This is a genomic window from Pseudomonas gorinensis, assembly GCF_042015035.1.
Lineage (GTDB): Bacteria > Pseudomonadota > Gammaproteobacteria > Pseudomonadales > Pseudomonadaceae > Aquipseudomonas > Aquipseudomonas gorinensis.
Map to the genome: position 1 here is coordinate 691,382 of NZ_CP167125.1, position 461,373 is coordinate 1,152,754.

Annotated in this window: 391 protein-coding genes, 5 tRNA genes, 3 rRNA genes, 8 pseudogenes and 1 riboswitch (2 of these 408 only partly in view); of the genes and pseudogenes, 208 read left to right on the forward strand and 199 right to left on the reverse strand. The window is 61.2% G+C overall.

Annotation, left to right across the window (positions count from 1 at the left end):
* Both AB7933_RS03075 and AB7933_RS03080 read right to left on the reverse strand, forming a co-directional pair.
* On the reverse strand, positions 1 to 164 hold the beginning of the coding sequence (locus tag AB7933_RS03075) for a hypothetical protein (RefSeq protein WP_024072851.1). 250 nt of this gene lie to the left of the window's left edge; 164 of the gene's 414 nt are visible here — the first part of the coding sequence; it begins with the start codon at positions 162 to 164; the stop codon falls past the left edge of the window.
* 17 nt (positions 165 to 181) lie between these two features.
* Complete coding sequence (locus AB7933_RS03080) at positions 182 to 1,153, reverse strand: alpha/beta fold hydrolase (protein WP_024072852.1); 972 nt, start codon at positions 1,151 to 1,153, stop codon at positions 182 to 184.
* Between the two features lie 140 nt (positions 1,154 to 1,293).
* On the opposite strand from AB7933_RS03080, the gene AB7933_RS03085 reads away from it, so the two are divergent.
* The 3 genes from AB7933_RS03085 (at position 1,294) to AB7933_RS03095 (ending at position 4,370) form a co-directional block, all read left to right on the forward strand.
* Complete coding sequence (locus AB7933_RS03085) at positions 1,294 to 2,259, forward strand: arsenic resistance protein (RefSeq protein WP_024072853.1); 966 nt, start codon at positions 1,294 to 1,296, stop codon at positions 2,257 to 2,259.
* A gap of 86 nt (positions 2,260 to 2,345) precedes the next feature.
* Positions 2,346 to 3,953 (forward strand): ArnT family glycosyltransferase, encoded by a 1,608-nt coding sequence (locus AB7933_RS03090; RefSeq protein WP_024072854.1) that lies wholly within the window; start codon positions 2,346 to 2,348, stop codon positions 3,951 to 3,953.
* Positions 3,954 to 4,067: 114 nt separating this feature from the next.
* The gene (locus AB7933_RS03095) at positions 4,068 to 4,370 is read left to right on the forward strand and encodes a hypothetical protein (RefSeq protein WP_223817908.1); all 303 of its coding nucleotides are present in this window, start codon (positions 4,068 to 4,070) and stop codon (positions 4,368 to 4,370) included.
* Positions 4,371 to 4,796: 426 nt separating this feature from the next.
* Here AB7933_RS03095 and AB7933_RS03100 read toward each other — a convergent pair whose 3' ends face one another.
* From AB7933_RS03100 to AB7933_RS03120, 5 genes are all read right to left on the reverse strand, one after another.
* Entirely contained in the window at positions 4,797 to 4,988 is a 192-nt protein-coding gene (locus AB7933_RS03100) for a hypothetical protein (protein WP_024072856.1), read from the reverse strand.
* A gap of 10 nt (positions 4,989 to 4,998) precedes the next feature.
* Entirely contained in the window at positions 4,999 to 6,282 is a 1,284-nt protein-coding gene (locus AB7933_RS03105) for a hypothetical protein (protein WP_024072857.1), read from the reverse strand.
* A gap of 353 nt (positions 6,283 to 6,635) precedes the next feature.
* Positions 6,636 to 6,836: a hypothetical protein gene (locus tag AB7933_RS03110; protein WP_024072858.1), complete on the reverse strand. Its 201-nt coding sequence runs from the start codon at positions 6,834 to 6,836 to the stop codon at positions 6,636 to 6,638.
* A gap of 116 nt (positions 6,837 to 6,952) precedes the next feature.
* Positions 6,953 to 7,555, reverse strand: coding sequence for a hypothetical protein (locus AB7933_RS03115; RefSeq protein WP_024072859.1), 603 nt, complete (start codon positions 7,553 to 7,555; stop codon positions 6,953 to 6,955).
* Positions 7,556 to 8,262: 707 nt separating this feature from the next.
* On the reverse strand, positions 8,263 to 8,487 hold the full coding sequence (locus AB7933_RS03120; protein WP_024072860.1) for a hypothetical protein: 225 nt from the start codon (positions 8,485 to 8,487) through the stop codon (positions 8,263 to 8,265).
* 870 nt (positions 8,488 to 9,357) lie between these two features.
* Here AB7933_RS03120 and AB7933_RS03125 point away from each other — a divergent pair.
* Positions 9,358 to 9,660: a hypothetical protein gene (locus tag AB7933_RS03125; RefSeq protein WP_041160816.1), complete on the forward strand. Its 303-nt coding sequence runs from the start codon at positions 9,358 to 9,360 to the stop codon at positions 9,658 to 9,660.
* Between the two features lie 326 nt (positions 9,661 to 9,986).
* Here AB7933_RS03125 and AB7933_RS03130 read toward each other — a convergent pair whose 3' ends face one another.
* From AB7933_RS03130 to AB7933_RS03225, 20 genes are all read right to left on the reverse strand, one after another.
* Positions 9,987 to 10,751 (reverse strand): hypothetical protein, encoded by a 765-nt coding sequence (locus AB7933_RS03130; RefSeq protein WP_024072862.1) that lies wholly within the window; start codon positions 10,749 to 10,751, stop codon positions 9,987 to 9,989.
* 720 nt (positions 10,752 to 11,471) lie between these two features.
* Positions 11,472 to 12,074 carry a tail assembly protein gene (locus AB7933_RS03135; protein ID WP_024072864.1) on the reverse strand — a complete coding sequence of 201 codons (603 nt, stop codon included), beginning with the start codon at positions 12,072 to 12,074 and terminating at the stop codon, positions 11,472 to 11,474.
* 11 nt (positions 12,075 to 12,085) lie between these two features.
* Positions 12,086 to 12,466 carry a hypothetical protein gene (locus AB7933_RS03140; protein WP_024072865.1) on the reverse strand — a complete coding sequence of 127 codons (381 nt, stop codon included), beginning with the start codon at positions 12,464 to 12,466 and terminating at the stop codon, positions 12,086 to 12,088.
* A 105-nt stretch (positions 12,467 to 12,571) separates the two neighbouring features.
* Entirely contained in the window at positions 12,572 to 13,180 is a 609-nt protein-coding gene (locus AB7933_RS03145; RefSeq protein WP_024072866.1) for a hypothetical protein, read from the reverse strand.
* Positions 13,177 to 13,485 carry a hypothetical protein gene (locus AB7933_RS03150; protein ID WP_024072867.1) on the reverse strand — a complete coding sequence of 103 codons (309 nt, stop codon included), beginning with the start codon at positions 13,483 to 13,485 and terminating at the stop codon, positions 13,177 to 13,179. The genes AB7933_RS03145 and AB7933_RS03150 overlap by 4 nt, the downstream gene beginning before the upstream one ends.
* Positions 13,486 to 13,821: 336 nt before the next feature.
* Positions 13,822 to 15,624 (reverse strand): DUF927 domain-containing protein, encoded by a 1,803-nt coding sequence (locus AB7933_RS03155; RefSeq protein ID WP_024072868.1) that lies wholly within the window; start codon positions 15,622 to 15,624, stop codon positions 13,822 to 13,824.
* Positions 15,611 to 16,492: a toprim domain-containing protein gene (locus AB7933_RS03160; protein WP_024072869.1), complete on the reverse strand. Its 882-nt coding sequence runs from the start codon at positions 16,490 to 16,492 to the stop codon at positions 15,611 to 15,613. Before AB7933_RS03160 ends, AB7933_RS03155 begins: the two co-directional genes overlap by 14 nt.
* Positions 16,489 to 16,716, reverse strand: a complete 228-nt coding sequence (locus AB7933_RS03165; protein ID WP_024072870.1) for a hypothetical protein — start codon at positions 16,714 to 16,716, stop codon at positions 16,489 to 16,491. The genes AB7933_RS03160 and AB7933_RS03165 overlap by 4 nt, the downstream gene beginning before the upstream one ends.
* Entirely contained in the window at positions 16,709 to 16,996 is a 288-nt protein-coding gene (locus tag AB7933_RS03170) for a hypothetical protein (RefSeq protein WP_024072871.1), read from the reverse strand. The genes AB7933_RS03165 and AB7933_RS03170 overlap by 8 nt, the downstream gene beginning before the upstream one ends.
* Before the next feature lie 6 nt (positions 16,997 to 17,002).
* Positions 17,003 to 17,335, reverse strand: coding sequence for a hypothetical protein (locus AB7933_RS03175; protein WP_024072872.1), 333 nt, complete (start codon positions 17,333 to 17,335; stop codon positions 17,003 to 17,005).
* The gene (locus tag AB7933_RS03180; RefSeq protein WP_024072873.1) at positions 17,332 to 17,595 is read right to left on the reverse strand and encodes a hypothetical protein; all 264 of its coding nucleotides are present in this window, start codon (positions 17,593 to 17,595) and stop codon (positions 17,332 to 17,334) included. The genes AB7933_RS03175 and AB7933_RS03180 overlap by 4 nt, the downstream gene beginning before the upstream one ends.
* A gap of 478 nt (positions 17,596 to 18,073) precedes the next feature.
* Positions 18,074 to 18,547, reverse strand: a complete 474-nt coding sequence (locus tag AB7933_RS03185; protein WP_024072875.1) for a Rha family transcriptional regulator — start codon at positions 18,545 to 18,547, stop codon at positions 18,074 to 18,076.
* Entirely contained in the window at positions 18,544 to 18,849 is a 306-nt protein-coding gene (locus AB7933_RS03190) for a helix-turn-helix domain-containing protein (RefSeq protein ID WP_024072876.1), read from the reverse strand. The genes AB7933_RS03185 and AB7933_RS03190 overlap by 4 nt, the downstream gene beginning before the upstream one ends.
* Positions 18,850 to 19,101 (reverse strand): helix-turn-helix transcriptional regulator, encoded by a 252-nt coding sequence (locus tag AB7933_RS03195; protein WP_024072877.1) that lies wholly within the window; start codon positions 19,099 to 19,101, stop codon positions 18,850 to 18,852. It lies immediately after the preceding gene.
* A gap of 161 nt (positions 19,102 to 19,262) precedes the next feature.
* On the reverse strand, positions 19,263 to 20,273 hold the full coding sequence (locus tag AB7933_RS03200) for a hypothetical protein (RefSeq protein WP_024072878.1): 1,011 nt from the start codon (positions 20,271 to 20,273) through the stop codon (positions 19,263 to 19,265).
* Positions 20,274 to 20,395: 122 nt separating this feature from the next.
* Entirely contained in the window at positions 20,396 to 21,598 is a 1,203-nt protein-coding gene (locus tag AB7933_RS03205; protein WP_024072879.1) for a tyrosine-type recombinase/integrase, read from the reverse strand.
* Between the two features lie 208 nt (positions 21,599 to 21,806).
* Positions 21,807 to 21,882 (reverse strand) — tRNA-Phe (locus AB7933_RS03210).
* Between the two features lie 103 nt (positions 21,883 to 21,985).
* Positions 21,986 to 22,258 (reverse strand): oxidative damage protection protein, encoded by a 273-nt coding sequence (locus tag AB7933_RS03215; protein WP_024072880.1) that lies wholly within the window; start codon positions 22,256 to 22,258, stop codon positions 21,986 to 21,988.
* Positions 22,255 to 23,322: an A/G-specific adenine glycosylase gene (gene mutY, locus AB7933_RS03220; protein WP_024072881.1), complete on the reverse strand. Its 1,068-nt coding sequence runs from the start codon at positions 23,320 to 23,322 to the stop codon at positions 22,255 to 22,257. The genes AB7933_RS03215 and mutY overlap by 4 nt, the downstream gene beginning before the upstream one ends.
* Positions 23,319 to 25,529, reverse strand: a complete 2,211-nt coding sequence (locus AB7933_RS03225; RefSeq protein ID WP_024072882.1) for an AsmA family protein — start codon at positions 25,527 to 25,529, stop codon at positions 23,319 to 23,321. The genes mutY and AB7933_RS03225 overlap by 4 nt, the downstream gene beginning before the upstream one ends.
* Before the next feature lie 324 nt (positions 25,530 to 25,853).
* Between AB7933_RS03225 and AB7933_RS03230 the strand changes: the two genes are divergently transcribed.
* The 7 genes from AB7933_RS03230 (at position 25,854) to AB7933_RS03260 (ending at position 31,726) form a co-directional block, all read left to right on the forward strand.
* Positions 25,854 to 27,515 carry an OFA family MFS transporter gene (locus tag AB7933_RS03230; protein WP_041160817.1) on the forward strand — a complete coding sequence of 554 codons (1,662 nt, stop codon included), beginning with the start codon at positions 25,854 to 25,856 and terminating at the stop codon, positions 27,513 to 27,515.
* Positions 27,516 to 27,857: 342 nt separating this feature from the next.
* Positions 27,858 to 28,451: an imidazoleglycerol-phosphate dehydratase HisB gene (gene hisB, locus AB7933_RS03235; RefSeq protein ID WP_017849940.1), complete on the forward strand. Its 594-nt coding sequence runs from the start codon at positions 27,858 to 27,860 to the stop codon at positions 28,449 to 28,451.
* A complete protein-coding gene (hisH, locus tag AB7933_RS03240) occupies positions 28,451 to 29,089 on the forward strand; it encodes an imidazole glycerol phosphate synthase subunit HisH (protein WP_024072884.1) in 639 nt (212 codons plus the stop codon). The genes hisB and hisH overlap by 1 nt, the downstream gene beginning before the upstream one ends.
* Complete coding sequence (locus tag AB7933_RS03245; protein ID WP_024072885.1) at positions 29,090 to 29,347, forward strand: DUF2164 domain-containing protein; 258 nt, start codon at positions 29,090 to 29,092, stop codon at positions 29,345 to 29,347. It begins immediately after the preceding gene.
* 39 nt (positions 29,348 to 29,386) lie between these two features.
* Complete coding sequence (gene hisA, locus AB7933_RS03250) at positions 29,387 to 30,124, forward strand: 1-(5-phosphoribosyl)-5-[(5-phosphoribosylamino)methylideneamino]imidazole-4-carboxamide isomerase (RefSeq protein WP_016972250.1); 738 nt, start codon at positions 29,387 to 29,389, stop codon at positions 30,122 to 30,124.
* Positions 30,125 to 30,133: 9 nt separating this feature from the next.
* Positions 30,134 to 30,904, forward strand: coding sequence for an imidazole glycerol phosphate synthase subunit HisF (hisF, locus tag AB7933_RS03255; RefSeq protein WP_003171107.1), 771 nt, complete (start codon positions 30,134 to 30,136; stop codon positions 30,902 to 30,904).
* A gap of 66 nt (positions 30,905 to 30,970) precedes the next feature.
* Positions 30,971 to 31,726 carry a substrate-binding periplasmic protein gene (locus tag AB7933_RS03260; protein ID WP_041160818.1) on the forward strand — a complete coding sequence of 252 codons (756 nt, stop codon included), beginning with the start codon at positions 30,971 to 30,973 and terminating at the stop codon, positions 31,724 to 31,726.
* A 203-nt stretch (positions 31,727 to 31,929) separates the two neighbouring features.
* Here AB7933_RS03260 and AB7933_RS03265 read toward each other — a convergent pair whose 3' ends face one another.
* The 4 genes from AB7933_RS03265 to gpmI all read right to left on the reverse strand — a co-directional run bounded on the left by AB7933_RS03265 (position 31,930) and on the right by gpmI (position 37,132).
* On the reverse strand, positions 31,930 to 32,703 hold the full coding sequence (locus tag AB7933_RS03265; RefSeq protein ID WP_024072887.1) for a divergent polysaccharide deacetylase family protein: 774 nt from the start codon (positions 32,701 to 32,703) through the stop codon (positions 31,930 to 31,932).
* A 1-nt stretch (position 32,704) separates the two neighbouring features.
* Positions 32,705 to 34,021, reverse strand: a complete 1,317-nt coding sequence (locus AB7933_RS03270; RefSeq protein WP_024072888.1) for a S41 family peptidase — start codon at positions 34,019 to 34,021, stop codon at positions 32,705 to 32,707.
* Between the two features lie 30 nt (positions 34,022 to 34,051).
* Positions 34,052 to 35,347, reverse strand: coding sequence for a murein hydrolase activator EnvC family protein (locus AB7933_RS03275; protein WP_024072889.1), 1,296 nt, complete (start codon positions 35,345 to 35,347; stop codon positions 34,052 to 34,054).
* A gap of 258 nt (positions 35,348 to 35,605) precedes the next feature.
* Complete coding sequence (gene gpmI / locus AB7933_RS03280; protein ID WP_024072890.1) at positions 35,606 to 37,132, reverse strand: 2,3-bisphosphoglycerate-independent phosphoglycerate mutase; 1,527 nt, start codon at positions 37,130 to 37,132, stop codon at positions 35,606 to 35,608.
* A 151-nt stretch (positions 37,133 to 37,283) separates the two neighbouring features.
* Between gpmI and AB7933_RS03285 the strand changes: the two genes are divergently transcribed.
* The 3 genes from AB7933_RS03285 to secB are packed head-to-tail and all read left to right on the forward strand — an operon-like array spanning position 37,284 to position 38,475.
* A complete protein-coding gene (locus AB7933_RS03285) occupies positions 37,284 to 37,697 on the forward strand; it encodes a rhodanese-like domain-containing protein (RefSeq protein WP_041160819.1) in 414 nt (137 codons plus the stop codon).
* Position 37,698: 1 nt separating this feature from the next.
* Positions 37,699 to 37,953, forward strand: coding sequence for a glutaredoxin 3 (gene grxC, locus AB7933_RS03290; RefSeq protein ID WP_024072892.1), 255 nt, complete (start codon positions 37,699 to 37,701; stop codon positions 37,951 to 37,953).
* Positions 37,954 to 37,995: 42 nt separating this feature from the next.
* A complete protein-coding gene (gene secB / locus AB7933_RS03295) occupies positions 37,996 to 38,475 on the forward strand; it encodes a protein-export chaperone SecB (RefSeq protein WP_024072893.1) in 480 nt (159 codons plus the stop codon).
* 124 nt (positions 38,476 to 38,599) lie between these two features.
* Here secB and AB7933_RS03300 read toward each other — a convergent pair whose 3' ends face one another.
* Positions 38,600 to 39,055 carry a tRNA (cytidine(34)-2'-O)-methyltransferase gene (locus tag AB7933_RS03300; RefSeq protein WP_010563141.1) on the reverse strand — a complete coding sequence of 152 codons (456 nt, stop codon included), beginning with the start codon at positions 39,053 to 39,055 and terminating at the stop codon, positions 38,600 to 38,602.
* On the opposite strand from AB7933_RS03300, the gene AB7933_RS03305 reads away from it, so the two are divergent.
* Positions 39,054 to 39,494, forward strand: coding sequence for a hypothetical protein (locus tag AB7933_RS03305; RefSeq protein ID WP_024072894.1), 441 nt, complete (start codon positions 39,054 to 39,056; stop codon positions 39,492 to 39,494). The genes AB7933_RS03300 and AB7933_RS03305 overlap by 2 nt on opposite strands.
* 461 nt (positions 39,495 to 39,955) lie before the next feature.
* On the opposite strand, the gene ntrC is transcribed toward AB7933_RS03305, so the two are convergent.
* From ntrC to glnA, 5 genes are all read right to left on the reverse strand, one after another.
* Positions 39,956 to 41,392 (reverse strand): nitrogen regulation protein NR(I), encoded by a 1,437-nt coding sequence (gene ntrC / locus AB7933_RS03310; protein ID WP_024072895.1) that lies wholly within the window; start codon positions 41,390 to 41,392, stop codon positions 39,956 to 39,958.
* On the reverse strand, positions 41,389 to 42,474 hold the full coding sequence (glnL, locus tag AB7933_RS03315) for a nitrogen regulation protein NR(II) (protein ID WP_024072896.1): 1,086 nt from the start codon (positions 42,472 to 42,474) through the stop codon (positions 41,389 to 41,391). The genes ntrC and glnL overlap by 4 nt, the downstream gene beginning before the upstream one ends.
* Positions 42,475 to 42,769: 295 nt before the next feature.
* Positions 42,770 to 43,195 carry a cupin domain-containing protein gene (locus AB7933_RS03320; RefSeq protein WP_024072897.1) on the reverse strand — a complete coding sequence of 142 codons (426 nt, stop codon included), beginning with the start codon at positions 43,193 to 43,195 and terminating at the stop codon, positions 42,770 to 42,772.
* Positions 43,196 to 43,293: 98 nt separating this feature from the next.
* Positions 43,294 to 43,833: a chorismate mutase gene (locus AB7933_RS03325; RefSeq protein WP_024072898.1), complete on the reverse strand. Its 540-nt coding sequence runs from the start codon at positions 43,831 to 43,833 to the stop codon at positions 43,294 to 43,296.
* Positions 43,834 to 43,952: 119 nt separating this feature from the next.
* A complete protein-coding gene (gene glnA / locus AB7933_RS03330) occupies positions 43,953 to 45,359 on the reverse strand; it encodes a glutamate--ammonia ligase (RefSeq protein WP_024072899.1) in 1,407 nt (468 codons plus the stop codon).
* 333 nt (positions 45,360 to 45,692) lie between these two features.
* Here glnA and thiI point away from each other — a divergent pair, with 333 nt between their 5' ends.
* Positions 45,693 to 47,147 carry a tRNA uracil 4-sulfurtransferase ThiI gene (gene thiI / locus AB7933_RS03335; protein ID WP_024072900.1) on the forward strand — a complete coding sequence of 485 codons (1,455 nt, stop codon included), beginning with the start codon at positions 45,693 to 45,695 and terminating at the stop codon, positions 47,145 to 47,147.
* A gap of 139 nt (positions 47,148 to 47,286) precedes the next feature.
* On the forward strand, positions 47,287 to 49,107 hold the full coding sequence (typA, locus tag AB7933_RS03340) for a translational GTPase TypA (RefSeq protein WP_024072901.1): 1,821 nt from the start codon (positions 47,287 to 47,289) through the stop codon (positions 49,105 to 49,107).
* Between the two features lie 203 nt (positions 49,108 to 49,310).
* On the opposite strand, the gene AB7933_RS03345 is transcribed toward typA, so the two are convergent.
* Positions 49,311 to 49,745 (reverse strand): YkgJ family cysteine cluster protein, encoded by a 435-nt coding sequence (locus AB7933_RS03345; protein WP_024072902.1) that lies wholly within the window; start codon positions 49,743 to 49,745, stop codon positions 49,311 to 49,313.
* Positions 49,746 to 49,981: 236 nt separating this feature from the next.
* On the opposite strand from AB7933_RS03345, the gene AB7933_RS03350 reads away from it, so the two are divergent.
* The 6 genes from AB7933_RS03350 (at position 49,982) to AB7933_RS03375 (ending at position 59,591) form a co-directional block, all read left to right on the forward strand.
* Entirely contained in the window at positions 49,982 to 52,432 is a 2,451-nt protein-coding gene (locus AB7933_RS03350; protein WP_024072903.1) for a glycogen/starch/alpha-glucan phosphorylase, read from the forward strand.
* Positions 52,433 to 52,565: 133 nt separating this feature from the next.
* Positions 52,566 to 56,087, forward strand: coding sequence for a DUF2339 domain-containing protein (locus tag AB7933_RS03355; RefSeq protein ID WP_024072904.1), 3,522 nt, complete (start codon positions 52,566 to 52,568; stop codon positions 56,085 to 56,087).
* Positions 56,087 to 57,439 (forward strand): DUF3999 domain-containing protein, encoded by a 1,353-nt coding sequence (locus tag AB7933_RS03360; RefSeq protein ID WP_041161078.1) that lies wholly within the window; start codon positions 56,087 to 56,089, stop codon positions 57,437 to 57,439. The genes AB7933_RS03355 and AB7933_RS03360 overlap by 1 nt, the downstream gene beginning before the upstream one ends.
* A gap of 110 nt (positions 57,440 to 57,549) precedes the next feature.
* The gene (locus AB7933_RS03365; protein WP_024072906.1) at positions 57,550 to 58,560 is read left to right on the forward strand and encodes a class 1 fructose-bisphosphatase; all 1,011 of its coding nucleotides are present in this window, start codon (positions 57,550 to 57,552) and stop codon (positions 58,558 to 58,560) included.
* 176 nt (positions 58,561 to 58,736) lie between these two features.
* Complete coding sequence (locus AB7933_RS03370; RefSeq protein WP_017849914.1) at positions 58,737 to 58,991, forward strand: hypothetical protein; 255 nt, start codon at positions 58,737 to 58,739, stop codon at positions 58,989 to 58,991.
* A 30-nt stretch (positions 58,992 to 59,021) separates the two neighbouring features.
* Complete coding sequence (locus AB7933_RS03375; protein ID WP_024072907.1) at positions 59,022 to 59,591, forward strand: lipocalin family protein; 570 nt, start codon at positions 59,022 to 59,024, stop codon at positions 59,589 to 59,591.
* A 214-nt stretch (positions 59,592 to 59,805) separates the two neighbouring features.
* Here AB7933_RS03375 and AB7933_RS03380 read toward each other — a convergent pair whose 3' ends face one another.
* The gene (locus AB7933_RS03380; RefSeq protein WP_024072908.1) at positions 59,806 to 61,170 is read right to left on the reverse strand and encodes a formimidoylglutamate deiminase; all 1,365 of its coding nucleotides are present in this window, start codon (positions 61,168 to 61,170) and stop codon (positions 59,806 to 59,808) included.
* Between the two features lie 147 nt (positions 61,171 to 61,317).
* Between AB7933_RS03380 and hutC the strand changes: the two genes are divergently transcribed.
* From hutC to AB7933_RS03475, 19 genes and pseudogenes are all read left to right on the forward strand, one after another.
* Positions 61,318 to 62,028 (forward strand): histidine utilization repressor, encoded by a 711-nt coding sequence (gene hutC / locus AB7933_RS03385; RefSeq protein ID WP_223817892.1) that lies wholly within the window; start codon positions 61,318 to 61,320, stop codon positions 62,026 to 62,028.
* Positions 62,025 to 62,585 carry a HutD family protein gene (locus AB7933_RS03390; protein WP_024072910.1) on the forward strand — a complete coding sequence of 187 codons (561 nt, stop codon included), beginning with the start codon at positions 62,025 to 62,027 and terminating at the stop codon, positions 62,583 to 62,585. Before hutC ends, AB7933_RS03390 begins: the two co-directional genes overlap by 4 nt.
* A gap of 383 nt (positions 62,586 to 62,968) precedes the next feature.
* Positions 62,969 to 64,672: a urocanate hydratase gene (gene hutU, locus AB7933_RS03395; RefSeq protein ID WP_051448859.1), complete on the forward strand. Its 1,704-nt coding sequence runs from the start codon at positions 62,969 to 62,971 to the stop codon at positions 64,670 to 64,672.
* Between the two features lie 140 nt (positions 64,673 to 64,812).
* Entirely contained in the window at positions 64,813 to 66,273 is a 1,461-nt protein-coding gene (locus tag AB7933_RS03400) for a purine-cytosine permease family protein (protein WP_024072912.1), read from the forward strand.
* A gap of 69 nt (positions 66,274 to 66,342) precedes the next feature.
* The gene (locus AB7933_RS03405) at positions 66,343 to 67,308 is read left to right on the forward strand and encodes an ABC transporter substrate-binding protein (RefSeq protein ID WP_024072913.1); all 966 of its coding nucleotides are present in this window, start codon (positions 66,343 to 66,345) and stop codon (positions 67,306 to 67,308) included.
* A 71-nt stretch (positions 67,309 to 67,379) separates the two neighbouring features.
* Positions 67,380 to 68,231, forward strand: coding sequence for an ABC transporter permease (locus AB7933_RS03410; protein ID WP_017738813.1), 852 nt, complete (start codon positions 67,380 to 67,382; stop codon positions 68,229 to 68,231).
* Positions 68,228 to 69,052, forward strand: a complete 825-nt coding sequence (locus AB7933_RS03415) for a quaternary amine ABC transporter ATP-binding protein (protein ID WP_024072914.1) — start codon at positions 68,228 to 68,230, stop codon at positions 69,050 to 69,052. Before AB7933_RS03410 ends, AB7933_RS03415 begins: the two co-directional genes overlap by 4 nt.
* A gap of 91 nt (positions 69,053 to 69,143) precedes the next feature.
* Complete coding sequence (gene hutH, locus AB7933_RS03420) at positions 69,144 to 70,667, forward strand: histidine ammonia-lyase (RefSeq protein WP_041161079.1); 1,524 nt, start codon at positions 69,144 to 69,146, stop codon at positions 70,665 to 70,667.
* 25 nt (positions 70,668 to 70,692) lie between these two features.
* Positions 70,693 to 72,225: a histidine ammonia-lyase gene (gene hutH / locus AB7933_RS03425; protein WP_024072916.1), complete on the forward strand. Its 1,533-nt coding sequence runs from the start codon at positions 70,693 to 70,695 to the stop codon at positions 72,223 to 72,225.
* A gap of 147 nt (positions 72,226 to 72,372) precedes the next feature.
* Complete coding sequence (gene hutI, locus AB7933_RS03430) at positions 72,373 to 73,578, forward strand: imidazolonepropionase (protein ID WP_041160820.1); 1,206 nt, start codon at positions 72,373 to 72,375, stop codon at positions 73,576 to 73,578.
* An 11-nt stretch (positions 73,579 to 73,589) separates the two neighbouring features.
* Complete coding sequence (gene hutG / locus AB7933_RS03435) at positions 73,590 to 74,393, forward strand: N-formylglutamate deformylase (protein ID WP_024072918.1); 804 nt, start codon at positions 73,590 to 73,592, stop codon at positions 74,391 to 74,393.
* Between the two features lie 261 nt (positions 74,394 to 74,654).
* Positions 74,655 to 75,626, forward strand: coding sequence for a prolyl aminopeptidase (gene pip / locus AB7933_RS03440; RefSeq protein ID WP_024072919.1), 972 nt, complete (start codon positions 74,655 to 74,657; stop codon positions 75,624 to 75,626).
* Complete coding sequence (gene dtd, locus AB7933_RS03445) at positions 75,623 to 76,060, forward strand: D-aminoacyl-tRNA deacylase (protein WP_024072920.1); 438 nt, start codon at positions 75,623 to 75,625, stop codon at positions 76,058 to 76,060. Before pip ends, dtd begins: the two co-directional genes overlap by 4 nt.
* 266 nt (positions 76,061 to 76,326) lie before the next feature.
* Positions 76,327 to 78,063, forward strand: coding sequence for a glucan biosynthesis protein G (locus AB7933_RS03450; RefSeq protein WP_041161080.1), 1,737 nt, complete (start codon positions 76,327 to 76,329; stop codon positions 78,061 to 78,063).
* Positions 78,056 to 80,628, forward strand: a pseudogene (mdoH, locus tag AB7933_RS03455) (glucans biosynthesis glucosyltransferase MdoH); the annotation flags it as partial. The gene AB7933_RS03450 and the pseudogene mdoH, both read left to right, overlap by 8 nt.
* Positions 80,629 to 80,853: 225 nt before the next feature.
* On the forward strand, positions 80,854 to 81,654 hold the full coding sequence (locus AB7933_RS03460; RefSeq protein WP_024072923.1) for a transporter substrate-binding domain-containing protein: 801 nt from the start codon (positions 80,854 to 80,856) through the stop codon (positions 81,652 to 81,654).
* A 218-nt stretch (positions 81,655 to 81,872) separates the two neighbouring features.
* Positions 81,873 to 82,670 (forward strand): transporter substrate-binding domain-containing protein, encoded by a 798-nt coding sequence (locus AB7933_RS03465; protein WP_041160821.1) that lies wholly within the window; start codon positions 81,873 to 81,875, stop codon positions 82,668 to 82,670.
* Positions 82,671 to 82,985: 315 nt separating this feature from the next.
* Positions 82,986 to 83,945: an amino acid ABC transporter permease gene (locus AB7933_RS03470; protein ID WP_024072925.1), complete on the forward strand. Its 960-nt coding sequence runs from the start codon at positions 82,986 to 82,988 to the stop codon at positions 83,943 to 83,945.
* The gene (locus tag AB7933_RS03475; protein ID WP_024072926.1) at positions 83,938 to 84,672 is read left to right on the forward strand and encodes an amino acid ABC transporter ATP-binding protein; all 735 of its coding nucleotides are present in this window, start codon (positions 83,938 to 83,940) and stop codon (positions 84,670 to 84,672) included. Before AB7933_RS03470 ends, AB7933_RS03475 begins: the two co-directional genes overlap by 8 nt.
* A gap of 72 nt (positions 84,673 to 84,744) precedes the next feature.
* Here AB7933_RS03475 and AB7933_RS03480 read toward each other — a convergent pair whose 3' ends face one another.
* The 12 genes and pseudogenes from AB7933_RS03480 to ubiE form a co-directional block, all read right to left on the reverse strand.
* Entirely contained in the window at positions 84,745 to 86,652 is a 1,908-nt protein-coding gene (locus AB7933_RS03480; RefSeq protein ID WP_024072927.1) for a methyl-accepting chemotaxis protein, read from the reverse strand.
* 138 nt (positions 86,653 to 86,790) lie between these two features.
* Entirely contained in the window at positions 86,791 to 87,663 is an 873-nt protein-coding gene (locus AB7933_RS03485; RefSeq protein WP_370694634.1) for a methyl-accepting chemotaxis protein, read from the reverse strand.
* A pseudogene (locus AB7933_RS03490) lies at positions 87,649 to 88,707 on the reverse strand (methyl-accepting chemotaxis protein); the annotation flags it as partial. The pseudogene AB7933_RS03490 and the gene AB7933_RS03485, both read right to left, overlap by 15 nt.
* Positions 88,708 to 88,809: 102 nt before the next feature.
* Complete coding sequence (locus AB7933_RS03495) at positions 88,810 to 89,517, reverse strand: 16S rRNA (uracil(1498)-N(3))-methyltransferase (RefSeq protein WP_024072929.1); 708 nt, start codon at positions 89,515 to 89,517, stop codon at positions 88,810 to 88,812.
* Positions 89,514 to 90,305: a twin-arginine translocase subunit TatC gene (gene tatC, locus AB7933_RS03500; protein WP_024072930.1), complete on the reverse strand. Its 792-nt coding sequence runs from the start codon at positions 90,303 to 90,305 to the stop codon at positions 89,514 to 89,516. The genes AB7933_RS03495 and tatC overlap by 4 nt, the downstream gene beginning before the upstream one ends.
* Entirely contained in the window at positions 90,302 to 90,724 is a 423-nt protein-coding gene (gene tatB, locus AB7933_RS03505) for a Sec-independent protein translocase protein TatB (RefSeq protein WP_024072931.1), read from the reverse strand. The genes tatC and tatB overlap by 4 nt, the downstream gene beginning before the upstream one ends.
* Positions 90,725 to 90,734: 10 nt before the next feature.
* Complete coding sequence (locus AB7933_RS03510) at positions 90,735 to 91,013, reverse strand: twin-arginine translocase TatA/TatE family subunit (protein WP_024072932.1); 279 nt, start codon at positions 91,011 to 91,013, stop codon at positions 90,735 to 90,737.
* A gap of 25 nt (positions 91,014 to 91,038) precedes the next feature.
* The gene (locus AB7933_RS03515) at positions 91,039 to 91,371 is read right to left on the reverse strand and encodes a phosphoribosyl-ATP diphosphatase (protein WP_024072933.1); all 333 of its coding nucleotides are present in this window, start codon (positions 91,369 to 91,371) and stop codon (positions 91,039 to 91,041) included.
* 2 nt (positions 91,372 to 91,373) lie between these two features.
* Positions 91,374 to 91,766, reverse strand: a complete 393-nt coding sequence (hisI, locus tag AB7933_RS03520; RefSeq protein WP_024072934.1) for a phosphoribosyl-AMP cyclohydrolase — start codon at positions 91,764 to 91,766, stop codon at positions 91,374 to 91,376.
* Between the two features lie 42 nt (positions 91,767 to 91,808).
* The gene (gene ubiB / locus AB7933_RS03525; RefSeq protein ID WP_024072935.1) at positions 91,809 to 93,413 is read right to left on the reverse strand and encodes a ubiquinone biosynthesis regulatory protein kinase UbiB; all 1,605 of its coding nucleotides are present in this window, start codon (positions 93,411 to 93,413) and stop codon (positions 91,809 to 91,811) included.
* A complete protein-coding gene (locus AB7933_RS03530; RefSeq protein ID WP_024072936.1) occupies positions 93,410 to 94,033 on the reverse strand; it encodes a ubiquinone biosynthesis accessory factor UbiJ in 624 nt (207 codons plus the stop codon). The genes ubiB and AB7933_RS03530 overlap by 4 nt, the downstream gene beginning before the upstream one ends.
* Positions 94,033 to 94,803, reverse strand: a complete 771-nt coding sequence (gene ubiE / locus AB7933_RS03535) for a bifunctional demethylmenaquinone methyltransferase/2-methoxy-6-polyprenyl-1,4-benzoquinol methylase UbiE (protein WP_003171186.1) — start codon at positions 94,801 to 94,803, stop codon at positions 94,033 to 94,035. The genes AB7933_RS03530 and ubiE overlap by 1 nt, the downstream gene beginning before the upstream one ends.
* A 144-nt stretch (positions 94,804 to 94,947) precedes the next feature.
* Between ubiE and AB7933_RS03540 the strand changes: the two genes are divergently transcribed.
* The 3 genes from AB7933_RS03540 (at position 94,948) to AB7933_RS03550 (ending at position 96,711) form a co-directional block, all read left to right on the forward strand.
* Positions 94,948 to 95,223 (forward strand): polyhydroxyalkanoic acid system family protein, encoded by a 276-nt coding sequence (locus AB7933_RS03540; protein WP_024072938.1) that lies wholly within the window; start codon positions 94,948 to 94,950, stop codon positions 95,221 to 95,223.
* Between the two features lie 105 nt (positions 95,224 to 95,328).
* Positions 95,329 to 95,751 (forward strand): phasin family protein, encoded by a 423-nt coding sequence (locus AB7933_RS03545; RefSeq protein WP_024072939.1) that lies wholly within the window; start codon positions 95,329 to 95,331, stop codon positions 95,749 to 95,751.
* Positions 95,752 to 95,763: 12 nt separating this feature from the next.
* A complete protein-coding gene (locus AB7933_RS03550) occupies positions 95,764 to 96,711 on the forward strand; it encodes a phasin family protein (protein WP_024072940.1) in 948 nt (315 codons plus the stop codon).
* Between the two features lie 80 nt (positions 96,712 to 96,791).
* Here AB7933_RS03550 and AB7933_RS03555 read toward each other — a convergent pair whose 3' ends face one another.
* From AB7933_RS03555 to AB7933_RS03580, 6 genes are all read right to left on the reverse strand, one after another.
* Positions 96,792 to 97,316, reverse strand: a complete 525-nt coding sequence (locus AB7933_RS03555) for a fimbrial protein (protein ID WP_024072941.1) — start codon at positions 97,314 to 97,316, stop codon at positions 96,792 to 96,794.
* 18 nt (positions 97,317 to 97,334) lie between these two features.
* Positions 97,335 to 98,270, reverse strand: a complete 936-nt coding sequence (locus AB7933_RS03560; RefSeq protein WP_024072942.1) for a fimbrial protein — start codon at positions 98,268 to 98,270, stop codon at positions 97,335 to 97,337.
* Between the two features lie 56 nt (positions 98,271 to 98,326).
* Positions 98,327 to 100,831, reverse strand: a complete 2,505-nt coding sequence (locus tag AB7933_RS03565; RefSeq protein WP_024072943.1) for a fimbria/pilus outer membrane usher protein — start codon at positions 100,829 to 100,831, stop codon at positions 98,327 to 98,329.
* Positions 100,832 to 101,042: 211 nt separating this feature from the next.
* Positions 101,043 to 101,810 (reverse strand): fimbrial biogenesis chaperone, encoded by a 768-nt coding sequence (locus AB7933_RS03570; RefSeq protein WP_024072944.1) that lies wholly within the window; start codon positions 101,808 to 101,810, stop codon positions 101,043 to 101,045.
* Positions 101,811 to 101,818: 8 nt separating this feature from the next.
* Positions 101,819 to 102,595 (reverse strand): fimbrial biogenesis chaperone, encoded by a 777-nt coding sequence (locus AB7933_RS03575; protein ID WP_024072945.1) that lies wholly within the window; start codon positions 102,593 to 102,595, stop codon positions 101,819 to 101,821.
* Between the two features lie 68 nt (positions 102,596 to 102,663).
* The gene (locus tag AB7933_RS03580; protein WP_024072946.1) at positions 102,664 to 103,242 is read right to left on the reverse strand and encodes a fimbrial protein; all 579 of its coding nucleotides are present in this window, start codon (positions 103,240 to 103,242) and stop codon (positions 102,664 to 102,666) included.
* A gap of 348 nt (positions 103,243 to 103,590) precedes the next feature.
* Between AB7933_RS03580 and AB7933_RS03585 the strand changes: the two genes are divergently transcribed.
* Positions 103,591 to 104,286: a response regulator transcription factor gene (locus AB7933_RS03585; RefSeq protein ID WP_041161082.1), complete on the forward strand. Its 696-nt coding sequence runs from the start codon at positions 103,591 to 103,593 to the stop codon at positions 104,284 to 104,286.
* A gap of 17 nt (positions 104,287 to 104,303) precedes the next feature.
* Here AB7933_RS03585 and AB7933_RS03590 read toward each other — a convergent pair whose 3' ends face one another.
* From AB7933_RS03590 to AB7933_RS03635, 10 genes are all read right to left on the reverse strand, one after another.
* Positions 104,304 to 104,924, reverse strand: a complete 621-nt coding sequence (locus tag AB7933_RS03590; RefSeq protein ID WP_024072948.1) for a TetR/AcrR family transcriptional regulator — start codon at positions 104,922 to 104,924, stop codon at positions 104,304 to 104,306.
* A 27-nt stretch (positions 104,925 to 104,951) separates the two neighbouring features.
* On the reverse strand, positions 104,952 to 106,634 hold the full coding sequence (gene phaC / locus AB7933_RS03595; RefSeq protein ID WP_024072949.1) for a class II poly(R)-hydroxyalkanoic acid synthase: 1,683 nt from the start codon (positions 106,632 to 106,634) through the stop codon (positions 104,952 to 104,954).
* An 88-nt stretch (positions 106,635 to 106,722) separates the two neighbouring features.
* Positions 106,723 to 107,568, reverse strand: coding sequence for a poly(3-hydroxyalkanoate) depolymerase (gene phaZ / locus AB7933_RS03600; RefSeq protein ID WP_024072950.1), 846 nt, complete (start codon positions 107,566 to 107,568; stop codon positions 106,723 to 106,725).
* 147 nt (positions 107,569 to 107,715) lie between these two features.
* Complete coding sequence (gene phaC / locus AB7933_RS03605) at positions 107,716 to 109,395, reverse strand: class II poly(R)-hydroxyalkanoic acid synthase (protein WP_024072951.1); 1,680 nt, start codon at positions 109,393 to 109,395, stop codon at positions 107,716 to 107,718.
* A gap of 249 nt (positions 109,396 to 109,644) precedes the next feature.
* The gene (locus AB7933_RS03610; protein ID WP_024072952.1) at positions 109,645 to 110,022 is read right to left on the reverse strand and encodes a gamma-butyrobetaine hydroxylase-like domain-containing protein; all 378 of its coding nucleotides are present in this window, start codon (positions 110,020 to 110,022) and stop codon (positions 109,645 to 109,647) included.
* Between the two features lie 243 nt (positions 110,023 to 110,265).
* Positions 110,266 to 111,603: an ATP-dependent protease ATPase subunit HslU gene (hslU, locus tag AB7933_RS03615; RefSeq protein WP_024072953.1), complete on the reverse strand. Its 1,338-nt coding sequence runs from the start codon at positions 111,601 to 111,603 to the stop codon at positions 110,266 to 110,268.
* Between the two features lie 37 nt (positions 111,604 to 111,640).
* Positions 111,641 to 112,171: an ATP-dependent protease subunit HslV gene (gene hslV / locus AB7933_RS03620; RefSeq protein WP_010563201.1), complete on the reverse strand. Its 531-nt coding sequence runs from the start codon at positions 112,169 to 112,171 to the stop codon at positions 111,641 to 111,643.
* A gap of 257 nt (positions 112,172 to 112,428) precedes the next feature.
* Positions 112,429 to 113,130 carry an SPOR domain-containing protein gene (locus AB7933_RS03625; protein WP_024072954.1) on the reverse strand — a complete coding sequence of 234 codons (702 nt, stop codon included), beginning with the start codon at positions 113,128 to 113,130 and terminating at the stop codon, positions 112,429 to 112,431.
* A gap of 1 nt (position 113,131) precedes the next feature.
* On the reverse strand, positions 113,132 to 114,868 hold the full coding sequence (argS, locus tag AB7933_RS03630) for an arginine--tRNA ligase (protein ID WP_024072955.1): 1,737 nt from the start codon (positions 114,866 to 114,868) through the stop codon (positions 113,132 to 113,134).
* A 110-nt stretch (positions 114,869 to 114,978) separates the two neighbouring features.
* On the reverse strand, positions 114,979 to 117,198 hold the full coding sequence (locus AB7933_RS03635; RefSeq protein ID WP_024072956.1) for a primosomal protein N': 2,220 nt from the start codon (positions 117,196 to 117,198) through the stop codon (positions 114,979 to 114,981).
* A gap of 280 nt (positions 117,199 to 117,478) precedes the next feature.
* Here AB7933_RS03635 and rpmE point away from each other — a divergent pair, with 280 nt between their 5' ends.
* The 3 genes from rpmE (at position 117,479) to AB7933_RS03650 (ending at position 119,983) form a co-directional block, all read left to right on the forward strand.
* Positions 117,479 to 117,712, forward strand: coding sequence for a 50S ribosomal protein L31 (gene rpmE, locus AB7933_RS03640; RefSeq protein WP_005784030.1), 234 nt, complete (start codon positions 117,479 to 117,481; stop codon positions 117,710 to 117,712).
* Positions 117,713 to 117,726: 14 nt separating this feature from the next.
* Positions 117,727 to 118,533, forward strand: a complete 807-nt coding sequence (locus AB7933_RS03645; RefSeq protein ID WP_024072957.1) for a thermonuclease family protein — start codon at positions 117,727 to 117,729, stop codon at positions 118,531 to 118,533.
* Between the two features lie 181 nt (positions 118,534 to 118,714).
* Positions 118,715 to 119,983 carry a malic enzyme-like NAD(P)-binding protein gene (locus tag AB7933_RS03650; protein WP_024072958.1) on the forward strand — a complete coding sequence of 423 codons (1,269 nt, stop codon included), beginning with the start codon at positions 118,715 to 118,717 and terminating at the stop codon, positions 119,981 to 119,983.
* Between the two features lie 211 nt (positions 119,984 to 120,194).
* Here AB7933_RS03650 and AB7933_RS03655 read toward each other — a convergent pair whose 3' ends face one another.
* The gene (locus AB7933_RS03655; RefSeq protein ID WP_370531104.1) at positions 120,195 to 122,657 is read right to left on the reverse strand and encodes a penicillin-binding protein 1A; all 2,463 of its coding nucleotides are present in this window, start codon (positions 122,655 to 122,657) and stop codon (positions 120,195 to 120,197) included.
* Positions 122,658 to 122,878: 221 nt separating this feature from the next.
* Here AB7933_RS03655 and pilM point away from each other — a divergent pair, with 221 nt between their 5' ends.
* The 24 genes and pseudogenes from pilM to AB7933_RS03775 form a co-directional block, all read left to right on the forward strand.
* Positions 122,879 to 123,535, forward strand: a complete 657-nt coding sequence (gene pilM / locus AB7933_RS03660) for a type IV pilus assembly protein PilM (protein WP_024072960.1) — start codon at positions 122,879 to 122,881, stop codon at positions 123,533 to 123,535.
* Complete coding sequence (locus tag AB7933_RS03665) at positions 123,532 to 124,083, forward strand: PilN domain-containing protein (RefSeq protein WP_024072961.1); 552 nt, start codon at positions 123,532 to 123,534, stop codon at positions 124,081 to 124,083. The genes pilM and AB7933_RS03665 overlap by 4 nt, the downstream gene beginning before the upstream one ends.
* On the forward strand, positions 124,080 to 125,060 hold the full coding sequence (locus AB7933_RS03670; RefSeq protein WP_024072962.1) for a pilus assembly protein PilP: 981 nt from the start codon (positions 124,080 to 124,082) through the stop codon (positions 125,058 to 125,060). The genes AB7933_RS03665 and AB7933_RS03670 overlap by 4 nt, the downstream gene beginning before the upstream one ends.
* 135 nt (positions 125,061 to 125,195) lie before the next feature.
* A pseudogene (locus AB7933_RS03675) lies at positions 125,196 to 126,452 on the forward strand (type IV pilus secretin PilQ); the annotation flags it as partial.
* Positions 126,453 to 126,456: 4 nt separating this feature from the next.
* The gene (gene aroK / locus AB7933_RS03680; protein WP_024072964.1) at positions 126,457 to 126,975 is read left to right on the forward strand and encodes a shikimate kinase AroK; all 519 of its coding nucleotides are present in this window, start codon (positions 126,457 to 126,459) and stop codon (positions 126,973 to 126,975) included.
* Between the two features lie 125 nt (positions 126,976 to 127,100).
* On the forward strand, positions 127,101 to 128,201 hold the full coding sequence (aroB, locus tag AB7933_RS03685; RefSeq protein WP_024072965.1) for a 3-dehydroquinate synthase: 1,101 nt from the start codon (positions 127,101 to 127,103) through the stop codon (positions 128,199 to 128,201).
* A 10-nt stretch (positions 128,202 to 128,211) separates the two neighbouring features.
* Complete coding sequence (locus tag AB7933_RS03690) at positions 128,212 to 129,768, forward strand: SPOR domain-containing protein (RefSeq protein WP_024072966.1); 1,557 nt, start codon at positions 128,212 to 128,214, stop codon at positions 129,766 to 129,768.
* Positions 129,769 to 130,117: 349 nt separating this feature from the next.
* Complete coding sequence (gltB, locus tag AB7933_RS03695; RefSeq protein ID WP_024072967.1) at positions 130,118 to 134,563, forward strand: glutamate synthase large subunit; 4,446 nt, start codon at positions 130,118 to 130,120, stop codon at positions 134,561 to 134,563.
* 32 nt (positions 134,564 to 134,595) lie between these two features.
* On the forward strand, positions 134,596 to 136,014 hold the full coding sequence (locus AB7933_RS03700) for an FAD-dependent oxidoreductase (RefSeq protein ID WP_024072968.1): 1,419 nt from the start codon (positions 134,596 to 134,598) through the stop codon (positions 136,012 to 136,014).
* 240 nt (positions 136,015 to 136,254) lie between these two features.
* On the forward strand, positions 136,255 to 137,322 hold the full coding sequence (gene hemE / locus AB7933_RS03705) for a uroporphyrinogen decarboxylase (protein WP_024072969.1): 1,068 nt from the start codon (positions 136,255 to 136,257) through the stop codon (positions 137,320 to 137,322).
* Between the two features lie 313 nt (positions 137,323 to 137,635).
* Positions 137,636 to 139,096, forward strand: coding sequence for an N-acetylglucosamine-binding protein GbpA (gbpA, locus tag AB7933_RS03710; protein WP_024072970.1), 1,461 nt, complete (start codon positions 137,636 to 137,638; stop codon positions 139,094 to 139,096).
* 103 nt (positions 139,097 to 139,199) lie between these two features.
* Positions 139,200 to 139,724, forward strand: coding sequence for a cytochrome b (locus tag AB7933_RS03715; protein ID WP_024072971.1), 525 nt, complete (start codon positions 139,200 to 139,202; stop codon positions 139,722 to 139,724).
* 28 nt (positions 139,725 to 139,752) lie between these two features.
* Entirely contained in the window at positions 139,753 to 140,238 is a 486-nt protein-coding gene (locus tag AB7933_RS03720; protein WP_236646000.1) for a type II secretion system protein N, read from the forward strand.
* Positions 140,239 to 140,242: 4 nt separating this feature from the next.
* Entirely contained in the window at positions 140,243 to 142,144 is a 1,902-nt protein-coding gene (gene gspD / locus AB7933_RS03725; RefSeq protein ID WP_024072973.1) for a type II secretion system secretin GspD, read from the forward strand.
* Positions 142,141 to 143,589 carry a type II secretion system ATPase GspE gene (gspE, locus tag AB7933_RS03730; RefSeq protein WP_024072974.1) on the forward strand — a complete coding sequence of 483 codons (1,449 nt, stop codon included), beginning with the start codon at positions 142,141 to 142,143 and terminating at the stop codon, positions 143,587 to 143,589. The genes gspD and gspE overlap by 4 nt, the downstream gene beginning before the upstream one ends.
* A 2-nt stretch (positions 143,590 to 143,591) precedes the next feature.
* Positions 143,592 to 144,797 carry a type II secretion system inner membrane protein GspF gene (gspF, locus tag AB7933_RS03735; protein WP_024072975.1) on the forward strand — a complete coding sequence of 402 codons (1,206 nt, stop codon included), beginning with the start codon at positions 143,592 to 143,594 and terminating at the stop codon, positions 144,795 to 144,797.
* Positions 144,798 to 145,241, forward strand: a complete 444-nt coding sequence (gene gspG, locus AB7933_RS03740) for a type II secretion system major pseudopilin GspG (protein WP_024072976.1) — start codon at positions 144,798 to 144,800, stop codon at positions 145,239 to 145,241.
* A 4-nt stretch (positions 145,242 to 145,245) separates the two neighbouring features.
* Positions 145,246 to 145,707: a type II secretion system minor pseudopilin GspH gene (gene gspH / locus AB7933_RS03745; protein WP_024072977.1), complete on the forward strand. Its 462-nt coding sequence runs from the start codon at positions 145,246 to 145,248 to the stop codon at positions 145,705 to 145,707.
* Positions 145,697 to 146,098, forward strand: coding sequence for a type II secretion system minor pseudopilin GspI (gene gspI, locus AB7933_RS03750; RefSeq protein ID WP_024072978.1), 402 nt, complete (start codon positions 145,697 to 145,699; stop codon positions 146,096 to 146,098). Before gspH ends, gspI begins: the two co-directional genes overlap by 11 nt.
* Positions 146,091 to 146,639: a type II secretion system protein GspJ gene (locus AB7933_RS03755; RefSeq protein ID WP_024072979.1), complete on the forward strand. Its 549-nt coding sequence runs from the start codon at positions 146,091 to 146,093 to the stop codon at positions 146,637 to 146,639. Before gspI ends, AB7933_RS03755 begins: the two co-directional genes overlap by 8 nt.
* Positions 146,636 to 147,490 (forward strand): general secretion pathway protein GspK, encoded by an 855-nt coding sequence (locus AB7933_RS03760; RefSeq protein WP_024072980.1) that lies wholly within the window; start codon positions 146,636 to 146,638, stop codon positions 147,488 to 147,490. The genes AB7933_RS03755 and AB7933_RS03760 overlap by 4 nt, the downstream gene beginning before the upstream one ends.
* A 2-nt stretch (positions 147,491 to 147,492) precedes the next feature.
* Positions 147,493 to 148,593 (forward strand): type II secretion system protein GspL, encoded by a 1,101-nt coding sequence (gene gspL, locus AB7933_RS03765; protein WP_041160824.1) that lies wholly within the window; start codon positions 147,493 to 147,495, stop codon positions 148,591 to 148,593.
* Positions 148,590 to 149,021, forward strand: coding sequence for a type II secretion system protein GspM (gene gspM / locus AB7933_RS03770; protein ID WP_024072982.1), 432 nt, complete (start codon positions 148,590 to 148,592; stop codon positions 149,019 to 149,021). The genes gspL and gspM overlap by 4 nt, the downstream gene beginning before the upstream one ends.
* Positions 149,022 to 149,213: 192 nt before the next feature.
* Positions 149,214 to 149,702, forward strand: a pseudogene (locus AB7933_RS03775) (cytochrome b/b6 domain-containing protein); the annotation flags it as partial.
* Between the two features lie 32 nt (positions 149,703 to 149,734).
* On the opposite strand, the gene AB7933_RS03780 reads toward AB7933_RS03775, so the two are convergent.
* Positions 149,735 to 151,003: an MFS transporter gene (locus tag AB7933_RS03780; RefSeq protein ID WP_041161085.1), complete on the reverse strand. Its 1,269-nt coding sequence runs from the start codon at positions 151,001 to 151,003 to the stop codon at positions 149,735 to 149,737.
* Between the two features lie 124 nt (positions 151,004 to 151,127).
* Between AB7933_RS03780 and AB7933_RS03785 the strand changes: the two genes are divergently transcribed.
* Complete coding sequence (locus tag AB7933_RS03785; protein WP_024072985.1) at positions 151,128 to 152,021, forward strand: LysR family transcriptional regulator; 894 nt, start codon at positions 151,128 to 151,130, stop codon at positions 152,019 to 152,021.
* 266 nt (positions 152,022 to 152,287) lie between these two features.
* On the opposite strand, the gene AB7933_RS03790 is transcribed toward AB7933_RS03785, so the two are convergent.
* Genes AB7933_RS03790 through AB7933_RS03885 form a run of 20 tightly spaced genes read right to left on the reverse strand, consistent with a single transcriptional unit; the run spans position 152,288 to position 169,605 of the window.
* Positions 152,288 to 152,704, reverse strand: a complete 417-nt coding sequence (locus AB7933_RS03790) for a hypothetical protein (protein WP_024072986.1) — start codon at positions 152,702 to 152,704, stop codon at positions 152,288 to 152,290.
* A 26-nt stretch (positions 152,705 to 152,730) separates the two neighbouring features.
* Positions 152,731 to 153,957, reverse strand: a complete 1,227-nt coding sequence (locus AB7933_RS03795; RefSeq protein WP_024072987.1) for a beta-ketoacyl-ACP synthase — start codon at positions 153,955 to 153,957, stop codon at positions 152,731 to 152,733.
* Positions 153,957 to 154,685: a 3-oxoacyl-ACP reductase FabG gene (gene fabG, locus AB7933_RS03800; protein ID WP_024072988.1), complete on the reverse strand. Its 729-nt coding sequence runs from the start codon at positions 154,683 to 154,685 to the stop codon at positions 153,957 to 153,959. Before fabG ends, AB7933_RS03795 begins: the two co-directional genes overlap by 1 nt.
* Positions 154,682 to 155,143: a hotdog family protein gene (locus AB7933_RS03805; protein ID WP_024072989.1), complete on the reverse strand. Its 462-nt coding sequence runs from the start codon at positions 155,141 to 155,143 to the stop codon at positions 154,682 to 154,684. Before AB7933_RS03805 ends, fabG begins: the two co-directional genes overlap by 4 nt.
* The gene (locus AB7933_RS03810) at positions 155,140 to 156,306 is read right to left on the reverse strand and encodes a beta-ketoacyl-[acyl-carrier-protein] synthase family protein (protein ID WP_024072990.1); all 1,167 of its coding nucleotides are present in this window, start codon (positions 156,304 to 156,306) and stop codon (positions 155,140 to 155,142) included. The genes AB7933_RS03805 and AB7933_RS03810 overlap by 4 nt, the downstream gene beginning before the upstream one ends.
* Entirely contained in the window at positions 156,303 to 156,785 is a 483-nt protein-coding gene (locus AB7933_RS03815; protein ID WP_024072991.1) for a hypothetical protein, read from the reverse strand. The genes AB7933_RS03810 and AB7933_RS03815 overlap by 4 nt, the downstream gene beginning before the upstream one ends.
* Entirely contained in the window at positions 156,782 to 157,516 is a 735-nt protein-coding gene (locus AB7933_RS03820; RefSeq protein WP_024072992.1) for a class I SAM-dependent methyltransferase, read from the reverse strand. The genes AB7933_RS03815 and AB7933_RS03820 overlap by 4 nt, the downstream gene beginning before the upstream one ends.
* A complete protein-coding gene (locus tag AB7933_RS03825) occupies positions 157,513 to 158,760 on the reverse strand; it encodes an NAD(P)/FAD-dependent oxidoreductase (RefSeq protein ID WP_024072993.1) in 1,248 nt (415 codons plus the stop codon). The genes AB7933_RS03820 and AB7933_RS03825 overlap by 4 nt, the downstream gene beginning before the upstream one ends.
* Positions 158,761 to 158,793: 33 nt before the next feature.
* A complete protein-coding gene (locus AB7933_RS03830; RefSeq protein WP_024072994.1) occupies positions 158,794 to 161,106 on the reverse strand; it encodes an MMPL family transporter in 2,313 nt (770 codons plus the stop codon).
* Positions 161,096 to 161,746, reverse strand: coding sequence for an outer membrane lipoprotein carrier protein LolA (locus AB7933_RS03835; RefSeq protein ID WP_041160826.1), 651 nt, complete (start codon positions 161,744 to 161,746; stop codon positions 161,096 to 161,098). The genes AB7933_RS03830 and AB7933_RS03835 overlap by 11 nt, the downstream gene beginning before the upstream one ends.
* A gap of 29 nt (positions 161,747 to 161,775) precedes the next feature.
* Positions 161,776 to 162,201 carry an acyl-CoA thioesterase gene (locus AB7933_RS03840; RefSeq protein WP_024072996.1) on the reverse strand — a complete coding sequence of 142 codons (426 nt, stop codon included), beginning with the start codon at positions 162,199 to 162,201 and terminating at the stop codon, positions 161,776 to 161,778.
* Complete coding sequence (locus tag AB7933_RS03845) at positions 162,194 to 163,735, reverse strand: HAL/PAL/TAL family ammonia-lyase (RefSeq protein WP_024072997.1); 1,542 nt, start codon at positions 163,733 to 163,735, stop codon at positions 162,194 to 162,196. Before AB7933_RS03845 ends, AB7933_RS03840 begins: the two co-directional genes overlap by 8 nt.
* Positions 163,719 to 164,654 (reverse strand): glycosyl transferase, encoded by a 936-nt coding sequence (locus AB7933_RS03850; protein ID WP_024072998.1) that lies wholly within the window; start codon positions 164,652 to 164,654, stop codon positions 163,719 to 163,721. The genes AB7933_RS03845 and AB7933_RS03850 overlap by 17 nt, the downstream gene beginning before the upstream one ends.
* Positions 164,651 to 165,385 (reverse strand): glycosyltransferase family 2 protein, encoded by a 735-nt coding sequence (locus tag AB7933_RS03855; RefSeq protein WP_024072999.1) that lies wholly within the window; start codon positions 165,383 to 165,385, stop codon positions 164,651 to 164,653. Before AB7933_RS03855 ends, AB7933_RS03850 begins: the two co-directional genes overlap by 4 nt.
* The gene (locus tag AB7933_RS03860) at positions 165,378 to 167,048 is read right to left on the reverse strand and encodes an AMP-binding protein (protein WP_024073000.1); all 1,671 of its coding nucleotides are present in this window, start codon (positions 167,046 to 167,048) and stop codon (positions 165,378 to 165,380) included. The genes AB7933_RS03855 and AB7933_RS03860 overlap by 8 nt, the downstream gene beginning before the upstream one ends.
* On the reverse strand, positions 167,045 to 167,590 hold the full coding sequence (locus tag AB7933_RS03865) for a membrane protein (RefSeq protein WP_024073001.1): 546 nt from the start codon (positions 167,588 to 167,590) through the stop codon (positions 167,045 to 167,047). The genes AB7933_RS03860 and AB7933_RS03865 overlap by 4 nt, the downstream gene beginning before the upstream one ends.
* Positions 167,587 to 167,841 carry an acyl carrier protein gene (locus tag AB7933_RS03870; RefSeq protein ID WP_003187949.1) on the reverse strand — a complete coding sequence of 85 codons (255 nt, stop codon included), beginning with the start codon at positions 167,839 to 167,841 and terminating at the stop codon, positions 167,587 to 167,589. The genes AB7933_RS03865 and AB7933_RS03870 overlap by 4 nt, the downstream gene beginning before the upstream one ends.
* Positions 167,842 to 167,850: 9 nt before the next feature.
* Entirely contained in the window at positions 167,851 to 168,120 is a 270-nt protein-coding gene (locus AB7933_RS03875) for a phosphopantetheine-binding protein (protein WP_024073002.1), read from the reverse strand.
* Positions 168,098 to 168,910, reverse strand: a complete 813-nt coding sequence (locus AB7933_RS03880) for a lysophospholipid acyltransferase family protein (RefSeq protein ID WP_024073003.1) — start codon at positions 168,908 to 168,910, stop codon at positions 168,098 to 168,100. The genes AB7933_RS03875 and AB7933_RS03880 overlap by 23 nt, the downstream gene beginning before the upstream one ends.
* The gene (locus tag AB7933_RS03885; protein WP_024073004.1) at positions 168,886 to 169,605 is read right to left on the reverse strand and encodes a beta-ketoacyl synthase chain length factor; all 720 of its coding nucleotides are present in this window, start codon (positions 169,603 to 169,605) and stop codon (positions 168,886 to 168,888) included. The genes AB7933_RS03880 and AB7933_RS03885 overlap by 25 nt, the downstream gene beginning before the upstream one ends.
* A 337-nt stretch (positions 169,606 to 169,942) precedes the next feature.
* On the opposite strand from AB7933_RS03885, the gene AB7933_RS03890 reads away from it, so the two are divergent.
* Positions 169,943 to 170,713 carry a ParA family protein gene (locus tag AB7933_RS03890; protein ID WP_024073005.1) on the forward strand — a complete coding sequence of 257 codons (771 nt, stop codon included), beginning with the start codon at positions 169,943 to 169,945 and terminating at the stop codon, positions 170,711 to 170,713.
* A 229-nt stretch (positions 170,714 to 170,942) separates the two neighbouring features.
* Here AB7933_RS03890 and trxC read toward each other — a convergent pair whose 3' ends face one another.
* Positions 170,943 to 171,377 carry a thioredoxin TrxC gene (gene trxC, locus AB7933_RS03895; RefSeq protein ID WP_024073006.1) on the reverse strand — a complete coding sequence of 145 codons (435 nt, stop codon included), beginning with the start codon at positions 171,375 to 171,377 and terminating at the stop codon, positions 170,943 to 170,945.
* Between the two features lie 236 nt (positions 171,378 to 171,613).
* Here trxC and AB7933_RS03900 point away from each other — a divergent pair, with 236 nt between their 5' ends.
* Both AB7933_RS03900 and AB7933_RS03905 read left to right on the forward strand, forming a co-directional pair.
* The gene (locus AB7933_RS03900) at positions 171,614 to 171,901 is read left to right on the forward strand and encodes a type II toxin-antitoxin system HigB family toxin (RefSeq protein ID WP_024073007.1); all 288 of its coding nucleotides are present in this window, start codon (positions 171,614 to 171,616) and stop codon (positions 171,899 to 171,901) included.
* A 6-nt stretch (positions 171,902 to 171,907) separates the two neighbouring features.
* Positions 171,908 to 172,309, forward strand: a complete 402-nt coding sequence (locus tag AB7933_RS03905) for a helix-turn-helix domain-containing protein (protein ID WP_024073008.1) — start codon at positions 171,908 to 171,910, stop codon at positions 172,307 to 172,309.
* Between the two features lie 18 nt (positions 172,310 to 172,327).
* Here AB7933_RS03905 and selO read toward each other — a convergent pair whose 3' ends face one another.
* From selO to AB7933_RS32495, 5 genes and pseudogenes are all read right to left on the reverse strand, one after another.
* A complete protein-coding gene (selO, locus tag AB7933_RS03910) occupies positions 172,328 to 173,791 on the reverse strand; it encodes a protein adenylyltransferase SelO (RefSeq protein ID WP_024073009.1) in 1,464 nt (487 codons plus the stop codon).
* Between the two features lie 48 nt (positions 173,792 to 173,839).
* The gene (gene mscK, locus AB7933_RS03915) at positions 173,840 to 177,223 is read right to left on the reverse strand and encodes a mechanosensitive channel MscK (protein WP_024073010.1); all 3,384 of its coding nucleotides are present in this window, start codon (positions 177,221 to 177,223) and stop codon (positions 173,840 to 173,842) included.
* 50 nt (positions 177,224 to 177,273) lie between these two features.
* Entirely contained in the window at positions 177,274 to 179,016 is a 1,743-nt protein-coding gene (locus AB7933_RS03920) for a potassium/proton antiporter (RefSeq protein WP_024073011.1), read from the reverse strand.
* A 232-nt stretch (positions 179,017 to 179,248) separates the two neighbouring features.
* Entirely contained in the window at positions 179,249 to 180,121 is an 873-nt protein-coding gene (locus AB7933_RS32490; RefSeq protein WP_404940606.1) for a methyl-accepting chemotaxis protein, read from the reverse strand.
* Positions 180,104 to 181,096, reverse strand: a pseudogene (locus AB7933_RS32495) (MCP four helix bundle domain-containing protein); the annotation flags it as partial. The pseudogene AB7933_RS32495 and the gene AB7933_RS32490, both read right to left, overlap by 18 nt.
* A gap of 55 nt (positions 181,097 to 181,151) precedes the next feature.
* On the opposite strand from AB7933_RS32495, the gene AB7933_RS03930 reads away from it, so the two are divergent.
* Entirely contained in the window at positions 181,152 to 181,382 is a 231-nt protein-coding gene (locus AB7933_RS03930; RefSeq protein WP_024073014.1) for a hypothetical protein, read from the forward strand.
* Positions 181,379 to 181,672, forward strand: coding sequence for a cell division protein ZapA (locus AB7933_RS03935; RefSeq protein ID WP_024073015.1), 294 nt, complete (start codon positions 181,379 to 181,381; stop codon positions 181,670 to 181,672). The genes AB7933_RS03930 and AB7933_RS03935 overlap by 4 nt, the downstream gene beginning before the upstream one ends.
* A 123-nt stretch (positions 181,673 to 181,795) precedes the next feature.
* Here the strand turns inward: AB7933_RS03935 and AB7933_RS03940 are convergent, their stop codons facing one another.
* From AB7933_RS03940 to putA, 3 genes are all read right to left on the reverse strand, one after another.
* Positions 181,796 to 182,227 carry a hypothetical protein gene (locus AB7933_RS03940; protein ID WP_024073016.1) on the reverse strand — a complete coding sequence of 144 codons (432 nt, stop codon included), beginning with the start codon at positions 182,225 to 182,227 and terminating at the stop codon, positions 181,796 to 181,798.
* A gap of 131 nt (positions 182,228 to 182,358) precedes the next feature.
* A complete protein-coding gene (locus AB7933_RS03945; protein WP_024073017.1) occupies positions 182,359 to 184,161 on the reverse strand; it encodes an acyl-CoA dehydrogenase in 1,803 nt (600 codons plus the stop codon).
* A gap of 229 nt (positions 184,162 to 184,390) precedes the next feature.
* Positions 184,391 to 188,344: a trifunctional transcriptional regulator/proline dehydrogenase/L-glutamate gamma-semialdehyde dehydrogenase gene (putA, locus tag AB7933_RS03950; RefSeq protein ID WP_024073018.1), complete on the reverse strand. Its 3,954-nt coding sequence runs from the start codon at positions 188,342 to 188,344 to the stop codon at positions 184,391 to 184,393.
* A 461-nt stretch (positions 188,345 to 188,805) separates the two neighbouring features.
* Between putA and putP the strand changes: the two genes are divergently transcribed.
* The 3 genes from putP (at position 188,806) to AB7933_RS03965 (ending at position 193,035) form a co-directional block, all read left to right on the forward strand.
* Positions 188,806 to 190,290 (forward strand): sodium/proline symporter PutP, encoded by a 1,485-nt coding sequence (gene putP, locus AB7933_RS03955; RefSeq protein ID WP_024073019.1) that lies wholly within the window; start codon positions 188,806 to 188,808, stop codon positions 190,288 to 190,290.
* A 202-nt stretch (positions 190,291 to 190,492) separates the two neighbouring features.
* A complete protein-coding gene (locus AB7933_RS03960; protein ID WP_024073020.1) occupies positions 190,493 to 192,325 on the forward strand; it encodes a type VI secretion system tip protein VgrG in 1,833 nt (610 codons plus the stop codon).
* The gene (locus AB7933_RS03965) at positions 192,280 to 193,035 is read left to right on the forward strand and encodes a DUF4123 domain-containing protein (protein WP_051448864.1); all 756 of its coding nucleotides are present in this window, start codon (positions 192,280 to 192,282) and stop codon (positions 193,033 to 193,035) included. Before AB7933_RS03960 ends, AB7933_RS03965 begins: the two co-directional genes overlap by 46 nt.
* Here the strand turns inward: AB7933_RS03965 and AB7933_RS03970 are convergent.
* Complete coding sequence (locus AB7933_RS03970) at positions 193,021 to 194,298, reverse strand: O-acetylhomoserine aminocarboxypropyltransferase/cysteine synthase family protein (RefSeq protein ID WP_024073022.1); 1,278 nt, start codon at positions 194,296 to 194,298, stop codon at positions 193,021 to 193,023. The genes AB7933_RS03965 and AB7933_RS03970 overlap by 15 nt on opposite strands.
* Positions 194,299 to 194,528: 230 nt before the next feature.
* Here AB7933_RS03970 and AB7933_RS03975 point away from each other — a divergent pair, with 230 nt between their 5' ends.
* Positions 194,529 to 195,365, forward strand: a complete 837-nt coding sequence (locus AB7933_RS03975; protein WP_024073023.1) for a 23S rRNA (adenine(2030)-N(6))-methyltransferase RlmJ — start codon at positions 194,529 to 194,531, stop codon at positions 195,363 to 195,365.
* A 128-nt stretch (positions 195,366 to 195,493) separates the two neighbouring features.
* Here the strand turns inward: AB7933_RS03975 and msrA are convergent, their stop codons facing one another.
* The 4 genes from msrA to aceE form a co-directional block, all read right to left on the reverse strand.
* Entirely contained in the window at positions 195,494 to 196,141 is a 648-nt protein-coding gene (gene msrA, locus AB7933_RS03980; protein WP_024073024.1) for a peptide-methionine (S)-S-oxide reductase MsrA, read from the reverse strand.
* Positions 196,142 to 196,213: 72 nt separating this feature from the next.
* Positions 196,214 to 198,907 carry a putative bifunctional diguanylate cyclase/phosphodiesterase gene (locus AB7933_RS03985; RefSeq protein WP_024073025.1) on the reverse strand — a complete coding sequence of 898 codons (2,694 nt, stop codon included), beginning with the start codon at positions 198,905 to 198,907 and terminating at the stop codon, positions 196,214 to 196,216.
* A gap of 307 nt (positions 198,908 to 199,214) precedes the next feature.
* Positions 199,215 to 200,879, reverse strand: coding sequence for a dihydrolipoyllysine-residue acetyltransferase (gene aceF, locus AB7933_RS03990; RefSeq protein WP_024073026.1), 1,665 nt, complete (start codon positions 200,877 to 200,879; stop codon positions 199,215 to 199,217).
* 11 nt (positions 200,880 to 200,890) lie between these two features.
* Positions 200,891 to 203,536, reverse strand: a complete 2,646-nt coding sequence (aceE, locus tag AB7933_RS03995; protein ID WP_024073027.1) for a pyruvate dehydrogenase (acetyl-transferring), homodimeric type — start codon at positions 203,534 to 203,536, stop codon at positions 200,891 to 200,893.
* A gap of 383 nt (positions 203,537 to 203,919) precedes the next feature.
* Between aceE and glnE the strand changes: the two genes are divergently transcribed.
* The 15 genes from glnE to AB7933_RS04070 all read left to right on the forward strand — a co-directional run bounded on the left by glnE (position 203,920) and on the right by AB7933_RS04070 (position 222,176).
* Positions 203,920 to 206,859, forward strand: a complete 2,940-nt coding sequence (gene glnE, locus AB7933_RS04000; protein ID WP_024073028.1) for a bifunctional [glutamate--ammonia ligase]-adenylyl-L-tyrosine phosphorylase/[glutamate--ammonia-ligase] adenylyltransferase — start codon at positions 203,920 to 203,922, stop codon at positions 206,857 to 206,859.
* Between the two features lie 54 nt (positions 206,860 to 206,913).
* Positions 206,914 to 207,948: a lipopolysaccharide heptosyltransferase II gene (waaF, locus tag AB7933_RS04005; protein WP_024073029.1), complete on the forward strand. Its 1,035-nt coding sequence runs from the start codon at positions 206,914 to 206,916 to the stop codon at positions 207,946 to 207,948.
* 1 nt (position 207,949) lies between these two features.
* Positions 207,950 to 209,011 (forward strand): lipopolysaccharide heptosyltransferase I, encoded by a 1,062-nt coding sequence (waaC, locus tag AB7933_RS04010; protein ID WP_024073030.1) that lies wholly within the window; start codon positions 207,950 to 207,952, stop codon positions 209,009 to 209,011.
* On the forward strand, positions 209,011 to 210,135 hold the full coding sequence (locus AB7933_RS04015) for a glycosyltransferase family 4 protein (RefSeq protein ID WP_024073031.1): 1,125 nt from the start codon (positions 209,011 to 209,013) through the stop codon (positions 210,133 to 210,135). Before waaC ends, AB7933_RS04015 begins: the two co-directional genes overlap by 1 nt.
* Entirely contained in the window at positions 210,132 to 210,938 is an 807-nt protein-coding gene (gene rfaP / locus AB7933_RS04020) for a lipopolysaccharide core heptose(I) kinase RfaP (protein WP_024073032.1), read from the forward strand. The genes AB7933_RS04015 and rfaP overlap by 4 nt, the downstream gene beginning before the upstream one ends.
* The gene (locus AB7933_RS04025) at positions 210,938 to 211,672 is read left to right on the forward strand and encodes a lipopolysaccharide kinase InaA family protein (protein ID WP_024073033.1); all 735 of its coding nucleotides are present in this window, start codon (positions 210,938 to 210,940) and stop codon (positions 211,670 to 211,672) included. Before rfaP ends, AB7933_RS04025 begins: the two co-directional genes overlap by 1 nt.
* Positions 211,669 to 212,421, forward strand: coding sequence for a lipopolysaccharide kinase InaA family protein (locus AB7933_RS04030; protein WP_024073034.1), 753 nt, complete (start codon positions 211,669 to 211,671; stop codon positions 212,419 to 212,421). The genes AB7933_RS04025 and AB7933_RS04030 overlap by 4 nt, the downstream gene beginning before the upstream one ends.
* On the forward strand, positions 212,421 to 213,878 hold the full coding sequence (locus AB7933_RS04035; protein WP_024073035.1) for a lipopolysaccharide kinase InaA family protein: 1,458 nt from the start codon (positions 212,421 to 212,423) through the stop codon (positions 213,876 to 213,878). Before AB7933_RS04030 ends, AB7933_RS04035 begins: the two co-directional genes overlap by 1 nt.
* 70 nt (positions 213,879 to 213,948) lie before the next feature.
* On the forward strand, positions 213,949 to 214,827 hold the full coding sequence (locus AB7933_RS04040) for a DUF3800 domain-containing protein (protein ID WP_024073036.1): 879 nt from the start codon (positions 213,949 to 213,951) through the stop codon (positions 214,825 to 214,827).
* A gap of 679 nt (positions 214,828 to 215,506) precedes the next feature.
* Positions 215,507 to 215,884: a YceK/YidQ family lipoprotein gene (locus AB7933_RS04045; protein WP_024073038.1), complete on the forward strand. Its 378-nt coding sequence runs from the start codon at positions 215,507 to 215,509 to the stop codon at positions 215,882 to 215,884.
* 153 nt (positions 215,885 to 216,037) lie between these two features.
* Complete coding sequence (locus AB7933_RS04050) at positions 216,038 to 217,795, forward strand: carbamoyltransferase family protein (RefSeq protein WP_024073039.1); 1,758 nt, start codon at positions 216,038 to 216,040, stop codon at positions 217,793 to 217,795.
* On the forward strand, positions 217,796 to 218,692 hold the full coding sequence (locus tag AB7933_RS04055) for an antimicrobial resistance protein Mig-14 (protein WP_024073040.1): 897 nt from the start codon (positions 217,796 to 217,798) through the stop codon (positions 218,690 to 218,692).
* Entirely contained in the window at positions 218,689 to 220,095 is a 1,407-nt protein-coding gene (locus AB7933_RS04060) for a PIG-L deacetylase family protein (RefSeq protein ID WP_024073041.1), read from the forward strand. The genes AB7933_RS04055 and AB7933_RS04060 overlap by 4 nt, the downstream gene beginning before the upstream one ends.
* Before the next feature lie 54 nt (positions 220,096 to 220,149).
* Complete coding sequence (locus AB7933_RS04065; protein WP_024073042.1) at positions 220,150 to 221,298, forward strand: glycosyltransferase; 1,149 nt, start codon at positions 220,150 to 220,152, stop codon at positions 221,296 to 221,298.
* A complete protein-coding gene (locus AB7933_RS04070; RefSeq protein WP_024073043.1) occupies positions 221,295 to 222,176 on the forward strand; it encodes a glycosyltransferase in 882 nt (293 codons plus the stop codon). The genes AB7933_RS04065 and AB7933_RS04070 overlap by 4 nt, the downstream gene beginning before the upstream one ends.
* A 55-nt stretch (positions 222,177 to 222,231) precedes the next feature.
* Here the strand turns inward: AB7933_RS04070 and AB7933_RS04075 are convergent, their stop codons facing one another.
* Entirely contained in the window at positions 222,232 to 224,094 is a 1,863-nt protein-coding gene (locus tag AB7933_RS04075; RefSeq protein WP_024073044.1) for a bifunctional O-antigen ligase/aminoglycoside phosphotransferase family protein, read from the reverse strand.
* A 157-nt stretch (positions 224,095 to 224,251) separates the two neighbouring features.
* On the opposite strand from AB7933_RS04075, the gene msbA reads away from it, so the two are divergent.
* The 3 genes from msbA to AB7933_RS04090 all read left to right on the forward strand — a co-directional run bounded on the left by msbA (position 224,252) and on the right by AB7933_RS04090 (position 228,527).
* Positions 224,252 to 226,057, forward strand: a complete 1,806-nt coding sequence (msbA, locus tag AB7933_RS04080; protein WP_024073045.1) for a lipid A export permease/ATP-binding protein MsbA — start codon at positions 224,252 to 224,254, stop codon at positions 226,055 to 226,057.
* Between the two features lie 117 nt (positions 226,058 to 226,174).
* Positions 226,175 to 227,599, forward strand: a complete 1,425-nt coding sequence (hldE, locus tag AB7933_RS04085) for a bifunctional D-glycero-beta-D-manno-heptose-7-phosphate kinase/D-glycero-beta-D-manno-heptose 1-phosphate adenylyltransferase HldE (RefSeq protein WP_024073046.1) — start codon at positions 226,175 to 226,177, stop codon at positions 227,597 to 227,599.
* Entirely contained in the window at positions 227,592 to 228,527 is a 936-nt protein-coding gene (locus AB7933_RS04090; RefSeq protein WP_024073047.1) for an NAD-dependent epimerase/dehydratase family protein, read from the forward strand. The genes hldE and AB7933_RS04090 overlap by 8 nt, the downstream gene beginning before the upstream one ends.
* A 73-nt stretch (positions 228,528 to 228,600) precedes the next feature.
* Here AB7933_RS04090 and AB7933_RS04095 read toward each other — a convergent pair whose 3' ends face one another.
* From AB7933_RS04095 to AB7933_RS04110, 4 genes are all read right to left on the reverse strand, one after another.
* The gene (locus AB7933_RS04095; RefSeq protein WP_024073048.1) at positions 228,601 to 229,569 is read right to left on the reverse strand and encodes a hypothetical protein; all 969 of its coding nucleotides are present in this window, start codon (positions 229,567 to 229,569) and stop codon (positions 228,601 to 228,603) included.
* A gap of 41 nt (positions 229,570 to 229,610) precedes the next feature.
* The gene (locus tag AB7933_RS04100) at positions 229,611 to 230,423 is read right to left on the reverse strand and encodes an aldo/keto reductase (RefSeq protein WP_024073049.1); all 813 of its coding nucleotides are present in this window, start codon (positions 230,421 to 230,423) and stop codon (positions 229,611 to 229,613) included.
* The gene (locus tag AB7933_RS04105) at positions 230,420 to 231,595 is read right to left on the reverse strand and encodes an NAD(P)/FAD-dependent oxidoreductase (protein WP_024073050.1); all 1,176 of its coding nucleotides are present in this window, start codon (positions 231,593 to 231,595) and stop codon (positions 230,420 to 230,422) included. Before AB7933_RS04105 ends, AB7933_RS04100 begins: the two co-directional genes overlap by 4 nt.
* Before the next feature lie 86 nt (positions 231,596 to 231,681).
* Positions 231,682 to 232,017: a DMT family transporter gene (locus AB7933_RS04110; protein ID WP_024073051.1), complete on the reverse strand. Its 336-nt coding sequence runs from the start codon at positions 232,015 to 232,017 to the stop codon at positions 231,682 to 231,684.
* Between the two features lie 103 nt (positions 232,018 to 232,120).
* Between AB7933_RS04110 and AB7933_RS04115 the strand changes: the two genes are divergently transcribed.
* Entirely contained in the window at positions 232,121 to 233,011 is an 891-nt protein-coding gene (locus AB7933_RS04115; protein ID WP_024073052.1) for a LysR family transcriptional regulator, read from the forward strand.
* Between the two features lie 23 nt (positions 233,012 to 233,034).
* Positions 233,035 to 234,312, forward strand: coding sequence for a lipid IV(A) 3-deoxy-D-manno-octulosonic acid transferase (gene waaA / locus AB7933_RS04120; RefSeq protein ID WP_024073053.1), 1,278 nt, complete (start codon positions 233,035 to 233,037; stop codon positions 234,310 to 234,312).
* Positions 234,313 to 234,435: 123 nt separating this feature from the next.
* Here waaA and AB7933_RS04125 read toward each other — a convergent pair whose 3' ends face one another.
* Positions 234,436 to 235,875, reverse strand: coding sequence for a TolC family outer membrane protein (locus tag AB7933_RS04125; RefSeq protein ID WP_024073054.1), 1,440 nt, complete (start codon positions 235,873 to 235,875; stop codon positions 234,436 to 234,438).
* 196 nt (positions 235,876 to 236,071) lie between these two features.
* Positions 236,072 to 236,177, forward strand: a riboswitch (TPP riboswitch).
* 148 nt (positions 236,178 to 236,325) lie between these two features.
* Between AB7933_RS04125 and thiC the strand changes: the two genes are divergently transcribed.
* Together thiC and cytX are read left to right on the forward strand one after the other, a co-directional pair.
* Positions 236,326 to 238,230: a phosphomethylpyrimidine synthase ThiC gene (gene thiC / locus AB7933_RS04130; RefSeq protein WP_024073055.1), complete on the forward strand. Its 1,905-nt coding sequence runs from the start codon at positions 236,326 to 236,328 to the stop codon at positions 238,228 to 238,230.
* 180 nt (positions 238,231 to 238,410) lie between these two features.
* Positions 238,411 to 239,700 carry a putative hydroxymethylpyrimidine transporter CytX gene (gene cytX / locus AB7933_RS04135; protein ID WP_024073056.1) on the forward strand — a complete coding sequence of 430 codons (1,290 nt, stop codon included), beginning with the start codon at positions 238,411 to 238,413 and terminating at the stop codon, positions 239,698 to 239,700.
* On the opposite strand, the gene AB7933_RS04140 is transcribed toward cytX, so the two are convergent.
* Positions 239,669 to 240,415: an RsiV family protein gene (locus AB7933_RS04140; RefSeq protein ID WP_024073057.1), complete on the reverse strand. Its 747-nt coding sequence runs from the start codon at positions 240,413 to 240,415 to the stop codon at positions 239,669 to 239,671. The genes cytX and AB7933_RS04140 overlap by 32 nt on opposite strands.
* A 193-nt stretch (positions 240,416 to 240,608) precedes the next feature.
* On the opposite strand from AB7933_RS04140, the gene AB7933_RS04145 reads away from it, so the two are divergent.
* The 8 genes from AB7933_RS04145 (at position 240,609) to AB7933_RS04180 (ending at position 249,605) form a co-directional block, all read left to right on the forward strand.
* Positions 240,609 to 241,226: an NUDIX domain-containing protein gene (locus AB7933_RS04145; protein ID WP_024073058.1), complete on the forward strand. Its 618-nt coding sequence runs from the start codon at positions 240,609 to 240,611 to the stop codon at positions 241,224 to 241,226.
* Complete coding sequence (locus AB7933_RS04150) at positions 241,217 to 241,666, forward strand: DUF1249 domain-containing protein (RefSeq protein WP_024073059.1); 450 nt, start codon at positions 241,217 to 241,219, stop codon at positions 241,664 to 241,666. The genes AB7933_RS04145 and AB7933_RS04150 overlap by 10 nt, the downstream gene beginning before the upstream one ends.
* 98 nt (positions 241,667 to 241,764) lie before the next feature.
* The gene (gene cpdA / locus AB7933_RS04155) at positions 241,765 to 242,580 is read left to right on the forward strand and encodes a 3',5'-cyclic-AMP phosphodiesterase (protein WP_024073060.1); all 816 of its coding nucleotides are present in this window, start codon (positions 241,765 to 241,767) and stop codon (positions 242,578 to 242,580) included.
* A gap of 111 nt (positions 242,581 to 242,691) precedes the next feature.
* Positions 242,692 to 243,300 (forward strand): YqiA/YcfP family alpha/beta fold hydrolase, encoded by a 609-nt coding sequence (locus AB7933_RS04160; protein ID WP_024073061.1) that lies wholly within the window; start codon positions 242,692 to 242,694, stop codon positions 243,298 to 243,300.
* Between the two features lie 54 nt (positions 243,301 to 243,354).
* A complete protein-coding gene (parE, locus tag AB7933_RS04165; protein ID WP_024073062.1) occupies positions 243,355 to 245,259 on the forward strand; it encodes a DNA topoisomerase IV subunit B in 1,905 nt (634 codons plus the stop codon).
* A complete protein-coding gene (locus AB7933_RS04170) occupies positions 245,259 to 246,254 on the forward strand; it encodes an esterase-like activity of phytase family protein (RefSeq protein WP_024073063.1) in 996 nt (331 codons plus the stop codon). The genes parE and AB7933_RS04170 overlap by 1 nt, the downstream gene beginning before the upstream one ends.
* A gap of 73 nt (positions 246,255 to 246,327) precedes the next feature.
* The gene (gene parC, locus AB7933_RS04175) at positions 246,328 to 248,592 is read left to right on the forward strand and encodes a DNA topoisomerase IV subunit A (protein WP_024073064.1); all 2,265 of its coding nucleotides are present in this window, start codon (positions 246,328 to 246,330) and stop codon (positions 248,590 to 248,592) included.
* Positions 248,593 to 248,897: 305 nt separating this feature from the next.
* Positions 248,898 to 249,605 carry a PqiC family protein gene (locus AB7933_RS04180; protein ID WP_024073065.1) on the forward strand — a complete coding sequence of 236 codons (708 nt, stop codon included), beginning with the start codon at positions 248,898 to 248,900 and terminating at the stop codon, positions 249,603 to 249,605.
* Between the two features lie 356 nt (positions 249,606 to 249,961).
* Here the strand turns inward: AB7933_RS04180 and AB7933_RS04185 are convergent, their stop codons facing one another.
* On the reverse strand, positions 249,962 to 251,476 hold the full coding sequence (locus tag AB7933_RS04185; RefSeq protein WP_024073066.1) for an AhpA/YtjB family protein: 1,515 nt from the start codon (positions 251,474 to 251,476) through the stop codon (positions 249,962 to 249,964).
* Positions 251,477 to 251,609: 133 nt separating this feature from the next.
* On the opposite strand from AB7933_RS04185, the gene serB reads away from it, so the two are divergent.
* On the forward strand, positions 251,610 to 252,824 hold the full coding sequence (gene serB, locus AB7933_RS04190) for a phosphoserine phosphatase SerB (protein ID WP_024073067.1): 1,215 nt from the start codon (positions 251,610 to 251,612) through the stop codon (positions 252,822 to 252,824).
* Positions 252,825 to 252,965: 141 nt separating this feature from the next.
* Here serB and asd read toward each other — a convergent pair whose 3' ends face one another.
* Genes asd through AB7933_RS04205 form a run of 3 tightly spaced genes read right to left on the reverse strand, consistent with a single transcriptional unit; the run spans position 252,966 to position 256,251 of the window.
* On the reverse strand, positions 252,966 to 253,826 hold the full coding sequence (asd, locus tag AB7933_RS04195; protein WP_024073068.1) for an archaetidylserine decarboxylase: 861 nt from the start codon (positions 253,824 to 253,826) through the stop codon (positions 252,966 to 252,968).
* Positions 253,827 to 253,842: 16 nt separating this feature from the next.
* Positions 253,843 to 254,658 (reverse strand): rhodanese-like domain-containing protein, encoded by an 816-nt coding sequence (locus AB7933_RS04200; RefSeq protein ID WP_024073069.1) that lies wholly within the window; start codon positions 254,656 to 254,658, stop codon positions 253,843 to 253,845.
* A 57-nt stretch (positions 254,659 to 254,715) separates the two neighbouring features.
* The gene (locus AB7933_RS04205) at positions 254,716 to 256,251 is read right to left on the reverse strand and encodes an HDOD domain-containing protein (protein ID WP_024073070.1); all 1,536 of its coding nucleotides are present in this window, start codon (positions 256,249 to 256,251) and stop codon (positions 254,716 to 254,718) included.
* A 167-nt stretch (positions 256,252 to 256,418) separates the two neighbouring features.
* Here AB7933_RS04205 and motA point away from each other — a divergent pair, with 167 nt between their 5' ends.
* The gene (gene motA, locus AB7933_RS04210) at positions 256,419 to 257,270 is read left to right on the forward strand and encodes a flagellar motor stator protein MotA (protein WP_024073071.1); all 852 of its coding nucleotides are present in this window, start codon (positions 256,419 to 256,421) and stop codon (positions 257,268 to 257,270) included.
* A gap of 3 nt (positions 257,271 to 257,273) precedes the next feature.
* Positions 257,274 to 258,290, forward strand: coding sequence for a flagellar motor protein MotB (gene motB, locus AB7933_RS04215; RefSeq protein ID WP_024073072.1), 1,017 nt, complete (start codon positions 257,274 to 257,276; stop codon positions 258,288 to 258,290).
* 277 nt (positions 258,291 to 258,567) lie between these two features.
* Here the strand turns inward: motB and rsgA are convergent, their stop codons facing one another.
* The gene (rsgA, locus tag AB7933_RS04220) at positions 258,568 to 259,599 is read right to left on the reverse strand and encodes a small ribosomal subunit biogenesis GTPase RsgA (RefSeq protein ID WP_024073073.1); all 1,032 of its coding nucleotides are present in this window, start codon (positions 259,597 to 259,599) and stop codon (positions 258,568 to 258,570) included.
* Between the two features lie 108 nt (positions 259,600 to 259,707).
* Between rsgA and orn the strand changes: the two genes are divergently transcribed.
* Both orn and AB7933_RS04230 read left to right on the forward strand, forming a co-directional pair.
* Positions 259,708 to 260,250 carry an oligoribonuclease gene (gene orn / locus AB7933_RS04225; protein WP_024073074.1) on the forward strand — a complete coding sequence of 181 codons (543 nt, stop codon included), beginning with the start codon at positions 259,708 to 259,710 and terminating at the stop codon, positions 260,248 to 260,250.
* A gap of 179 nt (positions 260,251 to 260,429) precedes the next feature.
* Positions 260,430 to 261,044: a trimeric intracellular cation channel family protein gene (locus tag AB7933_RS04230; protein WP_012721908.1), complete on the forward strand. Its 615-nt coding sequence runs from the start codon at positions 260,430 to 260,432 to the stop codon at positions 261,042 to 261,044.
* Here the strand turns inward: AB7933_RS04230 and queG are convergent.
* Complete coding sequence (queG, locus tag AB7933_RS04235; RefSeq protein WP_024073075.1) at positions 261,023 to 262,105, reverse strand: tRNA epoxyqueuosine(34) reductase QueG; 1,083 nt, start codon at positions 262,103 to 262,105, stop codon at positions 261,023 to 261,025. The two genes, AB7933_RS04230 and queG, sit on opposite strands and share 22 nt — an antisense overlap.
* Positions 262,106 to 262,168: 63 nt before the next feature.
* On the opposite strand from queG, the gene AB7933_RS04240 reads away from it, so the two are divergent.
* From AB7933_RS04240 to AB7933_RS04295, 12 genes are all read left to right on the forward strand, one after another.
* On the forward strand, positions 262,169 to 263,029 hold the full coding sequence (locus AB7933_RS04240) for an NAD(P)H-hydrate dehydratase (protein ID WP_024073076.1): 861 nt from the start codon (positions 262,169 to 262,171) through the stop codon (positions 263,027 to 263,029).
* Entirely contained in the window at positions 263,017 to 263,487 is a 471-nt protein-coding gene (tsaE, locus tag AB7933_RS04245; RefSeq protein WP_024073077.1) for a tRNA (adenosine(37)-N6)-threonylcarbamoyltransferase complex ATPase subunit type 1 TsaE, read from the forward strand. The genes AB7933_RS04240 and tsaE overlap by 13 nt, the downstream gene beginning before the upstream one ends.
* 15 nt (positions 263,488 to 263,502) lie before the next feature.
* A complete protein-coding gene (locus AB7933_RS04250; protein WP_024073078.1) occupies positions 263,503 to 264,924 on the forward strand; it encodes an N-acetylmuramoyl-L-alanine amidase in 1,422 nt (473 codons plus the stop codon).
* On the forward strand, positions 264,924 to 266,837 hold the full coding sequence (gene mutL, locus AB7933_RS04255) for a DNA mismatch repair endonuclease MutL (RefSeq protein ID WP_024073079.1): 1,914 nt from the start codon (positions 264,924 to 264,926) through the stop codon (positions 266,835 to 266,837). Before AB7933_RS04250 ends, mutL begins: the two co-directional genes overlap by 1 nt.
* Positions 266,837 to 267,808: a tRNA (adenosine(37)-N6)-dimethylallyltransferase MiaA gene (miaA, locus tag AB7933_RS04260; RefSeq protein ID WP_024073080.1), complete on the forward strand. Its 972-nt coding sequence runs from the start codon at positions 266,837 to 266,839 to the stop codon at positions 267,806 to 267,808. Before mutL ends, miaA begins: the two co-directional genes overlap by 1 nt.
* Positions 267,809 to 267,902: 94 nt before the next feature.
* Positions 267,903 to 268,163, forward strand: coding sequence for an RNA chaperone Hfq (gene hfq / locus AB7933_RS04265; RefSeq protein ID WP_003171355.1), 261 nt, complete (start codon positions 267,903 to 267,905; stop codon positions 268,161 to 268,163).
* A gap of 12 nt (positions 268,164 to 268,175) precedes the next feature.
* Positions 268,176 to 269,477, forward strand: a complete 1,302-nt coding sequence (hflX, locus tag AB7933_RS04270; protein ID WP_024073081.1) for a ribosome rescue GTPase HflX — start codon at positions 268,176 to 268,178, stop codon at positions 269,475 to 269,477.
* 96 nt (positions 269,478 to 269,573) lie between these two features.
* Positions 269,574 to 270,749: an FtsH protease activity modulator HflK gene (hflK, locus tag AB7933_RS04275; protein WP_024073082.1), complete on the forward strand. Its 1,176-nt coding sequence runs from the start codon at positions 269,574 to 269,576 to the stop codon at positions 270,747 to 270,749.
* The gene (gene hflC, locus AB7933_RS04280; RefSeq protein ID WP_010213607.1) at positions 270,749 to 271,615 is read left to right on the forward strand and encodes a protease modulator HflC; all 867 of its coding nucleotides are present in this window, start codon (positions 270,749 to 270,751) and stop codon (positions 271,613 to 271,615) included. The genes hflK and hflC overlap by 1 nt, the downstream gene beginning before the upstream one ends.
* A 294-nt stretch (positions 271,616 to 271,909) precedes the next feature.
* The gene (locus tag AB7933_RS04285) at positions 271,910 to 273,097 is read left to right on the forward strand and encodes an ATP phosphoribosyltransferase regulatory subunit (RefSeq protein ID WP_024073083.1); all 1,188 of its coding nucleotides are present in this window, start codon (positions 271,910 to 271,912) and stop codon (positions 273,095 to 273,097) included.
* A gap of 54 nt (positions 273,098 to 273,151) precedes the next feature.
* Complete coding sequence (locus AB7933_RS04290; protein ID WP_024073084.1) at positions 273,152 to 274,441, forward strand: adenylosuccinate synthase; 1,290 nt, start codon at positions 273,152 to 273,154, stop codon at positions 274,439 to 274,441.
* A 139-nt stretch (positions 274,442 to 274,580) separates the two neighbouring features.
* Positions 274,581 to 276,515 (forward strand): methyl-accepting chemotaxis protein, encoded by a 1,935-nt coding sequence (locus tag AB7933_RS04295; protein WP_024073085.1) that lies wholly within the window; start codon positions 274,581 to 274,583, stop codon positions 276,513 to 276,515.
* Between the two features lie 75 nt (positions 276,516 to 276,590).
* Here AB7933_RS04295 and AB7933_RS04300 read toward each other — a convergent pair whose 3' ends face one another.
* From AB7933_RS04300 to AB7933_RS04315, 4 genes are all read right to left on the reverse strand, one after another.
* Positions 276,591 to 278,156 (reverse strand): ABC transporter permease, encoded by a 1,566-nt coding sequence (locus AB7933_RS04300; protein ID WP_024073086.1) that lies wholly within the window; start codon positions 278,154 to 278,156, stop codon positions 276,591 to 276,593.
* On the reverse strand, positions 278,156 to 279,181 hold the full coding sequence (locus AB7933_RS04305; RefSeq protein WP_024073087.1) for an iron ABC transporter substrate-binding protein: 1,026 nt from the start codon (positions 279,179 to 279,181) through the stop codon (positions 278,156 to 278,158). Before AB7933_RS04305 ends, AB7933_RS04300 begins: the two co-directional genes overlap by 1 nt.
* A 144-nt stretch (positions 279,182 to 279,325) precedes the next feature.
* Positions 279,326 to 279,412 (reverse strand) — tRNA-Leu (locus AB7933_RS04310).
* A gap of 179 nt (positions 279,413 to 279,591) precedes the next feature.
* Positions 279,592 to 279,678 (reverse strand) — tRNA-Leu (locus AB7933_RS04315).
* Between the two features lie 225 nt (positions 279,679 to 279,903).
* Between AB7933_RS04315 and rnr the strand changes: the two genes are divergently transcribed.
* The 14 genes from rnr to AB7933_RS04385 all read left to right on the forward strand — a co-directional run bounded on the left by rnr (position 279,904) and on the right by AB7933_RS04385 (position 298,472).
* A complete protein-coding gene (gene rnr, locus AB7933_RS04320) occupies positions 279,904 to 282,540 on the forward strand; it encodes a ribonuclease R (protein WP_305452846.1) in 2,637 nt (878 codons plus the stop codon).
* Positions 282,537 to 283,292, forward strand: coding sequence for a 23S rRNA (guanosine(2251)-2'-O)-methyltransferase RlmB (gene rlmB, locus AB7933_RS04325; RefSeq protein WP_024073089.1), 756 nt, complete (start codon positions 282,537 to 282,539; stop codon positions 283,290 to 283,292). The genes rnr and rlmB overlap by 4 nt, the downstream gene beginning before the upstream one ends.
* A gap of 308 nt (positions 283,293 to 283,600) precedes the next feature.
* Complete coding sequence (gene rpsF / locus AB7933_RS04330; protein ID WP_005784250.1) at positions 283,601 to 284,017, forward strand: 30S ribosomal protein S6; 417 nt, start codon at positions 283,601 to 283,603, stop codon at positions 284,015 to 284,017.
* Between the two features lie 28 nt (positions 284,018 to 284,045).
* Positions 284,046 to 284,276: a 30S ribosomal protein S18 gene (rpsR, locus tag AB7933_RS04335; RefSeq protein WP_002551829.1), complete on the forward strand. Its 231-nt coding sequence runs from the start codon at positions 284,046 to 284,048 to the stop codon at positions 284,274 to 284,276.
* 36 nt (positions 284,277 to 284,312) lie between these two features.
* Positions 284,313 to 285,206: a hypothetical protein gene (locus AB7933_RS04340; protein ID WP_024073090.1), complete on the forward strand. Its 894-nt coding sequence runs from the start codon at positions 284,313 to 284,315 to the stop codon at positions 285,204 to 285,206.
* 18 nt (positions 285,207 to 285,224) lie between these two features.
* Positions 285,225 to 285,671: a 50S ribosomal protein L9 gene (rplI, locus tag AB7933_RS04345; RefSeq protein WP_010563337.1), complete on the forward strand. Its 447-nt coding sequence runs from the start codon at positions 285,225 to 285,227 to the stop codon at positions 285,669 to 285,671.
* A 110-nt stretch (positions 285,672 to 285,781) separates the two neighbouring features.
* Positions 285,782 to 287,179 (forward strand): replicative DNA helicase, encoded by a 1,398-nt coding sequence (gene dnaB, locus AB7933_RS04350; RefSeq protein ID WP_024073091.1) that lies wholly within the window; start codon positions 285,782 to 285,784, stop codon positions 287,177 to 287,179.
* Between the two features lie 96 nt (positions 287,180 to 287,275).
* Positions 287,276 to 289,579 carry a YgiQ family radical SAM protein gene (locus AB7933_RS04355; protein WP_024073092.1) on the forward strand — a complete coding sequence of 768 codons (2,304 nt, stop codon included), beginning with the start codon at positions 287,276 to 287,278 and terminating at the stop codon, positions 289,577 to 289,579.
* 211 nt (positions 289,580 to 289,790) lie between these two features.
* Positions 289,791 to 290,711 (forward strand): hypothetical protein, encoded by a 921-nt coding sequence (locus AB7933_RS04360; protein WP_024073093.1) that lies wholly within the window; start codon positions 289,791 to 289,793, stop codon positions 290,709 to 290,711.
* Positions 290,708 to 291,166, forward strand: coding sequence for a hypothetical protein (locus tag AB7933_RS04365; protein ID WP_024073094.1), 459 nt, complete (start codon positions 290,708 to 290,710; stop codon positions 291,164 to 291,166). Before AB7933_RS04360 ends, AB7933_RS04365 begins: the two co-directional genes overlap by 4 nt.
* The gene (locus tag AB7933_RS04370; RefSeq protein WP_024073095.1) at positions 291,163 to 291,459 is read left to right on the forward strand and encodes a hypothetical protein; all 297 of its coding nucleotides are present in this window, start codon (positions 291,163 to 291,165) and stop codon (positions 291,457 to 291,459) included. The genes AB7933_RS04365 and AB7933_RS04370 overlap by 4 nt, the downstream gene beginning before the upstream one ends.
* A 187-nt stretch (positions 291,460 to 291,646) precedes the next feature.
* Positions 291,647 to 294,937 carry a DUF2126 domain-containing protein gene (locus AB7933_RS04375; protein ID WP_024073096.1) on the forward strand — a complete coding sequence of 1,097 codons (3,291 nt, stop codon included), beginning with the start codon at positions 291,647 to 291,649 and terminating at the stop codon, positions 294,935 to 294,937.
* Positions 294,938 to 295,095: 158 nt separating this feature from the next.
* Complete coding sequence (locus AB7933_RS04380; protein ID WP_024073097.1) at positions 295,096 to 297,582, forward strand: circularly permuted type 2 ATP-grasp protein; 2,487 nt, start codon at positions 295,096 to 295,098, stop codon at positions 297,580 to 297,582.
* Positions 297,582 to 298,472 carry a transglutaminase family protein gene (locus AB7933_RS04385; RefSeq protein WP_024073098.1) on the forward strand — a complete coding sequence of 297 codons (891 nt, stop codon included), beginning with the start codon at positions 297,582 to 297,584 and terminating at the stop codon, positions 298,470 to 298,472. Before AB7933_RS04380 ends, AB7933_RS04385 begins: the two co-directional genes overlap by 1 nt.
* A 246-nt stretch (positions 298,473 to 298,718) precedes the next feature.
* Here AB7933_RS04385 and AB7933_RS04390 read toward each other — a convergent pair whose 3' ends face one another.
* Positions 298,719 to 298,901 carry a hypothetical protein gene (locus AB7933_RS04390; protein ID WP_024073099.1) on the reverse strand — a complete coding sequence of 61 codons (183 nt, stop codon included), beginning with the start codon at positions 298,899 to 298,901 and terminating at the stop codon, positions 298,719 to 298,721.
* Positions 298,902 to 299,234: 333 nt separating this feature from the next.
* On the opposite strand from AB7933_RS04390, the gene azu reads away from it, so the two are divergent.
* Entirely contained in the window at positions 299,235 to 299,681 is a 447-nt protein-coding gene (gene azu, locus AB7933_RS04395) for an azurin (protein ID WP_024073100.1), read from the forward strand.
* 82 nt (positions 299,682 to 299,763) lie between these two features.
* Here azu and AB7933_RS04400 read toward each other — a convergent pair.
* The 4 genes and pseudogenes from AB7933_RS04400 to AB7933_RS04415 all read right to left on the reverse strand — a co-directional run bounded on the left by AB7933_RS04400 (position 299,764) and on the right by AB7933_RS04415 (position 304,408).
* Positions 299,764 to 301,138, reverse strand: a pseudogene (locus AB7933_RS04400) (IS3 family transposase).
* Between the two features lie 128 nt (positions 301,139 to 301,266).
* On the reverse strand, positions 301,267 to 302,094 hold the full coding sequence (gene nadE / locus AB7933_RS04405; RefSeq protein ID WP_024073103.1) for an ammonia-dependent NAD(+) synthetase: 828 nt from the start codon (positions 302,092 to 302,094) through the stop codon (positions 301,267 to 301,269).
* 3 nt (positions 302,095 to 302,097) lie between these two features.
* Positions 302,098 to 303,312 carry a nicotinate phosphoribosyltransferase gene (gene pncB / locus AB7933_RS04410; protein WP_024073104.1) on the reverse strand — a complete coding sequence of 405 codons (1,215 nt, stop codon included), beginning with the start codon at positions 303,310 to 303,312 and terminating at the stop codon, positions 302,098 to 302,100.
* A 205-nt stretch (positions 303,313 to 303,517) separates the two neighbouring features.
* Complete coding sequence (locus AB7933_RS04415) at positions 303,518 to 304,408, reverse strand: LysR family transcriptional regulator (RefSeq protein ID WP_024073105.1); 891 nt, start codon at positions 304,406 to 304,408, stop codon at positions 303,518 to 303,520.
* A gap of 154 nt (positions 304,409 to 304,562) precedes the next feature.
* Here AB7933_RS04415 and AB7933_RS04420 point away from each other — a divergent pair, with 154 nt between their 5' ends.
* The 9 genes from AB7933_RS04420 to AB7933_RS04460 all read left to right on the forward strand — a co-directional run bounded on the left by AB7933_RS04420 (position 304,563) and on the right by AB7933_RS04460 (position 315,694).
* Positions 304,563 to 306,053: an aldehyde dehydrogenase family protein gene (locus tag AB7933_RS04420; RefSeq protein ID WP_024073106.1), complete on the forward strand. Its 1,491-nt coding sequence runs from the start codon at positions 304,563 to 304,565 to the stop codon at positions 306,051 to 306,053.
* A gap of 157 nt (positions 306,054 to 306,210) precedes the next feature.
* Entirely contained in the window at positions 306,211 to 307,494 is a 1,284-nt protein-coding gene (locus AB7933_RS04425; protein ID WP_024073107.1) for an NAD(P)/FAD-dependent oxidoreductase, read from the forward strand.
* A 372-nt stretch (positions 307,495 to 307,866) separates the two neighbouring features.
* Positions 307,867 to 309,003, forward strand: coding sequence for a branched-chain amino acid ABC transporter substrate-binding protein (locus AB7933_RS04430; RefSeq protein ID WP_024073108.1), 1,137 nt, complete (start codon positions 307,867 to 307,869; stop codon positions 309,001 to 309,003).
* A 201-nt stretch (positions 309,004 to 309,204) separates the two neighbouring features.
* Positions 309,205 to 310,119, forward strand: coding sequence for an ABC transporter permease subunit (locus tag AB7933_RS04435; protein WP_024073109.1), 915 nt, complete (start codon positions 309,205 to 309,207; stop codon positions 310,117 to 310,119).
* Between the two features lie 2 nt (positions 310,120 to 310,121).
* Positions 310,122 to 311,399, forward strand: coding sequence for a high-affinity branched-chain amino acid ABC transporter permease LivM (gene livM, locus AB7933_RS04440; protein WP_024073110.1), 1,278 nt, complete (start codon positions 310,122 to 310,124; stop codon positions 311,397 to 311,399).
* A complete protein-coding gene (locus AB7933_RS04445) occupies positions 311,396 to 312,271 on the forward strand; it encodes an ABC transporter ATP-binding protein (RefSeq protein ID WP_024073111.1) in 876 nt (291 codons plus the stop codon). The genes livM and AB7933_RS04445 overlap by 4 nt, the downstream gene beginning before the upstream one ends.
* A complete protein-coding gene (locus AB7933_RS04450; protein WP_024073112.1) occupies positions 312,268 to 312,984 on the forward strand; it encodes an ABC transporter ATP-binding protein in 717 nt (238 codons plus the stop codon). Before AB7933_RS04445 ends, AB7933_RS04450 begins: the two co-directional genes overlap by 4 nt.
* An 819-nt stretch (positions 312,985 to 313,803) precedes the next feature.
* The gene (locus AB7933_RS04455; RefSeq protein WP_024073113.1) at positions 313,804 to 314,571 is read left to right on the forward strand and encodes an SDR family oxidoreductase; all 768 of its coding nucleotides are present in this window, start codon (positions 313,804 to 313,806) and stop codon (positions 314,569 to 314,571) included.
* Positions 314,572 to 314,788: 217 nt separating this feature from the next.
* Positions 314,789 to 315,694, forward strand: a complete 906-nt coding sequence (locus tag AB7933_RS04460; protein ID WP_041160827.1) for a cation diffusion facilitator family transporter — start codon at positions 314,789 to 314,791, stop codon at positions 315,692 to 315,694.
* 58 nt (positions 315,695 to 315,752) lie between these two features.
* Here the strand turns inward: AB7933_RS04460 and AB7933_RS04465 are convergent, their stop codons facing one another.
* From AB7933_RS04465 to ureE, 5 genes are all read right to left on the reverse strand, one after another.
* A complete protein-coding gene (locus AB7933_RS04465; protein WP_024073115.1) occupies positions 315,753 to 316,874 on the reverse strand; it encodes an AGE family epimerase/isomerase in 1,122 nt (373 codons plus the stop codon).
* A gap of 171 nt (positions 316,875 to 317,045) precedes the next feature.
* Entirely contained in the window at positions 317,046 to 317,618 is a 573-nt protein-coding gene (locus AB7933_RS04470; RefSeq protein ID WP_024073116.1) for a HupE/UreJ family protein, read from the reverse strand.
* Positions 317,619 to 317,639: 21 nt separating this feature from the next.
* The gene (ureG, locus tag AB7933_RS04475; protein ID WP_012721947.1) at positions 317,640 to 318,254 is read right to left on the reverse strand and encodes an urease accessory protein UreG; all 615 of its coding nucleotides are present in this window, start codon (positions 318,252 to 318,254) and stop codon (positions 317,640 to 317,642) included.
* 39 nt (positions 318,255 to 318,293) lie between these two features.
* Positions 318,294 to 318,968, reverse strand: a complete 675-nt coding sequence (locus tag AB7933_RS04480; RefSeq protein WP_024073117.1) for an urease accessory protein UreF — start codon at positions 318,966 to 318,968, stop codon at positions 318,294 to 318,296.
* Positions 318,965 to 319,465, reverse strand: a complete 501-nt coding sequence (ureE, locus tag AB7933_RS04485) for an urease accessory protein UreE (protein WP_024073118.1) — start codon at positions 319,463 to 319,465, stop codon at positions 318,965 to 318,967. The genes AB7933_RS04480 and ureE overlap by 4 nt, the downstream gene beginning before the upstream one ends.
* 337 nt (positions 319,466 to 319,802) lie before the next feature.
* On the opposite strand from ureE, the gene AB7933_RS04490 reads away from it, so the two are divergent.
* The gene (locus AB7933_RS04490; protein ID WP_024073119.1) at positions 319,803 to 320,324 is read left to right on the forward strand and encodes a C40 family peptidase; all 522 of its coding nucleotides are present in this window, start codon (positions 319,803 to 319,805) and stop codon (positions 320,322 to 320,324) included.
* A gap of 5 nt (positions 320,325 to 320,329) precedes the next feature.
* On the opposite strand, the gene AB7933_RS04495 is transcribed toward AB7933_RS04490, so the two are convergent.
* Both AB7933_RS04495 and AB7933_RS04500 read right to left on the reverse strand, forming a co-directional pair.
* Positions 320,330 to 320,962, reverse strand: a complete 633-nt coding sequence (locus AB7933_RS04495; RefSeq protein WP_024073120.1) for a TetR family transcriptional regulator — start codon at positions 320,960 to 320,962, stop codon at positions 320,330 to 320,332.
* A gap of 162 nt (positions 320,963 to 321,124) precedes the next feature.
* Positions 321,125 to 321,568, reverse strand: a complete 444-nt coding sequence (locus AB7933_RS04500) for a hypothetical protein (protein ID WP_024073121.1) — start codon at positions 321,566 to 321,568, stop codon at positions 321,125 to 321,127.
* 358 nt (positions 321,569 to 321,926) lie between these two features.
* On the opposite strand from AB7933_RS04500, the gene AB7933_RS04505 reads away from it, so the two are divergent.
* Positions 321,927 to 323,996, forward strand: coding sequence for an AsmA family protein (locus tag AB7933_RS04505; RefSeq protein ID WP_024073122.1), 2,070 nt, complete (start codon positions 321,927 to 321,929; stop codon positions 323,994 to 323,996).
* A 227-nt stretch (positions 323,997 to 324,223) separates the two neighbouring features.
* On the opposite strand, the gene AB7933_RS04510 is transcribed toward AB7933_RS04505, so the two are convergent.
* Positions 324,224 to 324,754 (reverse strand): ferritin-like domain-containing protein, encoded by a 531-nt coding sequence (locus AB7933_RS04510; protein ID WP_024073123.1) that lies wholly within the window; start codon positions 324,752 to 324,754, stop codon positions 324,224 to 324,226.
* A 176-nt stretch (positions 324,755 to 324,930) separates the two neighbouring features.
* Between AB7933_RS04510 and AB7933_RS04515 the strand changes: the two genes are divergently transcribed.
* A complete protein-coding gene (locus tag AB7933_RS04515; RefSeq protein ID WP_024073124.1) occupies positions 324,931 to 325,821 on the forward strand; it encodes an esterase/lipase family protein in 891 nt (296 codons plus the stop codon).
* 24 nt (positions 325,822 to 325,845) lie between these two features.
* On the opposite strand, the gene AB7933_RS04520 is transcribed toward AB7933_RS04515, so the two are convergent.
* Positions 325,846 to 326,733: a DMT family transporter gene (locus AB7933_RS04520; protein WP_024073125.1), complete on the reverse strand. Its 888-nt coding sequence runs from the start codon at positions 326,731 to 326,733 to the stop codon at positions 325,846 to 325,848.
* 97 nt (positions 326,734 to 326,830) lie between these two features.
* Here AB7933_RS04520 and AB7933_RS04525 point away from each other — a divergent pair, with 97 nt between their 5' ends.
* From AB7933_RS04525 to AB7933_RS04535, 3 genes are all read left to right on the forward strand, one after another.
* The gene (locus tag AB7933_RS04525) at positions 326,831 to 327,619 is read left to right on the forward strand and encodes an AraC family transcriptional regulator (RefSeq protein ID WP_024073126.1); all 789 of its coding nucleotides are present in this window, start codon (positions 326,831 to 326,833) and stop codon (positions 327,617 to 327,619) included.
* Positions 327,620 to 327,690: 71 nt separating this feature from the next.
* The gene (locus AB7933_RS04530) at positions 327,691 to 327,990 is read left to right on the forward strand and encodes a PsiF family protein (RefSeq protein ID WP_024073127.1); all 300 of its coding nucleotides are present in this window, start codon (positions 327,691 to 327,693) and stop codon (positions 327,988 to 327,990) included.
* 176 nt (positions 327,991 to 328,166) lie between these two features.
* Positions 328,167 to 329,180, forward strand: a complete 1,014-nt coding sequence (locus tag AB7933_RS04535; protein ID WP_024073128.1) for an AI-2E family transporter — start codon at positions 328,167 to 328,169, stop codon at positions 329,178 to 329,180.
* Positions 329,181 to 329,475: 295 nt separating this feature from the next.
* On the opposite strand, the gene AB7933_RS04540 is transcribed toward AB7933_RS04535, so the two are convergent.
* A complete protein-coding gene (locus AB7933_RS04540; protein ID WP_024073129.1) occupies positions 329,476 to 330,744 on the reverse strand; it encodes an Hsp70 family protein in 1,269 nt (422 codons plus the stop codon).
* 285 nt (positions 330,745 to 331,029) lie between these two features.
* Between AB7933_RS04540 and cbpA the strand changes: the two genes are divergently transcribed.
* The 3 genes from cbpA to AB7933_RS04555 all read left to right on the forward strand — a co-directional run bounded on the left by cbpA (position 331,030) and on the right by AB7933_RS04555 (position 339,621).
* Positions 331,030 to 331,974: a curved DNA-binding protein gene (gene cbpA / locus AB7933_RS04545; protein ID WP_024073130.1), complete on the forward strand. Its 945-nt coding sequence runs from the start codon at positions 331,030 to 331,032 to the stop codon at positions 331,972 to 331,974.
* A 317-nt stretch (positions 331,975 to 332,291) separates the two neighbouring features.
* A complete protein-coding gene (locus AB7933_RS04550; RefSeq protein WP_143036961.1) occupies positions 332,292 to 332,477 on the forward strand; it encodes a hypothetical protein in 186 nt (61 codons plus the stop codon).
* Between the two features lie 145 nt (positions 332,478 to 332,622).
* On the forward strand, positions 332,623 to 339,621 hold the full coding sequence (locus tag AB7933_RS04555; RefSeq protein ID WP_024073132.1) for an NEL-type E3 ubiquitin ligase domain-containing protein: 6,999 nt from the start codon (positions 332,623 to 332,625) through the stop codon (positions 339,619 to 339,621).
* 61 nt (positions 339,622 to 339,682) lie between these two features.
* Here AB7933_RS04555 and ureC read toward each other — a convergent pair whose 3' ends face one another.
* The 11 genes from ureC to urtA form a co-directional block, all read right to left on the reverse strand.
* Entirely contained in the window at positions 339,683 to 341,383 is a 1,701-nt protein-coding gene (gene ureC, locus AB7933_RS04560) for an urease subunit alpha (RefSeq protein WP_024073133.1), read from the reverse strand.
* 116 nt (positions 341,384 to 341,499) lie between these two features.
* Complete coding sequence (locus AB7933_RS04565; RefSeq protein WP_024073134.1) at positions 341,500 to 341,805, reverse strand: urease subunit beta; 306 nt, start codon at positions 341,803 to 341,805, stop codon at positions 341,500 to 341,502.
* The gene (locus AB7933_RS04570; protein WP_024073135.1) at positions 341,802 to 342,335 is read right to left on the reverse strand and encodes a GNAT family N-acetyltransferase; all 534 of its coding nucleotides are present in this window, start codon (positions 342,333 to 342,335) and stop codon (positions 341,802 to 341,804) included. Before AB7933_RS04570 ends, AB7933_RS04565 begins: the two co-directional genes overlap by 4 nt.
* Before the next feature lie 5 nt (positions 342,336 to 342,340).
* A complete protein-coding gene (locus AB7933_RS04575; protein ID WP_024073136.1) occupies positions 342,341 to 342,853 on the reverse strand; it encodes a GNAT family N-acetyltransferase in 513 nt (170 codons plus the stop codon).
* 9 nt (positions 342,854 to 342,862) lie between these two features.
* Entirely contained in the window at positions 342,863 to 343,165 is a 303-nt protein-coding gene (gene ureA / locus AB7933_RS04580) for an urease subunit gamma (RefSeq protein ID WP_024073137.1), read from the reverse strand.
* A gap of 148 nt (positions 343,166 to 343,313) precedes the next feature.
* On the reverse strand, positions 343,314 to 344,153 hold the full coding sequence (locus AB7933_RS04585; RefSeq protein WP_024073138.1) for an urease accessory protein UreD: 840 nt from the start codon (positions 344,151 to 344,153) through the stop codon (positions 343,314 to 343,316).
* Between the two features lie 30 nt (positions 344,154 to 344,183).
* Positions 344,184 to 344,882 carry an urea ABC transporter ATP-binding subunit UrtE gene (urtE, locus tag AB7933_RS04590; RefSeq protein WP_024073139.1) on the reverse strand — a complete coding sequence of 233 codons (699 nt, stop codon included), beginning with the start codon at positions 344,880 to 344,882 and terminating at the stop codon, positions 344,184 to 344,186.
* A gap of 132 nt (positions 344,883 to 345,014) precedes the next feature.
* On the reverse strand, positions 345,015 to 345,863 hold the full coding sequence (urtD, locus tag AB7933_RS04595) for an urea ABC transporter ATP-binding protein UrtD (protein WP_024073140.1): 849 nt from the start codon (positions 345,861 to 345,863) through the stop codon (positions 345,015 to 345,017).
* Positions 345,860 to 346,939, reverse strand: a complete 1,080-nt coding sequence (gene urtC, locus AB7933_RS04600) for an urea ABC transporter permease subunit UrtC (protein WP_024073141.1) — start codon at positions 346,937 to 346,939, stop codon at positions 345,860 to 345,862. Before urtC ends, urtD begins: the two co-directional genes overlap by 4 nt.
* Positions 346,939 to 348,441 carry an urea ABC transporter permease subunit UrtB gene (gene urtB, locus AB7933_RS04605; RefSeq protein WP_041160828.1) on the reverse strand — a complete coding sequence of 501 codons (1,503 nt, stop codon included), beginning with the start codon at positions 348,439 to 348,441 and terminating at the stop codon, positions 346,939 to 346,941. The genes urtC and urtB overlap by 1 nt, the downstream gene beginning before the upstream one ends.
* Positions 348,442 to 348,577: 136 nt before the next feature.
* Positions 348,578 to 349,843, reverse strand: a complete 1,266-nt coding sequence (gene urtA / locus AB7933_RS04610) for an urea ABC transporter substrate-binding protein (protein ID WP_024073143.1) — start codon at positions 349,841 to 349,843, stop codon at positions 348,578 to 348,580.
* 373 nt (positions 349,844 to 350,216) lie between these two features.
* Here urtA and AB7933_RS04615 point away from each other — a divergent pair, with 373 nt between their 5' ends.
* Positions 350,217 to 354,809: a DUF4329 domain-containing protein gene (locus AB7933_RS04615; protein WP_041160829.1), complete on the forward strand. Its 4,593-nt coding sequence runs from the start codon at positions 350,217 to 350,219 to the stop codon at positions 354,807 to 354,809.
* Positions 354,810 to 354,965: 156 nt separating this feature from the next.
* Here AB7933_RS04615 and AB7933_RS04620 read toward each other — a convergent pair whose 3' ends face one another.
* The 7 genes from AB7933_RS04620 to AB7933_RS04650 form a co-directional block, all read right to left on the reverse strand.
* The gene (locus AB7933_RS04620; RefSeq protein ID WP_024073145.1) at positions 354,966 to 356,348 is read right to left on the reverse strand and encodes a PepSY-associated TM helix domain-containing protein; all 1,383 of its coding nucleotides are present in this window, start codon (positions 356,346 to 356,348) and stop codon (positions 354,966 to 354,968) included.
* 116 nt (positions 356,349 to 356,464) lie between these two features.
* On the reverse strand, positions 356,465 to 358,534 hold the full coding sequence (locus AB7933_RS04625; protein ID WP_024073146.1) for a TonB-dependent copper receptor: 2,070 nt from the start codon (positions 358,532 to 358,534) through the stop codon (positions 356,465 to 356,467).
* Positions 358,535 to 358,626: 92 nt separating this feature from the next.
* The gene (locus AB7933_RS04630) at positions 358,627 to 359,028 is read right to left on the reverse strand and encodes a DUF2946 domain-containing protein (protein ID WP_024073147.1); all 402 of its coding nucleotides are present in this window, start codon (positions 359,026 to 359,028) and stop codon (positions 358,627 to 358,629) included.
* A gap of 11 nt (positions 359,029 to 359,039) precedes the next feature.
* Complete coding sequence (locus tag AB7933_RS04635) at positions 359,040 to 359,522, reverse strand: copper chaperone PCu(A)C (RefSeq protein WP_024073148.1); 483 nt, start codon at positions 359,520 to 359,522, stop codon at positions 359,040 to 359,042.
* A 47-nt stretch (positions 359,523 to 359,569) separates the two neighbouring features.
* Positions 359,570 to 359,965 (reverse strand): DUF2946 domain-containing protein, encoded by a 396-nt coding sequence (locus AB7933_RS04640; protein ID WP_024073149.1) that lies wholly within the window; start codon positions 359,963 to 359,965, stop codon positions 359,570 to 359,572.
* Between the two features lie 97 nt (positions 359,966 to 360,062).
* Positions 360,063 to 360,350, reverse strand: coding sequence for an addiction module antidote protein (locus AB7933_RS04645; RefSeq protein WP_024073150.1), 288 nt, complete (start codon positions 360,348 to 360,350; stop codon positions 360,063 to 360,065).
* Positions 360,351 to 360,353: 3 nt separating this feature from the next.
* Positions 360,354 to 360,656 carry a type II toxin-antitoxin system RelE/ParE family toxin gene (locus AB7933_RS04650; RefSeq protein ID WP_024073151.1) on the reverse strand — a complete coding sequence of 101 codons (303 nt, stop codon included), beginning with the start codon at positions 360,654 to 360,656 and terminating at the stop codon, positions 360,354 to 360,356.
* Positions 360,657 to 361,173: 517 nt separating this feature from the next.
* On the opposite strand from AB7933_RS04650, the gene AB7933_RS04655 reads away from it, so the two are divergent.
* The gene (locus tag AB7933_RS04655; protein WP_024073152.1) at positions 361,174 to 361,428 is read left to right on the forward strand and encodes a DUF6124 family protein; all 255 of its coding nucleotides are present in this window, start codon (positions 361,174 to 361,176) and stop codon (positions 361,426 to 361,428) included.
* 43 nt (positions 361,429 to 361,471) lie between these two features.
* On the opposite strand, the gene AB7933_RS04660 is transcribed toward AB7933_RS04655, so the two are convergent.
* The 4 genes from AB7933_RS04660 to AB7933_RS04675 are packed head-to-tail and all read right to left on the reverse strand — an operon-like array spanning position 361,472 to position 364,117.
* Positions 361,472 to 361,795 (reverse strand): DNA-binding protein, encoded by a 324-nt coding sequence (locus tag AB7933_RS04660; protein ID WP_024073153.1) that lies wholly within the window; start codon positions 361,793 to 361,795, stop codon positions 361,472 to 361,474.
* A gap of 5 nt (positions 361,796 to 361,800) precedes the next feature.
* Positions 361,801 to 362,133 carry a type II toxin-antitoxin system RelE/ParE family toxin gene (locus AB7933_RS04665; RefSeq protein WP_024073154.1) on the reverse strand — a complete coding sequence of 111 codons (333 nt, stop codon included), beginning with the start codon at positions 362,131 to 362,133 and terminating at the stop codon, positions 361,801 to 361,803.
* A 56-nt stretch (positions 362,134 to 362,189) separates the two neighbouring features.
* Positions 362,190 to 362,915 (reverse strand): cobalt-precorrin-6A reductase, encoded by a 726-nt coding sequence (locus AB7933_RS04670; protein ID WP_024073155.1) that lies wholly within the window; start codon positions 362,913 to 362,915, stop codon positions 362,190 to 362,192.
* Complete coding sequence (locus AB7933_RS04675) at positions 362,912 to 364,117, reverse strand: bifunctional cobalt-precorrin-7 (C(5))-methyltransferase/cobalt-precorrin-6B (C(15))-methyltransferase (protein ID WP_024073156.1); 1,206 nt, start codon at positions 364,115 to 364,117, stop codon at positions 362,912 to 362,914. Before AB7933_RS04675 ends, AB7933_RS04670 begins: the two co-directional genes overlap by 4 nt.
* A 95-nt stretch (positions 364,118 to 364,212) precedes the next feature.
* Between AB7933_RS04675 and cobG the strand changes: the two genes are divergently transcribed.
* From cobG to AB7933_RS04700, 5 genes are all read left to right on the forward strand, one after another.
* Positions 364,213 to 365,502 (forward strand): precorrin-3B synthase, encoded by a 1,290-nt coding sequence (gene cobG, locus AB7933_RS04680; RefSeq protein ID WP_081730317.1) that lies wholly within the window; start codon positions 364,213 to 364,215, stop codon positions 365,500 to 365,502.
* A complete protein-coding gene (locus AB7933_RS04685) occupies positions 365,495 to 366,121 on the forward strand; it encodes a precorrin-8X methylmutase (RefSeq protein WP_024073158.1) in 627 nt (208 codons plus the stop codon). The genes cobG and AB7933_RS04685 overlap by 8 nt, the downstream gene beginning before the upstream one ends.
* Positions 366,121 to 366,852, forward strand: a complete 732-nt coding sequence (locus AB7933_RS04690) for a precorrin-2 C(20)-methyltransferase (RefSeq protein WP_024073159.1) — start codon at positions 366,121 to 366,123, stop codon at positions 366,850 to 366,852. Before AB7933_RS04685 ends, AB7933_RS04690 begins: the two co-directional genes overlap by 1 nt.
* A complete protein-coding gene (gene cobJ, locus AB7933_RS04695; RefSeq protein WP_024073160.1) occupies positions 366,852 to 368,489 on the forward strand; it encodes a precorrin-3B C(17)-methyltransferase in 1,638 nt (545 codons plus the stop codon). Before AB7933_RS04690 ends, cobJ begins: the two co-directional genes overlap by 1 nt.
* 238 nt (positions 368,490 to 368,727) lie before the next feature.
* Positions 368,728 to 369,504, forward strand: a complete 777-nt coding sequence (locus tag AB7933_RS04700; RefSeq protein WP_024073161.1) for a hypothetical protein — start codon at positions 368,728 to 368,730, stop codon at positions 369,502 to 369,504.
* On the opposite strand, the gene AB7933_RS04705 is transcribed toward AB7933_RS04700, so the two are convergent.
* The 13 genes from AB7933_RS04705 to AB7933_RS04765 form a co-directional block, all read right to left on the reverse strand.
* Positions 369,501 to 370,097: a MarC family protein gene (locus AB7933_RS04705; RefSeq protein WP_024073162.1), complete on the reverse strand. Its 597-nt coding sequence runs from the start codon at positions 370,095 to 370,097 to the stop codon at positions 369,501 to 369,503. The two genes, AB7933_RS04700 and AB7933_RS04705, sit on opposite strands and share 4 nt — an antisense overlap.
* 475 nt (positions 370,098 to 370,572) lie before the next feature.
* Positions 370,573 to 373,344: a hybrid sensor histidine kinase/response regulator gene (locus tag AB7933_RS04710; protein WP_024073163.1), complete on the reverse strand. Its 2,772-nt coding sequence runs from the start codon at positions 373,342 to 373,344 to the stop codon at positions 370,573 to 370,575.
* A gap of 102 nt (positions 373,345 to 373,446) precedes the next feature.
* Positions 373,447 to 374,739 carry a phosphoribosylamine--glycine ligase gene (gene purD / locus AB7933_RS04715; RefSeq protein WP_024073164.1) on the reverse strand — a complete coding sequence of 431 codons (1,293 nt, stop codon included), beginning with the start codon at positions 374,737 to 374,739 and terminating at the stop codon, positions 373,447 to 373,449.
* Positions 374,740 to 374,888: 149 nt separating this feature from the next.
* Positions 374,889 to 376,496, reverse strand: coding sequence for a bifunctional phosphoribosylaminoimidazolecarboxamide formyltransferase/IMP cyclohydrolase (gene purH, locus AB7933_RS04720; protein WP_024073165.1), 1,608 nt, complete (start codon positions 376,494 to 376,496; stop codon positions 374,889 to 374,891).
* A gap of 81 nt (positions 376,497 to 376,577) precedes the next feature.
* Positions 376,578 to 376,898, reverse strand: a complete 321-nt coding sequence (fis, locus tag AB7933_RS04725) for a DNA-binding transcriptional regulator Fis (RefSeq protein WP_002555375.1) — start codon at positions 376,896 to 376,898, stop codon at positions 376,578 to 376,580.
* Complete coding sequence (dusB, locus tag AB7933_RS04730) at positions 376,895 to 377,908, reverse strand: tRNA dihydrouridine synthase DusB (protein ID WP_024073166.1); 1,014 nt, start codon at positions 377,906 to 377,908, stop codon at positions 376,895 to 376,897. Before dusB ends, fis begins: the two co-directional genes overlap by 4 nt.
* 185 nt (positions 377,909 to 378,093) lie before the next feature.
* On the reverse strand, positions 378,094 to 379,347 hold the full coding sequence (locus AB7933_RS04735) for a DUF3426 domain-containing protein (protein WP_024073167.1): 1,254 nt from the start codon (positions 379,345 to 379,347) through the stop codon (positions 378,094 to 378,096).
* A gap of 30 nt (positions 379,348 to 379,377) precedes the next feature.
* On the reverse strand, positions 379,378 to 380,256 hold the full coding sequence (gene prmA / locus AB7933_RS04740) for a 50S ribosomal protein L11 methyltransferase (protein ID WP_024073168.1): 879 nt from the start codon (positions 380,254 to 380,256) through the stop codon (positions 379,378 to 379,380).
* 275 nt (positions 380,257 to 380,531) lie between these two features.
* Complete coding sequence (gene accC / locus AB7933_RS04745; RefSeq protein ID WP_024073169.1) at positions 380,532 to 381,893, reverse strand: acetyl-CoA carboxylase biotin carboxylase subunit; 1,362 nt, start codon at positions 381,891 to 381,893, stop codon at positions 380,532 to 380,534.
* Between the two features lie 17 nt (positions 381,894 to 381,910).
* Positions 381,911 to 382,372 carry an acetyl-CoA carboxylase biotin carboxyl carrier protein gene (gene accB, locus AB7933_RS04750; protein ID WP_024073170.1) on the reverse strand — a complete coding sequence of 154 codons (462 nt, stop codon included), beginning with the start codon at positions 382,370 to 382,372 and terminating at the stop codon, positions 381,911 to 381,913.
* Between the two features lie 24 nt (positions 382,373 to 382,396).
* On the reverse strand, positions 382,397 to 382,852 hold the full coding sequence (aroQ, locus tag AB7933_RS04755; RefSeq protein WP_024073171.1) for a type II 3-dehydroquinate dehydratase: 456 nt from the start codon (positions 382,850 to 382,852) through the stop codon (positions 382,397 to 382,399).
* A 298-nt stretch (positions 382,853 to 383,150) separates the two neighbouring features.
* Complete coding sequence (locus AB7933_RS04760; RefSeq protein ID WP_024073172.1) at positions 383,151 to 385,112, reverse strand: methyl-accepting chemotaxis protein; 1,962 nt, start codon at positions 385,110 to 385,112, stop codon at positions 383,151 to 383,153.
* 52 nt (positions 385,113 to 385,164) lie between these two features.
* On the reverse strand, positions 385,165 to 386,835 hold the full coding sequence (locus AB7933_RS04765; protein WP_024073173.1) for a response regulator: 1,671 nt from the start codon (positions 386,833 to 386,835) through the stop codon (positions 385,165 to 385,167).
* 300 nt (positions 386,836 to 387,135) lie between these two features.
* Between AB7933_RS04765 and AB7933_RS04770 the strand changes: the two genes are divergently transcribed.
* Positions 387,136 to 388,203, forward strand: coding sequence for a DUF2333 family protein (locus AB7933_RS04770; RefSeq protein WP_024073174.1), 1,068 nt, complete (start codon positions 387,136 to 387,138; stop codon positions 388,201 to 388,203).
* 2 nt (positions 388,204 to 388,205) lie between these two features.
* A complete protein-coding gene (locus AB7933_RS04775; protein ID WP_041160831.1) occupies positions 388,206 to 388,742 on the forward strand; it encodes an NUDIX hydrolase in 537 nt (178 codons plus the stop codon).
* Between the two features lie 99 nt (positions 388,743 to 388,841).
* Here AB7933_RS04775 and AB7933_RS04780 read toward each other — a convergent pair.
* Positions 388,842 to 388,931: pseudogene (locus AB7933_RS04780) on the reverse strand (outer membrane lipoprotein carrier protein LolA); the annotation flags it as partial.
* Positions 388,932 to 389,057: 126 nt separating this feature from the next.
* On the opposite strand from AB7933_RS04780, the gene AB7933_RS04785 reads away from it, so the two are divergent.
* Both AB7933_RS04785 and speA read left to right on the forward strand, forming a co-directional pair.
* Positions 389,058 to 389,429, forward strand: coding sequence for a translation initiation factor Sui1 (locus AB7933_RS04785; RefSeq protein WP_017849660.1), 372 nt, complete (start codon positions 389,058 to 389,060; stop codon positions 389,427 to 389,429).
* Between the two features lie 142 nt (positions 389,430 to 389,571).
* Positions 389,572 to 391,485: an arginine decarboxylase gene (speA, locus tag AB7933_RS04790; RefSeq protein ID WP_024073176.1), complete on the forward strand. Its 1,914-nt coding sequence runs from the start codon at positions 389,572 to 389,574 to the stop codon at positions 391,483 to 391,485.
* A 49-nt stretch (positions 391,486 to 391,534) separates the two neighbouring features.
* On the opposite strand, the gene AB7933_RS04795 is transcribed toward speA, so the two are convergent.
* Both AB7933_RS04795 and AB7933_RS04800 read right to left on the reverse strand, forming a co-directional pair.
* The gene (locus tag AB7933_RS04795; RefSeq protein WP_024073177.1) at positions 391,535 to 393,037 is read right to left on the reverse strand and encodes a M91 family zinc metallopeptidase; all 1,503 of its coding nucleotides are present in this window, start codon (positions 393,035 to 393,037) and stop codon (positions 391,535 to 391,537) included.
* A 121-nt stretch (positions 393,038 to 393,158) separates the two neighbouring features.
* Positions 393,159 to 394,502 (reverse strand): MATE family efflux transporter, encoded by a 1,344-nt coding sequence (locus AB7933_RS04800; RefSeq protein ID WP_024073178.1) that lies wholly within the window; start codon positions 394,500 to 394,502, stop codon positions 393,159 to 393,161.
* A gap of 153 nt (positions 394,503 to 394,655) precedes the next feature.
* Between AB7933_RS04800 and AB7933_RS04805 the strand changes: the two genes are divergently transcribed.
* Positions 394,656 to 399,557: an alpha-2-macroglobulin family protein gene (locus tag AB7933_RS04805; protein WP_024073179.1), complete on the forward strand. Its 4,902-nt coding sequence runs from the start codon at positions 394,656 to 394,658 to the stop codon at positions 399,555 to 399,557.
* Between the two features lie 181 nt (positions 399,558 to 399,738).
* On the opposite strand, the gene AB7933_RS04810 is transcribed toward AB7933_RS04805, so the two are convergent.
* Positions 399,739 to 400,029 carry a hypothetical protein gene (locus AB7933_RS04810; RefSeq protein WP_024073180.1) on the reverse strand — a complete coding sequence of 97 codons (291 nt, stop codon included), beginning with the start codon at positions 400,027 to 400,029 and terminating at the stop codon, positions 399,739 to 399,741.
* Between the two features lie 184 nt (positions 400,030 to 400,213).
* On the opposite strand from AB7933_RS04810, the gene pbpC reads away from it, so the two are divergent.
* The 5 genes from pbpC (at position 400,214) to AB7933_RS04835 (ending at position 404,963) form a co-directional block, all read left to right on the forward strand.
* On the forward strand, positions 400,214 to 402,574 hold the full coding sequence (gene pbpC, locus AB7933_RS04815) for a peptidoglycan glycosyltransferase PbpC (RefSeq protein ID WP_256335343.1): 2,361 nt from the start codon (positions 400,214 to 400,216) through the stop codon (positions 402,572 to 402,574).
* A gap of 109 nt (positions 402,575 to 402,683) precedes the next feature.
* Complete coding sequence (locus AB7933_RS04820) at positions 402,684 to 402,992, forward strand: MazG-like family protein (RefSeq protein WP_024073182.1); 309 nt, start codon at positions 402,684 to 402,686, stop codon at positions 402,990 to 402,992.
* Positions 402,985 to 403,734 carry a methyltransferase gene (locus AB7933_RS04825; protein WP_024073183.1) on the forward strand — a complete coding sequence of 250 codons (750 nt, stop codon included), beginning with the start codon at positions 402,985 to 402,987 and terminating at the stop codon, positions 403,732 to 403,734. The genes AB7933_RS04820 and AB7933_RS04825 overlap by 8 nt, the downstream gene beginning before the upstream one ends.
* Before the next feature lie 24 nt (positions 403,735 to 403,758).
* Positions 403,759 to 404,361: a DUF4136 domain-containing protein gene (locus AB7933_RS04830; RefSeq protein ID WP_024073184.1), complete on the forward strand. Its 603-nt coding sequence runs from the start codon at positions 403,759 to 403,761 to the stop codon at positions 404,359 to 404,361.
* A gap of 44 nt (positions 404,362 to 404,405) precedes the next feature.
* Positions 404,406 to 404,963: a DUF4136 domain-containing protein gene (locus tag AB7933_RS04835; RefSeq protein ID WP_024073185.1), complete on the forward strand. Its 558-nt coding sequence runs from the start codon at positions 404,406 to 404,408 to the stop codon at positions 404,961 to 404,963.
* A 24-nt stretch (positions 404,964 to 404,987) separates the two neighbouring features.
* Here the strand turns inward: AB7933_RS04835 and AB7933_RS04840 are convergent, their stop codons facing one another.
* Both AB7933_RS04840 and AB7933_RS04845 read right to left on the reverse strand, forming a co-directional pair.
* A complete protein-coding gene (locus AB7933_RS04840; RefSeq protein WP_024073186.1) occupies positions 404,988 to 405,836 on the reverse strand; it encodes a MaoC family dehydratase in 849 nt (282 codons plus the stop codon).
* Positions 405,837 to 405,838: 2 nt separating this feature from the next.
* Positions 405,839 to 407,191, reverse strand: a complete 1,353-nt coding sequence (locus AB7933_RS04845; RefSeq protein WP_024073187.1) for a 3-oxoacyl-ACP reductase — start codon at positions 407,189 to 407,191, stop codon at positions 405,839 to 405,841.
* A gap of 114 nt (positions 407,192 to 407,305) precedes the next feature.
* Between AB7933_RS04845 and AB7933_RS04850 the strand changes: the two genes are divergently transcribed.
* The gene (locus AB7933_RS04850; RefSeq protein WP_024073188.1) at positions 407,306 to 408,583 is read left to right on the forward strand and encodes an acetyl-CoA C-acetyltransferase; all 1,278 of its coding nucleotides are present in this window, start codon (positions 407,306 to 407,308) and stop codon (positions 408,581 to 408,583) included.
* 134 nt (positions 408,584 to 408,717) lie between these two features.
* On the forward strand, positions 408,718 to 409,617 hold the full coding sequence (locus tag AB7933_RS04855; RefSeq protein ID WP_024073189.1) for a PA4780 family RIO1-like protein kinase: 900 nt from the start codon (positions 408,718 to 408,720) through the stop codon (positions 409,615 to 409,617).
* 180 nt (positions 409,618 to 409,797) lie between these two features.
* Here AB7933_RS04855 and cueR read toward each other — a convergent pair whose 3' ends face one another.
* The 3 genes from cueR to AB7933_RS04870 form a co-directional block, all read right to left on the reverse strand.
* A complete protein-coding gene (gene cueR / locus AB7933_RS04860) occupies positions 409,798 to 410,199 on the reverse strand; it encodes a Cu(I)-responsive transcriptional regulator (RefSeq protein ID WP_041161089.1) in 402 nt (133 codons plus the stop codon).
* A 2-nt stretch (positions 410,200 to 410,201) separates the two neighbouring features.
* Positions 410,202 to 412,403, reverse strand: a complete 2,202-nt coding sequence (locus AB7933_RS04865; RefSeq protein ID WP_024073191.1) for a heavy metal translocating P-type ATPase — start codon at positions 412,401 to 412,403, stop codon at positions 410,202 to 410,204.
* A 65-nt stretch (positions 412,404 to 412,468) separates the two neighbouring features.
* Positions 412,469 to 412,849, reverse strand: a complete 381-nt coding sequence (locus tag AB7933_RS04870) for a hypothetical protein (RefSeq protein WP_024073192.1) — start codon at positions 412,847 to 412,849, stop codon at positions 412,469 to 412,471.
* 147 nt (positions 412,850 to 412,996) lie between these two features.
* Here AB7933_RS04870 and AB7933_RS04875 point away from each other — a divergent pair, with 147 nt between their 5' ends.
* A complete protein-coding gene (locus AB7933_RS04875; protein ID WP_024073193.1) occupies positions 412,997 to 413,194 on the forward strand; it encodes a heavy-metal-associated domain-containing protein in 198 nt (65 codons plus the stop codon).
* A gap of 86 nt (positions 413,195 to 413,280) precedes the next feature.
* Positions 413,281 to 414,474 carry a multidrug effflux MFS transporter gene (locus AB7933_RS04880; RefSeq protein WP_024073194.1) on the forward strand — a complete coding sequence of 398 codons (1,194 nt, stop codon included), beginning with the start codon at positions 413,281 to 413,283 and terminating at the stop codon, positions 414,472 to 414,474.
* Between the two features lie 8 nt (positions 414,475 to 414,482).
* Here AB7933_RS04880 and AB7933_RS04885 read toward each other — a convergent pair whose 3' ends face one another.
* From AB7933_RS04885 to AB7933_RS04895, 3 genes are all read right to left on the reverse strand, one after another.
* Entirely contained in the window at positions 414,483 to 414,665 is a 183-nt protein-coding gene (locus AB7933_RS04885; protein WP_024073195.1) for a hypothetical protein, read from the reverse strand.
* Positions 414,666 to 414,810: 145 nt separating this feature from the next.
* Positions 414,811 to 415,824 (reverse strand): zinc-binding alcohol dehydrogenase family protein, encoded by a 1,014-nt coding sequence (locus AB7933_RS04890; protein ID WP_024073196.1) that lies wholly within the window; start codon positions 415,822 to 415,824, stop codon positions 414,811 to 414,813.
* A gap of 141 nt (positions 415,825 to 415,965) precedes the next feature.
* Positions 415,966 to 416,259, reverse strand: a complete 294-nt coding sequence (locus AB7933_RS04895) for a putative quinol monooxygenase (RefSeq protein WP_024073197.1) — start codon at positions 416,257 to 416,259, stop codon at positions 415,966 to 415,968.
* A 117-nt stretch (positions 416,260 to 416,376) separates the two neighbouring features.
* Between AB7933_RS04895 and AB7933_RS04900 the strand changes: the two genes are divergently transcribed.
* From AB7933_RS04900 to AB7933_RS04910, 3 genes are all read left to right on the forward strand, one after another.
* A complete protein-coding gene (locus AB7933_RS04900) occupies positions 416,377 to 417,303 on the forward strand; it encodes a LysR family transcriptional regulator (RefSeq protein ID WP_024073198.1) in 927 nt (308 codons plus the stop codon).
* Positions 417,304 to 417,440: 137 nt separating this feature from the next.
* Positions 417,441 to 418,136, forward strand: coding sequence for an ArsR/SmtB family transcription factor (locus tag AB7933_RS04905; protein WP_024073199.1), 696 nt, complete (start codon positions 417,441 to 417,443; stop codon positions 418,134 to 418,136).
* A 116-nt stretch (positions 418,137 to 418,252) separates the two neighbouring features.
* Positions 418,253 to 419,623: an MFS transporter gene (locus AB7933_RS04910; RefSeq protein ID WP_024073200.1), complete on the forward strand. Its 1,371-nt coding sequence runs from the start codon at positions 418,253 to 418,255 to the stop codon at positions 419,621 to 419,623.
* A 75-nt stretch (positions 419,624 to 419,698) separates the two neighbouring features.
* Here the strand turns inward: AB7933_RS04910 and AB7933_RS04915 are convergent, their stop codons facing one another.
* Positions 419,699 to 420,652, reverse strand: a complete 954-nt coding sequence (locus tag AB7933_RS04915) for an adenosine deaminase (protein ID WP_024073201.1) — start codon at positions 420,650 to 420,652, stop codon at positions 419,699 to 419,701.
* A 193-nt stretch (positions 420,653 to 420,845) separates the two neighbouring features.
* Between AB7933_RS04915 and AB7933_RS04920 the strand changes: the two genes are divergently transcribed.
* Positions 420,846 to 421,934, forward strand: coding sequence for a calcium:proton antiporter (locus AB7933_RS04920; protein WP_024073202.1), 1,089 nt, complete (start codon positions 420,846 to 420,848; stop codon positions 421,932 to 421,934).
* A 116-nt stretch (positions 421,935 to 422,050) separates the two neighbouring features.
* Here the strand turns inward: AB7933_RS04920 and AB7933_RS04925 are convergent, their stop codons facing one another.
* From AB7933_RS04925 to AB7933_RS04950, 6 genes are all read right to left on the reverse strand, one after another.
* The gene (locus AB7933_RS04925; protein ID WP_024073203.1) at positions 422,051 to 423,409 is read right to left on the reverse strand and encodes an 8-oxoguanine deaminase; all 1,359 of its coding nucleotides are present in this window, start codon (positions 423,407 to 423,409) and stop codon (positions 422,051 to 422,053) included.
* 184 nt (positions 423,410 to 423,593) lie between these two features.
* Positions 423,594 to 424,280: an SDR family oxidoreductase gene (locus tag AB7933_RS04930; protein WP_024073204.1), complete on the reverse strand. Its 687-nt coding sequence runs from the start codon at positions 424,278 to 424,280 to the stop codon at positions 423,594 to 423,596.
* Positions 424,281 to 424,668: 388 nt separating this feature from the next.
* Entirely contained in the window at positions 424,669 to 425,250 is a 582-nt protein-coding gene (locus AB7933_RS04935) for an IMPACT family protein (protein ID WP_024073205.1), read from the reverse strand.
* 12 nt (positions 425,251 to 425,262) lie between these two features.
* Positions 425,263 to 425,922, reverse strand: coding sequence for a TetR/AcrR family transcriptional regulator (locus AB7933_RS04940; RefSeq protein WP_024073206.1), 660 nt, complete (start codon positions 425,920 to 425,922; stop codon positions 425,263 to 425,265).
* An 87-nt stretch (positions 425,923 to 426,009) separates the two neighbouring features.
* On the reverse strand, positions 426,010 to 427,404 hold the full coding sequence (locus AB7933_RS04945; protein WP_024073207.1) for a uracil-xanthine permease family protein: 1,395 nt from the start codon (positions 427,402 to 427,404) through the stop codon (positions 426,010 to 426,012).
* A gap of 88 nt (positions 427,405 to 427,492) precedes the next feature.
* Complete coding sequence (locus AB7933_RS04950) at positions 427,493 to 428,413, reverse strand: LysR family transcriptional regulator (protein WP_024073208.1); 921 nt, start codon at positions 428,411 to 428,413, stop codon at positions 427,493 to 427,495.
* Positions 428,414 to 428,539: 126 nt separating this feature from the next.
* Here AB7933_RS04950 and AB7933_RS04955 point away from each other — a divergent pair, with 126 nt between their 5' ends.
* The 10 genes from AB7933_RS04955 to AB7933_RS05000 all read left to right on the forward strand — a co-directional run bounded on the left by AB7933_RS04955 (position 428,540) and on the right by AB7933_RS05000 (position 441,062).
* Positions 428,540 to 429,889 carry an aspartate aminotransferase family protein gene (locus AB7933_RS04955; protein ID WP_003188272.1) on the forward strand — a complete coding sequence of 450 codons (1,350 nt, stop codon included), beginning with the start codon at positions 428,540 to 428,542 and terminating at the stop codon, positions 429,887 to 429,889.
* Positions 429,890 to 429,928: 39 nt separating this feature from the next.
* The gene (locus AB7933_RS04960; protein ID WP_024073209.1) at positions 429,929 to 431,422 is read left to right on the forward strand and encodes a CoA-acylating methylmalonate-semialdehyde dehydrogenase; all 1,494 of its coding nucleotides are present in this window, start codon (positions 429,929 to 429,931) and stop codon (positions 431,420 to 431,422) included.
* A gap of 623 nt (positions 431,423 to 432,045) precedes the next feature.
* Positions 432,046 to 433,582, forward strand: a 16S ribosomal RNA gene (locus AB7933_RS04965).
* Between the two features lie 83 nt (positions 433,583 to 433,665).
* A tRNA-Ile gene (locus tag AB7933_RS04970) sits at positions 433,666 to 433,742 on the forward strand.
* Between the two features lie 30 nt (positions 433,743 to 433,772).
* Positions 433,773 to 433,848: transfer RNA gene (locus tag AB7933_RS04975), tRNA-Ala, on the forward strand.
* A gap of 247 nt (positions 433,849 to 434,095) precedes the next feature.
* Positions 434,096 to 436,987 (forward strand): 23S ribosomal RNA (locus AB7933_RS04980).
* 157 nt (positions 436,988 to 437,144) lie between these two features.
* A 5S ribosomal RNA gene (rrf, locus tag AB7933_RS04985) occupies positions 437,145 to 437,260 on the forward strand.
* Together the 16S, 23S and 5S rRNA genes with 2 tRNA genes alongside form the textbook arrangement of a ribosomal RNA operon.
* A 236-nt stretch (positions 437,261 to 437,496) precedes the next feature.
* Positions 437,497 to 438,156 carry a paraquat-inducible protein A gene (locus tag AB7933_RS04990; RefSeq protein ID WP_024073210.1) on the forward strand — a complete coding sequence of 220 codons (660 nt, stop codon included), beginning with the start codon at positions 437,497 to 437,499 and terminating at the stop codon, positions 438,154 to 438,156.
* Positions 438,143 to 438,766 carry a paraquat-inducible protein A gene (locus AB7933_RS04995; protein WP_024073211.1) on the forward strand — a complete coding sequence of 208 codons (624 nt, stop codon included), beginning with the start codon at positions 438,143 to 438,145 and terminating at the stop codon, positions 438,764 to 438,766. Before AB7933_RS04990 ends, AB7933_RS04995 begins: the two co-directional genes overlap by 14 nt.
* Positions 438,759 to 441,062, forward strand: a complete 2,304-nt coding sequence (locus AB7933_RS05000; RefSeq protein ID WP_024073212.1) for a PqiB family protein — start codon at positions 438,759 to 438,761, stop codon at positions 441,060 to 441,062. Before AB7933_RS04995 ends, AB7933_RS05000 begins: the two co-directional genes overlap by 8 nt.
* A 174-nt stretch (positions 441,063 to 441,236) precedes the next feature.
* Here the strand turns inward: AB7933_RS05000 and mksF are convergent, their stop codons facing one another.
* Genes mksF through mksB form a run of 3 tightly spaced genes read right to left on the reverse strand, consistent with a single transcriptional unit; the run spans position 441,237 to position 446,048 of the window.
* The gene (gene mksF, locus AB7933_RS05005; RefSeq protein ID WP_024073213.1) at positions 441,237 to 444,077 is read right to left on the reverse strand and encodes an Mks condensin complex protein MksF; all 2,841 of its coding nucleotides are present in this window, start codon (positions 444,075 to 444,077) and stop codon (positions 441,237 to 441,239) included.
* Positions 444,074 to 444,781 carry an Mks condensin complex protein MksE gene (mksE, locus tag AB7933_RS05010; protein WP_024073214.1) on the reverse strand — a complete coding sequence of 236 codons (708 nt, stop codon included), beginning with the start codon at positions 444,779 to 444,781 and terminating at the stop codon, positions 444,074 to 444,076. The genes mksF and mksE overlap by 4 nt, the downstream gene beginning before the upstream one ends.
* Entirely contained in the window at positions 444,771 to 446,048 is a 1,278-nt protein-coding gene (mksB, locus tag AB7933_RS05015) for an Mks condensin complex protein MksB (RefSeq protein WP_024073215.1), read from the reverse strand. The genes mksE and mksB overlap by 11 nt, the downstream gene beginning before the upstream one ends.
* 187 nt (positions 446,049 to 446,235) lie before the next feature.
* Between mksB and AB7933_RS05020 the strand changes: the two genes are divergently transcribed.
* Positions 446,236 to 446,979, forward strand: a complete 744-nt coding sequence (locus AB7933_RS05020; protein ID WP_051448866.1) for a hypothetical protein — start codon at positions 446,236 to 446,238, stop codon at positions 446,977 to 446,979.
* Entirely contained in the window at positions 446,972 to 447,424 is a 453-nt protein-coding gene (gene rimI / locus AB7933_RS05025) for a ribosomal protein S18-alanine N-acetyltransferase (RefSeq protein WP_003188286.1), read from the forward strand. Before AB7933_RS05020 ends, rimI begins: the two co-directional genes overlap by 8 nt.
* Positions 447,425 to 447,482: 58 nt before the next feature.
* On the opposite strand, the gene AB7933_RS05030 is transcribed toward rimI, so the two are convergent.
* A complete protein-coding gene (locus tag AB7933_RS05030) occupies positions 447,483 to 447,785 on the reverse strand; it encodes a hypothetical protein (RefSeq protein ID WP_024073217.1) in 303 nt (100 codons plus the stop codon).
* Positions 447,786 to 447,939: 154 nt separating this feature from the next.
* On the opposite strand from AB7933_RS05030, the gene can reads away from it, so the two are divergent.
* The gene (can, locus tag AB7933_RS05035) at positions 447,940 to 448,584 is read left to right on the forward strand and encodes a carbonate dehydratase (protein WP_010213394.1); all 645 of its coding nucleotides are present in this window, start codon (positions 447,940 to 447,942) and stop codon (positions 448,582 to 448,584) included.
* Here can and AB7933_RS05040 read toward each other — a convergent pair.
* From AB7933_RS05040 to AB7933_RS05055, 4 genes and pseudogenes are all read right to left on the reverse strand, one after another.
* Positions 448,581 to 449,105, reverse strand: a complete 525-nt coding sequence (locus tag AB7933_RS05040; RefSeq protein WP_024073218.1) for a hypothetical protein — start codon at positions 449,103 to 449,105, stop codon at positions 448,581 to 448,583. The genes can and AB7933_RS05040 overlap by 4 nt on opposite strands.
* A gap of 142 nt (positions 449,106 to 449,247) precedes the next feature.
* A complete protein-coding gene (locus tag AB7933_RS05045) occupies positions 449,248 to 450,417 on the reverse strand; it encodes a hypothetical protein (RefSeq protein ID WP_024073219.1) in 1,170 nt (389 codons plus the stop codon).
* Between the two features lie 122 nt (positions 450,418 to 450,539).
* Complete coding sequence (acpA, locus tag AB7933_RS05050) at positions 450,540 to 452,240, reverse strand: acid phosphatase (protein WP_024073220.1); 1,701 nt, start codon at positions 452,238 to 452,240, stop codon at positions 450,540 to 450,542.
* A 94-nt stretch (positions 452,241 to 452,334) separates the two neighbouring features.
* Positions 452,335 to 452,612, reverse strand: a pseudogene (locus AB7933_RS05055) (hypothetical protein).
* Positions 452,613 to 452,755: 143 nt separating this feature from the next.
* Between AB7933_RS05055 and AB7933_RS05060 the strand changes: the two are divergent.
* Both AB7933_RS05060 and AB7933_RS05065 read left to right on the forward strand, forming a co-directional pair.
* The gene (locus tag AB7933_RS05060; RefSeq protein ID WP_024073222.1) at positions 452,756 to 453,046 is read left to right on the forward strand and encodes a nucleotidyltransferase family protein; all 291 of its coding nucleotides are present in this window, start codon (positions 452,756 to 452,758) and stop codon (positions 453,044 to 453,046) included.
* On the forward strand, positions 453,043 to 453,387 hold the full coding sequence (locus AB7933_RS05065; RefSeq protein WP_024073223.1) for a DUF86 domain-containing protein: 345 nt from the start codon (positions 453,043 to 453,045) through the stop codon (positions 453,385 to 453,387). Before AB7933_RS05060 ends, AB7933_RS05065 begins: the two co-directional genes overlap by 4 nt.
* Before the next feature lie 37 nt (positions 453,388 to 453,424).
* On the opposite strand, the gene AB7933_RS05070 is transcribed toward AB7933_RS05065, so the two are convergent.
* Positions 453,425 to 454,843 carry a short-chain fatty acid transporter gene (locus AB7933_RS05070; protein WP_024073224.1) on the reverse strand — a complete coding sequence of 473 codons (1,419 nt, stop codon included), beginning with the start codon at positions 454,841 to 454,843 and terminating at the stop codon, positions 453,425 to 453,427.
* 185 nt (positions 454,844 to 455,028) lie between these two features.
* On the opposite strand from AB7933_RS05070, the gene AB7933_RS05075 reads away from it, so the two are divergent.
* Positions 455,029 to 456,318, forward strand: coding sequence for an MFS transporter (locus AB7933_RS05075; RefSeq protein WP_024073225.1), 1,290 nt, complete (start codon positions 455,029 to 455,031; stop codon positions 456,316 to 456,318).
* 3 nt (positions 456,319 to 456,321) lie between these two features.
* Here the strand turns inward: AB7933_RS05075 and AB7933_RS05080 are convergent, their stop codons facing one another.
* Positions 456,322 to 457,692, reverse strand: a complete 1,371-nt coding sequence (locus tag AB7933_RS05080) for a gluconate:H+ symporter (protein ID WP_024073226.1) — start codon at positions 457,690 to 457,692, stop codon at positions 456,322 to 456,324.
* 216 nt (positions 457,693 to 457,908) lie between these two features.
* Here AB7933_RS05080 and AB7933_RS05085 point away from each other — a divergent pair, with 216 nt between their 5' ends.
* From AB7933_RS05085 to AB7933_RS05100, 4 genes are all read left to right on the forward strand, one after another.
* A complete protein-coding gene (locus AB7933_RS05085; RefSeq protein ID WP_024073227.1) occupies positions 457,909 to 458,814 on the forward strand; it encodes a cation diffusion facilitator family transporter in 906 nt (301 codons plus the stop codon).
* Positions 458,815 to 458,922: 108 nt separating this feature from the next.
* Positions 458,923 to 460,146: a TolC family protein gene (locus tag AB7933_RS05090; RefSeq protein WP_024073228.1), complete on the forward strand. Its 1,224-nt coding sequence runs from the start codon at positions 458,923 to 458,925 to the stop codon at positions 460,144 to 460,146.
* 18 nt (positions 460,147 to 460,164) lie between these two features.
* On the forward strand, positions 460,165 to 461,271 hold the full coding sequence (locus tag AB7933_RS05095; RefSeq protein ID WP_024073229.1) for an efflux RND transporter periplasmic adaptor subunit: 1,107 nt from the start codon (positions 460,165 to 460,167) through the stop codon (positions 461,269 to 461,271).
* Positions 461,272 to 461,289: 18 nt separating this feature from the next.
* Positions 461,290 to 461,373: the 5' end (the start) of a CusA/CzcA family heavy metal efflux RND transporter gene (locus tag AB7933_RS05100; RefSeq protein WP_024073230.1), read on the forward strand. 3,060 nt of this gene lie beyond the right edge of the window; the window shows 84 of its 3,144 coding nt (coding positions 1-84); the start codon lies at positions 461,290 to 461,292; its stop codon lies off the right edge, out of view.

The window sequence follows — 461,373 nt, forward strand, 5'->3', positions numbered from 1 at the left end:
ATCGCCACGAACAGCTCGGTCAAATCCACCGACTCAAGGTCAATCCGGTCATCATCCCCGGCAAACGCATCCGGCTTGGTCGCGACGGCACGCTGGGTACGGTTCTGCTTGGCCTTGGCCTTGGCCCGGTGGGCACGTTTTTGCTGCTTGTTCGGCGAGGCCATGGGCTCACGTCCTTGGGTCAGGATCTGGGTGGGGTATTGAAGCGCAGGTTGGGGGAAATCCCAAGGGTATCTGGCGCTAATTGGCCGTTTTGAAGCCAGGCCAATGCGATCGGCCACAATCGGTCCTGATACTCGCTGCGAAAGAACGCGAAATGCCCGACCTGTTTTTCGCCGATGTCTTGTGGAGCGATGCGCAGATGGGTGCGCTCACTGTTTGCGAAATAGCCCAGCAAGCGCTCAATCGCTGGCACGGTGCCGAACGGGTCGTCAGTGATGCTGATCGCCAATATCTGCGCCTTCACTCGACTGAATGGCAAGTCGGCCAGGGCACGCCCGCTGGGCCGCGTCTCATACCTGGGCGTTGGCGTGCTCCAGTCGCGCACCACGCCTGCTGGCGTATCCTCCAGCCAGCCCAACCGCTTGCCGGGGAAATACCCACAGAGTGCCGTCACCAGCGGCATCACCACATGCCACTTGGCAAACATCTGCCAGCGCCCGGCGGCTGCGTAATCGCGCCAGTAGGCGAACTGCGCGCCCACGGTGACGATTCGCCGGATCACCGCGCCGGATGCAGCCAACCCCGCCGCACAGCCACCAAAGCTGTGGCCGACCACATCAATCGGTTGGCCTGGAAACTCGCGCTGTGCCCGCCGCAGGATCGCTTCGAAATCCCGCGTGCCCCAATCCGACCACGACGCCTTGAAACCGCGCAACGAACCGAGGCGGGACTCGCCGATGCCGCGATAGTCGTAGGTGATCACGTCGAAGCCGTTGGCGAACAGGTAATCGGCGAAACGTGAGTAGTGGCGGCAACGTACGGAGGTGGCGGCATTGATGATGACGACCGGTCGTTCGAGATCGGTACGCGGGTGGCGCCAGGTGGAGCCTGCGAGGGGGTAGCCGTCGGCGGCGGATTCTTTGAAGGATTCGCGTTGGCTATTTCTGGGTGTAGTTGCACGTTCTATTAAAGAGGCGTCATTCAAGTTCATCGTTTCAAAGCCCCTGCCTGGATTATTGTTTTTTAGTACCGAAATTATTGATTGCATTGAGCAGTACAACGCCTCTTCCCTCGACCTCGCGCCAGTAGAAGCATAGGCTCACGCCTTTGCGATTTACACTGAGTGTTTTCATGACCCGCGACACCCTCGAGCACAATCAGGTCCCGGTCTACTTCGCCGCCGTCCTGCTGGCTGCCGCTTTCGGCCTGCTCGCGCCTTCGTTGGCCCATGGCCTTGGCGCGCTGGTCACGCCCGCCATCGCGGTGCTGATGTATGCGATGTTCCTGCAAATCCCGTTTCTGGATCTGCGCCAGAGCCTGGGTCACAAGCGCTTTCTGGCGGCGTTGCTGCTGGCCAATTTCGTCCTCGTGCCGTTGCTGGTGTGGGGGTTGACCCGTGGCCTGGTGGAGCGCCCGGCGTTGCAGGTGGGCGCATTGCTGGTGTTGCTGACGCCGTGTATCGACTACGTGGTGGTGTTTACCCATATCGGTAAGGGCGATTCACGCTTGATGCTGGCGGCGACGCCGTTGCTGTTGCTGTTGCAGTTGGTGCTATTGCCGGTGTACCTGGGCTTTATGCTGGGGGCGCAGGCCGACGTGGTGGTGCAGGCAGGGCCGTTTGTCGAGGCGTTCCTGTTGTTGATCGTGGTGCCGATGATCCTGGCGGTGATCACCACCTCCCTGGCGCGGCGATCATCGCTGGTCAACGCTTGGAGCAATGCCTGGGCGTGGTTGCCGGTGCCGGCGATGGCGCTGGTGTTGTTCGTGGTGATCGCCTCGCAAATCACCTCGGTGGTGCGGGATATCAACCTGCTGCTCCCGGTACTGCCGGTGTATATCGGCTTTTTGCTGCTGGCGCCGCTGATGGGGGCGTTGGCCGCGCGGTTGTTCGCGTTGCCAGCGGTCACGGCGCGGGCGGTGACGTTCAGTGCATCGACACGCAACTCGCTGGTGGTGCTGCCCTTGGCGCTGGCACTGCCGGAAGACGTGCGTGGGGTGGCGGCGACCGTGGTGATCCTGCAGACCCTGGTGGAGCTGGTGGGTGAGTTGGTCTACGTCCGGCTGATCCCGAAGTGGGTGTGGCCTGCGAGTCGCTAGAAGCGGCAATCTTCAGGTTGTTCAGGCGCTATTCAGGGGCGGGTTCGGCACCATAGGCCCGCGCTCCCTACCTGACAGGTCAACCGATGGATCAACGCTACCGCTTTCGCCTGGAGTCCCTGGGCATTTTTCTGATGGCTTTGTTGCTGTTCACCCTGGGTATCTGGGATCAGCAGCCCCAGGGTTTTGATGGGCGCTGGGCGTTGTTCCTGCAGGAGATGTTTCGCCATGGCGCGAGTCTTTTCCCTACGACCTATGGGCAGCCCTACGCCGACTACCCTGGTACCGCGACATTCTTCAGTTTTGTATTTGCGCGCTTGTTCGACGCGCCGAACCATCTGGCAAATGTCCTGCCCACGGCGCTGGCCTCGGCGGGTGTGGTTGCCCTGATCTATCGCTTGCTGGTGCCTTACGGCCGCAACTGGGCGCTGCTCACGGTGCTGCTGACCTTGCTCACCACTCAGCTGCTGGAAAAGTCGCGGTCGGTCTGCCTGGACCAGATGGTGGCGCTGCTGTGCGTCGGCAGTTTCTATCTGCTGCACAGTGGTGAACGCCTCGGTTCGCGCCTCAGGCAATTGGCGGTGTTCCCGCTGTTCGTCCTGGGCTTTGCGATTCGCGGGCCCTTGGGGTTGATCGAGGTCTGCGGCGTGGTCTGCGTGTATTGGGCGTTGGGCCGTCCCGGCGAGCGGGTCAGGCAGGTGCTGGTGCACGGTATGGTTGGCCTGGTGCTGTTGGCGCCGTGCTGGTGGTTGCTGATGAAGCTGGCGCGGATCAGCGGTGGCGATGCCTTTGCCGATGAAGTGTTCAGGATGCAGGTCGGTGGGCGCCTCGACGAAACCGGTGAGCCGTTCTATTTCTATTTCCAGTTGAGTTTGTACCGCTACTTCCCCGTGGTGCCCCTGGCGTTGGCCACGATGGTTGCGTTGCGACATCGCTGGGCGCAGCGCCAATGCGATGAGAATGTGCAACTGGCGATACGGCTTGCGGCCTGCGGCCTGATGATTTTGCTCGGGCTGTCGGTGCCGCACTTCAAGCGCGCCTATTACATCCTGCCCATGGTGCCAATGTTCGCCGCTGTCGCGGCCTATGGGCTGCTTCACGCGCAGGGCTGGTTTGCGGGCATACGTCGATGCTACGAAGGGCTCGTCGTGGCGCTGCCGGCGTTGGGTGGGGTTGTGGTGTTTGTGTGTCGCTATGGGTGGCAGAAACACGGTTACTGGCCTAACGTTTCGTTGCCTCTGCTGATTGGCGCCCTGGTGCTGTTGCAGTTGGCGGCGTTGCTTGCCTGGCGTCGCAGCGCGCGACTGGTGCTGCTCAGTGCGATTGCACTCGCGGCGCAGTGGTTGTTGCTGGTGACGGTGGTGGAGCCGGCCAAGGACCTGCAGTTCGACACCCGGCAGTTTGTCAGCCAGGTGGAAGCGCTGCGTGCGACGGAGCCTGGGCCATTGGTGTTCGTCAATCTCGGTCGGGACACCTGGGCGGTGCGCTACATGATGAACCTGGACCACGACGAGCAACCGCTGTTCGTTGGGCGCAATGAGATGGAACGGTTGGGCGAACTGCCTCGGCCGGCGTGGGTGATAGTGGCGCGTAAGGAAACCGCGCTGCTGCAGGGAACGCCAGTGGAGCATTTGACTCCGATGTACAACGGGCGCTTGAACGACAACCCGTTGCTGGTGTTTCTGCTCAAGTGAACAGGCGATTTAGAGCGTGTTGGTGTATGTTTGCCGGGTAAATGACCGGCGGGTCATATAACGCCTATCTGGCTTTACCGTTTTTGTAATCGTTGTAACGTGCGGATCAAGGAAATGATGGAAATGGACTTCAAGCGGCCCGGCGCTCAATCACCCGGTGCGACCTCCCTCGCGGGTGGCGGTCACGTGATCGGCCGCTCGCGGCTTGGCTTGCTGAGCATCTGTTTCGACGGCGGCTGCAGTTACCCCTCGATGATTATCATGTTGCAGGGCGTGTTCAAGCGCTACGGGCGCCTGGTGCGCTTTGGCGAGAAGTTGTCGGCGCAGGACTGGTTAAATCGGGTCGAGGAGCGCGGCTTCCAGGTGTCGGACCAAGAGAGGGCGGCGGTGGTGACGCTGATGTGGGATCGGCGTTGAGTGACCGAGTGGCAGGGGCGATGTTGAATCGCCCTTGATCAAGGCGCTAAATCCAAGGCAACAAAAAACCCGCACCAGGCGGGTTTTTTGTGTGTTCCAGATGATAGTTGCACCACCTGAAACTTAATAGTGGTGCCAGAGACGGAATCGAACAGTTTGAATTACTTGTTGATTTTAAAGGGTTTATATCGTGGTTAATTCCGTATCTACTCACAAATCTACTCACTTTTTACAATTCCGCTCGCTTTTGAACGAGTCGGTGTCGGGAAAAATCAAAACACGGGACTAGCTGGTTAGCTCCGACGAACGGTAACCAGCGAGCAGCTACGGTCTATCGAGCAGTTGAGGGAAGCCGAAAGGATCTTTAGCCAGAATGAAAAAAGCCCGGCACTTGGCCGGGCTTCTTGTACGAAAAGTTTCCGACGTTTACACCGGAGAAAACGCAGTCAAGATCTCGTGAACACTTGGCTTTTGATCCAGGCGACGAATCATTGCATCGTACTGGTTCAAATCCTTTGGCTCGCGAGCAGGGCGCACTTGCTGGTTCTCAAGGCTCATTGCGCTTCTGGCTACTGCCGAAGTATCAGAATCCGCTAAGCGTTCTGTTGAGAAGGTCATATCAGGCTCCTTAATCTGCTCGGTTGAAAAAACGGGGATTCAATTCAGGCCGGAAATAATGCTTCCGATCTATCCACACAAACCCATCATGCTTGCTAATCACTGCAACATCTATGGGGCCTGACACCGATTCGCTAGGTTTCGTAACCCTTTCCTTGAGTGACTCTAGCTCAATCAGGCTTTTTGCCAAGGCCGCCATGTCTGGCAAAGGAAGCGAATGTATAATATTGGACAGAGGAAATACATGCTGGTTTCTGATTTCCTGATACCACCTGTCTGTATGCTCTTGGTGGGCAGCACCTACTAGTTCCGCGAGTCGCTCCTCTGTAAGCGGGCTCTGGGCCCCGCATTCTGCGATCACTCGCCTACCCAAGTCGGTAAGCGCCTGTTGAGTCGAGCCGTAGGTATTGCCCAAAACGTCTGGTGCGACCCCCATTCGAAACGTATCGATCATATGCGTTGTAGCAAACGGCTGGATGACGGCGGGCGAATTCGCGTCCATCACCCTTGGCTCATTTCGCTTGAATATCAGCCGATCACCCAACAGCCCGTAGCAAACATAGACTTCGAGCGAAGGGAAATATTCCTCCTTGCCGTAGCCTGCGACTACCACACCTGTTTCGTCGGCGAAATTGAGAAACTCTTTGACGGCTAGCTTCACCAGCGCAACGATGAAACGAGGGATGAGGTATCCGCGTGAGTCTGACTGTATAAATAACAGAACTGACGTCGGCGCCTCCTCTGTGAGTACAGCCGAAGTTTTGGCAGTGGCATTGGCAATATCTGCTTCAGTTAAGAGATCCGGAAGCGGCAGAGCGTCGATTTCTTCCTCTGTGAGCGTCAGCGCCGTTTCAATTTCAGCATTACTTTTTTCAGCGAGCCCCTCAATATCCTCAACCCCCGCGTGATTGGCGACCAGCATCTGAAGACGAAAGTGAGCTGCTCCGATTAGGCTGACTAGCGCCTTGTCCTTCGCCTCATCGGAGAAAAACTTGTCATTGTGCTGAATGAACTCAAAAAAACGCTCGGGATAAGTTTTGAGATTGTCGTACTGTTCCTTTCCGAGCGACTCTCGGAAAGCTTTGATTGGCAGCTCCCAGGGAACACCTTGCAGCCCAGCAGAACCGTAAATCATTAAGCCTACGGGGCCGGATCGAGCAAGCTCGTATAGCTTGTTGGCTCCCTTAAAATACCTGCGCTCCTGTCTACCGTCCTTCCACGAGGTGACGGTAACGGCACTATCTGCAGCTAATACGACAGCGGTACGGTTCATGATTGCGATTTCGGCTGTCATTCTCTGTCCCTGATTATTCTTGACGTCACGGATGGCTATATATGCCAGCCTTTAGGGCTATTGGTAATAGCGAGCAGGGCTGGTGCAAACAGCTTAGCTAACACTGAGCATTGCGATTACTTTGTCGAAAGATCTTCCAATAGTAGGTAATTTCGCCTCGGGGGGCTTGCAACACAGGCTGCCCTTGCCTCGATTTCTGCGGACGGACACTACCCCGGATCAGGGTAGCGGTCATTCATGGGGTGTTTCGCGAAAGGGAGGTGTTCAGGATTCTCTGTAATTAACCTGGGCTCCCATTTCGGTATGGCAGGTGCCGGAAAAGCCAGCGAGATCCCGGCAGTTCACTCTCGTGGCTACAAGCGCATTTCCCTGATGACTCGCCTTAGCTCAGCTCCCCGCGACAGGGCGCGCCGGGCGTCCTTGGTAAGCTGGTCGAGCGCTTGCTCCTCGAATGCTGCCGCCATTGCGCTGGCCTTCCTGACGATCAGCAGCGCCAGCTCCGGCGGAAACACCACCTTGTCGGCGGGTAGATAATCACAGTCAATAACGGACATCGACTAATCCCTCGATTTACGGGGCAGTGGTATGGGGTAGCCAACTCCTACCCCATCGTTGGCGGGATTAACCTTTCTTTGTTGGGGGCGGCGGAGGCGGACGTTTAGCGTCTTCGTTATTTTTCACAAATCTCATTGGTGGCGGCGGTGGCGGTGGCGGTGGTTTCTGATCGCTCATTTGGACTGACCTCGGGGTGGTGGTGGATGTAAAAGGGGAGAAAGGAGCACAGCGCCAGGATGATAGTCAGTGTCACATACGAAGCGAGGGAGCCAAGGTACTCGGTCCGCTTATCGTTGTTGGCCGTATTGGTGGCAGCCCCTTCAATGTAATAGTTCTGAATTACCAGCCTAAAGTAGGTATCACCGTCATCTGGATTCTTCCCATAGGTTTTGAAGTGAAGATTTGAAGATTCACGGTACTTCTCGAGCTCAATCAGCGTAGGCAGGCCTTTGTCGTAATCCTTCAGCTGCCACGACGACCAGAAGTAACGCGCGCCACAGAGAAGCAGCAAGATAGTGAACAAATAAAAGATCCAGAAAAAAACACCAGATGGGCCGTCCTGAGTCGTAGGCGCCTTGTTAAGCATATAAGAGAGAAAGGAAGCCACTGCAACCATCATTGCCAGCGGCAGGTTTAATCGAGAAATCAGCTTTTCTTTCCTATCCATTTCGTAAAAATAGATTTTTTCGTAAAAGCTGAAGCGTTCTTTTTCGTCCATGTTTAGCACCGGTGCTTGTTTATGCGGGGCGTCACATTTGTGAGCTTCATTCGAAGCTTATGCCACGTTGAATTACCTGGCGCCAGCACCGAGCGCATTTGAGATTGGTTTGCGAAATTATCACTATGTGCTCCAGCTTACTGTCAGGTCGCCGAAGACCTTCGCAAACTCTTGACAAGCATCTGGCTCGATCACTTTTCCTTTCACGCTGAGAGCCTCACAGCGCTTAGTCTGCGGACGAATTAAGCGCCACTTTCCGATGAACATCCGTCAAGTGCCTGTCTAGTATTACCTGACGCGCTAAGGATTTGTCTGGCCCGGTATTTCACCCCCCCCCATCCCGCCAGCAGGGCCTTGATATTGATCGAGCAGCTACCTTGACGGGTACTTCTAGAGTTCTTGACGAGGCTGGTGATGGCCAAGCTGCGAGAATGCCCGCAAAGCCCTGCCACGCTTGGCTTTAAGCGATCCTGCTGCTGGTGGCGCCAGATAAATCCGTCAAGACCTGTCAAGAATTTCGTCAAGGCTGGTCAAGGATTCGGCTCTCGGAACCGCCCGCCGCGGGTATGCCCAAAATTCTGGACGTGGTGGGTATCTGGACTGCTACGCCGATCTGTCGGAGCCCTTCATCGCTGGGGCTCCCGGCCTGAATCAGGTTGCGTGCCGCGCCGCGATCCGTCCAGAACTGTCCAGAATTATTTGCCTCCTCACGACTGCCCCAGACTGCCGGCGACAGTCAGCTCAGCAATACCCTGGCGAATGAACGCCAGGTTCTCATCGAGCGTTTCTAGCGCGCCGCGAACGTTGTTGGCAATGTCTGCCGATCCGCGCTGTTCGATCCAGTGGGAAAGCTCCTCCACTGCGGCGCCCAGTGCGAGCTGGTTTTGATTGAGGCGATCGAACAGGCTGGCGATCAGCTTGGTATCCGTCATGGCGACTCTCCGTGTTTCGAGAGAGCGTAGCACCGGCGCCGTGAATGCCCGGAATCACCTTTACATGGTTTGCGTCTGCCGGCGGCAAATTGGCCTGGCGATGTGATACGGGATTTCCCCGCATCTAATGCGTGACCCCCGCCCGCATTGGGCGATGCGTGTTCTCAGGCGGCCACGCCCGCCGAATCCGTCTCATGCCTGTCTCACATTCGCCAGCGATTCGGTAAAGGCCAGGTAAAAGTAGGCGGGCCGAAAGCGCCGTATCCGTCTGGGGTCTGTCAGGGGTATCAGCGGCCACGGTGCGCTTGTTTGACGGGCTGGCCACGCGATAAGCCTCAGACGCCCACCCGGCGCGGTTTTGGTCTGATGCCTGTCTCGCATTCCGTCAAAGTGTGGTCAAAGTAATAGTCGGCGCCAGCGTGTTGGGATCTACACGGTGAGTTGAATTCAACACTCAATGCTGGCGCGGATCGTGCGCGCCGGCCAGTCGAGCTCGTGCCGTGGGTTTGGTTTGGGCCTGGCCAGGTTGCCAGTGGAAACCACTGCAAAACCCTGGAAACCACAGTGGAAACCAGCGCCTGGCAACCACAACTTTTGATAACAGGCTGGCGGCCGGGTTCGCACCAGGTTCGCGTAAGAGGATGCGAACCAGAAGTGCGAACCTCTACGCGAACTAGGCGCCGGTACGCGCTCAGAATGCGTAATAGCAGTGCGCAATTTGCGCAGTTACTGCGCATTTAAATAGGAGATTCATTGCTGGCGCTGATGATTAACCTGATTTTATACAGATCACGACGAAGGTGCCCGCGCTACAACGATGGACAATAAGCTAGGATCTTGAGCTTAAGCCAGAATGCGGACGCCGAACCTATGGAAAGTAATCAGGACACACTGACAAGGTTGCGTGAGAGCAATCTCCGCGACCCTCTGATGCATGCCGATGCCCTCTTTTCGATAGAAGAGGGGGTGAAAGGCATGGCGCTCGCGACTGAGCGTCTCGTCGACCAAGTGGATGAGTTGGAAGCAGGTCAAAAGCGGCGCTATGAGGATCTCTGCAGTTACTTGCTGAGTGGACCGCAAAACACCCTACCGGAGATCGCTCGTTCCCTTCGCCATATCAAAGTGCTTCTCGTGGCCATACTGATTTTGTTCGTAATCAACTTTTTCAGGTGAAGCGACAACTGAGCGTGGCCGCGCGTTTGCACCAGGTGCGCGACGAACTGCGCGAAACACGCCTCCGGAACTGGGCGCCAGCATTCCGTGGGGCTGTTCTGCAAATTGGTCACTGATGGTGGTCACCGCGCTTGGTCACCCCTGGCTCCGGCGTGGATGAACGCCAAGCCCTGGATACCGGAGTGGATACCGCGCGATCTGGTCAGTGCTGGCGACTTAACAAAACTTAACTTTTTGCAAGGCGATAGCCTGACAAAACCTGACATCGAGTGAGCACCAGAACCATATAAAGCCTAATATCGATTCGAGTATTGACCTTGGTTAAGTTAAGCTGGAGGGTTTCGTTCAATGTCTGTGAAGTCTTCCTCTTCATAAAGTTGGTCAAGTTTGCCCGCTAACTTTTCATTTATATCCAGGGCGTGAGTTGATGTCGTTTCATAGAGCTTTATGAAGTGTGAATGGCGGCTCGAAATTACCGGCTTGTAATATAATGCAGCGCACGCAGTAAACCAGAACACTAGAGAAAGTAGCCGTACTAGTGTATCGCTTACAAGCGCTACGCTTGGAGTCATGACTGGCCCGAGAGTGAATGGGTTCCCAGCTCCAAGGAATCGATCGCTGATTGCGATTCTACTGGGATGTGCCTTGTCCGAGAGCTGATAGTAAAGAGCTTGGGTGCGTTCCAGCGCCTCTCCGGCGGGAGATGTGTTCAGCACTTTTCGCACCTCTTTGTTTACGACCTCTTGGCCGCGAAACCATTTGTCGTACAGCTTTTTGTCGATTATGAAAGCATTCATTAGAGATACGTTTTCATATATTCGCCTGATTAGCGGTGCCGCCGCATTTGGCAGGCCCAATTTAATGACGGCTACGGCTCCATCCAACAAGTCATAAGTGTCAGCAATAAAGTTTCTGACCGCTATGTCGACGCCCCCAGATGGCTTGTAAGCACCAATTATTTGCACTAGTTTTATAATCAATATTTTATAGTTGTCGAGTGATTTTAAGTGAGGTGAAAACATCTTTGCTATCTCACTTTTTCTCAACTCTGTGAGATTTTCCATTTCTTTGAGACTTTCAGGGATTCTCATTTGTATGTCCGTTAGTGATGTCGCATCCGAATCTTCATTCGTTCAATTTGAATCAATAGGGTCAACGGGTCAGACGTCGAGCTTTGTACGACAAGCTACAGTGAAATCCGGACCATGTGGGTGGCGCCATTGGTTACTTTTGGTGGTTACCAGAGTGGTTACCAGCAGGACGGTGAAACAGACGATTTGGTCTGAGTGAGACCATATCGTCTGTCTCAAAGCGTGACAAAGCCGCCGGTAGGCGGCCCTATCTTTTCGTTACAGCGTGGTAGGGAGAATGTCTAAAACACCGTCACCGCTTGTTGATACGCGGTAGTTTTTCACCTTTCCGTCCGTGACGATTGCCTCTCGCTCTTGCCTTTCCGCACCCATCCCGCAGATGCCGCTTCCTTGGTATGCCGCACCGACTACGACCGAGCCAGCAGGGACGTGGAGGGACACCCTTTCTCCAGGCTTGAGTAATGCGGCCACTTTTCCGTCTACGAAAAAGCCCACCGAGCAAAGACTTCCCGTATGGCCAGAGTCTCGGGTCACCGACAATGTGCCAGTACCTGGCGAATTCGTCTGATAGGCGAGAACCCTTTCAGGAGGTACCGCAACAGCGGTTTTCGTTGGCACCGGGGAAGTGGCACAGCCGGCCACAATGGCGGCAAATAGTGCTGTTGTGGCTATCCTGCGCATACATCGTCCTCCGTTGAAAAAGGCAATTTACCATCGTCCCTACATTTGGTCCTCCGCATAAATAGCAGCGCTAATGATTGCGCCGCCCCATCGGCGATGTCCGCAACATAGCGGGACCGGGTTGCCTGATGCCGTTGTGTTTTTTGCACTGCCGAAGGCGTAGCCGGGAGTGTTCTCAGGCGCAGAACTAGTTTTTAGCCCGCCGGCCTGGGGGCTTAGCATTTGAATGATCCCACCTATCGACATTGCGGTACCTGCCGAATACAGGAAAGGCGACGCGGCCGCAAACGGCGTAAAAGACAGCACGTACGCCGCTGCAATAAGTATCCCGCCGACGATTGTCTGAAGCGATCCTGCGCGCTTACTGCCCGTGATAACTGGTGCAATGGTGATGTCGCCGGTGCCGCTGTAATTCAATTCAGCCTCGCCAATGTTCCGCTTGTCTCGGAACACTGCGAACTCCAAGCCTCGAGACTTGGCGTTCGATATGAAGCGCTCAAATCCAGGGATCTGAACACATAAGGCTTTGACGGCTTCCGCTGGGGTACGCACGGCCAATGGATAGGACTTGCCGAACTGGCGAAGGGCACCGCGAAGCTTGAAGTTGATGACAGGGGTGTATTCGATCAGTGATGTGGCCATGGTTTTTTCTCCTACTTTGCATTGGTGGTGTGGGTTGGTACTTCGGCGCCGATCTGCATGGCGAGCATCATTCGGGATGCCATGGCGTCGTCACGGATAGCCTCTTCGCGGCGTGGGTCTGGGTTCCATGCCCAGCAATGAATCGCCTGGTAAGCGCGAGCCCCGCGGAATGTCCCGCGCAATAGGTCGGCTGAGATCCTTCCTTCATCCTCTGTGAAAAACGGTCCATCGATGGTCACCTTCTGCCCGTCACGGACGTGTTGCACTTCCCAGACGAGGTAGCCGCCATTCATGTTTGGGGCGACTGCAAAATCCATCGTTTTGCACGCCTCCGCAAAGCGCTCCCGGTACGTGGGCGCCTGGCCCGCTGTGTTGCTGTCTTGGTCTGTCATGTTTCCTCTGTGCGCCGCTGGCGCTGGTCGTGGGCAGGTGCCCGGAGGTGCTGCTCGGTGTCGCGCCACGTTTTCGTGATTCGCAAAACGTGGCGCGGAAAATGGTCAGTTGCCGACGATGCTCAGGACTGGCGGCAGCTTTGGGCCGAACGGCGCACCAGGGGCGAATGGGTCGGGTAGTTGGTCTTCTGGGCATTCCCTGATGAACCGGATCATGGCGGCGTGGCAGGCGCGATACAGCGGTCCACCGGCACCCCATTCGTCGCTTTTGCGGTCGGCGCTGTCCTCCAGTTGGGATAGATACGCCACTCCGCGAAGGCTGGTGTCACCGTCTGCGATAGCCCGATGACGATGTACTGGGTTGACGCCCAGAAGGTCGCACACCTGGTCGAATCCCAGCGCCTGCGCCAGCCCCTCACGGTCGAACATCAGTGATTGGCCAAACCCCGCAAGTGCGCTCCACGCTCCGCTGCGGGTGGCTTCTTGGTGTTCCTGGGCTCTCTCCTCCAATTCAGCAATGGCCTGCCGGGTGAAGGGGAGGAATGCTTTCAACTTGCTCGCCTGCCGGCGAAGGGCTCGCCGCTCACTGCGGATAACGTCGAGCTGTTCAGTAATGGCGCGACAGATTCGCCGGGTGGTGATGAGCTGCGTGGCGGCGCTGATGCCTGGCTTCAAACCGATGTTGCACAAGCGGGTGATAAGGCTGGGCTTCATTGGTGCGCCTCCATAGGTGTGGCGTCGTAGCTGGTGCGCAGGTGGGCGCCAGCCGTGCAATGGCGGCCGGTGGGTGCGTAGCAGCTCCGACAAACCATGATGTGGTTGAGGTACTGGTCACGGGCTTGTCGCCATTCGGGCGTGGCGGTGGCGGCGTTTGCGTGTGGGCTTGTGATGAGCCGAGGAGTGCGTTCGACAGGGTTGGCCAGCACCAGGCGTGGGCGAGGCCGGCTATCCACCTTTGGCGAGTCGAGCCCGGCGATAGCAGGCGGCATGTGATCGAGCAGGCCGGAAAGGAGACTCATAGCGTCACCTCGGCCAGATTGCTCCACCGCCCATATGTGTCTCTAGAAAAAAATCGGGGGAACGGGGGAACGGTGGGAACAGCCAATGTTCCCGGGGCTTTCAGAGGGGGTTTCTGTTCCCCACGTTTTTTTGTGGGGAACAGTGATAACCAAATACTCGGAAACGCAGACACGCTTATATTCAAAAACATGTTTGTGTTCCCCCTGTTCCCCATACATTCAATAAGGGGGAGCGGCCACAGCCCACGGTTTTACTGGCTGTTCCCCCGTTCCCCCTGTTCCCCACGTTTATAGGTTCCTGTGAACTCGGGCACTCATACTTGGTGGATATGGAGGTCATGCGCCGCCCCCTTCGCTGTCCATAGCCTCTGGGTCGATGACGTACAGGCGCGCCGATCCGCCGGCGGGGATGCGGTACTTTTTGGTTTTGCGGCTATCGCGGTCGGTGTCGCGTTTGGCCAGGGCACCGCCAACCTCCAGTGCCTTGACCACGCGGGTGAGGCCGAACCCATGGGCGGCCTCGATCAGCGCGGACTTGTTGAATAGATAGAGCCGCTTGCCGGCCACCAGCTCCCAGTATCCGGCGCGGTTGAATACCTTGGCGTCCACCTCCGCTGCGTCGACATCGGAGAATCGGCTGCTGCCGTGCTTGTCGATAAAATCGATGATGCCGGCCAGGATTTGGCGGTCTTCTGCGTTGCCCCCGCCGACACGGGAGAGCCATTCCCCGTAGAGCAAGCGGCAGTCGGAGAGGGCGGTGCCCGGCTCCCATGGCAACAGGCCGTAGGCGATGGACATCTCGCCCGCCAGCGCGATCACGGCGAACCGGTCAGCCACGCGGCCGGCCTGGGCGTTGTCCTCGACGAACTGGGCGCGGATGCCGTCAAAGTCACTGAGCAGCCCGGGCTTATCGTCGGCGGCGACCAGGCGCTCCACAAACGCTGGTCCAAGGTGGCCGTGGTGGGCGCCGACCGCTACGGTGAGCTGTCGGTGAAAGTCCGCTCCCTCAAGCCCGTGCAATTCGTCGAAGGCCCGGTGTGTCCGAGTACCAGCGTTCACGTCGACCATGCGCAACTCGGCGCCAGCGTGGGCGGCATTGCCGGATATGGCCGCGTGTTCAGAGAGTGAGCGCTCGCCGCTGGAGAGTGTCAGCAGGCGCCAGCTCAACTTCGCACGGCCTTCACGCTCACGGGTCATGGTGCCTTTACCTTGGCCGTTGGCGAGGGAGTACGCCATTTCCTGTACGCGCTTGGGGTCGGCGCGCTTGATCTCATCCAAGGGCAGGATGGTGTCATTGCGGCTCGATGCCTCGATCTCCAGGCCACCCTTGGTCATGTCCCAACTGGCGGCGAACACGCCCGGGTCGCCCCATACCGACGAGCCGATCAGTTGCGCCAGCGACTTGCCGCTGGAGCTGTCGCCCACCAGGTGAACACCACCGCCCAGCACGCCCACCAAACTCAGCAATGGGCCAGCCAGCGAGCAGCCGATCGCCAGTGTCAGCACCGGGTTGCCCGCGCACTTGGCGGCCACCTCCGATTGCCACAGCGCCAGCTCGCCGCGCCGGCTGAAAAGTACTTGAGCCTTGTTGCTGGCCTGGTACCGCACATTGGCGCTGCCGATGGTTCTCCCAGGCAGCACGAACGCTCCCGATTCATGCCAGCCCGGCCGGCTGGTGGTGGCAAACACTTCTGCAGGATGCTGGTCGAGCAGGTACTCCATGAACGTGCCGCGCTTCTTGAGGGCAATGATGACGCCCATACCGAACAATGCGCGCCGGGCGTCCTCGCCGCTGCCGCCGAACACTTCCATGGCGATGATCCATTCCTTGATGCCGCCCTCTGTGACCAGGCGCAGCAAACGGCCTTCGCTACCATCGTCGCTGTTGGTGGTGCGGGCGACGACGGTGACGGGGCTGGAGATCCACTCATCAGTGATAGGCCGGTCGCCGGTATCGCCCTCGGCGTCGTCCTGGTCAGCGGCGGCGCGCTTGAAGCTATGCCAGTAAACGCCCGGGCGCAGCTTGCGGCCCTTCTCATTGATCACCCAATGCTCATACACCGCCCAGCAGGGGCGATCTGGCGCAATGGCCGCGGCGTCCGGCCGAAGGTTGATCACGTTAGTGTCAGGCTTGGACATGGGCGAGTTTCCAGTTGGCGAGGTCGTTGAAGTCGGTGAGGTCCTCGGGAGCGCCTTCCGGCCATTCAGGGAAAGCCACTTGGCCACCCACGGCCGCCGCCGCTGCGTTTGCCGCTGCGCGACCCGGGTTGCCATCGGTGAGTCGGTCGTCGTCGCCGGCGATGACGATTGGTTGGCCCGGGTAGCGAGCGCGAAGTGCCATCGCCGCCGGGATCAAGTTGCCCGCGTTCATGGCAGCGGCAACGACATAGCCGCCGTGCTGGTGGAGGCTGGCGGCCGTCGCCCACCCTTCACAGATGCACAGCACAGAACCTGGCTCGATGATGCCCAGTGGCGAATAGGTGCCCTTGATCCGGCCGCCGAACAGGAAGTGCTTGTCGCCGTCCGGCCCGATCCTTTGCAGGTTGACCAAGCGCCCATCTAGGTACAGCGGGATCAGCAGGTCAGTGCCACGCTGGCGTAGGCCGTAGGAGCGAACTGCCTTGGCTACCAGATACGGGTGGTCGGGTGAGGCGCGGCGCGCATTGCGCCACCAGCGGTTAGCCTTCTCGGCGGCCTGCTGCTGGCGCCGGTGTTGCTCGGCTTCGCGCTGGCGCCGGGCCTGGTCAACTCGCTCGCGGATCTGGGCCGCTTCGCGGGCGTCCACCGGTTCGCGACTACACCAGGTGCTGGCGCCACCGGCTTTCCAACTGCCGAACGCACCGGATGCAATGCCATCCAGGTACAGCACATACCAGCCGTTGAGCGAGCCAGGCTTATCCTCTGGCACACGGAATCGGTGGATTGCACCGTCGGGCTCTGGTAGCCAGTCGAGAGGGCCATAGACGGCCTGGAGCGCATCACGGAATAGGATCGTTGCGTCAGTCACGCGGCCCCCTTCGGCGGGGTAAACCGCTTGGCCAAGCTCTCCAGTTTCTGAGTCAGGCGCTCCAACTCATCGCATTGGCGGCCTTGGTCCCCCTCCGAGATGCGCAGCTCCAGGAAGCCCACTAGGGCTTCCACCAGCAGCACATAGCTGGCGCTGTCGATATGAGCGCCAGCAGCGGGTGGGCCGCCACTGCCCCTGCGCTTGATTGGGGTCACGTTATCCATGGCCGACCTCCCGGCGATCAACGCCAGCAAAGGCCCGGCAAACTTGACCGTTGTTCACACCGTGCCAGCGGGTAATGTCGTCGATTGACTCAACCAGGCAGGCCGTCACCTGGGCGCTAGCACTACGCATAACAACGCGCCCGCACTCAGCGTCGGCCTCGGTCAAGAATGGTCCCAGCAACGCCTTGGGCACCTTCGGGTGCGTGACGTAAAAAAGTTCGATGGTTTTCTTGAGGCAAGCCTTCGGCGTACCCGCGTTTTTGCAGGTTTGGTTGTTCATGATTTTTTAAGCCTCTACTGAGTCTTTCGGCTCGAACCGTTCGGAGCCATTTCGCATTGCGCGCAAGCCAATCACCGCAGCCCTGGCCACGCGATCTACAAAGCCGATTTCAAGGTTCGTATATCGCCCACCCATGCCGCACAAGGCGAACTGAATGGCGCCGAATGCTTCGGTTTCATCATGCGCGGCCAGCTCGGTGATCTCGTAATCGAAGCAAGCAAGGCCCTTTTCCCAATCGGCAGCTACGCCAGGGTTGTTCCGGGGCCAGTTGATGAGCCTGCCCATGTCGTCGCGCTTGGTGAAACTGAGGTCATCCCGCGTTTGGATTGCCGTTCTCATTCGTCACCCCCGGCGCCCAGACCAGCGCACCCGGACAGAGCGGCGGAAATTGCCTCGCGGTTGCAGTCGGCGGTGTTGGCGCCGTCAGCGGCCAGGTTCCACGCGACATCTACCAGGTTGCGGACGTGCTGACTCGTGCCCTTGTCTGCCAATGCGGCATAGAGAACGGCCTCAACCTTGCGCAGGGCGATCTGGGCGCTTTCGAGATCCTCAAGCGTGTCGTGGGCAATCTCTTGGATGGTGCGGGCGGGAGTATTCATTGCACCCCCCCGGCAGACTCTAGGGAGCGGGCAATGCTCATGTGGTGCGAGTAACGCTTGAGGCGGGTTGCGAGGCTGGAGTTTGCGCGGAGGGCGCTCAGGGCCATGCGGCGGTGAGCAAATGCGCGAATTGCGGACGGAATGAGGGCGGACATAGGTGGCGCTCCAAGTTGAATTTTGGAACTGCCACGGTCCTTCCTACGGGATTGGGTGGCAGCCGTGCGTGGGGTAGGAATACCGGGAAACTTGGAACCCGGCCAGGCCGAAGCCTGCCCACACACGGCCGCCATAACACTTAACTGCGGGCGTAAAAAAAGACGCCAGCAATCGTAATGGGGGCGCCTGTGCGCCAAGTTTTCTGTTGGGTTCCTACACCCGATCATGGATTTTGCCATGACTTGGGGCGAACCATACCGATCACTTACGGCGCGTGCAACCAAAGTTATCGACCGTTTATCGCTGATCATGAGCATAGCTGTCATGGGCGTGCGTCCTCCAAACCGAGTGGCAGCTTCAGTTGCTCCCTCAAATGGGCGACGTGCGCGTACACACCCGGCTTGTCATAGCGCCAGTGAGCCAGCCGGCGACCATTGCTGCTGGCTTCCTGCTTGCGGGCCTCCAGCGTCTGGCAGGCGTGCCCATACCGAGCTTCCCGGAACGCCATTATTAGGCTCGCTTTCAGTTCTACAACGCGGTCGGTATTGCGGGACAACGACAGCAGGAAGAACGCTTGATCTTCGTTCAGCAGGGCGAAGCGCTCCGGCCTACCACCAGCAGTTCCGACCAAGGGTTTCTCCGTTTGAAACGGAACAACCCCGAACTCTGCAAACTTTGCCAGGTAGCGCTCGATCAGCGCGAGGGCATTTTTGTGCTGATTGCCCAACTGCTCGGCGAGTTGCCGGCTGTCCACGCGAGGCTCTTCGCCCACACGGGTTAGCGGGATAATATTCATGCCGCCACCTTCGCACCTGGTTCAGCGATCAGTGTGTAAACGGCAACACCGCGGTGGATGCGCCCCCACTCATCCGTCATCGTGATGCGGTTGGTGATGATCTTGTAGCCGGCATTGCGCAAGTCGCAGATACGGGCACCAGGACGGCAGATGTTTAGCTCGCGCATGATGGTGAACGTGTCAGCAGGCCCTTTACGAAGACGCGGAACAAGCCGTACTAGTTGGGCGTGGTTACTGGTATCGTATAGGTGAGTTTTTTCTGGGCTGGCCTTATTGGGTTGGCCTTTTTTTTGGTCGGCCATTTATGCAGCCTCCACTCGCAGAGCGACTAACGAGTCGCACCAGGCAATAACTTCTGCCTCGATCCAGACGGCGGACTTCGGCCCCAGCATCACTTGTTTGGGGAAGCGCCCAGCGGCGATACGGCGATAGATCTCGGACGTGGAGAGGGTGGTCAGGGCCTTGACCTCGCCCAGTTTGATGAAGCGCCGAGGTTGTTCACATGCGGGGGTAGGCTGTTCTGATTTGCGAATAGGGTGGGCTTGAGTTGCCATCGTCTGCGCCTCCTGGGGCGTTGTTGGTAATCGACGATGACAATGCTGGCGGTAGAGGCTGAGGCGGAATAGGTAACAGGTGGGATTTAACGTGTTACCCGTGGACCGAATTGCTGTCAAAGAAACTAGTGCAGGCCTTGTGGGACGGGGACTGCAACCTGTCACCCCTTATTAATTGATCTAGCTATGGCACCGCCTTTTTTGCGTCCAGCGCTAGTAAGCGCAGTAACGAATAATTTGACCTTCACAGCCGGAAGAGTGATCCCTTTTGCTTTAAACCACTTTTCAACAATTGCGCTCCAGCCAACGGTTGGTGCGGTTGTTCCGTTCTGTGTGACATCGCACCAACATTCAACAATCAAGCGCCCGTCAGGTGGCGAAAGTTGATTGTCGTGGTTCATGAACTCGGCAAGCCCCATGACCTGTTCAAGATGTTCCTCCATGCGAATGTTTTCGTCTTCAGCATCGCGCCTGGCCCGGCGCTCGTCGCTGAGCTCGCGGCGCTGTAACTCCAGCTCGTCAATGAGTTGTTGGTTTTGAGCTGTCTTGATTTCGAGTTGGGCCGAAAGCTCTACTACTTTTTGCTCAGCTCTCTCCCTGGCGATCTGTTGCTCGTCGAGTTGTTCGGACGCGCTCTTTTCACCCTCGCGGCGCAACTGTGCTTGTTGCGCTTTGAGAACTATCGAGGCGTTGCCCGGTATTAGGTGGGCGGGGGCGTAGCTAGTTGCAGCAAAGCCATTGACTGCCGTTGAGACAGGTACGCTGTCGTTTGCCGGTTGAGCGAATCCAGCGGCGAGCTCCGTGCGTGCGGTTGCCTCGTCAACTAAGCGCTCAATCCATTTTCGCCATATCAGCACATTAGCCGCAGGTACTGGGCCAGAGCTGGTGGAGATGGTGGTGGCCAGCCTTCCGTTGCTGGCTGCGCTGAAGTAGTCGGCGAGCGCGCCGTGAGTGATCTGAATATTCCTATCGGAGCGACCTTCTGAAAAGATGCTCGCATGCAGAGATTGAATAGGCTGAGATAACGGTGCCAGCGTATTTAGGGTTGCGGCGAGCTCGAAGGCTAAGAGCCGGGGGTTCAGGTGGTGACCTGACGCCCAGTCAGAATAGATCACGTCGAGCTTTATTCGCCCGAAAGGTCCTATCTGATTGTCTCCACCGGCTTCCGCCATTCGATTAGCTCATATGTGATCGACTGTATGAATAACCAGCCGTGACCAATATGTTAACCGCCCAAGACTTGAAAAAGGAGCCCTTGGTGCTCATTGGGAATGATTAATTAGAATTCAATGTCTCAAGCTCGCTTGATACTCACCACATTGGCGCCAGTGCATTGAGCGTCAATCGAGTCGGCCCAAGACTGCATCATTTCGCGGCGCTGCTCGACATAGGCGGCATGGTTGTAGGTGCCGCGTATTTCGTCGCTGTCACCGTGGGCCAGTTGACGTTCGATCCAATCCTTGTTGTACCCGCGGCCGTTCAGTTCGGTGCTCAACAGGTGGCGGAAGCCGTGGCCTGTCTGGCGTCCTTCATAGCCCATGAGGCGAAGTGCTTTGTTGACGGTGTTTTCACTCATAGGGCGCTGAGGGTTGGCGCCAGCAAAAACTAGCTCATATCGCCCGGTGACCTCTTGAAGCTGGCGCAGGATCGCAACAGCCTGGCGGGGCAGGGGAACGATGTGAGGGCGGCGGGCTTTCATGCGTTCGGCTGGAATTGTCCAGGTTGCGCGGTCCAAGTCGAACTCTGCCCAGGGGGCTTGGCGAAGCTCGCCCGGGCGAACGGCCGTTAGTGTCAGCAAGCGGATGGCATGCCGGGTAAGCGAATGGATGTTCGCGGCTTCGCTCTTGGCCAACAGTTCTGGTAGCTCAGCAAAGGTGACGTGTGGATGATGGCGTGCAGCTTTCGGTGGTGCTGCTACCACGCTCAGATCCGTGGCTGGGTTGGTGTCAACGACGCCCTTGGCCAGCCCGTACCGAAATATCTGGTGTAGCCATTGGCGGATCTTGCCTGCTGCATTGAGAGTGCCCCTGGCCTCTACCTTGCGCACCAGGTCTACCAGATCGGGCCGGGTGATCGCTTTTACGGGGCGAGAGCCGATACCTGGAATCAAATCATTCTCCAGGTACAGCTTTGCCTTGTAGGTTGTGCTCTCTGCCCATCGTGGCGCGTTGTAGGCAAACCACTCGCGCGCCAATGTCTCGAAGCTCAGTCCTTCGACCCTCTGTGCTTGCTTGGCGGTTTTCTTCTGCTCGCCGGGGTCTGTACCTTCAATCAGGAGCTGGCGTGCCCCATCGCGAAGCTGACGAGCTTTCAGCAGGGTGACCGCGGGATATGCGCCGAGCGCAAGCATCTTCGCGCTGCCGTTGAAGCGGTAACGATAGCGCCACAGCTTGGAGCCGGTCGGGGTCACTTCTAGGCACAGGCCATTGGCGTCGGTCAGCCGGTACAGCTTGTCCTTCGGCTTGGCGGTACGGATGGTGGTATCTGAGAGTGGCACGCAGCCTCCTTGCAGGCCGCACCGGGCGGGCGTATTGCCGTCCTGGTGTGAGTAGATTTCTAGACCGAACTGGATCTACTCACGAATCTACTCACATATGTTTGGGCTTACAAGGGAACGGTTGGGAACCGTAGAAAGCAAAAAACCCGCACTAGGCGGGTTTCTTGTGTGCTTTCAGGTGTGCTTGGCATCACCTGAAAACGAAAGGTGGTGCCCAGAGACGGAATCGAACCGCCGACACGGGGATTTTCAATCCCCTGCTCTACCGACTGAGCTATCTGGGCAACGGGGCGCATTAAACGGGTTTTTCAGGGGGGCGTCAAGCAAGTTTTCAAAAAATATTTAATTATTACCGTCGCTTACGTGCCGACCCCGGTTTTTGATCAATTATTGAGCAGGCGGCACGTAGCCGTCGGCCTTGGCGTAATCCTCGCCGGAAAAATACTTGTCCATCTCACCTTGCAGGTATTTGCGGTCTTCGGCGTTCATCATGTTCAGGCGTTTTTCGTTGATCAGCAGGGTCTGGTGTTTTTGCCAGTCGGCCCAGGCTTTGGCGGAAACATGATCGAACACGTCCTGGCCTTTGGCGCCTGGGTATGGAGGGCGTTCCAGGCCGGGCAGTTCTTCTTTGTACTTGCGGCACATTACGGTGCGGGTCATGACGACTCTCCTGCGTTCAATACTTCAGCCGCGCGCTTCAGCAGTTTTTTCACCGGGGCGGCAAGGCCCAGGCGCGGCGGGGTGGCGAGGTTATACCAGAGCCAGTCGGCCTCGGCCACGTGATGGGCGGATTCCTCGACCTGGACTAGCCAGGGTTCGATGGCCAGCTGGAAGTGGCTGAAGGTGTGGATCAGCCCCGGCAGTGCCTGTTGCGTGCCCAAGGCCAGTGCATGCTGGTGGGCGAGGTGTTCGAGGTCGTCGAGGTCGTCCAGCTCCGGCAAGCTCCACAAACCGCCCCACAGGCCCGTGGAAGGGCGACGGTAAAGCAGGATCGCGCCCTCGGCGTTGGCCAGCATTGGCATCAGCGTGCGCTTCTGGGGGATGGCCTTGCGTGGCTTGGGGATCGGGTAGCGTGTCTCCAGGCCGAGCATGTGGGCTTCGCAGCCTTTTTCCAGCGGGCATAACAGGCAACTGGGCTTGCTGCGGGTGCAGAGGGTTGCGCCCATGTCCATCATCGCCTGGGTGTAGGCGTTGACGCGGGTCTGCGGGGTGAAGCGATCGGCGGTGGCCCAGAGTTGCTTGGCGACCTTCGGGTCGCCGGGGTAGCCCTCCTGAGCGGTATAGCGCGCCAGGACGCGCTTGACGTTGCCGTCGAGGATCGGTGCACGCAGGCCCATGCTCAGGCTGGCAATTGCACCGGCCGTGGACAGGCCGATACCGGGCAGCCCGGTGAGTTTTTCGACATCGCGGGGAAACTCGCCGCCGTACTCGGCCACGACGATCTTCGCGGTCTTTTGCAGGTTGCGTGCCCGGGTGTAGTAGCCCAGGCCGGTCCACAGGTGCAGCACTTCGTCTTCCGGGGCGGCGGCCAGGGCTTCGACGGTGGGCAGCGAAGCCATGAAACGGTCGAAGTAGTTGAGCACGGTGCTGACCTGGGTCTGTTGCAACATGATCTCCGAGACCCACACCCGGTAAGGGGTGATGCCCTGTTGCCAGGGCAGGTCATGGCGACCGTGGCGGTCGTACCAATTCAGCACCGCCTGTGAAAACTGCTCGTTTCTCATCGTTTGAACAGGCCTTTCAACGCATCTTTGAGTTGCGGGTTTACCTTGTCGAGCTTCTCTTCCAGCTTCTCGTTGAGGCGGTTGCCGGCAGCCTTGATGGCGACCTGGCCCAGGCCATCCTTGTCCAGGCGGCATGCCTTGGCGCCCAGTTCCAGCGGGCCACGGCAACGTAACGGAACTTCGATGCCCTGGAAGTTGGCGCCCACTTCACACGCCGGGTCCGGTACTTCGCGTTGGTCGCCTTCGACGATGATGCCCACCCGATAATCCATGCCGAGCACACGCAGGTCGATGTCACCGTTGCCGTTCACCGTGAGGCCTGGGATGCGCACTTTCAGGTCAGGGTTATTGGCTACGCCATTGCGGAAGCTCAGGTTGCCCTTCAGTTCCTCGAACGGTGTGTCCTTGCCGCGTGGCTCGCTGTTCAAGGTCTTGCGGTTGAGCAGGGCAATACCGGTGCACAACTGCTGTTCAAGGTTGGCGTTGAGCAACACGCCATTGTTGATCACGAAGCTGGCGGTGCCGTTGAGGCTGTCGATCAGGGCCTTTTGGCTGTTGCCTCGGCCGCTGAGGTTGCTGTCGAGGGTGACCAGGCCTTTCACCGGCGGATTTTGCCCTTGCGCTTGCAGGATGCGTTCGACCGGCACTTGCTTGATGCGGCTCTGCAGCGCCAGTACCGGAATATCCTGGCGCACATCGAGGGTGCCGTTGGCCTGGAAGGTGCCGTTGTAGAGGCCGCCGCTCAGGGTGTCGAGCTTGAGCTGGCCGTCGAGGCCGGTGGCCTTCAGTGCCGCGTTCTGGATTGGCAGCTTGCTCAGGGTCAGTTGCCCAAAGGTGAGGTCGGCATTCACATCCAGGGTGCGCAGGCGGGTCAGTGGCAGCAGCTTGTCGGTGCTCCAGGCGCCCTTGGTCGGGGCGTCCGGCAGCGGTGTGGTGCCACCGGCGGCCATCGCGCCGGCTTCGCTGTTCTGGACTTCGGCCTGGCGTGCAGCGGCGGCGCCTTTGGCGGCGTCGGACTTGGCCGGCAGGTAGTTGTCGGCGTTGAACGTGTCGCCCTTCAGTTGCACGCGCAGTGACTGCTTGGCGAAATCGTCCACCGCGATGCGACCGGTAAAGGTGCTGCCGTCGAGTTTCAGGTTCAGGTCTTCCAGCGCCATGCTGGTCGGCGTGCCCTTGAGGCGGCTGACCAGCTCGACCTTGCTCAGGCTGCCCTCGGCCATGGGTGGCAGCGGGTTGCCGATGCTGTCGAGGAACGTGGCCAGGTCAAACTGGGCGATGGACAGTGCGCCGCTGATCTGCGGTGTCTTGTCGAGGTCGTTGACCTTCAGCTCGCCGAGTGCGCGCAGCTGGTTGGCCGAGAGTTTCAGGTTGGTCCACTCGGCAATGTTGGCCGCCAGGTCCACCAGCAGTTGACCCTGGGTGGAGAAGGTCACGGTCTTGCCTTGCAGCGGTTCACCGGTGGCTTCGCCGCTGAGTTTCATGTCTTCGAACTGGTAGCGCTTGAGGGCGCGTTGAATGCGCAGGTTGCCGTTGAGCTCGGTCTTGACGCGCATCACCGGTTGGTTACTGCCGAAAAAGGCCGTGAGTTTCAGCGGAATGCTTGCCCCTTCGTGCACGGCACCGGCGCTCAGCTGGATGCTTTCGGCGCTGAACTGCTTGCCGGTCTGCTCATCGTTGTATTCGATGCGGGCGTTGTTGATCGTCAGGCTGTCGATATCGAGGCGGATCGGTTTTGGCGGTTTTTCCGGTTCGTGCTCGGCAGACTGCTCCACTGGGGCAGGGGTGGCGGTACCTGCCTCCGGCGCGGTCTTACCGATGTCTTCCCAGTTGCCATGGCCCTGCTTGTCACGGTTCAGGCGCAGGTTGAGGCCCTCGACACGCACATCGCTCATCTGCACCTCGCGGCGCAGCAACGGCAGCACGCGTACCGACAGGCCGAGCATCTGCAGGTCGGCGAACGGTTGGGTCGGGTTGGTCAGGGTCGCGACGCTGGCTTCGTGCAGCTCCAGGCCCAGCCACGGGAACAGGCTCCAACCGATATCGCCATTGAGCGTCAGCTCGATGTGGGCCTTGTCGCGGGCAATCTGGCGAATCTCGTCTTTATAGTCGTTGGGATCGAAGAGATGGGTCAGGGCAAAGCCGAGAGCCACAATGATCAGCAACAACCCGAGAAGTACCAGACCCAGGATTTTGCCGAACGCTTTCATGGGCGAGTCCTTGTATGTCGATTTCAAAATGTAGCCGCAGAGTATAACGCCCGACGACCGGCGTCAGTTCACAGATCGTTACATTGTATCTAGGGCCAGGAAAACGGAATTTTGACGTCAAAAAGTGCAAAAAATCCGAAAAACGTAGTGGCACTTTGGTTTTTATGGCGTCCACTGATGCTAATCTCTGCACGTTCGTTCGCCTTCTGCGACTTAAGGTCGCGCCTAAATGGAGCTCTACTCAACAAAACGGCCACGCTTTGCGTGCAAGGCCGAGGGAGAGAGCGCCTGACGAACACATACTAACAACTGGGGGAAACACCAATGAGTACTAGCATGGCGGCGAGTATTACTGCCGCACAGCCTGCGTTCCTGTCCAAGGAACGCATCATCGCCAAGCCCGGTTTCAACCGCTGGCTGGTTCCACCGGCCGCCCTGGCCATCCACTTGTGCATCGGCATGGCCTACGGCTTCTCGGTGTTCTGGCTGCCACTCTCCAAGGCGCTGGGTATCACCGCACCTGTTGCCTGTGCGCCGGACATGAGCTTTATCGCCCAAGTCTTCTCGTCCCAATGCGATTGGCCCATCTCTATGCTGGGCTGGATCTACACCCTGTTCTTCATCTTCCTGGGCTGCTCGGCAGCGATCTGGGGCGGCTGGCTGGAACATGCCGGGCCACGCAAGGCGGGTGTTGTATCGGCGCTGTGCTGGTGCGGCGGCCTGTTGATCTCGGCGCTGGGGATCTACACCCACCAGATCTGGCTGATGTGGATCGGTTCCGGGGTTATTGGCGGTATCGGCCTGGGCCTGGGCTATATCTCGCCCGTGTCCACCCTGATCAAGTGGTTCCCGGACAAGCGCGGCATGGCGACCGGCATGGCGATCATGGGCTTCGGCGGTGGCGCCATGGTTGGCGCGCCGCTGGCCGCTGCGTTGATGGGGCACTTTGCTTCGCCGACCAGCGTGGGCGTGTGGCAAAGCTTCCTGGTGATGGCGGCGATCTACTTCGTATTCATGATCGGTGGCGCACTGTCGTACCGTGTTCCGCCGACCGGCTGGAAGCCTGAGGGCTGGACCGCACCGGCGAAAAAAGCCAGCAACTCGATGATCACCCACCGTCACGTGCATGTGAACGTGGCCTGGAAAACCCCGCAATTCCGCCTGGTATGGCTGGTGCTGTGCCTGAACGTCTCCGCCGGTATCGGCATCCTGGGCATGGCTTCGCCGCTGCTGCAGGAAGTGTTTGGCGGCAAGCTGCTGGGTGTGGATGTACCGTTTGGCCAGCTGGATGCGGGGCAACTGGCGTCGATCGCGGCCATTGCTGCGGGCTTCACTGGGCTGTTGAGCCTGTTCAACATTGGTGGCCGGTTCTTCTGGGCGTCGTTCTCCGACTACCTGGGCCGTAAAAACACCTACTTCGTGTTCTTCGCCCTGGGCTTTGCCCTGTACGCGTTGATCCCGAACCTGGGGCACCTGGGTAACGTGGCGCTGTTCGTGGCGGCGTTCTGCATCATCCTGTCGATGTACGGCGGTGGTTTTGCGACGGTTCCGGCGTACCTGGCCGACCTGTTCGGTACCCAGATGGTCGGCGCGATCCACGGTCGCCTGCTGACTGCCTGGGCGGCGGCGGGCGTGTTGGGCCCGGTGCTGGTCAACTACCTGCGTGAATACCAGTTGAGCATCGGCGTTGAACGCGCAGCGGCCTACGACATCACCTTGTACATCCTGGCGGGCCTGCTGGTGCTGGGGTTCATCTGCAACATGCTGGTGCGTCCGGTGGCTGACAAGTACTTCATGACCGATGCCGAGCTGGCTGCCGAACAGGCGCTGGGTCATGACAAAGGTGCTGATGCCACGACCGTGCTGGAGTGGAAAGCCTCCGCCGGCAGCAAGCCGCTGGCTGTTGCGGCCTGGTTGGTGGTGGGTATTCCGTTGGCATGGGGTGTGTGGGTGACCCTGCAGAAGACGGCGGTGCTGTTCCACTGACACCGCGCATGCCTTGTGGTCCCAGGCGTGTTGGGACCACAGGCGTGTTGGGGGTTGTGGCGAGCGGGCTTGCCCCGCGTTGGGCTGCGCAGCAGCCCCAATAAAACCAACGCGTTCTTCCCGTCAGAATGCGTTGGTACATTTTGGGGCTGCTGCGCAGCCCAACGCGGGGCAAGCCCGCTCGCCACGACAAGTCTGCTTTGACACATAAGCCCGCTCTTGCTTGTATGCACATGTCTATCCCCGACACTCCATCAGTCTTATCCCCTTCGATGTTTCTGTTTAGCGCCCGCGCCCCTATAATGGCTGCCTTTTTCGCCCAATGATTTTGCGGAGCTGGTGATGGCCGAACGTAAGGCGTCCGTCGAGCGCGACACTCTGGAAACCCAGATCAAAGCCTCGATCAACCTGGATGGCACCGGAAAGGCCCGATTTGATATCGGTGTACCTTTTCTTGAGCACATGCTGGACCAGATCGCCCGTCACGGGCTGATCGACCTGGATATCGTCAGCAAGGGCGACCTGCATATCGACGACCACCACACGGTGGAAGACGTAGGCATCACCCTCGGCCAGGCGTTTGCCAAGGCCATTGGCGACAAAAAAGGCATCCGTCGCTACGGCCACGCCTATGTCCCGCTGGACGAAGCGCTGTCGCGCGTGGTCATCGACTTCTCCGGCCGCCCAGGCCTGCAGATGCACGTGCCCTACACCCGCGCCACCGTGGGCGGCTTCGACGTCGACCTGTTCCAGGAATTCTTCCAGGGCTTCGTCAACCATGCGCTGGTGAGCCTGCACATCGACAACCTGCGCGGCACCAACACCCACCACCAGATCGAAACCGTGTTCAAGGCTTTCGGCCGCGCGCTGCGCATGGCGGTGGAGCTGGATGAGCGTATGGCCGGGCAAATGCCCTCGACCAAGGGCGTCCTGTAATGCAGACGGTCGCGGTTATCGATTACGGCATGGGTAACCTGCACTCGGTGGCCAAGGCCCTCGAGCACGTCGGGGCCGGCAAGGTGCTGATCACCAGCGACGCCAATGTGATTCGCGAAGCCGACCGCGTGGTATTCCCGGGCGTTGGCGCGATTCGCGATTGCATGGCTGAAATTCGCCGCCTGGGCTTTGACAGCCTGGTGCGCGAGGTCAGCCAGGATCGCCCGTTCCTCGGCATCTGCGTGGGCATGCAAGCCTTGCTCGACAGCAGTGAAGAGAACGACGGCGTCGACTGCATCGGCCTGTTTCCCGGCCAGGTGAAGTTCTTCGGCAAGGACCTGCACGAAGACGGCGCCCACCTGAAAGTCCCACACATGGGTTGGAACGAAGTCAGCCAGGCGGTGCATCACCCGCTGTGGCACGACATTCCGGACATGGCGCGTTTCTACTTCGTGCACAGCTACTACATCGCCGCCGGTAACCCGCGCCAGGTGGTGGGGGGTGGGCACTACGGCGTCGACTTCGCCGCTGCGTTGGCCGAAGGTTCGCGTTTTGCCGTGCAGTTCCACCCGGAGAAGAGCCATACCCATGGCCTGCAATTGCTGCAGAACTTCGCCGCCTGGGATGGGCGCTGGTAAATGGCCAGGAAACCGAAGCAGCCGATCTTGAACCTCACGCCTGAACAGGAGCGTGAGGCCACCGACAAGATCAAGCGCTTCATGGAGGATCGCTTCGAGCTCAAGCTGGGCTCGTTCGAGGTCGCCGAGATTCTTGAGTTGTTCACCACCGAAGTGGCTCCGCATTATTACAACAGGGCGATTTTCGATACGCAGACGCTCCTTAAAGAAAGGTTCGAAAGCATCGAAAGCGACCTGTGGTCGCTTGAGAAACCCTGATTTCCCAAGCATTGCTGAATATCGAATAAGGTTTGCCAGATGCTGATTATCCCCGCTATCGATCTCAAGGACGGCGCCTGCGTACGTCTGCGCCAAGGCCGTATGGAAGACTCCACCGTGTTCTCCGATGACCCGGTGAGCATGGCTGCCAAATGGGTGGAAGGGGGCTGCCGTCGTCTGCATCTGGTGGACTTGAACGGCGCCTTCGAAGGCCAGCCGGTCAATGGCGAGGTGGTCACCGCGATCGCCAAGCGCTACCCGAACCTGCCGATCCAGATCGGCGGCGGTATCCGCTCCCTGGAAACCATCGAGCACTACGTGAAAGCGGGCGTGAGCTACGTGATCATCGGCACCAAGGCGGTGAAAGACCCGGCGTTCGTCGCCGAAGCCTGCCGCGCGTTCCCTGGCAAGGTGATCGTCGGCCTGGACGCCAAGGACGGTTTCGTCGCCACCGACGGCTGGGCTGAAATCAGCACCGTGCAAGTCATCGACCTGGCCAGGCAGTTCGAGGCCGACGGTGTGTCCGCCATCGTTTATACCGACATCGCCAAAGACGGCATGATGCAGGGCTGTAACGTACCGTTCACTGCGGCACTGGCGGCGGCGACGAAGATTCCGGTGATTGCTTCCGGCGGTATTCACAACCTGGGCGACATCAAGTCGCTGCTGGACGCCAAGGCTCCTGGGATCATCGGCGCCATTACCGGCCGCGCGATCTACGAGGGCACCCTGGACGTCGCCGAAGCCCAGGCTTACTGCGATGCCTACAACGGCTGAGGACTGACCATGGCGCTGGCCAAACGCATCATCCCTTGCCTGGACGTCGACAACGGTCGCGTGGTCAAGGGCGTCAAGTTCGAGAACATTCGTGACGCCGGCGATCCGGTGGAAATCGCTCGCCGCTACGATGAGCAAGGTGCCGACGAGATTACCTTTCTCGACATCACCGCCAGCGTCGACGGCCGCGACACCACGTTGCACACCGTCGAACGCATGGCCAGCCAGGTGTTTATCCCGCTGACCGTGGGCGGTGGCGTACGCACCGTGCAAGACATCCGCAACCTGCTCAATGCCGGCGCGGACAAGGTCTCGATCAACACCGCGGCCGTGTTCAACCCGGAGTTCGTCGGCGAAGCCGCGCAGCACTTTGGCTCGCAATGCATCGTGGTGGCCATCGACGCCAAGAAAGTCTCCGGCCCCGGCGAAACCCCGCGCTGGGAGATCTTCACCCACGGCGGGCGCAAGCCAACCGGGCTGGACGCAGTGGAGTGGGCGATGAAGATGGAAGGCCTGGGCGCCGGCGAAATCCTGCTGACCAGCATGGACCAGGACGGCATGAAAAACGGCTTCGACCTGGGCGTGACCCGCGCGATCAGTGATGCGCTGGGTATCCCGGTGATCGCCTCCGGCGGCGTCGGTAACCTGCAACACCTGGCCGATGGCGTGATCGAAGGCCACGCCAGCGCGGTGCTGGCGGCGAGTATTTTCCACTTTGGCGAATACACCGTCCCCGAGGCCAAGGCCTACATGGCGGCGCGCGGTATCGTCGTTCGCTAAACGCTGCTGGACACCATGGCGGGCGCGCGGCACTCTCTGCGCTTGCCATGGATTCCGGTAGCCTTCATGTTCAAGACCCTGCTGCTTGCCCTCGCCAGCACCTCCATTTTTATGGTGAGTGCAGCTCACGCCGAAGAACCGTCTGATACCTCCCTGGTGCTGCTGACGGAAAATTTCCCGCCCTACAACATGGCGAAAAACGGCAAGAACTTCGCCAAGGAAGAGAACATCGAAGGCATCGCCGTGGACATCGTGCGAGAAACCTTCAAGCGCGCCGGCATTTCCTACAACCTCACCCTGCGTTTCCCGTGGGAGCGAATCTACAAGCTCGCCCTGGAGAAACCCGGCTACGGCGTATTTGTCATGGCGCGCCTGCCGGATCGCGAAGCGTTGTTCAAATGGGTCGGCCCCATTGGCCCGGACGACTGGGTGCTGCTGGCCAAGGCCGACAGTAAGATCCAGCTTGCCGACCTTGAGCAGGCGCGCCGCTACAAGATCGGCGCCTATAAAGGTGATGCGATTGCCCAGACGCTGGAGAAGCAGGGCTTGACCCCGCTGGTGGTGCTGCGCGACCAGGACAATGCGCAAAAGCTCATGGACGGCCAGATCGACCTTTGGGCGACTGGCGATCCCGCCGGGCGTTACCTGGCACGCCAGGCGGGGGTGACCGGGCTCAAGACGGTGCTGCGCTTCAACAGCGCCCAACTCTATCTCGCGCTGAACAAGGATGTGCCGGATGAGACCGTGGCGAAGCTGCAGGCGGCGTTGGACCAACTGCGCAAGGAGGGTGTGGTCGACCAGATCATGGCGAAGTACCTCTAGCCTTCCGTCGACTCTTTTTTGTAGCAAGCCCTACTGCCGTTCAATTAAGGCTTTTTTTGTAGGAGCGAGCTTGCTCGCGAAAAACTCACAGGCGCCGCGTTCATTCAGGGAGCCCACGTTATCGTTGACGTTTTTCGCGAGCAAGCTCGCTCCTACAGAAGGCGATGTACGCTTTTTCGAATCGCCACAGAGGTATCAGATCCTTAGCGATAGATGCCGTTCTTACCGTGACCACCCATGGCCTGGTTACCGCGCACACTGATCATCAACTTGATATCGATCCAGTCGACGCCCTGGGCCTTGAGCTTGGGCAGCTCGCGTTCCAGTACCGCCAGGGTCTGCGGGTACGGATGACCGATCATCACTGCCGAACCCTGTTTATGCGCCAGCTTGATCGCGGTTTGCAGTTGCGTGGTGATTGCGGCTTCGGTGCGCTCGTCGTCGAGGAAGACATCCCGCGAGACATGGGCCAGGCCAATTTTCTGTGCCTCGGCGGCGGCGACGGTCTGCGCGCTGGTGCGGCTGTCGACAAAGAATTTGTTGCGTCGTTGCAGGTCGGCCATCAACCAGGCCATCGCCGCGGGCTGTGCGGTCATTCGACTGCCCATGTGGTTGTTGATACCGGCGGTGTAGGGCACGGCCTGGAACGCGGCGTCCAGGCGCTTGCCGAGCTCTTCGATAGGCAGGTCGGGGTGCCAGGCGAACGGACCGGTGGCCGGGTCCATGGGCATGTGCAGGATCACGATCTTGCCGGCCTTGTGCGCTTCGCGGGCGAATTCGGCGGCGTGGGGCGTGTCGGGCATGATTGCGGTGGTCACCGGCCCAGGCAGGGCCAGCACGCGACGATCCCGGGCCAGGTTTTGCCCGAGGTCGTCGATGATGAGGGTCAGGTAGGCTTTGTGCGGCTCGCTGGCGGGAGTCGCGTGAGCGACCCCTGCCAGGCTGCATAGCGCAGCGATGATCAGGGCAAAGCGCATATCAACGGCTGCGCGTAATGCTCAGGCCCTTGAGCAGGCTCAGCGCCTGGGCCAATTGGTAGTCATCGTCCTGCGGCATCGGCTTGGCTTTGGAGCCGCTGCCGGTTGGCTGGTCGGCGCCGCCGTTGCCATTGCCCAGGTGGCCTTGCAGGTCCGCTTCCTTGTAGTACTCGCTGTCGACCTCGTTGGTGATCTTGGCCTTGCGCACTTCGATGTCCGGCACGATGCCCTGGGCCTGGATCGAGCGACCGTTTGGCGTGTAGTACAGCGCAGTGGTGATCTTCAGCGCACGCTCGTTGTTCAGCGGCAGCACGGTTTGCACCGAGCCTTTGCCGAAGCTGGTCGTGCCCATCAGCACGCCGCGCTTCTGGTCCTGCAGGGCACCGGCAACGATTTCCGAGGCCGAGGCGCTGCCGCCGTTGATCAGCACGGCCAGCGGTACGTTTTCGCTGAGGTCGTTGCCGGTAGCCGAGAAGCGCAACTCGGAATTGGCGATGCGGCCCTTGGTGTAGACGATCAGGCCCTTGGTGATGAAGTGGTCGACCACTTCCACCGCCGCCTGCAGCACGCCGCCTGGGTTGTTGCGCAGGTCGAGCACGATGCCGTTGAGCTTCTTGCCGTTGTCCTTGCGCAGTTTGGCCAGGGCCTTGGCCACTTCGTCGCCGGTCTTGACCTGGAACTGGGTAATACGGATGTAGCCGTAGCCTGACTCCAGCAACTGGCTCTTCACGCTCTTGACCGTGATGGTCGCGCGGGCCAGGGTCACGTCGAACGGGGCACCGCCGTCGCGCACCAGGGTCAGGGTGATTTTCTGGCCGATTTTGCCGCGCATCTTGTCGACGGCTTCGGTCATGGTCTGGCCGCGGGTCGGCTGGCCGTTGATCTTGACGATCAAGTCGCCGGCCTGGATACCGGCCTTGGACGCTGGGGTGTCGTCAATCGGGGAGACGACCTTGATCTGGCCGTCCTCGGCGCCGACTTCGATGCCCAGGCCGCCGAATTCACCGCTGGTGCTTTCCTGCAGCTCGGCGAAATCTTCCGGGCCGAGGTAGGCGGAGTGTGGGTCGAGGTTGCTGAGCATGCCCTTGATGGCATTCTCCAGCAGGGTCTTGTCGTCTACGGGTTCGACATAGGCGGCCTTGATCCGGTCCATGACCTCGGCAAAGGTGCGCAGCTCGTCCAGCGGCAACGGCGCCTTGGTGGTCGCGGCCGTGGCGGCAGGTGCAGCCGGTGCGGCCTGGTCGGCAAAAGCCAGAGGCGCGCCGATCACCAGGGCGATCGTCAGGGCCAGCGAAGTGAGGCGGGACAAATGCAGCATGTCGAACGAACTCCTAGTGTAGATGCGCCCCTATCCTTGGGAGCGGCACCATTGTGCGGGATCGCTCGGGCGACCCTGCTGACGAATAGCGAAGTACAGCGCCGGGGTGTCCTGGCCGCCACTGTTACCGACAGTGGAGATGGATTCACCGGCTTTTACAACATCACCTGCCGACTTGAGTAAAGTCTGATTGTGGCCATAAAGGCTCAAATAGCCATTACCGTGGTCGAGAATCACCAACAAACCGGCGCCCCGCAGCCAATCGGCAAACACCACGCGGCCACCGTGTACGGCATGGACCTGACTGCCAGCAGCGGCGCTGATCATCACCCCGTCCCACTTGGCGCGGGTGTCGTCGCCACGGGTTTCCCCAAAGCGTGCCAGTAGTCGACCATCAACCGGCCATGGAAGTTTGCCGCGCGCGGAAGCAAAAGGGCCGCCGAAGGATTCGCCGGCGCTGGAAACCAGCGGGCCAGGTGCTGCGTGCGCGGGCTTGCGGGGGGCCGGAGCGTCCGTCGTAGCTGCCAGTTCGGCCTCACGCTGGCGCTTTTTTTCGGCTTCCTGCTGGGCGATCAGCGCTTTCTGGCGCGCTTCCTCGGCCTCACGTGCCTGGCGGGCCAGGGTTTCTTCGATGGTCTTGAGTACCTTGGCCAGGTCGGCCTGGTCCTGCTCGCGAGCTTGCAGCTTGGCGTCGCGGGCCTTTACGTCTTCGTTGAGCTTGGCCAGGGCCAGCTGGCGTTCCTTGCGGACCTTATCCAACTGGTCGCGCTGGACGTCGAGGGCGCTTTTCTGGTCGAGCAACTGCGACTGTTGGTCGGCGATTTCCTGTTCGACATTGGCCAGTTGGCGCAGGGTCTCGTTGAAACCCTTCAATTGCGCCAGGCGTGCCTGGCTCACGTAGTCGTAGTAGGTGAGGGTGCGCGCGAACTTTTCCGGGTTCTGCTGGTTGAGCAGCAGCTTGAGGTACTCCTGGCGGCCGCTCTGGTAGGCGGCGCGGGCCTGGATCGCGATCAGGCGTTGCTGTTCAACGCGTGCGCTCTGGAGTTTTTTTTTCTCAGCGTCGAGTCGCTCCAGTTCCGACTCGCTCTTCTTTAATTCTTTTTGCAGCTCCTGGACCTGTTTCTCCAGCTTGCCCATCTCGGTTTCCGTGCCGCGCAGGTCTTTCTGCACCCCGGATTTTTCTTCCTGGAGCTTGCCGAGCAGTTTTTTCAGCTCGGTAATGTCCTGACGCGTAGCGTCCAACTGTTGTTGGGTTTGCGCGCGCTCATCGGCAAACGCCGGTTGGAGCAGGCAGACAAGAGCGAGGGTAATCAAGGCGCGAAGCATAGAGGCGGGCGACACCACGGAAAGGGACGGCCTAGTATGCCCGCCAAGCGCTGCAAAAAAAACGCCCAATTCAGGCTTCCGGGCAAGATAGGTGCCGAGTGGCGCTGGTATGGCAAAAAGACATCTACCAAACGCGGAAGATCCAATGTGGGAAGGGGCTTGCCCCCGATAGCGGTGTATCAGCCACATAGGTGTCAGCTGATCTACCGTAATCGGGGGCAAGCCCCCTCCCACACTATTTTTCGGTGATTCTGAGAATCAGACCAGAATCGAAGTGCCGGTCATCTCTTTCGGCTTCTCCAACCCCATCAGCATCAACATTGTCGGTGCCACATCCGCCAGCACGCCGCCGTTACGCACTTTGAAGTCGCGCTTGCCGACGTAGATGAACGGCACCGGCTCGGTGGTATGGGCCGTGTGGGCCTGCCCGGTGGATTCGTCGGACATCTGCTCGCAGTTACCGTGGTCGGCGGTGATCAGCGCTTCGCCGCCGACCTTTTCCAGCGCATCGACGATGCGGCCGACGCACTGGTCCAGGCATTCCACGGCCTTGATCGCGGCTTCCAGGTTGCCGCTGTGGCCGACCATGTCACCGTTGGCGTAGTTGACCACGATCACGTCATACCGCTGGTGGTCGATGGCGTCGACGATCTTGTCGGTGACTTGCGGTGCGCTCATTTCCGGTTGCAGGTCGTAGGTGGCGACTTTAGGCGACGGGATCAGGATGCGCTCTTCGCCGGGGAACGGTTCTTCGCGACCGCCGGAGAAGAAGAAGGTCACGTGGGCATACTTCTCGGTTTCGGCGATGCGCAGCTGGGTCTTGCCGTTTTTCGCCAGGTAGTCGCCCAGCACGTTGTCCAGGCTGCCTGCGGCAAAGGCTGCGGGGGCGGGGATGCTGGCGGCGTATTGGGTCAGGCCGACATATTGGACTTTTGGCTGGCGCGCACGCTCGAACTCCTTGAAACCGTCTTCGACAAACACACGGCTCAGCTCGCGGGCGCGGTCGGCGCGGAAGTTCATGAAGACCACGGCGTCGCCGTCTTCGACTTTCACCGGCTCGCCGATGGTGGTGGCTTTGACGAACTCATCGCTCTCGCCACGGGCGTAGGCGGCTTCAAGGCCTTCCTGGGCGGTGGCGGCGTTGAATTCGGCCTGGCCGTCGACGATCAGGTTGTAGGCCTGGGCCACGCGGTCCCAACGGTTGTCGCGGTCCATGGCGAAGTAGCGGCCGACCAGGCTGGCGATGCGGCCTTTGCCCAGGGCGGCGAAGGTGGCGTCCAGCAGCTCAATGGACGACTGCGCGCTCTTCGGCGGGGTGTCGCGGCCGTCGAGGAAGGCGTGCAGGTAGATCTTGTCGGCGCCCCGCTTGAAGGCCAGTTCGGCCATGGCCACCAGGTGGTCCTGATGGCTATGTACGCCACCGTCGGACAGCAGGCCCATGAAGTGCACCGCTTTGCCGGCGGCGACGGCTTTATCCACGGCCGCGCAGATAGTCGGGTTCTCGAAGAACTCGCCATCGCGGATCGCTTTGGTCACGCGCGTGAAGTCCTGATAGACCACTCGTCCGGCGCCCAGGTTCATGTGGCCGACTTCCGAGTTGCCCATTTGGCCGTCCGGCAGGCCCACGTCCATGCCGGAACCGGAGATCAGGCCGTTGGGGACGGTGGCGGTCAGGCGGTCCAGGACCGGCTTGCGCGCCGAGTACACGGCGTTGTCGTGGTGGCTTTCACTGTGTCCGAAGCCATCGAGAATTATCAGGACCAAAGGTTTAGGCGTAGTAGTCATAGATCCTCTCGCGGCGGTAATTAGTGAAGGGGATTGAAAAGGGAGTGGCAGTTTAAAGCGAAGTTCCGACCACGTCACCGCTTTACGGGGGTTGGCCCCCCCTGGCGGCTGTGTATACTTACCGCCATTTTAACGCCCTGGAACCTCCTTGATGGTTGATCACCTGATTGCATTTGCCACTGCCCACTATCTGCTCGCGGGTGCCTTCGTCATCCTGCTGGCGCTGCTGATCGCTCACGAGATGAGCCGCGGTGGCCGCAGCCTGAGCACGTCGGAGCTGACCGCGCTGGTCAACAAGGATGAGGCGATTGTCGTGGATATCCGCCCGGCCAAGGATTTTGCCACCGGCCATATCGTCGGCGCCCTGAACATTCCGCAGGACAAGCTGATTGCGCGCCTGGCCGAGCTGGAAAAACACAAGGCCAAGACCATCATCCTGGTCGACGCCCAAGGCCAGCACGCCGGCACCCACGCCCGCGAAATGCTCAAGACCGGTTTCACTGCGGCCAAGCTGTCTGGTGGTATCAGCAGCTGGCGCGCCGATAACCTGCCGCTGGTGAAGTGATATGAGCCAGGTTGTCGTCTATTCCAGCGATTGGTGCCCTTACTGCATGCGAGCCAAGGCTTTGCTGGAGAAAAAGGGTGTTGCCTTCGAAGAGATCAAGGTCGACGGCAAGCCCCAGGTGCGTGCCGAAATGGCCCAGAAGGCGGGGCGCACGTCCGTTCCGCAGATCTGGATCGGCACCCGGCACGTCGGTGGATGCGATGACCTGTTCGCCCTGGAGCGCTCCGGTAAACTCGATGCGCTGCTGCACGTCTGACTCCCAACCCCTAAAAGACCCCAAGATCAAGAAGGATCTGCGATGACTGACCAACAGAATACCGAAGCAGCAGAAGCCCAAGGCCCACAGTTCTCGCTGCAGCGCATCTACGTGCGTGACCTGTCGTTCGAAGCGCCGAAAAGCCCGGCTATCTTCCGCCAGGAATGGACCCCAAGCGTTGCCCTGGACCTGAACACCCGTCAAAAGGCACTGGAAGGCGACTTCCACGAAGTCGTGCTGACCTTGTCGGTCACCGTCAAGAATGGCGAAGAAGTGGCCTTCATCGCTGAAGTGCAACAGGCCGGTATCTTCCTGATCCAGGGCCTGGACGAGGCGTCCATGAGCCACACCCTGGGTGCGTTCTGCCCGAACATCCTGTTCCCGTATGCCCGCGAGACCCTGGACAGCCTGGTTACCCGTGGTTCGTTCCCTGCGCTGATGCTGGCTCCGGTGAACTTCGATGCCCTGTACGCTCAAGAGCTGCAGCGCATGCAACAGGAAGGCGCGTCGACGGTTCAGTAATCTCGAACCCGACGCAGAACCCAATGTGGGAGGGGGCTTGCCCCCGATGGCGGAGTGTCAGTCGACATCTATGTGACTGATCCACCGCTATCGGGGGCAAGCCCCCTCCCACATTTGCTGTGTGTTACTTGAAACCGAGTTGGCGCCAGCCTTCGTAGACAGCAACGGCCACGGTGTTCGACAGGTTCAGGCTGCGGCAACCTTCGCGCATCGGCAAGCGCAGGCGATGCCCGTCAGGCAGGGCATCGAGTACCTCGGCCGGCAGGCCACGGCTTTCCGGGCCGAACAGGAAGGCGTCGCCTTCGGCAAAACTGGCATCATGGAACGGCCGCGAGCCCTTGGTGGTAAACGCAAACAGCCGTGGGTGGCCCAGGCTTTCCAGGCAGCTGGCCAGGTCGGCGTGGCGCTGCAAGGTGGCGTACTCGTGGTAATCCAGCCCGGCGCGGCGCAGGCGCTTGTCGTCCATGTCAAAGCCCAGGGGCTCGATCAAATGCAGGTGGCAGCCACTGTTGGCGCACAGCCTGATAACGTTGCCGGTATTCGGCGGAATTTCTGGTTGAAAAAGGATGACGTGAAACATGCACGGCTCCGAAGGCAAAGATGCGCTGCATTCTACCCTCGAAGAGGATCCCAGGCCGAAGCTATTGCCGAGGGTTTTGGGCTCGTTGGCGATTGTCGGCCTGATGGTGGGCCTGATGATCGGTCGCCTGACCACCCCCGACCCGGTCGAGTTGCTGCAGGTCGAGCCGGCGGCGGACGGCGTGCTGGTGTGGTTTAACCGCGAGCCCAAGCTGCACGGCGAGCAGGTAGATGGCGCCGTGGCGCTGTTGTTCGACGCGCAGGGCAAGGCGGCCGGCGGGCAACTCAAGGTCAATGGCAAGGATGTGAACTGGCGCATACGCAAGACCGATGCTGGCCTGCTGCTGAACCTGGTGGCGGCTCGGCCGTTGCGCGGGGAATGGTCGGGGGAGAAGGCTGAAGGCCGCTGGCGGCTGGAGATCCATCTCCAAGAGCAATAAAAGAGGGAATCCCCGGCCTGCCTGTACCGAGGTTCCCCAAAGCGGTGTGGAGCGCGACGCGGTTCGCATCAAGCACCCCGGGTGTAAAGAGGGGATTCTCGGCCTGCCTGTACCAAGGTCCCCGAAACTGGGTTGTACAAGGGTTATTGCAGGGCGCGTGCCAGAGTCGCGAAGTGGCGCCAAAAAAAATCTTCAGAAAGCGCAAAGCCCCGGAATACGGGGCTTTGGTGTTTTCGGGGTTCAGGTTTTTTTCAGCGGTTCTGCGGTTTCAGGCGCCGGATCCATGCCCGATGCCGGTTCATGGTGCATTGAAGCGGTGCACGGTTCTGAAGCCTTTGGAGGTCCAAATGTGGGTGGGGGCTTGCCCCCGATGGCGGAGTGTCAGTCGACATCTATGTGACTGATCCACCGCTATCGGGGGCAAGCCCCCTCCCACATTGGATTTTCAGTGGATCTGAGACTCAGCCCTCATCGCCGTCGTCGTCGTCACCACCATCCACCTTCATCCCCAGTTCCTTGATCTTGCGAGTCAGGGTATTGCGGCCCCAGCCCAGCAGCACGGCGGCATCGCGGCGGCGACCAGCGGTGTGCTTGAGGGCCGTTTCGATCATGATCCGCTCGAACGCCGGTACGGCGCTGTCCAGCAGGTTTGACTGGCCGCGTGCCAGGGCCTGGTCGGCCCATTGGCGCAGGGCTTGTTCCCAGTTTGTCACTGGGGCCGAGTCCTGCGGCAGGCTCAACAGCTCCGGCGGCAGGTCGCTGATATGCACCTCGCGCCCGGATGCCATCACCGTGATCCAGCGGCAGGTGTTCTCCAGCTGGCGCACGTTGCCTGGCCACGGCAGGTTCTTCAGGTATTCCTCGGTCTCGGTTTTCAGCAGCTTGGGCTCTACGGCCAGCTCCTGGGCGGCGCGGCTGAGGAAGTGGCGAGCGAGGGTCGGGATATCTTCGCGACGGTCCGACATCCGGGGAATGTGGATACGGATCACGTTCAAGCGGTGGAACAAGTCCTCGCGGAACTTGCCCGCATGCACCAGGGTTTCCAGGTTCTGGTGAGTCGCGGCGATGATGCGCACATCGACCTTGACCGGCGTATGCCCGCCCACGCGATAGAACTCGCCGTCCGCCAGTACCCGCAGCAGGCGGGTCTGGGTATCGGCCGGCATATCGCCGATCTCATCGAGGAACAGCGTACCGCCATCGGCTTGCTCAAAGCGGCCGCGACGCAGGTTGGCCGCGCCAGTGAACGCGCCTTTCTCATGGCCGAACAGCTCGGACTCCATCAAGTCCTTCGGAATCGCCGCCATGTTCAGTGCGATAAACGGCGAGGCCGACCTTGGGCTGTGACGGTGCAGGGCGTGGGCCACCAGTTCTTTACCGGTACCCGACTCGCCATTGATCAGCACGGTGATGTTGGAGTGGCTCAAGCGCCCGATGGCGCGAAACACTTCCTGCATCGCCGGCGCTTCGCCGATGATTTCCGGGGTGCGGGTCAGCGCCGGCGGCGCTTCCTGGTTCTGTTGTTCCTGGGCGTGCTGGTTGGCGCGCTTGACCAGCGCCACCGCCTCGTCCACGTCGAACGGCTTGGGCAGGTATTCAAACGCACCGCCCTGGTAGGACGCGACAGCGCTGTCCAGGTCCGAGTGCGCCGTCATGATGATTACCGGCAGGCGCGGGTGCTGTTCGCGAATCCGCGCCAGCAGGTCCAGGCCACTGGCGCCGGGCATGCGGATGTCGGAGATGATCACGTCGGGCTGCTGGCGCGCCAGGCGGCTCATCACCCCGTCAGCGCTGTCGAAGCTCTGGGTGGTCATGCCTTCCTGTTGCAAGGCTTTCTCGAGGACCCAGCGGATAGAACGGTCGTCATCGACGATCCACACAGTTTCACTACGGCTCATGTCGATGGGGCTCCTTGTTCCAGAGGCAGAAAGATCGAGAACGTGGTGTGGCCGGGATGGCTCTCACATTCGATCAGACCCTGGTGCTGGCTGATGATGTTCTGGGTAATGGCCAGGCCCAGCCCGGTACCGTCCGGGCGGCCGCTGACCATTGGAAAGAAGATGGTTTCCTGCAGTTCCGCAGGAATGCCCGGGCCGTTGTCGATGATCTCGACCTTGGTTACCAGGCGATGGCGCACGTGGCCGATGGTGAACTGGCGCAGGGCGCGGGTGCGCAGGCTGATGCGGCCCAGGCGCAGCTCGTTCTGGCTGCTGATGGCTTGCATGGCGTTGCGCACGATATTGAGCACGGCCTGGATCATCTGTTCGCGGTCGATCAATACGTCGGGAATGCTCGGGTCGTAGTCGCGCACCAGGGTGATGCAGCCCTGGCTTTCGGCTTCGACCAGCTGGCAGACGCGCTCGAGCACCTCGTGCACGTTGGTCATCGCCAGCGACGGCAGTTTGTTGGAGCCGAGCATGCGGTCCACCAGGTTGCGCAGGCGGTCGGCCTCTTCAATGATGACGTTGGTGTAGTCCTTGAGGTGCTCGTCCGGCAGCTCGCGGGCCAGCAACTGCGCGGCACCGCGAATCCCGCCCAACGGGTTCTTGATCTCATGGGCCAGGCCGCGGACCAGCATCTTGCTGGTTTCCTGCTTGGACAGCTGGGCTTCTTCTTTGGTGATGCGCAGCAGGCGGTCGCGGGGATGCACTTCAAGCAGCAGCAGGGTGGCGCCGTTGCTCAGGATCGGGGTCACGGCGTAGTCGACGGTCAGGGTTTGGCCGGTCAGGGCCGTGAGCATCGCCTCACGCTTGGTGAATGGGTGTGCCTGCTCCACCGCCTGGCGCAATGAACTCAAGGCTTCGGCCGACTCGGTGAACAATTCGCTGATGAACTGCCCATGGCTGCGCTGGCCGCTGATGGCCAGGAGCATCTCCGCCGCCGGGTTCATGTACTCAAGACGCAAGTCGTCGTTGAGCAGGATGGTCGCGGTCGTCAGGTTGTCGAGTAACAAACGGTGCAGTGCATCGCTGATGGTCATCAGGACCTCTTTTGGAGCAAGGCGCGGGCTTGAGGCACACGCTGATACAAGGAAAATGCAAAAACCAAACCAAGGCTCCGAAAAGAAGCGTTAAACCCCTGAAATAAGGATTTAAGGCTCGAAACTGTGGCGTTCTGCCAGCTTCAACGGGAAGTTTCGAACCAAAATGGGCTGGGCAGGTGGGTAGGGTGCAAGTTGTCGCACCAATATAGTGCGGTTTTATGAAGGTTGTTCAGGAAGTGATGAGAGATCGTTCTCGGCCGATGTCGAGAGCGATCTCGGTGGCAGGACTTTATCAATGCGGCTGGGACAGCGGCATGCCCATGGTGCCGGCGTAAAACACCAGCAGCTCCACTGGGGTGCTTCCGGTTCTGCCGCGATGGACTGTGCCCACCATCTCGGCCAGGGTTTGCCCTTGAGTCAGGGTGAGAGCCCGCCCGCCTTTACGGGTTTCAACGATCAACTCGCCCGAGAGGATATACGCTGCGTTCGGCATGGGGTGGCTGTGCCAGGGCAACTGCGTATTCGCCGGGATCTTGAGTCGCAACAGCGTAAGTTCCGGCGGGCCGGAGGGGTAAGCCTCGTAAGGTGTTCCGTCCCATGATGCGCTGCTCTGCAGCAGGGTTTCCTTTTCGATCTGTACGGCGTCTTTGGACTGGCTGCTGCAGCCTAGCGCAGCCAAACACGCCGCTGTTGCGATCAAGCATTTGAGGGCTTCCATGGTCGGTTTCATCCGTTCGCTGAGTGGCCGGTCAGGCTACGATCGCTGTCCGGGGGACGGATGCCGGAAGGGGCCTAAAATGATGTGGGTGTCATCTGTTATTCGCCTGTGTGGATACACAGCTCGGCAGTGGCGCGAATCATCGCCAGTTGCTGCAACGGCTCGTTCAACGGCTCATGCACCGCCTCGGCCAGCCACTGCGGGCACTTTTGGTCGGTGCGTTGCGGGGTGAAGTCCGCCAGTTCTTGCAGCAGGCGTTTTTGCAATTGATCCAGCTGCGGGCGAATCTGCTTCACCAGGTCAGGGCGCGGGTCATCGGGTGCCTTGCCCTGGAACTGCCAGTCGGACAGGTGGGTGTACTGCACCAGTTTGTTCGCCTCTATCTGCGCTGAGAAAAATTGCTCGGCGGCGGCGGGCGCCAGTTTGTAGTTGGGGGCCTGGGCGATGACGCTGGCGATGACCTCCTGTTCGCGCTTCTTGTCCTCTACGGGCTTTTTGCTGTCCCATTTGCTCAGGGCGACCTGGTCGGCGATGGCCAGGCGTTCGGCGATGCTGTTGAGCAATGGCTCAAGGCTGGCTGGCGCGGCGCTCGCACTGGTAGTGACGAACAGCAGGGCAAATACAAGTCGACGTTTCAAGGCTGATCTCCTTGTGGGAGGGGGCGAGCCCTCTCCCACATGTTTAATAAAATTCGGGCAAAAAAAGACCTCCCGAAGGAGGCCTCTTTCATCACGCTGCGTCAAGCAGCGCTACCGGATCAGCAGCTGTAGTACAGCTCGTATTCCAGTGGGTGTACGAAGGTGCGTACTTTGATTTCTTCTTCGCTTTTCAGCTCGATGTAGGCATCGATGAAGTCGTCGCTGAATACGCCGCCTTTGGTCAGGAACGCACGGCCCTTGTCCAGCTCTTCCAGGGCTTCTTTCAGGCTGCCGCACACTTGTGGGATCTCTTTGGCCTCTTCAGGCGGCAGGTCGTACAAGTTTTTGTCGGCGGCGTCGCCAGGGTGGATCTTGTTCTGGATACCGTCCAGGCCAGCCATGACCAGGGCAGCGAAGGCCAGGTATGGGTTGGCTGCTGGATCCGGGAAGCGGGCTTCGATACGGCGAGCGCGCGGGCTGGACACGTAAGGAATACGGATCGAGGCAGAACGGTTGCGTGCCGAGTAGGCCAGCATGACCGGCGCTTCGAAGCCTGGAACCAGACGCTTGTAGGAGTTGGTCGACGGGTTGGTGAAGCCGTTCAGGGCCTTACCGTGCTTGATGATACCGCCGATGAAGTACAGGGCGGTGTCGGACAGGCCGGCATAACCTTCGCCAGCGAAGGTGTTCTTGCCTTCTTTAGCGATGGACAGGTGAACGTGCATACCCGAGCCGTTATCGCCGTACAGAGGCTTAGGCATGAAGGTCGCGGTACGGCCGTAGGCATCAGCCACGTTGTGTACGCAGTACTTCAGGGTCTGGACTTCGTCAGCCTTGGCCACCAGGGTGTTGAATTTCACACCGATTTCGTTCTGGCCGGCAGTGGCCACTTCGTGGTGGTGCACTTCGATGACCAGGCCCATTTCTTCCATGGCGTTGCACATGGAGGTACGGATTTCGTGGTCGTGGTCGAATGGCGGAACTGGGAAGTAGCCACCTTTGATGCCTGGACGGTGGCCTTTGTTGCCGCCTTCCACGTCCTGGTCGGACATCCACGAACCTTGTTCGGAGAAGATCTTGAACATGGAGCCGGAGATGTCGGACTTGAACTTGACCGAATCAAAGATGAAGAATTCTGGCTCAGGGCCTACGAATACGGTGTCGCCGATACCGGTCGACTTCAGGTATTCCTCGGCACGCTTGGCGATCGCACGTGGGTCGCGGTCGTAGCCTTGCATGGTCGAAGGCTCGATCACGTCGCAGACGATGATCAGGGTTGGGTCTTCGGTGAACGGGTCCAGCACGGCAGTGCTGTCGTCCGGCATCAGGATCATGTCGGAAGCTTCGATGCCTTTCCAACCGGCAATGGAGGAACCGTCGAACATTTTGCCTTCTTCGAAGAAAGCGTCATCCAGCGCGTCGCGAGCCGGCATGGTCACGTGGTGCTGAGTGCCTTTTGTGTCCGTGAAGCGCAGATCAATCCATTTAACGTCATGATCTTTGATGAGTTGAACCGACTTCGACATGGTGTCCTCCGGGTGGCTTCGGGCTGGGTAGTGGAGTTAGCCCTTAGAATGTGGGTGATGCCGGCGCGGATACTCCGCCATGGCAACCTGCCTCACAAGAGAGCAAATTGCATGCCAGTGCGCCAACATGGCCTTTCTGCCTCAAAATCGCCCCTATAACGGTGCAATCGGCCGAAATGGAATAATTAACGCACTGCAATGTAGCGCCGATTTGCATAAATGACCCGTTTTGGTGCGCATCACCTTCAATGCATATTAACTGGTTAAACCTTGAGCGATTTCCGCTATAATCCGCGCCCCCCTTTTTCGGCAGGCCCTGCGCGCGCTGTTTCCATGAAATTAATCGTTAAAGTCTTCCCAGAGATCACCATCAAGAGCCGACCGGTACGGATGCGTTTCATCCGTCAGTTGGCCAAGAACATCCGTGCCGTGCTCCGCGATCTGGACCCGGCTGTGGTGGTGAACGGCGTGTGGGACAACCTCGAACTGGAAACCCGCGTGACCGACCCCAAAGCCTTGAAGGACATGACCGAACGGCTGAGCTGCATGCCGGGTATCGCGCATTTCCTGCAGGTGGACGAGTATCCACTGGGCGACTTCGACGACATCACCGAAAAGTGCAAGCAGCACTTCGGTGATGAGCTGGAAGGGAAGATTTTTTCGGTGCGCTGCAAGCGTGCCGGCAAGCACCCGTTCAGCTCCATGGACGTCGAGAAATACGTCGGCAGCAAGCTGCGTCGCGAGTGCGGCGCAGCCGGAATTTCCTTGAAAGCGCCACAAATTGAAGTGCGCATGGAAATTCGCGACCAACGGTTGTTCGTGATCCATAGCCAGCACGACAGCATCGGCGGCTACCCGCTGGGTGCCCTGGAACAGACCCTGGTACTCATGTCTGGCGGTTTCGATTCCACGGTGGCGGCCTACCAGATCATGCGCCGCGGGCTGATGAGCCATTTCTGCTTCTTTAACCTGGGCGGGCGTGCACACGAATTGGGCGTGATGGAAGTCGCGCATTACATCTGGAAGAAGTACGGCAGCTCCCAGCGTGTGCTATTTGTGAGCGTGCCGTTCGAGGAAGTGCTCGGGGAAATTCTCGGCAAAGTCGATAACAGTCATATGGGCGTAGTATTGAAGCGTATGATGTTGCGCGCTGCGTCCCGAATCGCCGATCAGTTGCAGATCGACGCGCTGGTGACCGGCGAAGCGATCTCCCAGGTCTCCAGCCAGACGCTGCCGAACCTGTCGCTGATCGATTGTGTGACCGAAAAGCTGGTGTTGCGCCCGCTGATCGCCAGCCACAAGCAGGACATCATCGACCTGGCGGAAAAAATCGGCACCGCTGATTTCGCCAAGCATATGCCTGAATATTGCGGGGTCATCTCGGTGAACCCCAAGACCCACGCCAAGCGCAACCGCGTGGAGTACGAAGAACAACAGTTTGACATGGCGATTCTGGAGCGTGCGCTCGAGAACGCCAAGCTGGTCCCGATCGATCGAGTCATCGATGAACTGGGCCAGGATGTGCAGATCGAAGAAGTCAGCGAAGCCCTGGCCGGCCAGATCGTCATCGACATCCGTCACCCGGATGCCGCGGAGGATGAGCCGCTGGAAATCGCTGGCATCGACGTACAAACGCTGCCGTTCTATGCATTGAACGCGCGTTTCAAGGAACTGGATAACAGCCGTCAGTACCTGCTGTATTGCGACAAAGGCGTGATGAGTCGCCTGCATGCCCACCATTTGCTCAGTGAGGGGCATGCCAATGTGCGCGTTTATCGACCGAGCTAAGAGCCCGGGGCTGTTTGCCTGTGGCCTGCGTCACCGGCCCCCCGACTCTGCCGTCAAGCTGTAACGGCAAGGCCTGACTCTACTGTTAATCGCTGCCACGACCTGTCAGCACACCGAATCCTCTGATCGAGATACACAAGTGATCGAAAATCTACGTAACATCGCCATCATTGCTCACGTTGACCATGGTAAAACCACCCTGGTAGACAAACTCTTGCGTCAATCCGGCACCCTGGAGCGCAACGAGCTCAACGACGAGCGCGTGATGGACTCCAACGACCAGGAAAAAGAGCGCGGTATTACCATCCTGGCTAAAAACACCGCTATCAACTGGAACGGCTACCACATCAACATCGTGGATACCCCGGGCCACGCCGACTTCGGCGGCGAAGTAGAACGCGTAATGTCGATGGTTGACTCCGTTCTGCTGCTGGTTGACGCTCAAGACGGTCCTATGCCGCAAACCCGTTTCGTGACCAAGAAGGCTTTCGAAGCCGGCCTGCGTCCGATCGTGTGCATCAACAAGGTTGACCGTCCAGGCGCGCGTCCGGACTGGGTTCTGGACCAGATCTTCGACCTGTTCGACAACCTGGGCGCTACCGAAGAGCAACTTGATTTCCAAGTGATCTACGCATCGGCCCTGAACGGTATTGCCGGTCTGGAACACACCGCCATGGCGGAAGACATGACCCCGCTGTACCAGGCGATCGTTGACCACGTTCCACCACCGAAGGTTGACCGTGACGGTCCGTTCCAGATGCAAATCTCGGCACTGGACTACAACAGCTTCCTGGGTGTTATCGGCGTTGGCCGTATCGCCCGTGGTAGCGTCAAGCCGAACACCCCGGTTGTGGCTATCGGCGCCGACGGCAAGAAGCGTAACGGCCGTATCCTGAAGCTGATGGGCCACCACGGCCTGCACCGTATCGACGTTGAAGAAGCCTTCGCCGGCGACATCGTGTGCGTCAGCGGCATGGACTCGCTGTTCATCTCCGACACCCTGTGCCAGCCGGACACTGTCGAGGCGATGAAGCCTCTGACCGTTGACGAGCCAACCGTTTCCATGACCTTCCAGGTAAACGACTCGCCTTTCTGCGGTAAAGAAGGCAAGTTCGTGACTTCCCGTAACATCAAGGAACGTCTGGACAAAGAGCTGCTGTACAACGTTGCACTGCGCGTTGAAGAAGGCGACTCGGCTGACAAGTTCAAGGTTTCCGGCCGTGGTGAGCTGCACCTCTCGGTACTGATCGAAACCATGCGTCGCGAAGGCTTCGAAATGGGCGTTGGTCGTCCTGAAGTGATCATCCGTACTGTTGACGGCGTGAAGCAGGAACCGTTCGAAAACGTCACCATCGACACCCCTGAAGAATCCCAGGGCAAGGTCATGGAAGAGATGGGCCTGCGTAAGGGCGACCTGACCAACATGGTGCCGGATGGCAAAGGCCGTGTGCGTCTGGAATACAACATCCCTGCTCGTGGTCTGATCGGTTTCCGTAACCAGTTCCTGACCCTGACCAACGGTGCTGGCATCCTGACCTCGATCTTCGATCGCTACGACACCATGAAGTCCGGCGACATGTCCGGCCGTCAGAACGGTGTTCTGGTATCGGTAGAAACCGGCAAGGCGCTGACCTACTCCCTGGAAACCCTCCAGGCGCGTGGCAAGCTGTTCGTTGAACACGGTCAAGAGATCTACAACGGTCAGATCGTTGGCCTGAACAGCCGTGACAACGACATGGGCGTCAACCCAACCAAAGGCAAGAAGCTCGACAACATGCGTGCTTCGGGTAAAGACGAAACCATCGCCCTGGTTCCACCTGTTCGCTTCACCCTGGAACAGGCCCTGGAATTCATCCAGGACGACGAGCTGTGCGAAGTCACGCCTAAGTCGATCCGCCTGCGTAAGAAGATCCTGGACGAAGGCGAGCGTACCCGCGCTGCCAAGAAAGCCAAGAACTGAGTTAACTCAGGCTGAATGAAAAACGCCCCCGGTCGAAAGGCCGGGGGCGTTTTTTTATGTCTGCAGGTTTTGTGGTGGCTGTACCGGCCTCATCGGGGGCAAGCCCCCTCCCACATTTGACCGAGTACAGTCATTTGGAATGCGGTCAGTGTGGGAGGGGGCTTGCCCCCGATGGGGCCCTTGAGCCCCCTGCAAAACCTGGATCAGAACTTATCGAGGGTCTTGAACTTGGTTTCGCGCACCACTTCCTTCGGCTTATATGCGCAATACCCCGGGCGCGGCCCGATTTTCGGGTGGTTGCGGCAGGTATCCGGACGCTTGTCATAAATAGTGCAGAAGCGCGTCTTACGATCCAGGTACAAGCAGTCGTTGTTGCTCATGCGCTGCAGGGTAAAAATCTCGGATTTGTTGTTGTAGCGTTCGACAATGCCTTCCTTCTGCAAACGCTTGGCGATGTTTTTCGGCGGGTCGCCGCGCTCGAATTCATCGACGATGCCAATGCGGATCAGGTCCTTGATCTTCACCTCAACCGGCAGCGTGCAGCAGCTGGACACGCAGCCACCGCACATGTGGGCGGAGTATTTCTGCCAAGTCTCGAGACGGTCGAGTTCCGCGGCGGCGATCAGTTGAGGCTTCATCAGGGTTCCAAGGTGGGGCGGTATCCGGGCGCGCGATCATACCGGGATTGATGGTTTTTTGAACAATATTTTCTGGTTTTCAGCTCGAAGGCTGTTCGAGTGCAGATCGGGCACGACCCCTGCATTAAATTCGCGCAAAGGTGAATGAGTTAAAAAACTGCCGAACCAGAGCCTTCACCGTCTGTCAGACCGACTAGGCTCTAGCAACTCCTTCAATCTCGCCCGAGGTCGCACCGATGTCTCAGGAACCGCTTGCACGAGAAGCAGAGGTAGCCGCGTTTCGCGATGCTGTCTTGACCAAACTCACCTACGCGGTGGGCAAAGACCCGGATCACGCCTTCGACCACGACTGGTTCGAAGCCATTGCCCTGGCCGCCCGCGACCAGATGGTCGACCACTGGATGGACCACACCCGGCGTATCTACCGTAAAGGCCAGAAGCGGGTGTATTACCTCTCCCTCGAATTCCTCATCGGCCGCTTGCTCTATGACAGCCTGAGCAACCTCGGTGTGCTGGAGATCGCTCGCGAAGCCCTGAGCGAACTGGGTGTCGACCTGGAGCGCATCCGCCTGCTGGAGCCCGACGCGGCGCTTGGCAACGGTGGCCTGGGCCGCCTGGCGGCGTGCTTTATGGAAAGCATGTCGACCCTGGGCATTGCCGGCCATGGTTATGGCATTCGTTATGAGCACGGCTTGTTCCGCCAGGCGATTGTCGATGGCTGGCAGCAGGAACAGACCGAGCGCTGGCTGGATTTCGGCAACCCGTGGGAATTCGAACGGGCCGAGGTGATTTACCCGATCGGCTTTGGCGGCAGCGTCGAAACCCTGCCGGACCCTGCCGGCAAGATGATCCAAGTGTGGACGCCCAACGAAACGGTGCGTGCCGTCGCCTACGACACCCCGGTGGTCGGCTGGCGTGGCGCCAGCGTCAACACCCTGCGCCTGTGGCGTGCGCGGGCGGTGGAAGACTTGCATCTGGAGCGCTTCAACGCCGGTGACCACTTGGGTGCGGTCGCCGAAGTGGCCCGTGCGGAAAGCATCTCCCGAGTGCTTTACCCGGCTGACAGCACGGAAGCGGGGCAGGAACTGCGCCTGCGCCAGGAATACTTCTTCGTCTCGGCCTCGCTGCAAGACCTGCTGCGTCGCCACAAGAACATGCACGGCTCGGTACTCAGCCTGGGCGAGCATGCGGCGATCCAGCTCAACGACACCCACCCGTCGATCGCCGTGGCCGAGTTGATGCGTCAACTGGTCGACCTGCACGACATTCCATGGGACGCCGCGTGGGATGTCACCGTCGAAACCCTGTCGTACACCAACCACACCCTGTTGCCCGAAGCCCTGGAAACCTGGCCGGTCGGCCTGATGGAACGCATGCTGCCCCGGCACATGCAGATCATCTACCTGATCAACGCCCAGCACATCGACTCGTTGCGGGCCAAGGGCACCCATGACTTCGACGTACTGCGCGCCGTGTCGCTGATCGAAGAAGACAACGGCCGCCGTGTGCGCATGGGCAACCTGGCATTCCTCGGCTCCCACAGTGTCAACGGGGTCTCCGGCCTGCACACCCAGTTGATGCGCAGTACGGTGTTCTCCGAATTGCACAAGCTGTACCCGGAGCGCATCAACAACAAAACCAACGGCATTACCTTCCGCCGCTGGCTGTACCAGGCCAACCCCAAGCTCACCTCGATGCTGGTGGATGCACTGGGCCCCGACATTCTCGACACCGTGGAAACCCGCCTGGTCGAGCTGGAAACCTTTGCCGAGAAGCAAGCATTCCGCAAGGCGTTTGCCGAACAGCGCCTGCACAGCAAGCGCGCGCTGGCCGATATCATCCATGAGCGCCTGGGCATTGCGGTCAACCCGGCGGCAATGTTCGACGTACAGGTCAAGCGTATCCACGAGTACAAGCGCCAGTTGCTCAACCTGCTGCACACCGTGGCGCTGTACCAGGCGATCCGTGCCGAGCCGGGCACCGACTGGGTACCGCGGGTGAAGATTTTCGCGGGCAAGGCGGCGGCCAGTTATCACCAGGCCAAGTTGATCATCAAGCTGACCAACGACATTGCGCGCACCGTGAACAACGACCCGACCGTGCGCGGTCTGCTCAAGGTGGTGTTCCTGCCCAACTACAACGTCAGCCTGGCGGAAAGCATCATTCCGGCGGCCGACTTGTCGGAGCAAATCTCCACTGCCGGCTTTGAGGCATCGGGCACCAGCAATATGAAGTTCGGCCTCAACGGCGCGCTGACCATCGGCACCATGGACGGCGCCAACGTCGAGATGCACGAGCGCGTGGGGGCCGAGCACATGTTTATCTTCGGTCTCAGCGCCCAACAGGTCGAGGCGCGCAAGCAGGCTGGCGAGTTCCATGCCGGGCCGGACATCGCGGCCTCCCATCGGTTGAACGATGTGCTGCAGGCGATTCGAGGCGGGGTGTTCTCGCCGGACGATCCAGGCCGATATGTGGGCTTGATCGATGGGCTGATCGACTATGACCGCTTCCTGGTGTGTGCCGACTTCGACGCCTATTGGGATGCACAAGCGCGGGTCGAAGCGCATTGGCATGATTCCAAGGAATGGTGGCGCTCGGCGGTACTCAATACCGCGCGGATGGGGTGGTTCTCTTCGGACCGGACGATCCGCGAGTACGCTACCGAGATCTGGAAAGCCCTGGACTAGATCTACTGTAGGAGCGAGCTTGCTCGCGAAAAACGCCAACGATAACGCGTGCTTTCTGATTTAACGCGGTATCTTTGCGATCTTCGCGAGCAAGCTCGCTCCTACAGCACGGTTTACCTAGGGAATATCGACCATGCAATGGATTTTCATGCTGATTGGCCTGGTGCTCGGCTGGACGCTCGATGAGTCGTTCAGTGACGCGGGCATCGGTGCGCTGTTGGGGTTGGGCATTGGCCAGGCGATTCGCCTGTCTAGGCTGGCGACCCAGGTGCAGCAGCAGGCTGCTCAGTTGGAAACCACGCAGAAGGCGTTGATCGCCCTGGGCGAGCGCCTGCGGCAACTGGAAGTGCCCGCGCCAACGAGCAATGGCATCGTCGAAACGCCTGTCCCTGAGCCGACACCTGTCGCCAAGGTGCCTGAACTGGTGTGGGAACTGCCGGCTGAGTTGGCGCCTGTGGCGATGGTCGCCGAACCGAGCCAACCACTGCCGGATGACGTCTGGACGCCCGCTCCGACGCCGCGTGCGCCTCAAGAACCTGTCGCTCCCCGTGGCCCCAACCTGATCGAACGCGCCATCAGCGGCGCACGCAATTGGCTGTTGGGTGGCAACACCGTGCTGCGTGTCGGCGTGGTGCTGTTGTTCCTGGGCCTGGCGTTCCTGTTGCGCTACGCCACCGAAGGCATGGTGGTGCCGATCGAGTTGCGCTACGCCGGGGTGGCTGCGGCCGCCGTGGGCCTGCTGGGCCTGGGCTGGTGGTTACGACTGCGCAACAGCAACTACGGATTGATGCTGCAAGGCACCGGGATCGCGGTGTTGTACCTGACGGTATTTGCCGCGATGCGCCTGCACCCGTTGATCGATCCGAGCGCGGCACTGGGCCTGCTGGTAGCGATCACCGTGTTCTCGGCGATCCTGGCGATTACCCAGGATGCCCTGGGCCTGGCCTGCGCGGCGGCACTCGGCGGGTTTGCAGCACCGATCCTCACGTCCACCGGCGCCGGCAACCATGTGGCGCTGTTCAGTTATTTCGCCCTGCTCAATGCCGGCATCCTCGCCATCGCCTGGTTCAAGGCCTGGCGCCTGCTCAACCTGATCGGCTTTGTCGGCACCTTTGGCATTGGCTTCGCCTGGGGTTTGCGTTCGTATACTCCGGAACTGCTGTGGAGCACCGAGCCGTTCCTGATCCTGTTTTTCCTGATGTACCTGGTCATCGGCCTGTTGTTCACCCGCCGCAAATTGCTGGAGATGAACGACGCGCCCGAAGATGGCAGCCGGGGGGCGCTGCTGCGCTGGTCGGCGGCCAAGGGCGATTACGTCGACGGTAGCCTGCTGTTCGGTCCGCCGTTGGTGGGCTTTGGCTTGCAGTTCGCACTGGTGCAGCATTTGGAGTTTGCCGCTGCGTTCAGCGCCCTTGGCCTGGGCGTTATCTATATGGGCCTGGCGCGATTGCTCAGTGGCGGGCGTGCCTTGCTGCTGGCGGAAACCTGCCTGGCCCTGGGGGTGATCTTCGCCAGCCTGGCGATTCCCCTGGGCCTCGACGCACGCTGGACGGCGGCGGCCTGGGCCGTGGAAGGCGCCGGGATCTTCTGGCTCGGCTTGCGTCAGCAACGGCCGTTGGCGCGAGCCTTCGGCGTGTTATTGCAATTGGGCTCGGCGCTGGCCTTTCTCAGCGAACTGCGCGTTGGCGACCATACGTTGCTCGACGGTGCGCCATTGGGCGCGCTGCTGCTGGGCGCGGCGCTGCTGTTCAGTTTCGACCAACTACGCAAGGCGTCGCCGGAGCAGGCGGCGGGATGGGAGCGCAAGGGGCTGCCAGTGCTGGCCAGCCTGGGCCTGACCTTTTTGTACCTGCTCGCGCCGCTGTTGTTGCTGACCCAAGGCACCGCCATCAGTTGGGCGGTCGCCGGCCTGGCCACCCTGTGGATCGGCCTGCGCATCGGCTCGCGTACGTTCCTGTTTAGCGCGTTCGCCGTGCAACTGCTGGGCGGCGCGCTGTTTCTGCTGCGTTTGCAAGGCGGTGACGGGGCGGCGGTATTCAGCGCGGGCTGGAGCGGCCTGCTGACGGCGTCGCTGATCGGCCTGGCCTTGATTGGCGGCATGCTCCTGGCGGTGCGCGACGACCAGGTGCGTGGCGATGTGCGGCTGTTGCGTGGCCTGTCGGTGGTGCTGCTCGCGGGTCTGGTATTGATCAACCTTGCGGTGCTGTTTGTGCTGCCATGGGAAAGTGCCAGCGGTGTATGGGCGGCCAGTGGCTTGCTGATCATCTGGTTGAGCCTGTACCTGCAACAGCGCGTCAGTTTTGTATTTGGTTTGCTGCTGCAGGTGATCGGCGGTGCTGCGTTCCTGCTGTCGGTACCGGAGCTGCTCGGACCGTTGACCCCTGAAGGTGTGCGCCCCTTGGGGCACAGCGGTTTCTGGACGCCGATGGTCCTGGGCCTGGCCGCCCTGGTTGGCGCGTGGCGCTTGCAGCGTGAGCCCCATGCGCCGATGTTTGCCGTACTCAAGCTGCAACGCCTGTCCGACCTGTTGCTGGTGTGGGGCGCGGCCTGGTGGGCCGTGGCGCTGATCAGTGAAGTGTTGCGGTTTATCCCGCGGGAACTGCAGGGGGCTTTCCTGTTGGGCTGCGCGGCGCTCAGCGTGGCACTCTGGGCGTTGCTGGCGGCGAGATTGCGCTGGGCGTCGCTGGGCATGCTTTGCACCGTGTTGATGCCGGCGGCGGGGGTGGTGTTGCTGGTGTCCGCGCATGACTATTACCACCCGGCGGCCCAGTACGGCTGGCTGGCCTGGCTGACAGTATTTGCGGTGCACTTCGTGTCGTTGCGGCGGCTGGCGGCAGTGGCGCCGGGCAAGGCACTGAGTGTCGCCCATGTGCTTGGCTGCTGGATGCTGATCGGCGTGCTGGCCCTGGAGCTGCGTTACGGCTTGTTGCGGCTGTCGGCCGAATACAACGCCTGGCGCTGGCTGGGCTGGGCGATTCTGCCAAGCCTGTATCTGGTGCTGGCAGCCACGCCGCGTCGTTGGCCGTGGCCGGTGTCGGCTTACCCGAAAGAGTACCGGGTGCTGGCGGCGCTGCCGCTGGCGGTGTTGATGCTCGGTTGGTTCTGGCTGGCCAATAGCTTCAGTGACGGCACGGCCAGGCCGTTGCCGTATGTGCCGCTGATCAGCCCGCTGGACCTGGGGCTGCTGTTTGCCCTCTTCGGTGTGTATCTGTGGTCGCGCAGCGTTGCGCCGCAACGTGGGGCTCGAGTCGAGTTGATCGCCGAAGGCGTGGCAGGTCTCTCGCTGTTTGCATTCTTCACCGCGCTGGTGATGCGCGCCGCCCACCACTGGGGCGGCGTGCCGTTCCAGGTGGATGCGTTGCTCGAATCGATGCTGGTACAAGCCAGCCTGTCGATCGTCTGGACCCTGGTCGCCCTCGGCCTGATGATCGGCGGCCACCTGCGCCATCGTCGCGAAGTGTGGCTGATCGGCGCAGCGTTGATTGCCGTGGTGGTGGCCAAGCTGTTCTTTGTCGAGCTGAGCAACCGTGGCGGCCTGGCGCGGATCGTGTCGTTTATTGGCGTGGGCGGGTTGTTGCTGGTGGTGGGCTACTTCGCGCCACTGCCGCCCAAGCGTGCCGAACCTGTGCTGGAAACTGAAGGAGCATCCTCTTGATCGGTAAGTTGAGCGTGGCGGTAGTGGGGTTGTGCGCAACGTGGTCGGTGTGGGCCCAGGAAACGCCTGCCGATTTCACCACCCAGGTACCGCTGAGCGTCAGTGGCAACGGCCCCTGGTATCGCCTTGAATTGCCTTTGGCTGTGCAACTGGGCGCGCGCCAGGCCGACCTCAGTGATGTACGCGTCTTTAACGCGGCCGGTGAACCTCAGGCCTATGCACTGTCGCGACAATCGCCCCAGCACACCGAAAACCGCAACGTCACCGAGGTGAAGTGGTTCCCGCTGTACGCGGCCGACACCCACGAAACCTTGCCCGATGTGGTGGTGAAGTCCAGCGCCGAAGGCACCTTGCTCGAGGTACGCCCCTCCACCGCCGCCAAGCCCGGCAAGCAGGTGCTGCGCGGCTGGGTACTGGACGCCAGCGCGATCAAGGCACCGTTGCAGCAACTGAGCCTTGACTGGAGCCACGAGCAGGAGGGCTTCCAGCGTTTCAGCATTGAAGCCAGTGATGACTTGCAGCACTGGGAAGCCTGGGGTGATGGGCAAGTGGCGCGCTTGTCGTTTGCCGACGAGCGGGTCGAACAGCATGACGTCAGCCTGCCGGGGCAACCGGCGCGCTACCTGCGCTTGTTGTGGCAAGGCCAGGCGGCGCCGCTGCTGACCTCGGCCAAGCTGACAAGCGCCACCCGCAGCAGTTTACCGATGCCCTTGGTGTGGTCGCAGCCGCTGGCCGGTTCGCGACTCAAGGCGGGGGAGTACAGCTGGCAGTTGCCGACGGGGCTGAATGTCGAGCGCCTGCGCGTCGAATTGAAGCAGCCCAACACGCTGGCGCCCGTGACCCTGGCAGGGCGGCGTGACAGCCAGCAGGCCTGGCAGCCGCTGAGCAACGGCGTGCTGTACCGCCTGACCCAGAATGGCCAGGACGTGGTGCAGGATGAATTACCGTTGCCGGGCCAAACGGTCACTGAGCTCAAGTTGCAGGTGGATGAGCGCGGCGGTGGCCTGGGCGTCGAAGCCCCGGCACTGCGCGTTGCCGTGCGTGCCACGCAACTGGTGTTCCTGGCGCGGGGCGAGCCGCCATTTACCTTGGCGCTGGGTAATGCGTCGGCCAAGGCGGCGAACCTGCCGCTGTCGACCCTGATCCCTGGCTACAACGCCGAGCGTTTCAATACGTTGGGGCAGGCCCAGGTAGCCGGGGGCGTGACCGTCACGTCGCCTGCGGCCGCAGCCGTTGTCGATACCGGGCCGAACTGGAAAAAGTTCGGGCTCTGGGCCGTGTTACTGCTCGGTGTCGCGGCGTTGGGGGCCATGGCCTACAGTTTGCTGCGCAAGCCTGCGGCGGTACGTTAAATAAAGTCCATGAACTCTATTGGGTTTAAATCCTCTGATAGGAGGAAATACGCCCCGACTCGCGTTAAACTGCGCGGGTTTTTAAGCCCCCCCATACATCGGAGCCTTCCATGTCCCGCGTTACCCTGAGTCGCTATTTGATCGAGCAGACCCGCAGCAACAACACGCCTGCCGATCTGCGCTTCCTTATCGAAGTGGTGGCGCGTGCTTGCAAGGAGATCAGCCACGCCGTGTCCAAAGGCGCACTGGGCGGTGTCCTGGGCAGCATGGGCACTGAAAACGTCCAAGGCGAAGTGCAGAAGAAACTCGACGTACTCTCCAACGAGATCCTGCTCGAAGCCAACGAATGGGGCGGTCACCTGGCCGGCATGGCGTCCGAAGAAATGGACAATGCCTACCAGATCCCGGGCAAGTACCCGAAAGGCGCCTACCTGCTGGTGTTCGACCCACTGGACGGTTCGTCCAACATCGACATCAACGCCCCCGTCGGTACCATCTTCTCGGTATTGCGTTGCCCGAACGAATACCTGAGCCAGAACGAAGCCCTCAACGAAAAGGCCTTCCTGCAGCCAGGCACCGAGCAGGTTGCGGCCGGCTACGCGATCTACGGCCCGCAGACCATGCTGGTGCTGACCCTGGGCGATGGCGTCAAGGGCTTCACCCTGGACCGTGAAATGGGCAGCTTCGTACTCACCCACGAAGACATCACCATTCCTGCTGCCACGCAGGAATTCGCGATCAACATGTCCAACCAGCGCCACTGGGAAGAACCGGTCAAGCGCTACGTCAACGAATTGATGGAAGGCGAAGAAGGCCCGTTGAAGAAGAACTTCAACATGCGCTGGGTTGCGGCGATGGTGGCTGACGTGCACCGTATCCTGACCCGCGGTGGCCTGTTCATGTACCCACGCGACAGCCGCGAGCCGTCCAAGCCGGGCAAGCTGCGCCTGATGTACGAAGCCAACCCGATGTCGTTCCTGGTTGAACAGGCAGGCGGTGCGTCGACCGACGGCCATCAGCGTATCCTCGACATCCAGCCCGAAGGCCTGCACCAGCGCGTGGCGGTGTTCCTGGGTTCGAAGGAAGAGGTTGAGCGCGTAACCGGTTACCACAAGAAGTAACTTTTCGCGATAAGTGATCGGCGTTGTTGTGAGCCGGTTCACCCTTAAATAAGCCCCGAAACGTTTCAGCGTTTTCGGGGCTTTTTTGTTTTCGTTCGTCGGGAACCAGACACCTCTTTTCCCTTCTAAGCTTCTGGCAGATACCCAAGCTGCTTCGTCCCTCCAGGAGTTATTCCATGTCGTTACGCCGTCTCGCTTTGCTGGCTTTTTGCGTGCTGTTGGCCGCTTGCAGCAAGGTCAACCAAGAAAACTACGCAAAGTTGTCGGCCGGCATGGCCAAGGCCGAGGTGGAGTCGTTGCTGGGTAAGCCGACCGATTGTTCCGGCGCACTGGGCATGTCCAGTTGCACCTGGGGTGATAAAAACAGCTTTATCAGCGTTCAATATGCCGGTGACAAGGTTCTGATGTTTTCCGGGCAAGGCCTGAAGTAAACCGGGGCGAGAGCCTGCGGGAGAAGAAGAATGATGCGTTTTGTTTTGTTCCTTTGTGCCAGCCTTTTTTTGGCGGGCTGTGCCAGCCATTCTGGCGACGATCTGCAACCCAAGACAGCGAGTAACGTCAATCTCAAGCGTTACCAGGGTACCTGGTATGAGTTGGCTCGATTGCCGATGTACTTCCAGCGCAACTGTGCACAGTCCGAAGCCCGCTACACATTGCTGCCCGATGGCGATATGTCGGTGTTCAACCGCTGCCTGACGACTGACTGGAAGTGGGAAGAAGCCAAGGGCACGGCTACGCCGCAGGTGCCGGGCAAGACCGACAAGCTCTGGGTGGAATTCAATAACTGGTTTACCGCGTTGTTGCCGGGCGTCGCCAAAGGCGATTACTGGGTGTTGTACGTCAGCGATGACTACAAGACCGCCATCGTTGGCAGCCCGAGCCGACGTTATATGTGGATCCTGTCACGTACGCCGACGGTCAGCGCCGATACCCGCGAAGACCTGCTCAGCAGGGCGCGCCAGCAGGGGTATGACACCACGCGTTTGATTTGGCGTACGTCGGATAAGCAGATGGCGAAGACCTCGCAGTAAACAATGTGGGAGAGGGCTGTTGTGGCGAGCGGGCTTGTCCCGCGTTGGGGCGCGAAGCTGCCCCCAAACCAGCCACTGAGGCGTACCTGACACAGCGCAGGTGTCTTTTGTCAGGGGCCGCTTCGCGCCCCAACGCGGGACAAGCCCGCTCGCCACAGGGCCCCGCTAAATCAAAGATTTAGCGGGGCCCTCTACATTTGTTATGGATTGCCTGTCAGCCCAACAAATCCCTCAAGACCTGCGTAAACGCCCGGCTGCTTTCTTCCTCGCCGGCATGCAGCCCATCGCGCACTACCCACTTCCCGTTGACCATTACATCGCGCACCTGTCGATCCCCACCGGCAAACAACCAGCGATTGAGAATCCCGTCTTCGGTTGCCGTCGCCAGGTACGGATCGTTGCCGTCCAGCACGATCCAGTCCGCACGCTTGCCCACTGCCAATTGCCCAATCGGCTGCCCCAGCGCTTGGGCGCCGCCGTCGAGCGCGGCGTCGAACAGCGTGCGGCCGACCATCGGCTGATCACTGCGATACAGGCGGTTGCGCCGCTGATCGCGCAGGCGCTGGCCGTATTCCAGCCAGCGCAGTTCTTCCACCACGCTCAGCGACACATGGCTGTCGGAGCCAATCCCCATGCGCCCACCCTGGGCGAGAAAGTCCACGGCCGGGAAGATCCCGTCGCCCAGGTTGGCTTCGGTGGTCAGGCACAAACCGGCAATCGCCCGGCTCCTGGCCATGCGCGTGACCTCTTCCGGGTTGGCGTGGGTGGCATGGACCAGGCACCAGCGTTCGTCGACGTCGACATTGTCGTACAGCCATTGCAGTGGGCGTTTGCCGCTCCAGGCCAGGCAGTCGTCGACTTCTTTTTGCTGTTCGGCGATGTGGATGTGCACGGGGCAGGTCTTGTCGCTGGCCGCGAGTACCTCATGGATCTGCTCCGGCGTGACCGCACGCAGGGAGTGAAAACACAGGCCCAGTTGTTGCGCTGGCTGCGCCGCGAGGATCGGTTGCAAGCGCGCCTGCAGGTCGAGGTAGTTTTCGGTGCTGTTGATAAACCGGCGCTGCCCTTCATTCGGTGCCTGTCCGCCAAACCCGGAGTGGCTGTACAGCACCGGCACCAGCGTCAGGCCGATCCCGCTGCTCGTAGCGGCCTGGCTGATCTGGCGTGACAGTTCCGTGCGGTCGGCATAGGGTTGGCCGCTGACGTCGTGATGCACGTAGTGGAATTCAGCCACGCTGGTGTAACCGGCCTTGAGCATCTCGATGTACAACTGGCGGGCGATGACCTGCAGCTGTGCCGGGTTGATCTTGCCGACCATGCGGTACATCAAGTCGCGCCAGGTCCAGAAGCTGTCATTCGGGTTGCCGGCGACTTCGGCCAGGCCCGCCATGGCGCGTTGAAACGCGTGGGAATGCAGGTTCGGCATGCCCGCCAGCAGCGGACCTCTGAGCCGTTCGGCGGCGTCTGCACTGGCATTGGCCTGGACGCGTGTCAGTACGCCAGCGGCGTCGACTTCAAGACGTACATCGTTGGCCCATCCATTAGGCAGCAGCGCGCGTTCGGCAAAGAAAGCGGACATGATTAGAGCACCCCGGTCGTGTGTTTATTTGTATATACATATACAGACGTTTGCCTGCTCGGTAAACTCCGGCAATCTATGCATCTTTTCCACCTGCAAGGATTCCCTGTGCCGACTCCGCCCGCCAAGTCTTCGCTGGCTGCCCACATGGACGAAAGTCCGGCGCCCTTGTATGCCCGCGTCAAACAGATGATCAGCCAGCAGATCCTCAACGGCAACTGGCCGCCCCATTACCGCGTACCGTCGGAGAGCGAACTGGTCAGCCAGCTGGGTTTCAGCCGCATGACCATCAACCGCGCCCTGCGCGAACTCACCGCCGAAGGTTTGCTGGTACGCATGCAAGGCGTGGGTACGTTCGTCGCCGAGCCCAAGAGCCAGTCCGCGCTGTTTGAAGTGCACAACATTGCCGATGAGATCGCCTCCCGCGGACATCGCCATACCTGCCAGGTCATCACCTTGGGCGAAGAGGCCGCCGGTTCCGAGCGCGCCGTCGCCCTGGAAATGCGTGAGGGCGGACGGGTGTTCCACTCGTTGATCGTGCATTACGAAAACGATATTCCCGTGCAAATCGAAGACCGTTTCGTCAACGCGCTGGTCGCCCCGGAATACCTGCAACAGGATTTCACCCAGCAAACGCCCTACGCCTATCTGAACCAGGTGGCGCCGCTGACCGAAGGCGAGCACGTGGTTGAAGCGATCCTCGCCGATGCCACCGAGTGCAAACTGTTGCAGATCGAGCCGAGCGAGCCATGCCTGTTGATTCGCCGCCGCACGTGGTCGGGTCGCCAGCCGGTGACCGCCGCGCGTTTGATCCACCCCGGTTCCCGTCATAGCCTGGAAGGACGTTTCAGTAAATGAGTGCAGTGAAAGTCTGGCGCGCCACCGATTACGTGCGCATGCCGTGGAAAAACGGCGGTGGCAGCACCGAAGAAATCACCCGTGATGCTGGCGAGGGCCTGGAGGGGTTTGGCTGGCGCTTGTCGATTGCCGACATCGGCGAGTCGGGCGGTTTTTCCAGCTTCGCCGGTTACCAGCGCGTGATCACGGTGATCAAGGGCGCCGGCATGGTGTTGACCGTGGATGGCGAAGAACAGCGCGGCCTGTTGCCCCTGCAACCATTTGCCTTCAAGGGTGATAGCCAGGTGTCATGCCGCCTGATCACCGGGCCGATCCGCGATTTCAACCTGATCTATTCGCCCCAGCGTTACCACGCGAGGCTGCAATGGGTGGACGGTGTGCAGCAGTTTTTCAGTACCGCGCAGACCGTGCTGGTGTTCAGCGTGGCGGATGAAGTGAAGGTGCTGGGGCACACGCTGGGTCATCACGATTGCCTGCAAATCGACGGTAACACCGGCCTGTTGGACATAGGCGTGGCTGGCCGCAGCTGCATCATCGAACTGACCGCACGCGGTTAAAAACTGTGCGAGGGGGCTTGCTCCCGATATAGGTGTGTCAGTACCAGATGGGCTGACTGATCCACCGCTATCGGGGCAAGCCCCCTCCCACATTTGTTTCCCACTGTTCTTGCGACCTGTTTCCAGGTCTCGCACCATTTTGTTACCGAACGCCCCAGCGTGGCGCAAAACCGCGCTGTCGTGACAAACCTCCCTCGCTATAAAACGTCTTCGTAAGAAATTTCATCATCCCTCCAGGCCTTAATTTCCAAGGCTCGAACGCGCTTTCCAAAAAAATCCGGACACCTCCCTCAGAAAGTTGGCCGCCTGATTGCATATGCTTGTATGTACAAGTAAAGATGTGTGCGTAAGACTCTCCTTCGCACCGTCCATGTTCGCGCATCATGCCGAGGAGTCCAGCTGTGACCGATTTTTCGAAAGCAAGGCCTACAAAATACCGTGACGTCGAAATCCGTGCCGCCCGCGGTAATAAGCTCACCGCCAAAAGCTGGCTGACCGAAGCGCCGCTGCGCATGCTGATGAACAACCTTGACCCGCAAGTGGCCGAGAACCCGAAAGAACTGGTGGTGTACGGTGGTATTGGCCGTGCAGCGCGCAACTGGGAGTGCTACGACCAGATCGTCGAAAGCCTCACCCACCTGAATGACGACGAAACCCTGCTGGTGCAATCCGGCAAACCGGTCGGCGTGTTCAAGACCCACACCAATGCGCCGCGCGTGCTGATCGCCAACTCCAACCTGGTGCCGCACTGGGCCAGCTGGGAACACTTCAACGAACTGGATGCCAAGGGCCTGGCCATGTACGGCCAGATGACCGCCGGCAGCTGGATCTACATCGGTAGCCAGGGCATCGTCCAAGGCACGTACGAAACCTTCGTCGAAGCCGGTCGCCAGCATTACAACAGCGACCTCAAGGGCCGTTGGGTACTGACCGCCGGCCTCGGCGGCATGGGCGGCGCTCAACCACTGGCCGCAACCCTGGCTGGCGCCTGCTCGTTGAACATTGAATGCCAGCAGGTCAGCATCGATTTCCGCCTGAACAGCCGTTACGTCGACGAACAAGCCACCGACCTCGACGACGCCCTGGCGCGCATTGCCAAGTACACCAAAGAGGGCAAGGCGATTTCCATCGCCCTGCTGGGTAACGCCGCCGAAATCCTGCCGGAACTGGTCAAGCGCGGCGTGCGCCCGGACATGGTCACCGACCAGACCAGCGCCCACGACCCACTCAACGGTTACCTGCCGGCCGGTTGGACTTGGGACGAATACCGCGCCCGCGCCAAGACCGAACCGGCGGCCGTGATCAAGGCCGCCAAGCAGTCGATGGCCGTGCACGTCAAAGCCATGTTGGAATTCCAGAAGCAAGGCATCCCGACCTTCGACTACGGCAACAACATCCGCCAGATGGCGCAGGAAGAGGGCGTGGAAAATGCGTTCGACTTCCCAGGCTTCGTACCGGCGTACATCCGCCCGCTGTTCTGCCGTGGCATCGGCCCGTTCCGTTGGGCGGCGCTGTCCGGTGACCCGCAGGACATCTACAAGACCGATGCCAAGGTCAAGGAGCTGATCCCCGACGACGCCCACCTGCACAACTGGCTGGACATGGCGCGCGAGCGCATCAGCTTCCAGGGCCTGCCGGCGCGTATCTGCTGGGTTGGCCTGGGCCAGCGCGCCAAGCTGGGCCTGGCGTTCAACGAAATGGTGCGCAGCGGTGAGCTGTCGGCACCGGTCGTGATCGGCCGTGACCACCTGGACTCCGGCTCGGTGGCCAGCCCCAACCGCGAAACCGAAGCCATGCAGGACGGTTCCGACGCCGTGTCCGATTGGCCTCTGCTCAACGCCTTGCTCAACACCGCCAGCGGCGCGACCTGGGTTTCGCTGCACCACGGCGGCGGCGTGGGCATGGGCTTCTCCCAACACTCCGGGATGGTAATCGTCTGTGACGGCACCGACGAAGCCGCTGAGCGGATTGCTCGCGTACTGCACAACGACCCGGCCACCGGGGTGATGCGTCATGCCGATGCGGGTTACCAGATCGCGATCGACTGCGCCAAAGAGCAGGGGCTGAACCTGCCGATGATCAAGTAACCGATGTGGGAGGGGGCTTGCTCCCGATGGTGGTGTATCAGCCAATAGGTCTGGCGACTGACCCACTGCCATCGGCAGCAAGCCCCCTCCACATGTGATCGGCGGCGAACCCAAAACAATCCATCAGAGGTTGAACACCCATGGCTGCAAATGATGCGCGTGCAAGCACCACCCCGTTGATCGAAAGGCGTTCGATCGACTACATCCCGGAAGCGGAAAGACACGGTCGTCTATTGAGCCAGTTCACCCTGTGGCTGGGTGCCAACCTGCAGATCACTGCGATCGTCACCGGGGCCCTGGCCGTGGTGCTGGGCGGTGATGTGTTCTGGTCGTTGATCGGCCTGCTGATCGGTCAACTGCTGGGCGGTGGTGTGATGGCGTTGCACGCGGCGCAAGGGCCCAAGCTGGGCCTGCCGCAGATGATCTCCAGCCGGGTGCAATTCGGTGTGTATGGCGCGGCGATCCCGATCGTACTGGTCTGCTTGATGTACCTCGGTTTCACCGCGACGGGCACGGTGCTTTCCGGTCAGGCGCTGGGCCAATTGTTCGGTGTCAGCGACAGCGTCGGGATCCTGGCCTTCGCCAGTGTCATCGTGCTGGTCACGGTGCTCGGTTATCGGGTGATCCACTTCATCGGCCGCGTTGCCAGCGTCATTGGCGTGATTGCCTTTGTCTACCTGTTCAGCCGTCTGATGAGCCAGGCCGACGTTGGTGCGCTCCTGCAAATCCGCCACTTCAGTTGGAGCAGCTTCCTGCTGGCGGTGTCGCTCGCGGCATCCTGGCAAATCGCCTTCGGCCCTTACGTGGCGGACTATTCACGCTACCTGCCGAGCACGACGTCCTCGGTGAAAACCTTTCTGGCGGCCGGTGCCGGTTCGGTGGTTGGCGCACAGGTGGCGATGATCCTCGGCGTGTTTGCCGCGGCCATGTCCAACGGGCAATTTGCCGGTCATGAAGTGGCCTACATCGTAGGTCTGGGTGGTGCGGGGGCCTCGGCTGCGCTGCTGTACTTCAGCATCGCGTTCGGCAAGGTCACCATCTCCACGCTGAACTCCTACGGCAGCTTCATGTGCATCGCGACCATCATTAGCGGCTTTCGGGGTCGCCTGGAGGTCACGCGCTTGCAGCGTCTTGTGTTCGTGCTGGCCATCGTTGGCGCGGCGACCCTGATCGCCTTGCTTGGCCAGCACTCGTTCCTCGGTGCATTCAAGTCTTTCATCCTGTTCCTGCTGGCGTTCTTTACGCCTTGGAGTGCGATCAACCTGGTCGACTACTACTGCATCACTCGTGATCGCTATGACGTGTCGGCGCTGGCCGATCCGAACGGTCGCTACGGCCGTTGGAACCCGGTCGGTATCAGCGTCTACGTATTCGGGGTGCTGGTGCAATTGCCATTCATCTCCACCAAGTTCTACACCGGCCCGCTGGTGGCGGCCCTGGGGGATGTGGACATTTCCTGGATCATCGGCCTGGTACTTCCCGCCGCGCTGTACTACTGGGCGGCAAAAAAATGGCCCAGATCGATGCCTGAACACCTGATCCTGCCGCTAGAGCAGGGCGCTGTACCAACGACGACAAACGGGCTGGTTGCACAGGCCTGAGGGGACGTGGACAGGGCAGGATGCCTAATGACTGCCGTAATCCATTTCATGATTGGGAGCGTCACAACAATGAAAATGCACAAGACCCTGTTGGCCACCGTATTCTCCGCGGGCTTGCTGGCCACTGCTGGCGCCCAGGCGGCCGGTTGGTGTGAATCCGGTAAACCGGTGAAGTTCGCCGGCCTGAACTGGGAAAGCGGCATGTTGCTCACCGACATCCTGCAAACCGTTCTGGAAAAAGGCTACGACTGCAAAACCGATAGCCTGCCCGGCAACTCCATCACCATGGAAAACGCCCTGAGCAGCAACGATATCCAAGTGTTTGCCGAAGAGTGGGTTGGCCGCAGCGAAGTGTGGAACAAGGCCGAGAAGGCCGGCAAAGTCGTCGGCGTCGGTGCGCCGATTGTGGGCGCTATCGAAGGCTGGTACGTGCCGCGCTATGTGGTCGAAGGTGATGCCAAGCGCAAGCTGGAACCCAAGGCGGCGGGCCTGAAAAACATCGCCGACCTGGCCAAGTACGCCTCTGTGTTCAAAGACCCGGAAGAGCCCTCCAAGGGCCGTTTCTACAACTGCCCGGCCGGCTGGACCTGCGAGCTGGACAACAGCGAAATGCTCAAGAGCTACGGCCTGGAAAGCAGCTACACCAACTTCCGTCCAGGCACCGGCCCGGCGTTGGATGCCGCGGTGCTGTCGAGCTACAAGCGTGGCGAACCGATCCTGTTCTACTACTGGTCGCCGACACCGCTGATGGGCCAGGTCGACCTGGTGAAACTGGAAGAAAAACCGGGTGTGGATAAAAGCGTGAGCATCAAGGTCGGCCTGTCCAAGACCTTCCACGAACAAGCCCCGGAACTGGTGGCTGTGCTGGAAAAAGTCAACCTGCCCATCGACCTGCTGAACCAGAACCTGGGGCGCATGGCCAAGGAGCGAATTGAGTCGCCGAAACTGGCGAAAATTTTCCTCAAGGAACATCCTGAAGTCTGGCACGCCTGGGTGAGTGAAGACGCAGCCAAGAAAATCGACGCGGCCTTGTAGGTCAAGTGTGCACGGCTACCCTGAGGGGTAGCCGGGCGCCTGGCCACAACCCACTGGATCGAGAGCACGCTATGTTTCCTGAGAGTTTTACGTTTTCCATTGCCGACTGGGTCAACGGTTGGGTGGACTCACTGGTCACCAATTACGGCGATGTGTTCCGGCACATCTCCGACACCCTGCTGTGGGCCATCGTCAACCTGGAAGGGTTGCTGCGTGCAGCTCCCTGGTGGCTGATGCTGGCCATCGTCGGCGGTGTTGCCTGGCATGCCACCCGCAAAGTGCTGACCACGGCGGTGATCGTCGGCTTGCTGTTCCTGGTGGGCGCGGTCGGCCTGTGGGACAAGCTGATGCAGACCCTGGCGCTGATGATGGTCGCCACGGTGATCTCGGTGCTGATCGGCATTCCGCTGGGCATTTTGTCGGCACGCAGCAATCGCCTGCGTTCGGTGCTGATGCCGCTGCTCGATATCATGCAAACCATGCCCAGCTTCGTGTACCTGATCCCGGTGCTGATGCTGTTCGGCCTGGGCAAGGTGCCGGCGATCTTCGCCACGGTGATCTACGCCGCGCCGCCGCTGATTCGCCTGACCGACCTGGGGATTCGCCAGGTCGACGGCGAAGTCATGGAAGCCATCAACGCCTTTGGTGCCAACCGCTGGCAGCAACTGTTCGGCGTGCAACTGCCGCTGGCCCTGCCGAGCATCATGGCCGGTATCAACCAGACCACCATGATGGCGTTGTCGATGGTGGTGATCGCCTCGATGATCGGCGCCCGTGGCCTGGGCGAAGACGTGCTCGTCGGCATCCAGACCCTCAACGTCGGTCGTGGCCTGGAAGCCGGGCTGGCGATCGTGATTCTCGCAGTGGTCATCGACCGCATTACCCAGGCCTATGGTCGTCCACGGCATGAGGCGAGCAAATGACTACTGTCAGCAAAATCGAAGTAAAAAACGTCTTCAAGATCTTCGGCGCCCGCTCCAAGGAGGCGCTGTCGTTGATTGGCCAGGGCAAGACCAAGGATCAAGTGCTGGCCGAGACCGGTTGCGTGGTCGGCGTTAACGATTTGTCCCTGAGCATCGGTACCGGTGAGATCTTCGTGATCATGGGCCTGTCGGGCTCGGGCAAATCCACGCTGGTGCGCCACTTCAATCGCCTGATCGACCCCACCAGCGGTGCGATCCTGGTCGACGGTGAAGACATCCTGCAACTGGACATGGACGCCCTGCGCCAATTCCGTCGGCACAAGATCAGCATGGTGTTCCAGAGCTTCGGCCTGTTGCCCCACAAGAGCGTGCTCGACAACGTCGCCTATGGCCTCAAGGTGCGCGGCGAAACCAAGCAAGTCTGTACCGAACGCGCACAGCACTGGGTCGAAACCGTGGGCCTCAAGGGCTACGAAAACAAATACCCGCACCAGCTCTCCGGCGGTATGCGCCAACGTGTGGGCCTGGCCCGCGCCCTGGCGGCCGACACCGACATCATCCTGATGGACGAAGCCTTCAGCGCCCTCGACCCGCTGATTCGCGCCGAGATGCAGGACCAGTTGCTCGAGCTGCAAAAGACCCTGCACAAGACCATCGTATTCATCACCCACGACCTCGACGAGGCCGTGCGTATCGGTAACCGCATCGCGATCCTCAAGGACGGCAAGCTGATCCAGGTCGGCACGCCGCGGGAGATCCTGCACTCGCCGGCGGATGAGTATGTGGATCGGTTTGTTCAGCGGCGGGCGGCGGTGGTTTGATCCTGGATGTGTGGGGCGGCTGCTGGCCCTATCGGGGGCTTGCCCCCGATAGGGCCGGTAAGGCTGCACAAGAATTGAAAAAGGTATGAAGATGTCCCAGGCAGCAAAAATCATCATCGCCGACACCCCCCTGCGCTGGCAGGACGTGGTCGCCGTCGCCCGTCACGGCGCGGTGCTCCAACTCTCCGGCCAGGCCTGGGCGCGGATCGACAATGCCCAGGCCATTGTGCAGCGCATCGTCACCAGCGGCGAACGCGCCTACGGCGTGAACACCGGGTTGGGCGCGTTGTGCAACGTGTCGCTTGAGGGCGAGCAACTGAGCCAGTTGTCGCGCAATACCCTGTTGAGCCACGCCTGTGGCGTCGGCCCGGTACTCAGCGACGAGCAGACCCGCGCGATCATCTGTGCGGCCGTCATCAACTACAGCCACGGCAAATCCGGCCTGCATCCGCAGGTGGTGCATTCGCTGCTGGCGCTGCTCAACCACGGCATCACGCCGCAAGTACCGTCCCAGGGCTCGGTGGGTTATCTGACCCATATGGCCCATGTCGGTGTGGCGCTGCTGGGCGTCGGTCATGTGAGCTATCGCGGTCAGGTAGTCCCGGCGCAACAGGCCCTGGACCAAGAAGGTTTGCAGCCGGTGGTACTCGGCGCCAAGGACGGCCTGTGCCTGGTCAACGGCACGCCGTGCATGACCGGCCTGAGTTGCCTTGCCCTGGCCGATGCTCACCACCTGCTGCAATGGGCCGATGTGATCGGCGCCATGAGTTTCGAGGCCCTGCGTGGCCAGATCGATGCGTTCGACGAAGAAATCATTGCCCTCAAGCCTCACCCCGGCATGCAGCAGGTCGGTATCAACCTGCGCGCGTTGCTCGATGGCAGTGAAGTGATCGCCAGCAGCAAAGGCATCCGCACCCAGGACGCCCTGAGCATCCGCTCGATCCCGCAGATCCACGGTGCGGCGCGCGATCAGCTGGAGCACGCGACCCGCCAGATCGAGACCGAACTCAACAGCGCCACCGACAACCCACTGGTACTCGGTACGCCGGACAACTACCGCGTAGTGTCCCAGGCCAACCCTCACGGGCAGTCCGTGGCGCTGGCTGCCGATATGCTCGCCATCGCCATGGCCGAAATCGGCTCGGTGGCCGAGCGCCGTCTCGACCGCCTGATCAACCCCCACGTCAGCGGCCTGCCGGCGTTTCTGGTGAGCAACCCCGGGGTCAACTCCGGGATGATGATCGTGCAGTACGTCGCCGCTTCGTTGTGCGGGCAAAACCGCCAGCTGGCGCAACCGGCGGTACTCGACAACTTCGTCACGTCGGGCCTGCAGGAAGACCATTTGAGCATGGGCACCAATGCCGCGCTCAAGCTGCACCAGGTGCTGGCCAACGTCACTCAGATCCTCGCCATCGAGTACCTGCTGGCGGCCCAGGCATTCGAATTCCTCAAGGGCCAGCGCTTCGGCGCGGGCACCGACAGCGCCTGGCGCCTGTTGCGTGAACACGTGCCACCGTACGAGCAGGATCGCTGGCTGGCGCCGGACATCGCCACCGCCGCCGCGCTGCTCAAGAACACCGCTTTGCTGCACCCGGTTTTTCCCGAATTGCACTGAACAATAATTCACAAGGAGCACGAATGTGACTGCGCTAAACCTGATTCCAGGCCAACTGAGCCTCGCCCAACTGCGGGCCATCTACCAGCAGCCGGTAACCCTCAGCCTGGATGACAGTGCCTCGGCCCAGATTGAAGCCAGTGTCGCCTGCGTGGAACAGATTCTCGCCGAGAACCGCACTGCCTACGGCATCAACACCGGTTTCGGCCTGCTGGCCTCGACCCGCATTGCCAGCGAAGACCTGGAAAACCTCCAGCGCTCCTTGGTGCTGTCCCATGCCGCAGGCGTCGGTGAGCCCATCAGCGATGCGCTGGTGCGGCTGGTCATGGTGCTCAAGGTCAACAGCCTGAGCCGTGGCTTTTCCGGGATTCGCCGCCAGGTCATCGACGCACTGATCGCGCTGATCAACGCCGAGGTGTACCCGCATATTCCGCTGAAAGGTTCGGTCGGTGCGTCCGGCGACTTGGCGCCCTTGGCCCATATGTCCCTGGTGCTGCTCGGCGAAGGCAAGGCGCGCCACAAGGGCGAATGGCTGGAGGCGACCGACGCGCTGAAAGTCGCCGGCCTCACGCCGCTGACCCTGGCCGCCAAAGAGGGGCTGGCGCTGCTCAACGGCACCCAGGTGTCCACTGCTTACGCCTTGCGCGGCCTGTTCGAAGGTGAAGATCTGTTCGCCGGCGCCCTGGCCTGTGGCGGCCTCACCGTGGAAGCGGTGCTGGGTTCGCGTTCGCCGTTCGATGCGCGTATCCACGCAGCCCGTGGCCAGCGTGGGCAGATCGACTCGGCGGCGGCTTATCGCGACCTGCTCGGCGACAGCAGCCAGGTGTCGCAGTCGCACCAGAATTGCGACAAGGTCCAAGACCCGTACTCCCTGCGCTGCCAGCCACAGGTCATGGGCGCCTGCCTGACCCAGTTCCGCCAGGCCGCCGACGTGCTGGTGATCGAAGCCAACGCCGTGTCAGACAACCCGTTGGTCTTCGCCGCGGAAGGCGACGTGATTTCCGGCGGCAACTTCCACGCCGAACCGGTGGCCATGGCCGCTGACAACATGGCGCTGGCCATCGCTGAAATCGGTTCCCTGAGCGAGCGCCGTATCTCGTTGATGATGGACAAGCACATGTCGCAACTGCCGCCGTTCCTGGTGGGCAATGGCGGGGTGAACTCCGGCTTCATGATTGCCCAGGTGACCGCCGCGGCACTCGCCAGCGAGAACAAGGCGCTGGCCCATCCCCATAGCGTCGACAGCCTGCCGACCTCGGCCAACCAGGAAGACCACGTGTCCATGGCGCCGGCGGCCGGCAAGCGCCTGTGGGAAATGGCCGAGAACGTACGCGGTATCTTGGCGGTTGAATGGCTGGCCGCCTGCCAGGGCCTGGACCTGCGCGAAGGCCTGAAAACCTCGCCGAAACTGGAAAAGGCCCGTGGCATCCTGCGCGCCAAGGTGGCGTTCTACGACAAGGACCGCTTCTTCGCCCCGGACATCATCGCCGCCAGCGAACTGCTCGCCAGCCGCTGCCTGAATGAACTGGTGCCGGCCAAGTTGCTGCCGAGCCTCTAAACACACCACACCCCCCCCTGTAGGAGCGAGCTTGCTCGCGAAAAACTCAAGGACACCGCATTCATCCAGGATGCACGCGTTATCGCTGACGTCCTTCGCGAGCAAGCTCGCTCCTACAGGGATCAGGGATCACATCGGGAGCCGTTGATGAAAACCCTTTGGCAGCACTGCCACGTTGCAACCATGGCCCAAGGCAAATACTCGATCATCGAGGATGCCGCGATGGTCACCGTGGGTTCGCTTATCGAGTGGATCGGCCCGCGCAGCCAAGTGCCCACGCTGGACTATGCCCAGGTGCATGACCTGCAAGGCGCCTGGGTGACTCCCGGGCTGATCGACTGCCACACCCACACGGTGTTCGGCGGCAACCGCAGTGGCGAATTCGAGCAGCGCCTTGAAGGCGTGAGCTATGCCGAGATCGCCGCCCAGGGCGGCGGTATCGCCAGCACCGTGCGCGCCACGCGCGCCGCCAGCGAAGACGAATTGTTCGAAAGCAGCCGCAAGCGCCTGTGCAGTTTGCTGCGCGATGGCGTGACCACGGTGGAGATCAAATCCGGCTACGGCCTGGACCTGGCCAGCGAACGCAAGTTGCTGAGGGTGATTCGCCGCCTCGGTGATGCGCTGCCGGTCAGCGTGCGCGCCACCTGCCTGGCGGCCCACGCCTTGCCACCGGAGTACAAGGACCGCGCCGACGACTACATCGATCACATCTGCACCGAGATGCTGCCGGCGCTGGCCGCCGAAGGGCTGGTGGACGCGGTGGATGCCTTCTGCGAATACCTGGCGTTTTCGCCCGAACAAGTCGAGCGCGTGTTTAAAGTCGCCCGGCAACTCGGCCTACCGGTCAAGCTGCACGCCGAGCAACTGTCATCGCTGCACGGTTCGAGCCTGGCGGCGCGTTACCAGGCGCTGTCGGCGGATCACCTGGAGTTCATGACCGAAGACGACGCCATCGCCATGGCCGCGTCCGATACCGTCGCAGTCTTGCTGCCGGGGGCGTTCTACTTCCTGCGCGAAACCCAGTTGCCGCCCATGGATGCCTTGCGCAGGCACGGCGTGAAAATCGCCATCGCCAGTGACCTCAACCCCGGTACCTCGCCGGCGTTGTCGGTGCGGTTGATGCTGAACATGGCCTGCACCCTGTTCCGCATGACCCCGGAAGAAGCCCTGGCCGGCGCCACGCAACACGCGGCCACCGCCCTGGGCATGGGCGATACCCATGGCTCGCTGGAAGTGGGCAAGGTTGCCGACTTTGTGGCCTGGCAGATCGATCGCCCCGCCGACCTGGCCTATTGGCTGGGCGGCGAGCTGGATAAACGCGTCGTGCGCCACGGCGTCGATATCAATGTTTAAGGAGTACCGTTGTGGATAAGGTTCTGAGCTTCAAACAAGGCCGCGTGCCGCTGCTGATCAGCATGCCCCACGCCGGGTTGCGCCTCACGCCCGCGGTCGAAGCCGGTTTGATCCCCGAGGCGCAAAGCCTGCCGGACACCGACTGGCACATTCCGACCCTGTATGACTGTGCCGAGGAACTGGGCGCCAGCACCTTGGCGGCGCAGTACTCGCGATTTGTCATCGACCTCAACCGGCCGTCCGACGACAAGCCGCTGTACGCCGGCGCCACCACCGGCCTGTACCCGGCGACGCTGTTCGATGGCGTGCCGTTGTTCCGTGAAGGGCTGGAACCGAGCGCGACCGAACGCGCCAACTACCTGCAAAAGGTCTGGGGCCCGTACCACCGCACACTGCAAGAGGAGCTGGCCCGCCTCAAGGCTGAGTTCGGCTATGCGCTGCTGTTCGATGCGCATTCGATCCGCTCCGTAATCCCCCACCTGTTCGACGGCAAGCTGCCGGACTTCAACCTGGGCACCTTCAACGGCGCCGCCTGTGATCCGGAACTGGCCAGCCAGCTCGAAGCCATCTGTGCCACTTATCCACAGTACACCCACGTCTTGAACGGGCGTTTCAAGGGCGGCCATATCACCCGCCATTACGGCAACCCGGCGCAGGATATCCACGCCGTGCAGCTGGAGTTGTGCCAGAGCACCTATATGGAAGAGTTCGAGCCGTTCCGCTATCGCCCGGATCTGGCCGAACCGACGCGGGTGGTGTTGAAGCAGTTGCTGCAGGGGCTGCTAGCGTGGGGGAAACAGCGTTATTCAAGGTAATTGAAGTGCGAGCTCTCGGGGGCGTGGGCACTGTGCTGTACCTCGGCAAAGGGCTGGTCCACGCTCGTTTGCGGGCCCAGGGCCAGGCGGCAGAGGTCGATCCGTTGTATCGCTGTCTGTTCCAGTACTTACATGGCGAACGGCTGACACCGGTCTAAGTACTCAAGGACATGCTCATTGCACAATTCGGGTTTATAGTGCCAGACGGCAAAATAAAAGACGTCCCACCAGGGATGAACCCGACCCCTTATGGAGCGCGCAATGCAGACTTGGTACCCGCAGATCAAACCCTACGCCCGGCACGATCTGGCCGTTGATGCCATTCACACGCTGTATGTCGATGAAAGTGGCTCCCCCGAGGGCTTGCCTGTGGTCTTCATCCACGGTGGCCCAGGCTCAGGTTGCGACGCCCAGAGCCGCTGCTATTTCGATCCGAACCTGTACCGCATCGTCACATTCGACCAACGTGGCTGCGGCCGCTCTACACCCCGCGCCAGCCTGGAAAACAACACCACCTGGGACCTGGTCGCCGACCTCGAGCGCATCCGCGAGCACCTGGGCATCGACAAATGGGTGCTGTTTGGCGGCTCCTGGGGTTCGACCCTGGCCCTGGCCTACGCGCAAACCCACCCCGAGCGCGTGCATGGCCTGATCGTGCGCGGCATTTTCCTCGCCCGCCCGCAGGACATCGAATGGTTCTACCAGGCCGGCGCCAGCCGCCTGTTCCCGGATTACTGGCAGGACTACATCGCGCCGATTCCTGCCGATGAGCGTCACGACATGATCGCGGCCTATCACAAGCGCCTGACCGGCAACGACCAGATCGCCCAGATGCACGCGGCCAAGGCCTGGTCCGGCTGGGAAGGTCGCATGCTGGGCCTGTGCCCGAGTCCGCAGCATGTGGAGCGTTTCTCCGAGCCGCAACGCGCACTGTCCATTGCGCGTATCGAGTGCCATTACTTCACCAATAATTCCTTCCTGGAGCCCAACCAACTGATTCGCGACATGCATAAGATCGCCCATCTGCCTGGCGTAATCATCCATGGGCGCTACGATATGATCTGCCCTCTGGATAACGCTTGGGAGTTGCATCAGGCGTGGCCCAACAGCGAACTGCAGGTGATCCGCGAGGCTGGCCATGCGGCGTCCGAGCCCGGTATTACGGATGCTTTGGTCCGCGCGACCGGCGAAATGGCGCGACGCCTGCTTGATCTGCCACCAGAAGAAGCATGAAGGGCCTGTTGCAGCGGGTGCGTGGCGCCCGTGTCGAAGTCGCAGGCGAAATCGTAGGGGCGATCGACCAGGGTTTGCTGGTGCTGGTGGCCGTTGAGCCATCGGATACACGCGAGAGTGCCGACAAACTCCTGCACAAGCTGCTTAACTACCGGGTATTCAGCGACGACGAGGGCAAGATGAACCGTTCGCTGAAGGATATCGGCGGCGGTTTGCTGCTGGTGTCGCAGTTCACCCTGGCGGCCGACACCAGGAGCGGGCTGCGGCCAAGCTTCTCCACGGCGGCGCCTCCCGCCTTGGGAGCGGCGCTTTTTGAGCACTTGTTGTCACAAGCGCAACAATTGCATGGCACGGTGGCGTCGGGGCGTTTTGGTGCGGATATGCAGGTGCATTTGGTCAATGATGGCCCTGTGACCTTCCTCCTACAGACATGAATGTATTAAAAACGACTTTAATGCCTAAAAACGCAGGGTTTCGCTACAAATACTTCGTTGTCCCTGATGCGTTGTATCGCGGGCTACTAGATAATCGCGCGCTACGGGGATCAGCGTTGATTGGTCCATTTTTGACTTAGGTAGAGACTTGTCCGATAGCCTCAGGGGAATCATTTTGACCCAGGGGAGTCGGAACAATGCTCGCCAACCTGGCATATAGATAGCTGGCCGTTGGTTTTTTGATCTGTTTTCGGCGAGGGTTGCTCGTGATTGTTAGTCCCTGTAATGCACCAAAATTGTCTGCCAAACGGTTACGAAACGCACTGGTGACGGGCTCCGCCCTGTTTTGCCTGTTCGGCGCGGGTCAACTGTGGGCATTCAGTCTGGACGATGTGTCGGCCAAGGCAAAAGAGCTGGCCGGGCAGAAATACGAAGCTCCGCGCAGCAATCTGCCGAACGAATTCCGCGAAATGAAATTCGCGGACTACCAGAAGATTCGTTTCCGCAACGAAAAAGCCGAGTGGGCCGATCAGAACACCCCGTTCAAACTGTCCTTCTATCACCAGGGTATGCACTTCGATACACCGGTGAAAATCAACGAAGTCACCGCTGACAGCGTCCAGGAAATCAAGTACGACGCGTCGCGTTTCGATTTTGGCGACGTCAAGGTTGATCCCAAGGCCACCGAACAGCTCGGTTATGCCGGTTTCCGTGTGCTGTACCCGATCAACAAGGGCGACAAGCAAGACGAAATCATGACCATGCTCGGCGCCAGCTATTTCCGCGTCGTGGGCAAGGACCAGGTGTATGGCCTGTCCGCCCGTGGCATGGCGATCGATACCGCGCTGCCGTCCGGCGAAGAATTCCCGCGTTTCACCGAGTTCTGGATCGAACGTCCAAAGCCGGGTGACAAGCACCTGGTGATCTTCGCCCTGCTGGATTCGCCACGCGCCACCGGCGCCTACCGCCTGATCCTGCGCCCGGGCACCGACACCGTGGTCGACGTCAAGTCCCAGATGTTCCTGCGCGACAAAGTCAGCAAGCTGGGGGTTGCCCCGTTGACTTCCATGTTCCTGTTTGGCGCCAACCAGCCATCCAAGGTCCTGAACTACCGTCGCGAACTGCACGATTCCAGCGGCCTGTCGATCCATGCCGGTAATGGCGAGTGGATCTGGCGCCCGCTGAACAACCCTAAACACCTGTCGGTCAGCAACTTCACCGTGGAGAACCCGCGTGGGTTCGGCCTGCTGCAACGCGGCCGCAACTTCAGCCACTACGAAGACCTGGACGACAACTACGACAAGCGCCCAAGCGCCTGGATCGAGCCTGAAGGCGACTGGGGCAAGGGTTCCGTCGACCTGGTCGAGATTCCGACCGCCGATGAAACCAACGACAACATCGTAGCGTTCTGGAGCCCGGCCGAACTGCCGGAAGTCGGCAAGCCGCTGGATGTTGCCTACCGCCTGCACTGGACCCTGGACGACGCCGCGTTCCATTCGCCGGACAGCGCCTGGGTCAAGCAGACCCTGCGTTCGACCGGTGACGTGAAACAATCCAACCTGATCCGTCAGCCCGACGGCAGCGTGGCGTACCTGATCGATTTCGAGGGCCCGTCCCTGAAGAAACTGCTGCCGGACGCGCCGGTGCGTAGCCAGGTGAGTGTGGGTGACAACGCTGAGCTGGTTGAAAACAGCGTGCGCTACAACGAGCACACCAAAGGCTGGCGCCTGACCCTGCGCATGAAGATCAAGGATCCCGGAAAACCCACCGAGATGCGTGCGTCCCTGGTGCAGGACATCGTGCAGCCTGAGCCTGAGCAGGTTTCGACCCAAGTGCTCAAGGCCGACAAGGTCCTGGCCAAGCAGCACGAGAAACAGGCCAAGAAAGACGCGAAAGACAAGGACGCCAAGCAGCCAGAAGCTGCCCCAGCCACACCGGAGCCGATCAAGACCGAGCAAGTCCTGACCGAAACCTGGAGCTATCAGTTGCCTGCCGATGAGTAATTCTCAAGCCCAGCCAGAGACTCTGTCCGAGTATCTGGCGCATCTCCCGATGACCGCTGAGCAGCGTGCCGAACTGGCAGGCTGCACATCCTTCACCGAACTGCACGAGCGTTTGTCGTCTTCGACCTTCGATGCGCCCGTCGACGCCGCCCAGGCGTCGGTCGGCCGCCGGTTGACCCTCAGCACGGCCGAAGAGCTGCAAGACGCCGAAATGCTGATGCTCGACGCCAGCGGCCGCGTGTGCCTCAAGGCCACGCCGCCGATTCGTCGCACCAAGGTCGTACCGGAGCCATGGCGCACCAATATCCTGGTGCGCGGCTGGCGTCGCCTGACTGGCCGAACCAACCCGCCGAAGCCGCCGAAAGACGAGCGCGTGCTGCCGGCGGCGCGCTGGCGCACCGTGGGGTCGATCCGTCGCTACATCCTGCTGGTACTGATGCTCGGCCAGACCATCGTGGCCGGCTGGTACATGAAAGGCATCATGCCGTACCAGGGCTGGTCGCTGGTCGACTTTGACGAGATCCGCAACCAGACCCTGTTGCAAACCGCCACCCAGGTCCTGCCTTACGCCCTGCAAACCAGCATCCTGATCATGTTCGGGATCCTGTTCTGCTGGGTTTCGGCCGGTTTCTGGACCGCGTTGATGGGCTTCCTTGAACTGCTCACCGGTCACGATAAATACCGTATCTCCGGTAAAAGTGCCGGCAACGAGCCGATTCCCAAGGATGCACGCACCGCGCTGGTGATGCCGATCTGCAACGAAGACGTGCCGCGGGTATTCGCTGGCCTGCGCGCCACGTTCGAGTCGGTCGCGGCCACGGGTGACCTGGACCGCTTCGATTTCTTCGTGCTCAGCGACAGTAACGACGCTGACATCTGTATCGCCGAGCAACAAGCCTGGCTGGACGTGTGCCGCGAAGCCGGTGGCTTCGGCAAGATTTTCTATCGCCGCCGTCGCCGTCGCGTCAAACGCAAGAGTGGCAACCTCGACGACTTCTGCCGTCGTTGGGGCGGTGAATACAAGTACATGGTGGTGCTCGACGCCGACAGCGTGATGAGCGGTGAATGCCTGACCAGCCTGGTGCGCCTGATGGAAGCCACGCCGGATGCCGGGATTATCCAGACCGCGCCACGGGCGTCGGGCATGGACACCCTGTATGCGCGCATGCAGCAGTTCGCCACCCGCGTCTATGGCCCGCTGTTTACGGCTGGCCTGCACTTCTGGCAGTTGGGTGAATCCCACTACTGGGGTCACAACGCAATCATCCGCATGAAGCCGTTTATCGAACACTGCGCCCTGGCGCCGTTGCCAGGTAAAGGTGCGTTCGCCGGTGCGATCCTGTCTCACGACTTCGTCGAAGCCGCGCTGATGCGTCGTGCCGGTTGGGGTGTGTGGATTGCCTACGACCTGCCGGGCAGCTATGAAGAACTGCCGCCGAACCTGCTGGACGAACTCAAGCGTGACCGTCGCTGGTGCCACGGTAACCTGATGAACTTCCGCCTGTTCCTGGTCAAGGGCATGCACCCGGTACACCGTGCCGTGTTCCTGACCGGTGTGATGTCCTACCTGTCGGCGCCGTTGTGGTTCTTCTTCCTGGTGCTGTCGACGGCCCTGCTGGCGGTGAACACCCTGATGGAGCCACAGTACTTCATGGCACCGCGCCAGTTGTACCCGCTGTGGCCGCAATGGCATCCGGACAAGGCGGTGGCGCTGTTCTCCACCACCATTGTGTTGCTGTTCCTGCCAAAGTTGCTGAGCATCATCCTGATCTGGGCCAAGGGCGCGAAAGAGTTCGGCGGCAAGTTCAAGGTGACCCTGTCGATGTTGCTGGAGATGCTGTTCTCCATGCTGCTGGCACCGGTGCGCATGATCTTCCACACCCGTTTCGTACTGGCCGCGTTCCTCGGTTGGGCCGCGACCTGGAATTCGCCGCAGCGTGACGACGACTCCACCCCATGGGGCGAAGCGATCAAGCGCCACGGTACCCAGACCTTGCTCGGCTTCCTGTGGGCACTGCTGGTGGTGTGGTTGAACCCAAGCTTCCTGTGGTGGCTGGTGCCGATCGTGGGGTCGCTGATGCTGTCGATCCCGGTATCGGTGATTTCCAGCCGGGTCAATCTGGGCCTCAAGTCCCGCGACGAAAGCCTGTTCCTGATCCCTGAGGAATACAATCCGCCGCAGGCGTTGCTGTCGACCGAGAAGTACACCCACGAAAACCGTTGGCACGCCCTCAATGATGGCTTCATACGTTCGGTGGTCGACCCGCAGCAGAACGCCCTGGCCTGCGCCCTGGCGACCTCGCGTCACCGTGAGGCGGAGCCGATCGAGTACCTGCGTGGCGAGCGTGTTCGTCATGCGTTGAAAGTCGGCCCTGCCGGCCTCAACAACGCTGAACGCCTGGCCCTGCTCAGCGACCCGGTCGCCCTGGCTCGCCTGCACGAGCAGGTCTGGAACGATGGGCACGCCGAGTGGCTGGCCGCTTGGCGTAACTCGATCAAGGCCGACCCGCACGCCCCGTTGCTACCGTTGCAACCGGTGGTGTCCCAGGCTCAACCGGCCTGATGCTGAAGCCCTCAGGGGGTTACCCTGAGGGCATTCACGGCGTCTTCCTACAGCGCCCTCTGTTGCTCCAACCCCTTGTTATTTCGAAACAAAAGACCCCTGTCCAAGGCGTATTGCCGCGGCGACGGGTGGGTTAGCATCGCCCCCCAATCTGACTCGACCACCCAGGTTTACGCGCACTGGCGCTGTAGCGGGTTGTCGTGTGCTCAATGGAACGGGGGTATCTCATGATCAAAAGGTGTTTGTGTGCTGTGTTGCTGGGTGTCGTCGGGTTCTTATACGGTGCTCCGGCCAACGCTGGCGCCATCGACGACGCGGTTCAACGAGGGGTATTGAGGGTCGGCACGACGCCCACCTACGTGCCCTTCGAAATGACCGATAAGCGTGGGCAGATCATCGGCTTCGAAATCGACTTGCTCCAAGCCATGAGCAAGGCCCTGGACATCGAGCTGGAGATGGTGCCGGTGCCCTATACCGAACTGCTGCCGGGGCTGATGCAAAAGCAATACGACCTGATCGGCAGCGGCATGACGGTGACCCAGCAGCGCAACCTGAAATTGAACTTCAGCGACTCTTTCATCATTGTCGGCCAGACCGTGTTGCTGCATCCCGACCTTGCCGGCAAGGTCAGCAGTATCGAAGACCTGGATGATGCCGGTTATCGAGTCGTCGCCATCGAGGGGACGACCGGTGAGTTGGCCGCCAGGCGATTCCTTGGAGCGGCGCGGTTACGCACGTTCCCGACGCCGGAAGAAGGCGTGCGTCAGGTGGTAGAGGGCAAGGCCGACGCTTTTATCCACGATGCGCCTTACAACCTGATCGCCATCGCCAAGCCCGAAAACAGCTCGCTGTTGGCCCTGGAGCAGCCTTTCACCTATGAGCCACTGGCGTTCGGCCTGAAAAAAGGCGATTACGACAGCCTCAATTGGATCAACCATTTCCTGAACCAGGTGGCCCAGGACGGGACCTACGATCGTCTGTATGACAAGTGGTTCAAGGACACCGCCTGGATGGCGGAAGTCTACTGAAGTCATAACTGCTTACACATCAATCAATGGCTATTGCCAGGTGGCGAAGTGTCTGCCTCTGCGCTTTGCTGCACCGTTGTAGGGCGTTTCTGACATACCCCGACAACAAATCCCGGTGAAACCTTTGTGACAGGCATCGAGTGGGTTAGGATCGCACCCCGAAATGGTGCAGCCCTTTTGCGCGCCGACCTCATAAGAATGGTTCAGGGGACTTGATGATGAAAAAGTATCTTTCGATGCTGCTGCTCGGCGTCACCGCGCTGGTCGCGGCCAATGCGGCCCAGGCCGGCGCGATCGATGATGCGGTCAAGCGCGGCACGTTGAAAGTCGGCATGGACCCGACCTACATGCCGTTCGAAATGACCGACAAGCGCGGTGAAATCATTGGTTTCGAAGTCGACATTCTCAAGGCCATGGCCAAGTCCATGGGCGTCAAGCTGGAGCTGGTGTCCACTGGCTACGACGGCATCATCCCGGCGTTCCTGACCGGCAAGTTCGACATGATCGGCAGCGGCATGACCCTGACCCAGGAACGCAACCTGCGCCTGAACTTCAGCGAACCCTTCATCGTGGTGGGTCAGACCCTGCTGATTCGCAAGGAGCTGGAAGGCACCATCAAGTCCTACAAAGACTTGAATGACGAGAAATACCGCCTGACCTCCAAGCTCGGCACCACCGGCGAGATGGTTGCCAAGAAGCTGATCTCCAAGGCCAAGTACCACGGCTATGACAACGAGCAGGAAGGTGTGCTGGACGTCGTCAATGGCAAGGCCGATGCCTTCGTGTATGACGCCCCGTACAACGTCGTTGCCGAGAAAAAAGTCGGCAACGGCAAGCTGGTGTTCCTGGAAGAACCCTTCACCTTCGAACCGCTGGCGTTCGGTCTGAAGAAGGGCGACTACGACAGCATCAACTTCATCAACAACTTCCTGCACCAGATCAAGAACGACGGCACCTACGATCGCATCCATGACAAGTGGTTCAAGAGCTCCGAATGGCTCAAGGACATGGAATAACGCTGTAGTGCTTTCGTGGTGAGACGGCTTGATGTGGTGAGACGGCTTACTGTGGTGAGGCGGCTTACTGTGGTGAGACGGCTTACTGTGGTGAGACGGCTTACTGTGGTGAGACGGCTTACTGTGGCGAGCGGGCTTGTCCCGCGTTGGGCTGCGAAGCAGCCCCACTAAGATCACCGCGCTGTTTCAGATGGACCGTGGCCTGAGGTTTTTGGGGCTGCTTCGCAGCCCAACGCGGGGCAAGCCCGCTCGCCACAGAGCAAGCCCGCTTGCCACATCAGGTGCGCGTACCCCGATTCTTTTGGATGTTGAGTAATGAAACAGAAAAAAGCCCAATGGCCCTGGCACCTGCTGACCGTGGTCGTGCTGGTCGGCCTGGCGGGCGCCTTGTATTACGCCACTTCGCTGATGTCCTACGAATGGCGCTGGAACCGTGTACCGCAATACTTCGCCTACCAGGCCGAAGAGTCCCAGCGCGCCGCAGACATTTCAACCGTCGTTGAACTGGTGCGCAAAGGCGATGTGGCCGAAGTCACCCTGCGCAACGATGCCGGCGTCGAACAACGCGTGAGTGTGGCCGGCAACAGCCTGCAAGTGGCGCGCGGCGATGATGTGGCCGAAGGCGATGTCATCGGGGTTAACCGCCATTGGGCGTTGGGCCCCTTGATGTGGGGCTTGTGGACCACGTTGTGGCTGTCGGTGGTGTCCGGGATTCTCGGCCTTGCGATTGGCCTTGCCACCGGATTATGCCGGCTGTCCAATAATCCGACCCTGCGCGATCTGTCGACGATCTACGTCGAACTGGTGCGCGGTACGCCGCTATTGGTGCAGATCTTCATTTTCTATTTCTTTATCGGCACGGTGCTCAACCTGTCCCGGGAATTCGCCGGGATCGCCGCGCTGTCGCTGTTCACGGGTGCCTATGTGGCGGAAATCGTCCGCGCCGGCGTGCAGTCCATTACCCGTGGCCAGAACGAGGCGGCTCGCTCCCTGGGCCTGAGCGCCAGCCAGTCGATGCGCCATGTGGTGCTGCCGCAGGCCTTCAAGCGCGTGCTGCCGCCGCTGGCCGGGCAATTTATCAGCCTGGTGAAAGACACCTCGCTGGTCTCGGTGATCGCGATTACCGAGCTGCTCAAGAGCGGGCGCGAAGTGATCACCACCTCGTTCTCGCCGTTTGAAATCCTGTTCTGCGTCGCAGGCCTGTACCTGCTGATCAACCTGCCGCTGTCGAAAATGGCCAGCCGGCTTGAGCGGAGGCTCGCACAAAGTGATTGAAGTCCGCGATCTGGTAAAAGTCTTCGACACCCGAGGCCATGTGGTGCGCGCGGTGGACCATGTGACCACTCAGGTGGCCAAGGGCGAAGTGCTGGTGGTGATTGGCCCGTCAGGCTCGGGCAAGTCCACGTTCCTGCGGTGCCTCAATGGTCTGGAAGAGTTCGATTCGGGCTCGGTCAGCATCGATGGCCTGCAACTGGCCGACCCGAAAACCGACGTGAATGCCTATCGGCGTGAAGTCGGCATGGTGTTCCAGCACTTCAACCTGTTCCCGCACATGACGGTGCTGGAAAACCTCTGCCTGGCGCAAAAAGTTGTGCGCAAGCGCGGCAAGAAGGAGCGCGAAGCCAAGGCCCTGGCACTGCTGGAAAAGGTCGGCATCGCGCAAAAGGCCAATGAATTTCCGTCGCGCCTGTCCGGCGGCCAGCAGCAGCGGGTGGCGATCGCCCGTGCCCTGGCGATGGAACCCAAGGTGATGCTGTTCGATGAGCCCACCTCGGCCCTCGACCCGGAAATGGTCGGCGAAGTGCTGGACGTGATGAAGACCCTGGCTCTGGAAGGCATGACCATGGTTTGCGTCACCCATGAAATGGGCTTTGCCCGTGAAGTGGCAGACCGTGTGTTGTTCTTCGACCATGGCAAGTTGCTCGAAGATGCGTCACCGGCGCAGTTCTTCGACGCGCCGAAAGACCCGCGTGCCCAGGCGTTCCTGCGCCAGGTGTTGTAGCGCTGATGGTTCTTGGGGAAAGGGCGCTGTGTGGTGGGCGAGCACGCTCACTCACCACGCGTGCCGTGAACCTCAGAGCTTGAACTTGCCGACCAACGCCTGCAAATCCAGGCTCAGCCGCGTCAACTGAACGCTCGCCGCCGCCGTTTCCTCACTGGCGGCGGCGGCTTGTTCGGTCACGTCCCGTACCTTCAATACGCTGCGATTGATCTCCTCGGCCACCGCGCTTTGCTCCTCGGCGGCGGCGGCTATCTGTGGGTTCATTTCCTGGATCACCGATACCGTGCGCGCGATGGCCGCCAGCGCGTCGCCCGCATCGCGGCTCAGGCCGACGCTGAAGTCGGTCAAATTGCGGCTGCTGTCCATGATGTCTGCCACCTGCCGGGTGCCGTTGTTCAGGCCAAGGATCAGCCCTTCGATTTCCTCTGCCGACGCCTGGGTGCGCTGGGCCAGGCTGCGTACTTCATCGGCCACCACGGCGAACCCTTCACCGGCATTGCCCGCACGTGCCGCTTCGATCGCCGCGTTCAACGCCAGCAGGTTGGTTTGCTGGGACACCGACTTGATCACATCCAGCACACTGCCGATCTTGCTGCTTTCCTGCTGCAGCGTCAGCATCGCTCGACTGGAGAGCGCCATTTCATCGGCCAGTTGGCCGATCTGTTCGATCACCTGCGCAACCACTTTGTCGCCTGCGTGGGCCTGGTGGTCTGCCTCGATGGCCGCGAGCGAGGCTTGTTCGGCATGCCGTGCGACCTCCTGGGCCGTGGCGAGCATTTCGTTCATGGCGGTGGCGACCTGGTCGGTTTCAACTTTCTGGTGGTTCACGCCGGTCCGGGACTGCTCGGTCACGGCGGACAGTTGCCCGGCCGCGCTGGCAATCTGTCGGGCGCTGTCACCAATGCCGCTGATCAGGTGGCGCAGGTTACGGGTCATCTGCCCGATGCTGTGCTGCAACTGGCCCAGTTCATCCCGGCGCACCACCTCGGCGGTGTGGCGCAGGTCGCCCTCGGCGATGCAATTGGCGGTGATCAGTACCTGACGCAGGGGGGCGACAATTTGTCGAGCGATCCCCCAGGCGGCCAGCGAGCCTAGCAACAAGGCGCCGAGGGTCACGCTGATCAGCAGGCGGCGTGTATTGTCCGCCTCTTTGTCGCGTTTGAAGGTCTGGCCCTCTATCACCTGTTCGCTTTGTTCGAGCAATTGGTTGAGCAGGTGTTCAAGCCGGTCCTGGACCGTCTCCGTGGCCACTTGGGCCTCCTTGAGTTTGATCAACTGCGCGCGATAGGCGGCCACGTCTGTCTTGAGCAAGGCCGAGTCCACGGGCAGGCTGGTCACGGCCGCATGCGTGACGTCCAGGGTGTCGAGGGTCCGGCCCACCCCTTCGGCGTACGCATCCAGTGAATCGGCGGCCCAGGCAGGCGCCTGGGCGCGATCCTCGGCCCGTGCCATGGCCTGGCGCAGGTTCTCGATGGCGTCGAGGGCCTGCTGGTCATTCTGGTCGGGCAGGTCGCTGGCCACTTGGGTGAGGGTATCGCTGGCCTGGAGGCTGGACTGGTGCAGGGAGGTGTGGGTGGCTTCTCGCTGTTCGATCAGGGGCGGTAGCTCTGCCAGGCCGGTCTTGAAGCCGATCACCAGGCGCTCCGCTTCCTGAATGCGCTGCAAGTCGGCCGGGGCGAGCAGATGGTTTGCCAGATAACTCAGGTGTTGGCCGATTTGCTCGATCCGCGTGTTCATGGCGTCGAGGCTGGCAGTGTCCGTGAGGGTTCGATACACGATACGGTCTGCGCGCACCGCTTCGGCGGCCGCAGTGAGTTGGCCCAGGACCGTCAGGTTGGCTGAGCGGAAAAGCGCGGCATTCAAGGCTTGCCAGCCGGTTGCGGCGATGATGAGGCTGAGGATCAGCACTTGGCCGAACCCCAGGGCGAGCTTGAGGCGGACGCTGGCATTGGCCAGCAAGCGGATCAGCCGAGGAAACATGGTGAACCTCCGAATCGGAATAAACGCTTCGTTAGAAACGCTAAAACGATTCGAGGTGATGGCGGGCTGATAACTGCGTAGGAAATTTCACAAGTAGTCGTGTGGCGGCGACCTGGAGGGGGCGCCGCGCACGACCGCTCAGATGCGGAAGCGTCCGACCAGGGTTTGCAGGTAGTTACCCAGGCGCGCGAGTTCGGCACTGGACGCGGCCGTTTCTTCACTGGCGGCGGAGGTCTGCTCGGACACATCGCGCACGTTCAGTACGCTGCGGTTGATCTCCTCGGCCACCGCGCTTTGTTGCTCGGCCGCCGTGGCGATCTGTGAGTTCATCGTCTGGATGGTCGACACGGTGCGAGTGATGCTCGCCAGGGCGCTGCCGGCCCGGCGGGTCAGCTCGACACTGCTGTCGGTGAGCCCACGGCTGTTGTCCATGATGGTCGCCACTTGCTGGGTGCCGCTTTGCAGGCCGACGATCAGTTCTTCGATCTCTTCGGTGGACTTCTGGGTGCGTTGGGCCAGGCTGCGCACCTCATCGGCCACCACCGCAAAACCACGCCCGGCCTCGCCGGCGCGCGCCGCTTCAATGGCGGCGTTCAGGGCCAGCAGGTTGGTTTGCTGGGCCACCGACTTGATCACGTCGAGCACGCTGCCGATCTTGTCGCTTTCGCGCTTCAGATCGCCCATGGCCACCGTGGAATTACCGACCTCCGTGGCCAGGCGCTCGATCTGGGCGATGGCTTCACCGACTACCTTGTCGCCTTCGCGGGCCTGCTGGTCGGCGGCTACGGCGGCTTCGGAGGCTTCTTCCGCGTTGCGGGCGACTTCCTGCACAGTGGCCGCCATTTCGTTCATGGCCGTGGCCACCTGGTCCGTCTCGACTTTCTGGCTGTTGACCCCGGCGCTGGTTTGCTCGGTGACGGCCGAGAGCTGCTCGGCAGCGCTGGCAATCTGGGTCACGCCTTCGCTGATGCCGCCGATCAATTCGCGCAAGCCGACGGTCATGCTTTGCATGGCGCGTTGCAGTTGGCCGAGTTCGTCCTGGCGCTCCGACGTCAGGTTTTGGCTCAGGTCGCCCGAGGCGACGCGCTCGGCCAACTTGAGGGTCTGGCTCAGCGGGATGATGATCTGGCGGGTAATGGCCCAGGCGGCGACCAGGCCGAAGATCAACGCCAGCACGGTGGCCAGCAGCAACAGGTACTTGGCTTGTGCAGCGTCGGTGTCACGCACCACGGTCTGGGAGGCCGTGAGTTTTTCGCTATGGCTGAGCAGGATATCGCCCTGGGCACCCATGGCCTTGAGTGCTGCCGCGCTGGCCACCTGGGAGTCACGGTACTGGCTGACGGCCGCGCGATAGGCTTGCAGCGAGACGCTGGCCTGTTGCAGGTTGGCCTGGTAGTTGGCCGGCAGTTGGCCTTCCAGCTCGGTGATTTTTTTCAGGGCGTTGTCGATGGCATCAAGGGCCGGTTGCTCGGCTTCGACCTTGGCGCTGTAGGTGTAGCCGCGCACTTGGAAGCGCGCTTGCTGGATCAGCTTGCTCAGGCTGACCACGTTGTTGAACTGGGTGACGCTGTCGCCTTGCAGCAGGGATTTTTCGACTTCGCCTATCTTGAGCACGGCATTGTCGGCGGTATCGCCCAACTTGCTGCGCGCGTTTTCGCGATTGGCACCGGCTTGTGCCATGTCGTTGAAGGCTCGCTTGTACTGCTCCACGGCCGCCAGTTGCTCGTCGATCAGGGCGACGTCGGCCGGTTGTTCGATCAGGGTGCGGGCGGTCTTCAGGCCGCTGTCGAGCTGGTTCAGCAACTCGCTGACAGCGCTGGTGCCTTGCTCGCCACGGCGCATTTCGTAGTCCAGGCGGGCCAGACGCAGGTCTTTGGTCAAGGCATTGAGGCTGGAGATATACCCCAGTTTGTCGCCACGACTGATCACATCACCCAGGCCGGTCCAGCCAGTGAAGGTGATCACCAGCGTCAGCAGCAGTACCAGACCAAAGCCGACGCCCAGTTTGGTTTTGACGCTGACATTCCCCAGCTTTTCGGCTAACCAACGATACATGCTGCGAACTCCCCTGGAGCAAAGCTTAGATTTATTCAGGGGGTATCGGCCTGCAAACGGGATTCTGTAGCGCCGTGGTGCGACTGTGGGAGGGTCGTGTGGTTAGAAGAGGCGGGCGAGCAGCGCAGTGACGGCGGTTTCCACGCGCAGGATGCGAGCGCCCAACTGCACCGGCTGCAGGCCGGCCTTGGCCAGCAGATCCACCTCGTAGGGAATCCAGCCGCCCTCCGGGCCGATGGCCAGGGTGACCGGCTCGTCCAGGGCACGCGGGCAAGGCGGATAGTCGCCGGGGTGGCCGATCAGGCCGAGGGTGCCTTGCGTCATGGCTGGCAGGCGGTCTTCGACGAATGGCTTGAAACGTTTTTCGATGATGATTTCCGGCAGCACCGTGTCCCGAGCCTGCTCGAGACCGAGGATCAGTTGCTCGCGAAGCGCCGCAGGCTCCAGGAACGGGGTTTGCCAGAAGCTCTTCTCAACCCGGTAGCTATTGAGCAGTACCACTTTCGGCACACCCATGGCCGCCACGGTTTGCAGCACCCGACGCAGCATCTTCGGGCGCGGCAGGGCGAGCAACAGGGTCAGGGGCAGTTTGGCCGGGGGCGGCAGCTCGAAGCTGACTTGCAGCTCGGCCTCGCGGGCGTCCAGGCGCAGCAGTTGCGCATTGCCCATCAGGCCGCCGATGCGCCCCACGCGCAGGTTGTCGCCCACCGCCACACGGTGGACGTCCTGCATATGCACCAGGCGCCGATCACGCAGCACCACCCGGTCGGCCGCGATAAAGTCGGCCTCCTCCAACAGCAGCAGGTTCACGGCTGGGTCGCTGGCGGCTGGTCATCGTCGGCGGGTTGGTCATCCGGGTGCTCGCCCCGCTTGCTGATCAGGCCGCTGAACAGGATGCCAATCTCGAACAGCATCCACATCGGCACCGCCAGCAGGGTCTGGGAGAAGATGTCCGGCGGCGTCAGGATCATGCCGACCACGAAGCAGCCGATGATCACGTACGGGCGGACCTTCTTCAGGTACTTCACGTCGACTACGCCGATCCATACCAGCAGCACCACGGCCACGGGGATCTCGAAGGCCACGCCGAAGGCGAAGAACAACGTCATCACGAAGTCGAGGTAGCTGGTGATGTCGGTCATCATCTCCACGCCAGCGGGGGTGGCAGCGGCGAAGAACTTGAAGATCAGCGGGAACACCAGGAAGTAGGCGAATGCCATGCCGGTATAGAACAGCAGGATGCTCGACACCAGCAACGGCACGGCGATGCGCTTCTCATGCTTGTACAGCCCTGGTGCGATAAAGCCCCAGATCTGATGCAGGATCACCGGGATCGCCAGGAACAGCGAGACCATCATCGTCAGCTTCAACGGCGTCAGGAACGGCGACGACACATCGGTGGCGATCATCGTCGCGCCGGCCGGCAGGTACTGGCGCAAGGGCGTGGAGACGAAGGTGTAGATCTGCTGGGTGAAGGCGAACAGCCCGGCGAAGATCACGAAGATTGCCGCTACGCAACGCAGCAGGCGGGTACGCAGCTCGGTGAGGTGCGAGACCAGCGGCATATGCTGGTCGTTTTCCGGTTTATCAGCGCTCATGGGGCTCGCGGCGGCAATGTAGGGTCATGGGGAGCGGGCGACGCCACGGGCGCCGGCGCTGGCTCTGTCGGGGTAGCGGTCGGGCCTGGCGCGACCGGTGTGGCTTCGGTCGCCGCGGGTGTGGGCGCGATGCTGTGCTCGGCCACAGGCTCCACCGGTTTGGCCGGCTCCTGCACCGGCGACAGAATTTTGCGCGCCTCTTGCTCCAACGACAGGATATGTTCGTTGTGCAGTTGGCGGCGGATTTCATCGGCGCCGATTTCCCGTTCAACTTCCTGTTTGATGGCGTTGAAACTGCGTTTCAGGCGCCCGATCCACAGGCCGGCCGTGCGTGCGGCACCGGGCAGGCGTTCCGGCCCCAGCACCAGCAAAGCCACGAGGCCGACGAGGAGCAGTTCAGAGAAGCTGATACCAAACATTAGTCAGTGCTCACGAGTCTTTGCGGGTCGGCTCTTCGACTTTTTCAGCCTGCACGTCGAAGGTACGACGCTCGGTAATCGGCTGGGCGGCCTGCGGGTGGACAGGCTGGGCCGGCGGCACCGGGTTGACGACGGGCTCGGCCGGTTTTTCGTCGTCGTTCATGGCCTTGCGAAAGCCCTTGATCGACTCGCCGACGTCAGTGCCGAGGTTTTTCAGTTTCTTGGTGCCGAACACCAGTACCACCACCACCAGAATGACGATCCAGTGTTTCCAGTCAAAAATGCCCATGCTGCAATTCCTCGTTGAAAGTTATTCAGGCGGACGGGCGCGAGGCCTTTTCGGCATGCCCGGACAGGCCGAAGCGACGGTCCAGTTCATCCAGCACGGCCTGTGGGTGCTGCCCCAGTTGGGCGAGCATGACCAGGCTGTGGAACCACAGGTCGGCGGTTTCGTAGATCACATCGCTGCAGTCGCCGCTGATCTCGGCATCCTTGGCAGCGATGATCGTCTCGACGGATTCTTCGCCGAGTTTTTCCAGGATCTTGTTCAGGCCCTTGTGATACAGGCTCGCCACATACGAGCTGTCGGCGTCCGCGCCTTTGCGGTCTTCCAGCACCTGGGCCACACGGTTCAGGGTATCGCTCATGTTCAGTGTCCTGCCGAATAAATGGCGTGCGGGTCTTTGAGTACCGGTTCCACCACCTTCCATTCGCCGTTCTCGAACACGCGATAGAAGCAGCTGTGGCGGCCGGTGTGGCAGGCAATGCCGCCGATCTGCTCGACCATCAGGATCACCACGTCGGCGTCGCAGTCGAGGCGTATCTCGTGCAGGGTCTGCACGTGCCCGGACTCTTCGCCCTTACGCCACAGTTTGCCACGCGAACGTGACCAGTAAATGGCGCGCTGCTCGGCGGCAGTGAGGCTCAGGGCCTCGCGGTTCATCCAGGCCATCATCAGCACGCGCCCGGTCTTGTAGTCCTGGGCAATGGCCGGCACCAGGCCGTCACTGTCCCACTTGATCTCGTCCAGCCAGTCTTTCATCGTTCGGCTCCGGCAATTTGCGACAGTGTATAACCGGATCGGCTATCGACGCACGATCAGATAAACACCCACGGCGACCATGATCCCGGCCGGCCAGTGGCCCAACTCGTTCAATGGCCCGCCGATGGCCAGCATCACCCCGCCCACCAGGTGCGCGGCCCCCAGCAAGCGCAGGAACCAGTCATCCTTGCGCTGTTGCCACGGTGGCGACGGGTCCTTGGCGTGGGGCTGGGACATGCGCTCCAGCAGGTCGCGGGTCATATTGGCCAAGTGCGGCAGCTGTTCGACCTGGCTTTGCAGGTTGCCCAGCAGGGTTTTCGGGCTGACGCGCTCGCGCATCCAGCGTTCGAGGAACGGTTGTGCGGTGTTCCACAAGTCGAGGTCCGGGTACAGCTGACGGCCCAGGCCTTCGATGTTCAGCAGGGTTTTCTGCAAAAGAACAAGCTGCGGCTGCACTTCCATATTGAAGCGTCGCGCGGTCTGGAACAGGCGCATCAGCACCTGGCCGAAGGAAATATCTTTTAACGGTTTTTCGAAGATCGGCTCGCAAACGGTACGGATCGCCGCTTCGAATTCATTGAGCTTGGTTTCTGCCGGTACCCAGCCCGAGTCGATGTGCAACTGCGCCACGCGGCGATAGTCGCGCTTGAAGAAGGCGAACAGGTTGCGCGCCAGGTAATCCTGGTCTTCCGGGGTCAGGCTGCCGACGATGCCGCAGTCGATCGCGATGTACTGCGGGCTCCACGGGTTGACGGTGCTGACGAAGATGTTGCCTGGGTGCATGTCGGCATGGAAGAAGCTGTCGCGGAACACCTGGGTGAAGAAAATTTCCACGCCACGCTCGGCCAGCATTTTCATGTCGGTGCGCTGGTCGGCCAGGGTGGCGAGGTCGGTGACCTGCACGCCGTAGATACGCTCCATTACCAGCACTTTCGGGCGGCACCAGTCCCAGTAGACTTGCGGCACATACAGCAGCGGCGAACCTTCGAAATTGCGCTTGAGCTGGCTGGCGTTGGCCGCTTCGCGCAGCAGGTCGAGCTCGTCGTAGATGGTTTTTTCGTAGTCGGCGACCACGTCCACCGGGTGCAGCAGGCGCGCATCGGCAGAAAAGCGTTCAGCGGCGCGGGCGAGGATAAACAGCCATGCCAGGTCCTGGCCGATGATCGGCTTGAGGCCCGGACGGATCACCTTCACCACCACTTCTTCGCCGGTCTTGAGTTGCGCGGCATGCACTTGTGCCACCGAGGCCGAGGCCAGGGGCTCGACGTCGAAGCGGCTGAACACGTCGCTGATTTTCTTGCCCAACTGCTCTTCGATCAGCTTCATCGACTGCTGCGAATCAAACGGCGGCACGCGGTCTTGCAGCAGCATCAGTTCGTCGGCGATGTCTTCGGGCAGCAGGTCGCGGCGGGTCGAGAGAATCTGCCCGAACTTGATAAAGATCGGCCCCAGGTCCTGCAGGGCCAGGCGCAGGCGCGCGCCACGGCTCAGTTCCAGCGGCTTGCGCGGGAACCAGCGCCACGGCAGCACATAGCGCACCGCCAGCAGGAACCAGGGGAGAGGCAGGGCGAACAGCAGGTCATCGAGGCGGTAGCGGATTACGACGCGCTGGATACGAAACAAACGGCGGACGGCGAGCAGCTTCATGCGTTATCGCTTGGATCAAGGGAACGGCTCAGGCGCTCGAAGCGTGCCTCAAGGCGTTCCAGGTCGATTTTGGCCTTGTCGAGTTCGCGAAAGCGCGCTTGCGCTTCCCGTTGTCCGACCAGGGTGCGCGATTCTTCGCTCAGGTATTCGGCGAGGTTCTGGTTGAGGCTGGCGAACCCCTGCTGGTACCAGCGTGCGCGGCTGCGCAGGTGCCCGCTGATCAGTTGGGTGGCGACTGGGCCGATCCATTGTGACAGCTCGTATTCCCAGTCCAGCTCCAGGTCCTGCAGCACGGCGGCCAGGTCCATCAGCACCGCGCTATCGCCTTCCAGCTCCACTTCCGGGCCATGCAGGATGGCGGTCTTGTTACGGCTCAGCGCCAGATGCAACAGGCTGGAGGCCGGCGCGCGCAGGGTGCAGTCGGCCTCGGCAGCCCAGTGGCTGGCAAGCAGCAGGCCTTCATCGCTGGGCAGGATAAACAGCTGCAAGGCAGGGCTGCGGCAGTCGACGGCAATGATCTTGCCGTTCAGGTGCGCGAGCCGTGCCAGGGCAGTGCTGTCCAGGTGCAGTACACGGTTGAGGCCGTGTTCGACGCTGGCGAGAAGACCTTTGAGCAGCATCAGGGCTTGATGCCGCGGTGCAGGGCGACGATGCCCGACGTCATATTGTGGTACGTCACGCGGTCGAAACCGGCCTCCACCATCATCGACTTCAGGGTTTCCTGGTCGGGGTGCATGCGGATCGACTCGGCCAGGTAGCGATAGCTTTCGGCGTCATTGGTGATCAGCTTGCCCATCAACGGCATGAAGGCGAACGAGTAGGTGTCGTAGACCTTGGACATCAGCGCGTTGGTCGGCTTGGAGAACTCCAGCACCAGCAGGCGGCCACCCGGCTTGAGCACGCGCAGCATCGAGCGGATCGCGTCTTCCTTGTGTGTCACGTTGCGCAGGCCGAAGGCGATGGTCACACAGTCGAAATGGTTGTCGGGGAACGGCAGCTTTTCAGCGTCGGCCTGGACGAATTCGATATTGCCGGCCACGCCTTTGTCGAGCAGGCGATCGCGGCCGACCTTGAGCATCGAGCCATTGATATCTGCCAGCACCACCTGGCCGGTCGGGCCGACGAGCTTGGAGAACTTGGCCGCCAGGTCGCCCGTGCCGCCGGCGATGTCCAGCACGCGGTTGCCGGTGCGCACGCCCGACAGCTCGATGGTGAAGCGTTTCCACAGGCGGTGCATGCCACCCGAGAGCACATCGTTCATCAGGTCGTACTTGGCGGCTACGGAGTGGAACACCTCAGCGACTTTTTCCGCTTTCTGGCTTTCCGGGACGTTCTTGAAACCGAAGTGAGTGGTGGGTTCGGCATCGCTGCCTTTGCGCTGATCAGTCATATCGCTGTCACCAAAAGAGAATGCGGGACATGATAATCCCCAAGGCCTGCTTTGTCTTGGCAAGGCTGAAGGTAAGATAGAGGGCCACCGAGACCTTTTGCCGCATGGCGGGTGTTCCAGTCGTTATAAAGAGGAGTCATTGCAATGGCCCGTATTACCGTTGAGCGCGCACATTCCCTGGGTAAAGAAGGCGCACGCGCCAAGGCCGAAAAGTTGGCGAGCAAACTCCAGGAGCAATATGGCCTGGAGCCGTCGTGGTCTGGCGACACCTTGAACCTCAAGCGTTCGGGGGTTAAAGGCACGGTGTGGGTGGCGGATGATTCGCTGCGTATTGATGTGGAACTGGGCCTGTTGATGTCGGCCATGAGTGGCACCATCAAGTCCGAAATCGAGAAAGCCCTGGATAAAGCCCTGGCCTGATCCGATTGCTCTTAGGGTGCCGATTCTAATTTTTCAACCTACTTTGTGCCCAAGCCCTCAACTCCTGTGGGCCGTTCCTCCACCCTATTCTGCGTGAGGTGCACCATGGCCAAAGTTATCCTGAAGAAAAAAATCGACGCTCAGACCACTGCCCTGAGTGACGTTAAAAGCTACGCCCGCAAGATCTGGCTGGCAGGTCTTGGGGCCTACGCCAAGGTCGGAAGCGAGGGCGGCGAGTACTTCAAAGAGCTGGTTAAAACTGGCCAACATGTTGAAAGTAAAGGCAAAAAAGTTGTAGTTGAACAACTTGATGCTGCCAATAGTCAGATTGACCAAGTAAAGAGTAATGTCTCCAGCGTCAAAGGCCTGGTTGAAGTTCAGCTGGATAAAGTTGAAAAAGCTTTTGATACTCGTGTTGCAAGTGCCTTGAATCGAATCGGCATTGCGACTAAACATGACGTGGAGACACTCTCTGCTAAGCTCGAAGAGCTGACGGCATTGCTCGAACGTGTCGCGCGTAAACACTAAGGAGACATCGGGATGGCTGTTAAAAAGACTACTCAGAAAGAAGGCAGCTCGTGGGTCGGGAAAGTTGAAGAATATTCCCGCAAAATCTGGCTCGCTGGTTTAGGCGTTTACTCGAAGATCGACAGTGACGGCAGCAAACTCTTCGAGACGCTGGTTAAAGACGGCGAGAAAGCCGAGAAGTTGACCAAGAGCACGGTGGGTAAAAAAGTTGAAGCGGCGAAGGCAACTGCCGGCTCCGCCAAGTCGAGCATTTCTGACACTTGGGGCAAGTTGGAAGAGACGTTCGATAAACGCCTCCACAGTGCTATTTCGCGGCTTGGGGTGCCAAGCAAAGCGGAATTGAAGGCGTTGCATAGCAAGGTCGATACCCTGACCAAGCAGATCGAAAAGCTCACCGGCGCCAAAGTGACTCCGGTGAAAACCGCAGCCGCCAAACCGGCAGCCAAGCCTGCCGCTAAAATCGCTGCTGCCAAGCCCGCCGCGAAAGCCGCTGCCAAGCCTCTGGTAAAAGCTGCCGCCAAGCCGGCTGCCAAGGCTCCAGCCAAAGCTGCCGCCAAGCCAGCAGCCAAGCCAGCGGCAAAAACCGCAGCGGCCAAACCGGCCGCCAAGCCTGCCGCTAAACCAGTGGCCGCAAAAGTGGCTGCCAAGCCAGCAGCTAAACCAGCAGCCAAGGCAGCTGCTAAACCCGCCGCCAAGCCAGCAGCTAAAACCGCAGCCGCCAAACCCGTTGCCAAGGCAGCCACTGCAAAACCTGCAGCCAAGCCAGCGGCCAAACCGGCCGTCGTGAAGAAGCCAGCTGCGGCTAAAAAACCAGCGGCGCCCAAGCCAGCTGTAGCGGCCAAACCTGCCAGTGCACCTGCATCCACTGCTTCCACGGCCAACTCGGTGTCCGCACCGACGCCCGCAGCTGTGGCTCCGACTGCAGCGCCGGTTACCCCGACGCCATCCAGTCAGTCCTGATTTCTTCCGGGACATAAAAATGCCTGACCCGCAAAGGTCAGGCATTTTTTTTGCCCAGGGCGCAGCCGCTTAAGTCGCCATCAGTTGTACGTGATCGATACGGTCACCGCGCTGGCCAGGGTTCCCTGGGTGATCGCACCGATTTTATAGTAGGCCGCGTTGAGCGGTATGACGGCTTTTTTGTTGCTTGTCGCAATCGTCCGGCTGCGCTGAGCGGCGGTGCCGTTGGCAGGGATGGCATCAACAGAGGTCGCACGATGTGCCAGCCAAAGAGCCGTGCCGGCCGACGTTCCGGTATTGGCAAACAGTGCAGCGTTCCCGGTGGATGGGGTGCCGGCGAACAGGAAAACCACGTTGCGGATGTCCGATTCGCAGTCGGCGGATATTTCGAAGTCGTGCGAGCCTGCCGAAGCACTCTTGTCGAAGTCTGAAATCTTGACGGTTGGCAGCGTAATGGTGCGGTTCACATCGCCGGCCGCCAGGTTACAGGTGCCGGCGTTGACCTGGCCGGTAAAACGCAAGGTGCCTGTCGTTGCGGCCTGGGCCGTGATGTGGACAAGGCTCGCCGTAATAACCAGCAGCAGGGGCAGGGGTGGGATCTTCATCGGGTCGTTCTCAGGGTTTCAGTTGTAGGTAATGTTGACGGTGGCGGTACTCACCAGCGTGCCTTGGCTCACCGTACCGTTTTTGTGATAAGCGGCACTGAGCGGCAAAACTGCACGGTTGCCGGAAACCGCCAGCGTGCGCTCGCCATTGATGCTGATGTTCTGGGGCACGCCATTGATGCGTGAGTACAGCCACAATGCGACGCCCTTGGCCGTGCCTGTATTGGCGAAGAGCGCGTTGTTCCCCGATGCGGGCGTGCCGCTGAAGCGGAAGGTGACGTTGGCGGCATTGCTGCAGTTGGCGATCAGTTCAAAGTTGTGTGCGCCCGCATGGACGGCCTTGTCCAAATCGCTGACCTTGATGGCGGGAAGTGTAATCGTGCGGTTTACGTCGCCGGCTGCCAGGTCGCAGGTGGCCGCGGGCCTGATAAAGCGAACCGAGTTGCCCAGCATCAGGGTGAATTTGTCTGGAACGCTGCCCCATCTGTCCGACCAGAGGAACCCGCCAGGCACTGTTCCGTCTGTGACAGGACCGGTTTTGTAGAACAAGGCCTCTGCGGCGATGAAGCTGGGAACCCGCCCAGGGGGTATCGCGCCTGTTTGGCTATGTAACCCAAAGGTTGCGGGGCCTCCATTGGCCCATTTCAATCTGACGTGCAGCCCAACCCCCGGCGCCTCGGTTTGATAAGCGCCTGTTGCCGGGTCTGTTTGGCGTGGGTATCGGCCGATGATTGTTCTCAGGGTCGGCCCGCAATCGGCAAAAAAGGCTTCTGACGTACCGCTGAATGTCTGGCGGGTGATGACACTCCCGACAGGCAGATTGTCCGGTACGGTGATAGTCGTCGGCATGTTCAGCGTCAGCGTTGCATCGGGATACCGGGTGCATGCCGCTTGCGCGGCGATTGGCAGCGCAAGGGTCGCGAGGGTCGAAACGAGTTTGGTGGAATGTTTCATCTTCAGTCCGCTAGGAGAAATAGAGGGGCTGCGGCAACATGCTGGCTTGCGCCCGATCAACCGCTCGTATGGGTTTTGCAAGTGCCTGCGTCCAGATGGCGCAAACGCGCTGAGCCATTCGCCTTCGGCCCTGTGCCCAGGCGGTATTGCAGCCGGCAAGAGTCCTCGGTATCGCCCCCCCATTTGACGGTTAACCGCCCCTGCGCACGCGCCACTCGCACAAAGGCTTTACCGCCCTGGCCGACAATGCCGACGCTGGCGCCGTCTTCATCGAATACGTCCGAACCGAACGGCAGTGGGCTGGCATCGTCGCGCAGTGCCGTGATCAAGATGGCTTGACCGCTGACGGTAGCGAACTGCAGCTTCACCACTGAACCGGCACGCGGTGCGACGTTTTGCGCAGCGGTCTTGAGTTCCACATCCACCGATAGGTCTTTGGGGTCGAGTTCCACCGCGTTCTGTCGATACGGCGTGAGGTGGGGCACCACGGCAAAGCCGCTCCGGCCGACCTGGGCGCTGTGGTTGCCATTGATCCGCGCACCCTGGGCATCCGGCGCCTGGACGACACCGATGGTGTCGCCCAGCTCCGGAGCGAAAGTCACGCCCTCTGCATGGGCAACGATACCGCCGGTCATGCCGAGCGACATCGCGCGGTAGGTGTTGCCCTGCCCGAAACCGGCGGACACCACCCCCTGGCTGGTCTGGTACTTCGCGTCAGCGCTCGTCGCCGTACTGGCACCCTGTACCCGGCTGGCCCCTATCCCGTAGGTGAACTCGTTGCGCTCACCCAGAGTGCCGCCCAGGCTCAACCGCTCGCCGTCGCCTTGGTTGCCGCGATACGCGGTGGTGGTCAAGGTCGGTGTGCGTGCGCGGCTGCCCAAGGGCAGGCTCAGGGTCAGCTCCAATTGCTGGTCGATCCGCTCACTGAGTAAGTCCTTGGTGCGCTGGGCGCTGACGGTGTAGTGCAGGCCCTTCCAACTGCCCGTGTACCCCGTGGTGAACGTCAAGTTGCCGCTTTTGCGGTTCCAATAGTTCTGCGACGAGCCGGTAAGGTATATCGATCCGTTGCCCAGGCTTTGATTGAGGCTGATGTCCATCCTGTCGCGCAAACGCGATACGTGCTCCAGGTTGCCTCCGTCTATGGCCAGGTCGCGAACCCGGGCGGCATCGGCAGCGCTCAGGAAACCTTCGGTGGAGTAGCGATAGGCGCCGAGGGCAAAGTGGGTGCCGGTCTCGGTGAAGTTCTTGCTGTAGCGCAACTGCACGCTTCGTCCGTCACGGGACCCGTGGCCCGGCAACGTTGCATTCGAATGGGTCAGGTCAATGGACAGCGCGCCAAACGGGGTATTGAACGCTGTACCCAACAAATGGGACCGGTAGTCTTCGCCCAGCACCGCGCCGGTATAGCCGGTCAGCAGGTTGCTGAGGCCATGTTGGTAAGTGGCTTGCATCAGCTTGGGTGGGTGGCGCAGGCCAATTTCATCCAACTGGCCGACACTCAGTGCGTAACGGTGATAGCCCGTACGCAGCAGGTTGGCGTTGGCGGCGAACGGAACGATGAACTCGCGTTGACGACCATCGGCCTCGGTGATCGTAACGGTCAGATCGCCACCATAGCCGGTGGGAAACAGGTCGTTGAGCACGAAGGGGCCAGGGGCGACGGAAACTTCATCCAGCAACACCCCGCGCTGGCGCACCGTGACCCGCGCATTGGTCTCGGCGATGCCACGCACGACCGGCGCAAAACCTGTCTGGGAATCCGGCAGCATCCGATCATCGCTGAACAGGCTGACCCCCCGCAGGCGCACACTGTCGAACAGATCGCCTGGCGTGTAGGTTTCTCCCATCATCAACTGTGACTGGAGCGGGCTCAGTTCCCGCTGCACATAGGTGGCACTGCTTTGGTACTTCGAGGTGGAGTCGGTGCGGTTGAAGCTGGCGTTATGACGCCAGTGCCAATCGCCCAGGTTGAGCCCGGTGTTCAGCCCCAGGTATTGGGAGTCGAGCGAGCGGCCATTCGTACGGGTCACAAACGTGTTGGCGTTGTAGCGTACAAAGGCGGCGTCGATCCCACTGTCCCAATGTTGTGGGTCGACATAGCCCCGCGCCTTGCGCGCCAGGTAGATCTGCGGAACCTGCAGCGCCAAGCGGTTTTCGCCGGCGTCGAACTGGCTGCTGCTGCCCGGCAGGTAGGACGAAATATCATCGCAGCTGGCAAAGGTACGACGCGGTGCTTGAGCGGGTTCGGTGGGTTGATTGTGCGGCGCATCCACCTGGATTCCAAACCGCAGAAGCGCTTCGCGCTCCAGGCACATTTGTGCAGAGTCTCGGCCTTGCACCGCAACGAATGACAGGGTTTCCCGCCCGATCCACTGACCGTTCAGATAAATATCGATGCGGTAGCTTCCGGGCAGAACAACGTTGCCCTGGCTGAACTTTGAAATATCAACCTGTCGGCCTCTGACGGCATCTGGGAAGAAGGCGGGGTTGAATTCGACATTCTCGACAGCGCCTGCACCCCAGGCGTGAGCGCTGGTCAGCAGTATCAGGCCACGCGCCATGAACGGTAATCGACGACGTATCAGGGACCCGTTTCTCACCCTGGCGGGCGTGTTCAAACTCATGTTTGGCATTCTCAAAAAAAGGTGCTGTCCGAATATGGGCAAAGGGAAGCCCTGCCCTGAGCAATGGGCATCAACCGAACGTAGGTAATGAAGTGGGCTGCGTGACCCGCCAGGCGATGGCGGCTCGCGAGGCGGCGGCGTCAGGTGGTCATGTGGAGACCTTGGCGCGGTGAGAGACCGTTACTCCGAAGTCATCCAGCGTCTGAAACTCCACGGTTGCCGCGCTGCCTGGCGGCGACTTGAGGTTGGGCAGTTCAAAACGGCTGCGACCGCCGGGCATCACCATATTCGCGGTGCCTGAGGTGGAGGCCTGGTGGGTAGGGCCGTGCTGGGCCTCGAGCAGTTGGACCTGTTCGAAAGTCACGTAGTAAGGCGTGGGGTTATAGACCTCCAGGACTTGGCCTTGCTCGGTCAATTCGCGACGCCATTGCAGTTTTCCGGGTGCGGCGTCGGCGCCGTAAGGCAGGTTGGGCGGACGGAAAAACAGCTTGATCCGAGAGCGGAAGGCGAGCTGCAACTGGTTGCTGTGTTCGGGGCCTTGCGATTGGGCGGGTACCTCGAGCACATTGAACCAAAACAGGCTTTCCTGGGCCGACGGCAAGGCCTCTCCCGTATACGCCAGGCGCATGACCTGTTGTTTGCCTGGCTCCATACGAAAAATGGGAGGGGTGGCAATAAAAGGAATGCCGGTCAGGTCCGGTGTCGAGTGCTCGTCGCCCTTGTCCAGCCAGGCCTGGATCAACACCGGTGCCTGATTCTTGCTTTCAAGCCTGACCGTCACCTCCTTGGCGTGCTGCGGGTAGACAATACGGGTGTTGTCGATGACAACACTCGCGTGTGCGGCAGTGCTGCCCGACAGCACGAAAACCAAGGCCATGAACTTGACTGACAAGTATGAAATGGAGCGCGCGTTCATCTGGGTATTCATCTGGCGGCTGGAGGGGCAAGGGGGGCCGAGTGGCGCACGCGGGCACCGAAGTCACTGACGCTGGTGAACTCGACTTCTGCCACATCGTTGGGGCGACTGCGCAGCAGCGGCAGTGCAAACAATTTGATGTCACCGGCCGGCATGAGCAGGCCATCGTTGGCATCCTTGTTTGCCGCTTTGCTGAAGCGTTTGCCGCCGCTCAGCAAGTCAACCGAGGTCAGGGAGATATGGTAGGGCGTCGGGTTGGTCGCTTGCAGCGCATAGCCCTGCTCGTGGGCCACCAGTGCCCATTGCAGTTTTGATGGGGCGCTGCTCACCGGGTAGGGCAATGCATCGGGCCGCAGGAACACGCGCACGCGGGTACGGAACGCCAGTTCGATCTGGTTGTTTTGTTCTGTATTGGCGGTGCGCGGCGGTACTTCCAGCACATTCAGCCAGTACAGGCTTTCGCGATCGGCAGGTGCTGGTTCGCCGGAGTAGCGTAGGCGCAACGCCTGTTGCTGATGCGGCTCAATGCGGAAGATCGGCGGCGAAAGGGTGAACGGCGTTTGCGTTGTGCTCGGTGTTGAGTGTGGATTGCCCGTATCCAGCCAGGATTGCACCAGCGCCGGACGGCCTCCCTTGTTCTCCAGGCGCACGACGACCTCTCGTTGTTCCGCCGGGAAGATCACGCGGGTACCGTAAATAATCACGCCGGCATGGGCTGGGGGCGCTAGCGGTGGGAGCAACCCAAATCCACAGGCTACAAATGCGAGGCAGACCATTCTTTTCATGGTGTCAGAGGTCTCTTCGGGTCAGGGGAGGACCTGCCTGACGGCTGCAGGTCCGTTGTCTACACACCTTAATCGGCGTACACGATCGTAAAGCCGACCCGAGTCTTGACCGTACCTTCAGTGGACGCGCCGCTGGCATACATTTGTGCGGCCAGTGGGATCAATGCCTGGTTGTCGGCGATTACCACGCCTTCAGATTTTTCGGTGTATACGTTCAGGGGCGAGCCATCGCGTTTAGTCACTTCAACCTGTACGTTCTTGGCATTGGTTGTGTCGGACGGGTCATCATGGCCATCGATGTTCAAACGGCCGGTCGCCACATCAATGGCGGGGCTGGTGGGATCGAATGCAACCATGGCGGTGCGACCGTTGGTGCAGCTGCCTTCGCCAGGCGCGCCAATGCGAATGGTGAAGCCTGTGAGGTTGGCGCGATCACCCGGTTTCGCCAAGCGCGCGGCAGAAACCCCGCCCAGGTTGACGTCCTTGACCACAGCCCCGGTGCCCGGTGCCGCACCCTCGACCGTGCAAGTCACATCGGTGACCAGGCCGCTGAAGTTCATAACGCCATCTGCAGCGTGCGCGCAGTGTGATACAGCAACAGTCAAGGCCAATGCGGCCGCGACAGTAGATAAAACATTTACGTTCATGACATTTCCACTGATGAATGACAGGTGTTGCCAGCCACGGGTTGAAACACAGCATGTGTTGAGTGGCGGGTGGCTGTAATTTGTATCTAAACGTGAATGACTTCTATAGGAGCGTGACGAGTTTTAGTTCGAAATTGTTCGAAAGCATGCTGTTTTAGTTAAATTTTTTTTCGGCTGTAATTTGGGTTTTTACTGTTCTATTGGGAATATTCTTTCAGTTGTTTCTGTAGGAAGTGGCGGGGCTTATTGCGTGCCTGTATTGAACCCTGTGCATGGCTGGGCTATACCGGGCTAGAAACAATGGGTGATTGTGGGTTCGATGCTGCATTTATTCATGCGGGTATCTTTATGCCGACTTCAAGTTCCAATCCATATACCGTCGTTCTGTTGGATGATCATGAGATGGTTCGGCAGGGGATCGAGTTGGGCTTGAGAAAAGAGGCCGACCTCAGCGTGATCGGCTCCTTCGGCACGGGGAAGCAATTGCTGGAGGCGCTGACCCTGCGGCCGGCGGATGTGGTGGTCATGGACTTTATTCTGGCGCCGTCGGAAATCGACGGCCTCAGTTTGATCCAGACGTTGAACCGACGTTTTCGCCAGTGCAGGCCCTTGATTGTATGTTCACACTACACGCCCGCCACTGTTTCAATGTCTTTGAAGGCGGGTTGTTGGGGGGTACTGGGCAAAACCCAGAACATGAGCGAGTTGGTTACGGCGATTCGAACGGTGGCCCAGGGGCGTATTTATCTGCACCCCTGCATGATGCCAGCGTTGCAGGGTATGCAATCACTTATTGATGTTGCCCATAAACCGTCGAACATGGAGTTTTCAACTTCGTCATGGTTGAACGCCTGCCTTACGCCAAAAGAGCAGGAAGTTCTGCGGTGTTTTCTGGATGGGATGTCTGTGAATTCAATTGCGGCAAAGTTCTCGCGCAGCGTCAGTACCATCAGTACACAAAAACAATCGGCGTATCGAAAGTTGGGCATCAAGAGCGACAGCGAACTGTTCAGGTTTACCCAGCAGTTCGGGGAGTTTGGCTGACCGTATTGAACACTCCGTTAAACCGCATCCTCCAGATAACGCAGCGCCAACCGCTCGGTCGCCTGTCGTGTCGGTAGCAGCAGATGGGGGGCCACCAGCATCATGATTTGATATATCACCACCCGTACCTCCCCTTCACGATCGAGAATCCGTTGATAATCCAGGGAGAACAGCAGGGTCATGGTGATCTGTTCCACTAATTGCCCCAGCGCCTGGGTATCGCTGACCAATTGCCCCGCAGCCTTCAAGTGCGCAAGCAGCGATGCAAGGGTGCGCTTGAGCGCGGTGAGCAGGTTGCGAATGCCCTTGGCCAGTTTCGGCAGGCGCCCCGCCAGGTTTGACAGATCCTGGAACAAAAAACGGTAGTGAGCCATATGCTCGATGATCAAGTGCAGGAACAGCCAATAGTCCTCGGCTTCCAGTTGGGCGTCTGCCGGTGGGTCGAGCAGGGGCATCAGCTCACTCTGGAAGCGCTCGAACAGCCCGAGCACCAGTGGCTCCTTGCCATGGAAGTGGTAGTAGAGGTTGCCGGGGCTGATCCCCATTTCATTGGCCACCTCCATGGTCGACACGTTCGGTTCGCCCTTCTGGTTAAACAGCTGCAGGGCGCATTCAAGGATACGGTCGCGGGTCTTCATCCAGTCTTCTTAATGTGATCGTTGAGCTCAGCGCACGCGCACGTAAGTGCCCGGCGCCGCTTCCATCGGTGGGTAATTCTGGTTGCCCAGGGCGGTGAGGGTTTCGCGCTGTACGCCTGAGCGTTGCTGGATCCACTCCAGCCACTGCGGCCACCAACTGCCCTCGACGTGATTGGCGTCGTAGTACCAGGCCCGTGGGTCGCTGCTCAGCTTGGGGTTCTCGACATAGTTGGCCTTGGGGTTACCCGGCGGGTTGAGGATGCTCTGGATATGCCCGCTGTTGGACAGCACGAAGCGCCGGTCGCCGCCGAGCAACTGGGTGGAGCGGTACACCGCGTCCCACGGCGTGATGTGGTCGTTGATCCCGGCCACGCTGAAGCTGTCCACCGTGACCTTCTGCAAATCGATAGGCGTGCCGCATACCTCCAGGCCACCGGGGTGGCTCAGGGGGTTGTGCTTGAAGAAGTCCAGCAGGTCGCCATGCAGTGCGGCGGGCAGGCGCGTGTTGTCGTTGTTCCAATACAGGATGTCGAAGGCCGGCGGTTCCTTGCCCAGCAGGTAATTATTGATCCAGTAGTTCCAGATCAGGTCGTTGGGACGCATCCAGGCGAACACCTTGGCCATGTCGCGGCCCTCGAGCACGCCTTGCTGGTAGGAACGGCGCTTGGCGGCTTCGAGGGTTTGTTCGTCGGCGAACAGGGTGGCGGGGCTGTCAATCTGGCTGTCCAGCAGGCTCACCAGGTAGCTGGCGCTGGAGATGCGCCGCAACTGGCGCTTGGCCTGCAAATGGCCTTGCAGGGCGGCAATGGTCAGGCCCCCGGCGCAGGCGCCCATCAGGTTGACTTCGCGGGCACCGGTGATGGCCCGGCAGACGTTGAGCGCTTCCTCCAGCGCCGCCACATACGTGGACAAGCCCCATTCGCGATGACGCACATCCGGGTTGCGCCAACTGACGATAAAGGTTTGCAGGCTGTTCTTCAGTGCGTATTGCACAAAGCTGTTGGTCGGGCTCAGGTCGAAAATGTAGTACTTGTTGATTTGCGGCGGCACGATCAGCAGCGGCTTGGCGTACTGTTTTTCGCTCATGGGCTTGTACTGGATCAGCTCCAGCAGCTCATTGCGAAACACCACCGAGCCTGGGGTCGTGGCCACGGTCTTGCCGACTTCGAACGCCTGCTTGGTCACCTGGCGCGGCAGGCCGTTGTTGTGCAGCAGGTCGTCGAGCAGGTTGCTCACGCCGCGCACCACGCTGTTGCCGCCGGAGTTGAGCAACTCCTTGACGGCCAGCGGGTTGAGCAGGGTGTTGGAGGGGGAGACGGCGTCGTTGAGCAGCGAGAAGGCAAAGTGCGCACGGGCCCGGTCGTCGCTGCTCAGGGTGCTGTCGTCGATCCAGTGGCGGACTTCTTTCTGCCAGCTCAGATAGGCCTGCAGGCTGCGTCGGTAGAAGGGGTTGAGCGTCCAGGTCGGGTCCGTGAAGCGGCTGTCGCGCGGGTTGGGCTCATGCACGGTCTCACCCAGCAGCACGCGCCCCAACTGACCGCCCAGGGCCAGGGCGTGACGGGCGGTATGCAGGGGGTTACGCCAGCCGTGGGCGGCAACGCTGCGCAGGGTCGACAGCAAATCCCGACCGCGCAGGCCGGTGATCGCGTTTTGCGCGTTGATGAACGCGGCGGGGGTGGGCGCCGGGTTCGTCACGGGTCTTTCTCGCATGAGCCAACACTCCTTCGTCAAGCCATCAACAGGCACGCCAATTCAGAACCATAGTCGGTTCTCGGCAAGTTGCGCGGCGGTGTGGTCCTTACACCGCTGGTCGCGGGTGAATCACGGCCCGCATGCGCTCCTCCTCGAGAAATTTCATGATGATCGGTGCCACGGCTTCAGCCCGGGTGATCAGGAACAGGTGGCCGTCATCGATGATGTGCAACTGTGCGTTGGGAATGCGCCAGGCCAGCATGCGCATGTTGACCAGCGGGATCAGCGGGTCGTCGTCCCCGGCCAGCACCAGGGTCGGCTGGCGGATCTTGTGCAGCCAGTGGATGCTGGTCCAGCCCAGCCCCGCGAACAGTTGCCAGTAGTAGCCCAGCTTGCCGGCCGAGCGCACTTTGCTGGCGTGCTCGGCGGCCAGTTTCGAGTCGCGGCGGAACGAGCCGCCATAAATCATCGGCGCAATGCGCACCACGTGGGACGGTTGGATATACCGCCGGGGGCTGGCCATCAGCCACAACACTTTCGGCTTGCCCGGCACCATCACCGCACCGGCGGCGGTGGCAGCGAGGATCAGCTTCTTGCAACGCTCCGGGTAGTCATAGGCAAATTGCTGCGCCAGTGCGCCGCCCCAGGACACACCCACCACATTCACCTGGCCATAATCCAGGTAATCGAGCATGCGCGCGGTGAGCTTGGCCAGGCCAGGGAAACGATACGGCCGTTTGGGCGTGGACGAACCGCCCACCCCCGGCACATCGAAGGCAATCACTTCCAGGTCCGGGTCCAGGGCCTGGACGAACGGAAACACCAGCTCAAGGTTGGCGCCGATGCCGTTGAAGATCAGCAACGGTGTCAAGTGGGGCTTGCCCGGGCGTACCGCCGTGCGGATGGTCTGGCCATCCAGGTCGATGGTACGGAAGATGAACGGTTGCGGCATGCTCAAGCCCTGTGAAGTATTGCAGTCCGAGTGAGGTCAGTGTGGGAGGGGGCTTGCCCCCGATGGCGGTGTATCAGTCACCACAGGATCAACTGGTCCACCGCTATCGGGGGCAAGCCCCCCTCCCACATTTGAACGCATTTCAATCTAGCGTTCGTGCACATAGGTGCCTGGCGCCGCCTCTGCTGCGGCGTAGGTTTTATTGCCTAATGTTGTCGGAGCCTTCTTCAGCTTGCCCGCTCTTTCCGCCTGCCACGCCTGCCAATGCAGCCACCACGAGTCAGTGTGCTTGGTCGCATTCTCCTGCCATTCAAGCGGCTTGCCCGCCAGGCTGTCGCTGGTCTGGTAGCGTGCCTTGGGGTTGCCCGGTGGGTTGAGGATGCTCTGGATATGCCCGCTGCTGGACAGCACGAACTCTACTTTGCCGCCAAACAGCTGCGCCGACTTGTAGCAGGACTGCCACGGGGTGATGTGGTCGTTGGTGCCGGCCAGGGAGTAGATGTCGGCGGTGACCTGCTTGAGGTCGATCGGTGTACCGCACACTTCCAGGGCGTTGGCGCGTACCAGTGGGTTGTTCTTGAACAATTCGATCAGATCGCCGTGGAACGCGGCGGGCAAGCGCGTGGTGTCGTTGTTCCAGAACAGGATGTCGAACACCGGCGGCTCGTTGCCCAACAGGTAGTTATTGACCCAATAGTTCCAGATCAGGTCGTTGGGGCGCATCCAGGCAAACACCTTGGCCATGTCGCGGCCTTCCAGCACACCGGCCTGGTAGGAGTGGCGCTTGGCCGCTTCCAGGGTCTGCTCGTCGACGAACAGCGCCACCTGGGTGTCCAGGGTGGTGTCCAGCACGCTCACCAGCAGGGTCAGGGCGTTGACCTTCTTCTCACCCAGCGCGGCATAGTGGCCCAGCAGGGCGGTGCAGGTGATGCCGCCGGAGCAGGCGCCGAGCATGTTGATGTCTTTGCTGCCGGTAATCGCCGTGACCACGTCCACCGCTTCCTTGAGCGCCTCGATGTAGGTGGACAGGCCCCACTCGCGCTGGGCCTTGGTCGGGTTGCGCCAACTGACGATAAAGGTCTGCTGGCCATTGCGCAGGCAGAAGCGCGCCAGACTCTTATCCGGGCTCAGGTCGAACACATAGAATTTGTTGATCTGCGGCGGCACCACCAGCAACGGGCGCTCATGCACCTGCTCGGTGATCGGCTTGTACTGGATCAGCTCCAGTACGTCATTGCGAAACACTACCGCGCCTTCGGTGGTGCCCAGGCTCTTGCCGACTTCAAAGGCGCCCATGTTGACCTGGCTCGGCATGCCGCCGTTATGCACCATGTCCTTGGCCAGGTGGGACAGGCCATCGAGCAGGCTCTTGCCGCCGGTTTCGAAGAAGCGCTTGATTGCCGCCGGGTTGGCCGCGCTGTTGGTGGGGGCCATGGCTTCGGTCATCAGGTTGATCACGAAGTGGCCGCGACTGATGTCCTGTTCCGACAGGTTGCTGTCGCCGATCCAGTCGTGCAGTTCCTTGCGCCACGCCAGGTAGGTTTGCAGGTAGCGTTTGTACAGCGGGTTCTGGCTCCAGGCCGGGTCGTGAAAGCGACGGTCATCGTTTTCGGGTTGCAGCTGCGATTTGCCGAACATCACGTTCTTCAATTCAACGCCAAAATGGGCGACGTGCTTGACGCTGTGCAACGGCTGCTTGATGGCTTGGGTCAGCACCATCTTGGCCGAGGCCAGTAAATCCTTTTTACGTAACGCGATGATCGGGTTGAGCCCCAGGGTGTTTTCCGAGGCCTGGCGTTTCAAGTCATCGTTATTCTTGTTACTCATCTACGACGCTCCATTGTCCGAAAGACGAGTACCGGGTACCGCTGCGCACCAGTTTTCGATACACAACACAAGCCAGGTACTGCGACTCGGGTGACCGTTGATACCGCATCGTCAAATGCAGGGAACTTGCCAGTTCCATTGGTTACCCGAGTTTAATTTTTTTCGCAAGCGGGCCAATCGTTGGCCACGCGACAGGGCATTCAAGCAGATGAAATTAGAAAATGCCCTCTAAAGAGCAAGAAGCCTGGGCTAGAGCATCAGCCGTACGACCGACTGACTCGGGTCGCGGGTTTTGCCGGCTGCCTTGAGCTCGGCGAGGTAGTCAGCCCACAGTGCGTCCTGACGCACGGCCAATTGGTAGAGGTAGTCCCAGGTGAACAGTCCGCTGTCATGTCCGTCGTCGAAGGTCAATTTCAGTGCGTACTGGCCGGCCGGTTCGACCTTGCTCAAGCGCACGTTGAGCTTGCCGAATTGCAGGATGGGTTTGCCGTGGCCCTGGACCTCGGCGGAGGGCGAGTGAACCCGTAGGAATTCGGCGGGCAACCGGTAGGCCTCATCGGGCCCGTAGGTGAGGCCGAGGGTGTTGGAGGTTGTGTGCAGGTTCACAGCAGTGGGAAATTTGGACATTGATGATGATCCTGAATAAACCGGCTCAAAATGTGGGAGGGGGCTTGCCCAAATGCCGTACATCGACTTCTGTAGGAGCGAGGGGGACGCCTAGTTCTTGCTCGCGAAAAACGTCAACGATGACGCGCGTGTCCTGAATGAACGCGGCGCTTGTGAGTTCTTCGCGAGCAAGCTCGCTCCTACAAAAAAAGCCTTAGGGCAAGCCCCCCTCCCACATGAAAGCAAAGCGATCCTGTATATGGCTTACAGGATATAACGAGACAGATCTTCGTTCTGCGCCAATTCACCCAGGTGGCTGTTGACGTAGTCGGCATCGATCTTGATCGTTTCGCCATTCTGCGCACCGGCCAGGTCACCGGCGCTGAAGGACACTTCCTCAAGCAGGCGCTCCAGCAAGGTGTGCAGGCGACGAGCACCGATATTCTCGGTCTTCTCGTTGACCTGCCAAGCGATCTCCGCCAGGCGCTTGATACCGTCCGGCAGGAACTCGATGCCCAAGCCTTCGGTTTTCAGCAGCTCACAGTACTGCTCGGTGAGCGATGCATGCGGCTCGCTGAGGATGCGCTCGAAGTCGCCTGGGGTCAGCGCCTTGAGTTCCACGCGAATCGGCAGGCGGCCTTGCAGCTCCGGCACCAGGTCGCTTGGCTTGCTCAGGTGGAATGCACCGGAGGCGATAAACAGGATGTGGTCGGTCTTGACCATGCCCAGCTTGGTGTTCACGGTGCAGCCTTCGATCAGCGGCAGCAGGTCGCGCTGTACGCCTTCACGGGACACATCGACGCCGCCGGAGTTACCGCGCTTGGCGACCTTGTCGATCTCGTCGATAAACACGATGCCATGCTGCTCGACCGCTTCCAGGGCCTTGGCCTTGAGCTCTTCCTCATTGACCAGGCGCCCGGCTTCTTCGTCGCGTACCAGCTTCAGCGCTTCTTTCACCTTGAGCTTGCGGCTTTTCTTCTTGCCCTTGCCCATGTTGGCGAACAGGTTCTGCAACTGGCTGGTCATTTCTTCCATGCCAGGCGGCGCGGAGATGTCGACGCCGGACACTTCGGCGATTTCGATCTCGATTTCCTTGTCGTTCAACTGGCCTTCGCGCAGGCGCTTGCGGAACAGCTGGCGGGTGTTGGAGTCCGAGGCCGGTGCGGCGTCTTCGTTGAAGCCCATGCGTGCCGGCGGCAACAGGGCATCGAGGATGCGTTCTTCAGCGGCGTCTTCGGCGCGCAGGCTGACCTTGGTCATTTCCTGCTCGCGCAGCAGCTTCAGGGCCGCGTCGGCCAGGTCGCGGATGATCGACTCGACATCGCGGCCTACATAGCCGACTTCGGTGAACTTGGTCGCTTCGACCTTGATGAACGGTGCATTGGCCAGTTTGGCCAGGCGCCGGGCGATTTCGGTTTTACCGACGCCGGTCGGGCCGATCATCAGGATGTTCTTCGGCGTTACTTCAACGCGCAGTTCTTCGGGCAGTTGCATGCGGCGCCAGCGGTTACGCAGCGCAATGGCAACGGCGCGCTTGGCATCGTCCTGGCCGATGATATGGCGATTGAGTTCATGGACGATTTCGCGGGGAGTCATGGACATAGTGTGTGCGGCCCTCAAGCGGGAATAAGCCTACGGCTTACTCGGCGAGGTCCTGCTCCTCAATGGTGAAGTTGTGGTTGGTGAATACGCAGATATCGCCCGCGATGCCCAGGGCGGTCTCGACGATTTCGCGGGCCGACAAGTCGGTTTTTTTCAACAGCGCGCTGGCCGCCGCCTGGGCGTAGCCACCGCCGGATCCCATGGCGATCAGGCCATGTTCAGGCTCAACCACATCGCCATTGCCGGTGATGATCAGCGACGCGTCTTTGTTCGCGACGGCCAGCATGGCCTCGAGACGGCTGAGGGAGCGGTCGGTACGCCATTCTTTGGCGAGCTCGACGGCGGCACGGACGAGGTGGCCCTGGTGTTTTTCCAGTTGGCCTTCAAAACGCTCGAACAGGGTGAAGGCGTCGGCGGTGGCACCGGCGAAACCGGCGAGCACCTGGCCGTGGTACAGGCGACGCACTTTTTTCGCGTTGCCTTTCATCACGGTATTGCCCAGGGAAACCTGGCCGTCGCCACCCATGACGACTTTGCCGTGGCGACGTACTGAAACGATGGTGGTCAAGGGGAGAGTCTCCACGCAGCGGGGCGAAAATGCCCGGATGGAAACTCATATGGGGGTGGCGGGGGGGATTTCAACCGTAGGGGTTTATGGCGGACGAGTGGCGTTTATCGGTCTGACACACTTTCGAGAACACCCAAGAACCAATGTGGGAGGGGGCTTGCCCCCGATAGCGGAGTGTCAGTCAATCAATCTGGTGACTGATACACCGCCATCGGGGGCAAGCCCCCTCCCACATTTTGATCGAAGTTGAGTCCGAATCAGCGGCTCTGGCGTTGTTGTAACAACAGGTTGCTAAAGCCCGCGCCCGCCAATTGTTTCTGCGCCACGGTCAGCTGTTCGCGGTTGCTGAACGGCCCCACCAGTACGCGATACCAGGTCGCATCTTTCACAGTGCCGGATTCTACCGTCACCGACTGTCCCAGCAGGATGATCTGCGCACGCACACGATCCGCATCCGCCTGTTTCGGGAAGGAGCCCGCTTGCAGGAAGAACTTGGTCACCGGCGCTGCCTTGGTCTCCGCAACCGGTGGTGCTGGTGGCGGGGTGATCCCGGCCAGCGCGGCCTGGGCCCGGGCGGTGTCGATTTTTGCCGCTTCCGCCGGGGTTACCGGGGTGGTCGGCACTTGTGGCGTCGGCAGGGTTTTTTCCGGCACGGCGTCAGGCGGCACGATCACTTCCGATTCCGGCAGCAACGTATAGAAGTCGTATTTCGGCTTCACCGGTGCGGTCGGACTTGGCGTGGTCTTGTTGGCCTCGGCGATTTTCGTGGCTTTTTGCTGCTCCTGCTTGACGCGTTTGACGTCATCGCCCTGGCCTGGGTCCAGCTTCATCAGGAACACGATAAACGCGCCGACCGTGAGGCCGATGGCCATCCACAGCCAGCCCGGAATGGGCTTCTTTGCCGGTGCCTGGTAGCGGCTGGCGCCGCGCTTGGGGGCAGGTTTTTTCTTGGCGGCCAACTTACATACGCTCCAGGGTTTCCAGGCCTAACAGTTCCAGGCCTTGCTTGAGGGTCCGTCCAGCCAGTGCGGCGAGGCGCAGGCGACTTTGCTTGTGGGCTTCGTCGTCGGCGCTGAGGATCGGGCAGTTCTCGTAGAAGCTGGAGAACAACCCGGCCACTTCGTACAAATAGGTGCACAGGATATGCGGCGTGCCTTTCTCGCCGACGCTGTTCAGCACTTCGCCGAATTGCGCCAGCTTGGCGCCCAGCTCCTGTTCCTGGGGGGCTTCCAGCACGATCTGCCCTTGCACTTCGCTGAAATCCTTGCCCAGCTTGCGGAACACCCCGGCCACGCGGGTGTAGGCGTACAGCAGGTACGGCGCGGTGTTGCCTTCGAAGTTGAGCATCAGTTCAAAGTTGAAGCTGTAGTCGCTGGTGCGATGCTTGGACAGGTCGGCATATTTCACCGCGTCTATGCCCACCACACGGGCGATGTTGCGCAGATCGGCCTCGGCCAGCTCCGGGTTCTTTTCCTTCACCAGGGTGTAGGCGCGTTCCTGGGCTTCGGTCAGCAGGTCGATCAGCTTCACGGTGCCGCCGTCGCGTGTCTTGAACGGGCGGCCATCGGCGCCGTTCATGGTGCCGAAGCCCATGTGTTCCATGTGCATCGGGTGGGTGACGAAACCGGCGCGGCGCGCCACTTCGAACACCTGCTGGAAGTGCAGGGCCTGGCGCTGGTCGACGAAATACAGCGCACGATCCGCCTTGAGCACGCCGCTGCGGTAGCGCACGGCGGCCAGGTCAGTGGTGGCGTAGAGGTAGCCGCCATCGGCCTTGACGATGATCACCGGCAGCGGCTCGCCATCGGCGGTCTTGAATTCTTCGAGGAACACGCACTGCGCGCCATTGCTCTCGACCAGCAGGCCCTTGGCCTTGAGGTCGTTGACCACGTTGATCAGGTCGTCGTTGTAGGCGCTTTCGCCCATCACGTCGGCCATGGTCAGCTTGACGTTGAGCAGTTCGTAGAGGTGTTGGCAGTGGGCCAGCGAGATATCGCGGAAGCGGCTCCACAGTTCCAGGCATTCCTTGTCGCCGGCTTGCAGCTTGACCACCAGGCCACGGGCACGGTCGGCGAACTCTTCGGATTCGTCGAAGCGCTTCTTCGCGGCGCGGTAGAAGTTCTCCAGGTCCGACAGCTCGTTGCTGGTGATCGGGTTTTCCTGCAGGTAGGCCATCAACATGCCGAACTGGGTGCCCCAGTCGCCCACATGGTTCTGGCGGATCACGGTGTCACCGAGGAACTCCAGTACCCGCGCCACGCCGTCGCCGATGATGGTCGAACGCAGGTGACCCACGTGCATCTCCTTGGCCAGGTTCGGCGCCGACAGGTCAATGACCACACGCTGGGTATCACCCGCTTTGCGCGTGCCGATCCTGGCATCGGCCAGCGCGGCGTCGAGGCGCGAGGCCAGGGCCTGGGTGTTCTGGAAGATATTGATAAAGCCTGGGCCAGCGATTTCGGCCTTGCTCACCTGTGGGTCGGCGGGCAGCGCGGCGATGATTTTCTCTGCCAGGTCGCGCGGCTTCATGCCGGCGGGCTTGGACAGCATCATGGCAATGTTGCTGGCGAAGTCACCGTGGGTCTTGTCGCGGGTGTTTTCCACCTGGATCGCCGGCGTCAGGCCTTCAGGCAACACACCTTCGTTGACGAGTTGGGTGAGGGCTTGTTGGATCAGCTGGCGAATGGTGTCTTTCATGGTGTTCTCTTTCGACCGCAAGCGGCGGTGCGCGATGCGCAGGTGGAAAAACTGGGCATTATCCGTGGCGAGGGCGGGCTTGCCAACCTTCGCAGGACCTATGGCCAGGCTTAATACAAATCTACCGGGTCTACATCCAGTGACCATCGCACCTGGCGGCCGCTGGGCATTTGCTCCAGCGCAAGTAACCAGCTACTTAATAGCCGGTGCAGGGGCGCGCGGGAGATGGCTTGCAGGAGTAGTTGAGCGCGATAACGTCCGGCGCGGCGCTCCATGGGGGCGGGCACGGGGCCGAGCAATTCGATGCCGCCCAGGCCCAGTTCGCCGAGCAAGCGTTCGGCAGCGCTGCACGCTTCATCCAGAAAACCTTCGGCCTGCCCCGGCTTGTGGGCTTCGGCGCGCAGCAACGCCAGGTGCGCAAAGGGCGGCAGGCCAGCGGAGCGGCGTTCACTCAGCGCCTGCTCGGCGAAGGCGAAGTAGCCTTGTTCTGTCAGTTGAATCAGCAGTGGATGGTCGGCCAGGTGTGTCTGGATGATCACCTTGCCCGGCTCCTCAGCCCGCCCGGCGCGCCCGGCGACCTGCACGATCAGTTGTGCCATGCGCTCGCTGGCGCGGAAATCGCCGGAAAACAGGCCGCCATCGGCATCCAGGATCGATACCAGGGTCACCCGGGGAAAGTGATGGCCTTTGGCAAGCATTTGCGTGCCCACCAGGATGCACGGCTGGCCTTTCTGGATCGTGGCGAACAGTTGGTTCATCGCGTCTTTGCGCGAGGTGCTGTCGCGATCGACCCGCAGTACCGGGTAGTCCGGGAACAGAATGCCCAGGCGCTCTTCGGCGCGCTCAGTGCCGGCACCCACCGGGCGCAGGTCGACCTTGCCGCACTGCGGGCAGTGGCGTGGCACGCGCTCCACATGGCCGCAGTGGTGGCAGCGTAGTTCGCCATGGCGCTGGTGGACGGTCATGCGCGCATCGCAGCGCTCGCACTCGGACATCCAGCCGCAGTCATGGCACAGCAGCGTCGGCGCAAAGCCACGGCGGTTGAGAAACACCAGGACTTGCTGGCCGGCAGCGAGGGTCTGGCCGATGGCCTGCTGCATCGGGCCGGAAATCCCGCTGTCCAGCGGTCGGCTTTTCACGTCCAGGCGCAGGAAGCGGGGCTGTTTGGCGCCGCCGGCCCGTTCATTCAAGCGCAGCAGCCCATAACGACCGGTGTAGGCGTTGTGCAGGCTTTCCAGGGACGGCGTGGCTGAGCCCAGCACGATCGGGATGTCTTCCTGGCGGGCGCGCACCAGCGCCAGGTCGCGGGCGTGGTAGCGCAGGCCTTCCTGCTGTTTATAGGAGCCGTCGTGCTCCTCGTCGATGATGATCAGCCCGGGATTTTTCATCGGCGTGAACAGCGCCGAACGGGTGCCGATAATGATGTCTGCTTCGCCGTCCCGCGCCGCCAGCCAGGACTCCAGGCGCTCCCGGTCGTTGACCGCCGAATGCACCAGGGCGATACGCGCGTTGAAGCGTTGCTCGAAACGCGCCAGGGTCTGCGGGCCCAGGTTGATTTCGGGGATCAGCACCAGCGCCTGCTTGCCGGCTTGCAGGGTTTCGCGGATCAGCTGCAAATAGACTTCGGTCTTGCCGCTGCCGGTGACACCGGCCAGCAGGAATGCGTGGAAACAGTCGAAACCGGCGCGAATGGCTTCGTACGCGGCGCGTTGTTCGGGGTTGAGCGGCAATTCCGGCTGGGCCAGCCAGTGTTCGTGGCGTGGGTCGGGGGCGTGCTTGCGGATTTCCACTTGCACCAGGCCCTTGGCCAGCAGCAGGTCGAGGCTGTCTTTGCTCAGCATCAGTTTGCTTAATAGCTGATGCGCGACGCCATGGGGGTGCTGGGCCAGGGTGGCGAGGGCTTCACGCTGGCGCGGGGCACGGGCGATGCGTGGGTCGTCAAGGCGCGCGCCGGGCACCATCGACCAGAAGCGCTCCTGGCGCGCCTCGGCCGGCTCGCCCTGGCGCAGCAGTACGGGCAGCGCCCAGCTCAATGTGTCGCCCAGGCTGTGCTGGTAATACTGGGCGGTCCACAGGCACAGCTTGAACAGCGCGGGCGGCAGAGGCGCCGTGGCATCAAGGATGGCCACGGCGGGCTTGAGTTTTTCGGCGGGCACTTCGCTGTGGTCGGCGACTTCCACCAGGATGCCGATCATCTCCCTGCGGCCAAACGGCACGCGCACGCGCATGCCCGGCTGCAACTGCGCGCGCAGCACACCGGCTGGGGCCCGGTAGTCGAACAGGCGGCGCAGGGGCGAGGGCAGGGCGAGGCGCAGGATGGCGTCGGGCACGCGGGGGGTCTCATCTATAAGGGCAGGCGGTGGCGCAGGGGCGGGAGACTAGCAGACCGGCGGTGAGCATGCAGCACTGCGGTGCCTGCATCGCGAGCCAGAGCGCTCCCGCAAGGGCCAGGCTATGCCGTTGTTTTCTGATGAAAGGCGCTTTTATCTTTACCGGCGACGGGCGTCGACGCTTGCGCGTTTAAAAAGGTCTGGTAGAATCCGCGGCCTAATTACGTGCGGTATTCGACAATAGTGTCGAGTGGCGGCACGCTAGCCCGAGGAAGTCACCATGAAAGCCGATATCCATCCAGCGTACGAAACCATCGAAGTAACCTGCAGCTGCGGCAACAAGTTCGAAACTCGCTCGAACCTGTGCAAGCCACTGGGTACTGACGTATGCAACGAGTGCCACCCGTTCTACACCGGTAAGCAGAAAACTCTGGACACCGGCGGCCGTGTACAGCGCTTCGCAGATCGCTTTGGTGCTTTCGGCAAGAAGCCTGCTGCTACTCCAGCAGAGTAAGGCTCAAGGGCCTTATGGGCTTTTGCCAGCTGTTGAAAAAGGCGTCCCTTGTGGGCGCCTTTTTTGTGCCTGGGATTTGGCTGTCGGCGGCCCAGGCCCAGGTGTTCTGCCCCGCACCGGCGGCCCTGGCGCGCGTAGACGTGCAGCGCGTGGTGGATGGCGACACGGTGCGCCTCGAGGATGGCCGCAGCGTGCGTATGATCGGCCTCAACGCGCCGGAAATCGGTAAGAAGGGCCGCCCCGACGAACCTTTTGCCGTTGCCGCCCGCCTGCGCCTGCAGACACTGGTGGACGCCAGTGAGGGGCGCGTGGGCCTGGTGCCGGGGCGTGAGCGCAAGGATCATTATGGCCGCACGCTGGCCCACCTCTATGGTGCCAACGGCGAGAACCTGGAGGCGCAACTGCTGGCCGACGGCCTGGGTTTCCAGGTGGGCGTGGCGCCGAATGTCGACCTTGTCACCTGTCAGCAGGCGGCGGAAGACAGCGCTCGCCAGGCACGCCTGGGGGTGTGGCACCAATCGCCGGTGCAAAGCGCGGAGCAGCTCAAGCGTTCCGGGTTTGCCGTGGTCGGCGGCCGGGTCAGCAGGATAGAGCGCAATCGCGGCGGAATCTGGATTGAATTGCAAGGGGCGCTGGTATTACGCATTGCGCCCGATTTGATCAGTCAATTCGACACGACGCTGCTCGATGGTCTGCAAGGCCGCTCGATCGAGGCGCGTGGCTGGGTACAGGATCGTGCGCGACGTGGCGGCCTGAAAAGTGGACAGGCCCGTTGGCTCCTGCCACTGACCGCCCCCGGCATGTTGAAAACCACGCCTTGAGAAAAAATTGTAGACATTTTTTGTGTCGATTGTGAACAGTTAAGCCCTTGTATCCCGTGGCTCTTGGCCGAAAGTCTTAGTGCAGGGCCCTTGACACCGGTGACTGCCCAGTCTTGTAGGGACTTTGCGACACGAGTATCCTCGGCGGTCCGTCGACCAACAGTAAAAGCGGAATGCCGATATGTCTGATTTGAAAACTGCCGCTCTCGAATATCATGCCCATCCTCGTCCAGGAAAGCTGAGTGTAGAGCTCACCAAGGCCACTGCCACTGCCCGCGACCTGTCGCTGGCCTATAGCCCTGGCGTTGCCGAGCCCGTACGTGAAATCGCCCGCGACCCTGAGCTGGCGTACAAGTACACCGGCAAAGGCAACCTGGTTGCAGTGATTTCCGATGGCACCGCGATCCTTGGCCTGGGTAACCTCGGCCCATTGGCCTCCAAGCCAGTCATGGAAGGTAAAGGCGTGCTGTTCAAGCGCTTTGCCGGCATCGACGTTTTCGACATCGAAGTCGATTCCGAAAGCCCGCAGGCTTTCATCGACACCGTTAAGCGCATTTCCATCACCTTCGGTGGCATCAACCTGGAAGATATCAAGGCACCTGAGTGCTTCGAGATCGAAAAGGCCCTGATCGAGCAGTGCGACATTCCGGTATTCCACGATGACCAGCACGGCACCGCGATCGTTACCGCGGCCGGCATGATCAACGCCCTGGAAATCGCTGGCAAAACCCTGGCTGACGCCAAGATCGTCTGCCTGGGTGCTGGCGCTGCGGCCATCTCCTGCATGAAGCTGATCGTCAGCATGGGCGCCAAGCTGGAAAACATCTACATGGTCGACAGCAAGGGCGTGATCCAGTCCGAGCGTACCGACCTGAACCAGTACAAGGCGATGTTTGCCCACCCGTCCTCCAAGCGCACCTTGGCTGAGGCCCTTGACGGTGCCGACGTGTTCGTCGGCCTGTCCGGCCCGAACCTGCTGAGCGCTGAAGGCCTGAAGGCCATGGCGGCCAACCCGATCGTGTTCGCCTGCTCCAACCCGGACCCGGAAATCGCCCCGGAGCTGGCTCACGCCACCCGCGACGACGTGATCATGGCCACCGGCCGTTCCGATTACCCGAACCAGGTCAACAACGTACTGGGCTTCCCGTTCATCTTCCGTGGTGCCCTGGACGTTCGCGCCAAGCGCATCAACGAAGAAATGAAAGTGGCTGCTGCAAACGCCCTGCGTGAACTGGCCAAGCTGCCAGTCCCTCAGGATGTGTGCGATGCCTACGGTGGCGCCAAGCTGGAATTCGGCCGTGAGTACATCATCCCGAAACCAATGGATAAGCGCTTGATCACCGTGATCTCCGATGCCGTGGCTAAAGCCGCCATCGAGACCGGTGTGGCGACCCTGCCGTATCCGAAGAACTACCCGCTGCAAAGCGTGGATGATGTGTTCAACGGCTAAGCCGTTGTAGCACACCAACAAAAAGCCCCGGCTCTCACGAGTCGGGGCTTTTTGTTGGGTGACAGTTATCTGAAGATTTTAGAAGGCCCAAATGTGGGAGGGGGCTTGCCCCCGATGGCGGTGTGTCAGTCACTCGATGAGCTGGCTGGTCCACGGCTATCGGGGGCAAGCCCCCTCCCACATTGGGTTCTGCGTAGGCTTGAGGCCCAGGTCAGAACAAATCGATCGGCGCCGCCTCATCCGCCGGCAGCGGGCTGCCCGGTGCAACGCCATTGCCCAGCTCGTTGACCGAGGGCGGGGTGTCTTCGCTCTTGAACAGCTCGAAGTACGCATTCGGGGTGCTCGGCGATGCCGCACGGCCACTCACCGGGTCGATCCGCAGGCTCAGGATGCCTTCAGGTTCCGGTTGGGTATGCAGCGGTTTGTCCTTCAATGCCGCGCCCATGTAGCTCATCCAGATCGGCAATGCGACGGTGCCACCGAACTCGCGGCGGCCAAGGCTTTCCGGTTGGTCGAAGCCCGTCCAGACGGTGGTCACGTAGTCGCCGTTGTAGCCGGAGAACCAGGCATCCTTGGATTCGTTGGTCGTACCGGTCTTGCCTGCGATATCCGCGCGGCCCAGGGCCAGGGCGCGGCGGCCGGTGCCCTTCTTGATCACGTCTTCGAGGATGCTGTTGAGGATATAAGTGGTGCGACCGTCGACCACGCGCTCGGCCACGGCGGGTACCTGTGGGTCGGTGGCGGCGGCGCCCGGTGCTACGGGGGCGGTGCCTGGGGTCGGCTCGATGGTGATACCACCGTGGCTCGGCGCCGCAATGCCATCGCTGGCTGCCACGCCGTTGACCACGTCACCCGGCACGCGTGGCGGGTTGGCGGTGAACAGGGTATCGCCATTGCGGCTTTCGATCTTGTCGATCAGGTAGGGCGTGATCTTGTAGCCGCCGTTGGCGAAGGTGCTCCAGCCGGTGGCGATTTCCATCGGCGTGAGGGTCGCGGTACCCAGGGCCAGGGACAAGTTGGGTGGCAGGTCCGACTTGGCGAAACCAAAGCGGGTGATGTAGTCGATGGTCTTGCCTACGCCCATCGCCTGCAGCAGGCGGATCGACACCAGGTTGCGCGACTTATACAGCGCCTCGCGGATACGAATCGGGCCGAGGAACGTGTTGGTGTCGTTCTTGGGGCGCCAGACCTTGTCCAGGTACTCATCGACAAACACGATCGGCGCGTCGTTGACCAGGCTGGCGGCGGTGTAGCCGTTATCCAGTGCGGCGCTGTAGATGAACGGCTTGAAGCTCGAACCCGGTTGGCGCTTGGCCTGGGTCGCGCGGTTGTAGTTGCTCTGCTCGAAGGCAAAGCCGCCGACCAGGGAGCGGATTGCGCCGTTCTGTGGGTCGAGGGACACCAGGGCGCCCTGGGCCACGGGGAGCTGGCTGAACTTGAGGCTGTCGTCTTTCTGGCGTTGCACGCGGATCAGGTCACCCACCTGCGCCACGTCTGACGGCTGCTTGGGCATTGGGCCCATGCTGTTGGTATTCAGGAATGGGCGTGCCCATTTCATGCTGTCCCACGCGACATGGGCTTCGCCGGTACGGGTCAGTACCTGCAGGCCATCCTTTTGCACCTGGATGACGATGGCCGGCTCCAGGCCGCTGATTGCGCGCTGCTTGCCCAGCTCGGCGGTCCAGGCGCTCAGGGTCTTGCCCGGCAGGCGCGACTCAGGGCCGCGATAGCCGTGGCGCTGATCGTAGGTGATCAGGCCGGAATGCAACGAGGTATTCGCGATTTCCTGCAAGTCGCTCGACACTGTGGTCGTGACGCGGAAACCTTCGGTATAGGCATCGCTGCCATAGCGGCCGACCATCTCGGCCCGCGCCATCTCGGCGATATACGGGGCGTTCACTTCCGGCGTCGGCACGTGGTAGCTGGCGTTCAGCGGCTCGGCCACCGCACTTTCATAGGCGGCCTGGTCGATCTTGCCCAGCTTGTACATGCGGCCCAGGATCCAGTCGCGGCGTTCTTTACTGCGCGCCGGGTTGGCCAGGGGGTTGAAGCGCGACGGCGCCTTGGGCAAGCCGGCAATCATCGCCATCTGCGCCAGGCTGGCGTCACGAATCGACTTGCCGTAGTACACCTGGGATGCGGCTTCGATGCCGTAGGCGCGGTTGCCCAGGTAGATCTTGTTGACGTACAGCTCGAGGATTTCGTCCTTGGTCAGCTGACGTTCGATCTGTAAGGCCAGGAGAATCTCGGTGGCTTTGCGCGAAAAACTGCGTTCGCTGGTGAGGAAGAAGTTCTTCGCCACCTGCATGGTGATGGTGCTGCCGCCGGATTGAATGTGTCCGCTTTTGACCAACTGCGTGGCGGCCCGTACCAGGCTGCTGGGGTCGACACCGTAGTGGTTGGCGAAATTATCGTCTTCAGCCGACAGCAATGCGCTGATGAAATTGGGCGGGATGTCGGCGAAACGGATCGGGGTACGGCGCATTTCGCCGAACTCCGCGATCAGTTTTTCATCGCTGCTGTAGACCCGCAAAGGAATCTGCAACTGGATGCTTCTCAGGGCCTCTACAGAGGGCAAACCCGGACTAAGGTAGAGGTAGGCCCCGCTGAGTACGAGCAGTAGCCCGCAGACGATCGCGATGATGGAGTACCCGAAAAACTTCAGCAGACGAATCAAGGCTTTTGGATTTCCAGAGAAAAGAATGAGTTAGGCGCCGGGGTATGCATGGGAAACGATGGATCGACCCGACCTGCAGATAAAAAGCGGGAAAAAACGCTGGGCATTAAAGCATTTTTCGCCTTGGGGCGTCATTCGCGCCTCTTAAACAAGCCGACCGAATGCAGGGTGCCCGGCCGCAATCAGGCGGTATGACAGGGAAAGCAATGAGGAGTTTTATGGTAAAGGGATTTTTCAGGCGAAAAGTCGACACCGTCCTGGGGGTCGATATCAATGAAGCGGGGATCAAACTGGTCGAGCTGGGGCGTTCAGCCAGCGGCTACACCGTTCAAGGCTACGCCACGCAGGCCCTGCCGGCCCGCGCGGTGGTCGATGGCACGTTGCTCGACCTTGAGGGCATCGGGCTGGCGCTGCAGCAGGCGTTGTCCCGGCTGCATACGTCGGCCCGGCAGGCGGCGATTGCCGTGTCTGGGTCCTCGGTGATCACGCGGGTGATCGAAATGGAGGCAGGGCTCAGTGACGATGAAATGGCCTGCATGATCCTGATGGAGGCAGACCAATACATTCCCTACCCATTGGAGGAGATGGCCCTGGACTTTCAGGTGCGCGGTCCATCGGCCGCGGACCCGAAGCGGGTCGAGGTGTTGCTGGCGGCATGCCTCAAGGAGCAGGTCGAGGCGCGTGAGGCGGTTCTGGCCTTGGCCGGGTTGGTGCCGCGAGTGGTCGATGTGGAAGGGTTTGCATTGGCGCGCGCAAGCAGTCAGGATTTCGCCAGCTTCACGCCGGGCCGTCGAGTCGATGGCGCACAGTGGGCCTTGGATGCCCAAGGGATGGGAGTAGCCTGCGGGTTGGCCCTGAGGAGTTTCGCTGGATGACACGAATCAATCTTTTGCCCTGGCGCCAGGCACTGGCGGAGCGGCGGCGCAAGTATCTCCTGATGCTGTTGCTGGCGTTTGCCTGCGTGGCGCTGGCGGCGGTATGGCTGGCGGACCAGGTTATCGACCAGGCGATCGACCGGCAGGTGACGCGTAACAATCACCTGGGCAAGGAAATCACTGTCCAGGACGCGCGCATCAAGACCATCGACGACCTGCAGGTGCAAAGCCAGCAACTGGCGGAGCGCATGAAAGTCGTGCAGGACCTGCATGACGCCCGCTCCGGCAGTGCCCGGTTGTTGGATCAACTGGCCCGTGCGGTGCCTGATGGCGTACATCTGCATGAGGTCGTGGCAAAGGGCAATACGGTGAGCATCAGCGGCAGCGCTGATTCGAGCCAGGATATCGCCCAGTTGATGCGCCGCCTGGACGCCTCCGAAGGCGCCCACGCGACGCGTCTGCAACAGGTGCGGGCGGAAGGCGAGCGGGGCAGCAACGGGTTTCAATTGATGGTACGCCAGGGAGCGTCCACCGAGGCCCAGCCATGAGCCTGCCCAGGCTCGACTTTTTTGCACTCTCTCACCACGCTGCGAAATGGCCCTTGCCTGGCAAGGTCCTGCTCGGCTGCGCGCTCGCCGGCCTGGTGCTGGTAGTGGGCGAGGCTGCATGCCTGAGTCCGTCGCGGGACCGGTTGAAGGTACTCGAGGTGCGGGAAGGAGGCTTGCGGCAGCAGCTCGCCGAGAAGGTTGGGCTGGTCGCCGCGCTTGAACAGCAAACCCACCAGTTCCAGGCGATGCAACAGCGCTTCGCCGGGCTTTTGCAGGCGTTGTCCCAAGAGGCTGAAGTGCCAAGGCTGCTTGAAGACATAGCGCGGTTGGGCGTCGCCAATGGCTTGGCAGTCGAGGGCATCGTCCTGTTGGATGAGCAGGCGCACGCCTTGTATATCGAGCAGCCCGTGCAAATGGCTGTCACCGGGGGGTATCACGACCTGGCGACATTCCTGAGCGCTCTGGCCGGGTTGTCGCGAATCGTCACGGTACACGATCTGGCGCTGCGATCTGATGGGCCACTGCTGCGCCTCGACCTGCAGGCCAGGACCTATCGGCGTACGTCGCCAGGTGTCCGGTCGGTAGAGCTCGGCCAGGGCGTCGAGCCGCGGCCGCACTTTGTCTACGACGCTTCGTCCTTGCGCGATCCCTTCCAGCCGCCTGCGTTGCAGGTACATCACACGCCAGGCCGGCCAACCCAGGCCCCCGACTTCGCGCGGCCACGAGGCGCGCTCGAAGCTATCGCTATCGACCAGTTCGAAATGGTCGGCACGCTGTCCCGTGGTGTGCAGCGCTTTGCCCTGCTGCGGGCGGCCTCCGCGGTGCATCGGCTCGCAGTGGGTGACTACCTGGGGCCCGACCATGGTCGGGTGACCGCCATTCATGATGGTCATGTCGAACTGGTCGAGCTTTTCCCGAATGAACAGGGTGCCTGGCTGGAGCGCCCGCGAACCCTCGTACTCAACGTCAACTCATAACGGAATCAAACAATGAAAAGGACTTTCTCGTCCTTCGGTGTGGCGCTATGGATAGCGTTCACGGCACCGATGGTTTTCGCTGTGCCCAATCGTGTGGACCTGATCCAGCTGCCGCCACCCGAAAGCGCGTCGCCGAGCTACTCCGGCGACAAGCTGAGCCTCAATTTCCAGAACATCGAGCTACGCGCGGTGCTGCAACATATCGCCGATGTGGCGGGCCTCAATCTGGTGGCCAGCGACGAAGTGCAGGGCGCGATCACCCTGCGGCTCAGGGACGTGCCCTGGGATCAAGCCCTGGACCTGGTGTTGCAAAGCAAGGGCTTGGACAAGCGCATCAAGGCCGGTGTCTTGCTGGTGGCGCCTGCCGACGAGCTGGCCGCCCGCGAACTGCTGACCCTGGAGTCGCGGCGGCAGATGGCCGAACTCGCGCCACTGCGCCGCGAACTGTTACAGGTCAACTACGCCAAGGCAGCGGACCTGGCCAAGCTGTTCCAGTCGGTGACGGGGCACGAGGGCGCGACCGATGAGCGCGGTTCGGTGGCGGTGGATGATCGCACCAATAACATCATCGCCTACCAGACCGGCGAGCGCTTGGAGGAGCTGCGGCGGATCGTGGCGCAGTTGGACATCCCGGTGCGCCAGGTGATGATCGAGGCGCGGATTGTCGAGGCCAACGTTGACTATGACAAAAGCCTGGGCGCGCGTTGGGGCGGTCGATTGAGTCACGGCAAGTGGGGCGCAGGTGGTATCAGCAAACCCTTGGCGAGCGGCGAGGAACTGCCGGATAACCCGCCCAGTTCGCCCTTTGTCGACCTGGGCGCGGTTACGGGCACCTCAGGGCTGGGCGTCGCGTTTATCACCGATAACCTGCTGCTGGACTTGGAACTGACGGCCATGGAGAAGACCGGCAATGGCGAAATCGTCTCGCAACCCAAGGTAGTGACGTCCGACAAGGAAACCGCGCGCATCCTCAAGGGCACCGAGATCCCCTACCAGGAATCCAGCTCCAGTGGCGCCACCTCGGTGTCCTTCAAGGAGGCCTCGCTGTCACTGGAGGTCACCCCGCAAATCACGCCTGACGACCGCGTGATCATGGAGGTCAAGGTCACCAAGGACGAGCCCGACTACCTGAACAAGCTCAACGACGTACCGCCGATCAAGAAAAACGAGGTGAACGCGAAGGTGCTGGTCAAGGATGGCGAGACCATCGTCATCGGCGGGGTTTTCTCGAATACCCAAAGCAAAGTGGTAGATAAAGTGCCATTTTTCGGCGATGTGCCGTATCTTGGCCGCCTTTTCCGGCGCGATGTGCTGGCGGAGAAAAAATCCGAGCTGCTGGTATTCCTGACTCCGCGTATTATGAATAACCAGGCGATTGCTGTGAGTCGTTGATTCTGTGCGAAATTTGATTCTTGTAGGACCGATGGGCGCTGGCAAAAGCACCATCGGCCGTTTGCTGGCCAAAGAGCTGCGCCTGCCATTCAAAGATTCCGACAAGGAAATTGAATTGCGCACGGGCGCCAATATCCCATGGATCTTCGATAAGGAAGGCGAGCTGGGCTTTCGCGACCGCGAGCAGGCGATGATTGCCGAGCTGTGCGGCTGCGATGGCGTGGTATTGGCGACCGGCGGTGGCGCGGTGATGCGCGAGGAAAATCGCCGGGCCCTGCATGCCGGTGGTCGGGTGGTCTATCTGCATGCGTCGGTCGAGCAGCAGGTGGGCCGCACTGCTCGCGATCGCAATCGCCCATTACTGCGCACCGCCGACCCGGCGAAAACCTTGCGGGATCTGCTGGCGCTGCGCGATCCGTTGTATCGGGAAATCGCCGATCTGGTGGTGGAAACCGATGAGCGGCCGCCTCGTATGGTGGTACTCGACATTCTTGAGCGCCTGCAACGGTTGCCACCCCGTTAAAGCCAGGCCCGAAATGCGTTATTCTCGGCGGCGCGTTATCACCCTGCGGGGTGTGGCGTAGAGCCATCAGGTGGCGTCGGATTTCGACGTTACCGGTCGTCAAAACATCTTCAACGCGGGGACACATGCAGACACTTAAGGTCGATCTAGGCGAGCGCAGCTACCCGATCCATATTGGCGAAGGTCTGTTGGACCAGCCCGAGTTGCTCGCACCGCACATTGCCGGGCGGCAAGTGGCGATCATCTCCAACGAAACGGTCGCGCCGCTGTATCTTGAGCGTCTGAGCCGCAGCCTGGCGGCTTATTCGGTGATCTCCGTGGTATTGCCCGACGGCGAAGCCCACAAGAACTGGGAAACCCTGCAACTGATCTTCGATGGTCTGCTCACCGCACGCCATGACCGCCGCACCACCGTGGTCGCCCTCGGCGGCGGCGTGATCGGTGACATGGCCGGCTTTGCGGCCGCCTGTTACCAGCGTGGCGTGGACTTTATCCAGGTGCCCACCACCCTGTTGTCCCAGGTTGATTCGTCGGTGGGCGGCAAGACTGGCATCAACCACCCGCTGGGCAAGAACATGGTGGGTGCGTTTTATCAGCCTCAAGCCGTGCTGATCGACACCGCGACCCTCAACACATTGCCACCGCGCGAGCTGTCGGCGGGGCTGGCCGAAGTCATCAAGTACGGGCTGATCTGCGACGAACCGTTCCTGACCTGGCTGGAAGAACACGTCGACGCCCTGCGCGCCCTCGACCAGGTGGCGCTGACCGAGGCGATTTCCCGCTCCTGCGCCGCCAAGGCGCTGGTGGTGAACGCCGACGAACGGGAGTCCGGCGTACGGGCCACCTTGAACCTCGGGCACACCTTCGGCCATGCGATCGAAACCCACATGGGCTATGGTGTGTGGTTGCATGGAGAGGCCGTAGCGGCTGGCACAGTGATGGCATTGGAGATGTCCCAACGCCTGGGCTGGATCAGCGCCCAGGAGCGTGATCGCGGTATCCGCCTGTTCCAGCGCGCCGGCTTGCCGGTTATCCCGCCTACCGAGATGACCGAGGCAGACTTCCTCGAACATATGGCGATAGACAAGAAAGTGATCGACGGTCGACTGCGACTGGTGCTGTTGCGCCACATGGGTGAAGCGGTAGTGACCGACGATTATCCGAAAGAGATTTTACAGGCCACGCTGGGAGCGGATTACCGCGCCCTGGCCCAGCTTAAAGGTTAATAAGATCCCGATGACTAGTTTGCATGCCGACGAGGCGTTCCTCGGCCATTACCAGTTAAGCCACGACCCTTTTGCTCCACGGGTGCCTGGTTTCAAATTTTTCCCGGCCCAGCGCAAGCCGGTGCTCGGCCAGTTGCACCATCTCGCGCGCTACAGCCAGTTGCTGCTGGTGGTCACCGGCCCGCTGGGCAGTGGCAAGACCCTGTTGCGCCAGGCGCTGGTCGCCAGTACCAACAAGCAATCGGTACAGAGCGTCGTAGTATCGGCTCGCGGTGCCGGTGATGCGGCGGGTGTACTGCGCCAGGTGGCCCAGGCTCTTGATGTGTCCACTGCCGAGCCGAACGCGATTCTCAAGCAGGTGGTGCAACTGGGCCTGACCGGCCAGGAGGTCTACCTGCTGGTGGATGACGCCGAGCAGCTTGACGAATCCGCCCTGGAAGCGCTGTTGGCGCTGGCCGCCGGTACGCCGGAAGGTCGCCCGCATGTGTTCCTGTTCGGTGAGTCGTCGCTGATCGCCGATCTGGAGCAGATCAGTGGCGAACAGGAGCTGTTCCACGTCATTGAGTTGCAGCCTTACGAAGAGGAAGAAACCCGTGAATATCTGGCCCAACGCCTTGAAGGCGCCGGGCAGGGCATCGAACTTTTCTCCGCTCAACAGATCTCTGATATTCACGAAAGCTCCGACGGCTGGCCTGGCACCATCAATCAGGTCGCCCGCGATGCAATGATCGAAGCCATGATTGCCAGCCGCTCTGCGGTCAAGCGTCCAAAGATGGGGTTCACTATGCCTAAGAAGCACGTATTGGCCATTTCCGCCGTGGTCGTGGTCGCCGTTGCCGCCGCCTGGTTGATCCCGGGCCGCAGCAAGGCACCGACGACCGCCGGCGCGCCAACCGAACAGGCGCAGTTGCCACTGGGCAAGCCCACGCCAAACGTAGAATTCGCCAACTCCGGTCAACCGACCAGCCTGCCGATGGTGGGCCAGCCGGTCATGCGCGGCCCGCTTGCCGAAGAAGCCGGTGGCATCTCCGAAGGCGACGACGGCGTGCCGGTAGAAGGCTCCAGCGCCACGCCGCCGACCGTGACCACCACCGCGCCACCTGCGGGCGTGCCAGCCGGTCAGCCGGCGGCAAAACCGACACCAGCGCCGACGGTCGCGACCGCCAAGCCTGCGCCTGTCACCAAGCCCGTCGCAGCTGCACCGGTCGCCAAGCCAGCCCCGGCGCCGGCCGCCAAGCCTGCTGAAAAACCCGTGACCGTTGCCAAGGCCGGTGCCGCCGGCAGCAGCTGGTACAGCAGCCAGCCTACCGGTAACTTCGTGGTGCAGATTCTCGGCACCAGTTCCGAAGCCAACGCCCAGGCGTTCGTGAAAGAGCAGGGCGGCGAGTACCGTTATTTCAAGAAAGTGCTCAACGGCAAGCCTCTCTACGTGATCACTTACGGCAACTTCTCCAGCCGCGCAGCAGCTGAATCCGCTATCAAGGCCTTGCCAGCGAAGGTTCAGGCTGGTAAACCTTGGCCTCGCACTGTCGCCAGCGTTCAACAAGAACTGGCAACAACTCGCTGAAGATCCGGCGGCCTTACCCAGGCCGCCCTCTCGGCACCTCAAAAAAACAACAAAGCGTGCAGCCCTGAAGGCCGCGCGCTTTGTGGTGTCTGCGTCACAGTAGCTTTTGAGTCGTAGCGGTCAGAATTAAAAAAGTTTTGACTAGCACAGCATATCGCTTTAAACCTTTCATAAATGCGACATAGATTTGCGACATTTCGTCGCTAAATTTGTGGGCGTCTGTGTCGGTGTGTACAATGACCTCCCTTTTGCCCCCGCAAAGCCGGCGTACGTTCGGCGTGGAAGGTAACCGGTTGAATTGAAAAGAAATTTGCCTCGATATAAGAGGCAGCCTGGTGAGAAAGTGTCTATGAAAGCAGGTCTGTACCAACCCGATGAATTCAAGGATAACTGCGGTTTCGGCCTGATTGCCCATATGCAGGGCGAGCCCAGTCATACCCTTTTGCAAACGGCCATCGAGGCCCTGACCTGCATGACCCACCGCGGTGGGATCAACGCCGACGGCAAGACCGGTGACGGTTGTGGCTTGCTGATTCAAAAGCCCGACCTGTTCCTGCGCGCCGTCGCCAAACAGCATTTCGCTGTCGACCTGCCCAAGCAGTACGCCGTGGGCATGGTGTTTTTCAACCAGGACCCGGTCAAAGCCGAAGCCGCTCGCGAGAACATGAACCGCGAAATCCTGGCTGCCGGCCTGCAACTCGTCGGCTGGCGCAAAGTGCCGATCGACACCAGCGTGCTCGGCCGCCTGGCCTTGGAGCGCCTGCCGCAGATCGAACAAGTGTTTATCGCGGGCGATGGCCTGAGCGACCAGGACATGGCGATCAAGCTGTTCACGTCCCGTCGTCGTTCGTCCGTGGCCAACGCTGCCGACACCGATCACTACATCTGCAGCTTTTCCCACAAGACCATCATTTATAAAGGCCTGATGATGCCGGCGGACCTCACCGCCTTCTATCCAGACCTGAGCGATGAGCGCCTGCAAACCGCAATCTGCGTGTTCCACCAGCGCTTCTCCACCAACACCCTGCCGAAATGGCCGCTGGCCCAGCCATTCCGCTTCCTCGCCCACAACGGCGAGATCAACACCATCACTGGCAACCGTAACTGGGCCGTGGCCCGTCGCACCAAGTTCGCCAACGATTTGATGGACCTCGAAGAGCTCGGCCCGCTGGTCAACCGCGTCGGTTCCGACTCCTCCAGCATGGACAACATGCTTGAGCTGATGGTCACCGGCGGCATCGACCTGTTCCGTGGCGTGCGCATGATCATTCCGCCTGCGTGGCAGAACGTCGAGACCATGGACCCCGACCTGCGGGCGTTCTATGAATACAACTCGATGCACATGGAACCCTGGGACGGCCCGGCCGGCGTGGTGATGACCGACGGCCGCTACGCGGTGTGCCTGCTCGACCGTAACGGCCTGCGCCCGGCGCGTTGGGTGACCACCACCAACGGTTTCATCACCCTGGCGTCGGAAATCGGCGTGTGGAACTACCAGCCGCAAGACGTGATCGCCAAAGGCCGCGTCGGCCCTGGCCAGATCCTGGCCGTGGACACCGAAACCGGGCAGATCCTCGACACCGATGCGATCGACAACCGCCTGAAGTCCCGTCACCCCTACAAGCAATGGCTGCGCAAGAATGCCCTGCGCATCCAGGCGACCATGGAAGACAACGACCACGGTTCGGCGTTCTACGACATCGACCAGCTCAAGCAGTACATGAAGATGTACCAGGTCACGTTCGAAGAGCGCGACCAGGTGCTGCGCCCGCTTGGCGAGCAAGGCTACGAAGCCGTCGGCTCCATGGGTGACGACACGCCGATGGCCGTGCTGTCCCAGCGTGTGCGCACGCCATACGACTATTTCCGCCAGCAGTTCGCCCAGGTGACCAACCCACCGATCGACCCGCTGCGCGAAGCCATCGTGATGTCCCTGGAAGTCTGCCTCGGTGCCGAGCGCAACATCTTCCAGGAGTCGCCTGAGCACGCCTCCCGCGTGATCCTCAGCTCGCCGGTCATTTCCCCGGCCAAGTGGCGCTCGTTGATGACCCTGGAGCGTCCGGGCTTCGACCGTCAGATCATCGACCTGAACTACGACGAGAGCCTCGGCCTTGAAGCCGCTGTGCGCAACGTCGCCGACCAGGCCGAAGAAGCTGTGCGCGCCGGGCGTACCCAGATCGTGCTGACCGACCGCCATATCGCGCCGGGCAAGTTGCCGATCCACGCCTCCCTGGCCACTGGTGCAGTACACCATCGCCTGACCGAAAAAGGCCTGCGCTGCGACTCCAACATCCTCGTGGAAACCGCCACCGCTCGTGACCCGCACCACTTTGCGGTGTTGATCGGCTTCGGCGCCTCGGCTGTGTACCCGTTCCTTGCTTATGAAGTGTTGGGCGACCTGATCCGTACCGGTGAAGTACTGGGCGACCTCTATGAGGTGTTCAAGAACTACCGCAAGGGCATCACCAAGGGCCTGTTGAAGATCCTGTCGAAGATGGGCATCTCCACCGTCACCTCGTACCGCGGTGCTCAATTGTTCGAAGCGATCGGCCTGTCCGAAGAAGTCTGCGAGCTGAGCTTCCGTGGCGTGCCGAGCCGCATCAAGGGTGCGCGTTTCGTCGATATCGAAGCCGAACAGAAAGCCCTGGCCGCCGAAGCCTGGAGCGCGCGCAAGCCGATCCAGCAAGGTGGCCTGCTCAAGTTCGTCCACGGTGGCGAATACCACGCCTACAACCCGGACGTGGTCAGCACCCTGCAAGCCGCCGTGCAGCAGGGCGACTACGCCAAGTTCAAGGAATACACCGCGCTGGTGGATAACCGCCCGGTGTCGATGATCCGCGACCTGTTCAAGGTCAAGACCCTGGACACGCCGCTGGCGATCAGCGACATCGAACCGCTGGAATCGATCCTCAAGCGCTTCGACTCCGCCGGTATCTCCCTGGGCGCCTTGTCGCCTGAGGCCCACGAAGCCCTGGCCGAAGCCATGAACCGCCTGGGTGCGCGTTCCAACTCCGGTGAAGGCGGTGAAGACCCGGCGCGCTACGGCACCATCAAGAGCTCGAAAATCAAGCAAGTGGCGACGGGCCGTTTCGGGGTGACCCCGGAATACCTGGTCAACGCCGAAGTGCTGCAGATCAAGGTTGCCCAGGGCGCCAAGCCCGGCGAAGGCGGCCAGCTGCCAGGCGGCAAGGTCAACGGTTTGATCGCCAAGCTGCGTTACGCAGTGCCGGGCGTGACCCTGATTTCGCCGCCGCCGCACCACGACATCTACTCGATTGAAGACTTGTCGCAGCTGATTTTCGACCTCAAACAAGTCAACCCGCAGGCGCTGGTCTCGGTGAAACTGGTAGCAGAGGCGGGCGTCGGTACCATCGCCGCTGGCGTGGCCAAGGCCTATGCCGACCTGATCACCATCTCCGGCTACGACGGCGGCACCGGTGCTTCACCGCTGACCTCCATCAAGTACGCCGGTGCGCCGTGGGAACTGGGCCTGGCTGAAACCCACCAGACCCTGCGCGGCAACGACCTGCGTGGCAAAGTGCGCGTGCAGACCGACGGCGGCCTGAAAACCGGCCTCGACGTGATCAAGGCCGCGATCCTCGGCGCCGAAAGCTTCGGCTTCGGCACCGCGCCAATGATCGCCCTGGGCTGCAAATACCTGCGCATCTGCCACCTGAACAACTGCGCCACCGGCGTCGCCACTCAGAACGAGAAGCTGCGCAAGGATCACTACATCGGCACCGTCGACATGGTGGTGAATTTCTTCACCTACGTCGCCGAAGAAACCCGTGAGTGGCTGGCCAAGCTGGGCGTGCGCTCCCTCGAAGAGCTGATCGGTCGTACCGATCTGCTGGACGTCCTCGAAGGCCAGACCGCCAAGCAACAGCACCTGGACCTGACGCCACTGTTGGGCAGCGATCACATCCCGGCAGACAAGCCTCAATTCTGCCAGGTGGACCGCAACCCACCGTTCGACAAGGGCCTGCTGGCCGAGAAGATGGTCGAGATGGCTGCTTCCTCCATCAACGATGCCAGCGGTGGCGAATTCGCTTTGGATATCTGCAACTGCGACCGTTCCATCGGCGCCCGCATCTCCGGCGAAATCGCGCGCAAGCACGGCAACCAAGGCATGGCGAAAGCGCCGATCACCTTCCGCTTCAAGGGCACTGCGGGCCAGAGCTTTGGCGTGTGGAACGCCGGTGGCCTGCACATGTACCTGGAAGGTGACGCCAACGACTACGTGGGCAAGGGCATGACCGGCGGCAAGCTGGTCATCGTTCCGCCCAAAGGCAGCGTCTACAAGACCCAGGACAGTGCCATCATCGGCAACACCTGCTTGTATGGCGCCACGGGCGGCAAGCTGTTCGCCGCCGGTACGGCCGGTGAGCGTTTCGCCGTGCGTAACTCCGGTGCCCACACCGTGGTGGAAGGCACTGGCGATCACTGCTGCGAGTACATGACCGGGGGCTTTGTCGCGGTACTGGGCAAGACCGGCTACAACTTCGGTTCGGGCATGACCGGCGGTTTCGCCTACGTGCTGGACCAGGACAACACCTTCGTCGACCGGGTCAACCACGAGTTGGTCGAGATCCAGCGGATCAGCGGCGAAGCGATGGAATCCTACCGTAACCACTTGCAGCACGTGCTGGACGAGTACGTCGAGGAAACCGGCAGCGAATGGGGTCGTAACCTCGCCGAGAACCTCGATGATTACCTGCGTCGTTTCTGGCTGGTCAAGCCCAAGGCTGCCAACCTGAAATCGTTGCTTTCCAGCATCCGTGCCAACCCGCAGTGATATGCGCCTGAAGAGTTTGATGAGGTTTTAACATGGCTGAACGTCTGAATAACGACTTCCAGTTCATCGATGTCGGGCGCAAAGATCCGAAGAAGAAACTGTTGCGTCAACGCAAGAAAGAGTTCGTGGAAATCTACGAACCCTTCAAACCCCAGCAGTCGGCCGACCAGGCCCACCGCTGCCTGGGTTGCGGTAACCCGTATTGCGAATGGAAGTGCCCGGTGCACAACTTCATTCCCAACTGGCTCAAGCTGGTGGCCGAGGGCAACATCCTCGCCGCCGCCGAGCTGTCGCACCAGACCAACACCTTGCCGGAAGTCTGCGGCCGGGTGTGCCCGCAAGACCGTCTGTGCGAGGGTGCCTGCACCCTTAACGACGGCTTCGGCGCGGTGACCATCGGTTCGGTGGAGAAGTACATCACCGACACCGCGTTCGCCATGGGCTGGCGTCCGGACATGTCCAAGGTCAAGCCGACCGGCAAGCGCGTGGCGATCATCGGTGCGGGCCCGGCGGGCCTGGGCTGTGCCGACGTGCTGGTGCGTGGCGGCGTGACCCCGGTGGTGTTCGACAAGAACCCGGAAATCGGCGGCCTGCTGACCTTCGGTATCCCCGAGTTCAAGCTGGAAAAAACCGTACTGAGCAACCGTCGTGAAGTGTTCACCGGCATGGGCATCGAGTTCCGCCTGAACACCGAAATCGGTAAAGACGTGACCATGGAGCAACTGCTCGCCGAATACGATGCCGTGTTCATGGGCATGGGCACCTACACCTACATGAAGGGCGGCTTTGCCGGTGAGGACCTGCCGGGCGTGTATGACGCCTTGGATTTCCTGATCGCCAACGTCAACCGCAACCTGGGCTTTGAAAAGTCGCCGGAAGATTTCGTCGACATGAAGGGCAAGAAGGTCGTGGTGCTGGGTGGTGGTGACACCGCGATGGACTGCAACCGCACCTCGATTCGCCAGGGCGCCAAGTCGGTGACCTGTGCCTACCGTCGTGACGAAGCCAACATGCCTGGCTCGCGCAAAGAGGTGAAGAACGCCAAGGAAGAAGGCGTGAAATTCCTCTACAACCGCCAGCCGATCGCCATCGTGGGTGAAGACCGTGTCGAAGGCGTGAAGGTGGTCGAGACCCGTCTCGGCGAACCGGACGCCCGTGGCCGTCGCAGCCCCGAGCCGATCCCGGGCTCCGAAGAGATCATCCCGGCCGACGCCGTGGTCATTGCGTTCGGCTTCCGCCCAAGCCCGGCCCCCTGGTTCGAGCAGTTCGAAATCCAGACCGACAGCCAGGGCCGTGTCGTCGCCCCGGAACAAGGCCAGTACAAGCACCAGACCAGCAACCCGAAAATCTTCGCCGGTGGCGATATGGTGCGCGGCTCTGACCTGGTGGTAACCGCGATCTTCGAAGGCCGTAACGCCGCCGAAGGGATCCTGGACTACCTGAACGTCTAACCCATTTCAGGCTGAAATGCGGTCAAAAATGTGGGAGGGGGCTTGCCCCCGATAGCGGTGGTTCAGTTACAGATACTGAGACTGACACACTGCAATCGGGGCAAGCCCCCTCCCACATTTGATTTGCGCAGGTTCAAGAGATTGTCGTAAATCAACCCGATAGATAAAAGGCACGCCTCATCCCGTGCCTTTTGCGTCGCGCTCTGAGAAAATGCCCGCACTTTTTTTGCGGATGCCGACATGACTGCCCTCAAGAACGACCGTTTCCTTCGTGCCCTGCTCAAGCAACCTGTAGACGTGACCCCTGTGTGGATGATGCGTCAAGCCGGTCGCTACCTGCCGGAATACCGCGCCAGCCGCGCCCACGCCGGTGACTTCATGAGCCTGTGCATGAACCCGGAGTTCGCCTGCGAAGTCACGATGCAGCCGCTGGACCGCTACCCGCAACTGGACGCGGCCATCCTGTTCTCCGATATCCTCACCATCCCCGACGCCATGGGCCAAGGCCTGTACTTTGAAACCGGCGAAGGCCCGCGTTTCAAGAAAGTCATCAGTACCCTGGCCGATATCGAAGCCCTGCCGATTCCCGATCCCCACAAAGACCTCGGCTATGTGATGGACGCCGTCAGCACCATCCGCCGTGAGCTCAATGGCCGCGTGCCGCTGATCGGCTTCTCCGGCAGCCCCTGGACCCTGGCTACCTACATGGTCGAAGGCGGCTCGTCGAAAGACTTCCGCAAGACCAAGGCCATGCTCTACGACAACCCGCAGGCCATGCACCTGCTGCTGGACAAGCTGGCGCAGTCGGTCACTTCTTACCTCAATGGCCAGATCATGGCCGGCGCCCAAGCGGTACAGATCTTCGATACCTGGGGTGGCAACCTGTCGGCGGCGGCGTACCAGGAATTTTCCCTGGCCTACATGAGCAAGATCGTCAGCGGCCTGATCCGTGAACACGAAGGCCGTAAAGTGCCGGTGATCCTGTTCACCAAGGGCGGCGGCCTGTGGCTGGAAAGCATCGCCGACGCCGGCGCCGATGCACTGGGCCTGGACTGGACCTGCGACATCGGCGAAGCCCGCCGTCGTGTCGGTGGTAAGGTCGCGCTGCAAGGCAACATGGACCCGACCGTACTCTACGCCAAGCCGGAAGCGATCCGCAGCGAAGTCGGCCGCATCCTGGCCAGCTACGGCAAAGGCACCGGGCATGTGTTCAACCTCGGCCATGGCATCACCCCGGAAGTGAACCCGGACCATGCCGGCGCGTTCCTGCAAGCCGTGCACGAGTTGTCCGCGCAATACCATCAGTAATACTCCCGTCAGAACTTCATCACCCTCTTCCTCGAAGAGGGTGATGCTTGTCGTTTAAGTAAATAATAAGAAATTTCCTGTTGCGACTTTCTATCGTAGGGATACTTCAGTGTTTTTGTAGGAGTATTCTTTTTGGGCGGTGGTCATTAGTCGAAGCTTGTTTTTTTTAATCGTGATAATTCAACTTGTCCTACATTAATTTTTTTTAACGCCCGTAAAATCCATCTCGCTCGTTTTGCAGTAGCCGTAGAAAAACGTCTTCCATATTGCAAAGTATGGGTTTTTATTGGGTTGTGTGTTAGGGCTGGATTGTATGATTAAAAAAGATATTTCCCGTTGGGGCGGTGTTTCGTCGTTGGCATTGTTAAGTGCCTTGTTATTACCCTCCCAAAGTGCACAGGCGCATGGTTATTTGAATGATCCACCGTCACGCGCCTTTCAATGTCAGAAAGGTCTGAATAAAGACTGTGGTGGTGCTCAGTACGAGCCTCAAAGTGTCGGTGAAACCTTCAAGGGGTTTCCTGCTGGCGTCGGCGGTAAACCGATGCAGGGGCCGGTAGACGGTAAGATCGCCAGTGGTGGCATCGGCCTGTTCTCGGCTATGGATGCGCAGTCGGCCACTCGCTGGCACAAGACTGAAATCAAAGACCGAAATATCACGTTCGACTGGAAGTACACGGCGGCTCACCCGGCCACCAAGCACGAGTACTTCATCACCCGCAACGGATGGAACCCCAATGAGCCGCTCAAGCGTGCATCGTTTGACGGTACGCCGTTCTGTGTCGTGGAGGGTGGCAATGTACTGCCGGTCAGCGGCGAAAAACATGCGTGTGTGATCCCTCAAGACAAGACGGGCTCTCATGTGCTCCTCGGTATCTGGACCGTCGGTGATACCGATGCGGCGTTCTACAACGTCGTCGACGTGGACATCCTGGCCGAACCCGAATTACCGGGCGGTTGGAGCGCCGTCGGTAGCATCACGCCATCCGCCACGTTGCTGGTGGGCGACAAGGTCAAGGCCCGTGCCTTCACCGCCATGGGCGAAAGCGCGGCGTACACCGTCGAAATCTCGATAGACAATGCCGAAGAGGGCCAACCGCAGAATTGGGCGTTCAAACTGGCTGAAAAGATCAACCAGACCCAGACCGTGATTCAAGCGGGCATTCGCGATGAGCAGGGCGGTATAGCGCCGGTCAAAGGCAAGAACAATCTGTTCGCTCAGAAAGACAGCGGCGTGATTCGTTATGAGCTGGCGATGGACGTCAAGGAAGATACCGAGGCACGCATGGCGCTGTCGGCGTTCGCCGAAGAGTACGTTTTGGATAAGGGCCGCGCGAAGGTTCGCTTCGCCATGATCGCCAACCGCGATATGAATGTCGAAGCGACGCTGTTCAATGCCAGCAACAAGCCGGTGGGTACCGTCAAAGCGCTTGCGCAAGGCACCAGTAACTGGCTTGAAATGGATGTTCGCAGCGAGCCAGGGCTTCACCACATAACCTTGCTGGGCACCACCACAGATGGTCGTACCACTCGCCAGGATACCCAGGCCGTCAACCTGACGGGTGAAGGGGGCGCGAAGGACTATCACTTCGTGTTCCCTGAAGGTCTGGCCAGTTACGAAGCAGGCACTCGCGTGTTGCATCCGCAAACCGGCGAAGTGTATGAGTGCAAGCCGTTTCCGAGTTCGGGCTACTGCAAACAGTACCTGCCAACCGCCAATGGCTTTGAGCCGGGTGTAGGCCATCATTGGCAGACCGCCTGGGACCAGCTCTGATCGTTCGTTGACGAAGTCCCAGGCAGGCGCGTTCGAGCCTGCCTGGGCATTTCTATCGTGCAGTTATTCTTTTCTGAATGTGGATTTTCAATTGACGACGTATATGCGCTATTCGGTCGGCCAGATTTGGCTTCATTGGATTTCGGCCGTGGTTATTTTGTGGACCTTATTCTCAGGCTTTTATGTCGCGTTTATTGATGTGGCGATGGAAACCAAGAATTGGGTGGGGTTTATAAACGTTTCGTTGAGTGCTCTATATATTCCAATCTTTATTCTCAGAGTCTATTTTTCTTTTTTTCATGGTTTTTTAGCGTATGGCAGAAAGCGCTGCGCGGCCGAGTATGTGGCGTTAGTTGTTCATAAAGCCATTTATCTGGTGTTGGGCATTGTGCTCGTGACGGGAGTCCTGATGATGGACCGCCCGATCAACATATTTAACGTCCTGTTGATTGCACAACTGCTGACTGATCCGACGGCCATTGAGTGGTTCACGCAGATCCATATTCAAGCCTGTGTGGTGCTCGCGGTGCTGGTTGCCCTGCATGTGGGAGCTGTTTTCAAGCATGAGATGAGCGGTCGCCCGGTTCTGAAGAATATGTCTTTTTCCCAAGAAACGATCCGCCAGTGAACGCGCCATGAAGACGGCTGGCTGGCGGGTGCTCGTCTTGATGCTGCCCTTGGGTTATGGGCTGATGTTGGCGTGGCAGGAGTGGCAGTTTCGTCAGGCACGGATGCCGGCAGCGCAGGCGCTGCCTGTTCCGTCGGCCATGCCCCAGCCGACCGTCGCTCTCGATACCCTGGCCGTCGCGTCGGTGCTCGGCTTGAGCGCGCAGGGCGGTGCCTTGAGCAGCGCTGAACCACTGACATTACGAGCCACTGTGGTTGCCAGCGACAGCGAGTCACGTGCCTTGCTGGCCGGGCCCGACAGTGAGCGGTTTTACCGCGCCGGCGAGCGCTTGCCGGGAGGTAGCCTGCTGCGTCGCATCGAGCCTGCACAGGTGGTGTTGTGGCGTCAGGGGCGCGAGGAGTTGCTCAGGCTCCATCCGGCGAGCGGGGGCTTTCTGCAGCCCGCCCACGCGCAACGTAAAGCGACGGCGGCCCTTCATCTACGGCCCATGGTCGAACAACCGAGGAGTGAGTAGTCCCATGAACCGCATCATCGGGCAGCGCGCTCTGACCGGCGTATTTGGCACGTTCGTGTTGGGCGCGTTGTTACACGTTGGGCCGTCGTCGGCGGCTGAGCAGCGTTGGCAGTTGACGATGAATAACGCTGAGTTGCGTGATGTTGTTGAGGAAATGTCGACCATCCTCGACACCACCGTCATCCTCGACCCCAAGGTACAAGGACGCATCACCGTCATGTCCAGGCAGGCCCTGAACCGTGAAGGGGTGCGCCAGCTGTTTTATAGCGTGCTGGATGCCCATGACTTCAGCGTGATCGATCAAGGCGACCAGATCCTCATCGTACCGGTGGCCCAGGCTAAATCGCTGGCCGGTACGGCGGACCCGCACTCATCGCCCCCGCAGCAGTTTGTCACTCAGGTCATTGCGTTAGGCGCCAGCAATGCGGCGGATCTGGCTGGGCTGGTGCGACCGTTGATTTCGCCCAATGGCTATGTCGGCCCTTCGGTATCGGCCAATGCCTTGGTGATTACCGACACCGCGAGCAACGTCCGTCGCATCGGCGAGGTCGTCAGGCAACTGGATTCCGGAGCGAAAAATGCTTATGAGCTGGTGGACTTGCGCCATGGGGTGGCGGTGGATATCGCCCGGTTGATGGAAGCGTCCCTCGGTAAGCAGAGTGCCGACGGTGCCATTCAGGTCTTGGCCGACTCGCGCAGCAACCGGTTGGTCATTGTCGGTACGGCGCAGGTTCGTCAGCGCCTCGTGCAACTGGCCCGTAGCCTGGACACGGTCACCCCTGCGCGGCTGGACAATGCCCGCGTCATACGCCTGCGCTACAGCGATGCCAAGCAATTGGCCGAAGTGCTAGACACCATGGGCCAGAGCATGAAAACGCCACTGGCGAGCTCGGGCCTGAAAGAAACGGCCGCTGCCGCAGCGTTCATGGTACGGGCCGATGAAAGCCAGAACGCTCTGGTGATCGTGGCGCAGACGGCCCAGCTCGCGACCCTCGAAGGCATTGTGCGTGAGTTGGATCGGCCGCGGGCTCAAGTACTGATTCATGCCGCCATCGTTGAGGTCACCGGTGATATCAGCGAGGCCCTGGGTGTGCAATGGGCGCTGAACAGCAGTGATGCCAAGGGGCTTATCAACTTCCCCGGCACAGGCATTCCGATCCTCGGTGCCCTTAAGTTCGATGAAAGCACGGTTGCCCCGGAGGGCGGCGTGCTTAAGCTGGGCGGTGATCGTTTCGGTGCATTGGTGTCCGCCCTGGCCGGCAACTCGCGCAGCAACCTGCTATCGACGCCAAGCCTGCTGACGCTGGACAACCAGGAAGCCGAAATCATTGTGGGTCAGAACGTGCCGTTCAAGACTGGCTCCTACGCTACCAACGGCAGTGGCGCGGATAACCCGTTCACCACGGTGGAGCGCAAGGACGTCGGGATCAGCCTCAAGATCAAGCCCTATATCAACGAAGGTTCGACCCTGCGCCTGGAGGTCGAACAGGAGGTCTCCGACATTGCGCCGGCGGTGTCCGGTGTCGACTCGTCGGACCTGATCACCAATAAGCGTGCATTGAAAAGTACGATCCTGGCCGACGATGGCGAAATCATCGTGATCGGCGGCCTGATCAAAGACAGCGTGCGCACCCAGAAAAGCGGCGTGCCACTGTTGCGTGATATTCCCTACCTTGGGACGCTTTTTCGCTGGAGCCGCGACACCCAGACCAAGAGCAACCTGATGGTGTTCCTGCGCCCGACCATTGTGCGTAGCGGTCAGGATCTCTCCGGGATCAGCCGGCAGCGTTACCAGGACCTGCGCCAGCACAGCCTGCCGAACGCCCGCCCGGAGCACTCGCTGCAACTGCCCGATAGTGCGTCGCAGCTGTTCGACCTGGGTCAGCCTGCGCGGGAGGTTCCATGAAACCCCTGCCGTTCGGTTTCGCCCGACGTTTTGGTGTACTGCTCGACGATGGGCACCTGATCGTTCGCTGTGATACGTCGTTGAGCGCCATTGCCGAAGCGCGGCGCCTGACCGATCACGAGCTGCCGCTGCGGATGCTGACAGTCGAGGACTTCGCCACACGCCTGGCGGTGGTCTACAGCGAAGGCCAAAGCGCCGCCGAACAGGTTGCCCAAGGCTTGGATGATGAGTTGGATCTGCTCAGCCTGGTGGACCAGGTGCCGCAGACCGCCGACCTGTTGGAGCAGCAAGGCGATGCGCCGATCATACGTCTGATCAACGCACTGCTCAGTGAAGCGGTGCGGGAAAAGGCCTCGGATGTGCACCTTGAAACCTTCGAACACACACTGACCGTTCGCATGCGGGTGGATGGTCAACTGCGCGAAATGCTGCGGCCACGGCGTGAGCTGGCAACGCTGCTGGTGTCGCGAATCAAGGTCATGGCGCAGCTGGACATCGCTGAAAAACGCGTCCCCCAGGATGGCCGCATGGCGTTGCGCCTGGCGGGCCACGAAGTGGACGTACGGGTCTCCACGCTGCCCTCGGCCCATGGCGAGCGGGTCGTGTTGCGCCTGCTCGACAAGCATGCCGGGCGCCTGCAATTGGTGCGATTGGGCATGGCTGAAGAAACCCTGGACGGCCTGCTGCAATTACTGGGCAGGCCCCATGGCATTTTACTGGTGACCGGCCCCACCGGCTCCGGCAAGACCACCAGTTTGTATGCGGCGCTGACCCACCTCAATGACCAGACCCGCAATATTCTCACGGTCGAAGACCCGATCGAATATCACCTGCCGGGCATCGGCCAGACACCGGTCAACCCCAAGGTCGAGATGACGTTTGCCCGTGGGCTGCGCGCGATCCTTCGCCAGGACCCGGACGTGGTGATGGTCGGCGAGATTCGTGACAGTGAAACCGCCGAGATCGCCGTTCAGGCGTCACTCACCGGGCATTTGGTGTTGTCGACACTGCACACCAACAGTGCCATCGGTGCCGTTACCCGGTTGGTGGACATGGGGGTCGATGCCTATCTGCTCGCATCGTCGTTGGTGGGCGTGCTGGCGCAGCGTTTGGTGCGCAAGCTTTGCCCCGCCTGCAAGGCCCCCGCAGCGGCGGACGCCGACGTATGCCGGCGGTTGGGGTTAGGCCTCGACCAAGTGCCTCGGGTGTTCAAGGCCACCGGTTGCGAACAGTGTCGCCAAGGTTATCGCGGGCGGATCGGTATCTACGAATTGGTCAGCCTCACGCCCACGCTCTGCGCGCTGATTCATCAGGGCGCCAGTGAACAGCAACTGCTGGCTGAAGCGCGGCGTGCCTCGCCCAGCCTGTTCGAGGATGGGCGCCGTCGGGTGCTCGAAGGGCTCACCAGCATGGATGAGCTGTTGCGGGTTACCCAGGAGGACTAGCTGTGCCCACTTATGACTACCGGGCCCAGGACCGCGAAGGACGTCTGTGCAAGGGCCGGCAGGAGGCTGACACCCCACGTCATGCCCGACAGTTGCTGCGCGAACGGGGGCTGTTGCCGAGCCAGGTGCAGGTTGCGAGCGCACACGGTGGCAGGGGGCCGGTGGGTGTGGCAAGGCTGAGTGCGGGTGATCTGGCTTTGCTGACCTTACAACTGTCGACTCTGGTCCAGGCCGGTTTGCCATTGGAGCTGGCGTTGCAAGCCGTTGCCCAGCAAAGCCAGAAGCGGCGGGTCAGCAACTTGCTGGCGCAGATTCGTGAGCGGGTCATGGAAGGGCACTCGCTGGCGGCCGCTCTCGGTGCGTTTCCTCGGGCGTTTCCCGATGTGTTTCGCGCCACGGTTGCCGCGGGCGAACGCTCGGGTCACCTGGGCCATGTGCTGGAGCAATTGGCAACCTATACCGAGGCGCGCCAGGCGTCCCGGCAGAAGATCCAGCTGGCGCTGGTGTACCCGGCACTGCTGATGTTCGCCTGCATGGCCATCGTTGGCTTTCTGCTCGGCTATGTGGTGCCCGATGTGGTGAACATTTTTGTCGACAGTGGCCAGCCGCTGCCCTGGCTCACCCAAGCCATGATCGTCGTGAGCAATGGTCTGCGTACCTATGGCCTGGTGCTGTTGGGGGTATTGGCGAGCATCGCAATGGCGCTGCGCTGGAGCCTGCGCCAGCCACGCGGACGCTGGCGCTGGCATTGTCTGGCGCTGCACCTGCCTTTGCTGGGCAGTGTCTTTCGAGCCATGGAAGCCGCGCGGTTCGCCAGCACCCTGGCGATACTCGGCAAAAGTGCCGTCCCCCTGGTCGATGCGCTGGAAATTGCCGCCGCCGTGATTGGCAACGTGACCATCCGTGCGCGCATGAGCGATGTGGCCCGCTCGGTCCGTGAGGGCGGCACCCTGACCCGTGGCCTCGAGGCCGGGGGCGATATACCACCGTTGATGTTGCACATGATTGCCAGTGGCGAACGTGCCGGTGAACTCGACGCGATGCTGGCGCGCGCGGCCGAGCAACAGGAAAAAAATCTCGCTGCCCGCATCGCGCTGGTGGTGAGTTTGTTTGAACCGGCGATGCTGGTGGTGATGGGCGGGGTCGTGCTGCTGATCGTCATGGCCATTCTGTTGCCGATTCTCAGCCTTAACCAATTGGTGAACTGAATGGTGAAAATACTCAAGCAACAACGCGGGTTTACCCTGATCGAGATTATGGTGGTGGTGGTCATTATCGGCGTGCTGGGGGCCATCGTGGTGCCGCAGTTCATGAGCCGACCCGACCAGGCCAAGGTCACCGCCGCCAAGACCGATATTCAGGCGATCGCGACCAGCCTGGAAATGTACCGTCTCGACAACGCTGTTTACCCCTCGACCCTGCAAGGGCTGGAGGCCCTGAGCAAGCGTCCGACCGGCACACCGGCCGTCAGGAACTGGAACGCCCAGGGCTACCTGAAAAGCCAGCCGGTGGATCCGTGGGGGACGCCTTACCAGTATCTGAACCCTGGCGTGCGCTCCGCTAACGGTGGCTATGACCTCTATTCCCTCGGGGCCGATGGTGCCCCCGGTGGCGAAGGTTCAGCGGCCGATATAGGTAACTGGGAGGGTTGACCGAGTGCCCAGGCGTAGCCGCGGTTTTACCCTGCTGGAGCTGATGGTGGTGATCGCATTAGTCGGCATCGTGCTCGGTGTGGCTGGCCTGGCAGCGGGTAATACGCCGGCGCGTCAGGCCCGACAGGAGGCCGGCCAGGTGTTGCAACTGATCCAGCAATTGCGCGAGCAGGCGGTGATTGAAGGGCGTGAATACGGTGTGCGCGTGCGGCGTACCGAGTACCAGGTGTGGCGCCTTGAACCTCCGGGGTGGCAGCCGGCGGGCGCGGTTCATCGGTTGGGACAAGGTGTGCAAATGCACCTTGAACAGGAGGGGCAGCGTCTGAGTCTCGATAGCCTGGCCCCGCAATTGCTGATGCTCAGCAGCGATGAAATCAGTGCGTTTGTGTTGTCCTTCGTCGCCGAAGAACAGGTGCTGGCGCACATTGTCAGCGATGGGATTGGAGAGCTGTCCGTTGAAAGCTAATCACCGTCGACGTCGACGTCGACAGCGTCCGGCGAACACCCGTGGTTTCACCCTGTTGGAAGTGATGATTGCATTGGCGGTTTTTGCCGCCCTGGCGGGAGCGGTGATTGCCGCCGGGCACTATTCATTGCGCCAGAATGCTCGCTTGCAACAGCAGGTGCAGTGCGCCTGGGTAGCGGACAACCAATTGAGCGAGCTGCGTTTGCAAACGGCGTCGCCGGGGCACCAGCAACTGTTACGACGCTTCGATGGGCGCGACTGGAAGGTGGACCAAACCATCACCCCCGAAACGGACCCGCGCCTGCTGAGGGTCGATATCGATGTCAGCCCGGCCGACGACGATCAGCCGGTCTACCGCACCCGGGGTTGGATACCCGCTGGGCATGAATAAGCAGTCTGGCTTCACGTTGTTGGAGCTGGTTATTGCGCTGGCCATCTTCGCCTTGCTGGGGCTCGCCAGTGGGCGCTTGTTCGACACCGTGGTGCGCGCGCAGCAGGCAACGACCAGCCATGAACAGGATCTGCGGCGCCTGCAACGAGCGGTCGGGGTGATTGAGCGTGACGTGCTGCAATTGGCGTCGGCCGTCATTGTCCTGGGGCCCACCACGTTGCAATTGCAGCGCGGCAACTGGCGCAATCCGCAAGACCTGCCGCGCAGTGAGCGCCAGCAGGTGATTTATCGGCTGGACAACCAAATGCTATGGCGCGAAAGCCGCGGCCTGGAGTCATCAACCGTCGAGCGGCAACGATTGCTCGACGATGTGCGCATGTTGAACTGGCGCCTGTTTGACCGCGATGTGGGTTGGAGCCACGTCTGGCCAGTGGGCAAAGGCGCGGCGGCGACGCCCCCGCAGGCGCTTGAAATGGTGCTGTCGGCTGGGCGCTTCGAACAGGTGCGACGCGTCTTGCCATTGCCCCAGGGACACCCATGAAAACTCGCCAGCAAGGTGTCGCGCTGCTCAGTGTCTTATTGGTCATGAGCCTGGCGTTGTTGCTGACGGCCGGCATGTTGCGCAGTCATCAACTGATGGTGCAGAGCAGCGCGCGCCAGGTGCATCAGGTGCAATTGCGTCAGTTGGGGTTTTCGGTCGAAGCCTGGGCGATGGCGGCATTGGCGCGCACGGATGACGCCGAACAGTCAGTGGTGCACCTGGGTCAGGCGTGGGCTCGGGTCACCTGGCCTTTTGAGACGCCAGGCGCGCAGGTCGCGCTGGAAATCGAAGACCTGTCTGCACGCTTCAACGTCAACGCGTTGCTCGGCACCGGGCAAGTCGATGAAGTCGCGCGCCAGCGTTGGTCAAACCTGCTCGCCAGCCTGGGGTTGCAGCCATTGGACTTGCGGGCCGCCGGCCAGGTTTTGCAACGTCAGGAACTGAGCCAACTGCGTGAGCTCCCAGGTGTGGACGGCGCGATCTTGCGACAACTGGAACCCTGGGTCGCGCTGTTGCCCAGGGATGCCGGCTTGAATATCAACACGGCTGCGCCACAGATGCTGGCAATACTCGATGGGGTCTCGCTGTCGACCGCTGCAGCCCTGGTCCGCCAGCGACCCGTCGGCGGTTATGCGCGGGTGGCGGCATTTACCCATGATCCGTTGATCGCCGGGCAGGGGGTGACCAGCCATGGGCTGGGCGTCAGCAGCCGCTGGTTTCGCATCAACATTGACGTGAGCTTCGGCAGCAGCCGACTGCGTATGGCCAGCGACGTCGAGCGCGAGCTTAAATCCGGGCGTTGGCGTGTGGTGCAGCGACGCTTCCTCCCTGCGAATCTGAACGAGATCTGATGATGAAAACCTGGCTTCATTTGAGTGCCGAAGGCTTGACCTCACCCTCGAAGCAATGGCCGTGTTGTGTCTGGCGCGCAGCAGGGGACAATCGGCAGATGACCCTGGATGAAGCGGCGGTTTACCTGGCAGGGCAGCCGGTGCACCTGCTGCTGCCAATGGAGATGTGCAGCGGTTTGCGCACCGACGTGTGGCCTTCAAAGCGACGACCCAGCGCCCAGGCCATCGCCTTCGCCATTGAAGAACAGGTGGGCGAGGACCTTGAAGCCTTGCATGTGTGTGTCGGACCTCGTGACGGGGCGGGCTGCTACCCCGTGCTGGTAACGCACAAGGCGCGTTTCAAGGCGTTGTTGCACCTGCTGGCGACGCTGGCCATTGAGGTGCGTGCCGTGCATGTCGATGCCGATATGCTGCCTGGCGACTGCGCCGTTGCAGTCCACTGGTACGGTCGCCGGGTTGTCCGCTGTCCCGCGCCCCTGGCCATGTCCGCAGTGGCCCTCAAGACGCTTGAAGGGGTGTTGAGCGAGCCGTTGCAGTGGCTGGATGAAGAGGCGAGCAGGGCACAGGTCGAACAGGCGTTATGGGGGGCTCAAGGTCAACCGATCAACCTGCTGCATGGGGAATTGGGCCGTGTCCGGCAACGCTGGCCCTGGTCAACGCTGGTCCTGGCCACCGCGGTGTTATTCCTGCTTGAGGTGGGGTTTATGCAGCTACGTAGCCAGTACGTCGAAGGGCAAGCCCATCGGCTGTATGCGCAGAGTGTGGAACGCTTCCAGGCGATGTATCCCGAGCAGACTCGCATTGTCGATCTGGCCGCGCAGCTCAAGGCGCTACAGGGGCAAAATGCAAACCAGCTCGCGACGCCGCTGACACGATTGGTCAGCCTCAGCGAGCAGGTGATCGGTGGTGCCGATGTGGAGGTACAGCGCATGGAGTTTCGCCGTGGTGAAGGGTGGACGATCCAATTGGCCGCCAACGGTTTCACCGCATTGGAACGGTTGCGGGAGCAGGGGCAGCGCAGCGGTATGCCAGTGCGTATCGGTCACGCCAGCAAGGAAGGTCATCGAGTGCATGCCGTGCTGATGCTGGAGGACCCATCATGAAGGGGCTCCAGACCTGGAAAGCGCTGTCGCCACGTGATCGGTTTTTGTTGAAAGGACTGACGGTATTCGTGATCGGTGTGCTGGCCTTCCAAATGCTGTGGCAGCCCAGCCGACAACGTGTGACCAGCGTCGAGCGCCATTACCAGCAGCAACTGGCGTTGGCGCAGCAGGTCAACAGCACTCAACCCCAACGCGCCTTGCCGGTGGCAGGGCAACCGCTAGCCTCGACCATCAACGACAGTGCCGAAGCGGCGGGGCTGAAGGTGCAGCAGATCGAGGTGCAAAACGAGCAGTTGCGCCTGACCCTCAGCGGCGATGCACACGCTTTGCTCAAATGGCTTGCGGAACTGGAGCGCGATGCGGGCGCTTTTCAGACGCTGACGCTGGAAAAGCGCGGCAGCCACCTGGAGGCACGCTTGGTGCTTTAAGCATGGGCCAACGGCGGCAGCTTCGCCCAGGCGGCGGGGGATTCGCTGCGCTTCAGCGTTCGTTAAGTCCTGCCTTGGTAGCTTGGGCGCCTTAGGATTTCTCCTACAGCCTCAGGTAACTCGCCTCGGTAAAAATCCTACCCGACTCTTCCTCTCGCCAGTGCATGGCGTTCATTGTCAGGTGATATCAGGATGAACACTTCAGCGTATTCAACGAGCCAGAAACTGCTGCATTGGGTTTCGGCTGTCATTATTGTGTGGGCGTTACTCTCAGGCTTTTTTGTGGCCGTATTCAGCGTGCCTGCGTCGGTCAAGGCGTGGGTGGCGTTCTTCAATGTATCGTTGACCACCCTCTATATCCCGGTGTTTGTCTTGCGGGTTTATTGTTCCTTTGCCCACGGCCTGGACTTTTCCATCAAGCGAACACCGCAGGAATACATGGCGTTGCTGGTCCACAAAGCCATGTACCTGGTGCTTGCCTTGGTGTTGGCGACGGGCGTGCTGATGATGGATCGTCCGATCAATGTTTTTAACCTGGTTTCCTTTGGCCCGTTTGAAAGCGATCCGGCCCGCATCGCCTTGTATACCCGTACGCATGTGCTGTCCTGCGTGGCGTTGTTGCTGATGCTGGTCCTGCATATCGGCGCCGTAGTCATGCACGAGCGCCGGGGTAAGCGGGTGCTGGCGCGAATGTCGTTCAAGGTGGCGGCCCCTCAAGCCGAGGCCAATGGCGGCAGCTTCGCCAGCTTCAACGCCACCAGCAGCGCGCCGACCAACAGCGCCACGATGAAGGCACCGATGCCGTTCCACCCGGCAAAGTGCCAAAAGAACCCGCCCGCCGTACCGGCGATACTCGACCCTACGTAGTAGCAGAACAGGTACAACGACGACGCCTGCCCCTTGGCCTTCACCGCGCGGCGCCCGATCCAGCTGCTGGCCACCGAGTGGGCGCCGAAGAAGCCGAAGGTGAAGATCAGCATGCCGGGCACCACCAGCCAGAGTGGGGTGAACAGGGTCAGGGCCATGCCGGCGAGCATCAGTACAATGGTGCCCCACAGCACACGGCGGCGGCCGAGGCGGTCGGCCAGGGAGCCGATCTTGGCCGAGCTGTAGATGCCCGACAGGTACACCAGCGACAGCAGGCCGACCACGGCCTGGCTCAGGTCATACGGGTCGGCCAGCAGGCGGTAGCCGATGTAGTTGAACATCGTCACGAATGCACCCATCAGCAGGAAGGCTTCAAGGAATAACCACGGCAGGCCCGCGTCCTTGAAGTGCATGACAAAGCCGTTCACCAGGCTGCGCGGCTTGAGGCTGCTGGCGCGGAAGTTGCGCGATTCGGGGAGGATCTTCCAGAACACGGTCGCGGCGATCAGGGCCAGGCCGCCGATGATCAGCATTGCGGTGTGCCAGCTGACGAAGTCGATCAGCACGCCGATGATCAGGCGCCCGCTCATGCCGCCAATCGCGTTGCCGCCGATATACAGGCCCATGGCCAGGCCGATGTGTTGGGGGTGGATCTCTTCACTCAGGTAAGTCATGGCCACGGCGGCCAGGCCGCTCAAGGACAGCCCCACCAGCGCGCGCATCAACAGGATCCCTTGCCAGGTCGGCATCAAGCCGCTGGCGATGGTGGCCAGGGCTGCGCAGAACAACGCCGCGACCATCACCGGCTTGCGCCCCAGGGTGTCGGAGATCGGCCCGGTAATCAGCAGGCCCAGGGCCAACATGGCGGTGGACACCGACAGGATCAGGCTGCTCTGGGCCGCGTTGATGGAAAATTCCTGGGACAGCGCCGGCATCATGGGCTGCACGCAATACAACAGGGCAAAGGTGGCGAAGCCGCCGGAGAACAGCGCCAGCACCGTGCGCATGAACATCGGCGTGCCTTTTTCGATGTATGCGTCGTTGAGCTGGGCTACCACCTCATCCAGGGCGGTCGGCGGGGCTTCTTGAGGGAGTGGAGCGACAGCAGATTTCACGGGGACCTCGGGGAGCAAGAGCGTGCCAGGACCGGCAATGCAAAAAAGCATATAGCTGCCTAATGATTCTTTCCAATATATTGTTCGACCTGTTTGATAGCTTTTACGACCTAATGAGGTTTGCATGGAATTACGTCACCTGCGGTACTTCATCGCCGTCGCCGAGGAACTGCATTTTGGCCGTGCGGCGCAGGTGCTGGGCATCTCGCAGCCGCCGCTGAGCCAGCAGATCCAGGCGCTGGAGCAGGAGGTGGGGGCGCGGTTGTTTGAGCGGACCAATCGTCGGGTCGAACTGAGTGAGGCGGGGCGCCTGTTCCTGCACGAGGCGCGGTTGGTGCTGGCCCAGGTCGACAAGGCGGCGGATGTGGCGCGACGGGCGCAGTTGGGTGAGCTGGGGGAGTTGAAGATCGGCTTTACCTCGTCGGCCCCCTTCAACTCCAGCATCCCCCAGGCCATCTTTGCCTTTCGCCAGGCATTCCCGGCCGTGCACTTGAATCTGCAGGAAATGAGTAGCACCGAGGTGGCGGAGTCGCTGGTGGACGAGTCGATCCAGGTGGGTTTGATGCGCCCGCTGCCTTTGCCCGATTCGCTGAGTGTCATCGAGCTGATGCGTGAGCCCCTGGTCGCGGTACTCAACGCCGGACACCCGTTGGTGGACGGCAGCGAGCGCGGCCTGCACCTGGCGCAACTGGCGCAGGAACCGTTTGTGTTTTTCCCGCGCACCTACGGCAGCGGTCTGTATGCGCAACTGCTCAACCTGGCCCGCGACGCCGGTTTCAGCCCGCACTTCGCCCAGGAGGCGGGGGAGGCGATGACCATCATCGGCTTGGTGGCGGCGGGGCTGGGGGTGTCGGTGCTACCGGCGTCGTACCAGCGCATACGTATCGATGGCGTGGTCTATCGCACCTTGCTTGATCAGGAAGCGGTGACAGCGGTGTGGCTGGTGCAGCGCAAGGGCGCGCAAACACCGATGGCGAAGGCGTTTGTGGCGTTGTTGGTGGCGAGCGGCTTGCCCTGATGCCAGTCAGTTCAGGAGGAACACTGTAACTGTGGCGAGCGGGCCGGTCTGTGGCGAGCGGGCTTACTGTGGCGCGCAGGCTTGTTGTGGCGAGCGGGCTTGCCCCGCGTTGGGCTGCGCAGCAGCCCCAAAACCAGGCACTGCGGTGTGTCAGTTAAAAAAACATCGCTTGTAATGGGGCCGCTTCGCGCCCCAACGCGGGGCAAGCCCGCTCGCCACAACAAGCCCGCTCGCCACAGGTTACTGTTGCCCGTTCTATCTCTTAACTACTGTCCGGTCGTATTCGCTTCATTTACGCCATACACCCGCAACCCCGCCAGGATATCGCGGTCCAGCATGCTCACCCAACGGTTGTAGTTGCGGTGGATCTTGCCGTCCTTGTAGCCCAGGTCACGGCTGTCGCGGTAGGTGATGGCGTAGCTGTTGCGGGTGTAGCGGATGTCGATGGCGGCATAGAACTGGTTACGCACGGTGATCTCCGCCTGTACCAGTTGCGGGCTCAGGCGTTGCACGCTCCATTCGCGTTTTTGCAGGGCGGCAACGATCACCTGCTTGATTTTTTCTTCGCTGACCTGGGCATTCGCCGGCAGGTCGTGCTGGGTGTTGAGCACCGGTTTGCTGGTGCAAGCGGCCGTGGTCAGCAGGGCCAGGGTGATCAGGGTCGCGCGTAGCAAAGAAGACATTCCGTTTTCTCCAGTCGATTAAAAAGTCAGGACCAGCGGCGGAAGATCAACGAGGTGTTGACGCCGCCAAAGGCAAAGTTGTTGTTCATCACGTAGTCGTGGTGCATCTCGCGGAATCCACCTTGCAGGTAGTCCAGCTCGCCGCACTGTGGGTCGACATGGTCGAGGTTGAAGGTGTGTACGTACTGGTCGCGATTCATCATCTCGATGCTGAACCACGACTCCAGCGCGCCGCAGGCGCCCAGGGTGTGGCCGAGGAAGCTTTTCTGCGAGCTGATGGGCATGCGGCTGCCAAACAGGCTGCTGGTGGCCAGGGTCTCGGCGATGTCGCCCTGGTCGGTGGCGGTGCCGTGGCCATTCACGTAACCGATGGCCGCGGGCTCAAGCCCGGCGTCTTCCAGGGCCAGCTCCATGGCGCGGCGCATGGTTTTCTGTTCCGGGCGGGTGGTGTGCTGGCCGTCGGCGTTGCTGCCAAAGCCGACAATCTCGGCGTGGATATGTGCACCCCGCGCCAGGGCGTGTTCCAGCTCTTCGAGCACCAGCATGCCGCCGCCTTCGCCGATCACCAGGCCGTCGCGGGCGCTGTCATACGGGCGCGGGCTGGTCTGCGGTGCGTCGTTCTTCAGGCTCGTGGCGTACAGCGCATCGAACACCATGGCCTCGGTGGGGCACAGTTCTTCAGCGCCGCCGGCCAGCATCAACGGCAGGCGCCCGAATTTGATCGCCTCGTAGGCATACCCAATGCCCTGGCTGCCGCTGGTGCAGGCGCTGGACGTGGGGATCAAGCGCCCGGTGAGGCCAAAGAAGATGCTGATATTCGCCGCCGTGGTGTGGGGCATCATTCGCACGTAGGAGTTGGCGTTGAGCCCTTCGGCCACCGAGTTGAGCAGCATATTGCCGAACGCCTTGATCTCGTCGGTGCTGCCGGTGGACGAACCACAGGCCACACCCATGCGCCCGTCCTTGATCGACTCATCGCCGAGCAGGCCCGCGTCCTTCAAGGCCTGCTCCGCCGCCCACACGGCCAGGCGCGACACGCGGCCCATGCTGCGCAACTGCTTGCGGGTCCAATGGGCAGGCACGACGAAATCATCGATCGGCCCGGCCAGGCGCGTGTTCAGTTCGGTGAAGCGGTTCCACTCGTCCATGCGACGGATGCCGCTGCGGTTGGCGCGAAAGTTGGCGGCGATGGTCTCCCAATCGCTGCCCAGGGAGGTCATGCCGGCCATGCCGGTGACTACGACGCGCTTCATCAGCACAGGCCCCCATTCACGGCCAGGACCTGGCGCGTGATATAGCCGGCTTCGGCCGACATCAGAAAATTCACCGCGCTGGCCACCTCTTCCGGGGTCCCCATGCGCTGCGCCGGGATCATTTTCATCAATTCTTCGACCGGTACGTTCTCATCGAGCATGGCGGTATCGATCAAGCCGGGGGCGACGCAGTTGACGGTGATCTTGCGCTTGCCCAATTCGATGGCCAATGCCTTGGCCGCGCCGATCAGGCCGGCTTTCGAGGCACTGTAGTTGACCTGCCCGCGATTGCCGATCAGGCCCGATACCGAGGTGATGCACACGATACGCCCGGCCGCGCGCCGCCGAATCATCGGCATCATCACCGGGTGCAGTACGTTGTAGAAACCATCGAGGTTGGTACGCATCACCACGTCCCAGTCCTCTTCGGACAAGGCCGGGAACGCACCGTCACGGGTCAGGCCGGCGTTGAGCACCACGCCGTAGTAGGCACCCTGTTGCTCCACATCTGCCTCAAGGATGGCCTTGCACGCCGCGCGGTCCGCCACGTCGAATTGCAGCACCCGCGCCTTGCGGCCCAGGGCTTCGATCTCGACCTGCACTGCGTCGGCTTCAGCGCGACCACTGCGGCAATGCAGCACGATGTCATGGCCGGCCTGGGCCAGGCGCAGGGCAATGGCGCGGCCGATACCACGGCTGGAGCCGGTGACCAGTACGGATTCAGTCATGGCGTTTCGTCCTTCGATTCTTCTAAATAGTTGGCCGCCTGGGGCGGTCGAAATACGTTCAGGCGCGCGGTGGCCTGGATACCGTCACCGGTGAGGTGGCATTCGAACACACCCATGCCGTTGTCGTCTTCCAGGGAGCGCAGGCCGTGGATGCGTAACTCGGCGCCTGCCGGGAAATGCGCCACGTTGCACTCGAACTTGCGTGTGCCCAACAGGAAACCCAGTTCCACGGCCTGGCCTTTTTGGCGGGCACGACAGCCGGCATAGGCGGCGACGCTCTGCGCCATCAATTCGATGCCGACCCAGGCCGGCAGGCTGCCGTCGGGGCGATTGAACAGGCCGCCGGGCTTGACGGTGGCGCGGGTGTGTATCTGCTCTTCATCGAACGACAGCACCTGGTCGATCAGGATCATGTCGCCCGCATGGGGCAGCAGTTCGGCGAGTGGCCAATCGATCATGGGGCCTCTGCGATAATCAGGCTGACGTTATTACCGCCGAAAGCAAACGAGTTGCTCATCAGGCAGCGTTTTTCCAAGGCGTCACCGGCCTGCGCCCAGTGCAAGGCCGGCAGCGTCGGGTCGGCCTGGCCGTCCCACACGTGCGGCGGCACCCGGCCATGGGCCAGGCTCAGCCAGCAGAACGCCGCTTCCAGTGCGCCGGCGGCGCCCAGGGTGTGGCCGCTCATGGGTTTGGTCGAGGAGCAGGCCACCCCGGCAGGGAACAGGCTGGCGACGGCCAGGCTTTCCATGGCGTCGTTGTGTTGGGTGGCGGTGCCGTGCAGGTTCAGGTAACCGATCTGCTCGGGCTGCAACCCGGCACTGGCCAGCGCCTTGCGCATCGCCTGCAACGCGCCTTTGCCCGTCGGCTCCGGCGCAGAAATATGGTGCGCATCGCAACTGGCGCCGCTGCCCAACAGGGCGATCGGGGCGGTCTCGCGACTCATCAGGAACAGCACCGCCGCTTCGCCGATATTGATGCCGTTGCGGTTCACTGAAAAGGGGTTGCAACGTTCGTTGGATACCGCCTCCAGCGCCGTAAAGCCGTTAAGCGTCAACTTGCACAGGCTGTCGACGCCGCCGCAGATCACCGCGTCGCACACGCCCAGATCCAACAGGCGCCGGGCACTCATCAGCGCGCGTGCGCTGGAGGTGCAGGCGGTGGAGATCACGTAGGCCGGGCCGCTCAGTTGCAGCCAGTCGGCGAGGAAGTTCGCCGGGGCGCTGAGTTCCTGTTGCTGGTAGTCGTAGTCCCTGGGGAAGTGCTTGTCGCGCAGGTAATGGGCGATGCTGCGGCTGGCCTCGTCAATGCCCGAGGTGCTGGTGCCCAGCACGATGCCGACCCGTGAGGCGCCGTAGGTCAGGATCGCCTGGCGGATATCCGCTTCGATCTGCAACGCGGCTTCCAGCAACAGTTGGTTATTGCGGCTGTTCTGCCGGCCCAGTTGCGCAGGGATGCTCGCCAATTCGCCGGGTACGCTGCCCACCGGCAACACTCGTTCCGGCACCCAGCCGCTTTCGGCGCGCATCCCTGTGCAGTCGCCGGCAAACAGGCTGCGGCTGACTGCGTCCTGGCCGCGCCCCAGGGCGCAGATCACGCCGAGGGCATTGAGGTAGGCGGTCATCGGGCGGCCCCAAGCGGTGTGATGCGATAACTCAACGGCTGCCCGCTGATGTTCACACTGAACACTTCTGAAGACTGATAGACGATTTGCCAATGGCCCGGAAGCGTGCGTGTCAGGTCCATCGCCTGGGCGTTGGGGTAAAGGCTGCGCACGTCATCCGCCGAAGCCAGGGCAAACAGCAACGCGGCAAACAGCTCGCGCGCCTGGGGGTTGGGCGGCAGCAAGCCGTCGGCCTGCCACTGGCCATCGATGAGTTTCTGCCGGGCCAGGGGGATGCCCAGCGGGTCCATCATCGACCAGCGGATGGCGTTGCCCTCGCGTTGGATCACCAACAGCCAATCCTGGCTCTGGCCACGTTCCATGCGCTGCACATGCAATTGCAGCGGCAACGCCAGGGTCGGGGTTTTCTCCGGCAGCGGTGGCTGGCTGGCGCAGGCGCTCAGCAGCAACAGGCAACCGATCAACAACAGGCGGATCATGCCGCGACGCTCGCCAAGGGTTTGCGCGCCACGCAGTTGACCAGGGTTTCTTCCCGCTGGCCCACCGGGGGCGCCTTGCGCAGGCCCCAGCGCTCGAGCAGGCCGAAATCGCGGGCACGGCTCCACCACAAGTATGGGTAAGAGACATTCCGTGCGTCGAATTCAAAGCCCTGCTCGCGGAGCATCTCCAGGTACTGCTCGGCGCTTTTTTGCACGTGCATCGGGTGGCGGAACAGCCAGCGAATGACCCAGGTGTCGATATAGGCTTCGGTGGACTCGGCAAACAGCAGGTAGCCACCGGGCTTGAGGACCCGGTAGAACTCGTTCAGCGCGCGATGCTGCTCGACCAGATGATGGAAGGTCTGGTGGCAGAACAGGATGTCGACGCTGGCATCCGCCACATCGAGGGTGGCGCAGTCGCTGCCGATCAACTCGACGGCCAGGCCCTGGCGCGTGGCTTCTTCACGGCTCCGTTCCAGGCTATGGGGGTCGGCGTCCAGACCGATCAGGCGCGAGGGCGCGAACACCTGCTGCAACAGCTTGAAGGATTTCCCCTGGCCGCAACCGGCGTCGAGCAATACCGGCGCGACGGGCAACGGCTCGCTGAACAGGCTGCGCAGGTCGTTGATGGCCACGCGCAACACATGATGCTGCCAGGTGTGGCTGCGCAGGAACCAGAAGCCGAACCTGGTTTCTTCGACGTAGTGCTTACTTAAGTACTGACTGCTCACGCGGCATCCCCCGCACAAATCTCCGACAACATCCGCAGCCGCCGCTTGGGTTCGCTGACGAATGGGTTGCGCTCATCCCAGGCATAACCGGCGAGGATCGAGCTGATCATCCGACGAATCTCTGGCGAGCTGCCCGCATGGAAAATCACATCCTGGAAGGTCCCGGCGTACCAACCTTCGACGTAGCAACGGAAGGTGTCGACACCGCGCTTGAGCGGCTCGGCAAACTCAGTTTGCCAATCCACCGTCTCGCCCTTGAGCTGGCGGTGCAGCACACCGGCTGCCATGCTCGCCGAACGCATGGCGATGGTCACGCCGGACGAGAACACCGGGTCGAGGAATTCCGCAGCGTTGCCCAGCAGCGCAAAGCCCGGGCCATGCAGGGTTTTGACGTTGGCCGAATAACCGCCGATGGTCCGTGCAGGTGTATCCCATACCGCATTTTGCAGCACGCCGGACAGGCTTGGCGTCTCGTCGATAAAACCGCGCAGGCAGGCATCGAGGTCACTGTCGCGGCCGTCGAAATGCGCCTTGGCCGCGACCACGCCCACCGAGCAGCGGCCGTTGCTGAACGGGATGGTCCAGAACCAGATATCGCGCTGGGTCGGGTGGGTGGTCACGAGGATCTTGGTGCGGTCAAAGCCCGGGTGTTCGATGCGGTCTTCGACATGGGTGAACACCGCCTGGCGCAGTGGGAAGTTCGACGGCGCTTCCAGGTCCAGCAGGCGCGGCAGCACGCGGCCGTAGCCGCTGGCATCGAGCACGAACTTGGCTTTGACGTGGTACTCGCTGCCATTCTCGCGGCGCACATGCAGGTAGCGACACTCGCCGGAAAAATCCACGCCGACGATGGTTTGGCCGTAGCGGATGTCCACCCCTTGCAACGCCGCCTGGTCTGCCAGCAGCTTATCGAACTCGCCGCGCTGCACCTGGAAGGTGGTCGGCTTGCCCTGGCTGAAGGTATCGCCAAAATCGAACGCGCTGTAGCGCTCGCCCCAGGCAAACGCGGCACCGGTTTTCACCTGGAAACCCGCCGCCTGCACAGCGTCGAGCATGCCGGCTTCTTCGATAAAGTCGATGCAGTGGGACAACAGGCTTTCGCCAATCGAGAAGCGCGGGAAATGCTGGCGCTCGATAATCAAGACATCATGCCCCTGGCGCTTTAGCAGCGTCGCGGCGATGGCACCGGATGGGCCGGCACCGATCACCACCACCTGGCGACGTTCCATTTCAACTATGGGCACGAGGGCTCCTTGCCACATTGGCGATAATCACATTCATAAGGCGTGCTTCTGTTGGCCGGCCCAGGGCGCCAGCATAAAGCTGAACGCCAGGCCCAGGCTGACCGATAGACCGAAATTACTCACTGCCGGCGTGCTCGACACCGCCAGCAGGCCGAACGACAACCAGGTTGTCAGTGCCGCCAGCAGTGTTCCTAAAAGGCTGACCGCGGGCCCGCCGATCTGTTCACGCATCAGGATCGCGTAGTCGACACTGATGGCCGTGACCAGCAGCAGGCCGAACAGGCTGAACAGCGTCAGTGGCTGGCCCAGCCAACCCAGGCTGGCCAGGCTGCACAGCGCCGCCAGCAACGGCAGGGCAACGATACGCAACGCACCGCCCAAGCCGAACGGCAGGACCAGCAGTAGCACGATCAGCCCGCACGACATCAACTTCAATTCAGCCGCGCTGATCTGGGTCGCGGCGAAAACGCGATTCAAGTCACCCAGGCGATCGACCAGTTGCACGCCGGGCAAATCCACGGCCTGCACCTGCAGCAGTGCCGGGTTGTTCAAGCCTTGCAGGCTGACCATGGCCGCCACGCCGCCGTCCACCGGGCCCAGCCACAGCGTGCGCCAGGGTTCAGCCAGGGGCCCGACCAGCGCAGCGTCGATGTCTTCGGTGGGCAGCGCCTGCAACTGCGCGACTTCGGCTTGCAGCGCGCTGGCCGGCACACCGAGGTCCAGCAGCGGTTGCCAATGTTCCGGCAGTTTATTCAATGCCTCGCGCAGCCGTTGTTGCTCGGCCGGCAGGTTGACCAACTGGTTCAGCGCCAGGTAGCCCTGGAGCTTGTCCATATTCACCAACTGTTCCAGGCGCTGGCCCAGGGCGGCTTGGCGTTCCAGTAACTGTTGCTGATTGTCCGCGCGCACCAGGAAGAACTGGCTGGTGGGCTGGAACCCGGTAATACGCGCCACGGCCTGGGCCTCTTGCAGCAATTGCGGCGGTGCGCCGATCCACTGGCGAATATCGTTTTTGCTGTTCAACTGCCACAGGCCAGCGGCGCAGAACAGCAGTACCCACACCAGCAGCACCGCGCTCGGCACGCGCTTGACCAGCGAGGCGCGCATGCGCCACAGGCCCTCGGCGATGCGCAGCGGCCATTGCGCCGGGCGCAGTTCCACGCCCTTGAGCAACGCCGGCAACAGGCAGACGGCCGACAGATAGGCGCCGACCAGCCCCGCCGCGGAGAACACTGCGATTTGCGTCAAGGCCGGGAAGGGCGTCCAGGCCAGCGCCAGGTAACCGATGCAACTGGTGGCCAGGCTCAGGGTCAGCCCCGGCAGGGTCAGGCGTAATGCCGGCCAACTGCGCCACGGCTGCATGCTCCAGCTTTTGGACAGGTAGTGCAGCGGGTAATCCACGGCCACGCCGATCAAGCTGGAGCCGAGTACCAGGGTCATCACATGCATATGGCCAAACAGCGCCACACAGGCCACCGCGCCAAACAGCATGCCCACCAGCACCGGCACAAACGCCAGCAACACGCGCCAGCGGCGGAACGCAAGCAACAGCAGCAACAGGATGCCAACGGTCGCGCCGCCGCCGACCCAGGTGATTTCCCGGCTGGCCTGCTGCTGCCCGTTGGCGGCGTAGAGCAGGCCGCTGGCGGCGAGCAACTGCGCGCCTTGCTCACTGGCCTGCGTGCGGCTGGCCTGGAGCAAATCCGCCACTTGCAACGGCAGTTTCATATCGAAGGCATTGCCGGTGGTACGCGCGCGCAGCAGCACCCAGCTCTTGCCGTCGGCCTCGGCGATCAGCGCACCGCTGCCGATATCCAGCTGCACCGCGCCTTGTTGCGGCTGGCTGTTCTGGATGCGCCCGGTGAGGCCCAGCCAGTCATCCTGGCTCGGCACCAGGCTGAACCCGGTGAAGGGGTCGAACAGTGATTGCACACGTTGCTGGATGAACGCGTCGGGATGGTCGATCAGTTGCTCGCGGTCTTTGCCCGACAGCATCGCCAAGCGCCCGCGCAGCAATTGCTCACGCAGTGCCGGCAAGTCGGCTTGCAGGTTCCATTGCACCTTCTCGAACAACCCGCTGGCCTGCCAGCGCTCGCCCAATTGTTGGGCCACGGCCACCGCCTGCTGGCGATCGGCATGCCCGACCAACACCAGCATCTCGCGATTCAACGGCTCCTGCATGCGCTGTTCGGCTTGCTGCTCCAGGGCGTCCGGCGCGCCGCCCGGCACCAGTTCCATCAGGTTGGCCGACAGCGGTGCACCGTGGCGCCACTGCCAGCCGGCCAGGGCCAGCACGGCCACCAGCAGGATCAGGAACAGGCGCGGTAACTGGCGCTCACTGGGCAAAGTCGTGTTGCTCCGCGTCGCTCAAGGGTTGGCTCGCCGTGCTGTCCTGCATGCGCAATACGGTGCTGTCGCCCTGGGTTTCCAGCAGTTCGATGGTATGCACCAGTTCGCCGCCGTCGATATTGATCTGGGTGAACACTTGTTTGAGCAGCAACGAACGCGGGATCAGCGTCAGCTTCCACTGCGTGGCCTCACCTTGCAGTTGCAGTTCGAAATCGCGTTGCAAACCGCTGCTGTCACCCTGGAGCACGGCGAGGAACAGACGGTTCTGCTCGGCCCCGGCGCTCTTGTTCGGCAGGGTTTGCCAGCCATTGGCGTCGCGGCGGGCAATGCCTTGTGGGCTGATGCGGTAATCCTGCTGCAACGGGGTTTTCAGCAGCCAGAGCAGGCCGTGGTCCTTGGCCAGCACAAAGGTGCCTTTGCTGACCAACGGTTGCGGCAGTGCACGCAGGTGTTTTTCCTGGATGAAACTGCCGTGGATCACAGACGGTTTGGCCAGTTGATCGCTCAGTTGCTGCAAATCGAAAGCGTGAGCGCTGAAGCTCAGCAACAACCCGGTCAGGGTGGGAGCGAGCTTGCTCGCGAAAAAACGCAGGGCGCTGCGCAGTGTCAGGCGGGTCGCGTTATCGTTGACGTCCATCGGGGGCAAGCCCCCTCCCACAGGGGATCTCATTTCAAGGCTCTCTCTACGGCGTCGGTGAAGACTTTGGGCGAGGCCAGTTGCATTTCGCGAGTGGCAATTTCCACCGCCACTTGCACGGTGCTGGCTCGGGTCAAACGCTCGCCGCTGGCCAGATCGGTGATCAGGTAATTGACCTTCAAACGGTTCTCCCACTCCACCAGGCTGGCGCGCACGTTGATCGTCTGGCCGAACACCGCACCGCGCACATAGCGCAGTTGCATGTCGATCACCGGCCAGGCGTAGCCGGCTTCGAGCATCGCCGCGTAGTTATGGCCGATCTTGTCCAGCAACGCGCAGCGCGCCACTTCCAGGTACTTCACGTAATGCCCGTGCCACACCACGTTCATGGTGTCGACGTCGAAAAACGGCACGAGGATTTCGGTGTCGCTGTGCAGTACGCCAGGGCTACGCATGCAGCCCCCAGTGTTGCTCGGCGATGCGTTGCAGGCACAGGCGCAGTTCGCCTTCCAGGGCACGGTCTTCGATGACCGGCGGGAAGTCCTTGGCCAGTTCTTCGTGCATGGCGGCCAATGCCGGTGGCAGTGGGCGTGCATCCTCGGCCTGGGCGCGCAGCCACACACCCTGGTTGGCCGCGAGCAAGGTGGCGGCGGCCACCTGTTCGGTCAGCTCCAGCACGCGGATCGCGTCGCGGGCGGCAATGGTGCCCATGCTCACCTTGTCCTGGTTATGGCATTCGGTGGAGCGCGAGAACACGCTGGCCGGCATGGTATTTTTCAGCGCTTCGGCGGTCCAGGCGCTGGTACCGATCTGCACGGCCTTGAACCCGTGGTTGATCATCGCGCGGTCCGCCGGCGCGCCGGACAGGTTGCTCGGCAGGCCATGGTTGTAACGCACGTCCACCAGCAGCGCGAGTTGCCGGTCCAACAGATCAGCGACGTTGGCCACCAGGGTCTTGAGGCTGTCCATGGCGAACGCGATATGCCCGCCGTAGAAATGCCCGCCGTGCAGCACGCGCTCTTCTTCGGCGTCGATGATCGGGTTGTCGTTGGCGCTGTTGAGCTCAATCTCGATAAACGAACGCAGCCAGTTCAGGCTGTCGGCCAGCACGCCGAGCACATGGGGCGCGCAACGCAGTGAATAACGATCCTGCAAGCGGTGCAGAGGGGCTGTCGGCGCATCAATCGCCAGGTCCTTGCGCAGCCAGGCCGCAACCTGCATCTGCCCCGGGTGCGGCTTGGCGGCGAACAGGCGCTCGTCGAAGTGCTCCGGGTTGCCTTGCAGCGCCACCACGTTCAGCGCGGTAATGCGCGTGGCCAGTTGCAGCAGGTAATCGGCGCGGGCGAACGCCAGGCAGGCGAGGCCAGTCATCACCGCAGTGCCGTTCATCAGCGCCAGGGCTTCCTTGGGGCGTAGCACCAGCGGCTGCCAGCCCAATTCGCGGTGTACGTCGATGGCCTGGCGGCGTTCGCCACGGAACAGCACGTCACGTTCGCCGGACAGGGTCGCAGCCACATAGGACAGCGGCGTCAAATCACCGCTGGCACCCACCGAGCCTTCTTCCGGGATCAGCGGCAGTACATCGTGTTCCAGGAATGCATGCAGGCGCTCGAGCAGCTCCACACGCACGCCGGACACGCCGTGGCACAGCGACTGCAAACGCGCCGCCAGCACGGCACGGGTGGCTTGTGCGTCGAGCAACTTGCCCAGGCCGCAACCGTGGAAGGTGTACAGGTGACGCGGCAGCGCTTCGACGTGCTGCAATGGCACCGCCACCACGCAGGAGTCACCGTAGCCGGTGGTCACGCCGTAGATCACGCCTTCCTTGTCGAGCAGCGAGTCGAGGAACTGCGCGCCTTTGGCGATGCGCTGGCGATAGGCGGCGTCATCCTGCAAGTGCGTGGGCACCTGACGGTTGGCCAGGGCCAATACGTCTTCAATGCGCAGAGGGCGTTCGCCAAAGGTTACCGGCTCAAGATGCGTCGTCATCGGTCTTCCAGAAGGGATAAAAGTTGAACCATTGTTGGGGCGCTTCCAGGCAGAACTGGCCCAGGCGTGCGGCGTAGCGCGCGGTCCACTGCGCGATGACCTGCTCGCGGGTGCTGCGCTTCCATTCGATCGATTGCGCGAAGGGCTCGATGGTCAGGCGATAGCGGCCCTGGTGTTTGAGGCACATCAGCAGGTTTACCGGGCATTTGAGCAGGCCGGCCAGCAGCCACGGGCCCTGGGGGAAGGCGGCGTCATGGCCGAGGAAGTCCACGCGCACCGTGCGCCCGCCATGCAGCGGTACGCGGTCGCCGGCAATTGCCAGCCATTCGCCTTCGTCCAGGCGCTGGCTGAGCAGCAGCATGGTGGCCGGGTCCAGCTCGCTGACCTGGATCAGGCGTAAATGGGTCGCGCCGGCTTCGCCCAGCAGGCGGTTGAAACGCTCGGCATGCTTGGTGTGCACCAGCACGTTCATGGTGACGCGTTCGCCGATTTCCGCCAGCGCACGGCACACTTCGAGGTTGCCCAGGTGCGCACCCACCAGCATCTGTCCGCGTTCGCCACGCAGTTGCCCGCGCAATTGCGCCGGGTCGTGGATCTCGATCTGCTCCAGGCGCAGCTTGCCGTTCCAGACGTCGAGCTTGTCGAGCAAGGCGTCGGCAAAGGCCATGAACTGGCCGAAGACTTTGCGCTGGCTCGGGCGCAGCTCATCCCGACCGCTCCACTCAGCCAGGCGCTGCTGGTACTGCCAGGCGCTCTGGCGCGCCGTGCGGCCGAACAGGAAGAAGTACAACACGATGCCGTACAACAGCGGGCTCAGCAGGCGTCGGCCAAGCACCTTGGCGGCGACGGCGGTGAATTTCATCAGCCAGTAGCTGCCGCGCTCCTCGCGATCGGCCCAGTGTTTGCTGCTGTCGCTCATGCCTGCCACCGTCGCCACAGGATCATCGGCGCGCGCACCAGCATGCCGAAGAACAACCGGGTGTGCATGGCCGAAATGCGCACGTTGTCACGGAACAGGCGGAAGTGTGACAGCCCGTCGGCGGGGTAATGCACCTGGGTCGGCAGCCAGCGCATCGGCTGGTTGCGCCAGGCCAGGCGCACCAGGATGTCGGAGTCGAAATCCATGTGTGTGCCGATGTAGGCCGAGTCCATCAGGGCCAGCGTGGGCGCCAGCGGGTATACGCGAAAGCCGCACATCGAGTCGCGAATCTGTAGCGACAGGGTATTGATCCATACCCACACATGGGTCAGGTAGCGCGCATACAAACGAGCCTTGGGCACGCTGTCATCGTATTCGGGGTAGCCACAGATCACGGCCGTGGGGTGCCGGCGTGAGGTGTCGATAAAGCTTTCGACTTCGCGCAGGTCATGTTGGCCGTCGGCGTCCACTTGCAGGGCGTGGGTGAAGCCCAGGCGCGCGGCTTCGCGAAAACCGGCCATGACCGCACTGCCTTTGCCCTGGTTGTTGGGCAGGGTCAGCAGGGTGACGTTATCGAGGCTCGCCAGTTGCGCCAATACCGCCGCGCACGCCGGGCTGCTGCCATCGTCCACCAGCAGACAGGGCAGGCCGCTGTTCAGCAGGCTATGGACCACGGCCGGCACGGCGGCTTCGTGGTTGTAGACCGGGATCAGGGCGCAGGGGTTATGCATGGGCGGCTTCCAATTGGATCCGGCCGCTGGAGCAGGTGGCGACGCCGTTGCGGTAGGCGAAATACAGCTTGCCGCGTTCCTGGTCGAAGCGCAGGTGCAGTTCGATACAGTCGCCCGGACGCACCAGTTGCTGGAACTTGAGCACTTCCATGCCGGCGAAGGTCGGCGGCAGGTCCAGGCACTGCTGGCCGAGGTTGAATGCCCACTCCACTTGCACCACGCCCGGCAGCACCGGGGTGACCGGGAAGTGGCCGCTGAAATAGGCCAGGTCCGGCGGGACGCTCAGTTGCAAGGTCCATTCGCCATCGACTTCGACGTGTTCCAGCACCTCCGGCGCTTTTGGCCGGGGGGCCAGCAGCAGTGCTTCGACATCCGCCTGGGGCAGCTTGCCTTGGCTGTTCAGTGGCAACTGGCGCAGCAAGCGCCAGCGCCGGGGCAGGGCCAGGGCTTCGCAGTGTTGGCTCAGGTGCTGGCGCAGGGTTTGGGTCACGGTGCGTCGGCCCTGGTTGCGCAGGGCATGCAGGCCCTCGGCGCTCAACACCACCAGCGCGCCGAGTGACGCACGGTTTTCCTGGACCACGCCCAGGCGGGTTTCGGTGACCCACGGGTGGGCCATCAGCGCGTGTTCAAGCATGGGCAGGGAGATGCGTTTTTCTTCCAGCTTGACGATGCGGTCCAGGCGACCGAGCAGTTCGAAGCGGCCATCGGCGTGGATGCGGGCGGCGTCGGCGGTCTGCTCGATATGCCCGGCGGGCAAGTACGGCGAGGCGATGCGCAGGGCGCCGTCGGCGTCCTGGCTCAGCTCGACACCGGCAAACGGCTGCCACGGCTGTGCGCCTTGGCGCCAGGCAATACCACCGGTTTCCGAGCTGCCGAGGATTTCTGTCGGCCATTGCTGCAGGCGATCGTAAAGGCTGCCGGCGGCCTCGATGGGCAGCGCGCCACCGGAAGAGAACACCCGCGACACTTGGCTCAGCGCCGTCCAGTCGAGGTTATCGCCCATGCGCTTGAGCAGCGCCGGGCTGGCGACCCAGGCAAAATGCGCGTGTTCGCGGCTGGCGCGCTGTAAATCCTCGGGGAAGGCCAGTTGGTGGCGCACAAAGGGACGGCCGGCGCACAACGGCCATAGCACCCGGAACAGCAAACCGTAGATATGTTGGGTGGCGACGCTGCCGATGATGCACGCGTCTTCGAGGTCTGGACCCCATAGGGCTTCCAGGGCCTCAACTTCGTTGGCCAGCTGGCGCAGGGTCTTGTCGATGCGCTTGGGTTCGCCGCTGGAACCGGAGGTACACAGGCTCAGTTGGCAAGTGTCCAGATCCAGTGCCGCCGGGTCCAGCGGCGCTTGGTCGAGCGCGGCGAGGTCATCGGCGGCGATCAACCAGGCGTCGACGGCATCGGCCCAGCGTAGGCGGGTTTGCGGTTGCAGGTCGGCGGGCAGCAGCACACTGGCCCCGGCGCGCCAGGCAGCCAGCAAGGCGACGGCCAATAAGCCGGCATCTTCCAGATGGACAGCCACGCGCTTGATGCCATGTGCCTGCAAACCCGCCGCCAGACGCAGGGATTGTTCCCACAGCTGGGCGTGATTCATTGCAGGTTCGGTGGTGACCAAACGCTGTTGCAGCGGCTCAAGCAGCAACTGCTCAAGTTTCAACCCATTCATACGCGGCCTCGAACCCTTTGTCGTACCAGCCATTCCACGGCAAACAACAGCCCCATCAGCCCGTAGGCGATCAGGCCGTTGTACAACGTCCACCAGCTCAGCGGCGCCCAAAGGGTGAGGGCGGCGGCGAGCAGGCCATTACATAGAAAAAACACACTCCACACCACGGTGACCTGGCGCGTATACACGACGGCGTGGGTTGGCAACTGAGGGTCGCTCATGCGGGCCAGGCGCTCGACCATCGGCGGGCCGTATTTCAGGCTCAGGCCGAACAGCGTGAGCATGAATGCACTGACCAGGCTCGGGTACCAGCGCAACAGGCGAGGGTTGTCGAACCAGGCCAGCAGCAGGCAAAACACGATGACCGCCACGGCCATCCAGCGGCTACCGGGGCGCCGTGCAGCGGTCAGCGCGCGCAACAGCCACAGGCTGCCCAGCAGCAAGCCAAATTGCCACGGCGCAAAGTGCTCGGTGCCGTAATACACGGCAAAAGGGTACAGCAGCCCCGCCAACAACAGGCCAAGGCTAATCAACCGGCTCATGCGGCTGGCTGGACCAGACGGTACACCGCCTCAACCACATCGTTCACGGTGCGTACTGCCTTGAATTCCTCAGCGGCGATCTTCTTGCCGGTCTGGCGCTTGATATGGTCGATCAGGTCCACGGCGTCGATGCTGTCGATTTCCAGGTCCTGGTACAGGTTGGCGTCGAGGGTGACGCGTTCCGGGGGCAGTTCAAACAGTTCCACCAAGGCGTCGCGCAGGGTGTTGAAAATATCGTCACGAGTTTGCATGGTCCGGTCTCAAGCTGCCTGTCTGGCCGTGACGAACGCCGCAAGGCTGGCCACGTTGGTGAAGTGATTGCGGGTGTCCTTGGCGTCGGCATCGATTTTTATGCCGTACTTTTTCTGGATCGCCAGGCCCAATTCCAGGGCGTCTACCGAATCCAGGCCGAGGCCTTCGCCGAACAGGGTTTGATCGTTTCCGATGTCGTCGGCGCTGATGTCTTCCAGGCCCAGGGCCTCGATGATCAGCACCTTTATGTCGTGCTCAAGGCTGTGTTGGTCGCTCATCTTCGGCGAGCTCCTTAATAAAATAGTGATGCAGGTAATCGTTGAGCTTGCGTGAAGCCTGGGGCGCGGGCCCGAGTGCGGCAAACGCCTGTGGTTCTATATCGGCCCCTACCCGCAAACTGAAGTGCACGCGGCGTTTTGGGATGCGATACCAGGGTTCGGCCTTGGTCAGGGTGGTGGGGCTGACCTTGATCACCACGGGGGTGATGATTGTCGCACCGCGCAGCGCAATGGCGGCGGCGCCGCGATGAAAGGCAGGCGCCGAGCCAGGGGTGGTGCGGGTGCCTTCGGGAAAAATGATCAGGGTCTGGCCGCCGCGCAGGGCATCGGCGGCGGCATCGAGCATTTCGCTGCTGCCGTCGTTGCTGATATAGCCCGCATCGCGCACCGGCCCACGGGTGAAGGGGTTCTGCCACAGGCTTTGCTTGACCACGCAGTTGGCCTGGCGCACCAGGCCGATCAAAAACACCACATCGATCAGCGACGGGTGGTTGGCGATGATCATCTGGCCTGGGCGCCCGAGGTTTTCCGCACCTTCGACGCTGTAGGTCAGCACGCCGGCGCGTTGCATCAGGCGGATAAAGAACCAGAACAGCTTGCTGATGGTATGGCGGGCGCGGCGTTGGTGTTTTTCGGCGCTTCCTGGCAGGCACGCGAGCAACGGGAACACCAGCAAACGCAGGCACAGGCCGCCTGCTCCGAACAGCGCGAAGCTGGCGGCGGTGGCGAGCAGGCGCCAGTAGTAGGCGTCCCGTGGTTTGTCGGTCAGGGCTTGCGTTGCCAGTTCCATACGCGGTTCTTCCAGGCATGTTGGCAGGCGACCTGTTCAGTGAGCAGGGTGCGCAGCAGGTTCAGGGCATGGGGCCACTGGGTTTGAGTGGGTTGGACAGTGCCGCGGGTAAGTTCCAGTTGCCACTCGTCGCCTGGGGTCAGCAGCAGGCCGAGGGCATAGGGGAACGGCACGTCGGCGATCCAGTCGGCATAGGCTTCAGGCGGCTGTTCTTCGGTAATCACCAGCAACACGGCCGGGGCGCCTTCATTGAGCAGGGCGGCGGCTTCGAGCAGGCCGTGTTCCAGGCCGTCGCCAGCGGCAGCAAGGGCCGTCATCTCGCTGGTTTCATTGCGTAGGATCGACCACAGGCCAATCACTGCGTTATGTACCGACAGGCTGAACTGGGTCGGCGACAGCGGCTGGTCATTGGCCAGGTCGCTGAGGATGTCGAGGGTGCGCGGGGTTTCGCCGTGACGCGAAATAAACACCAGGGGCAGGTCTTGCCGGCCCTCGGCCAGCGGCCAACCCACGCTGAACGCCATGCGTGCCAGGCGGCTGAGGCGGCGGCGCTGCATGGCGGGCAAGAACGATACGTCGGGGCTGGCTTCGCTGGCGGGCAGCAACACCGGGGCCCGGCACCAGGCGTACCAGTCGTCCGCGCTGTCCAGGCCAGGAGCCCAGGCACGCCATTGGGCGATGTTGAAGTTGATCACTGAGAAGTTATCCCGCCCCTGCGGGCTTCCATGTGCGGCCATTGGCCGAGTTTACCGGGACGGTGAGCAAGAGCCGAATGGCGCGCATTATCCGGGTGCCGTGGGGTTCTAGCAAACTTTGGTAAAGAATTGTTCACGGCTGATTACAAAATTTGCGGAGAGATTTACAGATTGTCCTTTACCGCAGGACGAATTGGATTGTCGGACCCTTCCTATTCGTTTGTACGCGATGAGCCATGGCTCGCGGTTAATGCAGCCGTGCATGGATGAACGAGGTAGCGAACAGGCGCTTTTGCCCTCTACACTCGGACATTCATTGATACACGGAGGTTTTTCCATGCGGCGCGTGGTGTTCAATCAGAAAGGCGGCGTTGGCAAGTCCAGTATCGCCTGCAACCTGGCGGCAGTCAGCGCCAGTGAAGGCTATCGAACCCTGTTGGTGGACCTCGATGCACAAGCCAACTCCACCCAGTACCTTACCGGGCTGACCGGCGATGATATCCCGATGGGCATTGCCGAATTCTTCAAGCAAACCCTGTCTTCCGGGCCTTTTTCCAAGAAAAACCGCGTGGATATCTACGAGACACCGTTCGACAACCTGCATGTGATCACGGCCACCGCAGAGTTGGCGGATTTGCAGCCCAAGCTCGAGGCCAAGCACAAGATCAACAAGCTGCGAAAGCTGCTGGATGAATTGAGCGAGGATTACGACCGGATTTACCTGGATACCCCGCCGGCATTGAATTTTTATGCGGTTTCGGCGCTGATTGCCGCTGATCGTGTATTGATCCCCTTCGATTGCGACAGTTTCTCGCGCCAGGCGTTGTATGGCCTGCTGGCAGAAATCGAAGAGTTGAAGGAGGACCACAACGAGGGGCTGGAAGTGGAAGGCATCGTCGTCAACCAGTTCCAGGCCCGGGCGAGCCTGCCGCAGCAGATGCTCGATGAGTTGATGGCCGAAGGTTTGCCGGTATTGCCGGTGTACCTGGCCAGCTCAGTGCGCATGCGTGAGTCGCACCAGCAGAACAAGCCGCTGATCCACCTGGACCCACGGCATAAGCTCACTCTGCAATTCGTGGAGCTGCACAACCTGCTGGAAAATGCCTGACCTCAAGCGCTACCCGGACCCAATGTGGGAGCGGGCAAGCCCGAATGCCAGTCAGTTAAGCGTACATCGCCTTCTGTAGGAGCGAGGGGGACGCCTAGTTCTTGCTCGCGAAAAACTCACAGACGCCGCATTCACTCAGGAAACACGCGTTATCGTTGACGTTTTTCGCGAGCAAGAACTAGGCGTCCCCCTCGCTCCTACAAAAAAACTTAACTGACTGGCATTCGGGTTACACCCCCTGGCTACGCAACCAACTCATCAACTGCGGCAACGGAAAGGCGCCGCTCTGGCGCGCCACTTCGCGGCCGTTCTTGAACAGAATCAAACTGGGGATCGAACGAATCCCCAACTGCGCCGACAGCTGCTGATTAGCCTCACTGTCCAGCTTGGCCAGCCGGCACTTGCCCGCCAGCTGCGCGGCCGCCTGTTCGAATACCGGCGCGAAGGATTTACACGGCCCACACCAATCGGCCCACACATCCACCAGCAACGGTAAATCGCCCTTGATCTGGCTGGCGTAGTCGCCTTGCTTCAGCTCGAAAGGCTTGCTCAGTAGAACCGGCTGCTTGCAGCGCCCACATTTGGGCGTATCCCCCAGGCGCTCTCCGGGGATGCGGTTGAGGCCGTTGCAATGGGGGCAGGGGATAACGAGAGGTTCGGACATGGTGGCGCTCCGTGGATGTGGCCAATGCTCCCTATCTGGAGTCAGGTAGCCGTTTTATCAAGCTCGAGGGCGACGACGCATGCGCTAACAGATTCGCAAATGTCGATTGGCGCATGCCTATCTAGGCTGGGAGTGCTTGTTCGAAACAGCACCATTGGTCCGTTCGGCGCCATAGCAAATTGCGATAGTCGCAGTTCGGGTTTAACCTCCATAGCAATATGCGATAGGGATGTTGCATGCGCGTAATCAGTGCGAAACAAATCCGCAATGCCAAAGTGAAGTGGCCTCATTCAGCCTGTGCTTTGGATGCGTGGTATCGGAAGGTCAAAGTCCTCAATCCAGAAGACTTCGCGGCGTTGAAATCGATTTTTCCGGCCGTGGATAAAGTGGGGGCGTTACACGTCTTCAACATAGGTGGTAACAAGCTGCGCCTCATTGCGATTGTGCGCTACCGAATGCAGCGGCTCTATATTCGACATGTGCTGGACCATCGGGAATACGACAAGGGTAACTGGAAGGAGTGAGTGGAAATGAGTGTGCTGATCGAGCAGGTGGCCGAGCATTGGCAATTCGTGTCGCCCCTGTTGCGCAAGCCCAAAACCGAGGCTGACTACGATGTGCTGGTGGAGGCGCTCGACGAATTGCTGGATATCGTAGGGGAAGACGAAGCTCACCCGTTGATGGGCGTGGTCGATATCATCGGTGACTGGGTCGAGGCTTATGACTTGGAGCATTGGCCAGTGCCAGAGGCCAGCGGTGTCGACGTATTGCGATCCCTGATGCAGGAGCATGGTTTGACGCAGAGTGATTTGCCAGGTGTTGGCGCTCAATCGGTTGTCTCGGAAATCCTAAGTGGAAAACGCCAGCTCAACGTTCGGCAGATTCGTTGGCTGGCGGATTATTTCAAGGTGCCGGTCGATATGTTCATCTAATCGCGAGCATGGCGCGTATCACGACGAACAGCTGATCTCCAGATGCTTGCCCCAATCCGGCGGCCGCTGCGCGTACTGTTCCATCCCCGCCTGTTCCTCGAATGGCTTGGAAAGCACCTCGTGCAAGCGCCGCACTTCGCTGTAATCGCCTGACTCGGCAGCGGTAATGGCGTTTTGTGCGAGGTAGTTGCGCAGGATGTACAGCGGGTTCACCGCATGCATTCGCGCACGGCGCTGTTCTTCGGTGCCGTCCCCCTCCCGTTCGACACGGGCTTTGTACAGCTCGGCCCAGGCATCAAACCCGGCTCTATCGACGAAATCATCGCGCAACCGCGTCACGGCCAACGCTGCCGATTCATCCCCCAGCCGTCGGAAGAACAGCGTGTAGTCCACGCCGCTGTTCTGCATCAGCTTGAGCAAGCGCTCCACCAATTTCTGATCATCGTCTTCAGCAGTGGTCAGCCCCAAACGACGACGCATCAAATCCAGGTAGTGCGCCTGGTACAACGGCAGGTACAGGCCCAGGGCTTCCTTCAAGGCATCGACGCTGATAAACGGCGTCAGTGCCTGGGCCAGCGCGCTGAGGTTCCACTGGCCAATCGGCACCTGGTTGCTGAAGGAGTAGCGTCCTTCGTGATCGGAGTGGTTGCAGATGAAGTGCGCGTCGAAATCATCCAGAAACGCAAACGGCCCGAAGTCGAAGGTGATGCCGAGGATCGACATGTTGTCGGTGTTCATCACCCCATGGCAAAAACCATACGCCTGCCATTTGGCGATCAGTTCTGCATTGCGTTCGACGATTTCGCGGAACATCGCCAGATACGGTTCGGGCTGTTCGCGGCACTCGGGGTAGTGCAGGTTCAACACGTGTTCGGCCAGTTCAGCCTGCTGTTCGGGCTTCTTGGTGTAATAAAAATATTCAAAATGACCAAAACGGATATGGCTGCGGGCCAGGCGCAGGACCATGGCCCCGCGTTCCTGCTTCTCACGCCACACCGGGGTGCTGGAGCCGATCACGCACAGTGCGCGGCTGCTGGGAATGCCCAGCGCGTGCAGCGCTTCAGAGGCGAGAAACTCACGAATCGAAGAGCGCAGCACGGCGCGGCCGTCGCCCATGCGCGAGTAAGGCGTCTGCCCGGCGCCCTTGAGGTGCAGGTCCCAATGCTCGCCGGCGGCGTTGTACACCTCGCCCAGCAGCAACCCACGGCCATCGCCCAATTGTGGGTTGTAGGAGCCGAACTGGTGCCCGGAGTAGACCATCGCCCGCGGTTCCGCCTCGGCCCATAGCTTGTGCCCGCCAAACAGCTCGGCGAATACCGGGGTTTCGGCCACCGTCGGGTCGAGGTCGAGCAGGGCCATGGCGGCATCGCTCGCCACGACCAGGCGTGGTTCGTCGAGGGGTTCAGGCAATACGTGGGTCGAGAACGCGTCGCCCAGGCGTGCGAAGCGGTTGTCGAAGGTCAGTTCGTCGAGGGCTTTCACCGGCCATCTCCAGCAGAATGTCCGAGCATTCTGCTGGGGATAGGCGGTTTAGTCGAGCTTGGAGGGTGGCGGCTCGGGGGCATCCGCCACTTTGCCCGGTGGTGGCTCCGGGGTATCCGGGGATTCGACCGGACCGACGATGGTCCTGTTTTCGTCTTCTACCGGCACCAGCTTGTACTCCTGGCCGTGGAGGTTTTTCAGGTAGACCTCCATCTGCCGGAACGAGATGTTGATGTGGTGGTTCTTGAACTCGCGGTTGATAAAACGGTTCACCTCGTCGATCACCGGGTTGCGGTCGCCCAGGTCGCGCACGTGCATGCGCAATTCATGGTCGAGGGTGCTTTCGCCGAAGTTGAGGAAGTAAACATGGGGTTCCGGTTCCTTCAGCACCCGTGGGTTTTCTCGCGCAGCCTTGAGCAGCAATTCCTTCACCAGGTCCAGGTCGGAGCCGTAGTCCACCCCCAGTTTCAGGGTGACTCGGGTGATGGTGTCGGTCAGCGACCAGTTGATCAATTGCCCGGTGATGAAGGTCTTGTTCGGGACAATGATGTCCTTGCGGTCGAAGTCGGTGATGGTGGTCGCGCGGATGCGGATCTTGCTCACGGTGCCCGACAGGTTGCCGATGGTAATGGTGTCGCCGATCCGTACCGGGCGTTCGAACAGGATCATGATGCCGGAGATAAAGTTGGCGAAGATCTCCTGCATGCCGAAGCCCAGGCCCACCGACAGCGCGGCGACCAGCCATTGCAACTTGTCCCAGCTCACACCGAGGGTGGACAGGGTCGAGACAAAGCCGACGCCGGCAATCACATACGACAGCAACGTGGTGGTGGCGTAGGCGCTGCCCTGGGCCAGGTCCAGCTTGGACAGCACCAGCACCTCCAGCAAGCCGGGCAGGTTGCGCGCCAGGGCGAAGGTGATGCCGATGATGATCAGCGCGCCGAGCAGGTCGCCGATGCTGATTGGCACCATGCTGATATTGGCGCCGGTGCCGCTGGTGTATTCGTAGAGGGTGACGTTGTCCAGGTAGGAGAACACCGAGATCAGGTCTGACCACACCCAGTACAGCGCCGCGATGAAGCCGCCGAGCAAGGCCAGGCGGATCAGGCGCATCGATTGTTCGTTGACCTGTTCGATGTCCAGGGTCGGTTCTTCGATCACCGCCTCGCCGTCGCCGGCTTCCTTGGCTGCTTGGCGCTTGGCCAGGGCGCGGGAGTAGGCCAGGCGCCGTGCGGCAACGCCCAGGCCGCGTACGAAGGTGGCTTCGATGACCAGCCAGAGCATCAGCAGGTACAGGGTATTGATCAACCGGTCACTGAGCTTGAGCGCGGTGTAGTAGTAGCCGAAGCACACGGCGATAAACAGGGCGATGGGCAGCGCGGTAAACACCAGGCCCATGGCTTTGCGAAACAGCGAGGCTTTTTCGTGGGTCGGGCTGTGTAACAGCAGGCGCCCCAGTAGCCAGGCCATCAGCGCATAGCACAGCAGCACCACGCCAATGCCCAGCACATCGTCGGCCAGCGCTGCCGGTTGATGTTCGGCAATCGCCACCACGGCCACCAGGGCCAGAACCACCAGCCCGAGCTTGCGCACCCAGCCTTGCAGGAATTCGACCTGGGGTTTTTCCCAGCGGAAGTGCAACTCGGCCACGCCGCCCGGCGCCAGGATGCGGTAGGCGGTGTAGAACACCAGCCACGCCTGGGCGATCTGCAACAGTGCCGCGCCGAGGTTGGCGTTTTGCCCACGGGCGTCGATCTGCAGTGCATAGCCGCACAGCGCCAGGCCCAGGGCCACCGGCATCGCCAGCAGGATGTTCACCAGGATCGCCTGTGGTGTGTGCCACTGGCTGTCGCGCTTGAAGTGGCCGATATCCAGGTGGACCTTTTTCAGGCGGGCGTACAGGGCGTTACGTCGCCACAGCAGGGCGCCGATCAACAGCAGGAGCGGCAGGAACAGCAGGGGGCGCTGGGTCAGGCCATCGTACAGTTCGCTGACGCTGGAGGCCCAAGGCAGGCTGGTGACTTGCTTGCTCAGGTGCGCCGGTACGGTTTCCAGCCATTCGGTGTCCAGCGGCTTGTTGCTGGGGATCCAGAACATCTGCTCGTCCAACGTCGCACGCAGGGTGGTGGCGGTGCTGAGCAGTTGTTTCTGGTTCAGTTGCAGGGTGATCGATTCGTTAAGCAGTGCGCTCAGTTCGCGGCTCAGGCGCTCCAGCAGGTCGCTGCGGGTGATCGCCAGTTCCAGCAGGGTGCGGCGCAGTTGCGGGGTGATATCGTCCGGCGGCTGGTTGGCCAGCAGGTTGTCTACGTAGGTGCTGGGGGAACTGATCAGCTCGCGCTGCTGGTTGACCTCGAACTGATACAGGCGAATGTTGGCGATATCGTCCGCCAGGTCGCGGTCTACCGTGAGGCGTGGCAGTGCCTGTTTTTGCTTGTAGAGGATCTTGGAGAGCAGCAGGCTGCCCTTGAGGACGTTGATCTGTTCATCCAGCGCCGAGTCGCTCTGGGTCACGGTGTCCAGTTGCTGCTTGGTCTGCAGGTTTTTCTGGGTCAGGTCGTTGAGGCGGTCGGTGCTTTTGAGCAGGTAATCGGACAGCTTCAGGTTGGCCGCGCTTTCCGTGGCCAGCAGGCTGCTGCCACCGGCTTTCTGCGCTTCGATCGATTGTTGGGTAACGGTCTGTTGGGACTGGGCCAGGCGTTTCTGGTTGATCAGGGTTTGCAGGTCCTGGATCTCTTGTTCCAGGCGCGCGGTCTTTTCGACTACCAGGTCGTGCTGGCTGTTGCCCAGGTCTTGCAGTTGGCTGTTGCCGGCCAGTTCCTGGCGGCGCAGGGGGATCAACGCGTTCAGGGCGGCGAGTTCGGCGTTCAACTGGTTGCGCTGGTCGCTGCTGAGGGTCTTGCCATTGTCCTTGCCGGCCTTGAGGGTCGAATTGATCTGCTGGATGCGCGTCTGGCTGTTGCTGATTTCGGTCTGGGCGCGCTCGGGGCGGGTCTGGGCGGCAATGGTCAGGCTGTTGGCTTCGGCCAGGTCTTTTTGCAGGTCGCCTTGCTGGGTGGTGCGCTGCACCAGCAATTGCTCCAGTTGCGGCACCGGCAGCGAGGCGTAGCGCTGGGCTACCGGAATGACCTTGGTGGCCTTGAGCCGGGTCAGTTCGCGCTGGTTCTCGCTGGTCTGGCGCGGCGCGTCTTCCAGCTGGCGCTTGAGGTCCGCCAGGCGCTGTTCGTAATCCTGTTTGTTACCCAGGTAGGTCAGGGTCTGTTGCAGGATCGACTGCAGCGCCTTCATGTCGGCGTCGGGCAGCTTGCGATCAGGCAGCTTGTCCAGGGTTTGCTGGATGGCGTCGGCGCTGGGTGGGTCGGCGGCATATACGCTGCCGACACAAAGAGTCAGGCCCAGCAGGGCAGTGGCGAGAAAAGTGCGCAGGGTTAGCATAGAGACCGGTCGAGCAAGGTGAAGAATCAGGGGCGTTGTCGCCCCGCAGTTTAGAGGAAGAGTCCGGGGCCCGGGCGACTTCCTTCGGGGAATCTGACGCCGACTTTGCCAATCTTGTTCCCGTCCATGACCGCGACGGTCCAGATGGTGTTGTTCCACTCCACCTGGTCGCCGACCACGGGCGCACCGCCGACTTTCTGGGTGATGAAGCGGCTCAGTGGCATGTCCGGGTCGATACCTTCCAGCTTGAGGCCGTACAGGGCGGAAACCGCGCCCAGCTGGGCGTCGCCCTCGAGGACGAAGTCGCCGAAAAAGCGCAGATCCAAGCCGCGTTGCGGCGCCTGGCTGAACAGTTTGCCCAGGGCCGGCAGGTTGTGTTCGTGGCCGATCACGCAGAGCAGATCGCCGACTTCCAACACCGTACTACCCGACGGGTGGAGCAGTTGCTGGCCACGGAACAGCGCGGCGATCCGTGTGCCTTCGGGCATTTTCAGTTCGCGCAGGGCGGCGCCGATGCACCATTTCTCTGCGCCGAGGCGGTAGACGAACAGCTCCCACTCGCTGGTGACGTGGACTTCCAGGGCCGCCCGGGAAATCGGTGCGGGCTCCGGCGGTACGGTCACTTTCAGCAGCTTGGCCACCCACGGCAGGCTGGTGCCCTGTACCAGCAGCGAGACCAGCACGATAAAGAACGCCAGGTTGAAGTACAGCTGCGCATGGGGCAGGCCGGCCATCAGCGGGAACACCGCCAGGATGATCGGCACCGCGCCGCGCAGGCCGACCCAGGCAATAAAGGCTTTCTCGCGGCCGTGGAACGCCTTGAACGGCAGCAGGCCGACCATCACCGACAATGGCCGCGCAAACAGGATCATCCACAGTGCCAGGCCCAGGGCCGGCAGGGCGATGGGCAGCAGGTCATGGGGCGTGACCAGCAACCCCAGCACCAGGAACATGCCGATCTGGGCCAGCCAGGCCATGCCGTCGAGCATATGCAAAATGCCATGGCGGCTGCGCACCGGGCGGTTGCCGATCACCAGGCCGCACAGGTACACCGCGAGGAAGCCGCTGCCGTGCAGGGCGTTGGTCAGGGCGAATACCACCAGGCCGCCGGCGATCACCAGGATCGGATAGAGGCCGGTGGCCAGGTTGATGCGGTTGACCATTTGCAGCATCAGCCAGCCGCCGCCGAGGCCGATGAGGCCGCCGATGCCGAATTCGCGGATCAGGTGGGTCAGCAGGCTCCAGTGCAGGCCGGTCTGGCCGCTGGCAAGCATGTCGATCAGGGTGACGGTGAGGAACACTGCCATCGGGTCGTTGCTGCCGGATTCGATTTCCAGGCTGGCGGTGACCCGTTCGTTGAGGCCCTTGCCGCCGAGCAGCGAGAACACCGCGGCGGCGTCGGTGGAGCCGACGATGGCGCCGATCAGCAGGCCCTGGATGATATTGAGGTTGAACAGCCAGGCGGCGGCCATGCCGGTGAGGCCGGTGGTAATCAACACCCCCACCGTGGCCAGCGATAGCGCCGGCCAGAGTGCCACGCGAAAACTCGCCACCCGCGTGCGCAAGCCGCCGTCGAGCAGGATCACGGCCAACGCGAGGTTGCCCACCAGGTAGGCGGTCGGGTAGTTATCGAAGATGATACCGCCGCCGTCGACGCCGGCGACCATGCCCACGGCCAGGATGATCACCAGGATCGGGATACCCAGGCGGGACGACAGGGAACTCACCAGAATGCTTGCACCCACCAGCAACGCGCCGATCAAGAACAGGCTGTTGATGGTCGTCGCATTCAAAGGCAGTACTCCATGAGCATATAAGACGGGCGCAAACTGACCATGCAGTCTACGTGCCAGCGATTCTAACCTGTTGAATTGCCGCGCTGTCAAAAAGCTTTTTCTGATTCATATAGATCCAAATGTGGGAGGGGGCTTGCCCCCGATTACGCTGTATCAGAATCAGATGTGCTGATTGACACACTGCTATCGGGGGCAAGCCCCTCCCACCTTCTTGACCCAGTTGTATCAGTTAGAGGCGGAAGCGCCCGACCATCCCGTTCAAATCCACCGCCAGGCGCGACAGCTCACCGCTCGCCGCACTGGTCTGGCTGGCGCCGGTTGCCGATTGCACCGACAAGTCGCGGATATTCACCAGGTTGCGGTCCACTTCCCGCGCCACCTGGGCCTGTTCTTCCGCCGCGCTGGCGATGACCAGGTTGCGCTCGTTGATCTCGATGATCGCCGTGTTGATGGTGTCCAACGACATACCTGCGCCTTTGGCGATGTTCAGCGTCGATTCCGCGCGCTCGGTGCTGTTACGCATCGAGTCCACGGCGTGCTCGGTGCCGGCCTGGATGCTGCCGATCATGCGCTCGATTTCGCTGGTGGATTGTTGGGTGCGATGGGCCAGGGCCCGCACTTCATCGGCCACCACGGCAAAACCGCGGCCGGCTTCGCCCGCGCGCGCCGCTTCAATCGCCGCGTTCAGGGCCAGCAGGTTGGTCTGGTCGGCCAGGCCGCGAATCACGTCGAGTACCTTGCCGATATCACGGGACTCATTGGCCAGCTCGCCAATCAGCGTGGCAGTGGCTTGCACGTCGCCACTCATGCGCTCGATGGCGCTGACGGTTTCCTGTACCAGGTCGCGGCCGTCACCGGCAGAGGTGGTGGCGTTGCGCGAGGCCTCGGAGGTGCTCACCGCATTGCGTGCGACTTCCTCGACGGCGCTGGTCATCTCGTTGACGGCGGTGGCGGCTTGTTCTATTTCGTTGTTTTGCTGGGTCAGGCCGCGAGCGCTTTCATCCGTGACCGCGTTCAGTTCTTCCGCGGCGGAAGCCAACTGGGTGGCCGAGCCGGCGATGCGTTGCAAGGTGTCGCGCAGTTTGTCCTGCATCTTCGTCATCGCCGCCAGCAGGCGACCGGCCTCGTCGTTGCCGTCGACCTTGATCGGCCGCGTGAGGTTGCCTTCGGCGATCTCTTCCGCGGCATCCAGGGCCTGGGAAATCGGCACGGTGATGCTGCGGGTCAACAGCCAGGCGAACAACAACGTCAGCGCGGTGGCGATCACCAGCAGGCCCACCACCAGGTCAAAGGCCAGGTTGTACTGGTCTTCGGCTTGTTGGTTGGTGGCCAGGGCCATCTTGTTATTAATCTCCAGCAGGCGCGTGAGTACGGCGTTGACCTGCTCGGAGTTGCTCAGCAATTCGGTGTTGAGCAGGCTGCGCAATTCCTCCATCTGGTTGGCGCGCGACAAGCTCTTCATGCGCTCTTCGATCTGATGGTATTGGCTGAGCAAACGCACGTACTCGTCGTAGGTCGAGCGTTCCTCGCTGCTGTCGATCAGTTTTTCGTAGACACCCTGTGCTGTGCGAATCTGCTGGTTGCGCAGGTCAAAGGCTTCCAGGGTTTTTTGCTGCACATCCGGTTCGCGGTTGGTCAGCAAGCGGTATGACAGCACCCGCAGGCGCAGGGTCAGTTGGGTGAATTCATCAAGGGCGCGAATGCTCGGCACGCTGGACAGGGTGATGTCTTCCGCGGCGCCACGGATCTTGCTCATCTGGTTCAGGGCGAATACACCGAGAAACAACATAAGTGCACCAATCAACGCGAAGCCTAGGAAGGCGCGCGGCGCGATATTCATATTACGAAGAGACATGCTGGAGTCCTGGGGGAGGAGCGCGATCCATGCGGCCATGAGACGGGGTGTGCATCGCGTATCGGCCGTACGACTAAAGTCTAAAGGGGCGTGCGCTTTTGTCGCATCTGACGAGGGGTTGCACCGATTCCGGAACCAGATGGGGTAAATGCAGTCACTAAGGCTCGAAAGTGCGGCCCGGCCCTTAACTATCGGGCTGCGCGCCGGGGATAACCCTGGCATCCGAGGTGAATTTTCTTTATCGTCACCGCCCTTTTAAAAAGCCAGAGAAATCAAAATGTTAGAAGCATCCCTCAGCCAACTGGAACAACTGGTCAGCGACCTGGTACAGCAGAATCAAGACCTGCTGGGCAGCAACGAGGCCCTCAAGGCCGAACTGGCCCGCGCCAAGGATGAGAACGACAGCCTGCAACTGAACCTGATGGAGCAGGAAGAAAAGCACGGTGCCACCGCCGCGCGCATTCAAGCACTGGTTGAACGCGTGAGCGCAGGGCCTGTCAGCGCATGAACCAAGGGATAAAGGTCGTTTCGATTCTCGGAGAGGATTACTCGATCAAGGCACCGGCCGGGGAAGATCAAACCCTGATGCACGCCGTGACGATGCTCAAGGCCTCCCTGGCCACCACCAAGAAAAAGTACCCGACCCTCATCGGTGACAAATTACTGGTGCTGGCCGCGCTGAACCTGTGCGCCGAGCAGATCGAAATGCAGCAGCGTCACCAGCAGGAACTCGACCGTTACCAAGAGCAAGTCAGCGCCACGGTCGAGGTGATTTCGAAGGCGATCGGGCAGCCTTGATACTGCCGTTGAACCGATGGCTGCATGCCAGGCGGTATCTAACCGCAAACTCGGCGATACGCTCCCATCTACCGGGAGCGTATGCCTGCTGAACATGGGCGCGTCGCTTTTGAATGTTCAGCCTTAACCCAGGTAATAGCCGATCGTCAGTCGGCCCCCTGACATAGGGCGATAGTATTTTCGAAGTACCGACGCTGTTTGGTTTGATCTGTCGGTCAAGCGATCGCCAATGGTGATGGAGAACACGTATTCGGGGTTGTGTTCCGTCCCTGGTACTTCCGGGAACGCGCGATCATTTTTAACAGTAAAGACCACTTCGACTTTGCGCGCCGAGGCGGGCTCTGTTGTCGCTTTTTCTGAAAATACGGCTTCGACGGTGTAGCGGTTTTTCTCCTCGCCCACGTCAGGCAGCAGCTTGTATGTTTTGTTGGTGCAAACGTAGGTCTTGTCTACGATCCACTCCTCACCGATTCTGATCAAAACATCTTCCGGCGCATCACCGACATAGCTGGATGTGCCGATGTTTTCTTGTTGAAGCATGATTTTCGTTTTCATTGATGTTGATCCTATGCGTAGTCGCGCTGCAGAAAAAACTGCACTTATCCCGAATACGGCAAGACAACGTTCAGGGCATACGATTCTATCTGCCTCTCGTGTGATCAACACCTGTCAACCTTGACAGGTGCTTAGTACCATTTGTCCTGCATGTTCAGGCAGGTGTCATCCCTGTTCTCCAGCAGGCGCAATTCGTGATGACAACCCGGCACCTCCCACGTCAGGAAATACCGCGCAGCCTGGAGCTTGCCTTTATAGAAGTCGACATCCGCTGCATTGCCCTTGGCCAACCCTTCCTCGGCGCGAATCGCCTGTTCCAGCCAGCGCCAACCGATCACCGTGTGCCCGAATACCTTCAGGTACAGCGCCGAGTTCGCCAGGCTGCTGTTGACCTTGCCTTGGGCGAGATCGGTCAGCAGGCCAATCGTGACGCTTTGCAGGCGGGCCACCAGGTGTTCCAGCGGTTCCCTCAGGGCGGTCAGCGAAGGGTATTTCTGCGCGCGTGCGCCGGTCTCGGCGATCAACCGAATCAACTGTTTTAGACCAGCGCCGCCGTTCTGTGCGAGCTTGCGCCCGAGCAAATCCAGGGACTGGATGCCGTGGGTGCCTTCGTGGATCGGGTTCAGGCGGTTGTCGCGGTAGTACTGTTCCACCGGGTATTCACGGGTGTAACCGTGGCCGCCGAGGATCTGGATCGCCAGCTCGTTGGCCTTCAGGCAGAACTCCGAAGGCCAGGATTTGACGATGGGGGTGAGCAGGTCCAGCAGTTCGTGGGCTTGCCGGCGTTCGATGTCGGTGGCCAGGGTGGTGGTGTCATCGAACAGCCGCGCGGCATATAGGCCCAGGTCGAAGGCGCCTTCGACGTAGGCTTTCTGGGTCAGCAACATGCGCTTGATATCGGCGTGCTGGATGATGGACACCGGTGCAGTGGTCGGGTCCTTGCTGTCCGGCAGGCGGCCTTGGGGGCGTTCGCGGGCGTACTCCAACGAGTAGAGGTAACCGGCGTAGCCGAGCATCACCGCGCCCATGCCCACGCCGATACGTGCTTCGTTCATCATCTGGAACATGCAGCTCAGGCCCTGGTGGGGTTTGCCCACCAGGTAGCCGACGCAGTGGCCGTTATCGCCGAAATTCAGCGCTGTGGACGTGGTGCCGCGCCATCCCATCTTGTGGAACAGCCCGGCCAGCAACACATCGTTGCGCGCCCCCAGGCTGCCGTCGTCGTTGACGAGGAATTTGGGCACGATAAACAGCGAAATGCCCTTCACCCCGGCTGGTGCGTCCGGCAACTTGGCCAACACCATGTGCACAATGTTTTCCGACAGCGGATGGTCGCCGCCGGAGATGAAGATCTTGTTGCCCTTGAGGCGATAGCTGCCGTCGGCCGCAGGCTCCGCGCGGGTTCGGATATCTGATAGGGAGGAGCCGGCATGGGGTTCGGTCAGCGCCATGGTGCCGAAGAAGCGGCCCTCGATCATCGGCTGCAGGAAGCGTTGTTTCTGCTCCTCGGTGCCGAAGCTTTCGATCAGGTTGGCTGCGCCCATGGTCAGGAACGGGTAGGAAGTAGAGGCGGCGTTGGCGGCTTGGAAGTGGGCGAAACAGGCCTGGGACAGCAGGGTGGGTAGCTGCATGCCACCGGCTTCGAAACTGCGCGCAGCATTGAGGAAACCGGCTTCCAGAAAGGCATCCACGGCGGGTTTCACTTCTGGAATCAGAATTGCCTTGCCGTCTTCGTAGCGCGGTTCGTTTTCGTCGTTTTTGCGGTTATGCGGCGCGAAGTACTTTTCCGCGATGCTGCGCGCGGTGCTGATCGCGGCGTCGAAGGTTTCGCGGTTGTGTTCGGCAAACCGCTCGCGCTGGGTCAGGCCCTCGGCGTCGAGGACTTCGTACAGCTCGAAAGCCAGATTGCGGGAACTGAGGAGCGTCTCGGACATGGCGGCTTACCTATATGGAGTAGGCCGGAGTCTAAGTGCGCGAATAGAGGCTGGATAGCAAGATTGATTTGGGTGATGAAGAGGCAGAACGCGGGGAGGGGAATTGAAAGGCGATCAAATGTGGGAGGGGGCTTGCCCCGATAGCAGTGTGTCAGTATCCGATGGACTGACTGATACTCCGCTATCGGGGGCAAGCCCCCTCTCACATGTTGACCGTGTTTCGTCAGGGTTAGCCGATGGTCATCAGGCTGGCGTTGCCGCCCGCCGCAGCGGTGTTGACGCTCAACGCTCGCTCGATCACCAGGCGCTCCAGGGCAATCGCCGTTTCCCCTTGTGACAAACCATGCACGCCGACAATCGCCCCGCCACGCTGGGCCACTTGCTGGCACACCGCACGCAGTTGGTCGGAATCGCCGTGGTGCAGGACCGCGTCGAACACCACTTCGTCTTTGGTCCAGTCCGCCACGCGTTTGATCTTCGCCTGAATCTCCTTCGGCAGGCGTGTGAACACGGCTTTGGTCAGGTCAGTTTCCGGCCATACCGCTGAACCGCCAACGGCCAAGACCGCCGCGAGCTGGGTCAGCAGGTCGCCTTCGACTTCCGCCAGGCACAACACGTGCTCGCGAGGCAGGATGGCGTAGCTGTTGCGCTCGCCGGTCGGGCCGGCCAGTTGGCGAGTGATACCGCTTTGCGATTGCGCGGCGAACTGCGTGCACAGGGCGCTCAGTTCGCTGAACTTATTGCTGTCGGCCCAGGTTTTCAGGGCGTTCAGCGGTTGGCTCATGGCGTCGCGCAGGCGCACATCGGGTGCAGTCAGCTTGTCGCCGCGTACGAAGGATTGCTCGATGGCATCCGTAGGACGGGTCGACAGCAGGCGATACAGGTACAACGGGCCACCGGCTTTCGGGCCGGTCCCCGACAGGCCTTCGCCGCCGAATGGCTGTACGCCGACCACGGCCCCGACGATGTTGCGGTTCACATAGACGTTACCGGCATTGACGTTGTCGATCACCTTGGCGATGGTCTCGTCGATGCGGGTATGCACACCCAGGGTCAGACCGTAGCCGGAGGCGTTGATCTGGCCGATGAGCTGGTCGATTTCTTTGCGCTTGTAGCGCACCACGTGCAGTACCGGGCCGAAGATTTCCCGTTGCAGCTCGTCGAAGCTTTCCAGCTCGATCAGGGTCGGCATCACGAAGGTGCCGCGCTTGATCTCTTCGCCATCGGCAATCGCCACCTGATACACATTGCGGCCTTTGTCGCGCATGGCCTGGATATGTTTCTCGATGCCGGCCTTGGCTTCGGCGTCGATCACCGGGCCGATATCCACCGACAGGCGCTCCGGGTTGCCCAGGCGGCATTCCGCCATGGCGCCCTTGAGCATTTCGATCACGCGGTCTGCCGAATCTTCCTGCAGGCACAGGACGCGCAGGGCCGAGCAACGCTGGCCGGCGCTATCAAACGCGGACGACACCACATCGATGACCACTTGTTCGGTCAGCGCCGAGGAGTCGACGATCATTGCGTTCTGGCCGCCGGTTTCGGCGATCAGCGGGATCGGACGACCCTGGGCATCCAGGCGCCCGGCGACGCTGCGTTGCAGCAGGCGCGCGACTTCGGTGGAACCGGTGAACATCACGCCTTTGACGCGATCATCACCGACCAGGCGTGCCCCCACGCTTTCACCCTGGCCTGGCAGCAGTTGCAGCACGCCTTCCGGGATACCGGCTTCGAGCAGGATGCGCACGGCTTGGGCGGCAACCAGTGGGGTCTGTTCGGCAGGCTTGGCCAGCACCGGATTACCGGCGGCCAGTGCCGCGGCGACTTGGCCGCTGAAGATCGCCAATGGGAAGTTCCATGGGCTGATGCAGACCACCGGGCCCAACGGGCGGTGGGCATCGTTGGTGAAGTCGTTGCGCGCCTGTACCGCGTAGTAGCGCAGGAAGTCCACGGCTTCACGCACTTCGGCGATGGCGTTGGCGAAGGTCTTGCCGGCTTCGCGTGCCAGCAGGCCCATCAGTGGCTGGATCTCGCCTTCCATCAGGTCGGCGGCCCGTTCCAGGATCGCGGCGCGCTCGGCGGGCGGGGTGGCCTGCCAGATCGGGCCGGCGTTGATGGCGCACTGGATCGCGTTATCGACGTCTTCGACGGTGGCTTCCTGTACGTGGCCGACCACATCGCGCAGGTCGGACGGGTTCAATACCGCTGCCGCTGCTTGATTGCTGGCGGCGCATCCGAGCATCGGCGCGGCTTTCCAATCGTTGTGCGCAGTGGCCAGCAGGGCGCAGGAGAGCGACGCCAAGCGGTGTTCGTTGGCCAGGTCGATGCCGGCCGAGTTGGCGCGGTCGCTGCCGTACAGGTCACGCGGCAGCGGGATACGCGGGTGCGGCAGGCCGAAGCCGCCTTCCAGCGTCGCCATCTGCTCGATGCTGGCCACTGGATCGGCCACCAGCTCCTGAATCGAGATCGATTGGTCGGCGATACGGTTGACGAACGAGGTGTTGGCGCCGTTTTCCAGCAGGCGGCGTACCAGGTAGGCCAGCAGTGTTTCGTGGGTGCCGACCGGTGCATAGACGCGGCACGGACGGTTCAGCTTGCCTTCCGACACCTTGCCCACGACCTGTTCGTACAGGGGTTCACCCATGCCATGCAGGCATTGGAACTCGTACTGGCCGGGGTAATAGTTCTGACCGGCGATATGGTAGATGGCCGACAGCGTATGGGCGTTGTGCGTGGCGAACTGAGGGTAGATGGCTTCCGGCACCGACAGCAGTTTGCGTGCACAGGCAATGTAGGAAACGTCGGTGTACACCTTGCGTGTGTATACCGGGTAGCCTTCCAGGCCTTCGACCTGGGCGCGCTTGATTTCGCTGTCCCAGTAAGCGCCTTTCACCAGGCGGATCATCAGGCGATGGCGGCTGCGGCGCGCCAGGTCGATGACGTAGTCGATCACATACGGGCAGCGCTTCTGGTACGCCTGGATCACGAAACCGATGCCGTTCCAGCCGGTCAGTTGCGGCTCGAAGCACAGGCGTTCGAGCAGGTCCAGGGACAGCTCCAGGCGGTCGGCTTCCTCGGCGTCGATGTTCAGGCCGATATCGTATTGCTTGGCCAGCAGGGTCAGGGACAGCAGGCGCGGGTACAGCTCGTCCATCACGCGTTCGTACTGCGCGCGGCTGTAGCGCGGGTGCAGTGCCGACAACTTGATGGAGATGCCCGGGCCTTCATAAATCCCGCGACCATGGGACGCTTTGCCGATGGAATGAATGGCTTGTTCGTACGACGCGAGGTATTTCTGCGCATCGTGTTCGGTCAGTGCGGCTTCACCGAGCATGTCATAGGAATAGCGGAAACCCTTGGCTTCGAACTTGCTCGCATTGGCCAGGGCTTCGGCGATGGTTTCGCCGGTGACGAATTGTTCGCCCATCAGGCGCATGGCCATGTCGACGCCCTTGCGGATCATCGGCTCGCCGCTCTTGCCGATGATGCGGCTCAGGGACGAGGTGAGGCCGGCTTCGTTGTGGGTGGCGACCAGTTTCCCGGTCAGCAGCAAGCCCCAGGTGGCGGCATTGACGAACAGCGACGGGCTGTTGCCCAGGTGCGGCTGCCAGTTGCCGGTGCTGATCTTGTCGCGAATCAGTGCGTCACGCGTGCCTTTGTCCGGGATACGCAGCAGCGCTTCGGCCAGGCACATCAGTGCCACGCCTTCCTGGGATGACAGGGAAAATTCCTGCAACAGGCCCTGGACAATACCGGCACGGCCGCCGGCGCTCTTCTGGTTGCGCAGTTTTTCGGCAATCGAAGCGGCCAGCTTGTTGGTGGCTTCGGCCATCTGCACTGGCAGGCGAGCCTGCTCGATGAGCATCGGCACCACTTCTGGTTCGGGGCGACGGTAAGCGGCGGTGATCGAGGCGCGCAGTACCGATTGCGGCAGGATGCTCTCGGCGAACTCCAGGAAGCATTGGTGGGCGTGGTCGGCCTGAACCTCACCGGCATCATCGGCATCCTTGCTGCTCAAGCCATTGAGCTCGGTCAGGGTTGCACCACCCTCGAGTTTCTCCAGGTAATTGAAAATCGCCTGCTTGATCAGCCAGTGCGGCGTGCGATCAATGGAGGTCGCGGCGGCCTTCAGGCGCTCGCGGGTCGGGTCGTCGAGTTTGACCCCAAGGGTGGTCGTAGCCATTTTCTTATCCTCATGGGTGCCACTACCGAGTGGCATCAGCTGGCGGCAAGATTAGCTTTGCGCATGAAGAGGTGCAACCGGGTGCAACCCTTTTTGTTCAGGAAATTTTCGATGCTTCATCGGAAAAAAACCGGCCTTCGACGGAATCGGCTTGGTATTGGTGCATTTGCTTCTGAGATCGGCTGTTCTTGCTCCGAAAAGGAGCAAAAACACGCTGTTTTCTCGAATTTACACCTGGGTGCAACTTATTCCCCAGAAACTGGTTGCACCTTATTTGCTTTGTTGAATAGCATTCGCGCCCAAGGTGCAACCGCCTTCAGGGTTCGGTTCATCGGCTGGCGGCTTTCCTGGGGAAACGCCAGTCATAAATGCACGGCACGCCGGTTCGTCTACCCCACTATCCACGGGTGGCCGTCCGACAGACCGTCGCTACATAAAAACAAAGCCAGGGCGTCACTCTAATGAGCGTTAGCAATCCCACCCTGATCACGTTTGTGATCTACATCGCAGCAATGGTACTGATCGGCCTCATGGCCTATCGCTCCACCAACAACCTTTCCGATTACATCCTGGGCGGCCGCAGCCTCGGTAGCGTGGTGACGGCCTTGTCGGCCGGAGCTTCCGACATGAGTGGCTGGTTGTTGATGGGCTTGCCGGGCGCAATCTACATGTCCGGCCTGTCGGAAAGCTGGATCGCCATCGGCCTGATCGTCGGTGCCTACCTCAACTGGCTGTTCGTGGCCGGTCGCCTGCGGGTACAGACCGAACATAACGGCGACGCCTTGACCCTGCCGGACTACTTCTCCAGCCGTTTCGAAGACAAGAGTGGCCTGCTGCGGATCATCTCCGCGGTGGTGATCCTGGTGTTCTTCACCATCTATTGCGCCTCCGGCATCGTGGCCGGTGCCCGTCTGTTCGAAAGCACCTTTGGGATGTCCTACGAGACGGCCTTGTGGGCGGGTGCTGCGGCGACGATTGCCTACACCTTCGTCGGTGGTTTCCTGGCGGTGAGCTGGACCGACACCGTACAAGCCACCCTGATGATCTTCGCGCTGATCCTGACGCCGATCATCGTGCTGTTGGCCACCGGTGGCGTCGATACCACCTTCCTGGCGATCGAAGCGAAGAACCCCGACAACTTCAACATGCTGAAAAACACCACCTTCATCGGCGTCATTTCGCTGATGGGTTGGGGCCTGGGTTATTTCGGCCAGCCGCATATCCTCGCGCGTTTCATGGCGGCGGACTCGGTGAAGTCGATCGCCAACGCACGACGCATCTCCATGACCTGGATGATCCTGTGCCTGGGCGGCACCGTCGCCGTAGGCTTCTTCGGTATTGCTTACTTCTCGGCGCATCCGGAAGTGGCCGGCCCGGTCAATGAGAACCACGAGCGTGTGTTCATCGAGCTGGCCAAGCTGCTGTTCAACCCCTGGATCGCGGGTGTGCTGCTGTCAGCCATCCTGGCGGCGGTGATGAGTACCCTGAGCTGCCAGTTGCTGGTGTGCTCCAGCGCCCTGACCGAAGACTTCTACAAGACTTTCCTGCGCAAGAACGCCTCCCAGGTTGAACTGGTGTGGGTCGGTCGCGCCATGGTGCTGCTGGTGGCCTTGATCGCCATCGCCATGGCCGCCAACCCGAACAACCGTGTCCTCGGCCTGGTCAGTTATGCCTGGGCCGGTTTCGGTGCGGCATTCGGCCCTGTGGTGCTGATCTCGGTGATCTGGAAACACATGACCCGTAACGGCGCACTGGCCGGTATCCTGGTCGGCGCGATTACGGTGATCGTGTGGAAGCATTTCGCGTTACTGGGCCTGTACGAAATCATTCCAGGCTTCATCTTTGCCAGCCTGGCGATCTACATCGTCAGCAAGCTGGGCGCACCGACTGCCGGTATGGTCGAGCGTTTTGATGCAGCGGAAAAAGACTACAACCTCAACAAGTAATTCGCCGAGTGCTGAGCACTCGTTGAGTTGAGAAAGGCCCGCCTCCTTCGGATGGCGGGCCTTTTTTTGGCCTGCGATTCGTTCGGCTCTAAGAAAACCCAGACGCTCAGTTGTAGGGATTTACTGATTTGCCTGAAGCGTGCCCAGTGGGGTGTGGGGCTGGTGCAAAATCGCTCGCCCACCCTTTGCAGAGAAACACCGGATGTTCGCTCCTGCCAATCAAAGTGCCTTCACCCTGACCCTGGATGGGGTTGCCAGTGATCTCAAGGTCTACAGCTTCAAAGGCCAGGAAACCCTGAGCCAGCCCTATTGCTTTGATCTTGAAGTGGTGGGTGAGCAGCCGGACCTTGACTTGGAAAGCCTGATGCATCGCGAGGCGTTTCTAGGGTTCGCCCCCCAGGGCCACGGTATCCATGGCCTGGTTTATCTCGCCGCCCAAGGCGACGCCGGCCGGCGCCTGACCCGCTATCAGTTGCGCCTGGTGCCGCAGCTGGCTTACCTGCAACACAGCAGTCATCAACGTATTTTCCAGGGTAAGACGGTGCCGCAGATCATTTCGCTGGTGCTGGAAGGGCAGGGGTGCCAGGGCGATACCTTCGAGTTTCGCCTGAGTGGCAAATACCCTGAGCGGGAGTATTGCGTGCAGTTTGATGAGACCGATCTGGCGTTCGTACAGCGCTTGTGCGCCGAGGTGGGTATTCACTATCACTTCCAGCATTCGCCGGACAGGCACTTGCTGGTGTTTGGTGACGACCAGACGGTATTTGCCCAGGCCGAGCAGGCCACGCCCTATCACCCCGGTTCGGGAATGGTGGCGGATACGCCGGCGATCAAGCGCTTTACCGTAAGAGTCCAGGCGCGCACCACGGCGGTCAGCCTGCGCGACTACGACTTTTCCAAGCCGAATGTGACATTGGAAAGTGCGGTGGCCGGAGAGCAGTTCCCACGCCTTGAAGAGCAGCGCTATCCGGGCCGCTTCAGCGACCGTTCCCATGGCAAGTACCTCGCGCAGCGCGCCTTGGAACGTCACCGCTGTGATCATCGCCTGGCTCATGGCAGCAGCGATCAGTCGGCCATGCTCTGTGGCCAGTTTCTACGGCTCGCCGGTCACCCCCGTGAGGAGTGGAATGATTTGTGGCTGGTGACGGCCGTTACCCACGAGGGGTTGCAGCCCCAGGTGCTGGAGGACTCGGTGACGCAAGTGCCGGGCGCTGAGTTTCGCCAGGGCTATCGCAACGACTTTGTCGCCGCCCCCTGGGATGTCACGTTTCGTCCACCTTTGCCGCAGGCTCGTACGTTGGTCGCCGGTTACCAGAATGCCGTGGTGACCGGCCCCGGTGGCAGCGAGGTCCATTGTGACGCCTTGGGGCGGGTCAAGGTGCAAATGGCGTGGGACCGCGCCGGGCAGCACGACGAACACTCCAGTTGCTGGCTGCGGGTGGCCAGTGGTTGGGCCCATCAGCGCTATGGTTCGATGTTGATCCCGCGGGTCGGCATGGAGGTGTTGGTCGGGTTCGTCAATGGTGACGTCGACATGCCGATGGTGATGGGCTGCGTGCCCAATGCGGTGACGCCCGTGCCGCTGACGTTGCCGGCTGACAAGACCCGCAGCATCTTCCGCAGCCAGAGCAGCCCCGGTGGGGGTGGGTACAACGAGTTGTGCATCGAGGACCGCAAAGGTGCCGAGGAAATCTACCTGCGCGCCGAGCGTGACTGGCGCCAGCAGGTGCTGCACGACTTCCGTCTGCAGGCCGGCCAGGACATGGCGTTCAACGCGGGGCAGCGGGTTACGGTGGACGCAGCGGGAAGTATCACGCTGCAGGCGGGAGGGCATTCGATCACGGTATCGGCGGCGGGGATTTTCAGCAGTGCGCCGATTCAACTCAGTGCCGCGCCGGCGAGTGTGCCCGCGGTTCCCCCGGTGTTGCTGGGCATGGCGCAGGTACTCAATTTCAAGCGCAGCGCACCATTTTGCGCGGAATGTGAGCGATGCAAGAATGGCGTCTGCACCACGACCCATGGCGGTGCCCTGTGATCGCCCCCCGCGAATGGCTGAAGCGTGACCCCCTGCAACCAGGGGAGCAATTGTTTGCCGTGTTGGGCAGCGCCAGCGATTATTGCCCCGTTGCAGCCTGGCGCGAGTCGGGAGAGCAACCCCCCGAGGCGATCTGGGCTGGAACCGAATACGCTCAATGGGAACCGGTGATGCCCCATGCCGCAGTGGTTGCCGTGGACAGCGCATTTCTGGATTGGGCGGCTGAGTGCGAGGGCCGCGATTGGGGCTGGTTGGCGGTGTCCACCTGTCCGTTACCCACCGTCGTGGCGCATTTGCGCAGCCTGACCAAAGTGCTGATGCCGGATGGGCAAGCAGTGTTCTTCCGCTTTTGGGACGGGACTTACCTGCTGCCGATGCTGCAAGCGATGGGTTCGGAGGCGAAGGCGATGTTGCCGGTGTTTCATCGTTACTGGATCAACGGTGAGTTGCATGCGCTGGCAAGCAGCGGAGCAGGGCCGGCCAAAAGCAGCCCGTGGTGGGCGATGTCGGAGGCAGTACTCCAGGTCCTGGCCGATCACTCCAGCGTCACCCAGGTGGAAAACCTGCTGCAATGGCTGGAGGAGGAGCGGCCCGATTTGCATGGGGCCTTTGCGGCTGCGACCTTGAGGCACAAGGTCGCCTATTTCGTCCGTATGCCGCACGCAACTCCGGCGGCACTGGTCGATTACCTGGCCTTAGAGTCGGGCTGACGCCAGCGCCTGTTGCAAATCATCGATCAGGTCTTCGATCGCCTCGATGCCCACTGACAACCGAATCATTTCTGGCTTCACGCCGGCCTTGGCCTGTTCCTGTTCGTTCATCTGTCGATGGGTGGTGGAGGCCGGATGGCAGGCCAGGGACTTGGCATCGCCGATATTGACCAGGCGCTTGAAAATTTGCAGCGCATCGTAGAAGCGCACGCCGGCGTCGTAGCCGCCCTTCAAGCCGAAGGACAGGATCGCCGACGGCTTGCCCTGCATGTATTTCTGCGCCAGGGCGTAGTGCGGGTGGTCCGGCAGCCCGGCATAGCTGACCCATTCGACCTCGACGTGGTGTTGCAGGAACTGTGCGATCTTCAGGGCGTTCTCGGTGTGGCGTTCCATACGCAGGGCGAGGGTCTCCAGGCCTTGCAGCAACAGAAAGGCATTCATGGGGGCGAGCGCCGCGCCGGTATTGCGCAGGGGCACGGTGCGTGCGCGGGCGATAAAGGCGGCAGGGCCGAATTTCTCGGTGTAGACCACACCGTGGTAAGCCGGCTCGGGCTGGTTGAGGCCGGGGAATTTTTCCGGGTATTTCGTCCACGGGAACGTGCCACTGTCGACGATCACGCCGCCGAGGGAATTGCCATGCCCGCCGACATATTTGGTCACCGAGTGCACGACGATATCGGCGCCGAACTGGATCGGCTTGCACAGGATCGGCGTGGCCACGGTGTTGTCCACCATCAGCGGCACGCCGCGGGCGTGGGCGACGTTGGCCAGGGCTTCGAGGTCGATGATATTACCCGCCGGGTTGCCGATGCTTTCGCAGTACACCAGCTTGGTATTGTCATCGATCAGCTCGGCGATGGCTTCGGCAGAGTCGTTGCGTGCGAAGCGCACGTCGACGCCAAAGCTCGGTAGCAGGTGGGCGAACAGGGTGTAGGTGCCGCCATAGAGTTGCGGGGTGGTGACGATATTGTCGCCGGCACGGGTCAGGGTCTGGATCGCATAGTGGATTGCCGCGCTGCCGGCGGAGACCGCCAGGGCGGCGATGCCGCCTTCCAGTGCGGCCATGCGCTGCTCCAGTACATCGTTGGTCGGGTTCATGATCCGCGTGTAGATGTTGCCGGGCACATCCAGGTTGAACAGGTCGGCGCCATGCTGGGCGTTATCGAATTCAAAGGCGACGTTCTGGTAGATCGGTACGGCAACGGCCTTGGTGGTCGGGTCCGATTTGAAACCGTGGTGCAGTGCGAGGGTGGCGTCTTTCATAATTGTTATTGACCTCCTTGGAGAGTGGGCGCTGGCTTGCCGGTGATGGCCCCATCGCGCAGTGCAGGTAATACCGCGTCGCTTACATCATGGGCAAGCCCGCACAGCCTGTAGGGATTAGATTGTTTTCAGCGGTCGTCCTGTATTTGCGGCATAAGCACCGCCTGGCATGCGGCCCTGCACCTTTGCCCCGGTAGAAGGTAAACTTCGCCCCCTGCGCAGGAGCAACCATGAATTATCGTCACGCCTTTCACGCCGGCAACCATGCCGATGTCTTCAAACACCTGACCTTGACCCGCCTCATCGCCCTGATGTCGCGCAAGGAGCAGCCGTTCGCCTATCTCGACACCCATGCCGGCATTGGCCTGTACGACTTGCAGGGCGACCAGGCCAACCGCACGGGTGAGTACCTGGAAGGCATCGCCCGGCTGTGGGGCGAGAGCGACCTGCCGCCGCTGACCGCCGATTACATGCGCGTACTGCACGAGATGAACCCGGACGGCCAGTTGCGCTACTACCCCGGCTCGCCCGAGCTGGCCCGCCGCCTGACACGGCCCCAGGACCGTGTGCTGCTCAATGAAAAGCACCCGGAAGACGGCGTGTTACTCAAGGACAACATGAAGGGTGATCGTCGGGTCAAGGTGCACTTGGGCGAGGGCTGGCACGTGCCGCGAGCCCTGTTGCCGGTGCCGGAGAAACGCGCGTTGATGCTGATCGACCCGCCGTTCGAACAACTCGATGAGATGCAGCGCTGCGCGGCGTCCCTCAAGGAAGCGGTGGGCCGCATGCGCCAGACGGTCGCGGCGATCTGGTATCCGGTAAAGGACCAGCGCATGTTGCGCCGCTTCTACCAGGACCTGGCCGGCACCGGTGCACCGAAGTTACTGCGTGTGGAGTTGCTCGTGCATCCGCTGGACACCCCCAACACCCTGACCGGCTCGGGCCTGGCGATCGCCAACCCGCCGTGGGGCCTGGAGGAGGAGTTGCGTGAGCTGCTGCCGTGGCTGTCCAAGAAGCTGGGCCAGACCCAGGGTGGGTGGCAGATGGATTGGCTTATTGCCGAGTAACCACGTCTGGCGCTAAACCAATGTGGGAGGGGGCTTGCCCCCGATTGTGGTATGTCAGTTACAGATGTACCGACTGACGCTCCGCTATCGGGGGCAAGCCCCCTCCCACATTTTGATTCATGTTGATCTTAGATCGGGCAGGTCACGCCGGTACCGCCAATCCCGCAGTAGCCCTGCGGGTTCTTCGCCAGATACTGTTGGTGATAGGCCTCGGCGAAGTACACCGTCGGTGCTTCGTCGATTTCCGTGGTGATAGTGCCCAGGCCCGCTTTGGTCAGTTCGGCCTGATAGGCCTCGGCACTGGCCTTCGCTGCCGCCAGCTGTTCAGGCGTAGTGGCATAGATCACCGAGCGGTATTGGCTGCCGATGTCATTGCCCTGGCGCATGCCCTGGGTCGGGTTATGCAGTTCCCAGAACATCTTCAGCAGGTCTTCGTATTTGACCTTGGCCTGGTCGTATACCACCAGCACCACTTCGCTGTGGCCGGTCAGGCCCGAGCAGACTTCTTCGTAGGTCGGGTTCGGTGTGAAGCCGCCGGCGTAGCCGACCACGGTACTGACCACGCCGTCGCGCTGCCAGAACTTGCGTTCCGCGCCCCAGAAACAACCCAGGCCGAAGATTGCGAAACCGACGTCGTCGAGGAATGGGCCCAGCAGTGGGTTGCCGTTGACGAAGTGCGTCTCTGGCAGCGCCATCGGGGTTTCACGGCCAGGCAAAGCTTGTTCTTGAGTAGGAAGCACGTTTTTGTTCACCAGAATTTCCGAGCGCAAGACCATGATCAGTCCTCTCAGTCAGATTGAGTTAGGTAAAAATTCAGACCGCCAGTGTGCCCGAGTGTTACCGCGCTGTCAGGCGATTGGCCCGCGCGGGTAGCGTTTAAGCTTCTCGAGCAGTTCTGAGCCGGGGATGGGCCGGTCGAACAGGTAGCCTTGGCCGACGTCGCAACGATGCCGACGCAGGAATGCCAATTGTTCGGAGGTCTCAATGCCCTCGGCCACGACCTTGAGCTTGAGGTTGTGGGCCATGGCGATCACGGCCGAGGTGATTTCCATGTCGTCCTGGTTGTCCGGGATCTCGTGGATAAAGCTGCGATCGATCTTAATGATGTCGATGGGGAATTTTTTCAAGTAGCTGAGCGACGAGTAGCCGGTGCCGAAATCGTCCATGGCCAGGGTCAGGCCGAAGCTTTTCAGTTGGTCCAGTTGCAGGCGCGTGTCCTCGGTGGCTTCCAGCAGCAAGCCTTCGGTCAGTTCCAGTTCCAGCAGGTTGGCTGGCAGCTCTTCTTCCTTGAGGATCGCGGCAATCGAGGCCACCAGGTCCGGGTCGGAAAACTGCTTGGGCGACAGGTTGATCGCCACCTGCAAGTTGCCCATGCCGGCGGCGCTGAGTCGTTTGCTCATGCGGCATGCCTGGCGCGCGATCCATTTGCCGATGGGGATGATCAGCCCGGTCTCTTCTGCCACGCTGATGAACTGGTCGGGGCGGATCATGCCCTTTTCCGGGTGGTTCCAGCGCAACAACGCTTCCATGCCCAGCAAGCGACCGCTGCGCAGACACAGCTTGGGCTGGTAGAACACATCCAGCTCGTTCTGGGTCAGGGCGCGGCGCAGGTTGTTTTCCACGAACAGCTTGTAGCTGGCCTCGGCATTCAGCGCCTCGGTAAACACCTGCACCTGGTGTTTGCCGTTGGCCTTGGCCTTGTGCAGCGCCAGGCCGGCGTTACGCATCAGGGTTTGCGGGTCGCGCCCATGTAGCGGCGCACAGGCCAGGCCTACGGAGCCGGTGACGCTGATTAATTGGTTGTCGACGAACATCGGTTTGTCGAGGGTCGCCAACAACTGGCTGGCGACCTGCTGGCCACTCTCCAGGTCAGTGTCGTCGAGCAGTACCGCAAACTCGTTGCTGGCGAAGCGTGCCAGGCTGCCGCCGGCGCTGAGGCTGTTACGCAGGCGACGGGCCAGGCTGATCAACAGTTTGTCGCCAGTCTGGTGGCCGAGGCTGTCGTTGATCCGCTTGAAGTTGTCGATGTCCACCAGCAGCAGGCTGATCGGGCTGTCGCTGTCGCGGGCAAAGCGCTCGTCGAGGTTGCGGATAAACGCCGGACGGTTACCCAGGTTAGTCAGGTTGTCGGTATAGGCCAGGCGCTCGATACGCTGCTGGGCCAGCTTGGTCTGGGTGATGTCTTCGTAGATGCCGATGTAGTGGGTCAGTTCACGGTTGTCGCCGTAGACCTTGGAGATCGACAACTGGCCCCAGTAGGGTTCCAGGTTCTTGCGTCGGCTCTTGAACTCGCCCTGCCAGCTGTTGCTCTGGGCCAGGCTGGAAGGGGCGTCGAACAGCAGCTCGCTGAGGTTCTCCAGCGCCGGCAATTGTGCCAGGCGGTGGCCGTGGACTTCTTCGGTGCTGTACTGGGTGATCGCGGTAAAGCTGGGGTTGACGTACTCCACCACGCCATCGCAATTGACCAGCAGGAAGGCGTTGGCGCTTTGTTCCACCGCGCGCTGGAACAGGTGCAAGGCGCTGGTGGCGGTGCGGCGGTTGTGGTTGTTGATGACCTGGGCGAACTGGTCGGCCAGCTCGCCGGCAAAGGCGATCTCGTCGGACTGCCAGGCCCGCGGGCTGCCGGTCTGCTCCAGGCACAACACGCCAACCACCTGGCCATCCACCCGGATGCTCGCGTCGAGCATGGCGTACACATCCTTGGCCCGCAGGGATTCGGCCATCTCCCGGGTCCGCGGGTCGCGCATGGCATTGGTGGCATCGATGGCCCGGCTGGTTTGCAGGGCTTCCAGGTAGTCCGGAAAGCCACTGGCATCGATCGGTTCGGGCAAATGGTACTGCTGATCGGCGTGGCGGTACGCCGAGATCGGTACCAGGCGCTGGCCTTCGAGGTTCCAGATACTGGCGCAACCGATCTGGTAGATATCGCAGGCGCTACGGGTGATCAGCTCGGCGGCTTCCTGCAGCGAATTATTCGTGGTGTAGCGCTGGCGCGCCAGCAGCAGGATCAGCTCCTGCTGGGCGCGCACCCGCTCCAGGTGTTGCAATTGCTCCTGTTGCGCACGCTGGTTGAGTTCCAGCGCAATCTGCAGGCGGCTGTTCTGGCTTTCCAGGTCCGTTGTCGGGGCATCGGAAGGCGGGGCGTTGAAGAGGCCGTCGACCACCATCAGGTAGCCACGCAGCAGGTGACGATTGTGCTGTTTGTAGGCTTCTCCCATTTCCAGCACGCTCAGCGGGCCATTGCTGGTGTGCAAGGTGTAGCGCACCAGATAGTGGGGGCTCTGGGCCAGTTGCTGCTGGATGGCGTCATGCAGCTGATAGCGCGCCTGTGGCTCCATCAGGCTGGCGTACGGAGAACCGATCAGGGCGCACAGCTCCACCGCCGGCAGGCCGAATTGGCGCTCGCAATTGGGGTCCAGGTACAGCAGGGCCCAGCTTGCCTCATTAAGCCGCTCGAAACGCAGCATACCGAGGCGCGAAGGCACCGGTAATTGCGTCACTACCTCGGCCGCCGTACGGGCGACATCGGGTTGGCTTTTCATGGGGGAAGCTCACTTGAAAAAACGCACTCGGCGCCGGGCTCGCGCCCTCTTTACTGTTGCCTGCGGCAAGGTTGCATCATGCAGCACAGGCTGACAAGAGAGGATGAAGGCTAAGTGCTATATGTGTGTTATCGGCTGCGTGGAGGATTTCTGCAATCGGGGGGATGGGTGGTGTACAACCCTGTTTCCCCCGTCCAACAATTGCCCAAAAAAAAGCCCCGCCAAGTGGCGGGGTTGAGGTACGAGCGTGGCGCTCGGAAAACGGTGCAACCAGGCCTCCCGGGGTGAACGGGAGGCCTGTGGAGGCTTACAGCAAGATGGTACGGATGTCGTTCAACAGCTGGCTCAGGCGCTGGGTGAAGCGCGCAGCGGCCGCGCCGTTGATCACACGGTGATCGTAGGACAACGACAGTGGCAGCATCAGCTTCGGCTGGAACGCTTTACCATCCCAGACAGGCTGGATAGTGGCCTTGGACACGCCCAGGATCGCCACTTCCGGCGCGTTGACGATTGGCGTGAAGCCAGTGCCGCCAATGTGACCGAGGCTGGAGATGGTGAAGCAAGCGCCTTGCATGTCGTCGGCGGTGAGCTTTTTGTCGCGGGCCTTGGCCGCCAGCGCAGCAGCCTCGGCCGCAAGTTGCAGCAGGCTCTTCTGGTCGACGTTCTTGATGACCGGTACCAGCAGGCCATCCGGGGTGTCGACCGCAAAGCCGATATGCACGTACTTCTTGCGAATGATCGCCTTGCCGCTTGGGGCCAGCGAACTGTTGAAGTCCGGCAGCTCCTTGAGCAGGTGCGCGCAGGCCTTGAGCAGCAGTGGCAGCACGGTCAGTTTTACACCAGCCTTCTCGGCCACGGCTTTCTGCGCAACGCGGAAAGCTTCGAGGTCGGTGATGTCAGCCTGGTCGAACTGGGTCACGTGCGGGATGTTCAGCCAGCTGCGGTGCAGGCTCGACGCGCCGATCTGCATCAGGCGGGTCATCGGCACTTCTTCGGTCTCGCCGAAGCGGCTGAAGTCCACGACCGGGATCGGTGGAATGCCCGCGCCGCCAGTAGCAGTGCCGGCAGCCGGAGCTTCCTTGGCTTTCTGCATCATGGCCTTGACGTAGACCTGCACGTCTTCCTTCAGCACCCGACCGTGTGGGCCGGTGGCCGATACGGCGCTCAGCTCGACGCCGAATTCACGCGCCAGTTGGCGAACCGCCGGGCCTGCGTGGACCTTGGCACCGCTTGGCGCAGGTGCGGCAGCCGCCGGGGCCGGAGCGGCCTCGGCTTTTGCAGCAGGTGCAGGTGCAGGTGCAGGGGCGGCGGCGGCCGGAGCGGCTTCAGCCTTGGCGGCCGGGGCGGCAGCGGGTGCTGGAGCCGCAGCCGGTGCAGCGCCTTGGACTTTCAGCTTAAGGATGAAGTCGCCAGTGCCGACTTCGTCTTCCAGCTTGACCGCGATGCTTTCCACCACGCCGGCAGCCGGCGATGGGATTTCCATCGAGGCCTTGTCGGACTCCAGGGTGATCAGCGACTGGTCGGCTTCGACGGTGTCGCCGACCTTGACCAGCAGCTCGATGATCTTGGCCTTGCCCGACGAGCCGATGTCTGGAACATGAATGTCCTGGACAGTGGCGGCGGCAGGTGCAGCCGCAGCCGCCGGGGCTGCAGGAGCCTCGGCAGCCGCCGGTTTTTCAGCGGGGGCAGGTGCAGCAGCGGCAGCAGGAGCCGCTGCCGCAGGGGCCGCATCGGCGGCGCCTGCGATTTCCAGCTCCAGCAGTTCGTCGCCTTCTTTAAGGCGGTCGCCCAGCTTCACTTTCAGGCTCTTGACCACGCCGGCCTTGGGAGCAGGGATTTCCATGCTCGCCTTGTCCGATTCCAGGGTCAGGATGCTCTGGTCGGCTTCGACGGTGTCGCCGACCTTCACAAACAGCTCGATTACTTCACCTTCACCGCTGCCGATGTCAGGTACGCGAATGAGTTCGCTCACAAAAAGTCTCCTCAGCAGTCCAGTGGGTTGCGTTTTTCCGGGTTGATCCCGAACTTGACGATAGCGTCAGCCACCACCTTAGGTTCGATCTCACCACGGTCAGCCAAGGCTTCCAGGGCTGCCAACACCACGAAATGACGGTCGACTTCGAAGAAGTGACGCAGCTTCTTGCGGCTGTCACTGCGGCCGAAACCGTCGGTGCCCAGGACTTTGAATTCCTTGGACGGGACCCACTGGCGAATTTGTTCAGCAAACAGCTTCATGTAGTCGGTGGAGGCAATGACAGGGCCCTTACGGCCGGTCAGGCACTCTTCGACATAGCTCTGCGCAGGCTTCTGGCCTGGGTGCAGGCGGTTGTTGCGCTCGACGGCCAGGCCATCGCGACGCAGTTCGTTGAAGCTGGTCACGCTCCATACGTCGGCGCCGACGTTGAACTCGTCACGCAGGATCTTCGCCGCTTCACGCACTTCGCGCAGGATGGTGCCGGAGCCCATCAGTTGCACGTGGTGTGCCGCTTCCTTGGTGTCTTCTTCGAGCAGGTACATGCCCTTGATGATGCCTTCCTCCACGCCGGCCGGCATGGCTGGCTGCTGGTAGGATTCGTTCATCACGGTGATGTAGTAGAAAACGTCCTGCTGCTCTTCGGTCATCTTCTTCATGCCGTCCTGGATGATCACCGCCAGCTCATAGCCGTAGGTTGGATCAAAGGTGCGGCAGTTCGGGATGGTGGCAGCCAGGATGTGGCTGTGACCGTCTTCGTGTTGCAGGCCTTCGCCGTTCAGCGTGGTACGGCCGGCGGTACCGCCGATCAGGAAACCACGGGTACGGCTGTCGCCGGCAGCCCAGGCCAGGTCGCCGATACGCTGGAAGCCGAACATCGAGTAGAAGATGTAGAACGGCAGCATTGGCTGGTTGTGGCTGGAGTACGAAGTACCGGCAGCGATGAAGGAGCTCATGGCGCCCGCTTCGTTGATGCCTTCTTCGAGGATCTGGCCCTTCTTGTCTTCCTTGTAGAACATCACCTGGTCTTTATCGACTGGCTCGTAGAGCTGGCCGACGGAGGAGTAGATGCCCAACTGACGGAACATGCCTTCCATACCGAAGGTACGGGCTTCGTCCGGGATGATCGGCACGATACGCGAGCCGATTTCCTTGTCCTTGACCAGCTGCGCGAGGATCCGCACGAAGGCCATGGTGGTGGAGATTTCACGGTCGCCCGAGCCGTCCAGGATTGCCTTGAGGGTATCCAGTGGCGGTGTCGGGATGGTGAAGCTCTTGGCGCGGCGCTGTGGCACGAAGCCACCGAGTGCGGCACGACGCTCGCTCAGGTAGCGGGCTTCGGCGCTGTTCGGCTCCGGCTTGAAGAACGGCAGGTTTTCCAGCTCTTCGTCTTTGACGGGAATGTCGAAGCGGTCGCGGAACAACTTCAGGCTGTCGACATCGACTTTCTTGGTGTTGTGCGCAGTGTTTTTCGCTTCGCCGGCACCGGTGCCATAACCCTTGATGGTCTTGGCCAGGATGACGGTGGGTTGTTCCTTGTGGTTGACCGCTTCGTGGTACGCCGCGTAGACCTTGTACGGGTCGTGGCCGCCACGGTTGAGTTTCCAGATCTCGTCGTCGGACAGGTCTTCAACCATCGCCTTGAGTTCAGGCGTGTTGAAGAAGTGCTCACGCACGAATGCGCCGTCTTTGGCCTTGTAGTTCTGGTACTCGCCGTCGATGACTTCGTCCATGCGACGTTGCAGGATGCCGTCGACGTCCTTGGCCAGCAGTGGGTCCCAGAAACGGCCCCAGATGACTTTGGTCACGTTCCATTGGGCACCACGGAACACGCCTTCGAGTTCCTGGATGATCTTGCCGTTGCCGCGAACCGGGCCGTCGAGGCGCTGCAGGTTGCAGTTGATGACGAAGATCAGGTTGTCCAGCTTCTCGCGGCCGGCCAGGGAGATGGCACCCAGGGATTCCGGCTCGTCACACTCGCCGTCGCCCAGGAAGCACCAGACTTTCTGCTTGCCTGCCGGGATGAAGCCACGGGCTTCCAGGTACTTCATGAAACGTGCCTGGTAGATCGCCTGGATCGGGCCCAGGCCCATGGATACAGTCGGGAACTGCCAGAAATCTGGCATCAGCCACGGGTGCGGGTACGACGACAGGCCGTTACCGTCCACTTCCTGGCGGAAGTTGTTCATGTGTTCTTCGGTGATGCGGCCTTCCATGAACGCACGGGCGTAGACGCCTGGCGAGGTGTGGCCCTGGAAGTAGATCAGGTCGCCGCCGTGTTCTTCGGTCGGGGCCTGGAAGAAGTAGTTGAAGCCGATGTCATACAGGGTGGCGCTGGAAGCGAAGCTGGAGATGTGACCGCCCAGGTCAGAATCTTTCAAGTTCGTGCGCATTACCATCGCCATGGCGTTCCAACGTACCAGCGAGCGAATGCGGCGTTCCATGAACAGGTCGCCAGGCATGCGTGCTTCGTGGGTAACGGGGATGGTGTTGCGGTACGGCGTGGTGATGGCGTAGGGCAGTTGCGAGCCGCTGCGGGTCGCGAGTTCGCCCATACGGGTCATCAGGTAGTGAGCACGGTCTTCGCCTTCTTTGTCGAGAACCGATTCCAGGGCGTCCAGCCATTCCTGGGTTTCGACGGGATCGAGGTCTTGCATGGCTTGCTCCAGGGCGGAAAGGCTACCAGAATCGGTTGCCTGAAGTTTGCGACTGGCCTTGTGGGCAGACGACATAAATTCTTGGATGGCCGAAGGTTGCTTCGGCGTCCTGTAGTTTTACTACAAATCGTCGGCCATTTCAGCCTTTCGAATGTATATACGAGTAGTAAAACTACACAAGACTGAGCGGATTGCTCGGTCTGATCGGTGAGCATAATCGTTATTGTTGATCTTTTGCGAACAAGAAAAGGTAGAAGTTTAATGTTGCCTGCCAAAATTAATGTTTTTTCAGCTATTTCTAACTTTTGTTCGACAGTCCTCCATCGAGCGCGCTGCCTGCGTTCACAGCAACAAGCCGTTTACGCGCCGATCAAGGATAGACCATGAGCCTTCCAACGCTGGCCGAACTACCGGCCATTCTCTTGCCATTTGCCAGCCGGGCCGAGCAGTCATTTCGTGACGCAGTGGCCGCGCTGGATGACGATCATGGCCTTTCTGCGTGGACGCCGCAACGGTGGGCCGACTTCGCCCGGGTGTGCGCCGCCAGTGACTTTGTGATTGAACAGAGTGTTCGTGACCCTTTGATGTTGCTGGAACTGGTGGCATGGGGCGAACTGGACCGCGGCTTTGCGCCGGGCGAGCTGTGCGGGCAGATTGCCGGTGCGGTGCAACAAGCTGAAACAGAAGATGAACTGGGCCGCGTCTTGCGTCGCCAGCGTACCCGCCAGCAAGTGCGCATCATCTGGCGCGACCTGACTCGCCAGGCCGACCTGGTGCAAACCTGCCGCGACCTTTCCGACATGGCCGACGCCAGCATCGACCAGGCCTACCAATGGCTGTACCAGCGTCACTGCGTGCAGTTCGGCACGCCGACCGGCCGGCGCAGTGGTGAGGCCCAGCAAATGGTGATCCTCGGCATGGGCAAGCTCGGTGCGGTGGAGCTGAACCTGTCATCGGATATCGACCTGATCTTCGCCTACCCCGAAGGCGGTGAGACGGTGGGCGTCAAGCGCGCCCTGGATAACCAGGAATTTTTTATCCGGCTTGGTCAAAAATTGATCAAGGCTCTCGACCCGATGACCGTCGACGGTTTTGTCTTTCGCGTCGATATGCGCCTGCGCCCCTACGGTTCGGCCGGCGCCTTGGTGCTCAGCTTCAATGCGCTGGAGCAGTACTACCAGGACCAGGGCCGCGACTGGGAACGCTACGCCATGATCAAGGCGCGGGTGGTGGCTGGCGACCAGGTGGCCGGCGCGCAACTGCTGGATATGCTGCGTCCGTTCGTCTATCGCCGTTACCTGGACTTTTCCGCCATCGAAGCGCTGCGCACCATGAAGCAGCTGATCCAGCAGGAGGTGCGGCGCAAGGGCATGGCCGAAAACATCAAGCTGGGCTCGGGCGGCATCCGTGAAGTGGAGTTTATTGCCCAGGCGTTCCAGTTGATCCACGGTGGTCGCGACCTCAGCCTGCAGCAGCGGCCGTTGCTCAAGGTCCTCGGCACTCTGGAAGGCCAGGGCTACCTGCCACCGGCGGTGATCGCCGAGTTACGCAATGGCTATGAATTCCTGCGTTACACCGAACACGCAATCCAGGCGATTGCCGACCGTCAGACGCAAATGCTTCCGGACAGCCCCGAAGACCAGGCGCGCATTGCCTTTATGCTCGGGTTTTCCGATTGGGCCACCTTCCATGCGCGCTTGATGTATTGGCGTGGTCGCGTGGATTGGCATTTCCGCCAGGTGATTGCCGACCCGGATGAAGAAGAAGGCGAAGAGAGCGAATTGGTCGTCGGCGGAGAATGGCTGCCGCTGTGGGAAGAGTCCCAGAATGAAGACGCCGCCTGCCGCCAGCTCGCCGAAGGCGGTTTCAGCGACGCTCCCAAGGCCCTCAAAGCCTTGGCCGGCCTGCGCGGCAGTCCGCAACTGCGTGCCATGCAGCGCCTGGGTCGCGAGCGCCTGGATGCGTTTATCCCGCGCCTGCTGGCCCAGGCTGTCGAGCACGCCAACCCCGACCTGGTGCTGGAACGTGTACTGCCGCTGGTGGAGGCCGTCGCGCGGCGTTCGGCTTACCTGGTCTTGCTCACGGAAAACCCCGACGCCTTGCGCCGCCTGCTGACCCTGTGCGCCGCCAGCCCGTGGATCGCCGAGCAGATCACGCGCTTTCCGCTGCTATTGGATGAGTTGCTCAATGAAGGTCGCCTGTTCAAGCCGCCCTTGGCGCCCGAACTCGCCGCCGAGCTGCGCGAGCGCCTCACGCGCATTCCCGAGGATGACTTGGAGCAGCAGATGGAAGCCTTGCGCCACTTCAAGCTGGCCCACCGCCTGCGCGTCGCCGCCTCGGAAATCGCCGGCAGCCTGCCCTTGATGAAAGTCAGCGACTACCTGACCTGGCTCGCCGAGGCCATCCTCGAACAGGTGCTGGCCCTGGCCTGGCGCCAGACCGTCGCGCGCCACGGCTCGCCGCAACGGCTGGACGGCACCCTGTGCGATCCTGGGTTCATCATTGTCGGTTATGGGAAAGTCGGCGGTATCGAACTGGGGCATGGTTCGGACCTGGACCTGGTGTTTATCCACGACGGCGACCCGCAGGCCGAAACCGACGGTGCCAAGCCGATCGACGGGGCGCAGTTCTTTACGCGCCTGGGCCAGCGGATCATCCACCTGCTGACCACCCAGACCAACTCCGGCCAACTATATGAAGTAGACATGCGCCTGCGACCGTCCGGCGCATCCGGCCTGCTGGTGAGTTCGCTTGGGGCGTTCGCGCGCTATCAGGAGAACGAAGCCTGGACCTGGGAGCATCAGGCGCTGATACGTGCGCGGGTGCTGGTGGGCAGCCCGGATGTCGGCCAGGCCTTCGAGCAAGTGCGGGCCAAGGTGCTGGGGCGTGAACGGGACCTGGTGAAGCTGCGCCAGGAGGTCAGCGAGATGCGCGCCAAGATGCGTGACAACCTGGGGACCAAGTCGACGGTGGCCGGTACCGGCGCCAATGCCTTCGAACCCACGGTGGTGTTCGACCTCAAGCAGGACGCTGGAGGTATCGTGGATATTGAATTTATGGTGCAATACGCCGCTTTGGCGTGGTCTGCGCAACATCCATCGTTGCTGCGCTACACCGACAATATCCGCATTCTGGAGGGCTTGGAGCAGGTGGGGTTGATGCCTGCCGCCGATGCCCATTTGCTGCGCGAGGTGTATAAAGCCTACCGTTCCGCCGCGCATCGCCAGGCCTTGCAGAACGAGGCCGGCACGGTGACCGGGGATCAGTTCGCCGACGAACGGCGCCAGGTGATGCGAGTCTGGCAGGAGCTGGGGTTGAGCTGAAACACTATTAGGGCGGGGAGGCATAAGCCTCCCCGCATCGTTTGTGGAAACTACATGAATATTCTGATCGTTGGGCCCAGTTGGGTCGGTGACATGGTGATGGCACAGACACTGTTCCAGTGCCTGAAACAACGTCATCCCGACTGCCAAATCGATGTGCTCGCCCCTGAGTGGAGCCGGCCGATCCTCGAGCGCATGCCCGAGGTGCGCAAGGCCCTGAGCTTCCCGCTCGGCCACGGTGCCCTCGAGTTGGCGACTCGCCGTCGTATCGGCAAATCCCTGGCCGGCCAGTATGACCAGGCGATCCTGTTGCCCAACTCGATGAAGTCGGCCCTGGTGCCGTTTTTTGCCGGCATCCCGAAACGTACCGGCTGGCGCGGCGAGTTTCGCTACGGCCTGCTTAACGACGTGCGCAAGCTCGACAAGGCGCGCTACCCCCTGATGATCGAGCGTTTCATGGCCCTGGCCTACGCGCCCGGCGCCGAGTTGCCGACGCCGTACCCGCGCCCGCGCCTGCGGATCGACCCGGTGACCCGCGACGCAGCCCTGGCCAAGTTCGGCCTGGCCCTTGACCGTCCGGTGCTGGCGCTGTGCCCTGGCGCCGAGTTTGGCGAGTCCAAGCGCTGGCCGTCGGAGCACTACGCCAAGGTCGCCGAGATGAAAATTCGCGAAGGCTGGCAAGTGTGGCTGTTCGGTTCGAAAAACGACCATGGGGTGGGCGAAGATATTCGCCAGCGCCTGATCCCCGGCCTGCGCGAGGAAGCGGTGAACCTCAGTGGCGACACGTCGTTGGCCGAGGCCATCGATCTGCTCTCCTGCGCGGATGCCGTGGTGTCCAACGACTCCGGGTTGATGCACGTGGCGGCGGCGCTGAATCGCCCGCTGGTGGCGGTGTATGGTTCTACGTCCCCAGGCTTTACCCCACCGTTGGCCGACCAGGTCGAAGTGGTACGCCTGGGTCTGGATTGCAGCCCGTGCTTTGAGCGCACCTGCCGTTTCGGTCACTACAACTGCCTGCGCCAGTTGCTGCCGCAGCCGGTGAGCGATGCCTTGCAGCGGTTGCAGGGCTCTGTGGTCGAGGTTCACTGAGTTGCGGGTACTGGTAATCAAGACCTCATCCCTGGGCGACGTGATCCACGCCTTGCCGGCATTGACCGACGCTGCGCGGGCGATCCCCGGTATTCAATTCGACTGGGTGGTGGAAGAAGGCTTCGCCGAAATCCCCACCTGGCATCCGGCCGTCGACAAAGTGATCCCGGTGGCGATCCGCCGCTGGCGCAAAAATATCTGGCAGACCCTCAAGAGTGGTGAATGGCGACGCTTCAAACAGCGCATCCAGTCGACCAAATACGACCTGGTGATCGATGCCCAGGGCCTGCTCAAAAGCGCCTGGCTGACCCGTTACGTGCGCGCGCCAGTGGCCGGTTTCGACAAAAACTCCGCCCGTGAACCGATTGCGGCGCGCTTCTATTCCCGGCGCCTGGCCGTGGCCCGCGGGCAGCACGCGGTGGAACGCCTGCGCCAGCTGTTTGCCGTGGCACTCGGTTACGACCTGCCCAAGGGCTTGGGCGACTACGGCCTGAGCGTCGACAAACTGCTCGGCCTGCCGCCGAAAAAACCCTTCGTATTGCTGCTGCACGGCACCACCTGGGACACCAAGCACTGGCCCGAAGCCTACTGGCGTGAGCTGGCCGAGCGCATGGGGCGCCTGGGGGTGGACGTGAAGTTACCCTGGGGCAACGCCATCGAAAAGGCGCGGGCCGAACGCCTGGCCCAGGGCCTGCAACACGCCGAAGTGCTGCCCAGGTTGAACCTGGCCGGCGTCGCCCGTGTGTTGGCCAGTGCCCGTGCCTGTGTGGCGGTCGACACCGGCCTCGGTCACCTGGCGGCCGCGCTGGATGTGCCGACCATTTCCCTGTTCGGGCCGACTAATCCCGGCCTGACCGGCGCCTATGGCAAAGGCCAGATTCACCTGGCCAGTGACTTCCCGTGCGCGCCGTGCCTGCAAAAACAATGCACCTATCAACCCACGGCCGACGACCTGCGTCGGTTCGACATCAAGCGCGAGTCGCCCCTGTGCTTCACGCGCCTGAACCCTGAGCGTGTGGCAACCCGGCTAAGCACGTTGTTATTGGCTGAGGAGCTGCACTGATGCAACTGGCTTTTGTTCTGTACAAATATTTCCCCTTCGGCGGCCTGCAACGGGATTTCATGCGCATCGCCCTGGAATGCCAGCAGCGCGGCCACCAGATCCGTGTCTACACGCTGATCTGGGAAGGCGACATCCCACCGGGCTTCGAGGTGCTGGTGGCGCCGGTCAAGGCGTTCTTCAATCATCGGCGCAACGAAAAGCTCAGCGCCTGGATGGAAGCCGACCTGGCCAAGCGCCCGGTAGACCGCCTGATCGGTTTCAACAAGATGCCCGGCCTGGATGTGTATTACGCCGCCGATGGCTGCTTTGAAGACAAGGCACAAAACCTGCGCCATTCGCTGTACCGCAGCTTCGGTCGCTACCGCCACTTTGCCGAGTACGAACGCGCGGTGTTTGCCAAGGATGCCAAGACCGAGATCCTGATGATCTCCGAAGTGCAGCAACCCTTGTTCATCAAGCATTACGACACGCCGCTGCAGCGCTTCCACCTGTTGCCACCGGGCATTGCCCAGGACCGCCGCGCACCGCCGAATGCCGCCGAGATCCGCGCAGGGTTCCGCAAGGAATTCAACCTGGCCGATGACGAACTGCTGCTGGTGCAAATTGGCTCCGGCTTCAAGACCAAGGGGGTCGACCGCAGCCTCAAGGCCGTGGCCGCACTGCCGGCAGAGCTGAAAAAACGCACGCGCCTGTTTGTAATCGGCCAGGACGACCCCAAAGTATTCCAATTGCAGAGCGCCACCTTGGGCTTGGGCGACAACGTGCAATTCCTCAAGGGGCGCAGTGATATTCCGCGCTTCCTGCTGGGCGCCGACCTGTTGATCCACCCGGCGTACAACGAAAATACCGGGACCGTGCTGCTCGAAGCCCTGGTGGCCGGGCTGCCGGTGCTGGTCTCGGCGGTGTGTGGTTATGCCCATTACATCGCCGAAGCCGACAGTGGCCTGGTGCTGGATGAGCCGTTTGAACAAGCCCAACTCAACCAGTACCTGGCGCAGATGCTCAGCGATTCTGCACAGCGCATGGCCTGGGGTCGCAACGGGTTGGCGTTCGCCGAGACGGCCGACCTCTACAGCATGCCGCAGCACGCGGCGGATGTGATTCTGGCGGAGCCAAAACGATGAAGTTGATACTTGCCGAACCGTTCAAGACCCTCTGGGCTGGGCGTGACGCCTTCGCCGAAGTCGAGAAACTGCAAGGCCAGGTATTTCGCGAGCTGGCGGCCCGTCGCACGTTGCGCACCGAGGTCGACGGCCGTCCGTATTTCGTGAAAATCCACCGTGGCATTGGCTGGGGGGAGATCTTCAAGAACCTGATCACCGCCAAGTTGCCGGTACTGGGGGCGGGCCTTGAATGGGCCGCCATCCATCGCCTGCAGGCCCTCGGCGTACCGACCATGACCGGCGTAGCCTTCGGCGAAAAAGGCAGCAACCCGGCGGACCAGCATTCGTTCATCATCACCGAAGAACTGGCACCGACCCTCAGCCTCGAAGACCTGACCGTCAACTGGGTCGCCGAACCCCCGGCACCTGCACTGCGTCATGCCCTCACCGCCGAACTGGCGCGGATGGTCGGCGACATGCACCGTGGCGGCGTGAACCATCGCGACTGCTACCTCTGCCATTTCCTGCTGGACACCGCGCAGCCGATTGACGCGCGCAACATCAAGCTTTCCGTCATCGACCTGCACCGTGCCCAACTGCGTGCCCATCTGCCGATGCGCTGGCGCGACAAGGACCTGTCGGCGTTGTATTACTCGGCGCTGGAGATTGGCCTGACGCGGCGCGACAAGCTGCGTTTTCTCAAGGGTTACTTCCGCCAGCCGCTGCGCCAGATCCTGGCTGAGCAATCGGCGTCCCTGAGCCTGATACAGCGCAAGGCCGACAAGCTGTATGCACGCAAACAACGCTACGGGGATGCGCTCTGATGGCGGGTTGGAACCTGGAACCTGCTTACGTCGCCCTGGCGGATGATTTCGGAAGCCTTGCAGCAGTGTTCGCCTTGCAAGGCGAGCGCCTGACCCGCGACCCCCTCTCGGAGGTGATCCGCGTGGAGCGCGGTGGGGTCAATTATTACGTGAAGCGCTATGTCGGGGCCGGCAAGGGCCTGCGGCGCTACCTGGGCAAGCCACGGGTGAAGTCCGAGTGGCAGAACCTCAAGCGCTTCGCCAAGTGGGGCATTCCCACCGCCGACGTGGTGGCCTGGGGCCTGGAACGCAAGGGCCTGGCCTACGCCCGGGGGGCGATGATCACCCGCGAGTTGCCCAAGACCGAAGATTTGTCAGCGCTGGCCGAGCGCAACGATGCGCGCCTCAAGGACCCCAAGTGGGTCGATGCCGTGAGTCGCCAGCTCGCCGAATACACGCGCACCATGCATGATCATCGCTTCACCCATAACGACTTGAAGTGGCGCAACCTGCTGATCGACGACCAGCAGACGCTGTATTTGATCGACTGTCCCAACGGTGATTTCTGGCGCGGTTTCTGGCTCAAGTACCGCATCACCAAGGACCTGGCCTGCCTGGATAAGGTGGCCAAATATCACCTGTCGGCCACCCAGCGCCTGCGCTTCTACATGCAATACCGCCAACGCTCGCATCTGACGGCGTCGGATAAACAGCGAATTCGCCATGTGGTGAAGTTTTTCGAGGGACGCGAATGAGTGATTTCCTGGCGGCCGACGACCGCGCTTTACTTGAGCGCAACGGCCTCGCGACTTTCGACGCCCTGTGGGCCAAGCAATTGGACGCGGTGGATGAGCCGAACACCAGCCGGGGCGGCTGGAGCAGCGTGTTTCGCCTGGAGCTCGATGGCCAGGGGTATTACCTCAAGCGCCAGAGCGACTACCTGACGCGCACCCTGCATCGCCCGTTTGGCGAGCCAAGTTTTGCCCGCGAATTTCGCAATATCAGCCGCTATCGCCAGTTGGGGATCCCGGCCCTGCAGGCGGCGTTTTTCGGCCAGCGCAAGGTCAGTGGCGAGCATCGCGCGATGTTGCTGACCCGCGCCCTGGACGGCTGGAATGACCTGGCGTCATTGCTGGAGCAGTGGCCTTCACTGAGCGATGCCCAGCACCGCGCCATCCTGCAAGCCAGCGGCCAGTTGGCTCGGCGGCTGCACAGCGTTGGCCAGGTGCACGGCTGTTTTTATCCCAAGCATATTTTCCTGCAGGCGACGGGCGACGGTTACGCCGCGCAGCTGATCGACCTGGAGAAAACCCGTCCGCTGTTGTTCGGCTGGCGGGATCGGGTCAAGGACCTGGAGCCGCTGTTGCGCCGTGCACCGCAGTGGTCGGATGAGCAGGTGCGCCAACTCCTGGCGGCGTACCTCGAACAGCCTGAGGACAGCGCGCTGCTTGCCACCTGGCACCAGCGCTTGACCGCTCGGCGTAGCCACAAGGAGAACCGCTGATGCGTTTGTCCGAGTTGAAAAAAGCCGGGCGTACCCCCGGCCTGCCACTGACCCTTGACCTGGCGGACGCTGCTGGCCCTGGGCAGTTGCAACTGCTGAGCCTGTTGCGTGTATTGCCGGGCGAGCGCTACGTCGGCGCAGCGGTCTGGCGCGGGCGTCCGGTACTGGCCAAGTTGCTGGTAGGCAGTAAGGCCGCGCGACATTTTCAGCGTGAACTCGGCGGCGTGCGCCTGCTCGCCGAACACGGCTTGACCACACCGCTGCTGCTGGCCGATGGGTTGCAGGAAGGCGAGGGCGGCTGGCTGTTGTTCGAGTTTATCGAAGGCGCTGAGAGCCTGGCGGATGCCTGGCACGCGGTCGAAGGCTTGCCGCCGCTGGCGGATGAGCAAACCGCCGTGCTGGCCGAAGCGTTGGGTGCGATTGCCCGGATGCACGCCAAAGGGCTGTGGCAGGAAGACCTGCACCTGGACAACCTGCTGCGCCAGGGCGAAAAGCTGTATCTGATTGACGGTGCCGGGATTCGTGCCGAAGAGGCAGGCAAGCCGCTGTCGCGCAACCGGGTGCTGGAGAACCTCGGGGTGTTTTTCGCCCAGTTGCCGAAAAACCTCGAGCCGTTTACCGAGGAACTGCTGGTGTATTACCTGCTGGGCAATAGTGAGCACGCGTTGCCGCTCGAGGCCCTGGAGAAGCAGGTGCGCAAGGTCCGCGCCTGGCGCCTGAAGGACTATTTGAACAAGGTCGGCCGTGAATGCACGCTGTTCAGCGTGGTGCGCGGTGCCTTTGGCCTGCGTGCGATTCGGCGCGAGGAAGAGCCGGCCATGCTGCCGGTGCTGGCACAGGCTGACGCGTTGCTGGATCAAGGCCACCTGTACAAGACCGGTGGTGCGGCCAGTGTGGCCAAGGTCGAGGTGGCCGGCCGACCGCTGGTGATCAAACGCTACAACATCAAAGGCTTCACCCATTGGCTCAAGCGCTTCTGGCGCCCGAGCCGCGCCTGGCATTCCTGGCGCGAAGGCAATCGCCTGGCGTTCCTCGGCATTGCCACGCCCACGCCGCTGGCTGTATTGGAAAAGCGTTTTTTCTGGCTGCGCAGCCGGGCTTATCTGGTCACCGAGTACCTGCCGGGGCCAGACATCATCGAGCGTTTCGCACCCTATGTTGAGCACGGCGACGCGCCTGAAAACGAACTGCTGGCGCTGGACCATCTGTTCGCCGAGCTGATTCGCGAGCGCATCAGCCATGGCGATTTCAAAGGCCACAACCTGTTCTGGGATAACGATCGCTGGTCGCTGATCGACCTGGACGCGATGTGTCAGCACAGCTCTGCCGCCAGCTTCGCCCCGGCGTATGCCAAGGACCGTGCGCGGTTTATGCGCAATTGGCCCGAGAGCAGTGCGTTGTATCAGTTGATCGATCAGCGTTTGCCCAAAGGGATCGAGATTGGTGGCTCCCTGTAGCAGGGCGCGAGGGCAATATGAACGTAGATGGGCAACCCGGAAGAGCCTGAAACCTAGGATTGAATATCCCATGGCAGATGAAAAACTAACCCCTCCGCAGTTTCTGCTCTTTGAAAGCGAGAGTGAGGTGGAGCGTGTTGCAGAAGGTGTGGCAGCGAAACCGCCAAAAGGGGAGTTCAGCGACTTCATCGTCTATGTGGATGAAAGTGGCGATCACGGGATGCAGACACTCGATGTCAACTACCCTGTGTTTGTTTTAGCTTTCTGTGTTTTCCATAAGAGGCACTATTGCGAAAAGGTCATCCCTGCGCTTCAAAAGTTCAAGTTCAATCATATGGGGCATGACCTTGTTGGCTTGCATGAGCTGGAAATCCGTAAGGAAAAAGGGGCATTCTCCAGTATGTTTGTCTCTCGCCAGCACAAGCATGTTTTCCTGGAGGAACTGACCGGGATCATTGAGTCGAGCAATTTCGTCTTGATCAGTTGTGTGATTGATAAAGCCATTCTTCGGGAGCAGCAAGGCTCAATACACAACCCCTACCATCTGGCTTTGGGCTTCTGCCTTGAAACCCTTCACGAGTTTCTACATGAGAAGAATCAGCAGCGGGCGCTGACGCATGTGATTTTCGAGCGTCGAGGTCGTAAAGAGGATAACGAGCTTGAGTTGGAGTTTCGTCGGATGTGCGATGGCGCCAATCGTCAAGGTATCCGACTGCCGTTTGATATCGTGTTTGCGACTAAGCAGGTTAACTCGACGGGGTTGCAGCTTGCTGATCTTGTTGCGCGCCCCATCGGCATGAGCGTTTTACGACCGGGCCAGGAAAATCGTGCCTTTGACGTGCTCAAGCGCAAGTTTTATTGCAGTGGAGGGCGGAGCAAGGTAGGTGAGGGTTTTGAAAATTGGGGGCTGAAAATTTTCCCTACTGCAGAAAGCGAAAAGCCCCGGTGAAACTCACCGAGGCTATAACGCCGACCGGGATCCCCCAGTCCATTTGCGGCAAATTCTATGCCCGCGATTTTAGAGTGTCAACGCGCACCACCTGAGTAGCCGATAGGCCGTTGTCGTGCCGAGTCTACTGATGCGCTCAATAGTAAGCGCTGTTGCGCTGCCAGTGCCCAGGCCGCCGAAGGCGATGATGCCGTACCGTCCGTGGCCGGCAAACACATCAGCAAGGCCGGTATCCTGCTGTTCACCATTGACGCACCGTCGCATACAGCCTCAACACCACCTCCGACAACGTCGCATCTGGCTTTGGGCTTCTGTCTTGAAACCCTTCACGAGTTTTTCCCTGAGAAACATCAGTAGCGCGCCCCATCGGCATGAGCGTTTTACGACCAGGTCAGGAAAATCGTGCCTTTGACGCGCTCAAGCGCAAGTTTTATTGCCGTGGAGGGCGGAGCGAGGCGTGTCATGGTTTTGAAAATTGGGGGCTCGCGGGTGGGGTGGTTCATGAGTCGGCCGGAATCCGTGGCGCTTAGTGTGTAAACGCGCAAAAGGTCGCGAGTTCAGTGAGTCGGGCGATTTTCATCATTTAGGAATCAGCCTACGTTGCAAATCGGTGTTACTACGCTGGGGCTCCAGGTTCGTCGATGTTAGCGTGACCCGCTTCGCCAGATGACAAAGGCCGATGGCTCAAAAGGAGTGGTTCGTGAGGATTGCATCGAAAGTCTTGTGGCTGGCCGCCGGGGTGGCGCTGGCCGGTTGCGGAACCATCAATACCGTTTTCCGCCCGGATGTCGTGACCAGCCAGAACCTCAAGGACTCGCGCAGCCACTGCGAAAACGTGCCGCGTATCTACAGTGGGGTGATGTACGGGTTTTGTACCCTCAATGGCGAACCCAAGCCTGAAAAAAACCTGAACGACATCAGCCTGATCGACCACGGGCCCGGCGCCGTCCCTGTCATCGCCATCGAATTCGTGGCCTCCGGGGTGCTGGACACGCTGCTGCTGCCCTACACGATCTACCGTCAGTCCAAGGACGGCAGCATCGAGATCTTCCGTTAGCGCGCAGTGACAACCGGTCGCCACATTCCCTAGATCATCCCGCCGCATGTTTACGCTATAATCCCGCCCTTTAGCTGTTTCCTGCCCAGGCGGGAAGCACACTTTTTTCAGGCGCAACCCGCCTGCATGCAGACTAAAAGAGGCTAGACCCCTGTGGCATTGACGATTCTTGGCCTGTCCGGCGCCCTTAGCCATGATCCTTCCGCAGCCCTGTATATCGACGGCAAGCTGATCGCGGCCGCCGAAGAAGAGCGCTTCGTACGCGACAAACATGCAAAGAACCGCATGCCCTACGAGTCGGCGAAGTTCTGCCTGGAGCAGGCCGGCATCAAGCCTTCCGACGTTGACGTGGTGGCGATCCCGTTCGCCCCGATCAGCCTGTTCGGCGAGGCGCGCTGGCACTACGCCAAGCGTTACTGGTACGCCCCGGATCGCGCCCTCGACGCGATCCTGATGGGCAACCGTCGCTACAAGCGCTACCGCAACAAGATCGTCTGGTGCCTGGAGCAACTGGGCTTCGATCCGAAGAAAATCAAGATCGAGCCGGTTGAACACCACCTGGCCCACGCTTCCAGCGCCTACCACTGCTCCGGCTTCCAGGAGAAGACCGCGATCCTCGGGATCGACGGCAAGGGTGAGTACGCCACGACGTTCTTCGGCTACGGCGAGAACGGCAAGATCCACAAGATCAAGGAATTCTACGATCCGGACTCCCTCGGTGGCCTGTACGGCGCGATCACCGAGTTCCTCGGTTTCGAGATGCTCGACGGTGAGTTCAAGGTCATGGGCATGGCGCCGTACGGCGACGCCAGCAAATACGATTTCTCGCGGCTGGCCTCGTTTGAAAACGGCGAGCTGGTGATCAACACCGACTACGCCAACGTTATCGGCCTGCGCCGTTACAAAGAGAAGGGCAAGGGCTTCTACTTCTCGCCAAAACTGATCGAGTGGCTGGGCCCCAAGCGCGAAGGCGACATCGCCGACGAGCCGTACATCCACTACGCCGCCAGCATGCAGGCGCTGTTTGAAAAGCTGGCCTTGCAGATGATCGACCATTACCTGGGCGACATCCTCAAGGACACCGGCAAGCTGGCCTTCGCCGGCGGCTGTGCGCTGAACGTCAAGCTGAACCAGAAGATCATTGCCCGTGACGACGTCAAGGAGCTGTTCGTGCAGCCGGCGTCCGGCGATGCCGGCACCGCTGTCGGCGCCGCCGCTTACGTGTCCCACGCCCGTGGTGTACCGGTGGAGAAGATGGAACACGTCTATCTCGGCCCGTCCTACAGCAACGAAGACGTGATCGCAGCCTGTGCCAAGCACGAGAGCAAGCCGAACTGGCGCAGGATCGAAAACATGCCCAAGCGCATCGCCAGGATCATGGTCGACGGCAACCCGGTGGCCTGGTTCCAGGGCCGCATGGAATTTGGCCCGCGCGCCCTGGGCGGTCGTTCGATCATCGGTTGCCCAAGCGCCACGGGCGTGGCTGACCGCATCAACCACCAGATCAAGTTCCGCGAGCGCTGGAGGCCTTTCTGCCCGTCGATGCTCGACACCGTGGCCCCGCAGATGATCAAGGTCGATCACCCGGCGCCGTTCATGACCTTCACCTTTGAAGTGTCGGAAGAGTGGAAGACCCGCGTACCGGAAGTGGTGCATGAAGATGGCACGTCCCGCGCCCAGGTGCTCAAGCGCGAATACAACCCTCGCTACTACGACATGATGAAAGAGCTGGAAGTGCTGACCGGTAACGGCGTGTCCCTGAACACTTCGCTCAACCGTCGTGGCGAAGCGATGATCTGCTCGCCGACCGACGCGCTGAACATGTTCTTCGGCTCGGACCTGCAGTACCTGATCATGGAAGATATTCTGGTCGTCAAGGATGGCGTGGACCCTTATGACGCTGTGGTTTAAATGCTGAACCGCTTCCAGGCTTGGCGTGAACGTGGCTGGGCGCCTGTCGAGGCCGAGGTTTACGCCCAGGCCTGGCTGCGGTTTGGTGGCAGCGTGGCGACCCATCCGCAGGTCGTCGAGCGCTTGGCGACGCTGGCACAGATTCCGGTGCGCTACCTGGGCTGGGAGCAGGACGGCGAGCTCAAGGGGGCGATTGCCACCTGGGGACGCGACCTGGCCCTGTCCAAGGACGTGCTCAAGCGCAGTGGCAAGAAAGGCCTGTTTGACCTGGGCAATGCCGAGATCATCCTGCCCATTGCTGCCGATGCGCGGGTGCCGGTGCGCCATCGTGGGCGCTACCTGTCGGCGCTGAATGAAGGCCGCGTCAGCACCCTCAAGCCCCAGGCCGAGCAACTGGCCATGGCCCGTACCCCCGAAGACCTGTCGAAGAAATTTCGCTACAACCAGCGCCGCGAGCTGCGTCTGCTGGAAGAGGCGGGCGGTGTGGTGCGCGCGGTCAGTGAGTTCTCCAGCAGTGAGCTGGCGGCGATCTACTGCGATCTGTTCCAGCGTCGTTGGGGGTTCCCGGCGACCGGGGCCGAGCGCCTCGCCGAGGTGCTGGCATTGCTCAAGGAGTTCCTGATCGGTTCGGTGTTGTTTCTCAACGATGCCCCCATTGCCGTGCAATTGGTGTATCGCGTCGAATCACCTGAATGGATCAGCATTGAATACGTCAACGGCGGGGTCGACCCTGAAACCCGCGCGTTCAGCCCTGGCAGTGTGTTGAGTTTCCTCAATACGCAAAGTGCCTGGGAGCAGGCCCGGGCCGTGGATAAACCGCTGCGTTTTTCTTTTGGGCGTGCCGACCGTGAATACAAGGAGCGCTGGTGCACGCCAGTGCCGGTGTTCAGCCTATGAGCCGCAAACAGCAACTGCTCAAGCGTCATCGACGCAACAAGCGCATTGCGCTGCTGATGGGCTTGCTGGTGTTGGTCGTGGCCGGTGTGCTGGTGGCCTGGTGGCTGCCGTTGATCCTGGCGGTGCTGTTGTGGGTGGCCCACGAAGCCTGGTTCGCCGACCATTTGTTCTATTCGCCCAAGGATGACTACCAGTACCGCTTTGCTCCCGGTGGCCAGTCGGTCGGTGTGCGCCTGGACGCCGGGCGACTGGTGCCACAAGCGCCTTTGGAACTGGCGGGCGATGAAACACTGATCGTCGAAGTGCAGCTCAAGAGCAGTTGGTTGGGGCGCTTCTTGGATCCAGCGGTTGAATTGTCCGGGGATCGCCAGGCGTTCGAGCGTGGTGTGGCCGGCAAGCGTTACCTCAACCTCACCGGTTCCGCGACGGCACTGGCCGGCGGTGAGCTGCACCTGCGCGGTCGCTATTGCCGCGTGATCGGTCAGCCGGTGCTGTGGGTCTTCCGGCAACCGGACCTGGCCCGCCAGCGAGTGATGGTGATCGCGCCCCATGCCGACGACGCTGAACTGGCTGCATTCGGCCTGTATGGCCAGGCGGACGAAAGCTGGATCGTGACCCTGACCGCCGGCGAAATCGAGGCCGAGCACTATCAGCAGATGGGCCTGCCCAAGGCCGACGCCGCGCGGATCAAAGGACGCCTGCGTGCCTGGGACAGCATTGCCGTACCGCGCTGGGCCGGCGTACCTGAGGCGCGGTGCGTGCAACTGGGTTACTTCTGCCTGCAACTGCCGGCCATGCGTGACGCTCCCGATCAGCCCCAGGCGTCCCGCGAAGCGCAACTGGACGATACGCGGCTGTTCCGCCAGTTCAATGCCCTGGCGCTGCCCAGTGATGCGGACGGCGCGCCGACCTGGAACAACCTGATTGCCGACCTGCGCGCGGTGTTGCTCAAGGCGCGCCCCGAGGTCATCGTGGTACCGACCCCGGTGCTTGATCCTCACCCGGACCATATCTGTGCCCACGCCGCGGTGGTGCAGGCATTGGAAGGGCTTGAATGGCAGCCGACCACGCTGCTCGGTTATGCCAACCACCTGCATGATAATGACCGCTGGCCCATGGGCGATTCCGGTGCCGGCGTGGCGTTGCCGCCGCAGTTCGATGCGACCCAGGTGCTTGAGCCTTATTGCCGGGTGCTGACCCTCGGCCAACAGCGGGACAAGGCGATGGCGCTGGGCATGATGCATGACCTGCAACCCCGCGCGCCGTTCAAGCGTCGGGTGCGCCGCCTGTTGCAGCAATGGCTGGCCGGTCGTGGTCCATCGCCTTATGGTGAGAATGAATTCTTCCGCAAGGCCGTGCGCCGTCACGAGCTGCTTTGGGTATTGAAGCCGGACCGGGATTGACTATTTTTCGTTGGGCCGCTCGCGCGTAGCGGCCTGATTGCCCCATGGAGTGATATGAAGCCTCGTTTCAAGGTTTTGCAGTTGCAGCCGGACTACAACGTCAAGCTCAATGATTTCGCCGACCTCGGCGAGCAGATCGTCAAGTCGTTGCCGGTCGAGCGTTTCGAGGTCACGTCGGCCTTCCTCAGCGGGCGCCCGCGGCCGGGCCAACCGTTGAGCGTGGCCGCGCACTCCAAGTATTTCGAGTTTCCCGAAAAGGCCCTCAAGGGCATTCGCCTGGGCGCCATGTGGCAAATCTACAAGTACTGCCGCGAGCAGAAGTTCGACGTGGTCATCTGTAACCGTTTCAAGTCGGTGAACATGATGCTGTCGCTCAACCGCTGGTTGAAGATCCCGCTGTGCATCGGCATCTCCCATGGGTTTGGCGAGTACGAGCGGGCTTACCGTCGGCGCCAGACGCGCCGTCTGGTGAGCCCGGCCTGGCGCTTCGTCGGCGTGTCGGCAGCGGTCCGTGACTACCTGGTCGGCCTCAATTGCGGCTTTACCCGCGAGAACACCACCTTCGTCACCAATGCCATCGACATTCCCCAGGCCGAAGCTTTGCAACTGCCGCGCGACCAGGCGCGCCAGGAACTTGGCCTGCCCCTCGATGCACGAATCATCGGCGCCCTGGGGCGCCTGGTGCCGATCAAGGGCCACACGCACCTGTTGCAGGCGTTTGCCCGGCTCAAGGACAAATACCCCAACGCCCAGGTCGGCATCATCGGCTCTGGCCGTGCCGAAGCGGACTTGCGCGCGGACATCGAGCGCCTCGGCCTCACCGGCCGCGCGCACTTGCTGGGCTTTCGTGAAGATGGCCTCAAATACGTGCGTGCCTTCGATATCTGGACCATGCCTTCGTTGCTGGAAGGGCTGGGGCTGGCGCTGCTGGAAGGCATGAGCGGGCGCCTGCCAGTGATTGCCTCCAATGGCCCGGCCATGTTGCCATTGGTGGAGGGGGCGGGTGGTTTGTCCCACGAGCCCGGCAATGTCGAGCAACTGACAGCCGCCTTGGATATCTACCTGGCGATGAGTGACGAACAATTGCGTGCCAAAGGTGAACAGGTGTTCCGCTACCTGGAAGAAAACCACGCCCTGGCCGAATTCCAACAGAAATACCTGGACTTGATCGAAAGCGGTTTAAAGGAAGTAGGAAGAGCATGACTCAGCAGCAACCCCTGGTCTCGGTGATTATCGCGTCCTACAACCATGGCCGGTACATCGAAGAGAGCATCCTCAGCGTGCTCGCCCAGACGTACCCGAATATCGAACTGCTGGTGGTGGACGACGGCTCCAAGGATGACAGTGTCGAACGTATCCAGCGCCTGCAGGCCGAGCACGGCTTTGATTTCCAGGTACAACAGAACCAGGGGCTGACCGCCACGCTCAACGGCGCCATCGCCCGTGCCAAGGGCAGCCTGATCGCACCGTTCGGCTCCGATGACATCATGCTGCCTGATCGTATTGCCATTCAGGTGGCGTACATGCAGGACAAGCCGAAAGTGGGCATCTGCGCCGGCAACATCGAGCTGATCGATGGCGACGGTCACCTGCACCCGGAGAAGAAACAGCGCCGCGACGTCCCGTTTCGCAGCCTGGATTTCGATGATCTGTTCATGGATCGCAAACCCTTCCCGCCGGCGCCGACCATGCTGATTCGTCGCGAAGCGCTGGAGCAAGTGGGCGGCTTCGATCCGCTGATTCCCCTGGAAGATTTGCTGATCCAGTTGAAGATCACTGCCGCGGGCTACACCATCGACGCCCTCGACGTGGTGATGGCGCGCTATCGCCAGCACGCGAGCAACACCTACAAGAACCACCGCTACATGATCCAGAACATCCTCAAGACCTACGCCAAGTTCAGCGAGCACCCGGCTTATGACGCGGTGCGCTACAAATTCCTGAACTCGATGTTCCTCAAGACCGCCGACCGGGACCGGCCGCTGGCGCGGGAGATCCTCAAGCAGATCCCATTGAAGTTCTGGGGGCGCAAGACCTTGCGTGGCCTGGTGCGTCTGTACCTGATGCCCCTCAGGAGCTGAGGCGGCGAGGGGGGTAAAAAAAGGCGACTATCAGCGGTGATAGTCGCCTTTTTTATCAGGCGCTGGGAATCGCCAAAGCCTGCACCTGTGCCCGAATCTTCGCAGTGGCGCCTTGGCTGGCAACGGCCGCATAACCTTTGGCCAACTGTTCGAAGTGAGTCTCGAACAACCAGGCGCGGTCCTGGGGGTAGCGCTGCATATGGCGCAGGTTGCGCTGGCGCAGGGCGTTGCGCAGCGGCGAAGGGAAGATGCGCAGGTCGGCGATATCGATCAGGCCGAACTCACCGTCATCCATCAGCAGCACGTTCCCCAGGTGCAACGAACGGAAGTACACGCCGCGCTCATGCAACTGGGCCATGAACTGGCCGAAGCGCTCGATCAGCGACTCGCGCAGGCTGCTGTCCAGGCTTTGCAGGGCCTGGCGCAGGGTCAGGCCGGGCAGCGGCGAGTAGATCACGGCGCTGCTGCCGTCGTGCAGCCCATACAGGCCAAGAATCTGCGGCGTGGGGATACCCAGGGTACGCAATTGCTCGGCGTTACTGGCAAACCGCTCGGAGTAGGGGTTGAAGCTGCCCGAGGTGTACCAGCGCCGCGGGCGGAAGACCTTGAGGAAACGGCCGTCAGCCAGGCGCAGGACTTTCGGGCCCAGGCCGTCGGCTTCGATGACGTGTGCATGGCTGCACAGTTGCTCGAAGGCGGCTGGCTTGAGGGCTTGTACCGGCATGCGCAGCACGCTGCGACGACGCTGGGCGATGCTCAGGCCGGCGATGAGAGCCAGTGGGATCCACAAGACAAACCAGTGCTCCTTGGGTCGCGACAGGATGCCGCCGCCTTCGGTCAGGCCGGCGCCGATGCCGTACATCAACAGGGAAGACGCCAGGATAAACAGCGGCTGCGCACGTTCCTTGAGGCCTTTGTACAGGCCCCAGCCGAGCATGAAGATCCACGGGATAAACCCGATGATGCCGACGTAATACAGCACGCCCAGGGCGAAGCTGTGGGGCTCGCGCAGTTGGTAGCCATCGGCCAGGGCCAGGGTCAGGTACAGCTCCGAATCGTAGCTGTGGCCGATCCACGGGTGTTCGGCGATGCGTTGCAGTGACATGCTCCACAGTTCAAAGCGGAACGAGCTGCCACGGTTGGTGATCAGTTCCGGGTAGAACAGCAGGAGCCCGGCGGCGCCCACGACCATGCCCGCGATCAGCAGTGCCGAGCGGCGATTACGGCTGATAAAGGTCATCCAGAGGATGGTCAGCGTCAGTGCCACCAGTGGCGTGCGCGAGCCGGTGGCCAGGACCGTCGCGGTCATGATCGCCAGGGCGGGTACGCTGAACCACAGCACGCTCAGGCGTTGGGTGGTCATGCAGACATACAACCAATAGACGCAGAAGAAGCCGAATACGTGGGAACTGAGCAGCGGGTTATCGAGGGCGCCGCGGCCGCCGATCATGCGCATGCCCGGCTCGAAACCCTTGACGAATGCCACGAGGTTGCACAGGCAGACCACCAGTGCGATCACCGCCGCACTGAAGAAAATCGGTTTGAACAGTTCATTGCGGTAATGCAGCAACAGCCCGCAGCCGGCAAACAGCATGAACGTGTGCAGGGGACGCTTGAACAGGTCCGTGTCCGGGTGTTGCTCCGGGCTCCAGAACAGGCTGATCAGGGCCCAGGCGGAAAACACCAGGAATGCGATCGCCAGCGGCTCGCGCAACAGTTCCTTGAATTCCCGCGGGCGCAGGCACAGCAGCAGCAAGGTCGGCGCACTGAACAGGGCGTAGTAGAACTTGTGCAGCACATTGCGATTGGTGACGAAGAACAACGAGCTCAGCAACAACAACAAGCCAATGGGCAAAATCCAGAGAACCAGAAAGTCGAAAACGCGATTTGAGCCATACATCAGGCGCTTGGAGTGCATACGCAAAGCCATTCCAGATTGAGAAAGCCGACCATCTTAAAGTAGTGGCTATATAATGTCGCCGGTTGGATCCAACCGGATTGTGGGTCATGCCGGGTGCAAGTACAACAGAGAAGCTGTGCTAAAGTCAGCCTCCTTTTTCAAAACGCCGCGTGATATGACCGACTCCAGTCCGAGCGCAAGCCCTTCGAGCTTGAAAATATACTTCCGCCTGCTCAGTTACGTCAGGCCCTACGCGGGCTTGTTCGCGCTGAGTATCGTCGGATTTCTGATTTTCGCGTCGACCCAGCCAATGCTGGGTTACATCCTCAAGTACTTTGTCGACGGCCTTTCCAATCCGGAAGCTGTGCTGTTCCCCAGCGTGCCGTTCCTGCGTGACCTGCAGTTGCTGCAAGCCGTGCCGCTGCTGATCATCCTGATCGCGGCCTGGCAGGGCCTGGGTTCGTTCCTGGGCAACTACCTGCTGGCCAAGGTGTCACTGGGCCTGGTCCATGACCTGCGCGTGCAGTTGTTCAATAACCTGCTGACCCTGCCCAACCGCTATTTCGACAATCACAATTCCGGGCACCTGATTTCGCGCATCACCTTCAACGTGACCATGGTCACGGGGGCGGCGACCGATGCGATCAAGGTGGTGATACGCGAAGGCATGACGGTGATCTTCCTGTTTGCCTCGCTGCTGTTCATGAACTGGCGCCTGACGCTGGTGATGATCGCCATCCTGCCGCTGATCGCGGTGATGGTTAGCACGGCCAGCAAGAAATTCCGCAAGCAGAGCAAGAAGATCCAGGTCGCCATGGGCGACGTCACCCACGTGGCCTCGGAAACCATCCAGGGCTACCGCGTGGTGCGCAGCTTCGGCGGCGAAGTCTACGAGGAGAAGCGCTTCCTCAAGGCCAGCCAGAGCAACACCAACAAACAGTTGAGCATGACCCGCACCGGGGCGATCTACACCCCGGCCCTGCAACTGGTGATCTACACCGCCATGGCGGTGCTGATGTTCCTGGTTCTTTATCTTCGCGGTGATGCGTCGGCCGGTGACATGGTGGCCTACATCACCTTGGCTGGTTTGCTGCCCAAGCCGATCCGCCAGCTTTCGGAAGTCAGCTCGACCATCCAGAAGGGCGTGGCCGGCGCCGAAAGCATTTTCGAGCAGTTGGACGAAGAAGTTGAAGTCGACCGCGGCACCATCGAGCGTGACCATGTCAATGGGCGCCTGGAAGTGCGCAACCTGAACTTCACCTACCCCGGTACCGAGCGCCATGTCCTCAAGGACATCAGCTTTACCGCCGAACCGGGGCAGATGATCGCCCTGGTCGGGCGCTCGGGCAGCGGCAAGTCGACCCTGGCCAGCCTGATCCCGCGTTTCTACCACCATGAAAGCGGGGAAATCCTGCTGGATGGCGTCGAGATCGAAGACTACAAGCTGCTCAACCTGCGCAAGCATATTGCCCAGGTGACCCAGCATGTGACGCTGTTCAGCGACACCGTGAACAACAACATCGCCTACGGCGACCTGGCCGGCGCGCCCCGGGCCGACGTTGAAGCGGCGGCGGCCGATGCCAATGCCAAGGACTTCATCGACCAGTTGCCCAAGGGCTTCGATACCCAGGTCGGCGAAAATGGCGTGCTGCTGTCCGGTGGCCAACGCCAGCGCCTGGCCATTGCCCGTGCCTTGCTGAAGAACGCGCCGCTGCTGATTCTCGACGAGGCCACCTCGGCCCTCGACACCGAGTCCGAGCGGCATATCCAGGCCGCCTTGGACAAGGTCATGCAAGGCCGCACCACTCTGGTGATCGCGCACCGCTTGTCCACCATCGAGAAGGCCGACCTGATCCTGGTGATGGACGACGGTGGCATTGTCGAGCGTGGCACCCACAGCGAACTGCTCGCGCAGAATGGCTACTACGCCCGCTTGCATGCCATGGGCCTGGATGCGCCGGTTACTGCTGATATCACCTGATCCTGTGGGAGCCGGCTTGCCTCGACAAGCCGGCGCCCACATTGCAACCCTCCCGCAAACCTCCCGCAACCCTGTGCTAATATCGCGCCCCTGTTCATTTTGTATGTGGGTTGCTCCATGAAGTTGTCCATGCCGCGATTCGATCAAGCCCCTGTCTTGGTGGTCGGCGATGTCATGCTCGACCGTTACTGGCATGGCGGTACCTCACGGATTTCCCCTGAGGCGCCGGTACCGGTAGTCAAGGTCGAGCAAATCGAAGACCGTCCAGGCGGCGCTGCCAACGTTGCCCTTAATATTGCCGCCCTCGGCGCCCCAGCTTCTCTGGTGGGTGTGACCGGCGACGACGAAGCCGCCGACAGCCTGGCCAACAGCCTGCGTGGCGCCGGTGTACGCGCGGTGTTCCAACGCATCGCCCATCAGCCGACGATCGTCAAGTTGCGGGTGATGAGTCGTCACCAGCAATTGCTGCGTATCGATTTTGAAGAACCCTTCGCCACCGACGCCCAGGCCCTCAGCAGCCAGGTCGACGCGTTGCTCGAAGGCATCAAGGTGCTGGTGTTGTCCGACTACGGCAAAGGCGCCTTGAGGAACCACCAGGTACTGATCCAGGCCGCCAAGGCCCGCAACATTCCGGTATTGGCCGATCCGAAGGGCAAGGACTTCTCGATCTATCGGGGCGCCAGCCTGATCACCCCGAACCTCAGCGAGTTCGAAGCCATCGTTGGCGGTTGCGCCGACGAACATGAGCTGGTGAGCAAGGGCGCAACGCTGATGGCCGAGCTTGATTTGGGCGCCTTGCTGGTGACCCGTGGCGAGCACGGCATGACCTTGCTGCGCCCCGACCACCCGGCGATGCACCTGCCGGCACGGGCCCGTGAAGTGTTCGACGTCACCGGCGCCGGTGACACCGTGATTTCCACCCTGGCCGCGTCCATTGCGGCCGGCGAGGAACTGCCCCACGCGGTAGCCCTGGCCAACCTGGCGGCGGGCATCGTGGTCGGCAAGCTGGGGACCGCGGCCATCAGCGCGCCTGAATTGCGCCGGGCGATCCAGCGTTCCGAAGGTTCGGAGCGTGGCGTGCTGACGATCGAGCAATTGCTGCTGGCGATCGACGATGCGCGAGCCCACAACGAAAGCATTGTGTTCACCAACGGTTGCTTCGACATCCTGCACGCCGGCCACGTGACCTACCTGGAGCAGGCGCGCGCCCAAGGCGATCGCCTGATCGTCGCGGTCAACGACGACGCTTCGGTCAGCCGTCTCAAAGGCCCTGGTCGTCCGATCAACAGTGTTGACCGGCGCATGGCGGTGCTCGCTGGCCTGGGCGCGGTAGATTGGGTCATCAGCTTCCCGGAAGCCACGCCTGAGAACCTGCTGGCCCAGGTCAAGCCGGACGTGTTGGTCAAGGGCGGTGATTATTCCGTCGACCAGGTCGTGGGAGCCGATATCGTCAGTGCCTACGGCGGTAAGGTCAAAGTGCTGGGTTTGGTCGAGAACAGCTCGACCACCGCCATCGTCGAGAAGATCCGCAACAATGAGTAACGCTGATAAGCGGGTCCTGATTACCGGGGGGGCGGGCTTTATTGGCTCGCACCTGGTCGATGCCTTGCTCGCCAAGGGTTATGCCGTGCGGGTGCTGGATGACCTGTCCACCGGCAAGCGCAGCAACCTGGCGCTGGACAATCCTCGCGTCGAACTGGTTGAGGGCGATGTCGCTGACGCAGCGCTGGTGGCGCGTGCGGCGGTCGGCGTCTGTGCAGTGGTCCACCTGGCTGCCGTGGCCTCGGTCCAGGCGTCGGTGGATGACCCGGTCAGTACGCACCAGAGTAATTTCGTCGGCACCTTGAATGTGTGCGAAGCCATGCGCAAGGCCGGTGTGAAGCGTGTGGTGTTTGCCTCCAGTGCCGCGGTGTATGGCAACAACGGCGAGGGCGCTTCGATTGACGAAGAGACCACCAAGGCACCGTTGACACCCTATGCCTCGGACAAGCTGGCCGGTGAGCACTATTTCGACTTCTACCGCCGCCAGCATGGCCTGGAGCCGGTGATCTTCCGTTTCTTCAATATCTTCGGGCCACGCCAGGATCCGTCCTCGCCGTATTCCGGGGTGATCAGTATCTTCAGTGAGCGTGTGCAACAGGGCGTGCCGATTGCCGTGTTCGGCGACGGTGAGCAAACCCGCGATTTCATGTACGTGGAAGACCTGGTGGACGTGCTGGTGCAGGCTATCGAGGTCGAGGATGCACCGCTGGGGGCGATCAACGTGGGCTGGAACCGCACCACCACGCTCAAGCAGGTGTTGCAGGCGCTGGAAGAGGTGGTTGGCGCGCTGCCGGTTATCACTTACGGGCCGGCGCGCTCGGGGGATATCCGGCATTCGCGGGCGAATAACCAGAGGTTGTTGGCCAACTTCAAACTGCCAGAGCCCACCCCATTGAAGGTAGGCCTCGAGCAGCTGCTTAACGGCTGATCTGATCGAATGTGGGGGCTCGAGGGCTCCCATATTCGTCCTGCTCCATGAAGCGTTCTGCGTTCCTTGGGCGCTAGCGACTGGCCTTTTTCTTCGGCACGATCTTGCGCAGCATCTGCCGCGCCTTGCCGGTCAGGGCTTTCAATTTCGATTCTTTTTCAGGTTGTGACAGGCCTTGCTGCCTGAGCCAATCCTTCCAGCGAATGCGCTCGTCACGCACCACCCAGCCCTCCTGCTGAGCGAAGCTTTCGGCCAGGTACAAACCCCGAGTGCTCGCCGGGTACAGTTGGTCTTTCTTGACCGTGTACAGCTCGGGCAGCGGCTGGCCGTCCTTAAGCGGCATGAGGTACAGGTCCGGACGTTGGCGATCCAGGCGTGCGACCAGTTGGTCGCCTTCCAGTCGTTCATCCACATGGAACAGGCTCAGGGACTTGGCTTCCTTCGGCACTTCCAGGCGCAAGTCATAGATCAGTTGCAGCGACGCCGTGGGCAGGTGCACGTAGGCTCGTGGGCGTTCGATCAATTGGGTTGTCGCACAGCGCACCGGGCGTGCCGCGCCGGACAGTGGGCTGAGGCGAAACGGCAGGGCTTCGCGGTAGTGCAGGGCTGAGGAGTAGGGGGCCGGTAGCCAGGTATCGTTGAAACGTCCGCTCAGCCAGCCTTCGGGGGTTTCCAGCAGGCATTCTTCGGCAATTTCCTGGATGGCGGTGTGCAGCGGCAGGTTCAGTTCATGGGCGGGGACATAGCCGGAGATCAGCTTGAGCACCACATCGCCCCGATCCTGGCGGCGCTGGCGCACCAGTACCCAGTAATCCTTGTTTTGCCAATGCAGGGTCAGGCGCACTGATACCCCGAGGTTCGCCAGTTCCAGGACAAAACGCTCGGGGTCTGCCACCTCGACCGGCTTGCGTCGTTGCAGGGTCTGGGCGAAGTTGAGCGGCATGCCGACGCTCTGGTAACTCAAGCCTTCGGGGGTCGCTTCGACGTGCAGCGGCAGTGTCTTGAAGTTGCTGGGGTTTTTTCTTATGAGGGTTCGCGGCATGTCGGCTCCTTCCTGCGACGGGGTCGGCCGCGTCGGCGGCATCAGAGTTGACGAATGACCTGGGCAGCGGTCGCCACGTTATGAGCCAGGTGCAGCGGATTAATGGTCCCGACAATAGCACTGGCGACGCCCGTTTGCGCAAACAACAACATGAAACTGGCGCGAACTGGATCCATTCCAGGCTCCAGGCACACGTGGCCGCTGGCCAAGGCTTTTTTCACCAGGATGCCCTTGCCATGGACCGCTGCATAATCAATGACGGCTTTCTCGGCCTGTTCGTTCAGATTGTAGGTGACCATCGCACAATCACCCTGTTCCAGGGCCTTCACACCGCCCTCGACAGTTTTGCCGGAGAAGCCGAAACCACGGATCTTGCCTTCGCGTTTCAGCTCGGCCAGGGTCTGGTAGACCTCGCAGTCGTTGAGGATATGCAGGTCATTGCCGTCGGAATGCACCAGCACCAGGTCGATGAAGTCCGTTTCCAGTCGTTTCAGGCTGCGCTCGACCGACATTCGGGTATGGGCCGCGCTGAAATCGTGCCGGGACACGCCTTCCTCGAACTCTTCGCCGACCTTGCTGACAATCACCCAGTCCTGGCGCTGGCCGCGTAACAGCGGGCCCAGGCGTTCTTCACTGCGGCCGTAGGCGGGGGCGGTGTCGATCAGGTTGATGCCCAGTTGGCGGGCTTGGCGTAGCAGCATCCGCGCTTCGTCATCATCGGGAATCTGGAAGCCGCTGGGGTATTTCACCCCTTGGTCGCGGCCCAGCTTGACGGTGCCCAGGCCCAGCGGCGACACCAGCAGGCCGGTGCTGCCCAGGGGGCGATGCAGGTCGTGCAGGGTGGGCAAGGTCATGGCAGCAGTTGCTCCCAGGCGGGTTGGCCGATGGCGGGCTTGGGCAGGTCGGGCAGCGGGGTGGCCGGGCCTGGGTGGATACCGTCGCGCTCCAGAGCGTGGATCACTCGATCGGCGAAGTCCGGCGCCAGGGCCAGTTTGGTCGGCCAGCCCACCAGCAGGTGGCCTTCTTCGGCGAGGAAGGCGTTGTCGGGGCGGCTCAGGCCCGATTGCAGCGGCTCGGCGCGGTCGACGCGCAGGGTGGCCCACTGGGTCTGGCTCATGTCGATCCACGGCAGCAAATGCGCCAGCTCTTTCTGGGCCGTGGCGATTTGCTCTTCAGGCGTGCGCGCCACGCCATCGGCCTCGGCAATTTCGCCGCCCAGGTACCAGACCCAATTGCCATCGGCGGCCGGGTGGGTGGTGACGGTAACGCGCGGCTTGGTACCGCCGCCCAGGCAGTGGGCGTACAGCGGCTTCAACCCTGGGCCTTTGGCGATGATCATGTGCAACGGGCGTGTCTGCATGGCCGGCTGGCTCAGGCCCAGGGCCGCCAGCAACTCTGCAGTGCCGCCGCCGGCACTCAATACGATGCGCTGGGCGCGGATCTCGCGGCCATCGACTTTCAAGCCGATCAATGTGTCGCCTTCGCGCAGCGGTTCGATGTGTTGCCCGGCGAGCAAGCCATCACCGGCCAGTTGCGCCAGGCGTTCGATCAGGCTGGGAACATCGATGACCAATTCCGCCAGGCGATAGACCTTGCCCTTGAAACGGCGGTCTTGCAGGGCCAGCGGCAGATCGTCGCCCTTGACCTGGTCGACACGGCCGCGCACGGCCTTGCTGGCGAAAAAGCTGGTGAGGTTGCCGGCGAGTGTGCCAGGGGACCAGAGGTAATGGGCTTCAGACAGCAGGCGCACGCCGGACAAGTCCAGCTCGCCGTTGCCCGCGAGCGCTTCGCGCCAGCGGCGCGGCATATCGGAAATCGCCTCGGAGGCGCCGGTGAGGGCGCCGTGCAGGGCGTACTTGGCGCCGCCGTGAATGATCCCCTGAGACTTCACGCTCTGCCCGCCACCGAGGGTGGCGCTTTCCACCACCACCGTGGAAAAACCCTGGCGGCGCAGGCGCGCATTGAGCCAGAGGCCGGCAACCCCGGCGCCGACAATCAGAACGTCGGTGGAAATAACGGATGGCATGGGCAACCTCAGTGTTCAAATCAAGTTGCCAAGTATACAGACTCAACGGATCGATCTTTGCCCGGGATCAATATTGGCAGGGGATCTCAGTGGCCGGCGGTTTTCGAGAAGAGCTGAATCACCACTACGCCCAACACGATCAAGCCCATCCCGAGCATTGCCGGCAGATCGAGCTTCTGGCCATAGATGAACAGCGCGGCAATGCTGACCATCACAATGCCCATCCCGGCCCAAACCGCGTAGGCCACACCCACGGGGACGGTACGCACCACCAGGGTCAGCATCCAGAAGGCCACGCCGTAGCCCACGATCACCAGCAACAGCGGGATAGGGGTGCTCCAGCCCTTGATGGCTTTCATGGACACGGTGGCGATCACTTCCGAGCAGATGGCAATGGCCAGGTAGTAGTAGGCAGGGTTCATGGGTAGATCCTCGGTGTAGAGCGCACTTGATGATGTCGGTATTTTAGGGCTTCGCTAGATGGGGTAAAGTCATTACCTATCTGAACTGAAGATAGGTTGAGCCATGGGCGTGCAGTGGAATCTGGAGCAGATGCGCTTGTTTGTCAGGGTGGCCGAGCAGCGCTCGTTTTCGGCGGTGGCGCGGGAGCAGCGCAAGGCGCAGTCGGCGGTCAGCAATGGGATCGCCCTGCTGGAGGCGGACTTGGGCGTGAGCCTGTTCGAGCGCAGCAGTGGCCGCCAGCCGCGCCTGACCGAAGCCGGCACGGTGTTGCTCGAAGAAGCGAAGGAGGTCTTGCGCCAGTGCGAACGCCTCAATGGCCGCGCGATGTCGTTGATGCGTGGCGAGGAAGCTTGTCTGCGCCTGGCCCAGGATGAAGCGATGCTCTATCAGCCGGTTCTGGATAGCCTCGATGCCTTGGCCGGACGCTTTCCCAACCTGGAGGTGCAATTGTCCAGCGCGGCCCAGGGGGATGTCGCCCGCAAGCTGGTGGAGCGCAAGGCCGACCTGGGCATGCTGTTTTATCACGACCAGATCCCGGAAGCGTTGGAGCGGCGGGTGGTGGGCAGTGTGGAGATGGTCACGGTGTGCGGTCGCAACCATCCCCTGGCGGCGCAGGCAACCGTGGACTGCCAGCGCCTGGCGCAATTTCGCCAGTTGCTGATGTCGACCCAGACCAGCGTCTACCCCGGCAGCGAGGCCGCCAGCCCGCAGGTGTGGCGTGCCGACAGCTTCTACGTGCTGGCCGAATGGCTGACCCGTGGCCTGGGCTGGGCGTGGTTGCCCCGGCACGTGGTGCAGTACCCGTCGTACCAGAACCTGATGGTCGAACTGGACAGCGAATGGACGCCACCGGCGTTGGTGGTCGAGCTGGTGTGGCGCCGCGATGAACCCCTCGGCCCCGCCGCGCGCTTTCTCGCCGAACGTTTTGCCGAGTGCTTGCAGGCGATCGACTGAAAAAGCCGATAAACTCCGCCGCCATGAATAGAACTCTCTACAGCTGTCTGTTTTACCTGGCGCTGCCGTTGGTGGCCTTACGTCTGTGGTTGCGTGCGCGCAAGGCGCCGGCCTATGCCCAACGCGTGGCCGAGCGGTTTTCCTATGGCTTGCCGGTGATGCAACCCGGCGGGATCTGGGTGCATGCCGTGTCGGTGGGGGAAAGCATCGCCGCCGCGCCGATGATTCGCGGGCTGTTGGCGCGTTATCCACAGCTGCCCATCACCGTCACCTGCATGACGCCCACCGGGTCCGAGCGCATCCAGGCGTTGTTCGCCAACGAACCGCGCATCCAGCATTGCTACCTGCCTTACGATTTGCCCTGTGCGGCCAAGCGTTTTCTTGATCGCGTGCAGCCGAAGCTGGCCGTGATCATGGAAACCGAGCTGTGGCCCAACCATATCCATGCCTGCGCCCAACGCGGTATTCCGGTGGCGCTGGCCAATGCGCGGTTATCGGCGCGTTCGGCCAAGGGGTATGCGCGTTTCGCCAAGCTGACGGCACCGATGCTGGCGCAGATGAGCCTGTTCGCCGTGCAGACGCACACCGAGGCCCAGCGGTTTCTCAGCCTGGGTGCGCGCCCCGAAACCGTAACGGTGACTGGCTCGATCAAGTTCGACCTGACCGTCGACCCCCAATTGCCGGTGCGTGCCGCTGCCCTGCGCGAGCAGTGGGGCGCCACTGAGCGCCCGGTGTGGATCGCCGCCAGTACCCACGAAGGCGAAGATGAAGTGGTGCTCGCCGCCCATCGCCAACTGCTCGAAAGCTACCCCAACGCGTTGCTGATTCTGGTGCCGCGTCACCAGGAACGCTTCGGCCCGATGTTCGAGCTGTGTGGGCAACAGGGGTTTGCCACGGTGCGGCGCTCCAGCGGTGAGCCGGTCACCGCGCAGACCTCGGTGCTGCTCGGTGACACCATGGGCGAATTGCTGTTTCTGTATGCCTTGGCCGACAGCGCTTTCGTCGGTGGCAGCCTGGTGGCGACCGGTGGGCATAATCCGCTGGAACCGGCGGCGCTGGCCAAGCCGGTGATCATGGGGCCCCACGTGTTCAACTTCCTCGAAATTACCGCGATGATGCGCGAAGCGGGTGCGTTGCGGGAGGTGGATGACGCCGAAGGGTTGGCCGAGGCCGTGCGGCAACTGTTCGAGCTGCCGCAGGACGCCCAGCGGATGGCGCAGGCGGGGCTTAAGGTGATGCAGGCCAACCAGGGCGCTTTGAAGCGATTGTTGGATGGCCTTGATCGCCTGATAACTCACTGACGCACTGGCGAGCCAAATGTGGAAGGGGGCTTGCCCCCGATGACGGAGTGTCAGTCAACATGAGTTCACCTGGTACGCCGCTATCGGGGGCAAGCCCCCTCCCACAGGGTTTTTACGGTGTGTTCAATTGCCTGGGCGGGCTTTCAACTGCTCGGCAGCCGCCTTGGCCAGGTCCGGCGGCAGGAAGTCCTTGTCCGGGTTGTAGTCGGCCTTGAGGTAGCGCGCCAGGTCCTGCAGGTCCCCTGGGTTCAACGTGCCCGCCGCCTGTTTCAGGCGCAGGTTGTCGAGGATGTAGTCATAGCGGCTGTTGTTGTAGTTGCGCACCGACGCGTAGAGCTGGCGCTGGGCGTCGAGCACGTCGACGATATTGCGCGTACCCACCTGGTACCCGATTTCCGTGGCTTCCACCGCGCTCTGGTTGGAGATGATCGACTGCCGGCGTGCCTGGACCTGTTCCACATCGGTGTTCACTGCGCGGTGCAGGTTGCGCGTATTTTCCACCACCTGGCGGCGCAGGCCCTCACGTTGTTGCTCGGTCTGGCCGAGGCGCGAATAGGATTCACGCACTTGCGAGCTGGTCAAGCCGCCGCTGTAGAGCGGGATGTTCAGGCGCAGGCCAATGGTACGTTGCGAGACATCGCCACCATAAGGCGTGCCGAAGGCATTCGGGTTACTGAAGCCCAGCGCGTCGTTATCGCCCTTTTCATACTGCGCCACGGCGTCCAGGGTGGGGGCGTGCCCGGCCTTGCGCTGCTTGAGCGTTTCCTCGGCGGCGGTCACCGCATAGTTGCTGGCAAGCAGGTTGAGGTTCTGGCGGCCGGCGGTCTCGACCCAGGCCTTGGCGTCGTTCGGCAGCGGCGGCAACACCGGCAGCGTATGCACAATGCCCTGGATCGAATTGTATTGACGGTTGGTCAGGGTGATCAGCGCTTCGAAGGCGTCATCTACCTGGCGTTGCGCGACGATCCGGTTGGCCCGCGCGGTGTCGTAGCTGGCCTGGGATTGCAGCACATCGGTTTTGTCCGACAGGCCCACGTCGAAGCGTTCGTTGGACTGGTCCAGTTGGCGCTTGAACGCATTTTCTTCGGCCTTGGTCGAGGCCAGGTTGTCCTGGGCACGCAGCACGGCGAAGTAGTTCTCGGCGCTTTGCAGAATCAGGTTCTGTTCGGTGGCCGAGAGTTGCAGCGCGGCCTGTTCGTTGACGGCTTCGGCGGCTTGCAACTGGAACCAGCGGTCGGCACGGAACAAGGGCTGGCTCAAGGTCGCGCGCCAGGAGTGGGCATCGCGGTTGGCGGTGGCGGCCGGGGTGTCGATCTGGGTGCGCACATTATTGATATCGGCACCGGCCGACAAATTCGGTAGCAGGCCGGCGCGGGCCTGGGGCACCACTTCTTTCTGTGCGCCATATTGGGCGCGGGCAGCGGCGAGGTCGGCGTTGTTGTCTACCGCCTCCTGATAGACGCTGACCAGGTCGGTTCTGGCGGACAAGGGCGCTTCAGCTGCCCAGACCATTCCATTGGTCGCACAAGACACGGCAAGAGCCAGTGAGAGTTTGCGCAGCATGAGGCGATCCCTAGTGTGAATATTACGGCGATAATTTAGCGCCCAAGGCTAAAGCTGGCCATTCCTGGCGTCAAGCGTTGAGGCAGCATCCGAGTGTAGTGGCGCAACCACGGCACAACAATCCCGCAAATGCGCCATTCATCACGCTGAATGCACGGCTATTGGCAATTTGCCCCCACCCTGGTCTAGACTGGCCACGTTCTTGTCGGGGTGCCTTGTTAGAAGGCTGAGATCGGTAAATACCGGATCCCGTTGAACCTGATCAGGTTAGCGCCTGCGTAGGGAACAAGATTTCTCGTCACCCGGCGAGTCCTCTTGTGCTTCGTCCGGGATGTTGTTCGACAATCGAACAGCCTTCGTGCACCAAGCACAGCACTGTTTTCAGTGCGTCCATCCGTCACAGGTTCGCTCCGACAAAAATCCACCGCCTGGATAGTTGGAGAGCCCGTGATGAGCACCGAATTAAAAAGCCAAAAATCAAAAAATACCGTGCACTTGAGTGAGTCGGCCAAAGTCGATTCCGGGTCCGTGCAGCCGTTTACCCGCTCGCAAAAAATCTACGTGCCAGGCACTCGCCCGGACATTCGCGTACCGATGCGCGAAATCAGCCTGGACGTCACACCCACCGATTTCGGCGGTGAAATCAATGCGCCCGTGGTGGTCTACGACACCTCCGGCCCCTACACCGACCCCAACGTCATCATCGACGTGCGCAAAGGCCTGGGCGATGTGCGCTCGCCGTGGATCGAGTCCCGGGGCGATACCGAGCGCCTGTCCGGCCTGAGCTCGCACTTCGGCCAGCAGCGCCTGAACGATGCCGAGCTGACCGCCCTGCGCTTTGCCCACGTGAAGAACCCGCGCCGCGCCAAGGCCGGCGCCAACGTCACCCAGATGCATTACGCGCGCAAAGGCATCATCACCGCCGAGATGGAATACGTCGCCATCCGCGAAAACATGAAGCTTGAAGAAGCCCGCGCCAGTGGCCTGCTCGACCAGCAACACGCCGGCCACAGCTTCGGCGCCAGCGTGCCGAAAATCATCACTCCGGAATTCGTGCGCGAAGAAATCGCCCGTGGCCGCGCAATCATTCCAGCCAACATCAACCACACCGAACTGGAACCGATGATCATCGGCCGTAACTTCCTGGTGAAGATCAACGGCAACATCGGCAACAGCGCCTTGGGTTCGTCCATCGAAGAAGAAGTGGCGAAACTGACCTGGGGCATTCGTTGGGGCTCGGACACGGTGATGGACTTGTCCACCGGCAAGCACATCCACGAAACCCGCGAATGGATCATTCGCAACTCGCCGGTGCCGATCGGTACCGTGCCGATCTACCAGGCCCTGGAAAAAGTCGGTGGCGCCGCTGAAGACCTGACCTGGGAGCTGTTCCGCGACACCCTGATCGAACAGGCCGAGCAAGGCGTCGACTACTTCACCATCCACGCCGGGGTGTTGCTGCGCTACGTGCCACTGACCGCCAAGCGTGTCACCGGCATCGTCTCCCGTGGCGGTTCGATCATGGCCAAGTGGTGCCTGGCGCACCACAAAGAGAACTTCACCTACACGCATTTCGACGAAATCTGCGAAATCATGAAGGCCTATGACGTCAGCTTCTCCCTGGGCGATGGCTTGCGTCCGGGTTCGATTGCCGACGCCAACGACGCCGCACAATTCGGCGAGCTGGAGACCCTTGGCGAACTGACCAAGATCGCCTGGAAGCACGATGTGCAAACCATGATCGAAGGCCCCGGCCACGTGCCGATGCAATTGATCAAGGAGAACATGGACAAGCAACTCGAGTGCTGCGACGAGGCGCCGTTCTATACCCTCGGCCCGCTGACCACCGACATCGCACCCGGCTACGACCACATTACATCGGGCATCGGTGCGGCAATGATCGGCTGGTTCGGTTGCGCCATGCTCTGCTACGTCACGCCCAAGGAACACCTGGGCCTGCCGAACAAGGATGATGTGAAGACCGGGATCATCACCTACAAGATCGCCGCCCATGCAGCCGATCTCGCGAAAGGTCATCCGGGTGCGCAAATCCGCGATAACGCCTTGAGCAAGGCGCGCTTCGAGTTCCGTTGGGAGGACCAGTTCAACCTCGGCCTCGATCCGGACACCGCACGGTCCTATCACGATGAAACCCTGCCGAAGGACTCGGCCAAGGTCGCGCATTTCTGCTCGATGTGCGGGCCGAAGTTCTGCTCGATGAAAATCACCCAGGAAGTGCGTGAGTACGCGGCCAACCAGCGCATTGACGCGGTGGATGTGGACGTGGCCAAGGGCCTGGCCGAGCAGGCGGAGCGGTTCAAGCAGGAAGGCAGCCAGCTTTATAAGAAGGTCTGATCCAGAGACGGCGGTGCCTGTACCGCCGTCATCGGGGCGGTGTGACGACTCGACAAGCCCCCTCCCACATATTGACTGAGCCATACACAGTTTTTGTGTTCACAGCCGATCCAATGTGGGAGGGGGCTTGCCCCCGATTGCAATCTCCCTGACAACAAGTGCCCCTCAGAGATAACACCCTTGAGCATTCAACCGAGTACCTATTCCCCGGACATCGCGGTCCCCGCTGACAAGCGCGTGTTCGGCGCCCGCGACCTGTTCTCCTTGTGGTTCTCCCTCGGCATCGGCCTGATGGTCCTGCAAACCGGCGCGTTGCTCGCGCCGGGCCTGGGGTTGTCCGGCGCATTGCTGGCGATTTTTCTCGGCACGCTGGCCGGCGTGCTGTTGCTGGCCGCCGTCGGCGTGATCGGCAGCGACACCGGGCTGTCCGCCATGGCCGCCCTCAAGCTCAGCCTCGGTGCCAAGGGCGCCAGCCTGCCGGCGCTGTTGAACCTGCTGCAACTGATTGGCTGGGGTTCGTTTGAAATCATCGTCATGCGCGATGCCGCGAGCTTGTTGGGTGTGCGGGCTTTCAGCGACGCCAGCCTGCTGGCGAGCCCGTTGCTGTGGACGCTGTTTTTCGGTGGTCTGGCGACCCTGCTGGCCGTCAGCGGCCCGTTGACCTTCGTGCGGCAGATCTTGCGCAAGTGGGGGATCTGGCTGTTGCTCGGCGCGTGCCTGTGGCTGACCTGGAACCTCTTCGCCAAAGCCGACCTTGCCGCCCTCTGGGCCCAGGCCGGTGACGGATCGATGCCGTTTGCCGTGGGCTTTGATATTGCGATCGCCATGCCGTTGTCGTGGCTGCCGCTGATTGCCGATTATTCGCGCTTCGGCAAACGCGCCAAGAGCGTGTTCGGCGGTACGGCGCTGGGCTTCTTCATTGGCAACTTCTGGCTGATGAGCCTCGGTGTGGCCTACACCCTGGCCTTTGCGCCAAGCGGGGAGGTCAACGCACTGCTGCTGGCCTTGGCCGGAGCGGGCCTGGGCATTCCGCTGCTACTGATCCTATTGGATGAGTCGGAAAACGCCTTTGCCGATATTCATTCGGCGGCAGTGTCCAGCGGGATTCTGTTGCGCTTGAAAGTCGAACACCTGGCGCTGGCGATCGGCGTGCTCTGCACCTTGATCGCCTGCTCTGCGCCGTTGGCGCAGTACCAGAACTTCCTGCTGTTGATCGGCTCGGTATTCGCGCCGCTCTTTGGCGTGGTACTGGTCGATCATTTCATCCTGCGCCGCCGCGGCCAGGGCGCTGTGGCTTCGCTGCGTTGGCCGGCGTTGTTGGCGTGGCTGGGGGGCATTGCGACTTACCATCTGCTCGCCAACCTGTATCCGGATGTCGGCGCGACCCTGCCGGCGCTGGTGCTGGCAGGGCTGTTGCAGTTCATCCTGGGCCGGGCCTTCAGCGGCGTACGGGCACCAGCTCAGGCTTGAGGATGCCGTCCAGGCGCGAGTAGGGAATCTGCAACTCGACGTGGCCCAGGGCGTACGGCGCGATGGTGGTGGTAGGGTACTTGAGGGTCACGCCGCCGTAGGTCAGCGCCACGTTCGGGGTTTTCTGGAAGGGATAGCTTTTGACGAACTCCGGCTCCAGGCTCAGGCGCGTACTGATCAGCCAGCTGTTGTGGGCCACCTGAGCTGCTTTCCAGAATGCGTCTTCCTTACCTGGCAGCAGCATGTCGGTCAACGTCAGGGCCTTTTGCTGCGGACGCGAATAGTTGATGAACGCGCGGCCCGGTTCGCCGTGGGTGACGCCCTGGTCCAGGTAGCTGGACAACTCGATGATCACCAAGCCGTCATGCTGCTCGCGTACCTTGGCCTGCAAGTACATGTTGTTGCCGGGGGCGGCCGTCTGCAGGAATTGCTCGCTGTACGTCGCCAGGCTCGTCGGCAGCGGGTCGCTGGGCTTGGTACGGGTCATCTCCAGCAGGCGCTGTTCGATCAGCGCATCCAGCTTGGGTTCTTTGGCGAAGTGCACGGTGTCGATGTTCACCAGTGGGCAATCGGCGCTGGCGCAGCCCGGCTTGCTTTGTTCGCTGGCGTCACGGGTGGCTTCCAGCGGGGTACGATAGCTGGGTTGAAACAGGCTCTGGCAGGCGCCGAGGGTCAAGGCGATACAGGCCACGGAGGCGATTTTTAAAAGCGACATGTATGTTCTTCGTCCGTCGATTAAGAGCGAAATTCGTGGACCTTCGACTACCGGCAGGCCAGTCAGTTCGCCACTAAGATTATTAGAGTGAGTTTGACGCCCGCCGTCTATCCCGGCAACTGGAAAGGGGCTGCACCTACGGGCAGGACCGCGTTAGGATGGCGCGAATTGCACGGGCATAACGAGGAAGGATATGACGGACATCGCGAAATCGACGCCGAGCAAAATCGAAATTGTTCAGCGCGACAATGCTTACCAGGGCTTCTACAAACTCGATCGGGTGCAGTTGCGCCACGAAAAGTTCGACGGTGGCATGAGCCGGGTGATCAATCGCGAAGTTTTCGTGCGCCATGATGCCGTGTGCGTGCTGCCTTACGACCCGCAGCGCGATGAGGTGGTCTTGATCGAGCAGTTTCGCGTCGGCGCCATGGGCCGTACCGACAACCCGTGGCTGGTGGAAATGGTCGCTGGCCTGATCGACAAGGATGAACAGCCGGAGGAGGTTGCACACCGCGAAGCCGAGGAGGAAGCTGGGCTGACATTCTCCTCGTTGTGGCCGATCACCAAATATTTCCCGTCGCCGGGTGGCAGTACCGAATTTGTCCACTTGTACCTGGGCCGTTGCGACAGTGCGGGGGCGGGTGGCGTGCATGGATTGGAAGAAGAGGCAGAAGATATTCGTGTCACCACCTGGGCTTTCGAGGATGCCTTGCAAGCGGTGCGTGATGGCAGGATATCCAATGCGCCCAGCATTATTGCCCTGCAATGGTTAGCGCTCAATCGCGCGGAAGTGAGGGGGTTATGGCAGTAAAGGCACGGGAACGTTATCGAGTTGACCTGATCGGGCTGCAAGCAGCTTGCGAGGCCAACTATGCGCGGCTGATGCGCTTGCTCCCCGATATGCGTCATTCCCCCGAGGCGCGGCGAATCGGCGTGACCCATGGCGACCAGATGCTCGGCGTGCTGGCCCTGGAAGTCATCGTCAACTGCCCGTACACCACCACCCTGCGCGTGCGCCAGGAGCACAGCCTGCCCTGGCTGCCGGTGCCGCAGCTGGAAGTGCAGGTGTACCACGATGCCCGGATGGCCGAAGTGATCAGCGCCGAACATGCGCGGCGCTTTCGCAGCATCTACCCATACCCCAATGTGTTCATGCACCAGCCCGATGAGAAAGCACAGCTCAATGTGTTCCTCGGTGAATGGTTGAGCCACTGCCTGGCCTTGGGCCATGAGTTCGAAGTCGTGCGATAGATGTGAACTGCGTCTGCTTCCTTAGGTTTCCTCTTTGCGTCCTGCCCCAGCATAATCGCCCCAACTATCCATTCCTGTGATTGCCTTGGGAGAGCGCCTTGCCGAGCGTATCCACCTTGAACCCCGATGCGCCGACGTTGCTGGTGCAGTTGTCCGACAGCCATCTGTTTGCCGAGGCCGACGCTGTGTTGCTGGGCATGAACACCCGCGACAGCTTGCAACGGGTGATCGACTTGGTGTGTGAGCAACAGCCCCGGATCGATTTGCTGTTGGCCACCGGGGACCTGTCCCAGGACGGTACGCTGGCGTCCTATCAGCAATTTCGCGAGATGACGGCGCCTTTTGGGGTTCCGGCACGCTGGATTCCCGGCAACCACGATGAGCCGCAAGTCATGGCCCACGCGGCGGTGCACAGTGATTTACTGGAACCGGTGGTGGATATCGGCCATTGGCGCATCACCCTGCTGGACTCCGCCGTGCCGGGCTCGGTGCCTGGGTACTTGCAGGACCAGCAACTGCAACTATTGGCCCAAGCCTTGAGTGAAGCGCCGAACCGCCATCACCTGGTGTGTTTCCACCATCACCCGGTACCCATCGGTTGTGCGTGGATGGAGCCCATCGGCTTGCGCAACCCCGAGGCCCTGTTTGCCGTGCTCGACCGCTTCCCGCAGGTCAAGGCGGTGCTCTGGGGCCATGTGCACCAGGAAATCGACCGTGAGCGCAATGGCGTGCGCCTGCTGGCGTCACCGTCCACCTGCATCCAGTTCGCGCCGGGCAGCGAGGATTTCAATGTCAGCGAAGAGGCCCCAGGCTATCGCTGGCTGCGCCTGCACGCCGATGGGCGGTTGGAAACCGGGGTGGAGCGGGTGAAAAATTTTGCCTTTACCGTGGATTACGGCAGCAATGGCTATTAAAGGCGGCGAACACTGATCAGACATGTGGGGAGAGGGCTGGATGATCGGCTGCTCACACCACCCCGATCCCTGTAAACTGCGCCTTTTTCGCGCAAGCACGGAGAGCCCGGCATGTCCGCTTCGATCCTGTATATCCACGGCTTCAACAGCGCGCCCGCGTCCAACAAGGCCTGCCAGTTGATCCGCGTGATGGACAACCTCGGCCTGGCCGGCCAACTGCGCGTGCCGGCCCTGCATCACCACCCCCGCCAGGCGATCCCGCAGTTGGAGGCGGCCATCCGCGAACTGGGGCGGCCACTGCTGGTCGGCAGCTCGCTCGGCGGCTACTATGCAACCCATCTTGCCGAACGCCATGGTCTCAAGGCGCTGCTGGTCAACCCGGCGGTCAGCCCTCATCGGATGTTCGACGGTTACCTGGGCACCCAGAAGAACCTCTATACCGATGAAACCTGGGAGCTGACCCACGACCACGTCACGGCGCTGGCCGAGCTTGAGGTCCCGGCGCCCCAGGATGCCGCGCGTTATCAAGTGTGGTTGCAGACCGGGGATGAAACCCTGGATTATCGCCTCGCCCAGCAGTATTACCGGGCGTGTGCCCTGCGCATCCAGGCCGGCGGCGACCATGGTTACCAGGGCTTTGCCCAGCAATTGCCGGCCTTGTTGAGCTTTGCCGGCATTGGCGCAGATCAGTATCAATCCTTCGATTTCGCGGCACTGTAATTGCTTTGGAAATCCCAGGTTACTTTTTAATCGAACGACTCACGACGAGACCCCATGGCCACTCCCAGCGCTAGCTCTTATAACGCCGACGCCATCGAAGTCCTCTCGGGCCTCGACCCGGTGCGCAAACGCCCCGGCATGTACACCGACACCAGTCGGCCGAACCACCTTGCCCAGGAAGTCATCGACAACAGCGTCGACGAAGCCTTGGCCGGGCACGCCAAGTCGGTGCATGTCATTCTCCACGCTGACCACTCCCTGGAAGTGTCCGACGACGGTCGTGGCATGCCGGTGGACATTCACCCGGAAGAGGGTGTGTCGGGCGTAGAACTGATCCTCACCAAGCTGCACGCCGGGGGTAAGTTCTCCAACAAGAACTACCAGTTCTCCGGTGGCTTGCACGGCGTGGGTATTTCCGTGGTCAACGCCTTGTCCACGTTGGTACGGGTCAAGGTCAAGCGCGACGGCAACGAGTACGAGATGACCTTCGCCGATGGCTACAAAGCCAGCGAATTGCAGGTGATCGGCACCGTTGGCAAGCGCAATACCGGCACCAGCGTGTACTTCGCTCCGGACCCGAAATACTTCGATTCGCCAAAATTCTCCATCAGCCGCCTCAAGCACGTGCTCAAGGCCAAGGCCGTGTTGTGCCCGGGCCTGCTGGTCACCTTTGAAGACAAGGGTACCGGCGAGAAAGTCGAGTGGCACTACGAAGACGGCCTGCGTTCCTACCTGGAAGATTCCGTCAGCGATTTCGAACGCCTGCCCAACGAGCCGTTCTGCGGCAGCCTGGCCGGTAATAAAGAAGCCGTCGACTGGGCGCTGCTGTGGTTGCCCGAGGGCGGTGACAGCGTGCAGGAAAGCTACGTCAACCTGATCCCAACCGCCCAGGGCGGCACCCACGTCAACGGTTTGCGCCAAGGCTTGCTGGATGCCATGCGCGAATTCTGCGAATACCGCAGCCTGTTGCCGCGCGGCGTGAAGCTGGCGCCGGAAGACGTGTGGGAGCGCATCGCGTTCGTGCTGTCGATGAAAATGCAGGAGCCGCAATTCTCCGGCCAGACCAAAGAGCGCCTGTCGTCCCGTGAAGCGGCAGCGTTTGTCTCCGGGGTGGTCAAGGATGCCTTCAGCCTGTGGCTCAACGAACACCCGGAATTGGGCCTGGCCCTGGCCGAGCTGGCAATCAACAACGCCGGTCGCCGCCTGAAAGCCAGCAAGAAAGTCGAGCGCAAGCGCATCACCCAAGGCCCGGCACTGCCCGGCAAGTTGGCTGATTGCGCCGGGCAGGACCCGATGCGCTCAGAGCTGTTCCTGGTGGAGGGTGACTCTGCCGGCGGTTCCGCCAAGCAAGCGCGGGATAAGGAATTCCAGGCGATCCTGCCGTTGCGCGGCAAGATCCTCAACACCTGGGAAGTCGATGGCAGTGAAGTCCTGGCCAGCCAGGAAGTGCACAACATCGCCGTGGCCATTGGCGTCGATCCGGGCGCGGCGGACATGAGCCAACTGCGCTACGGCAAGATCTGCATCCTCGCCGACGCCGACTCCGACGGTCTGCACATCGCAACCCTGTTGTGCGCGTTGTTTGTGCAGCACTTCCGCCCGTTGGTGGATGCCGGTCACGTCTACGTCGCCATGCCGCCGCTGTACCGGATCGACCAGGGCAAGGAGATTTTCTATGCCCTGGACGAGGCCGAGCGCGATGGCATCCTCGACCGCCTGGTGGCCGAGAAGAAACGCGGCAAGCCACAGGTCACGCGATTCAAGGGCCTGGGTGAAATGAACCCGCCGCAACTGCGTGAAACCACCATGGACCCGAACACCCGGCGCCTGGTGCAGTTGACCCTGGAAGACTTCGACGCCACATCGGAAATGATGGACATGCTGCTGGCGAAGAAACGCGCGCCAGACCGCAAGTCCTGGCTGGAGTCCAAGGGCAACCTGGCCGAGGTGTTGGGCTGATGCGCACAGGTTTCGCCCTGGCGATCCTGATGTTGAGCGGGCTGGCGGCCACCCCGGTGGTGGCCGCGCCCGTGGCTGAGCTCAAGCTGGTGTCCGAACACCCGGTAGAGGGCATGCGCGGCGGTAACCTGTCAGGCCTGGCGCTGTGTGGCAAGGAGCTATGGACGGTTTCCGACCGTGATGACGACCGGATCTACCGCCTCGATATCAGCGCGTCGACCTGGCAGGCCGAAACCGTGAAGATTGACGTGCCGCCAGTGCCCGAGTCCGGCTTGCCCTGGGGCTTGCGCTCGCGCACCAAGGCCGCTTCATTCATTCGCGGCGGCGACCTGGACTTTGAAGGCATCACCTGCGATGCCGCGGGCAACCGCTACATTGTCAGCGAAGCCCATGCGGCGGTGTTGCAAGTGCCGGTAACCGGTGAGCCGCAATGGTTGAAAATCGCCCCCGGCATGGTGCGCGAAGCCCGCGCCAGTGGCATGTTGCTGCATTTCAATGCCCTGTTTGAAGGCTTGGCGGTCAACCCGGAAGGCAGCCAGATCTGGTTGGCTGCGGAGCGTGAACGGCGAGGCCTGATTTCCATCAAGCGGCCGCAAAGCCTTTGGGATTGTGACGGCCCCTGCGTGTTGTTGAGCGAGGCTGGCCAGGAAATGCAACCGGCCAAATTCCCCAACGCCAAGGCGGTGTCCAAGGATTTTGCCGACCTGGCGCTATTTGGCGGCAAGCTGTTTACTCTGGAGCGTAATGCGTTCCAGATTTGCCGGCGCGATGCGGTCACGGCCAAGGTCGAGCTGTGCTGGTCATTTGCCGACGAGACTCTGACGCCCGAGCGCCGCTATGCCCAGCCCTACGGCCTGGCCGAAGCCCTGGTGGTGGATACGGACGGTGCGTGGATTGGTATCGACAATAATTTCGGCCCGCGTGCCGATGGTGAAAAACGCCCCGTGGTCTATCGTTTCGCCGCCCCTGCCGGCGGCTGGAGCGCCAAGCCATGAGCCCCCGCTTTTTTGAATTGACCCGGCGCTGCGGCATTTCCGCTGCGCCTTACCAAATATTGATGAGGCCCGCATGAGTGACATCCTCGCAGACAGCTTAGATGGCGTAGAACGCCGGTCGCTGGCTGACTTCACCGAAAATGCCTACCTCAACTACTCCATGTACGTGATCATGGACCGTGCCTTGCCGCATATCGGCGACGGCCTGAAGCCTGTACAGCGGCGCATCATCTACGCCATGAGTGAGTTGGGCCTGGATGCCGATTCCAAGCACAAGAAGTCGGCGCGTACGGTCGGTGACGTGCTCGGTAAGTTCCACCCCCACGGCGACTCGGCATGCTACGAAGCCATGGTGCTGATGGCCCAGCCGTTCAGCTACCGCTACACATTGGTGGACGGCCAGGGTAACTGGGGCGCACCGGATGACCCCAAGTCCTTCGCCGCCATGCGTTACACCGAGGCACGCCTGTCGCGTTATTCGGAAGTGCTGCTCAGCGAGCTGGGCCAGGGCACCGCGAATTGGGGCCCGAACTTCGACGGCACCCTCGACGAACCCCTGGTGTTGCCGGCGCGTTTGCCCAATATCCTGCTCAATGGCACCACGGGTATTGCCGTGGGCATGGCCACGGACGTACCGCCGCATAACCTGCGCGAGGTCGCGACCGCCTGCGTGCGCCTGCTGGATGAACCCAAGGCCACGGTCGAGCAGCTCTGCGAGCATATCCAGGGGCCGGATTACCCCACCGAAGCAGAAATCATCACGCCGCGCGCCGACCTGCTGAAGATGTACGAGACCGGCAAGGGCTCGGTGCGCATGCGTGCGGTGTACCACATCGAGGACGGCGACATTATCGTCACCGCGCTGCCGCACCAGGTGTCCGGTGCCAAGGTGCTGGAGCAGATCGCGGCGCTCATGCAGGCCAAACCGTCGAAACTGCCGCAGGTTGCCGACCTGCGCGACGAGTCCGACCACGAAAACCCGTGCCGAATCGTGATCATCCCGACCAATAGCCGGGTCGACCACGAAGTGCTGATGCAGCATTTGTTTGCCAGCACCGACCTGGAGTCCAGCTACCGGGTCAACATCAACATCATCGGCCTGGACGGCAAGCCGCAGCTGAAAAACCTGCGCAACCTGCTGGTGGAGTGGCTGGAGTTCCGGGTGCAGACCGTGCGTCGCCGCCTGCAATTCCGCCTCGACAAGGTCGAGCGCCGCCTGCACCTGTTGGACGGCTTGCTGATTGCCTACCTCAACCTGGATGAAGTGATCCACATCATCCGTACCGCCGAGCACCCGAAAGCCGAACTGATCGCGCGTTTCGAGCTGAGTGAGATCCAGGCCGACTACATCCTCGACACCCGTTTGCGTCAGTTGGCGCGACTGGAAGAAATGAAGCTGCGCGACGAACAGGATGCGTTGCTCAAGGAGCAGGCCAAGCTGCAAGCGCTGCTGGGCAGCGAAGCCAAGTTGAAGAAATTGGTGCGTAGCGAACTGATCAAAGACGCCGAAACCTACGGCGATGACCGTCGTTCGCCGATCGTCGAGCGCGCCGAAGCCAAGGCCCTGACAGAAACCGAGTTGCTCCCAAACGAGAAAATTACCGTCGTTCTGTCGGAAAAGGGTTGGGTTCGTTCCGCCAAGGGGCATGATATTGACGCCACTGGTTTGTCGTACAAGGCCGGTGATGGCTTCAAGACTGCCGCCGCCGGGCGTTCCAACCAGTTTGCGGTGTTTATCGACTCCACCGGGCGCAGTTATTCGGTGCCGGCCCATACCTTGCCGTCCGCACGGGGGCAGGGCGAGCCGCTGACCGGGCGTCTGACGCCGCCACCGGGGGCGAATTTCGAGTGCGTGCTGCTGCCGGACGACGATTCGTTGTATGTCATCGCTTCCGACGCGGGGTACGGGTTCGTGGTCAAGGGTGAAGACCTGCAGGCCAAGAACAAGGCGGGCAAGGCGCTGTTGAGCCTGCCGAACAACGCCAAGGTGATCCTGCCGCGGCCGGTGGACGATCGCGAGAGCAATTGGCTGGCGTCGGTCACCACCGAGGGGCGCTTGCTGGTCTTCAAGATCAGCGATTTGCCGCAGTTGGGCAAAGGCAAGGGCAACAAGATCATTGGTATTCCAGGGGAGCGGGTCGCCAGTCGTGAAGAGTATGTGACCGACATCGCGGTGATCCCTGAAGGCTCTACCCTGGTGCTGCAAGCGGGTAAACGCACATTGTCGCTGCGTCCTGACGACCTTGAGCATTACAAGGGCGAACGTGGACGGCGTGGTAACAAACTGCCGCGGGGCTTCCAGCGTGTGGATGCCTTGCTGGTGGAAACGCCTGTTTAAGGCGACAAGGAGGGCTTGGCGGGTTTCGCCTTGAAGCAGGCCTTGGAAAGGCAAAAACCATTCCCAGCGGCCTGCGCCCTGCCTGACCCGCTTTAAGGTGACAACGCAGTGGGGAAACTCACTGAGAACGCCCTCTGGAGCCGTTGATCTACGATTTAACGCGTAGATCGACGCTTTGGCGCTGGAGTCATGGCGCATATTCACGGATGATATGGCCTTTCCAGCGCCGGCGTGGCCGAGCGTGTTTAGGTTATTTTTAAGTATTACATTGTGGTTCGCCTTGTGGCAGCCACCTGGATGGGATGATGACTGCTCCACGCCTTCCTTTTATTTTGATGCTCGCTGGCCTTCTGGGGCTGGCGGGTTGCAGCACACACCAGCCTGTGTCGCTGTATCAGCTGGACAGCGGAAGTCCGGCCCAGCCCGCACAAACTGCGGGTATGGCAGTTTTACTGGGCCCGGTAGTCGTCGCTGACTACCTGCAACGTGAAACCCTGCTACAGCGTCAGAACGACGGCAGCCTGCAAGGTTCCGTTGATGGTCGTTGGGCCGGCAGCCTATCGTCCGACATCAACCAGCTGATGCTGCGCCAGGTGGCGGGTCAACTGGACAGCCAGCGTGTGGTCCTTGCGCCTGCACCCACTGGCTTTACCCCGGATGTTCAGGTGTTGCTGACCATTACCCGGCTTGATTCCGGTAAATCGCAACCGGCGATTCTCGATGCGCAATGGCGCTTGATCGACCGTCGTGGCCAGGTGCGCGATAACCGAATCGTGCACCTGCAGGAAGAACACACCGGCACCACCGCGTCCCAGGTCCAGGCCCAGGGCGTATTGTTGCAACACCTGGCGCAGCAGTTGTCGGTGGCCCTCAAGCCATTGGCCAACCAGCCGCCGATCGCCGAGGCACCGCGCAAGCAGGCTCCGGTACAGGCCAAGCCCGCAGAGCCGCAGAAACCGAAGATGCCGATGGCGACACCGATTCGCACGGATATGGAAGTGTTCAGGTTCTGATCTGAATCGCAGACAAACAAAAAGGCCCGCTGACTCAGCGGGCCTTTTTGTTTGTGGTGAGATAAGTCACGGCGCAGATCAAGTGTGGGAGGGGGCTTGCTCCCGATAACGGTGGTTCAGTCAATGATGTGCTGACTGATACTCCGCAATCGGGGGCAAGCCCTAATGCCGTTCAGTTAAGGCTTTTTTGTAGGAGCGAGCTTGCTCGCGAAAAACTCACAGGCGCCGCGTTCATTCAGGAGACACGCGTTATCGTTGACGTTTTTCGCGAGCAAGCTCGCTCCTACAAAAGGCGATGTACGCTTAACTGAACGGCATTAGGGCAAGCCCCTCTCACATGAGTCCGGCGGTGTTCTTCAGGGCTTTGTACGGGTCTCATGCATCCGCGCCAACTGCCGTTCCAGCATCGATGGATACGGCTCCATCAAGCGCTCCACACAACTGGCGCCTTCTGGGCTGGCAATGGGGCGAATACGCGCGCGTTGGCGAATCAGCGTGTCTTCGCTGATCTTGCGCTCCACCAGCAGGAGATTGCGGCTGTGTTGGGACAGGGCCAGCGCATCCTGGGCGATCTCGGTCAGCAGCAGGTCGATCTGGCTCATGCCAAACAGGTCGTCACCCACCGTCAGGCCCAGTTGCAGTTGCAAGGTGATGCCGCTGTCGGCCACTTCGATCTGCAATTCATGGCCCAGGGCACGCAGCAGCTCGCCGCAGCAGATGGCGTTGGTCAGGTAGTCTTCGCCGCTGTCTTCGCTGTGGAACAGCATCAACGTGCTGCCGTCGTTCAGGGTGTGCAGCTCGCTCTGATAGAGCGAGGCGGCCTGGTCGAGGCAATCGCGGTAGCGTTCCAGTAATTCGGTCAGGCGGGCGCGGGGCAGGCGGCGCAGTTGGTCCTGGGCGCCCAATTGCACGGCCAGTACGGCGCTGTGCTGGGGCTCGGCGTTCTTCGCTGGCACGGGCTTGGGCGCAACGGCGGTGCTGGCCGAGGTGTCGCGCAGGTCGGCGAATGGGTCTTCGTCGTCCAGCTCGTCTTCTTCGGCCCGGATCACATGGCGTGGCGCTGGTTTCAGGCCGGCTACCGGAGGGCGCTCGTCGAAGCCCGGGTCGCGCAGGTCGTGTACTTCGAACTCGGGTTCGTCGTCGAACTCGGGCTCGGGTTCAATCTCGCGTACCACCGGTTCCGGAGCGAAGCTGGCATGAAGTTGGCGCGCAAGGTCGCCGATTTCGTCCTGGCGATCGGTGGCCGGGGTATGTTCGTCGATATCCCGCAGCCAGATGCGCAGTTGCATCAGTGGCGTCGAGATATGCCGCCCCAGGCGCAGGCTCAAGGCCAGGGCCAGGGCCAGCAGGATCGCGCTGAGGATGCCCATGCTTTGCAGGCTGATGGTCATCGGCTGCTGGAATTGCTGCATGTCCAGGCTGATGCGCAATTGACCCGCCTTCACATCCTGGAACGTGATATTGCTCTGGTACAAGCCTTCGGCTTCGCCCAGCAGGCCGTTTTTCGGGCGTTGCCCGGCTTCGGCCATGATGCGGTTGTCCACGCTGTAGATGGCGGCGTGGGCGACCAGCGGGTTCTTGGTCAGGTTGTTGAGCAGCACGTTGAGGCTGAGGATGTCGTTGGACACCAGCAGCTCGGTCGCCGAGGTGGCGGTCTGGGTGGTCAGGCTTTCGCCCAACGCATCGGCTTGCTCATGCATGGCCTGTTTGAACTGCAAACCCATCACGCAGGCGTAGATCACCAGGGCCAGGGCGACCAGGATCACGTTATGGCTGGCGATGCGTAATGCGATCGGTACACGGCGGTGGCGCAGTGCCCGGAAGATCAGCAGGAAGAAGTTGTCGGTTTTTACTGGCGTGGGCCGGTTCACTTGAGCTCGGCTCTTAGTCCGTGAAGTTGACGCGCAGTATAGCGACAGGCCCAAGACCGGCAAAGCGCTGGCTGTGCCCGGTGGTCACTGAAAGTGGGTAGAATGCGGTTTTTTTCCAGCCTGGGGGTGCGCTTTGCGCGAAATTGTCCTGATCAACATCACCGGCGAAGACCGACCGGGTCTCACCGCGGCCATTACCGGCGTTCTGGCCCAGGGTGGTGTAAACATTCTCGACATCGGCCAGGCGGTGATCCACGACACCCTGTCGTTCGGCATCCTGGTGGAAATCCCGAGCACCGAGCAGGCGTCTTCCGTGCTCAAGGACATTCTGTTTACGGCATACAAGCTGGATCAACAGGTACGGTTCACCCCGGTGTCCGAAGAGGATTACCAGCACTGGGTGGCCGGCCAGGGCAAGAAACGCCATATCGTCACCTTGTTGACCCGCAAAGTGACCGCCGAGCAGTTGCAGCGCGTCAGCTCGATCACCGCGCAGTTTGGGTTGAACATCGACCATATCGACCGTCTGTCAGGTCGTATGCCACTGGACACCCCGGCCGACAAGGGCAAGGGCTGCATCGAGTTTTCCGTGCGCGGCGAACCGGCAGACCCGCAGGCCCTGCGCGCTGAATTCCTCAGCGTGGCCCAGGAGCTGAACGTCGACATCGCCTTCCAGGAGGACTCGCTGTTCCGCCGCAACCGCCGCCTGGCGGTGTTCGACATGGACTCGACGCTGATCGAAGCCGAAGTCATCGACGAACTGGCCAAGGCAGCCGGTGTGGGTGAGCAAGTTTCTGAAATCACCGAACGCGCGATGGCCGGTGAGCTGGACTTCCGCGCCAGCTTCAAGGAGCGCCTGGCGTTGCTCAAGGGGCTGGATGTGAGCGTGCTGGACTCCATCGGCGCTTCCCTGCGCCTGACCGAAGGTGCCGAAAGCCTGTTCGCCGAGCTCAAGCGCCTGGGTTACAAGACCGCGATCCTGTCCGGTGGCTTTACCTACTTCGCCAAGCAATTGCAGGCCAAGTTGGGCATCGACTATGTGTTCGCCAACGAACTGGAAGTGGTCGACGGCAAGGTGACTGGCGTGGCGGTGGAGCCGATTGTCGACGCACAGCGCAAGGCCGACCTGCTGAAGGAGCTGGCCCACAAGGAAGGTTTGCGTCTGGAGCAGACCATTGCGGTGGGCGACGGTGCGAATGACCTGCCGATGCTGGCAATTGCCGGTTTGGGTGTGGCGTTCCGTGCCAAACCCTTGGTCAAGCAATCGGCCAAGCAGGCGATTTCGACCTTGGGGCTGGATGGTGTGCTGTATCTGCTGGGCTTTCGCGACCGCGACGGTCAGCTCTAATCCGAAGTCACTGTAGGAATACAGTCAACATGTGGGAGGGGGCTTGCCCCCGATGACGGTGGAACAGCCAATATACCTGTGGCTGGACTACCGCTACCGGGGGCAAGCCCCCTTCCACATTGGATCTCTGCAGGTTTTGAATCAGGCTTTCGGCAGTGCGATGCCCTGGCCCATCTGCACCGGCGAACCGGCCACCAGTTCCTCAGCCCACTTCACCTGATCAGGCCCGAACAGCACGATCGCGGTGGAGCCCAACTTGAAGCGACCCAGCTCCGCACCCTTCTCCAGGTGAATCGGCGCGCGTGCCGCTTCGTCATAGCGGAAGGTTTTCAGCTCGCGCTTGGGCGGCGTGACCAGCCCGGCCCACACGGTTTCAATCGAGGCGACGATCATCGCGCCGACCAACACCACGGCCATCGGGCCGCGTTCGGTGTCAAACAGGCAGACCACACGCTCGTTACGGGCAAACAGTTCCGGCACGTTTTCGGCGGTGGTCTGGTTGACCGAGAAAATCCGCCCAGGCACGTAGACCATTTCGCGCAGGGTACCGGCCAGCGGCATATGCACGCGGTGGTAGTCCTTCGGCGACAGGTAGATGGTGGCAAAATCGCCGCCCATGAAAGGCGCTGCCACGGCAGCATCGCCGCCCAGCAACTCCAGCACGCTGAAGCTGTGGCCCTTGGCCTGGAATATACGGCCATGCTCGATCGGGCCGAGCTGGCTGACCGCACCATCAGCCGGGCTCAGTACGGCGCCAGGGGTCGGGTCCAGTGGGCGCGCGCCGTCTTTCAAGGCGCGGGTGAAGAAGGCGTTGAAGTGCTCGTAGGCGGTCACGTCTTCCACCAGGGCTTGGGACATGTCCACTTGATAGCGCTTGGCAAACCACGTGGTGAAGGCATTCTTGAACCAGCGTACGCGGCACTCGGCAATGCAGCCGGCCAGCCGCGACAGCAGGTGATGCGGCAGCAAGTACTGGCTGAGGATAAACAACTGCTTTTTCATTAACTGTCCTTAAACCTTAAATCTCAACGGGGGTGTCGGGGTGGTTGCCCCATTCGCCCCAGGAACCGGCATAACCTTTGACTCGCGGATAACCGAGCGCCTTGGCCACCAGGTAGGTGAAGCCAGAGCGGTGGTGAGTCTGGCAGTGGGTGATGATTTCTTTATCGGGGGTCAGCCCGAGGCTTTCGAGGATCTGCGGCATGTCGCGGCGGATGCGCAGGTTGCGTGCCTTGTCCATGCCGGCGGTCCATTCGAAGTTCACAGCGCCGGGGATGTGGCCCCCCTTGGCGGCGAGGACTTTCTCGCCGGAATACTCCAGCGGGCCGCGTGCGTCCCAGATACCCAGGTCCGCCGCGCCGAGGCGGCTTTGCAGGTATTCGCGGGTTGCGGTGGGGCCCTCGTGCAGCGTGAGGCTGACGGGGCCACCGACGGGGGCGGGTACGTCGGTGGACACTGGGTGCTGCTCAGCCAGCCAGGCCAGCAGGCCGCCATCGAGGTAGTGGTATTTCTGATGGCCGATCACGTCGAGCATCCAGATAAAACGGCCAGCCCAGCCACCGCCTTCGTCGTCGTAGACCACGTAGGTTGCGTCCGGGGTGTGGCCCAGTTCGCCGAACAGTTTTTCCAGGTCGGCTTTGTTGGGCAGCAGGCCGGGTGCCGGCGGCTGGCCCAGTTGGGTGCGCTTGGGGTCAACGAAATGCGCGCCGGGGATATGCCCTTCGGCGTAGCGGGCGGCACTGGTGAGATCCACCAGAATCAGGTGTTCGGCATCAAGGCGACCGAGCAGGTCGCTGGATTCGATCACCAGCGGCAAGCCAGAGAAGTCAGGCATGTGAGGTCTCCTGGGCACAAATGTTGGCGATAAAGGACCGCGATTGTAGCGCAAGCATCAGGCGCTGCGGTTGGTAAAGCTGTGCAGGGCTTTCTCGATGCACTGGGCGGTTTTGCCGAAGGCCTGCACGGTGGTTTCCGAAAATGGCCCGCCGCCCTGGTCGGCCACCATCAACATCACCACGCGGCCATTGCAGCTCAGCGAACGCAGCAACAGGTGTTCCCCGGTGAACAGGCGACGCAGGATCGGCGGCAACAGGGCCGAGAACTGTGCGTGGTTGTCGGGCGTCAGGCGCACCTGGGCGGATTTTTCCAGCATGCGTTGCAGCAGCGTGCTGTGGACCACATCCAGGCTCAGGTTCGCGGCGTCCTTCGGCAGGCCATCGGCCTGATGCACGCGCAAGGTGCTCAGGGCGCGATCCGCCATAAACAGCAACACTCGTTGCATGCCACTGGCGACCAGCGCTTCCTTGGCGCACGTGGTCAAGTGCATGGCATTGGCAAAGCGGCTCGGCTCCACCAGCAACTCCGTGCAACGCTTGCGCCAGATGGCCAGGGACTCTGCGGTAGGTGGCGGCGCGGGCAGCAGGCCGCGATGGATCTTCTGCACATTCCATGGCCAGATCAGCGACAGCGCCGGGTGCCAAAGGTCGGGCATCAACGTCGTACGGGCGCTGGTGACGGCTTGCTGGTGGGACTGTTGCTGTACTTCGCTCAATGGCTGTTGCAGGTACAGGGCCGTGAGGTACTGCCAGCGTTTGGTGTGCGGGCAGGTCCATGACTCTTGCGCCGACATCGCCAGACCGTTGGCCAGCAGCACGGTATTGGCGGGTTGGTTCAACCAGCGGCGCAGGCTGGGGTCGGCATCGAGCAATTGCTGATGGCGCAGCGGGTCATCTTCCCGGGCGATGTGCAATGCCTTGACCAGCAGGCGTTGTTCCTTCAGCAGCAGGTTATAACCCTGGGACACCCAGATGGGCAGGTGCCAGGTTTCAGTCAGGCCGAGGCACAGGTCCAGCAGGCGGACGCCAAATAACTCCTGTTCGACCTGACGTGCCGACTGGCTTTTGTGGATAACTCGCAGTTCCCACTCTTCCAAGAGCTTGGGGTAGGCAACCGCCATCGGCCACAGCGGCGATAGAAACAGCAAGCTGCCCCAGTGAATGTCTTGCCACAGCCGCGCCAGGCGGCTGGCGAACAGGCCGTTGGCCTGCTGGGAAGCGTGTTGGCTCACCAGCAGCAGTTGGCGCAAGGCGACGGGAATCTCATTGGCAGGCACTGAAGGCAGGCGCGCGAGCAACTCTTCGGCGCGTTTGAGGCCGAGGCGGTTGAGCGCCACTTCGAGGTTTTCCGCCGGTTCCGCCAGGCTGCCATGGGTGTGGCTGTTGGCTTCGCGCATCACGCTGAGCACCAGCGCGGGGCTGTCTTGCATCAGTTCGGCAATATCTCGCAACGAACTGCGGCTGTCGCGGATGGCTTTGCACACGCGCTCGTGGTTCGCCTGGGGAACGGGCAGCCGCACTTCGTCCAGACGCTTGATCCAAGCAGCGAGGGTGGTGGGTTTTACAGTGGGTACGGTCGTTTCATTAGCCATGATTGGGGCGCGATCATCACTTGCGGTCAACACGCCCAGAGCGGGCCGAACTGGCTTTTCGCCTTAACGGCCTATAGTCTGGCGCAGTTTTGCCGATAAGTAGAACAAGAGTTTTGCAGTTCCTCCAAATATGTCCATGAACCTCACGGCGCAAGTACACATCCCCTATGGCTAAAATAATCGGCATCATCGTCGTCATCGCAAGCGTGCTCGGTGGGTACGTCCTGTCCCACGGTAAGATCGCTGCGTTGATCCAGCCCTTTGAAGTGCTGATTATTGGTGGTGCGGCGTTCGGCGCATTCTTGCAGGCCAACCCCGGCTACATGACCATGCATGTGATCAAGAAGTCGCTGGGCATGTTCAGCTCGCGCTTTTCCCACACCTTCTACCTGGAAGTGCTGGGGCTGATCTACGAGATCCTCAACAAGAGCCGCCGTGAAGGCATGATGGCCATCGAAGGCGACATCGAAGATGCCGCGGCCAGCCCGATTTTCGCCAAGTACCCGGCCGTGCTCAAAGATGAGCGCATGACCGCGTATATCTGCGACTACCTGCGCATCATGTCCTCGGGCAACATGGCGCCCCATGAGCTGGAAGGCCTGTTCGACATGGAGCTGTTCAGCCTCAAGGAAGAGCTGGAGCATCCTTCCCACGCGGTGACCGGTGTTGCCGACGGTATGCCTGGTTTCGGTATCGTCGCGGCGGTACTGGGTATCGTGGTGACCATGGCGTCCCTCGGCGAGGGCGACCAGAAAGCTATCGGTATGCACGTAGGTGCGGCCCTCGTGGGTACCTTCTTCGGTATTCTTGCGGCCTATGGTTTCTTCGGCCCGCTCGCCACCTCCCTGGCCCACGATGCCAAGGAAGAAATCAATCTGTATGAAGCGATCAAGGCCAGCCTGGTCGCTTCGGCATCGGGCATGCCGCCTTCGCTGGCGGTGGAATTCGGTCGCAAGGTGCTGTACCCGAAACATCGCCCAAGTTTTGCCGAGTTGGAACAAGCGGTTCGCGGTCGCTAAGCCATGGAAAACAACCAGCCGATAATCATCAAGCGCGTCAAGCGCTTCGCCGCGGGGCACCATGGTGGCGCCTGGAAAATCGCCTTCGCCGACTTCGCGACGGCGATGATGGCGTTCTTCCTGGTGCTGTGGCTGATGTCCACGGCCACGCCCGAGCAGAAGATCGCCATCGCCGGTTACTTCAAGGACCCGATTGGCTTCTCGGAAAGTGGCACCCCCTTTGTAATCGACCTTGGCGGTTCGCCGCAGTTGGCGCCTGAGCGCACCATCAACCCGGAGGTCAAGACCGAGGCGCCCCAGGAAAAAATTCCGATCGAGCGCGATACCGTCGAGAGCATGGCTGAGCAGGTCGAGCAGGAACGCCTTGAATTGCTGCTGCAGGAATTGCAGACCAAGGTCGAGGAAAACCCTCAACTGCTGAAGTTCAAGGATCAGATTTCCTTCGAGATTACCCCGGAAGGCTTGCGTATCCAGATCACTGACGCCGCGAACCGGCCGATGTTCGACTCCGGCAGCGCGCGCTTGAAGCCGTATTTCGAAGATATCCTGCTGGCCATGGCCGACACCATCAAGGCCGTGCCGAACAAGATCAGTATCAGCGGCCACACCGATGCCAAGCCGTATGCGGGGCAGGGCGACTTCGGCAACTGGGAGCTTTCGGCCAACCGTGCCAACGCTGCTCGCCGTGCACTGGTGGCCGGCAGCTACCCGGACGCGCAAGTGGCACGAGTGGTCGGCTTTGCCTCTTCCCAATTGTTTGATCCGAAAGACCCGTTCAACCCGATCAACCGTCGCATCGATATCGTTGTGCTGACTAAAAAGGCCCAGCGAGCGATTGAAGGCGATCAGCCACCGCCGCCGCCGACATCCGGCGCAGGCGCGCCAGGTGAAACTCCCGCCGATCCGAATGCGATTGCGCCTGGGCAGGAGCCATTGCCGGCGCATGAGCTGCGGCAGAAGCTGAACTTGTTTGATGACGGCGGGGTGAAGGATCCTACGGTGCCTGCGACGGGCTCGTAGTCACACCGGATGTTTGTGGTGAGCGAGCCTGTTGTGGGGGAGGGTGCGGGCTTGTTGTGGGATGCGGGCGTGCCCTGATGCCTGTCAGTTAAGGCGGAACACTGTAACTGTGGCGAGCGGGCTTGCCCCGCGTTGGGCTGCGAAGCAGCCCCAGAACCCGCCGCAGAGGAGTGCCTGATACTCCGCATTCCGATTGATTGGGGCCGCTTCGCAACCCAACGCGGGGCAAGCCCGCTCGCCACGACAGGCTTGCTCGCCAGATATTGCGTGGGGTGGTCTAGTAACTGCTTTCGGGCAAGCTCGCAATAATCGACCGATAGCTGTTCATCCGCTGCTGCTGCACGCGGCCATCCTCCAGCGCCTTGAGCAAGGCGCAACCGGGCTCGCGGTCGTGTTTGCAATCGCGGAAGCGGCAAGTGCCGATCAGGTCGTTGAATTCGATAAAGCCGGCTTCTACATCGCTGCGGCTGACGTGGCCGAGGCCGAATTCTCGAATACCTGGGGAGTCGATCAGCTCACCGCCGCCGGGGAAGTGGAACAATCGCGCGGTGGTGGTGGTGTGGGTGCCCTGGCCGGACAGTTCCGACAGCGGGCCGACACGGGTGTCGACTTCCGGTAACAGGCTGTTGACCAGCGACGACTTGCCCACGCCGGACTGGCCGACAAACACGCTGATACGCCCATTCAGCTGCTGTTGCAGCTGTTCCATGCCGTTGCCGTGATGCGCCGAGACTTCCAGCACCGGGTAACCCAGGGTGCGGTAGACCGCCAGCAACGCATTGAGCGCCGGAGCGTTCTGCTCGTCGATCAGGTCGAATTTGTTCAGCAGCAGCAACGGACGAATGCCGGCATGTTCGGCCGCCACCAGGTAGCGGTCGATCAGGTTGGCATGAGGCTCGGGCAGCGGCGCGAACACGATCACGATCATGTCGACGTTGGCCGCTACCGGCTTGAGCTGGCCACGGCTGTCGGGGCGACGCAATTCGGTGGTACGTGGCAACTGGGCGACGATCACGCCGATACCCTGGTTGCCGGCACGCCAGACCACTTTGTCGCCAGTGACCAGTGCCGGCAGGTTGGCGCGCAGGTGGCAACGGGAAACCGAACCTGCGAATTCGCCCTCCAGCGCCTCGACTTCGACCTGCACACCAAAGTGTGCGATCACCAGGCCGGTTTGTTCGGGGCCCAGGTCGCCGCCCTCGAGCGCTTCCACGGCGGAGGATTCACGTTTGGCGGCGCGAGCGGCGCGTTCACCTTGAATCTTTTCGATGCGCCAGTTTTGGCGACGATTGAGCTGGCGTTTGGCCATTGGTGTTCCGTGTCGATAATGCGAAGGTTGGGTAAAACGGTCGCGAGTCTAGCACGCCCCTGCCTGCTAAACTGCGCAGCTACGCCAAGGTGCCAAGAGAATCAAGCCATGCAAAACCCACAAAACCTGATTTGGATCGATCTGGAAATGACCGGTCTGAACCCCGACACCGACGTCATCATCGAGATGGCGACGATTGTCACCGACAGCAACCTCAACACCTTGGCCGAAGGTCCGGTGATCGCCATCCACCACAGCGATGCCGTACTCGCCACTATGGACGAGTGGAATACTCGTACCCACGGCAACTCGGGCCTGACCCAGCGTGTGCGTGACAGCCGCATCAGCATGGCGGAGGCTGAGGCCGAAACCATCGCTTTCCTGGAGCAGTGGGTGCCGAAGGGCAAGTCGCCGATCTGCGGCAATAGCATCTGCCAGGACCGTCGCTTCCTTTATACCCATATGAAGGCGCTGGAAAGCTACTTCCACTACCGCAACCTGGATGTGTCGACCCTTAAGGAACTGGCGGCACGCTGGGCGCCGGAAGTCAAAGACAGCTTCCATAAAGGCAGCACCCACCTGGCGCTGGATGATATTCGCGAGTCGATCGCCGAGCTGCAGCATTACCGCAAGCATTTCATCAAGGCTTGAATTCCTTCAAGGGTGAGCCGGTTTTTTGTGGCGAGCGGGCTTGTCCCGCGTTGGGCTGCGAAGCAGCCCTAATACTGCCAACACACCTCTCCAAACAGATATCATTGCCGGCTTTGGGGCTGCTGCGCAGCCCAACGCGGGGCTAGCCCGCTCGCCACAGTTTTGCAAGGATCGCCCTCATGCTGCTGATGCTCTACCTCATCGCCATCACTGCCGAAGCCATGACCGGTGCGCTGTCGGCTGGACGGCGGGGCATGGATTGGTTTGGTGTGGTGCTGATCGCCTGTGTGACGGCGCTGGGTGGCGGTTCGGTGCGCGATGTATTGCTCGGTCACTACCCGCTGACGTGGGTCAAGCACCCGGAGTACCTGGTGCTGACCTCGGTTGCCGCGTTGGTGACGATCTTTATCGCGCCGCTGATGCGCCACCTGCGGTCGCTGTTCCTGGCGCTGGATGCGGTGGGGCTGGTGGCCTTCACCCTGATCGGCTGCATGACCGCCCTGGAAATGGGCCACGGCATGTTGGTGGCTTCAGTCAGCGGCGTGATCACCGGGGTTTTTGGCGGCATTCTGCGGGATATCTTCTGCAACGATATCCCGCTTATCTTTCGTCGCGAGCTGTACGCCAGTGTGTCGTTCCTCGCCGCTTGGTTCTACCTGCTGTGCCTCTACCTGGAGCTGCCCAGTGAACAAGCGATTCTGCTGACGTTGTTCAGCGGCTTTCTGCTGCGGTTGCTGGCCATCCGTTTTCACTGGGAAATGCCCAAGTTCGTCTATAACGACGACGTGCATTGACGCTCGGCGTGCTGCTTGAGTGCCCACTCCACATGTTCACGCACCAGCTCCGAGGGGTAATCGCGGCGCGCCTTCAAGGCTTCCAGCACCGGAATACTCGACGGCGCATTGCCCAGGCCCACCGCCAGGTTGCGCAGCCAGCGCTCGTAGCCGGCGCGGCGCAACGGTGAACCTTCGGTGCTGCTCAGGAATGTGTCCTCGTCCCACATAAACAGTTCGGCCAGCTCTGCGTTGTCCAGATTGTGCCGTGGCTTGAAATCGCCTTCCGTGGTGGGGCGCGCGAAACGATTCCACGGGCAAACGATCTGACAATCATCGCAGCCGAATACCCGGTTGCCGATCAGTGGGCGCAAGTCTTCTGGGATGGCGCTCTTGAGTTCGATGGTCAGGTAGGAAATGCAGCGCCGGGCATCCAACACGTAAGGGCCGACGAAGGCGTTGGTGGGGCAGATGTCCAGGCACGCGGTGCAGCGGCCGCAGTGTTCGGTGCTGTGCGGCGGATCAACCGGCAATGGCAGGTCGACAAACAGTTCGCTCAGGAAGAAATAACTGCCGGCCTTGCGATTGAGTACCAGGGTATTTTTGCCGATCCAGCCCAGGCCAGCCTGTTCGGCGATGGCTTTTTCCAGCACCGGTGCGCTGTCGACAAAGGCGCGAAAGCCAAATGGGCCGATCTGTGCCTGAATACGGTCAGCCAATTGTTGGACGCGTTTGCGGATCAGCTTGTGGTAGTCGCGGCCGAGGGCGTAGCGCGAGATGTAGGCTTTTTCCGGTTTGGCCAGCAGTTGTGCCATCTGGGTATCGCCGGGCAGGTAGTCCATGCGTAGCGAGACCACGCGCAAGGTGCCGGGCACCAGTTCGTCCGGGTGGGATCGCTTGCTGCCATGGGCGCCCATGTACTCCATCTCGCCGTGGTAACCCGCGTCGAGCCAGCGTTGCAGGTGTTGTTCATGCTCGGCCAGGTCGAGGCCGCTGATGCCGACTTGTTGGAAGCCCAGCTCGCGGCCCCAGTCTTTGATCGATTGGGCGAGGGCGGGCAGGTCGTAGGTAATAGCAGGCATGAGACACGGGAAACCACGGGTTAGATGGGTATAATTCTGCCAGACATCGGAGCTTGAAGACGCATGCCGCAGACAAAACACGCAATAACCGACGTTCAGCCCCTGTTGCCCGGCCATTTGCCGCAACTGGCTGCACGTTCTCCGGACGCCCATAAGGGCCAGTTCGGCCACCTGCTGGTCATCGGTGGCGACCACGGCTTTGGCGGCGCCGCGTTGCTGAGCAGCGAAAGCGCCTTGCGCAGCGGTGCCGGCATGGTTTCCCTGGCGACTCGCGTCGAGCATGTGCCGGCTGCCTTGGCGCGCTTGCCGGAAGTCATGACCGTTGGGGTGAGTTCGGCCAACCAACTGATGGGCTTGCTGGAAAAAATCTCGGTCATCGTCATTGGTCCGGGCCTGGGCGGTGCCGCCTGGGGCAAAAGCCTGTTATCGGTCGCCGCCAACGCCAAACAGCCACAAGTCTGGGATGCCGATGCCTTGAATCAGCTGGCGACCGGCCGCGTAGCGCTTCCGGCTGACTGCGTGATCACCCCGCATCCCGGCGAAGCGGCGCGTTTGTTGGGGATATCGACAGCCGAGGTTCAGGCGGATCGTCTTAAGGTGGCGCGCGCGTTGAGTCAGAAATTCAATGCAGTGGCTATCCTCAAGGGGGCTGGCAGTTTGATCGCCAGCCCGGATGGGCGCGTTTCCCGGTGTGACCAGGGCCACCCGGCCATGGCGACGGCCGGGCTCGGCGATGTGTTGGCCGGCCTGGTGGGCGCACTGCTTGCCCAGGGGATGCCAGCCTTTGACGCCAGTTGCCTGGCCGTGTGGTTGCACGCGACGGCGGGAGATCGCCAGGGCACCTTGGGTCGCGGGTTGGCTGCCAGTGACCTGATACCTGCCATTCGTCAATTGTTGGAGGAGCAGTCGCCGTGCCTGAAGTAAACCGTTTCCTGGCCGATGAAGAGGCCATGGTGCAGTTCGGCCATTGCCTAGCACGGGTCACGAAAGGCGCGGGGCTGATCTTTCTCGAAGGTGACCTGGGGGCGGGCAAGACCACGCTGTCCCGGGGGATTATTCGCGGGTTGGGCCACGAGGGGGCGGTGAAAAGTCCGACCTTTACCCTGGTCGAACCTTATGAGATCGGGGCGATAAGAGCCTTCCACTTCGATCTCTATCGCCTGGTGGACCCTGAAGAGCTGGAGTACATGGGCATCCGTGACTACTTCGACGAAGATGCGTTGTGCCTGATCGAGTGGCCAGATAAAGGCACAGGCTTTTTGCCAAAGCCGGACCTGACCATTACCATTACGCCGCATGAGCATGGACGTCTGCTGAAGTTGTTGCCCCAGAGCGCGCGCGGTGAGTCGTGGTGCGCCGCTCTGGCATTGGAATTCAAATAATTGGTGGGGTTAGGTATGCGCTTTCGCGCGTTGGTTGCTGTCGTAGGGGTGTTGCTTGCGGCAATGACTGTCAATGCTCTGGCTGCTTCACAGGTGAAGAGTGTTCGCCTGTGGCGAGCGCCGGATAACACGCGACTGGTGTTCGACCTGTCTGGCCCTGTCCAGCACAGCGTCTTTACCCTGACGGCGCCTGATCGCCTGGTGATCGATATCAACGGTGCGACCCTGGCCGCGCCGTTGAACGTCTCCACCGCCAATACGCCGATTACCGCCATGCGCTCGGCCCAACGTACGCCGACCGACCTGCGTGTAGTGATCGACCTGAAAAAGGTCGTGACCCCGAAAAGCTTCTCCCTGGCACCCAACGCCCAGTACGGCAACCGGCTGGTGGTCGACCTGTTCGACAATGCCGCCGATGCTGCACCGCCGCCTGCGCCGACGCCGAGCGTGGCGACCGTGCCGGCGGTGCCGGTCAATCCGTCGCAACCACAGGTTAAATTGCCACCGCCACCTCCTGCCCCGGCGGGCAAGCGCGACATTATTGTCGTGATCGATGCCGGCCATGGCGGTGAAGACCCGGGCGCCTCCGGTTCACGCGGCCAGCATGAAAAAGACGTGGTACTGGCTATCGCCCGCGAGTTGCAGCGCCAGGTCAACGGCATGAAAGGCTATCGCGCCGAGCTGACCCGTACCGGCGACTACTTCATCCCGCTGCGCGGTCGTACCGAAATCGCCCGCAAGAAAGGCGCCGACCTGTTCGTGTCGATCCACGCCGATGCCGCACCTTCGGCTGCCGCCTTCGGCGCCTCGGTGTTTGCCCTGTCGGATCGCGGCGCCACCTCCGAGACCGCCCGCTGGCTGGCCGATAGTGAGAACCGCTCCGACTTGATCGGTGGGGCCGGCAACGTGTCCCTCGATGACAAGGACAAGATGCTCGCCGGTGTGCTGCTCGACCTGTCGATGACCGCTTCATTGACCTCCAGCCTGAACGTCGGCCAGAAAGTCCTGAGCAACATCGGCCGCGTGACCTCGCTGCACAAGCAGCGTGTGGAGCAAGCCGGGTTCATGGTGCTGAAGTCGCCGGACATTCCATCGATCCTGGTGGAAACCGGGTTCATCTCCAACTCCAACGAAGCCTCCAAGCTGGCCAGCGCCAGCCACCAGCAGGCGTTGGCACGCTCCATCAGTGCCGGCGTGCGTCAGTTCTTCCAGCAGAACCCGCCACCGGGCACCTACATCGCCTGGCTGCGCGACTCCGGGAAAATCGCCCAGGGCCCGCGTGACCATCGCGTGCAGCCTGGCGACACCCTGGCCATGCTGGCTGTCCGCTTCCAGGTGTCGGCCGCGACCTTGCGCAGCGCCAACAACCTGAAGACCGATGAGTTGAAAGTCGGCCAGGTGTTGACCATCCCTGGCACTGAATTGGCGGCACAGTAATGAGTGAATCAATCTTGCACAGCGGATCGCGCATCGAGCTGCTCAGCCCACGCCTTGCCAACCAGATTGCCGCGGGTGAGGTGGTCGAGCGGCCCGCCTCGGTTATCAAGGAACTGCTGGAAAACAGCATCGATTCCGGCGCCAAGCGCATCGATGTCGACGTGGAGCAGGGCGGTGTCAAGCTGCTGCGGGTTCGCGACGATGGCAGCGGTATCTCCGCGGACGACCTGCCGCTGGCCCTGGCCCGTCACGCCACCAGCAAGATTCGTGACCTGGAAGACCTTGAGCGGGTGATGAGCCTGGGCTTTCGCGGTGAGGCCCTGGCCTCCATCAGCTCCGTGGCCCGCCTGACCCTGACTTCCCGCACCCGCAGCGCCGACCAGGCCTGGCAGGTGGAAACCGAAGGCCGCGACATGGCGCCTCGGGTCCAGCCGGCGGCGCACCCGGTGGGCACTTCGGTAGAGGTGCGCGACCTGTTCTTCAACACTCCGGCGCGGCGCAAATTCCTCAAGGCTGAAAAAACCGAATTCGATCACCTGCAAGAAGTCATCAAGCGCCTGGCCCTGGCGCGTTTCGACGTGGCGTTTCATTTGCGTCACAACGGCAAGACCATCCTCAGCCTGCACGAAGCCAATGACGACGCTGCACGTGCTCGCCGGGTAGCGGCGGTGTGCGGCGCGGGGTTCCTGGAGCAGGCGTTGCCGATTGAAATCGAACGCAATGGCCTGCGCCTGTGGGGTTGGGTGGGGTTGCCGACCTTCTCCCGCAGCCAGGCGGACTTGCAGTATTTCTTTGTGAACGGTCGGGCCGTACGCGACAAACTGGTGGCCCACGCGGTGCGCCAGGCCTATCGCGATGTGCTGTTCAATGGGCGGCACCCGACCTTTGTGCTGTTTTTCGAGGTCGACCCTGCGGTGGTCGACGTCAATGTGCATCCGACTAAACACGAAGTGCGTTTCCGTGACGGCCGCATGGTGCATGACTTCCTCTACGGCACCTTGCACCGCGCCCTGGGCGATGTACGCCCGGATGACCAGTTGTCGGCACCGATTGTCACGGCGGTGGTCCGGCCCAGCGGCCCGCAAGCTGGTGAGTTCGGCCCCCAGGAGGAAATGAGCCTGGCGGGTAACCTGTTGCAATCGCCGCAACCGCAGCCGACTTATTCGGCACCGGGTTCCGGTTCCGGGGCGGGATACCAGTATCAATACACCCCACGTCCGCAATCGGCCGTGCCGGTGGCCGAGGCCCAGGCGGCCTACCGTGAGTTCTTTGCGCCGCTGCCGGGTGCTGAGCCTGGTGCGGTCGCCTTGCCGGAAGGCGGAGGGGATATTCCTCCGCTGGGCTACGCATTGGCACAGCTCAAAGGCATCTACATCCTCGCGGAAAATGCCCATGGCCTGGTGCTGGTCGACATGCACGCCGCCCATGAGCGGATCATGTACGAACGCTTGAAGATCGCCATGGCCAGCGAAGGCCTCAGTGGCCAGCCGCTGTTGGTGCCGGAGTCTTTGGCAGTCAGCCAGCGCGAGGCCGATTGCGCCGAAGAACACCACGGCGTGTTCCAGAAACTGGGCTTCGAATTGCAGCGCCTGGGCCCGGAAACCCTGGCGATCCGCCAGATTCCCGCGCTGCTCAAGCAGGCCGAGGCCAACCGGCTGGTAGCCGATGTACTGGCAGACCTGATGGAGTACGGCACCAGTGATCGTATCCAGGCACACATCAACGAACTGCTCGGCACCATGGCCTGCCACGGCGCTATCCGCGCCAATCGCCGCCTGGCCTTGCCGGAAATGAACGGCCTGCTGCGCGACATGGAAAATACCGAGCGCAGCGGCCAGTGCAATCATGGCCGACCGACCTGGACCCAGATGGGCCTGGACGACCTGGACAAACTGTTCTTGCGCGGTCGTTGATGAGTGCCTTGCCCCCCGCGATCTTCCTGATGGGCCCGACGGCCGCAGGCAAGACCGACCTGGCCATCGAGCTGACCAAGGTGCTGCCCTGCGAGCTGATCAGTGTTGACTCTGCGCTGGTTTATCGGGGCATGGACATCGGCACCGCCAAGCCTTCCAAGCAGATGCTGGCGCAATATCCGCACCGATTGATCGACATCATTGACCCGGCCGAGAGCTATTCCGCCGCGGATTTTCGCGCTGATGCGCTGGTGGCGATGGCCGATATCACTGCGCGCGGCAATATCCCACTGCTGGTGGGCGGCACGATGCTCTACTACAAGGCATTGCAGGAAGGGTTGGCCGATATGCCGCCCGCCGACGCCCAGGTGCGCGCGGAGCTTGAGGAGCAGGCTGCACGCCTTGGCTGGCAAGCCCTGCATGATCAGTTGGCGGCTGTCGATCCGGTGTCCGCCGCTCGTATTCACCCCAATGACCCTCAGCGGCTCAGTCGGGCCCTGGAAGTCTGGCGTGTGAGCGGCCAGACCATGACCGAGCATCGGCAGCGACAATCTGCGCAAAGTGCTGACGCAGGCGCATCGGGGCAGTCACAATTGCCCTATACTGTGGCGAATCTGGCCATCGCTCCGGCAAATCGCCAGGTGCTGCATGAACGAATTGCACAAAGATTCACAATTATGTTGGAACAGGGGTTTGTGGAGGAGGTCGTAGCACTGCGTTCAAGAGGTGACCTGCATCCAGGGTTGCCTTCGATACGTGCTGTAGGCTACCGCCAAGTCTGGGATCATCTGGATGGCAAGCTGACGTCAGCTGAGATGCAGGAGCGCGGCATCATTGCCACGCGCCAATTGGCGAAGCGCCAGTTCACCTGGCTGCGCAGCTGGAGCGATTTGCACTGGTTGGACAGCCTGGATAGCGACAATCTGTCACGCGCCTTGAAATACCTGGGAACGGTCTCCATATTGAGCTGAGTCCTTGCAATTGCCGTCTATCCTTGGGGGTGTGACGGCCATAAGCTATCTATTTTCCGATTTTTTATTATTGATCCTTAAAGGAGTGCGGCACATGTCAAAAGGGCATTCGCTACAAGACCCTTACTTGAATACTTTACGTAAAGAGAAAGTGGGGGTTTCCATCTATCTGGTCAACGGTATCAAGCTGCAAGGCACGATCGAGTCGTTTGACCAGTTCGTGATCCTGCTGAAAAACACCGTCAGCCAGATGGTTTACAAGCACGCTATCTCGACAGTGGTTCCAGTTCGTCCAATCCGTCTGCCTAGCGCAGCGGGTGATGATGCAGCTGACGCTGAGCCAGGTAACGCCTGATAGGAGTCTCCTTTGTTCTTTGAGCGCCACGGTGGTGGTGAACGAGTGATCCTCGTTCACTTGGATGGACAGGACCCTGAGGCGCGCGAAGATCCGCAGGAGTTTCAGGAGTTGGCAAATTCGGCCGGCGCCGAGACCGTTGCGTTTTTTAACGTGCCGCGTCATCGGCCAACCGCCAAATTCCTGATTGGCAGCGGCAAGGTCGAGGAACTGCGCGACCTGGTCCATGCTCAAGAAGCCGATCTGGTGATCTTCAATCACATCCTCACGCCCAGTCAGGAACGTAACCTCGAACGTGTCTTCGAGTGTCGCGTGATCGACCGCACCGGCCTGATCCTCGATATTTTCGCCCAACGCGCCCGTACCCATGAAGGCAAGCTCCAGGTTGAACTGGCCCAGCTTGATCACATGAGTACCCGACTGGTGCGTGGCTGGACTCACCTTGAGCGCCAGGGTGGCGGTATCGGCATGCGTGGCCCGGGTGAGACCCAGCTCGAAACCGACCGGCGTCTGTTGCGGGTTCGCCTGCGCCAGATCAAGGGCCGGCTGGAAAAAGTCCGCAGCCAGCGCGAGCAGTCGCGACGTGGCCGTTCTCGGGCCGATATCCCTACCGTTTCCCTGGTGGGCTATACCAACGCCGGTAAATCCACGCTGTTCAACAACGTGACGAAATCGGACGTGTACGCGGCCGACCAACTGTTCGCGACCCTCGACCCGACCCTGCGTCGCCTGGAATTGGCTGACCTGGGGCCGATTGTCCTGGCCGATACCGTGGGTTTCATTCGTCACCTGCCCCACAAGCTGGTCGAGGCATTTCGGTCTACGCTCGAGGAATCGAGCAATTCCGACCTGTTGTTGCACGTGATCGATGCGGCCGAACCGGATCGCATGCTGCAGATTGAACAGGTGATGGTAGTGCTGGGCGAGATTGGCGCCCAGGACTTGCCGATCCTCGAGGTCTATAACAAACTCGATTTGCTTGAAGGCGTTGAGCCACAAATCCAACGCGATGAAGATGGCAAGCCCCAGCGGGTCTGGCTGTCGGCACGTGATGGCAGTGGCCTGGAATTGCTTGAACAAGCCATTGCCGAGTTGCTGGGCAACGATTTGTTTGTCGGCACCTTGCGCTTGCCGCAACGTTTTGCTCGACTGCGTGCACAGTTTTTCGAATTGGGCGCGGTACAGAAAGAAGAACACGACGAAGAAGGGGTCAGCTTGCTGGCCGTTCGATTGCCGCGCTCGGAACTCAATCGGCTGGTCAGCCGCGAGGGTGTCGTACCGACCGAGTTCATCGAACAACACACTTTGCAATAAAAGCCTGAGAAAGCGGTTGTGCCGCGGTAGCAGGCATTCTGTAGCATTGGTCGGCGCGCCGTGGGTGCGTCTTTGCTTTATCAGATGGAGAGCGCTATGGCTTGGAATGAGCCGGGTGGCAACTCGAATAATCAGGATCCTTGGGGTGGAAAGCGCCGCAATAATGGCGACCGCAAGGGGCCACCGGATCTCGACGAGGCCTTCCGAAAGCTGCAGGAAAGCCTGAATGGGTTGTTCGGTGGTGGGAAAAAACGTGGTGGTGACGAAGGCGGTCGCCCAAGCAAGGGTGGCGGCTACGGCCTGCTGGGCCTGGGTCTTGTCGTGCTGGCGGCCGTATGGCTGTACAGCGCGGTCTACGTGGTGGACGAGCAGGAACAGGCCGTGGTGCTGCGTTTCGGCAAGTACTACGAGACAGTCGGCCCTGGCCTGAACATCTACTTCCCGCCGATCGACAAGAAGTACATGGAGAACGTCACGCGTGAGCGTGCCTACACCAAGCAGGGCCAGATGCTGACCGAAGACGAGAACATCGTCGAAGTGCCGCTGACCGTGCAGTACAAGATCAGCAACCTGCAGGACTTCGTGCTGAACGTTGATCAGCCGGAAATCAGCCTGCAACACGCGACCGAAAGCGCGCTGCGCCACGTGGTGGGTTCGACCGCCATGGACCAGGTGCTGACCGAAGGTCGTGAATTGATGGCCAGCGAGATCAAGGAGCGCCTGCAACGGTTCCTCGACACCTATCGCACCGGTATCACCGTGACCCAGGTGAACGTACAGAGCGCAGCGGCACCGCGCGAAGTGCAGGAAGCCTTTGATGACGTGATCCGCGCCCGTGAAGACGAGCAGCGTTCGCGCAACCAGGCTGAAACCTACGCCAACGGCGTCGTGCCGGAAGCTCGCGGTCAGGCCCAGCGCATCCTCGAGGATGCGAACGGTTACCGCGACGAAGTGGTCTCCCGTGCCAAGGGTGAGGCGGATCGCTTTACCAAGCTGGTCGCCGAGTACCGCAAGGCCCCGGAAGTCACGCGTGAACGTCTGTACCTGGACACCATGCAGGAAGTCTTCAGCAACACCAGCAAGGTTCTCGTGACCGGCAGCAAGGGTGGGCAGAACAACCTGCTGTACCTGCCGCTGGACAAGATGATCGAAGGTGGTCGTAGTAGCACCAGCGCGCCGTCCACCGGTTCCAATGCTGCTGCCAACGAAGCGAGCGCCCGTGCGGCCGCTGACTTGCTGCAACAGCAAACACGTACCAGGGAGAGTCGTTGATGAGCAATAAATCGCTGACCGCCCTGATTGTGGGCGTCGTCGTGGTCATCGCTGCCTGGAACTGCTTCTACATCGTGGCTCAGACCGAGCGTGCGGTGCTGCTGCAATTCGGTCGCGTGGTTCAGGCGGATGTCCAGCCGGGCCTGCATGTGAAAGTCCCCTACGTCAATCAGGTGCGCAAGTTCGACGCGCGCCTGATGACCCTGGATGCTCCCACACAGCGCTTCCTGACCCTGGAAAAGAAAGCCGTGATGGTAGACGCCTACGCCAAGTGGCGCGTCAAGGATGCCGAGCGCTTCTACACCGCGACCTCCGGCCTCAAGCAGATTGCCGACGAGCGTTTGTCGCGCCGCCTGGAATCGGGCCTGCGTGACCAGTTTGGTAAACGCACCCTGCACGAGGTGGTATCCGGTGAACGTGATGCGCTGATGGCGGATATCACCCGTTCGCTGAACACGATGGCAGAAAAAGAGCTGGGCATTGAAGTTGTCGATGTTCGGGTCAAGGCCATCGACCTGCCGAAGGAAGTCAACCGCAGCGTGTTCGAGCGGATGAGCACAGAGCGTGAGCGTGAGGCTCGTGAGCACCGTGCCAAGGGTAACGAGTTGGCTGAAGGTATCCGTGCGGATGCCGACCGTCAGCGTCGCGTACTATTGGCAGAGGCCTATCGTGAGTCTGAAGAGGCCCGTGGTGATGGCGATGCTCAAGCGGCGGCGATCTACGCCAAGGCTTACGGCCAGGACCAGGAGTTCTACGCGTTCTACCGCAGCCTGCGTGCCTACCGTGAAAGCTTCGCGAACAAAACCGACGTCATGGTGCTGGACCCAAGCAGCGACTTCTTCCGCTACCTGGAAAAGTCCAAGTAACCAGCCTGTGATTCTGCAGGGCTCACTTCCGTCGGGCGGCTAAAACGCCTGGCGGGGTGATCCTTTCAGAAAACGGGTGTATGATGCGGCAGCCGGGAAATTCCCGGCTTTTTTGCGTCTGCATGTTTGATTCGGCAGGCGTGACAGGTTTTTCGAGGAAAGTGCCCGACGAGGCCGCTTGCAGGTCGTTCGTCACGTCGCTCTTGCGCGTGGTTTATGCAGGGGGCGGGTATTTTCTGCTTCACTCAAGGCTCGGCCGAGGGCTGGCCGCCCGGATCATAGGGGAATGGCGTAATGGCAACGGTAGACCGCTGGCTGCTGCCAGATGGCATCGAAGAAGTACTGCCACCAGAAGCTGCGCGCATTGAAGTAGCGCGTCGCCAGGTGTTGGATCTGTTCCAGAGCTGGGGTTACGAGTTTGTCGTGACCCCCCATATCGAGTACCTGGAATCCCTGCTGACCGGCGCGGGCCAGGACTTGGATCTGCGCACCTTCAAGGTTATCGATCCGCAATCGGGCCGGCAGATGGGCTTTCGTGCCGACATCACGCCGCAAGTGGCGCGCATCGATGCGCACACCCTGCGCCGCGAAGGCCCGAGCCGCCTGTGCTACGCCGGCAGCGTGCTGCATGCTCAACCGCGTGCCTTGTCGTCTTCCCGTAGCCCGATCCAGTTGGGCGCCGAGTTGTATGGCGACGCCAGCCCGAGCAGTGACGTGGAAGTGATCAGCTTGATGCTGGCCATGTTGCAACTGGCTGACGTGCCGGATGTCCACATGGACCTGGGTCACGTCGGCATCTATCGTGGCCTGGCCCGTGCGGCCGGTTTGTCCGGCGAAGTCGAGCAACAGTTGTTCGATGCCCTGCAGCGCAAGGCCATCGATGAAGTCATCGCCCTCACCGAGGGTGTGCCTGCCGATCTGGCCGGCATGCTGCGTGCGCTGGTTGGCCTGTGCGGCGGCCGTGAAGTACTGGCGGCTGCGCGTGAACGCCTGGCCCATGCGCCAGCGCCGGTATTGGCTGCGCTGGATGATGTGGTCGCCATTGCCGACCAGCTGTCGGCGCGGTTCCCGCAGGTGCCGTTGTACTTTGATCTGGGCGAGTTGCGTGGCTATCACTACCACACCGGCGTGGTGTTCGCGGTGTTTGTGCCGGGTGTTGGCCAGGCCATCGCCCAGGGTGGTCGCTACGACGACATCGGCGCCGACTTCGGTCGTGCGCGTCCGGCCACTGGCTTTTCCACTGATTTGAAAACCCTGGTGACCCTGGGGCGTGCTGAGGTCGAGCTGCCGTCTGGTGGCATTTGGATGCCCGACAGTACGGACGCAGCACTCTGGCAGCAGGTTTGCCAGTTGCGCAGTGAGGGTCAGCGTGTCGTTCAGGCCTTGCCTGGGCAGCCATTGGCCGCCGCCCGTGAAGCGGACTGCGACCGGCAATTGATTCTGCAGAACGGGCTTTGGCAAGTATCGCCACTGGCTTCTTGAGTTTTCCTGCCGGCCATCGCCGGCACCAAGTTTGCGCGAATGAGGACAAGTGTTATGGGTAAGAATGTCGTAGTCCTGGGCACCCAATGGGGTGATGAGGGCAAAGGCAAGATCGTTGATCTGCTGACCGAACATGCTGCCGCCGTAGTGCGCTACCAAGGCGGCCACAATGCTGGCCACACCCTGGTCATCGATGGCGAAAAAACCGTCTTGCACCTGATCCCATCGGGCGTACTGCGCGAAGGCGTGCAGTGCCTGATTGGCAACGGCGTGGTGGTTGCACCGGACGCCTTGCTGCGCGAGATCACCAAGCTGGAAGAGAAAGGCGTGCCAGTGCGCGAGCGCCTGCGTATCAGCCCGTCTTGCCCGCTGATCCTGTCTTTCCACGTAGCGCTGGACCAGGCTCGTGAAAAGGCCCGTGGCGAGCTGAAGATCGGTACTACCGGTCGCGGCATCGGCCCGGCCTACGAAGACAAAGTTGCACGTCGTGGCCTGCGTGTGGGTGACCTGCTCAATATGCCGCGTTTTGAAGACAAGCTGCGTGAACTGGTGGATTACCACAACTTCATGCTGGTGGGTTACTACAAAGAGCCGGCCATCGAATTCGACAAGACCCTGGCCGAATGCAAGGAATACGCGGAGCTGCTCAAGCCGCTGATGCTGGACGTGACTGCCGAGTTGCATGACCTGCGTCGCGCGGGCAAAGACATCATGTTCGAAGGTGCCCAAGGTTCGCTGCTGGACATCGACCATGGTACCTACCCGTACGTGACCAGCTCCAACACCACCGCTGGCGGCGTTGCCACCGGTTCGGGTGTTGGCCCTATGTTCCTGGACTACATCCTGGGCATCACCAAGGCTTACACCACTCGCGTAGGTTCGGGTCCATTCCCGACTGAACTGTTCGACGCAGTAGGGGCGCACCTGGCGAAGCAAGGTCACGAGTTCGGTGCGACCACCGGCCGTGCCCGTCGTTGTGGTTGGTTCGACGCCGTTATCCTGCGTCGTGCTATCGATGTGAACAGCATCTCGGGCATCTGCCTGACCAAGCTGGACGTGCTCGACGGCCTGGAAACCATCAACATCTGCGTCGGCTACAAAGATGCAGAGGGTCAGGACGTTGCTCCGACTGATGCTGACAGCTACGTGGGCCTGCAGCCTGTGTATGAAGAGGTGCCAGGCTGGGCCGAATCAACCGTGGGTGCCAAGACCCTGGAAGAGCTGCCAGCCAACGCTCGAGCCTACATCAAGCGCGTTGAAGAGCTGATCGGCGCACCGATCGACATTATTTCGACGGGCCCGGACCGCAACGAAACCATCGTTTTGCGTCATCCGTTCGCTTAATAAGTTATTGATGTAAAAAGCAAAGGGCTCCTTCGGGAGCCCTTTGTCGTTTCAGTTCGCCAAGCGGCACGACCCTTGCTGTGTTTCTTTCTTTCGCGGTGCTATCAAATTAATGGCACCCGTGGTGGAGGGATTCCCGATGTCTGCCGTTCTCTCATTGTTACAAAGCCGTCTGTTGCGGCCGGTGTTCGTTACCCTAGGTATCGCTCTTTTGGTGCAAGTGCTGGTGGCGGTCGCTCTGACCCGGAGCACGGTCACGGCACTTGAAGCTGATTTGGGCAGTCGCCTGGGCGTCGATAGTCAGAAGCTCTCTGGCGAACTGGCGCAGGCCGGCAAGGAAGTCACATCCAGCCTGGACAGCTTGTCCAGCAGTACCCGTCAGCGTCTGACCGCCGGGCTTTCCGAGCGCCTGCAGGCAGAACAGAAGCAATTGCGTGCGACCCTGGAAAAAGACCTGCAAGACTCCGCCAATGATATGGCGCAACTGCTGGCCTCGGTGGCGCCCCGCGCCATGTGGGACAGTGATGTGCCCACGTTGTCTGAGTTTGCCCGGCGTGCCCAGCGCAATCCCAACGTGTTGTTCGTGGTCTACGACGACGCCGCCGGTGAGCATTTGACTCGCTACCTGAACCGCGAAAACCCGATCAACCAGGTGTTGCTGGCAAAGGGCGCAGGTGATCGCGCGCTGGATAAAGTGCTGGATGCGGCCAAGACCGACCCTTCTGTGTACTACGTCGAAGCGTCCATCAGCCCCAATGGTGTCGAGATTGGCAAAGTGCGCATGGGGGTTTCGACGGCATCGGTAGAAGCCGACCTGCAGGCGTTGGACAAGCGTTTTGCCGCCTTGATTGCCAGCGGCGATCAGTTGGTCGGCGATAGCCTCAAAGGGGCGGCAGCAGACAGCGCGACTGCCATGGGCGCGCGCCTGCAATCGGCGCAAACCACCGCCACCCAAATGACCGCCAATACCACCAGCGCTGTGCAGGAAGCCGCCGGCACCTTGCGCTGGCGCATCGGCATGGGGCTCGCAGGGGTTGGCTTTGGCGTGTTGCTGCTGATCGCCGTGGTGCTTGGGCGCCGTGTGGTCAATCGCCTGAAGTTGCTGATTGCGGCCATGGATGACCTGGCGGCGGGCGAGGGCGACCTGACCAAGCGCGTGCAGATCAATAGCCAGGACGAAATCGGCGACATGGCCTCGGCGGTCAATCGCTTTGTGGATAAGTTGCAGCCCATCGTGCGTGAAGCGGGTGATGTGGCTCAGCGGACCGGTGTGGAGATCGGTGCCATGACCTTGCGCAATGCCGGCGCCGATGCGGCCGCCGGCCTGCAGCGTGATGAGGTGGCCGAGAGCTTGCGCGCACTCTCGCAAATGGCTGATGAAGCCCAGGCCGAGAGCCATGCGATGCAGGCAGCGTTGCAGCAGGTGGTGGATATTCGTCAGGCCACCGATGAGAACGCGCGTACCTCGGCTGAAGTGGGGAGCCTGATTGAGGCGCTGGCGGGGCAGGTCGAGGCGGGGTCCAAGGTGATCGAGCGATTGGCGCAGCAAAGTGAGCAGATCGAGGTGGTGCTGACCGTGATTCACGGCATTGCCGAGCAAACCAACCTGCTTGCCCTGAACGCCGCGATCGAAGCGGCACGCGCCGGTGAGACGGGTCGTGGCTTCGCCGTGGTGGCGGATGAGGTGCGGGCGCTGGCCAGCAAGACCCAAAGCTCTACCGGCGATATCCAGGCGCATATCGTGGCGCTGCAGCAGGGCGCGCGTGAGGCGGTGGAAACTATCGGCAAGGCCGGGCGCCAGGCCAGCGAAGGGTTGCTGGTGCTGCGCGACAGCGTGCGCTTGCAGCAGACCGTGCAGGCTTCGGTGGAGCAGGTGCATGCCGCGATCGGCCTGGCCACGCGCGCAGCCGAGCATCAGGCCCAGGGTGCCCATGCAGTGCGGGGGCGGGTCGAGGTGATCCATGCCCAGGCCGAACGTGCCGCGCAGGCGGTGGTGGAGACGACGGCCAGTGGTAAGGTGCTGGATGGTTTGGCGGCGCAGTTGAAGGCGAGCCTGGGGCAGTTTCGGGCTTAGCCTCGCCTGGACTGGCCCCCTCCCACGGGTTGAAATGCATTCAAATGTGGGAGGGGGCTTGCCCCGATAGCGGTTTCAGCGACTCAGATACATCCGTGTCGTCAGCAAATACACCGGCAACCCCGACACCAATATCAACAGCGCCGCATAAGGCGCCGCCGCCGCGAATTCCACATTCGAGGTATGCGCCCACACCTCCGTCGCCAAGGTATTCAGCCCGGTTGGGCTGAGCAGCAACGTCGCCGTCAATTCCTTCATTGCGTCCAGGAACACCAGCGCAAACGCCGCGCCCAATGCCGGGAAGATAATCGGCAAGGTTACCCGGCAAAACGCGCTGAACGATGACGCGCCCAGGGTGCGCGCGGCTTCTTCCAGTTGTGGCGCGGCTTTGTTCAAGGCGGTACGAACCGGCGCCTGGGCCAGCGGCAAAAACAGTAGCGCATAGGCAATCAGCAGCAGCGCTGACGTCTGGTACAGCACTGGCACGTAATGCAGGGCGAAATACACCAGGGTCAGCGCAATCACCAGGCCGGGCAGGGCGTGCAGCAAGTACGGCAGGCGTTCGGCCCAGATCGCCAGTTGGCCCTTGTAGCGCACCACCAGCAACCCCACCGGCACGGCCAGCACCAGGCACAGCGCCGCGCCACCCAGCGACAGCGCCAGGGACGATAGCAGCGCCTCACTGATCTCGGCCACCGGGAACGCCGCCGACGAGCCCACCGCCAGCCAGTAACCCAGCATGCCCAGGGGAATGCCGCTGCCGATGATTGCCAGCGCAAGGCAATAGACTTGGCCCAAGAGCGCCCACCTGCCCAGGCGAACCTGTTCGGCATGACGCGCAGCCCCTTGGCCGATGCGTACGTGTCGGCCCTTGCCGCGCACGCGCAGCTCCAGCCACAGCAGGGTGAGGCACATCACCAGCAGCACCGCCGATAACATCGCGGCGTTGGCATTGCTGAACTCCAGTTCGAACTGCTGGTAGATCGCCGTGGTAAAGGTCTGCAGGCCGATGATCGACAGTGCGCCGAATTCCACCAGCATATGCAACGCGATCAACAGCGCCCCGGCCAGCAGGGACGGCCACAGCAGGGGCAGGGTAATGCGAAAGAATACTCCCCAGCGATTGAGCCCCAGGGTGCGGGCTGATTCCTCCAGGGACGGGTCCAGATTGCGCAGGGTCGCCGCCACTGGTAGGAACACCAGCGGGTACTTGGACAGGGTCATGACCAGGATCGCCCCGCCGAGTCCTTCGAAGTTGGCGCTCAGCGACACCCAGGTGAAGCTGCTGACAAACGCCGGTACCGCAAACGGCAGGCACAGAATCACGCCCCAGATGCGTCGCCCTGGCAAGTTGCTGCGCTCCAGCAGCCAGGCCAGGGACAAGCCGATCACACCACACGCCAGCGTTACCCCGACCATCAAGGCGAGGGTATTGCGCAACAAGCCAAAGACGTAGGGCCGCCATAGCAGATGCAGCGCCTGCGCCCATCCCGCTTGCCAGGCTTTGAGCCCGACGTAGGCCAGCGGCAACAGGCTCAAGCCCACCAGGAGCAGTACGGGCAGCAACAGCCAGATCGACGGGCGCTTGCGCCGTGGGCTGAACCCCCCGTGTACCACGGGGGCGGGTGGCGATGGGTTCATCAGTTCAGGCCAACGTCACGTTCCAGCTCGAGGGCTTCTTCGGCGTTGCCCAAGTCAGCCGGGGTGACTTTCGGCGGTTGCAGTTCGCTGAAAGGCTTGAGGCCACGATTGGATTGCATGCCCTTGCGCAGCGGGTATTCGGCCGAGGTGTTGGTGATTACACGCTGGCCTTCTTCGCTGGCCATGAATGCCAGCAGTTGCTGGGCCTCTTTGGGATGCTTGCTGGATTTCAGTGCCGCCGCCGAGGAGACCGTGATCAGGCCGCCGGCATCGCCATCGGTGAAGTAGTGCAGTTGGGAGTCCAGGTTGGTTTTTTCCTTCTTCAGGGCAAACCAGTAGTAGTTGTTGACCAGTACGGTGGCGACTTCGCCATTTTCCACGGCTTTGAGGGCAACCATGTTGTTGCTGTACACCTTGCCGAACGCGCGCAGGCCGGTCAGCCATTCTTCGGCGGCTTCGCGACCGTGCAGCTTGATGATTGCCACGGCTTGTTCCTGGAAGGCGCCGCTGGTTGGTACAAAGCCGACCTTGCCTTGCCACTCGGGGCCGGCGAAATCCAGAACCGATTTGGGCAGGTCTTTTTCGGCGATCAGTTTCGGGTTGAAGGCCACGACGCGGGTGCGTGCGGTCACGCCCATCCAGTCGCCGTTGCTGCCGACATAGTCCTTGGGCAGTACATTCAGGGTGCTGGCATCGATCTTGGCCAGCAGGCCTTGTTCGCCGAGTTTGTTCAGTGGCGGCGATTCTTCGGTGTAAATCACGTCGGCAGGGGAGCGGTCACCTTCTTCCACGACCTGGCTGGCCAGCTGGTTGCTGCTGCCTTTGCGTACGTTGACGTGAATGCCGGTCTTGGCTTCGAAGGCCTTGGCGAGTTCATCGCCGACCTCTTTGTGTTGGCCGTTGTACAAGGTCAGGGAGACTTTATCGGCGCAATAGGCGGCGGGCGAAAGCAGGGCCAGTCCGAGTAGAGTGAGGGTCATGCCACGCAGAAGGGATGTTTTGAGACGGGTATCGCGGATCATCATCCAGGGTTTTCCTCGCTTGTGTGCAACAAATCATTGCAAGGATAAACGATAAAACTTCTCAAGTGCGGATGAGGGGCAAATAGCTGGGGAAGTTTTCAAACCCCGGAAACGAAAAAACCCGCTTTCGCGGGTTTGATCTGAATTTGGTGCCCAGGAGAAGACTCGAACTTCCACGACCTTGCGATCACCAGCACCTGAAGCTGGCGTGTCTACCAATTTCACCACCTGGGCATTCTCAAGCAGCGTTGCCGCTGTTGATGGGGCGAACTATACGGCGGGCTTTTTGATCTGTAAACCCCTGATTCGAAAAATATAAATCAAAATTCTCGTTAAAAATCAAAGGCCTGAAACGCAAAAACCCGCTTTCGCGGGTTTTTGGAGACTCAAGGTTGAAATCTTGAGTTTGAAATTGGTGCCCAGGAGAAGACTCGAACTTCCACGACCTTGCGATCACCAGCACCTGAAGCTGGCGTGTCTACCAATTTCACCACCTGGGCAGCATCAACAACGTTGCCGTCGTCGATGGCGCGCACTATACGGAGAGGATTTTTGGCTGTAAACCCCCGCTATCAAAAAAAACCTGGAAAATGTCACCAGTGGTCGTGCAAGGTGCTTTCCGAGGGGCGCAAAGGGCTTTTAAACGCTTGTTGATGCCTGAAATTTCCCGTTTCAATACGCGTATGCCAAACTAACCCGCATATAGACAAGGTGAAAACTCTCTAATGGCCGATTGGCAGTCCCTCGATCCCGAGGCCGCTCGTGAAGCGGAAAAATATGAAAACCCTATCCCTAGCCGCGAACTGATCCTGGCGCATCTCGCCGATCGGGGTTCGCCTGCTAGCCGTGAGCAGTTGGTCGAAGAATTCGGTCTGACCACCGAAGACCAGCTCGAAGCCCTGCGCCGCCGTTTGCGTGCCATGGAGCGCGATGCTCAACTGATCTACACCCGTCGTGGCACCTACGCGCCTGTGGACAAGCTCGACCTGATCCTCGGCCGCATTGCCGGTCATCGTGACGGCTTCGGCTTCCTGATCCCGGATGACGGCAGCGACGACCTGTTTATGAGCCCTGCGCAAATGCGCCTGGTGTTCGATGGCGACCGTGCCTTGGCGCGTGTTTCCGGCCTGGACCGTCGCGGTCGCCGTGAAGGGGTGATCGTCGAAGTGGTGTCCCGTGCCCACGAGTCCATCGTCGGCCGCTACTTCGAAGAAGGCGGTATCGGCTTCGTTGTGCCGGATAACCCTAAGGTCCAGCAGGAAGTGCTGATTACCCCGGGCCGCAATGGTGCCGCCAAGGTCGGTCAGTTCGTCGAGGTGAAAATCACCCACTGGCCCACTGCGCGCTTCCAGCCGCAAGGCGATATCGTTGAAGTGGTCGGCAACTACATGGCGCCGGGCATGGAAATCGACGTTGCGCTGCGCACCTACGATATTCCTCACGTCTGGCCTGAAGCTGTGCTCAAGGAAGCCGCCAAGCTCAAGCCGGAAGTCGAAGAGAAAGACAAAGAAAAGCGCATCGACCTGCGCCATCTACCGTTCGTCACCATCGATGGTGAAGACGCCCGCGACTTCGACGATGCGGTCTATTGCGAAGCCCGGCCTGGAAAACTGCGCCTGTTCTCCGGCGGCTGGAAGTTGTTCGTCGCGATTGCCGACGTGTCCAGCTATGTGAAGATCGGTTCGGCCCTGGATAACGAAGCCCAGGTGCGCGGCAACTCCGTGTACTTCCCTGAGCGCGTGATCCCGATGCTGCCTGAGCAGCTGTCCAACGGCCTGTGCTCCCTGAACCCTCTAGTCGACCGTTTGGCCATGGTGTGCGAGATGACTATCTCGAAAACCGGCGAAATGACCGACTATCAGTTCTACGAGGCGGTGATCCACTCCCAGGCCCGCCTGACCTACAACAAGGTCAGCACTATCCTGGAACAGCCGAAAACCAGCGAGGCTAAGGCCTTGCGTGGTGAGTACGGCCATGTCGTGCCGCATCTCAAGCAGCTCTATGCACTTTACAAGGTGCTGCTGGGGGCCCGTCATGTGCGTGGCGCGATCGATTTTGAAACGCAGGAAACCCGAATTGTCTTCGGTTCCGAGCGCAAGATCGCCGCAATCACCCCGACTACCCGTAACGATGCGCACAAGCTGATCGAGGAATGCATGCTGGCGGCCAACGTGGCCACGGCTGAATTCCTGAAGAAGCACGAGATCCCTGCGCTGTACCGCGTGCACGACGGCCCGCCGCCGGAGCGTCTGGAAAAACTGCGCGCTTTCCTCGGCGAGCTGGGCCTGTCCCTGCATAAAGGCAAGGACGGCCCGACGCCGAAGGACTACCAGGCGCTGCTGGCCAGCATCAAGGACCGTCCCGATTACCATGTGATCCAGACCGTGATGCTGCGCTCCCTGAGCCAGGCGGTGTACAGCGCCGACAACCAGGGTCACTTCGGCCTGAATTACGAGGCGTACACCCACTTCACCTCGCCGATTCGCCGTTATCCGGACTTGCTCACGCACCGTGCAATCCGCAGCGTGATCCATTCCAAGCAGAACACCCCGCACGTCAAGCGTGCCGGTGCCATGACCATTCCGAAGGCACGGATCTATCCGTACGACGAAGCGGCCCTGGAACAGTTGGGCGAGCAGTGCTCCATGAGCGAACGCCGCGCCGACGAAGCCACGCGCGACGTGGTGAACTGGCTCAAGTGCGAGTTCATGAAGGATCGCGTGGGCGAGTCGTTCCCAGGTGTGATCACGGCCGTGACCGGCTTTGGTCTGTTTGTCGAACTGACCGACATCTATGTCGAAGGCCTGGTGCACGTCACCGCCTTGCCGGGTGACTACTACCACTTCGATCCTGTGCATCACCGCCTGGCGGGTGAGCGTACCGGTCGCAGCTTCCGTTTGGGCGATACCGTGGAAGTGCAGGTCATGCGCGTCGATCTCGACGAGCGCAAGATCGACTTTGGCATGCCTGACAAGCCCGCCGAATCGCCAACTGGCCGTAAAAAGCGTGGCAATGAAACGACCCCGCCTGCCAGCAAAGGCAAAGGCGCTCCCGCGAAAGCGGCAGTTGCAGAGCCCGCTCCAGCCAAGGCCGGGCGCCGTCCTGCAGCCAAGGACAAAGTGCCCGAGGCTTACCGCCCAAGCGATGCTGCGGCGAAAAACGCTGAACTGCGCAAAAGCCGTGAATTGAAGCAGCAGTTGCTCAATGAAGCCAAAAGCGGTGGTAAAGCGGCGTCTGGGGGAAAGTCCCAAGGGGCGGAAAAACCGTCGAGCAAACCCAGTAAACACCGTAAAGGCCCGCCTAAAGCGGGTTCGGCCCCCTCGAAAAGCGGCGGGTCGCGCAAACCTAAGGCCAAGCCATGAGTCTGGAAAAAATCTACGGCGTGCACGCCGTAGAAGCACTGCTGCGTCACCATCCCAAGCGCGTCAAGCAGGTTTGGCTGGCGGAAGGTCGCAGCGAGCCGCGCGTACAGGCGCTGGTCGAGTTGGCCAACCAGAATAAAGTTGCCATCGGCCAGGCCGAGCGTCGTGAGATGGACGTGTGGGTCGAAGGCGTTCACCAAGGCGTGGTTGCGGATGTAAGTCCAAGCCAGGTCTGGGGCGAGGCGATGCTCGACGAGCTGCTCGACCGTACTGAAGGCGCTCCGTTGTTGCTGGTGCTGGACGGCGTAACCGATCCGCACAACCTCGGTGCCTGCCTGCGTTCAGCGGATGCGGCCGGTGCGCTGGCGGTGATCGTGCCCAAGGACAAGTCGGCAACCTTGACCCCGGTCGTGCGTAAAGTCGCCTGTGGCGCTGCGGAAGTGATTCCGCTGGTGGCCGTGACCAACCTTGCGCGAACCCTGGAGAAGCTCCAGCAGCGCGGCCTTTGGGTCGTGGGCACGGCAGGGGAGGCCGAGGTCAGTATCTATGACCAGGACCTCACCGGCCCAACCATCCTGATCATGGGGGCCGAAGGCAAAGGCATGCGCCGCCTGACCCGTGAGCATTGTGACTACCTGGTGCACCTGCCGATGGCTGGTAGCGTCAGCAGTCTCAATGTGTCGGTGGCGACGGGCGTGTGCCTGTTCGAGGCTCAGCGTCAGCGCGGTGCCAAGGTCAAGGCCAAGAAGTAATTCTGAGTCTGGCATAGATGCAAAATGTGCGAGGGGGCTTGCCCCCGATAGCGGTAGATCAGTTACAGGTGATGTGGCTGGCCCACCGCAATCGGGGCAAGCCCCCTCCCACATTTGCTGTGTGGTGTTTGGAAGGTTGTTCAAATAATCACCAATTGCCTTGCGCCCATTCTCCCCCTTCTCTACAATTGCGCCCCTTGCCTTCCTGGCAGGCACCGATGTGCCTCCCTGCGGCAAGATCCATAAGTGTCATTCACTCCTTGTCTGACCGTTTTTGAGCGGCAGGCTACAACCCGTAAGGAGCATTCATGCGTCATTACGAAATCATCTTTTTGGTCCACCCGGATCAAAGCGAGCAAGTCGGCGGCATGGTTGAGCGTTACACCAAGCTGATCGAAGAAGACGGCGGCAAAATCCACCGTCTGGAAGATTGGGGTCGTCGTCAACTGGCCTACGCAATCAACAATGTTCACAAGGCTCACTACGTGATGCTGAACGTTGAGTGCACTGGCAAGGCCCTGGCCGAGCTGGAAGACAACTTCCGCTACAACGATGCAGTGATCCGTAACCTGGTCATCCGTCGCGAAGAAGCCGTTACCGGCCAATCCGAGATGCTCAAGGCTGAAGAAAACCGCAGTGAGCGCCGTGAGCGTCGCGACCGTCCTGAAGAAGGCGCTGATGATAGCGCTGATGACAGTGACAACAGCGATAACGCTGACGAGTAATCCACGGACCTTTTAAGGAGCCTATCAAATGGCACGTTTCTTCCGTCGTCGTAAATTCTGCCGTTTCACCGCTGAAGACGTGAAAGAGATCGATTACAAAGATCTCAACACTCTGAAAGCCTACGTATCCGAGACCGGCAAAATCGTTCCAAGCCGTATCACCGGTACCAAAGCACGTTATCAGCGTCAGCTGGCCACCGCTATCAAGCGCGCCCGCTTCCTGGCCCTGCTGGCCTACACCGACAGCCACGGCCGCTGAGACCGGGCAGTCGACAAGTAGTAAGGGATTGAATGCATGCGCGCCTTAGCTGAGTTCATCATGCGCGGTCGTGTGCAGGCCACTCTGGTAGTGGCTGGATGTGCAGCATTGCCGTTGTTGTATTGGTTGGGTGCTGCCGCGGGATGCCTTGTGCTCCTGCGGCGCGGTTTGCAGGACGCCGTGGGTGTCCTGGCCCTGGGATTGCTGGCCGCCTTGATCTGGTGGCTGCAATTGGGCGAACCCAAGGTGCTTATGGTGCTGTTGGGGTCGTCGAGCCTTGCGTTGGTTTTACGCGCAAGTGAGTCCTGGGTCCGCACGCTGCTGGTCAGCGTGGCATTGGGGTTGGTGTTTTCAGTGTTGCTCGGCGCGGCTTTCCACCCGCAAATCGAGGCGCTGGCGCAAGAGATCGTCAAGGTCCTGCCGCTGGCTCTCGGGGATCTCTACCAGCAGTTATCGGTAGATGAGCGAGCGCGCCTTGCGGCGCTGATAGCACCGGCCCTGATCGGCCTGATGGCGGTAGTGTTGCAGATTGTCAGTGTGCTGAGCCTGATGCTTGGGCGTTACTGGCAGGCGTTGTTGTACAACCCGGGTGGTTTTGGTCGCGAATTTCGCAGTATCAGGATTCCCGCGGGCCCGGCGATGTTGTTGCTGGCAGGCATGGTGGTGGGGCCGAACTTCGGTCCACAAGCTGCCTTGTTATTGCTGTTTTGCAGCGTACCGCTGGTGTTTTCCGGGCTGGCCCTGATTCATGGGCTGGTGGCGCAGAAGCGCCTGGCCAGGTTCTGGCTGGTGGGGTTGTACGTCACGCTGATGCTGTTCATGCAACTGATCTATCCGTTACTCGTGGTTTTGGCCATTGTCGACGGCCTGATTGATTTTCGCGGTCGTCTGGCGCCGAAAGACGCCGATAACGCGAACGGTGAAGGTTAAAAGTTAGAGGATTTTCACATGCAACTGATCCTTCTGGAAAAAGTCGCCAACCTGGGCAACCTGGGCGACAAAGTGAACGTTAAGGCCGGCTACGGTCGTAACTACCTGCTGCCATACGGCAAAGCCACCGCTGCAACCGCTGCCAACCTGGCTGCGTTTGAAGAGCGTCGTGCTGAGCTGGAAAAAGCAGCAGCAGACAAAAAAGCTTCGGCCGAAACTCGCGCTGCCCAACTGGCTGAGCTGGAAGTGACTATCACTGCCACCGCCGGTGACGAAGGCAAGCTGTTCGGTTCGATCGGCACCCACGACATCGCTGATGCACTGACCGCCTCCGGCGTTGAAGTTGCGAAAAGCGAAGTTCGTCTGCCGAACGGCACTATCCGTAACGTAGGTGAATTCGACGTAGCCGTGCACCTGCACGCCGAAGTTGAAGCCACCGTACGCGTTGTCGTGGTAGCAGCTTAAGCAGTACCTAACTGACTGGCACCTCGCGTGTCAGCCAGTTAACATCGGGCACGATCCTGTTTACAGGTCGTGCCTTTTGTTTTTCTACACACCCCTAATTCCAAGTGGCCATGAACGATATTTCAGCTCCTGAGCAATACGATCTGCAAACCGCTGCCCTGAAGGTGCCGCCGCATTCCATCGAGGCCGAACAGGCCGTGCTCGGTGGCTTGATGCTGGATAACAACGCCTGGGAGCGCGTGCTGGATCAAGTCTCGGACGGTGATTTCTATCGTCATGACCACCGCCTGATCTTCCGCGCCATTGCCAAGCTGGCCGACCAGAACTCGCCGATCGACGTGGTGACCCTGGCCGAGCAACTGGACAAGGAAGGCCAGACCTCCCAGGTCGGCGGCCTCGGTTACCTCGGTGAGCTGGCGAAAAACACGCCATCCGTCGCCAACATCAAGGCCTATGCCCAGATCGTCCGTGAGCGCGCCACCCTGCGCCAGTTGATCGGCATCAGTACTGAAATCGCCGACAGCGCCTTCAACCCTGAAGGCCGCACCGCCGCCGAGATCCTCGACGAAGCCGAACGACAGATCTTCCAGATCGCCGAAGCCCGCCCTAAAACCGGCGGGCCGGTCAGCGTCAACGACCTGCTGACCAAAGCGATCGATCGTATCGATACGCTGTTCAACACCGACAACTCCATCACGGGTATTTCCACCGGCTACACCGACCTCGATGAGAAGACCAGCGGTCTGCAACCGGCCGACTTGATCATCGTCGCCGGGCGTCCATCCATGGGTAAGACCACCTTTGCGATGAACCTGGTGGAAAACGCCGTGTTGCGCAGTGACAAGACGGTGCTGGTGTATTCCCTGGAGATGCCAGGTGAATCGCTGATCATGCGGATGCTCTCGTCCTTGGGCCGTATTGACCAGACCAAGGTGCGTGCCGGTCGCCTGGAAGATGACGATTGGCCAAGGTTGACCTCCGCGGTCAACCTGCTCAACGATCGCAAGCTGTTCATCGATGACACCGCGGGTATCAGCCCGTCCGAGATGCGTGCACGGACCCGTCGCCTGGTGCGTGAACATGGCGATATCGCCCTGATCATGATCGACTACCTGCAACTGATGCAGATCCCGGGCTCCAGCGGTGACAACCGGACCAACGAGATTTCCGAAATCTCCCGGTCCTTGAAAGCCCTGGCCAAGGAATTCAACTGCCCGGTGGTGGCGTTGTCCCAGCTCAACCGTTCCTTGGAACAACGTCCCAACAAGCGCCCGGTCAACTCCGACTTGCGGGAATCCGGAGCGATCGAGCAGGATGCTGACGTGATCATGTTCGTATACCGCGACGAGGTGTATCACCCCGAGACCGAGCACAAGGGGATTGCCGAGATCATTATCGGCAAGCAGCGGAACGGGCCGATTGGCTTTATCCGCCTGGCATTCATCGGTAAGTACACCCGTTTCGAGAACCTTGCGCCGGGTAGCTACAACTTCGACGACGACGAATAACCCTCGTGTTCAATTCCGACCATTACCGTCGGAATTGGTCAAAATTTGTGCTATATTCCGCGCCCGCGATTTTTCATCTCAACACCGGTCACCGTCATGCAAACAGCCAAGCCGTTATTTGACTATCCCAAGTACTGGGCCGAATGTTTCGGTCCTGCGCCATTCCTGCCGATGAGCAGGGAGGAGATGGATCAGCTTGGCTGGGATTCGTGTGACATCATCATCGTCACCGGTGATGCGTACGTGGACCACCCGTCGTTTGGCATGGCCATCATCGGCCGGCTGCTGGAGTCCCAGGGCTTCCGCGTCGGGATCATCGCGCAGCCGAACTGGCAGTCCAAAGACGACTTCATGAAGCTCGGCGAGCCGAACCTGTTCTTCGGCGTCGCGGCCGGCAACATGGACTCGATGATCAACCGCTACACCGCCGACAAGAAAATCCGCTCCGACGACGCCTACACCCCTGGCGGCATGGCCGGCAAACGCCCGGATCGCGCCAGCCTGGTGTACAGCCAGCGTTGCAAGGAGGCCTACAAGAACGTACCGATCGTACTTGGCGGCATCGAAGCCTCCTTGCGCCGCATTGCCCACTACGACTACTGGCAGGACCGGGTGCGCAACTCGATCCTGATCGACGCCACCGCCGACATCCTGCTGTACGGCAACGCCGAGCGGGCCATCGTCGAGGTTGCCCAGCGCCTGTCGTGGGGCCACAAGATCGAAGACATCACCGACGTGCGCGGCACCGCGTTCATCCGTCGCGACACGCCAGCCGGCTGGTACGAAGTGGACTCCACCCGTATCGACCGTCCGGGCAAGGTCGACAAGATCATCAACCCGTACGTGAATACCCAGGACACCCAGGCCTGCGCCATCGAGCAGGAAAAGGGGCCCGTTGATGATCCGCAGGAAGCCAAGGTCGTGCAGATCCTGGCCAGCCCGCGCATGACCCGCGACAAGACCGTGATCCGCCTGCCATCGGTGGAAAAGGTCCGTGGCGACGCCGTGCTCTATGCCCACGCCAACCGCGTACTGCACCTGGAAACCAACCCAGGCAACGCCCGCGCCCTGGTGCAGAAGCACGGTGAAGTGGACGTGTGGTTCAACCCGCCGCCCATCCCGATGACCACCGAAGAAATGGACTACGTGTTTGGCATGCCATACGCGCGTGTCCCGCACCCGGCGTATGGCAAGGAAAAAATTCCGGCCTACGACATGATCCGTTTCTCGGTGAACATCATGCGTGGCTGCTTCGGCGGCTGCACCTTCTGCTCGATCACCGAGCACGAAGGCCGGATCATCCAGAACCGTTCCGAAGAGTCGATTATTCGCGAGATCGAGGAGATCCGTGACAAGGTCCCAGGTTTCACCGGGGTGATCTCCGACCTCGGCGGCCCGACCGCCAACATGTACCGCATTGCCTGCAAGAGCCCGGAAATCGAATCCGCGTGCCGCAAGCCGTCGTGCGTGTTTCCCGGCATCTGCCCGAACCTGAACACCGACCACTCGTCGCTGATCCAGCTGTATCGCAGCGCCCGGGCATTGCCGGGTGTGAAGAAGATCCTGATCGCTTCCGGCCTGCGCTACGACCTCGCGGTCGAGTCGCCGGAATACGTCAAAGAGCTGGTCACCCACCATGTCGGTGGCTACCTGAAGATCGCCCCGGAACACACCGAGGAAGGTCCGCTCAACCAGATGATGAAGCCGGGCATTGGCAGCTATGACAAGTTCAAGCGCATGTTCGAGAAGTACACCAAGGAAGCGGGCAAGGAGCAGTACCTGATCCCGTACTTTATCGCGGCCCACCCCGGCACCACCGATGAAGACATGATGAACCTGGCCCTGTGGCTCAAGGGCAACGGCTTCCGCGCCGACCAGGTGCAGGCGTTCTATCCGTCGCCGATGGCCACCGCCACCGCGATGTATCACTCGGGCAAGAACCCGCTGCGCAAGGTCACCTACAAGAGTGACGCGGTGACCATCGTCAAGAGCGAAGAACAGCGCCGCCTGCACAAGGCGTTCCTGCGTTACCACGACCCGAAAGGTTGGCCGATGCTGCGTGAAGCGCTGACCCGCATGGGCCGCGCCGACTTGATCGGGCCGGGCAAGGATCAATTGATCCCCTTGCACCAGCCCGCCACCGACAGCTACCAGAGCGCGCGTCGCAAGAACTCGACGCCGGCCGGCAGCCATAAGGTCGCCAAGGAAACCACCACCCGGATCCTCACCCAACACACCGGCCTGCCACCCCGTGGCAGTGACGGCAGCAACCCGTGGGACAAGCGCGAGCAAGCCAAGGCCGCGGCCATGGCGCGCAACAAGCAGGCGGCCAAGGAGCGCGCTGATGCGGCCAAGGGCAAGGGCGGCAAGCCAGCCCGCAAGCCGGTCGTGCCGCGTTGATCGCCGCGTGAATATGCAAAACGCCAGCCTCGTGCTGGCGTTTTGCTTTCTAGGCGGTGGGGAGTCTGTTTGTTAAGGTGGCGGCCATTAAATCGCTATCGGGGGCAAGCTCCCTCCCACATTTTGAATGTATTCACACATCAAGTGTGGGAGGGGGCTTGCCCCCGATAGCGTCACTCCAGTTACCACCTCTTCAAGGAAGAACACCCCCATGGGCAACCCCCTGCTCGGCATCGGCATGGACTCCAACCGCTCCCAGTTCATGGCGCGCCAGCGCATCGAAAGCCAGATCAACCTGCAGCGCCTGTTCGCCGCCATCGACGCCGACCCCGGTATCGTCGGCGCGGGGGTGGTGTATGTCGACGCTGACTTCAATGTCATTACCCTGCGCGAATTCAAGCCCATCTGCAGCATCAAGCCCAAGCGCATCATTTTGCGTGAAGCGCAGAAGTACATTGCGCCAACACAGTTTGCTCAACATGTCGTGAGCAATCCTCGAGAATCGCGACTGATTGGCGAAGCCGTGAATACCGGAATCTCCTGCTTGGGGGCGGTCATCAGTTGGGCTGCGATCGCCAGTGGAACAATTCTGGTGCCTTTCAGCGCTGGAGCCAGTTCCGTCATCGTTGTAGTGGGGTATGCGGCTGCCGGCGCAAGTACGCTTCAGTGTTTCAACGGCATTGCCCGAACAGCGCTGGAAGTCGCCAAACCTGAGGTCAAGGATTCGCTCGACAGTGAAGGCTGGTACCAGAATGCGTCCATCGTGCTGGACGCCGTATCACTGGCAGGCGTGGGCGCTTCGGCCCTGACGACGGTCAAGCTGGTCAGGGCCGCCAAAGCATCGACGGGCAAGAGCCTGCGTGATGTGCTTCGCGGTTTGAATCGCCAGGAAAGAGCCAAGCTGACGAAAGAGCTGCTGAGCATCAACCATCCCAGCTTGACCGCGAAGATGATCAAGTTGAGGCAGGCGTCGGGCGAACTCACCAAGCGTTTCACCCCTACGCAGCTCAAGCACAGCACCACTACCCAGATCAAAGACGTCCTGGGCGCAAGCGTTGGGTTTGGCGGGAGTGCCTACTCCGGAAACGTCAACACCATCGCGATTGGACTGTACGAGGAGGTAAGCGAATGAGCGAATTGATGACGCTACGCGACTTTTTCAGACAATACTTTCTGACGTTTATGGGCGGCGTATTTGCTGCGTGTTTTTCTTTGGCGTTGGCTGTGGCGCTGGCGTTCATCACCTATTTTCGTGATGCGCCGATGGCTCAAGTGGGGCTCAAGATCATGTCTGCCGGGGCGCTGCTCATTCTGTTGACGGTCCATAGCAACTTTATGATTTTGCGGGGGCGACCCTCCTGGGTGTGGGTAATGGTCGGTATCTATGTCGCCTGTCTACTGTTTGTAGTTCCGATGGTTCAATTCCAGCCTCACAAAGTCCTTTATGGGTTGGCGCTGTTATTCCCATTGCTTGGATTATTGACACTTAACAGCAAGGTTCAACGAGAGATGCGCACGAAACTCGTGGGAATCCGTCGCATTCGGCAGGCGGTTAAATCAACCGTCAGATCGAGTAGTCGCATGTGAAGGCGCCGCCTTCGATAAACGGTTTCCTCGCGCGCTATTTCCCGGTCTTCATGGGGACGATTTTCATGGCGATCTTCTCCGGCTCAGCCTCGTTTTCCATGGCTGGCGTGACCTATTTGCGCGGTCTTGATCCCGCGCTCAAGGCCAACTATTCAGTAGGCGCGATCCTGGTGCTGTTTCCGTTGCTGGGCTTGCTGTTGCTCAACAGCAAGCGCCACCGCGAAATGCGCCAAAAGCTGCTGGAAATTCGCCGCCTTAAAGAAGCCGTGATCGCCAAGCACAAGGCTCGCTGACTGGGTAGATTCACCACCCCTCCTCACACGGGCGCCACAAATATGTGCAACCCTCGCACCAGGGCGCACACGTTGGCGCCGTTTTGGTGCTGTACTGCACCGGGTCTTACGATAAAGCGCAATGACCGCCGCTCTGGCATAAGTCTTGCGCGCGTTGTGTCCATGCCCTGGCTCGCAGGAGGCCGCCGTGTCGATTCATGTCGCGTTGCACCATGTTACGCATTACCGCTACGACCGCGCGGTCGAACTCGGCCCACAGATCGTGCGTCTGCGCCCGGCTGCCCATAGCCGCACGCGGATTTTGTCCTACGCTCTCAAAGTGCTGCCCGAGCAGCATTTCATCAATTGGCAGCAGGACCCCCAGGGCAATTACCTGGCGCGCCTGGTGTTCCCGGAAAAAACCGATGAACTGCGCATCGAAGTCGACCTGGTCGCCGAGATGGCGGTGTTCAACCCGTTCGACTTTTTCCTTGAGCCCTACGCCGAAAAAATCCCCTTCAGCTACGCCGCCGATGAGCAGCGTGAGCTGGCGCCGTACCTGGAAACCTTGCCGCTGACGCCGAAGTTTGCCGCCTACTTGGCGGGTATCGACCGCACGCCGTTGCCGGCCGTTGATTTCCTGGTGGGCCTCAACCAGCGCCTGGCCGCCGACATCGGCTACCTGATCCGCATGGAACCAGGTGTGCAAACCCCGGAATTCACCCTGGAAAACGCTTCCGGCTCCTGCCGTGATTCGGCCTGGCTGCTGGTGCAACTGTTGCGCAACCTCGGTTTGGCGGCGCGGTTTGTGTCCGGTTATCTGATCCAGCTGACCGCCGACGTCAAAGCCCTCGACGGCCCCTCCGGCACCGAAGTCGACTTCACCGACCTGCACGCTTGGTGCGAAGTGTATTTGCCCGGTGCCGGCTGGATCGGCCTGGATGCCACCTCCGGGTTGTTCGCCGGTGAAGGGCATATCCCATTGGCCTGTAGTCCTGATCCATCGTCTGCTGCGCCGATCAGCGGGCTGGTGGAACCCTGCGAGTGCGAATTCACCCATGAAATGTCGGTGGAGCGCATCTGGGAAGCGCCACGGGTGACCAAGCCCTACACCGAAGAGCAATGGCTGGCGATCCAGGCCCTGGGCCGGCAGATCGATGGCGACCTGCTCAAGGATGATGTGCGCCTGACCATGGGCGGCGAGCCGACCTTCGTTTCCATCGACGATCCTGATGGCGCCGAGTGGAACACCGCGGCTCTCGGGCCGGACAAGCGTCGCTTGTCCGCCGAGCTGTTCCAGCGCATGCGCAAGCACTACGCACCCAAGGGGCTGGTGCATTTCGGCCAGGGCAAGTGGTACCCCGGCGAGCAATTGCCGCGCTGGTCGCTGAACTGCTATTGGCGCCGTGACGGCGTGCCCATCTGGCACAACAGCGCGCTGATTGCCGACGAACAACAGGACTACGGCGCCGATGGCGCATTGGCTGGGCGCTTCCTCGCCAGTGTCGCCGAACGCCTCAAGCTGCCGGCACGCTTTGTGTTCCCGGCCTATGAAGACAACTTCTACTACCTGTGGCGCGAAGGTGCGTTGCCACAAAACGTCACCGCCCAGGACCCGCGCCTGAGCGACGACCTGGAGCGCGAACGCCTGCGCAAGGTGTTCAGCCAGGGCCTGGATAAAGTCATCGGCCAAGTGCTGCCGCTGGCGCGCACGGCGGCCAATGACCGCTGGCAGAGCGGGCGCTGGTACCTGCGCGATAACCATTGCCGCCTGGTACCGGGGGATTCGCCGTTGGGCTATCGCCTGCCGTTGGCCTCGCAGCCGTGGGTGACGGCGGCGGAGTATCCGTTCGTGCACCCGACTGACCCGAACCAGGATCAGCCGGAGTTGCCGACCAGCGCCCAACTGCAAAGCCATGGCGAACCGGCGCCGAGCGACGAGCGCGTGCCGAAGATCGATGAGTCTGCCGACTGGCTGACCCGCACCGCTCTGTGCGCCGAAGCGCGGGAAGGGCGCCTGTACCTGTTCATGCCGCCATTGGAGCGGGTCGAGGACTACCTGGAGTTGGTCGCCGCCATTGAAGCCACCGCCGAAGAGCTGCATTGCCCGGTGTTGCTGGAAGGCTACGAGCCACCGTTCGATATGCGCCTGAGCAACTTCCGCGTCACGCCGGACCCGGGTGTGATTGAGGTCAACGTGCAGCCGTCCGCCACTTGGGACGAATTGGTGGAACGTACCGAATTCCTCTACGAGGAGGCGCGGCAAACCCGCCTGACCACCGAGAAGTTCATGATCGACGGCCGCCACACCGGCACCGGCGGTGGCAACCATTTTGTACTGGGCGGCGCGACGCCCAAGGATTCGCCGTTCCTGCGCCGGCCCGACCTGCTACGCAGCCTGATCAGCTACTGGCATAACCACCCCTCGCTGTCGTACTTGTTTTCCGGCCTGTTTATCGGTCCGACTTCCCAGGCACCGCGGGTGGATGAAGCGCGCAACGATGCGCTGTATGAGCTGGAAATCGCCTTCGCCCAAATGCCCCAGCCCGGTGAAGAATGCCCGCCGTGGTTGGTGGATCGCCTGCTGCGCAACCTGTTGATCGACGTGACGGGCAACACCCACCGCGCCGAATTCTGTATCGACAAGCTCTACTCGCCGGACGGTGCCACTGGCCGCCTGGGCCTGCTGGAATTGCGCGCCTTTGAAATGCCGCCCCACGCACGCATGAGCCTGACCCAGCAATTGCTGCTGCGGGCCTTGGTGGCGCGTTTCTGGCGTGAACCCTATGCGCCGCCGAAACTGGCGCGCTGGGGCACTGAGTTGCATGACCGTTTCCTGTTGCCGCACTTTATCGAGCAGGATTTTGCCGACGTAATCGTCGAGTTGAACGCCGCCGGTTACCCGTTGCGGGCCGAATGGTTCGCCGCGCACCTGGAGTTCCGCTTCCCCAAGGTCGGCGATTACGCCGTCAGCGGGATCGAACTGGAACTGCGCCAGGCCTTGGAACCCTGGCATGTGCTGGGCGAAGAGGGCGCGGCGGGCGGCACGGTGCGTTATGTGGACTCGTCCCTTGAGCGCCTGCAGGTCAAACTGACCGGGCTGGCGCCGCAACGCTACCTGCTGACCTGCAACGGCATTCCAGTGCCGTTGCAAGCCACCGGACGGGTGGGTGAGTTTGTCGCCGGCGTGCGTTACCGCGCCTGGCAACCGGCCAACTGCCTGCAACCGACCATCCCGGTGCATGCGCCGTTGGTGTTCGACCTGCTCGACACCTGGATGCAGCGCTCGCTGGGTGGTTGCCAGTACCATGTCGCGCATCCGGGCGGACGTAACTACGACAGCTTGCCGGTGAATGCCAATGAGGCGGAGAGCCGGCGCATGGCGCGGTTCTTCCGTCTCGGCCATACACCAGGAAAGCTCCCCGTGCCGAGTGTTGTGATCAATGACGAATTCCCGATGACCTTGGATCTGCGGCGTCACCCCAATAATAATGACTGAATGCGACCCAAATATGAGGGGACCTTGCTCCCGATTGTGGTGAGTCAGCCGATACCTAGGTTGACTGACCCACCGCGATCGGGAGCAAGCTCCCTCCCACAGGGATTTGCAGTGTTTGTTAGGTTAATCTGAGCCCCCTTGCCTCTGCCGAGCGTTCCATGCCCGATTTGCTCGACCAATACCCGCTGACTGCGGGCACTTATCACGAACTCCTGGATGACAGCGGCGCGGTGCGTGCCCATTGGCGGCGCCTGCTTGATCACCTGCAACGCAGTACGCCCGCGCAGTTGGCCCAGCGCCAGGCGCTGCTGACCCGGCAGATCCAGGAAAACGGCGTGACCTACAACGTCTACGCCGACCCCAAGGGTGCCGATCGCCCGTGGGAGCTGGACCTGCTGCCCCATGTACTGGCGGCTGATGAATGGCAGCACTTGTCGGCCGGTATCGCCCAGCGTGCACGCCTTCTCAATGCGGTGCTGGCCGATCTGTATGGCCCGCAACGCCTGATCAAGGAAGGCCTGCTGCCGGCCGAGCTGGTGTTCGGGCATAACAACTTCCTGTGGCCGTGCCAGGGCATCCAGCCGCCCGACGGTGCGTTCCTGCACCTGTATGCCGTGGACCTGGCGCGAACCCCGGATGGCCGCTGGTGGGTCACCGCCGACCGTACGCAGGCACCCTCGGGTGCCGGTTATGCGCTGGAAAACCGCACCATTGTGTCCCGCGCTTTCCCGGATCTGTACCGCGACTTGCAGGTGCAGCACCTCACGGGCTTCTTCCGTACGCTCCAGGAAACCCTGGCGCGCCAGGCGCCGAGTGACAGCCAGCCGCCGCTGATCGTGCTGCTCACCCCAGGCCGGTTCAACGAAAGCTATTTTGAACACTTGTACCTGGCGCGCCAGCTGGGCTACCCATTGGTGGAAGGCGGCGACCTCACGGTGCGCGACAGCACGGTGTTCCTCAAAACCCTCAGCGGCCTGCGCCGGGTACACGCGATCATGCGTCGTCTCGATGACGATTTCTGCGACCCGCTGGAGCTGCGCACCGACTCTGCCCTTGGCGTGCCCGGCCTGCTCGACGCCGTGCGTCAGGGCAATGTACTGGTGGCCAATGCCTTGGGCAGTGGTGTGCTGGAGTCGCCGGGTCTGCTTGGCTTCCTGCCGAAGATCAATGAATTTTTGTTCGGTGAAGAACTGATCCTGCCGTCCATCGCCACGTGGTGGTGCGGGGAGGCGCCCGTGCTGGCCGAAGCCTTGGAGAAGCTGCCCGAGCTGCTGATCAAGCCGGCGTTTCCATCGCAGAGTTTTGCCCCGGTCTTCGGTCGCGACCTGGACGACGAACAACGCCAGGCCCTGGCCGAACGCATGCGCGCGAGGCCTTATGCGTATGTCGCCCAGGAGCTGGCGCAATTGTCCCAGGCGCCGGTATGGCACACCGTGGATGACCACCTGCAACACCGCGCCATCGGCATGCGTGTGTATGCCGTCGCCAGCGAAGACGGCTACCGCGTGCTGCCGGGTGGCCTGACCCGCGTGGCTGCCGAGGCCGATGCCGAAGTGGTCTCGATGCAGCGCGGTGGCGCGAGCAAGGACACCTGGGTGCTCGGTGAGCGCGCTGCTGGTGGCGAACATTGGCGCGCCCAACGCGCCATTGGTGCCCATGACCTGGTTCGCCGCGATCCGTACCTGCCCTCGCGTGTGGTGGAAAACCTGTTCTGGTTCGGCCGCTATTGCGAGCGCTGCGATGACAGCGCGCGCTGGTTGCGTATCGTGTTGGCGCGCTATGTCGACGGCGACGATCCGCTGGCGCTGCGGGCGGCGGTTGAGTTGGGTGAGAACCTGCACCTGCTGCCGGAGGAGGGCGAACTGCCCGAGCGTTTGCAGGCGGCCTTGCTCGGCGATGATTGGCCATCGAGCCTGCGCGCCAACCTGCAACGCTTGCAGTGGGCGGCGTCTCAGGTGCGCGGCAAGTTGTCCCGGGAAAACTGGCAGGCGCTGGTGGAGTTGCAGCGCGAAGCCCTGGAGCTGGAAAGCGAGAGCCCTGACTTTGGTGAGTTGCTGGATTTCCTCAACCGCCTGGTGATGTCCCTGGCGGCGCTGTCCGGGTTTGCCCTGGACGACATGACCCGCGACGAAGGTTGGCGTTTCTTGATGATGGGCCGGCGCATCGAGCGCCTGCAATTTCTCAGCAGCAGCCTGGCCGCGTTCCTGCGTGGCGTGGCGGTGTTCGATCAGGCGGGGCTGGAATGGTTGCTGGAACTGGGCAACAGCAGCATCACCTATCGCTCGCGCTACCTGGCGGTGCCGCAGCTGATCCCGGTGCTGGACTTGTTGCTGCTGGACGAGCAGAACCCCCATGCGGTGCTGTTCCAACTGAAACTGGTCAGCCGCACCTTGCGTCGCCTCAACGACGACTTCGGCGTACCCCGGGAAACCGGTCTGGCACCCTTGGTGGAGCGCCTCGCGCGGTTCGACCTGAGCTGCCTGGAGAACCCGCTGTTTGGCGAGCCCAGCGTGCGTGCCGCGCTGGATGGCCTGGCCGACCTGCTGCAAGCGGTGGCCGATGAGAGTGGGCAAGTGTCGGATCGCATGGCCTTGCGCCATTTTGCCCATGTAGATGATGTCAGCCAGCAAACGGTGTCGGTGTGATGAGTGCGCGCTATCAGATTTTCCACGATACCCATTACCACTACGACAGCCCGGTGTCCCTGGCCCAGCAGCTGGCGCACCTGTGGCCCCGGCCCTGCGCCTGGCAGCGTTGCAGCGCGCAGCAGTTGGACATCAGCCCGGAGCCGACGTCGCGGCGCGATGAGTTGGACGTGTTCGGCAACCCGATCACCCGCCTGGCCTTCGAGCGCCCCCACGATGAACTGCTGGTGAACGCCTCGCTGACCGTCGAAGTGCTGGCACGGCCGGTGCTGGATTTCCAGGCGTCGCCGGCCTGGGACCAGACCCGCGACAGCTTGACCTACAGCAGCCAGCCGCTGTCCGGGGAGTTGATTGAAGCCTGCCGCTATCGCTTCGAATCGCCCTACGTGCATTTGAAAAAAACCTTCGTCGAGTTTTCCGAAAGCTGCTTTCCGCCGGGCCAGCCATTGCTACTGGGCGTGCAGGCGCTGATGGAAAAGATCTTCGATGAATTCACTTTCGATGCCGAAGCGACCCAGGTCGCCACGCCGCTGGTGGAAGTGCTGGAGCGCCGACGCGGCGTGTGCCAGGACTTCGCCCACCTGATGCTCGCCTGCCTACGCTCACGGGGCCTGGCGGCGCGCTACATCAGCGGCTACCTGCTGACCCAGCCGCCACCCGGCCAGCCACGGCTGATCGGCGCCGATGCGTCCCACGCGTGGGTTTCGGTGTATTGCCCGGTTTCGGGCTGGGTGGATTTTGACCCGACCAACAATGTGCAGCCGGCACTGGAGCACATCACCCTGGCCTGGGGCCGGGATTTTTCCGATGTGTCGCCGTTGCGGGGGGTGATTCTGGGGGGAGGGAGCCATGACCCGGAAGTGCGGGTGACGGTGATGCCGCTGGAATGATGGGCTGGCAGCAGTCGGGCGGCTTGCCGATACAGGCGTGTCTGGCAAGCGGGCCTGCTGTGGTATTAGCGGGCTTGTTGTAGCGAGTTGTGGCTAGCGGGCTTGCCCCGCGTTGGGCTGCGAAGCAGCCCCAATCAATCGGAATGCGGAGTATCAGGCACTCCTCGGCGGCTGGTTCTGGGGCTGCTGCGCAGCCCAACGCGGGGCAAGCCCGCTCGCCACAACAAGCCCGCACAGCAACGGAAATTATTCAGCCGGGTCTTTCGGCGTTTCAGTCTCGTCTGCTGCCACTTCGCTTTCCGCGTCCGGATTCAGTGCGCCCGCTTCTTCATCGACAGCGGCTTTCTTGCGTTGCAGCTTTTCCTCTTTCTTCTGTTCCTTGGCCAAGTCTCTCTGACGTTTGGCGAAGGAGTAATTAGGTTTGGCCATGGGCGATCCTCTAAGGTCGAAGGTGAGGGTGGGCGGCGCGCAGCTGCCTTGGGTCGCTATGGTAGCAGCTTAGCGGCGCGCTTGGCCCTCACTTACCGCAGGCGTACGCGGCCAACAGGCCATTGAACAGTTGATTGAGATGCATGGCTGGCGCTCCATAAGGGGGATGGGGCGATCATAGGGCGCGTGTGACACTTGGCTGGTTGATTGTGTCGATAGGTCTGATAGCCTAAAGTTGTATACAATTTGTTGATTCAGGTCATAAGCCTTTATGCCTGGTTCAGGCACCCTTGTCGCACTACGCGTTTTTTAAACCCTGCCTTGGAGATCCACATGTTTGCCAAACTCGTTGCTGTTTCCCTGCTGACTCTGGCCAGTGGCCAGTTGCTTGCTGCAGAGTGCAAGGTCACCGTCGACTCCACCGATCAGATGTCCTACAACACCAAGGAAATCACGATCGACAAGAGCTGCAAGACGTTCACCGTTGAGTTGACTCACTCCGGCAGCTTGCCGAAAAACGTCATGGGCCATAACTGGGTGCTGACCAGCGCCGCCGACACGCAGCCGGTCGCGACCGATGGCATGGCCGCCGGCCTCGACAAAAACTACCTGAAAGAAGGCGACGAGCGCGTCATCGCCCACACCAAAGTCATTGGTGCTGGCGAGAAAGATTCGGTGAGCTTCGATGTGTCCAAGCTGAAAGCGGGCACTGACTATGCGTTCTTCTGCTCGTTCCCAGGCCACATCTCGATGATGAAAGGCACGGTGGTCGTCAAGTAAGACCGCGTTATCGTTCATCGGGGGCAAGCCCCTCCCACATTTGAATGTGTGAAGTGCGCCCCAAAAGCTGGACAGCTGTTGGTTAGGCTACAGCGGACCGGGTCCTGTACGCTACAGGGCTCAGTCCGCCAAGCTTCACTTTGATTCGCTTATGGTTGTAGTAATGGATGTACTCATCCAGCCCCGCTTGCAACTGCTCCACGCTTTTCAAGCTTTCCGATAGTAGAACTCTGACTTCAGCGTGCCGAAGAAACTCTCCATTGTGGCGTTGTCATGGCAGTTTCCTTTGCGTGACATGCTTTGCTCCAGCCCTGCTTTTTCTAGCCTCTCCCGGTACTTTGGATATCGATAGTGCCAGCCTTGATCTGAATGCAGCATTGGCTTGCCGCCCTCGGGTAAGCCTTCAATAGCTTTTTCCAGCATCTCGCCCACCAAGGCATATTGGGGACGTATTGCCGTCTGATAGGCCACGATTTCTCCGTTGTACAAGTCCAAAACTGGGGACAAGTACAGCTTTTTGCCGGCCACTTTGAACTCGGTGACATCCGTCACCCATTTCTGATTCGGTTGCTCAGCCTCGAACTGACGAGCCAAGGTGTTGGGCGACACTTCGCCCATCGGCCCTTTATACGACCTGTATTTCTTAGGCCGCACCGTGCATTTCAGACCCAGCTCCCCCATCAGTCGTCGTACCGTTTTACCGTTGATCAGCGATCTTTCTTTACGTAGTTCTAGCGTCATCCGACGGTAACCAAAGCGGCCCTTATGCTCGTTTTGGATGGTCTGGATAGAAGCTTTGATCGAGGAAAATCGGTCCGCAACGCCCATCGCCTTGAGTTGGTAGTAGTACGTACTTCGCGCAAGGCTCACTAGCTTGAGCAAGTCACGCAAGGGAAAGTGTTGCTTAAGCTCACTGACTAATCGGGCTTTTTCTTCTGTTCTTTCTCCCGCCTCATCACCGCCTCGCCTAACTCCCCAAGCTTTTTTAGATAAGCGTTCTCCATCCGTAGGTATTGGAGCTCATCAAGTAACGTCTTGTGCTCAGGCTCAGGGCTGGTGAGTGGGGCAGCGGTTTTGCGTGGTTTAGCAGGTGGTTTAGGCATAGCGGTGCTCAGTCCTCTTTTCCTGACTCCAGGGCTTCAATACCGCCACTGTAATACTGCTGTTGCCATCTGCCCACCTGAGTGGAATCCCCAAGTTGAAAAGCGCCGCTGCGCGGCGCAAGGAAAGGGAGTCATCCCACATGCGCCGTAGAACAGAGAACTTGAACAAGGCACTGTAACGCTGGCCGGTACTGCTCAAGCTGGCCTCACCGTGTAATCGATAAGCCTCGACCCAACGACGAAGCAAGGTGGGGTCCATTTGAAATTGAGCGGCGACCCGGCGAAACCCTCGGCCTCGCGCTCAAGGAAAGCGGTGATGGCAGATAGCTTGAACTGCGTGGTGTACTTGCTCATGAAAACGCCCCAGAAATTGGATGGGTGTCCAACTTCTGGGGCGCACTTCAGTGTTCACAACTCAAGTGTGGGAGGGGGCTTGCCCCCGATGGCTGCCTGAGCCTCAATACAACGCTCTCTGGCTCACCTCACGGCGCAAACGGCATCACCCGCTTGTGCTCAGTCTTGCGGTACGTATCGCAGATAATCCTGAACGCCTCTTCCCGCACCGGCTCCCCGTGCAGGAACGCATCGATCTCGGCGTAAGTCACGCCATGTGACGCTTCGTCTGGCTTGCCTGGCGACAGGTCTTCCAGGTCCGCCGTCGGCACCTTCTCCACCAACGACTCCGGCGCCCCAAAGTGCCGTGCGATCGCGCGTACCTGGTTTTTCACCAGCCCGCTCAACGGTGCCAGGTCGCAGGCGCCATCGCCGAACTTGGTGAAAAAGCCCATCACCGCTTCCGCCGCATGGTCGGTGCCGATCACCAGGCCACCGGCCGCGCCGGCGATGGTGTACTGCGCCACCATGCGCATGCGCGCCTTGGTGTTGCCGAGCACGAAATCGCGGGACACCGCCGCCTTGCCTTCAAACGCCGCCACTTCATTGGCCAGGGATTTCACCGCCGGGCCGATGTTCACGGTGTGGCGTTCGTCCGGTTCGATAAAGTCCACTGCCGCCTGGGCGTCGATTTCATCGAACTGGGTTTCGTAGGGCAGGCGCACGGCGATAAAACGGTAGGCCTCGTCACCCGTGCTGGAACGCAGTTCCTGCATCGCACGCTGGGCCAACAGGCCAGCGGTCAGGGAGTCGACGCCACCGCTGATGCCCAGCACCAATGTCTTGAGCCCGGCATTGCGCAGGCAGTCCTGGATAAAGGCCACGCGTCGGGCGACCTCGGCCTCAAGGGCGGCCTGGTCTTTGAACGGCGCTTGGACCTTGAGCTGCTGTGCAATCTCACGCTGTACGGCTTGCATGATTCACTCCTTGCTGGAAAGGGCAGGTACTTTGAAAACGTGACGCAAATAGGCGACGAAATTCGGGTCGGTGCAGTGGGTCTTGCCCGCTTCATCGGAGATCTTCGCGACGGGCTGGCCATTGCACGCGGTCATTTTAAGCACGATGCTCATCGGTTCCACACCTGGAATATCGCAGGTCAGGTTGGTGCCGATACCGAAGCTGACATTAATGCGCCCCCGCAGCGCACGGAATATCTCCAAGGCCTTGGGCAGCGACAGGCTGTCGGAAAACACCAGGGTCTTGCTCATCGGCTCGATGCCCAGCTTGTGGTAGTGGGCGATGGCTTTCTCTGCCCATTGCACCGGGTCGCCGGAGTCGTGGCGCAGGCCGTCGAACAGCTTGGCGAAGTACAAGTCGAAATCGCTGAGAAAAGCGTCAGTGGTGATGCAGTCGGTCAGCGCGATACCGAGCAGGCCACGGTATTCGCGGACCCAGCAGTCGAGGGCGGCAATCTGGCTGTCGATCAGGCGCGGGCCGAGTTGCTGGTGGGCCATGATCCATTCGTGGGCCATGGTGCCCAGTGGCTTCATATCGAACTCGCGCGCCAGGTGCACGTTGCTGGTGCCGACAAAACGGCCGGGGAAGTCATGCTTGAGCACGCTGACCACTTCTTCCTGCACGCGGTACGAGAAGCGTCGGCGCGTGCCGAAGTCGGCCACTTGCAGCTCGGACAGTTCGTCGCTGCTGGCGTTGGCGGTCAACCAGTCGAACTTGCGGTACAGCTGCTCGCGGGCCTGTTCGAGGATCACGGTCTGGTAACGGTAGCGGTTGCGCACTTCGCTGACGATGGCCAGCATCGGCACTTCAAACAGGATCACATGCAGCCACGGCCCGCGCAGGCGGATAAACAGCTCGCCGTTCTCGATACCGGTCTGCACATAACGCAGGTTGAAACGAAACAGCCCGAGGAAGCGCAAAAAATCCGGCTTCATAAAGCTGATGCGTTCCAGGAAACCCAGTTGGTCCGGGCTCAGGCTCAGCTCGGCGAGGCGCTCGATCTGGTAGCGGATCTCCGCCAGGTACGGGCGCAGGTCTTCGCTGTTACGGCAACGAAACTCCCATTCAACTTCCACATTGGGGTAGTTGTGCAGCACCGCCTGCATCATGGTCAGCTTGTAGAAGTCGGTGTCGAGCAAGTTCTGCACGATGCGATCGGCAAACACACTCTCGCTCATAACGGGAATCTCCAGACAGGTCGGCGATGGGCGACGACCTTTACGCACAATTAAGGAAGGGGGCTAGTGGCGCATAGACCTGTGGGGTTTTGCCAGTGATTTTTTCGGCCAGGCCACTGGCCTCATCGGGGGCAAGCCCCCTCCCACATCAGGAACGCACTCCAAGTGGGGAGGGGGCTTGCCCCCGATAGCGCGATTTCAGGCACTAAATAACCTGCTCCATCATCCACTTTACAAACTCGCGCACCTTGGGCACTTCTGCCGAATGCTCGGGGTAGGCCAGGTAATACGCATCCTGGCTTGGCATCGCGTGCTGCCAAGGGATCACCAGCTTGCCCTCGGCCAGTTCCTCCTCCACCAGGAACCGCGGCAGCAGCGCCACGCCGCACCCCACCTGCGCCGCACGAATGCACATATAAAAGGTATCGAAGCGCGGCCCATGGTAGCTGTGCTCGGTGTGGAAGCCCTGGTCGGCAAACCAGTCATGCCAGCCTTGGGGCCGCGAGGCGTTTTGCAGCAGCACCAGGTTGCTCAGTTGCGTGGGGTCGGTGAACGGCTGCGCGGGCAGGCTCTCCGGGGCGCATACCGGGATCAGTTCTTCGCTGAACAGCTTCAGGCTCTCCGTGCCGGGGCGCGCGCCCTGGCCGAAGTAGAACGCCATGTCGGCCTTGCCTTGCAGCAGTTCATCCGGCGCCTGTTCGTTGCACAGGTCCAGGTGAATCTGTGGGTGACGCAGGCGCCAGCCCTTGAGGCGCGGTACCAGCCAGCGCGCGCCAAACGTGTAGGGCGTGGACACGCGTAACACTTCGGTCTCGCCGCCATAGGAGCGCAGGTAATGGGTGGACATCTCCACCTGGGTGAGGATCTTGCGCACTTCCACCAGATACAGGTCGCCCGCCGGGGTCATCTGCAGGCGACGGCGCACCCGGCGAAACAACAGGTGTTGCAGTAATTCTTCCAGCTGCGCGACCTGTTTGCTCACCGCGCTTTGCGTGAGGTTCAACTCCTCGGCGGCGCGGGTGAAGCTCAGGTGGCGGGTGGCGGCTTCGAAGCACTGCAGGGCAGTGATCGAGGGCAAATGTCTTTTGTTCAGCACGGCACGCCTCTTTTTATTCTTTGCATGAATAAACGGAATGATATCTCGCCTAATCGTCGTTTGTTGGTAAGTCTTGGGCCAGCTACAAATAAGGTCCGGATCGCCGTGTGGGCCGCGGCGCAATTTTTTTGTTGGTAGATTGAAGGAGTGACCCATGGTTGCCGCATTGCTTGATCGTCTCGGGGTAAACCCGGCGCTGTACCAGTCGGGTAAACAGCCCGTGCATTCGCCGATTGATGGCAGCCGTATCGGCAGCGTGCACTGGGAAGGTGCCGCCGAGGTGGAGCAACAGGTCAGTCGCGCCGAGCATGCATTCGAGGCCTGGCGCAAAGTGCCAGCCCCACGCCGTGGTGAGCTGGTACGCCAATTCGGCGACGTGTTGCGTGAATACAAGGCCGACCTGGGCGAGCTGGTGTCCTGGGAAGCCGGCAAGATCACCCAGGAAGGCTTGGGTGAAGTGCAGGAAATGATCGATATCTGCGACTTCGCCGTCGGCCTGTCGCGCCAGCTGTACGGTTTGACCATCGCCTCTGAGCGCCCCGGCCACCATATGCGTGAAACCTGGCACCCGTTGGGCGTGGTCGGCGTGATCAGTGCTTTCAACTTCCCGGTGGCCGTATGGGCGTGGAACACCACCCTGGCCCTGGTGTGCGGCAACGCCGTCATCTGGAAGCCTTCGGAAAAGACCCCGCTCACTGCCCTGGCCTGCCAGGCGCTGTTCGAGCGCGTGCTGAAGAACTTCAAGGACGCCCCGCAGTACCTGAGCCAAGTGATCATCGGTGGTCGTGACGCCGGTGCCGCACTGGTGGATGACCCGCGTGTCGCCCTGATCAGCGCCACCGGCAGCACGCGTATGGGCCGCGAAGTCGCGCCGAAAGTCGCCGCGCGTTTCGCCCGCAGCATCCTTGAACTGGGCGGTAACAACGCAATGATCCTCGGCCCGAGCGCCGACCTGGACATGGCCGTGCGCGCGATCCTGTTCAGCGCAGTCGGCACCGCCGGCCAGCGTTGCACCACCCTGCGCCGCCTGATTGCCCACGAGTCGGTCAAGGAAGAAATTGTCACCCGCCTCAAGGCGGCCTATTCCAAGGTGCGCATCGGCCACCCGCTGGAAGGCAACCTGATTGGCCCGCTGATCGACAAGCACGGCTTCGACAATATGCAGGACGCCTTGGAGCAAGCCCTGAGTGAAGGCGGCAAGGTGTTTGGCGGTAAGCGTCAGTTGGAAGACAAGTTCCCGAATGCCTACTACGTGTCGCCAGCGATCGTGGAAATGCCTGAGCAGAGCGACGTGGTGTGCACCGAGACCTTCGCACCGATTCTCTACGTGGTCGGCTACACCGACTTTGCCGAAGCCCTGCGCCTGAACAACGCGGTGCCGCAAGGCTTGTCGTCGTGCATCTTCACCACCGATGTGCGCGAAGCCGAGCAGTTCATGTCGGCAGTGGGCAGTGACTGCGGTATTGCCAACGTCAACATCGGCCCGAGCGGCGCCGAAATCGGCGGCGCGTTTGGCGGTGAGAAAGAGACCGGCGGCGGTCGTGAGTCGGGTTCGGATGCATGGCGCGGTTACATGCGTCGCCAGACCAACACCGTGAACTACTCGCTGGAGTTGCCATTGGCCCAGGGCATTACCTTCGACTGATTTCTGTAGGAGCGAGCTTGCTCGCGAAGATCGTCAACGATCAGGCGGGCAACCTGAATGAGCGCGATGTCCTTGCGTTTTTCGCGAGCAAGCTCGCTCCTACAGTGATGGTGTTGAACAAGAAAAATTGTTTGTTAGGTCTCATCGGAGTCTGGCAATGGCACTGCGCGAAACATGTTTGTGGGAACACCTCACCCCCGGCCGGCCGGATCGCGCCGCGCTCAAGGGCGAGGTCAAGGTGGATGTGTGCGTGATCGGTGCCGGGATCACCGGTTTGTCCGCGGCCATTCACTTGTTGGAACAGGGTAAAAGCGTCGCCGTGCTGGAAGCCCATCGCACCGGTCATGGCGGTTCGGGGCGCAACGTCGGGTTGGTCAATGCCGGCCTGTGGATTCCCCCGGACGAGATCGAAGCCGGTTTCGGCGAGGCGGTGGGCAGCCAGCTCAACCGCATGCTGGGTGCGGCACCGTCCCTGGTGTTCAGCCTGGTCGACAAATACAACATCGATTGCCAATTACGCCGCGAAGGCACCTTGCACATGGCGCACAACGCCCGTGGCGAAGCGGATCTGCGCAGTCGTGAAGAACAATGGAAGCGCCGTGGCGCGCCGGTCGAGCTGCTCACCGGCCAGGCCTGCGAGCAGGCCACCGGCACCCAAAAAATCGCCGCAGCCTTGCTCGACCGGCGCGCGGGCACCTTGAACCCGATGGCTTACACCAGTGGTTTGGCGAATGCGGCGGTCGGGCTGGGCGGGCAATTGTTCGACCATTCCCCGGTGACCCAGCTGGAACGCCAGGGTTCGCACTGGTCGGTGCAGACGGCCAACGGTGCGGTGCAGGCTGCACAAGTCGTGATCGCCTCCAATGCCTACACCGAAGGCGAATGGACCGAGTTACGGCGCAATTTCTTCCCCGGTTACTACTATCAGGTGGCTTCCGCCCCATTGACCGACGCCGCGGCCCAGCAAATCCTCCCCGGTGGCCAAGGTTCGTGGGACACACGCCAGGTCTTGAGCAGCATCCGCCGCGATGCCGATGGCCGCCTGTTGCTCGGCAGCCTGGGCAATGGCAGCCAGAAACCGACGTGGTTCCTCAAGGCGTGGGCCGATCGGGTGCAGCAGCATTACTTCCCGTACCTCAAATCGGTGCAATGGGAATACACCTGGACCGGTTGCATCGCGTTCACGCCCGATCACCTGATGCGCCTGTTCGAACCTGCCCCCGGCCTGGTCGCGGTAACGGGCTACAACGGGCGTGGCGTGACCACCGGCAGCGTGGTGGGTAAGGCATTCGCCGACTATTTGTGTCACCAGAATCCCCAGGCCCTGCCGATTCCGTTTACGCCAATGCAACCACTGGCCGCGGTGGGCCTGCGCAGCTGCCTTTATGAGGCCGGATTCTCGCTGTATCACGCAGGGCAATGCTTGAGGATCGTGATCTGATCAGCGATACCGCTCAGAAGCCTGCGTTTTCTGAGTAGGCTACTAATCTGTATTGGTGCAAGTCGTAGCAGTCGCGCACTGTAAATGTGCAGTTCCGTTACGCAGTCGGTTACAGCTGTAGGAACTGTCGTTTATCGCTTTGGTTGCAGGTGCGACCCGCCAGGGTTGTACTTTTTTGGCTATCGGGTTGCACCTCTTGATGCTAGAGGGTTGCACGTCCTGGCGAGCGGAGTCGAAACATCTGAAATAACAATGACACCGTGTCTTTTTGAAGAATAAAAACGTAATGGCACGAGGCTTGCTCAGGGCTTTCAGTGAAAGGTTTGAACGCAAGTTGTCGTGCCAAAAATCAAAAATATCGGAGCACCACTCATGTCCCAGACGTTTTACAAGAAAGGTTTTCTGGCCCTCGCCGTTGCAGCGGCACTGGGTGTTTCTACGTTTGTTCAAGCTGATGTGAAGATCGGCGTAGCGGGGCCCATGACCGGCGCCAACGCGTCGTTCGGTGAGCAGTACATGAAAGGTGCCCAGGCGGCAGCCGAGGTGATCAACAAGGCCGGCGGTATCAACGGCGAGAAGGTCGTGCTGGTTGCCGGTGACGATGCGTGTGAGCCGAAGCAGGCTGTGGCCGTGGCCAACCGCCTGGCGGACCAGGACAAAGTGATTGGCGTGGTCGGGCACTTCTGCTCGTCGAACACCATCCCGGCCTCCGAGGTTTACGACGAAGCGGGCATCATCGCGATCACCCCTGGCTCTACCAACCCACAAGTGACCGAACGCGGCCTGGGCGCCATGTTCCGTATGTGCGGCCGTGACGACCAGCAAGGCATCGTCGCCGGCGATTACATCGTCGACGTGCTCAAGGGCAAGAAAGTCGCGGTCATCAACGACAAGGACACCTACGGCAAAGGCCTGGCCGACGCCACCTCCGCCCAGTTGACCAAGCGCGGCGTCAAGCCGGTGCTGGAAGAGGGCCTGACCCGTGGCGAGAAAGACTTCAGCGCCCTGGTCACCAAAATCCGCTCCCTGGGCGCCGACGTCGTGTACTTCGGTGGCCTGCACCCGGAAGCCGGTCCGCTGGTCCGCCAGATTCGTGAAGCGGGCCTCAAAGACGTCAAGTTCATGTCCGATGACGGCGTGGTGACCGATGAACTGGTGGCCACCGCTGGCGGCGCGCAATACGTCGATGGCGTGTACATGACCTTTGGTGCCGACCCGCGCCTGCTGCCAGACAGCAAGGCCGTCGTGGAAGAGTTCCGCAAGGCCGGTTATGAGCCAGAAGGCTACACCCTGTACGCCTACGCCTCGCTGCAGGCCCTGGCCGCCGGTTTCAACGGCGCCAAGTCCAACAAGGGCGAAGACGCCGCCAAATGGCTGAAAGCGCACCCGGTCAAAACCGTGATGGGCGAGAAGACCTGGGACGCGAAGGGCGACTTGAAAGTCTCCGACTACGTGGTTTACCAGTGGGATAAAGACGGCAAATACCACCAGCTGGAAAAGCAGAAGTAAGGCATAGCGCCGACGTCCGAATGTGGGAGGGGGCTTGCCCCCGATGACGGTGTGTCAGCCCCCCGATGTACAGCTGACGCTCCGCAATCGGGGGCAAGCCCCCTCCCACAGGGGGACCGTGTTCTGATCGAGATCTGTCTTTTCCTCCAGAAGGACCGCGCACCCACCGGTGCGCAGGTTCTCACCGCGTGAGATTGCGTTATGGATGGTATTTTCCTGCAGCAACTGGTCAACGGCCTGACCCTCGGGTCGGTCTATGGCCTGATCGCCATCGGCTACACAATGGTCTATGGCATCATTGGCATGATCAACTTCGCCCATGGCGAGGTTTATATGATTTCCGCTTACCTCGCGGCGATCAGTCTGGCACTGCTGGCTTACTTCGGCATCGAATCCTTCCCACTGCTCATTCTCGGCACCCTGATCTTCACCGTGGTCGTCACTGGCGTTTACGGTTGGGTCATTGAACGTGTCGCCTACAAACCGCTGCGCAACTCCACCCGACTGGCACCGCTGATCAGCGCCATCGGGATCTCCCTGATCCTGCAGAACTACGCGCAGATCGCCCAGGGTGCGAAACAACAAGGCATTCCAACCCTGCTGGCCGGCGCCTGGCGCGTCGACATCGGCAGTGGGTTCGTCCAGCTCACGTACACCAAGATCTTCATCCTCGTGGCGGCGTTTGCCGGCATGGCGTTGCTCACCTACATCATCAAGTACACCAAGCTCGGCCGCATGTGCCGCGCCACCCAGCAAGACCGCAAGATGGCCTCGATCCTGGGGATCAACACCGACCGCGTGATCTCCTACGTGTTTATCATCGGTGCCGCCATGGCGGCCCTGGCCGGCGTGCTGATCACCCTCAACTACGGCACGTTCGACTTCTACGCCGGCTTCATCATCGGCATCAAGGCGTTTACCGCAGCGGTACTCGGCGGCATCGGTTCCCTGCCTGGGGCCATGCTCGGCGGGATCATCCTGGGTATTTCCGAGTCGTTGTTCTCGGGGTTGATCAACTCTGACTACAAAGACGTGTTCAGTTTCTCCCTGTTGGTGGTGATTCTGATTTTCCGTCCTCAGGGCCTGCTTGGTCGCCCACTCGTGGCGAAGGTGTAAACATGTCTGCTGCCAAACCTATCGATATCAAGAAAAGTGTGGTCGATACGATCCTTGCCGGGCTTATTTCGCTGATCGTATTCGGTCCGATCGTCGGCGTGGTCCTCGACGGCTACAGCTTCAACCTGGAACCTGCGCGCGTGGCCACCTTGGTCGCCATCGTGATGGCCGGCCGCTTTGCCCTCAGCCTGTTCCTGCAAACCCCCAAGGGCCTGAAGATTCTGCAAGGCTTCGAAAGCAGTGGCTCCGGCGTGCACGTACTGCCACCGGACTACAAGTCGCGGCTGCGCTGGATCATCCCGGTGTTGATCGTGATCGCCATCGTGTTCCCGATCTTCGCCAACAAATACCTGCTGACTGTGGTGATCCTCGGGTTGATCTACGTGTTGCTGGGCCTGGGCCTGAACATCGTGGTCGGCCTGGCCGGCTTGCTCGACCTGGGTTACGTGGCGTTCTACGCCATCGGTGCCTACGGCCTGGCGCTGGGCTACCAGTACCTCGGCCTGGGCTTCTGGACGGTGCTGCCCCTGGCGGCCATCTGTGCGGCGCTGGCGGGGTGCATACTCGGATTCCCGGTGTTGCGAATGCACGGTGACTACCTGGCCATCGTGACCCTGGGCTTCGGTGAGATCATCCGGTTGGTACTGAACAACTGGCTGTCATTTACCGGCGGCCCGAACGGTATGCCGGTGCCTTCGCCAACCTTCCTCGGCCTGGAGTTCGGGCGCAAGGCGAAGGATGGCGGGATTCCGTTCCATGAGTTCTTCGGCATCGATTACAACCCCAACATCAAGTTCATGTTCATCTACATCGTGCTGTTCCTGGTGGTGCTGGCTGTGCTGTACATCAAGCACCGCCTGACCCGCATGCCTGTAGGCCGTGCCTGGGAGGCCTTGCGCGAAGATGAGATCGCCTGCCGTTCCATGGGCCTGAACCATGTATTGGTCAAGCTCTCGGCGTTCACCATTGGCGCTTCCACTGCCGGCCTGGCCGGGGTGTTCTTTGCCAGCTACCAGGGCTTCGTCAACCCGTCGTCGTTCACCTTCTTCGAGTCGGCGCTGATCCTGGCCATCGTCGTACTGGGCGGCATGGGCTCGACGGTTGGCGTGGTGATTGCGGCATTTGTATTGACCGTCGCCCCGGAACTGCTGCGCAGCTTCTCCGAATACCGCGTGCTGCTGTTTGGCGTGTTGATGGTGGTGATGATGATCTGGCGACCGCGTGGGCTGATCCGCATCAGCCGTACCGGCGTGACCCCACGTAAAGGAGTGGCGCCATGAGCAAGGAAATCGTCCTCAGCGTGGAACACCTGATGATGCACTTCGGTGGCATCAAGGCCTTGAGCGATGTGAGCCTCAAGGTCGAACGCAACTCGATCTTCGCCCTGATCGGCCCCAACGGCGCGGGCAAGACCACCGTGTTCAACTGCCTCACCGGCTTCTACAAAGCCAGCGGTGGCAAGATCGAGCTCAACGTACGTGGCAAGCAGACCAACGTGATCCAGTTGCTCGGCGAGCGCTTCAAGGCCGTCGACTTCGTCTCGCCGAAAAGCTTCTTCAGCCGGGTGTTCTACAAGATGTTCGGCGGTACTCACCTGGTCAACCGTGCCGGCCTGGCCCGCACGTTCCAGAACATCCGCCTGTTCAAGGAAATGTCGGTGCTGGAAAACCTGCTGGTGGCCCAGCACATGTGGGTCAACCGCAACATGCTGGCGGGCATCCTCAACACCAAGGGCTACCGCAAGGCCGAAAGCGATGCACTCGACCACGCGTTCTACTGGCTCGAAGTAGTCGACCTGGTGGACTGCGCCAACCGCCTCGCCGGCGAACTTTCCTATGGCCAGCAACGCCGTCTGGAAATCGCCCGCGCCATGTGCACGCGACCGCAGATCATCTGCCTCGACGAGCCCGCGGCGGGCCTCAACCCCCAGGAAACCGAAGCCCTCAGCGCGATGATTCGCCTGCTGCGCGACGAACACGACCTCACGGTGGTGCTGATCGAACACGACATGGGCATGGTGATGAGTATTTCCGACCATATCGTGGTGCTCGACCACGGCAACGTGATCGCCGAAGGTGGGCCGGAAGCGATCCGCAACGACCCGAAAGTGATTGCCGCCTACCTGGGTGCTGACGAAGAGGAGCTGGTATGAGTGCGCCTATCCTCGAAATGAAGGACCTGGATGTGTTCTACGGCCCGATCCAGGCCCTGAAGAAAGTCTCGCTGCACATCAACGAAGGCGAGACCGTCAGCCTGATCGGCTCCAACGGCGCGGGTAAATCCACGCTGCTGATGTCGATCTTCGGCCAGCCACGGGCGGAGTCGGGGCAGATTCTCTATAACGGTGTCGACATTACCCACAAGTCGTCCCACTACATCGCCTCCAACGGCATTGCGCAGTCGCCGGAAGGGCGGCGGGTGTTCCCCGACATGACCGTCGAGGAAAACCTGCTGATGGGCACCATCCCTATCGGTGACAAGTTCGCCCAGGAAGACATGCAGCGCATGTTCGAGCTGTTCCCGCGGCTCAAGGAGCGGCGTAACCAGAGGGCCATGACCATGTCCGGTGGCGAGCAGCAAATGCTCGCCATTGCCCGCGCGCTGATGAGCCGTCCCAAGTTGCTGTTGCTGGATGAACCGAGCCTGGGCCTGGCGCCGATTGTGGTGAAGCAGATCTTTTCCACCCTGCGCGAACTGGCCTCCACCGGGATGACCATCTTCCTGGTGGAGCAGAACGCCAACCACGCACTGCGTTTGTCGGACCGGGCGTATGTGATGGTGAACGGCGAGATTCGCCTCACAGGCACCGGCAAGGAGCTGCTGGTGAACGAGGAAGTGCGCAACGCCTACCTCGGCGGCCACTGATCCAAATAACAATGCAGTCCCCCTGTGGGAGGGGCGGTGCGACGATTCGACTTGCCCCCGATGGCGGTGTATCAGTCGGCACATCTGATACTGACCCACCGCTATCGGGGGCAAGTCGAATCGTCGCACCGCCCCTCCCACATTTGGTTTTATGGTACCCACAAGGGCGATCCCAAATTGTGGAAAACAAATCCAGCCTCCCTCCAAAGCGCGACATATAGCCGCCGCAAATCCCTGTTTTGTCACAGTTTTGACTTGTCCCCATCCACTGTGGAACCGGCTGTGGGTAACGTGGGAGTAGCTGGCTGAACGCCTTTAAAACCGTGGCTTCCAGCTGTGTGGTTGTTTTTTGATCAGTGGCTTTTTCGCGGCCGATCGAGGGGTTTGTCAACCTGTTTAAAGACACAGGTATATGACTGAAATATGTCCCGCCAGCCTGTGGATAAGTCTGTGATTAAACTCTGGAAAGACTGCCGCAGAGGCCGGAATGACTGGCCTGGAGCCATCGTTCGATTTTCCCCGCTGCCTATGGGGCTACATACGCCTGCGCTCAGGTCAAGCAAAAAACTTTCTAAAATCGCCTGAAAGCCTTGTACACAGCGGCCTGAAGCGTTTTGCACTTGCCCCCAAAGACTGTGGGCGCAGCTGTGGATAACCTGCGTGCATATGGCTGCAAGCCACGGCTCATAAGGCTTTGCTCGTTATGGTTAAAAAATGACCAGGCGTGAGTGAGGTGATGTGCATAGCGGTTGCCGCAACCGCGGCGTAAAGGCATTCTGCTGGCTGATTTTTTTCCCCGATGCCCGCAAGGAGAACACCATGTCCAACACGCTGTTTATTACTGGCGCCACCTCAGGTTTCGGCGAAGCCTGCGCCCGTCGGTTTGCCGAAGCCGGCTGGAAACTGGTGCTCACCGGTCGTCGTGCCGAGCGTTTGAACGCGTTGGTCGAAGAGCTTTCCAAGCAGACCGAAGTGCATGGCCTGGTGGTGGACGTCCGTGACCGCAAGGGCATGGAGGATGCCATCGCCAACCTGCCACCATCGTTCGCCACGCTGCGCGGCTTGATCAACAACGCCGGGCTGGCCGTGGGCACTGACCCTGCACCCAAGTGCAACCTCGACGACTGGGAAACCATGGTCGACACCAATATCAAGGGCCTGCTGACCACCACCAGCCTGCTGCTGCCGCGCCTGATCGCCCATGGGCGTGGTGCCGGGATCATCAACCTGGGCTCCATTGCCGGCAGCTACCCGTATCCAGGCAGCCACGTGTATGGCGGCTCCAAGGCGTTCGTGAAGCAGTTCTCGCTGAACCTGCGTTGCGACCTGCAAGGCACAGGCGTGCGCGTGACCAATATCGAGCCGGGCTTGTGCGAGAGTGAGTTCTCCCTGGTGCGCTTCGGTGGTGACCAGGCGCGCTACGACGCCACCTACGCCGGCGCCGAGCCCATCCAGCCGCAGGACATTGCCGACACCATCTTCTGGGTGCTGAACACCCCTGCGCACGTCAACATCAACCGGTTGGAGCTGATGCCGGTGAGCCAGACCTGGGCTGGGTTTGCGATTGAGCGTGGGGCTAAGGCCTAAGCCGCTTACGCCATACACTGTAGGAGCGAGCTTGCTCGCGAAAAACGTCAACGATGACGCGTGCATTCTGACTGCACGTGGCGCCCTCGGGTTTTTCGCGAGCAAGCTCGCTCCTACAATAAATGGCGGCAAATCGGTCAAAACAGGCCATAAGGTACACTCCACTCCTGAAAACCCCACCGCATCCAGCGGTTCAAAGGTTTTGACGGGAGGAATTGTGAGTAACCGAGGTGAGCAGTCGCTGCTCAAACAATCGACGATCCTGATGTTCGCTGTCGCGATCGCCGGGATTGTCACGGGTGTGGTTTCTGGCGCCCAATCCATTTTATTCGACGGCTTTTTCTCGCTGATCGCCACCGCCATCAAGGTGTTGATGCTGATCACGGCCAAGCTGATCGCCAAGAAAAGCAATGAGCGTTTCCAGTTCGGCTACTGGCACTTGGAGCCGATGGTATTGCTGATCGAAGGCAGCTTCCTGCTGCTGATCGCCATCTATGCGTTCCTTAACGGTGTGTTCGGCATTATCAATGGCGGGCGCGAGATCGAGTTGGGCCTGGTGATTATCTATGCCGCGGTATTTACCGTGGTCGAGTTCGCCTATTTCTTCTATGTGCGCTACCGCAACCGCAGGCTCAAGTCATCGCTGATCCAGTTCGACAACATCAGTTGGCTGGTGGACGCGATGCTTTCGGTGGGCTTGCTGGTCAGCTTTCTCGCCGCGCTGTTGCTTAAGTCCCAGGGCTATGGCGAGTGGGCGGTGTATGTCGACCCGTTGATCCTGATCCTGCTGGCCCTGAGCATGCTGGCGCCGGCCTTCAAGATCCTGCGCCCGGCCTTGCGCGAGGTGTTGGGGATTGCCCCGGACCACTTGGACGACAAGGTGCGTGAAGTGATGGACGCCGCCCAGGCCAGGCATGGTTTCGAAGACTACGTGTCCTACGTGCAAAAGCACGGACGGGCGCGGTTTATCGAGATTCATGTGGTGTTGCCGGCGGACTACCCGGTGGATAGCGTCGCGACCCTCGACGGGCTGCGCGAAGAGATATCCACAGGGCTGGGCAAACCGGATGCGGCGCGCTGGTTGACGATCAGCTTTACCGGGGATCGCAAGTGGATTGCTTGATGGTCAGTTAGACCGAGTCGTCTGCATCGGGGGCTTGCCCCCGATGAGGCCCTGAAGGTCACCCGAGATGCTGGATCAAACCCTGATAACAGGTCGCCAAATGATAAGGCGTGGTCGACGGCATATCCCGCCGGCTCACGTCGCCTTTGGCATCCAGGCATTCATGCCAGCCTTTTTCATGCAGGAAATGCTGTTGCAGCGCGAGCAATTGGCGCTGCAGCACGGCCTCACTGCCAGGCCGCAAGGTCAGTGCCCGCAGGTATTCCGCCTGGGCCCAGATACGCTGGGTGCCGTCGCGCACCGTACCGTCGAGTGCCAGCATGCCGCTGACCGCCCCGGTCGCGCTATCCACACCCTTGTGCTCTGCGTAGGCAAACGCCCGCGTCAGTGACCCATGCAGTGGAGTGCCGCGCAGCACGGGCGACGATTCCAGCAAAAAGAACCACTCGAACTGGTGCCCCGGCTCAAACCAGTTATCCACAGCGCCCAGCGGTTTTTCCATCATCACGCCATGCTGGCGTTCGATAAAGCGCTGCTGCATGGCCGTCGCCAGGCTCAGCAGGGCCGCTTGCACGCCGGTATCCTCACGCACCGCCAGGGTGGCGAGGAAGCCTTCGGCCAGGTGCATCAGCGGGTTTTGCAGCGGGCCGGACTTGAGTGATGACCAGTTGCGCTCCAGCACCGCCTCGTACAGGCCATCGCCGTTGGCGAAGCGCTCGGCCACCACTTCCAGGGCGGCATTCAATACCGACTCCACCAGCGGCTCACGCACCTTGGCCCAGTAATGGGCGCAGGCAAAGATGATGAAGGCGTGGGTGTAGAGGTCCTTGCGTTTGTCCAGTGGCTGGCCGGCAGGGTCGATGCTGTAGAACCAGCCGCCATGTTCGGCATCGTGGAAATGCCGTTGCAGGGAGCGAAACAGCGCCGCTGCGCGTTCTTCGGCAAAGGCTGCACCGGGTACGCCGATCAGGCTGGCGAACAGATACAACTGCCGTGCGCAAGCCATGGCGCGGTAGCGTTGCGGGGGCAAGGGCCGGTGATCGGCGTCCAGCGCCTCATAGGGTAACGTCAGCTCGGCATTCCAGCCCGGGCCCTGCCAGAGCGGCACGATCACGTCATGGAAGTGCGAGAGCACGGCATTCAAGGAAGACTGGGGGGTGGAGCTTGGAACGGTGGGCATCGGCTGGCGTCGTCACGGCAGGGGTGTAGGCGCGCATGGTAGCAGGCTTGGGATCAGTGGTGTCTGCGCCACCGCTATCGGGAGCAAGCTCCCTCCCACATTTGGATTTGTGAACACAGTCAAATGTGGGAGGGGGCTTGCCCCCGATGAGGCCCTTACAAACGGCGCAAATCAGCCCGCCAGCAACCACACCCCAGTCGCCGCCGAAGCCGCCCCGGCAACCCGCACCAACGGCGCCGCCGCAGCCGGCAGCCAGCGCACCAGCGCATACCCGGCGGCGTGCAGTGCAGCGGTCGCGCCGACAAACCCTGCGGCATACGCCCAAGGGCTCGACATGTCTGGCAGCTCAAGGCCATGGGCAACCCCGTGGAACAAGGCAAACACCGCCGTCGCCGCCACCGCCACGAACAACGGCGGACGCACTGCCAGCGCCACCGCCAGGCCCAGTGCCAGCACCGACGCGGCAATCCCGCTTTCCAGTGCCGGCAACCCCAGGCCCTCAAAACCCAGCACGCCGCCTATCAGCATGGTGCCCACAAACGTGCAAGGCAGGGCCCAACGCGCCGCGCCTTTTTGCTGCGCGGCCCACAGGCCTACCGCCACCATGGCCAGCAGGTGGTCGATACCGCCCAATGGATGGCTGATACCGGCCACCAGGCCGTTGTCGCCATGGCCGGGGTGAGCGAAGGCCAGGGCAGGGGTGAGCAGCAGGGCGGCGGCGCCGAAGAGTTTTTTCAGGCTCATGGACAGGTTCCTTAGGGTTGATCAGGCCGCGGTCAACAGACCTTGGCGTTCGATAAAGGCGACGATTTCTTCCAGGCCGACACCGGTTTTCTGATTGCTGAACACGAAGGGTTTGCCGTTGCGCATGCGCTGGGTGTCGCTGTTCATCAGTTCCAGCGAGGCGCCGACCAGCGGTGCCAGGTCGATCTTGTTGATCACCAGCAGGTCGGATTTGCAAATACCGGGCCCACCCTTGCGGGGCAGCTTGTCGCCGGCCGACACATCGATCACGTAGATGGTCAGGTCCGACAGCTCCGGGCTGAAGGTGGCCGACAGGTTGTCGCCGCCAGACTCCACCAGAATCAGGTCCAGGCCAGGGAAGCGGCGGTTGAGCTGGTCCACCGCTTCCAGGTTGATCGAGGCGTCTTCGCGGATCGCCGTGTGCGGGCAGCCACCGGTTTCCACGCCGATGATGCGCTCGGGCGCCAGGGCCTGGTTGCGCACCAGGAAGTCGGCGTCTTCGCGGGTATAGATGTCATTGGTGACCACCGCCAGGTTGTAGCGATCACGCAGCGCCAGGCACAGGGCCAGGGTCAGGGCGGTCTTGCCGGAGCCCACCGGACCGCCGATGCCGACGCGCAGAGGTTGTGTGTTCATGTGCTTCTCCAAAATAAAAGGCCTCCGACGTAAAAGGACCTATGAACGGAACAGGCGGCTGTACTGGCGCTCATGGGCCATGCATGCCAAGGACAGGCCGAAGGCGGCACTGCCAAAATGGTTGGGGTCGATGCGACCGGCGTCCTGTTGGGCCTGTTGCAGCAGCGGCAGCAGTTCGCTGGTCAGGCGTTGGGCGGCTTGCTGGCCGAGGGGCAGGGTTTTCATCAACACCGCCAATTGGTTTTCCAGCCAGCTCCACAGCCAGGCAGCCAGGGCATCGTCGGGGCTGATGCGCCAGGCGCGGGCGGCCAGGGCCCAACCGAGGGCCAGGTGGGGTTCGGTGTGTTGATCGAGCACTTCGCGAGCGTCAGCGTCGAGCTCGGGCAAGCCGTTGAGCAGTTGTTGCAGGGAGTAGCCCATCTGCCGGCTTTCCTGATACAGCTCGCGCGTCTCACGACTGGCGCGGTGTTCTGCGCACAACTGCGCCAACTGCGGCCAATCCTCGTCGGCGGCAGCACGGCAATGGGCAAGCAGCAGCGGGGCTTCGAAGCGTGCAAGGTTGAGCAGCAACTGGTCGCTGATCCAGCGTCGGGCGCTGTCGGCCTCACTCACGCGGCCATTTTCCACGGCCATTTCCAGCCCCTGTGAATAGCTGTAGCCGCCAATCGGCAGTTGCGGACTGGCCAGACGCAACAGCGCCCAGGCTGGGTTCATAACCGTACGCCGAACTGGTGCAGCTTGGGCGGGTAGTTGAAATCTTCGTCGCCATGGCGCGAATGATGATGGCCGCCGCCATAGGCGCCATGTTCCGGCTGGAAGGGCGCTTCGATGGTTTGCGTGGTGGCACCCAGTTGATCGAGCATCGCCTTGAGCACGTAGTCGTCCAACAAGCGCAACCAGCCATCGCCGACCTGCAGGGCGACATGGCGATTGCCCAGGTGATAGGCGGCACGGGTCAGTTCAAACGCGCTGCTACAGGTGACATGCAGCAGTTGTTCAGGACGCGCGCATACGCGTACGACACGTCCGTCTTCGGCTTGTAGGAATTCGCCATCGTGCAGCGGCGGTTGGCCACGCTCCAGAAACAGGCCGACATCTTCGCCGTCGGCACTGAAACAGCGCAGGCGGCTTTTGCTGCGCGCTTCGAAATTCAGCAGCAATTCAGCGGCCCAGAGGGCCTGCGGGGCGATTCGGCGGTGGATCACCAGCATCAGGAAACTTCCAGCTATGAGCGATGCAAGAGCTAGAGCAAGGGCCTTGCCAATCATGCCGTGGAGTAGGAATTGCCTGTAGGTGCGTGGCAGTGCTGCCGAATAGGGCGTCAGAAAACTTCGCCAATGTTTCAAATTGGTGCATCGCCCTGTTTATGGCACCAAATATGTGCGCTTCTCCTTGGGGCGGACGGGGGCTGCAGGAAATCTCTTTCATCTTTTTTATCGCTGAATTTTTTTCGGATTTGTCCTACGTGCTCACAGGAATAGGAGTTCATCGGATTACCTGGTCGTTGATTAGGATTTGCGCCGTGCTCAATCCACGACGGGTTCCACCATGTTCAAATCAATTGTGTGTGTATTCATTTTCGGCCTTTTCCTGGTCACCACGTCTTCATCGGCCAATATCCAGAAGCGCGCTGTCGCCCCTCTCAAGGTCGACACTGCCCTGCCAGCCCTGTCACGCAAACCGTCCATCGACGATGTGATCGATCGCGCTCATGAGTTACTCGGTACGCCCTATAAATGGGGTGGGAATTCAGTCGAGCAGGGCTTCGATTGCAGCAGCTTCCTGGTGTACCTGTTCAAGACCCAGGCCAATATCCACCTGCCGCGTACCACGGCGGCGATGCATGGTTCGAAGGCCGCCACGATCAAGCGCAACGCCTTGAAGCCTGGCGACGCGGTATTTTTCAAAGGTAACGGGCGCGGGCGGGTGAGCCATGTCGGCCTCTACATAGGCGAGGGCAAATTTATCCATTCGCCACGGGCGGGCAAAACCGTGCGTATCGACTCGCTGAGCAACCGTTACTGGGACCGTAATTTCACCACCGCCAAGCGTTTCCACGCCGCGGGCTGAGGGACTTACTCCGTGCTGCCCAGGCCCTGCCAATGCTTGAGGCCGATAAAGATAAAGCGCAGTTGCTGGGTGATTTTCGCCTGGGGCGTGAGGTGGGCCGGGAGGGCCTGGGCGGGAGGGTCGATGATGTCGGGCAGGGTGGCGAACACGCTCTTGACGATCAGGTCGGCCATCACGTGCAAACCGTCGGCATCCAGGTGCTGGAGCTTGGGCATGTGGGTGAGGTCCGCCGCGAGGTCGCGGGTGATGTCTTCGCGCAGGGCACCGATGGCCTGGCGCACCGCCAGGCAGCCGCCATATTGTTCGCGGGCGAGGAACAAAAACTGCGAACGGTTGGCCGAGACCACATCGAGGAAGATCCGCACGGACGCATCGATGATGCCGCCCATCACGAATTCGTTATGGCGCACCAGGCGAATGGTGGCGCGGAAGGTCTGGCCGACTTCGCTGACCAGCACCAGGCCCAGCTGATCCATATCGGCAAAATGTCGATAGAACCCGGTCGGTACAATTCCGGCCGTCTTGGCCACTTCGCGCAGGCTCAGGCTGCCAAACCCACGGCCACACTCCATCAGATGGCGGGCTGCGTCCATCAAGGCGAGGCGGGTCTGTTGCTTCTGTTCGGCGCGGGGCAGCATGTGGGGGCGGGCTTTGTCGGCAAGTACAGCGACGCACTCTAGCAAAACAACTTCGTTGACGTCGAACTTGACGGCGAGGTGTGCAGGGGGAGATGTGACGCAGGCTACATAAAGTCAAAAGCCCGATCGGCTGATCGGGCTTTTTTCTGGGCCATCACAGGCTTAGCTCTGTGCTTGATGCAGTTCTTGCAGACGGTCAGCACCGCCTTCGGCAACGGTGTTGCGTTCTAGCAGACGGTCAGCGCCGCCTTCGGCTACGGTGTTGCGTTCCTGCAGACGGTCAGCACCACCTTCAACCAGGCCTTTCTCTTCCAGGCGATTACGGCCATTTTCAGCGACGCCTTGGGTGTAGGCACGGTCGTTGGCTTGTTCAGCGCCGCCCTCTACCAGGCCTTTCTCTTCCAGGCGATTACGGCCATTCTCAGCAACGGCGCCTTTGGCGTAGTCGCGGTTTTCATCTTCTTGCGAGCCGCTGCGAGCCAGGGTTTGGCTGGATTGAACGGCTTGGGCTTTATTCTGTGGGGTGGCCTGTTCCGCAGCTGGCAGGGCAAAGGCACTGGAGGCCAGGACAGACATCAGGACGGTAGCAAGGACTTGGCGTTTCATGATGGGTTGCTCCTTGGGAGGGCGATAAAGTGGGTACGGAGCTAATGCTACTCTCGATAAGTCGATATAAAAGTTCATAAACACAATGGTAATAATCAACAGAATTGATTGTTCTCGGCGGAGGCTCTAGAACGAGCCTCTCAAGCCCGCGGTTTTGCACCGGTGTGGGTATTTTCGACACGAACCTGGGTAACAATGGTGCGCCGTTGATGATCAAATTTGCCTGGTCGGTCAGGAAAGCCGGTATCCGCGGGTTAAATCGTGCATCGGGTTAAACCCCCGTGTGGTTTACCAGTCGTAGTTTTATAGGCTGCTCTATAGGGGTAGCTCAGCCAGTCGTATTCAGGAGTCCTGTGCAATGACGCGCACTCGTAAAATCGTCGCTTGGAGCTGCGCCAGCTTCGTTCTATTAATTGCCATCGTGGCTCTGGTCCTGGTGTTCTTTGACTGGAATCGCATCAAACCCCCGCTCAATGCCAAGGTCTCCGAAGAGCTGCATCGTCCGTTCGCCATCAATGGCAACCTCGCGGTGGTGTGGCAGCGTGAGCCAGACGAAGGCGGCTGGCGTGCCTGGGTGCCGTGGCCCCATGTGATTGCCGAAGACCTGACCCTGGGTAACCCTGACTGGTCGAAAAAACCGCAGATGGTCACGCTCAAGCGCGTTGAACTGCGTATCTCTCTCCTGGCCTTGCTGGCCCAGCGTGTGGTGATCCCGCGCATCGACCTCACTGAGCCGAGCGCCGAGTTGCAGCGCCTCGCCGATGGCCGCGCCAACTGGACCTTCACGTTCGACCCCAAGGACCCCAGCGCCGAACCTTCCAGCTGGGTGGTGGACATCGGCACCATCGGCTTCGACAAAGGCCATGTGACCCTTGACGATCAAACCCTCAAGACCCAACTCGATGTGATCATCGACCCGCTGGGCCAGCCCATTCCGTTTGCTGAAATCGTCGGTGACGCCGATGCCAGGAAGGCCCTGGAAAAAGGCGCGGCCCCCCAGGACTACGCGTTTGGCCTCAAGGTCAAAGGCCAGTACCACGGCCAGAAACTCGACGGCACCGGCAAGATCGGCGGCCTGCTTGCCTTGCAGGACGCGGCCAAGCCGTTCCCGCTACAGGCCCAGGTGGACATCGCCGACACCCGTATCGCCCTGGCCGGCACCCTGACCGACCCACTCAACCTGGGCGCCCTCGACCTGCGCCTGAAACTTGCCGGCAGTAGCCTGGGCAACCTGTACCCATTGACCGGCGTCACCTTGCCGGATTCACCGGCCTACTCCACAGACGGACATCTGATCGCCAAGCTGCACGAGGCCAATGGCGCGTCGTTCCGCTACGAAAACTTCAACGGCAAGATCGGCAACAGTGACATCCACGGCGACCTGGCCTATGTCGCCAGCCAGCCACGCCCCAAGCTCAGCGGCACGTTGGTCTCCAACCAACTGCTGATGACGGACCTCGCGCCCTTGATCGGCGCCGACTCCAACGCCAAGCAAAAGGCCCGTGGTGGGATGAGCAAGCAACCGGCGAACAAAGTGCTGCCGGTGGAAGAGTTCCGCACCGAGCGCTGGCGTGTGATGGATGCCGATGTCGAATTCACCGGCAAACGCATTGTGCACAGCGCCGACTTGCCGTTCACCGACCTCTATACCCACCTGGTCCTCAACGACGGCGAGCTGAGCATGGAACCCCTGCGCTTCGGGGTGGCCGGTGGCAAGCTGGATGCGCAGATCCGCTTGAACGGCCGCACGGTGCCCATGGAAGGCCGGGCCAAACTGACCGCGCGTAACTTCAAGCTCAAGCAACTGTTCCCGACTTTCGAACCGATGAAAACCAGCTTCGGCGAACTCAACGGTGATGCGGATATTTCCGGGCGCGGCAACTCCGTGGCGGCGCTGTTGGGCACTTCCAACGGCGACCTGAAAATGTTGATCAACGACGGCGCCATCAGCCGTGGCCTGATGGAAATAGCCGGGCTCAACGTCGGTAACTACGTGGTGGGCCGCCTGTTTGGCGACAAGGAAGTCAAGATCAACTGCGCGGCGGCGGACTTTGGCATCAAGACCGGCCTGGCGACGACCCGGTTGTTTGTGTTCGATACCGAGAACGCCATCATCTACGTCGATGGCACTGCGAACATGGCCACCGAGCAGTTGGACCTCACCATCACGCCGGAGTCCAAAGGGTTCCGCCTGTTCTCGTTGCGTTCCCCGCTGTACGTCAATGGCCCGTTCATCAAGCCGAATGCCGGCGTCAAAGCCATCCCCCTGGCCCTGCGTGGCGCGGGCATGGTCGCACTGGGCGTGATCGCCGGCCCGGCCGCCGGCTTGCTGGCGCTGGTGGCGCCGAGTGGCGATGCGCCGAACCAGTGTGCGCCGCTGCTGCAACAGATGCGGGAAGGCAAGGCGCCAAAGACGGTGAAAGGCTGACAGACCAAACCGCGAACAAAAATGGGGGAGGGGGGCCCCTGATGCCGTTCAGTTAAGCGTATATCGCCTTCTGTAGGAGCGAGGGGGACGCCTAGTTCTTGCTCGCGAAGAACGTCAACGATAACGCGTGTCTCCTGAATGAACGCGGCGCCTGAGAGTTCTTCGCGAGCAAGCTCGCTCCTACAAAAAAGCCATTAACTAAATGGCATTAGGGCTTGCCACAGGGGTTACAGGCTTTCCAGGATGTCGGCCATGTCATCGGCATGCTCTTCTTCCTGAGCCAGGATCTCTTCGAACAGGCGGCGCGTGGTCGGGTCTTTATCACCGATGTACTGGATGATCTCGCGGTAACTGTCCACCGCAATCCGCTCGGCGACCAGGTCTTCGTAGACCATTTCCTTCAGCGTATTGCCGGCCACGTACTGCGCGTGGGAGTTTTTCGACAGCAGGTCCGGGTTGAACTCCGGTTCGCCGCCCAACTGCACGATGCGCTCGGCGAGTTTGTCGGCGTGTTCGGCTTCCTGGGTGGCGTGTTCGAGGAACTCCTCGGCGGCGATCTGGGCCTTGACGCCGCTGGCCATGAAGTAGTGGCGCTTGTAGCGCAGCACGCAGACCAGTTCAGTGGCCAGCGAGGCATTGAGCAGGCGAATGATCTCTTCGCGGTCGGCGTCGTAGCCCTCGGTCACGGCGCCGTTTTCGACGTTCTGGCGGGCGCGGCTGCGCAGGGTCGCAACGTCAGTCAGGTTTGCTTCAGTCATCTCAATCTCCTGGTGCTAATCCGGTTTTGCGCCACGCTCTGCTGGCGTGATCGCTCCCAGTTGTGAGTGCCGCGCAACGCAAAAAGTTTTATTGGATTTACTGGGCGGTGTCATCTGCTCGTCGCTGGATTGGGCTAGCCTGCGCCTATCCTGTATCGATCAAGGACGTTCGCCCCATGCCGCAGTCGTTAGCCACGCGTTACCCCTTGGTGTTGGTGCCCGGCATGCTCGGGTTCGTGCGCCTGGGGTGGTTTCCCTACTGGTATGGCATCGTCCCGGCGCTGCGGGCGGGTGGGGCGCAGGTGTTTGCGGTGCAGGTCGCGCCGCTGGATTCCAGCGAGGTGCGGGGTGAGCAGTTGCTGGCGCACATCGAGCGGATTCGCCGCGAGACCGGGGCCGATAAGGTCAACCTGATCGGCCACAGCCAGGGGGCGCTGACCGCGCGCTACGCGGCGGCCAGGGTGCCGGAGTGGGTGGCGTCGGTCACCTCGGTGGCCGGGCCCAACCACGGTTCGGAACTGGCCGACCATATCCACACCCATTACCCGGCGGAGAGCGTCAGGGGCCGGATCATGAGTGCCCTGTTCCATTGGGTCGCCTGGGTGATGGGTGTGCTGGAAACCGGCTATCGCGGGCCGCGCTTCAAGGCTGACTTGCACGCCTCGCACCATTCGCTCACCAGCGTCGGCGTGGCCGCGTTCAACCGTGCGTACCCCCAGGGCTTGCCAGCAACGTGGGGCGGGCAGGGGGCTGCCGAGGTCAATGGCGTGCGCTATTACTCGTGGTCCGGCACCTTGCAGCCGGGCAAGACCGACCGCGGGCGCAACCTGCTGGACGGGACGAATCGCAGCTGCCGCCTGTTCGCCCGCAGCTTCGTGCGCGAAAAGGGCCAGTGCGACGGCATGGTCGGGCGCTACAGCTCACACCTGGGCGTGGTGATCGGCGATGACTATGCGTTGGATCATTTCGATATCGTCAACCAGTCCCTGGGGCTGGTGGGCAAGGGGGCGGAGCCGATCCGGCTGTTCGTCGAGCATGCGCAGAGGCTCAAGGCGGCCGGGGTGTAGCAGGTGCGCCGCGAGAACCATCGCTCAGGCAGCGGCGCGTTGACGCCCGACCGGCGTGGTCCAGCGCTCCGACAAAATCACCCCGCCCAGGGTCAGCAAACCGCCCACCAGGTGATACAGCGCCAGCGCTTCTTTCAACACCAGCGCTGCGATCAGCGCGGTGATCAACGGCAGCAGGTTGAAAAACAGCGTCGTGCGGCTCGGCCCCAGGGTCTTCACCGAATGCATCCATGCCAGCGGCGCGAGCATCGAAGCCAGCAAGCACGCATACAGCACCAGCGGTATATTCGCCCAGCCCAGGCCGGCTTTGGCCGAGAACAGGAACAGCGGAAACAGCACCAGCACCGCCACCAGTACCTGCAAGTACAGCAACACCAACGGCGGCAGGCGCAGTTGCCACTTTTTCAGCAAGGTGCTGTAGACCGCGTAGGCCAGGGTCGCCACCAGCATCATGCCGTCGCCCAGGTTGACCCCGTGTTGCAGCAGCGCCCCCAGGCTGCCGGCCGATACCACCACCACTACGCCGGCGAACGACAGCAGCGCACCGGTGAGTGCGCCGAAGGTCAGGCGCTGGCCCAGGCTGATGATCGCGGCGGTCAGCGCCATCAACGGCATCAGGGACAGGATGATGCCCATGTTGGTGGCCGAGGTCAGGGTGGCGGCGTAATAGGCCAGGCTTTGGTACACGGCCATGCCCAGCACACCGAGGATGAAGATCTTGCCCAGGTTGCGGCGGATGATCGGCCACTGGGCAAGCACCGGCTTGAGCATGAACGGCGTGAAGAGCACGGCCGCCAGCAACCAGCGGTAAAAGCCGATTTCAGCCGGGAAGATCGAACCCACGGCCAATTTATTGACCACGGTGTTGCCGGCCCAGATAAAAATGGCCAGCAGGGGATACGCGTATTGCATCGAAAGAAACCAGGTGGGTTGATGAGGCAGGATTATCCCCTGTCTGGATCGAAGCCTATACTGCGATCCAGACAACCGACCTTTGTATCCAGACAATATGCCCAGACATACCGTACGCCTTGCGGATTTCCCCCGGCTGCCGAGCCCGGTGTACTTCCGCTACTCCGATTTCGCCCCCGATACTGAATGCACGCCGCACCGGCATTCCTGGGGCTCGCTGGATTACTCGGCCAGCGGGGTGATGCGGATGGAGGTGGCCGGCAACCGCTTTATGTCGCCGCCGCAATACGCCGTGTGGATACCACCGAATACCGAACACAGCTCCTACAATGCCCAGGCGATTGTCTATCGCTCGGTGGGCCTGGCCCCACAACTCTGCGAGCAACTGCCCAAGCAGCCTTGCACCCTGGCGATCAGCGAGATACTCAAGGCCATCCTCAGTGACTTCGCCCTGCGAGACGTCAACATCCCCCGCAGCGAGGCGGATATCCGCCTGGCCCAGGTGCTGGTCGACCAGCTCAAGCAGGCGCCGATCCACGATTGCTTCCTGCCCTACGCGCGCCACCCAGGGCTGCTTGGCGTGCTCGAAGGCATGCAGGCGGAACCCGGCGACAACCGCCCCCTGGCGCAATGGGCCGAGCAGGTGCATGTGAGCGAACGTACCCTGGCGCGCCAGTTCGTGCGCGAGTTGGGCATGAGCTTTGGCGAATGGCGCCAGCGCCTGCGTTACCTCGCCGCCATCGAAGCCCTCGACAGCCAGCGCAGCGTGCAACACGTGGCGTTTGACCTGGGCTACAGCAGCGCCTCGGCGTTTATCGCGATGTTCCAACGCCAGGCCGGCTGCACGCCAGAGCAGTACCGGCGGACGAATATCCGCAGCCGATGAAGATGTAACAAGGTTTGGCTACACTGCTGGGTAGGCCGTGCCTCCCGGCACGGTAACAGGGAGAAAACTCCATGAAGATGCTGCGTATTCCGTTGTTGATGATGGGCCTGCTGCTGTGTTCCCAGGGCTTCGCTGCTACCGCCCAGCAAAACAAGATGACCACCTGCAATGCCGAAGCCACCACCAAGACGCTCAAGGGCGACGAGCGCAAGGCGTTCATGAAAACCTGCCTGTCGGCGCCGGCGGCCAATGACGCGAAGACGCTCACGCCGCAGCAGCAGAAGATGAAGGATTGCAATGCGGACGCCAAGACCAAAGCCTTGACCGGTGATGCGCGCAAAACCTTTATGAGCACCTGCCTGAAGAAATAATAGCCCCAGGCCATAGAAGGCTGCGACACTCGCACACAGCCCCCTGTAGGAGCGAGCTTGCTCGCGAAGAACGCAATGGCCCCGCGTTTATTCAGAGTAAACGCGTTATCGTTGGCGACCTTCGCGAGCAAGCTCGCTCCTACAACATCCTTTAACGCAGTTCGTTTTGAGGCTGTATGCCAACGTTTTCTCAGCGTCACGTGTTATTGCTGGCCAGCTACATCATCATTTTCGGCGGGTTGTTGCTGGTATTGCCGCTGAAGTTGTTGCCCAGCCTGCTGGCCGGCCTGTTGGTCTTTGAACTGGTCAATATGCTCACCCCCCAACTGCAACGGCTGATCGAAGGCCGGCGCGCGCGCTGGCTGGCGGTGGCGTTGCTCGGCACCCTGATTGTCAGCGTGCTGGCCCTGATCTTCGCCGGCGCTATCAGCTTCCTGCTCCACGAGGCGGAAAACCCTGGGGCCTCCCTCGATAAATTCATGGGTGTGGTCGATCGCGCGCGCGGCCAGTTGCCGCCGTTTCTCGATGCCTACCTGCCTGCCAGCGCGGCTGAATTCCGCGTGGCGATTGGCGATTGGTTGAGCAAGCACCTGAGCGAACTGCAACTGGTCGGCAAAGACGCCGCCCACATGTTCGTCACCCTATTGATCGGCATGGTGCTCGGCGCGATCATCGCGCTGCAGCGCGTGCCCGACGTGACCAAACGCAAACCCCTGGCCGCCGTGCTGTTCGACCGTCTGCACCTGTTGGTCCAGGCGTTTCGCAATATCGTCTTCGCGCAGATCAAGATCGCCGCGCTGAACACCGTGTTCACCGCGGTGTTCCTGGCCGTGGTGCTGCCCCTGTGTGGCATCCACCTGCCGCTGACCAAGACCCTGATCGTGCTGACCTTCCTGCTCGGCCTGCTGCCGGTGATCGGCAACCTGATGTCCAACACCCTGATCACCATCGTCGCGCTGTCGCTGTCGATCTGGGTGGCGGTAGCGGCGCTGGGGTATTTGATCGTGATCCACAAGGTCGAGTACTTCCTCAACGCGCGTATCGTCGGCGGGCAGATCAGTGCCAAGTCGTGGGAGTTGTTGTTGGCGATGCTGGTGTTTGAAGCCGCGTTCGGTTTGCCGGGCGTGGTGGCAGGACCGATTTACTACGCGTATTTGAAGAGCGAATTGAAGCTCGGCGGGATGGTTTGAAGGTGGGAGGGGAAGGGGCAACACTGTGACTGTGGCGAGCAGGCTGGCCTGTGGCGCGCGGGCTTGCTGTGGTGAGCGGGCTTGTTGTGGCGAGCGGGCTTGCCCCGCGTTGGGGCTGCGAAGCGGCCCCAAAACCAGGCAGCGCGGTGTGTCAGTTAAAAACACATCGCCTGTAATGGGGCCGCTTCGCGCCCCAACGCGGGGCAAGCCCGCTCGCCACAACAAGCCCGCTCGCCACAACGCTGCGTCGAAGAGGGAGTGGGGCCTCCCAGGTTGTGGGTGAGATCGGTGGCGGTCAGCAGCCGTAACGCTTGCTGGCCTCGATCGCCAAGCCACTGCCGATGCTGCCAAAGATATTCCCTTCCACATGCCGCGCATTCGGCAACATCGCCGAGATGCTGTGGCGCAGCGCCGGAATGCCGCTGGAGCCGCCGGTAAAGAACACCGTGTCCACCTGGGCCACGTCCACCGAAGCGTCATTGAGCAATTGGGTGACGCTGTTACGCACGCGCTCCAGCAAGCCATCGATGGCCGATTCGAACAAGCTGCGGCTCAGGTCCACGCTCAGTCCTGGCTCAACCCGGTCGAGCAGCACATGGCGGCTGTCTTCGTGGGTCAGCTGGATCTTGGTTTCTTCCACTTCCATCGCCAGCCAATGCCCGGCGCGCTGTTCGATCAGCTTGAACAGGCGGTCGATGCCGCCGGTGTCTTCGATGTCGTAGCGCATGCTGCCCAGGGCCAGCTGGGATTTTTGCGAGTACACCGAGTTGATGGTGTGCCAGGTGGCCAGGTTCATGTGGTGGCTGGTGGGCATGTAGGCCCCGCTTTTCATACGGCTGCCATAGCCGAACAACGGCATCATGCCGGCGAGCGAGAGTTGCTTGTCGAAGTCGGTACCGCCGATGTGTACGCCGCCGGTGGCGAGGATGTCATCGTGGCGGTTGTCATTGTGACGGCGATCGGGCGACAGGCGCACCAGCGAGAAGTCAGAGGTACCCCCGCCGATGTCGACAATCAGCACCAGCTCTTCTTTTTCAATGGTGGACTCGTAGTCGAAGGCCGCCGCGATCGGTTCGTACTGGAACGAGATGTCCTTGAAGCCGATCTTGCGTGCCACGTCCACCAGGGTGTTTTCCGCTTCCTGGTCGGCCATCGGGTCGTCATCGACGAAGAACACCGGGCGCCCCAGCACCACCTCTTCGAACTCACGGCCGGCGGTAGCTTCCGCGCGGCTCTTGAGCTGGCCGATAAACAGCGCCAGCAGGTCGGTGAACGGCATGGCCGTGCCGAGCACGCTGGTGTCGTGCTTGATCAGCTTGGAACCCAGCAGGCTCTTGAGCGAGCGCATCAGCCGGCCTTCGTAGTTTTCCAGGTATTCATGCAGGGCCAGGCGCCCGTAGACCGGGCGGCGCTCCTCGAAGTTGAAGAACACCACCGACGGCAAGGTGATCTTGTCGTCCTCCAGCGCGATAAGCGTCTCCTCGCCGGGGCGGATCCAGCCGACGGTGGAGTTGGACGTGCCAAAGTCGATGCCGCAGGCACGGGCTGGGGATGGGTTTTCCATGTCTATCGGGTTCCGGTTGAAAAACGGCCGCGCAGTGTATGCCACCCGCGTGCAGATGCGTAGGCCGACTATCTGTTAAATAGCGGGCACTGCGCCTTGAAAGACCAGGGTTCGTCCCCAACTTGTCCAGCATACGGTCGGTGGGTGCAAGGATATTCGTGCACTGCCGATAAACTTCTACGCACCCATCGGCTTGGGATTGAGATCAGTCAATTCAAACGCTGCAATCCGGCGCATGCTGTGCCGCTGGCTGTGCGAAATCGATCACGGAGGGTGACCCCCCAGATGGACTTTAAAGACTATTACAAGATTCTTGGCGTAGAGCCGACGGCGGACGACAAGGCGATCAAGGCTGCCTATCGCAAGCTGGCGCGCAAATATCACCCGGACGTGAGCAAGGAAAAGGACGCTGAAGCCAAGTTCAAGGATGCGTCCGAGGCCTATGAAGCGCTGAAAAGTGCCGACAAGCGCGCCGAATACGACGAGTTGCGCAAATACGGCCAGCACGGCCAGCCGTTCCAGGGCCCGCCAGGCTGGCAGAGCCGTGGCGGTTTTGGCGGTGGCCAGGGCACCGAGGACTTCTCCGACTTCTTCAGCTCGATCTTTGGCGGCCGTGGCGATGCCTTCGGCGGTGGCCAGCGCCGCAGTGCCGGGCGCAAGGGCCAGGACGTGGAGATGCAATTGTCGGTGTTTCTTGAGGAAACGCTGTCCACCGAGTCCAAGCAGATCAGCTTCCAGGTACCGCAATATGATGCCTCGGGGCGGCACGTCAGCAACACCACCAAGAGCCTGAACGTGAAGATCCCCGCCGGCGTGGCCGACGGTGAGCGCATCCGCCTCAAGGGCCAGGGCGCGCCGGGTGTTGGCGGTGGCGCCAACGGTGACCTGTACCTGATCATCAAGTTTGCACCGCACCCCAAATTTGAGGTGGAAGGCGAAAACCTGGTGATCACCGTGCCGGTAGCGCCTTGGGAGCTGGCGCTGGGTACCGAGGTGGCCGTGCCAACCCTGACCGGCAAGATCAACCTCAAGGTGCCCGCCGGCAGCCAGAACGGCCAGCGCATGCGCGCCAAGGGCCATGGTTTGCTGAACAAAAGCGGGCAACGCGGTTACCTGTTTATCCAGCTGAAGGTGGTGATGCCTAAAGACGCCGATGACGAGGTCAAGGCCTTGTGGCAGGCACTCGCTGACAAAGCCGCTTTCGAACCGCGCAAAACCTGGAGTCACTGACCCGGCACCTGCCCTGCATAGTTAAGGCCCGGTCTTTGCGGGTCATGAATAAGCTCCTCATTTCTCATTGAGGTACTGGTTCATGGCCCATGCTCAACCCCCGCTTCCTCCGGGAGATCAGGGGCAGCACTATGCAACGCTCGTTTCCCTCATACCGCAGGCGCTGGTAAAGGCTTCGCCTCCCCCAACGTACGGCGTTGCGCGCTATAGACCCCAAGCTCCCCGCTGGGTACACCAGCGCAACCCAGCAGCAAAAAGACACGCTCAAGACCTATGTCGACGCCAGTTGGACCTCATTGGTCCAATGGGAAACGCAGATGGCGAAGATCCAGACGGTTGTGGCGTTCGCCAAGCCGCTGCTGGAAGCAGCCCTCAAGCGTCCCGGCCAGGTGATGACGGACGAACAATACTATGCAGACATTCTGATCTTGGATGAGGAAAGAAAAACCATACTGCGCAGGCTCTGTGACCAGGCGATGGGGCGTGTCGCCAGCGTTGCCTAGTGTGCTCGACGCCCTGTACGCCCGGTGTGCGTTCACTGACCAGGTGCGCACACCGATCGCCTGAGATGCGGTAGCTATACAGTCCACCCACACTGGGTCGTTCGATAGGCTGAGGGCTTTGGCTAACCCTCAAGGACGATCCACCATGTCAACACCCGTCACATCCTCCACCCTCCCCGAAGGCACGTTCACCACGGACCTTCGGGGTGTTCATTACGATTTTCTCAAAGACCGCGTACCCACCTGGTTCAACCAGGCCATCCCGTACCGACAGGAAGAGCTCGGCAACCATGAAATGCACCAGCTACCCTCCTGGTATCGGACAGCTTCGCCTGACGCCAGGGCCCGGCTGGCAGACAGCCACAGCACCTTTCGTGAAACGCTGAACACGATCGAAAACAGCCTGGGGAGCATCACCGACATTCTGGCGTTTGCCGAGCAGCCGCTCAAAGAGGCGATCAAGCGAACGTTCAACCTGGACCTGGATGTCAGAAGCGTCTACTTTGCGCGCAAATATGCGTATCCACGAGGGCGTACTGACCTCTATGGTTTTTTTGCCTTCGAGCAACAGAACGATCCGACGCTGAGCTACCGGTATCGCGCCGTCTCCCTGCTGGAGGCCGCCCTGGCCAATTTCGAGCCCGGCGAAGCACGAGCCCCCTCCTGTCACGACTGCCAGATCATTACCACCTTCGGCGCGTATGACGGCGAGATTATCCCGATGTTCGATGCGCTCAGCGAACAGGCCGTGGCCATCGCCCCTCATGCGTTTGCCGCGCTGTGCCGGACGTTGGATCTGGGCGCGCGGTATCAAAAACACCTCAAGGAAATATTGACCCCCACAGGGAACGCCGAGCGCTCCGCACTGATGCAGCAACTGCAAACCCATCAGCGTCAACAGCTGGCGCTGAGCGGCGAGATCGCGAACCTTCAATTTGCCCTTCGCCCTGGCACTCGCCGGGTTGAATCGGGCATCAGTGCCGATGCCTACCGCATGCTCAAGCAAGTGCTTGCCGACCCGTCCGGTGCGACCTTGGACGGCCGCCCCGTCACGTTCGCGGCATTGAAAATCTTTGGGGTGTCCTTGATCGGGCCCTTGTTGATCGGGCCCGACCGTCAAAGCAGTCGCAGGGTTGAGCGCCTGCTGGCATACATCCCCAATGACCCGCAGCAACCGCTCAAGGAGTATGCATCGGGTGCCGACTTCATGGCTGATCTGAGGTCGCGCTTGCACAGTGCGTCCTATCGCCGGTTCTTCAGTCGGTTTATCCCGCAGCGCGAACAGGGGGCGTTCTTTAAACAGTTCAACCGGTTGTACCAGCCTGCCAGCAACGGCAACCCGGCCACCGATTACCCGCTCAAGCCTGAGCCCGCGCGGTTGCGTTTGGAAGAGACGCCCCTTACCGCCGCGCTGTGGGAGCAGCAGGTCCAGGCCTTCATCAACAAGGTGTTCGACGATGCCAGGGCGGTCGCCGTGCCCACCGGAGACGAGGACCGCAAGGCCCGCATGGAACGTTTAGAGGGCTATCTCGATGCGGTGCTCAGTTTTTTGAACGTGGCCGCCTTTGTTGTGCCGGGGCTGGGCCCGATCATGCTGGCGGTGGGCGCGGCGCAGATGTGTTCCGACGTATTCGAAGGGATCGAAGCGGCTGAACAGGGCGATACCCGGGCGATGTGGGCACATTTTTCCTCCGTGGCGCTCAATGCCGCGTTCTTTGCCACCGGGTCCCAGGTAGTGCCCAGGATCAAGTTCGTGAGCATGTTGGATAATTTCAAACCGGTCACGATGCCCTCGGGAAAAAGGATGTTGTGGAAGGCTGACCTCGGGCCCTATGAGTCCACGGTCACTCTTGCGCCGCAGTCCAAGGCCAATGAGATTGGCCTGCACCAGCACCATGGCCGGACGGTGCTTGCGCTGGAGGGCAAGCATTACCAGGTCAGGCAAGACGCGGATACCGGGCAATACCGTATCCAGCACCCGACCCGGCCCGATGCCTATGCGCCGAAACTGGAGCATAACCACCAAGGTACCTGGAGCCATGAAGTCGAAGAGCCGCTGACGTGGGACGAGCCGACGCTGTTGCGGCGCCTGGGGCTTGCCGAGTCATCGGACCAGGTACGTATCAGTGGTGTCGAGCCGCAAACACTGCGTGAAACCTTCGTTAATCATGAGCCTGTTCCCCTGACCCTGGAGGAAACCCTCAAGCGATTTGAGATCCATCAGACGCTCACCACGTTTGTAGAGCAGATGCGCAGCAGCGATCCACTCGTTTATGCGAAGGCTGATCCGGTGTTGCAGCTGCAAAGCATGCAGCGCTACAGCCTGTTGCCCGAGACGCCGCTGCTTCGCGTATTGGACAGCGACGCCAATGTGCTCTGGGAGGGTGACGGCCCTGCATCAACCGACAGGCGAATGGTGGTGCTCAGCCAGGGCAACGTGGATCGGGGCGAGTTGCTAAACGAGGTGCTGTACACGTTGCAAGGTGTCGATGCGGACCTGCCGGGTATTCCCGGCAGCGCCCAGGACCCGTTGCATGCCCGGGCCAGCCAACTGCGGCGATTCATTGCCGACAAGGTGGATGCCATCAAGGGTTCGATGGTGAATGAGCGCTACAAAGCCTTGACCCGTACGGATGACCCCGATGTTCAGCGGGTGCAGGCGGACTTCCCCGCCCTCTCGACCCCCGTGGCCACCCAACTGCTGGAAAACCTGAGCGCCGAGGCGTTGCAGCGTTTTCGCGGCAGCGGTCGCTTGCCTGAGGCCGTGGTTGAACAGGCCAAATGGTTTGAGCAGGAAGCGCGTGTCGCCCGTGCCTATGAAGGGCTGCACCTGGACACGCTGACGGACCTCGACAGCCAACGGTTGGCCTTGCGTACCCTCGAAACCCTGCCGGGGTGGCGGCGAGGAACGCGAGTGGAACTGCGCCAATATTCGGCGCAGGGCCCGATACTGGATGCCATCGGCTCCCCGGATGCGTTGCCCGCCAGGACGTTGGTCATCCAGAAAGACGATCGGTTTTCGGCGGGGGATTTTTACACCGCTGCCTGGGAAATCATGTCGCCGGGCGAGCGCCAAGCCATGGGGTTTAGCGAGGCGTCTCAATTGAAGCTGGCGATCCAGCAATCCCCGCTGTCGCGCCAGCGCCTGCGCACTGTGTTGCTGGAACATCCGGTCCGCAAGCCGGCGTTTGATCCGTCGATGCGTGCAGTGGGCGGCGGCCCGGGTTTTCGCCAACTGTTGAAAAAAACCACACAGGCTTTCCGTTCTCCCGAAGCGCGCGTTCGCACGCTGTTTCCTTCGTTCACTGACGAACAGGTTATCGAGTTCATTCAGTCATTGGGCACTGATGTATCGGCTGGGCTGGCTCGCCGCGAGGCGGAATTCGAAACCCTGGATAAGACGCTCAAGGCGTGGGTCAAGGAAAACACCCCGCAACTGGCGATTACCGCATTTGATCGTAACGGTGGCATGGCCGGTCGTACTGCCAATGACATCCGGCGTTGCTGGCGCCGGGAGACGGGGCCGGCGTTAACCCTGACGTATGGCCGGGGGACAACGTTGCCGGCATTGAGCGGGGACTTCAGTCATGTCCAAACGCTCGAACTCGCCGGCTTCAGGAGCGCAAGCAACGTAGACACGCTGCTCAAGAGTTTTACCGCGTTGAAAAGCTTGAGCGTGCGCAACTGCCAGCTTGCCGAGGTTCCCCTGGCAATCGATGCCATGCCAGGCCTGACCTCCCTGAGCCTGGAGACCAATCGAATTCGGCTGACCGCCCAAAGCGCAGCGCGGCTGAGTGCGCTCACCACGCTTGAGGAACTGAATCTGCAAGGCAACCCGCTGGGCGTGACGCCGGATTTCAGCGGCATGCTCCAGCTGAAAAGGTTGAATTTGATGCTGACGCAACTGGAGCAATGGCCAACGGGGTTGCACAACCAGACCTCACTGGAAATCGTCAACCTCAGCCGTAACCGGTTGCAAGAAGTCCCCCAGGCCAACCTGAATCCGCCACCTGAGCAGCTTGCGGCGATTGCCCGGATCAATCGCGTGACGCTGCTGGATCACAATGCGTTTCCTGAAGACTACTGGCAACAATTTGACAGCTACTGGAAACGACTGGGAGAAAACCGGCCTGATTTGCTCCCCGGTGGGCTTGATGAGGCGTTTGACAGCGGCAACCCCAGGGTGGGCATTGTGCGCAAAATGTACCCAGGCTATGGCGTTCAAAAGGCCCGGGAATTTATCTGGAACCTGGGCCCTGGGGCAGACGCCGAGCTGGCCAGGCTTGAGCAAGCGTTTGATGTCCTCCAGGCTCAACTCAATGCCTGGGCATTCTCGGGAGGTGGCGCGTATCAGCGGTATGCCCGTCCAGGTGAGCGGAACCTCAATACAGTGGCGCACAGGGCGCGGCGCGAAGCTCAGCAGCGGATCTTGAGCTGCTGGAGACAAGAAACCCCTCAGATGCTGGCCAACGACGGCACCCGGATTGGCCTGGAACTGGACCTCAGTGGCTTGGGTTTGCCGAGCTTGCCCGACCTTGACGTGGACTTCAGTCATGTCGGTTCGCTCAAGCTGAGCAATATGGGCCTGAGCGCTTCTCCCGAGGGGTTTCTGTCGCGGTTTCGCGGGGTGCGCTGGCTGGACCTGTCAGGCAACCAGCTGCGCGAACTCCCGCCTGCGCTGGGCGAGATGCGTGGGTTGACCCGTTTGTTCTTGCACAACAACAGGATTCGCTTGAGCCCGGAGACGGCCAGGATGTTGTCCGAGCGTGTGTCCCTCAGAGCCTTGATCATCCATGACAATGACCTGCGCCTGTCGCCCGATTTCAGCCAGATAACGGATATGCGCTCGCTCAGCATGGCGCGCGCAGGTCTTGAGACATGGCCGAGCGGTTTGGCCGAACAGCCGCTGCTGGACCGGATAGACCTGTCTGGCAACCGCATGACGACCATACCTGCGTCCGTCATTGCGCCGCCAGACGAACGCCTGGCGCAAACCGCCCGGGTCAATAACGTGACGCATGCGAACGACAACCCCTGGACGGATGCCACGCTGCAACAAGTGCGCGACTACGGCCAGCGACTTGAACGGGCGGGGCTGGCATCGCCCGGTAACCCCAACCGCCTGGTGGTCACGGCTTCTGCGGATGTGAATCGCGTCGCCATCGCGGCTCGGCCCGATGCACCGTTTCGGCGCTGGGCGGCGGGGTTGACCGAAGAGCAAATAGCCAGCCGAAAAGCCCAGTGGGACAGCCTGCGAGGGCAGGCCGGGGCCGATGGGTTCTTCGAGGTGCTCAGGGACCTGCAAGCGGGCGCCGCTGAGCATGAGGATCTTCAGCGCCGGGTGTGGGACGTGATAGATACCGTCAGCGCACACTCCGCCGAGTCTGAAAGCCTGCGCGAGCAGATGTTCGAATGGGCAGGCAGGGCGACGTGTTGCGATCGTGCGGCCTTGTCCTTCAGTAATCTGGAAATCATGGCAATGGTCTACAAGGCGCGGGCCCAGGCCCTGGACTCGACCCAGGGCGAGGTCTTGTCGACATTGTCCAGAGGCCTGTTTCGTCTGGACCAGGTTGAGAAGGTCGCCTTGAACGATATCGATCAACGTAGAACCGCCATTAACAACTCGAACCTGACGCCTGATCAGAAAACCCAGCAGTTGGAAAAACTGGAAGAAGTCGAAATAAGGCTGGCCTATCGGTATGGCCTCAAGGATCGGCTGCAGTTGCCGGGGCAGCCGCAACATGCGCGGTTCATCGGCCTTGGAAAGGTTACCCAGGCGATGCTGGACGCTGCTTATGAACGCATCGTGGCACTGGATAACTCACCCGAGGAGTTTCAAGCGCTGCTGTCCAGAGACTTCTGGCAGGACTATGTGACCCATAAATACCGCTCGCGATTCGAGGCGCAAAGCAAACCTTATCAAGACGAACTCGCCGTTTTGTTCGATAGATATACCGAGGGGAGTTTGTCGACCCACGCCTATGAGCGCCGGGCCCAAGAGCTGCAAGCGCGGCTGGTGATTGACGACGGCCTGTTGATTGATGCGCTGACCCGCGAAGAGATCGTTACCCGCCCGATGGCGTCGGGAGATCTTGAAGCGCTGGTGGAGCCCGCTCCCGGCAGCTTGGCGGTGTTGGCGCTGTCGCAGGCACGCCCCATTGAGTTCGAGGGCAAGCGCTATTTTATTGCGAGCATGCCGGATGCCGGTGATGGGCAGTATTACCTGTTGAGGGTGCAGAGCCGGAGCAACCCCTACGAGCTGGTCAGCAGCGGGATTGTCGCCAAGCCTGACGTGGCCGGCGTTTGGAGACGTAGAGGCGAGACCGGCGGGGGCGGGACAGGCGCGTCTGGCGAGGCGCATGCCACCGTACCGGAGTCGATACCGATGGTGCCCTACACGGCGGGCGAACTCAGCTTCATGCGGCGGGACGTTCACTTCACCACCCAGCAAAACAAGTTGGGTAGCTATAACCGCGCCAACAACGGCAAGTATCCCCTCCGGGACCTGCAGGGCCGACCCATTCGCATTCGAAGCCTGCAGACGCAAGTCAAAATGCCTTCAGGTCACACCTATACGTCCACGCCAATCAAACCCTATATCAAGTTTGAAGGGTTTGAGGCGGTAGGGGCGCTTTATGAAGAGAAACTGCGGTGGCGAACGTTCACTGCCGAGGATGTGAAAGTCCCTGGAGAAGCCGCGTTGGTCGGGCAGTCCATGGTGGTTGCCAACCGGCCCATTGCCAAAGGAGAAATCGTGGGGGTGTACGGCGGGGTGATTTTACCGCGCAGTTTGTCTGTGGCCTCGGAGGGGACATTCGGCATGGTCGTCGGCACGGCAAAAGTCGTTGAGGGCGGCACTTTCCATACCGTACCGCTCTTTATCGAGGGCGACTCCATCATTTCCAGAATCAACACCCATTTCGAATATGACGCCGATGGCAAACCTGTCCGACAGGCTGCGGGCGGTTACAACGTGGAGTCCGTGCCTTTCGCGGTAGAGGCCGAGCACGCGACCAGCCGTCCAGGCGTGAGGACCAACTATGTGCTCAATGCTGTGTTTGCCACTGAAGACATTCCGGCGGGTGTCGAGTTGCGACTGAACTACGAATATACGGAGGCGATGATCAAAACCAAGTTTGCGTGACTCTGCCAGTAGAGGTTCAACCCTGGACATGCAGGCCATGTTCAGGGTTGAGTGGCCCCCGTTAAAACAGGAAATACCGCTGCGCCATGGGCAGCACATCCGCAGGTTCACACCACAGCAACACGCCGTCGGCCTTGACCTGATAGGTCTGTGGGTCCACCTCGATGTCCGGCAGGTAATCGTTGTGGATCAGGTCGGTCTTCTGCACATTGCGGCAGCCCTTGACCACGGCGATCTGTTTTTTCAAGCCCAGGGTTTCCGGCAACCCGGCCTCCTGCGCCGCCTGGCTGATAAACGTCAGGCTGGTGGCATGCAGCGAGCTGCCGAAGCTGGCGAACATCGGGCGGTAGTGCACCGGTTGCGGGGTGGGGATCGACGCGTTGGCGTCGCCCATCAGGCTGGAGGCGATCGCGCCGCCCTTGAGGATCAGGGTTGGCTTGATGCCAAAGAACGCCGGACGCCACAGTACCAGGTCAGCCCACTTGCCGACTTCGATGGAGCCGACGATATGGCTGATGCCATGGGTGATCGCCGGGTTGATGGTGTACTTGGCGATGTAGCGCTTGGCGCGGAAGTTGTCGTTGCCAGGGCCGTCGCCGGGCAGCGCGCCACGTTGTTTTTTCATCTTGTCGGCGGTCTGCCAGGTGCGCGTGATCACTTCGCCGACACGGCCCATGGCCTGGCTGTCGGAACTGATCATCGAGAACGCGCCGAGGTCATGCAGGATGTCTTCGGCGGCGATGGTCTCGCGACGGATGCGGCTTTCGGCGAAGGCCACGTCTTCGGCGATGCTCGGGTCGAGGTGATGGCAGACCATTAACATGTCCAGGTGCTCGTCGATGGTATTGCGCGTGAACGGCCGCGTCGGGTTGGTCGAGCTGGGCAGCACGTTGGGGAAGCCACAGGCCTTGATGATGTCCGGCGCATGACCGCCGCCGGCGCCTTCGGTGTGGTAGGTGTGGATGGTGCGGCCCTTGAGCGCGGCGAGGGTGGTTTCGACGAAGCCGGACTCGTTGAGGGTGTCGCTGTGGATCGCCACCTGCACATCGTATTGGTCGGCGACGCTCAGGCAGTTGTCGATACTGGCGGGCGTGGTGCCCCAGTCTTCATGCAGCTTCAAGCCGATGGCGCCGGCCTTGACCTGCTCGATCAACGGCTCCGGCAAGCTGGCGTTACCCTTGCCGGTGAAGCCGATGTTCATCGGGAACGAGTCACTGGCTTGGAGCATGCGCGCCAGGTGCCAAGGCCCTGAGGTGCAGGTGGTGGCGTTGGTGCCGGTCGCCGGGCCGGTGCCGCCGCCGATCATGGTGGTGACGCCACTGGTCAGGGCCTCTTCGATCTGCTGCGGGCAGATGAAATGCACATGGGAGTCGATGCCGCCGGCGGTGAGGATCATGCCTTCGCCGGCAATCACTTCGGTGCTGGCGCCGATGGCCATGGTCACGCCGGGTTGGATATCCGGGTTGCCGGCTTTGCCAATGGCGTGAATGCGGCCGTTCTTGAGGCCGACGTCGGCCTTGACGATGCCCCAGTGATCGATGATCAGCGCGTTGGTGATCAGGGTGTCGACCACCTCGTGAGCGAGCAACTGGCTCTGGCCCTGGCCGTCGCGGATGACCTTGCCGCCGCCGAATTTCACTTCTTCGCCATAGACGGTGAAGTCCTGTTCCACTTCGACGAACAGCTCGGTGTCGGCCAGGCGGACCTTGTCACCGACGGTGGGGCCGTACATGTCGGCGTAGGCTTGGCGACTGATTTTCATGTGTGTGCCCTGAAGATGTGTGTTGAATGTGAAATCGCTATCGGGGGCAAGCCCCCTCCCACCTTTGATTTGTGAACCCATTCAAATGTGGGAGGGGGCTTGCCCCCGATGAGGCCCTAAAGGTCGCCCATGATCCGTCCGGCAAACCCGAACACCCGCCGCCCGCCGCTCAAATCAACCAGCTCGACCTCGCGACTCTGCCCCGGCTCGAACCGCACCGCCGTGCCCGCCGGAATATTCAGGCGCATGCCGCGGCTCAATGGGCGGTCAAACGTCAGCGCGTCATTGGTCTCGAAAAAATGGTAGTGCGAGCCCACCTGGATCGGCCGGTCTCCGCTGTTGGCCACGTTGAGGGTGACGGTGCGGCGGCCGACGTTGAGTTCGATGTCGCCAGGCTGGATCTGATATTCACCAGGAATCATGCAGGTTGCCCCAGGGTCTTGAAGTAGATGGCGGTCGGGCTGTAGCGCCCGTCCGGGCTTTGGCAGTAGTCGGGCAGTTCACCCAGCTTGGTGTAGCGCAGCGACTGGTAGAAAGCTTCGGCCGGCGAGCCGGCCTCGGTGTCCAGGTACAGCAGGCCGCGCTTGTGCTGGCGCGCGGCGAGTTCCAGGGTGTTCATCAACTGTTGGCCCAGGCCATGGCGGCGTGCGCTGCTGTGCACCAGCAGCTTTTGCACCTCGGCGCGGTTCAGGCCATTGGCTTTCTGGCATAGCGCCAGTTGCACGCTGGCGATCACCTGTTCATCGCGCACCACCACCCATAGCAACAGGCTGGCGTCTTCGATACTTGCCTGCACAGCGTTCAAATAGCTGCGGGCCTGGGCCTCGTCGAAGTCGGCCATGAAGCCGACCGAGGCGCCGTGCTTGACCGCGTCCAGCAACAGCTCAATCAAGCCCAGGCGGTAGTGGGCAAAACTTTCAGCATTGACTCGACGTAATTGCGCGGCGCTCATCGATCTCACTCCTTGGGCGGTTCTGCGCCCGGGTTCAAGGTCAGTTGCATAAAGGTCAGGTCGAGCCAGCGGCCGAACTTGATGCCCACTTGCGGCATCTGCCCGGTGGTCGTGAAGCCCAGGCGCTCATGCAGGCGGATCGAAGCCTGGTTGCCGCTTTCAATGGCGGCAACCATCACGTGCTTGCCGCAGGTGCCGGCGCGTTCGATCAAGGCTTGCATCAGGCGTGGGCCGAGGCCCTTGCCGCGCTGGTCGCTACGGACGTACACCGAGTGTTCGACGGTGTAGCGATAGCCTTCGAAGGGGCGCCAGTCGCCAAATGAGGCGTAGCCAACCACTTCATCGTGTTCCACCGCGACCAGGATCGGGTAGCGCTGGCCCTGGCGCGCGCTGAACCAGGCCAGGCGGTTCGCCAGGTCCACCTGTTGCTCGTTCCAGATCGCCGTGGTGTTGAGTACCGCGTCATTGTAGATGTCGCGGATTGCCGGCAGGTCGTGCTCGGTTGCGTCACGAATCATGGCCGGGCCTCAGGCAATGGGCTGGTGGACGGTGACCAGCTTGGTCCCGTCGGGGAAGGTGGCTTCCACCTGGATATCCGGGATCATTTCCGGGATGCCTTCCATCACCTGTTCGCGGGTGAGCAAGGTGGTGCCGAAGTGCATCAGGTCGGCCACGGTGCAGCCATCGCGGGCGCCTTCCATCAAGGCGGCGGAGATATAGGCGATGGTTTCCGGGTAGTTGAGTTTCACCCCGCGCGCCAGGCGCCGTTCGGCGACTAAGCCTGCGGTGAAAATCAGCAGTTTGTCTTTTTCCCGTGGGGTCAGGTCCATGGTTCAAGGTCCTTCAAAGAATGCATTCTTAAATACAACAGAGATCAAGTGTGGGAGGGAGCTTGCTCCCGATAGCAGTGGGTCAGGCAATACGTGTGCTGACTGATCCGCCGCCATCGGGAGCAAGCTCCCTCCCACATTTTGATCTTCATGTGCTCCAGATTCGTGGTGAGACCGCCTCTCGCCCAAACAGGGCGGGGCGTAACAATTTCCATAAATCGATCAACCACTGCCGCGCCAGCAATGCTTCACTGGCCAGGCAGCGGGCCACCAGCAGGCCGGGCAGTTGGGTCAGGTCGCCGCGCACCGCGTGGGGCAGTGAACGGCATTGTTCAAGCAATTCGCCAGGGATTTCGCCAGTCACCAGCAACGTCGCAAACGCCGGCTGCCCATCCAGCCCGATGGGCGAGTCCAGCAAACCATCGGCGCCCACAATGCGCTGGCGTTCATGCCAGAGCAACTGGCCGTCGCGGCGGATATCCAGGTGCGATTGGAAGTGGCCCAGGTCGAAACGCTCACCACTGGCCGGGCGGCCGAGGGCGACCACGTCCCAGTAGAACAGGCGGGCATCGCCTTGCAGCTCGATACGCGTGGTGAGCTCGGCCTGGGCGGCGCTGAATACGATGGTTTCCTGGGGCAGCCATTCCAACGTGGCGCCGGCTTCTACGGTGAGATCGAGTTGCTGAAACGCCGGGCCGCTCGCGCGATACCACTTGGCAGCGCCGGGGCTGGTCAATTGCGCCCAGGCGCCCGCGCCGACGTGGGCGCTGATATCCAGGCGATCGCCGCCGGCAATCCCGCCGGGCGGGTGCACGATGATGTGCTGGCACACTTCGGGGCCTTCGGCGTACAGGTGCTTTTGCACCCGCAGCGGGCCGTGGTGGCGACGCATCACCGGGCGCGTGGTATCGCCGAAACGCGCGTAGCCGAGTTCCAGCGCGGCATGCCAGCTGGGGGTGAACAGGGCGGGGGAAACGGGCAGGTTCATGGCTCAGGCTTATTGTCAGGACGCTACAGATTAGATGGTTACGAGACCGCGTACACCGTCACTTTCCATATTTTCACCGCGGCCTTGCTGCACGATTTCGCCACGGGACATCACCAGGTACTGGTCGGCCAACTCGGCGGCGAAGTCGTAGAACTGCTCCACCAGCAGGATCGCCATATCGCCCCGCGCGGCAAGCTTCTTGATCACCGCGCCGATTTCCTTGATCACTGACGGCTGTATGCCTTCGGTGGGCTCATCGAGGATCAACAGGCGCGGGCGACTGGCCAGGGCGCGGCCAATGGCCAACTGTTGCTGCTGGCCGCCGGACAAGTCACCGCCACGCCGATGCTTCATTTGCAGCAACACCGGGAACAGTTCGTAGATAAACGCCGGCACTTCCTTGGCCTCGGAGCCAGGAAAACGCGACAGCCCCATCAACAGGTTTTCTTCCACGGTCAGCCGCCCGAAAATCTCCCGGCCCTGGGGCACATAGGCGATCCCGGCGTGTACACGCTGGTGCGGCTTGAAGCCGGTGATGGCCTGGCCTTCCCAATTCACCGCGCCCTCTTTGGCCGGCAGCAAACCCATCAGGCACTTGAGCAGGGTGGTCTTGCCCACGCCGTTACGCCCGAGCAGGCAGGTGACTTCGCCGACCTTCACGTCGAAAGACAGCCCTCGCAGGATGTGGCTACCGCCGTAGTACTGGTGCAGCTTGTCGACTTGCAACATTCTCAAAACCTCCTCAATTCCCTGTAGGAGCGAGCTTGCTCGCGAAAACCTGAGGGCGCCGCGTGCATTCAGGCTGCCCGCGTTATCGTTAACGATTTTCGCGAGCAAGCTCGCTCCTACAGAAAAGCGAACTCAGCGCCCGAGGTACACCTCGATCACGCGCTCGTTTTCCTGCACCTGCTCCAACGAGCCTTCGGCCAGTACGCTGCCCTGGTGCAGCACCGTCACATGGTCGGCGATCGAACCGACAAAGCCCATGTCGTGCTCCACCACCATCAGCGAGTGCTTGCCCGCCAGGCGCTTGAACAGTTCGGCGGTGAATTCGGTTTCCGCGTCGGTCATGCCGGCCACCGGTTCATCCAGCAGTAGCAGTTGCGGGTCTTGCATCAGCAGCATGCCGATTTCCAGGAACTGCTTCTGGCCGTGGGACAGCAACCCCGCCGGGCGCTGCACCGAGGCGGTGAGGCGGATGGTGTCGAGCACTTCATCGATGCGGTCTTTCTGCTCACCACTCAGGCGCGCACGGAGGCTGGCCCATACGGATTTATCGGTCTTCTGTGCCAGTTCCAGGTTCTCGAACACGCTCAAGGCTTCGAACACCGTGGGCTTCTGGAACTTGCGGCCGATACCGGCCTGGGCGATCTGCACTTCGCTCATGCTGGTCAGGTCGAGGGTTTCGCCAAACCAGGCCTTGCCGTGGCTGGGCCGGGTCTTGCCGGTGATCACGTCCATCAGCGTGGTCTTGCCTGCGCCGTTGGGGCCGATGATGCAGCGCAATTCACCGACACCGATGTACAGGTTGAGGTCGTTGAGCGCCTTGAAACCGTCGAAGCTGACGCTGATATCTTCCAGGGTCAGGATCGTGCCGTGGCGCGTGTCGAGGCCCGTCCCGGCCGCCTGGCCGATACCGATCGCATCGCGACCGCTGCCGGCATCAAGGATAGGTTCGAGCATAAATTCCGCCGTCGCAGTGATTCTCATGGTTCACCCCGTTTCTTCAGCAGGCCGATCACGCCCTTGGGCAAATACAAGGTGACGATGATGAACAGCGCCCCGAGGAAGAACAGCCAGTATTCCGGGAACGCCACGGTGAACCAGCTCTTCATGCCGTTGACCACGCCAGCGCCGAGCAGCGGCCCGATCAAGGTGCCGCGTCCGCCCAGGGCCACCCATACCGCAGCTTCGATGGAGTTGGTCGGCGACATTTCGCTGGGGTTGATAATGCCCACCTGCGGCACATACAACGCGCCCGCCAGGCCGCACAGCACCGCGCTCAGCACCCACACGAACAGCTTGAAGCCGCGTGGGTCGTAGCCGCAGAACATCAGGCGGTTTTCCGCATCGCGCAATGCCGTCAGCACCCGGCCGAACTTGCTTTGCGCCAGGCGCCAGCCGATGTACAGGCTGGCCACCAGCAACAGCACCGTGGCCACGAACAACACCGCGCGCGTGCCCGGCTCGGTAATGCCAAAGCCGAGGATGCTGCGAAAGTTGGTGAAGCCGTTATTGCCGCCGAACCCGGTCTCGTTGCGAAAGAACAACAGCATCCCGGCGAAGGTCAGGGCCTGGGTCATGATCGAGAAGTACACGCCCTTGATCCGCGAGCGGAAGGCGAAGAAGCCGAACACCAATGCCAGCAAGCCCGGTGCGAGCACCACCAGGCACAGCGCCCAGAGGAAGTGCTCGGTGCCGACCCAATACCAGGGCAATTCGGTCCAGGATAAAAACGTCATGAACGCCGGCAGCCCGTCACCGGAGGCCTGGCGCATCAAGTACATGCCCATGGCGTAGCCACCGAGGGCGAAGAACAACCCGTGGCCGAGGGACAGCATGCCGGCGTAGCCCCACACCAGGTCGAGCGCAAGGGCCACGATGGCGTAGCAGAGGATCTTCCCCACCAGCGTCAGCGTGTAGGCCGATACATGCAGCGGGTTTTCCGGCGCCAGCAGCGAACACAACGGCAGGGCCAGCAGCAGGGCCAGGATCACGGCGCCGACGGCAATCGTCACTTTGGGGCCGGCCTTTTGCGTGGCGGTGAGCATCAATGGCTGGTTCATCAGTCGATCACCCGTCCTTTCAGTGCGAAGAGTCCTTGCGGGCGTTTCTGGATAAACAGAATGATCAGCGCGAGGATCAGGATCTTGCCGAGTACGGCGCCGATCTGTGGCTCCAGGATCTTGTTGGCGATGCCCAGCCCGAACGCCGCCATGACGCTGCCGGCCAACTGGCCGACCCCGCCGAGCACCACCACCAGGAACGAGTCGATGATGTAGCTCTGGCCCAGGTCCGGGCCGACGTTGCCGATCTGGCTCAGCGCCACACCGCCCAACCCGGCGATGCCGGAGCCGAGGCCAAAGGCGAGCATGTCCACGCGCCCGGTGGGCACGCCGCAGCAGGCGGCCATGTTGCGGTTCTGGGTCACGGCACGCACATTCAGGCCCAGGCGCGTCTTGTTCAGCAGCAGCCAGGTGAGCACCACAACAAACAGTGCGAACGCGATGATCACGATGCGGTTGTACGGCAACACCAGGTTGGGCAGCACCTGGATGCCACCGGACAGCCAGGCGGGGTTGGCCACTTCAACGTTCTGCGCACCGAACACCAGGCGCACCAGCTGGATCAGCATCAGGCTGATGCCCCAGGTGGCGAGCAGGGTTTCCAGCGGGCGCCCATACAGGTGACGAATCACCGTGCGTTCCAGGGCCATGCCGATGGCGGCGGTGACGAAGAACGCCACCGGCAGCGCGATCAGCGGGTAGAACTCGATGGCCTGGGGCACATAGCGCTGCATCAGCAACTGCACCACGTAGGTGGAGTAGGCACCGAGCATCAGCATTTCGCCGTGGGCCATGTTGATCACGCCCAGCAGGCCGAAGGTGATCGCCAGGCCCAGGGCCGCCAGCAGCAGGATCGACCCCAGGGACATGCCGCTGAAGGCCTGGCCGAGGATTTCACCCAGCATCAGTTTGCGTTTGACCTGCGCCAGGCTGGTCTCGGCGGCGGTGTGCACGCTGGCGTCGGCTTCCACGCCGGGGGCGAGCAGGGCTTCGAGGCGGGTGCGGGCCAGCGGGTCGCCGGTGCTGCCGAGCAAGCGCACGGCGGCCAGGCGTACCACTGGGTCGGTGTCCACCAGTTGCAGGTTGGCCAGTGCCAGGCTGAGGGCGGTGTGCACGTCCTCATTGGTTTCGGCGGCGACCTGCTGGTCGAGGAATTTCAGTTGCGCCGGTTGCGCGGTTTTTTGCAGGGTTCGCGCAGCGGCCAGGCGTACCTTGGGGTCGGCGGCGAGCAGTTGCTGGCTGGCCTGTACGTTGTCGATCAGGCCGCGCAGGCGGTTGTTCAGGCGTACGGTCTTGGTTTCACCGTTGAGCGTGAGCTGGCCTTGTTGCAGCGCGTCCACCAACTCGATGCGCGCCGGGTCGGGTTGGGCGGCCCAGTCCTGGAGCAGCTTGGCTTGTTGCGCGGGGTTGGCGGCCAGGAAGTCTTCGGCGTCGCCTGCATGTGCCGCCAAAGGCAGCAACAGCAGCAATGCCAGGAAATAGCGATTGAGGGCAGCGGGCATAAACAAATGTCCTAGTCATGCGCGGACAGTGTGGGAGGGGGCTTGCCCCCGATAGCAGTGGGTCAGTGACAAGTGCATTGCCTGACACGCCGCTATCGGGGGCAAGCCCCCTCCCACAGTTGACCTGTGGTGGGGCTTAGTTGCTCTTCACCGCATAGTCCGGCTTCTTGTCATTGCCAGGGATGTACGGGCTCCACGGCTGCGCCCGGATCGGCTCCTGGGTCTGCCACACCACGGAGAACTGACCGTCGGCCTGGATCTCGCCGATCATCACCGGCTTGTGCAGGTGGTGGTTGGTCTTGTCCATGGTCAGGGTAAAGCCCGACGGTGCCGCGAAGGTCTGGCCGGCCAGGGCTTCACGCACTTTGTCGACGTCGGTGGACTTGGCTTTCTCGGCGGCCTGGGCCCACATATGGATGCCCACGTAGGTGGCTTCCATCGGGTCGTTGGTCACGGCTTTGTCCGCGCCCGGCAGGTTGTGTTTCTTGGCGTAGGCTTTCCAGTCGGCGACGAATTTCTGGTTGACCGGGTTCTCTACCGACTGGAAGTAGTTCCAGGCCGCGAGGTTGCCCACCAACGGTTTGGTATCGATGCCGCGCAGTTCCTCTTCACCTACCGAGAACGCCACCACCGGTACGTCGGTGGCCTTCAGGCCCTGGTTGGCCAGCTCTTTGTAGAACGGCACGTTGGAGTCGCCATTGACGGTGGAGATCACCGCCGTCTTGCCGCCAGCGGAGAACTTCTTGATGTTGGCGACAATGGTCTGGTAATCGGCGTGGCCGAACGGGGTGTAGACCTCTTCGATATCTTTATCCGCCACGCCCTTGGAATGCAGGAACGAACGCAGGATCTTGTTGGTGGTGCGTGGGTACACGTAGTCGGTGCCCAGCAGGAAGAAGCGCTTGGCGCCGCCGCCTTCTTCGCTCATCAGGTATTCCACCGCCGGGATCGCCTGCTGGTTCGGCGCCGCACCGGTATAGAACACGTTGGGCGACATCTCTTCACCTTCGTATTGCACCGGGTAGAACAGCAAGCCGTTGAGCTCTTCGAACACCGGCAGCACCGATTTGCGCGACACCGAGGTCCAGCAGCCGAACACCACGGCGACCTTGTCCTGGGTCAGCAACTGCCGACCCTTTTCAGCAAACAACGGCCAGTTGGACGCCGGGTCCACCACCACGGGTTCGAGCATTTTGCCGTTCACACCGCCTTTGGCGTTGATCTCGTCGATCGTCATCAAGGCCATGTCTTTCAGCGAGGTTTCGGAGATCGCCATGGTCCCTGACAGCGAGTGCAGGATGCCGACCTTGATGGTTTCTGCGGCCTGTACGGTCCAGGTCAGACCCATGGCGGCAATGGATGCCGACAACGTTAACGCCTTGATCAAGCTGCGACGCTGCATGGTGCGATCTCCGAGAGTGAGTGATTATTTTTCTGGGGCGCACGAACCGCCCGCCAACGTGGCTGTTTCGGTGATTGCAAAGGCTGTGCCCGGTCAGCGCCCGGTATGAAAGCGGCCTCTTTACGGGGCATTTGCAAAGGCGGTTGTTCCAATGTGGGGCTGAAATGTCAGCGTGGGGCCTGCATCGGCACCGTTCTGGTGCTTTGCGCTGCGTCGCGTGTGAGGAGGGGCTACGCCAGGTCTACACATGTAGTGCCTGGCGCCTGGCGGGGGTGTTCAAAATCGCTGGACGGGGTGCGACATCCGTCAAGCGCCCACATCCGTCTACCAACCGTCAGGAGTACAGGAGTTGGACAACCCATTATTCAGAGATGTGCGTTCAGCGCAGGGCACCCATGTTGCCGTATTACCGCCGCTTAGCCCTCCTTTCATCACGGCGGACGACGCCGCCCGCTGGGCTCAGCAACACGTGGGCAAGAGTGTCGGCGACAAAGAGTTCGGGGGTGCGATTTTCAAGAAGGACAATCACTTTTTCGCCACGCGTCCCGTGGAGGGTGGGGAGGTCACGTTTGACCATCGCGAGATAATGGCCGTGGATGAACGCGATCATTTCATCGCCCCGGCTGGCTACACCTGCGCGGCGTTGTACCACTCCCACCCTGCGCACGCCGACAAGATCAAACAGCATAACCCCACCTTTAACGACGATCAGGCCGCCGTCTTTACAAGCTTTTTTTCGCCGGCCGATATGGTGTTTATCATTGAGCATCGCCAGTCGGTACCGGCCCACTATTTGTGTGGGCCGACCGGCACGCTGTTGAAATACACCACCAGTGGCAGTGCCCTGGAAAAGACGCTGCTGCAAGGCTTGAAAGGTCAGGTGCCGCTGGCAGCCAGTGCGGATTTTGAGAGCTTTATCTGGCAGGTCGCCGAGGGCGGCGATCTTCGGGTGGTGGTGGCCGATGCCTTGTGGGGGCAAGTGCGTGGCCGGGTAAAGCGCGGTTGGAGAATCAAGTCGCCGGTCGGGCCGCTGGAGACGGTACAGGAACAACCGTTTTTTACCCGGGTATTCAAGCGCCCCGAGTTGGCCGTGCTCGCCGCGTTGGAGAGCACCCCGGCGACCGTCACGGGGCGCACAGTGGGGTTTGTGCTCAAGCATGTCCAGAAGGACACCTACGTCGCCACTCGGCCGCAGGCGCCGGGCCCGGTGCTGTTCTCGCCGGCGAGCCTGTTCCCCAAGCGTCCCGACGGTAAACCCCGGCTACCCTCGCAGTTCCGCCTGGAGGCCATCTACTACCGGTCCTGGCCGCAGCCAAGTGATTTTCCGTCGAAAGAACCCTGGATGTACTCGGCGTTCTTTACGCCGGCGCAACTTGTTGCGGGCATTACCCAGGCCCGCAACACCGCCGATATCCAGGCCGACACCCGTGGCCTGGCGCTTTACATGGAGGCCAGCGACGGGGCCGTGCTGAAACTCCAGTTGCCCGGTGCCGTAGAGGCTGAAGAATTGGTGGACGAGGGCCCCGGCGGGGTGTTCAACGACAAGGGCGCCCAGGCCGAGATGATCGCTGGCACGCTGACCCCGCGTGGTTTTGTCCGGCGGGTGATCAATACGTGCAGCCTGTCGGTGGTCCGGCCCGGTGAACTCTGGCGACGCGTAGGGGAGGTGGACAATCGCTCGTCGTTACTCACGCCGTTTTATCAAGCGGTACTCAGCCCGACGTTTCTCTCGGCCACGGACGCTGCGGTGTATGCCCACGAGAAAGTGGGTGGTCGGCGGGACCGATCCTATGGTGGCTACATTCTCAAGAGCGAAGATGGCCGCTTCATTATCACTGAGCCGATGGAAAGCCAGGTCAACCCTTTTGCCTCGGCGCTGTTTTTCCCCGCGGGCGACCAGGGCCCGCTGGTTCCTCCTGAACCCTATGTGATTCATGGGCGCTATGGTTCCCACGTGGCGTTGTCCATGGTGCATCCCGACTGGATCGAGCAGCGCCGTTGGACGCGGGAAGAGGCCGAGATCAACCTGCAGGTGTTTTCCGCCGAAGAGCTCCATGGGGTGATCCAACAAGGTCGTCCGGCGTATCTATCGGCAAGCGAGACATGTCTCTTGGCGTATACGCCAAGCGGTTCGGCAAATGAAACCGTGCTGTTGAACGGTGTCGTGCCGGAGCCTGGTGGCAGCAGGGCTCAACAGCGCCTGGACAAAGGGCTGATCAAACCTGCGCAATGGGTTGGCCGGGTGGCCGAGACCGGAGGTTTACAGGTTATCCAGGGGAATGCGCTGTGGGGGCCGCGTTCTCCCGTGTATTCAGACTGGACACCGAACTTCACCTACGCAGACCGGGCAGGTCCGCCCGACTTCATCACCTATGGCGCGATTTTCTCCACGGCAGAGGAGGCCGCCCGGGACCTGCATGCCCGGGTTCATGGGCACAACCGGGCCACTGAGTCCTGTTACGCGTTCATTCTCAAACACACGCAAAACGAGCAGTACATCGCGACTCAGGTGATGGATGTGACGACGTCTATCAAGCTGTTTTCGCGCAATGCGTTGTTTGCGAGGACGGATAAGGGCTATGTATTCCCGCCAGGGTTCATGCTCCGCGCGCTGTTTCGCTCCCAACAATGGCAACCCACCGGGCTGACCACTTCGAAGGCCTGGTTGACGCGTTTTTTCGTATTGCCAACGGTGCTGTATTCGAGCCTTTACGACGCGAAGCGTTTTGGCGAGCTGTACAACGCCGGGGACAACTTGCCTATCTATTTCTCCACCGAGGAGGGCGCGTTGCTGCGCTATCGCCTGCCGGGGCCGTTTGCGTTCGGCAGCGGCGGCGCGCTTGAAAAAGAACTGGAGGCCACTCAAACCGCGCTGGCCAGTGGTGCCAAGACACCGCTGGACTTTGTCCGGGAATGGGCCAAGCGCGGTCAGTTGCATGTGGTACGCACCAGCCAGTGTTGGGACGAACGGGGCGCGGTCAATGAGCATTGGCAAGGGTATGCAACGCTCATGCGACGACGCCTGAGCCCCGCATTTGCCGAACCGGACGATGCCGTGCGGCATGTGCGCACGTTGATTGGTGACAATCGTCAACGCGCCTATGGTGGTGTAGTGCTGCGCCTCGGCAATGGGCTGTTCGTCGCCACGGCGCCCTTGGCGATACCGCCTCAAGGTTTTGTGCTCAATTGGATCTTCCCTGACCAGGCGGTTTCGAAAGGCTTGTACCCAGAGGGGGCGACCGTTGTCGGGCGTTACCGCTCCACGCTTGCGCGTGAGGTGCCGATCCTATTGTCTGCGACCGAGAAGGCCATCTACACCAGCATGGTACCCACCAGCGTGCTGTCGAACCTGTTGCGGCGTGAAGTGCATGTCAAGCGTGAGTACCTGATCGGCTCCGATGGCGTCTTGTTGAGCTACAACCTGACGGACTCCCCCGAGGAACAGACGCTCAAAGCGGATCTGGCTGCGCTCGACCTGGTCAAGGGCGACGTTGGGGATAACCTCATCGAGCGGCGGATTCGCAGTGGCGAACTGCTGCCCACGCAGTTTGTGTCGCGGGTGGCGAAGGCGGGCGAGTTGAGGGTGGTTGAAGGGAGCCGGTACTGGGGACCGCCCAGGCGCTTGCTCGGCGAATTTTCCGCATTCGTTTATCAATGGCCAGGGCTCTTGATTCGGGGCTCCTTGGCTGACCCCGCGTTCAGCCCGGTGTTCACCCAGGCCGACGACGCCGTGAGTTCAGTGCTGCCACCGTCTGACGCGAGAGAATGGCTGACGTTTGGCTATCTGCTCAAGTCAACCCGGAAAGAGCACTACAGGGTCACGCTGCCGTTGCAACGGCAGGACTTCTCCCGGCTCGAGCAGGTGTTCCCCTACGCGCAGTTGCCTCAGGGCTATGCCATTGTGGGGTTGTATCTGTGTGCCTCCAGCGCAGCCATCGGCAAGGCTGGTGACCCCATGGGGCGCAGCTTTTTTTGGCCGCGCGACATTGCCGATGGGCTGAGTTTCGTCAAGAAAACCGCAGATGAAGGTTATTGGCCGTTGTATCTGCGCTGCGCTGACGATGCTTTGCTCAAGTTTCAATTTGATGGCCTCGACCGGTCGGTGATGTTTTCCAGTGAAACGACCAAGCTGCACAGTTACTTGCGGGGTGGGGCGCTGCAACTGGTCGACTATGTGCACAGCCTGGCGGTCAAGGGCACGCTGGATGTCGTGGAAACGAGCCCGGTCTGGAACGGTCGAGGTCGCATTGACACCTCCTGGCAACCGGGCGCCGCCGCTGTGTATGTCTATGGCTTTCCGGCGCCTCTACTGGTGTGCGGACCGGTGTGTGCCCATCCTGATGACGCCGCACGGCACGCTCAGGGGTTGTCTGCCGGGTTTGCCGGCAAGACGCTCCTGGGCGGCGTACTCAAGGTCGCCGGCACCAACGATGTGTGCGCGGTGACGCCGATAGAGGAAGACCAAAGCACGGCATTGACGGTGCCGGCGCTGTTTGCAAGTGGCGGCGGCCTGGCGCTGGCGTCGGCCCATCCAGCCGGTTACTACCAGGTCGTGGCCGTGCAGTCGTTCTATAAGGCAATGGCGGTTTCAGCGGGTGCCGAGGTTTTCGAAAGCACTCTCAGGGCCAACTTCATCGCCGAGGCGGATTTGAAGGCGATGCTGGACGCTCTGCGAATGAACGAGCCGTCAGCCGAGGGATGCTATTTCATCAGCCGAGGCGGCGCATTGCTCAAGTACTTGCCGACCAACCCGGTGACAGAACACACACTGGCCGCCACGGGGCCCCAACGTTCTGCGACTCAATTGATCGGAACGCTGAGGGCAAACGGAAAGCTGTCGGTGCTGGAGACCGATGCTTTCTGGACGCGTCTGGGGGAGTTGGGGGATGAATGGCAAATCAAGGATGTAGGCGCCCAACCTGAGCCTGAAGACGTCCAGTACGGTCGAGACAGAGATGAACTTTGACCCCCGGTGACAAAGAGCCTGAAGGATGAAAAGAAATCCTTTGGCAACGCTGGAACAGGGCCATGACGGCGCCCCCGAGGGGCGGTGAAAGGGCCCGGATCAACGAACCGCCGCTGCCCAGGCCGTGTTGCCGGTGGCCTGGGCGCGGCGCCTGTTTCATGCGGAGCGGGAAGCAGATTTGTCGGGGTTGAAAAAACGCGTCAACACCAGGCGATCCAAGGCCCATACGGTTATCAACGACGCGCCCACCAAGGGAAAAATGATCGCCAACCCGAGCATGATCACCAGGGCGGTTTTCCACTTCGGCAGGTCATGGCGCAGCGGCGGAACCCCCAGGCCACCCTGTGGCCGGCGTTTCCACCAGATCACCACGCCACTGACCGCACTGAGCAGGATCATCAGGCAGATCAGCAGCACGATCAGTTGGTTGACCCAGCCGAACATCTTGCCCTCATGCAGCATCACACCGGTCTCGGTCGCGCGTGCGACGATGCCGTAGTGTTCCCAGCGCACGTCGGCCAGCACCTTGCCGGTGTATTGATCCACATGCAGGGTGGCGTCGTTGCGCGGGTCGTCGGCGAATACCGCGATGGTGAACACACCGTCGGCCGTGGTGGGGAACGTGATGCTGTAGCCGGGTTCGACCTTGCGTGCGTTGGCCAGCTCGACCACCTGTTGCAGGCTGACCGTGGGCGCGGCGGGAGCGGCGTGCATGGCACCGTGCTGCATGTGCTCGGCATGGTCGCCGGACATCGGCATCGGCGTGTTTTCCATGGCCCAGGGCACGGTCTGCTGAGTCGCCGTGTTGAGCACCCGCGCCTGCTGGTCTGACTGCGGCACGTTGTTCCACATCGCCGCCGGGAAGGTGTTCCACAGGTCAGCGTATTGCTTGCCCCAGAAGCCCGTCCAGGTCATGCCGCTGAGCAGCATCACCAGCAAGAAGGCCGCGCCCCAGAAACCGGCGACCGCGTGCAGATCGCGCCAGAACACACGGCCACGACTGCTGAACCGTGGCCACAGCACCCCGGCCGAGGCCTTGCCGCGCGGCCACCACAGGTACAGGCCGGACACCACCAGCATCACGCCCCAACCGGCGGCAAGCTCCACCAGGCGATCGCCGACGGTGCCGATCATCAGCTCGCCATGCAGGGCGCGGGCGATGGCCTGCAGGTTGTACTTGGCATCTTGTTCACCCAGTACCGTACCGCGATAGGGGTCGACAAAGACCGTCACTTCGCGGCCGCCAGCGTGCATGACGAACTGTGCGCTGCTGGTGGCGTCGGCCGGTGGCAAGTACTTGCTGAGCTTGCCGTGGGGAAAGGCCGCCTGGGCCCGTTGCAGTTGCTCATCGGCACTCAACGCGTGCTCGGCGGTTTGCACCTTGAGCAGGTCGCCATACATCAGCGGGTCGAGCTGGGGCTTGAACAGGTAGATGATGCCGGTCAGGGCCAGCAGCACCATGAAAGGGGCGACGAAGAGCCCGGCGTAGAAGTGCCAGCGCCAGGCCAGGTTGTAGAAGGAGACTTTTTGAGTGGTCATCAGGGGCTCCGCAAGGCTTTAGTTTTTTGGGTTCAGTTACACCGCCATCGCGGGCAAGCCCCCTCCCACATGTGGAATGCATTCCAATTGTGGGAGGGGGCTTGCCCGCGATGCTTTTAGAAGCTCATGTCCACCTTGGTCCAGAGCGTGCGCCCCGGTTCCTTGATGGCTTGCGGGTCGCTGGCCGGGTAGCCGAACCCCGCGTTGCCGGCCAGGTTCAAGTGCTCGGCGTAGGCCTTGCCGAACAGGTTGTCGACGCCGGTGCTGACCTTGAAGTTTTTATTGATGCGGTACGCGCCGTTCAGCGAGAACACGCCAAAGCCACCGCTCTTGTCGTAGTCCTTGCCGACCACGTTGCCCGCGTTCTGGTCGATGCGGTTTTGTGCGGCGACCACGCGCCACAGGGCGCCGGCACTCCAGTCGTCCTCGCTGTAGGTCAGGCCCAGGCGTGCGTCCAGGGGCGGCATTTGCGGCAGGGCCTTGCCGTCGCTGCTGTTCTTGCCCCAGGCGTAGGCGAGGGTGGCGTCGGCCTTCCAGTTTGGGGTCAGCTTGTAGGCCGCGCCCAGTTCGCCGCCCATGATGCGCGCATCGACATTACGTGCCTGGGACGTGGTACCCATCATCCCCGGCTGGTAGTCGAACAGGATGAAATCGCGCACCTGGCCGATGTAGCCCGAGGCCCAGGCTTCAAGGTCGGCAGTCTTGTATTGCGCGCCGAAGTCGAGCTGGGTGGTTTTCTCCGGCTTCACGCCATCGAACGCGTTGACTGATCCGACCGCCCCGGTGTTGGGGGAAAACAGCTCCCAGTAATCCGGGAAGCGCTCCGAGTGGCCCAGGCCCGCATAGAGGGTCGTGGGGGTGTCGGCCAGGTCATGCTCATACCGCACAAAGCCCGAAGGCAGAGTGTCGGCGCGGGTGTCGTTGGCGGTCGGGTTGGGGCGGGCCATCATTCCCGAGCCGGTAGTCTGGCGAAAGTCCTTGGCCGAGGCGCGGTCCAGGCGTGCGCCGGTGACCAGGCGATCGCGGTCGGCGGCGTACCAGGTCAGTTCGCCGAACACGCCGTAGTTGTGGAAGTTGGCGTCCTTGTTGCGTGGCAGGTCCTTGTAGGTATCGATGCCCATGCTGCTGCGCTGGCGGTGTTCGTTGGTCTGCGCGTCCAGGCCACTGATGAGCTGTACATCGGCCCAGCGCCAGGTGGCCTTGATGCGCGCGCCGAGGGTGCGACGGTCAACGTTGGAGGCCATGGGCCCGGCCATCATCCCGGTGCCCGACGGGACGCGCAGGCTGTAGTTGTCCATCACGTGGTCGGCGTAGTTGTAGTAGACCTGGGCTTCGACCTTATCCAGCACCTCGCCGAGATTGGATTTCTCGAAACGCAGGCCCAGGCTTTCGCGCAGGAACTGCGAGCCATCCATGCCGCGCCCGGCGTAGCGCGCCTCGCCATCGCCACGGCCGGCGGTGAGTTCGAGCAGGGTATCGGCGTCGGGGGTGAAGCCGACCGCGACGTCGCCGTTCCACTTGTCATAGCGCGAGGCGACGGTGTCGTTGTTGCCGTCCTTGTAGTCGTCGGCATGCGCCTGGTTGCCGATCACCCGCACATAGCCCAATGGCCCCCCAGCGGCGGCATCGATGACTTTGTCGAAGCGGCCGTTGGAGCCGGCCAGCACACTGGCATTGATCCGTGTGCCGAGTTCGCCGAACTGCTCCGGCTCGCGCTCGAAGAGAATCGTGCCCGCCGAGGCGCCGGGTCCCCAGAGCACGGTCTGCGGGCCTTTGATCACGGTGAGCTTGTCGTAGGTTTCCGGGGAAATATACGAGGTGGGCGCATCCATCCGCCCTGGGCAGGCGCCGAGCATCATGCTGCCATTGGTGAGGATGTTCAGGCGCGAACCGAACATGCCGCGCAGCACCGGGTCGCCATTGGTGCCGCCGTTGCGCACCAGGGCAAAGCCGGGGATGGTCTTGAGGTAGTCGCCGCCGTCGCTGGCGGGCACCGGTTGGCGCGGGTCCTTGGGGTTGGTGACCACGGTCAGTGGCGAACTGGGAGCGATCGCGGTGATCACGGTGGGCGTCAGCTCATGCTCGGCGTGCTCGTCGGCATGGGCCTGTGGCGCCAAGAGTGCGCCGCACAGAACGGCGAACACGGGGGCGTTTCCCAAACGGGAGTCAGCAGTAAACCTGGACATACACATTCCATCTATCAATCGTAAACAACACGGCCAGCAGCCTGCGGCTGTCTGTCTAAAGTCGGCCGGGGTGAAGTAACGGTGTTAAGGGTTTACGAGGCGATGGGGGGCGCGCGGCTGCGTGCGCCGGGGAAAATGCTCTGCCGGGCATGGCCCAGGCGCGGGGAGGGGGTGAGGGCATTGGCCGGCGGTGGGGGGCCGAGGGCCATGAATGACACGCTGCCAGGCAGGGCCGGGCAACTGAAGAGCAGGCTGCAATAGCCGCACTTTTCCCAGAGGACGTGATGCTCGTCGGGCGTCTTGGTTGGCTTGGACTCGCCATGGCAGTTGGGCATGTCCATCGACATGGCCATGGACATACCGGCGTGCTGATCCGTCGGCATCGCTTGGGAAATCAGCGGACCGATAAAGATCATCAGCATGGCGAACAGGCTGATCCAACTGCCGCGCATCACGCGGCGATGTGGAGATAACCTGGCGCGAGGGGCGCCCATCGAGTGACGGCCTACTGGGCGTGCATATGCTCGTGGCCCGTCATCGGCGGCGCTTTCTGAACCGAGACTTCCACTTCAACCTTGCCGGCTTTTTCGAAGGTCAGGGTCAGCGGGAACTGTTTGCCGTCGGCCAACAGGCTGCGGTCCTTGAGGCCCAGCAACATCACATGATAGGCCATGGGCGCGAAGGTCAAGTCACCCTTGGCCGGCACGGCAACGCTGGGCACTTGTTGCATCTTCATCAAATCGCCCTGCATCACATGCTCATGCAGCTCAGCCTTGTCCGCCACCGGCGTCTCGACGCTGAGCAGGCGGTCTGGCTTCTCGCCGGTGTTATGAATCACGAAATACGCGGCGACGGTCGGCGCATTGGGCGGCAACGCCTGGGACCAGGGATCGCTGACCGACAGGTCTCCAGCCTTGTAGTCGGCGGCATTGGCAGCACTGAACACTGGCAGCAGCAACGCAGCCAGAAGCAGGGAAGATTTAAGCATGGCAGTTCTCCAGAACGGTTCTAAACGCAGTTCATTTGCGAAGGCAATCAGACCGTTGGAGAGGCGCGGGGGTTAAGGCTCGGCCATTGCTGGCGCGGTGTGGGATTTTGCGACGAGGGCGGCGGCAGGCTCTGCACCGCCTCGAACCGCGTGACGTACAACTGCGGCACATGCCCCGGCAACGCCACCAGCGACGGTGAGCCCGAGCAACACCAGCAATGCTGCATGGCGGAATGCTCGTCCTGCTGCGGCGCCGGAATTTCCAGCTTGCCCAAGGCAATCGTCTTCAGGCTGGCGCCATTGGACGAACAGAAACTGCCCCACATCAATTGCCGTACGGGGTCCTTGGACTGCTGCATTGCACTGGCCATCGGCATGGCAAACGCATTGAACAGCACTGCAAGGCAGGCGATCCAGGCAATTGCAAAGCGTTGACGGGCCATGGCGGACAATCCGTAGGGTTAAACGATCAGGTGGGTATTTAGCCTGATCGAGGGGGATAAGTAAAAAGGGGCGGTGTGGTTTGGTGTCGCAGTACTATCAGATCGCTGTAGCGTGAAGCTTGAGGCCCAAAGCCTTCATGACTTTCATGATAGTCGCGAACTCGGGATTGCCATTGCTGGAGAGGGCTTTGTATAGACTTTCTCTTCCGAGGCCGGCATCGCGGGCTACTTGGGTCATGCCTTGGGCGCGGGCGATGTTGTTTAGCGCTGAACGGATCAGCAGACCGTCACCCGTATCTTCTTCGAAGCACGCTTCAAGATATTCGGCCATATCCTCGGGGTTTTTTAGGTGCTCCGCCACGTCGAAGTCAGTGAATTCATTCATGAGTTACTCCTTTTTTTCAAAGTCTTCTGCAATTTGTTTAGCGCGCTGAATGTCACGTTTCTGCGTTGATTTGTCGCCTCCGATCAACAGCAGGTAAACCACCTCGCCTCTGCGAGTGAAATAAACCCTGTAGCCAGGGCCATAGTGGATGCGCATTTCAAAAACGCCATTTCCGAGTGCTTCGCAGTCTCCAAAGTTGCCCCATTGCGCGTGATCCAACCTTGCCAGTACGCGTGCTCGCGCGGGTTTACTGCGTAACGAATCAAGCCATTCTAGAAAGTGTTTTGACTTCTTAAACTGAATCATCTTGGATCGTATTCCTTGGGATACAAAGTGGCAAGATGCGACGCGCTGCAAAAGCAGTGCATCCCCCTCGCGGGCGCTGACGTAAAACCGCGAGGGAGGAGGTTAGGGCGGGGGCTTTTGGCTGAGTCAGCCAGCTGGTTCGGAAGTGTTTGTAGGGAGAATCGACTTTTTGGAGGGAGGCCAAATAGCTGGTCGTTTGGCTGGTTATTCGTACAAGCAGAAATTTCCGACAGGGATTTGAGGTTGTCCCTAGGACACTCGGTCTCTAGTCTCCGTACACCGCTGTAAACGCAGCGGACGGGCGTCGCGGCCCGGGTTTTCTAAGAGCAAAAGCGCTATCGCCTGCTTTCAGTTGATGCTTTTTTATCGTCTACTGTGCGGCTAAATGGTGGCTGTGCGCGGGATACCTTCGGGTATGCCGGGATGCCTTAGACCGGTCCGCGAACCTGCGTACAGCTGCCACCCTATCGCGTCGCGGCGAATCAGTGGCAGCTCCACCTTTCTAAGGAGCTTCACAATGATCAAACCCACCCCAAATCCCCCCGTTCGGCTCTTCACCGTGGCCGATGGCATCAGCACCGAAGGCCTGCTGGTCAACCTCAGCGAAACACTTGCCTCGGCCAACGCGCTGAGTTGCGACATTGCCTTTAACCTGGAGGGCGCACCACGCGAGGAATTACTGGGCGTTGCGCAGTTGATCGAGCTGGCGCAGTTGCTGGCTGATCGGGTACACGATGGTGTTGGGCAGACAACAGCCGCAGGCAGCGAATAACACGACTGTGATCGTCCCCACGCAGAGCAGGGGAACGATCAAATTAGGCGGTGGGAACTCCGTGTACCTGCATATCAACGCCCAGGGCTTTTCTAATCACCGCAAAAATCGCCGAGAGATTATCCATGCTTGGATTACCACTGGCTGATAGCATCCGATGCAGGCTTTTGCTCGGTTTGGCGGTTTCCTTTGCGAGTCCTTCAAAGCCCACTGTGGCGTTGACCAAATCGCGCAGAATCACACGTGAAATTTCCGGTTCACCATTGAGAAACAGTGTAGCGGCCTCATCAAGAAGAGCTTGGGCGAATTCAGGATCACGTTGAGCACGCTCGGCGATTGTGTGTTTGTAGCTGCGGGTAAGCGCCATGCTGGTTACCTCTTTTGTTTCACTTTCTTGTCACGCTGATACTGATCGATCAGAGACTTCACGGTCTTGATATCGCGCTTTTGACTGGACTTGTCGCCACCACCGAACAGAATGATTAATCGGTGGCCCTCTTGTATAAGATAAATTCGTAGGCCTGGCCCCCAGTCGATGCGGTATTCGCCGAGCCCATCGAACCATTTGATGTTGCTTGTATTGCCCATTTCAAGTCGAAACAAAGCAGTTGAAACTTTGGTTGCTGCCGGCACACTCAACGATGAAAACCACTCATCGAATGGGCTCAACTGGTTATCGCGTCGGTATTCTTCAATTTCAATCATTGGTCGCCCTGAAGGTAACAAATAGGTTACTAATCAAGCAAGCGAGCGATCCTGACTTATCGAATGAAATCTGCCAACGAATCGATTGTTTCCGCGGGCGACAAAAGCTCCCGATCCACAGCCGCCAACACCGGCCGCTTCAACACCAATACCGGCACCCCACGCTCCCTCGCCACTTCCAGCTTCGGCTCCGTCGCTGTGCTGCCGCTGTTCTTGCTGATCAGCACGTCAATGCCACGCCGTTCGAACAACGCCCGCTCATCCTCGATCAAGAAAGGCCCGCGCGCGCCGATCACTTCACAGCGCTCATTGCCGGGATACACATCCAGCGCGCGCAACGTCCAGAACTGCTCCGGCGGGATCTCATCAAGGTGCTGCAACGGCTCTCGTCCCAACGTGAACAGCGGGCGCTTGAACGGTTTCAACGCTTCAATCAACGCGGCCCAATCGCTCACCTCTCGCCAATCATCCCCCGCCTGCGGCTGCCACGCCGGACGCCGCAACGCCCAACACGGCACACCGCACACCCTTGCTGCCTCGGCGGCATTGCGGCTGATCTGCGCCGCGTACGGGTGGGTGGCGTCGAGAATCAAGCTGATGTGTTCGTCGCGCACAAACTGCGCCAGCCCTTCGGCGCCGCCATAACCGCCGACACGCACTTGGCAGGCGAGATCGGTCGGCACACGGCCCACACCGGCCAGGCTGTAGATATGCTCCGGCCCCAACGTACGAGCGATAGCCAGCGCTTCGGTCACACCGCCCAGCAGCAGGATGCGTTTCATCGCGGCTTGACCACTTCCAGCAGGGTGATCGGAAGCGCCTGCCGCCACGTATCGAATTCACCCAGCGGCTGGGCCTGAGCGACGTGGATACGGGTCAGTTCGCCGCCATGTTGAGCGCGCCAGTTCATCAAGGTCATTTCACTTTGCAGGGTCACGGCGTTGGCGACGAGCCGGCCGCCGGGGCGCAGGTGTTGCCAGCAGGTGTCGAGCACGCCCTCGCGGGTGACTCCGCCGCCGATGAAGATGGCGTCGGGTGCTGTAAGGCCGTGCAAGGCTTCCGGGGCTTTGCCACGAATCAACTGCAAACCGGGCACGCCGAGGGCGTCGCGGTTGTGTTCAATAAGGCCCTGGCGGCCTTCGTCCGCTTCAATCGCCAGTGCGCGACAGCTGGGGTGCGCACGCATCCATTCGATGCCGATGGAGCCGCTGCCCGCACCCACATCCCACAGCAGCTCGCCGGGCATCGGGGCGAGGCGGGCGAGGGTCATGGCGCGGACGTCGCGCTTGGTCAGTTGGCCGTCGTGCCGGAAGGCGGAATCGGGCAAGCCAGCGAGGCGCGATAGACGGGGTGTGTCGCTGGAGGCCAGGCAGTCGATGGCGACCAGGTTCAAGTCGGCGACCGAGGCGTGTTGCCAATCCTCGGCCAAGCCGTCGATGCGCCGCTCATCCGCGCCGTCCAGGTGTTCAAACACTGTCAATCGGCTGGGCCCAAACCCGGATTCGGCCAACAACGAAGCAATCAACGCGGGACTGCCGCCGTCATTACTCAGTACCAATAAACGCACACCCGTGGCCAGATGCGCGTTGAGCGCCGCCACCGGCCGGGCCACCACGGACAGCGTCACCACCTCCTGCAACGGCCAGCCCAACCGCGCCGCCGCCAACGACACCGACGACGGCGCCGGCAAGATCAGCAGTTCTTCAGCCGCCACCTGGCGCGCCAAACTGGCGCCCACGCCATAGAACATCGGGTCGCCGCTGGCCAGCACGCACACAGGCTCGCCGCGCCGCGCCAGTACCGGTTCCAGGGAAAACGGGCTCGGCCACACCTGGCGCTCACCACGAATACACACCGGCAACAGGTCCAACTGGCGCTGACCACCTATAATCCGCGAGGCGCGCAACAGGGCATGCCGGGCATTCCTGCCCAGCCCCTTGAAGCCGTCTTCACCGATGCCTACAACCGTCAGCCAGGGCGACATATCAATTCCTTGAACGACATCCGACGGGCAGGCTTTTCATGCCGCCGGACAAAGCAGGCATAATACCGCGCCTTTACCCGTGAACCGGTAGCCCTGTGAACCCAACGCCCGCTCTGAACACCTTGCGCCCCTCGGCTTGTCCGGGGTTGCTGCGTATCGTCCAGGCGCTGGATGGCGGCATTTGCCGGATCAAATTGGCCGGTGGCTCGATCAGCGCCGCCCAGGCCCATGCCGTGGCGGATGCGGCCCAGGCGTACGCGGGGGGCGTGATCGAGGCGACCAACCGCGCGAACCTGCAGATTCGCGGGATCGGTGTCGAGCAAGACGCCTTGATCGCCAGGCTGCTGGCCGCCGACCTGGGGCCGAGCAACGCCGCCGGGGATGACGTACGCAACCTGATGCTCAGCCCCAGTGCCGGTATTGATCCACAGATGCTGTTCGACACCCGCCCGCTGGCCGAGCAGATCCTCGCCACCCTGCAAAATCATCCGCGTTTCCATGAGTTGTCGGCCAAGTTCGCCGTGCAACTGGACGGCGGCGAGGCCCTGGCGATGCTCGAGCATCATCACGATCTGTGGCTGTCGGCGTTCGTACGCAATGGCCAGACGCTCCTCGCGTTCGGCCTGGCAGGTTGTCCGGGGCTGGATGCGCCGTTGGCTGCCGTGCCGTTGGAGCAGGGTCATGCATTGGTGGTGGCGGTGTTGGAGGCGTTTCTTGACCTCGCCACCCCAGAGCAAACGCGCATGCGCCATCTGGCTGTGGATAAGTTGCTGAGCCGCCTCAGCCTGCCGCTGCTGCCAGCCGACGGCTTCCAGCGCCCGCCCAGCGGTGCTTTGCTGCACCTCGGGAGTTATCCACAGTCTCAAAAAAATCAATTCTACGTCGCTGCCATCGTACCCTTGGGGCGCCTGGATTCGACGATGCTCAGGGGCGTCGCGCAACTCGCCAACGAACATGGCGACGGCACATTGCGCTTCACCCCTTGGCAAGGTGTGCTGCTGCCCAACGTCGAAAAACCTCACGCCGTGACCCAACGCCTGGGGCAGCTGGGCTTCCTCTGCACTCCCGACCAACCCCTGGCGCGCATGACCGCCTGCACCGGTTCCAGTGGCTGCGTAAAGGCCCTGGCCGATACCAAGGTCGACGCCGTGCGACTGGCCTCATTACAGACCGAGCACGAGGTTCACCTGTCCGGCTGCCCACGCTCCTGCGCTGCGGCACATACCGCGCCGGTCACCCTGCTGGCGGTGAGTCCTGGCCACTACGACCTCTATTTTCGCGATGCCGCCCACCCAGGCTTCGGCCGGCTGCACGCGCGCACTCTTTCCATTGAAGCGGCGGGCGCCCTGCTGCGCGCTCGCCCACGGAGCAACACCGATGATTGATTACATCCGCGACGGTCAGGAGATCTATCGCAACTCCTTCGCCATTATTCGCGCGGAAGCCAAGTTGGAGCGTATCCCGGCTGATTTGGAGAAACTCGCGGTGCGGGTGATTCATGCCTGCGGCATGGTCGAGGCCATCGACGGCCTGCAGTTTTCCGAAGGCGCAGGCAAGGCCGGGCGCGATGCGCTGGCTGCTGGCGCGCCTATTCTGTGTGATGCGCGGATGGTCTCCGAAGGCGTGACCCGCGCGCGCCTGCCGGCCAACAACGAAGTGATCTGCACCCTGCGCGACGACAGCGTGCCGGAATTGGCGCGGGAGCTGGGCAACACCCGTTCCGCCGCCGCACTGGAGCTGTGGCGCCCGCACCTGGCAGGCAGTGTGGTGGTGATCGGCAACGCGCCGACGGCTTTGTTCTACCTGCTGGAGATGCTCGACGCCGGTGCGCCGAAGCCGGCGCTGATCCTGGGGTTCCCGGTCGGTTTTGTCGGCGCCGCCGAGTCCAAGGCCATGCTGGCCGCCGATAGCCGTGGCGTGCCCTTCGTGATCATGCAAGGCCGCCTGGGCGGCAGTGCCATGGCCGCCGCTGCAGTCAATGCCCTCGCCACGGAGGTCGAATAATGCCGGCACGCGGACGTTTGATCGGCCTGGGCGTCGGTCCCGGTGACCCGGAGCTGATCACCCTCAAGGCCCTGCGCCTGCTGCGCGAGTCGCCCGTGGTGGCGTACTTCGTGGCCAAGGGTAAGAAGGGTAACGCCTTCGGCATCATCGAAGACCATCTGGTGCCGCAACAGACCCTGATGCCGTTGGTGTACCCCGTGACCACCGAAGCGCTGCCGGCGCCGCTGTCCTATGAGCAAGTGATCAGCGACTTCTACGACGGCGCCAGCCTCGACGTCGCCGCGCATCTGGACGCCGGCCGCGACGTGGCGGTGATCTGTGAAGGCGACCCGTTCTTCTACGGCTCCTACATGTACTTGCACGACCGCCTCGCCGAGCGCTACGAAGCCCAGGTCATCCCGGGCGTGTGCTCGATGCTCGGTGGCGCCTCGGTACTCGGCGCGCCATTGGTGTATCGCAACCAGAGCCTGTCAGTGCTCTCGGGTGTGTTGCCCCATGACGACCTCAAGCGCCGCCTGGCGGATGCCGATGCGGCGGTGATCATGAAACTGGGGCGCAATTTCCCCAAGGTGCGCCAGGTGCTGGAAGAACTCGGCCTGGCCGAGCGTGCGCTGTATGTGGAGCGCGCCACCATGGCCAACCAGAAGATCGTGCCGCTGGATCAGGTGGAGCCGATGTCGTCACCGTATTTCTCATTGATCATCGTGCCCGGTGAACGGTGGCAAGGTTGATGAAGCCGGCGATTGTCATCCTTGGCCAGGGCAGCCTGGCCACTGCGCGCAAGATTCAACAGGTTTACCCTGGCGCGCTGATCCATGGCCTGGCCGGGCGGGTCGACGGCGCGGACCAAGCCTACAGTGAGTTCGGTGCGACCCTGCGCCAGCTGTACCAGCAAGGCACGCCGCTGATTGCGTTGTGCGCGGCCGGTATCGTGATCCGCACCCTGGCGCCGCTGCTGCTGGAAAAAGGCGAAGAACCCGCCGTGCTGGCCGTGGCTGAAGACGGCAGTGCCGTTGTACCGCTGCTGGGCGGCCTGGGAGGCGTAAACGTCATGGCGCGGGATATTGCCGCGGCCCTGGGCGTGCACGCTGCGATCACCACCAGCGGCGAGTTGCGTTTCGGCACCTGCCTGCTCAACCCGCCGGCGGGCTATCAACTGGGTGACCTGGAGCTGGGCAAGCGCTTTGTCTCGGACCTGCTGGCCGGCGAAAGCGTGCGCATCGAAGGTGCCGCGCCGTGGCTGGACCAGGCCAACCTGCCGCAGGATCAGCAGGCGCGCCTGGCGATTCATGTGGGCAATACCGAGCGTGCGCCTGCGGCCAATGAATTGCTGATCTATCCGAAGAACGTCTGCGCTACGTGCAAGCCCGGTGCGCAGTTGGCGGCGCGTGTGCGCACGGCGTTGCATGACGCGGGGATCGCCGTGCAATCCCTGGCCTGCCTGTTGGCCAGTGAGACGCAGATGGCGCAAGCATCGTTGCAGGATGCCGCGTTGGCGTTGGGCGTGCCGCTGCGCTTCGCCAAGGTGGAGCAAGACGCAGAGATCATGATCACTGTCGCCGAGCAGCCCCTGGATGTGTCGCAAATTGGCCGCGCGCGTGGGCGCCTCGCCGTGATCGGCCTGGGCCCTGGCGCGGCCGAACTGATGGTTCCGGCGGTGAAGGCCGAGCTGGCGCGTTGCACCGATGTGCTGGGCTATGAAACCTATGTGCGCATGGCCGGGCCTTTCCGTGACGACCAGGTGCAGCACTGCACTGATAACCGTGAAGAAATGCAGCGTGCGCGCCACGCGTTCGAGCTGGCAGCCCAAGGCCGTTCGGTGGTGGTGGTGTCGTCCGGCGACCCTGGTGTATTCGCCATGGCTGCGGCGGTGATCGAGGCGTTGCACGAGTCCAGTGACCCGGCGTGGCATCAGGTCGACCTGGAAATCCTGCCGGGGGTGTCCGCCAGCCTGGCCACGGCTGCCCAGGCAGGCGCACCGTTGGGACATGACTTCTGTGTGATGTCGCTGTCGGATAACCTCAAGCCCTGGGCGATTATCGAAAAACGCCTGGACCTCGCTTCCCAGGCCGACCTGGCCCTGGCGTTCTACAACCCGATCTCGCGGGCGCGGCCATGGCAATTGGGGCGTGCCCTGGAAATCGTCGCGCAGCACCGCACGGCCGACACGCCGGTGGTACTGGGCCGCGATATCGGTCGCCCCGGCCAGACCCTGCGGGTCACCACGCTGGGGCAACTCACGCCCGACCAGGTGGACATGCGCACCATGGTGCTGGTCGGCTCATCCACCACCTGCACGTTCCCACGTGCCGGTGGCGGTGAGTGGGTGTACACGCCGCGCTGGTACGGGGCCAAGCCCGTCGCCTGAAAACGGCCCCGCAGTGGCCCGAAAGCTCCGAGTGACGATGGGTGAACACCTGCCGTTATGCGGGGCTTTTTCTTTTTTTGTCGATGAAAGCCGGAAGGCCGGGGGATACGCCCAACGATCGCTGGGAGGCGTTTTTCGCGGTGTGTTCGCAAGCGATGTTTGTCGTCTGGAAAACCCGCCAGCCCCTGGACTAGTGTGGTCACACGCCCTATGTGGGGTGCTTGTGGAGAACTGGAAAATGGAGCGACATCACAGAAGGATCAATCACACCAAACGGCGCAAGTTGATCGCCGCGTACAAACTGCCTGGGGCGCCTGGGGCGCAGCCGGTCAAGATCGACGTCGAGGATGACTGCAATGCGGCGGTGGTGAACAACGGCGTGAATTCATTTGCCGACGGCCTGAGCGGCCTGAACCGCGAGTACATTCGCAAAAGCTATCTGCTGGCCAGCAGCTACGTGAGCGATGTGTTGAAGGTCCACCGGGGTACCGAGCAGTGGTACGACGAATTCATCAAGGTCATGGTCAGCCTGGGCTGGCTGCCGGTGCGCAGTCGCTTCGAGCGGGTCTCAGGCTCTGGCAAGGGCCTGACGGTGCAACTGGCGGCGTTGAATATCATTGCTGCCATGCTGGCGTCGACATCCCTGAGCGGACCCTGGCTGGAGGCGCTGCCGAAGTTGGCGGCCGATGCGTTGGAAGCCTTGAAGCAACAGCCGGCTTCTTTCGAGCTGTTCAAGCGCAATAGCACCGTACGCCAGGGCGGTGATTTCGGCCTGGCATCCTGCGCCGAGCGCGACGGCGAAGTGATGATGGTGCTGGTGACCTACAGCAGCCAGGGCGTGAGCAAGCAGGTGGGCTTGCCGTTTCTGGAGTGGGACAGCTCGTCGTTCGAGGCTTTCAGCGGGCAAACCTGCCTGGTGCTGAATACCTCGGTGGTCAACGAAAAAACCATCCAATTGATGCGTGAGAGTGCGGGGGACAAAGTCCAGCTGGCAATCGCCAAGTACCGGATCTAGGGCACCAGGTAACCGCGCACGCCGGTAAAGATGATTTGCGCAGCGAGGGCGCACACGAACAACCCCATCAACCGGCTGACAATCTGTAAGCCCTGGTCGCCGAGAATGCGTTCGATACGGTTGGACAGGTACAGCACCACGCCCACTGTGAGGCTGGCCAGGGCGATGCTGAGGATGGCGGAGATCTTGTCATCCCAATGGGGCTGGCTGACGCCCATCACCAGCAGCGCACCGATAGTGCCGGGGCCGACCGTGAGCGGGATCGTCAGCGGCACAATGGTGACGTCCTGTTGCACGTTGTCGGTCTGTACCGCCGACTTGCCCTGGGCCATCCCCAGGGCGGAGATAAACAGCACACTGCCGGCGCCGATGCGGAACGCATCCACGGTGATGCCGAATACACTGAAAATCACCCGGCCGAACAGGTAGAGCAACACGCTTGAGATCAGGGTCGCCAGCGCCACTTTCCAGGCCAGGCGCCGCCGCTCCTTGCTGGAGTAGCCACGGGTCAGGCTGATAAAGCAGGACAGTACGAAGAACGGGCTGTAGAGCACCAGCATCTTCAGGTAAACGCTGAATAGCACGTGGAGCATGGGAGCGGCTCGTGGGCGGGGAAAGTGTGGAGAGTCTATCAGGCGTCAGAGATCAAATGTGGGAGGGCGCGTGCCCCGATGACCATGGGTATCTGCCCCACTTTTCAGCCCCAGACAAATCCCCCCTGTGGCGAGCGGGCTTGCCCCGCGTTGGGCTGCGAAGCGGCCCCAAGCCCAGCCTCTACAGAGTGTCTGATACACCGCGTTCTTTTTTTACTGGGGCTGCTGCGCAGCCCAACGCGGGGCAAGCCCTAATGCCGTTCAGTTAAGCGTACATCGCCTTCTGTAGGAGCGAGCTTGCTCGCGAAAAACGTCAACGATAACGCGTGTTTCCTGAGTGAACGCGGCGCCTGTGAGTTCTTCGCGAGCAAGCTCGCTCCTACAAAAAAGCCTTAACTGAACGGCATTAGGGCAAGCCCGCTCGCCACAACAAGCGGGCTTGCCACAACAGTTCTATCTGCCGGGTGTTCTGCGTTCAGGACGGGGCGTGTTCCGGGCGTTGTTGACGCTGCGCCACCCAGAACTCCACCAATTCGCGCAGTTGTGACAGCTCTACCGGCTTGGCCATATGCCCGTCCATTCCGGCCTGGCGTGCGCGTTCTTTATGTTCCGAGAGGATGTGCGCCGTGAGGGCGACGATCGGCGTGCGGATGCGTTGGTGGCTGACCTCCCACGCACGCAATTGCTGGGTCGCCGAGAAGCCGTCGAGGATCGGCATTTCACAGTCCATCAATACCAGGTCGTAGCGCTGGGCTTTCATCGCTTCCAGGGCTTCTTCGCCATTGCTGGCGGTGTCCGGGTTGAGGTTGAGCTTGCCCAGCATGCCGCGGATCACTTTGGTGGAGATGCTGTTGTCTTCAGCGACCAGGATGCGGAAATCACTGGGCACGGTGACAGGCGCTGGCACGCTCAGGGGCGCGCGGGGCTGTACATTGCCTTTGCTGCGCTGGGTCAGCTCGTCGGCCAGGGTGGTCTTGAGGGTATAGCCGGCCACCGGCTTGGCGAGGATGCGCTTGATCCCGCAATTGCGCGCAATGATCTTGCTCGGCGCGTTGCTGATGCCGGTGAGCATGATCAGCAGGATGTCGTGGTTCAGGCTCGGATCTTCCTTGATTTTCGCCGCCAGTTGCATGCCGGTCATGCCCGGCATGTTCTGGTCGAGCAGCACCACATCGAAGTAATCACGCAGGTGCGCCTTGGTGCGCAGTAGCGCCAGGGCTTCCTTGCCCGACGGCACGGCGCTGACGTTGAGGCCCCAGGCGGTGCATTGCTGCACGAGCACTTTGCGGCAGGTGTCGTTGTCGTCCACCACCAGTACCCGCGCGCCCTTGAGCGGGCCATCGAGGTCGGAGGTCGGGTGCTCCAGGCGTTCCGGGTCCAGCGGCAGGGTCAGCCACAGGGTGCTGCCCTGTTGCGCGCCACTCTTGATACCAAATTCGCCATTCATCAACAGGATCAGTTGGCGTGCGATCACCAGGCCCAGGTGGCCGGTCAAGCGCGTCTCCGACAGGAAGTTCTTGCTGTGCAACTCACTGTGCAGCAACGCGTCGCGCTCGGCGGCTTCCATCGGCAGGCCGCTGTCTTGTACGGCAATGCGCAGGCGCGGCTTGGTGCTGCGTTCGTCCAGTGCCACGACGATCAGCACTTCACCTTCGTCGGTTTTCTGCAGGGCGTTTTCCAGCAGGCTCAGCATCGCCTGGCGCAGGCGTGTCGGGTCGCCGCTGATCACGCGCGGCACCTGGGGCTGGATAAAACTGATCAGCTCGACGTTCTGCTGCTCGGCCTTGGCGCGGAAGATGCTCAGGCAGTCTTCGATCAGGGCATTCAGGTCGAACTGCACGTCGTCCAGTTCGATTTGCCCGGATTCGAGCTTGGAGATATCGAGAATCTCGTTGATCAGCGTGAGCAGTTCATTACCGGCGCTGTGAATGGTCTGCACATAGTCGCGCTGCTTCACCGACAAAGGCGTGCCCAACAGCAGTTCGGTCATGCCCAGCACGCCGTTCATGGGGGTACGGATTTCGTGGCTGATTTTCGCCAGGAACTCGGCCTTGGCGGCGATTTCGGCATTGCTGGCGGCCAGGTCGCGGCTGACACTGAAGCGTTTTTCGACAATCGCGCGCTGGCGCTCGCCCAGCGCCAGGCTCATCAGCAGGCCGCTGAGGCAGACAAACCCGAGCAAGGTGATGATCAGGCCTTGGGGTGCTACCAGTGTCAGACCGAGCAGGGCGGGCAGGATGATCAACGTGCCGATGTTGAATACGACCATCGCCGCCACGAACAGCCGCGCCGGGCGGTAGCCTTTTTGCCAGTGGTAGGCCGAGACAAACAGCATGCTCAGGCCCGCCAGCGCTACCAGGACGTAGGTGATGATGTTCAGCGGCAGGGTATTGACGAACAACAGCAACAGGCCACACAGCACGATCAGCAGGATGTCGGCCATCAGCAGCTTGTTCAGCGGGTGCGGGCCCAGGGGCATGAAGAAGCGGTAGGCAAACATCAGCCCGCAGGGTGCAGTCAGCAGCAGGGCGAGGTAGGCGCCTGGCGTCTGGATCGCGTGCCAGTCGGGCAGCCATGGCCCCACCAGGTTGAGCAGCAGCGCCAGGCTGAGCATCAACAGGCCTTCGCACGCCGCCAGCCACAGGCTGCTGCGCGAGCGGTGGTAGGCGAAGCGTGTGAGGTTGTGCAGGATCAACATCAACAGGCAGCCGAACAGCAGGCCATAGATCAGCGTCTGGTTCTGGTCGGCGGCAGCCAGGACGGCCGGCTCCAGGGTGATGTAGGGGCGCAGTTCGTGTTCCGAGACCAGGCGCAGGTACACCTCGAGGGGCTTTTGGCTCTGGGGCATCGGCAGCATGAAATCGCTGCTGGGCAACGGGCGTTCCGCCTGGGGCTGGCGGGTGCCGGTGCTCTGTTGTTCGATCAGGGTGTCGCCGTCCAGCACATAGAGGCTCAGGTGTGAGACGTCCGGGGCGAATATGCGCAGCACTTGCTCGTGCTTGCCGGGCTGCAGCTTGAAACGTACCCACAACGCACCGTCCGGCGCGGCGGCGGTAATCCGGTCCAGTTCGATGGGGCTGAATTGATTGGTGTAGCGCGAGGAACGGATGTCGCTCAGTTGCAGGTCGGCCTGTTCATCAAGCAATACCGCCCAGCCACTGCCTTGCGCGGCGGCCTGGGCCGGGAACAAGCAGAGCAGTGTCAGCAGACTGACAGTAAAACCTATGGCGATCCTGAGCCAGCGCACGGCGAAATCCCTTCGTAGGTTGATGCACGGTTAACTATGCGCGGGGAGGCCTGTATACGGCAAGGGCCAGAGGCCCTTGCCTAACCGAACGGATAGCTAGTGTTACTGGTTTTCGCCACGTTCGCGTGCAATGGCGCGATAACCGATGTCCGTGCGGTAGAAACAGCCTTTCCAGTCGATCTTCGCCGCCAGCTTGTAAGCCTGTTGCTGCGCAGCGTCGACACTGGCACCCATCGCGGTAGCGCACAACACACGGCCACCCGCGGTGACAACCTTGCCATCCTTGAGCGCGGTGCCCGCATGGAACACCTTGCCTTCCAGCGTAGCAGCCGCGTCCAGGCCTTCAATCACATCGCCTTTGGCGTAGTCGGCAGGGTAGCCGCCGGCTGCCAGCACGATGCCGACGCTCGGGCGTGGATCCCACTGTGCTTCAACCTTGTCCAGCGCCTGGGCGAGGGCGGCTTCCACCAGCAGCACCAGGCTCGATTGCAGGCGCAGCATCACGGGTTGGGTTTCCGGGTCACCGAAGCGGCAGTTGAACTCGATGACTTTCGGGTTGCCGGCCTTGTCGATCATCAGGCCGGCGTACAGGAAGCCGGTGTACACGTTGCCTTCGTCGGCCATGCCGCGCACGGTTGGCCAGATCACCAGGTCCATGACGCGCTGGTGCACCTCGGCGGTCACCACCGGGGCTGGGGAGTAGGCACCCATGCCGCCGGTGTTCGGGCCGCTGTCGCCGTCGCCGACGCGCTTGTGGTCCTGGCTGGTGGCCATCGGCAGTACGTTCTTGCCGTCGACCATCACGATAAAGCTGGCTTCTTCGCCGTCGAGGAACTCCTCGATGACCACGCGCGAACCGGCATCACCAAACGCGTTGCCGGCGAGCATGTCGCGCACCGCGTCTTCGGCTTCCTGCAAGGTCATGGCGACGATCACGCCTTTACCGGCGGCCAGGCCGTCGGCCTTGATCACGATCGGTGCGCCTTTTTCACGCAGGTAGGCCAGGGCCGGCTCGATCTCGGTGAAGTTCTGGTAGTCGGCGGTCGGGATCTTGTGGCGCGCCAGGAAATCCTTGGTGAAGGCTTTCGAGCCTTCCAGCTGGGCCGCGCCGGCGGTTGGGCCGAAGCAATCCAGGCCGCGGCTGCGGAACAGGTCCACGACACCGGCAACCAATGGCACTTCCGGACCGACGATGGTCAGGGAGACGTTTTTCTCGGCGAAGTCGGCCAGTTGTTCCAGGGCCAGTACGTCGATGGCGACGTTTTCGCACTTGGCTTCGATGGCGGTACCGGCGTTGCCGGGGGCGACGAAGACTTTCTGGACGCGTGGGTCCTGGGCAACTTTCCAGGCCAGGGCGTGTTCACGGCCACCGCTGCCAATGATCAAAACATTCATGTCAAAAACCTCTGTGAAACGCTGTGCTTTCTGTAGGAGCGAGCTTGCTCGCGAAGATCGTCAACGATGACGGGGGGCATCTGGCTCCCCGTGGCGTTTTCGGGCTTTTCGCGAGCAAGCTCGCTCCTACAGTAGGAAAGCAGTGGTGTTTAGTGACGGAAGTGGCGCATGCCAGTGAAGACCATGGCGATGCCGGCTTCATCAGCGGCGGCGATCACTTCGGCGTCACGCATCGAGCCGCCCGGTTGGATCACGGCAGTCACGCCAGCTTTCGCGGCATTGTCCAGACCGTCGCGGAACGGGAAGAACGCATCGGAAGCCATCACTGAACCTGCGACCTGCAACCCGGCGTGTTCGGCCTTGATCGCGGCGATACGCGCCGAGTTCACGCGGCTCATCTGGCCGGCGCCGACACCGATGGTCTGGCGGTTCTTGGCGTAGACGATGGCGTTGGACTTCACATACTTGGCCACTTTCCAGGCGAAGATCAGGTCGTTGATTTCCTGCTCGGTCGGCGCGCGCTTGGTCACTACCTTCAGGTCGGCGCTGCTGATCATGCCAATGTCGCGGCTCTGGACCAGCAAGCCGCCATTGACGCGCTTGTAGTCCCAGGCGGCGGCGCGTTCGGCCGACCACTCGCCGCAGGCCAGCAGGCGCACGTTGGCTTTCGCGGCAACAATGGCGCGGGCTTCTTCGCTGACGGAGGGCGCGATGATCACTTCGACGAACTGACGCTCGACGATGGCCTTGGCGGTCTCGGCGTCCAGTTCACGGTTGAAGGCAATGATGCCGCCGAAGGCCGACTCGGTGTCGGTGGCGTAGGCCAGTTCGTAGGCCTGGCGAATGCCGCCTTCAGCGTCGGGGCTGACGGCCACGCCGCATGGGTTGGCGTGCTTGACGATCACGCAGGCGGGCTTGACGAAGCTCTTCACGCATTCCAGCGCGGCGTCGGTATCGGCCACGTTGTTGTAGGACAGCTCTTTGCCTTGCAGTTGGGTCGCGGTGGCGATGCCCACTTCGGCCGGTTTGGCTTCCACGTAGAACGCCGCGCTCTGGTGCGGGTTCTCGCCGTAGCGCATTTCCTGGGCCTTGATGAACTGGCTGTTGAAGGTGCGCGGGAACTGGCTGCGGCCTTCAGTGCTCAGGGTTTCGGCGGCCTGGTTCACGGTGCCCATGTAGTTGGCGATCATGCCGTCGTAGGCGGCAGTGTGTTCGAACGCCTTGAGCATCAGGTCGAAACGCTGGGCGTAGGTCAGGCCACCGGCCTTCAGGCTTTCCAGTACTTGGGCGTAGTCGCTGGCGTTGACCACGATCGCCACGTCTTTGTGGTTCTTGGCCGCCGAGCGCACCATGGTCGGGCCGCCGATGTCGATGTTCTCGATGGCGGTCGGCAGGTCGCAGCCTGGCTTGTTGATGGTGGCTTCGAACGGGTAGAGGTTGACGGCCACCAGGTCGATCGGCTTGATGCCGTGTTCGTTCATGATCGCGTCGTCGACGCCGCGACGGCCGAGGATGCCGCCATGGATTTTCGGGTGCAGGGTCTTGACCCGACCGTCCATCATTTCTGCGAAACCGGTGTAGTCCGCGACTTCTACTGCGGCCACGCCGTTGTCCTGCAGCAGTTTGAAGGTCCCGCCCGTGGAGAGGATTTCCACGCCCAGGGCTTCCAGCCCCCGGGCAAATTCGAGGATCCCGGTCTTGTCGGAAACACTGATCAAGGCGCGGCGGATCGGCAGGCGGGTAGTCTGGTCGGTCATTTCAATTTCCATCAAAAGCAAAGGAGTCAGCAAAAAAGGCGACCGGTTTTACGCGGGCGCCTTTCTGGTTGGATTGAATGCTTACAGCAAATCGTATTGTTTGAGCTTTTTGCGCAAGGTGCCACGGTTGAGGCCCAGCAGCTCACTGGCTTTGGTCTGGTTGCCCTTGACGTAGTTCATCACGCTTTCGAGCAAGGGTGCCTCGACTTCGGAGAGCACCAGGTTGTACACGTCCGTGACGGAAGCGCCCTCAAGGTGGGCGAAATAATTGTGCAGCGCCTTCTCGACACTCCCGCGAAGGGTCTGGCCTTCTTCGCTCGGCGTGTTGAGGTGCTGTTTCAAATTGACGTTGTCGCTCACGGGTGTTGTTCCACTCACTAAAGTCTCGGTCATCATCGTCATGCGGCCACCCCCTTTCCGTCCCCTGTCCCCAGGCTCTTGTAACGTTCGCTGAAGAACTCACGAACGTTGGCGCACTGTGCTTCCGTATCATCCAAACGATTGAAGTGGGCGCGGAACTCCCTGGCGCCCGGCAGGGTTGCGAGATACCAGCCGACATGCTTGCGAGCAATGCGTACTCCCATCACGTCTCCATAGAAGGCGTGCAGGGCGGCCAGATGCTCTAGCAGAATACGTTCCACCTCGATCAACTCCGGTGCCGGCAGGGTTTCGCCCGTACGCAGAAAATGCTCGATCTCACGAAAAATCCACGGTCGCCCCTGGGCGGCCCGGCCAATCAACAGGCCATCGGCACCGGTTGCGTGCAGCACGCGCCGGGCTTTCTCGGCTGAATCGATATCGCCATTGGCAAACACCGGCATCGACACCGCCTGCTTGATCGCGGCAATGGTGTCGTACTCGGCTTCACCGGTGTACAGATCGGCGCGGGTGCGGCCATGTACCGCCAGCGCTGTAATACCCGCCTGTTCGGCGATCTTCGCCACCGTCAGGCCATTCTTGTTGTCCCGGTCCCAGCCGGTACGAATCTTCAGGGTCACCGGCACATCCACTGCGGCGACAACGGCCTGCAGGATCTCGGTGACCAACTGCTCGTCCTTCAACAACGCCGAACCGGCGGCCTTGTTGCAAACCTTCTTGGCCGGGCAGCCCATGTTGATATCAATGATCTGCGCACCCAGCTCCACGTTGGCTCGGGCCGCATCCGCCAGCATCTGTGCATCTCCACCGGCGATCTGTACCGAGCGGGGCTCGGGATCACCTTCGTGGATCATGCGCATCCGCGATTTGCGGGTGTTCCACAAGCTCATGTCGCTGGTGACCATTTCCGAGACTACTAGACCCGCGCCCAAACGCTTGCACAGCTGACGAAAGGGCTGGTCGGTGACGCCCGCCATGGGGGCGAGAATCAAGCCATTCTGCAATGTGTATGGGCCGATGCGTACCGCCGACATAGGACTTCCCTGTTGTGGGGCCGGATCATTAGAGTTCGAAAAAGGGTTGGCATGATACCCGCTCTCGATGACTGGATAAAGGCTGAATTGGATAAAATCTGAACAGTTATTTCTTTATCGCCACCGGTTTGGTCGCCGGTGACTCAGTCTGGAATCTGTCGTAAAGCTTCGCTGCGTGAACCGATTCACTCGGGCGAGTGGAAGCTCAGGCTGTAATTCACGGCTTTGTTGCCCGGATCGAGGATGTCCAGGGAGATATGGATCGGCGTCTGGGAGGGCATTTCGCTCACCCCGGCCAGCTCGCCACTCAGGTATTCGGCGGGCTTGAAGCGACGACTGGCGATCAGGCCGCCGTTCAAATCGGCAAAGCGCAGTTCCAGCAGCGGGAATGGCTGGGAAAACGTCGCGCGGTTATAGATGATCGCGTCCACTACCAGCGCCCCGGCGAAGTCCGGATGGCTGCGTACCACCAGGTTGCTGCTCTTGATATGGGCGATATCGACGCGCGACGGCACGGTGCAGCCCAATGTCGGGCATAACTGCTGGAACCATGGGCGGTAGGCGTCCTGGCGGGCCAGGTCGTCGAATTGATAGGCGATGTACTGGCCGGCAAGGCCGGCGGCGGCGATCAGCACCAGCAACAGCCAGATCAGACGACGGCCCCAACCCGACGGGCGTTTCTGCGCGTAGAGGTGCAGCGGGTCGTCTTCCAGGTCCTGGAGGACATCGTCGTGGGCACCGGTCTCGGCGCGCGGGCGTTTGCGGCGGGGCAGGGGGCGTTCTTCGGGGGCTGCCGTGTCTGCTTCGTCGGTAATGGGGGTGACGGGCGGGTCGAGTTCAGCCGCGTCATGGGTGGCATGCAGCGGTGGTTCGTCATCGATATCGTCCATGCTGAATGACATGGACGGTTCGGTGCGCTGTCGGGGCGCCGTTGCCTTGGCTGGCTCAGGTTCGTCTTCAGCGGCTTGGGTGCGTTCTTCAGGCGGCTCGCTGAACAGGCTGGCGGCCCACTTTTCTTCCTCGGCCTTGACGGTATCGCGGCTGGCGCTGAGGGACTCTTCTTTTTGCCGGCGGTCGGAGCCGGGTTGGCGACGCTCCGCACCCACCGGCTGGGTGTGCTGAATCTCGCGGCGTTCCAGCTTGGCCAGTTCTTCGTCCAGGTCCAGGTTATCCAGGTCCAGCTCTTCGGCTGTCCACTGCTTCTGGCTGATTGCCCGTGTTGTCTCGGGCGCTGCCTGCGGGGCTGGCTCAAGGGCCGCCGGTGGTTCCACAGCGGCGGCGGGCGCGTGGGCGCGCTGCTCGAGTAACTGGCGAGCGGCGTTGAACACTTGCAGGCACGAGCCGCAGCGCACTACGCCGCGGGCCACGCTCAACTGAGCGTGGTTGACGCGAAAGCGCGTTTGGCAATGCGGACATTGGGTGACGAAACTGTCGGTCATGCGGCCATCCGATTCAGGCAAGCGCTCATTCTAGCGCCGACGCCCGCTGATGCGTACCCAGCCATCGCGGTTGGCGATCGGATCCAGCTCGAAATCCTTCGCGTACGCGGCGGCAACGTCTTCGCCTTGCTCGGCAAGGATACCCGACAGCGCCAGGCGGCCACCCGGCTTGACCAGGCTCGACAGCTGCGGCGCCAGGGAGACCAGCGGGCCGGCGAGGATGTTGGCCACCAGCACATCGGCTTGCACCTGGGGCAAGTGCTCCGGCAGGTACAGTGGGAATTTGCCTTCAGGGATGTTGTTGCGCCCGGCGTTGTCGCGGGAGGCTTCCAGGGCTTGTACGTCGATATCGGTGCCCACGGCTTCCTTGGCGCCCAGCAGCAGGGCGGCAATCGCCAGGATCCCCGAGCCGCAGCCGAAGTCCAGCACGTGGCTGTCGGTCAGGTCCTGGCCGTCCAGCCATTCCAGGCACAGGGCCGTGGTCGGGTGGGTGCCGGTACCGAAAGCCAGGCCCGGGTCGAGCAGCAGGTTGACTGCATCCGGCTCAGGGGCGGCATGCCAGCTTGGCACGATCCACAGGCGCTGGCCGAAACGCATTGGCTGGAAGTTGTCCATCCAGCTGCGTTCCCAGTCCTGGTCTTCGATCACTTCACTGTGGTGCTCTGGCAGCGGGCCACCGGTGAGCAGTTCCATATGGGCGAGGACGGCGGCGGCATCGGTGCCGTCTTCGAACAGGGCGAGCAGATGGGTATGGGACCACAGCGGGGTGGTATTGAGTTCCGGCTCGAAGATCGGTTGGTCTTCGGCGTCCATGAACGTCACCGACACCGCGCCCACTTCGAGGAAAGCGTCTTCGTAGGTTTCGGCTTGTTCTGGGCTGATGGCGAGGCGGACTTGCAGCCAAGGCATGGCGGGCACCTTTGAATAAAAATGAGTGTGCGACGAGCGAGGTCGCGAAAGCGCGCAAGTTTACGCCAGCGAACAGCAGAAGACGACACTACTGACTGCACGCCGGTCAAATGTGGGAGGGGGCTTGCCCCCGATGCAGTGTGTCAGTCTCAGTATCTGTCACTGATCCACCGCTATCGGGGTGCCCCCTCCCACATTTGGACTGTGTACATCTTCAAAGTAGAGGGCCCACAAACAACAAAGCCGCCCGAAGGCGGCTTTGTTGGGTGGAACACTTACTGGTTGGCCAGCTTGTGTTCCAGGTAGTGAATGTTCACACCACCTTCGCAGAAGCCTTCATCGCGAACCAGGTCCCGATGCAGCGGGATGTTGGTCTTGATGCCGTCGACCACGATTTCGTCCAGGGCGTTGCGCATACGGGCCATGGCCTCGTCGCGGGTGGCGCCCCAGGTGATCAGCTTGCCGATCAACGAGTCGTAGTTGGACGGGACCTTGTAGCCGCTGTACAGGTGCGAATCGACGCGAACGCCGTTGCCGCCTGGGGCATGGAAGTGCTTGACCAGGCCTGGGCTCGGGATAAAGGTCTTCGGGTCTTCGGCGTTGATCCGGCACTCCAGGGAGTGGCCGTGGATCTTCACGTCGTCCTGGGTGAAGGACAACACGTTGCCGGCGGCGATGCTCAGCATCTCCTTGACGATGTCGATACCGGTGACCATCTCCGAAACCGGGTGCTCTACCTGCACGCGAGTGTTCATCTCGATGAAGTAGAAGCGACCGTTCTCGTAGAGGAACTCGAAGGTACCGGCGCCACGGTAGTTGATGTCGATGCACGCCTTGACACAGCGCGCCAGGACTTCCTGGCGGGCTTTCTCGTCCAGGCCCGGTGCTGGTGCTTCTTCCAGTACCTTCTGGTGACGACGTTGCAGCGAGCAGTCGCGATCACCCAGGTGGATGGCGTGGCCCTGGCCGTCAGACAGAACCTGCACTTCCACGTGACGTGGGTTGGTCAGGTACTTTTCCAGGTAGACCATCGGGTTGCCGAACCAGGCGGCAGCTTCCGAGCGGGTCTGCTTGGCCGCTTCGATCAGTTCTTCTTCCTTGTGCACCACGCGCATGCCGCGACCACCACCGCCACCGGCGGCCTTGATGATCACCGGGTAACCGACTTCGCGACCAATGCGCAGGGCGGTTGCCTCGTCTTCAGGCAGCGGGCCGTCGGAGCCAGGCACGGTGGGTACGCCGGCGGCGATCATGGCGTCCTTGGCCGAGACCTTGTCGCCCATCAGGCGAATGGTTTCGGCTTTCGGGCCGATGAAGGCAAACCCGGATTTTTCCACCTGTTCGGCGAAATCGGCGTTTTCCGCGAGGAAGCCGTAGCCCGGGTGGATGCCATCAGCGCCGGTCACTTCAGCGGCCGCGATGATGTTCGAGACTTTCAGGTACGAGTTCGTGGCCAGTGGCGGGCCGATGCAGATGCTTTCGTCCGCCAGTTTCACGTGCATCAATTCGGTATCGGCCGTCGAGTAAACAGCGACGGTCTTGATGCCCTCTTCCTTACAGGCGCGCAGGATACGCAGCGCGATCTCGCCGCGGTTGGCGATCAGGACTTTTTGCAGTTTCTTCGCAGGTTTCAACATCGAAGGCGCTCCGCGGTTCAAACGATGGTGAACAGCGGCTGGTCGTACTCAACCGGCTGACCGTTTTCTACCAGGATGGATTCGACGACGCCGGCTTTTTCAGCGGTGATGTGGTTCATCATTTTCATCGCTTCCACGATGCAGATGGTGTCGCCCACTTTCACGGTCTGGCCTACTTCAACGAAGGCTGGCGAGGTCGGTGCCGGGGTGCGGTAGAACGTACCGACCATTGGCGACTTGACCACGAAGCCGTTCAGCGCTGGCGCGGCCGGTGCGGCTGGAGCAGCGGCAGCAGCAGGTGCGGCGGCCGGCGCGGCAGCAGGTGCCGGTGCTTGCATTTGTGGTGCGTAGAACTGTTGGGCCGGGGTCTTGCTGTGACGGCTGATCCGTACGGACTCTTCGCCTTCCTTGATTTCCAGCTCGTCGATACCGGATTCTTCCAGCAGTTCGATCAGTTTCTTAACTTTACGGATATCCATGAATCATCAACTCCCAAGGGTCGGTCAGGGGCGCTTGGCCTGTTCTTCAAGCTGTTCCAGGGCGGCCTCCAGGGCCAGTCGGTAACCGCTGGCGCCAAGGCCGCAGATCACTCCTACCGCTACGTCGGAGAAGTAAGAGTGATGGCGGAAAGGTTCGCGTTTGTGCACGTTGGACAAATGCACTTCGATGAATGGGATGCTCACCGCCAGCAACGCGTCACGTAATGCAACGCTTGTATGCGTAAAAGCGGCGGGATTGATCAGGATAAAGTCCACGCCTTCGCCGCGCGCGGCATGGATGCGATCAATCAATTCGTACTCGGCATTGCTTTGCAGGTAGAGCAAATGGTGGCCGGCATCACGGGCCCGTCGTTCCAGATCGAGGTTGATCTGATCGAGGGTCACTGCCCCGTAGACGCCCGGTTCACGGGTGCCGAGCAGGTTCAGGTTGGGTCCGTGAAGAACCAGTAAGGTCGCCATCGGCTGTTCCTTGTTATTGATGTGGGTACGGCAGAACCCGGCGACTATGCCGCAAAGCGTTTGTGACTGTCCAGTTCTATGCAGTAGGCGGCACGATTAGCGAGGATAGCGCAAAATTTATGACTGAGGCCTGGGATCCGGTCATGGGTAATACCGTCTTGAAACCTGTAGCGATCAAATGTGGGAGGGGGCTTGCCCCCGATAGCGGTGGATCAGTCACATAGATGTCGACTGACACTCCGCTATCGGGGGCAAGCCCCCTCCCACATTTGTTGTTCACCTGGCGCCTGGCGGGGGGTCAGACCCGGAAGGCTTTTACGGCGGTATTGAGCTGCCCACCCAGCACCAGCAGGTGCTCACCCTGGCTACGTCCCTGGCCGATGCGCAGCAAATTATCCTCACCCAGTTGGTGAATCCGCTCGCTGTTATCGCGAATCTCACTCACCGCGCCACTCTGCTGCGCGGTCACATCGGCGATGCGCACGGCGGTGTCGGAGATGGTCTGGATCGCGCTGACGATTTCATCCAGGGCGCCGTCCGCTGCCTGGGCTTGCTGGGCGGTGGCCTCGGCGTGTTCGACCTGGGCGCGCATGCCCTGCACCGATTGGTGGGCCGCGGTTTGCAGGCCGGTGATCAAACCCTGGATTTCGGCGGTGGCGCCAGCGGTACGTTGGGCCAGGGTGCGTACTTCGTCGGCGACCACGGCAAAACCGCGCCCGGCCTCGCCGGCACGTGCGGCTTCGATGGCGGCGTTGAGTGCCAGCAGGTTGGTCTGGTCGGCGATCGAACGGATCACTGTCAGCACCCCACCGATAGTCGCGGACTCTTCGGCGAGTTTTTCGATCATCTGTGCGTTTTGCTGCACTTCGCCCACCAGCGCATGCAGTCCGGTCAGGCTCAGGCCGATCACCCGCTGGCCTTGCTCGACCGCCTGGCCCGCGCTGCGGCTGGCGCCGGCAGCCTGGCTGGCATCGCCGGCCACCTGCTGGATGGTCGCTTCCAGTTCGCCCAAGGAATCGCGGATCTGCGCGGTATCCCCGGCCTGGCGTTCGGCGCCATCGTGCAGGCCGCTGCTCAACTCGGCCAGGGCCCGGCTGCTGCCGGCCACTTCTTCGGCATTGCCGCGAATGGTGCCCACCAGGTCCACCAGATAGGCGCGCAGCCGGTTCAAGGACGCCTCGATATCGCGCAGTTCGCGGTTGGTCTTGCCCAGGGCAATCGGCTGGCTGAAGTCACCTTCGGCCCATGTCGACAAGGCCGGTGCCAGGTTGGTCAGCACCCTTGCCAAGCGCCGTTGGAGGGTGTCGATCAGCAGCGCGATCAACAGGATCAGGCCAATCATCACCCCTTGCATCAGGCGCACTTCGCCCTGGATCTGCGCATGCTGCGCGCGCACCACCGGTTCCAGGCTGGCGATGGCCTGCTGCACGGCGGTGATTTTCAGGTGGGTGCTGGCGGCCAGGGCGGTGCGTTGCTGGATCTGCTCGCGGGTGCGCTTGAGTTCGGCGGGGTAGCGGGTCAGCAGGCTGTTGAGTTCGCGCTTGAGGTCGACGCCCGTGTCCTGGGCTTCGGTTTTTTCGCTGTTTTCCAGGCCCATCAACGCGGAAAAGTCATCGGTGTTGGACTCGGTGCTGGCCTTGACGCCAAGCAATGGCAATTGCTCCAGCAGGTCTGCCTGGCTGCGGATAGTGCCGACTTCACGCTCCACATCATCGGCCAGCTCCGCGCGACCGCTGCTCACCAGCTTGTCGCGGGCCAGGGACAGCTTGCCCAGGTGTTGGGCGGCGGCTAAAAGCGGCGGCAAGTAGCGCGCGGCGTCCGGCGTGTTGACGCCGATGGCGTACCGGCTCAACTGCTCCAGGTTTGCGCCCAGTTCGCGCTCGGCTTGCAGCAACAGGGCTTGTGGGTCGCCGGCCAGTTTGCCAGCGGCGAGCAGGTCGGTTTTGCTGAAGGCATCCAGTTCCACCAGGCTGGGCCGCAGGTTTTGCGCCAGTGCCGTCGGCAGTTCGTCCAGGTGTTTCAGCAGGTTTTCCAGGCTCTGGCTGGCGCTGCTCAAGCGTAGGGCATCGCCACTGGACAGGTAGTCGTCGATATTGCGCGCGGCCTGGTTCTGGAAGGTCTGCGACAGGCTCAGGTAGCGTTCCATCAACAAATAGGGGCGCTCAAGCGCTCGTTGCGACCACCACAGCGTCGCCCCAAGGGCCAGGCATACGGCCACCAGCAGGAGGGTATTGAGATTGGTCAGCAGCTTCAGGCGCATGCGTAATTTCAACCGACAGCGAAGATAAGTGCCTGAAGTTATTGCGTTTGCGTTACAGAGTTATGACGGAATCACTGGATTCCGGTGAAAAGATGGCACTTTGCTTTGATGTGCGCGCCGCTTGTACGCGATTGCGCCCGGCGTCCTTGGCGCGGTACAGCGCTTCATCGGCCTGGGCGGCCATCATCAGGCTGTCGGAGCCGTCGCACAGCTCCACCAGCCCGGCGCTGAAGGTGCACCACAAATCCTGGGGCTGGGCCGGGTAGTGAATTTCGGCAAAGCGGCCACGAATTTCATCCAGCACCTTGCAGGCCGATTCCAAGTCGGTGTCGGGCATTACAATCGCAAATTCTTCACCGCCATAGCGGCCGATGTAGTCGGTCTTGCGCAAACGTTGCTTGAGAAACAACGCCAGGCTCTTGATCACCCGGTCGCCCATGGGGTGGCCGTGGCTGTCATTGACTCGCTTGAAGTGGTCGATATCGAGCATGGCGAAGCTCAACGGCTTGTTCTCGCGGCGCGCGCGGAAGCTACAGTCTTCGAGCAATTGCAGGATATGGGTGTGGTTGTACAGCCCGGTCAGGCTGTCACGCACCATCCGCGCCTTGAGGTTGCGCGCACGGGCGGCGCGGTTGCGCACCGTGGTGATCAGGTGGCGCGGCTTGATCGGCTTGGTGAGGAAGTCGTCGCCGCCTTCGCTCATGGCGTCCAGCTGTTTATCCAAGTCGTCTTCGGCCGACAGGTAGATGATCGGTACGCTGACATAGCGGTCATTGTGGCGAATCACCTTGGCCAGTTCAGTGCCGGTGCAGGCCGGCATATACATGTCGAGGATGATCAGGTCGGGCTGGAAGTCCGCCAGTTCGGCCATGGCCTGGATCGGTTCGATCAAGGTGCGGGTTACGATGCCGGCGCTGTTGAGCAAACGCTCGGTGTGCAGGGCCTGGGCCCGCGAGTCGTCGATGATCAACACTTTATAGGGTTCGTACTGGGCGACGCAGGTCAGCACTTCGATCTTTTCCAGCAGGCTCGAGGCTTCCAGCGTGCCGGTGAGGAATTCCTGGCCGCCAGCACGTACGGCCGCCAGGCGGGTCGGGGTATCGGTTTCGTGCAGGCTGAAAAACAGCAACGGCAGCTTTTGCTCCAGACCTTCCTGGGCTTCGGCGGCCAACTGGAGGCCCAGGCCCGGGCCGCAAAAATCCACGTCCATCACAATCGCCGATGGCAGGCGGTCGGCCATGCATGCGCGGAACGCTGCCACGCTGTCCAGGGACTGGGCGCTCAAACCGAAGAACTCCAGCTGCTTGGCCAGGCGTTCGGCGCGGTCATGATCGGCCAGCATTACGTAGATCGGCTTGCGCATCGGCGGCAGGAAGGTTTGTTCCAGCTGGTCGCCCTGGCGCAGGCCGGTGCGGGACAGGCGTTGCATCAAGCGGTTGAGTTCGGTGATCAGTTGGCTGCTCAGGCGGCCGCGATTTTCGTCCACGGCCTTGAGTGACTCGCCGATATGGTGCGCCAGTTGACCGTGCTCCGGCTGTTCGAAGCGCTCGGCGAAGCGCAGCAGGCGCAGGTTGGCTTCGCTGAGTTCGGAAAGGTCGGCGCTGGACCATTCGCTGCGTTGCAGGCGCTGCCAGATCTCAAGAATTTGACGTGCTTGATGAATTACCCGCTGGGCAAAATGGTGCTTGAGGCGCTCACGGCTGGGATCTTCTGGCTCGGTCATATCCTGACTACTAGTTAGGGTGCATGCTGAGGTCGAACTGATGGCTCTATGCTAGCACCTCTTTTCCGTTCGATGAGTGTCATACGTCAATTAACTGCATGTCCCTGGTATTCAGTTACCGACCTATTAGTCGCGCAGCGGAAATGGCGTGCATCCTTTATAGTCGGAAGTTCGCCAACCGCCCGTTTGATTAAAAGCGCCGCACGCGCTGGCACGATGGGGTAGGGTTGTGGTCGTAGTTTTTGAACGCACGCCGTCGATTAGAAGTGCATGAACTCAAGTGATTGAAAGGATATCGCCATGCTGGACTGGAAAAACCGTGAAGGCAGCGCAAAGGGCCCGGCCCCTGCGCCCAAGTCGGCTCGCCGCGGCTACCTGGGTAACCTGTTGATGAGTCGGGCCTTGCTCTCCCTGGTTGGCCTGTATTTGGTCGTGACCGGTGCCCTGGGTTGGTACTGGAGCGAAGAACCGGCCTTGTTTCCGGTCCAGCAAAATGCGCAAATCGCCGCCGAAAAGGATGGCAAGCAGATGGTGGTGGGCTTTACCACCGTCGAAACCCTGAAGACCGTGGTCGGCACCTTGCTCAATAAGCCGGGTGGCTACATCTCCAACGACCGCTTCCCGCCGGGCCTGTGGATGGACAACATGCCCAGTTGGGAATACGGCGTGCTGGTGCAAGTGCGCGACCTGACCCGCGCCCTGCGTAAAGACTTCGCCCGCTCGCAATCACAGTCGGCCGAAGACAGCGACCTGGCCAAGGCCGAGCCGCGCTTCAATTTCGACAACAAGAGCTGGGTGCTGCCCTCCAGCGAGTCGGAATACCAGGAAGGCATCAACTCCCTGAGCCGCTATGAAGCGCGCCTGTCTGACCCGAACCAGAAGGGCGCGTTGTTCTATGCCCGCGCCGATAACTTGAACAACTGGTTGGGCGACGTCGCCACGCGCCTGGGTTCGTTGTCGCAACGCCTGTCGGCCAGTGTCGGCCGCGTCAAGCTGAACACCGCCCTGAAAACCGAAGCCCTGGCGCCCGGTGAAGTGCCGCAGGTTGATGAAGAAGTGGTGGAAACCCCCTGGATGCAGATCGACAACGTGTTCTACGAGGCCCGTGGCCAGGCCTGGGCCCTGTCCCACCTGCTGCGCGCCATCGAAGTCGACTTTGCCGACGTGCTGGCCAAGAAAAACGCCACCGTCAGCGTCCGCCAGATCATTCGTGAGCTGGAGGCGTCGCAGGAGCCGGTGTGGAGCCCTATGATTCTTAACGGCAGTGGCTTTGGCGTATTGGCCAACCACTCGCTGGTCATGGCTAACTACATTTCCCGGGCCAATGCGGCGGTGATCGATCTGCGCCAGTTACTCAACCAGGGTTGATGATGGACGCGACTCAAAAGGAGGCCGCGCACCGTGCGGCCTCTGATGCCGAACTGATCTGCTGGGTCGACGAGCAGGACAATCTGCTCGGCCACCTCGTCAGGTCCGACCTTCGCCAGCGCGGTCTGATCGGCCGTTGCACCTTTATCTTCCTGTTCAATTCGGCCGATGAGTTGTGTGTGCATCGGCGCACCCTGAGCAAAGCCCTGTACCCCGGATTCTGGGACACGGCAGCGGGGGGCATGGTCGCGGCCGGTGAGTCCTATGCATTGTCGGCGGCTCGCGAGCTGGAGGAAGAGTTGGGCGTCAGCGGGGTAGCGTTGACCGAGCACGACCATTTCTACTTCGAAGATGGCGAGAGCCGCCTCTGGTGCAAATCCTACTCCGCGGTGTGGGATGGCCCGCTGCAATTGCAGCCCGAAGAAGTCATGGAAGCGCGCTTTTTGCCGATTGAAACGGTCCTGCAGGAAGCGGAACAAAAGCCCTACTGCCCGGACGCCCAGGAGGGCTTGCGCCGCTATCTGGCCCTGCGTCGCTAAAGTTGTATAAATTGGCGCCATTTGGCTCTTAGCAAGTCGGCTTTTTGCCGTTACACTGCGCGACTTTTCACCCGAACCGCCATTGTTTCACCCTGGGATCACTGTAGGAGCGAGCTTGCTCGCGAAAAACTCAAGAGCGCCGCGTGCATTCAGAATGCCCGCGTCATCGTTGACGATTTTCGCGAGCAAGCTCGCTCCTACAGGTGGGGAGCGTGACCTTGGCGGGTCGGTAGCGCTGCCCCTGCCTGAGTGGGGCTTCGCGGTCGGTGGCGCCTGGCGCGCCGATCAGTCTTTGTCCTCCCAAGAGGATTGCCGGTGGCCAAAAAAGCCGCATCCTTCGCCGCCCTTGGTGGCCTGGTATTTTCCACCGACGCAGGTCGACACTGCCCGGACTGTCGTCAGCCCGTGGACGCGTGTACCTGTAAACAGACCCTGATCCCCGAAGGCGACGGCATTGCCCGCGTGCGCCGCGAGAGCAAAGGCCGTGGCGGCAAGACGGTGACCACCATCACCGGCGTGCCCCTGGCTGAAGACGCGCTCAAGGAGCTGGCTACCACGCTGAAGAAGCGTTGTGGAACCGGTGGCGCGTTGAAAGACGGCGTCATCGAAATCCAGGGCGATCACGTCGAGTTGCTGTTGGCCGAGTTGATCAAGCTCGGTTACAAGGCCAAGAAGTCCGGCGGCTGAAAGCCTCTTCGCAACCTGTGTCTAAACTCTGTCCTGCGAGTGGGGTCTACCTCCCTTACAGGCAAATCGTCATTTTCATTCTTTAGACTGCGCCTGCCTCCACGAGGGGCAGCGCCTTCGCCTTCATTTATAGGGGACTTCGATGTCCGTACGACGCACACGCAAAGACGATGGCAGCCAATGGACAGTTGCGGACAGCCGCAGTGTTTACGGGATTCGCCATTGGGGGGCCGGGTATTTCGCGATCAATGAAGCCGGTCGCGTTGAAGTCCGTCCGAACGGCCCGAACAGCACGCCGGTCGACCTGTACGAGCAAGTGGACGAACTGCGCAAAAGCGGCCTGTCGTTGCCGCTGCTGGTGCGTTTCCCCGACATTCTGCAAGATCGCGTGCGCCAGCTGACCGGTGCTTTCGATTCGAACATCGAACGCCTGGAATACCAGAGCAAATACACCGCGCTGTACCCGATCAAGGTCAACCAGCAGGAAGCGGTGATCGAAAACATCATCGCCACCCAGAATGTGTCCATCGGCCTGGAAGCCGGCTCCAAGCCGGAGCTGCTGGCCGTGCTGGCCCTGGCACCGAAGGGCGGCACCATTGTCTGCAACGGCTATAAAGACCGCGAGTTCATCCGCTTGGCGTTGATGGGCCAGAAGCTCGGCCACAACGTGTTCATCGTGATCGAGAAAGAGTCCGAAGTTGAGCTGGTGATCGAAGAAGCCGCCAACCTCAAGGTCAAGCCACAGGTCGGCCTGCGCGTGCGCCTGTCGTCCCTGGCGTCGAGCAAGTGGGCCGACACCGGTGGCGAGAAGTCCAAGTTCGGTTTGTCCGCGGCGCAATTGTTGTCGGTGGTCGAGCGCTTCCGCGTGGCCGGCCTGGACCAGGGCATCCGCCTGCTGCACTTCCACATGGGTTCGCAGATCGCCAACCTGGCCGATTACCAGCACGGCTTCAAGGAAGCCATTCGTTACTACGGCGAACTGCGTAACCTCGGCCTGCCGGTGGACCATATCGACGTGGGCGGTGGTCTGGGCGTGGACTACGACGGTACTCACTCCCGTAACGCCAGCTCCATCAACTACGACATGGACGACTACGCTGGTGTGGTCGTGGGCATGCTCAAGGAATTCTGCGATGCGCAGAGCCTGCCGCACCCGAACATTTTCTCCGAAAGCGGCCGCTCCCTGACCGCTCACCACGCCATGCTGGTGGTGCAAGTCACTGACGTCGAGAAGCACAACGACGATGTACCGGTGATCGAGAACAAGGAAAACCTGCCGGAAACCGTGCAGTGGCTGGTGGACCTGCTCGGCCCGACCGACATCGAGATGGTCACCGAGACTTACTGGCGTGCCACCCACTACATGAGCGACGTGGCCAGCCAATACGCCGACGGCAAGCTGACCCTGGCCGAAAAAGCCTTGGCCGAGCAGTGCTACTTCGCCGTGTGCCGCCGCCTGCATAACTCGCTGAAAGCCCGCCAGCGCTCGCATCGCCAGGTGCTGGACGAACTCAACGACAAGCTGGCCGACAAGTACATCTGCAACTTCTCGGTGTTCCAGAGCCTGCCGGACACTTGGGCCATCGGCCAGGTATTGCCGATCCTGCCGCTGCACCGTCTTGACGAAGAACCGTTGCGTCGTGCCGTGCTGCAAGACTTGACCTGCGACTCCGATGGCAAGATCAAGCAATACGTCGACGAGCAGAGCATCGAGACCAGCCTGCCGGTGCACGCCTTGAACGATGGCGAGGACTACCTGCTGGGTATCTTCCTCGTCGGCGCCTACCAGGAAATCCTCGGTGACATGCACAACCTGTTCGGTGACACCGACTCGGTGAACATCTACCAGCGTGAAGACGGTTCGGTGTACAGCGCCGGTATCGAGACCCACGACACCATCGAAGACATGCTGCGCTACGTGCATTTGTCGCCGGAGGAACTGATGACGCATTACCGTGACAAGTGTGCGAGTGCGAAGATCAGTGCATCTGAGCGCACGCAGTTCCTCGATGCCTTGCGCCTGGGGCTGACGCGGTCTTCATACCTGTCTTCCTGACACCCATTGGTCTTTAACGGGGGGATTGGCAGCGTCTGCGGCTATCCTCCTAAACCATGTGTGGGGGCTCCTCCACGTCATATCGATCCCGCAGCGGTACGTTCATTTCTGCGCGCAGGGCGTTTTCGTTGAATGGCCAGGGGTTGGTTGTGATGGGAGGGGTCAGCGGGTTGTTGTCGTGATCGAAGGGTGGAAGGCCTACGGCTTGATACTCGAGGTTCTCCACTTGCAACTGCTGGCCCTGGTCCATGGCCGGGCTGCCATCTTTGTTAAATATCAGCGAAGTGCCTGGTATGAACCGCCCGGTGGCGCCGTCATAGGCATGACTCATCTCGTGGTACAGCGCAATCAAGGGCGATAGGGTAAAGGTCTTTTCGAAGTGATCGGGGTCAAAGGCTATCTTTGCATGTGTGGCGGGCGACCCGGCAACACCATCTTTTATATAGCCAAGCTCAGGCCGGTACTGGAATTTTTCATACTCCCCGTCAGGTATGTTGTCGCTGAACGCATTGGCGAATTGATAAGAGTTCAGCGCGATGAAGTCGGAGAGCATTATGGTCACCGGCCCGCCATTTTTCTCGGCAAGGCGGTCCATTTCCTGAAACATTTTCTGCCCCGCCGGCGACCCCCTGAGTTGCTCGAGATAGTCCTCTACCCGTTCAACGAATTCTGCGGGGCCCTCTATCTTGAAGCCTTGTTTGCCTGCGTTGGTGTATTCGACTGAGGCTGGTGTTACCTGTTCGGGGGCGTGGACCCTATCGGTTTTTTTGGCGTAGATCCGATCCTGAGTGTCGTAGGAGTGGACCGAATCCTGGCCCGCCCCGGTATAGATCGTGGTCTGGCGGTAGCCAACGAGTTTATCGTCGCCAAGTCCACCGTTTAAGATGCTTCTACCCGTCCCCGCATAGAGTTCGTCGTTACCCTGGTCGCCATTGAGGTACACCTGGCGCAGATCTGTCTTTTGTGCGGGGTAGCTGGCGTACAGCTTGTCATTGCCTTTGCCGCCCGATATCACGGCATTGCCGGCGCCTGCGATCATGATATCGTCGCCGTCACCGCCAAACGCCACGACATGGCCGGCTCCCAAACGTATGTAGTCGTTGCCTGTATCGCCGGTTACGCTGCCCACACGTCCATTCGCCACAATAAAATCGTCGCCGTCGCCACCGTGTATGTGCATTTCGATGTTGATCTGCTCGTCGACGTTAATACGGTCATTTCCTCCTGCAGTTTTGATTCTCAGCGAGTGCGCATCGTTATTGGCGGTCAGTGGGAGTTTGTAGTCTTTGCCATTTATACGTGCGTTGAGCTGGTGGTCTGCGCCTACGCTGATACTGACAATGTCGGCCTGGTCGTAGGTGGTAATCAGGACCCTGCAGATGTCCAGGACCTGCTCGCCTTTGGCATTCGTTTCATAGGTGGACAGGCTTCGGATCCTGGCGTTTCCATCGTCCGCCAGCACAGCGAAATGCCGAGTCTTGTCCGGTTTCGCCGGTGCTTTGGCGGGGGGAGCAGAGAGGAGGGACGCCGGTGGCGTCGTAAGTATGTTCATTCAGGGGCGACCTTAATTCGGGGGGGTGGATGTCTAGCCACGCAGCTATCAAGTGCTCTGTGGTTTTTGTGTCCCGAAAATGTCAAGCCGCTTTGTAACAATCCAATGATGCCTACTGTGCTCAGGGGGGGCTGAGCCATCGGTCCTGATCGTTAAGTCGCCAGGCGATCGCCCATAACGTGAGGCTGCGCAGTGCCATGAACAGCAGAAACGTGATCCAAAGCCCGTGATTGCCCAACCCCTGCAACGCCCAGGCAACGGGCAACACCAATATCACGGTCAGCAACATCCCGTTGCGCATCTCCCGCGCCCGTGTGGCGCCGATAAACAGGCCATCGAGCAAATAACTCCACACCGCAATCAACGGCAGTAGCGCCAGGTAAGGCAAGTAGATGTCGGCGGTTTCGCGCACGCTGGGAATGTCGGTTTGCATGGCGATAAACAGGTGGCCGGCGAAGGTGAACAGCAGGGCGAAACCGACGCTGGCGATCAGCGACCAGCCACAGGCCACCACCAATGAACGCCGCAACGATTGGCGATCGCGGGCGCCGATGGCGTGGCCGCACAGGGCTTCGACCGCGTGGGCCAGGCCGTCCAACGCATGAGCAGTGAGCAGCAGGCCGTTCAGCAGCAGCGCATTGGCCGCCACCGTGGCATCCCCCAGGCGGGCGCCTTGTACCGTGATCATGAAAAACACCGACTGCAACGCCAGGCTGCGGATAAAGATGTCGCGGTTCACCGCCAGCAGCGGGCGCCAGCTTTGCCACCGCTTGAGCGCGGCCCAGGCAATATGCCCAGGATAGGCACGCAGGGCTTTTTGCGTGAGGGCCAGGCCGAGCAGCGCACCGGTCCATTCGGCGATCACCGAGGCGCGGGCGGAGCCGACTACGCCCCAGTCCAGGCCAAGGACGAACCACAGGTTGAGGGCTATGTTGACCAGGTTGGTGGTCAGCAAAATTGCCAGCGGCGCCCGCGCGTTCTGCGTGCCGAGGAACCAGCCGACCAGGGCATAGCTGGCCAACGCGGCGGGCAGGCCGAACAGGCGGGTATGGAAGAATTCGCGGGTCAGTTGATTGAGTTCGGGGGAGGGCTGCATCCATTCCAGGGCCAGGTGGCTCAGCGGAATACCCACTGTGCCGAGCAACATCGCCAGGCCCAGCGCCAACAGCAAACCTTGCAACAGGATTTGCCGCAACGCCGCCCCGTCATTGCGCCCGGCGGCCTGGGCGGCGAAACCGGTGGAGCCCATGCGCAGAAAACCCATGGCCCAGGCCAGGAAGGTATACAGGCTGGCCCCGACCGCGACGGCACCCAGTTGGTGGGCATGGGGCAGGTGGCCGATGACCATGCTGTCGACCAGGGCCACCAGCGGTACCGAGATGTTCGACAGAATCATCGGCGCGGCCAGGGCCCAGACCCGGCGATGGGTGGGGCGGTGGCGCCAGTCGGTCAGTAGGGTGGGCATGCAGGCTCCTTGGTGGAGCGGCATTGTAACCGTCCCCTCGACCCGCCGCAGAACCAAACCACCCTCCGTCGGTCAATGTGACCAGCGCCACATCGGCTTGGCCGGCGCTGATATATAGTTCACCCCTCGGTTCCCTCTGACTACGAGTGCCCCATGCTTAACAAAGGACTGTTCCTGGCTTGCGCGCTGGCCCTGCTGAGCGCCTGTGATTCTTCCGATAAACCGGTTGCGCCGAGCGCACCTGCGGCGGCAACCAGCGTGGCGCCGAAACCGGCCAAGGCGGCGGTGGATGTGGCGGCGTTGAAGCAGCGCTATGCCGGTCGCGAGTTGAGCGTGGTGGACGTGTCCGAGGTGCAGTTGGATGGGGCCAGCACCTTGTCGGTGAGCTTTTCCATTCCGTTGGATCCGGAGCAGAAGTTTGCCGACAAACTCCATCTGGTAGACAGCAAGTCCGGCAAGGTCGACGGCGCCTGGGAACTGTCGGATAACCTGATGGAATTGCGCCTGCGCCACTTGGAGCCGCAGCGCAAGTTGGTGCTGACGATTGATCCCGGCGTGCGCGCGGTGAATAACAACCTGCTGCCCGCCGAGTACAGTGCTCGCCTGGAAACACGCGACCTGCAAGCCACTGTCGGCTTCGCCAGCCGCGGCACGTTGTTGCCGACGCGCCTGGCCGAGGGCCTGCCGGTGATCGCGTTGAACGTCGACAAGATCGACGTCGAATTTTTCCGTATCAAGCCCGAATCCCTGCCGTCGTTCCTGGCGCAGTGGGGGCGCAACACCAGCCTGCAAAGCTATGAATCGCGTGAACTGCTGCCGATGGCCGACCTGGTCTACGGTGGGCGTTTCGACCTGAACCCTGCCCGCAATACCCGCGAAACCCTGTTGTTGCCGATCGCCGGTCTCAAGCAATTGCAACAGCCGGGGGTTTACCTGGCGGTCATGCGCGCGTCGGGCACCTACAACTACTCGCAACCGGCCACGCTGTTTACCTTGAGTGATATCGGCTTGTCGGTGCACCGCTACGCCAATCGCCTGGATGTGTTTACCCAGGCTCTGGAAGGCGGCAAGGCACTGGATGGCGTGGACCTCGAGGTGCTCGATGCCGACGGCCGTGTGCTGGGCCAGGGCAAGACCGAGAAGGGCGGCCACGCCGAATTGCCGTTGCCGAAAAAGGCCCAGGTACTGCTGGCCAAGCAGGGCGAGCAGACCAGTCTGTTGCGCCTCGACAGCGCGGCGTTGGACCTGGCGGAGTTCGACATTGGCGGCCAACCCGCACACCCGCTGCAATTCTTTGTGTTTGGCCCGCGTGACCTGTATCGCCCTGGCGAAACCGTGTTGCTCAATGCGCTGTTGCGCGACAAGGACGGCAACGCCGTCAAGCCGCAACCGGTGAGCGTCGAAGTGCGCCGCCCGGATGAGCAGGTCAGCCGTAAGTTCGTGTGGGATGCCGACGCCTCCGGCCTGTATCAATACTCACTGCAACTGGCCGGCGAAGCGCCGACCGGGCGCTGGCAATTGGTGTTCGACCTGGGTGACGGCAAGCCGCAGTTGTATGAGTTCCTTGTCGAAGATTTCCTGCCCGAGCGCCTGGCGCTGGAGCTCAAGGGCAGCGACAGCGCGTTGAGCCCGGCCGATAACCCGGTGATCCACGTCAACGGCCGCTATCTGTATGGCGCCCCTGCGTCAGGCAATCGGGTCAGCGGGCAAGTGTATGTACGGCCGCTGCGCGAAGCGGTGAAGTCGCTGCCCGGCTACCAGTTCGGCTCCGTCACCGAAGAGGAACTGAGCCAGGATTTCGAGCTGGACGAAAGCGTGCTCGACGCCAAGGGCCAGGAAGCCCTGACCCTGGAAAGCAAATGGGCCGAGGCCAAGTCGCCGCTGCAGCTGATCGTGCAAGCCAGCTTGCAGGAGTCGGGCGGGCGGCCGATTACCCGGCGCCTGGTGCAGCCGATCTGGCCGGCCGAGCAACTGCCGGGCCTGCGCGGGCTGTTTGACGGCAAGGAAACCAATGGCGATGGCCCGGCGGAATTCGAGGTGCTGGTGGCCAACCAGGAGGGGCAGAAACTCGCCGCGCAAAACCTCAAGGTGCGCCTGGTACGCGAGCGCCGCGACTATTACTGGAACTACTCGGACAGCGACGGCTGGAGCTATCACTACAACGAAAAATTCCTCAACCTCGACGAACAGACCCTCGACATCAAGGCCGGCGACACCGCCAAGGTCAGCTTCCAGGTGGAGTGGGGCCCGTACCGTGTCGAGGTCGAAGACCCGCAGACCGGGCTGGTCAGCAGCCTGCGCTTCTGGGCCGGCTACCAGGCCCAGGACAACACCGAAGGCGGCGCCGTGCGCCCTGACCAAGTGAAGCTGGCGCTGGATAAGCCGGCCTATGGCGACGGTGATACCGCTAACGTCACCGTGACTCCGCCGGCCGCTGGCAAAGGTTACCTGTTGGTGGAATCCAGCGAAGGGCCGTTGTGGTGGCAGGAAATCGATGTCCCCGCCGAGGGCAAAAGCTTCGCGGTGAAGCTTGACCCGAAATGGTCGCGCCATGATCTGTATGTGAGCGCCCTGGTGATTCGTCCCGGCGAGCGCAAGGCCAATATCACCCCCAAACGCGCGGTGGGCCTGCTTCACCTGCCGCTGGATCGCACCCAGCGCAAACTCGGCCTGACCCTCACCGCCCCGGAAAAAATGCGCCCCAAGCAGGCGCTGACGGTGAAAATCGCCGCCAGGAATGCCGACGGCAGCGTGCCCAAACAGGTGCATGTGCTGCTGGCGGCGGTGGACGTGGGCATTCTCAATATCACCGAATACCCCACGCCCGACCCGTACTCCAGCCTGTTCGGTCGCAAGGCCTATGGTGTGGACCAATTTGACATCTATGGCCAGTTGATCGAAGCCGGCCAGGGCCGTCTGGCCAGCCTGGCGTTCGGGGGTGACGCGGCGTTGGCCAAGGGTGGCAAGCGCCCGGACACCAGTGTGACCATCGTCGCCCTCCAGAGCGCGCCAGTGACGTTGAACGAGCAGGGCGAGGGCGAAGTCAGCGTCAATATCCCCGATTTCAACGGTGAGCTGCGCCTGATGGCCCAGGCCTGGAGCGACGACCGCTACGGCATGGCCGAAGGCAAGACCGTGATCGCCGCACCGCTGATTGCCGAATTGTCGGCCCCGCGTTTCCTCGCCGGGGGAGATGAAACCACCCTGGCGCTGGACCTCTCCAACCTGTCGGGCAAGGCGCAGAAGCTTGATGTGCAACTGACCGCCGAAGGGCAGTTGGAATTGGTCAACGCGGCGGCTCAAACCGTCGAGCTCAAGCAAGGCCAGCGCACCACCTTGCGGATCCCGGTGAAAGCCTGGGGCGGCTTGGGGCAAGGCAAGGTCAAGGTCAGCGTGAATGGCCTGGACCTGCCGGGCGAAAACCTGCCGCCGTTCAGTCGTGAATGGACCTTGGGCGTACGTCCGGCGTACCCGGCGCTGCTCAAGCATTACCGCGCCGTCCTCAAGGATCAGCCGTGGAGCCTGCCGTCGGGCGCGCTGGATCAGTTCGATGCATCGGGGCGCCAGGCATTGCTCAGCCTGTCGAGCCGACCACCGTTGAACCTCGGCGCGCAGATCAGTGCGCTCAAGGCTTACCCTTATGGTTGCCTCGAACAAACCGCCAGCGGCCTTTACCCATCGCTGTATGCCGACGACGCCTTGCTCAAGCGCCTGGGCGTCAAGGGCGAGCCGGATGCCGCGCGCAAACGCAAGATCGAACTGGGTATCGAACGCCTGCTGGGCATGCAGCGCTACAACGGCAGCTTCGGTTTGTGGGGCGCCGATGGCGAAGAAGAATATTGGCTGACCGCCTATGTCACCGACTTCCTGCTGCGCGCCCGCGACCAGGGTTTTGCCGTGCCACCCGAAGCGCTGAAAAAAGCCAGTGAGCGTCTGCTGCGCTACGTGCAGGAACGCAACCTGATCGAAGTCGACTACAGCGACAACGCCGACCACACCCGCTTTGCCGTGCAGGCATATGCGGGCATGGTCCTGGCGCGCAGCCAACAGGCGCCATTGGGCGCGTTGCGCAGCATCTTCGAGCGGCGCAGCGATGCACGGTCCGGCTTGCCGCTGGTGCAATTGGCCATCGCCTTGCAGAAAATGGGCGACCAGCCGCGTGCCGATCAGGCGCTGCTGGCCGGCTTGGCGGCGCAACGCAATGCCAATGAGTGGCTGGCCGACTACGGCAGCCCGTTGCGTGACCAGGCGATGATCCTGGCCTTGCTGGAAGAAAATGATCTGGCCAAGGGCAAGCGTGAGGAGCGCTTGTTCACCCTGTCGGATCAACTGGCCGCCAGCCCGTACCTGTCGACCCAGGAGCGTAATTCCCTGTTCCTGGCCGGCCGCCTGGGCTTTGCCCAGCCGGAGGCCAACTGGCAGGTATCGCTCACCGGCAGTGGTGGCGTGCATGAGTTGAACAATCAGCAGTCGACGCTTGAGCTGGATGGCAAACAGTTGTCCAGCGACCTGAGCCTGAGCAATCAGGGCCAGGCGCCGGTGTACCAGCAGTTGACGATTTCCGGTTATCCACAGGTGCCACCGGCCGCAGGCGGCGACAACCTGAGCATCCGCCGTGAATACCTGGGCATGAACGGGCAGCCGCTGAACCTGCGTAATGTGAACAGCGGCGATCTGGTGCTGGTGCATGTGGCGGTGAGCGCCAAGCAACGGGTGCCGGATGCGTTGGTCGTGGACTTGCTGCCCGCGGGCCTGGAGCTGGAGAACCAGAACCTCGCGCAGAGTGCGGCGAGCCTGGAGAACGCCAGCAGCCAGGTGAAGGAATGGCGTGAGTCGATGCAGAACGCGTCGCTCAAACATCAGGAGTTTCGTGATGACCGCTATGTGGCGGCGATCAACCTGGACGGCTCTGGCACCACGCATTTGCTGTATCTGGCGCGGGCGGTGACGCCAGGCACCTACCGCGTGCCGCCGCCGCAGGTGGAGTCGATGTATCGACCGAACTGGCAGGCGGTGGGTGAGACACCGGCGGATCTGGTGATCAAGGGGCGCTGATAGCCCCGCTTGGTAAAGGTTTTTTGTAGGAGCGAGCTTGCTCGCGAAAAACTCACAGGCGCCGCGTTCATTCAGGACACACGCGTTATCGTTGACGTTTTTCGCGAGCAAGAACTAGGCGTCCCCCTCGCTCCTACAGAAGCCGATGTACGCTTGCAGGGGAATGGCTGCACGCTCGGGGTTAGTGGACGACCCAGCTGAGCAGCCACAGGCCGAGCATCAACCAGATGACGCCGACGATGATCGAGGCCCGCATAAAGGCGCGCACGGCCGAATACAAAAAGAGCAGGCCGACGATCAGGGTGATGATGCTGATGATTGAGGTGTCCATGCCCAATGCCCGGGACAGGCCTTCGACAAAATCGCCACCGGCGTTGGACAGCATATTGAACAGCCCGCTGAAGAACTCGACGATGTAATGGATGATCAAGCCCAGGGTGTGACCCAGCCATCCGAAAAAGTCTGCTTGCATAGGTGTGTCTCGATGAAGGAGTGGACAAAATTGCCAGGACTGAGCCTTTGGTCGTGCCTGGGGGCGGCTAGTTCCCTGAAGCATAGAGGTTTGCGGGGTTGAATTTGCGATTAATCTCCCATGGGGATGCGCCGACGAATGTGGGAGGGGGCTTGCTCCCGATGGCGGTGGGTCTGTGACCGCTATACCCAATGGCTCGCCGCCCTCGCGAACAAGCCGCCTTAAACGGGTACTGCGGTGGGCGTTGGGCGCTGTATTGCTGCTGGTTGCGCTACTGTGGCTGGCTGATCGCATCTGGCCTTTGCCCTTGCCCAAGGATGACCTGGCGCGCGTGGTGCTGGCTGAGGATGGCACGCCATTGTGGCGGTTTGCCGATGCCAATGGGGTGTGGCGTTATCCGGTGCAGACCAGCGAAGTATCGCCGTATTACCTCGATGCGTTACTCACCTATGAAGACCGTTGGTTCTACCAGCACCCCGGTATCAACCCGCTGGCACTGGCGCGCGCCACCTGGCAGAACCTGACCGGCGCGCGGGTAGTATCGGGCGGCAGCACCTTGTCGATGCAGGTCGCGCGCTTGCTGGACCCGCATTCGCGCACCTTCTACGGCAAGCTGCGCCAGCTATGGCGTACGGCGCAGTTGGAATGGCACCTGTCCAAGGAAGAAATTCTCAACCTGTACCTGAACCGCGCGCCGTTTGGCGGCACCTTGCAGGGCGTGGCGGCGGCCAGTTGGGCGTACCTGGGCAAGTCGCCGGCGCAACTGACCCATGCCGAAGCCGCTTTGCTCGCCGTACTGCCCCAGGCGCCAAGCCGCCTGCGCCCGGACCGTCATCCCCAACGCGCCCAGCACGCGCGGGACAAAGTGCTGCGCCGGCTTGCCGAGTTCCAGGTTTGGCCGCCCTCGGCGGTCGATGAAGCCCTTGAAGAACCACTGCTGCTGGCGCCCCGCCTGGAGCCGAGCCTGGCCCCCTTGCTCGCCCGCCGCCTGAACCGCCCCGACAGCCCGCCGCTGATCCGCACCACCCTGGACGCCACCCTGCAACGTCGCCTTGAAGACCTGCTGCTGGGCTGGCGCGCACGTTTGCCGGAGCACACCTCGGCCGCGATCCTGGTGGTGGAGGAAGAGACCATGGCCGTGCGCGCCTACCTGGGCTCGGTGGATATCAACGACGCCAGGCGCTTTGGCCATGTGGACATGATCAGCGCGTTGCGATCGCCAGGCTCCACCTTGAAACCGTTCCTGTATGGCATGGCCCTGGATGAAGGGTTGATTCATTCCGAATCCCTGTTGCAAGACGTACCCCGGCGTTATGGCGATTACCGGCCGGGCAACTTCTCGATGGGTTTTACCGGTGCGGTGCCGGCAAGCACGGCGCTGTCCAGTTCGCTGAACCTGCCGGCGGTGCAACTGCTGGAAGCCTACGGGCCCAAGCGCTTTGCCGCGCAGATGCGCATCGGCGGTATACCGTTGGCGTTGCCTGCATTGGCCGAGCCGAACCTGGCGCTGATCCTGGGGGGCGCGGGTAGCCGTCTGGAAGACCTGGTCAGTGGCTACAGCGCGTTCGCCCGGGACGGCAGGAGCGCCACGATCCGCTTGCAGCCGGACGATGTGCTGAGGGAGCGGCCAATGCTATCGCCCGGTGCCGCCTGGATTGTACGGCGCATCCTCAGCGGCCAGGCGCGGCCGGACCGCGACCCGCGCGCCGAGCTGGTGCAACGGCCGGTGCTGGCCTGGAAAACCGGCACCAGCTACGGTTTCCGCGATGCCTGGGCGATCGGTGTGGGCCCGCGTTACTTGATCGGCGTGTGGATCGGCCGACCGGACGGCACCCCGGTGCCTGGCCAGTTCGGCTTGGCATCGGCCGCGCCGTTGATGTTGCAGGTGCACGATGTGCTGACTAACCGCGACAGTCAGCGCGGGATCACTGCGCCGGTTAAGGCGGTGCCGGCCAATGTCGGCGTGGCGGCCATCTGTTGGCCGCTGGGCCAGCCCATGAGCCGCAGTGATCCCAATTGCCGGCGCCAGCGCTTCGCCTGGACCCTGGACAACACCACGCCGCCAACCTTGCAGGCGCTGGATCAACCGCTGAGCGTGGGCTTGAAGGAAACCGTGTGGGTCAACGCCAAGGGTTTGCGGGTCGATGCCCATTGCCCAGGGGCGTTCGCCAAAGACATCGCCCTATGGCCCGCGCCGTTGGAACCCTGGCTACCCAGGGCCGAGCGGCGCGAAGCGCGTATCCCGGCAGCCGACCCGGATTGCCCGCCGCCGGCACTGGCCGCGTCTTCGCCGCTGTCGATTGTCGGTGTGCGCGAGGGCGATCAACTGCGCCTGCCCGCCGCCAGCCAACAGGCCCTGCGCCTGAAAATCTCCGCCTTGGGCGGCAGCGGCCGACGCTGGTGGTTCCTCAATGGCGCGCCGCTGGGCGACAGTGCCAACCAGGACAGCATCAACGCCAGTTTCGAGCAGTTGGGCCGCTACCAGCTCAGCGTGCTTGATGAAGCCGGCCAGACAGCCCGGATCGAGTTCAGTGTCGTCGACTAGGCGCTTATTGGGGGCAAGTGCCCCCGATGGCGTCTTTAAGAACACCCCCCGCTATTCACTTGCCTTCAAGGCCCATCCCCCCGAAGCTATACCCCTTCAGGAGCCTTTCATGAATATCGAACACCTCACCGAACGCTTGCACCGCATCCGCGATACCAATGCCTGGAAGCCGTTCCACAGCCCGAAAAACCTGGCCATGGCGGCCAGCGTCGAAATGGCCGAACTGGTGGAAATCTTCCAGTGGCTCACCGAAGACCAATCCCGTCAGTTGCCAGCCGACAAGCTTGCCCATGCCGGGCAGGAAGTCGGCGATATCGTCCTGTACCTGTTGTTGCTGTGCAGCGAACTGGGCCTGGACATGGACCAGGTCGTACGCGCCAAACTGGCCGACAGCGAACGGCGGTTCGCCCATGACTGATCGTCATTTCGACCAGTTGGCCACGCGCTTCGCCGAGAAGATCTACGGCGGTGCCAAGGGCGCGATTCGCCTTGCCGTATTGCAGGCCGACCTCAGCGAAGCCTTGCCGGACCGGCCCCTGCGCGTGCTGGATATCGGCGCCGGCCTGGGGCATATGTCGCTGTGGCTGGCCGAACGCGGCCACCAGGTGACCCTGGCCGAGCCCGCCGAACCCATGCTCGAGGGCGCGCGCCAACGCTTTGCCGACGCGGGGCAGAGCGCGACCTTTATCCAGGCACCCTGGCAAGACCTGCTCGGCCAACTCACCGAGCCCTATGACCTGGTGCTCTGCCACGCTGTGCTGGAGTGGCTGGCCGAACCCCATGCGATCCTGCCGGTGCTGCACCAGCTGACCGCGCCCGATGGCCTGTTGTCGCTGGCGTTCTATAACCGCGATGCGCTGATTTATCGCAACCTGCTCAAAGGCCACTTCCGCAAGATGCGCAAGAACGACATGGCCGGCGAAAAGCAGAGCCTTACGCCCCAGCAACCCCTGGATCCAAGGGCGTTAGCGGCGCAACTCGAAGGGCTTTGGCGGGTCGAAAGCCAAAGTGGTGTGCGGGTGTTCCACGACTATATGCCGGTGGAATTCCAGGCCCGTGCGGATTTGCAGGACTTGCTGGAAATGGAACTTGCTCACCGTCGTCACCCAAGCTTTGCCGGACTTGGGCGTTATTTGCACTGGATTTGCCGTCCGGTTTAAGCGGCCCAGTCTGCGGAGGTCGAAATGCGTCGTCTCTGTTTAATCGTGTTGTCACTCGGGTTGGGCGCTTGCTCCAGCCCCAATCCCTATGTCGCTGCGTCGGCCCCGATGCCACCGGCGCCGGCCCAGGCGGCGAACACCTTCGATGCCAGCGCTTATCCGGCGCCGGTGCGCGACTACGGCGCCTACCGCAACTGGGCGTGGCGCAACGGCCAGTTGCCGGCGGGGACGGCCTGGGCGGACTCGGCACAGGTGGCCGAGGCGGTCAGTGGAGCGTTGGACCAGCGCGGCTTGCGGCCCCTGCATGACAATCGCCCGCCGGACCTGCTGGTCAGCGCCGACGTGCACCTGGAGAAGCGCCTCAAGCAAGTCCAGGATGACTATGGCTACGGTTACGGTGGTTATAACCGTTATGGCAATGGCTACGGCATGTACAACTCGGTGCCGTTCGTGCGCACCTACGAGGTGCAGGTCGTGGTGGTCCGGGTCAATCTGTTCGACGCCCGCAGCGGCCAGCCGGTGTGGAGCGCCAGCGCGGAAACGGGCAGCCAGGGCAGCCTCAGCGAGCGGGGAGACGCGTTGCGCCAGGCCGTGCAAAAGGCAATGAGCGCCTATCCGCCCAGTTAACAGCTATTCTCATTAAAGTGCAGGTCGCGCCTTGGAGAACCACCATGTTCCGTCGTATCGCTACGCTCGCTGTTGTACTGCTGCTGGGCGGTTGCCAGACCAACCAGGTCAATCACGATTTTGACGCCAGTCGAGACTTCGGTGCCTATCGCAACTGGGCCTGGAAAGACCCGGCCCTGCAGTACCGCCCCGATGATCCACGGATCAAAAGTGACCTGACGGAACAACGTATCCGCCAGGCGGTGGGCGAACAACTTGACCAGCGCGGCTTGCGCCCCGCCGCACCAGGCACCAGGGCTGACCTGAACGTACAGGCATACCTGATCGTCGAAGACCGTCAGCAACAGGTCACCACCAACTACGGTGGGGCCTGGGGCGGTCCATGGAACGGTTACTGGGGCGGCCCGATGTACAACGAAACGCGCAACATCACCTACAAGGTGGCGACGATCCAGATCGACCTGCTCGATGGCAAGGACGGCAAGCTTGTGTGGCGGGGCAGTGACGAACAGATGATGGCCAACTCGCCTGAACCCCAGGATCGCAGCCACGCCATCCGCACCACCGTCACCAAGATCCTCTCCAACTACCCCCCGCACTGACCGATCCGGCGTCGGCACATGTCGTCAGGCAATCGGTCGCCACGTGCCGACCATATGTTCAATATCGCCCGTGCCTTTGAGTAACAACTCGCCACTGGAACCGGCAGCGCTGGCATACAAACGCACTTCACTGGGCAGGCGCACCGGTTTCTTGAACTCGACCTGGATGTCGATATTGGCGGCGTGCAGGTGTTCGGTGAGGGCGGCGAGGGTGCGTGCCTTGTTCCACAGCCCGTGCGCAATGGCTTGGGGGAAGCCGAAGAGTTTGGCGGTCAGGGCACTCAAGTGGATCGGGTTGTAGTCGCCGGAAACCCGCGCATAGCGCCGTCCGATATCGGCAGGGGCTTTCCAGTGCGTCAGCTCACTGACTTGGCTGGGCGCTGGCAAGGTGTCGTCTGCCGCTTCGCCTTCGAGTTTTACACCGCGGCAGAGCATGCGGCTTTCCGCTTCCCAGAGCAGGCCGAGGGCGTCTTCGATGCGGGTGACCAGGTCAAAGGTTGCGCCCTTGGCGTGGGGCTTGAGGTTCTGGGTGTGCACGCTGAGGGTCAGGTCACTGATGGCGCCCAGGGGCCGATGGATGCGGATGCGATTGCTCAGGTGGATCAAACCCAGCAGTGGGAACGGAAATGCCTTGTCCGTCAGCAGTTGCATCTGCAGGCCGAACGCCAGGATGTGCGGATACGTCGCCGGCAGGATGGGGCTGTCGGCAAAACCGCACACCGTGCGATACGCCGCCACGTGCTGGGGATTGACGTTCACCCGGCAGCGCAAGCCCTGCTCGGGCAAGCGACTGCCGCTGATCTTGCGCTTGAGTGCCGCGCGCCAGTACAGCGGTGGAAGAAACGGCGTGTTGCCCAAGGTTCGCCATTGCATGCTTATGCTCCCAGAAGACTTTGCCCGCACACCCGCAGTGCCTGGCCGCTGACTGCTCCGGAACCCGGCTGGCCGAGCCACGCCACCGCTTCGGCGACGTCCTGGGGCAAGCCACCCTGGCCCAGCGAGCTCATGCGCCGTCCGGCCTCGCGCAGGGCGAAGGGGATATGCGCGGTCATCTGGGTTTCGATAAAGCCCGGTGCCACGGCATTGATGCTGATCCCGCGTTCCTTCAGCAGCGGCGCCCACGCTTCGGCCAGCCCGATCAGCCCGGCCTTGCTCGCGGCATAATTGGTTTGCCCACGGTTGCCGGCGATACCGCTGATGGAGGCCAGCAGCACCACGCGAGCGTTGTCGTGCAGGGTGCCGCTGTCGAGCAAGGCCTTGGTCAGCACCTGCGGCGCATTGAGGTTGACCGCCAGCACGGCGTCCCAGTACTCCGGGGTCATGTTGGCCAGGGTTTTGTCGCGGGTGATACCGGCGTTGTGCACCAGGATGTCGAGGCCCGCCGGCAGGTGTTCGATCAATTGGGCGGCGGCATCTTCGGCGCAGATATCCAGCACGAGGGTGCGCGCACCCAGGCGCGCGGCCAGGGCTTCGAGGTCGGCTTTCGCCTGGGGAACGTCGAGCAGGATCACTTCGGCGCCATCGCGGGCCAGGGTTTCGGCGATGGAAGCGCCAATGCCCCGGGCGGCGCCGGTGACCAGTGCCTTGCGCCCGGCCAGCGGGCGCGTCCAGTCCTCCACCGGTGTGGCGCAGGCTTGCAGGCGAATCACCTGGCCGCAGATATAGGCGCTCTTGGGCGAGAGGAAGAACCGCAGGGCGCCTTCGAGCTGGTCTTCGGCACCGTCGCCGACGTACAGCAACTGCAACACGCCGCCGTTGCGCAGTTCCTTGGCCAGAGAGCGGCTGAAGCCTTCCACGGCACGCTGTGCGCTGGCGGCGAATGGGTCGCTGAGGCTTTCCGGGGCGCGGCCGAGGATCACCAGGTGGGCGCTGTGATCGAGGTTTTTCAGCAATGGCTGGAAGAACTCGCGCAGTTGCTTGAGCTGGTCGGTGTGCTGCAAGTCGCTGGCATCGAACACCACGGCTTTGATTTTGGGGCCATGCCCGGGAATCCAGGTCGTTGCTTCCAGCGGCTCGGGGCCATAGTGGTAGGTGGCATCGGTGAGTTTGTTGGCAAATGCCAGCACCTTGGCCGCCAGCGCGCCGCCGCCCAGCAACAGTGCGCCTTCGACCGGGCGCAGGCGCCCGGCTTGCCAGCGCTCCAGACGTACCGGTGACGGCAAGCCAATGGCGGCGACCAGGCGATGGCCGAGGCTTGAGTTGGCGAAGTCGATATAACGGTCAGACATGGAACGCTCTCCGAAGGCTGGGGTTCAAAGGGTTGACCACCCCGGGGCGGCAGTCGTTCGATTGAGCCTAGGCTAGTCTGAGAGACTTACCCCACAACCGACAGGGAGCTTTCCATGACTCAATTGCGCCGTGTAGCGATCATTGGCGGTAATCGCATTCCTTTCGCCCGCTCCAATGGCCCTTATGCCACGGCGAGCAACCAGGCGATGCTGACCGCGGCCCTGGAGGGCCTGATCGAACGCTACAACCTGCACGGCCTGCGCTTGGGCGAGGTGGCCGCCGGGGCGGTGCTCAAGCATTCCCGTGACTTCAACCTGACCCGCGAATGCGTGCTCGGTTCGCGCCTGTCGCCGCAAACCCCGGCCTACGACATCCAGCAGGCCTGCGGCACCGGGCTTGAAGCCGCGTTGCTGGTGGCCAACAAGATCGCTTTGGGCCAGATCGAGTGCGGGATTGCCGGCGGGGTGGACACCACGTCCGATGCTCCCATCGGTGTGAATGAGGGGCTGCGCCAGATTCTGCTGCAAGCCAATCGCAGCAAAACCTTGGCGGATAGACTAAAAGTCCTGTTACAACTTCGTCCCCATCACCTCAAGCCGGAACTGCCGCGCAATGGCGAACCACGCACCGGTTTGTCCATGGGCCAACACTGCGAGTTGATGGCGCAAACCTGGCAGATTCCCCGTGCAGAACAGGACCAGCTGGCCCTGGAAAGCCACCAGAAAATGGCTGCGGCCTATGCCGAGGGCTGGCACAACGATTTGCTGACACCGTTTCTCGGCCTGACCCGTGACAACAATCTGCGCCCCGACTTGACCCTGGAAAAACTCGCTGCGCTCAAGCCTGCCTTCGAACGCAGCGAGAAAGGTACGCTCACTGCCGGCAATTCCACGCCGCTGACCGACGGCGCCTCCCTGGTGCTGCTCGGCAGCGAAGCCTGGGCGCGGGAGCGCGGTTTGCCGATCCTGGCGTACCTGCGCGATGGCGAAGCGGCGGCGGTGGATTTCGTCAACGGTGCCGAGGGCCTGTTGATGGCGCCGGTGTACGCCGTGCCGCGTTTGCTGGCGAGGAACGGCCTGACGCTGCAGGACTTCGATTACTACGAGATTCACGAAGCGTTCGCGGCCCAGGTGTTGTGCACGCTCAAGGCGTGGGAGGATGCGGACTACTGCAAGACACGCCTCGGGCTGGATGCGCCGCTGGGGTCTATCGACCGCAGCCGGCTCAACGTCAAGGGCAGTTCGCTGGCAGCCGGGCACCCGTTTGCTGCCACCGGTGGGCGTATCGTCGCCAACCTGGCCAAGCTGCTGGATGCCGCGGGCAAGGGACGCGGGCTGATTTCGATCTGCGCCGCCGGTGGGCAAGGTGTGACGGCAATCATCGAACGTTGATTGCGCCGGAAATTGGCATATTGGATGCATTCTTAAACGGTCAAAGGTCGGTAGCCCCTCCCCGAGGCGAGTGGATTGCCGTATAACGAGTGCCATACGCGTGTTTGGTAATAAAGGACCCACAATAAAAGCTGATGAAGACTCCTAAACGCATTGAACCCCTGATCGAAGACGGTCTGGTCGACGAAGTGCTGCGCCCACTCATGAGTGGTAAAGAAGCAGCTGTTTATGTGGTGCGCTGCGGCAACGAATTGCGTTGCGCCAAGGTTTACAAGGAGGCGAATAAACGAAGTTTTCGTCAGGCGTCCGAATACCAGGAAGGCCGCAAGGTCCGCAACAGCCGGCAGGCCCGGGCCATGGCCAAGGGTTCCAAGTTCGGTAAGAAAGAAACCGAGGACGCCTGGCAGAACGCTGAAGTCGCGGCGTTGTTCCGCCTGGCCGGTGCCGGCGTTCGCGTGCCCAAGCCCTACGACTTCCTCGAAGGCGTGCTGTTGATGGAACTGGTGGCCGACGAGTACGGCGATGCGGCGCCGCGTCTGAATGATGTGGTGCTGGAGCCGGACCAGGCGCGCGAATACCACGCCTTCCTGATTTCCCAGATCGTGCTGATGCTGTGTACCGGCCTGGTGCACGGTGACCTGTCCGAGTTCAACGTACTGCTCACACCTACGGGGCCGGTGATCATCGACCTGCCCCAAGCGGTGGATGCGGCGGGCAACAACCACGCGTTCAACATGCTGGAGCGGGATGTGGGCAACATGGCGTCCTACTTCGGGCGTTTTGCGCCGGAGTTGAAGAAGACCAAGTACGCCAAGGAAATGTGGGCGTTGTATGAAGCCGGCACTTTGCACCCGGCCAGCATCTTGACCGGCGAGTTCGACGAACCGGAAGAGCTGGCGGATGTCGGCGGCGTGATCCGCGAAATCGAAGCAGCGCGGCTGGATGAAGAGCGACGCCAGGCGATTCGGGCGGCGGATGATGCACCGCCAGGCAAAGCGTCGGAAGAGCCTCCGCCGCCGCCTTGGATGCAGTGATCCCCACGCTGTTGTCGATCTAAAAGTGAGGAAGTGATCTTCAAGCAATTGGAGATCTAAAAATGTGGGAGGGGGCTTGCCCCCGATGGCGCCGTGTCAGTCGATACTTGTATTGACTGGTCCACTGCTATCGGGGGCAAGCCCCCTCCCACATTGGTTTTGTGTACACCTTTTACTCCTTCAGGCGCAGCAACTGCCCGACGCCAACTCCTTGAGAATCGGACAATCCGGCCGGTGATCCCCCTGGCAGTGCTCCACCAGGTCCTGCAACGTATCGCGCAGTTGCCCCAGCTCGCGAATCTTCTGGTTCAACTCCTCGATATGCTGGCGCGCCAAGGCTTTCACGTCGGCGCTGGCCCGGTGCCTGTCTTGCCACAGGGCCAGCAACTTGCCGACTTCCTCCAGGGAAAACCCCAGGTCCCGCGAACGCTTGATAAACGCCAGGGTGTGCAACTCGTCGGGGCTGTACACGCGGTAGCCGCTGTCGGTGCGATGGGCGGCTTTCAGCAGGCCGATGGATTCGTAGTAGCGAATCATCTTCGCGCTCAAGCCACTTGAGCGCGCTGCTTGGCCGATGTTCATGCTCATGGGTGCGGGTCCTCCAGATCCTTGGGTTTCCAGGTTTTCAACAGCAGGGCATTGCTTACCACGCTGACGCTGGACAGCGCCATCGCCGCGCCGGCCAATACCGGGTTGAGCAGACCGAACGCCGCCAGGGGAATGCCGATCAAGTTATACACAAAGGCCCAGAACAGGTTCTGGCGGATTTTCGCGTAGGTCTTGCGGCTGATCTCCAGCGCGGCCGGTACCAGGCGTGGATCGCCGCGCATCAGGGTGATGCCGGCTGCGTGCATGGCCACGTCGGTGCCGCCCCCCATGGCGATACCGATATCGGCGGCGGCCAGCGCCGGGGCGTCGTTGATGCCATCGCCGACCATCGCCACCACGCCGGTTTTCTTCAGTTCGGCCACGGTGGCGGCTTTATCGGCGGGGAGCACTTCGGCATGCACATCGTCGATACCCAGCGCTTGGGCGACCACCTGGGCACTGCCGCGATTGTCGCCGGTGAGCAAATGGCTGCTGATGTGTCGCGCCTTGAGTTGTGTCACCGCCTCCAGCGCGCCGGGCTTGAGGGTGTCACCGAAGGCGAAGAGCCCCAGTACACGCGGTTGCGCGCCTTGTTCGATCAACCAGGACAAGGTACGGCCTTCGGCTTCCCAATGCTTGGCGGAGGCGGCCAGGTCGCCTGCCTCCAAACCGCTTTCCTCCAGCAGGCGCCGGTTGCCCAGGGCCAGTAACCGGCCGTCGAGGGTGCCGGCAATGCCGCGCCCGGTCAGGGATTGGCTGGCGCTGACATCCTCGACCTTCAAGCCTTGCTCGTTGCACGCATCCAGCACGGCCTTGGCCAGGGGGTGTTCGCTGCCGCGTTGCAGGGCGCCGGCCTGTTGCAGCAACAGGGATTGGTTGCCGTCGACCGCCGCCAGGTGCGCGATTTTTGGCGTACCGGAGGTGAGGGTGCCGGTCTTGTCGAATACCACGGCGCTCACGGCATGGGCACGCTCCAAGGCTTCGGCGTCCTTGATCAGGATGCCGTGGCGCGCGGCGACGCCGGTGCCCGCCATGATCGCGGTCGGTGTGGCCAGGCCCAGGGCGCACGGGCAGGCGATCACCAGCACCGCGACCGCATTGATGATCGCTGTCTCCAGTGAGGCGCCATACAGCCACCAGCCCAGCAGCGTGATCAACGCCAGTACCAGCACGGTCGGGACGAAGACCTGGCTGACTTTATCCACCAGTTTCTGGATCGGAGCCTTGGCGGCCTGGGCGTCCTCCACCAGGCGGATGATCCGCGCCAGTACGCTCTCTGCGCCGAGGGCCAGGGTACGTACCAGCAAGCGTCCTTCGCCGTTGATGGCGCCGCCGGTGACCTTGTCCCCCGGTTGTTTTGGCACCGGCAGGCTTTCGCCGCTGATCAGGGCTTCATCGGCGTGGCTCTGGCCCTCCACCACTTCACCGTCCACCGGGAAGCGTTCGCCGGGTTTGACCAGCACCAGGTCATTGAGGGTCAGCGCGCTGATGGCGACGTCTTCTTCCTGGCCCTCACGCACCCGGATCGCCCGCTCCGGGCGCAGGGCTTCGAGCGCACGGATGGCGCTGGCGGTCTGGCGTTTGGCGCGGCTTTCCAGGTATTTGCCGAGCAGCACCAGGGCGATCACCACCGCCGAGGCTTCGAAATACAGATGGGGCATGCTGCCGGCCGGGGCAGTGAGCCACTCATACAGGCTCAGGCCGTAACCGGCGCTGGTGCCGATGGCCACCAACAGGTCCATATTGCCGGCGCCGGCACGCACGGCTTTCCACGCGGCGATATAAAAACGTGCACCAAAGATGAACTGCACCGGCGTGGCCAGGGCGAACTGCACCCAGGCCGGGAGCATCCAGTGCAGGCCGAAGGGTTGCACCAGCATCGGCACCACCAGGGGCAACGCCAGCACAATAGCCAGCGTCAGCGACCAGCGTTCGCGGTGCAGGCGCTGGGCCTGATCGGCGTCGGTCTTGGTTTCGGTTTGCGGCAGGGAGGCGGTGTAGCCGGCCTTGTCGACGGCGGCGATCAACACGGCGGGGTCCATCTGGCCGAGTACTTCGATATGGGCGCGCTCGTTGGCCAGGTTGACGCTGACACGTTGCACTCCCGGCACCTTGCCCAACGCGCGCTCGACACGCCCGGCGCAGCTGGCGCAGGTCATGCCACCGATGGGCAGGTCAAACGTGGTGGATCCATTCATGGGGCAGTCCTCCTAAGACGTTGCCCCTAGGATCAACCTTGACCTGTGGGGAAGGTCAAGCGCCTTTAATACTCCAATGCCGCGGGCTTGAGGTACATGCCTTCGGGGCCTTGGGCGATGCGCAGCTTGCGCACGTCACCGGCCTTCAGCGTGATGTTCTGCGCGGGTGGCGCCAGCAGGCCAGGCAGGCAACCGGGCGATTGGCCCGGCAGCAACTTCAGGCGCAACGACACATTGCCGGCGGGCAGGTTGAATGAGGTGGACTGTTCCTGAAACAAGCGCCCGGCCAACTGGTCCTGGATGTACAGGCCGATCTCGCAGTTGGTCGGTACTTCCAGGCGTTCGCGGGAAATGATCAGCACTGCATAGTCTTCGGCGGCACTGGCCATGGGCGCAGCGGCAGACAGGCTCATCAGGCCGGCAAGGGCAAAAAACGACCAGCGCATGGCGAATGCTCCGTGGTTCACATCAAAGATAAGTGAAGCTTGGCCGAGGCCGCGCCCGAATACCAGCCCGGCTGATATTTTCAAAACTTGACCTTGCTATCGTGGCAAGGTTGAGACTGGGTCCAACCTCATTCAAGGAGTCATGTCATGCAAATATTCAACGTTCAAGGAATGACCTGCGGCCATTGCGTTCGGGCGGTGACCCAGGCGGTGCAGGGTCAAGACCCGGTGGCCAGTGTGAAGGTCGATCTGGCGGCCAAGAAGGTTGAGGTTGAAAGCCGCCTGCCTGCCGAGCAGATCATCAGCCTGATCGGCGAAGAGGGTTACACGGCCACGCTCGCCTGATTTTCTGATAGTTAGCGAGCTAACGTAATGTTCAAGGCACTCAAGCGCGGCTAGACTGTCGGGCTGCCGACTCACTTGGGTGCCCGATGAACCTGCGAATAATCCTGATTTTGGGTGCCTTGAGCGCCTTTGCGCCGCTGGCGATCGACTTCTACCTGCCCGGTTTTCCGGCGATGGCCACGGCTTTCGCCACCGATGAAAAACATATCCAGCTGACCCTGGCGGTGTATTTCGGGGGGCTGGCGATCGGTCAATTGATCTATGGTCCGCTGGCGGACCGCTTTGGCCGACGTGTGCCGCTGCTCAGCGGCGTGACCCTGTTCACCCTGGCATCCTTTGCCTGTGCCTATGCACCTTCCCTCGAATGGCTGATCGGCGCACGTTTCGTGCAGGCCCTCGGCGGATGTGCGGGCATGGTGATTTCGCGAGCGGTGGTCAGCGATAAATGTGATGCCGTGGGCTCGGCCAAGGTGTATTCGCAATTGATGCTGGTGACCGGCCTGGCGCCGATTCTCGCGCCGTTGGCGGGTGGGGTGATGGTGGGGGTGTGGGGTTGGCAGTCGATTTTCCTGGCCCTGTCGGTGTTCAGCGTGATGGCGGCCATCGCTGTGGCGTTCGGCCTGCCGGAAACCTTCCCGGCCCATCAGCCGCGCCAGCCTTTGTCCGGGTCGCTGCGCCGTTATGGCGCGCTGCTGTCAGACCCGGTTTACCTGGGCTACGCGTTGACCGGGGGGATTTCGATTGCCGGCATGTTTGCCTATATCGCCGGATCGCCGTTCGTATTCATCAAACTCTATGGCGTGCCTGCCGAGCATTACGGCTGGCTGTTCGGCTCCAACGCCGCGGGCTTCATCCTGGTTGCCCAGGTTAACGCGCGCTTGCTGGCCAAGCGCGGCCCGGCGTTTTTGTTGTCGCGCACGGTGTGGGTCTACGTCCTGGCCGCGTTGACCTTGCTCGGTATTGCCGCGTTGCGTACGCAGGCCTTGTGGCCATTGCTGGTGCCGCTGTTTATCTGCATCGCTAGCCTGGGCTGTATTTTGCCCAACACCTCGGCGTGTGCGATGAGCGGGCAGGGCGCTCGGGCGGGGAGCGCCTCGGCGTTGCTCGGCTGCATTCAGTTCGGTGTGGCAGCGGGTGCCGCGTCGTTGGTGGGCGTGCTGCATGACGGCACGGCAATGCCGATGGCCATGGTCATCAGCTTGTGCGGTGTATTGGCCGTGACGATTGCGATGTCGACCCAGCGCCTGCAACGGGCCAGGGCCGTGCAGGCGCAGGACTGAGGTACGGATCAGCCAGCGGCGGAGCGTTGCTGGCCGAGCGGAAAGCGATGGGGGGCCTGGATGCGGGCTTGCAGGGTGTCGGCAAAGGCGCGGGCCTCGGCTTCACTGCGGAAGGTGAAAGCGTCGCCGTCGAGACGGACCTGCCATTTATTGCCCGGGGATTTTGCTAACGCTTTTATCAGGATCTTCATTGCTGACTTCCTCACGTAAAAGAATCGTGGCAAAGGCGGCCAATATAAACCCGAACACGTTCACAAATATGACAAAAGTCAACTCTCTGACTAGCGGTGTCGTCCGTTCCTCGCAGGAAGAACGGGCGACACCGACAGACCGGTCTTAGAACCCTTCCAGCACGATCTTGCCCTTGGCCTTGCCGCTTTCCAGCAGCGCATGGGCGCGGCGCAGGTTCTCGGCGTTGATCACACCGAAGTGCTCGCCCACCGTGGTTTTCAGGGTGCCGTCATCGATCAGCGCGGCCACGCGGTTGAGCAGGTTGTGCTGCTCGATCATGTCCGGCGTCTCGAACATCGAGCGGGTGTACATGAATTCCCAGTGCAGCGACAGGCTCTTGCGCTTGAGCTTGCTCACGTCCAGCGCCTTGGGGTCGTCGATCAGTGCCAGCTTGCCCTGGGGCTGCAAGGCTTCCACCAGTTGATCCAGGTGATGGTCGGTCTGGGTCAGGCTGGCGACGTGGGTGACTTGCGGGTGGCCGGCTGCTTTCAGCGCTTCGCTCAGGGGTTGGCTATGGTCGATCACCAGGTCGGCGCCGAGGGCCTTGGTCCACGCTTGGGTTTGCGGGCGTGACGCGGTGCCGATGACTTTCAATGCGGTGAGCTGGCTGGCCAACTGAGTCAGGATCGAACCTACGCCGCCGGCCGCGCCGACGATCAGCAGGCTCTGGCCTTCGTCTTCTTTACCTTCACGCACTTGCAGGCGTTCGAACAACAGTTCCCAGGCGGTGATGGCGGTCAGCGGCAGCGCAGCGGCCTCGGCATAACCCAGGCTCTTGGGCATATGGCCGACGATGCGCTCGTCCACGGTGTGCAGCTCGCTGTTGCCGCCCGGGCGAACCAGGGAGCCGGCGTAGAACACCTTGTCGCCGGCCTTGAACAGCGTCACGTCGCTGCCGACCGCCTTGACCACGCCGGCCACGTCCCAACCGAGCACTTTGGCGGCGCCGTTTTCCGGGGCGACGTTCTGGCGCACCTTGGTGTCCACCGGGTTGACCGAGATGGCTTTGACCTCCACCAGCAGCTCGCGCGGGCCGGCGATGGGCGCCGGCAGCTCGATGTCTTGCAGGGACTTGGGGTCGCTGATTGGCAGTGAGGCGTAGTAGGCAATGGCTTTCATGGGGGGCTCCAGAAGTTGGGGATTGACTGTAGGAGTGAGCCTGCTCGGGGAAAACGCATAGGCGCCGTGCTGAACCAGAAGCGCTGCGTCATCGTTTACGATTTTCGCGAGCACGCTCGCTCCTACAAAAAAGCAGAGTGATCAGGCGAGAAATTTCAGGCGCTTGAGTTCGAAGTGCTCGAGCACATCAGCGGCCTTGGCGCGGAAGCTCTGGATATGGGCGCTTTGGTCGTGGGCGGCGAGCGCTGCATCGTTGCTCCAGCGTTCGAGCATGTAGAAGGTCTCGGGGTGTTGCAGGTCCTGATGCAGGTCGTACTGCTCGCACCCGGCTTCCAGGCGGGTCGGTGCCAACAGGCCACGCAGCAGGGGTTCCAGGGTGTCTTGTTGGCCGGGTTTGGCGATCAGCGTGGCGATGACGTTAAAGGCAGCGGACATATTCGACTCCTGACACGGGATGAATGAGATGCACCGATCATTGGCTATTTCAGGCGAAGATAAAAGCGGCTAAAACAGCAGTCTGTTTCAATAATATTTTGATAATGGATGGGTTGAATGCTGCGTTTCGATGATTTGCAGTTGTTTGTTCGGGCGGCGGACTTGGGCAGTTTGTCGGCGGCGGCGCGGGTCATGGACCTGTCGCCCGCGGTGGCCAGTGCCGCCTTGAAGCGAATTGAACAACAACTGGGCGCGCGGTTGCTGGCGCGCTCCACCCGCAGCCTGCGCCTGACCGCCGAAGGGGAAGGCTTCCTGGAATATGCACGTGCGGCGCTGGGGTCGTTGGATGAAGGGCGCCGCTTGCTCGCCAGCGGCCAGGACCATGTCAGCGGAGTGTTGCAGCTGTCAGCCCCGTCGGATTTTGGTCGCAACCAGCTGTTGCCGTGGCTCGACGAGTTCCAGCGTGAGTACCCGCAGTTGACGGTGCGCCTGTTGCTGGGCGATCGGATCGCCGACCTGTTCCGTCAACCGGTGGACATCGCCCTGCGCTACGGCGAGCCGGAGGACTCCAGCCTGATCGCGTTGCCTGTCGCACCGGACAATCTGCGTGTGCTGTGTGCGGCGCCCAGCTACCTCGCGCGGATGGGGGCGCCGCGTCACCTGGAGCAACTGGCCCAGCACAATTGCCTGTTGTACATGCTCGGCAGTCGCGTCCATGACCATTGGAGTTTCCACGACGGCAAACGCGAAGTCAGCCTGACGGTCAGCGGTGACCGCTTCAGTGATGACGCTGATGTGGTGCGACGTTGGGCGGTGGCGGGTGTAGGCATTGCCTACAAGTCCTGGCTGGATGTGAGCACCGATGTACTGGCTGGGCGCTTGCGCGTGATCCTGCCGGAGCTGCGCGGCGAACGTACGCCGCTCAATCTGCTGTGCGCGCACCGCGCGCAGTTGAGCAAGCCCATCAACCTGCTGCGGGAAATGCTCGTGTCCCGCTGTGCGAAATTGACAGCACAAAGGTTGGAGCTATTGACCTCTGGGTAATTGCCTCCAGCAAAGCAGGAAACTTCACTCAGGTCCTGTCCTGTTCTGAGCTGTCGGACGCCGCGGAACCGGCTGTTTGCGCACCTATACTTTGGCGCCAACCGCAGCAGACATATGATTTAACAGGGAGTGAAACGATGGAACAGGCACCTTGCATCAGTCAGATCGCCAGCTTGCTCGCCGAGCCCAAACGCACCGCAATGCTCTGGGCGTTGATGGACGGATCGACCAAGTCTGCGGATGAGTTGGCGACACTCGCCGGGCTGTCACCGGCGTCGGCCAATGCGCACCTGGCGCGCCTGGCCGGCAGCGGCTTGCTGCGGGTCGAGGCGCGTCGCGGCAAACGGCTGTTTCGCGTGGCCGCCGCCGATGTCACCACCGCCATCGATGCCCTGGCCAGTACCACCATGGCCAGTGCGGTGCGTACTACGCCGAACGCATTACCGGTGGCGCTGGTGGCGCCACCGTTGTTGCGCCGCGCACGGTTGTGCCATGGCCACCTGGGCGGTGAACTGGCGGCGGCGTTGTATCAACGGATGCTGGCGGCAGGGTGGATCGAGCGTCACGAGCAGCGTATCGAGGTGACCGTTAAAGGCGCGCAGCACCTGGCGGGCCTGGGCATTTTCACCCAGGCCCTGGCGTCTCCGCTGGTCTGCGACTGTTTCGACTGGAGCCAGCAGCAACCCCACCTTGGGGGCGCGTTGGGGGCGGGGCTGTTGCAACTGTTCATGCAGTCGAACTGGATCAATGCGCTCAATGATTCCCTGACGTTGCTGGTGAGCGATACCGGCTTGGTGGAAATCACCCGTTTGGCTGCCTCCCACGGGCACTAGTTTCGGTTTGCGCGGTAGCAGGGTCGTTCAGAGTTTCGGTCAGGTCGCATCCAGCAATAATCGGGAAAAACGATGCCGCACACTCGCTGAGGGGATTTCCACACACGGGGTGCGGCATGGGTAAGCAAGGCTATAGCGCGGCAGAGCGATTGGAACGGTTGCCCATCAGTGGCTACCACCGAGTCATCTTTATCATCATCGCCCTGGCGTTTTTCTTCGACTCCATGGACCTGGCGATGATGACTTTCCTTCTAGGCTCGATCAAAGCCGAGTTCGGCCTGAGCACGGCACAGGCCGGCTTGCTCGCCAGTTCGAGTTTCTTCGGCATGGTGGTGGGCGCTTCGTTGTCCGGGATGCTTGCGGATCGTTTTGGGCGTAAGCCGGTATTCCAGTGGAGCATCGTGTTGTGGGGCATTGCCAGCTACCTGTGTTCCACCGCGCAGACGGTGGAGACGCTGACGTTGTTTCGCATCCTGCTGGGCATAGGCATGGGCATGGAGTTTCCCATCGCGCAGTCGATGCTCTCGGAGCTGATTCCGGCCAAACGGCGCGGGCGCTATATCGCCTTGATGGATGGGTTCTGGCCGTTGGGCTTTGTGGCGGCGGGCGTGCTGAGTTATTTCTTGTTGCCGGTGATTGGCTGGCGCGACATCTTCCTGGTGCTGGCCGTGCCGGCGGTCTTCGTGTTGGCGATCCGGTTTTTTATCCCGGAGTCACCGCGCTGGCTGGAGCAGGCCGGGCGAACTGAGGCGGCAGACAAGGTGCTGTTGGGCATCGAGCAAAAGGTGCGTGACTCCCTGGGCCGTGCTGACTTGCCGCAGCCCATCCGCCTGCCACGGGTGGAGAGTGCGCCGGGGAATTTTTTCTCGGCGTTTCAGCAATTGTGGTCGGCGCAGTACCGCCAACGCACGATGATGATCTGGAGCGTGTGGTTCTTTGCCTTGCTCGGCTTCTACGGGTTGACCTCGTGGTTGAGTGCGCTGTTGCAGCAGTCGGGTTTTGCCGTGACCCAGTCGGTGTACTACACCGTGATCATTTCCCTGGGCGGGATCCCCGGCTTCTTGATGGCGGCTTGGCTGGTGGAGCGTTGGGGGCGCAAGCCGGTGTGCGTCGTGACGTTGCTGGGCGGCGGGGTGATGGCGTTCCTGTATGGGCAGAGCGCGGTGTTTGGCGGCAACGTTGGCCTGCTGATTACGTCAGGACTGTTGATGCAGTTCTTCCTGTTTGGCATGTGGGCGGTGTTGTACACCTACACGCCGGAACTGTATCCCACCTCGGCGCGCGCGACGGGCTCCGGGTTTGCATCGGCAATTGGCCGGGTCGGGTCGTTGCTGGGGCCGTTGGTGACGGGGTTGGTATTCCCGATCACCGGCCAGGGCGGGGTGTTTGCCTTGGGGGCGCTGTGTTTTGCGGTGGCCGCACTGGTGGTATGGGTGTTCGGGATGGAAACGAAGGGCAAGACGCTTGAGGAACTCGCCGAAATCTAAAGCGCAACACGCAACCACTGTGGGAGGAGCGGTGCCCCTCCCACATCCAGCCTGCATTCATCCAGTGAGTGCGGGTTACGGTTTGACCAGTCGCGCATCCAGGCTGTTTTGCGCCAGGCGTTTGGCCTGGTCTTGGGTCATGCCCAGGGAGGTGTACAGCGCGTGGAAGTTCTCGGTGACATAGCCGCCGAAGTACGCCGGGTCGTCCGAGTTCACCGTCACCTTCACGCCACGTTCGAGCATCTCGAGGATGTTGTGCTGGGCCATGTCGTCGAACACGCAGAGCTTGGTGTTGGACAGTGGGCATACGGTCAGCGGGATCTGCTCGTCGATGATGCGCTGCATCAGGCGTTCGTCTTCGATGGCGCGCACGCCATGGTCGATGCGCTGGATTTTCAGCAAGTCGATGGCTTCCCAGATGTACTCCGGCGGGCCTTCTTCGCCGGCGTGGGCCACCGTGAGGAAGCCTTCGTGGCGAGCGCGGTCGAACACGCGCTGGAACTTGCTCGGCGGGTGGCCCATTTCCGAACTGTCCAGGCCGACGGCCACGAACGCATCGCGGAACGGCAGGGCCTGGTCGAGGGTTTTCTCGGCTTCGGCTTCGCTCAAGTGGCGCAGGAAGCTGAGGATCAAACCACTGGTGATGCCCAATTGTTGCTCGCCATCTTTAAGCGCCGCGGCGATGCCGTTGAGCACCACTTCGAACGGCACACCACGGTCGGTGTGGGTCTGCGGGTCGAAGAAAGGTTCGGTGTGAATCACGTTCTGCGCCTTGCAACGCAGCAGGTAGGCCCAGGTCAGGTCGTAGAAATCCTGGGACGTGCGCAACACGTCGGCACCCTTGTAATACAGGTCGAGAAACTCTTGCAGATTGTTGAAGGCATAGGCCTTGCGCAGGGTTTCGACGTCGTTCCACGGCAGCGCAATCTTGTTGCGTTCGGCCAGGGCGAACAGCAACTCCGGCTCCAGCGAGCCTTCCAGGTGCAGGTGCAATTCAGCCTTGGGCAGGGCGTTGAGCCAATCGTACATTTCTAAAATCTCATCAGGTGCAATGGCGGCATTCTACAGGCCATGGCTGAAATAATCGGCAAAACCTGACCAGCAGGAGAGTATTGGTTTGATTCACGCAAGGGCGACGTGAACTAAGGTGTAACGAAACGTTAGCGGCTTGGCGCAGTCTGTACCCCATCAATGACTGATCTGCCGCACTAAAAGGCCCGGAATGCTCACATCCCTCAAGCAAGAAAAATTCATGCTGCTGGCGCTGATTGCCGCCATCGCCGCCTATCCGCTGGAGCACTGGATGCTCCACAGCGGGCAAATGGTCGCGCTGTTGGCCGGCCTGGTGCTGATCGGCTTTATCGTGGTCGCCTCCATGCGTGTTGCCCACCATGCCGAGCAACTGGCGGAAAAGGTGGGCGACCCCTACGGCACCATGATCCTGACCCTGGCCGCCGTGCTGGTGGAAGTGGTGATCCTGGCGATCATGATGAGTAACGAACCGTCTCCCACGCTGGTGCGCGACACCATCTATTCGGCGGTGATGCTCGACATCAACGGCATCCTCGGCCTGGCCGCGCTGATGGGCGGGATCAAGCACGGCGAACAGTCCTACAACGATGATTCGGCGCGGACCTACAGCGTGATGATCCTCACTGCCATGGGCGTGTCGATGGTGGTGCCGGAGTTTATCCCTGAGGCGGACTGGAAAATTTACTCTGCATTCACCATCGGCGCGATGGTGGTGCTGTACACCTTGTTCCTGCGCATGCAGGTGGGCCCGCACAGTTACTTCTTCAGCTACAGCTACCCGGAAAAGCGTCGCAAGCAATTGCCGGAGGAAGAGGCGCCGCCGGTGAACCTGGCGTTCTCCATCGGCACCCTGGTGTTTGGCGTGATTGTGATCGGTGCGCTGGCCGAGGTGATGTCCAAGACGCTCGACCTCGGCCTGGAAGGCACGGGCGCTCCGCCGGTGGTCACGGCGATCGTGGTCGCCGCTATCTCGGCGGCACCGGAAATTCTGACGGCGTTGCGGGCCGCGTTGGCCAACCGCATGCAGTCGGTGGTGAATATTGCGCTGGGGGCATCGTTGTCGACGGTGATCCTGACGGTGCCCGTGATGGAGGCCATGGCGCTCTACACCGGGCAGCCGTTCCAGATGGCGATGACGCCGGTGCAAACGGTGATGGTGCTGATCACGCTGATCGTCAGCGCGATCAACCTCAACGATGGCGAAACCAACGCCATCGAAGGGATGACCCATTTTGTGTTGTTTGCGACGTTTATCATGTTGTCGATGTTGGGCTTGTAAGCACCCAATGTGGGAGGGAGCTTGCTCCCGATAGCGGTGGATCAGCCAGTACATGTGCCGACTGAAACACCACCATCGGGAGCAAGCTCCCTCCCACATTCTGACCCGTGTTTGACTTAGGTTCCGGCGATTAGCCGCCGCGCCGCCTGGCTGTGATCGGCGATCAAGCCTTTCAGGTCCAGGCCTTCGACCTGTCCGTCGATCACCCGCCATTTGCCGGCGATCATTACCCGGTCCGCGCGGTCGGCGCCGCACAACAGCAGCGCTGAAATCGGATCGTGGCTGCCGGAGAAGCGCAGCTCATCCAGTTTGAACAGCGCGAGGTCGGCCTGTTTGCCCACGGCCAATTCACCGATGTCCGTACGGCCCAGCAGGTGTGCCGACCCTTTGGTCGCCCAGCCCAGCACGCCCTCGGGTGTGATTTTTTGCGCGCCGTATCGCAGGCGCTGGATGTACAGCGCCTGGCGAGTTTCGAGGATCATGTTCGAGGCATCGTTGGAGGCCGAGCCGTCTACGCCCAGGCCGATGGGCACGCCGGCCGCGAGCAGGTCGAGGGTCGGGCAAATACCGGAAGCCAGGCGCATGTTCGAACTTGGGCAGTGGCAGACCCCGGTGCCGGCGGCACCCAGGCGCGTGATTTCGTCCGGGTTGAAATGAATGCCATGCGCCAGCCACGTGCGCGGCCCGAGCCAGCCGACGCTGTCGAGGTAATCCACGGTGCGCAGGCCGAAGCGCTGCAGGCAGAAATCTTCCTCGTCGAGGGTTTCCGCCAGGTGAGTGTGCAGGCGTACATCGAGGCTCTCGGCCAGTTCGGCGCTGGCGCGCATGATTTCCGGGGTGACGGAAAACGGTGAGCAGGGCGCGAGGGCGATCTGGATCTGCGCGCCCTCGCCGCGTTCGTGGTACTGGCGGATCAGGCGTTGGCTGTCGTCCAGGATGACAGAGCCTTCTTGCACCGTCTGTTGCGGCGGCAGGCCACCGTCGGCTTCGCCCAGGCTCATGGAGCCGCGGGTGAGCATGGCGCGCATACCCAGTTCGCGCACCGTTTCGACTTGCACGTCGATGGCATTTTCCAGGCCGTCGGGGAACAGGTAGTGGTGGTCAGCCGCCGTGGTGCAGCCTGAGAGCAGTAACTCCGCCAGCGCAACTTTGGAGGCGAGGGCGAGCTTTTCCGGGGTCAGTCGCGCCCATACCGGATACAAGGTCTTCAGCCATGGAAACAGCGGCTGGTTGACCACCGGCGCCCAGGCACGGGTCAGGGTTTGATAGAAGTGATGATGGGTGTTGATCAACCCTGGAAGAACCACATGCTCGCGGGCATCGAATACTTGTGCACAGGGCTGCGCAGGTGCTTGCCCTATGCCCAGCACTTCGGTGATCACACCGTCTTGCAGCACCAGGCCGCCACGGGCATCGAGGCCATTGGCAGTGAAAATCGCGCGGGGGTTTTTTAACCAGGTACGGGTCGCAGGCATTGGCCGGCTCCTCTGAATGATGGGTTCAGGTTTGCCAGCTCAGTGTTGCCCTGTCTGCTGATCCAGGGTCGCCGGGGAGGGCGAGGTGGGTAGATTACGTGTAGTTCTGGATCTGGTCTAGCTGTAGGAAAGCGCGGCTTTCGAGTTCATCGCGAGCCAGCGCGCTCCCACCTTTGATCGCGGCTTACCAAGGAATGGTGTGGCCCCGGTAGTCCACAAAGTGATGGCCGCCTTTGCCGGTGTAGGCATTCACCTGATCGACCAGGCCACGTACGCTGGTGGCGACATCGATGTGCGCGTTTTCGCCGCCCATGTCGGTTTTTACCCAGCCTGGGTGCAGGGACAGCACGGTCAATTTTTGATCGCCGAGTTGGGTGATAAAGCTGTTGGTCATCGAGTTGAGTGCGGCCTTGCTGGCTTTGTACAACGCCAGGTCTGAACCATCGGGAATGGTGACGCTGCCCAGCACCGAACTCATGAAGGCCAGCACGCCACTGTCCTTGCGGATTTGCCCGACAAAGCGCTGGGCCAGGTTGATCGGCGCCACGGCGTTGGTGAAAAACAGCTGGCCGACTTCCGCCAGGGTGGCGTGGCCGGGCTCCTGGTTGGCGGGGCCCTTGACGCCGGCGTTGACGAACAGCAGGTCGAAGGTGCGGTCCTTGAGGCGCTGGCTCAGGGCAATCACGGCTTGCTGATCGTCCATGTCGAGTTTCTCGATCTGAACCGGGCCAACGGCTTTCAGTGCATCGGCCTTGTTCGGGTCACGCACGGTGGCGGTCACGTCCCAGCCGTCTTGGAGCAGTTGCTGGACCAGGCCAAGACCCAGCCCGCGAGAGGCGCCGATGATCAGTGCGGTTTTTGGCGTAGACATGAAGAGCTTCCTTTTCAGACGCGATTCAGGGAATTCAGCGCACCACCTTACCGCAGGCGTCGAAAAAAAGGAGCGGGCCTTGCTGATCAAAAAACGTACAGTTTGCGCCGAGCATTGCACGGCGTGCGACCTGTGTACTCTTGCACGGGTTATCCACAGCTTGCTCCACAGTTATTGTGCGCAAGCCACGGCTGTGGATATAAACGCTGCGCTCCTTTGTTCTAAAGGCCATAAGCAGCCTAACTGACTGTTTTGGAGTGAGATTGGCTTGGGGACCGGCTAGCTTGAACAAAAACTGATCAATGCCCGCAAACCCTTGTGACAGAGGGGTTACAGACGAATGTGCTCAGCTTATCCACAGGCAGGTGCACAGTAGATGTGGGCAGTTTCAGCGTTGCAGCAGGATGCGCCCACGGCTTAAGTCGGCGAGCTGGATTTGCAGGGTCTCGATCTGCAGTTCGCCCAGGGCCAGTTGCAATTCCACGCCATTGGCGGTGAAGGTTTCCTCCACGACCAAGCCGCCGAGTTCGGCGACGCGCAGCTTGACCAGGTTCAGTTCGGAGAATCCGCAGGCGCAACTGAGCGGTACCCGGCTGATCAATTCAATACGTTCGGCCGTTTGCAGGCATTTATTCGCGCCGCCGCCGTAGGCACGGGCCAATCCACCAGTGCCCAACTGGATGCCGCCATACCAACGAATCACCAGCACCACGACCTGATCAAAACCTTGGGCTTCAATCGCGGCCAGGATCGGCCGGCCCGCCGTACCGCCGGGTTCGCCGTCGTCGTTGCTGCGGTACTGATCGGCCAGCTTCCAGGCCCAGCAGTTGTGTGTGGCGTTCAGGTCGCTGTGCTGCTCGATAAACCCTTGGGCTTCTTGTGGGCTGGTGATCGGTGCTGCGAGTGTGATGAAGCGGCTTTTGCGTATTTCTTCACGAAATTCGCAAAGGCCGGTAAGCGTGAAAGGCATAAGTTTCGTCGTCTAGAAGGCAGGCTTGATGCCACAGCCTTTGAGAATGATGTGGATCAGGTTGGTGCCGGCGTCTTCCATATCCTGCTTGGTCAGTTTGGTGCGACCGGTGACGCGGCAGATCTGGGTGGCGAAGTCGGCGTAGTGCTGGGTGCTGCCCCACAGCAGGAAGATCAGGTGCACGGGGTCGATGGGGTCCATCTTGCCGGCGTCGATCCAGGCCTGGAATACCGCGGCCCGGCCGCTGAACCAGGCGCGGTAGTCCTGGCTGAAATATTCGGTCAGGCATTCGCCGCCGCTGATGATCTCCATGGCGAAGATGCGTGAGGCCTGCGGCTGGCGCCGCGAGAATTCCATCTTGGTGCGGATGTAGCGCGTGAGTGCCACCGCAGGGTCGTCCTCGGCGGTCAGCGCGTTGAAGGTGCTGTCCCACAGTTCGAGGATATTGCTGAGCACCGCGATATACAGGCCCAGCTTGTTGGTGAAGTAGTAGTGCAAGTTGGCTTTCGGCAACCCGGCACTGGCAGCAATGGTGTTCATGCTGGTGCCCTTGTAGCCATGGCGCGCGAATTCATCTTCAGCCGCTTGAAGAATCGCTTGTTCGTTCTTTTGCCGAATACGGCTGGCGGGCTTCCCGGCGGGGTTGCTGTGGGCAGGAACTTCGAGGCTCATGGAGGTTTCCGTGCTGATCGATAGAGACGACGTGTGCACAGATAACCCACCCTCAAGCCTCAGACAAGTCCTGATGCAATAAAAGCGTCAAAGCGGTTCCAGAGTGTCGCTTTCTGGCCCGTGGTTTGCGGCAGCGGTGCCGGCCTTGGCTTCCGGCAGCAGCAGGCACAACACGATGGCCGTCAGCCCGCCGCTGGTGATGGCCGAGTCGAACAGGTTTTGCACCAGGGTTGGCATCAAGTGCAGCAGGTTGGGTTGGGCGGCAATGCCCAGGCCCACGCCAAAGGAGGTGGCGATGATCAGCATGCTGCGTCGGTCCAGCGGTGCCTGCGCGAGGATGCGCACGCCGGCCGCTGCCACGCTGCCAAACATCACCAGGGTTGCACCACCCAATACCGGCTTGGGGATCTGCTGCAGTACCGCGCCGATCAGTGGAAACAGGCCGAGGCAAAACAACACGACACCGATGTATAAGCCAACGTAACGGCTGGCGACGCCGGTGAGTTGGATCACGCCATTGTTCTGGGCGAAGGTCGTGTTGGGGAACGCACTGAACGTCGCGGCGATCATGCAACTGACGCCGTCCCCCAGCACGCCACCTTTGAGCCGGCCTATATAGGAAGGCCCGCTGATGGGCTGGCGGGCGATCATGCAATTGGCGGTAAGGTCGCCCACGGTTTCGATGCTGCTGATCAGATAAATCAGCGCGATCGGCAGGAAGGCGCTCCAGTCGAAGTTGAAACCGAAACGGAACGGCATCGGCACGCTGATCAAGGGCAGGTCGGGCAGGGCTTGGGGCACCAGCTTGCCGCTGAACCAGGCGGCTATGCTGCCAAGGGCCAGGCCGATGATGATCGCCGAGAGGCGCACCCATGGGGTATTCGAGCGGTTGAGCAGGATAATGGTCAATACCACGAACAGGCCCAGCGCCAGGTTGGTGGGCGCGCCGAAATCGGGGGCGTTGAAGCCGCCGCCCAGGTCGGTGATCCCAACCTTGATCAGGCTGATGCCAATCAGGGTGATGACAATCCCGGTGACCAGCGGCGTGATCACTCGACGCAATTGACCGATAAATCGGCTGAGTACGATCTGGACGGCTGCGCCGAAAAAGCACACACCGAAGATCATCGCCATGATGTCTTCCGGGCTACCGCCGCGTTGCTTCACGAGGAACCCGGCCGACAACACCGCGCCCAGAAACGCAAAGCTGGTGCCTTGCAGGCAGATCATGCCGGCGCCGATGCCAAATGGCCTGCGTGCCTGGATGAATGTGCCGACACCGGACACCATCAGCGCCATGCTGATCAGGTAGGGCAGGTGGGCGGTGAGGCCCAGGGTGGAGCCGATGATCAGCGGCGGAGTGATGATACCGACGAAGGCCGCCAGTACATGTTGCAGGGCGGCCAATATCGCCGCTAAGGGTTTTGGGCGGTCATTGAGGCCGTAGATCAGGTCACTGGGGCTGGAAGATTCTGGTGGCATGGCGGGCAAACTCGAGGCGGACGGTTCTAGGTCCCAGTGCCCTTGCAAAAAGCTGTCCAGTTGCTCAGCTTTTTGTGTGGAGCCCGAATTACCGTGTTGCCGCCAGACTTTCCAGGAAGCTTTCCAGCACCAAATGGGGGCGACGGCCTTTGCGCGTGACCGAAGCCAGGCTCAAATCGTAAAAGCGTGTAGCCGATTTCAGCGCGCGCAGTCGGCCTTGTTGCACCCAGAGGCTGGCGTAGTGGTCGGGCAGGTAGCCGATATAGCGGCCGGTCAGGATCAGGAACGCCATGCCTTCGCGGTCCGAAGCGCTGGCAGTGCAATTGAGTGCCTGGTAGTGGGCCTGGATCTCGGCGGGCAGGCGAAAGGTGGGGGCGATGGCGTCCTGGGTGTTGATACGTTCGTCGTCCAGTTGCTTGTCGTCGGCATAAAACAGGGGATGGCCAACCGCGCAGTAGAGCAGTGAGCGTTCGCTGTACAGCGGTTGGTATTCCAGGCCGGACAATGCACTGGCCTGGGGCACCACACCGACATGCAGGCGCCCGTCGAGTACGCCTTGTTCCACTTCATTGGGCGCGATCATGCGGATCTGGATTTGCACGTCCGGGCCGCGCTCCTTCAACTGCGCCAGGGCGTGAGTGATGCGCATGTGGGGCAGGGTGACCAGGTTGTCGGTGAGGCCAATGATCAACTCGCCGCGCAAATGCTGGTGCAGGCCGTTGACCTCGGTGCGAAAGCTTTCCAGGGCACTTAACAGTTGCAGGGCCGATTGGTAGACCTCGCGGCCTTCTTCGGTCAGGGAGAAACCGGCGCGCCCGCGTTGGCACAGCCTTAACCCTAGGCGTTGCTCCAGGTCGCTCATTTGCTGGCTGATGGCCGAGCGCCCGATGCCCAGCACGGTTTCCGCCGCCGAGAAGCCACCGCATTCCACCACGCTGCGGAAGATACGCAGCAGGCGAATATCGAAGTCACTGACTTGAGCCAGGGGATCGGGTCGGCGACTGCTCATAGTTTAGTGAATCCCTGACTGAAGGTTAGAAGAGTTGAATTTCACCGACTTTATCCCCGTGGCAATTTAGCTGCAACAACGCTTTTTCAATCCCGACGCTGCCTGTTGCCCTGCGAGGTTTTGCTGATGAACATGCCCGAAAACGCCCCATCGTCCCTGGCCAGCCAACTGAAGTTGGACGCGCACTGGATGCCTTACACCGCCAACCGTAACTTCCAGCGCGACCCGCGCCTGATCGTGGCCGCCGAAGGCAGCTGGTTGACCGATGACAAGGGGCGCAAGGTTTACGATTCGTTGTCGGGGCTGTGGACCTGCGGCGCCGGGCATACGCGCAAGGAGATCCAGGAAGCCGTCGCCAAGCAACTGGGTACCCTGGATTACTCGCCGGGCTTTCAATACGGTCATCCGTTGTCCTTCCAATTGGCGGAAAAGATCACCGACCTGACCCCAGGCAACCTGAACCATGTGTTCTTCACTGACTCCGGCTCCGAGTGCGCCGACACGGCGGTGAAAATGGTGCGTGCCTATTGGCGCCTGAAAGGCCAGGCGACCAAGACCAAGATGATTGGGCGTGCCCGTGGTTATCACGGTGTGAACATCGCCGGTACCAGCCTGGGCGGCGTCAACGGCAACCGTAAGCTGTTTGGCCAGGCGATGATGGATGTCGACCATCTGCCTCACACCTTACTGGCCAGCAATGCCTTTTCCCGCGGCATGCCGGAGCAGGGCGGTATCGCCTTGGCCGATGAGCTGCTCAAGCTGATCGAATTGCATGACGCGTCGAACATCGCGGCAGTGTTTGTCGAGCCGATGGCCGGTTCCGCTGGCGTGCTGGTGCCGCCACAGGGTTATCTCAAGCGCCTGCGTGAAATCTGCGACCAGCACAACATCCTGTTGGTGTTCGATGAAGTGATCACCGGTTTTGGCCGTACCGGCTCGATGTTCGGTGCGGACAGCTTCGGCGTGACCCCGGACTTGATGTGCATCGCCAAGCAAGTCACCAACGGCGCGATCCCGATGGGCGCAGTGATTGCCAGCAGCGAGATCTACCAGACCTTCATGAACCAGGCGACGCCGGAGTACGCAGTGGAATTCCCCCACGGCTACACCTATTCGGCGCACCCGGTGGCCTGTGCCGCTGGCTTGGCGGCACTGGATCTGCTGCAGAAGGAAAACCTGGTGCAGAGCGTGGCTGAAGTCGCGCCACACTTTGAGAATGCGCTGCACGGCTTGAAGGGCAGCAAGAACGTAATCGACATTCGTAACTATGGCCTGGCCGGTGCGATCCAGATTGCCCCGCGTGACGGTGATGCGATCGTGCGTCCATTCGAGGCCGGCATGGCTTTGTGGAAAGCCGGCTTCTACGTGCGCTTTGGTGGGGACACCCTGCAGTTTGGGCCAACCTTCAACAGCAAGCCGCAGGACCTGGATCGTCTGTTTGATGCGGTCGGCGAAGTGCTGAACAAGATCGACTGATTTCTCCTTCTATATAGAACAACTTTTCAGGAGCCCTGCATGAGCCTTATCCAGCATTTGATCAATGGCCAGTTGGTCAGCGAGACCGATCGCACTGCCGATGTGTACAACCCGTCCACTGGCCAGGTGATTCACCAGGTGCCGTTGGCCAGCCGCGAGACTATTCAGAGCGCAATCGATTCGGCCAAGGCAGCGTTTCCGGCCTGGAGGAATACGCCAGCGGCCAAGCGTGCCCAGGTGATGTTTCGTTTCAAGCAATTGCTGGAGCAGAACGAAGCACGTATCTCGCAGTTGATCAGCGAAGAGCATGGCAAGACGCTGGAAGACGCCGCCGGTGAGTTGAAGCGTGGGATCGAGAACGTGGAGTACGCGTGCTCGGCGCCGGAGATTCTCAAGGGCGAGTACAGCCGCAATGTCGGGCCGAACATTGATGCCTGGTCGGATTTCCAGCCGTTGGGCGTGGTGGCAGGCATTACACCGTTCAACTTCCCGGCGATGGTGCCACTGTGGATGTATCCGCTGGCGATCGTTTGCGGCAACTGCTTCATCCTCAAGCCGTCGGAGCGTGATCCAAGCTCGACGTTGCTGATCGCGCAACTATTGCAGGAGGCTGGCCTGCCTAAAGGTGTGCTGAGCGTGGTGCACGGTGACAAGGGCGCGGTGGATGCGTTGATCGAGGCGCCGGAAGTCAAGGCGCTGAGCTTCGTCGGCTCGACACCGATTGCCGAGTACATCTATGCCGAAGCGACCAAACGTGGCAAACGCGTGCAGGCACTGGGCGGGGCGAAGAACCATGCGGTGCTGATGCCGGATGCGGACCTGGATAATGCGGTCAGTGCCTTGATGGGTGCTGCCTATGGTTCTTGCGGTGAACGTTGCATGGCGATCTCGGTGGCCGTGTGCGTGGGTGACCAGGTGGCGGATGCATTGATCGCCAAGCTGGTGCCGCAGGTCAAGGCGCTGAAGATCGGTGCGGGCACCTCCTGCGGGCTGGATATGGGGCCGCTGGTGACAGGGCAGGCGCGGGATAAGGTCAGTGGCTATATAGAAGACGGTGTGGCTGCGGGCGCTGAACTGGTAGTTGATGGTCGTGGCTTGAGTGTTGCCGGGCATGAAGAGGGGTTCTTCCTGGGCGGCAGTTTGTTCGATCGCGTGACGCCCGAGATGCGTATCTATAAAGAAGAGATCTTCGGGCCGGTGCTGTGCGTGGTTCGGGTGAATAGCCTGGAAGCTGCGATGCAGCTGATTAACGATCACGAGTACGGCAACGGTACCTGCATCTTCACCCGTGATGGGGAGGCGGCGCGTCTGTTCTGTGACGAGATTGAAGTGGGGATGGTCGGCGTGAACGTGCCACTGCCGGTGCCGGTGGCGTATCACAGCTTTGGTGGTTGGAAGCGTTCGCTGTTCGGTGACTTGCATGCTTATGGTCCGGATGGGGTGCGTTTCTACACACGTCGCAAGGCGATTACCCAGCGTTGGCCGCAACGGGCCAGTCATGAAGCGTCGCAGTTTGCGTTTCCTAGCTTGTAATAAGCGTTGAAAGCCGGCCCCTTGGGGCCGGCTTTCGTGTATTTGAGGCTTTTTTGATCGATATGACAGAAATATGAAAATAGGTGTTGACGGCAGATTCTGGAAGTCTATAATTCGCCCCACTTCCGGCGCAGTCGAAACGGAAAACTCCTTGGTAAACAAAGAGTTACGCAAGATTCGACAGCGACCTGCTTCAGTTCATCGAAGCCCAGAAGGAGTTGGTAGAGCAGTGTCGTTTGGCTCTATTAACGTTTCGATCCTCTCGGTCGAAAGCGGAGAAAAAGAGGTGTTGACAGCAGCGTGTAACGCTGTAGAATTCGCCTCCCGCTAACGAGAGATCGGAAGCGCAAGTGGTTGAAGTTACAAAGGAAACTTTGAAAACTTCTGAAAATAATCACTTGACAGCAAATGAGGCTGCTGTAGAATGCGCGCCTCGGTTGAGACGAAAGATCTTAACCAACCGCTCTTTAACAACTGAATCAAGCAATTCGTGTGGGTGCTTGTGGAGTCAGACTGATAGTCAACAAGATTATCAGCATCACAAGTTACTCCGCGAGAAATCAAAGATGTAACCAACGATTGCTGAGCCAAGTTTAGGGTTTCTTAAAAACCCAAAGATGTTTGAACTGAAGAGTTTGATCATGGCTCAGATTGAACGCTGGCGGCAGGCCTAACACATGCAAGTCGAGCGGTAGAGAGAAGCTTGCTTCTCTTGAGAGCGGCGGACGGGTGAGTAATGCCTAGGAATCTGCCTGGTAGTGGGGGATAACGTTCGGAAACGGACGCTAATACCGCATACGTCCTACGGGAGAAAGCAGGGGACCTTCGGGCCTTGCGCTATCAGATGAGCCTAGGTCGGATTAGCTAGTTGGTGAGGTAATGGCTCACCAAGGCGACGATCCGTAACTGGTCTGAGAGGATGATCAGTCACACTGGAACTGAGACACGGTCCAGACTCCTACGGGAGGCAGCAGTGGGGAATATTGGACAATGGGCGAAAGCCTGATCCAGCCATGCCGCGTGTGTGAAGAAGGTCTTCGGATTGTAAAGCACTTTAAGTTGGGAGGAAGGGCAGTTACCTAATACGTGATTGTTTTGACGTTACCGACAGAATAAGCACCGGCTAACTCTGTGCCAGCAGCCGCGGTAATACAGAGGGTGCAAGCGTTAATCGGAATTACTGGGCGTAAAGCGCGCGTAGGTGGTTAGTTAAGTTGGATGTGAAATCCCCGGGCTCAACCTGGGAACTGCATTCAAAACTGACTGACTAGAGTATGGTAGAGGGTGGTGGAATTTCCTGTGTAGCGGTGAAATGCGTAGATATAGGAAGGAACACCAGTGGCGAAGGCGACCACCTGGACTGATACTGACACTGAGGTGCGAAAGCGTGGGGAGCAAACAGGATTAGATACCCTGGTAGTCCACGCCGTAAACGATGTCAACTAGCCGTTGGGAGCCTTGAGCTCTTAGTGGCGCAGCTAACGCATTAAGTTGACCGCCTGGGGAGTACGGCCGCAAGGTTAAAACTCAAATGAATTGACGGGGGCCCGCACAAGCGGTGGAGCATGTGGTTTAATTCGAAGCAACGCGAAGAACCTTACCAGGCCTTGACATCCAATGAACTTTCTAGAGATAGATTGGTGCCTTCGGGAACATTGAGACAGGTGCTGCATGGCTGTCGTCAGCTCGTGTCGTGAGATGTTGGGTTAAGTCCCGTAACGAGCGCAACCCTTGTCCTTAGTTACCAGCACGTTATGGTGGGCACTCTAAGGAGACTGCCGGTGACAAACCGGAGGAAGGTGGGGATGACGTCAAGTCATCATGGCCCTTACGGCCTGGGCTACACACGTGCTACAATGGTCGGTACAGAGGGTTGCCAAGCCGCGAGGTGGAGCTAATCCCACAAAACCGATCGTAGTCCGGATCGCAGTCTGCAACTCGACTGCGTGAAGTCGGAATCGCTAGTAATCGCGAATCAGAATGTCGCGGTGAATACGTTCCCGGGCCTTGTACACACCGCCCGTCACACCATGGGAGTGGGTTGCACCAGAAGTAGCTAGTCTAACCTTCGGGGGGACGGTTACCACGGTGTGATTCATGACTGGGGTGAAGTCGTAACAAGGTAGCCGTAGGGGAACCTGCGGCTGGATCACCTCCTTAATCGACGACATCAGCTGCTCCATAAGTTCCCACACGAATTGCTTGATTCATTGAAGAAGACGATAAAGAAGCAGCCCGAAATTGGGTCTGTAGCTCAGTTGGTTAGAGCGCACCCCTGATAAGGGTGAGGTCGGCAGTTCGAATCTGCCCAGACCCACCAATTTTGTGTGGGAAACGCCTGTAGAAATACGGGGCCATAGCTCAGCTGGGAGAGCGCCTGCCTTGCACGCAGGAGGTCAACGGTTCGATCCCGTTTGGCTCCACCACTACTGCTTCTAGACGTTGAAAGCTTAGAAATGAGCATTCCATCACTGCGATGGTGAATGTTGATTTCTAGTCTTTGATTAGATCGTTCTTTAAAAATTTGGGTATGTGATAGAAAGATAGACTGAACGTTACTTTCACTGGTAACGGATCAGGCTAAGGTAAAATTTGTGAGTTCTCTTAATTGAGAAATTCGAATTTTCGGCGAATGTCGTCTTCACAGTATAACCAGATTGCTTGGGGTTATATGGTCAAGTGAAGAAGCGCATACGGTGGATGCCTTGGCAGTCAGAGGCGATGAAAGACGTGGTAGCCTGCGAAAAGCTTCGGGGAGTCGGCAAACAGACTTTGATCCGGAGATGTCTGAATGGGGGAACCCAGCCATCATAAGATGGTTACCTTACACTGAATACATAGGTGTAAGGGGCGAACCAGGGGAACTGAAACATCTAAGTACCCTGAGGAAAAGAAATCAACCGAGATTCCCTTAGTAGTGGCGAGCGAACGGGGACTAGCCCTTAAGTGGCTTTGAGATTAGCGGAACGCTCTGGAAAGTGCGGCCATAGTGGGTGATAGCCCTGTACGCGAAAATCTCTTAGTCATGAAATCGAGTAGGACGGAGCACGAGAAACTTTGTCTGAATATGGGGGGACCATCCTCCAAGGCTAAATACTACTGACTGACCGATAGTGAACTAGTACCGTGAGGGAAAGGCGAAAAGAACCCCGGAGAGGGGAGTGAAATAGATCCTGAAACCGTATGCGTACAAGCAGTGGGAGCCCACTTTGTTGGGTGACTGCGTACCTTTTGTATAATGGGTCAGCGACTTATTTTCAGTGGCGAGCTTAACCGAATAGGGGAGGCGTAGCGAAAGCGAGTCTTAATAGGGCGTCTAGTCGCTGGGAATAGACCCGAAACCGGGCGATCTATCCATGGGCAGGTTGAAGGTTGGGTAACACTAACTGGAGGACCGAACCGACTACCGTTGAAAAGTTAGCGGATGACCTGTGGATCGGAGTGAAAGGCTAATCAAGCTCGGAGATAGCTGGTTCTCCTCGAAAGCTATTTAGGTAGCGCCTCATGTATCACTGTAGGGGGTAGAGCACTGTTTCGGCTAGGGGGTCATCCCGACTTACCAAACCGATGCAAACTCCGAATACCTACAAGTGCCGAGCATGGGAGACACACGGCGGGTGCTAACGTCCGTCGTGAAAAGGGAAACAACCCAGACCGTCAGCTAAGGTCCCAAAGTTATGGTTAAGTGGGAAACGATGTGGGAAGGCTTAGACAGCTAGGAGGTTGGCTTAGAAGCAGCCACCCTTTAAAGAAAGCGTAATAGCTCACTAGTCGAGTCGGCCTGCGCGGAAGATGTAACGGGGCTCAAACCATACACCGAAGCTACGGGTATCACGTAAGTGATGCGGTAGAGGAGCGTTCTGTAAGCCTGTGAAGGTGAGTTGAGAAGCTTGCTGGAGGTATCAGAAGTGCGAATGCTGACATGAGTAACGACAATGGGTGTGAAAAACACCCACGCCGAAAGACCAAGGTTTCCTGCGCAACGTTAATCGACGCAGGGTTAGTCGGTCCCTAAGGCGAGGCTGAAAAGCGTAGTCGATGGAAAACAGGTTAATATTCCTGTACTTCTGGTTATTGCGATGGAGGGACGGAGAAGGCTAGGCCAGCTTGGCGTTGGTTGTCCAAGTTTAAGGTGGTAGGCTGAGATCTTAGGTAAATCCGGGATCTTAAGGCCGAGAGCTGATGACGAGTTATCTTTTAGATGACGAAGTGGTTGATGCCATGCTTCCAAGAAAAGCTTCTAAGCTTCAGGTAACCAGGAACCGTACCCCAAACCGACACAGGTGGTTGGGTAGAGAATACCAAGGCGCTTGAGAGAACTCGGGTGAAGGAACTAGGCAAAATGGCACCGTAACTTCGGGAGAAGGTGCGCCGGTGAGGGTGAAGGACTTGCTCCGTAAGCCCATGCCGGTCGAAGATACCAGGCCGCTGCGACTGTTTATTAAAAACACAGCACTCTGCAAACACGAAAGTGGACGTATAGGGTGTGACGCCTGCCCGGTGCCGGAAGGTTAATTGATGGGGTTAGCTAACGCGAAGCTCTTGATCGAAGCCCCGGTAAACGGCGGCCGTAACTATAACGGTCCTAAGGTAGCGAAATTCCTTGTCGGGTAAGTTCCGACCTGCACGAATGGCGTAACGATGGCGGCGCTGTCTCCACCCGAGACTCAGTGAAATTGAAATCGCTGTGAAGATGCAGTGTATCCGCGGCTAGACGGAAAGACCCCGTGAACCTTTACTATAGCTTTGCACTGGACTTTGAATTTGCTTGTGTAGGATAGGTGGGAGGCTTTGAAGCGTGGACGCCAGTTCGCGTGGAGCCAACCTTGAAATACCACCCTGGCAACTTTGAGGTTCTAACTCAGGTCCGTTATCCGGATCGAGGACAGTGTATGGTGGGTAGTTTGACTGGGGCGGTCTCCTCCTAAAGAGTAACGGAGGAGTACGAAGGTGCGCTCAGACCGGTCGGAAATCGGTCGTAGAGTATAAAGGCAAAAGCGCGCTTGACTGCGAGACAGACACGTCGAGCAGGTACGAAAGTAGGTCTTAGTGATCCGGTGGTTCTGTATGGAAGGGCCATCGCTCAACGGATAAAAGGTACTCCGGGGATAACAGGCTGATACCGCCCAAGAGTTCATATCGACGGCGGTGTTTGGCACCTCGATGTCGGCTCATCACATCCTGGGGCTGAAGCCGGTCCCAAGGGTATGGCTGTTCGCCATTTAAAGTGGTACGCGAGCTGGGTTTAGAACGTCGTGAGACAGTTCGGTCCCTATCTGCCGTGGACGTTTGAGATTTGAGAGGGGCTGCTCCTAGTACGAGAGGACCGGAGTGGACGAACCTCTGGTGTTCCGGTTGTCACGCCAGTGGCATTGCCGGGTAGCTATGTTCGGAATAGATAACCGCTGAAAGCATCTAAGCGGGAAACTAGCCTCAAGATGAGATCTCACTGGGACCTTGAGTCCCCTGAAGGGCCGTCGAAGACTACGACGTTGATAGGTTGGGTGTGTAAGCGCTGTGAGGCGTTGAGCTAACCAATACTAATTGCCCGTGAGGCTTGACCATATAACACCCAAGCAATTTGCTGACCTGAAAAGGCACCAGATTGCGGTGTGTGAAGACGAAACGAACCGAAAGTTCGAAACTCACAAAACACCGAAAGCTATCACATACCCAATTTGCTGAAGCGAGGCCAACCGGCCACGACTCAGTACCCGAATTTCTTGACGACCATAGAGCATTGGAACCACCTGATCCCATCCCGAACTCAGTAGTGAAACGATGCATCGCCGATGGTAGTGTGGGGTTTCCCCATGTGAGAGTAGGTCATCGTCAAGATTAAATTCCGAAACCCCATTTGCGAAAGCAAATGGGGTTTTGTTTTGGGCGATCGAAAAGCGCAGGCGCTAGCGTGCTCATGCAGCACGATAACGCTGAGGCGCACCGTCGGGCACACCGCCTCCGGCTCCAATTCCCGTACTTGCCCCCCAATCGCCCGACAAATTTGCACAGTTATTTCTGAACCAGACCACTAGAATAGGCACCTAACCTTTTTTAGAGTCAGAGCCCTATCTATGCCCGACCCGGTTGATACCCTCAAGGTGTCGGATTTACCACTGGACGACCTGGTTGCATGTCATGAGTGCGACTTGCTGATGCGCAAACCAACGCTTGCCCTTGGCGAAAAGGCCCAATGCCCGCGTTGCGGGTACGAGCTTTACGCTCACCGCCACAATGTCGTTGAGCGCAGCCTTGCCCTCGTGCTCGCCGCGCTGTTGCTGTACATCCCCGCGAACTTTTTACCCATCATGCAGCTCCATCTACTCGGGCAATCCTCTGAGGATACCGTGTGGAGTGGCGTTGTCGGTTTGTTCGATACCGGCATGCAAGGCGTTGCCGCCGTGGTGTTCCTGTGCAGCATGGGTATTCCCTTGCTCAAGCTGCTTTGCCAACTGGCAGTGTTGCTCAGCATTCGCTGGAAGATGGGCCGCAGTTACGGGCTGTTGCTGTACCGCATCTACCATCATATGAAGGACTGGGGGATGTTGGAGGTCTATTTGATGGGGGTGTTGGTAGCGATCGTAAAACTCGCAGATATGGCTTCTATCACAATCGGTCTGGGGCTAGCCTGCTTTGTCAGCCTATTAATGGTTCAGGTTCTGCTTGAGGTGGTGATGTCGCCGCACCAGATCTGGCAAGCACTGTCAGGAGAAGATGATCATGCGGGCGATTGATGCAGGCATTCTGATTTGTACCGAATGTCACGAACTGAACAAGCAAGAGCCGGATGCCGATGAGCAATCCTGCAGCCGTTGTGGTGCGCTGATCCATGCCCGCCGTCCCAACAGCCTCACGCGCACATGGGCATTGCTGATCACCGCGGCCATTTTATATATTCCCGCCAACCTGCTACCGATCATGACCATCAACTCCCTTGGCCAGGGTGATCCCAGTACCATCATGTCGGGTGTCATCCAACTGGTGCAGCACGGGATGTTCCCCATCGCCGCCGTGGTGTTCATTGCCAGTATTCTGGTGCCGACATTCAAGCTGGTGGGCATTGGTCTGCTACTGTTCTCGGTGCAGCGTCACCAACCGCTGTCCGCGCAACAACGCATCATCATGTACCGATTTATCGAATTCATTGGCCGCTGGTCCATGCTGGATATCTTCGTGATCGCCATCCTGGTGGCGGTTGTAAACTTTGGGCGGCTTGCCAGCGTCGAGGCCAACCTCGGCGCAGCAGCCTTCGCCAGTGTGGTGATCTTGACGATGCTTGCCGCAGTAACTTTTGATCCCCGACTGATTTGGGATAACACGGAGTCGGACGACGACCATGAGTGATTTGCCTAAAGCTAAAACCCGACCGGCCTCGAATTGGTCGGCAATTTGGGTCCTTCCCCTGATTGCGCTGATCATTGGTGGCTGGTTGGGATGGCGTGCCTATTCCCAGCAGGGCATTGAAATCCAAGTGCGTTTTGAAAGTGGCGAAGGTATCCAGGCCAACAAAACCGAAGTGGTCTACAAAGGTATGTCAGTGGGCAAGGTCAAGACCTTGGCCCTTGACGATGAGGGCAACAATCGCGGGGTGATTGCCACCATCGAGATGAACAAGGACGTCGAGCAATACCTCAAGACCAACACCCGCTTCTGGCTGGTCAAGCCCAGTGTCAGCCTCGCCGGTATCACCGGCCTGGAAACCTTGGTCTCAGGTAATTACATCGCTGCCAGCCCAGGCGACGGCGAACCCACACGCAAATTCAAGGCCCTTTCCGAAGAGCCTCCATTATCCGACGCCAAGCCCGGCCTGCACCTGACCATCAAGGCCGACCGTCTCGGATCGCTTAACCGTGGCAGCCCAGTGTTCTACAAACAGATCCAGGTCGGCCAGGTCAAAAGCTACCTGCTGTCCGAAGACCAGAGCACCGTTGAAATCAAGGTTTATATCGAACCAACCTACGCCAACCTGGTGCGCAAACACACGCGTTTCTGGAACGCCAGCGGCATCAGCATCGATGCCAACCTCTCTGGAGTGAAGGTGCGCAGCGAGTCCCTCTCCAGTATCGTTGCCGGCGGTATCGCCTTCGCCACGCCGGAGAACCGCAAGGATAGCCCTCCCACTGATCCGAGCCTGCCGTTCCGCCTGTACGAAGATTTCGACGCTGCCGCAGCCGGTATCAAGGTCAAGGTCAAACTTACCGACTTCGAAGGCTTGCAGGCCGGACGCACCCCGGTGATGTACAAAGGCATTCAGGTCGGCAGCCTGAAAACCCTGAAGATCGATCCAGACCTGTCCAGCGCCAATGCTGAGCTGACCCTTGACCCATTGGCCGAAGATTATCTGGTGCAGGACACCCAGTTCTGGGTGGTCAAACCGTCCATTTCCCTGGCCGGTATCACCGGGCTTGAAGCGTTGGTCAAAGGTAACTACATCGCCATCCGCCCTGGCGACAAAGGCAGTGCGCCACAGCGTGAATTTGTCGCCCGGGCCAAGGCCCCGCCATTGGACCTGCGTTCGCCAGGCCTGCACATGGTGCTGTTCACTGACAACCTTGGGTCCCTGGATGTAGGCAGCCCGATTCTCTACAAGCAGGTCAAGGTAGGTTCGGTGCAGAGCTATCAGTTCTCGCGCAAGAACAAACAGCTGGTGATCGGCGTCCACATCGAGAAGGAATACGCCAATCTGGTCAACGGTTCGACGCGCTTCTGGAATGCCAGCGGCGTTACCTTGACCGGCGGACTCACCGGCGGCATCCAAGTGAAAAGTGAATCCCTGGCCAGCTTGATGGCCGGTGGTATTGCCTTCGAAACGCCGGAACCGAACGTACCGCTGAAAAAGCGTATTCCACGTTTCCGCCTGTTCGCCGACCGTGAGGCCGCCAACCAGCATGGCACCCTGGTGACCATCAAGGTCGACCGCGCCGATGGGCTGCGTCCTGGCACGCCTGTTCGTTTCAAAGGGCTGGATGTGGGCAAGATCGAGAGCGTCGACTTGAGCGCCGATATGCAGTCGGTATTGCTCGGCGCGCGTATCACCCAAGTTGCGGACCGCATCGCGCGCGTCGGCAGTCAGTTCTGGGTGGTCAAGCCTGAACTGGGCCTGATGAAAACCTCCAACCTGGAAACCCTGGTCACTGGGCAGTACATCGAAGTACAGCCTGCGGTGAAAAACGCCGGGCCACAAAAGAGCTTTGTCGCCCTGGACCAACCCCCTGAAACCGCCCACCAGGAGGCGGGCCTGAGCCTGGTGCTCAGTGCCGCGCGCCGTGGTTCGTTGAAGGAAGGTGTGCCGGTCACCTACCGTGAAGTCACCGTGGGCAAAGTGACTGGATATGAGCTGGGCCAGACCGCCGACCGCGTGCTGGTCCACATCCTGATCGAGCCCAAGTACGCTCCCCTGGTACGCAGCGGCAGCCGCTTCTGGAACTCCAGCGGCTTTGGTCTCGACTTTGGCCTGTTCAAGGGGGCGACGGTGCGGACGGAGTCCCTGGAGACGCTGGTCGCCGGCGGCATCGCCTTTGCCACGCCCGATGGCGAGCGCATGGGGAGTGCGGCGCGACCGCAGCAAACGTTCCCGCTGTTCGACAAGTTTGAAGACGAGTGGCTGACCTGGGCGCCTAAAATCCCACTCGGTAAATAGACCTGGGCGCTGCTATCGGGAGTAAGCCCCTCCCACATTTTGATTTGTGAGCGCATTCAACATGTGGGAGGGAGCTTGCTCCCGATGGGGGCCTCAAAGAAGATGTAAAACCCCAGCCCAAAAAAAGGCCGCGATCCATCAGATCGCGGCCTTTTTGCATTTCAACGCCGAGCGTCAGACCTCATCCAACTCCGGCTCATCCGCCTGCACATTCACCGTGGCCTTCACCACATCGTGGCGGCGGATGTACTTCCAATCCGCCTCATCGATATAGATCCCGTTAGGTCCGCTGCCGCCCTCCAAGTCGATTGCGACCTGGGCTGAGACCTGCGGTTTCACACTGGCCAGGATCGGCACGAAGCCCAGTTGCAGGCTGGTCTCCAGCAATGCGGCCTGGTTCTTCTCGTCGATATCCGCGGCTTCATCGAGATAGTACGGCAGCCGTACGCGACCGGCCTGGTCGCGGTCCATCAAGTGCAGCAACAAATACATGTTGGTCAGCGCTTTGATTGTCATCGTGGTGCCGTTGGACGCGGCACCATCGATGTCGGTGTGGATCACCGGCTGACCATGCACCTTGGTGATCTCGAAGGCCAACTCGAACAAATCCTTGAGGCCCAACTGGTTATGGTTTGCCGCTACCAGGCGCGCCAGGTATTCCTTGGCCTCTTCGTTCTTGTTGTCCTGCTCGGCGCTCTGGCTGAGGTCGAACACCGACAGGGTTTCGCCTTCTTCATACTGACCGGCACTGTGGATGATCTGGTCGATATGCTTGAGGGCTTCCTTGTTGGGGGCCAGCACGATACGGAAGCTTTGCAGGTTGGACACCTGGCGCTTGTTGATCTCGCGGTTGAACAATGCCAACTGGTGCTCAAGGCTGTCATAGTCGCTGCGGATATTGCGCAGGGTCCGCGCGATATCGGTGACTGCCGCACGCCGTGCCTTGCCGAGGGTCAGTGCTTCATCGGTACGGTGCGCATAGGCGTTGATCAGCAGTTGCAGGCGACGCTCCACGTCATCCTCGCTGTCGAACTTGGCCACGCCCTTGAGGCGTACCTGGGCGTACAGCGCTTCGATCTGGCCATCAGCGCGCAGCAAGCCCTGCCAGCTGTCCTGATAGTCATTGAGCAGCGGCAACAGGTTGTCCATGGAGTCGTCGACCGGGTCCATGAACGGCGTGCCGAACGGCAAGTCCGCCGGCAGCAACTGACGACGGCGCAAGGCGTCATCCAGGGTGCGTTGCTTGGCTTCCATATCGCCGATCTGGCGACCGACCAGTTGCAGCTTGGCCGACAGTTGCTGGACACGTTCGGTGAACGCATCGCTGGAGCGCTTCAGTTCATCCTGGGCGGCTTCCATTTGCGCCAGCTGTTCCAGCTTCTCACCTTCTTCGGCGCTCAGGGTCTGCGCGCGGCGGAAGTCTTCGAGGGCTTTTTGTGCGTCCAGCACCTGCTGGTACAGCGCTTCAGTCTGGGTCTTGCTCGCGGCACGGTCAGAGGCCACGGCCTGCTGGGTCTTGAGCTGCTTGAGTTCTTTCTCCAGGCGTTCTTTCTGGTCACGCAATGCCGCGCGATCCGCCAGGGCCTGTAATGCCGGGGGCTCGATGTGCGAGATGTCGATGGACAGCCCCGGCACTTCGAAACGCTCGCCCTTGAAGCCATCCAGGATCAGTTCCAGGGATTTGACCCACTGGCCGTCCTCATCCAGCGTAATGCCATGCTCGCCCAACGGCAGGCTGAACAGAGAACTGTTGAACAAGCGCATCAGACGCTCGACATCCTGCTGTGAGAATTCTTCACGCAGTTTGGCGTAGCTATTGTTATCCGCGTGATCAAGCTGCTGCTTGACCGACTTCAAGCGTTTTTCCAGGTCGCGCAGACGCTCGTCCAAATCCTCGGCGCTGAACTGCCGTGACTGCGCCAGGGCGCCGGCCAGTTCATCGTGGGCATCTTTGGCCGCCAACAGCTGTTGTTCCAGCACCTTGACGTCATCGACCAGGGCAAATCGATGCTTGAGCACCGACAGCTCGCCCAGCCAACGCTGGATACCGCTGATTTCCCGCTCCAGGCGCATCAGCTCCTGGGTGCCGCCGCGCTGGTCGTTTTGCAACGCGTCCTGCTCGTTGCGGTAGTGCTCGGCCTGGATGGTCAGCTCTTCCTTGCGCGCACTGGCGTAGTCCGACCAGGTGCCCAGCAGCGAGTCCAGCAGCGGCGACAGGCGATGCAATTTGCCACGCAGGATGTCGCGCTGTTTCACACCATTGGCCAGTGCTTCAACCAGCGGTCCTGCGGCGACCAGGGAGTTGTAGTCCTGCTCCATGCGTCGCACGTCGCGGAAGGCTTCTTCGCACGCTGCGATGTAATCGACACTGCCGGAGCGCAGGCTGTGCTCGAACGCATCGAGGAACAATTGCTTGAGCTTGGCCGCGGTGATTTCGCGCATGTGCAGCAGGTTGATAAACAGTGCGCGGAAGGTCTTCAGGCTCTGTTCGCTGGTGGAACGCAGCGGGATCAGGGTCAGGTCCAGCGGGATCGACGTGTGGCCGCCCACCAGCAAACGGCGTAGTTCATCGGGCTTGAGCTCGTAGGCTTTCAGGCCCTCGCGCTCCAGGTTGGTGAACAGTTCTTTCTGACGCAGGCAGGTGTCGTTTTTCTGGTAGTGGGCCAGGTCCAGCTTGCCGGCGTAGGCGAAGAACTGGTGACCAAAGCCGCCTCCCGGGCCGCGACCGACCACGCCGATCACATGCGGGCCGTGGGGCAGGGAGACCTCTACGAGGATGTAGCTGGTGTCGGTGGCAAAGTAGAAGCGCCGCGATTGTTCCAGGGTGTACTTGCCGAAACTCATGTCCGACATGCGCGCCAGGATCGGGAACTGCAAGGCGTTGATCGACGCGGATTTACCCAGGTTGTTCGCGCCATACACCGACAGCGGCTCTTCCAGCGGGAACAGGCCCAGGCTGTAGCCGGCGGTGTTCAATAGGGCGAAGCGGCGGATGCCGTAGCGTTCCTTGCTCATGCGTCGGTCTCCTGTTCTTCGGCAATGGCGCGTGCCAGGGCGTCTTCTTCGCTTTCGTCGTCAAAATCACTCAAGTCCAACGGGTCATCGGTCTTCAGCAGTTTTTCATCGCTGTCTTCGTCGATGATCACGGGTGCAGGCAACGGCAACACGCTGTGCACGCTGGCCGCCAGGTCGCGGTCCTGCTGCACCGACAGGCACACATCGAGGAAGCGGTGCATCGGCGGCAGGAAGCGATAAATACCGTTGTCTTCGCTGGCAAAACCCAATTGGGTCATGCGGCGCATGATTTTTTCTTCGAGTTCTTCCTGGGTCTGCACTTCGGCCTGGATAAACAGGTCGCGGTACTTTTCCAACAACGAGGGCAGTTCGTCGCGGCCCAGGCTGCCACCGTCGAGCACGGCAATCGGGTCGCGGCCCTGGTCGGCCAAATGCTCGACGATGATGAAGGTGAACAACGCCAGGCGTTGAGCGGTCTTGTTCACCTGCGCGCTGGCAATGGCGGAGTCGGGTACGAAGTAGTAGAAGCCCCGGGTATCGCACACCAGCTCAAAGCCAAGGGCCTTGAACAGCGTACGGTACTGATCCTGGAAATTCGACAGTTGCGCGTACAGCTCCGGGTCGCGGCGGCTGACGTGGTAACCCTTGAACAGCTCGCGAAAAATCGGCGCCAGCTGGGACAGTTCGGATAGATCAAGATGCATAAGGAGTGCTCGCAGAATGCTCGGCCGCGTCAGGGCTGGCCGGGAGCAGGGCGAATGAGCGCAGGCTGACCTGGTGGTCGTGTGTGTGGTAATCGCGGCGTTCCAGACGCTCGCGCTTGAAGCGTTTTTCGCGGGACAGGCGTGAGAACCAATACAGCAATTCGTCGGTGGCGCCGTCCGGCTCCTGTTCCAGCAGCCAGGTCATCAGGTCTGGCATCGGCAGCGCGTCTTCGCAGCGTTCGAGCATTTCCTTGACCGTGCGCGGTGCGCGCTGGGCTTCGCCTTTATGGGACTTGTGCGCCTTGGGGAAACGCGCCGGTTTCGGCTCGAAGTTCGCCAGGGCGTATACGTAGGCCTCGACCTGACTCGCGCTGCCAAGGAAGGTGCTTTGCGGCCGGGTAAACATCGGCATCGCGGCCTGCGGCACGGCATCCAGGCCTTTGCGGCGGATGGCCGATAGCGCGAGTGCTGCGCCACGGGTCACGGCGTTGTGCCGACGTGCTTCTTCACGCAGTGGCAACAGCAGTTCCCGTGCGTGACGCAAGGTCAGTTGGGCGCTGGTCTGCATCTCGAGAATGCGCGCGTGGGTACGCAGCAGCATGTCGTCGTCCACCAGGTGGCCGAGGCGCTGTTGCTCGGTGAGCATGCGCAGCAGCACATTCTCCACCTTGCGCACGCCTTGCTCGAAGGCGCCGTCGGCGTTCACCAGTTGGATCATCGGTTCGACGTATTCATCCCAGGTCGCCAGGACTTCGGCATAACGCTGGCGCAACGGGATCTGCCGGTCGCTGGTCTTGGCGCGGTCGGCCACGGCAGCGAGGGCCTGTTCGTCGTTGGCGAGTTTTTTCAGTACGTCGCGCACACGCATGTCCAGCAGGCGCAGTTGCCGCGCCAGGTCGTGGCCATCACGGATGTCGAAGGCGTCCTGGATATAACCGGCCAAGCGCTCGAGGTGGCGCAGGTAAGCTTCGATTTCCAGGCACAGGCCAAGCCGGTGCTCCTTGCGAAGATAGGCGAGGAAGTCGTGGATCTGTGCATTGAGCTCGAAACGGTTCGGGCTCTTGGCGACAGGTACCAGGATATCCAGGCGAATCCACACGTCCAGCAGGCTGGTGATGTCCTGGGGCGTGCTGTCCAATTGTTGGGCGGCCAGTTGTGCGCGCAACTCGCCCAGGCTCAGCGTGCCTTGGTCGAAGTGTTCGCACAGTGGCTCAAGTAGGGCCCAGTGTTCGGCGAGGGCGCGCAGGACGCGCTTGGGTTCGATCATGGGAATGGCCGGCTGGTTGGCGATTAAAAGTCGCGATTGTACTGCATCAGGCGCGGGATTTATCCACAGCCGGTCAGTGCGCAGTGGGCGATTGTTACCGAACAGCGGTAGAATCCCCGTTCTTTACTTATCCACAAGTGGCCGAGCTGTGCTTATCGAGTCCCGACGTCGCGCTTACTTGACCGCCATGCAGGTGGTCAACTGGCTGCCCCGCACCGAACTGCCGTTTGCCGCCCCGTCACGGCCTGAGTTGTTGCAGGCGCTCGAGCCCTATGAGGCGTTCGAGACCTCCGGGGAAGAAGCCGCTGCGCCCGTGGCGGTGGTCAAGCCAGAGCCGCCTGTGCGGCCGGTGGTGGAGCGCGCCAAGGTCGAGGTGCCACGTCCGTCACCGATGGCCAAGCCGGTAGTCGCTGAAGAAGCGGCACCCGTGGTCAAGGCGCCGGTCGTCCCGCCACCGCGTTTTGCCCTGCAATTGCTACGGGCCGGACGTTGCCTGTTGCTGGTGGAACTGCCTACCGGCGAGCGCTTCCAGACCCGTGACCCGGCCTACATGCTGCTCAAGGACATGCTGCGCGCCGCCGGCCTGCCCGACAGTCCGCAAATTGTCGGCGACCCCGTGCGTTGGCCGCTGCTGGTGCGCGGCACGATGGACCAGGGCCCGGAAGCCGCGCGGGATTTTGTCCAAGGTTTTGTCTCGGCGCGTTTGGAAGACGAACCCTGCGTGTGCCTCTGGCTGATCGGCCTGCCTGCCGTGCGCTTTGCCGGTGAGGCCAATGCCGAGGCGTGGTACCGCGAGCTGCAGGTCGAAGGCCTGGGCTCGGTATGGGCCCTGCCGGGCCTGGAATTATTAATGGAAGAGCCACAGCGTAAGGCTGATGTCTGGCAAGCCATGCGCCGGCTGATGGCGCGCTGGAAAACAACCGATGAGTGAGGCTTTATCCTTCCGCCCGATGACCGAGGCAGACCTCGACGCCGTGCTGAAAATCGAATACGCGGCATTCAGCCATCCCTGGACCCGCGGGATCTTTCTCGACGGGCTGGGCAAATACCAGATCTGGTTGATGTTTGAAGGCGAGCAGCAAGTGGGCCACGGCGTGGTGCAGATCATCCTCGACGAAGCGCATTTGCTGAACATTACCGTCAAGCCGGAAAACCAGGGCCGTGGCCTGGGCCTGGCGCTGCTGGAACACCTGATGTCTCGCGCCTATGCGGCCAACGCGCGGGAATGTTTCCTTGAAGTACGTGACAGCAACACCGGCGCGTTCCGGCTGTACGAGCGCTATGGCTTCAATGAAATCGGCCGTCGACGCGACTACTACCCGGCCGTCGGTGGGCGCGAAGATGCGGTCGTCATGGCCTGCACCCTGGTCGACTAAATCCATAGCCCAATGTGGGAGGGGGCTTGCCCCCTACCACATGTAGGATTACGTTTTGTCAGCGGTTACCGTCTACCGGATCGATATCCGCCAGTTCGGCCTCATCCAGGCCGTTACCACCGCCAATTTCATCTTCGTTCACGATACTCAAATCGTAATCCGCCGGATTATCTTCGCCTTCCTCCCTGGCATCCCGCGCGCCATCCTCATGGATCAAGTTTTCCGGGGTCAAATCATCACCTGTCTGCGCGGAGGGGGCGTCCTCGTCAAAGTCCAGCTCGCGCATCGAGCCCATGCGATCTTCGTTGTCATCAATCGGTTCGGGCTGGGTAGCGCCGTACGGACGTCGTGATTCAGTCATGGCCAATCCTCATACTGTGGGGCTTATAGTGTGTGGACAGGCACTGCGCCCCAAAGATTCAAGCTGATTCATGTTTGTTATTCACCGGCAGGGCGTGACCCGGACGACGGGTTGTCAGTCACAAAACTGCGCATCATTCCTGAGGCTTTCCCTGATGAACGAACTACAAGACCTGCTTGATAACAACGAACGCTGGGCGGATGCGATCAAACAGGAAGATCCCGAATTCTTCGCCAAGCTCGCTCGCCAGCAGACCCCGGAATACCTGTGGATCGGCTGTTCTGACGCCCGAGTGCCGGCCAACGAGATCGTTGGCATGCTGCCGGGTGATCTATTCGTGCACCGCAACGTGGCCAACGTGGTGCTGCACACTGACCTCAATTGCCTGTCGGTGATCCAGTACGCGGTCGATGTACTCAAGGTCAAACACATCCTCGTCACTGGCCACTATGGCTGTGGCGGCGTGCGTGCATCGATGCAGGACCGCCAGTTCGGCCTGATCGACGGCTGGCTGCGCACCATTCGCGACCTGTACTACGAAAACCGTGACCTGCTGGCCCAGTTGCCGACTGAAGAAGAGCGCGTCGATCGCCTGTGCGAGTTGAACGTGATCCAGCAAGTGGCCAACGTCGGCCATACCAGCATTGTGCAAAACGCCTGGCACCGTGGGCAGAGCCTGTCGATCCATGGTTGCATCTATGGCATCAAGGATGGCCGCTGGAAGAGCCTGAACACCACCATCAGTGGCTTTGAGCAACTGCCGCCGCAATATCGCCTGCGCCCGTTGGGCGAAGCCTAACGGTATTCGGGGCCGCGCTTGCTCTCCAGCACGCGCAGCCCCTCGGCGTTTATCTGTTCCTCTCGGCCTTTGATCCAGCCCCGGCAGTTGGGCGCGCCACAGTGGCAGGCAAATTGATGGGGCAAGATGTCGCCGCTGTCGGCGTAATCGATGGTCAGCCAGCTTCCGACGGCAATCGGCACCACGGCCCATAGCTCCAGATAGTGGGTGTCGAAATAGACATTCGGGCTGCAAGAGTGACGCAGCAGGCCGCAGAACCATCGGTCGTACAGATGAATACGCGATGAGATCTGGAAGGTGTGCTGGCGCCGCTCGCTGAGGGCGTAGCCCGACACCTTGGCAATGCGCGTTCGGCTGTCAAAGGCGACACGGGCCTTGATCCCCGTGGGGTCGCCGTTTCGGTTGCGCACCACTTGAAACTGGCGGGTCGAGGGGTAGCCGCGCTCGAACAGCGATGTCGCAAAGGGATAGAGGCAGTCAGTCGCAACAGTTTTAGCCTTATCCATGGCTTGAGTCTTCATAACTCTCCTTGGTAGGGCTGCATCGACCTGCGGATGGTGTCTGACTGCCAGTCTTGCAGCGGATGGCCCGGCTCAAGACTCGCTTAAGATTGAACCGATTTCTACTGTCAGAGTTGACAGTAGAAATCGGTTTTTTTGCGCTTTAGAGCGCTGGAATGCCGATCGATGGGGTGGGAACGGCGTTTTTAAGCTGTTTGAGCTGTGACTTGATCGCGGGCGTGGCGCATTTGGCATTCGCCTGTTCGGGGCTCAGGTTGCGCACCGAGGTATAGAACAATTCACAGGTCTGTTCTTTGCGCGTGACCTGCCAGGTGTTCATGCATGCCTTGAGTAGCACATTCGGATCGCTCGCCGGTTTTTGCCCCATCCCGGCTTGCCAGCAGGCGGCACTCAGGTCCTGGCCCATCACTTTCAAGCCTGCTTCGTCAGCCTTCTGCTCGTCGCCGTCATAGGTGTCGGGGCTGGCCGCATACCAGATGTAGCTGGGATGGTTGGAGCCCAGGACCGACACGGTTTTACCCGCTTCCGGGCTGATTTGCGCCAGGCCCAGCACTCCCACGGTTTGCCCGTATTGTTGCTTGATCCAACTGCGCACCGGCGCGCCGAACGCGACCATTGGCAATGAGCCGCTGGGCCGCACGCTCAGTTCCTTGACCATGCGGGTCTGGTAGTCGGTGAAGTAACCGTAGACGCTCTCCAAGTCCTTGCCGGCGTTGGACGGTGCGGCGATGGGCGCGATGTCGATGATGGTCTGGTAGGCCGGGGTTTCGGTGGCCGGTATGCCATTGTCGGTGAGCAAGGTGGCCCAGCGGTCGGTGGTGGCCGATTCCAGGTAATCCTGGGCCTGGGTCAGTGAGTAATCCGGGGGGAAGTGCAGCAGCTCAATGCTCTTGCGGTTTTCCAGGGCCATGCCCAACGGCAGGAACAGGTACCAGTTGTAGGCCCACTTGCCGTCGACGTTGAGCTTGCTGGCGCCCCGGTAGGCCAGGTCGGCGGTGTCGAGCAGTGCCGTCAGCGGGTGCCCGTAGCTGTCGGGTACGCCACTGAAGGTCGCGACGACCTGGCCCTCATGGGTTTTGACACTGACCTTGGCCCGACTGTAGCCGTCGCGTTGCAGGCTTTGGTTCAGGTAATGCTCGACGGTCTGCTCCAGCGTCCATGGACGAAAGCAGATCACGTTGCAGTTATTGGGGTAAGCGAACAACTGGGTCACCCGTTGCGGGCTACCCAGGGGTACTTCGATGTCGGCCTGTACCACCGCACTGGCCATCAGTGCGGCCAGGGCGAAGGACAGCCTGGTCGATTTGAACATACTTGATTCCTTGTCAGCGAAAGCCCGTCTGCGCGGGATGAAAGCCCACCTCCACACAGTAGCGGCTGACCGGGAAAACCGCGTCCTAAATCGTCGGGTGTGTCGTTATTGGATAAGCCGTCCTACACGCTGAACTGCAAGGCATTGCTCAAATCGCCCATGGGTTTCTGGCCGCGGGCAATCATCGCGTCATCCCGCTGCTTGAGGCCGTCCAAGGTCTCCAGCTGGAAGACTCGGGTAATCAGGCGCAGGATCGACGCCGTGTCGTACACCGTATGGTCCACCGTGCCTTTGCGCGCAAAGGGTGACACCACCAGCGCCGGCACTCGCGTACCAGGGCCCCAGCGGTCGCCCTTGGGCGGTGCCACGTGGTCCCACCAGCCACCGTTTTCATCGACAGTGACCACCACCACCATGTTTTTCCACTGCGGGCTCTCCTGCAGCACCTTCAGGGCACGCACGATATGGCGGTCGCCGGAGGCCACGTCGGCATAACCCGCGTGCATATTGAGGTTGCCCTGGGGTTTGTAGAAGGTCACGGCGGGGAGCTTGCCCGCCTTGGCGTCGGCGAAGAACTTGTTGGTGCTGGATTCGTCGCCCAAGCCCGCGTCGCGCAGGCGCTTGTCACGCTCCGCACGGTTTTCGGGCCCTTGCTGCTTGAAGTAGTTGAACGGCTGGTGGTGATACTGGAAATTCGGGATCTTCGGAATGCCGCCCGAGTCCTTGAATTGGTCCAGCGTCGCCTGCCAGGCCCCGGCGTACCAGGCCCAGTCGACGTTCTTTTTCGATAGCTTGTCGCCGATGTGTTCGTGGGTTTGCGGCACCAGCACGTTGGGCAGGTCGGCTTTGGCGTAGTCCGGGTTTTCCGGGTCGCGAATCCAGGTCGGCCAGTAGGGCGGGGCCAGGGTGTTCACGCCGTAACCGTCAGGGGTCAGCGCACTGGGGCCGAACTGCGGCGGGCCGGTCATGGCGCTGGCCGGGGATTTATCCAGGGGTTTGAGGCGCGGGTCAGTCGGGTCATCGCTTTGCAGCGTGGCGATCTGCGCCTTGGCCACCGACTGCGCGGCATTCGGATAAAACGGCGCGGTGGCGCTGATCAGGTACTGGTGGTTGAGGAACGAACCGCCGAAGGCACCCTGGAAGAAGTTATCGCAGAGCACGAACTCCTTGGCCACGTCCCACAAGCGTAGGGAATAACGGCTCTGGGCGTAATGCCCCATCACCAGGCCACCGGAGTCGGCCCAGGCAACGAAACCATCGTTCTTGCCGCCGTTGATCTGCATCTGGTTCTGATAGAACACGTGCCACAAGTCGCGGGTGACCAGGCTCAAGGGCAGGTCTTCGGCGTTCGGGCCCTTGAGGGCGAACGGGGCGTTGGGCAGGTTTTCCTGGAACTGCACTTCGCTGGGGTAGGTCACCCCATCCACGCTTTGCGGGCCGACCTGCAACACACCGCCCCAGACGGGGGGCAGGGTGGTCAATAAGCTGCCGTCGCGGTCGCGTTGCTGCGTGTCGGCGGCAGAAAGCGCCGACAGCGGTTTCTCAACGCCGGGGAAGTCCGCAAACAGATTGTTGAAGCTGCGGTTCTCGGCATAGATCACTACCACGGTCTTCACCTGGTCGTGCAACGCCTTGTCCAGCTCCTGCGGTGTGAGCGGGCGTGCCACTGGCTTGCCCGGTGCTTCGCTGCCATTGCCGCAGGCACTCAAGGTCGCGCCAACCCCCAGCACCGCCGCGCCCCCCAGGAAGCGCCGACGGCTGGTATCTACCGGCGGTTGGGCGATGGAGTCGGGGGCAGGGCGGTCTTCGTGATCGTCACTCATTGCGGGGAGTCCTTGCTGGCGAGATGTTGCAAGATATTTCGCAGGACGGTAGCAATGCAATGTGACGAAAGGAAGACAGGCGGGTGTCAAGGGATCACAGCAGACGCAATGCCAATTGGCTACCAGCCCGCAAGTACTCCACCTGCGCCGTCAGCGCATCCTTGACGATGGCTTCGCCTGTGTCGGTCAGTCTGGTTTTTTTGCATCAATGACACTGGTTTGCAGGAGTTGCATGGCGACATCCATGGCTTTTTGGAACGCTGTCACGTTGTTATGCCGGCCGAACGCCTGGACAACTGCACTCATGCGACGGTCAGCATCGTCGCGCAGGGCCTTGTACTCAACGAAGGAGACGTTGTCATCCCGATTGATGACGGCCTAGGTGTTTCAAAAGACCCTGCCGAATCTTCCCGATACTTCGCCAGGGCATTAGAAATGCTGTGATGAGCTTCATATGTCTACAGGAGGCGAGCGCTGCTAGACTGGCTCGATAATGGCTGTCACCGAGGTGAACCGTGAAACCTTCAACTGCCCTTGACTTACAGCGAGCCGCCGTCAGAGAAGTGGTGGGCCGTTTTCGCATCTCAAATCCCAGGGTGTTTGGATCTGTGTTACGAGGTACTGACGTAGAGGGTAGCGACCTTGATCTTTTGGTCGACGCCCCCCCCGGAACCACTCTTTTTGATCTGGGTGGGCTTCAGGTCGAGCTTGAGGATCTGCTCGGGGTCAATGTTGACTTGCTGACGCCTGCCGATTTGCCTGTGAAGTTTCGCGCAAAAGTGTTGGCAGAGGCTCGGCAGATATGACGTCGAACCGCCTTGGGGATTATTTGAATCACATCAGGCAGGCCGCAACTGACGCGATCACCTTTGTCGAAGGCTTGAGCAAAGAGGAGTTTCTGGAAGACAGGCGTACTCAACAAGCAGTGATCATGAGTTTGATCATCTTGGGTGAAGCGTCGACAAAAATCATGGATCAGCACCCGGAGTTCACGGTGGGTCATCCACAGATTCCTTGGCGGAGCATGCGTGGAATGCGCAATCGGATAGCCCACGGTTATTTCGATATCAACCTTGATGTGGTTTGGGACACAATCCAGAGCGCATTGCCCGATTTATTGGCGCGACTCCCCAGTGCCCCTGCATGAATGCACCTGTTGCAACAACAGGTGCGTCACCCGCAGATTAAGGCATCACCGGCGGCAAATACTTCAACGTCGTCCCCAACGCCCACAACAAAAACAACACCAGCGGCGTGTGCACCAGCAACTGCACGAATGAAAACCCGATCAAATCCCGCGCCTTCAGCCCCAGCACCCCCAGCAACGGCAGCATATAGAACGGGTTGATCAGGTTCGGCAGTGCTTCGGCGGCGTTGTAGATCTGCACCGCCCAGCCCAGGTGGTATTGCAGGTCATTGGCCACTTGCATCACGTAAGGCGCTTCGATGATCCACTTGCCGCCGCCCGACGGGATAAAGAATCCCAGCACCGCCGAGTACACGCCCATCAACAGCGCGTACGTATCGTGGGAGGCGATGGAGGTGAAGAACGTCGAGATGTGGTGCGCCAGGGTCTGGCCGTCGCCGCCCTTGACCACGGTCATCAGCGCGGCGATCGAGCCGTACAGCGGGAACTGGATCAGCACGCCGGTGGTTGTCGGCACGGCGCGGGCCACTGCATCGAGGAAGCTGCGCGGGCGCCAGTGCAGCAGCGCCCCGACCATGATGAACAGGAAGTTATAGGTGTTCAGCCCCGAGATGGCGCTGATCGCCGGCTTGGTCGAGAACTCATGGAACAGCCAGCCGGCTGCCAGCAGCGCCAGCAGGATGGTCAGCAACGGGCTGTGTTCCAGCCATTCGCCAGGGCGGGTCGGGGCTTGCGGTTTGGGCAGGTTGAAGGCCGGGTCGACGCCGCAGGCCTTGGCGTCACGTGCGCTGTTCGGACCGGGGGCGGTGGCGTAGGCGATGATCAGCGACACCACGATCAGCGCCAGCAACAGCACGCCCGATTGCCACAGGAAGATCGTGTCAGTGAACGGGATCACCCCGGTGATCGACAGGATCGACGGCGGCAGGCTGGCCGGGTTGGCCTGCAATTGCGCGGCCGACGACGACAGCCCCAGCGCCCATACTGCACCGAGGCCCAGGTAGGCCGCCGCGCCAGCCGCGCGGTAGTCCATGCGTAAATCCGTACGACGGGCCAGTGCGCGCACCAGCAACCCGCCGAACACCAGGGACAAGCCCCAGTTGAGCAAGGAGGCAACCATGGAGATCAACGCCACCCACGCCACGGCCGAGCGACCGTTCCTGGGGATGCGTGCCAGGCGATCAATCAACTTCACCGCCGGCGGCGAACTGGCCACGACATAACCGCCGATCACCACAAAGGCCATCTGCATGGTGAACGGGATAAGGCTCCAGAAGCCATCTCCAAAGGCTTTTGCGGCTTCGGCGGGGGCAGCGCCCATGCCCAGGGTCGCCACAGCCACAATGATCACGGCGAGCGCGGCAAACACCCAGGAGTCAGGGAACCAGCGCTCGGCGAAGTTTGAACAACGCAGGGCAAATCGGGCATAGCGGCTTTCTTCGATAGCATTGGCCACGAGTCATTCCTCTTGTATTTATTATGGTTTTGGCAGTTTTACGGCATGTTCCGCTACGGCCATTGATATGGGAATGCAGTTATCTTCATCGATCCATGAGGAAAACAAATATATCCGCCGCGATTGCCATCAACCGGCTCAGCTCATAACCTGCACGCCATTTTGTTTGCCTGCCGAGCCTCAACATGACTGCCACCTCTGTTCTACAGGCGCAGCGTTTTTCTCGCTCCGACTACAAAACCCTGGGCCTGGCCGCCCTGGGCGGAGCCTTGGAAATCTACGACTTCATTATCTTCGTGTTTTTCGCGCTGACCCTCAGCCAACTGTTCTTCCCGCCCGAAATGCCCGAGTGGCTGCGCCTGCTGCAAAGCTTTGGCATCTTCGTCACCGGGTACCTGGCGCGGCCGCTGGGCGGCATCCTGATGGCGCACTTCGCCGACCATCTGGGGCGCAAGCGCGTGTTCAGCCTGAGCATCCTGATGATGGCATTGCCCTGCCTGCTTATCGGGATCATGCCAACCTACGCGCAAATCGGTTATTTCGCACCGCTGATCCTGCTGGTACTGCGCGTATTGCAAGGCGCAGCGGTGGGCGGCGAAGTCCCCAGCGCCTGGACCTTCGTCGCCGAACATGCACCGCGTCATCACCGTGGTTACGCGTTGGGCTTCCTGCAAGCCGGGCTGACCTTCGGCTACCTGCTTGGTGCGCTGACGGCCACGGTGCTGGCGCAGGTCTTCACCCCGGCTGAAATCCTCGACTACGCCTGGCGTTTCCCCTTCCTGCTCGGCGGCGTATTCGGCGTGATCGGCGTCTGGCTGCGCCGCTGGCTCAGCGAAACCCCGGTGTTCCTGGAAATGCAGGCTCGCCGCCAAGCCGCTGCCGAACTGCCGCTGCGCACCGTATTGCGCGACCATCGCGCCGTCTTGCTGCCGGCGATGATCCTCACCTGCGTGCTCACTTCCGCGGTGGTGGTCCTGGTGGTCATCACCCCGACCATGATGCAGAAAACGTTCGGCATGACGCCCAGCCACACCTTCGCCTTGAGCGCCCTGGGCATCGTGTTCCTGAACATCGGCTGCGTGCTCGCCGGCCTGTTGGTGGACCGCATCGGCGCCTGGCGCGCGGTGCTGGTCTACAGTCTGCTGCTGCCGGTGGGTATTTTCGTGCTGTACGCCAGCCTGATCAGCGGCGGCATCTGGCTCGGCGCCGCGTACGCGCTGGCGGGCTTGAGTTGCGGTGTTGTGGGCGCGGTGCCGTCGGTGATGGTCGGCCTGTTTCCGGCGCAGGTGCGAGTATCGGGGATTTCCTTCACCTACAACATCGCCTATGCAGTGTGGGCGAGTACCACGCCGCTGATGTTGATCGCGTTGATGCCCACCAGCCCCTGGATTTGTGTGGGGTATTGCGTGGTGATGGGCGCGGTGGGGGTTGGGAGTGTGGCGCTGTTTGGCAAGCGCCACACCTTGACTGCCTGAGCGTCAGGTCAAGAAGTGCCACAGCAGCAGCGTACCAACCAAACCGACGACTGACACAATGGTCTGCAACACCGACCACACCCAAATCGTCTGCTTCAACTGCAGGCCAAAGTACTCACGGACCATCCAGAACCCGGCGTCGTTGACGTGGCAGAAGAACACCGAGCCGGCGCCGATGGCCAGTGCCACCAATGAGCTTTGCGTCGCCGCCAGCCCAGCCATCATCGGTGCGAGGATGCCGGCGGTGGTGGTGGTTGCCACCGTGGCTGAACCGGTGGCCTGGCGCAGGGCCACGGCGATCAGCCAGGCCAGCAACAGATACGGCATGTGCGCGCCTTCGGCGACCTTGCTGATGGTCTGGCTGACGCCGGCGTCGAGCAAGGTTTGCTTGAGGCCGCCGCCGGCACCGATGGTCAGCAGCAGCACGGCAATAGGCGCGAGGGCCTTGCGCAGGGTGTTGCCAACATCGGCGCGTGGCATGCCGGCGGCCCAGCCCAGGCAAACGACGGCGGCGATGACCGCCAGGCCAAGGGCAATCAGCGGTTCACCGAGGAACTTCAAGGTCAAGCCGAGCGTGCTGTCGGCCGGCAGCGCGACTTTGGCCAGGGTGCTGCCGAGCATCAGAATCACCGGCAGCAAAATGATCAGCAACGACACGCCAAAGCTCGGCTGGCGCGGGGCCTTGGGCGGTGCGCTGAACAGCGCGCCGATGTCGGCCGGTTCATCCACGTGCAGGCGCTTGGACAACCAGTTGCCATACAGCGGCCCAGCCAGGATCACCGCCGGCACCGCCAGGCAGAAGCCCAGCAACATGGTCAGGCCCAGGTCGGCGTGCAACGCGCCCACCGCGATCAGCGGCCCTGGGTGCGGTGGCATCAGGGCGTGCAGGGTGGTCATGCCCGCCAGCGCCGGGATGGCGATTTTCAGCAGCGGCTGGTTCGAACGTTTGGCCATCACGAAGATGATCGGCACCATCATCACCAGCCCCACTTCGAAGAACAGCGGTAGGCCGATCACCATGGCCACCAGCGCCATTACCCACGGCAAAGACTTGCCCTTGCCCAATCCGAGCAAGGTGGTGGCGATGCGGTCGGCCGCGCCGGATTCGGCCATCAACGCGCCCAGCATCGAGCCCAGCGCGATGATGATGCCGGCTTCACCGAGGATTGCCCCGGCGCCTTTGCTGAAGGCTTTGGCAACTTCTTCGGGCGGCAACCCGGCGCCGACACCCGCGATAAAGGTGCCGATCAGAATCGACAGGAACGGCGGCAACTTGGTCGCGCTGATCAGCACGATGATGCTGGCGATGGCCAACAGGACGCAAAACATGAGGCGGGTGTCGTGAACCATCCACGCAGCAGTCGATAACACCAAGACGGGACTCCTTATCGAACAGGTTGGGAAATATGTTTCTTTTTGTTTCCTGCTCGAAAAGCATACCTGATACAACTGTTCCAGAGCGTTCAAGTGCACTTTTGGTGCACCAAGGATGACGCGCTGCTGGCGCGCGGATGACAATTTTGCAACCTGTAGCGGTGACGTTGGCCTATAGCGCTATGATCCGCCGCACCCGTCTCAAGAGGATTTTCCATGAGCGCAGGACATAGCCACGCCCAGGTACGCGCCGGTCACGAACGGTTGTTATGGATCGCCCTCGGCTTGACCGGCAGCTTCATGATTGCCGAGGTCATCGGCGCGTTTATCACCGGCAGCCTGGCGCTGTTATCCGATGCCGCACACATGATGACCGACGCCCTGGCCCTGGGCATTTCCCTGGTGGCGATCCAAGTGGCCAAGCGCGCCGCCGACCGCAAGCGCACGTTCGGCTATGCGCGTTTCGAAATTCTCGCGGCAGCGTTCAACGCGTTGCTGTTGTTCGCCGTTGCGTTCTACATCCTCTACGAGGCGTATCAACGCCTGCGTGAACCCGCCGAGATCCAGTCCACCGGCATGCTGGTGATTGCCGTGCTGGGGTTGATCGTCAACCTGATCGCCATGCGCCTGCTCAGCGCCGCCAGCGGCGAAAGCCTGAACGTGAAGGGCGCCTACCTCGAAGTCTGGAGCGACATGCTCGGCTCCATTGGCGTGATCATCGCGGCGGTGGTGATTCTGTTTACCGGTTGGGGCTGGGTCGACTCGCTGGTCGCGGCCGCGATTGGTTTCTGGGTGTTGCCCCGCACCTGGACGTTACTCAAGGAGAGCATGAACGTGCTGCTGCAGGGCGTGCCGGACGGTATCGATATCGATCAGGTGGAGCAGGCTATTCGCAGTGTGCCTGGGGTCAAGGACGTGCACGACCTGCATATCTGGGCGCTCACCAGTGGCAAGAACGTGCTGAGCACGCACCTGGTGGCGGATTCGGCGTCCGGCACGGAACAACACATCCTCACCCAGGTGACGGAATTGCTGCATGAGCAATTTGATATTTCCCACGCGACGGTCCAGGTCGAAGGCGACGGCTTCGAGCATGACGAACATGACGAGGTGCATGCCTGATCCTGGCTAACGGATTTGTAATGTTCTGCCCACCGCCCTGATAAGTACCGAACGCTACAGTGCCCCGGCTTGGATTTGTCCGCCATTCATGGGCCTGGAACTTTCGTTATGCCAACTGGTGCAAGAACATTACTGTGCTCGCTCGTCCTGTTTCTGGCGACGGCGCAAGGGGTCGGTGCACAGACCCTGACCCTCGACTCCGCGCTGCAAACGGCCTTCGCCAACAACCCGGACCTGGCCGCTGCGCGCTGGGAAATCGGGATTGCCGAGGGCGCTCGCCAACAAGCCGGCCTGATCCCCAACCCTGTGGCATCCTGGGATGCCGAGGACACCCGCCGCAGTACCCGCACCACCAGCGTCAAACTCAGCCAGACCCTGGAGCTGGGCGGTAAGCGCGGTGCGCGCATCGATGTGGCCACCCGCGCCCAGGACGCCGCCGCGCTGACCCTGGAACAGCGCCGCAATGGGTTGCGCGCCGATGTCATCGAGGGTTACTACGGCGCCCTGCGCGCCCAGGAACGCCTCGACCTGGCGCAACGCTCGCTGGCCTTGGCCGAACGCGGCCTGGTGGTCGCCAACGGTCGCGTCACTGCCGGCAAATCGTCGCCGGTGGAGGCCACCCGCGCCCAGGTGCAGTTGTCGGAGATCCGCCTTGAATTCAACCGCGCGCAGATGGGCCTGACCGACGCCTATCGCCGCCTCGCCGCCAGCACCGGGAGTGCGGCGACCGACTTCCAGGCCGTCGCCACCCAAGGCCCTGCCACACCGCCATTGCCGTCCGCCGCGCACTTGCTGGCGCGCCTTGAACAGACCGCTGAACTGCGCCTGGCCGAACTGCAGATCCTGCAGGGCGAAGCCAGCATTGGCCTGGAAAAAGCCCAGCGTATTCCCGACCTTGATGTGTCCATCGGCAGCCAATACGACGCCAGCGCGCGCGAGCGGGTGAACCTGGTGGGGGTGTCAATGCCGATCCCGTTGTTCAACCGCAACCAGGGCAACGTGCTCGCCGCCACGCGCCGCGCCGACCAGGCCCGTGACCAGCGCAACGCCGCCGAACTGCGCCTGCGCACCGAAACCCGCCAGGCCCTGGACCAGTGGCAAACCGCTAATACCGAAGTGCGCGCGTTCAACCAGCAGATCCTGCCCGCCGCCCAGAGCGCGGTGGACGCTGCCACCCGCGGCTTCGAGATGGGCAAGTTCAACTTCCTCGACGTGCTTGACGCCCAGCGCACCTTGATCGCCGCGCGCACCCAATACCTCACGGCGACCGCCCAGGCCACCGAGGCCTGGGTACGTATCGAACGGATTTACGGCGACCTCGCCCGGTTCTGATTTTTCCTGGAGTCTGCTATGAACAAAACACACGGCGCGGCGCTTGCTGTCGTCCTTGGCCTGATGCTGTCCAGCGTTGCAAACGCCGAGGAGGAAGAGGGCACGTTGGTGCTCACCGCGCAGCAAATCGAAGCCGCTGGTATTCAACTGGCCCAGGCCCAACCCCGGCCGATCAGCACGCTGTTGTCATTGCCGGGAGAGGTGCGTTTCGACGAAGACCGCACCTCGCATATCGTGCCCCGCGCGGCCGGCGTGGTGGAGGCGGTGAAGGTCAACCTTGGCCAGGCGGTGAAGAAGGGCGAGTTGCTGGCGGTGATCGCCAGCCAACAGATTTCCGATCAGCGCAGCGAGCTGGCGGCCAGCGAGCGCCGGGTCGAACTGGCGCGCACCACCTTCCAGCGCGAACGCCAACTGTGGCAGGACAAAATCTCCGCCGAGCAAGATTACCTGCTGGCGCGCCAGGCCCTGCAAGAAGCCGAAATTGCCCTGAATAACGCGCGGCAGAAGATGACTGCTCTCAGCGGCAGCGCCGTGCTGGTGGGCGGCAATCGTTATGAGCTGCGCGCGCCTTTTGCGGGCGTGGTAGTGGAAAAACACCTTGGCGTCGGTGAGGTGGTCAGCGAGACCAGCAACGCCTTCACCCTCTCGGACCTGTCCCAGGTGTGGGTCACGTTCGGTGTGTTTCCCAAGGACTTGAACAAGGTGCGCGTCGGCAAGCCGGTGAAGGTCAGCTCCACGGAAATGGGCACCGAAGTACTCGGCACCGTGGCCTACGTGGGCAACCTGCTGGGTGAACAGACACGCACCGCCACCGTACGCGTGAGCGTGCCCAACCCCGATGATGCCTGGCGCCCTGGGCTGTTTGTGACCGTGCAAGTGGCCACGGATACCTACCCGGCCAAGGTCACCGTACCGCAAGCCGCGATCCAGACCGTCGAGGACAAGCCCTCGGTGTTTGTGCGCACCGCAGACGGTTTCGTCACCCGCCATCTGGAACTGGGTATCAGCGAAAACGGCTACGTCGAGGTACGCCAGGGCCTCGACGCCGGGGCGCAAGTGGCCACCGTCGGCAGCTTCATCCTCAAGTCCGAACTGGGCAAAGGCTCGGCCGAACACGCCCATTGATCCTGCGAGTGATTTCTCATGTTTGAGCGCCTTATCCAATTCGCCATCGAGCAGCGCATCATCGTGCTGCTGGCGGTGCTGTTGATGGCCGGTGTCGGCATC

Bases quoted from the DNA above. Each gene is read 5' to 3' on its own strand.
- AB7933_RS03080 (WP_024072852.1), bottom strand. From the start codon at position 1,153: ATGAACTTGAATGACGCCTCTTTAATAGAACGTGCAACTACACCCAGA.
- AB7933_RS03085 (WP_024072853.1), top strand. From the start codon at position 1,294: ATGACCCGCGACACCCTCGAGCACAATCAGGTCCCGGTCTACTTCGCC.
- AB7933_RS03090 (WP_024072854.1), top strand. From the start codon at position 2,346: ATGGATCAACGCTACCGCTTTCGCCTGGAGTCCCTGGGCATTTTTCTG.
- AB7933_RS03095 (WP_223817908.1), top strand. From the start codon at position 4,068: ATGATGGAAATGGACTTCAAGCGGCCCGGCGCTCAATCACCCGGTGCG.
- AB7933_RS03100 (WP_024072856.1), bottom strand. From the start codon at position 4,988: ATGACCTTCTCAACAGAACGCTTAGCGGATTCTGATACTTCGGCAGTA.
- AB7933_RS03105 (WP_024072857.1), bottom strand. From the start codon at position 6,282: ATGACAGCCGAAATCGCAATCATGAACCGTACCGCTGTCGTATTAGCT.
- AB7933_RS03110 (WP_024072858.1), bottom strand. From the start codon at position 6,836: ATGTCCGTTATTGACTGTGATTATCTACCCGCCGACAAGGTGGTGTTT.
- AB7933_RS03115 (WP_024072859.1), bottom strand. From the start codon at position 7,555: ATGGACGAAAAAGAACGCTTCAGCTTTTACGAAAAAATCTATTTTTAC.
- AB7933_RS03120 (WP_024072860.1), bottom strand. From the start codon at position 8,487: ATGACGGATACCAAGCTGATCGCCAGCCTGTTCGATCGCCTCAATCAA.
- AB7933_RS03125 (WP_041160816.1), top strand. From the start codon at position 9,358: ATGGAAAGTAATCAGGACACACTGACAAGGTTGCGTGAGAGCAATCTC.
- AB7933_RS03130 (WP_024072862.1), bottom strand. From the start codon at position 10,751: ATGAGAATCCCTGAAAGTCTCAAAGAAATGGAAAATCTCACAGAGTTG.
- AB7933_RS03135 (WP_024072864.1), bottom strand. From the start codon at position 12,074: ATGGCCACATCACTGATCGAATACACCCCTGTCATCAACTTCAAGCTT.
- AB7933_RS03140 (WP_024072865.1), bottom strand. From the start codon at position 12,466: ATGACAGACCAAGACAGCAACACAGCGGGCCAGGCGCCCACGTACCGG.
- AB7933_RS03145 (WP_024072866.1), bottom strand. From the start codon at position 13,180: ATGAAGCCCAGCCTTATCACCCGCTTGTGCAACATCGGTTTGAAGCCA.
- AB7933_RS03150 (WP_024072867.1), bottom strand. From the start codon at position 13,485: ATGAGTCTCCTTTCCGGCCTGCTCGATCACATGCCGCCTGCTATCGCC.
- AB7933_RS03155 (WP_024072868.1), bottom strand. From the start codon at position 15,624: ATGTCCAAGCCTGACACTAACGTGATCAACCTTCGGCCGGACGCCGCG.
- AB7933_RS03165 (WP_024072870.1), bottom strand. From the start codon at position 16,716: ATGGATAACGTGACCCCAATCAAGCGCAGGGGCAGTGGCGGCCCACCC.
- AB7933_RS03170 (WP_024072871.1), bottom strand. From the start codon at position 16,996: ATGAACAACCAAACCTGCAAAAACGCGGGTACGCCGAAGGCTTGCCTC.
- AB7933_RS03175 (WP_024072872.1), bottom strand. From the start codon at position 17,335: ATGAGAACGGCAATCCAAACGCGGGATGACCTCAGTTTCACCAAGCGC.
- AB7933_RS03180 (WP_024072873.1), bottom strand. From the start codon at position 17,595: ATGAATACTCCCGCCCGCACCATCCAAGAGATTGCCCACGACACGCTT.
- AB7933_RS03185 (WP_024072875.1), bottom strand. From the start codon at position 18,547: ATGAATATTATCCCGCTAACCCGTGTGGGCGAAGAGCCTCGCGTGGAC.
- AB7933_RS03190 (WP_024072876.1), bottom strand. From the start codon at position 18,849: ATGGCCGACCAAAAAAAAGGCCAACCCAATAAGGCCAGCCCAGAAAAA.
- AB7933_RS03195 (WP_024072877.1), bottom strand. From the start codon at position 19,101: ATGGCAACTCAAGCCCACCCTATTCGCAAATCAGAACAGCCTACCCCC.
- AB7933_RS03200 (WP_024072878.1), bottom strand. From the start codon at position 20,273: ATGGCGGAAGCCGGTGGAGACAATCAGATAGGACCTTTCGGGCGAATA.
- AB7933_RS03215 (WP_024072880.1), bottom strand. From the start codon at position 22,258: ATGACCCGCACCGTAATGTGCCGCAAGTACAAAGAAGAACTGCCCGGC.
- mutY (WP_024072881.1), bottom strand. From the start codon at position 23,322: ATGAGAAACGAGCAGTTTTCACAGGCGGTGCTGAATTGGTACGACCGC.
- AB7933_RS03225 (WP_024072882.1), bottom strand. From the start codon at position 25,529: ATGAAAGCGTTCGGCAAAATCCTGGGTCTGGTACTTCTCGGGTTGTTG.
- AB7933_RS03230 (WP_041160817.1), top strand. From the start codon at position 25,854: ATGAGTACTAGCATGGCGGCGAGTATTACTGCCGCACAGCCTGCGTTC.
- hisB (WP_017849940.1), top strand. From the start codon at position 27,858: ATGGCCGAACGTAAGGCGTCCGTCGAGCGCGACACTCTGGAAACCCAG.
- hisH (WP_024072884.1), top strand. From the start codon at position 28,451: ATGCAGACGGTCGCGGTTATCGATTACGGCATGGGTAACCTGCACTCG.
- AB7933_RS03245 (WP_024072885.1), top strand. From the start codon at position 29,090: ATGGCCAGGAAACCGAAGCAGCCGATCTTGAACCTCACGCCTGAACAG.
- hisA (WP_016972250.1), top strand. From the start codon at position 29,387: ATGCTGATTATCCCCGCTATCGATCTCAAGGACGGCGCCTGCGTACGT.
- hisF (WP_003171107.1), top strand. From the start codon at position 30,134: ATGGCGCTGGCCAAACGCATCATCCCTTGCCTGGACGTCGACAACGGT.
- AB7933_RS03260 (WP_041160818.1), top strand. From the start codon at position 30,971: ATGTTCAAGACCCTGCTGCTTGCCCTCGCCAGCACCTCCATTTTTATG.
- AB7933_RS03265 (WP_024072887.1), bottom strand. From the start codon at position 32,703: ATGCGCTTTGCCCTGATCATCGCTGCGCTATGCAGCCTGGCAGGGGTC.
- AB7933_RS03270 (WP_024072888.1), bottom strand. From the start codon at position 34,021: ATGCTGCATTTGTCCCGCCTCACTTCGCTGGCCCTGACGATCGCCCTG.
- AB7933_RS03275 (WP_024072889.1), bottom strand. From the start codon at position 35,347: ATGCTTCGCGCCTTGATTACCCTCGCTCTTGTCTGCCTGCTCCAACCG.
- gpmI (WP_024072890.1), bottom strand. From the start codon at position 37,132: ATGACTACTACGCCTAAACCTTTGGTCCTGATAATTCTCGATGGCTTC.
- AB7933_RS03285 (WP_041160819.1), top strand. From the start codon at position 37,284: ATGGTTGATCACCTGATTGCATTTGCCACTGCCCACTATCTGCTCGCG.
- grxC (WP_024072892.1), top strand. From the start codon at position 37,699: ATGAGCCAGGTTGTCGTCTATTCCAGCGATTGGTGCCCTTACTGCATG.
- secB (WP_024072893.1), top strand. From the start codon at position 37,996: ATGACTGACCAACAGAATACCGAAGCAGCAGAAGCCCAAGGCCCACAG.
- AB7933_RS03305 (WP_024072894.1), top strand. From the start codon at position 39,054: ATGCACGGCTCCGAAGGCAAAGATGCGCTGCATTCTACCCTCGAAGAG.
- AB7933_RS03300 (WP_010563141.1), bottom strand. From the start codon at position 39,055: ATGTTTCACGTCATCCTTTTTCAACCAGAAATTCCGCCGAATACCGGC.
- ntrC (WP_024072895.1), bottom strand. From the start codon at position 41,392: ATGAGCCGTAGTGAAACTGTGTGGATCGTCGATGACGACCGTTCTATC.
- glnL (WP_024072896.1), bottom strand. From the start codon at position 42,474: ATGACCATCAGCGATGCACTGCACCGTTTGTTACTCGACAACCTGACG.
- AB7933_RS03320 (WP_024072897.1), bottom strand. From the start codon at position 43,195: ATGGAAGCCCTCAAATGCTTGATCGCAACAGCGGCGTGTTTGGCTGCG.
- glnA (WP_024072899.1), bottom strand. From the start codon at position 45,359: ATGTCGAAGTCGGTTCAACTCATCAAAGATCATGACGTTAAATGGATT.
- thiI (WP_024072900.1), top strand. From the start codon at position 45,693: ATGAAATTAATCGTTAAAGTCTTCCCAGAGATCACCATCAAGAGCCGA.
- AB7933_RS03345 (WP_024072902.1), bottom strand. From the start codon at position 49,745: ATGAAGCCTCAACTGATCGCCGCCGCGGAACTCGACCGTCTCGAGACT.
- AB7933_RS03350 (WP_024072903.1), top strand. From the start codon at position 49,982: ATGTCTCAGGAACCGCTTGCACGAGAAGCAGAGGTAGCCGCGTTTCGC.
- AB7933_RS03355 (WP_024072904.1), top strand. From the start codon at position 52,566: ATGCAATGGATTTTCATGCTGATTGGCCTGGTGCTCGGCTGGACGCTC.
- AB7933_RS03365 (WP_024072906.1), top strand. From the start codon at position 57,550: ATGTCCCGCGTTACCCTGAGTCGCTATTTGATCGAGCAGACCCGCAGC.
- AB7933_RS03370 (WP_017849914.1), top strand. From the start codon at position 58,737: ATGTCGTTACGCCGTCTCGCTTTGCTGGCTTTTTGCGTGCTGTTGGCC.
- AB7933_RS03375 (WP_024072907.1), top strand. From the start codon at position 59,022: ATGATGCGTTTTGTTTTGTTCCTTTGTGCCAGCCTTTTTTTGGCGGGC.
- AB7933_RS03380 (WP_024072908.1), bottom strand. From the start codon at position 61,170: ATGTCCGCTTTCTTTGCCGAACGCGCGCTGCTGCCTAATGGATGGGCC.
- hutC (WP_223817892.1), top strand. From the start codon at position 61,318: ATGGACGAAAGTCCGGCGCCCTTGTATGCCCGCGTCAAACAGATGATC.
- AB7933_RS03390 (WP_024072910.1), top strand. From the start codon at position 62,025: ATGAGTGCAGTGAAAGTCTGGCGCGCCACCGATTACGTGCGCATGCCG.
- hutU (WP_051448859.1), top strand. From the start codon at position 62,969: ATGCCGAGGAGTCCAGCTGTGACCGATTTTTCGAAAGCAAGGCCTACA.
- AB7933_RS03400 (WP_024072912.1), top strand. From the start codon at position 64,813: ATGGCTGCAAATGATGCGCGTGCAAGCACCACCCCGTTGATCGAAAGG.
- AB7933_RS03405 (WP_024072913.1), top strand. From the start codon at position 66,343: ATGAAAATGCACAAGACCCTGTTGGCCACCGTATTCTCCGCGGGCTTG.
- AB7933_RS03410 (WP_017738813.1), top strand. From the start codon at position 67,380: ATGTTTCCTGAGAGTTTTACGTTTTCCATTGCCGACTGGGTCAACGGT.
- AB7933_RS03415 (WP_024072914.1), top strand. From the start codon at position 68,228: ATGACTACTGTCAGCAAAATCGAAGTAAAAAACGTCTTCAAGATCTTC.
- hutH (WP_041161079.1), top strand. From the start codon at position 69,144: ATGTCCCAGGCAGCAAAAATCATCATCGCCGACACCCCCCTGCGCTGG.
- hutI (WP_041160820.1), top strand. From the start codon at position 72,373: ATGAAAACCCTTTGGCAGCACTGCCACGTTGCAACCATGGCCCAAGGC.
- pip (WP_024072919.1), top strand. From the start codon at position 74,655: ATGCAGACTTGGTACCCGCAGATCAAACCCTACGCCCGGCACGATCTG.
- dtd (WP_024072920.1), top strand. From the start codon at position 75,623: ATGAAGGGCCTGTTGCAGCGGGTGCGTGGCGCCCGTGTCGAAGTCGCA.
- AB7933_RS03460 (WP_024072923.1), top strand. From the start codon at position 80,854: ATGATCAAAAGGTGTTTGTGTGCTGTGTTGCTGGGTGTCGTCGGGTTC.
- AB7933_RS03465 (WP_041160821.1), top strand. From the start codon at position 81,873: ATGAAAAAGTATCTTTCGATGCTGCTGCTCGGCGTCACCGCGCTGGTC.
- AB7933_RS03470 (WP_024072925.1), top strand. From the start codon at position 82,986: ATGAAACAGAAAAAAGCCCAATGGCCCTGGCACCTGCTGACCGTGGTC.
- AB7933_RS03480 (WP_024072927.1), bottom strand. From the start codon at position 86,652: ATGTTTCCTCGGCTGATCCGCTTGCTGGCCAATGCCAGCGTCCGCCTC.
- AB7933_RS03485 (WP_370694634.1), bottom strand. From the start codon at position 87,663: ATGCAAAGCATGACCGTCGGCTTGCGCGAATTGATCGGCGGCATCAGC.
- tatC (WP_024072930.1), bottom strand. From the start codon at position 90,305: ATGAGCGCTGATAAACCGGAAAACGACCAGCATATGCCGCTGGTCTCG.
- tatB (WP_024072931.1), bottom strand. From the start codon at position 90,724: ATGTTTGGTATCAGCTTCTCTGAACTGCTCCTCGTCGGCCTCGTGGCT.
- AB7933_RS03510 (WP_024072932.1), bottom strand. From the start codon at position 91,013: ATGGGCATTTTTGACTGGAAACACTGGATCGTCATTCTGGTGGTGGTG.
- AB7933_RS03515 (WP_024072933.1), bottom strand. From the start codon at position 91,371: ATGAGCGATACCCTGAACCGTGTGGCCCAGGTGCTGGAAGACCGCAAA.
- hisI (WP_024072934.1), bottom strand. From the start codon at position 91,766: ATGAAAGACTGGCTGGACGAGATCAAGTGGGACAGTGACGGCCTGGTG.
- ubiB (WP_024072935.1), bottom strand. From the start codon at position 93,413: ATGAAGCTGCTCGCCGTCCGCCGTTTGTTTCGTATCCAGCGCGTCGTA.
- AB7933_RS03530 (WP_024072936.1), bottom strand. From the start codon at position 94,033: ATGCTGCTCAAAGGTCTTCTCGCCAGCGTCGAACACGGCCTCAACCGT.
- ubiE (WP_003171186.1), bottom strand. From the start codon at position 94,803: ATGACTGATCAGCGCAAAGGCAGCGATGCCGAACCCACCACTCACTTC.
- AB7933_RS03540 (WP_024072938.1), top strand. From the start codon at position 94,948: ATGGCCCGTATTACCGTTGAGCGCGCACATTCCCTGGGTAAAGAAGGC.
- AB7933_RS03545 (WP_024072939.1), top strand. From the start codon at position 95,329: ATGGCCAAAGTTATCCTGAAGAAAAAAATCGACGCTCAGACCACTGCC.
- AB7933_RS03550 (WP_024072940.1), top strand. From the start codon at position 95,764: ATGGCTGTTAAAAAGACTACTCAGAAAGAAGGCAGCTCGTGGGTCGGG.
- AB7933_RS03555 (WP_024072941.1), bottom strand. From the start codon at position 97,316: ATGAAGATCCCACCCCTGCCCCTGCTGCTGGTTATTACGGCGAGCCTT.
- AB7933_RS03560 (WP_024072942.1), bottom strand. From the start codon at position 98,270: ATGAAACATTCCACCAAACTCGTTTCGACCCTCGCGACCCTTGCGCTG.
- AB7933_RS03565 (WP_024072943.1), bottom strand. From the start codon at position 100,831: ATGGCGCGTGGCCTGATACTGCTGACCAGCGCTCACGCCTGGGGTGCA.
- AB7933_RS03570 (WP_024072944.1), bottom strand. From the start codon at position 101,810: ATGAACGCGCGCTCCATTTCATACTTGTCAGTCAAGTTCATGGCCTTG.
- AB7933_RS03575 (WP_024072945.1), bottom strand. From the start codon at position 102,595: ATGAAAAGAATGGTCTGCCTCGCATTTGTAGCCTGTGGATTTGGGTTG.
- AB7933_RS03580 (WP_024072946.1), bottom strand. From the start codon at position 103,242: ATGAACGTAAATGTTTTATCTACTGTCGCGGCCGCATTGGCCTTGACT.
- AB7933_RS03585 (WP_041161082.1), top strand. From the start codon at position 103,591: ATGCCGACTTCAAGTTCCAATCCATATACCGTCGTTCTGTTGGATGAT.
- AB7933_RS03590 (WP_024072948.1), bottom strand. From the start codon at position 104,924: ATGAAGACCCGCGACCGTATCCTTGAATGCGCCCTGCAGCTGTTTAAC.
- phaC (WP_024072949.1), bottom strand. From the start codon at position 106,634: ATGCGAGAAAGACCCGTGACGAACCCGGCGCCCACCCCCGCCGCGTTC.
- phaZ (WP_024072950.1), bottom strand. From the start codon at position 107,568: ATGCCGCAACCGTTCATCTTCCGTACCATCGACCTGGATGGCCAGACC.
- phaC (WP_024072951.1), bottom strand. From the start codon at position 109,395: ATGAGTAACAAGAATAACGATGACTTGAAACGCCAGGCCTCGGAAAAC.
- AB7933_RS03610 (WP_024072952.1), bottom strand. From the start codon at position 110,022: ATGTCCAAATTTCCCACTGCTGTGAACCTGCACACAACCTCCAACACC.
- hslU (WP_024072953.1), bottom strand. From the start codon at position 111,603: ATGTCCATGACTCCCCGCGAAATCGTCCATGAACTCAATCGCCATATC.
- argS (WP_024072955.1), bottom strand. From the start codon at position 114,868: ATGAAAGACACCATTCGCCAGCTGATCCAACAAGCCCTCACCCAACTC.
- rpmE (WP_005784030.1), top strand. From the start codon at position 117,479: ATGAAAGCCGATATCCATCCAGCGTACGAAACCATCGAAGTAACCTGC.
- AB7933_RS03645 (WP_024072957.1), top strand. From the start codon at position 117,727: ATGGGCTTTTGCCAGCTGTTGAAAAAGGCGTCCCTTGTGGGCGCCTTT.
- AB7933_RS03650 (WP_024072958.1), top strand. From the start codon at position 118,715: ATGTCTGATTTGAAAACTGCCGCTCTCGAATATCATGCCCATCCTCGT.
- pilM (WP_024072960.1), top strand. From the start codon at position 122,879: ATGGTAAAGGGATTTTTCAGGCGAAAAGTCGACACCGTCCTGGGGGTC.
- AB7933_RS03665 (WP_024072961.1), top strand. From the start codon at position 123,532: ATGACACGAATCAATCTTTTGCCCTGGCGCCAGGCACTGGCGGAGCGG.
- AB7933_RS03670 (WP_024072962.1), top strand. From the start codon at position 124,080: ATGAGCCTGCCCAGGCTCGACTTTTTTGCACTCTCTCACCACGCTGCG.
- aroB (WP_024072965.1), top strand. From the start codon at position 127,101: ATGCAGACACTTAAGGTCGATCTAGGCGAGCGCAGCTACCCGATCCAT.
- AB7933_RS03690 (WP_024072966.1), top strand. From the start codon at position 128,212: ATGACTAGTTTGCATGCCGACGAGGCGTTCCTCGGCCATTACCAGTTA.
- gltB (WP_024072967.1), top strand. From the start codon at position 130,118: ATGAAAGCAGGTCTGTACCAACCCGATGAATTCAAGGATAACTGCGGT.
- AB7933_RS03700 (WP_024072968.1), top strand. From the start codon at position 134,596: ATGGCTGAACGTCTGAATAACGACTTCCAGTTCATCGATGTCGGGCGC.
- hemE (WP_024072969.1), top strand. From the start codon at position 136,255: ATGACTGCCCTCAAGAACGACCGTTTCCTTCGTGCCCTGCTCAAGCAA.
- gbpA (WP_024072970.1), top strand. From the start codon at position 137,636: ATGATTAAAAAAGATATTTCCCGTTGGGGCGGTGTTTCGTCGTTGGCA.
- AB7933_RS03715 (WP_024072971.1), top strand. From the start codon at position 139,200: ATGCGCTATTCGGTCGGCCAGATTTGGCTTCATTGGATTTCGGCCGTG.
- gspD (WP_024072973.1), top strand. From the start codon at position 140,243: ATGAACCGCATCATCGGGCAGCGCGCTCTGACCGGCGTATTTGGCACG.
- gspE (WP_024072974.1), top strand. From the start codon at position 142,141: ATGAAACCCCTGCCGTTCGGTTTCGCCCGACGTTTTGGTGTACTGCTC.
- gspG (WP_024072976.1), top strand. From the start codon at position 144,798: ATGGTGAAAATACTCAAGCAACAACGCGGGTTTACCCTGATCGAGATT.
- AB7933_RS03755 (WP_024072979.1), top strand. From the start codon at position 146,091: ATGAATAAGCAGTCTGGCTTCACGTTGTTGGAGCTGGTTATTGCGCTG.
- AB7933_RS03760 (WP_024072980.1), top strand. From the start codon at position 146,636: ATGAAAACTCGCCAGCAAGGTGTCGCGCTGCTCAGTGTCTTATTGGTC.
- gspL (WP_041160824.1), top strand. From the start codon at position 147,493: ATGAAAACCTGGCTTCATTTGAGTGCCGAAGGCTTGACCTCACCCTCG.
- gspM (WP_024072982.1), top strand. From the start codon at position 148,590: ATGAAGGGGCTCCAGACCTGGAAAGCGCTGTCGCCACGTGATCGGTTT.
- AB7933_RS03785 (WP_024072985.1), top strand. From the start codon at position 151,128: ATGGAATTACGTCACCTGCGGTACTTCATCGCCGTCGCCGAGGAACTG.
- AB7933_RS03790 (WP_024072986.1), bottom strand. From the start codon at position 152,704: ATGTCTTCTTTGCTACGCGCGACCCTGATCACCCTGGCCCTGCTGACC.
- AB7933_RS03795 (WP_024072987.1), bottom strand. From the start codon at position 153,957: ATGAAGCGCGTCGTAGTCACCGGCATGGCCGGCATGACCTCCCTGGGC.
- fabG (WP_024072988.1), bottom strand. From the start codon at position 154,685: ATGACTGAATCCGTACTGGTCACCGGCTCCAGCCGTGGTATCGGCCGC.
- AB7933_RS03805 (WP_024072989.1), bottom strand. From the start codon at position 155,143: ATGATCGATTGGCCACTCGCCGAACTGCTGCCCCATGCGGGCGACATG.
- AB7933_RS03810 (WP_024072990.1), bottom strand. From the start codon at position 156,306: ATGACCGCCTACCTCAATGCCCTCGGCGTGATCTGCGCCCTGGGGCGC.
- AB7933_RS03815 (WP_024072991.1), bottom strand. From the start codon at position 156,785: ATGATCCGCCTGTTGTTGATCGGTTGCCTGTTGCTGCTGAGCGCCTGC.
- AB7933_RS03835 (WP_041160826.1), bottom strand. From the start codon at position 161,746: ATGGACGTCAACGATAACGCGACCCGCCTGACACTGCGCAGCGCCCTG.
- AB7933_RS03840 (WP_024072996.1), bottom strand. From the start codon at position 162,201: ATGCGTAGCCCTGGCGTACTGCACAGCGACACCGAAATCCTCGTGCCG.
- AB7933_RS03845 (WP_024072997.1), bottom strand. From the start codon at position 163,735: ATGACGACGCATCTTGAGCCGGTAACCTTTGGCGAACGCCCTCTGCGC.
- AB7933_RS03850 (WP_024072998.1), bottom strand. From the start codon at position 164,654: ATGAGCGACAGCAGCAAACACTGGGCCGATCGCGAGGAGCGCGGCAGC.
- AB7933_RS03855 (WP_024072999.1), bottom strand. From the start codon at position 165,385: ATGCATAACCCCTGCGCCCTGATCCCGGTCTACAACCACGAAGCCGCC.
- AB7933_RS03860 (WP_024073000.1), bottom strand. From the start codon at position 167,048: ATGAATGGGTTGAAACTTGAGCAGTTGCTGCTTGAGCCGCTGCAACAG.
- AB7933_RS03865 (WP_024073001.1), bottom strand. From the start codon at position 167,590: ATGAGCCGGTTGATTAGCCTTGGCCTGTTGTTGGCGGGGCTGCTGTAC.
- AB7933_RS03870 (WP_003187949.1), bottom strand. From the start codon at position 167,841: ATGCAAACTCGTGACGATATTTTCAACACCCTGCGCGACGCCTTGGTG.
- AB7933_RS03875 (WP_024073002.1), bottom strand. From the start codon at position 168,120: ATGAGCGACCAACACAGCCTTGAGCACGACATAAAGGTGCTGATCATC.
- AB7933_RS03880 (WP_024073003.1), bottom strand. From the start codon at position 168,910: ATGGAACTGGCAACGCAAGCCCTGACCGACAAACCACGGGACGCCTAC.
- AB7933_RS03890 (WP_024073005.1), top strand. From the start codon at position 169,943: ATGCGGCGCGTGGTGTTCAATCAGAAAGGCGGCGTTGGCAAGTCCAGT.
- trxC (WP_024073006.1), bottom strand. From the start codon at position 171,377: ATGTCCGAACCTCTCGTTATCCCCTGCCCCCATTGCAACGGCCTCAAC.
- AB7933_RS03900 (WP_024073007.1), top strand. From the start codon at position 171,614: ATGCGCGTAATCAGTGCGAAACAAATCCGCAATGCCAAAGTGAAGTGG.
- AB7933_RS03905 (WP_024073008.1), top strand. From the start codon at position 171,908: ATGAGTGTGCTGATCGAGCAGGTGGCCGAGCATTGGCAATTCGTGTCG.
- mscK (WP_024073010.1), bottom strand. From the start codon at position 177,223: ATGCTAACCCTGCGCACTTTTCTCGCCACTGCCCTGCTGGGCCTGACT.
- AB7933_RS32490 (WP_404940606.1), bottom strand. From the start codon at position 180,121: ATGACGAAGATGCAGGACAAACTGCGCGACACCTTGCAACGCATCGCC.
- AB7933_RS03930 (WP_024073014.1), top strand. From the start codon at position 181,152: ATGTTAGAAGCATCCCTCAGCCAACTGGAACAACTGGTCAGCGACCTG.
- AB7933_RS03935 (WP_024073015.1), top strand. From the start codon at position 181,379: ATGAACCAAGGGATAAAGGTCGTTTCGATTCTCGGAGAGGATTACTCG.
- AB7933_RS03940 (WP_024073016.1), bottom strand. From the start codon at position 182,227: ATGAAAACGAAAATCATGCTTCAACAAGAAAACATCGGCACATCCAGC.
- AB7933_RS03945 (WP_024073017.1), bottom strand. From the start codon at position 184,161: ATGTCCGAGACGCTCCTCAGTTCCCGCAATCTGGCTTTCGAGCTGTAC.
- putA (WP_024073018.1), bottom strand. From the start codon at position 188,344: ATGGCTACGACCACCCTTGGGGTCAAACTCGACGACCCGACCCGCGAG.
- putP (WP_024073019.1), top strand. From the start codon at position 188,806: ATGAGCGTTAGCAATCCCACCCTGATCACGTTTGTGATCTACATCGCA.
- AB7933_RS03960 (WP_024073020.1), top strand. From the start codon at position 190,493: ATGTTCGCTCCTGCCAATCAAAGTGCCTTCACCCTGACCCTGGATGGG.
- AB7933_RS03965 (WP_051448864.1), top strand. From the start codon at position 192,280: ATGCAAGAATGGCGTCTGCACCACGACCCATGGCGGTGCCCTGTGATC.
- AB7933_RS03970 (WP_024073022.1), bottom strand. From the start codon at position 194,298: ATGAAAGACGCCACCCTCGCACTGCACCACGGTTTCAAATCGGACCCG.
- AB7933_RS03975 (WP_024073023.1), top strand. From the start codon at position 194,529: ATGAATTATCGTCACGCCTTTCACGCCGGCAACCATGCCGATGTCTTC.
- msrA (WP_024073024.1), bottom strand. From the start codon at position 196,141: ATGGTCTTGCGCTCGGAAATTCTGGTGAACAAAAACGTGCTTCCTACT.
- AB7933_RS03985 (WP_024073025.1), bottom strand. From the start codon at position 198,907: ATGAAAAGCCAACCCGATGTCGCCCGTACGGCGGCCGAGGTAGTGACG.
- aceE (WP_024073027.1), bottom strand. From the start codon at position 203,536: ATGCAAGACCTCGATCCCGTCGAAACCCAGGAATGGCTGGACGCCCTG.
- glnE (WP_024073028.1), top strand. From the start codon at position 203,920: ATGAGCCTTCCAACGCTGGCCGAACTACCGGCCATTCTCTTGCCATTT.
- waaF (WP_024073029.1), top strand. From the start codon at position 206,914: ATGAATATTCTGATCGTTGGGCCCAGTTGGGTCGGTGACATGGTGATG.
- AB7933_RS04015 (WP_024073031.1), top strand. From the start codon at position 209,011: ATGCAACTGGCTTTTGTTCTGTACAAATATTTCCCCTTCGGCGGCCTG.
- rfaP (WP_024073032.1), top strand. From the start codon at position 210,132: ATGAAGTTGATACTTGCCGAACCGTTCAAGACCCTCTGGGCTGGGCGT.
- AB7933_RS04025 (WP_024073033.1), top strand. From the start codon at position 210,938: ATGGCGGGTTGGAACCTGGAACCTGCTTACGTCGCCCTGGCGGATGAT.
- AB7933_RS04030 (WP_024073034.1), top strand. From the start codon at position 211,669: ATGAGTGATTTCCTGGCGGCCGACGACCGCGCTTTACTTGAGCGCAAC.
- AB7933_RS04035 (WP_024073035.1), top strand. From the start codon at position 212,421: ATGCGTTTGTCCGAGTTGAAAAAAGCCGGGCGTACCCCCGGCCTGCCA.
- AB7933_RS04040 (WP_024073036.1), top strand. From the start codon at position 213,949: ATGGCAGATGAAAAACTAACCCCTCCGCAGTTTCTGCTCTTTGAAAGC.
- AB7933_RS04045 (WP_024073038.1), top strand. From the start codon at position 215,507: ATGGCTCAAAAGGAGTGGTTCGTGAGGATTGCATCGAAAGTCTTGTGG.
- AB7933_RS04055 (WP_024073040.1), top strand. From the start codon at position 217,796: ATGCTGAACCGCTTCCAGGCTTGGCGTGAACGTGGCTGGGCGCCTGTC.
- AB7933_RS04060 (WP_024073041.1), top strand. From the start codon at position 218,689: ATGAGCCGCAAACAGCAACTGCTCAAGCGTCATCGACGCAACAAGCGC.
- AB7933_RS04065 (WP_024073042.1), top strand. From the start codon at position 220,150: ATGAAGCCTCGTTTCAAGGTTTTGCAGTTGCAGCCGGACTACAACGTC.
- AB7933_RS04070 (WP_024073043.1), top strand. From the start codon at position 221,295: ATGACTCAGCAGCAACCCCTGGTCTCGGTGATTATCGCGTCCTACAAC.
- AB7933_RS04075 (WP_024073044.1), bottom strand. From the start codon at position 224,094: ATGCACTCCAAGCGCCTGATGTATGGCTCAAATCGCGTTTTCGACTTT.
- msbA (WP_024073045.1), top strand. From the start codon at position 224,252: ATGACCGACTCCAGTCCGAGCGCAAGCCCTTCGAGCTTGAAAATATAC.
- hldE (WP_024073046.1), top strand. From the start codon at position 226,175: ATGAAGTTGTCCATGCCGCGATTCGATCAAGCCCCTGTCTTGGTGGTC.
- AB7933_RS04090 (WP_024073047.1), top strand. From the start codon at position 227,592: ATGAGTAACGCTGATAAGCGGGTCCTGATTACCGGGGGGGCGGGCTTT.
- AB7933_RS04095 (WP_024073048.1), bottom strand. From the start codon at position 229,569: ATGCCGCGAACCCTCATAAGAAAAAACCCCAGCAACTTCAAGACACTG.
- AB7933_RS04100 (WP_024073049.1), bottom strand. From the start codon at position 230,423: ATGACCTTGCCCACCCTGCACGACCTGCATCGCCCCCTGGGCAGCACC.
- AB7933_RS04105 (WP_024073050.1), bottom strand. From the start codon at position 231,595: ATGCCATCCGTTATTTCCACCGACGTTCTGATTGTCGGCGCCGGGGTT.
- AB7933_RS04110 (WP_024073051.1), bottom strand. From the start codon at position 232,017: ATGAACCCTGCCTACTACTACCTGGCCATTGCCATCTGCTCGGAAGTG.
- AB7933_RS04115 (WP_024073052.1), top strand. From the start codon at position 232,121: ATGGGCGTGCAGTGGAATCTGGAGCAGATGCGCTTGTTTGTCAGGGTG.
- waaA (WP_024073053.1), top strand. From the start codon at position 233,035: ATGAATAGAACTCTCTACAGCTGTCTGTTTTACCTGGCGCTGCCGTTG.
- AB7933_RS04125 (WP_024073054.1), bottom strand. From the start codon at position 235,875: ATGCTGCGCAAACTCTCACTGGCTCTTGCCGTGTCTTGTGCGACCAAT.
- thiC (WP_024073055.1), top strand. From the start codon at position 236,326: ATGAGCACCGAATTAAAAAGCCAAAAATCAAAAAATACCGTGCACTTG.
- AB7933_RS04140 (WP_024073057.1), bottom strand. From the start codon at position 240,415: ATGTCGCTTTTAAAAATCGCCTCCGTGGCCTGTATCGCCTTGACCCTC.
- AB7933_RS04145 (WP_024073058.1), top strand. From the start codon at position 240,609: ATGACGGACATCGCGAAATCGACGCCGAGCAAAATCGAAATTGTTCAG.
- AB7933_RS04150 (WP_024073059.1), top strand. From the start codon at position 241,217: ATGGCAGTAAAGGCACGGGAACGTTATCGAGTTGACCTGATCGGGCTG.
- AB7933_RS04160 (WP_024073061.1), top strand. From the start codon at position 242,692: ATGTCCGCTTCGATCCTGTATATCCACGGCTTCAACAGCGCGCCCGCG.
- parE (WP_024073062.1), top strand. From the start codon at position 243,355: ATGGCCACTCCCAGCGCTAGCTCTTATAACGCCGACGCCATCGAAGTC.
- AB7933_RS04170 (WP_024073063.1), top strand. From the start codon at position 245,259: ATGCGCACAGGTTTCGCCCTGGCGATCCTGATGTTGAGCGGGCTGGCG.
- parC (WP_024073064.1), top strand. From the start codon at position 246,328: ATGAGTGACATCCTCGCAGACAGCTTAGATGGCGTAGAACGCCGGTCG.
- AB7933_RS04180 (WP_024073065.1), top strand. From the start codon at position 248,898: ATGACTGCTCCACGCCTTCCTTTTATTTTGATGCTCGCTGGCCTTCTG.
- asd (WP_024073068.1), bottom strand. From the start codon at position 253,826: ATGAAAAAGCAGTTGTTTATCCTCAGCCAGTACTTGCTGCCGCATCAC.
- AB7933_RS04200 (WP_024073069.1), bottom strand. From the start codon at position 254,658: ATGCCTGACTTCTCTGGCTTGCCGCTGGTGATCGAATCCAGCGACCTG.
- AB7933_RS04205 (WP_024073070.1), bottom strand. From the start codon at position 256,251: ATGGCTAATGAAACGACCGTACCCACTGTAAAACCCACCACCCTCGCT.
- motA (WP_024073071.1), top strand. From the start codon at position 256,419: ATGGCTAAAATAATCGGCATCATCGTCGTCATCGCAAGCGTGCTCGGT.
- motB (WP_024073072.1), top strand. From the start codon at position 257,274: ATGGAAAACAACCAGCCGATAATCATCAAGCGCGTCAAGCGCTTCGCC.
- rsgA (WP_024073073.1), bottom strand. From the start codon at position 259,599: ATGGCCAAACGCCAGCTCAATCGTCGCCAAAACTGGCGCATCGAAAAG.
- orn (WP_024073074.1), top strand. From the start codon at position 259,708: ATGCAAAACCCACAAAACCTGATTTGGATCGATCTGGAAATGACCGGT.
- AB7933_RS04230 (WP_012721908.1), top strand. From the start codon at position 260,430: ATGCTGCTGATGCTCTACCTCATCGCCATCACTGCCGAAGCCATGACC.
- queG (WP_024073075.1), bottom strand. From the start codon at position 262,105: ATGCCTGCTATTACCTACGACCTGCCCGCCCTCGCCCAATCGATCAAA.
- AB7933_RS04240 (WP_024073076.1), top strand. From the start codon at position 262,169: ATGCCGCAGACAAAACACGCAATAACCGACGTTCAGCCCCTGTTGCCC.
- AB7933_RS04250 (WP_024073078.1), top strand. From the start codon at position 263,503: ATGCGCTTTCGCGCGTTGGTTGCTGTCGTAGGGGTGTTGCTTGCGGCA.
- mutL (WP_024073079.1), top strand. From the start codon at position 264,924: ATGAGTGAATCAATCTTGCACAGCGGATCGCGCATCGAGCTGCTCAGC.
- miaA (WP_024073080.1), top strand. From the start codon at position 266,837: ATGAGTGCCTTGCCCCCCGCGATCTTCCTGATGGGCCCGACGGCCGCA.
- hfq (WP_003171355.1), top strand. From the start codon at position 267,903: ATGTCAAAAGGGCATTCGCTACAAGACCCTTACTTGAATACTTTACGT.
- hflK (WP_024073082.1), top strand. From the start codon at position 269,574: ATGGCTTGGAATGAGCCGGGTGGCAACTCGAATAATCAGGATCCTTGG.
- hflC (WP_010213607.1), top strand. From the start codon at position 270,749: ATGAGCAATAAATCGCTGACCGCCCTGATTGTGGGCGTCGTCGTGGTC.
- AB7933_RS04285 (WP_024073083.1), top strand. From the start codon at position 271,910: ATGGCAACGGTAGACCGCTGGCTGCTGCCAGATGGCATCGAAGAAGTA.
- AB7933_RS04290 (WP_024073084.1), top strand. From the start codon at position 273,152: ATGGGTAAGAATGTCGTAGTCCTGGGCACCCAATGGGGTGATGAGGGC.
- AB7933_RS04295 (WP_024073085.1), top strand. From the start codon at position 274,581: ATGTCTGCCGTTCTCTCATTGTTACAAAGCCGTCTGTTGCGGCCGGTG.
- AB7933_RS04300 (WP_024073086.1), bottom strand. From the start codon at position 278,156: ATGAACCCATCGCCACCCGCCCCCGTGGTACACGGGGGGTTCAGCCCA.
- AB7933_RS04305 (WP_024073087.1), bottom strand. From the start codon at position 279,181: ATGATGATCCGCGATACCCGTCTCAAAACATCCCTTCTGCGTGGCATG.
- rnr (WP_305452846.1), top strand. From the start codon at position 279,904: ATGGCCGATTGGCAGTCCCTCGATCCCGAGGCCGCTCGTGAAGCGGAA.
- rlmB (WP_024073089.1), top strand. From the start codon at position 282,537: ATGAGTCTGGAAAAAATCTACGGCGTGCACGCCGTAGAAGCACTGCTG.
- rpsF (WP_005784250.1), top strand. From the start codon at position 283,601: ATGCGTCATTACGAAATCATCTTTTTGGTCCACCCGGATCAAAGCGAG.
- rpsR (WP_002551829.1), top strand. From the start codon at position 284,046: ATGGCACGTTTCTTCCGTCGTCGTAAATTCTGCCGTTTCACCGCTGAA.
- AB7933_RS04340 (WP_024073090.1), top strand. From the start codon at position 284,313: ATGCGCGCCTTAGCTGAGTTCATCATGCGCGGTCGTGTGCAGGCCACT.
- rplI (WP_010563337.1), top strand. From the start codon at position 285,225: ATGCAACTGATCCTTCTGGAAAAAGTCGCCAACCTGGGCAACCTGGGC.
- dnaB (WP_024073091.1), top strand. From the start codon at position 285,782: ATGAACGATATTTCAGCTCCTGAGCAATACGATCTGCAAACCGCTGCC.
- AB7933_RS04355 (WP_024073092.1), top strand. From the start codon at position 287,276: ATGCAAACAGCCAAGCCGTTATTTGACTATCCCAAGTACTGGGCCGAA.
- AB7933_RS04360 (WP_024073093.1), top strand. From the start codon at position 289,791: ATGGGCAACCCCCTGCTCGGCATCGGCATGGACTCCAACCGCTCCCAG.
- AB7933_RS04365 (WP_024073094.1), top strand. From the start codon at position 290,708: ATGAGCGAATTGATGACGCTACGCGACTTTTTCAGACAATACTTTCTG.
- AB7933_RS04380 (WP_024073097.1), top strand. From the start codon at position 295,096: ATGCCCGATTTGCTCGACCAATACCCGCTGACTGCGGGCACTTATCAC.
- AB7933_RS04385 (WP_024073098.1), top strand. From the start codon at position 297,582: ATGAGTGCGCGCTATCAGATTTTCCACGATACCCATTACCACTACGAC.
- AB7933_RS04390 (WP_024073099.1), bottom strand. From the start codon at position 298,901: ATGGCCAAACCTAATTACTCCTTCGCCAAACGTCAGAGAGACTTGGCC.
- azu (WP_024073100.1), top strand. From the start codon at position 299,235: ATGTTTGCCAAACTCGTTGCTGTTTCCCTGCTGACTCTGGCCAGTGGC.
- nadE (WP_024073103.1), bottom strand. From the start codon at position 302,094: ATGCAAGCCGTACAGCGTGAGATTGCACAGCAGCTCAAGGTCCAAGCG.
- pncB (WP_024073104.1), bottom strand. From the start codon at position 303,312: ATGAGCGAGAGTGTGTTTGCCGATCGCATCGTGCAGAACTTGCTCGAC.
- AB7933_RS04420 (WP_024073106.1), top strand. From the start codon at position 304,563: ATGGTTGCCGCATTGCTTGATCGTCTCGGGGTAAACCCGGCGCTGTAC.
- AB7933_RS04425 (WP_024073107.1), top strand. From the start codon at position 306,211: ATGGCACTGCGCGAAACATGTTTGTGGGAACACCTCACCCCCGGCCGG.
- AB7933_RS04430 (WP_024073108.1), top strand. From the start codon at position 307,867: ATGTCCCAGACGTTTTACAAGAAAGGTTTTCTGGCCCTCGCCGTTGCA.
- AB7933_RS04435 (WP_024073109.1), top strand. From the start codon at position 309,205: ATGGATGGTATTTTCCTGCAGCAACTGGTCAACGGCCTGACCCTCGGG.
- livM (WP_024073110.1), top strand. From the start codon at position 310,122: ATGTCTGCTGCCAAACCTATCGATATCAAGAAAAGTGTGGTCGATACG.
- AB7933_RS04445 (WP_024073111.1), top strand. From the start codon at position 311,396: ATGAGCAAGGAAATCGTCCTCAGCGTGGAACACCTGATGATGCACTTC.
- AB7933_RS04450 (WP_024073112.1), top strand. From the start codon at position 312,268: ATGAGTGCGCCTATCCTCGAAATGAAGGACCTGGATGTGTTCTACGGC.
- AB7933_RS04455 (WP_024073113.1), top strand. From the start codon at position 313,804: ATGTCCAACACGCTGTTTATTACTGGCGCCACCTCAGGTTTCGGCGAA.
- AB7933_RS04465 (WP_024073115.1), bottom strand. From the start codon at position 316,874: ATGCCCACCGTTCCAAGCTCCACCCCCCAGTCTTCCTTGAATGCCGTG.
- AB7933_RS04470 (WP_024073116.1), bottom strand. From the start codon at position 317,618: ATGAGCCTGAAAAAACTCTTCGGCGCCGCCGCCCTGCTGCTCACCCCT.
- ureG (WP_012721947.1), bottom strand. From the start codon at position 318,254: ATGAACACACAACCTCTGCGCGTCGGCATCGGCGGTCCGGTGGGCTCC.
- AB7933_RS04480 (WP_024073117.1), bottom strand. From the start codon at position 318,968: ATGAACCCAGCCTGGGCGCTGTTGCGTCTGGCCAGTCCGCAACTGCCG.
- ureE (WP_024073118.1), bottom strand. From the start codon at position 319,465: ATGCTGGTGATCCACCGCCGAATCGCCCCGCAGGCCCTCTGGGCCGCT.
- AB7933_RS04490 (WP_024073119.1), top strand. From the start codon at position 319,803: ATGTTCAAATCAATTGTGTGTGTATTCATTTTCGGCCTTTTCCTGGTC.
- AB7933_RS04495 (WP_024073120.1), bottom strand. From the start codon at position 320,962: ATGCTGCCCCGCGCCGAACAGAAGCAACAGACCCGCCTCGCCTTGATG.
- AB7933_RS04500 (WP_024073121.1), bottom strand. From the start codon at position 321,568: ATGAAACGCCAAGTCCTTGCTACCGTCCTGATGTCTGTCCTGGCCTCC.
- AB7933_RS04505 (WP_024073122.1), top strand. From the start codon at position 321,927: ATGACGCGCACTCGTAAAATCGTCGCTTGGAGCTGCGCCAGCTTCGTT.
- AB7933_RS04510 (WP_024073123.1), bottom strand. From the start codon at position 324,754: ATGACTGAAGCAAACCTGACTGACGTTGCGACCCTGCGCAGCCGCGCC.
- AB7933_RS04515 (WP_024073124.1), top strand. From the start codon at position 324,931: ATGCCGCAGTCGTTAGCCACGCGTTACCCCTTGGTGTTGGTGCCCGGC.
- AB7933_RS04520 (WP_024073125.1), bottom strand. From the start codon at position 326,733: ATGCAATACGCGTATCCCCTGCTGGCCATTTTTATCTGGGCCGGCAAC.
- AB7933_RS04525 (WP_024073126.1), top strand. From the start codon at position 326,831: ATGCCCAGACATACCGTACGCCTTGCGGATTTCCCCCGGCTGCCGAGC.
- AB7933_RS04530 (WP_024073127.1), top strand. From the start codon at position 327,691: ATGAAGATGCTGCGTATTCCGTTGTTGATGATGGGCCTGCTGCTGTGT.
- AB7933_RS04535 (WP_024073128.1), top strand. From the start codon at position 328,167: ATGCCAACGTTTTCTCAGCGTCACGTGTTATTGCTGGCCAGCTACATC.
- AB7933_RS04540 (WP_024073129.1), bottom strand. From the start codon at position 330,744: ATGGAAAACCCATCCCCAGCCCGTGCCTGCGGCATCGACTTTGGCACG.
- cbpA (WP_024073130.1), top strand. From the start codon at position 331,030: ATGGACTTTAAAGACTATTACAAGATTCTTGGCGTAGAGCCGACGGCG.
- AB7933_RS04550 (WP_143036961.1), top strand. From the start codon at position 332,292: ATGGCGAAGATCCAGACGGTTGTGGCGTTCGCCAAGCCGCTGCTGGAA.
- AB7933_RS04555 (WP_024073132.1), top strand. From the start codon at position 332,623: ATGTCAACACCCGTCACATCCTCCACCCTCCCCGAAGGCACGTTCACC.
- ureC (WP_024073133.1), bottom strand. From the start codon at position 341,383: ATGAAAATCAGTCGCCAAGCCTACGCCGACATGTACGGCCCCACCGTC.
- AB7933_RS04565 (WP_024073134.1), bottom strand. From the start codon at position 341,805: ATGATTCCTGGTGAATATCAGATCCAGCCTGGCGACATCGAACTCAAC.
- AB7933_RS04570 (WP_024073135.1), bottom strand. From the start codon at position 342,335: ATGAGCGCCGCGCAATTACGTCGAGTCAATGCTGAAAGTTTTGCCCAC.
- AB7933_RS04575 (WP_024073136.1), bottom strand. From the start codon at position 342,853: ATGATTCGTGACGCAACCGAGCACGACCTGCCGGCAATCCGCGACATC.
- ureA (WP_024073137.1), bottom strand. From the start codon at position 343,165: ATGGACCTGACCCCACGGGAAAAAGACAAACTGCTGATTTTCACCGCA.
- AB7933_RS04585 (WP_024073138.1), bottom strand. From the start codon at position 344,153: ATGAACCTGCCCGTTTCCCCCGCCCTGTTCACCCCCAGCTGGCATGCC.
- urtE (WP_024073139.1), bottom strand. From the start codon at position 344,882: ATGTTGCAAGTCGACAAGCTGCACCAGTACTACGGCGGTAGCCACATC.
- urtD (WP_024073140.1), bottom strand. From the start codon at position 345,863: ATGAGAATCACTGCGACGGCGGAATTTATGCTCGAACCTATCCTTGAT.
- urtC (WP_024073141.1), bottom strand. From the start codon at position 346,939: ATGAACCAGCCATTGATGCTCACCGCCACGCAAAAGGCCGGCCCCAAA.
- urtB (WP_041160828.1), bottom strand. From the start codon at position 348,441: ATGCCCGCTGCCCTCAATCGCTATTTCCTGGCATTGCTGCTGTTGCTG.
- urtA (WP_024073143.1), bottom strand. From the start codon at position 349,843: ATGCAGCGTCGCAGCTTGATCAAGGCGTTAACGTTGTCGGCATCCATT.
- AB7933_RS04620 (WP_024073145.1), bottom strand. From the start codon at position 356,348: ATGACCACTCAAAAAGTCTCCTTCTACAACCTGGCCTGGCGCTGGCAC.
- AB7933_RS04625 (WP_024073146.1), bottom strand. From the start codon at position 358,534: ATGTCCAGGTTTACTGCTGACTCCCGTTTGGGAAACGCCCCCGTGTTC.
- AB7933_RS04630 (WP_024073147.1), bottom strand. From the start codon at position 359,028: ATGGGCGCCCCTCGCGCCAGGTTATCTCCACATCGCCGCGTGATGCGC.
- AB7933_RS04635 (WP_024073148.1), bottom strand. From the start codon at position 359,522: ATGCTTAAATCTTCCCTGCTTCTGGCTGCGTTGCTGCTGCCAGTGTTC.
- AB7933_RS04640 (WP_024073149.1), bottom strand. From the start codon at position 359,965: ATGGCCCGTCAACGCTTTGCAATTGCCTGGATCGCCTGCCTTGCAGTG.
- AB7933_RS04645 (WP_024073150.1), bottom strand. From the start codon at position 360,350: ATGAATGAATTCACTGACTTCGACGTGGCGGAGCACCTAAAAAACCCC.
- AB7933_RS04650 (WP_024073151.1), bottom strand. From the start codon at position 360,656: ATGATTCAGTTTAAGAAGTCAAAACACTTTCTAGAATGGCTTGATTCG.
- AB7933_RS04655 (WP_024073152.1), top strand. From the start codon at position 361,174: ATGATCAAACCCACCCCAAATCCCCCCGTTCGGCTCTTCACCGTGGCC.
- AB7933_RS04660 (WP_024073153.1), bottom strand. From the start codon at position 361,795: ATGGCGCTTACCCGCAGCTACAAACACACAATCGCCGAGCGTGCTCAA.
- AB7933_RS04665 (WP_024073154.1), bottom strand. From the start codon at position 362,133: ATGATTGAAATTGAAGAATACCGACGCGATAACCAGTTGAGCCCATTC.
- AB7933_RS04670 (WP_024073155.1), bottom strand. From the start codon at position 362,915: ATGAAACGCATCCTGCTGCTGGGCGGTGTGACCGAAGCGCTGGCTATC.
- AB7933_RS04675 (WP_024073156.1), bottom strand. From the start codon at position 364,117: ATGTCGCCCTGGCTGACGGTTGTAGGCATCGGTGAAGACGGCTTCAAG.
- AB7933_RS04685 (WP_024073158.1), top strand. From the start codon at position 365,495: ATGATTGATTACATCCGCGACGGTCAGGAGATCTATCGCAACTCCTTC.
- AB7933_RS04690 (WP_024073159.1), top strand. From the start codon at position 366,121: ATGCCGGCACGCGGACGTTTGATCGGCCTGGGCGTCGGTCCCGGTGAC.
- cobJ (WP_024073160.1), top strand. From the start codon at position 366,852: ATGAAGCCGGCGATTGTCATCCTTGGCCAGGGCAGCCTGGCCACTGCG.
- AB7933_RS04700 (WP_024073161.1), top strand. From the start codon at position 368,728: ATGGAGCGACATCACAGAAGGATCAATCACACCAAACGGCGCAAGTTG.
- AB7933_RS04705 (WP_024073162.1), bottom strand. From the start codon at position 370,097: ATGCTCCACGTGCTATTCAGCGTTTACCTGAAGATGCTGGTGCTCTAC.
- purD (WP_024073164.1), bottom strand. From the start codon at position 374,739: ATGAATGTTTTGATCATTGGCAGCGGTGGCCGTGAACACGCCCTGGCC.
- purH (WP_024073165.1), bottom strand. From the start codon at position 376,496: ATGACCGACCAGACTACCCGCCTGCCGATCCGCCGCGCCTTGATCAGT.
- fis (WP_002555375.1), bottom strand. From the start codon at position 376,898: ATGACGATGATGACCGAGACTTTAGTGAGTGGAACAACACCCGTGAGC.
- dusB (WP_024073166.1), bottom strand. From the start codon at position 377,908: ATGTCGGCGGTACGCATCGGCCCATACACATTGCAGAATGGCTTGATT.
- AB7933_RS04735 (WP_024073167.1), bottom strand. From the start codon at position 379,347: ATGACCGACAGTTTCGTCACCCAATGTCCGCATTGCCAAACGCGCTTT.
- prmA (WP_024073168.1), bottom strand. From the start codon at position 380,256: ATGCCTTGGCTGCAAGTCCGCCTCGCCATCAGCCCAGAACAAGCCGAA.
- accC (WP_024073169.1), bottom strand. From the start codon at position 381,893: ATGTTGAAACCTGCGAAGAAACTGCAAAAAGTCCTGATCGCCAACCGC.
- accB (WP_024073170.1), bottom strand. From the start codon at position 382,372: ATGGATATCCGTAAAGTTAAGAAACTGATCGAACTGCTGGAAGAATCC.
- aroQ (WP_024073171.1), bottom strand. From the start codon at position 382,852: ATGGCGACCTTACTGGTTCTTCACGGACCCAACCTGAACCTGCTCGGC.
- AB7933_RS04760 (WP_024073172.1), bottom strand. From the start codon at position 385,112: ATGCGCCTGAAGCTGCTGACCAATCTCAATACCCTCCTGCTGGTGGCC.
- AB7933_RS04765 (WP_024073173.1), bottom strand. From the start codon at position 386,835: ATGACCGAGCCAGAAGATCCCAGCCGTGAGCGCCTCAAGCACCATTTT.
- AB7933_RS04770 (WP_024073174.1), top strand. From the start codon at position 387,136: ATGCTGGACTGGAAAAACCGTGAAGGCAGCGCAAAGGGCCCGGCCCCT.
- AB7933_RS04775 (WP_041160831.1), top strand. From the start codon at position 388,206: ATGGACGCGACTCAAAAGGAGGCCGCGCACCGTGCGGCCTCTGATGCC.
- speA (WP_024073176.1), top strand. From the start codon at position 389,572: ATGTCCGTACGACGCACACGCAAAGACGATGGCAGCCAATGGACAGTT.
- AB7933_RS04795 (WP_024073177.1), bottom strand. From the start codon at position 393,037: ATGAACATACTTACGACGCCACCGGCGTCCCTCCTCTCTGCTCCCCCC.
- AB7933_RS04800 (WP_024073178.1), bottom strand. From the start codon at position 394,502: ATGCCCACCCTACTGACCGACTGGCGCCACCGCCCCACCCATCGCCGG.
- AB7933_RS04805 (WP_024073179.1), top strand. From the start codon at position 394,656: ATGCTTAACAAAGGACTGTTCCTGGCTTGCGCGCTGGCCCTGCTGAGC.
- AB7933_RS04810 (WP_024073180.1), bottom strand. From the start codon at position 400,029: ATGCAAGCAGACTTTTTCGGATGGCTGGGTCACACCCTGGGCTTGATC.
- AB7933_RS04820 (WP_024073182.1), top strand. From the start codon at position 402,684: ATGAATATCGAACACCTCACCGAACGCTTGCACCGCATCCGCGATACC.
- AB7933_RS04825 (WP_024073183.1), top strand. From the start codon at position 402,985: ATGACTGATCGTCATTTCGACCAGTTGGCCACGCGCTTCGCCGAGAAG.
- AB7933_RS04830 (WP_024073184.1), top strand. From the start codon at position 403,759: ATGCGTCGTCTCTGTTTAATCGTGTTGTCACTCGGGTTGGGCGCTTGC.
- AB7933_RS04835 (WP_024073185.1), top strand. From the start codon at position 404,406: ATGTTCCGTCGTATCGCTACGCTCGCTGTTGTACTGCTGCTGGGCGGT.
- AB7933_RS04840 (WP_024073186.1), bottom strand. From the start codon at position 405,836: ATGCAATGGCGAACCTTGGGCAACACGCCGTTTCTTCCACCGCTGTAC.
- AB7933_RS04845 (WP_024073187.1), bottom strand. From the start codon at position 407,191: ATGTCTGACCGTTATATCGACTTCGCCAACTCAAGCCTCGGCCATCGC.
- AB7933_RS04850 (WP_024073188.1), top strand. From the start codon at position 407,306: ATGACTCAATTGCGCCGTGTAGCGATCATTGGCGGTAATCGCATTCCT.
- AB7933_RS04855 (WP_024073189.1), top strand. From the start codon at position 408,718: ATGAAGACTCCTAAACGCATTGAACCCCTGATCGAAGACGGTCTGGTC.
- cueR (WP_041161089.1), bottom strand. From the start codon at position 410,199: ATGAACATCGGCCAAGCAGCGCGCTCAAGTGGCTTGAGCGCGAAGATG.
- AB7933_RS04865 (WP_024073191.1), bottom strand. From the start codon at position 412,403: ATGAATGGATCCACCACGTTTGACCTGCCCATCGGTGGCATGACCTGC.
- AB7933_RS04870 (WP_024073192.1), bottom strand. From the start codon at position 412,849: ATGCGCTGGTCGTTTTTTGCCCTTGCCGGCCTGATGAGCCTGTCTGCC.
- AB7933_RS04875 (WP_024073193.1), top strand. From the start codon at position 412,997: ATGCAAATATTCAACGTTCAAGGAATGACCTGCGGCCATTGCGTTCGG.
- AB7933_RS04880 (WP_024073194.1), top strand. From the start codon at position 413,281: ATGAACCTGCGAATAATCCTGATTTTGGGTGCCTTGAGCGCCTTTGCG.
- AB7933_RS04885 (WP_024073195.1), bottom strand. From the start codon at position 414,665: ATGAAGATCCTGATAAAAGCGTTAGCAAAATCCCCGGGCAATAAATGG.
- AB7933_RS04890 (WP_024073196.1), bottom strand. From the start codon at position 415,824: ATGAAAGCCATTGCCTACTACGCCTCACTGCCAATCAGCGACCCCAAG.
- AB7933_RS04895 (WP_024073197.1), bottom strand. From the start codon at position 416,259: ATGTCCGCTGCCTTTAACGTCATCGCCACGCTGATCGCCAAACCCGGC.
- AB7933_RS04900 (WP_024073198.1), top strand. From the start codon at position 416,377: ATGCTGCGTTTCGATGATTTGCAGTTGTTTGTTCGGGCGGCGGACTTG.
- AB7933_RS04905 (WP_024073199.1), top strand. From the start codon at position 417,441: ATGGAACAGGCACCTTGCATCAGTCAGATCGCCAGCTTGCTCGCCGAG.
- AB7933_RS04910 (WP_024073200.1), top strand. From the start codon at position 418,253: ATGGGTAAGCAAGGCTATAGCGCGGCAGAGCGATTGGAACGGTTGCCC.
- AB7933_RS04915 (WP_024073201.1), bottom strand. From the start codon at position 420,652: ATGTACGATTGGCTCAACGCCCTGCCCAAGGCTGAATTGCACCTGCAC.
- AB7933_RS04920 (WP_024073202.1), top strand. From the start codon at position 420,846: ATGCTCACATCCCTCAAGCAAGAAAAATTCATGCTGCTGGCGCTGATT.
- AB7933_RS04925 (WP_024073203.1), bottom strand. From the start codon at position 423,409: ATGCCTGCGACCCGTACCTGGTTAAAAAACCCCCGCGCGATTTTCACT.
- AB7933_RS04930 (WP_024073204.1), bottom strand. From the start codon at position 424,280: ATGTCTACGCCAAAAACCGCACTGATCATCGGCGCCTCTCGCGGGCTG.
- AB7933_RS04935 (WP_024073205.1), bottom strand. From the start codon at position 425,250: ATGCCTTTCACGCTTACCGGCCTTTGCGAATTTCGTGAAGAAATACGC.
- AB7933_RS04940 (WP_024073206.1), bottom strand. From the start codon at position 425,922: ATGAGCCTCGAAGTTCCTGCCCACAGCAACCCCGCCGGGAAGCCCGCC.
- AB7933_RS04945 (WP_024073207.1), bottom strand. From the start codon at position 427,404: ATGCCACCAGAATCTTCCAGCCCCAGTGACCTGATCTACGGCCTCAAT.
- AB7933_RS04950 (WP_024073208.1), bottom strand. From the start codon at position 428,413: ATGAGCAGTCGCCGACCCGATCCCCTGGCTCAAGTCAGTGACTTCGAT.
- AB7933_RS04955 (WP_003188272.1), top strand. From the start codon at position 428,540: ATGAACATGCCCGAAAACGCCCCATCGTCCCTGGCCAGCCAACTGAAG.
- AB7933_RS04960 (WP_024073209.1), top strand. From the start codon at position 429,929: ATGAGCCTTATCCAGCATTTGATCAATGGCCAGTTGGTCAGCGAGACC.
- AB7933_RS04990 (WP_024073210.1), top strand. From the start codon at position 437,497: ATGCCCGACCCGGTTGATACCCTCAAGGTGTCGGATTTACCACTGGAC.
- AB7933_RS04995 (WP_024073211.1), top strand. From the start codon at position 438,143: ATGCGGGCGATTGATGCAGGCATTCTGATTTGTACCGAATGTCACGAA.
- AB7933_RS05000 (WP_024073212.1), top strand. From the start codon at position 438,759: ATGAGTGATTTGCCTAAAGCTAAAACCCGACCGGCCTCGAATTGGTCG.
- mksF (WP_024073213.1), bottom strand. From the start codon at position 444,077: ATGAGCAAGGAACGCTACGGCATCCGCCGCTTCGCCCTATTGAACACC.
- mksE (WP_024073214.1), bottom strand. From the start codon at position 444,781: ATGCATCTTGATCTATCCGAACTGTCCCAGCTGGCGCCGATTTTTCGC.
- mksB (WP_024073215.1), bottom strand. From the start codon at position 446,048: ATGATCGAACCCAAGCGCGTCCTGCGCGCCCTCGCCGAACACTGGGCC.
- AB7933_RS05020 (WP_051448866.1), top strand. From the start codon at position 446,236: ATGCAGGTGGTCAACTGGCTGCCCCGCACCGAACTGCCGTTTGCCGCC.
- rimI (WP_003188286.1), top strand. From the start codon at position 446,972: ATGAGTGAGGCTTTATCCTTCCGCCCGATGACCGAGGCAGACCTCGAC.
- AB7933_RS05030 (WP_024073217.1), bottom strand. From the start codon at position 447,785: ATGACTGAATCACGACGTCCGTACGGCGCTACCCAGCCCGAACCGATT.
- can (WP_010213394.1), top strand. From the start codon at position 447,940: ATGAACGAACTACAAGACCTGCTTGATAACAACGAACGCTGGGCGGAT.
- AB7933_RS05040 (WP_024073218.1), bottom strand. From the start codon at position 449,105: ATGAAGACTCAAGCCATGGATAAGGCTAAAACTGTTGCGACTGACTGC.
- AB7933_RS05045 (WP_024073219.1), bottom strand. From the start codon at position 450,417: ATGTTCAAATCGACCAGGCTGTCCTTCGCCCTGGCCGCACTGATGGCC.
- acpA (WP_024073220.1), bottom strand. From the start codon at position 452,240: ATGAGTGACGATCACGAAGACCGCCCTGCCCCCGACTCCATCGCCCAA.
- AB7933_RS05065 (WP_024073223.1), top strand. From the start codon at position 453,043: ATGACGTCGAACCGCCTTGGGGATTATTTGAATCACATCAGGCAGGCC.
- AB7933_RS05075 (WP_024073225.1), top strand. From the start codon at position 455,029: ATGACTGCCACCTCTGTTCTACAGGCGCAGCGTTTTTCTCGCTCCGAC.
- AB7933_RS05085 (WP_024073227.1), top strand. From the start codon at position 457,909: ATGAGCGCAGGACATAGCCACGCCCAGGTACGCGCCGGTCACGAACGG.
- AB7933_RS05090 (WP_024073228.1), top strand. From the start codon at position 458,923: ATGCCAACTGGTGCAAGAACATTACTGTGCTCGCTCGTCCTGTTTCTG.
- AB7933_RS05095 (WP_024073229.1), top strand. From the start codon at position 460,165: ATGAACAAAACACACGGCGCGGCGCTTGCTGTCGTCCTTGGCCTGATG.